Raw genomic sequence first — 461,373 nt, 5'->3', positions numbered from 1 at the left:
ACGCGGGCGCCGAGCGCGGTGAGGACGTCCAGCACGCGTGCGTGCAGACCGTCCCCGGCGGCGGACGCCGGGAAGCGGGCGACGGCGGCCGGCCAGGCCGGCGGCAGCAGCGCGCCGGCCAGGTCGGTGACGACGGTGACCCGCTCGGGCAGCATCTCGGCCGGGCTGAGGAGCACGGTGGCGTGCGGGTCGTGCAGGGTGTCGCGCCAGGTCTCGTCGCTGACCAGGTGCAGTCCCTCGCCGGCGGCCGCCTCCACGGTCTCGTGCAGCAGTTCGGGCGGGGCGACGGTGCCGGTCGGGTCGTCGGCGACGGACAGGACGAGCAGGCGGGGATCGCCGCCCTCGGCACGGACCCGGCGGACGGTCTCCAGGAGGGCGTACGGGTCGGGGACGCCGCCGGACTCCGGCGGGGTGGGCACGTGGAAGACGGGCCTGCCCAGCAGGCGCGCGTACGGCGCCCACCAGGCGGCGCAGGGCCGGGGCACCAGGACGTCGCCGCCGAGCGCGGCGGTCAGCGCCAGCAGCAGGGCGTTGGCTCCGGGTGCGGCGGCGACGTGGCCGGTGTCGGTGGGCAGGCCGCGCCGGTCCCAGTAGCCGCAGGCGGCTTCCAGGAGGGCGGGCGCGCCGCCGGCCGGTTCCTCGCGGGCGCGGCCCGCCGCGGCGGCCAGGACGGCGGCCGTCTCCGGCAGGACGGGGAGCCCGTCGTCGGGGAGGTGGGGGCCGTAACGGACGGGACCGTGCCCCGCGGGGTCGTGGCCGCCGTGGCCGTGCCCTGGAGGGTCCGTCCGCCGCATGCCGTTCCTCCGCGCTGTCCCTGGTGGCGTGTCCGGTCGCCGCCGACGCTCTTCGTCCGGTCGTTGCTCCACGTACCCATCGTGGCGCCCTGGCATGGGTGGGGCTCCGTTGTTCGACTCACGCTCGAGCCGGTCGCGACGCCGGGTCAGCGGTGTCCGGCCTCCCCACGGGGACGCGACCGCAGCAGCCGGTGCGCGGCCGCGCCGCACGCCGCGGCGATCAGGACGCCGCCGGCGGCGAGGGCGGGCACCGAGTCCGTGAAGGTCCCGCCCGCACCGGCGTGCACCCCGTGCTCCGCGGTGGTGCCGCCGCAGTTCCCCCACGGGGCGGAGGTCCCGCCGTGCGGCGCGGCCGGTTCCGGGCACGCGGACCCGGTGGCGCAGGGGGTGCCCCGGCCGGCGGCCGAGCCGTGCGGTGAGGTCGGTGCCGGGCAGGGGGGTGCGACGGCGCCGCCGCCCTCCCCCGGCGCGGTCATCGGCTCGTCCGGGACGCCCATCGGCTCCTCGGGCACCGTCATCGGCCCTTCCGGCGCCGTCATCGGATCCTCGGGCACCGTCATCGGCTCCTCCGGCACGGTCGGCGGCCCCTCCGGCGCGGTCATCGTCGTGCTCCAGGGCTGCTCCTCGCCGGACGCCTCGGGGCAGGCGCCGTCGACGGTCCACGTGTCCTGCGGGGTCGCCGCCTCCGCTTCGCTCGTCAGGTCCTCGGCGGCGGCTATGCGGGCGGTGCCCCGGTAGGCGGGCCCGGAGGAGGTCCCCGCCTCGGCCGCCACCTTGCGCAGTGCGACGGTGCCGCCGTCGAAGGCCGGTGAGGCGGCGTCGAGGGTCGCGGGGGCGGGACCACCGGACGGTGCGCAGGTGACGGAGACGGTGACGGTGCCCCCGGGGGTGACACCGGCGGGGCTGACCTCGGCGACGGGCCGGCCCGTTCCGGCGGGCGGCGGGGGAACGCCGGGCTGGGCCGGGGCCGGCGCCGCGAAGACGCCGAGGGCGGCACTGGCCAGGACGGCGGTGGACAGGGCGCGGGCGGTGCGGCGCATGGGTCGGGCTCCTTCGAGCGACGGCTGCGGGGGCACGGCACTCGCGCCCCTCGGCCATCACAGCCCGCCCGGCACCCGCCCGCGCGCCGCCGTGCGCCGTTCGCGGGAACGGGGCGCCCGAGCGGGTGAGCGTCAGGTTTCGGCCCCGTCCACGCCGGCCCGGTCGCGCCGGCCCGGTCGGCGGCGGGACCGACGGCCGGAACCCGGACCGGCCGCCGGGGAAGGCGGTCGGCGGTTCAGGCGGCCGGGTCCCGCAGCACCTGTTCCCGTACGCGGTCGCAGCAGCGGCTGATCAGGCGGGACACGTGCATCTGGGAGATGCCCAGCTGCTCGGCGATGCGGCTCTGCGTCATGTCGTCGAAGAAGCGCATGTAGAGGATGGCCCGTTCGCGTTCGGGCAGGGCGGCCAGGCGTTCCTTGACCGCCTCCCGGTCGACGACGGTGTCGAGGGCGGGGTCGGGGCCGCCGATGGCGTCGCCGAGGGAGTATCCGTCCTCGCTGCCGGGGAGTTCGGCGTCCAGGGACAGGGCCGTGAAGCTCTCCAGCGCCTCCAGGCCGACCCGGGCGTCCTCCTCGCTCATGCCGGCGTGCTCGGCGATCTCGGCGACGGTGGGCCCGCGGCCCGAGACGGTCTGGGAGAGGTCCTGCCCGGCGGAGCGGACGCGGTTGCGCAGGTCCTGCACCCGGCGCGGCACGTGCAGGGTCCACATGTGGTCGCGGAAGTGCCGCTTGATCTCGCCGGTGATCGTCGGCACGGCGTAACTCTCGAAGGCGTTGCCGCGCTCGGGGTCGTACCGGTCGACGGCCTTGACCAGCCCGAGGGCGGCGACCTGGCGCAGATCCTCGTAGCTCTCGCCGCGGCTGCGGAAGCGTCCGGCGAGCCGTTCGGCCATGGGGAGCCAGGCTTCGACGATCCGGTCGCGGACCGCGTCGCGTTCCGGGCCGTCGGGGAGGGTGGTGAGGCGACGGAAGGCGTCGGCGGTGTCGGGGGCGTCGTCGTGCGGGTGCTTCACGCTGGCGTGGATCGGCATGGTGCGTCGCAACTCCTTCGGAGTGCGGGGCCTCGCCGTAGCGCCGGGCGTACGGCCCGTTCGGTGCGGCCGGGCGGGCGGCACCGGGGGCTCGCGGGGAACTCCCGGGGCGGCGCGCGGCGGCGTCACCGGTGCGACGGCACGGCCCTGAGGTCGGGCGGTCACCGTGGGAGGGCGTCCGGCGCACGGACGGACGCGTCCGTGGCGGCTTGCCACCGCTCCCACGGACGTGCCTCCTGTCCGAAGCACTGACCTTGCGCCTGCCCCCTTCGCCCCACGGCAAACACCCGATTTTCCCGGACGCCCGCGGGCGGCGCCCGGCCCGCTACCGCTTGCGCGGTTGGTTGAAGCGGAGCATGTTGCCGGCCGGGTCGCGGAAGGCGCAGTCGCGGACGCCGTAGGGCTGGTCGACCGGCTCCTGGAGGACCTCGGCGCCGGCCGCGCTGACGCGTTCGAAGGTGGCGTCGACGTCGTCGGTGGTGAAGATGACGCCGCGCAGCAGACCCTTGGCCAGTAGTTCGGCCATGGCCTTCTTGTCGGCGTCCGAGGCGTTGGGGTCGGCGAGCGGGGGTTCCAGGACGATGTCCACGTCGGGCTGGTCCGGGGAGCCGACGGTCACCCAGCGCATCCCTTCGAAGCCGACGTCGTCGCGGACCTCCATGCCGAGCACGTCGCGGTAGAAGGCGAGCGCCTTGTCGTGGTCGTCGACGGCGATGAAGCACTGCGAGAGGTTGATGTCCATGCGCCTCACGCTAGGGGCCCGGACGCGCGCCCGGCTTCTCCGTTCCTGACCGGTCGGGTGTAGATCTTGGCGACGCAGGCCGGGACGGCGGCGCCGTCGGCGTGGTCGCGGGCCCGGTAGGCGCTGGGGCTCTCGCCGACCAGCTCGGTGAAGCGGGAGCTGAACGAGCCCAGTGAGGTACAGCCGACCGCGAAGCACACCTCGGTCACCGACATGTCGCCCCGTCGCAGCAGGGCCTTGGCCCGCTCGATGCGGCGCGTCATCAGGTAGCTGTAGGGCGTCTCGCCGTAGGCGGCGCGGAAGCTGCGGGAGAAGTGGCCCGCCGACATGAGGGCGACCCGCGCCAGTGCCGGGACGTCGAGCGGCTTGTCGTACTCGCGGTCCATCAGGTCGCGGGCGCGGCGCAGCCGCGCCAGGTCCTCCAGCGTCGTCACCCCACCACGATCCCACAGCGCCGTACCTCTCGGGTACGGCGCCGCGGGAGGTGGGCCGGGTCAGGCGCCGACGTAGGCCGCGAGGTGCTCGCCGGTGAGGGTGGAGCGGTCGGCGACGAGGTCGGCGGGGGTGCCCTCGAAGACGATCCGGCCGCCGTCGTGGCCGGCGCCGGGACCGAGGTCGATGATCCAGTCGGCGTGGGCCATGACCGCCTGGTGGTGCTCGATGACGATGACCGACTTGCCGGCGTCGACCAGGCGGTCGAGCAGGCCGAGCAGTTGCTCGACGTCGGCGAGGTGCAGTCCGGTGGTGGGCTCGTCGAGGACGTACACGCCGCCCTTCTCGCCCATGTGCGTGGCCAGCTTCAGCCGCTGCCGCTCGCCGCCGGAGAGGGTGGTGAGCGGCTGGCCGAGGGTGAGGTAGCCGAGGCCGACGTCGGCGAGGCGCTGAAGGATCTTGTGCGCGGCCGGCGTGCGCGCCTCACCCGTGCCGAAGAACTCCTCCGCCTGGGCCACCGACATCGCGAGCACCTCGCTGATGTCCCGGCCGCCGAACCGGTACTCCAGCACCGAGGGCTGGAACCGCTTGCCCTCGCAGTCCTCGCAGGGGCTCGCGACGCCGGCCATCATGGCCAGGTCGGTGTAGATGACACCGGCGCCGTTGCAGGTGGGGCAGGCGCCCTCGGAGTTGGCGCTGAACAGGGCCGGCTTGACGCCGTTGGCCTTGGCGAAAGCCTTGCGGATCGGGTCGAGGAGTCCGGTGTACGTCGCCGGATTGCTGCGCCGGGAGCCCTTGATGGGGCTCTGGTCGACGGCGATCACGTCCGCGCCGGCCGGAACCGAGCCGTGGATCAGCGAGCTCTTGCCGGAGCCCGCCACGCCGGTGACGACGCAGAGCACGCCGAGCGGGATGTCGACGTCGACGTCCTGGAGGTTGTGGGTGTTCGCGCCGCGGATCTCCAGTGCGCCGGTGGGCTCGCGCACCGTCTCCTTGAGCGCGGCCCGGTCGTCGAGGTGGCGTCCGGTGACGGTGCCGGCGGACCGCAGGTCCTCGACGGTGCCCTCGAAGCAGACGGTGCCGCCCGCCGTGCCGGCGCCGGGGCCGAGGTCGACGACGTGGTCGGCGATGGCGATCGCCTCCGGCTTGTGCTCGACGACGAGCACCGTGTTGCCCTTGTCCCGCAGGCGCAGCAGCAGGTCGTTCATCCGCTGGATGTCGTGCGGGTGCAGGCCGATGGTGGGCTCGTCGAAGACGTACGTCGTGTCGGTGAGCGAGGAGCCGAGGTGGCGGATCATCTTGACGCGCTGGGCCTCGCCGCCCGACAGCGTGCCCGCCGGACGGTCCAGGGAGAGGTAGCCGAGGCCGATCTCCACGAACGAGTCGAGGGTGTCCCGCAGGGCGGTGAGCAGCGGCGCCACCGACGGCTCGTCGAGGGTGCGGACCCATTCGGCGAGGTCGCGGATCTCCATGGCGCAGGCGTCGGCGATGGAGATCTTGCCGATCCTGGACGACCTGGCGCCCTCGCTGAGCCGGGTGCCGTCGCACTCGGGGCAGGTGGTGAAGGTGACGGCCCGCTCCACGAACGCCCGGATGTGGGGCTGCATCGCCTCCTTGTCCTTGGACAGGAACGACTTCTGGATCTTGGGGATCAGTCCCTCGTAGGTGAGGTTGACGCCGTTCACCTTGACCTTGACCGGCTCGCCGTAGAGGAAGTCGCGCAGTTCCTTCTCGGTGTACTCGCGGATCGGCTTGTCCGGGTCGACGAAGCCGGACTGGGCGTAGACCTGCACGGTCCACTGGCTGTCCGACTTCCAGCCGGGGATGGTGAAGGCACCCTCGGCGAGCGACTTGGAGTCGTCGTAGAGCTGGGTGAGGTCGATGTCGGAGACCTTGCCCCGGCCCTCGCAGTTGGTGCACATGCCGCCGGTGCGCTCGTAGGTGGCCTTCACCGCCTTCTTGTTGCCGCGCTCGACGGTGATCGCGCCGCTGGCCCGGACGGACGCGGTGTTGAAGGAGTACGCGCTGGGCGGGCCGATGTGCGGGTCGCCGAGCCGGCTGAAGAGGATGCGCAGCATGGCGTTGGCGTCGGTGGCGGTGCCGACGGTGGAGCGGGGGTCGGCGCCCATCCGCTGCTGGTCGACGATGATCGCGGTGGTCAGGCCGTCGAGGACGTCGACCTCGGGGCGGGCCAGGGTCGGCATGAAGCCCTGCACGAAGGCGCTGTAGGTCTCGTTGATCAGCCGCTGGGACTCGGCGGCGATGGTGTTGAACACCAGGGAGCTCTTGCCCGAACCGGAGACTCCGGTGAAGACGGTCAGCCGGCGCTTGGGGATCTCGATGCTGACGTCCTTGAGGTTGTTCTCGCGGGCGCCGTGCACACGGATCATGTCGTGGCCGTCGGCCGGGTGCGCTGCGGCCGTTCTCCGGTCCGTCCTCTTGGCGCTGCTCATCGTCTCTCCATCCGTCGGGCGGGTCGGCAGGGGCCACGGTAGACGGGGTGGAGCCGGCGTCGCTTCTCGATTACTGATCCGTGCGGTCGGCCGGTTCGGCACCGTCGGCCGGCGGTGGCACGGTGCCCGGCAGCACCAGTTCCTCGTAGCGGCCGAGGGCCAGCACCACGCCGAGCATGAGGACCGGAACGCACACAGCGAGCAGCACCGCCATGATCCGTCCTTCCCGAGGAGGAGGGGCGTGGGGGGTGGTGATGCCGACCGGGTTCCCCGCCCCGGGCGACCGAACCCGGCGTGCCCACGTGAGCACGCACCGTGTCGTCGGGAATCGGTACGGACCCGTCCGGGTGAATCCGTGTCGGTCCGTGGTGGCCGGGTACGCGGTCGGCACCCCCGAAGGATCTGGAGGGAGACATGCAGCGAGGCAGCGACCGGATGAGCGTCCACCGCGACGACGAGATGAAGCACGAACTGCAGGGCCTGCTCCGGTCCGGGCACCCCACTCGCACCGAGGAGTGGCACGACCCGGAACCGGCCGCGGAGGACGACCCCGACGTCATGTACGGTCCGGTCACGCCGGGCCGCGGCCCGACCTATCTGGAGGCCCTCCGGCTCGAACTGGCCCGCAACCTGACCCGCGGCACCTTCCCCGCCGGCCCGCGGGAGCTGACCCGGGCGCTGCGCCGCGGCAACGCACCCGACGCGCTCGTCGAAGGACTGGAACGGCTGCCGCACAAGGCGCGCTACGACAACGTCCAGGAACTGGCGGTGGCCCTGACCGAGAGCGGCGGCTCCGGACCCGCCGGGTCACGGGGCGCGTAGCCGCCGGGCAGGGCGGCCCCGGCCGCCGGCCGCGTGCGGTCCGGTGGCCTTCGAAGACCGAATGACGCACGCGTACCGGGCGGCGACACCGGCCCGGCACGCGGAAAGGAATCACGACCACATGCGCATCGCATTTCTGACCGCGCCCGAGGGCGTGGAACAGGTCGAACTGACCGAACCGTGGCAGGCCGCGAAGGACGCGGGGCACGAGCCCGTGCTGGTCTCCACGCAGTCCGGCGAGATCCAGGGCTTCAACCACCTGGACAAGGCGGACACCTTCCCGGTGGACGAGGTGGTGGGCGACACGTCGGCCGACTCGTTCGGCGGGCTGGTCCTGCCCGGCGGGGTGGCCAACCCGGACTTCCTGCGGACCGACGAGAAGGCCGTGGCCTTCGTCAGGGACTTCTTCGACCAGGGGCGCCCGGTGGCCGCCATCTGCCACGCGCCGTGGACACTCGTCGAGGCCGACGTCGTACGCGGCCGGGTGCTCACGTCGTGGCCGAGCCTGCGGACCGATCTGCGCAACGCCGGCGCCACCTGGGTGGACGAACAGGTCAAGGTCTGCGACCACGGCGACAACGTGCTGGTCACCAGCCGCAAGCCGGACGACCTCAAGGCGTTCTGCGAGACCTTCCTGGCGGAGTTCGCCAAGGCGGCGGGCTGAGCGGCCCAGCCGTCACCGCCAGAGCCCGGCTCCTCCCGCGCGCCCCGACCCGCGCCGGAGGGGCCGGGTTCCGGCGTTCACGCGGGGGCTGCGCGTACAGGGGTTCCGGCGCGGGCGTGTGCGCACCGGACGGACCGGGTCCGGCCGCCCGGCGTCGGCCTGCACCCGGCGTCGGCCCGCGCGCCCGCGCCCGGCCGCCTCTACGCCTCACGGCGGCCGAGCCGTGAGGCGTAGAGGCGGCCGGCGGGGCGCCGGCCACGGCGCGACCCGGCGGGCTCAGGCGCCGGGGGTCGCCGACTCCCCGCAGCCCCGCCCCCGGGCGCCCTCACGGGTGCGGCCCGCCGCCACCGGGCGCCGTGGATTGCGGCGCAGCCACTCCCCCTCCAGCTGCGCCATGCGCTCGTTGTGGGCCCGCAGCGCGTCGTTCGACCCGTAGAGCAGGGTGTCGTGACGCGTGCGGTGGATGGTCTCCAGCTCCTTCATCAACTGCTGGTCGTCCAGGCGACCCGGGTCCACTCCGGTCATGGTGCCGTCCCGCGTGTCGTGTTCGTTCATGCGGGCCGGGTACCCGCCCCCGAGCACTACCACCCCCGAGCGGCACCCGGGAGGGAGCCACCATGGATCTCGCGTTTCTGCACCCCCTCTACGAACATCAGGGCCCCTGGGCCTCCGTGTACGTGGATCTGTCCCGGCACACCGAGGACACCCCTCACGAGCGTGAGCTGACGGCCGCCGCCGTGGCCCGGGAGCTGGCGGAGCAGGGCGCGGACGACGCCACCTGCCGGGCCGTGCGGGAGGCGGTGGAGGAGTTGCGCCACGCCACCGACCCGCACGGCCGCGCGCTGTTCGCGTGCGGCGGGCGGGTGGTGCTCGATCCGCGCCTGGCCCGGCCCCCGTACGGCGGGACCACCGCGGACTGGGCGCCGCTGCCGCACGTCACGCCGCTGCTGGACCTGGCCGGCGAGGACCCGGTGTGCGTGGTGGCGTACATCGACCGCAAGGGCGCCGACTTCGAGCTGCGCAGCGCGCTGGGCAGCTCGGACGCGGGCGGCGTCACGGGCCGGCAGTGGCCGGTGCACCGCACCAGCAGCGTCGACTGGTCGGAGCGCCACTTCCAGCTGCGGGTGGAGAACACCTGGGAGCACAACGCGGCCGAGATCGCGGACGCGCTCGCCGTGTGCCAGGAGGAGACGGGCGCGGACCTGCTGATCCTGGTGGGCGATGACCGGGAGCGGCGGTCGGTGCACGAGCGGCTGCCGAAGCGGCTGCAGGACCGGATCGCCGAGGCTTCGCGCGGCGCCGGCAGCAGGCTGCTGGACGACGAGGTGGAGCGGTTGCGCGCGGACCACGTGCGCTCGCGCGCCCGGGAGGACCTGGACCGCTTCCTGGCTGCCCGCACCCCGGACGGTGAGGGCCGGGCCGGGGCGGCGGAGGGGGTGCCCGCGCTGGTCGAGGCCGCCCGGGAGCACCGCATCGACGAGCTGCTGGTCATCCCGGACGCGCCCGACACCCACCGCGAGGTGTGGGTCGGTGAGGACGCCGACCAGCTCGCGGTGCGGCGCACCGAGCTGAAGACGCTCGGCGAGCAGAACTCCTGGTCGGCCCGGGCCGACGACGCCCTGCTCCGCTCCGCGGTGATGACCGGCGCCCCGGCGGTCTCGGTGACCTCGGCGCTGCCGTCCAGGTCGGACCGGGACGCGCCGGTGGGCGGTCTGGGCGCGCTGCTGCGTTGGAAGTGATCCCCGCGGGCGTCAGCGGGCCCGCTCGACCCGCCGTTCGTCCCAGACCGGCTCCGGCGTCTCGCGGACGTGTCCGTCGCTGCCGAAGACGAGGTACCGGTCGAAGGAGCGGGCGAACCAGCGGTCGTGGGTGACCGCGAGGACCGTTCCCTCGAAGCCCTCCAGGCCCTCCTGGAGGGCTTCGGCCGATTCCAGGTCGAGGTTGTCCGTCGGCTCGTCGAGCAGCAGGGCGGTGACGCCCTCCAGTTCCAGCAGGAGGATCTGGAAGCGGGCCTGCTGGCCGCCGGAGAGGCGGTCGAAGGTCTGCTCGGCCTGCTGGGTCAGCTCGTAGCGGCGCAGCCTGGACATGGCGGCGCCGCGGTCCTGGGAGTGTTCGGTCCACAGGATGTCCAGCAGGGTGCGGCCCAGCAGCTCGGGGTGGGCGTGGGTCTGCGCGAAGTGTCCGGGCACCACGCGCGCGCCGAGCTTCCAGCGTCCGGTGTGGGCCACGTCGTCGCCGGCCAGCAGCCGCAGGAAGTGCGACTTGCCGGAGCCGTTGGAGCCGAGGACGGCGACCCGTTCGCCGTAGAAGACCTCCAGGTCGAAGGGTTTCATCAGGCCGGTCAGCTCCAGCCGCTCGCAGGTGACGGCGCGCACTCCGGTACGGCCGCCCTTCAGGCGCATCCGGATGTCCTGCTCGCGCGGCGGCTCGGGCGGCGGGCCGGCCTCCTCGAACTTGCGCAGCCGGGTCTGGGCGGCGCGGTAGCGGGACGCCATGTCGTCGCTCACGCCGGCCGCCTGGCGCAGTGTGAGCACCAGCTTCTTGAGCTGCGCGTGCTTCTCGTCCCAGCGGCGGCGCAGTTCCTCGAAGCGGGCGAAGCGCTCGCGCCGGGCCTCGTGGAAGGTGGCGAAGCCGCCGCCGTGCATCCAGGCGTCGGCGCCCGCGGGGCCCGGCTCGACGGAGACGATCTTCTGAGCCGCCCGGGCGAGGAGTTCCCGGTCGTGGGAGACGAAGAGCACCGTCTTGCGGGTCTCCGCCAGCCGTTCCTCCAGCCAGCGCTTGCCGGGCACGTCGAGGTAGTTGTCCGGCTCGTCGAGCAGCAGCACCTCGTCGGTGCCGCGCAGCAGGGCCTCCAGCACGAGCCGCTTCTGCTCGCCGCCGGACAGGGTGCTCACCTGTCGCCACTGGGCCTTCTCGTAGGGCACGCCCAGTGCGGCCGTGGTGCAGATGTCCCAGAGGGTCTCGGCCTCGTAGCCCTGTGCCTCGGCCCAGTCGGCGAGGGCCTGCGCGTAGCGCATCTGGGCGGCCTCGTCGTCGACCGTCATGATCGCGTGCTCGGCGGCGTCGACGGCGCGGGCGGCCTCGCGGATGCGGGGCGGGGCCACGGAGACCAGCAGGTCGCGCACGGTCGTCTCGTCCCGGACGGAGCCCACGAACTGCCGCATCACCCCGAGGCCGCCGCCGACGGTGACGGTGCCGCCGTGCGGCTTCAGCTCCCCGGCGAGCAGGCGGAGCAGGGTGGTCTTGCCCGCCCCGTTGGGTCCGACGAGGGCGACGACCGCCCCCTCGCCCACCCGGAAGGAGACGTCGCCCAGCAGGGCCCTCCCGTCGGGGAGGTAGTACTCCAGGTGCGCGGCTTCGAGATGACCCATGGGACCGGATTCTCCGGTCCCGGGCGCGCCCGGGGCAAACTCTTTTGCCCGGGCCGGGCGTGGGAAGCGCCACTCGCAGGAAACGCCGTCGGGAGGGTAGGCGGTGGGCATGAGCCCCGACGTAGACCTCACCGCCCCGACGCCCGGCCCGCACCCGGTCCGCGACGGTTTCCTGAGACTGGACCAGCGGGTGTTCGAGGCCGTCGCCGCCCGCACCTGGCCCGGCGCCGACCCCCTGCTGCCCCGGCTGAGCCGCAGCGCCAACCACGGCGTGCTCTGGTTCGGGGCGGCCGCCGCCCTGGCCGCGTCCCGCACTCCCCGGGCCCGCCGGGCCGCCGCCCGCGGCCTGGCCTCGCTGGGACTGGCCTCGCTGACCATCAACACCCTGGGCAAGCGCTCGGTCCGCCGTGCGCGTCCCGTGCTGGACCCGGTACCGCTGGTCCGGCAGCTGAAGCGGCAGCCGATCACCACGTCCTTCCCGTCGGGGCACGCCGCGTCGGCCGCCGCCTTCGCGACCGGCGTCGCGCTGGAGTCGCCGGCGTGGGGTGCGGCGGTGGCCCCGGTGGCCGCCGCGGTCGCCCTCTCCCGCGTGTACACCGGCGTCCACTTCCCGAGCGACGTGGCGGCGGGTGCGGCGCTCGGGGTGGGCGCCGCGTTCGCCGTACGGGGCATGGTGCCCACGCGCGCCCAGCACATGCCGCCGGCCCGGCCGCGCGCCGAGGTGCCGGCGCTGCCCCGGGGCGAGGGACTGGTGATGGTCGCCAACGTGGCCTCCGGCACCTCGGACCGGGTGCGGGCGCTGTGCGACGCGCTGCCCGACGCGGAGGTCGTCGAGTGCGACCCGAAGGACGTCCGGGCGGAGCTGGAGCGGGCCGCGGACCACGCCCGGGTGCTCGGCGTGTGCGGCGGCGACGGCACCGTCAACGCCGCCGCCGAGGTCGCCCTGCGCCATGGGCTGCCGCTGGCCGTGCTGCCCGGCGGCACGCTCAACCACTTCGCCTACGACCTCGGCGTCGAGGACGCCCGGGACCTGTGCCGGGCCCTGGAGGGCGGTGAGGGCGTACGGGTGGACGTGGGCCGGTTCGCCTCCGGCGGGCGGCGCGGCATCTTCCTGAACACCTTCAGCCTGGGTGTGTACCCCGAGCTGGTCAACGAGCGGGAGCGCTGGTCGTCGCGGATCGGCGGCTGGCCCGCCGGGGTGCTCGCGGCGGTGCGGGTGCTGCGCGCCGACCGGCATCCGCTGGAGGCGGAGGTGCGGGGCCGCCGGCGGCCGCTGTGGATGCTCTTCGCGGGCAACGGCACCTATCACCGCAGGGGCATCGCCTCCGGGCGCCGCCTCGACCTGGCGGACGGGCAACTGGACGTGCGGGTGGTGCACGGTGGTCGACGGCCCGCCCTGCGGCTGCTGTCCGCGGCGCTCGCCGGACCGCTGACGCGCTCCCCCGCCCACGCCGCGGTGCAGGTCTCCCGGCTGAGGCTGTCCGGCGTCGCGCCCGGCACGCTGATGGCGTACGACGGCGAACTCACCGAGACCGAGGGCGACCTGACGCTGGAGAAGCTGCCCGAGGCGCTCACGGTGTACCGCCCGCTGCCCGGCGACGGGTTCCTGCGCTGACGCCGAGTCGTCCGACGGCGCGCCCGACCGTTCCCTGACGCCACGTCAGTTCATTATGCGATACGCGCATCTCATCATCCGGCATCCGGGCGTACGGTGACCCCACCGTTCGGGAGAGCCGGAAGAGGGGCCCAGCATGCCGAAGCCGCAGGAGACCGCCGTCTACACGCACGGGCACCACGAGTCGGTGCTGCGCTCGCACACCTGGCGCACCGCCGCCAACAGCGCGGCGTACCTGCTCGGGTCGCTCAAGCCCCACATGAAGATCCTGGACATCGGCTGCGGGCCCGGCACCATCACCGCCGACCTGGCCGAACTCGTCCCGGACGGGCACGTCACCGGCGTGGACCGGGCCCCGGAGATCGTGGAGCGGGCACGGGCCACGGCCGCCGGACGCGGGCTCGGCAACACCGACTTCGCGGTCGCGGACGTGCACGCGCTGGACTACCCGGACGACACCTTCTGCGTGGTCCACGCCCACCAGGTGCTCCAGCACGTGGGCGACCCGGTCCAGGCCCTGCGCGAGATGCGCAGGGTGGCGAAGCCGGGCGGAATCGTCGCCGTCCGCGACTCCGACTACGGCGCGATGACCTGGTACCCCGCCTCCCCGGGCCTGGACGGCTGGCTGGACCTGTACCGACGGGTGGCCCGTGCCAACGGCGGCGAGCCGGACGCCGGACGGCGGCTGAGGTCCTGGGCGCTGGAGGCCGGGTTCACGGACATCACGGCGACCTCCGCCACCTGGACCTTCGCCACCCCCGAGGAGCGGAAGTGGTGGAGCGGCCTGTGGGCGGACCGCACCGTGGCGTCGGCGTACGCGCGACTGGCCACCGAGGGCGGCCACGCGACGGCGGAGGGGCTGCGGACCGTCTCGGCCGCCTGGCGGGAATGGGGCGCGCGGCCGGACGGCTGGTTCAGTGTGCTGCACGGAGAAATCCTGTGCCGAAAGGAATCCCGTCCCGTGCCTGAACGGTGAATAACGGGAAACCAGTACGACAGGAGGTTCGACGTTATGGTTCCGCTTCTGCTCGTACTGCTTCTCGCAATCGTTCTTTTCGGCGCCGGATTCGCCGTGAAGATTCTCTGGTGGATTGCCTTGGCAGTCCTGGTCCTGTGGCTGGTGGGCTTCCTCGCCCGCGGGACGACGGCCGGCGGCGGAAGGGGCCGCTGGTACAGGTGGTGAACGAGGTGTGACGAGGCCGCTGCCCCGGGAGTCGGACTCCCGGGGCAGCGGCCTTTCCGGCTCCGGAAGGTTCACTCCCGGGGCAGCAGCGGACCCAGCGGCCCGAGGTCCAGGTTGAGGTCCTCGGGCCGCAGTCCGTAGCGGTCGCGCAGTTCGGTCATGCGGTCGTCCAGGAGCATCAGGGTGAGCCCGATCCGCTCCTCCTGCTCCTCGCTCAGGTCGCCCTCGTCGACGCGGCGCAGCGCCTGGCGCTCCATGAGCTGGCGCAGCAGCTCCACCACGGTCAGCACCAGCTTGATCAGATCGCGCTCGACGGTGTCGGGCTCCAGGTCGAGGTGCTTGCGGGGTTCGCTCACGTCGATCAGTCTCCGAACGGGGACGGGACGTTGCGGTTGACCGAGCTGATCAGCGCGTTGAGGTCGATGCGGACCAGATCGACGTCGGCGATGCGCAGCGTGACGTCGCCGGTGATGACGACGCCGCCGGCCAGCAGCCGGTCGAGCAGGTCCACCAGGGCGATCTCACGGCGTTCGACGACGGTCATGCTCCCTCCCCCGTTCCTTCCTCGCCGGCGAACGAATAGGCGGCCCACGGGCCGGTGAGTTCCACCCGAATTCCGGGGGCGTCGTCCTTCGTCCGGTCCACCATTTCCACGAATTCCTCGGAGACGTCGCGCCGCACCAAATAGGCGGCGTTGAGGACGTTCCGTCCGGCGGCACCGGAGAGGCCGGGATTCTGCGGCGGGTGCAGCCGTGCGTCGTCGGCTCGGCCCGAGAGGGTCTCGTGCAGGCGGTTCGCGAACTCCTCGGCCCTGCTCCACAGGTCGTCGCTCGCCCGCGTCTGCCGGCGCCGCTGCCGCAGGTAGTCCCGGCCCGTGGCGGGCTTCGGGGCGGGCTCCGCCCGGCCGGCGGCCTGGTCGGTGCCCGACTCGACGTAGATCTTGACGCCCCATTCCACGCGCCCTTCGAGGCGGTCGAGGATGCGCCGGAAGGACTCCTCCCTTTCCTCCATCATCGTGCGCACCCCGCTGTCGTCCCGGAAGACGGTGGCCAGCCGGAGCGGCAGCGGGGTGGTGACGACCGTGAGCGCGTCGATGACCTGCTGGTGGGCGCGGGCGGTCCCGGCGAGCCAGTCCAGGTCCTCCAGGTGCGCGCGCAGCGCCTCCTCGCTGAAGTCGGCCTCCGGGACGTGGCTGACGACGGCGACCAGGCCGCCGTGAGGCAGCAGCCTGGGCGGGTCGCCCGCCACCCCGGTCAGCTGGGACTGGAGGGCCGCGCCGAAGGGCCGGCAGACGGCGTAGACGTACCGCAGTCCGGTCACGGTGCCTCCCTAGGAACGCGGCCCGGGTCCAGTTCGCGCAGTCGTTCGCGCAGTGCGGCGTTCTCCCGGGTCAGCTCGTCGTGCCGGGCGCGCGACGAGAGCGCGGGGTCGCTCTCCCACCAGTCGATGCCCATCTCCTTGGCCTTGTCGACGGAGGCGACGACGAGGCGCAGCTTGATCGTGAGCAGCTCGATGTCGAGGAGGTTGATCCGGATGTCACCCGCGATCACGACTCCCTTGTCGAGCACGCGCTCCAGGATGTCGGCGAGGTTGGCGCTCTGTCCCTGGCCGTAGGGATCGGGCAGCCGGCCGGGCGTGGTCATCGACGGCTCCCGCGATCGGCGTCCTCGTAGTCGTCACGGGGCGCGTACTCGTCCTCGGCGTCGGCGTCGGCGGCCTCCTCGTCGTCCTCCTCCTCGTAGCCGCCCTCGGGCTCGGGCTCCTCGTCGTACTCGTCCTCGGGCTCGTCCTCTGCCTCGGGCTCGTCCTCGGGCTCGTCCTCTGCCTTGGGCTCGTCCTCGTACTCGGCCTCGGGGTCCTCCTCGTCGTCCTCGTCCTGGGGCGGCTCCTCGTCGTACTCGCCCTCGGGCTCCTCCTCGTACTCGCCCTCGGGGCCCTCCTCGTCCTCGGCCCGCTCCTCGTCGTCGGACCGCTCCTCGTCGTCGGACCGCTCCTCGTCGTCGGGCCGCTCCTCGTCGTCGGGCCGCTCCTCGTCCTCGGGCCGCTCCTCGTCCTCGGGCCGCTCCTCCGCCTCGGAGTTCTCTTCCTCCTGCTCCTGCGCGAGGGCGTCCTCGTGGCTCCGGACGACCTCGCCGTCGCGGATCTCGCCGCGCCAGCCGTCGTCGGCCTCGCCCTTGAGGGTGATGTGCCGGACGTAGTTCTTGAGGTCGAGCCGGGCCCGGCGGCCCTGGGCGCGCCAGAGGTTGCCGGTCTTCTCGAAGAATCCCTTGGGGTAGTACTCGATGACCAGGATCACCCGGGTCAGGCTGTCGGCGAGCTTGTGGAAGCTGACGACGCCCTTGGTGGTGCCCTTGGCGCCCTCCGACGTCCAGGAGATCCGGTCGTCGGGGACCTGCTCGGTGGTCTTCGCCTTCCAGCTGCGGTTGGACCAGAAGACCTTCAGCTGCCAGTCGGAGGACGTGTCGTCGGCGCGGTTCGCGCTCTTGACGCCCTTGGCGAAGGTGCTGAAGTCCTGGTACTGGGTCCACTGGTCGTAGGCCGTGCGCAGGGGCACCCCGACGTCGACGTACTCGATGATGACCGTCGGCTTCTGACCGCCGCCGCCCTTCTTCCGGCCCTTGCCGCCGACGAGGTCCTTGAAGGCGCCGGCCACGTTGTCCTTGACCTTGCCCGCGCCCACCTCGAAGGCGGCGCGCATCGGGCTCTTGCCCTCGGCCAGCTTGCGTCCGCCGTCGAGGGCGAGCTTGGCGAATCCGGGGCTGTTGCCCTCGGCGATGTCGTTGAGCTTGCCCGTGGTCTCGCCGAGCTTGGTGCCGACGCCGGTCAGCAGCCGTGTGACCTGTGCGGCGAGGTAGTCCTGCACCTCCGCCTTCAGGCGGTCGGCCGCCTCGCTCTGCGCCACGTCCGCCAGCGGGTTCTTCCTGGCGGCCTTGCCGGCCGTGGAGGCCGCGGACCCGAGGGTGTCGCTCATCGCTCACCACCGCCCTTCGACTGCCGGTCACCGGCGGCCCCGCGGGCCGCGTTCCTGGCCCCGGCGGTCTTCTTGCCGGCCGCCTTGCGAGCGGGCTGGGCCCGCTTGGCGGCCGTCTTCTTCGCCGCGGTCCTGGCCGCGGTCTTCTTCGCGGGCGCCTTCTTGGCCGCCTTGCGTGCCGGGGCCGGGGCCTTCCTCGCCGCCCGTTCCCGCCGCTCGTCGCCCTCGTCGCGCCCCTCGTCCTCGTCGCGCCGGTCGCGCTCTTCGGGCTCGTCGCGCTCTTCGGGCTCGTCGTCGTGATCGCCGTACTCCTCCCGCGGCTCCGGGTCCTCCGAGGCCCCGGAGCCGCGGGAGTCGTCCGGCCCCACGCCGGGCGCCTTCGACGCGGCGCCGGAGAGCTGGTCGCGGACCTGCGCCGTGCGGCCGTGCAGACGGTCGGCGAGCGCGTCGATCTGCCGCTCGACCAGCGCGCCCGAGGCCGCCTTGCCGACGCCCCGCAGGTCGGTGCGCAGCTGGTCCCCGATCTCCTTGAACTGGGGGTTGTTCTGCAGCTGCGAGCCGACCAGTTCCGCGATGCCCTTCGGCGTCAGGTTCATCTTCTTGCCGGCCACCATGGTGCCGACGGCCACCGCGAGTTTCAGCTTCTTCGTGCGTCCCAGCAGATATCCGGCCCCCACCGCGAGGCCCATCCCGACTCGGTTCATGGTGCCGTACCGTTGCCCAATCCCGCGCTCGCGCGCGTTGCCGTCTCCAGCCGGTCCAGAAGCTCGTCCTCCTGCCGGTCGAACTCCTCCTCGGTGATCTCTCCGGCCTCCAGCCGCTCCTCCAGACGGGCCAGTTCGGCTCGGACCGTGGCGGGGTCGTAGTAGATCCGCTCGGCCTCGTTCAACACCTGTCTGATGGCCCAGGCGCTGCCGCGCACCGGGGCGAACGGCAGCAGCAGGACCTCCGAGATCAGACCCACGTCCTCACTCCGTTCCGACGTCCGTTCCGCCGGCCGCGGTCCCCGCGGGCTCGGCCGGGCCGGGCTCGACGAAGCTGTACGGCGGCAGCGGTCCGTTCACCCGCACCTCCAGGTGCGGCATGTCCGCGCGGACCCGTTCCACCGCGGCCAGGAACTCCTCGGCCGACTCCCGGTTCACCAGGAACGACACGTTGGCCAGCCAGCCGGTGGACTCGGGGCCCGTGCTCACGGCGTCGGCCGCCGGCTCCAGCGCGCGCTCCAGCGCGGCGGCGTCGTCGGCCTCCTTGTCCTTGACCGCGGCGGCGACCATCTCGCCGAGCCGGATCTTGTCCTCGTAGCTTCCGCCGCCCTGCCGGCGGTTGGACTCGGCCAGGGCGCGGATCTCCGGGTTCCCGGCCATCACGTGGTGCAGGACGGCCTCCTCCACGTGATTGGCCTTGATGTTGTACTCCACCCGGCCGTCGAGGGCGCCGAGGCGCTCCTCGTAGTGCTCCGCGCGCTCGGCGAGCACCGCGGTGACCGCGTCGTCGTCCGGGGCCACGCTCCCGAAGCGCATGGGCAGGACGCAGCCCGACCCGCCCACCTCGCTCAGCACGTTCTGATGGGCGAGGAGTTCCCTGCGCTTGGGACGCAGCCCCTCGGGCGCGTCGCTGACCACGGCGGCCAGCCCGCCCTGCTTCAGCACGCGCACCGGGCCCGGGGGATCACCGACGCCGGTCAGTCCCTCCGGGACGGAGGGGTGCGAGACGGCCGTGATGCCGTAGACGTACGTGCTCACTCCTGCTCCTCCTTCCGGCGCGAGGACGTGGTCTTGCGGGCGCGCGGACGGGACTCGGTCTCGCGCTCGGAGCCGCTCCCCTCACGGGCCTGCTTGAACGCGTCGGAGATCGTCTCGGCGGCGCCGGACAGCGCCCCCTTGGACTTGCCGCGGGCGCCGGACTCGGTCATCTCACCGACCAGGTCGGGCAGCCCCGGGTCCTTGCGGGGCCCGGCCTCCAGGTCGAGCCGGTTGCACGCCTCGGCGAAGCGCAGATACGTGTCGACGCTGGCGACGACGACACGGACGTCGATCTTCAGGATCTCGATACCGACCAGGGAGACGCGCACGAATGCGTCGATGACGAGCCCCCTGTCCAGGACAAGCTCAAGCACGTCGTAAAGGCCGCTGCTGCCGCCTCCACCGCCGGTCTGTTGTGCCGGTACGACAGTCATGCCAGCTGTTCCTCCTCGTATGCGTGGATGTGTGTCGCGTGGATGTGTGTGGTGTGCGGTTCTCGTCCGTGGTGCGGTCGCGCGGGTGCACGGACCGTGTCCGCGGCGCGCGGACGTGATCGACCGGCCGGGCGGCCTAGCGGCCACCGCGGGCGTCGGCCCGTCCCCGCTCGTAGCGCCGCACCCGGCGGTATCCGGTGAGCTGCCCCTCGGGGTCGAGCTGCACCAGGTAGCTCGCCATCAGGCTCATCGTGTCGGGGACGCGCTCCAGCTCGAGCACCTCGACCTCCAGTGCCCAGCCCTCCTCCGTCTGCTCGAAGGACGACACGGACTCGGCGGTCATTCCGGTGAGTTCCGCGAGTTGGGCGCGAGCCTCGCGCAGCACCTCCATCGGCCGCGGTCGGCGCGACTCCTGCGCTTCATGTGAGTTGTGGGTCTTTCGTGACTCCTGGGAGTCCTGTGACTTCTGTGATTTCCGTGAACTCTGTTGTGAGCCTTGTGATTCGGACGTGTTGTTCGTGTTCGACATGGCCACCTCCCCCTCCGTGTGGCCGCAAGAGTGTTCGCCAAACCTCCACGGACTCACCTGTGCTGCCGAGATTCCGCTCAGCCGCGCAGGGCGTCCAGCCTCCGCCGGGCGGGGCCCAGGCTCCGCGCGCGCCCGGTGATCCGGGCCCAGGGGCGGGTACGCGCCTGGTCGGCGGCGTCCGCGATCGTCCAGCGGCGCGCGTGCAGCGCGGGATCGTCGAGCTGGTCCCAGGACAGCGGGGTGGCGACGGGCGCGCCGGGCAGCGCCCGGACGGTGTAGGGGGCGACCGCGGTCTGCGCGTAGGCGTTGCGCTGGATGTCGAGGTAGAGCCGGTCGCCGCGGTCCTTCTTGCGGGCCGCGGTGGTGAGCCGGTCGGGATGCCCGGCGGCCAGCACGTCGGCGACGTCGCGGGCGAACTCCCGTACCTCGTCGAATCCGTGACGGCCGTTCAGCGGCACGACCACGTGCAGCCCGCGGGACCCGGTGGTCATCAGCGCCGACGGCAGCTTCAGCTCGTCGAGCAGTCCGCCCAGCAGGACGGCCGCCTCCCGCACGGCCGGGAAGTCGTCGCCGGCCGGATCGAGGTCGAAGACCATCAGGTCCGGCGTCTGGACCGCCCCCACCCGGGAGAGCCAGCGGTGCAGGGTGAGGGCGGCCTGGTCGGCGAGGTACAGGAGCGTGGCGGTGTCGTCGCACACCGTGTGGCGGACGGTGCCGCCCTCCTTGGCCACCTCCGCACGGGCGATCCAGTCCGGGTAGTGCTCCGGGGTGTTCTTCTGCATGAACCGGGGCCCGTCCACGCCGTCGGGGCGACGCTCCAGCATCAGCGGGCGGCCCCGCAGGTGCGGCAGCACGAACGGGGCCACGGAGTGGTAGTAGTCGACCAGGTCGGCCTTGGTGTACTCCTCGGTGCCGCTCTCCGCGGGGAACAGCACCTTGTCCGGTCGGTGCACCTCCACCGAGCGCCGGCCGGCCCGGACGGTCCGTACGGCGTCACGGCTCACGGGACGATCGCCTGCTCCACCAGCATCCGTCCGGCGGCCTCGATGGACTGGGCGTCGATCCCCGCGGCGTGCAGCTCCTCGGCCGGGCTCGCGGAGCCGGGCATGGTCTCGACGGCGAGCCGCACCAGACGGGGCACGGGCCGCCCGTCGGTGAACGCGTCGAGGACCGCGTCGCCGATGCCGCCCTCCCGGCGGTGGTCCTCGACGGTCAGGAGGCAGCCGGTGTCCTCGGCGGCCTGCCGCAGGGTGGCCCGGTCGACGGGCTTGACCGAGTAGAGGTCGATCACCCGGACCCGGATGCCGTCCCGCTCCAGGGCGTCGGCCGCGGCCAGTGCCTCGTGCACGGTGACGCCGGCCGCGACGACGGTGAGCCGGTCCTCGTCGGAGGAACGCAGCACCTTGCTGCCGCCGACCGGGAACTCCTCGTCGGCGCCGTAGATCACCTTGCTGCCGCCGCGCGAGGTGCGCAGGTAGCGGATGCCCTCCAGGCCGGCCATCTCGGCGACCAGGCGGGCGGTCTGGTTGGCGTCGCACGGGTAGAGCACGGTGGAACCGTGGACGGCGCGCATCATGGCGATGTCCTCCAGCCCCATCTGGCTGGGTCCGTCCTGGCCGATGGCGACGCCCGCGTGGGAGCCGACGAGGTTGATGCCGGAGCCGCTGACGGACGCCATGCGCACGAAGTCGTAGGCGCGGGTCAGGAAGGCGGCGAAGGAGGTGGCGAAGGGCACCCAGCCGCGCGCGGCCATTCCCACCGCGGCGGCGACCATCTGCTGCTCGGCGATGTAGCACTCGAAGTACCGCTCGGGGTGCTCCTTGGCGAAGTACTCGGCGCGGGTCGAGTCCCCGACCTCGCCGTCGAGGGCGACCACGTCGCCCCGGGCGGTGCCGAGCGCGGCGAGGGCTTCACCGAAGGCGTTGCGGGTGGCGACCTCGTCGCCCTTGTCGTAGCGCGGCAGTTCGGCCTCCCCGGTGCCGGCCGAGTGCAGCGCCCGCGCGGCCGGCGGCTCCTGCACCCGCACCCGGAGGTCGCGTGCTCCGCCCAGCTCGGCGATCGCCTCCTCGGCCTCGGGCAGGGGCTTGCCGTGCTGGCCCTCGCGGTCCTCGACGGCCTCGACTCCCTTGCCCTTGAGGGTGCGGGCGATGATGGCCGTGGGCTGGCCCTGAGTGGACAGGGCCTCGCCGTAGGCGCGGTCGATGGCGTCCACGTCGTGGCCGTCGATCTCGACGGTGTGCCAGTCGAAGGCCCGGAAACGGCGGGCGTACGCGTCGAGGTCGTGGCCGTGCCGGGTCGGGCCGCGCTGCCCCAGCCGGTTGACGTCGACGATCACGACGAGGTTGTCCAGGCGCTCGTGGCCGGCGTGCTCCGCGGCCTCCCACACCGAGCCCTCGGCCATCTCGCTGTCGCCGCACAGCACCCACACGCGGTAGTCGGTGCGGTCCAGCCGTTTGCCGGCCAGCGCGATGCCCACGCCGACGGGCAGGCCCTGGCCGAGCGAGCCGGTGGCCGTCTCTACCCACGGCAGCCGCTGCGGGGTGGGGTGGCCCTCCAGTCGGCTGCCCAGCTTGCGGAAGGTCAGCAACTCCTCGTCGTCGATGGCGCCGGCCGCCTTGTAGGCGGAGTAGAGGAGGGGCGAGGCGTGTCCCTTGGAGAGGACGAAGCGGTCGTTGCCGGGGTGGGCGGGGCGCTCGAAGTCGTAGCGGAGGTGGTGGGCGAGGAGTACGGCCATCAGGTCCGCGGCGGACATCGAGGACGTGGGGTGCCCGGAGCCCGCGGCGGCGGACGCCCGCACGCTGTCCACGCGCAGTTGCTGTCCGAGGTCGACGAGTTCACCGGTGTTCATGAGTCTCCTTCCACGGCACGGCCGTCGGTTCGCTTGACGGGGCCGGGGGCGATGTCGGGTCCGGGCGGCGGCTGGTTCGGCGGGGGTTCGGGGCCGGGGTCGGCGGGGGGACCGGCGGAGCGCGTCGGCGCGGGGGCGCCGGGCGACCGGGTTCGGCCGGACGACCGGGTTCCGCCGGGCGCCTCGGAGCGCCTGACCCCGGTGGACGGCTTCGGCGCGGCGGACGGCTCGGCAGCCTTCCGTGACGTGCCGGGCGCGTGGGCCGGGCGGGGCCGGGTGCTCTCCGAGGTGCGGTGCCTCTTGCCGGAGGCCCCGTCCGCGCCGGGCCGGCCGGGGTGCTTCCGGGCCGGTTCGCCGCCCGGCTGTGCCTTGGCCGGTTCACCACCCGGCTGGCTCTTCGCGGGTTCACCACCCGGCTGCCCCTTCGCGGGTTCACCGCCCGGCTGGCTCTTCGCGGATTCACCGCCCGGCTGGCTCTTCGCGGGCTCTTCGCCCGGCCGCGCCTTCGCCGGCTCCCCGCCCTGGCGCCCCTCGGCCGGCTCCGTTCTGCCGGGGCCACCCACCGATCCCGCCGACCCCGCCGGCCCGGCGTCCGGCCGTCCCGGTACCCGGGCCACCTCGGGAGAGGCCGACTCCAGGGGTACGGACCAGGACCGTACGAGGCCCAGCTGGACCGCCTGGCGGGGCAGCACCGCGTCGAGCAGCCAGTCCGCGGCCACCCGCACCCGGTTGCCCGGCATCGCCGCGAGGTGGTAGCCGCGGGTGACCGCGCCCGCCGCCGGGCCGGACATGGGCACCCCCAGCGGATTGGCCGCGGCCTTCGCCCCGCCCAGGTCCACCACGAACCCCATGTCCCGGTGCCGGTAGGCGCGCCGCTGCCCGCCGATGCCGAGCGACGCGGCGACGTTCTCGGCGCAGACCTTGCCGTGCCGCCAGGCGTGCTGCGCGGTCATCGGCGTGTACTGGCCCGGCTTGGTCAGGTCGGGCACGGCGGCCACGTCACCGCAGGCGAACAGCTCGGGCCGCCCCGGCACCTGGAGGTGCGGGTCGACCAGCAGCCGCCCGCGCTCCATGGGCAGCCCCAGGGACTCCACCAGCGGGTCGGGCCGTACGCCCACGCACCACACCAGCGTCCGGGTGTCCACGGTCGTGCCGTCGGTCAGCAGCACCCCGTCGTGCGTGGCCTCCTTCACGGAGGTCCCCATGCGCACGTCGACGCCCCGCTGCCGCAGGACCCGCTCGGCGGTGCGGGAGAGCCGTTCGTCCATCTCCGGCAGCACCCGTTCCGCCACGTCCAGCAGCATCCAGCGGGGCCGCATGCCGGTGCGCATCGGATGCCGGCGGACCTGGGCGTCGGTGTACATCTGGCCGTGCGCGGCGACCTCGGTGCCGGTGTATCCCGCGCCCACCACGACGAAGGTGCAGCGGGCGGCGCACTCGGCGCGGTCGTCGGCCGCCGCGGCCAGCTCCACCTGCCGGGTCACGTGGTCGCGCAGATAAAGGGCTTCCGGCAGGCCGCGGAAGCCGTGGGCGTGCTCGGCGACGCCGGGAATGGGCAGCAGCTTGTTGACGCTGCCCGCGGCGAGCACCAGCCGGTCGTAGCGCAGCGTGCCCTCGCCGCCCTCCGGGTCCGTGTAGTGCACGGTGCGTCCGTCGAGGTCGATGCCGTCGGCCTCGCCGAGCACCAGCCGGACGCGGGGCAGGGTGCCCGACAGGGACACGCTGACCCGGCGCGGTTCCAGGATTCCGGCGGCGACCTGGGGCAGCAGGGGCAGATAGAGGAAGTAGTCGGTCGGGTTGAGCAGGACGATGTCGGCCTGGTGCCGGGTGAGCCGGGACAGGGTGCGGGCCGTCCGGTACCCGGCGAAGCCGGCGCCGACGATCACGATGCGGGGTCGGCTCACGGTTCGCCTCCGGGCTGTCGCGTACCTCGTGAGCCTTCCGCGTCCCCTTGACCAGGGCGCCCAAACGTCCGGCGGGGCGGCGGCCCGCCGGCCCCTCGGTTTCCCCGCCGCCGCCCGGGTACCCGGCCGCGGACCCACCCCCTCCACTTCCCGGAGGCAACCCCTCATGCCCGAGTACGGCTACTTCCTCTCGTGCGAGCAGTACGGTCCCGCGGAGCTGATCGAGCAGGCGCGGATGGCCGAGCAGGCCGGGTTCCAGGCACTGTGGATCTCGGACCACTACCACCCGTGGAACGGCGAGCAGGGGCAGAGCCCGTTCGTCTGGTCGGTCATCGGCGCGCTCTCCGACGCCGTGTCCCTGCCCGTCGAGACGGCGGTGACCTGCCCGACCGTGCGCATCCACCCGGCGGTGGTGGCGCAGGCGGCGGCGACCAGCGCGGTGATGACGGACGGCCGCTTCCGGCTCGGCGTCGGCACCGGCGAGGCACTGAACGAGCACATCCTCGGCGACGCCTGGCCGGCCGCGCACGTGCGCCTGGAGATGCTGGAGGAGGCGATCCTCGTCATGCGGCGGCTGTTCACCGGCGAGGAGGTCAACCACCACGGCACGCACTACACGGTGGAGAACGCCCGCCTGTACACCGTCCCGGACGAGCCCGTCCCGATCGACATCTCCGGCTTCGGCCCGGCCGCCACCAAGCTGGCCGCGCGGGTGGGCGACGGGTACATCACGATGATGCCGGACGCCTCGATGGTGGAGCAGTACCGCAAGGGCGGGGGCGGCGGGAAGCTCGTCAGCGGGGGCACCAAGGTCTGCTACGACACCGAACGGGACGCGGCGGTGCGGACCGTGCACCGGCTGTGGGCCAACGAGCTGCTGCCGGGAGAGCTGGGGCAGGTGCTGCCCTCACCCAAGCACTTCGAACAGGCGCAGACCCTGGTCACCGAGGACATGGTCCGTTCCAACCGGGTCTGCGGCGACGACGCGGACGAACACGTCGCGGAACTGAGGCGGTTCGCCGACGCCGGCTTCGACCGGGTCTACGTCAACCAGATCGGGCCGGACCTGCGCGGCTTCTTCGACTTCTACCGCACCAAGGTGCTGCCGCGGCTCCACGAGGAGTCCTGACCCGCGAGCAGAAGGGCGCCCCCGCGCGACGCATGTCGTGCGGGGGCGCCCTTCTGTCCACGGCCGGCCGTGTCCTCACGGCCGCTGTGCCCCGCCCTCACCGGGCCTCGGGGTCGATGTCGTCCTGGCGCGGCGCCGCGGGCCCGGTGCCGCCCGGTGCGGGCGTACCGGCCCCCGGGGCGCCGGTGGCTCCGCCCGCGCCGCCGGGCGCGACCGGCGGCATCGGCGGGTACGGCATGCCGAGCCCGCTCGGCGGCACGCCCGGCGCGTCACCGCCCACCACGTGCTGGTGCCCGGCACCCGGCCGGTCCGTGTGGGGCTTGGCGGCTCGGCGCAGCAGGTGGGCCACCACCCCCAGGAGGACGGCCGTGATCAGCGCGGCGGCCCAGTCGGGCAGGGCGACCGCGAGGGCCAGGCCCACGGTGAGCGCGAGCGCGGCGCCCGCGTACAGGGCGGCGGCGCCGGAGGCGGCGTACAGGGTGGCCTTGCGACGCTGCTTGCGGGTCTGTTCGCGCAGCTCGTCGCGCACGGTCTCGCGTGCCACCTGCGCCAGTTCGTCGACCAGATGCTTGTCCAGGTGTTCCAAGTGATCCATGCGGTCCATGCGTTGCGGGTACCCCCGGGCGCACCGTCCATGGGCGGGGACGGCGGGACCGGTCCCGCCCTCCCAACTAGGCTCCTGCGCATGGACATTCTGGGAGCCACACTGCGCATCTATGTCGACGACCTGGAGAAGGCGATCCCCTTCTACGAGGGCCTGGCCGGCGGCCGGGCGCTCCGCTTCGAACGCGGCGGCGTCCAAGTCGCCGCGGTCGGCTGCTTCCTGCTGATGAGCGGACCCGAGTCCCAGCTCGAGGTGTTGCGCAAGGTGGCCGCGACGATCGCCGTGACGGACGTCGAGGAGACCCACCGGGTCCTCAGCTCCCTCGGCGCGGACATCATCGCGGGCCCCGTCCCGACGCCGGCGGGCCGCAACCTGATCGCCCGGCACCCGGACGGGGCGATCTACGAGTACGTGGACCGGCGGGCGTAGTTCCGGGCCGGGCGGGGCTCAGTCCCCGCCCGGCCGCATCCTGAAGTCGTACCGGGCCGGGAGCGGTTCGTCGCCGAGCGCGGCCCACAGCCGGCCGATGACCTCGTCGCCCTCGCGCAGGTCGGCGACCTCGAAACCCTCGTCGAAGACGGCCCGCGCCCGCTCCCTTCGGCCCTCGGCGGCGAGCAGCGCCGCCTCGGTCAGCCGGAACCGGCCGCGGGCCCGGACGGCAGGAGGCAGCCGCTCCCACACGGAACGGGCGTCCGCCGTGCGCCCCACCGCGAGCAGCGCCCCGATCGCCTCGCCGCCGAGCGCGGCCGTGGCCGCCGTCCAGGTCGCTCCGTCGGCGCCGGCGGCCGCCTGGGGGAGGTCCCCCGCCTCACCGGTCCCGGGCGCGCCGGCCGTCCCGGAGGAGCCGTCCGCGCCGCCCCTCGCCCATGCGCACAGGTCGTCGAAGGCTTCCGCGTACCGATCGGCGGCCCGCTCGTCGTGCCCCTCCTCCCGGTCGGCCACGGCGAGGCAGCGCAGCAGCGGCCAGCGGGCGGTGGCCCGGTCGAGGCCGCGCTCCCAGCTGCGCACCGCCTGCGCGCGGTCGCCCTCGTGCCACTGGGCGACACCCAGGTGGTACTCGGCGGCGGGCGTCGCCGCCGCCGTCTCCAGCATGTCGCGCCACGGGCGGGCGACCAGCGTGCCGCCGGGCGGCGCGTGGTGGTCGGGCTCGGGCAGCGAGCCGGCGTGCAGCAGGTGCAGCCAGGGCCGCTGCTCGTCGCCCAGGGTGGCCTCGTCGAACGGGGTGCCGGGCAGTTTCCAGCCGGTGCGCAGCACTTCAAGGGCGCCCCAGCCCGACCCGGCGGCCAGGCGCTCGCCGGGGTCGGCGTCCGCGTGGCGCAGCCACTCCCGGTAGGCGGCGTCGACCTCGGCGCGCGGCAGGGCCGCCTCCAGCCGGTCCTCCGCCCCGCGCAGTACGCCGTGCCACTCCCCTTCGGGGTCGGCGTCCAGCGGCCCGTACGCCTCCAGCCAGGACACCTCGCTCTCCGCCTCCAGCTTCACGTGCTCCAGCTGGGTGCGGGCGAGCCCGGCCTGGATCTCGCAGTAGCCCCCGGTGCCGGGTTCGGTGAGCCACTCCTGCCAGCGCCGCCCGCCCGGTCCCGTGCCCCACACGAAGAGCTTCCGGCCGCGCAGCGCGTCGGTCGACGTCTGCACCAGTCCGTGCCCGTCCGCGTCCAGGGCGGCGATCCAGCGGCGCCGGCCGTCCGGCACCTCGTAGAACCAGTCGGCGGCGTAGGCGCTGTTGCGCGGGTACGTCCGGTCCGCTCCGTCGTACGACGGCACGGGGACGCGGCGCAGCCGCCGCTCGTAGCCGAACAGCCAGGCCTCGTCGGCGGGCGCGAGGACGCGGCGGTCCTCGGGGACCGCGATGTTGGACCACCAATAGGTGGGCACCGGACGTTCGTGCGGGTTGCGGATGCGGACGCCGACGCGGAGGAAGTCCGAACCCTCCGGAAGCCACAGGTCGACCTGGAAGGGCAGGTCCCGCAGCCGCTCCCACTCCCACAGACGCAGCATCTCCCCGCCGTCGGGGGCCGGCACGCGGGCGGCGTGCACGGGCGAGCAGGAGAGGGTGGTGTGGCCGGTGGCGCCGATGTTCCATTCGATGCCGCCGGAGAACCAGGCGCCGTTGAGGGCGAAGTTGGCGGGCTGGAGGACGGGGTTGACGTAGAGCAGTTCACGGTCGGTCGGCTTGTGGAAGAGGGAGGTGACGCGGCCGCCCAGGGCGGGCAGGACGGTGGCCCGCAGCCGGTCGTTCTCCAGGACGAGGGCGTCGAACTCGCGGGGTTCGCGCACCCGCCCGTAGCCGTCGCGGACCGGCGCGGGCAGCAGGCTGCGCAGGGGTGCGTAGCCGACCTGCCGGGCCATCTCGCGGGGCAGGGCGGCCCGGTCGCGTGCGTCGATGCGGTGGGCCTCGTCCAGGGGGCGCAGTGGCGGCAGGGGGTTGTCCGGGCCGAGCGGCGCGGCGGGCAGCGTCAGTACCTCACGTCGGATGGTCGTCACGCTTCCCCATGGAAGCCGCTCGCGGGCCCGCTGAACAGGGTGCCCACCCCACCGATATTCGGTGGGCGGTGGTCCGGGACCGACGTACAGTCGGTCGGTCGGTGACGAGCACGAAGGAGCGGCGCGTGAGTGAACGGCACACCTACCGGGTGATCGTCCGGGGCACCTGGGAGGGGCTGACCGAGGACGCCCGGACGCGGCTGCTCGCCGAGGCGGGGGACCACGGGATGGCGAGCATGCGCTTCACGGAGGAGGGCTCGCTGTCGTACGAGCCCTCGCCGCTGAAGCACTTCTCCCTGCGGTACGTCGTGGTGTCCGACGCCGCGGACGGCGAGGAGATGGCGGGCGCGATCGCCGAGGACCGGGCGGAGACGGCGCTGCGGGCGCTCGGCTACGGGTTCCGCGATCTCAGGTCGACGGTGACGGACCTGGACACCATGAAGATCAACCGGAAGTCACGCTCTCGGCGGTGACGGCCCAGCGCTGGTGGTCCCGCCAGGCGCCGTCGATGTGGAGCATCCGCGGCGAGAAGCCCTCCAGGTGGAAGCCGCAGGCGCGGGCCAGCGCGATGGAGGCGGCGTTGCCCGGCTGCACGTTGATCTCCAGCCGGTGCAGCCGCATCGGCCCGAAGGCGTACCGCACGACGAGGTCCAGGCCCTCGCGCATCAGGCCCCGCCCGGCCGCGTGCGCGAACGCGCCGTAGCCGAGCGCGCCGCTCATGAAGCCGCCGTGGACGATGTTGTTGATGTTGACGAACCCGGCGATGGCGCCTGGGTCGGCGCCCGCGTCCTTCTCGCAGATCAGGAACCCGGCCTTGGTGGGGTCCTCGATCAGCCGGGCCGCGTACGCCTCGTACGCCTGGGCGGTGTCCGGCGGGAAGAGCCACGGGTGGTGCAGGTCCTTGCTCTCCCGGGCACGGGCGGTGAACTCGGCGCCGTCCTCGTAGGTGAAGTGGCGTATGCCCACCCGGGGGCCCTCGGCCAGGTAGCGGGATGCGTTGTGCGGCATTCCGCCAGCCTACGACGCACGCGTGCGGGGCGCGGGTCAGCGCAGCGCCGGTGCGTCCAGCGTCAGGGTGCCCGCGTCCGCGTCGAGTTCCGCCGTCACGCCGAACGGGATGGTCAGCGCCCCCTCGCAGTGCCCGAAGCCGAAGTCCTCGACGACCGGCACGCCGAGTCCGCCGAGCCGGTCGGCCAGCATCGGCCGCAGCCGTTCGTAGGGCTCGCACGCGTGCCAGGAACCCAGCAGGATCCCGCGGACGCCCTCCAGCAGGCCGGCCCGCAGCAGCTGCGTGAGGTAGCGGTCCAGCCGGTACGTCTCCTCCCCCACGTCCTCCAGGCACAGCAGTCCGCCGCGCGCGGACGCCCGCGCGTGCGGGCTGCCCACCTCGGCGGCGAGCAGGCACAGGCAGCCGCCGAGGGTGACGCCCCGCGCCCGGCCGGGGACCAGGGGCGTGCCGCCGGAGGCGATCACGCGGACCGTCTCGGGGGCGAACAGGGTGGCCTTCAGGTGCTCCTGCGCCCGTGCGTTCTTGAGGAAGTCGATCCCGGCCGCCATCGGTCCGTGCAGGGTGACGAGGCCCAGCCGGGTGGCGAACGCCTCGTGCAGCGCCGTGATGTCGCTGAAGCCGACCAGCACCTTGGGCCCCGCCGCCCGCATCGCCTCCCAGTCGAGGAGGTCGGCCATGCGCTGGACGCCGTATCCGCCGCGGGCGCACAGCACCGCGTCGACGGACGGGTCGCACCAGGCCGTCTGGAGGTCGGCGGCCCGGTCGGCGTCGGTGCCCGCGAGGTAGTCGAAGGCGGCGTGCCGGTCCAGGACGTGCGGGGCCACCACCGGGTCGAGGTCCCAGCCGCGCAGCACGTCCAGTCCGGCCTGGAGGCGCTCCTCCGGCACGGGACCGCTGGGGGCGACGACGGCGACGCGCGCTCCGGGGGCGAGCCGGGGCGGGCGGGTCAGGGGCTTCACCGGGTCAGCTCCAGGGTGGGGACGCCGGGTGGCTTCAGCCCGAAGACCTGGGAGTACAGGGAGAGTTCGGCCTCCAGGGCGCGCACCATGGTCTCGGCCCGCCGGAAGCCGTGCCCCTCGCCCTCGAAGGTGAGGTAGGCGTGCGGCACCCCGCGGCCGGCGACGCCTTCGAGGAACCGCTCGCACTGCGCGGGCGGGCAGATCACGTCGTCCAGTCCCTGGAGCAGCAGGAAGGGCGCGGTGACCCGGTCGGCGCGGCCGGCGGGGGACCGCTCGGCGTAGCGGTCGGGGACCTGGGCGTGGGGGCCGATCAGGCTCTCCAGGTACTGCGACTCGAAGTCGTGGGTGCCGCCCGTGGCCCAGCCGGTGAGGTCGAGGACCGGGTAGATGACGGTGCCGCAGGCGTACACGTCGGTGGTGGCCAGGGAGGCGGCGGCCGTCCAGCCCCCCGCGCTGCCGCCGCGCACGGCCAGGCGCTCCCGGTCGGCGGTGCCCTCGTCGGCGAGGGCGAGGGCTACGGCCGCGCAGTCCTCCACATCGACGACGCCCCACTGCTCGCGCAGCCGGTCGCGGTACTCCCGGCCGTACCCGGTGGAGCCGCCGTAGTTGACCTCGGCGACGCCGATGCCGCGGGAGGTGAAGTAGGCGATCTCCAGGTCCAGGACGAGGGGCGAGCGGCTGGTGGGGCCGCCGTGCGCCCAGATCACGTACGGCGGCAGTTCGCCGTCCGGGGCGCGGAAGCCGGGGTGGTGCGGCGGGTACACGTGCGCGTGGATCTCGCGTCCGCCCGGGCCGGTGAAGGTGCGGCCGCGCGGGCGGGGGTAATAGGCCGGGGCCACGGCGTCCTGATGCGGGGCGCCGATCACCCGGGACCTGCCCGTGCGGGCGTCCAGCTCGACGACCTCGTAGGCGCTGTGCGGGCTCGCGCCGACGGCCACGACGCGCTCGCCGTGCACGGCGAGGGTGGCCGCGAACTCGGTCCAGGGGCCGACCGCGTCGACGAGGTCGCCGGTCTCGGGGTCGAGTATGCCGAGGGCGGTGGCGCCGCGACCGTGCACGACGGCGATCAGACCGCTGTCCAGCGGGGCGAAGGAGCGCTGCCCGAGCCGCCACAGGGGTGCGCCGAACTCCTCCTCCCGGGGGCACAGGGGCTGTCCGTCGCGGTAGACGTTCCACCAGCCGGTGCGGTCCGAGGTGTACAGCAGGCGGCCGTCGGGCGCCCAGTCGACCTGGGCGATCGACTCCCGCGGCCCACCGGCGACGGTCCGGGCGTCCTGGAAGGTGCCGTCGGGGCCGACCTCGGCGACGATCAGTTCGGTGCCGTCCCACGGCATGCGGGGGTGGTCCCAGGCGAGCCAGGCCACGCGCCGGCCGTCGGGCGAGGGGCGCGGCCCGGTGACGAACCGGTGCCGTTCGCCGGTGAGTTCGCGCAGGGCGCCGCGGTCGTCGGCCGCCGATCCGTCCAGGGGGACCGCGACCGGGACCCGGCGTACGTCGGTGGGCCCCTCGCCGGTGAACTCCTCCAGGACGCACCACACCTCGCCGCGCTCGGGGCGCGGCTGCGGCTCGGCCCAGCGCAGCCCGCCGCCCACCCGGGAGACGGGGGTCAGCGGACGCGGCTCGCCGGCACCCGGCCGCCAGGAGTACAGGCGCTGGTCGGCGAAGTTCACGAAGACGACCTGCGGCCCGGCGTCGGTCGGGTACGCGGCCCAGGGACGGCCGCCGTACTCGATGACGCGGCTGCGCACGTTCCACGGGGCGGGCAGCACCGACTCCTCGGTGCCGTCGGGGTGCCGACGCACCAGGGTGCGGCGACCGCCCTCGGTGGGCCGGGGCGCCGTCCACCACACCTCGTCGCCGACGAAGCCGACGTCGTCGGGCCGCCCGTCGTGCGCGGCGGCGAGGGCCGCGTCGACCGGCGACGGCCACGATCCGTACGGCAGGGTCTGCACTGACTCCCCCACTCTGTCCTCCAGCTCCTTCTCGGTGCGGTCCCCGGCCGTGGCTAGGCCGTGCGCAGGAATCGGTCGAGGACCCGGACGCCGAAGTGCAGCGCCTCGACCGGGACACGTTCGTCGACGCCGTGGAAGAGCGCCTGGTAGTCGAAGCCCTCGGGCAGCTTCAGCGGGGCGAACCCGTAGCCGGTGATGCCCAGCCGGGAGAACTGCTTGGCGTCGGTGCCGCCCGACATGCAGTACGGCACCACGTGTCCCTCCGGCGCGAACTCCTCGACGGCGGCGCGCATCCTGGCGTACGTCGGCGAGTCCACCGGCGCCTGGAGGGCGACCTCGCGGTGGGCGAACTCCCAGTCGACGTCCGGGCCGGTGAGCCGGTCGAGGGTGGCGCGGAACTCGTCCTCGCAGCCGTGCAGGAACCTGCCGTCGACGTACGCGACGGCCTCGCCGGGGATGACGTTGACCTTGTAACCGGCGTCGAGCATCGTCGGGTTGCTGCTGTTGCGGACGGTGGCCTGGACCAGCTCGGCGGCGGTCCCCAGCTTGTCCAGCAGCGCGTCGACGTCGCGCAGGTCGGTCTCGATGCCGTAGACCGCGGCCAGTTCGGTCAGCGCGGCGCGCACGGTCGGGGTCAGGCGCAGCGGCCACTCGTGGTCGCCGATGCGGGTGATCGCCGCGGCGAGCCGGGTGACCGCGTTCTCCCGGTTCACCTTGGAGCCGTGGCCGGCCCGCCCGCGTGCGGTGAGCTTGAGCCAGCCCGTGCCGCGTTCACCGGCGGCGATGGGGTAGAACTGCCGTCCGGCGCCGTCGTGGAAGGTGAACGCCCCCGACTCGCTCACGCCCTCGGTGCAGCCCTCGAACAGGGCGGCGTGCCGGTCGGCGAGGAACCCGGAGCCGTCCTCGGCGCTGGCCTCCTCGTCCGCGGTGAACGCGATCACGACGTCCCGCCGGGGCCGCACCCCCTGCCGGGCCCAGTCGCGCACGACGGCCAGGATCATCGCGTCCATGTTCTTCATGTCGACGGCGCCGCGCCCCCAGACGACCCCGTCGCGGATCTCCCCGGAGAACGGGTGCACGCTCCAGTCGGCGGCCTCGGCGGGCACCACGTCCAGGTGACCGTGGACGAGCAGCGCGTCGGCCGACGGGTCGGTGCCCTCGATACGGGCGACGACGTTGGTCCGGCCCTCGGTCCGCTCCAGCAGCGTCGGCTCGATCCCGGCCTCGGCGAGCCGCGCCGCGGCGTACTCGGCGGCCGGCCGCTCCCGGCAGTCGCCGCCGCCCCGGTTGGTCGTGTCGATCCGGATCAGCTCCGAGGTGAACCGGACCACTTCCTCCAGCGCCCGCGCGCCGGTGTCCGGGGTGTGCCGCTCAGCCATACTGCTCCTCCACGGCGGCCGAGGCGATGGTGGTGACCGCCTTGAAGGTACGGATCGCCTCGAACATGGTCTCGTGGGTGTACGCCACCTTGCGCTCGCCGACGCGGGCCACACCCGGCACCACGGTCGAGGCGGCCGCCAGGTGCTCGGCGTCGAACTCCACGGCGACGGTGAAGGGGCCGCCGCGCACCGGTTCGTGCCGCACCGCCAGCGCCGCCGCCTCCTTGGCCGCCGCCCGGATGTCGGAGGCCGTCCTGGACGGTGTGCGGCACACGGCCGCGTACCGCGACACATGGTCCTTCACCGCGACCTTCAGCGCCTCGGGCGCGTATCCCAGCGCGTCCTCGCAGGCCACGTCGTCCCCGGTGACCAGCACGACCGGCACCCCGTACTCGGCGACGACGTGCGCGTTGAGCAGGCCCTCGCTGGCCCGCACGTCGTTCAGCCACACCCCGGTGATCTGGTTGGCGAGGTAGGTGTGGGCGAGGACGCCCTCCATGCCGGCGCCCGCGTGGTACCCGATGAAGGCGATGCCGTCCACGTCCCCGTGCTGGACGCCCTCCACCATGGACAGCGCCTTGTGCCGCCCGGTGAGCATCTGCGTCCGCTCGTCGAGCTGCTCCAGGAGCAGGTTGCGCATGGTCCAGTGCGCCTCGTTGACCAGCACCTCGTCGGCCCCGCCGTCCAGGAAGCCCTGCACGGCCGCGTTCACGTCCGAGGTGAACATCGACCGGCACCGCTCCCACTGCGGCGTCCCCGGCAGCACGTCGGCCGGCCAGGTCACACCGGTGGCGCCTTCCATGTCGGCGCTGATGAGGATCTTCATGCTGCGCCACGTTACGCGGTCGCTCCGACCCCCAGCCAGACCTGTGGAAAACTCTCACCGGCCCAGACCAATGGCTGGTGGGAGCCCTCGCCCCGGGTCACCGGCCGCTCACCGGCCCCGGCCCGCGACCACCCAGGCCGACGGAAGCTCGATCCGGGTGCCGTCCCCCGTGTACTCGGTGCTGATCAAGGGGAGTTCACCGCTCGCCAGGACGCTGAGCCCGGCGGCGCGCAGGTGCTCGGGCACCGCCTCGTCGGGTGCCGCGCCGGGGGTCAGTCCGTGGCGCAGGACGGGGGCGAGCTTGGCGGGCGGGCCGTCGGGGCCCTGCGCCAGGTCCCTCAGGATCGTCTTGGACTCCTGGGAGGGTTCCACGAGGAAGGCGCGGCCCCGGTCGCCGAGCAGCGTGGCGAGGGCGTCGGCCAGCGGCTGGCGGTCGTCGGGCTCGCACTGGTGCAGGACGCCCCGCACATAGACGTTGGCGTCGCCCAGCTCGGCGTGGAGCGTCTGGGCCTCGGCCTTGTCGGTGGCGTCCAGCTGCCGGTAGACGGCCCGGCCGACCGGGTCGGCGCGACGGGCGTGGTCGAGGGCGGCGGCGGACAGGTCGGCGCCGACGACGTGCCCGAAGCGCTCGGCGAGGTAGCGGGTCTGGGTGCCGTTGCCGCAGCCGAGGTCGATCATGGGCAGGCCGGGGTCGACGAGGTGCGGCTCGAAGTGGGCCAGGTGCCGGCCGGCGGTCAGCATCGGCTCCGCGTCCCAGAACACCGCCCCCTGTCCCTCGGGCGCTTCGCTCCAGAAGCTCTCCCAGGCCATCCGGTACCGACTCGTCACGCTCATGCGCGTCTCCCCAGGTGCGACGACGTACGGCCCGTCGGCGTGACGGGCTCGTACGGTGTATCGCGCCCGGCGCACGGCCACAAGCGCCCGGCGCATTCCTTCACCGGACGTGCGAACACCGAGCGCCGCCGGTGGACGCGGCGGCGCCGGGGCAGCCGGCCGCGCCGGGAGCCGACCGCGCTCAGCGGCGCCCGGGAAAGCGGTCGCCCTCAGCGGCGCCGGCGCGGCAGCGTCAGTTCGAACCAGACGGTCTTGCCCGTCCTCCCCCGGCTCGCGCCCCACTCCCGGGCGAGGGCGCTGACCACGCGCAGGCCGCGCCCGGTCTCGTCGTCGGGGCCGGCGCCGCGCAGCGCCGGGAGGTCGTGGTCGTCGTCGTCCACCTCGCACAGCAGCGTGTCGGCGCGTACCAGCCGCAGGTCCACGGGCCGGGCGCGGGCGTGCCGTACGGCGTTGGTGACCACTTCGCTGACCAGCAACTCGGCGGTGTCGGCCAGATGCGGCAGGCCCCAGTCGTGGAGCTGCTCGCGGACGGCCGCGCGGGCCCGGCCGACCTCGGCGGGGTCGCGGGCGAGGCGCCACGCGGCGACGGCTTCGTCGTCGATGCCGGCGAGCCGGGCCATCAGCAGGGCCACGTCGTCCTTGCGGCCGCCGCGGGTGCCCAGCGCGCGGATGATGGTGTCGCAGGCGTCGTCCATGGAGGCGGCCGGGTGGGCGGCGGACTCGCACAGGGTCGCCAGGCCGATGCCGATGTCCTCGCCGCGCACCTCCACCAGACCGTCGGTGCACATCACCAGCCGGTCGCCGGGCGCCACCGGCACCCGCACCGCCTCGAAAGGCACTCCGCCCACGCCGATCGGCGCCCCCGTCGGCAGGTCGATCAGCTCGCTGGAGCCGTCCGCGGCCCGGACCAGGACGGGCGGGATGTGCCCCGCGTTGGCGAGGTGCAGCTCGCCGGCGACGGGGTCGTAGACGGCGTACAGGCAGGTCGCCAGATAGCTGTCGCCGAGCCGCTGGGCGAGGTCGTCGAGGTTGCGCAGCAGTTGGGCCGGGGGCAGGTCGAGCCCGGCCATGGTCTGCACGGCGGTGCGCAACTGGCCCATCATGGCCGCGGAGTTGAGCCCGTGCCCCATGACGTCGCCGACGACCAGGGCGGTGCGGGCGCCGGGCAGCTTGACCGCGTCGAACCAGTCGCCGCCGACCCGGCCGAGGAGCGTCCCCGGCAGGTAGCGGGTGGCGATGTCGCAGCCCGCCATGCGCGCCGGAATGTGCGGCAGCATGCTGTCCTGGAGCGTCTCGGCGACGTTCTCCTGGTACGTGTACATGCGCGCGTTGTCGAGGACGAGCCCCGCGCGGGCGGCGAGTTCGGCGCCGGTGACCCGGTCCATGTCGTTGAAGACCGGGCGCTCCGGATGGCGCAGCAGGATCATGAAGCCGAGGACGACGTTGCGCGCCTTCAGCGGCACCAGCAGCATCGAGCGGCCGGTGATGAGGGGCCGGATGTCCCGCTTCTCGAACTGCGAGGCGATGGCGTGGCCCATCTCCTCGGTGATGCGCGGCACCAGGACGGGTTCCCCGCTGGTCATGCACTGGAAGAAGGGGGTGTGCGCCGGGAAGGGCATGGCCTCGCCGACCGGGACGACGTCGTCCCAGCGGCCCGGTTCGTCGGTGTGCTCCAGCGCCACCCGGTGCCACATCGTGGTGGTGTCCGGCACGCCGTCGGGGAAGCCCTCACCGGCGACGATCTGTTCGCGCAGGTAGGTGCCGGCGACGTCGGTAAAGCGGGGGACGACGGCCTTGCTGACCTCGACGATGGTCCGCGAGAGATCCAGCGACGTGCCGATCCGTCCGCTGACCTCGTTGAGGAACTCCAGGCGTTCGCGGACGGCGGCGTACTCCAGGTCCTCGGCCTCGTCGCGCAGGTCGTCCGGCACCGGTTCGCCGGCCGCCAGGGCCCGTGCGGCCCGCCCCCTGCGCGCCCTGCGCTCGGCGCGGCGGGCGACGCCCCAGTCGGGGGTGACGGGCACCCGGTCGTTCTGGCTGAACTCCAGGACGGGGTAGCCCAGTTCGAGGACCTGGGCGACGATGCGGGCGCTCTCGCCGACGCTCATGCTGGGCAGGATCTCGGGGAGGCGGCGGGCGAGTTCGTCGGCGCCGGGGAAGTCGGTGTGCAGGGCGAAACCGGGAGCGATCCGCTCGACGGTCGCCGCCCCGGCCTCCTCGCCGGGGTCGCCGCCGGTGTGGTCCCGTCCCAGCGCCTCCGCGTCGGCCGCCAGGAAGAGCAGGCGCTCGGGCCCCGGTCCGACCAGGGGGTACGCCCACCACAGCACGTCGACGCGGTCGTCGCCCGGGACGGTGAGACGGGCGCGGCCCGCCGCCGGGTAGGACAGCCGTCCGCCGAGGGACGACTCGAGATCCGGCCCGAGGCCGTCGTGGGGCGTCCAGGAGCCGTGGTCGCCGATGTCCCCGGTCTCGGGGAGCACGCCCGAGACGGGGAGCAGGTCGGGGGCGGGCCGGCCGATCGCCTCCTCCTTCGGCAGCGCGAACAGGCGTCGCGCGCCCCGGCTCCAGTGGGAGACCGAGCCCTCGCGGTCCACCACGACCACGGCCAGCGGGACGCGGCCGGTCACGGGGCCGCCCCGCACGGCGCCGGACCCGGTTCCGCGGCCGGGAGGTACGTCCCGCTCGGTGCCCTGGTCCATGGCGTCAGGCCCTCTCTCCCACGGCTCCCATGATCTGTGTCACCGTCACCCACCGTACGGGGGCGGCCGGTGACCATGTGCGGCAACGGGGGAATCGGTGGCGCGCGAACGCACCGGCGCGCGAACGCGCGCCGGTGCCCGGTCTCAGTCCTCGTGCCCGAGCTGGAGGTCGCGTTCGGTACGGCCGCCGCCGGCCACCTGGAGCACGGTGGCGACGGGCGGGTAACCGGCGGCGATGACGGTGTACTCGCCGGACGACAGGTCGACGAACCGGAAGGTGCCGTCGGGGCCGGTGGTCAGGGTGTCCACCACGTTGCCCGCCGCGTCGAGGAGCGTCACGCGCGCGTCCTCGACGACGCGTCCGCCAGGGGCGCGGACGGTGCCGCGCAGGACGGCGCCGCCGGCCAGTTCGACGTCCTGGCGGGTCTCCCGGGCGGCCTGGACGCTGACCGGCAGCGCGGCCGGGCGGAAGGCCGGGGCGCTGGCCGCGAGGGTGTACTCGCCGGCCACCAGCTCGGTGATGACGTAGCCGCCCTCCCGGCCGCTGCGGGTGGTGGAGACGACCTCGCCGTGGACGTTGGTGAGGGTGACGATGGCGTCGCGCACGGGGCTGCCGTCGGCGGTGAGCACGCTGCCGGCGAGCCGTCCGGCGCCGCCGAGGACGACGTCCAGCTCCACCGGGCGTTCGCCGACGGTCACGGAGACCGCCTGCGGCTGGTGGCCGCCGGCGGCGGCGATCAGGACGTACGCCCCGGAGCCGGGGGTGGCGAGCGCGTAGCGGCCGTCCTCGCCGCTGGCGCCGCGCCCGATCTGCCGGCCGCCGACGTCGATGAGGGTGAGCGCCGCGCGGGGCACGACGGTGCCGTCGGGGTGCTGCACGGTGCCGCAGACGGGGACGCCGGCGGCGTACGGCGACCTGGCCTGCGGGACGGGGGCGGCGGGCGGCGCGGTCTGGGCGGTTTCCTGCTCGGTGACGGGGGTGTTGTGGGACACCAGGGGTTTCTCCTTGAGGAAGAAGGCGATGAGCAGCCCGAGGGCGAGCACCGGCACCAGGTAGAGGAAGATCCGCGGCATGGCGTCGGCGTACGCCCCGATGTAGGCGTCGCGCAGCGCCGGGGGCAGGGAGTGGACGAGCTGGGGGGTGATGGCCTCGGCGTCGGGGAGCGAGGCGCCCGCCTCGGCGGGGACGCGGTCGGCCAGGGAGTCGGTGAGACGGTCGGCGAAGAGGGTCCCGAAGATCGCCGCGCCGACGCTGCCGCCGATCTGCCGGAAGTAGTTGTTGGCGCTGGTGGCGGTGCCGAGGTCGGTGGGGCGCACGGAGTTCTGCACGGCGAGGACCAGGACGGGCATCACCATGCCGATGCCGGCGCCGAGGACCGCCATCCAGATGCTGTAGTGCAGGCGGGGCGTGTCGGCGTCGAGCCGGGACAGCAGCCACATGCCGACCACGGACAGGGCGCTGCCGAGGATCGGGTGGGAGCGGTAGTGCCCGGTGCGGCTGATGAGCTGCCCGGAGATGATCGAGGCGCCGACGATGCCGCCCATCATCGGCAGCATGAGCAGCCCGGACTCGGTGGCGGTGGCGCCGTCGACCATCTGCAGGAAGGTCGGCAGGTAGCTGGCGGCGCCGAACAGGGCGACGCCGATGACGAGGCCCACCAGGCCGGTGACGTTGAAGACCGAGTCGCGGAACAGCCGCAGCGGGATCACCGGCTCGGGCGCGAAGTGCTCGGCGACCAGGAAGAGCACGGTCGCCGCGACCGCTCCGGCGGCGAGACCGAGGATGACCTCGGAGCCCCATGCGTACTCGGTGCCGCCCCAGCTGGTCAGCAGCACCAGGCAGGTGGAGGCGGCGGCGAGCAGCAGCGCCCCGAGGACGTCGAGGCGGGGCTTGGCCCGCGGCTTGGGGAGCTTGAGGACCACGGCCACCACGGCCATGGTGACCAGCCCGAAGGGGACGTTGATGTAGAAGCACCAGCGCCAGGAGAGGTGGTCGGTGAAGTAGCCGCCGAGCAGCGGGCCCGCGACCGAGGCGAGGCCGAAGGCGGCGCCGATCAGTCCCATGAACCGGCCGCGCTCGCGGGGCGGGACGATGTCCGCGATGATCGCCTGCACGCCGATCATCAGGCCGCCCGCGCCGACGCCCTGCACCGCGCGGAAGGCGATCAGCTGGTCCATGGTCTGCGCCCGGCCGGCGAGCGCGGAGCCGACGACGAACACCAGGATGGCGAACTGGAAGACGCCCTTGCGGCCGAAGAGGTCGCCGAGCTTGCCGTAGATCGGCAGGCCGATGGTGGAGGTGAGCAGATAGGCGGTGATCGCCCAGGACATCTTGTCCAGGCCGTGCAGCTCACCGACGATCTTCGGCAGCGCGGTGGCGACGATCATCTGCTCGAGGGCGGCGAGCAGCAGCGCCAGCATCAGTCCGACGAAGACCAGCCGCACCCGCCGCGGGCTCAGCCCGGCACCGGGCTCGGGCCCGGGTGCGGGGGGCTCGGGAGGCGTCGGTGGTGCGGTGGCCGGTTCGTCCTGCACCAGAGTGATCCCGCCCACGTTCCGCTCCCCTCGTCACACCTGCTCACAATTGCCGCCTGAAGCGGCAACTGCGAACAAGTGCGACGAGTTACGGAAGTGCGGCGCTTTCGAGCGGAGATCACTCGAACCGGTGAGACGGCCAACGGCCGCCCCGTTCCCGCCTCTTGGCTACTTCTCGACCTCGGCGGCGAGCCTGGCGAGCATCGCGTCGTAGATGCGGGCCAGCCCCTTGGGCGCGAACGTCTTCTCGAAGAAGCCGCCGACGCCGCCGGCCCCCTGCCAGACGGTGTGGACGACCACCCGGGACTTGCCCTCGCCCGCCGGCGTGACCCGCCAGGTGGTGACCATGGAGGAGTTGCGGTCCTTCTCGACCAGCTCACCGTCGGACGGTTCGGTGACCTCCAGCAGGCAGTCGCGGACGCGCTTGCTGGTGGCCTGGAGCTTCCAGTGCACCAGGGTGCCCTCGCCGTCGCCGCCCTCGCGGACCTCGTACTCGCTGAAGTGCTCGGGCAGCAGCTTCTCGCGGGTGCCGCTGTAGTCGGCGAGGGTGTCGAACACCGTCTCCGCGTCCGCCGCGACGATCCGCTCCGTCTCCGCCTCGACCTGCGCCATCGGGTCCCTCCAGGGCCTGGTTCTCGGGGTCGGGGCAAGCCAACCACCCCGCCGCCCGGCCACCAAATCGGGGGGCGCGAAGCAGCCCCGCACGACTCACCCGCACGATCAAGGGAACACTTGTTCTATTGTGGCGTTCGCAGCACTACCGAGGAGGCGCCATGCGCTGGGAGAACCTCACGGACTCCGACCACGCCCGGGCCGCCGACCCCGCACTGTTCGGCGCGGACGCGGTGACCACCCGCACCTTCGACACGCCCGAGTTCCGGGGCATCACCTTCCACGAGGTGCGGGCCCGCTCGATCCTCAACCGGGTGCCGGGCGCCTCGCGCATGCCGTTCGAATGGACGGTGAACCCGTACCGGGGCTGCACGCACGCGTGCGTCTACTGCTTCGCGCGCAAGACGCACAGCTACCTGGACCTCGACACCGGCCTCGGCTTCGACTCGCAGATCGTCGTCAAGGTGAACGCCCCCGAGCTGCTGCGCCGCCAGCTCGCCTCCCGCCGCTGGCAGGGCGAGCACGTCGCGATGGGCACCAACGTCGACTGCTACCAGCGCGCGGAGGGCCGTTACCGGCTGATGCCGGGGATCATCGAGGCACTCACCGAGCGGGCGAACCCCTTCTCGATCCTGACCAAGGGCACGCTGATCCTGCGCGACCTGGAGCCGCTGACGCGGGCGGCGCGGGTGACGGACGTGGGGATCTCGGTCTCGGTCGGCTTCACCGATCACGACCTGTGGCGCACGGTCGAGCCGGGGACGCCCGCGCCGGAGCGCCGCCTGGAGGTCGTACGGACCCTCGGCGAGCACGGGATCGGCTGCGGGGTGCTGATGGCGCCGGTCATCCCGTTCCTCGGTGACGAGCCGGCCCAACTGCGCGCGACCGTGCGGGCGATCGCCGCGGCCGGCGCCACCTCGGTGACGCCCCTGGTGCTGCACCTGCGGCCCGGCGCCCGGGAGTGGTTCATGGCCTGGCTCGGCCGGCACCACCCGCACCTGGTGCGCCGCTACGAACGGCTGTACGCGGAGGGCGCCTACGCGCCGAAGTGGTACCAGCGCCGGATCACGCGCCAGGTGCACGACCTGGCCCGGGAGTACGGCATCGGTCCCACGCGCGCGGGGACGCCGCGGCGGATCGCGGAGCCGCCGGCGGAGCCCGTCCGGGACGACCCGGTGCAGCTGTCGCTCATCTGAACCCCGAGCCCCCGAGGGCATTCGAGGGCATCCACGGGCCCAACCGGGTCAACTGTGAACAGAACGCGTTCATCCCGCGACGCTCCCCGGGACGATGCGGCGAGGACCGCGAGCAGCGCGGACCGCAGCCTCTCCGTCCGGGGAGTCCTGGGAGGACGCCATGAGACATCGCGCAGCCGTGCTGTGCGGCGCCGCGGTGATCGCCGCCGGTGCCGTCACGGCCGTCCCCGCCGAGGCCGGCGCATCGCGCCCCGCGGCTGCCCCGGGCGCCCCGGCGCTCGACTGGCGCGCGTGCGGCACGGCCGACTATCCGACGCTCCAGTGCGCGTCCCTCACGGTGCCGCTGGACCACGCCCGTCCGGAGGGCAGGCGCATCACGCTGGCCCTCTCCCGCGTGCCGCACACCGCCGCCACGTACCAAGGCCCGCTGCTGGTCAACCCCGGCGGTCCCGGCGGCAGCGGGCTGACGCTCGCCGGGTTCGTCGCGTCCTCGCTGCCCGAGAAGGTGGCCGCCCAGTACGACGTGATCGGCTTCGACCCGCGCGGAGTGGGCCGCAGCGAGCCCGCCCTGAACTGCCGGCCCGGCCACTTCGCCCCGGTGCGCCCCGACTCCCTGCCCGCCGCCGAGGCCGTCGAGAAGGCCAACCTCGCGCGCGCGAGGTCCTTCGCCGAGGCGTGCGGCGAGAAGCACGGGGACGTGCTGCCGTACATCGACACGGTGAGCGCCGCGCGGGACGTGGACGCCATCCGCGCGGCGCTCGGAGCGCGGCAGGTGAACTACTTCGGCTACTCGTACGGCACCTACCTGGGCGCCGTCTACGCCAAGCTGTACCCGGACCGGGTGCGGCGCCTGGTCCTGGACTCCGTCGTCGACCCGACCGAGGTCTGGCACGACTCCAACCTCGCCCAGGACCTCGTCTTCAACGACCGGCACCGCGCCTTCCTGGCCTGGATCGCCCGCCACGACGCGGCGTACGGGCTGGGCACCGACCCGGAACGGGTGGAGGCCGCCTGGTACGCCATGCGGGCGGCGCTGGCGAAGGAGCCGGCGGGCGGGAAGGTCGGCGCCGCGGAGCTGGAGGACACCTTCATCCCGGGCGGCTACTACAACGGCTACTGGCCCTATCTGGCGGAGGCGTTCGCCGCGTACGTGACCGACGCGGACTCCGGTCCGCTGGTCGAGGCGTACGACAACTTCGGGGCCGTGGACGCCTCGGGGGAGAACGGCTACAGCGTCTACGCCTCGGTGCAGTGCCGCGACGCGGGCTGGCCGCGCGACTGGGACCGGTGGCGCGAGGACAACTGGGACGTGTACGAGAAGGCGCCCTTCATGGCGTGGAACAACGCCTGGTACAACGCACCGTGCGCGTTCTGGCCCACCGGGTCGCTGCGGCCCCTGGACGTCGCCAACGACGCACTGCCCCCGGCCCTGCTGTTCCAGGCGACCGGGGACGCGGCCACCCCGTACGAGGGCGGCGTCACCGCGCACCGGCTGCTGCGCGGCTCGGGTCTGGTGGTCGAGGAGGGCGGCGGCAACCACGGCATCACGCTGAGCGGGAACACCTGCCTGGACGAGCATCTGGCCGCCTACCTGGCCGACGGCACCGTGCCGGACGGCGCGGGCACCGGCGAGGCGGACGCGGTCTGCCCGGCGCTGCCCGAGCCGAAGCCGCTGGAGTCCAAGGCGGCGTCGACGTCCTCGCGGGGTTCGACGCTGCACGGGCTGCTCGGCTTCCGGGGTTAGCGCGGGGGCGTTGTCGGACCCGTGGTCCAGTATGGACACATGAGCGAGCTGACCAGGATCCCCGCGCCCGAGGGCGTCGCCCCCGCCGCCCAGTACACCCATGTCGTCCTCGGCACCGGGACGTTCGTGGCCGTCTCCGGCCAGCTCGCCCTGGACGAGGACGGCAAGGTGGTCGGCGAGGGCGACGCGGAGGCCCAGGCGCGGCAGGTCTTCGAGAATCTGCGCCGGTGTCTCGCGGCGGCCGCGGCGAGCTTCGACGACGTGGTGAAGCTGACCTTCTTCGTCACGGACATGGCGCACATGTCCGCGATCCGGGCGGCTCGCGCCGAGCACATACCCGACGACCGCCTCCCGGCCGCCTCGGCGGTCCAGGTCGCCGCACTGGTCCGGCCGGAGTTCCTGATGGAGATCGAGGCGCTGGCGGTCGTCTCCCCGTGAGCGGGCCGCGCGTGCGGGTCGGCTGGGCGTGCCGCCCCTGCCGGGGCGGTGAACACCACACCCAGGACGCCGAGTTGTACGCGCCGTGCCGCCGCCGGGCACGAGCGCATGCTCCCGTGGGTGGCCGAGGGCACCGCCCGCGCCCGGCGCTTCCACGAGGCGGGTTCCCCGCGCCGACGGGGCCGTGGAGCCCACGGCCCGGCATCCGCCGTTCGACGACGGTCACCGCTGTCCGGGGATGAGCGCCAGCGCGCGTACCGCCGCCTGGGCCAGCGCCGGGTGGGCCAGGGCGTCGGTCAGCACGGGCGCGGCCCGGTCGTCGCCGAGCGCGCCCAGCCCCTCGATGCAGGCCAGCGCCACGCGGCGGTACGGGTCGTGCGGGCGCAGCCGGCGCCGCAACGTGGTGATCAGGGCGGGCGCGGCCTCCGGGGCCCGCAGCTCGACCAGCAGCCGTACCGGGTAGAGGGCGTAGGCGACCCGGAGTTCGTTGGTGGCGAGGGCCGCGGCGGCGCGGGCGGTGCGCGGGTCGCCTAGCCGGGCGAGGGCGTGGGCGGCGGAGGCGCAGCGCGGGGGGTCGCGGTGGTTCAGCAGCAGGACGAGGGACTCGAAGGCCCGCCGGTCCCCCGCCACACCCAGCCGGAAGGCGGCCATTTCCCGGGCCCAGAGCGGCTGTCCCGGCTCGGTGAGCACCGCGGCCAGCTCGTCGGGGTCACCGGTCGCCAGCAGCCGGTCGTACGTCTCCCGGGCGCCGGGCGCGCCCGAGGCCGCCGACTCAGCCCGTAAGCGCTCCGTGAGCGCTCGCAACTCTTCGTCCATGACACCGAGGTTAGGGGCGTCACAGGAGGCGTGGGACGTACATCACGAACACCGGGGGCTGGCGCGCTCGTTACCCGCGAGTTAATCTCAGACGAGCGAGTCACCCACTCGTACGACTCCTCACAACGGTCTGGTGACGCGGCCGGTGTGAGAGCAGAGCAGTCGGTTCGGTACCGGATCTTCGGGTACCGCAGTGCGACCCGGCCTCGGGACAGGGCCGGTCGGCAACCGCCGCCGGGCGGGCGTGTGCACGCCCCCCCGCGTCGGCACCGGGCGTGTGCGTCCGTCAGCCCGGCAACACCCGCACTCCCTCCTCCACGCATCCGGCGCGCCCCTCGGCGCGTCCGGGCGTGCTCCCGTCGTCACCCTCATTCCTGGAGTCCCGCGATGGCCACTCCCCTGTCCGACACCCCTCTGTCCCCGCTGCGGACCGTCGCCGTCGTCGGCCTCGGCACGATGGGCACCGGCATCGCCGAAGTGCTCGCCCGGGCCGGCCGCGACGTCGTCGGCATCGACGTGAGCGAGGCACAGGCGGCGACGGCCGTCGCCGCGCTGGAGTCCTCCACCGCCCGTTCCGTCGAGCGCGGACGCCTCACCGAGCGGGAGCGCGCCGACGCCCTCGCCCGCGTCCACACCTCCACCGACCTGCGCGCGGCGGCCGACGCCGACCTGGTGATCGAGGTGGTCCCGGAGTCGTACGAGATCAAGCAGCAGGTCTTCCGGGAGCTGGACGGCATCGTGCGTCCCGAGACCATCCTGGCGACCGGCACCAACGCGCTGTCCGTGACCCGGCTGGCCGCCGACTCGGCCCGCCCGGAGCGGGTCCTGGGCCTGCACTTCTTCAATCCGGCGCCGGCGATGAAGCTGGTCGAGGTCGTCTCCTCGGTGCTGACCGCGCCGGGCGCCGTCACGGCCGTCACCGACCTGGCCCTGGACCTCGGCAAGGAGCCCGTCGCCGTCGGCGACCGGCCGGGCTTCGTCGCCGACGGGCTGCTGTTCGGGTACCTGAACCAGGCCGCCGCGATGTACGAGGCGAACTACGCCTCCCGCGAGGACATCGACGCCGCGATGCGGCTCGGCTGCGGGCTGCCGATGGGCCCGCTGGCCCTGCTGGACCTGATCGGTGTGGACACCGCGCGCACGGTGCTGGAGGCCATGTACGCCGCCTCCCACGACCGGCTGCACGCTCCCGCCCCGATCCTGCGGCAGCTCAGCGAGGCGGGCCTGACGGGCCGCAAGGCGGGACGCGGCTTCTACACCTACGAGGCGCCGGGCAGCGCGGTGGTGGTGCCGGACGCCCTGACGCCCGGCGCGGGCGGCACCGAGGCCGCCGGGCGTCCGGTCCGCTCCGTAGGTGTCGCCGGTTCGGGGACCATGGCGTCCGGCATCGCGGAGGTCTTCGCGAAGGCCGGCTACGCGGTGGTGCTCGCCGCCCGCAGCGCGGAGAAGGCCGAGACCGCCAAGGCCCGCATCGGGAAGTCCCTGGCCCGCAGCGTGGACAAGGGCCGGCTGACCGCCGAGGCCGCCGCGCGGACGCTGGAGCTGATCACGCCGACCGGCACCTACGACGACTTCGCCGACGTCGACCTGGCCGTGGAGGCGGTCGCCGAGGACCTGGAGGTCAAGCGGCAGCTGTTCGCCACGCTGGACAAGGTCTGCAAGCCCGGCGCGGTGCTGGCCACCACCACCTCCTCGCTGCCGGTCGTCGCCTGCGCCCGCGCCACCTCGCGTCCGCAGGACGTGATCGGCATGCACTTCTTCAACCCGGCGCCGGCGATGAAGCTGGTCGAGGTGGTCCGCACGGTGCTGACGGCGGACGACGTGCACGCCACCGTCCGCGAGGTCTGCGGCAAGATCCGCAAGCACGCCGTGGACTGCGGCGACCGCGCCGGGTTCATCGTGAACGCCCTGCTGTTCCCGTACCTCAACAACGCCGTGAAGATGGTCCAGGAGCACTACGCGACGCTCGACGACATCGACGCGGCGATGAAGCTGGGCGGCGGTTACCCGATGGGCCCCTTCGAGCTGCTGGACGTGGTCGGGCTGGACGTCTCGCTGGCCATCGAGAAGGTGCTGCACCGCGAGTTCCGCGACCCGGGTCTGGCCCCGGCGCCGCTGCTGGAGCATCTGGTGGCCGCGGGCTGCCTCGGCCGCAAGACGGGCCGCGGCTTCCGCGAGTATGCCCGCCGCTGAGGGGGCGGGTGACTGGTTCCGTACCGAGGAGGACTGGGGCGGGCTGCTCGACCCGGCCGGGTTCCCGCCGCCCGCGGCCGGGTCCGCGCCGCCCGCCCCGGGCGGCGGGATCCCCGGTCACGCGCATGATTGCGGGCACATGCAGTACGTTCATGGCATGTCCCAGCCCGCCAGGTCCTCACGTACACCAGCCACGCCCGACGCGCCGGAGAGCGCGGCCGGCAGCCGAGCCGCCGCCCAGCGGCTGAAAATGCGCCGGGAACTGGCGGCGGCGGCGATGGAGCTGTTCGCGACCAAGGGGTACGAGGCGACCACCGTCGACGAGATCGCGGCCCAGGCCGGGGTCGCCCGCCGCACCTTCTTCCGGCACTTCCGCTCCAAGGAAGAGGCGATCTTCCCGGACCACGACGACACCCTGGTCCGCGCGGAGGCGGTGCTCAACGCGGCGCCCGCGCACGAGCACCCGCTCGACACGGTGTGTCGCGGCATCAAGGAAGTCATGAAGATGTACGCGGCCCGGCCGGAGATCTCGGTGGCCCGCTACAAGCTGACCCGTGAGGTGCCGACGCTGCGTGAGGCGGAGATCGCCTCGGTGGCCCGTTACGAGCGCCTGTTCACCCGCTATCTCCTCGGCCACTTCGACGAGCACGCGCACGACGACGACGCCAACGACGACCCGCTGCTGGCCGAGGTCGCCGCCTCGGCCGTGGTGACCGCCCACAACCACGTGCTGCGGCGCTGGCTCAGGGCGGGCGGCCAGGGGGACGTGGAGGCGCAGCTGGACCACGCCTTCGCCATCGTCCGCCGGACGTTCGGCACCGGCATCGGGGCGGGGCGCTCCACGGCGGCCGGCGCGCGGCCCGCGGCCTCCTCGGCCTCGGTGCAGGGCGAGGTGCTGGTGACGGTGGCGCGCACCGACGCGCCGCTGCACGAGGTGATGCGCACCATCGAGCAGGCCCTCAAGGAGCACTGAGGAGCACTGAGAGGCCCTGAGAGACACTGAGGGGCGCTCCCCGCTCGTTCCGTGCTGTGATGACGGCCACCCACCGGGTGGCCGTTTTTGCATGTCAACGCCCCTTTCCCACCCCTCCTGCACCCTCATTCGATCGATCATCGCTCATCTGTAGCGTAAAGATTTCATCTGAGTGGAACTTCTGGCACTCAGTGCCTTGCGGGGTGACACGCGGTGTCATACGTTGAAGGTGTCCGGGCTGTCCCCGCACTCATCCCCTGCGCGCCCGAACGCCTGCGTCACAGGCACTTTCACACCAACCCTCAGCAGCACCGACGTACCCATCGGCGCCCCTCCCTCAGGGCGCTCATCGCCGGAGGCAACACCGTGACCGTGAAGGACATCCTGGACGCGATCCAGTCGCCCGAATCCACGCCGGCCGACATCGCCGCCCTGCCGATCCCCGAGTCGTACCGCGCGATCACCGTGCACAAGGACGAGACGGAGATGTTCGCGGGCCTGGAGACCCGCGACAAGGACCCGCGCAAGTCGATCCACCTCGACGAGGTGCCGGTGCCCGAGCTGGGCCCGGGCGAGGCCCTGGTGGCCGTCATGGCCTCCTCGGTGAACTACAACTCGGTGTGGACCTCGATCTTCGAGCCGCTGTCCACCTTCGGGTTCCTGGAGCGCTACGGCCGCACCAACGAGCTGGCCAAGCGCCACGACCTGCCGTACCACATCATCGGCTCCGACCTCGCGGGCGTCGTTCTGCGCACCGGCCCGGGCGTCAACGCCTGGCAGCCCGGCGACGAGGTCGTCGCGCACTGCCTCTCCGTCGAGCTGGAGTCGTCCGACGGCCACAACGACACGATGCTCGACCCCGAGCAGCGGATCTGGGGCTTCGAGACCAACTTCGGCGGCCTCGCCGAGATCGCGCTCGTCAAGTCCAACCAGCTGATGCCCAAGCCGGACCACCTCAGCTGGGAGGAGGCCGCCGCCCCCGGACTGGTCAACTCCACCGCCTACCGCCAGCTGGTCTCCCGCAACGGCGCCGGCATGAAGCAGGGCGACAACGTCCTCATCTGGGGCGCGAGCGGCGGCCTCGGCTCCTACGCCACCCAGTTCGCGCTGGCCGGCGGCGCCAACCCGATCTGCGTCGTCTCCAGCGAGCAGAAGGCGGACATCTGCCGCTCGATGGGCGCCGAGGCGATCATCGACCGCAGCGCCGAGGGCTACAGGTTCTGGAAGGACGAGCAGACCCAGGACCCGAAGGAGTGGAAGCGCTTCGGCAAGCGCATCCGCGAACTCACCGGCGGCGAGGACATCGACATCGTCTTCGAGCACCCCGGCCGCGAGACCTTCGGCGCCTCCGTCTTCGTCACCCGCAAGGGCGGCACCATCACCACCTGCGCCTCGACCTCGGGCTACATGCACGAGTACGACAACCGCTACCTGTGGATGTCCCTGAAGCGCATCATCGGCTCCCACTTCGCCAACTACCGCGAGGCGTGGGAGGCCAACCGCCTGATCGCCAAGGGCAAGATCCACCCCACCCTGTCCAAGGTGTACTCCCTGGAGGACACCGGGCAGGCCGCCCACGACGTCCACCGCAACGCCCACCAGGGCAAGGTCGGCGTGCTGTGCATGGCCCCCGAGGAGGGCCTGGGCGTGCGCGACCACGAGAAGCGCGCCAAGCACCTCGACGCCATCAACCGCTTCCGGAACATCTGAGGACGGCGGAGGCCACACATGACTGAGCGTCAGAAGGACCGGCCGTGGCTCATGCGCACCTACGCCGGTCACTCCACGGCCGAGGCGTCCAACGAGCTGTACCGGCGCAACCTCGCCAAGGGCCAGACCGGTCTGTCGGTCGCCTTCGACCTGCCGACCCAGACCGGCTACGACTCCGACCACATCCTCGCCCGCGGCGAGGTGGGCCGGGTCGGCGTGCCGGTCGCGCACCTCGGTGACATGCGCCGGCTGTTCCAGGACATCCCCCTGGAGCAGATGAACACCTCGATGACCATCAACGCCACGGCCATGTGGCTGCTGGCGCTCTACCAGGTCGTCGCCGAGGAGCAGGGCGCGGACATCACCCGGCTCAGCGGCACGACCCAGAACGACATCGTCAAGGAGTACCTGTCCCGCGGGACGCACGTCTTCCCGCCGGGCCCCTCGCTCCGCCTGACGACGGACATGATCGCGTACACGGTCTCCCACCTCCCGAAGTGGAACCCGATCAACATCTGCAGCTACCACCTGCAGGAGGCGGGCGCCACACCGGTGCAGGAGATCGCGTACGCGATGTCCACCGCGATCGCCGTCCTCGACGCCGTGCGCGACAGCGGCCAGGTGCCCGAGGAGCGCATGGGCGACGTGGTCGGCCGTATCTCCTTCTTCGTGAACGCGGGCGTCCGCTTCGTCGAGGAGATGTGCAAGATGCGGGCCTTCGGGCAGATCTGGGACCGCATCACACGCGAGCGGTACGGCATCGAGAACCCCAAGCACCGCCGTTTCCGCTACGGCGTCCAGGTCAACTCCCTCGGGCTGACCGAGGCGCAGCCGGAGAACAACGTCCAGCGGATCGTGCTGGAGATGCTGGCGGTCACCCTCTCCAAGGACGCCCGCGCGCGTGCCGTGCAGCTGCCGGCCTGGAACGAGGCGCTGGGCCTGCCCCGGCCCTGGGACCAGCAGTGGTCGCTGCGCATCCAGCAGGTGCTGGCGTACGAGAGCGACCTGCTGGAGTACGGCGACCTCTTCGAGGGCTCGAAGGTGGTCGAGGCGAAGGTGGCCGAGCTGGTCGGGGAGGCGTTCGCGGAGATCGAGCGCATCCAGGAGATGGGCGGCGCGATGGCGGCCGTCGAGTCCGGCTACCTCAAGTCGCAGCTGGTCGCCTCGCACGCCGAGCGCCGGGCCCGGATCGAGTCCGGCGAGGAGAAGATCATCGGTGTCAACGCCTTCGAGGGCACCGAACCCAACCCGCTGACCGCCGACCTGGACACCGCCATCCAGACGGTGGACCCGGCGGTGGAGGCCCGTGTCATCGCCTCGCTCCAGCACTGGCGGGACACCCGGTACCAGCCGCCCTTCAACCACCCGCGCCCCTGCAAGGCGCTGGAGAAGCTGAAGGAGGCCGCCAAGGGCACCGACAACCTCATGGAGGCCACCCTGGAGTGCGCCCGCGCCGGCGTCACGACCGGCGAGTGGGCGGGGGCACTGCGCGAGGTCTTCGGCGAGTTCCGGGCACCCACGGGGGTGTCGTCGGCGCCGGTCGCGGTCGCCGCCGAGGAGGGCTCCGCCCTGTCCGAGGTACGCCGGAAGGTGGACCTGACGGCGAAGGACCTCGGCGTCGGCAAGCTGCGCTTCCTGGTCGGCAAGCCCGGCCTGGACGGTCACTCCAACGGCGCCGAGCAGATCGCCGTGCGGGCCCGCGACGCCGGGTTCGAGGTGGTCTACCAGGGCATCCGGCTCACCCCGGAGCAGATCGTGGACGCCGCCCTCGCCGAGGACGTGCACGCGGTGGGCCTGTCCATCCTCTCCGGCTCGCACGCCCAGCTCGTCCCGGACGTGCTGGAACGACTCCGTGTGGCCGGTGCCACAGACATCCCGGTGATCGCCGGTGGCATCATCCCGAACGGTGACGCCGAAGAACTGCGGGCCGCGGGAGTGGCCGCGGTCTTCACCCCGAAGGATTTCGACATCACCGGCATCATCGGCCGGATCGTCGACGAGATCCGGAACGCGAACAAGCTCGACCCCCTGGAGGTCCCCGCATGACGACCGTCGACCGCCTTCGCCCCCGCCGCTCCTGCCTGGCGGTCCCGGGAAGCAACCCGCGTTTCCTGGAGAAGGCCCAGGGCCTCCCCGCGGACCAGGTCTTCCTGGACCTGGAGGACGCCTGCGCGCCGCTCGCCAAGCCGGAGGCGCGGCACACCATCGTGAAGTTCCTCAACGAGGGCGACTGGACCGGCAAGACCCGCGTCGTGCGCGTCAACGACTGGACCACCGAGTGGACGTACCGCGACGTCGTCACGGTCGTCGAGGGCGCCGGCCCGAACCTCGACTGCATCATGCTGCCGAAGGTCCAGGACGCCCAGCAGATCGTCGCCCTCGACCTCCTGCTCACCCAGATCGAGAAGACGATGGGCTTCGAGGTCGGCCGCATCGGCATCGAGGCGCAGATCGAGAACGCCCAGGGCCTGAACAACGTCAACGAGATCGCGCAGGCCAGCCCGCGCGTGGAGACCATCATCTTCGGCCCGGCCGACTTCATGGCGTCCATCAACATGAAGTCCCTGGTCGTGGGCGAGCAGCCGCCCGGCTACCCGGCGGACGCCTACCACTACATCCTGATGAAGATCCTGATGGCCGCCCGCGCCAACAACCTCCAGGCGATCGACGGCCCCTACCTCCAGATCCGCAACGTGGAGGGCTACCGCGAGGTCGCCCGGCGCGCCGCCGCGCTCGGCTTCGACGGCAAGTGGGTGCTGCACCCGGGTCAGGTCGAGGCGTCCAACGAGATCTTCTCGCCCTCCCAGGAGGACTACGACCACGCCGAGCTGATCCTGGACGCGTACGACTACTACACGTCCGAGGCGGGCGGCAAGAAGGGCTCCGCGATGCTCGGCGACGAGATGATCGACGAGGCCAGCCGCAAGATGGCGCTGGTGATCTCCGGCAAGGGACGTGCGGCCGGGATGCGGCGCACCAGCAAGTTCGAGATCCCGGAGGGCTGAGGGCGATGCAGTTCGGACGCACCTACGAGGAGTTCGAGGTCGGGGCGGTCTACAAGCACTGGCCCGGGAAGACGGTCACCGAGTACGACGACCACCTCTTCTGTCTCCTCACCATGAACCACCACCCGCTCCACATGGACACGAACTACGCCGAGAAGACGACGGACTTCGGCAAGAACGTGGTGGTCGGCAACTACGTCTACTCGCTCCTGCTCGGCATGTCGGTCCCCGACATCTCCGGCAAGGCGATCGCCAACCTGGAGATCGAGTCGCTCAAGCACGTGGCGCCGACCTTCCACGGCGACACGATCTACGGCCAGACGACCGTGCTCGACAAGTGGCCGTCGAAGTCGAAGAACGACCGCGGCATCGTGCACGTCGAGACCAAGGGCTACAAGCAGGACGGCACGCTGGTCTGCGTCTTCCGCCGCAAGGTGATGGTGCCCACCGAGACGTACATCAAGGAGCGCGGCGGCGAGCAGCCCGGCCGGCCCGAGCTGAAGGAACAGGGGAAGTAGATGAGCCGCCTCGCCCAGACCCACGGCCTCACGGACGTCCAGCGGGAGATCCTCTCCACCGTCCGGGACTTCGTGGACAAGGAGATCATCCCGGTCGCCACCGAGCTGGAGCACCGGGACGAGTACCCGCAGGACATCGTGGACGGGCTCAAGGAACTGGGCCTGTTCGGCCTGATGATCCCCGAGGAGTACGGGGGCCTGGGCGAGTCGCTGCTGACCTACGCGCTGTGCGTGGAGGAGATCGCCCGCGGCTGGATGTCGGTCTCCGGCATCATCAACACGCACTTCATCGTGGCCTACATGCTCAAGCAGCACGGCACGCAGGAGCAGAAGGACCACTTCCTGCCCCGCATGGCCGCCGGCGACATCCGGGGCGCCTTCTCGATGTCCGAGCCGGCGCTCGGCTCGGACGTGTCGGCGATCTCCTCGAAGGCGGTGAAGGACGGCGACGAGTACGTCCTGAACGGCCAGAAGATGTGGCTCACCAACGGCGGCACCTCGTCCCTGGTGGCCGTCCTGGTGAAGAGTGACGAGGGTCACCCCGAGGGCACGGCCCCGCAGAAGTCGATGACGACCTTCCTGGTGGAGAAGGAGCCCGGCTTCGGCGAGGTCCGCCCCGGCCTCACCATCCCCGGCAAGATCGACAAGATGGGCTACAAGGGCGTCGACACCACCGAGCTCATCATGGACGGCCTGCGCGTTCCGGCCGACCGGGTGCTCGGCGGCGTCACCGGCCGAGGTTTTTACCAAATGATGGACGGCGTCGAGGTGGGCCGCGTCAATGTCGCGGCGCGTGGCTGCGGCGTCGCTCAGCGTGCCTTCGAGCTCGGCGTCCGGTACGCCCAGCAGCGTCACACTTTCGGCAAGCAGATCGCCCAGCACCAGGCCATTCAGTTCAAGCTCGCGGAGATGGCTACCAAGGTGGAGGCGGCTCATGCGATGATGGTGAACGCTGCACGCAAAAAGGACTCGGGCGAACGAAACGACCTGGAAGCGGGGATGGCCAAGTACCTCGCCTCCGAGTACTGCAAAGAGGTCGTGGAGGACGCCTTCCGGATCCACGGCGGATACGGCTTCTCCAAGGAGTACGAGATCGAGCGCCTCTACCGCGAGGCCCCGATGCTCCTGATCGGTGAAGGCACCGCCGAGATCCAGAAAATGATCATCGGCCGCCGACTGCTCGAAGAGTATCGATTCCAGGGTTAGATGTCCGGATACGGGGTGTTTTCTTGGAGAACAAGGTCACACCCCGTAGGCAGTGTTCGGCCGCCGACTCGGCTTCCTGGCTTACCCAGTTGCGGCAGGAAGCCGCTACGATCGCCGAAAAGCCGCCGTCCCCCGTCAGTGCGCGGCATCATCCGCTACGAAGGTCATCCATGCCCCACAGCCAAACCTCTGCATCTCGCGACAGCCTGGCCGGCGTACGCCTCGCGCGCGGAGCATCGCCGTGGCTTCTGCCGACCGTCGCCACCGCAGCCGTCAGCCTCCTGCGCGCCCGCCGTTCCGGCGTCGCCAAGGCCGTCGCCGTCCCCGCCACCGCGCTCGCGGCGGGGATGCTGTGGTTCTTCCGCGACCCCGAGCGCGAGATCACCCAGGGCCGGGTCGTCTCGCCCGCCGACGGAGTGGTGCAGAGCATCATGCCGTGGAAGGACGGCCGCACCCGCGTCGCCATCTTCATGAGCCCGCTCAACGTCCACGTGAACCGCGCCCCGCTGGCCGGCACGGTGACGTCGGTCGAGCACGTTCCCGGTGGCTTCGTTCCCGCCTTCAACAAGGAGAGCGAGAACAACGAGCGGGTCGTGTGGCACTTCGACACCGAGCTGGGCGACATCGAGATGATCCAGATCGCCGGCGCGGTGGCCCGCCGTATCGTCCCCTACGTGCCGCAGGGCACCAAGGTCGAGCAGGGCGAGCGGGTCGGACTGATCCGCTTCGGCTCGCGCGTCGACCTGTACCTGCCGGAGGGCGTAGAGGTGGATGTCGAAGTGGGCCAGAAGACGGTGGCTGGGGTGACTCGAATTGACCGTGGTTGATCCGCAGACCCAGGCCGGTTGGGTGCCGGAGGCCGACGAGGTGGACGAAGAGGAGGAGATGCCGCTCTCGCTCCGCCTGTCGATAGCGGACACCCTCACCCTCGGCAACGCCACGTGCGGCTTCATGGCGGTGTACTTCACCACCACCGGCATCCTGATCCCGCACCTCATGGGCAGCGAAGAGTCCGGCATGGCCCGCCACAGCGCGGCCACGGCGGTCATCCTGATGCTGTGCGCGGCGATCTTCGACCTGTTCGACGGGCTGGTCGCCCGCAAGCTGCGCTCGTCCCCGATGGGCGCGGAGCTGGACAACCTGTCCGACCTCATCAGCTTCGGGCTCGCGCCGGCGTACTTCGTCCTCGTCTACGGCATGGTCGCGGACGACGCCTACCAGCGGGTGGCGGCGGTGGGGGCGATCGTGGTGCTGCTGGCGGTGGTGCTGAGACTCGCCCGGTTCTCCTGCGTCACCGTCAAGGACGGCACCTTCCAGGGCATGCCGTCGCCCTTCGGGGCGCTGACGGTGGTGTCGATCGTGCTGCTGGAGCTGCCCTTCGTGGCGACGCTGCTGGCGATCATCGGCACGGCCTGGCTGATGGTGAGCCGCGTCGAGTACCCGAAGCCGCGGGGGCGCCTCGCGGTGGCGATGCTGTCGTGGATCGTCCTGTCGATGGGGCTGCTGGCCGCGTGGGCCTTCGACGCGCCGAGCGGGCAGCTGCTGCTCCAGACGGGGTGTGCGCTGCAGCTGGTGATGGGTGCGGTGATCCCGCTGTTCGCCACGGCTCGCCGGGTGAACAATTTCCGTGACAATCGGCGGGAAGCGCGGGCCGCGCAGCTTCCGTGACGGTGTGATGTCGGTGGGCCCCGGACCCGGGTAGGGTTCGGGGCCCTTCCGTTTGTGCGTGCTCTGCGCCGGTGGGGCCCTTACGCCAGGAAGTCCCGCGCGATGCGCTCGGCGACCCGCTCCAGGATCGGACCGGCGTCCGCGATGCACTTCGCCACGTCCGGCTCCACATCCGTCAGCGGATACGCCCGCCGGATACCGGCCCGCCCCAGCACCTCCGGCGCCAGCGCCAGCCGCCCGCACACCGCGACGACCTCCTTGCCGGCCGCCCGCGCCGCCGACGCCACGCCCGCCGGGGCCTTCCCGTGCAGGGTCTGCTCGTCCAGCGAGCCCTCCCCCGTGATCACGAGGTCCGCCCGCTCCAGCGCCGGCGCGAAACCGAGCACGTCGAGCATCACCTCGATGCCGGGCCGGAACCGCGCGCCCAGCAGCATCGCGCCGAACCCGATGCCGCCCGCCGCACCGGCCCCCGGCGAGGCGGCGTACTCGGCGGCCCGCGCGCCCACGGTCTCCGTCCCCTCCAGCACCTTGGCGAAGTGCCCGAGGGCCGCGTCGAGGGTCTCCACGTCCTGCGGCGAGGCGCCCTTCTGCGGGCCGTACACGGCGGGCGCGCCCTTCGGGCCGGTCAGCGGATTGTCGACGTCGCTGGCCAGCACCAGCTCGACGTCGGACAGCCGCGGGTCCAGGCCGGACAGGTCCGCCGAGGCCAGGTCGGCGAGACCGCCCCCGCCCGGCGCGACCGGCTCCCCGGCGCCGTCCAGGAACCGCGCGCCCAGCGCGGACAGCATCCCGGCGCCGCCGTCCGTGGTGGCGCTGCCGCCGACGCCGAACACGATCGTCCGCGCGCCCGCGTCCAGCGCGGCCCGCAGCAGCTCACCGGAGCCGTACGTGGACGACGTCAGCGGCGCCAGGACACCCTCCGGGAGCCGCTGGAGGCCACTGGCCTCGGCCATCTCCACCACGGCGGTGCCCTCGCGCAGCGCGTACGCCGCCGTCACCTCGTCGCCGAGGGGGCCGGCGACCCGCACCTCCCGGCGCTCGAACCCGGCCGCGACCGCCGCGGCCACCGTGCCGTCACCGCCGTCGGCGACGGGCAGCGCCTCCACCGCGAGGTCCGGCACGACCCGGCGCAGTCCGGCCGTCACCCGCTCGGCGACCTCGACGGCCGTCAACGACCCCTTGAACTTGTCCGCGGCGACGAGCACCCTGCGGGCTCCGTCCACTGCAGCGTCAGCCACCTTGCTCTCCCCTTGCTCTCCGAGCCTTGCGCACGTCAAGGCAGTCGCGCCGCTGCGACCATAACCGGAGGACGCCCGCGCCGTCATGCCCCGCCCGCACCGTGGAACGGGACGGCGGGGCGGGCGCGGCCCTCGTTACGCTTTCGCAATGACGACTCCTGACTACGCCACCTACATCGCCGGACTCCCCCGCGTCCTCGCCGGTGCCGCCGCGGTCCTCCGCGACGCCGAGGGCCGGGTGCTGCTCGTCGAGCCCAACTACCGCGAGGGGTGGACGCTGCCCGGCGGCACGATCGAGTCGGAGGACGGCGAGACGCCGCGGCAGGGCGCGCGGCGCGAGACCGCCGAGGAGATCGGGCTGGACGTCCGGCTCGGCCGGCTGCTCGTGGTGGACTGGTCTCACGGGGTGGGCCGGCCGCCGATCGTGGCGTACCTGTACGACGGCGGCGTCCTCACCGAGGACGACCTCAAGGCGATCCGGTTGCAGGAGGAGGAGCTGCTGTCCTGGCGCCTGGTGCCGCGCGAGGAGCTGGGCGACCACCTGCTCGGCTCCCTCCACGGCCGGGTGCTGGCCGCGCTGGACGTGCTGGCGGACGGGTCGGGGACGGCGGAGCTGGAGAACGGCCGCCGGGTCGACGTGTGACCGTGCGCCGGGCGCCGGGCCCGCAGCCGGCGCCTGACTCCTGACACCCGGCACCCGGCACCCGGCACCAGAAGAAACCGCTCGCCCGCCCGCCGGTGGCGTCCTACCCTCGACCGCATGACCGGCAAGCCTCTCGTCGCCGTCCTCAGTGGCGCCGGCGTCTCGACCGACTCCGGCATCTGCGACTACCGTGGTCCCAAGGGGCTGTGGCGCGCCGACCCGGAGGCCGAGAAGCTCGTCACGTACGAGTACTACATGGGCGATCCGGAGATCCGGCGCCGTTCCTGGCGGATGCGGCTGGAGACCGGGGCCCTGCGGGCCGAGCCGAACGCGGCGCACCGCGCGGTGGCCGAGCTGGAGCGGTCCGGGGTGCCGGTGCGGGTGATCACGCAGAACGTGGACGGGCTGCACCAGCTCGCCGGTCTGCCCGCCCGCAAGGTGCTCGAACTGCACGGCACGGCGCGGAGCTACGTGTGCACCGGCTGCCCCGTGCGGGGGCCGATGGAGGAGGCGCTGGCCCGCGTCGAGGCCGGTGAGGGCGACCCGCCGTGCCGGGAGTGCGGCGGCGTCCTGAGGCCGGCGACCGTGATGTTCGGCGAACCCCTCGACCCGGTCGTGTTCGGCGAGGCGGTCGCGATCACCGAGGCGTGCCACGTCTTCGTCGCCGTCGGCACCAGCCTCCAGGTCCAGCCCGCAGCGGGCCTGGCCGGTGTGGCCGCCGACCACGGCGCGCGGCTGATCGTGGTCAACGCCGAGCCGACGCCGTACGACGACCTCGCGGACGAGGTCGTCCGGGAGCCCATCGGCACCGCGCTGCCCGCGCTGCTGCGCGCCCTGGCCCGCGGGACGGACGGGGCGGGCGGCTGAGGCGCGTCGTTCCGCGCGTGCCGGCGGGGACGCGCGGAGCCGCCGAGCCGCACGGTCAGAAGAGCGCCGCGCCCCGCTCGAAGTCCAGCAGCCGCTGCTTGCGCTCCAGGCCGCCGCCGTAGCCGGTCAGGCCGCCGCTCGCGCCGATGACGCGGTGGCAGGGGACGATGATGCCGACGGGGTTGCGGCCGTTGGCGAGGCCCACGGCGCGGGAGGCCGCCGGGTTGCCGAGTTCGGCGGCGAGTTCGCCGTAGGTGCGGGTCTCGCCGTAGGGGATCTTCCGGAGCCGGTCCCAGACCGTGCGCTGGAAGGGGGTGCCGTTCAGGCGCAGGTCGACGGTGAAGTCCTTCAGCTCGCCGGCGAAGTACGCCGCCAGTTGCTCCTCCGCCCGCGCGAACGGCCCGTCGTCGGCGGTTCCGAAGGTCTCCTCCGGCGGGCGGTGGCGCTGGTCGGTCATGTAGAGGCCGCACAGGACGCCGTCCTCGGCGACGAGCGTGAGGGGGCCGTAGGGGCTGTCGATCACGGTGTGCTGTTTCACGTCGGTTCCTCACACGGACTGCGGTGGCTCACACGGGCAGGAAGTTGATCGGGTGGTCGTCGGTCGCCCACAGGTACTGGACGGCGTACGCCCGCCAGGGCCGCCAGGCCGCCGCACGGGCGGTCAGCGCCGCCGGGGTCGAGGGCAGGCCCAGTTCCCCGGCGGCGCGGCGGATGCCGAGGTCGGTGGGGAGGAAGGCGTCCGGGTCGCCGAGGGCCCGCATGGCGATGACGTCGGCGGTCCAGGGGCCGAAGCCGGGGAGGGCCAGGAGGCGGGCCCGGGTCTCGGCCCAGTCGGTCTCCACGCCCAGGTTGAGCGAGCCGTCGGCCAGGTGGGAGACGAGGGTGGTGAAGGTCGTGCGGCGGGTGCGGGGCATGGCCAGGGTCTCGGGGTCCACCGACGCCAGGGCCTCGGTGGACGGGAAGAGGTGGGTCAGGCCGCCCTCGGGGTCGTCGACCGGGTCGCCGTGCGCCGTGACCAGGCGGGCGGCGTGGGTACGGGCGGCGGCGGTCGAGACCTGCTGGCCGAGCACGGCCCGTACGGCGAACTCCGCCTCGTCCACCGTGCGCGGCACGCGCCGTCCGGGCGCCTTGTCGACGAGCGGTGCCAGCAGCGGGTCGGCGCGCAGTTGGTCGTCGACGGCCGTCGGGTCGGCGTCCAGGTCGAGCAGGCGGCGGCACCGGCTGATCGCGACGGTCAGGTCGCGCGGGTCGGCGAGGGTGAGGCGGCAGGCGATGTGGTCGGGGTTCGGGGTGAGGGCCACGATGCCGTGACCGTACGGGAGGCGCAGGGTGCGCCGGTACGCGCCGTCCCGCCACTCCTCCACGCCGGGTACGGCGGTGGCGGCGAGGTGTCCGAAGAGGTTGTCGGGGTTGAGGGGGGCGCGGAAGGGGAGGCGGAGGGACAGCGTGCCGGGCGCGTTGCCCGCGGGGCGGTCCTCGGGAGCGCGGGTGCGCAGCTCGCTCGGGGAGAGGGCGTAGACCTCGCGGACCGTGTCGTTGAAGGTGCGGACGGAGGAGAAGCCGGCCGCGAAGGCGATGTCGGCCATGGGCAGCGCGGTGGTCTCGATGAGCAGCCGGGCGGTCTGGGCGCGCTGGGCGCGGGCGAGGGCGAGCGGGCCCGCGCCCAGCTCGGCGAGGAGCTGGCGTTCGACCTGGCGGGTGCTGTAGCCGAGCCGGGCGGCGAGAGCGGGCACGCCCTCGCGGTCCACGACGCCGTCGGCGATCAGGCGCATGGCGCGGGCGGTGAGGTCGGCCCGCTCGTTCCATTCCGGGGAGCCGGGGCTGGTGTCCGGGCGGCAGCGCTTGCACGCCCGGAACCCGGCCTGCTGGCAGGCCGCCGCGCTCGGGTAGAACGTCATGTTCGCGGGCTTGGGCGGCACCACCGGGCAGCTGGGCCGGCAGTAGATGCCGGTCGTCAGGACGGCCGTGAAGAACCAGCCGTCGAACCGTGCGTCCTTCGACCGCACGGCGCGCACGCAGCGCTCGGTGTCGGTGTGCATTCCCGTCCGCGTTCCCGTCTGCATGCGTCCAGGATGGCCCGCCGGCCCGGTGAGGGCTGGCGGGAATCCGACATGGACGTCACGCTTCCTGGGCCTCCGCGGATCGCTTGCCGGGCCGCCACGCCGACTCGCGCAGCAGCCGCAGCCCGTTGAGGCCGACCAGCACGGTCGATCCCTCGTGGCCGGCGACGCCGAGCGGCAGCGGCAGGTGTCCGATCAGGTCCCACAGGACGAGGACGGTGATGAACGTACCGGCGATGACCAGGTTCTGGGCAACCAGCCCGCGGGCCCGCCGGGAGAGGTCCACCACGGCGGGTACGGCCGCCAGTTCGTCGCGCACCACGACCGCGTCCGCCGTCTCCAGGGCCAGGTCGGAACCGGCCCGGCCCATGGCGATGCCGGCGTGCGCGGCGGCGAGCGCGGGGGCGTCGTTGACGCCGTCGCCGACGAACAGCACCTTGCGGCCGGTCCCCTCCAGCTCCCGTACGGCCTCCACCTTGTCCTCGGGCAGCAGGTCGGCGCGGACGTCGGTGATGCCGGTCGCGTCGGCGACGCGGGCGGCGGCGGGGGCGTTGTCGCCGGTGAGAAGGGTGGGCGGGGTGCCGGTGAGGGCGGTGAGCGCGGCGGTGGCCCCGGCGGCGTCGGCACGGAGGCGGTCGGTGAGGGCCAGGGTGCCGACGGGGCTGCCGTCGCGGGTGACCTGGACCGTGGTCTCGGCGCCCTCGGGGGCGTCGGCCCGGCCGACGTGCACCTCGTGGCCGTCGACGACCGCGGTGACGCCGCGACCCGGAGCCGCCGTGAAGTCCTCGGCGGGGGCGATGCTCAGGTCCCGGGCGCGGGCGGCGGCCACGATCGCGCGGGCCAGCGGGTGCTCGCTGGGGTGCTCGGCGGCGGCGGCGAGGGCGAGCAGGGCGTCCTCGTCCAGTCCGGTGCCGGGCAGCGGGCGTACGGCGGTGACCTCGGGGGTGCCCTCGGTGAGGGTGCCGGTCTTGTCGAGGGCGGCGGTGTCGATCTCGCCGAGGCGTTCCATGGCGACGGCGGACTTCACCAGGACGCCGTGGCGGCCGGCGTTGGCGATGGCGGACAGCAGCGGCGGCATCGTGGCGAGGACGACCGCGCAGGGCGAGGCGACGATCATGAAGGTCATGGCGCGCAGCAGGGCGTCGGTGAGGTCGGCGCCGAAGGCGAGCGGGACGCCGAAGACCGCGAGGGTGGCCACCACCACGCCGACCGCGTAGCGCTGCTCGATCTTCTCGATGAACAGCTGCGTCGGCGCCTTGGTCCGGGACGCCTCCTCGACGAGGGTGACGATGCGGGCGATGACCGAGTCGGCGGGGTCGCGCTCCACGCGGACGCGCAGGGCGCCGGTGCCGTTGAGGGTGCCGGCGAAGACGTCGTCGCCGGGGCGCTTGAGGACGGGGACGGACTCGCCGGTGATGGTGGCCTGGTCGACCTCGCCCTCGCCGCCGAGGACCGTGCCGTCGGCACCGATCCGCTCCCCCGGCCGGACCAGGAGGACGTCGCCCACGACGAGGTCGGCGGTGGCGACGGTCTCCTCGCGGTCGCCGGTCACCCGGGTCGCGGTGGTGGGGGCGAGGTCGAGCAGGCCGCGCACGGAGTCGGCGGTGCGGGCGGTGGCCAGGGCCTCCAGGGCGCCGGAAGTGGCGAAGATGACGATCAGCAGGGCGCCGTCGAGGACCTGCCCGATGGAGGCCGCGCCGAGCGCCGCGACGATCATCAGCAGGTCCACGTCCAGGGTCTTCTCGCGCAGCGCGCGCAGGCCCTCCAGGGCGGGCTCCCAGCCGCCGGCGGCGTAGGCCACGACGTACAGCGGGCCGTACGTCCAGGCGGGGGCGCCGCCGAGGTCGAGGGGCAGCGCCAGCAGGAACGCGACGAGCGAGACGAGCGCCCAGCGGGCCTCGGGCAGCGCGAGGACGCGGGTGCGGCGGCGGGGCGCCCGGTCGGTGGGCGCGGGGACGGGGGTCGGGGCAAGCGTGATGGACACGCGGCACACCATACAGGAACAGATGAAGACTCATTCATGCGTTCATGTGAGGTGAGTAGGATGAGCGCATGGGTCACGGAGCCGCCACCACCGCGCAGGACGCCGCCGCACGCGTGCGCCTGGACGCGGACAACGTCGCCAAGGTCGCCACCACGCTCCAGGCCCTGTCCACCCCCTCACGGCTGTTGATCCTGGCCCGCCTGCGCGAAGGCCCGCTGCCCGCGACCGAATTGGCGGCGGAGGTCGGCATGGAGCAGTCGGCCTGCTCGCACCAGCTGCGGCTGCTGCGCAACCTCGGCCTGGTGGTGGGCGAACGGCGCGGCCGCTCGGTGGTGTACGCGCTCCACGACGACCACGTGGCCGGACTGCTCGACCAGGCCGTGTACCACGTCGAGCACCTGCGCCTGGGGATCAGCGACGCGGCGGAGTGATACCCCGGCGCCCGCAGGCGGCCTCATGCCCACCCTCGACGCCCTGACCCGAAAGTAGGCCAGTTGTCCACCGATGCTCTGATCATCGCGGTAATCGGGGTCTGCGGAACGCTTGCCGCCACCTGGCTGACGCAGTGGAGCAACGATCGTACGCGGCAGCGGGAGATGGATCATGCGGAGCTGCAACGCCGCGCCACCTACGAGGAACAGGCCCAGGATGCGGCGCTGACCATCCGGCGCACGGCCTACGTCGCGCTGAACGCGTCCGCCCGCCAGTACCTCACGGCTCTGCGGAACCGGGCGCATGCGTGGGAGTCGACGGCGCCCGGTCCGAATCAGGGAGCCGACCTGCTGGAGGAGCAGCGCGCCTCCTACCGGAACTGCTACGCCGAAGCCCAAATGATCGTCCCCGACACCGTACTCACCGCCGCACGCGCAGCGAACGCCGAGCTCAACGAGATCTACGGCATCCTCAGGCGCCTCGAGCAGGGCTCGGTTCGTGACGGAGACTCGCTGTCCGCGGTATGTTCACGCGTCGATGCGGCACGTGCCTTGCTCCACGACCTGCGCGACGCGATGCGTTCCGACCTGGGGGTCACCGGAACCTCCTGACTCACAGCCCGCTGCAGCCAGCAGACCGCCGGTAGACCCCACTTGACGTCGACTGTCCCGCTAATCTGGCGTATGTGACGTACACCACCGAGCACGGCGACGAAGCCGTCACCTCGCACACGCTCACGGTGCAGGAGCGTGTCAGGAGACTCATCCACTCTCGATTGGGGCCGGACGCCTCGGTCGAGTTCATGGAGGATCTCGCCGGAGGATACACAGAAGCCTCGGTCGCCAAGTGCGATGTGGCGAGCGGCGGCAGCCCGGGCCTCGACGGCCAGTACATCGTGAAGACCACGCCCCTCACCGGCAAAGAGCGGCAGCGTACTGCTCACGAGCACTTCCTCGGCGCTCTTGGCACCTTCACCGAGCAACACGTCCCGAAGCTGGTTCTGAGCGCTGAGGACGACCGGTTCGCCATCGATCTGTACGAGATCGCCGGCGGCGGTCTCCGAGGCGTGCACGCCGCCGAGGTGGCGGGCAGCGCGCAGTTCCGGGCCGCGTGCGAGACCGTGAGCCACGACCTCCTCACCGCGCAGCTGGTGAGCTCGACGGGGCGGAAGGTGATGACGGCCCTGGAGGTTCTGGAGGCCTGGCTCGGTGTCGGCTTCCTCGACTCCGGACGTGGCAAGGCATTGCGTGAGACCCGTCAACTCGCCGGGGTGGACGGGCCCTGGTTTCATCTGTCAGGCCAGGTGCTGCCCGACCCGCTGTCCCTCCTCGCGGAAGAGAACGAGCTGACCCTGCAGGACGACATCGCCCTCTTGGGCGTCTGTCACGGCGACCTGCACTTGCGCAACATCCTTCTGGACCGTACCCGGCAGCACCACGGGAGCTATTGGCTCATCGACGTCAATTGGTCCTCCCCCGCTCCCTTGCTGTACGACCAGGCCTACCTCGAGACCGCCGCCGTGCTCACCATCCAGGCACGCCGCAACCGACAGGTGTCCTCCCAGGTCCTCCTGGAACTTGACCAACTCGACGCGAACGGCATCCTCGAGGTCGATGACGAGCTCTTTGTGGAAGTCGCGAAGAGCATCAGGCGCGGCGCCGAGAGCGCCATGCGGGAGCACCAGCCGAACCGTAAGGACTCCCTGGACTACCAGTACCTGCTGGCTCGGCTCGGAGCGGCCCTGAACTACGCGTCGAAGGGCATGGCGGACCCGGAACGCATCAGCGCGTACAACCTGGCCGCATGGACGACGCGACGAATCCTGACCGAGTATCACGAGGCGATGTGGTACCGAGTGCTGGAGCAGCGCCCGGCTCGGCCAGTGTCATCGGTATCCGCCTCGGCCTCGACGCGGGGAGCGCAGGTGTCGACGTCGGGCGACGAGGCAGCCTCCGCCGAGCTGGTGCAGCGATTCAAGCTCTTCACCGCCGGTACGTCCAACAGCTTCGACCGGTTCCTCGTGGTGGAGAACGACGTCCAGCATCCTGACATGGCACATCTGGCCGCGCAGCGCTGGTCGGCGGTGGTCGACCTGAACCCGGAGAGCGAGACCAGCGGCTTGGCCGCCCTCGTGCACACGGACGCCGTCGAGCATCAGATCCTCCGGTTCGGACTCAACGACGGGGCGGTGACACCGGGCCGGGGAGTCGTGCCCTGGCTGATGGCCGACGGCTGGGGACGGCTCGGAGAACAGCGGTCGGAGATGTTCCGGGACTGGCGCCGGGGACACCTCCCCCTGATTCGTCGGCTCTTCGACAGGCAGAGCGAACTCAGCCCGAACCGAGCCGCGTCCGTCCTGTGCCTGACCGCGGGCACGGAACCGGACGAGCGGGCCGAGCGAGTTCTCGAGGTGATCGAAGAGGCATACGAGCAGGTTGACCGGATGGTGGTGGCCGCCGGTGGCCCCGAGTTCACCGCCCTTCTTTCCGCCCTCGGAGACGCGCGGACCATCGCACGCGTGCTGCCGCCGCCAACCATGCCGGGCAAGGACGGCCCCGTTCCCTTCGAGCGCGAGGAACTGGCGCGGCTCTCCGTCGATCTGGAGATGCTGCACTCGCAGACGCTCAGTAGTCAGCTCAAGGACGAGCCGGTCGACGAGTTCTGGCGCGGCCGTCCCGCGAACTGGCTGGACCTGGATCAAGGGCTTGACGTGCCGCGGGACGTCCAGGGAGAGCTGACCGAGAACATCACCGCAGTCCTGCAGAAACAGGGCTCTGCGACGCTCGAGCTTTTCCACTCACCCGGAGCGGGCGGAACGACGCTGGCGCGCCGGATCGCGTGGAACCTGCACCGTGACTACCCGGTCGTCCTCGTGCGCCGGTACAGCCAGGACACCGTCGAACGGATCGACGACGTCTACCGCCGCACGGGACGCTCGGTACTCGTGGTCACGGAAAGCGCCGACCTCACGCAGAGCGAACGGGAGAACCTGTACCACCGACTGCACCAGTGGAACACACCCGCTGTCGTGCTCTGGGTGACGCGAACCAACCGTCGGGTTCCCGGCCACCACAAGTACCACCTGATGGATCCCATGTCTCATGGGGAGGCCTCGGAGTTCCGGCAGAGCTTCGCTGTCCGCGCGAGGGACGAGCGCGCCCGGGCGGCCGTGAACGAACTCCGGCCCGGCAACGTGCCCAGCCAACAGCTGTCGCCCTTCTTCTTCGGGCTTTCCGCCTTCGCCGCCGACTTCGCCGGAACGAGGGGCTATGTGGAAAGTCATCTGAACCACCTCGACGAGCGCCGGCTCCGCGTCGCCAAGTACCTTGCACTGGTCACTCGCTACGCCCAGAACGGCCTGCCCTACCCCCTCGTGCGACGGTGGCTCACTGGAAAGTGGGGGGATCTCGCCGCCTCGACCGCTGACTACCAGGAAGACTTGCGGACGGTGCTGGGCGAGGATCTGCGGCACTTGGTTGTCGACGACAACGGCGAACTGCGGCTCCTCCATCCCTTCGTCGCCGAACATGTGCTGGCGGCCGCGCTGGAGCCCGGGGGCGAGCGGCGCTGGGAGTCACGGCTCGCCGACACCGCCGTCGAGTTCATCGGCAAAGTATGCGGTCACCTCGGTTCCGACAACGCACAGACCCGGCGCATCCTCCAGGACCTCTTCATCCGGCGTAATCAGTGGTCGGGCGGTTCCTCGCCCTCAGCCGCCCGTTTTGCGGAGCTCATCCACCAGGTGCCGGTACGCGATGAGGCCTACCGCATCTTCAAGGAGCTGACCCGCAAGTGCCCCTCAGAACCGCACTTCTGGAACCACATGGGCCGGTACCACATCCACGAGATGAAGTACGACTACCCGAACGCCCAGGAATATCTCCTGAAGGCCATTGAGCTGTCCGGGCGCAAGGACTCCCTCCACTTCCACTCTCTCGGCATGGTGCACCGTCTGTGGGTCAAGCACGAACTCGCGAAGGAAGCGTCAGACACGGGGCGGACACAGGAGGCCCTGGACGCCATCCACGACATCTACCAGGGCGCGCTCGATGCCTTCGCCGACGGGCGTCGGCTCGACTCCGAAGACGAGCACTCCTACGTCACGCCGGTACAGATGATCGTCGACGTGCTGAACCACATGGTCCGTATCTCACCGTACGAGAACTTCCTGGACCTCGTGCGCCATGGCGGGGACGTGGGCGGGTGGGCGGACGAACAACTCCGGGTTGCCGAGGGGCTGCTGGATCAGCTCGACATGGCCCTGCCCGGGCATCGCAGGAGCAGCTACCACAACACCTGTGAACGACAGCTCCAGACGCTGCACGGCAACATCGCGAGCCTCGTCAGCCAGTGGCGGTCCCTGGTCACAGAGTCGCGCAGTCACTCGGGCGCCGCGCTCGTTCTCGCCCGCGCGTTCTTCCGGGAACAGCAGCAAGAACTCAGCTCGGTCGCCACCGAGGCGTTCCGGTCGGTGGTGGAGTTGTACGACTCCGTCTTCGACAACCGAGGTGACCTGAGCGACAGCGACATGCGGACCTGGTTCCGCTGCTATCGAAAACTGGAGGAGTACGACGAGCTGGACGCGCTGCAGCGCTTCGCCGTGATCGCCGACTACCGCAACACCAGCCAAGAGGCTCACTACTACCTGTACGTGCTGCGCTTCATGCGCTGGCTGCGCAACGAGGAGCAGAACCAGCAGGAGGTCGAACGCTACGTCACCGACTCCAAACGACTGGCCAGGGACGGCCGCCGCCAGTACAGCTACGAGTGGGTGGGTGTCGGTGCTCCCGCAGAGGACGGCAGGCAGGCCCCTCCGCGCCTGGTGCACTTCACCGAGTTGGGTGAGCGCAGGCCCGAGCCGGAGCTGTGGGAGCACTCCGACAAGTTGCTGCGCATGACTGGCGTGATCAAGGAGATCGAAGGCCCGCAGTCCGGTTGGATCACGGTCGGTGACGGCCGCATGGGAGCATTCTTCGTCCCGAAGGACAAGTTCCGGCGCCACAGCGACATCAATCAGCTCGTCGAGTTCTATCTGGGTTTCAGTTACGAGGGGTTGCGCGCCTGGTCGGTGGACTTCGCCGCGCCCGCCGCCGCGAGCCGCCGCCCGGTTCCGGCTCCCCGCTCCAAGCCGGCCGCGCCGCCATCGGCAGCTGTACGCACCGACGTCGTGCCACGGCGTCCTGTTGTGCCCCGCCCGGATGTGTCCCGCCCTGAGCCGCCGAAACCCGGTGCCGAGCGCCCCGTCGCCCTGCACCCACCCGCACCGGCGGCGTCGGCCGACTTCCGCAGCCGGGCCAAGGAACTGGCCCGCACCAACGAAGAGGAGGCCTACCGCTTCCTTGTCCGCTCCATGCTGAGCGAAGGCCCCGACACCGACGCGGTCACCTCGCTCCGCCTGGGAGCCCTGCTCCAGGAGACGTTCGGGCGTCAGAGCTACGCCCGGGTTCTGGGGGGTGGCAAGCTGCGAAGTCTGCTCCTGCGTCTCGGATTCCGTCTCGAGAACACCGTCAACGGACAGTTCGCGGTGGTGGGTGAAGGGGTGGAGAAGCAGTCCGACCAGTAGAGGTCGGTCAGCCCCGGCCGGTCCTGGTACCGGCTGGGGCGGCCAGCAGCCGCCGCATCAGCTCGGCCGCGCGCACGGCGGCGTCGGCGCAGCAGTTGTTGAAGAGCACGTGCAGTTCGTCGGTCTGGGCGGCGGCGCGGCGCAGCCGGGGTACCCGGGCGCCCAGTTCGGCGGCGGAGTAGTCGTACCGGAAGCGGTCCTCCTTGCTTCCCCTCCCCCACGCCTGGCTGCGCCCGTGGAAGCGGACCACGGCGAGGGACCGCCGGGTGACCGGCACGACGGGCGGCAGGGACGACGGCAGGCCCTGGGCCATGTCGGTGCCGACGGCCGAGGCGCCCAGCGCGGACAGCAGGGCGTGGGTGGCGTCCGCCCGTTCCGCCTCCCACCACCCGGGGTGCCGGAACTCCACGGCGATCGGCCAGCCCTCGGTGCGCCCGGCGCACGCTTCGAGCGCCGCCTCGGCCGGGGAACCCGGTGCGAACCACGGCGGGAACTGGAACAGCACGGTGCCGAGCCGGCCCTCCTTGCGCAGCGGTTCGACCGCCTCGGCGAAACGTCCCCACACCTCGTCCAGCAGACCGTCACCCGCCTGCCCGCGTCGCAGCCGGCCCCCGTCGGCCCCGCGCAGGTCGGCGGGGAGTGCCTCGGGGCGGGTGGGGTGGCCGGTCAGCAGGGAGAACGCCTTGACGTCGAAGCGGAAGCCCTCGGGCGTGCGCTCCAGCCACAGTTCGCTGTTGCGCCGGCTCGGCAGCGCGTAGTACCCGGCGTCCACCTCGACGACGGGCAGCCGTGAGGCGTAGTGCCGCAGCCGCCCCTCGGCGTCCCGCCGTCCGCGCGGGTACCAGCCGCTCGCGACCAGTTGCCGGTCCGTCCAGGAACACGCTCCGACCAGTACGTCACCCATGGGAGCCCGGGTTGCCCCGGACTCCCGGTTCATCCCCGCCCAGTCGGCGGCTATTCGGTCGCGGTGGGCCGCCGCGAGGCCGCCGTCGCCTCCTTCACGTCCGTCAGCGGGCGCAGCCGGTAGGTGTAGGAGTAGTCCCGGTCGGCGAAGAGCTTGAACTCGTCGTGGGTGTGCGCGCCCCAGCTGTTGTCGCCGCCCACCCCCATCTGACGGTGGTTCAGTCGGAGCACGACCGCGTCCCTCGGGGTGAGCTGGTAGTCGTGCCGCACCCCGCCGGACAGGTCCTCCGGGGTGAAGTGCGAGGCGTTGACCTCCAGCAGCGGCTCGCCGGAGGCGAGCAGGCCCACGCCGCGGGAGTCGGTGAGGGCGACCCAGCGGACGTCGGTCTTGTTGCCGTTCTCCTGCGGGCGGATGTAGGGCGTCCACTGCTCGGCGACGGTCCCGGAGTGGAGGCCGACGTCGGTGCCGGTGTTGCGGTCCCAGTGGTTCTCCTCGGGCCCGCGGCCGTACCAGTGCATCCGGTCCAGGCCGCGCGGCAGGAAGAGCATCGTCCCGACCTCGGGGAGGTAGGGCAGGTCGGCGGCGCCGGGGTGCAGGGTGTTGTCGACCTTGATCTCGCCGTTGCCGAACACCGTGTACGTGGTGGTGTACGCCGACTCCACCGTGGTGGGCAGGGTGCCGGTGACCTTGATCTCGACGGCCCGGTCGGCCAGGGCCCGCACGGTGACGTCCGTGACCCGGCGCCGGGCGCCCGCGTCGCGCCAGGTCTGGTTGCGGGTGTGCTGGCCGTTGCCGTGGTCGTTGTCGGTGGGCGCCCGCCAGAAGTTGGGGGCCGGCCCGGAGGTGATCAGCCTCCTGCCGTGCGCCTCGTACGAGGTGATGGTGCCGGTGCCCTTGTCGACGGTGACCGAGAAGTCCCGGCCGTCGACCTCGACCGCGTCGTCGCCGTCCCGGTGGCGCAGGGACGGCACCCGGCCCAGGGGCACCGGGGTCACGGCGGGAGCGTCGGTGTCGAGGGCGAGTTGGTGCCGGGCGACCTCGAAGCCCGCCTTCGCCCAGGGGGTGTCCTCCTTGGTGGTGAAGGAGAGCTGGAGGAAGAACTCCGTGCCCGGCGCCGGGTCGCCCGGCAGCCGTACGGGCACGGTGATGTCCTTCCTGGACAGCGGCTCCACGTCCAGCTGGTCCCGGGTGAGCCGCCCGCGCCGTACGGTCCTGCCGTCGGCGACGAGCTCCCAGTGGCCGTCGAACTCGCGGAGGTCGGTGAACAGGTACTCGTTGACGAGGGTGACCGCGCCCGCGCCGCCGGACCGCTGCTCGACGCCGACCGCCTGGTAGACGCGCTTGACCTCGGCGGCCTTGCCGGTGTGACCGCGGTCGGCGAGGACGACGCCGTCGGCGACGAAGTTGCCGTCGTTGGGGTTGTCGCCCCAGTCCCCGCCGTACGCGAAGAAGTTCTTCTCCTTCGCCCGCTCCCTCTCGACCTCGACGGTCTCCGCGTCGAACCAGAACCGCACGCCGTCGTCGTCGGGCTCCCGGTCCGCGTCGGCCAGTTCGCCGGCGCTCAGCGCACGGGCGTAGACGCGGGCCCGGCGGATGGTGCCGCTGAACTCGCGGACCTGGTTGTCCGAGTCGGTGGCCAGGGAGAGGGAGGCCGTGTTGCGGCTGGGACGCCGGTCGGTGGTGCGGGTCGCCCGGCGCTCGCCGTCGACGTAGAGGGTGAGGGTGCCGGCCTCCGCGTCGAAGACGCCGGCGAGGTGGTGTTCGCGGCCGGTCCAGTCCTCGGGCACGGTCCAGGTGGCGGTGATCCACTGACCGCCGGAGTGGATGAAGAACTCCAGGGTCCGGTTGTTCTGCTTCAGGGCGTACTGGGTGTCGCCCTTGGCGATGATCGGCTGGTGGTAGCCGGTGAAGTGCGGGGTGACCCACGCCTCCAGGGTCAGCGAGCCGGTGAGGTCCAGGCTGTCGTCGCGGGCGAAGACCGTGCCGCCGGACAGGCCCGTGCCGCGCTCGAAGGTACCGGAGGCGGCGAGGATCTCACCGCGCAGCCCGGCGGGCCCCTCCTCGGTCAGCAGGGTGCGCCGCGGCACCGGCCAGGTCAGCGACTGGTCGACGAAGTCCCAGATCCAGCCGCCCTGGAGCACGTCGTAGCGGCGGATCAGGTCCCAGTACTTCTTGAAGTTGCCGTTGGAGTTCCCCATCGCGTGGGAGTACTCGATCATCACGTACGGCCGGGTGTCGGAGGTGTCCTTCGCCCGCTGCTCGACGCGCTGCGGGGGGTCGTACATCTCGGAGCGGATGTCGCTGACGCCCGGGCGGTCGTCGCCCTCGTACTGGATGACGCGGGTGGGATCGTAGGAGCGGATCCAGTCGTGCATGGCGGTGAAGGTGGAGCCGCCGCCCGCCTCGTTGCCCAGCGACCAGATGACGACCGAGGCGTGGTTCTTGTCCCGGTGGACCATGTTCTGGGCGCGGGCCACGCAGGCCCTCGTCCACTCGGGGTGGTCGCCGGGGTACTCGTCGCGGATGCCGTGGGTCTCCAGGTTGGTCTCGTCGACGAGGTAGAGGCCGTACTCGTCGGCGAGTTCGTACCACAGCGGGTTGTTCGGGTAGTGCGAGGTGCGGACGCTGTTCATGTTCAGCCGCTTGATGATCCCGATGTCCTCGACCAGGTCCTCGCGGGTGAGCGCGATGCCGCGGTCCGGGTGCATCTCGTGGCGGTTGGTGCCGCGGAAGGAGACCGGCTTGCCGTTGATCCGCATCAGCCCGTCCTTGAGCGCGAACTCGCGGATGCCGACCCGGTGGGACAGGGTCTCGATCACCTTGCCGGCCGGATCGCGCAGGCGCAGGACGGCCGTGTAGAGGTACGGGTGCTCCGCGGACCACAGCCGGGGCTTCGGCACGGCCTTCGCCGCCCGTACGGTGACGTCCTGCCCGGCCCGCACCGTGCCGAGGTCGGCGGGCTGCTCCAGGGGGCGGGACCAGACGGCGTGCCCGCGGGCGTCGTAGAGCTGGGTCTCCACGGTGTACCGCCCGGCGCCCTCGGCCGCGTCGCCGTACGCCCGCACGCTCGCGGTGACCGCCAGCTCGGCCGCCGTGTACGTGTCGTTCAGCGGGGTGTCGAGCTTGAAGTCGCGCAGGTGCACGGACGGGGTGGAGTAGAGGTAGACCGAGCGGAAGATGCCGCTCAGCCGGATCATGTCCTGGTCCTCCAGCCAGTCGCCGTCGGCGTAGCGGTAGACCTCCACGGCGATCTGGTTGGTGCCGGACCTGAGGTGGTCGGTGATGTCGTACTCGGACGGGGTGAACGAGTCCTCGTCGTAGCCGACCAGCTCCCCGTTGATCCACACGTAGTGGGCGGCCTTGACGCCCTCGAAGTGCAGGAAGGTGCGGCGGCCCGTCCAGTCGCGGGGCACCGTGAAGGTGCGCCGGTACTGGCCGACCGGGCTGTAGCGGGTCGGTGCGGCGGGCGGCTGCGGGTCCTCGCCGCGGCCGTTGGGGCCCCAGTACGGGTAGGTGATGTTGAGGTAGATCGGGTAGTCGTGGCCGTGCAGCTGCCACACGGACGGCACGGGGACGGTCCCCCAGTCGCCGTCGTCCAGGTCGGTGCGGTGGAAGTCGGCGTCCCGGTCCTCGGGGCGGTCGGCGTAGGCGAACTTCCAGGTGCCGTCCAGGCTCAGCCGGTACGGCGAGTCGGTGCGGTCGGCGGCGAGTGCCTGTCTCACGTCCGCGTACGGCATGAGGGTGGTGTGCGGCGGCTCGGTGCCGACCCGGAAGACGCCGAAGTCGTTCCACTCCGGGGCGGTGTCGGCCGCCGCCCGCCGGCCGCTCGCCCGGGCCGCGGCGGGCGTCGCGGACAGGGCGAGCGCGCCGAGGACGGCGGCACCGCCCTCCAGCAGACGGCGGCGGCTGACGAGCGGCCGGGGACGGGGGGCCGGGAGTCCGGCGGGTGACACGGGCGAGTGCGGCATGACCGTGGCCTTCCGTGGGCATCGGGGGCGGCTCAACGCACGGTGCTGTGAAGGCAGTTGACAGGCGGATGGTTCACAACTGCCGGTGACGCAGCGACTACTGAGTCAGGCACACCCTAGAACCCGAACACAACCGATTCAATTACCCCGTCGGACTTTGTTGGTTCCTGAGGGAGGCGCGGTGCTCAGGCGTCCTGGACGCCGGGCACGCCGGCCTCGATCACGAACGACTTGTCGGTGCGGACCGGGGCGCCGGGCCGGGTGACGTAGTCGACCACGCGGTAGTCGGCGGTGTACTGCCGCTTGGAGACGGAGCAGCGGACGTAGCCGCGGCGGCTGCTGTAGTACTTGGTGTGCGGGTTCTCGTCCCAGTACACCTGGCCGGGGTCGTGGGTGGCCGAGCCGTCGCCGCCCGAGGTGATCGAGGTGGTGACGAACTCGCTGCCCAGCAGCCGGGTCTCGGGGCGCTCGAAGTCGCGGCGCAGGTCGTTGGTCCAGTTGTTGTGCACGTCGCCGGTGAGGACCACGAAGTTGTCGATCCGGCGTTCCTCCACATAGCCGAGGACCCGGTCGCGGGAGGCGCGGTAGCCGTCCCAGCCGTCGTTGTAGCCGCCGTCGTCGGGGCCGGCGACGGCGTCCCAGTTGGCGAAGTAGATCTGCTGCGGGACCACGTTCCAGGTGGAGCGCGACCGGGCGAGGCTCCGCTCCAGCCAGGCGTGCTGCTCGTCGCCGAGGATGGTGGCCTTCGGGTCCCACTGGTCCGGTCCGGAGACCTGCCACTTGTCGCCGTAGGGCTGGTTCGTGCGGTACTGGCGGGTGTCCAGCACGCTGAAGGTCGCGGTGGCCCCGTACTCCAGGCGCCGGTACAGCGGCAGCGCGGTGTCCACCGGCTTGCGCAGGCGGCGCAGCGGCATGTGCTCCCAGTACGCCTGGTAGGCGGCCCGGCGGCGGGCGGCGAAGCGGGCGGTGGTGTCGTTGCCCTGGCCGGGGTCGTTGTTCTCCGGGCTCAGGTCGGCGTAGTTGTTGTCGGTCTCGTGGTCGTCCCAGGTGACGACGAAGGGCGCCGTGGCGTGCAGCAGCCTGAGGTCGGGGTCGGTCTTGTACTGGGCGTGCCGGGCGCGGTACTCGGCGAGGGTGTTCATCTCGTCGCCGTGGTGGGTGCGCACCTTGCCGTTGACGCCGGCGGCGTACTCGTAGAGGTAGTCGCCGAGGTGGAAGACCACGTCGGGGCGCTCCTCGGCCATGTGCCGGTACGCGGTGAAGTGGCCCTGCTCCCAGTTGGCGCAGGAGGCGAAGGCGAAGTCGACGGTGGGCGAGGTGCCGGGGGCCGGGGCGGTGCGGGTGCGGCCGACGGGCGAGAGGACGTTCTCGGCGCGGAAGCGGTAGTAGTACTCGTGGTGCGGGCGCAGGCCGCGTACGTCGGCGTGGACGGTGTGCGCCTCGGCGGGCACGGCGTGTTCGACACCGCGCCGGACGACCTTCCGGAACCGCTCGTCGAGGGCGACCTCCCAGTGCACGGCGACCGGACGCCGGGGCATGCCGCCGTCCTCGTCGAGCGGCTTGGGCGCGAGGCGGGTCCAGAGCACCACCCCGTCGGGGAGCGGGTCGCCGGAGGCGACGCCGAGCTGGAACGGGTCGCGCGGGACGCGTCCGGGGGCGGCGGAAGCGACGGGCGCGGCACCGGTGCCGAGCAGCACCGCACCGGCGCCGGCGGCCCCCGCGATGCCGAGGAAGCCCCTTCTGTGCAGGGAGTTCGGGGAGCTGGTGCGCGGCGGGGTCATCGAACCTCCAGAGGACGGACGGCCGGACGACAACCAGGCAAACGGCACCGGGTGAACCCCGGCTGCTGCGCTCGTTGACCGCGCTTGACCGATACATGTCGAGAGGACGCTCGGGCGCTCGGACGCTCGGTGCCGGGGCTCAGGGACTTGTCGGGGTGCCTGTCGGGGTGCCTGTCGGGGTGCCGGTCAGGGTGTGCCACTCGACGGTGCGGTCGCACCAGCGGTCGAGGAGGACGCGGTCGTGGCCGACGGCCAGCAGCCCCGCGCCGGTCTCGGCGCGGTAGTCCTCCACGACGCGGACCAGCGCCGCGGTGGTCGAGGCGTCGAGCATGGCCGTCATCTCGTCGCAGACCAGCCAGCGCGGGCGCAGCACGAGGGCGCGGGCGAGACAGGCCCGCTGCAACTGGCCGTCGCTCACCTCGTGCGGGCGCCTGCCGAGGAGGTCGGCGGTGAGGCCCACGGTGGCGGCGAGTTCGGCGACCCGGCCGCCGACGCCCTCCCGGCGCCCGGTGGCCCGCAGCGGTTCGGCGATCAGGTCGGTGAGCGTGAGGCGGGGGTCGGCGGAGAGCCGCGCCTGCTGGAAGACGACGCCGAACGCGGTGCGCTGCGCGCGCGGGGCCCGGTGGCGCCAGCGCCGCACGGGGGTGCCGTCGACCACCAGGGTCCCGGCGTCGGGGTGGTGCAGCAGGGCGGCGACGCGGGCGAGGGTGGACTTGCCGCAGCCGCTGGGGCCGAGCAGCCCGACGGCCTGGCCCGGTCGCACGGTCAGGGAGACGCCCCGGAACACCGGTGCCTTCCTGACGTATCCGGCGGTGACGTCGCGTAGTTCAAGCACGGTCGGCGGCCTCCGTGAGCGCGGCGTGCGGGTGGTGGCAGGCGACGGCCGCGGTCAGCGGCGGCGGTGCGGCGCAGGCGTCGGTCGCCCGGTCGCAGCGGGCGGCGAAGGCACAGCCGTCGGGGAGGGCGCCGAGTTCCGGGGGCAGCCCCGGTATGGGAGTGAAGGCGCGGTCGGGCAGGGCGTCGAGCAGGCCCCGGCTGTAGGGGTGGCGGGGGCCGGGGGCGCCGAAGAAGTCGGCGGCGTCCGCGAGTTCCACGATGCGGCCGGCGTACATGACGGCGATCCGGTCGGCGATGCGTTCGGCGGCGGCCAGGTCGTGGGTGATCATCAGCAGGGCACGGCTCCGGTCGCCCGCCTGGTTGTCGACATGTCGCCGCAACTCGTCGACGGTGCGGTCCACCAGGTCGCGGTCGAGTCCGGTGGTCGGCTCGTCGGCCAGCAGCAGCGGGGCGTCACCGACGAGGGCCATGGCCGTCGCGGCCCGCTGGGCGAGACCGCCGGAGAGTTCGTGCGGGTGGTGGTCGAGGTGGTCGACCGGGAAGGCGGCGCGCTCGGCGGCGGCCTCCGCGGCCCGGCGCAGCGCCGCACGGCCGCGGACGCCGGTGAGTTCCGCGACCGTCTCCTCCAGTTGGGAGCGGATGGTGCGCACGGGGGTGAGGTGGGCGGCGGGGCTCTGCGGGACCAGGCCGACCAGCCTGCCCCGTACGGTGCGGGCGAAGGTCCGCTCGTCGGCGGCGAGCAGGTCGAGGTCGCCGAGGAGGGCGGCGCCGGCGGTCCGGGCGTTGCCGGGCAGCAGCCCCAGCAGGGCCGAGGCGAGGACGGACTTGCCGCAGCCGCTCTCCCCGATCAGGGCCAGGCACTCGCCGGCCGCCACGTCGAAGTGCGCGTCGCTGACGGCGGCGACGCGGCGCCCGCCCGGCATCAGGAAACGCACCGACAGACCGCGTACCGACAGCACGGGGGCTCGCTCGGTCACAGCATCAGCTCCGATCGGCGACGGGGGTTGATCCGCTCCCGCCAGGCGCCCGCGAGACCGGCGACGGCGAGGGTGGGGACGATGAGGAACAGGCCCGGGAAGAGGGTCGGCCACCACTGCCCGGCGAGCAGCGAACCGCGCGCCTCCTGGATGAGGTTGCCGAGGCTCGCGGTGTGCGTGGGCAGGCCGAGTCCGAGGAAGGACAGCGCCGACTCGTGCCACATGGCGTGCGGCACCATCAGTACGGCCGCCAGCGCGGCCTGGGGCAGCACGCCCGGCAGCAGATGCCGTACGGCCACCCGCCACCGCGAGGCGCCGCCGGAGACGGCCGCGTCGACGTAGGGGCGCGAGCGCAGGGACAGCACCTCGGCGCGGACGATGCGGGCGGTGGACAGCCAGTGGGTGAGGGCCACGGAGATCACCACGGGCCACACGCCCGGCCGGAACATCGCCACGATGAAGATGCCGAGCAGCAGGTGGGGTACGGAGGAGACGGTGTCGACGGCCCGCATCACGGCACGGTCGACCCAGCCGCCCAGCGCCCCCGCCGTGGCGCCGACGGCGGTGCCGACGACCGTCGCCGTCAGCGCCGCCGCGACCCCGACCAGCAGGGAGACGCGCAGGCCGTAGACGCAGCGCAGCAGCAGGTCCCGGCCGACGTCGTCGGTGCCGAACGGGTGGGCCCAGCTCGGTGGCTGGAGCTTCGCGGCCAGGTCGACGGCCTGCTGGTCGAGCTGCACCAGCGGCGGCACCAGCAGCACCGCGAGGACCGTCAGGGTCAGCAGGGCGGCGGAGACGCGCAGGCGCAGGGTGCGGGTGGAGCGGCGGTCGGTGCCGTGGGCCCGCCACACGGTGCCGGTGTCCTCGGCCCCTGCGGCGGTCGCCGCCTTACGGGACCGCTCGGGCTGCTCGGGCTGCTCGGGCTTCTTCGCGGCGATGTCAGCCATGGGAATCACATTTCACTGAGCTTCACCCTCGGGTCGAACAGTCCGTAGAGCAGGTCGGCGAGCAGGTTGCCGGCGAGGACGGCGGCGGTGGCGAGGACGGTCAGGGCGGCCAGCAGCGGGAAGTCGACGGCGGTGGCCGCCTCGACGGTGGCCGCGGCGATGCCCGGCCAGCTGAAGACGGTCTCCACCAGCAGCGCGCCGGTGATGAGTTCGGGAACGCGGGAGCCGATCAGGGTGAGCACCGGCAGCAGGCCGGAGCGCAGGGCGTGCCCGAACAGGACGGTGCCCTCGCCGATGCCGCGGGCCCGCGCGCCGCGCACCGGGTCCTCGGCGAGGGCGTCGCCCACGCCCTGGCGCACGTACAGCGTGAACCAGGGCAGTTGGGAGACGGCGAGCACACCGGCGGGCAGCACGAGGTGGCTCGCCACCTGCCCCGGGGTGACCCGCGCGCTGGCGGTGTCCGTCAGTCCGCCCGCCGGCAGGACATCCCACTGCAGCGCGAAGAGCCATACCGCGAGCAGCGCGATCCAGAAGACCGGGGCGGCCTCCAGGAGGTACGCGAGGGAGGTGACCGCGCGGTCGAGCATCGAGCCGGGGCGGCGGGCGGCCAGCACACCGAGGAGGGTGCCGGCCAGGACGGCGACGGTGAAGGCGACGGCGCACAGCAGCGCGGACCAGACCAGGCGTTCGCCGATCACCTCGGCCACCGGCTGGCGCATCACGGGCGAGTGGCCGAGGTCGCCGGTGAGGGCGGCGGTCAGCCAGTCCCACCAGCGGACGACGAACGACCGGTCCACGCCGAGGTTGTCGCGCAGCCGGTCCAGGGTCTCCTGGTCGGCGCCGAGCGCGGCGGTGCCGGCGTACGCCTTGACGGGGTCGAAGGGGGAGGCGGCGGCGATGGCGAAGACGCCGAAGGTGACGACGAGGACGACGGGGACGGCGAACAGCGCCCGCCGCCCCGCCAGCCGTGCCATCGCTCCCCAGGGCAGCCTCCGGAGGGAGCGGGTCACTTCTTCGGCTGCCAGTCCTCGATGTTCCACCAGGGCCCGCTGGCGAAGCCGTGCTCGTGCGGCTCCAGCTGCGTGGTCAGTCCGTCCCAGCGGTCGGCGAGGACGTAGAGGTGGTCGATGTGGGTCAGGAAGGTGTATCCGGGGTCCTCGACCAGCGCCCGCTGGATCTTGTCGTAGGCGGCCGCGCGCTGCTCCGGGCCCTGGGTGCGGCGGCCGGCGTCGAGAGCCTGGTCCACTGCCGCGTCGTCGTAGCCGGCCATGTTGTTGAAGCCGTCGTTGGCCAGGGAGGAGTGCAGCAGGGTGTAGAGACCGAAGTCCGGGTCGCCGACGCTGCCGAAGCCCGCGAGGACCGCGTCGTTCTTCATGCGCGGCTCGATGACCTCCCAGGTGGCGCCCTCCACCTTCACCTCTATGCCGGCCTTCTTGGCGTCGGAGGCGTAGGCGAGGGCGTGGTCCTGCCGGACCTTGTCGCCCGAGGGGTAGTAGAGGGTGAAGGAGGCGCGCTGCCCGTCCTTGGCGCGGACGCCGTCGGAGCCGGGCTTCCAGCCGGCCCCGTCGAGGATGCGCTTCGCCTCGGCGAGGTCGTGCGGACGCTCGATGCCGCGTTCGTACCAGGGGTCGTCGACTGGCAGCGGCCCGTACGCCGGCCGGCCGGCGCCGTCCAGGATCTTGTCGACCATGGCCCGGCGGTCCACGGCGGCGTCCAGGGCGCGCCGGATCGCGCGGTCGCCGGTGACCTTGTTCGAGGTGGGCAGGGTGACGGCCCGGAAGTCGTAGGACTTGGCCTCGTAGGTGCGCCGGCCGTCGTCCTTCTCGAAGGTGGCGGCGAGGTTGGGCGGCAGGACGGCGCCGTCGAGGTCGCCGGAGCGCAGCCGGGTGGCGCGCACGTTGTCGTCGGCGATGATCGCCATGGTGAAGGACTTCACCGCGGGCTTGCCGCCCCAGTAGTGCGGGTTGGCCTTGAAGGTGAGCTTCTCGCCCTTGCTCCAGTCGGTGAGGACGTAGGGCCCGGTGCCGACCGGCCGGGTGTTGAAGGCGCCGGTGTTGGGGTCCTGGCCGCCCGCGACGTGCTCGGGGACGATGGGAAGCACGGTGCGGGCGGCGAAGGGCGCGTACGGGTACTTGAGGGAGAAGACGACGGTGTCGTCGCCCTTCGCGCTGACGCTCTTCACGGCGTCCAGCTCGCTGCGGGCGGTGTTGTTGGTCTTCTCGTCGAGGACGGTGCGGTACGTGTAGACCACGTCCTGGGCCGTCAACGGTTCGCCGTCGCTGAACTTCACGCCCTCGCGCAGGGTGTACGTGTACGTCCTGCCGCCGTCGGCGATCTTCGGCAGCGCCGTGGCGAGCGCGGGCTTCAGCTTCAGGTCGGTGTCGCGGGCGAGCAGCCCGTCGAAGATCTTGGAGTTTCCGTCCTTGCCGTAGCCGAGCAGCGGGCTGAGGGTGTCCGGCTCGGAGGCCACCCCGATCACCACGGACTCGGCCGCCTCGGCGTCACCGCCCGTTCCGCCGCCCCCGGGCGCGGAGCAGGCGGTGACGCCCGCGGCCAACGCCGCCGCGGCGGCGGCACTTCGTATCCGACGGGTTGTCATGTCTCCCCCACGCTTGTTGTTGGTGCGGGGTTATTGCACATCAGTTGCAACTAAAGCGTCAAGCCAGGTGGGGAGGCGTGCGGAAGTGCACGGACACCCGGACCTCCCTACAGCCGGTCCCCCGCACGGGCGGGCTCCGGAGGACGCGGCCCGCCGCCGTCCTTGGCGTCCTCCTCGCAGGTCGGTCCGACGTAGGACTGGTCGTTGGGAACGAACAGCACTCCGGTCACCCGCTCGGGGTCCGCGACGGCGAGCCATTCGTCGCCGATCGGGCTGCCGTTCGGCCCGAAGGCCTGGTACGAGTGGATCGTCCGGCACCCCAGGGCGACGCGCTCCTCGTCGACCGCGCAGGCGTCCACGGCGGGGTCGGACATGTCGTCGGCGCCGTCGAAGCGGAAGCGGAAGTGGACCTGGTCGCCCTCGGCGGGGACCTGGGGGTGGGGCTCCAGGCGCCAGTCGACGACCTCGGCGAAGACGTCGAGAGGCCGCCCGGTCACTTCCTCGACCCGCACCCGGACACCGGCCTCACCGCGCTCCGCCGTCGTGTCGGCGCAGCCCCAGTGCGAGGAGCAGCCGGACAGGGCGAGCACCACCAGTGCCGAAGCGGCACCGGCACCGGTCCGTCGAGGAGACTTCAAGGGCCCGTCCCGTCAGCCGAGTCGCCGGGAGAACGCCTCGTACGCCCGGTCGTCGAAGAGCACGAACCTCACCTCTTCGACGGCCGTCGGTGTGTGCCGCACCGTTTCGACGGCGATGCGGGCCGCGTCGTCCATCGGCCAGCGGTAGACGCCGGTGGAGATCGCCGGGAAGGCGACCGTCCGGGCGCCCAGTTCGTCGGCCACCCGGAGCGACTCCCGGTAGCAGGAGGCGAGCAGCGCGGGGTCGCCGCCCGACTCCTGGTACACCGGGCCGACCGTGTGGATCACCCAGCGGGCGTCCAGGTCGCCCGCGGTGGTGGCGACCGCCCGGCCGGTGGGCAGGCCCTTGCCGTAGTGCGAGGCGCGGAGCCGGCGGCACTCCGCGAGGATCGCCGGACCGCCCCGCCGGTGGACGGCGCCGTCGACGCCGCCTCCGCCGAGGAGGGAGGAGTTGGCGGCGTTGACGATGGCGTCGACGCTCTCGCGGGTGATGTCGCCCTGGACGAGGGTGATGGCGGTCATGTCCGGCCCCCGGGTCGGCTCGGTCGGAAGGTCACGTCTGACGCAGCCTGCGCCAGACCGCCTTCGCGGCGTTGTGCCCCGACATCCCGTGCACCCCGGGGCCCGGCGGGGTGGCCGACGAACAGATGTAGACGGCCGGGTGCGGGGTGCCGTACGGGAACAGGGACAGTTTGGGCCGCAGCAGGAGCTGGAGGCCCGAGACCGCGCCGGAGGCGATGTCGCCGCCGACGTAGTTGGCGTTGCGGGCGGCGAGTTCGGGCGGGCCGGCGGTGGCGCGGGCGAGGACCCGGTCGCGGAAGCCGGGGGCGAAGCGCTCCAGTTGGCGCTCGATGGCGTCGGTGAGGTCGCCGGTCCAGCCGTTGGGGACGTGTCCGTAGGCCCAGAAGACGTGCTTGCCCTCCGGTGCGCGGGTGGGGTCGGCGACGCTGGGCTGCGTGGTGATGAGGAACGGCGCGTCGGGGGCGCGGCCCTCGCGGGAGGCGGCGTTCAGCGCGGCGCCGATCTCCGCGCTGTCGGCGCCGATCTGCACGGTGCCGGCGGTGCGGGGCGCCTCGGCGGTCCACGGGACGGGGCCGTCCAGCGCGTAGTCGATCTTGAAGACGCCGGGTCCGTACCGGTAGCCGGCGTAGTGGCCGCCGAGTCCGGCGATGCGGGCCAGGGCGGTGGGCGAGGTGTCGAAGACGTAGGCGCGGGCGGGCGGCAGGTCGTCGAGGCGCTTGACCTCGTAGTCGGTGTGGACGGTGCCGCCGAGGTCCTTCAGAAGGGCGGCGAGGGCGTCCGAGATGGCTTGGGAGCCGCCGCGGGCCACCGGCCAGCCGCGGGCGTGCGCGGCGAGGGCGAAGACCATGCCTATGGCGCCGGTGGCGAAGCCGCCGAGCGGGGCCATGACGTGCGCGACGAGCCCGGCGAAGAGCGTCTTGGCCTTCTCGTCGCGGAAGCGGCGCATCAGCCACGTCGACGGCGGCAGGCCGACCAGGCCGAAGCGCGCGAGGGTCACCGGGTCGCGGGGCAGCGCGGTCAGCGGCAGGGACATGAAGTCGCGGGCCAGGGTGTCCCAGTGCGGCAGGAAGCGCTCGACGAGTCGGCGGTAGGCGCCGGCGTCGCGCGCCCCGAAGGAGGCGGCCGTCTCGCCGACCGACCGGGACAGGACGGCCGCCGAACCGTCCGGGAAGGGGTGTGCCATGGGCAGCGGGGCGTGCAGCCACTGGAGGCCGTACCGCTCCAGGGGCAGGTCGCGGAAGGCGGGCGAGTTGATGCCGAGGGGGTGCGCGGCGGAGCACGGGTCGTGCCGGAAGCCCGGCAGGGTCAGTTCCTCGGTGCGGGCGCCGCCGCCCACGGTGTCCCGGGCCTCGAACACGGCGACCGAGAATCCGCGCCGGGCCAGCTCCACGGCAGCGGTCAGCCCGTTCGGCCCCGCTCCCACCACGACCGCATCGAGCATCGACGGCACCTTCGGACCCCTTCGTCAGCCGATGGCCACTGGGGATCAGGATATGCCCGGGGTCCGACGGCCGGCGGCCTCGGGTGGTGCCGGACGCGGGCGTCGCCCGGCCGCACGGCCCTCGACGCGGGCGGGCGGGGTTCAGGCCGCCGCCGCGGCGCGGAACGTACTGGGGCTCTGGCCCTTGTGGCGTTTGAAGGCGGCGCTGAAGCCGAAGGCGTCGGCGTAGCCGACGGATCTGGCGATCTGGGCGATGCTGAGGTCGGTGTCGGTCAGCAGCGCCTCCGCGTCGGCCATCCGGCACTCGGTGAGGTAGGCGAGGGGCGGGCGGCCCATCAGCTCGGTGAAGCGCTTGGCGAACAGCGCCCGGGAGACGCCCGCCCGGCCGGCCAGCGACGCCACCGTCCAGGGATCGGCGGGCCGGCTGTGGAAGGCCCGCAGGGCGGGGCCGAGCACCGGGTCGGCCAGGCCGCGGTACCAGCTGGGCGCGTCGGCGCCCGCCTCGTCGAACCAGTTGCGCAGCGTGCACACCAGGGCCCAGTCGAGGAGCCGGTCCATCAGCGCCTGCGAACCGGCCGAGAGTCGGGCGGCGTCGGCGGCGGCCGTCTCCAGCCAGGCGCAGACCTCGACGTCCTCGTTGACCACCAGGACCGGAGGCAGGGCGCGCAGCAGCCGTTCAGGGCGCCGGCCCGAGGTGCGGTAGGCGCCCACGATCAGCGCGGTCGCCCCGTCCGGATCGGCGCCCCAGCGGATGCCGCCCAGTCCTCGGGCGGTGCACTCGGGGTCCGGGGTGAAGCACGCGATCTCGTACTCGGTGTGCGGGCGGCCGACGGTGGCGGGCCGGTCCGCGAGGAGGAACGGCTCGGGACCGCGGACCAGGGCGGTGTCGCCCACGCCGACCTCCTGCCGGGTGCCGTCGGGCAGCAGCAGGGTCCCGCCGCCGCGCAGCACGCTGACCATGGTGAGCGGCGCGCCGTCGGTGAAGCGGATGGTCCAGGGCGCCGTCAGCACGGCGTGGCTGACGACCGAGCCCTCGGCCCGGATGTCGCTCAGCAGTGAACTCAGGGGATCCACGGAAGAGAGCGTAGACGAGCGGACCGTGGACGTTCTCCTATGTTCTCCAGACTTTCTCCCATGGATCATCCAGGATCACGCGGCTGTACTGGACCCGTCGCACTGACCGAGACCAGCCGGGAGACCCCGTGACGCAGCACCGGAACGACACCAGGACGGCCCTCGTGGTCCTCGCCCACCACCGCTCCGATTCCCTCACCGCGCACACCGCCCGTCGTACGACCGCCCAGTTGGAGGCCGCCGGGTACCGCGTCGATCTGCTCGACCTGCACGCCGAGGGCTTCGACCCGCGCATGACCGAGGCGGACCAGCCGGACTGGGGGAACAGGGAGAAGACGTACTCGCGGGAGGTGCGGGACCACATGCGGCGCGTCCTCGAAGCCGACGTGGTCGTCGCCGTCTTCCCGGTGTACTGGCAGAGCGTGCCCGCCGTCCTCAAGGGCTGGATCGACCGCGTGTGGAACTACGGCTTCGCCTACGGCCGCAGCAAGCCCCGCCTCGCGGGCAAGCGCATGCTGTGGCTCGCCCTGGCCGGCGCCGCCGCCGACGATCCCGTCACGGAGGGGATGCACTCCCTCCTGGAGGCCAATCTGAGTGAGGGCATCGCCTACTACTGCGGCTTCTCCCACTCCCAAGTCGGTCTGCTGCCCGACGCCGAGGACCGCCCGCAACGGGTCGACGCCGAGGGCAACCTGCTGGTCGGCGACGCGGTCTCGGGCGCCGAGCGCGAGGCCCAGTACGCCGATTTCGACCGTCGGGCGCGGGAGTTCGTGGAGAAGTTCCTCGCCCACGAAGCGGTGGCTGTCTGAGCGCGGGAAGCCCGCCCCGGGGGGGCTCAGGCGCCGCCCGCCAGCAGCGCCACCACCCGGCGGGCCGTGGCCGCGTCGCGGGCCGCGGTGAACGGCAGGTCGTTGTCGCCGGTGATGCGGAAGGGCTCACCGGTGCGGGTGAGGTGGGTGCCGCCCGCCTCCTCCACCAGGAGCAGACCGGCCGCGTGGTCCCAGGCCGCTTCCCAGCTGAACGCGGTGGCGTCCAACTCGCCGCGGGCCACCGCGAGATACTCCAGGCCCGCCGAGCCGCAGGGCCGGGGGGCCACGCCCGGGGCGCGCAGGCCGAGCAGGGCGTGCTTCTGCTCGTCGGTCGTGTAGTCCGGGTGGGAGGTGGCGACGCGCAGCTCACGGCCGGGCTCGGGCGGGCCGGCGTGCAGGCGCTCGCCGTCCAGGAAGGCGCCCTGGCCCCGTACCGCCGTGGCCATCCGGTCGTGGACCGGGGCATAGGTCCACGAGGCCCGCACGATCCCGTGGTGGGCGAGGGCGACCAGGGTGCAGAAGCCCGGGTCGCCGTGTACGAACTGCCGTGTCCCGTCGACCGGGTCGACGATCCACACCGGTGCCTCGCCGCGTATCGCCTCGTACGTGGCGGGGTTCGCGTGCACCGCCTCCTCGCCGACCACGACCGATCCGGGCAGCAGGGCGGACAGGGCCTCGGTGAGGAACTGCTCCGCCTTGCGGTCGGCGTCGGTCACCAGGTCGTGCGGGCCGGCCTTCTCGTCGACCTCGTGGGCGGCCAGCCGGCGCCGGCGCGGCAGGATCTCCTGGGCGGCCGCCTTGCGGACGGCCTCCGACACGTCGTCGGCGTGCCGGGCGAGAAACTCGTCGATGGTTTCGTTGGTCTCGATCATGACTCCATGAGAGCACGCGGCACTGACAATCCCCACCCTGGTGGTGGACGCAGGGTAGAATCGGGGCCAACAACGGGTGCGGAGGCCGCCCTCGGCGCCGGGATCAGCGGCCGACCGCGTACCCCTGCATGCCGCGCGGGTTCGCCGCCGCCGACAGCACGCCCGTCTCCGGGTCCCGGGCGACGGCGCAGAGCCGGCCCTCCGACCACGCCTCGCCGACCGTCACGTCGTGCCCGCGGCGGCGCAGCCCCTCGACGACCTCCGCCGGCATCCGGGATTCCACGGTGACGCTGCCCGCCCGCATCCCGCGTGGGAAGAAGGAGCCGGGGAAGCTGTCGTTGTGCCAGTTGGGGGCGTCGATCGCGCCTTGGAGGTCCAGTCCGCCGCGCACCCGCCCGCGCAGGGCGACCGCCAGGAAGAAGTGCGTCTGCCACTGGTCCTGCTGGTCGCCGCCGGGGGTGCCGAAGGCCATGACCGGCACCCCGTCGCGCAGGGCCAGGGACGGCGTGAGCGTGGTGCGCGGCCGGCGGCCCGGGGTCAGCGAGTTGGGCAGGCCCTCCTCCAGCCAGGTCATCTGGAGCCGGGTGCCGAGCGGGAAGCCCAGTTCGGGTACGACCGGGTTGGACTGGAGCCAGCCGCCGCTGGGGGTGGCCGAGACCATGTTGCCCCAGCGGTCGACCACGTCCAGGTGGCAGGTGTCGCCGCGGGTGCCCCCGTCGGCGGTGACCTCCGGTTCGCCCGGCACCGGCGACGTCGGGCTCTTGGCCACCGTCGGTTCGCCGACGCCCAGGGCGTCGAGGCCCTCCCCCTCCACGGCCGCCACACGCGCGTGCGCGCTGAGCCGCGGGGCACGCCCGCCGGGGCTGCCGGGCCGCAGGTCGAAGGACGCCTTGTCGCCGACGAGCGCCCGCCGGGCCGCGTTGTACCCGGGCGACAGCAGGTCGTCGAGCGGCACCCGGTCCGCGCCGGCCGCGTCCCCGTACCAGGCCTCGCGGTCGGCCATGGCGAGCTTGCAGCCCTCCACCAGGAGGTGGACGTAGTCCGCGGAGCCGTACCGGGGCAGTTCGTCCGGGAGCAGCGCGAGTTGCTGGAGCAGTACGGGCCCCTGGCTCCAGGGGCCGGCCTTGCAGAGGGTCCAGCCGTTCCAGTCGAAGGTGGCGGGAGCCTCGTAGTGCGCGGACCAGCCGGCGAGGTCGGCCGCCGTGAGGGTGCCGGTGTGACGCGCGCCGCTGGTGTCCAGGGTGGGCCGGCCGGCCTGCCGCACCAGGGCCTCGGCGACGAACCCGGTGCGCCACACCTCCCGCGCCGCGTCGATCCGCGCCTCGCGGTCTCCGGCACCGGCGGTCTCGGCGAGCAGCCGCTTCCAGGTGGCGGCGAGGGCGGGGTTGCGGAAGGGCACGCCGGGGCGGGGCGGACGGCCGTCCGGCAGGTAGACCTCGGCCGAGGAGGTCCACTCGGTCTCGAACAGCTCCCGCACGGTCCCGACCGTCTCCGTCATCCGCTCCACGGGAGGGTGCCCGTGTTCGGCGTACCCGATGGCGTACGCGAGCACGTCGGCGAGCGACTTGGTGCCGTGGTCGCGCAGCAGGGTCGTCCAGGCGTCGAAGGCACCGGGGACGGCGGCGGCGAGCGGACCGGTGCCCGGGACCAGGTCGAGGCCGAGGCCCTGGTAGTGGGCGACCGTCGCCCCGGCCGGTGCCACGCCCTGCCCGCACAGCACCCGCACCTCGCCGCCCGCCGGCGCGAGGAGGATCGGCACCTCGCCGGCGGGCCCGTTCAGGTGCGGCTCGACGACGTGCAGCACGAAGGCGCCGGCCACGGCGGCGTCGTAGGCGTTGCCGCCGTCCTCGAGCACCGCCATGGCCGACTGCGAGGCCAGCCAGTGGGTGGAGGAGACCATGCCGAAGGTGCCCTGGAGGGTGGGGCGGGTGGTGTGCTGCATTTCTCACCTCGGGTGCGTCGTCGGGTCGCACCGGTCTTCCCTACCCACTCCGGTCCGCGGGCACCGGCCGGGTCAGGTCCTCGACGGCTCCTCCCCCGGCGCGGCGTCCTCGGTCCCGGTGGCCGGCGCTGCCCCTTGCCCGGGCAGCCCGTGCTCGGCGGCGCGGCGGCGGGCGTCCTCGTCGGTGTCGGCGTCGTAGGCGACGAGCCGCGGCAGGGCGGCGGTGAGCAGGCCCACCGCCGCCACACAGGCCAGTCCGCCGGTCCAGATCGCCGGGCGGGCGCCGGTCCAGCCCGCCATGGCACCGGCGCGGACCTGGCCGAGCTGCGGGCCGACGCTGTAGGAGAGGACCTCGATGCCGGCGAGCCGTCCGCGCAGCCGGTCGGGGATGGTCTGGTTCCAGATGGTGGAGCGGCCCAGTCCGCTCAGCATGTCCCCGGCCCCCGCGAGGCCGAGGCACACCAGCACCAGCCAGACGTTGGCCGTCCAGCCCGCCGCGGCCATGGCCAGGCCCCAGCCGGCGGCGCCGAACACCACGAGCAGGCCGTGCCGCCGGGTGCGGGAGACCCAGCCGCTGGTCAGGCTGACCAGCAGGGAGCCGACGGAGCCCGCCGCGTACATCAGGCCCAGCGACCAGTCGGCGTCCAGCTCGTCGGCGAGGAACGGGAAGATGGTGTTGGGGAAGGCGAAGAACATCGCGGCGAGGTCGATGGCGTACGTGCCCAGCAGCACCGGCCTGGACCAGGCGTACCGGGCGCCTTCGACGATGCCGCGCAGGGAGGGGCGGGCCGCCTTCTCGTGGGGCGGCACGGGCGTCAGGCGACGGCACATCAGGACGGAGACGGCGAAGCAGACCACCGTGGTGGCGTACGCGGGGCCGTTGCCCGCGTACGCGACGACCAGCCCGGCCAGCGCGGGTCCGGCGATGGCTCCGGCCTGCCAGCGCAGGGCGTTCAGCGCGGCGGCCGCCGCGAGCTGGTCGTGCGGCACGATCCGGGCCAGCAGCGAGTCCATGGCGGGCCGTTGGAGCCCGGCGAGGGCGGCGACGCCGGCGGCGACCACGTACAGCGGCCACAGCATGGGGTTCGGCAGCAGGGTGTTCAGCAGCAGGATCAGGGCGAGCAGGCCGAGGCCGGCCTCGGTCAGGACGATGACCCTGCGGCGGTCCACGGCATCCGCGAGTGCGCCGCCGTACAGGCCGAAGACGACCAGCGGCACGAGTTCGACCGCGCCCATGGCGCCCACGGCGAGCGGTGAGCCGGTCAGGTCCTTGATCTGGAGCGGCAGCGCGATCAGCGCCATCACGCTGCCGAGGTAGGTGACCAGGCCCTGCACCCACAGGAGGCGGAAGTCGCGGGAGGAGCGCCAGGGCGCGAGGTCGGGCAGCACCGAGGCGAGTCGGGAGGTCATGGTTCAGCGGCTCCCGGCGGGAACGGGCGTCGGCCCGGCGGGGCGGGGACGAGCACGGCCGTCCGGGTGGGCACGTGCGCGTGCACGCAGGCGTGGGGTGTTCATCGGCCCGGTTCCGCTTTCGGTCGGGGTGCCGTGGCCCGCACCGTGGACCGCGGGAAGGGGTACGGGCGTGGCGGAGGGCACCGGATGCGCTACGGCAAGCGAGGCGAAGTAAGGCGAGCCTCACTTGCCGGGACAGCGTATGAAGCGGGCGCGGCCGGGGCAATCGAGATTTTCCGCCACCCCTTGTAGCGATCGGGACAGCGGGCGGCGCTCCGTCCCCGCGCCCCGCGTCGCTCAGCGCGCGCGGAACCTGCCGGGCGTCATGCCGGTGGTCCGCCGGAAGGCCGCGCCGAAGGCGCTCGCCGAGCGGTAGCCGACCGCCTCGGCCACCACCTCGACCTCGAAGCCCAGGGCCAGCAGCCGGACGGCGTGCTGGGCGCGCACCGAGGCGACCCAGCGGGCGAAACTCGTGCCGGTCTCCGCCCTGAAGGCACGGGTCAGGGTGCGTGCGCTGCACCCGAGGGCGGTCGCCCAGCCGGTCAGCGTCCGCTGGTCGGCGGGATCGGCCCGCACCACGTCCACGATGGGCCGCAGCAACGGCGAGGTGGGCAGCTGCACCAGCAGCGCGCGGGGCGACGGCCGCAGCACGTCGAGGACCATCGCCTCGGTCACCGCCCGGGAGGCCGGCGGCAGGTCGGGCTCCGCGAGCCGTTCCGTGAGGAGCCGGAGCAGCGGCGTGATCTCCACGGCCACCGGCACGTCGGGCAGGGCCGAGACGGTGCCGTGCCGGAAGAAGTGGGCGCGGTAGGCGGTGCCGGCGACCGCGGACGCGGAGTGCGGCTGCCCGGCGGGCATCCACAGGCCCAGGGTCGGCGTGATGCACCACACCTGGGAGCCGACCACGGCCGTCGAGGTGCCGTGCTCGTTCCAGAGCAGTTCGTGCCACGGGTGGGAGTGCTCGGTCCACGCCGTGTCGGTGGCGACGACCTCCTCGTACGCCTCGATCACGAAGGACACGTCCACCTCGCCCGCGGCGAGCGTCGGCAGGTCCCTGGTGACACGCATGCGCTCAGGCTAGCCGGACGGGGCCGACGGGCCGGACCGGGGAACAGCGCGGCCCGCGCCGCTGTTGCCCCGGGGTAGGGAAACGGAGGCGGAACGGTGCACGGTGAGTACAAGATCCCCGGCGGCAAGCTGGTCGTCGTGGATGTGGAGGCCGAGGACGGTGTGCTGCGGCACGTGCGCGTGGCGGGCGACTTCTTCCTCGAACCGGACGAGGCCTTGGACGCCGTGAACCGCGCGCTGGAGGGCGCCCCGGCCGACACCGACGCGGCGGGACTGGCCGCCCGGATCGACGCGGCGCTGCCCGAGGGCACCGTGATGTACGGGCTGACTTCGGAGGGCGTCGGGATCGCCGTGCGCCGCGCGCTCGCGCACGCCACCGACTGGACGGACTACGACTGGCAGCTGATCCACGAGGGTCCGCAGTCGCCCGCCCTGCACATGGCCCTGGACGAGGTGCTGACCGCCGAGGTGGCGGCGGGCCGGCGTCCGCCGACGCTGCGCGTGTGGGAGTGGGGCGCCCCGGCGGTGATCATCGGCAGCTTCCAGTCGCTGCGCAACGAGGTGGACCCCGAGGGCGCCGCCCGCCACGGCATCGAGGTGGTGCGCCGGATCTCCGGCGGCGGCGCGATGTTCGTGGAGCCCGGCAACACGATCACCTACTCGCTGTCGGTGCCGGACGCTCTGGTGCAGGGGCTCTCCTTCCAGGACAGCTACGCCTACCTCGACGACTGGGTGCTCGGTGCCCTCGGCGAGCTGGGCATCCGCGCCTGGTACCAGCCGCTGAACGACATCGCCACCGACCAGGGCAAGATCGCGGGAGCCGCGCAGAAGCGCGTGGTCGGCCCCGCGGGCGGTCCCGGCGCCGTGCTGCACCACGTGACCATGTCGTACGACATCGACGCTGACAAGATGCTGGAGGTGCTCCGCATCGGCCGGGAGAAGATGTCCGACAAGGGCACCAGGAGCGCGAAGAAGCGGGTGGACCCGCTGCGCCGGCAGACCGGTCTGCCGCGCGAGGCCGTGATCGACCGCATGATCACCTCCTTCGGCGGCCGGTACGGCCTCACCCAGGGCAAGGTGACCGACGAGGAACTGGCCCGGGCGAGGGAGTTGGCGCGCACCAAGTTCGGCTCCGCGGAGTGGACCGCGCGGGTGCCCTGAGCGCGCGCACTGCCCTGCGCCGCACGCGGTGCCCTGGGCCGCACGCAGTGCCCTGAGCGGCTCGCGCGTGCCGCGACGCCTCGGCACGACGCGGCACGGCACGGCACGGCACGGACGCTAACGGCGCCGCGGCTCCACCAGGCCGGACTCGTAGGCGAAGACCACCAGTTGGGCCCGGTCCCGGGCGCCCAGCTTGGTCATCGCCCGGCTGATGTGCGTCTTGGCGGTCAGCGGGCTGATCACCATGTGCGCGGCGATCTCCTCGTTGCTCAGACCGCGCGCGGCGAGCGCGGTGACCTCGCGTTCGCGGCGGGTGAGGCGGTCCAGGCCGGGGGCGGTGGCCCGGTCCGGGGGCCGGGCGACGAACTCGCCGATCAGGGTGCGGGTGACCTTCGGGGACAGCAGGGCCTCGCCGCGCGCGACGACCTCGATGGCCTGGAGCAGGTCGGCCGGCTCGGTGTCCTTCAGCAGGAAGCCGCTCGCGCCCGCCCGCAGCGCCTCGAAGACGTACTCGTCCAGGCCGTAGTTGGTGAGGATCACCACGCGGACGGCGGCCAGGGCGGGGTCGGAGGCGATACGGCGGGTCGCCTCGATGCCCGTCATCACCGGCATCTGCACGTCGACCAGGGCGATGTCGGGTACCTCGGCGCGCACCAGCGCCACGCCCTGCTCCCCGTCGGCGGCCTCGCCGACCACCTCGATGCCGTCCTCGGCGTCCAGCAGCGCCCGGAAGCCGGCCCGCATCAGCGCTTGGTCATCGACGAGCGCGACCCTGAGGACCGCCTCGCTCATCCCCGCTCCCCCAGCGGGAGTCCGGCACGCACCGAGAAGCCGCCCTCGGCGCGCGGAGCGGCCCGGAGGGTGCCGCCGAGGGCCGTGACCCGCTCGCGCATGCCGGTCAGTCCGGCGCCCGGCTCCGGTGGCCTGGCCGGGTCGCCGGCGCCGTCGTCCTCCACGGCCACCGTCAACTCCCCCTCGCTCTCCGTTCCGTAGTCGATCCGCACCGACACCTTCGCCGGTCCCGCGTGGCGGGCCGCGTTGGTCAGGCCCTCCTGGACGATGCGGTAGGCGGCCCGGTCGACGGCCTGCGGCAGCGTGCGCCGCGTGCCGGTGACCGTGAGGTCCACGGCCAGTCCGGCGGCGCGGGCCCGCTCCACGAGCAGCGCCGGGGTGCCCGCCGGTTCGTCGGCGCGCAGCACTTGGAGGGCCGAGCGCAGTTCGCGCATCGCCTCGCCGCTCGCCTCCTGGATGGCCAGCAGCGCGGGCGGCACCTCCTCGCCGCGTTTGCGGGCGAGGTGGACGGCGACGCCCGCCTGGAGCTTGACGATGGAGATGCTGTGGGTGAGCGAGTCGTGCAACTCCCGGGCGATGCGCAGGCGTTCCTCGCCGGCCCGGCGCAGGGCCGCCTCCTCGCGGGTGCGCTCGGCCTCCAGGGCGCGCTGCTCGGTCTGGCGCAGGTACGCCTGCCAGTTGCGGTCGGCGAGTCCGGTCACCACCGCGCACAGGAACCAGCCGGCGAGCAGTCCGGCCCGTTCGGCCGCGTCCTGGGTCCCCGGACCGGATGCCACGTACCCCGCGAGGAACACCGCGCCGCCGGCCGCCGCGACGCCCCGGTGGCCGACCCGGGCCGCGGTGTGCACCGCGGCCAGGACGGGCAGCGCCGACAGCGGCCCGGGGTGCGCGTGCACGACGTACGCGGTGCCCAGCACGGTGGCGGCGGCCAGGACCGCGCGCGGGGCGGTGCGGTGGAAGGCGAGCGCCGCGCAGGCGAGGGCGACGAGGACGTGGTCGAGGGCCGTGGTGTCGTCGTCGAAGGCGGCCACGGTCGTGCCGAGGGCGCCGACGACGACCGCGAGGGCCACGTCGGCGAGCCGGTCACGGCCGGTCGGTCCCGTCTGACGCCCACTCATGCCCGCACCCTAGACGCGCCCGCCGCGCGACCGCGTCGGCCCTGGGGACGGCTTGCGGACTACTCCCGCCGAAGTAGTCGCCGCCCGGGACGGGCCCCGGCGGCGCAGGACGGACCGTCTCCGGCCGTACGACGACCGAGGGCGTCCCCCCGGCGCACTCTGCTGTCCATGCCCACACCCTTCCGTCACACCGCACCCCTGCCGCCCGAGGCCGCCACCGGCCGCGTCGCGGAGGTCTTCGAGCAGATCGCGCGGGACTTCGGCATCCCCGGACCCGCACCCTTCGTGGCCTTGTCCTCCGCCCCCGCGCTCCTCGCCCCCGCCTGGGCGCTGATGCGCGAGTCCCTGATCGCCGGCCCCGGCGACCGGACCGGCAAGGAGGTCGCCGCCTTCGGGGTGTCCGAGGCCAACGGGTGCCGGTTCTGCGTGGACGCGCACACGATGCTGCTGCACGCGACCGGCGACCACGCCCTGGCCGAGCGGCTGGCGCGGGGCCGCGAGCCGGCGGACGAACGGCACGCGCGCGTGCTGGACTGGGCCCGGCGGACCGGGAGCCCGGACGCCGGGCGGGAGCCCCCGCCGTTCCCGCGCGAGGAGGCGCCCGGCTATCTGGGCACCGCGCTGGCCTTCCACTTCATCAACCGGATCGTGTCGGCCCTGGTCTCCGAGAGGCTGCTTCCCGGCGAGGCGCAGCGGCTGCGACCGGTGCGGAGCCTGGTGGGCCGCTCCCTGTCCCGTACCGTGCGCCGCCCCGCCGTCCCCGGCGCCTCCCTGCCCCTGCTCGACACGCCCGGCCCGGGACCCGCCTGGGCGGCGGGCACGCCGGTCGGCCCCGCCTACGCCGCCCTGCGCGCGGCCGCCGCCCTGGGCGCGGGCCTCCTCGACGCCGACGACCAGGCCCTCGTGCGCACCGCCCTGCGGAAGTGGGACGGGTCCCGGCCGCCGGTCGACCCGGACCCCTTCCCCGACCGCGAGCGGCGGCCCGGCGCTCGGCTGGCGCTGCTGGCCGCCCTCGCGCCGTCCCGGATCGGCCCGGCGGACGTCGCCGCGTGGCGCCGCCCCGAGCACACCGACCACTGCCTGGTGCACCTCGTCGCGTACGGCGCGTTCGCCGCCGTGGACCGTGTCGAGAGCACCCTGTCCGCACCCACCACCGTGGAGGAGCCCTCATGAACCTCGCCACCGGCCGTCACCGGACCGGAACGGTCGCACCGGACACCGCGGAGGCGGCCCCGACACGGGCCGAGCCGGACCTCGTCGAGTTCCTGCTGTCGCCGTTGCCGGGCGGCGCGCTGCCCGCCTCACGCCTCGCCGGCCCGGAGGACCTACTCCTCCCGTTCGCCCCGGGCACCGGTCGCCGACGCGGCCGGACGTCCGGCGGGTGACCACTGTCCGGCGGGTGACCACTGTTCGGCCGGCGCCCCGCCGGACACCGCCGCCGGGCCGCCCCTGACGGGCGACGACCGGCGGCCGGGCGGGGCGCTCCGGCCGTGCGTCGGTGTGTCTGCGTCACCGCCCGGCCACGCACCGAGTTCGCCCTTCCGCCCCACAGGGACTCGTGTGACACTGGCGTCCCGTCCGCAGTGCGGACCCCCTCCGCACCGTCCCCACGAGAAGTGCGCCTTGCGTCCTCTTCCCCTGCCGCTTGCCCTGACCGCGCGTCTGGCGCCGGTCGCCGTGCTCGCCACGGCGGGCTGGGCGCTGTCGTCCGGGCCGGATCCGACCACGCCGGCCGCCAAGGACGAGACGCCGCCCGACACCGTGCACCGGTCCGCGTCCGCACCGGCGACCGAGGCGGTGACGAAGACCTACGCCACCGCCCCGGCGCCCTGCGAGAGCCTGGCCGGGAAGACCGTCACCTCGCTGGTGCCCGGCGCCAAGGCGGCCGGCAAGGAGATCCCGTCCACGGACACCGCGGTCCGGCGCACCTGTTCCTGGAACGCGCTCAAGGGGTACGACTACCGCTGGCTCGACGTCTCCTTCGAGGTGATGGCGTCGGACGAGGCGGCGCTGAAGTCGTACAAGGAGCGGGTGGCCGACCGGAGCGGCGGGGGCGAGGTGCCGGGCCTCGGCGACGCCGCCTACTCCGTCGTCAACCTCACCACGGAGGACGGGCAGCAGACCCGCGAGGGGACGGTGCTGGTCCGCGCCGCCAACGCGCTGGTGATGATCACGTACAACGGCAGCGACTTCGAGTCGAAGAAGGCGCCGGGTTCGGACACCGTCAACAAGGGGGCCATCAAGGCGGCCAAGGAAGCGGTGGCCGCCCTGGAGGAAGGCTAGCGCCGGGCCGGACGCGTGGCGGGCAGCAGCATCAGCAGCAGGTACAGCGCCATGGAGGTGCCCAGGCCGACCGCCCAGCCGTAGTCGGCCAGCGGTTCGAGGAAGGGCACCGGACGGCCGTCGACCAGCGGGTGGAAGTCGGCGCCGCCGACGGCCAGGACGCCGCCGACGGCGAAGGCGAGGACCGCCCGCCAGTTCCAGCCGCCGCCGTACCAGTAGCGTCCGCCCGTCCGGTAGAGGTCGACCAGGTCGAGGCGGGCGCGGCGCAGGATCCAGTAGTCCGCGATGAGGATGCCCGCGACCGTGCCGAGCAGCCCGCCGACCAGGCCGAGCCAGGTGAAGATGTAGCCCTGCGGGTCGGAGTACAGCTTCCACGGGAAGATCAGTACGGCGAGGACGCAGGTGACGATCGCGCCGGCCCGGAAGCTGACCTTGCGCGGGGCGACGTTGGAGAAGTCGAAGGCCGGCGAGACCAGGTTGGCCGCGATGTTCACGGACAGGGTCGCCACCAGGACGGTGACCAGGGCGAAGAGCAGCCCGACCACGTTGTCCGTCTTCGCGGCGAGCTTCACCGGGTCCCAGATCGGCTCCCCGTAGACGGCCTGCGAGCCGGAGGTGACCATGACGGACAGGAACGCGAACAGGGTCATCGTGGTCGGCAGGCCGAGGGCCTGGCCGCGGGTCTGGGCCTTCTGGCTCTTCCCGTAGCGCGTGAAGTCGGGGATGTTGAGGGACAGCGTGGACCAGAAGCCGATCATGCCCATGAGGGAGGGCCAGAACAGCGCCCAGAAGTCCGCGCCCCAGCCGAGCTTCGACGGCTGGTCGAAGAGCGGGCCGAAGCCGCCCGCCTTGTCGGTCATCCACCACAGCATCACGAAGGCGCCGACCAGCACGAAGGGCGCCGCCCAGTTCTCGAAGCGGCGGATGGTCTCCATGCCCCGATAGATGATGACGACCTGGATCGCCCAGAAGATCGCGAACGACAGCCACATGGTCCAGGGGTGGCCGCCGAAGCCTCCCGCGTCCGTCCAGCCGTCGCCGATCAGCTTGCCGGCCAGGAAGTAGATCGCCTCGCCGCCGATCCAGGTCTGGATGCCGAACCAGCCGCACGCCACCAGCGCCCGCACCACGGCGGGCAGGTTGGCGCCGCGGATGCCGAAGGAGGCGCGGGCGAAGACCGGGAAAGGGATGCCGTACTTGGGTCCCGCGTGCCCGGTGAGCAGCATCGGCACCAGCACGATCAGGTTGGCCAGGGCGATGGTGAACACCGCCTGCTTCCAGTCCATGCCGACGGCGATCAGACCGGAGGCGAGCGTCCAGGAGGCCGTGTTGTGGGCCATGCCGACCCACAGGGCGGAGAAGTTGTACGTCGTCCAGGTGCGCTTCTCGACGGGGACCGGCAGCAGGTCCTCGTTGGCGTAGGGGCCGCTCGGCGGCGGGGAGCCCGGGGCGAGCTCCACGCGCCCGTCGGGGAGGGTGACTTGGGCGGACGGCGGTATCGCCGTGGGCGCGGTGTCGGTCATGGGCAGGCCAATCGTGCGGTGGGACGGGAGAGGCCGTGCGGGCGGTGCCGAGGGGGGTGCGCGGGAGCGTCCTGGGGGCCCTCCCCCCGGAGGGGGAGGGGGTCGGGTCAGGCGTTGACGGCCGGGATGATCCGCGTGCCGTAGGCGTCGATCACGGATTCCTGCGCGTCGTGCATGTCGTACAGCGCGAACTGGTCGACGCCGAGGGCGCGCAGGGCCCTGAGCTTCTCGATGTGCTTCTCGGCCGGTCCGATCAGGCAGAACCGGTCGACGATCTCGTCCGGCACGAACCGCGTGTCCGGGTTGCCGCTGCGCCCGTGGTGGGCGTAGTCGTAGCCCTGGCGGGCCTTGATGTAGTCGGTGAGTTCGTCGGGGACCGCGCCGGTGTGGGCGCCGTACTTGTCGACGAGGTCGGCGACGTGGTTGCCGACCATGCCGCCGAACCAGCGGCACTGCTCGCGCGCGTGGGCCAGGGCCTCGGGCGAGTCGTCGGCGGTGACGTAGGCGGGGGCGGCGACGCAGATCGTCACCTCGTCCGGGTCGCGTCCGGCGGCGACGGCGGCGTCCTTGACCGCCTTGACCATGTACTGCGTGAGGTAGAGGTCGGCGAGCTGGAGGATGAAGCCGTCGGCCTCCTCACCGGTCATCTTCAGGGCCTTCGGGCCGTACGCGGCCATCCACACGGGGACTTCGGCGCCCGGCTTGATCCAGGGGAAGCGGACGACGGTGCCGCCGCCGAGGTCGGCCTCCTCTCCCCTGCCCAGCGCCCGGACGACCTTGATGGCTTCGCTTATGCGGGCGAGGGTGTTGGGCTTGCGTCCGGCGACGCGCATCGCGGAGTCGCCGCGTCCGATGCCGCAGACGGTGCGGTTGCCGAACATGTCGTTGAGGGTGGCGAAGGTGGAGGCGGTCACCTCCGGCGTGCGGGTGCTCGGGTTGGTGACCATCGGGCCGACCACGAGTTCCGAGGTCTGGGCCAGGATCTGGCTGTAGATCACGAACGGTTCCTGCCACAGCACGGCCGAGTCGAAGGTCCAGCCGTAGCGGAAGCCGTTGTCCTCGGCGCGTTTCATCAGCTCGACGACGCGGGAGGCCGGCGGGTCGGTCTGCAGGACGAGTCCGAAGTCCATGGGCACCACTCCTAGTTCAGGTACTGACAGGTGGCGCGCGGGGTGTAGACGCCGTGGCCCTTGCGCCCGGTGTACTCCCGCTCGGTGACGACCGGTACGCCGCGCGAGAGCACGGTCTCCACCCGGCCGGTGATCCGCTTGCCCTCGTACGCCGAGTAGTCGACGTTCATGTGATGGGTCTCGGCGGAGATGACCTGCTCGGCGTGCGGGTCGTAGACGACCACGTCGGCGTCGGCGCCGGGCGCGATGGTGCCCTTCTTCGGGTACAGGCCGAACATCCGGGCCGGGGTGGCGCAGGCGATCTCGATCCAGCGGCGGCGGCTGATGTGCCCGTCGACGACGGCCTGGTGGAGCAGGTCCATGCGGTTCTCGACGCCCGGCATCCCGTTGGGGATCTTGGAGAAGTCGCCGCGGCCCAGCTCCTTCTGCCCGCTGAAGCAGAAGGGGCAGTGGTCGGTGGAGACCACCTGGAGGTCGTTGCCGCGCAGGCCCCGCCACAGGGCCGCCTGGTGTTCCGCGGGCCGCAGCGGGGTGCTGCACACGTACTTGGCGCCCTCGAAGCCGGGCTCGGCGAGGTTGTCGGTGGACAGGAAGAGGTACTGGGGGCAGGTCTCGCCGAAGACGGGCAGACCCTCGTCGCGGGCGCGGGTCAGCTCGGCCACCGCCTCCGCCGCCGAGACGTGCACCACGTACAGCGGCGCCCCGGCGACCTGCGCGAGCCGGATGGCGCGATGGGTGGCCTCGGCCTCCAGGAGTGCCTTGCGGACCTCGCCGTGGTAGCGGGGGTCGGTCTCGCCGCGGGCGAGGGCCTGCTCCACGAGGACGTCGATGGCGATGCCGTTCTCGGCGTGCATCATGATCAGCCCGCCGTTCTCGGCGGCGCGCTGCATGGCCCGCAGGATCTGGCCGTCGTCGGAGTAGAAGACCCCGGGGTAGGCCATGAACTGCTTGAAGGAGGTCACCCCCTCCTCCACCAGCAGGTCCATCTCCTTGAGCGTCTTCTCGTTGACGTCGGAGACGATCATGTGGAAGGCGTAGTCGATCGCGCAGTTCCCCTCGGCCTTGGCGTGCCAGGCGTCCAGGCCGGAGCGCAGGGAGTGTCCGACGCTCTGGATGGCGAAGTCGACGATGGTGGTCGTGCCGCCCCAGGCGGCGGCCCGGGTGCCGGTCTCGAAGGTGTCGGCGGCGTACGTGCCGCCGAAGGGCATCTCCATGTGGGTGTGGCCGTCGACTCCGCCCGGGACGACGTACTTGCCGCTCGCGTCGATGGTCCGCTCGGCCGTGAACGCCTCGGCGGCCGGGGTGCCGGTCGCCGCGAGGGCGGCGATGCGGCCGTCCTCGATCAGGACGTCGGCGTGGATCTCGTCGGACGCGGTGACGACGAGGCCACCGCGGATGACGGTACGGCTGCTCATGCTGCTGTTCCCTCCTGTCAGGGGCCCCGGCGGGTGGGTCAGGGCGCGGTCAGCGGGGAGTACGCGCCGGGCGCGCGGTCGCGGTAGAACTGCCAGCGGTCGCGGACCTCGCGCAGCTTGCCCATGTCGAGGTCGCGGACGACGAGTTCGGGCTCCTTGTCGCTCGCGACCTCCCCGACGAACTGCGCCTCGGGGTCGACGAAGTACGAGGTGCCGTAGAAGTCGTTGTCCCCGTACTCCTCGACGCCGACGCGGTTGATGGCGCCGACGAAGTACTCGTTGGCGACGGCGGCGGCCGGCTGCTCCAGTTGCCAGAGGTAGCCGGACAGGCCGCGCGAGGTGGCCGACGGGTTGAACACGATCTCGGCGCCTTCGAGGCCCAGCGCCCGCCAGCCCTCGGGGAAGTGCCGGTCGTAGCAGATGTACACGCCGACCTTGCCGACGGCGGTGTCGAAGACCGGCCAGCCGCTGTTGCCGGGGCGGAAGTAGAACTTCTCCCAGAAGCCGCGCACCTGCGGGATGTGCGTCTTGCGGTACTTCCCGAGGTAGGAGCCGTCGGCGTCGATGACGGCGGCGGTGTTGTAGAGGACGCCGGGCTGCTCCTCCTCGTACATCGGGAGCACCAGGACGATGCCGTGCTCGCGGGCGAGCCGCCGGAAGCGCTCGACGATCGGCCCGTCGGGGACGCGCTCGGCGTAGGCGTAGAACTCGGGGTCCTGGACCTGGCAGAAGTACGGTCCGTAGAACAGCTCCTGGAAGCACAGGACCTGTGCGCCCTGGGCGGCGGCGTCGCGCACCGCCTGCTCGTGGACCTGGATCATCGATTCCTTGTCGCCCGTCCAGGCGGTCTGGAAGAGCGCGGCACGGATCACTCGGCTCATCTTCGGCCTCCACTCGCTCGGTGTGCAGCGAGCCTAGGCAAGGCGGGTGGCCGGTTTGAGTGGCACGGTGTCACGTCTGCGGGAGTCGGGCATTGCACGGTGTCACCCCTGTTGTGCGTCGTGGGCGAGGAGCGCGATGTGCACGGAGGCGGCCTGTTCGAAGTCGTCGAGGTCGACGCCGAGCCGGCCCTGTATGGCTTCCAGGCGGCGGTAGAGGGCGGGGCGGGAGACGTGGTGGAGCCGGGCGGTGCGGGACTTGTTGCGGCCGGTGGCGAGATAGGTGCGCAGCACGGACAGCAGGTCGTCGTCGGGCCCGCGCAGCAGCCCGTCCAGCTCGCGTTCGGCGAAGGACTGCACGTGCGGGTCGTCGCGCAGCAGCCGGACCAGGCCGCGCAGGTGGATGTCGCGCAGCCGGACCACGGGCGGCGGGTCGAGGGCGTCCGCGGAGTCGGCGACGGCCTCGGCGACGTGCTGGGCCTCGCGCAGCCCGGCGGGTACGTCGTCCCAGTCGGCGCGGGCGTCGGCCGCCGCCACCACGGTGTGCGCGGCGTCCGGCTCCGACCGCAGTCGCGCCGCGAAGCGGGTGGTCAGCGTCCTGGCGTCCTGGTCGGGGGCGAGGCTGAGCAGGACGGCGGTGGTGCCGTCGGCCAGCTCCGCGACGATCCCCCGCAGTCCCAGGAGCCGCAGCACGCGGGCCGGGCGGTCGGGCTCGGGGTCGCGCACCACCAGCGGGACGAACAGGCGCCGGTTGACCGGCAGTCCGGCGGCCCGCGCCCGGGGCAGCAGTTGGCGTGCGGGTACGGCGCCGCTGACGAGGTCGGTGAGCAGGGTGCGGGCGGACTGCTCCTCCCAGGAGTCCCGGACGCTCCCCGGACCGCCGGCGTGCGTCCCGTCGCCGAGCATGCGGTGCAGGACGAGGGCTTCGGCGGCGCGGTCGGCGAGGAGCCGTCCGGCGGCCCGGTCGCCTCGGTAGCCGCACAGCACCAGCCGCCCCCAGCGCTCCCCGCGGCAGCTCAGCTCGGCGCGGACCCAGCCGTCGGCGGCCCCGGCGCCGGCCTGGCGGGCGATGCGCTCCCAGTCCCGGAGCACGTCGTCGACCGCGGACCGCTCCCCGGCGGTGGCGAGGACGCGGTGGGCGAGGTTGGTGACGACGACGGGGCAGCCGCCGTGCCGGGCCACCTCGTCGAGGAGGCGCTGCACCGGGGCGCCCGCCGTGATCAGGCCGGTCAGTTCGGTGCGTACGGCCTCGGAGAGGCTGACGGCGGCGAACTTGCGGCGCAGCAGCCGGGACTGTACCTCCTCGGTGAGTTCGGCGAAGGGGAAGGGCCGGTGCAGGACGACCATGGGCAGGCCGCAGCGCTCGGCGGCGCGCCGCATCACGTCCGGCGGGGCGGGGAAGGCCCGGCCGAGGCCGAGCACGACGGCGGCGGCCTCGGCGCGGTGCAGGGAGCGGATGTACTCGTCCTGCTTGTCCTCGTCACCGGCGAGCAGCACGCCGGTGGTGAGCACCATCTCCCCGCCGCTGAGCATCACCCCGACGTCGGCGGCCTCGGCGACGTGCACCCAGCGCACGGGCCGGTCGAGCCTGTGGGCGCCGGCCACCACCTCGGGCTGCCCGGCGAGCACCCGCTCCAGACCGAGGACCTGGCGGACCGACAGGGCGGGTTCCCAGGGCGGCTGCCCGGAGGTCTCCACGGTGGAGGTCATGGCGGCGTTTCCTCTGCTCGGGACGCTGCTGTCAGATGCTCCGCAGGGCGCGCTCCAGGATCGCGGCGCCCTCCTCGGCCTCCGCGACGGTGAGGGACATCGGCGGCGCGATCCGCAGGACGCTGGTGCTGTGGCCGCCGCCCTTGCCGACGAGCAGCCCGCCGGCGCGGGCCTCCTCCAGGACGGTGGACGCGGCCTCGGGGGCGGCCTCGTCGGTGCCGGGCCGGGTCAGCTCGATGCCGATCATCAGCCCTCGCCCGCGCACCTCCCGGACGTGCGGCACCTGGGCGGCGACGGCCCGCAGCCGTTCGATGAGCAGTCCGCCGACGCGCCGGGCGTTGCCCTGGAGGTCGTGCTCCAGGAGGTGATTGAGGTTGGCGAGGCCGGCGGCCATGGTGACCTGGGTGCCGCCGAAGGTGGAGATGCTGTTGGCGTCGAGGCAGTTCATGATCTCGGCGCGGGCGATGACGCCGCCGACCGACATGCCGTTGCCGATGCCCTTGGCGAAGGTCACGATGTCGGGCGGACCGCTGCGGCCGTGGGCCTGCCAGCCCCAGAAGTGCTCGCCGGTGCGGCCCCAGCCGGTCTGCACCTCGTCGGCGATCCACAGGATGCCGCGCTCGTGCAGCACCTCGCGGAAGGCGGCGTAGAGGCCGTCGGGCGGGGAGGTGAAGCCGCCGACGCCCTGGACGGGTTCGGCGATCAGCGCGGCGGGCGGGCGGGTGTGGCCGAGGAGGTCCACCAGGTCGGCGACGCAGGCGTCGATGAAGTCCCGGTCGTCGAGGTGGGCGTAGGGGCCGCGGGTGCGGACGCCGCCGTGGACGTAGAGCGTCTGGAGCGGGGAGAGGGAGGTCGGGGACCAGCCGCGGTTGCCGGTGATGCCGACGGAGCTGAAGCTGCGGCCGTGGTAGCTGTTGCGCATCGCCAGGATCGTGTTGCTGCGCCGGTGGGCGGTGGCGAGCAGCAGGGCGGTGTCGTTGGCCTCGGTGCCGGAGGTGGTGAAGAAGACGCGGGCGTCGGGGATGGAGGAGAGGCGGGCGATCCGTTCGGCGAGTTCGACCATGGGCCGGTTGAGGTACAGGGTCGAGGAGTGGATGATCCGCCCGGCCTGCTCGCTCACCGCCTTGGTCACCTCGGGCAGGGCGTGCGCGGTCATCGTGGTGAGGATGCCGCCGAAGAAGTCGAGGTACTTGTTGCCGGCGGAGTCCCAGACGTGCCGGCCCTCGCCGTGGGTGATCTCCAGCGGCTCCTCGTAGTAGAGGGCGAGCCAGTCGGGCAGGACGGAGCGGTGCCGGGCGTAGAGGTCCTTGGTCACGGCTGCACCAGCCCTTCGTAGGCGTCGGGGCGGCGGTCGCGGTAGAAGGCCCACTGCTGCCGCACCTGCTCGATGAGGTCGAAGTCCAGGTCGCGGACGACCAGTTCCTCCTCGGTGTCACTGGCGACGTCGCCGACGAACCGGCCACGCGGGTCGACGAAGTACGACGTGCCGTAGAAGTCGTTGTCGCCGTACTCCTCCTGGCCGACCCGGTTGATCGCGGCGACGAAGTACTCGTTGGCGACGGCCGCCGCCGGCTGCTCCAGCCGCCACAGGTGGGCGGAGAGGCCGCGGTGGGTGGCGGAGGGGTTGTAGACGAGCTGGGCGCCGCCGAGGCCGAGTTGGCGCCAGCCCTCCGGGAAGTGCCGGTCGTAGCAGATGTAGACGCCGACCTTGCCGACGGCGGTGTCGAAGACGGGCCAGCCGAGATTGCCGGGACGGAAGTAGAACTTCTCCCAGAAGCCCTTGACCTGCGGGATGTGGTGCTTGCGGTAGGTGCCGAGGACGGTGCCGTCGGCGTCGATCACGGCCGCGGTGTTGTAGTAGAAGCCTGACTGCTCGACCTCGAAGACGGGGACGACGACGACCATGCCGGTCTCCCGGGCCAGGGCCTGCATGCGGCGGGTGGTCGGGCCGTCGGGCACGGGCTCGGCCCAGCGGTAGTGCTCGGGGTCCTGGACCTGGCAGAAGTAGGGGGCGTTGAAGACTTCCTGGAAGCCGATGATCCGGGCGCCCCGCCGGGCGGCCTCGCGGGCGTGCTCCTCGTGTTTCGCCACCATGGACTCGGTGTCGCCGGTCCAGGTGGCCTGGACCAGAGCGGCGCGTACGACGTTGGCCATGAGCTGCTCCTTCGACACGACGTCACGACGTCAGAGCCTCTACGCCCGTAGAGCGGCCGTAGAGGGACGAACGTAAGCCTGGCCGCAGGGGCTTGCCAAGACCATCGTCGTCAAGGCGCGGTGTCGATCGTGTTTCGCACTCCTGTGGGTGAGTGCGCGCGGCTCAGGCGGCCGGGTGCGAGAGCCTCAGGCCCGCCGCCGCGGGCTCGCACCGGCCGACCAGCTCGTCCATGGACAGCCCCAGCGCGCCGGCCAGCGCGGCCACGGTGAAGAACGCCGGGGTGGGCGCACGGCCGGTCTCGATCTTGCGCAGGGTCTCGGCGGAGACGCCGGCCGCGGCGGCGACCTCCGTCATGCTCCGTTCGCCGCGGGCCGCGCGGAGCAGGCGGCCGAGCCGTTCGCCGCGCTCGCGCTCTTCGGGGGTCAGGGGGGTGCGCACCATGGCGTCATTCTAATACCGGTCCGGCGTGCGGGACCCAATTCAAATACCGGTATAGTAATTGGCATGGTGGAACTGAAGACGGACACATCGATCGACGCCATGCACGCGGCCGGCCAGGTCGTCGCGCGCGCCCTGACCGCCGTACGGAAGGCGGCGGACGTGGGGGTCTCCCTGCTGGAGCTGGACGCGGTGGCGCGCGAGGTACTGCGCGAGGAGGGCGCCGGGTCGCCGTTCCTCGGCTACCGGCCCTCCTTCGCGCCCACGCCCTTCCCGGGCGTCATCTGCGCCTCGGTGAACGACGCGATCGTGCACGGCATCCCCGACGGCTACCGGCTGCGCGACGGCGACCTCGTCTCCATCGACTGCGGAGCGACGCTGGACGGCTGGGCCGGCGACTCGGCGGTCAGCTTCGTCGTGGGCGCCCCGCGCCCGGCGGACGTGACCCTGATCGAGACGGCGGAACGGGCGCTGGCCGCGGGCATCGCGGCGGCCGTGGTCGGCAACCGCATCGGCGACATCGCGCACGCCATCGGCACCGTGTGCCGGTCGGCGGGCTACGGCATCATGGAGGACTTCGGCGGCCACGGCATCGGCCGGCACATGCACGAGGACCCGGGGGTGCCCAACGAGGGCCGGCCCGGGCGCGGGCTCCCCCTGCGGCACGGCATGGTCCTCGCCATCGAGCCGATGCTGATCAGCGGCGGCCGGGACGACTACCACCCCGCCCCGGACGGCTGGACGCTGCGGACGAACGACGGCTCGCGGGCGGCGCACGTGGAGCACACGGTGGCGATCACGGACGCCGGCCCCCGCGTCCTGACGTCACGGGACGGCCTCTGAGGCATCGCGGGACCCGGGAGTGAAGCCCTCCGCCGCCCGGGTCCCGCCCCCGGGTTCCCGGACATGCCCACCGGAACAGAACGTGTCATGTTGGGCATGACCGCGCCCCGACCGGGTTACCCGGCCCCGGCACGTCGACAGCGATGCAGCGGAGGTCCGTACACGATGACCAGCGGCTACATGGGCCCGGAGGGCGACCCGTTCGCGGAATTCCTGGCACGCTTCTTCGGCGGGCCCAGGCCGAGGCAGATCGACATCGGCCGGCTGCTCAGCCAGCCCGCCCGGGAGCTGGTGCGCGGGGCCGCGCAGTACGCCGCCGAGCACGGCAGCCGGGACCTGGACACCGAGCACCTGCTGCGCGCGGCGCTCTCCACGGAACCGACGCGGGGCCTGCTCAGCCGTGCCGGGGCCGACCCGGACTCGCTGGCGTCGCAGATCGACGAGCGCAGCGGCCCGGTGCAGCACCCGCCGGGCGAGGCCCCGCCGCCCACCTCGCTGTCCCTCACCCCGGCCGTCAAGCGCGCCCTGCTGGACGCGCACGAGCTGGCCCGGTCGACCGGCACCGGGTACATCGGCCCGGAGCACGTGCTCAGCGCCCTGGCCGCCAACCCGGACTCGGCCGCCGGGCACATCCTCAACGCGGCCCGCTTCGCCCCCTCGGGTCTGCCGACGGAGACGCCGGATCCGGCGAAGGGGCGCGCCGAGGGGCCGCAGGCCACCAACACGCCGACCCTCGACAAGTACGGCCGCGACCTCACCGACCTGGCCCAGCAGGGCCGGATCGACCCGGTCATCGGGCGCGAGGACGAGATCGAGCAGACCGTCGAGGTGCTCTCCCGGCGCGGCAAGAACAACCCGGTGCTGATCGGTGACGCGGGCGTCGGCAAGACCGCCGTGGTGGAGGGGCTGGCCCAGCGCATCACCGACGGCGACGTCCCCGACGTGCTGATCGGACGCCGGGTGGTCGCCCTGGACCTGACCGGCGTCGTCGCGGGCACCCGCTACCGGGGTGACTTCGAGGAGCGGATGAACAACATCGTGGGCGAGATCCGCGCCCACTCCGACCAGCTGATCATCTTCATCGACGAGCTGCACACGGTCGTCGGCGCCGGCGGGGGCGGCGAGGGCGGGTCGATGGACGCCGGGAACATCCTCAAGCCCGCCCTGGCCCGCGGCGAGCTGCACATCGTGGGCGCCACCACCCTGGAGGAGTACCGCAGGATCGAGAAGGACGCGGCCCTCGCCCGCCGCTTCCAGCCCATCCTGGTCCCGGAGCCGACCACCGCCGACGCCATCGAGATCCTGCGCGGTCTGCGCGACCGCTACGAGGCCCACCACCAGGTCCGCTACACCGACGAGGCGCTGGTGGCGGCCGTGGAGATGTCCGACCGCTACCTCACCGACCGACGGCTGCCGGACAAGGCGATCGACCTGATCGACCAGGCCGGCGCCCGGGTGCGGCTGCGGGCGCGCACCAAGGGCACGGACGTACGGGCCATGGAGCGCGAGGTCGACCAGCTGATCCGGGACAAGGACCAGGCGGTCGCGGACGAGCAGTACGAGCAGGCCACCCAGCTGCGCGACCGGATCGTCGAGCTGAAGAAGCGGATCACCGAGGCCGACGGCGGCGGCGAGGCCGACGAGGGCCTGAACCTGGTGGTCGGCACCGAGTCCATCGCCGAGGTGGTGTCCCGGCAGACCGGCATCCCGGTCAGCAGCCTCACCCAGGAGGAGAAGGAGCGCCTGCTGGGTCTGGAGTCCCACCTGCACGAGCGGGTCGTCGGCCAGGACGAGGCCGTCCGGGTCGTCTCCGACGCCGTACTGCGCTCCCGCGCCGGCCTCTCCAGCGCCGACCGGCCCATCGGCAGCTTCCTCTTCCTCGGCCCGACCGGCGTCGGCAAGACCGAACTCGCCCGCGCGCTGGCCGAGGCGCTGTTCGGCAGCGAGGACCGGATGGTCCGGCTCGACATGAGCGAGTACCAGGAACGGCACACCGTCAGCCGTCTGGTCGGCGCGCCGCCCGGTTACGTCGGGCACGAGGAGGCCGGCCAGCTCACCGAGGTGGTGCGCCGGCACCCGTACTCGCTGCTGCTGCTGGACGAGGTGGAGAAGGCGCACCCGGACGTCTTCAACATCCTGCTCCAGGTGCTGGACGACGGGCGGCTGACCGACTCGCAGGGGCGCACGGTCGACTTCTCCAACGCGGTCATCGTGATGACCAGCAACCTGGGCTCGGACGTGATCACCCGGCGCGGCGCGGGCATCGGCTTCGGCGCGGGCGGCTCGGAGGCGGACGAGGAGGCCCGGCGCGAGCAGGTGCTGCGCCCGCTGCGCGAGCACTTCCGGCCCGAGTTCCTCAACCGCATCGACGAGATCGTCGTCTTCCGCCAGCTCAGCGGCGAGCAGCTGCGGCAGATCACCAGCCTGCTGCTGGAGGAGACCCGGCGCATGGTGCACGCGCAGGGCGTCACGGTCGACTTCACGGACGCGGCCGTCGACTGGATCGCCGAGCGCGGCTACCAGCCCGAGTACGGCGCCCGGCCGCTGCGCCGCACCATCCAGCGCGAGGTCGACAACGAGCTGTCCCGGCTGCTCCTGGACGGCCGGATCGCGGACGGCGGCCGGGTGACGGTCGACGTCGAGGACGGGCGGCTGGTGTTCCGGACGCCGCGGCAGCCCGTCCCCGAACTGTGAGCCCTAGCGCACCGGCCTGACGACCATCGCCGAGCCGCCGCCGCGCCGTTCCTTCTCGGCGGCGGCCAGCCAGGCCCCGTTGGGCAGCCGCTGCACGCCGGTCGCCGCGCCGATCTCGGGGTTGCGTTTGAAGGAGTGCCCGATGGCCTCCAGTTCCTGCCGCAGGCCGCTGTCGTAGAGCCCGGGTTCGAGTTCGGTCTGGGCGGCGTTGCGCTGGCTGGCGCGCGGGGCGGCGATGGCGTCGACCAGCGGGAGGCCGCGGTCGAGGACGCCGGTGAGGGTCTGGAGCACGGTGGTGATGATGGTGGCTCCGCCGGGCGAACCGACGGCCACGACCGGCTTGTGGTGCTGGTCCAGGACGATCGTCGGCGCGATGGACGACCGGGGGCGCTTGCCGGGGCCGGGCAGGTTCGGGTCGTGGACCGCCGGGTTGGCCGGGGCGAAGGAGAAGTCGGTCAGCTCGTTGTTGAGCAGGAAGCCCCGGCCGGGCACGGTGATGCCGCTGCCGCCGGTCTGCTCGATGGTGAGCGTGTAGGCGACGACGTTCCCCCACTTGTCGGCCACCGTCAGGTGGGTGGTGCTCTCGCCCTCGTACGTCGTGGGCGCCGCCGTGCCGCTGTCCGCGCAGCGGGCGGGGTCGCGCGGGTCGCCGGGCGCCAGGGGGCTGGTGAGCACCGCGTCGTCCTTGATCAGGCACTCCCGCGAGTCGGCGAACCGCTGCGACAGCAGCTCCTTCGTGGGTACGTCCTCGAAGGACGGGTCGCCCACCCAGCGGCCGCGGTCGGCGAAGGCGATGCGGCTGGCCTCGATGAAGCGGTGCAGGTAGCGGGCCTTGCTCGCCCGGGAGAGGTCGGTGCGCTCCAGGATGTTGAGGGCCTCGCCGACCGTGGTGCCGCCGGAGGACGAGGGGGCGATGGAGTAGACGTTCAGGCCGCGGTACGAGGTCCGGGTGGGCGCCTGGAACTCGGCCTCGTAGGCCGCGAGGTCCTCGGCGGTCAGGTCGCCGGGGCGGGCCTTCCAGCCGGACTCCGGGTCGACGGGCGGCTCGCCCACGGTCTCGACGATGTCCTCGCCGAGTTCGCCGTGGTAGAGCGCGTCGACGCCCTCGCGCGCCAGCTCCTTGTACGTGCGTGCCAGGTCCGGGTTCTTGAACGTGGAGCCGACGACCGGGAGTTCCCCGCCGGGCAGGAACAGCTCGGCGGTGTCGGGGAAGTAGCGGAACCGCTGCTCGTTGGCGGCGGTCTGGGAGCGGAAGGTCTCGTCCACGGTGAAGCCGTCCCGGGCCAGGCGCACGGCGGGTTCGAGGACCGAGGACAGCTTCCGGCTGCCCCACGCGTCGAGGGCCCGCTGCCAGGTGGCGGGCGTGCCCGGGGTGCCGACGGCGAGGCCGCTGCTGACGGCGTCGGCGAAGGGGATGGGCTTGCCGTTCTCCGTGAACAGCTTCTCGTCGGCGCTCAGCGGCGCGGTCTCGCGGCCGTCGATCGTGTGCACGGTACGGGACTTGGCGTCGTAGTGGACGAAGTAGCCGCCCCCGCCGATGCCGGCGGAGTAGGGCTCGGTGACGCCGAGGGCGGCGGCGGTGGCGACGGCCGCGTCCACGGCGTTTCCGCCCTTGCGCAGCACCTCGATGCCGGCGGCGGAGGCGTCCGGATCGACGCTGGCCACCGCGCCGCCGTACCCGACGGCGACCGGGGTCTTGGGGACGGCGGGTCTGCTCTGCGCGGCGGGTGGCGCCGCCGCCCCCACCGACACCACGGCGGCCGAGACCGCCAGGACCGTCAGATTGCGTGTGACAGGGCGACGCATCCGCACCTCCAGGGAAGGGCCGTTCGGGCAGCTTAGTTGATCGTCATGGTCGCGTCAGGAACGTCCGGGGATCGCGTACGACACGGTTCCGACGCGGTCCCGACGCGGTCCGTCGAACACCGGTACGCCGACGCCCGCTAGCATGCGCGCCCATGACTGACGACGTACGCAACATCGTCCTGGGCGTGGTCGCCGCCGGCATCAGCGCCGCGCTGGGCTGGCTGACCCGCACCTACCTGTGGAAGCGCAGACTCCGCCGCAAGCAGGTCTTCTTCGGGCTGCCGGACGGCTCCGAGTCGCTGCTCGTCGTCAACCGGGACCCCGCCGCCTCCGAACCGGCGGTCCACCGCTTCGACGTCTTCGCGCTGCTGGAGCTGGCCGCCCTGATCAAGGACTGCGGTGCCCATATGCAGGTGGTGACCCAGGACATGGTCCACCAGGGCTTCGGCGAGCGCACGGAGTTCTGCGTGGGCGGGCCCGGGTCCAACCGGCGCATGGTCGCCCACATGGCGGCCATGCTGCCCGGGGTGCGGGTCAACGTCGATCCCGAGCCCGGTCCCGACCGGGGCGCCTTCCAGATCGGCGCGGAGCGCTACCGCATGGATCCGGGGGTCACCGAGTACGTCCTGCTGGCCCGGCTGACGGCCGGTGACCGGCGCGAGGCGCGGCCCGCGTTCCTCTTCTGCGGGCAGCGCGCCGTCACCAACCAGGCGGCCACCCGCTACCTGGCACGGCACCACGAGAAGCTGGCGCGCAAGCACGGCACCAACTCCTTCGTGCTGCTGCTGAAGGTGGTCAACTCACAGGCGTACGGCCCGGACGTCGTCGAACTCGTCGGGGACGTGACCCGGGCGGCGACGAGTCCCCTGCCGGCGCCGGCGGCGACGCCCCGCACCTCCCACCGGGCCTCCTGAGCCCGGCGTGCGGCTGACGCGTACGGACGGCACGCGCCTTGCGGACAGCTGTCCCGGGTACGGCGCTTCACGCTTCCGCGACCTCGGCGTAGAGCTGCGAGAGCTCGGGCGCGCCGTCCGCCGCCCAGGCGTGGCCGGAGGCCACCACGTCGAACTCCCGGCCGGTGGCCAGCCGGACGACGGGCTGTCCGTCGGGCCGGATGGACCAGGCCGCGCCGGGCACGGTGCGCACGATCACGGTGCCGAGGTACAGACCCGCGTCGTTGCCGAGCCAGTCCAGGATCTCCTCGTCGCCGCGCCAGCGCGGCAGCATCTGGTCCAGCCGCTCCAGGGAGACCGCGGAGTCGTCGAGGCGCACACCCTCCTCCAGCGCCTGTGAACGCAGCAGGTCGCAGTCGGCCAGCAGATCACCGATGCCCTCGGCGTCCTGAGCCCGGGGCTCTTCACGCCGTCTGCCGAGGAAGGGGATGTTCATACCTCCAGACTGTCATTCGTGCCGCGGTGCGCACCACAGGGCGCGCGGACGCGGCGGACTGCGGGGAGGGGGTGGCGGGGGGGCAGAGGGAGTCGGTGGGAGGCAGGGAAGGTAGAGGGAGGCAGGGAAGGTAGAGGGAGGCAGGGAAGGCAGAGGGAGGCCGGGGGCTACACGTCCAGGTCCACCACGACCGGCGCGTGGTCCGAGGCGCCCTTGCCCTTGCGCTCCTCACGGTCGACGTAGGAGTCGGTGACGGCCTTGGCGAAGGTCTCGTTGCCGTAGACCAGGTCGATGCGCATGCCTCGGTTCTTGGGGAAGCAGAGCTGGCGGTAGTCCCAGTAGGTGTAGGGGTGGTCGTACTTCAGCGGGCGCGGGACCACGTCGGACAGGCCGGCGCCGCGCAGGGAGGCGAGGGCGGCGCGCTCGGCGGGGGTGACGTGGGTGGAGCCCTCGAAGGCGGCGCGGTCGTAGACGTCGTCGTCCGTCGGCGCGACGTTGTAGTCCCCCATCACCGCGAACGGGCGGCTGCCGGCCGCGTCGCCCTCGACGGCCGCGCGCAGCGCCTCGAACCACTGGAGCTTGTAGGCGTAGTGCGGGTGATCGACCTCGCGCCCGTTGGGCACGTACACCGACCAGACGCGGACCGGGCCGCAGGTGGCGGAGATCGCGCGGGGCTCCTGGACGCCGTCGTAGCCCGGGTCGCCGGGCAGGCCCTTGACGACGTCGTCGAGGCCGACGCGGGAGAGCACCGCCACCCCGTTCCACCGGCCGGTGGCGTGGACCGCCGCCTCGTAGCCCGCCTCGCGCAGCTCGGCGAAGGGGAACTGCTCCTCGGCGACCTTGGCCTCCTGGAGGCACAGCACGTCGGTGCCGCTGCTCTCCAGCCAGGCGAGGAGCCTCGGCAGGCGGGCGGTGATCGAGTTCACGTTCCAGGTGGCGATGCGCATGTCCCACAACCTACCGGGCGGGACTGACAACGCGGCCCCGCTCCCGGCCGGCCCCGGACACCGGTGCACGGGCACCGCGGTCTTCGCGCCCCGGGCCGCCTGGACCCGGCCGCCCTCCGACCGCCCCGTGGCCACACGCCACGGCCCTCACAGCCGCGCGGAGTCCCCGGGGGCCAGCCGCAGGTGCTCCGCACCGCCCAGCTCGCCGATCTGCCGGTCGTAGACCGGACGGGCGAGGTCGGTGAGGAGGGCGTCGTGGATGTCGTAGGCGCGCTGCGGCCTCACCTCGCGGACGTAGTCGATGACCTCGGAGATCTTGTTCCAGGGCGCCATGACGGGCAGCATCAGCGTCTCGACCGGGTGGCCGGGGACGGTGAGGGCGTCGCCGGGGTGGAAGACCTTGCCGCCGTCGACGAGGAAGCCGACGTTGGTGACGCGCGGGATGTCGGGGTGGATCACCGCGTGCAGTTCGCCGTGGACCTGCACGTCGAAGCCGGCGGCGGTGAAGGTGTCGCCGTGGCCGACGGTGTGCACGCGTCCGGGGAAGGCGGCCGAGATCTTCTCGGCGACGGACCTCAGCGTCCAGATCTCCGCGGCCGGGTCGGCCTCCATGGCGGCGCGCAGGCGCAGCTCGTCGAAGTGGTCCGGGTGCTCGTGGGTGACGAGGATCGCGTCCGCGCCGAGGGCGGCGTCCTCCTCACTGAACGCGCCCGGGTCCAGGACGAGCGTCCGCCCGTCCTTCTCGAGGCGGACACAGGCGTGCGACTTCTTGATGAGCTTCATGCGTCCATCCTGCCGCCGCACACCGGCCCCCGGCTCACCGGGACTCGCTCCGGCGGCGCGCCCTCACTCCGGCGGCTGGCTCACTCCGGCGGCGTGGTCTCCTCCCTGATGACCTGCTGCGCCACCCGGAAGGCGCCGCTCGCGGCCGCCACACCGCAGTAGACGGCCGCCTGGAGGAGCACTTCCCTGATCTCGGCCGGGGTGAGCCCGTTGCGCAGGGCCGCCCTCAGGTGCGGCGGCAGCTCCTCGAGGTGGCCGCCGGCGACCAGGGCGGTGAGGGCGACGCAGCTGCGGGTGCGCCGGTCCAGGCCGGGACGGTCCCAGACCTCGCCCCACGCGTACCGGGTGAGGAACTCCTGGTACTCCCCCGAGAAATCGTCCGCCTCCGCCAGCGCCTGGTCGACGTGCGCGTCGCCCAGCACCTCGCGGCGCACCTTGAGCCCCGCGTCGTACGGGTCGGGCCGCCCCTCAGCGCCGGCCTGCGGCGGTACGACGGCCGGAGCGATCTCGGCCACGGGCGCGGCCGGCGGCGGGGGCGGGGCCATCGCCGGCTGGACGGGGGCGGCGGAGGCCGCGGGGACGGCTGGGACCGCGGCGTGGGCGGCCGGGACCGCGGCGTGGGCGGCAGCGTGGGCGGCGGGGACGGCCGGCTGCGAGGCCGGGACGGCGATCTGCCCGGTGGCGGCGTCGTGGGGGATCTGCCAGGCGGTGGAGAAGTGCCGCACCAGCAGGTCGGTGACGGCTCCGGGCTGCTCGACGGGGACCAGGTGGGACGCGCCGGGGACGACGGCGAGGCGGGCGTCGGGGATGCCGGCGACCAGCGTGCGGGCCTCGGCGGGGCCGGTGACCTGGTCGTCGGAGCCGACGAGGACCAGGGTGGGGACGCCGACCTGCCCGAGTTCACCGCGCACGTCGAAGGAGGCGAGCGCCTCGCAGGCGGCGATGTAGCAGCCGGGGTCGGTGGTCCGCACCATCTGGACGGCCCACTCGGTGATCGCGGGCTGGGCGGCGGCGAAGCCTCCGGTGAACCACCGCTCCGGGGAGCTGCGGGCGATGGGATCGAGCCCGTTGGTACGGACGATCACGCCGCGCTGACGGAACTCGTCGGCCGTGCCGAAGCGGGGCGAGGCGGCGATCAGCGCCAGGGAGGCGAGGCGCTCGGGGTGGCGCAGGGCCAGCTCGATGCCGACGGCGCCGCCGAACGCGCAGCCCGCGTAGCCGAAGCGCTGCACGCCGAGTCCGTCGAGGGTGGCCAGCAGGCGCGAGGTGAGGTCGGCGACGGAACCCGCCGGGTGGGCGGGGGCGCCACCGTGCCCGGGCAGGTCGAAACGGAAGACCCGCCACTGCTGCGCCAGCTCGGGCACCTGCCGGTCCCACATGTGCCATGTGGTACCCAGTGAGGGACCCAGGATGAGGACCGGGGCGTCTTCTGGCCCGTCAAAGCGGTATTGCAGGGTGTTCGGTGGTGTCTCACTCACGCCCCAGACCCTCTCACGTCTCACGGACGCCCCTAAAACACGGGGGTGCGGGAAACCGGTCTGACCAGGTTGAAGACCTCGCGGGCGGCACAACGCTTCCGGTCGCCGGCCGACGGCCCGGGGGTGGCGGTCCGCAGAGGGAGGACCGCCGCCCCCGGGCCGGTTCGCCGGGGCCTGCGGGGGATTCAGGCCCCTGCGTTCCGAGGTTACGCAGACGGCTCCCGCGCCACACCTGGCGTTCGTCAGGCGCCGAACTTACCTTCGACAGTGCGGCTCACGCCCCGCTGCGCTGTTCGCGCAGGAACTCCGCCACCCGGAAGGCGAGTTCGATGGACTGGGCGGCGTTCAGCCGCGGGTCGCAGGCGGTCTCGTAGCGGCTGGCCAGGTGGGTGTCCAGCACCTCGTCGAGGTCGCCGCCGAGGCATTCGGTGACGTCGTCGCCGGTGAGTTCGAGGTGGATGCCGCCCGGATGCAGCCCTTCCTCGCGGTGCACGGCGAAGAACTCGGCCACCTCGGTGGTGATGTCGGACAGCCGGCGGGTCTTGTAGCCGCTCTCCGAGACGAAGGTGTTGCCGTGCATGGGGTCGCAGGCCCACACCGGGGTGTGCCCGGCGTCCCGCACGGCCCGGAGCAGCGGCGGCAGCAGTTCTCCGCCGCGTCCCGCGCCGAGCCGGCTGATCAGGACGAGGCGGCCCGGGGCGCGGTCCGGGTCGAGCCGCTCGCACAGCTCGCGCAGGTCGGCGGCGCCGGTGGACGGCCCCACCTTGACGCCGACCGGGTTGTCCACCCCGGCCAGCAGCTCCACGTGCGCCCCGTCGAGCCGGCGGGTGCGGTCGCCGATCCACAGCATGTGCGCACTGGTGTCGAACCAGCCGCGCCGCTTCTCGTCGTACCGGATGAGTGCCTGTTCGTACTGCGGCAGCAGTGCCTCGTGCGAGGTGTAGAGCTGCACCTGGTGCAGGGCCGCCTGGGAGCGGGTGTCCACGCCGCAGGCGGCCATGAACCTGAGGGCCCGGGTGATGTCGTCGGCGGCCGTCTCGTACCGCTGCCCGGCGGCGCTGCGCCGGACGAACTCCTGGTTCCAGTCGTGGACCTGGCCCAGATCGGCGTAGCCGCCCAGGGTCAGCGCGCGCAGCACGTTCAGGGCCGCCGACGCGTGGTGGTAGGCGCTCAGCAGCCGGCCGGCGTCCGGGCGGCGGGCCTCGGCGGTGAACTCGGGCCGGTTGACGATGTCGCCGCGGAAGGCGGGCAGTTCGACGCCGTCGACGGTCTCCGTGGGCCGGCTGCGGGGCTTGCCGAACTGGCCGGCGATGCGGCCCACCTTCACCACCGGCAGTCCGGATCCGTAGGTGAGCAGGATGGCCACCTGGAGGATCACCCGCAGCTTGCCGCGCACCCCGGCCTCGGTGCAGGAGCCGAAACGTTCCGCGCAGTCGCCCGCCTGGAGCAGGAAGCCCTCCCCTGCCGCGACCTGGGCCAGGGAGCGGCGCAGGTCGAGGATCTCCTCGGGGAGCACCAGCGGCGGGCGCAGCGCGAGCGTGTTCTCCACCCCGCGCAGTTCCTCGGGATCGGGCCAGTCCGGTTGCTGGGCGGCCGGGCGGCCGCGCCACGAGTCCGGGCTCCACGAGTCCGGGCTCCACGCGGCCGGTCCACCGCCGCCCGCCGTCCGGGTCCCGTCCGGGACCGCTAGTTGTGTCGTGTGGGTGTCGCTCGCCGTCATCCGACCAGTTCCTTGATCGTGGCACCGGGATCCCCGGCCCGCATGAGCAGTTCTCCGACCAGGACCGCGTCCACTCCGGCCCCTTCCAGTGCGCGGGCGTCCGCCGCGCCGCGGACTCCGCTCTCCCCGACCATGACGCGTCCGGTGCCCACCCGCCCGCGCAGCCGGGCCGACAGTGTCCGGTCGATCGAGAAGTCCCGCAGGTCGCGGTGGTTGACGCCGATGATGTCGGCGCCCGCCGCGAGGGCCACGTCCACCTCGCGCTCGTCGTGCACCTCGACCAGTGCCGCCATGCCCCGGGCCCGGGTGTGGGCGAGGAGTTCGGCGAGCCGTTCGGGACTGAGTGCGGCGACGATCAGCAGCAGAGCGTCGGCGCCGAGCGCGCGGGCCTCCAGGATCTGGTACTCGTCGGTGATGAAGTCCTTGCGCAGCACGGGCAGGTCGCAGGCGGCGCGGGCGACGGCCAGGTGCTCGGGGCTGCCGCCGAAGCCGGCCTCGTGGGTGAGCACCGACAGGGCGTGGGCGCCGCCTTCCTGGTAGGCGCGGGCCAGTTCGGCGGGCCGGTAGTCGTCGGTGAGCGGCCCCTTGGAGGGGCTGCGCGGTTTCATCTCCGCTATGACCCCGAGGCCCGGTCCGCGCAGGGCGGCGGCGAAGTCCCGGGCCGGGGGCGCGGCGGCGGCCAGGTCGGCCAGCTCCGCCTCGGGACGTGCCGCGCGCCGGCGTCGCGTCTGGAGTTCCGCGTCGGCGACGAGGGTGTCGAGGATGCCGCTCATGCCGGCACCTCCACGTCGGCGCGCCGCCACGAGGCGCGGGTCCAGCGGTCGAGCAGGTCGGCGGCGGCACCGCCGTCCACGGCGGCCCCGGCCAGCCGGAGCGCGTCGGGCCAGGTGCCGGCCAGGTCGGCGACGCGCAGGGCCGCCGCCGCGTTGAGCAGCACGACGTCCCGCCTGGGCCCGCGTTCGCCGGCCAGGACGCGGCGGACGACGGCCGCGTTGACGGCGCGGTCGCCGCCGGCCAGGTCGCCGGGGCGGGACCTGGCCAGCCCGTACTCGGCGGGGTCGAAGCGGTGGGTGGTGCGGCGGCCGTCGCGCAGCTCGACCATGTGGGCCGGCGCGCCGGTGCTCAGTTCGTCCATGCCGTCCTCGCTGTGGAAGACCAGGGCGCTCCTGACGCCGAGCCGGTCGAGGACCTCGGTCATCGGTTCCACCAGGTCCCGGCTCGGCACGCCCAGGGTGCGCAGCCGGGCACCCGAGGGGTTGCACAGCGGCCCGAGCAGGTTGAAGACGGTGCGCGCGCCCAGTTCCCGGCGCGGGCCCGCCGTGTGCCGGAAGGCCGGGTGGAAGACGGGGGCGAACAGGAAGGTGATCCCGGCGCGGTCCAGGCAGGCCGCGGCCTCCTCGGCGCCGAGGTCGATGCGGATGCCCAGTTCCTCCAGCACGTCGGCGCTGCCGCAGGCGGAGGAGGCGCTGCGGTTGCCGTGCTTGGCGACCCGCACCCCGCAGGCGGCGGCGACGATCGCGGACGTGGTGGAGATGTTGAAGGTGTTCAGATCGTCGCCACCGGTTCCGCAGGTGTCGAGCAGGTCACCCTCGCACGGTACGGGCGTGGCGAACTCCTGGGCGGCGCGGGCCATGCCGGCCAGGTCGTCCACGGACGCGCCGCGCACCGTCACGGCCAGCGCGAACCCGGCGATCTGGACCGCCGTCGCCTCGCCGCGCATGATCACGCGCATCGCCTCGGCGGCCTCGCTCTCGGTGAGGGGCCGCCGTACGAGCGTTCTCAGTGCCTCAATCATCAGCGCACTCCAGGAAGTTCGCGATCAGCTGCTTGCCCTCGGGGCTGAGCACCGACTCGGGGTGGAACTGCACCCCGTGGACGGGGTGCTCGCGGTGGCGCAGGCCCATGATCGTGCCGTCCGCCGTGCGGGCGGTGACGACCAGTTCGTCCGGCAGACCGGTGGGCGCGACCACGAGCGAGTGGTAGCGGGTGGCGGTGAACGGGTCGGGCAGGCCGGCGAGGACGCCGCTGCCGTCGTGGTGCACCGCCGATGCCTTGCCGTGCACCTGCTCGCCGCGCACCACCGAGCCGCCGAAGGCGGTGGCGATGCTCTGGTGCCCCAGGCACACGCCGAGGATCGGCAGCCGTGCGCCCAGCTCGCGGACCGCCTCGACGCAGATCCCCGCCTCGGCGGGCGTGCCGGGGCCCGGTGAGAGCAGCAGCAGGTCGAACGCCGCGAGATCGGCGAGGCCGACGGCGTCGTTGCGGAAGACGGTGGGTCGGCCGCCCTGTTCGGCGACGTAGTGGACGAGGTTGTAGGTGAACGAGTCGTAGTTGTCCACGACCGCGACCCGTGGCCCGGCACCCGGTCGGGCTCCCCGCGGCGCGCTCATGTCCCGGCCTCCGCCCGCCGTACGGCCGTGAGCATGGCCCGCGACTTGTGCAGTGTCTCGCGGAACTCGGCGGCGGGGTCGGAGTCGGCGACGATCCCGGCGCCCGCCTGTACGTGCACCTGTCCGTCGGCGACGACCATGGTGCGCAGCGCGATGGCGAAGTCGGTCAGCCCGTCCGCGCCGACGAACCCGAGGGCGCCGCCGTACACGCCGCGCCGCTCGGGCTCCAGCTCGGCGATGATCTCCATCGCCCGGATCTTGGGTGCTCCGGAGAGCGTGCCGGCGGGAAAGGCGGAGCGCAGGGCGTCCAGCGCGTCCCGGCCCGGTGCGAGCCGGCCGGCGACGGTGGACGACAGGTGCATCACGTGGGAGAAGCGCTCGACCCGCATGAGCCGCTCCACCCGGACGGTGCCCGGTTCGGTGACCCGGCCGAGGTCGTTGCGTCCGAGGTCGACCAGCATCACGTGCTCGGCGCGTTCCTTCTCGTCGGCGAGCAGTTCCCGCTCCAGCCGCAGGTCCTCCTCCGGGTCGGGGTGCCGGGGCCGGGTGCCGGCCAGGGGGCGGGTGCGTACCGTGCGGCCGGTCGCCTTGACGAGGAGCTCGGGCGAGGCGCCGATGATGTGCCGGCCGCCGCCGAGGCTCAGGTGGTACATGTACGGCGAGGGGTTGGTCGCCCGCAGGTGCCGGTACAGGTCGAGCGGTGCGGCGCGCAGGGGTCTGCTGAGCCGTCGGGAGAGCACGATCTGGAAGGCGTCGCCGGCGGCGATGTGCTCGCGGGCGCGGGCGACGCGGTCGGTGAACTGCGCCTCGGTGAGGTTGGCGGTCCAGCCGTCCGTGTCGGTGCCCGCCGCAGCGGTGTCGGCGAGCGGGCGGCCGGCGAACCCGGCGGGCCGGTCAGCGTCGCGGAGCCTGCGGTTGAGGTGCGTGATCCGGGCGACGGCGTCGTCGTAGGACTCCAGGGCCGGGCGGTAGAGGGTCATCAGCAGGATCCGCCGGGTGGCGTGGTCGAAGACGACGAGGTCGTCGGCGGCCAGGAAGGCGGACTCGGGCAGGCCGGGTGGCTCTCCCGCGGCGAGGGGCAGGTCCTCGAAGTGCCGGGCCGCCTCGTAGCCGAGGTAGCCGACGATCCCGCCGTGGAAGGGCGGCAGTCCGTGCACCGGGGCCGCGGAGCGGGCCAGGAAGGCGCGCAGCGCGGTCAGCGGGTCGCCGCCGGGCAGGTCCAGCGGTACCGGGCGGTGGCCGACGTACGAGTAGCGTGCCACCCCGCCGGAGACCGGCACGCTCTCCAGCAGGAAGCCCGCCTCGTCCGGTCCGCACAGCTGGGAGAAGGCGGTGACGGGGCTGACGGCGTCGTCCAGGAACTCCTGGTGGAGCGGGATGACGTCGTGTTCCCGGGCCAGTGCGGCGGCGGTGGAGCGGTCCGGGACGGTGGCGCGGGCCGCCTCGGCCGCCTCCCGTGCCTCCTGTGCGTCCCGTGCGTCTGCGGTGCGCGGCTCGGCGGCCTGGGCGGTCATGCGGCTTTCCCGGCGGCGGAGGAGATCCGGCCCACGCCGACGACGGCGCGCCGGGGGATGGTGACGCGCCACCCGCCGGTGGCCTCCCGGCGCAGTTCGCAGGAGGCGAGGCTCCCCGGGGTGTCCGGGTAGCGGAAGACGGCCTTGGCGGTCTCGGCCACCCAGCGGTACGCCTCGGCCTCGGTGCGGCCCTCGAAGACCTTGACCAGGCCGTACATGTTGAGCAGGTATCGGCCGATCTCCAGCTCGGCCTCCTCGGGGGTGGCGCCGACGGCGGTGTACGGGTCGTCGATCTCCACCACCTCGCGGTGGTCGTATCCGGCCTTCTCCAGGTATCCGTCGATCTCGTCCCGGGTGAAGTGCAGGAACTTGTGGCCGGTCGCCGAGTACACGTCGGTGATCTCCTCGAACCACACGTCCACGGGCGAGCCGACGAGGAAGTCGTGCAGGACGAACGCCCCGCCGGGGCGGAGCATCCGGTGTGCCTCGGTGGCCACCGTCTGGCGGTCGGAGGGCGGCACGTGGTGCGAGCCGTAGGCCAGGAGCACGGCGTCCACGCTGCGGTCGCGCAGCAACGGCTGCTCGGCCCGCTGGAGCAGGGCGGGGACGCCCGCCGCCCACGCCGTCGTCACCATGTGGGGGGACGCGTCGCAGGTGAGGATGTCGAAGTCGCCGATGCCCAGGTCGTCGCAGACCTTGCGGACCAGCCCGTCCCCGCCCAGCAGGTCGACCAGGACGGGCCGCTCGCCGTCCGGCGTGCGGCGGGCGGTGCCGGCGAGGCCCAGAAGCTTCCTGATACCGGTCTCGCGGGCCCGCCGGTTGAGGGTCTGTGCCTGCACGTACTCCACGCCCCGGCTGCCCTCGCCGTCGGCGCCGAAGTCGTCGTGCCGCGGTGGGGCGTTGTCCGTGGCCGCCTCCCAGGCGGCGACCCTGCGCGGGTCGGCGAGGGCGTGCAGCTCGGGGTGGTGCCGCCGCAGTACCGCCAGCTGTTCCCGCACGTCGTCCCCGGCCACGGGGCGTCCGCTCGTCTGTGCGTGCATGCGTCGGGATCTCCTCGGGTGGGGGTGAACGCGGGCCAACGCGATGCCCGCCGAACGTGCGGCCACGACCCTAGGAGCGGCGTCTTTCTCCTCGATATCGATCGGCTTTCGCCCCGCCGGGCCAAGATCCGTCCCTGACGAAAGTAAGGCGCAAGAGACGTCGTTCGTGCCTGGTGACAGCGGATGACGGGCTCCTACAGTCACTCCGCGGGGGACGCAGCCAAGACCGGAACTGAGCGCGGAGTCGAGCCCGGGAGGGCGTCAGGGATGAAGAACCAGTTGGACGAGCCGGGGGGCACGACACGCGTCGGCGGGAGAGGCGGCCTCACCGCGGCCGAGGTCGCCGAACGGGTCGCGGCGGGGCAGGTCAACGATGTGCCGGCCCGGTCGAGCCGCAGCGTCGGCGAGATCGTCCGCAGCAACCTGTTCACACGCATCAACGCGATCATCGGCGTGCTGTTCGTCATCGTGATGATCGTCGGACCGGTGCAGGACGGACTGTTCGGCGGGGTCATCCTCGCCAACACGCTGATCGGCATCATCCAGGAGGTGCGCGCCAAGCGGACCCTGGACCAGCTCGCGATCGTCGGCGAGAGCCGGCCCCGCGTCTGGCGGGACGGGCAGCGGGTCGAGCTGAGCGCCTCCGACATCGTCATCGACGACACCATCGACCTCGGCCAGGGCGACAAGATCGTGGTGGACGGCACGGTCACCTCGGGCGACAACCTGGAGGTCGACGAGTCGCTGCTCACCGGCGAGGCCGACCCGGTGGTCAAGCAACCCGGTGACCCGGTGATGTCCGGCAGCTTCGTGGTCGCCGGGTCGGGGACGTTCACCGCCACCCGGGTGGGCCGGGAGGCGTACGCCTCGCAGCTCGCCGAGGAGGCTAAGCGCTTCAGCCTCGTCAACTCCGAGCTGCGCAACGGCATCGACCGGATCCTGAAGTTCGTCACCTACGCGATCATCCCGGCGGGTGTCGCGCTGATCATCACGCAGTTCGTGGTGAACGACGACAACTTCTCGGAGGCGATCCGCCGCATGGTGGGCGGTCTCGTCCCCATGGTCCCCGAGGGCCTGGTGCTGCTGACCTCCCTGGCCTTCGCGGTCGGCGTGGTCCGGCTCGGCAAGAAGCAGTGCCTCGTGCAGGAGCTGCCCGCGATCGAGGGGCTGGCCCGGGTGGACACGGTCTGCCTGGACAAGACGGGGACGCTCACCGAGGCCTCGATGGACATCGACGAGGTCCTGCAACTGCTGCCGGACGTGCCGGCCGAGGCGGTGCTCGGCGCCCTCGGCGCCGCCGACGAGCGCCCCAACGCCAGCCTCCAGGCGATCATCGAGTCCTACCCCGCGCCCGAGGACTGGCGGCGCACCGCCACCGCGCCCTTCTCGTCCGCGCGGCGCTGGAGCGGCGCCTCCTTCGTCGAGCCGTCCGGCGCCGAGTCGGCATGGCTGCTCGGAGCCCCGGACACGATGCTGCCGGCCGGCCACTCGGTGCTCACCGCCGCCGACTCCTACGGGGCGCGGGGGCTGCGCGTGCTGCTCCTCGCGCGCTGTTCGCGACCGCTGGACGTGCTCATGGAGGACCCCGCCGCCGTACCCGACGCGGTCACTCCGGCCGCGCTCGTCGTCATCAAGCAGCGGGTGCGGCAGGAGGCGCCGGCCACCCTCCGGTACTTCGCCGACCAGGGCGTGACGGCGAAGGTGATCTCGGGCGACAACGCCGTCTCGGTGGGCGCCGTGGCGTCCAGCCTGTCGCTGCCGGGAGCGGAGCGGCCGGTGGACGCCCGGTTCCTGCCCGAGGACCCGAGGGAACTCGCCGACGCCGTCGAGGAGAACTCCATCTTCGGGCGGGTCGGGCCGCAGCAGAAGCGGGACATGGTGGGCGCCCTGCAGTCGCGCGGCCACACGGTGGCGATGACCGGTGACGGCGTCAACGACGTCCTCGCGCTGAAGGACGCGGACATCGGCGTGGGGATGGGATCGGGCAGCCCGGCCACGCGGGCGGTCGCGCAGATCGTGCTGCTGAACAACAACTTCTCCGCGCTGCCCTCGGTGGTCGCGGAGGGGCGCCGGGTCATCGGCAACATCGAGCGGGTGGCCAACCTGTTCCTCACCAAGACCGTGTACTCGGTGCTGATGGCCCTGGTCGTCGTGATCGCCCAGGTGCCCTACCCGTTCCTGCCGCGCCACATCACCCTGGTCGGCTCCCTCACCATCGGCATCCCCGCGTTCTTCATCGCGCTCGCCCCCAACAAGGAGCGTGCCCGGCCCGACTTCGTCGGTCGCGTCCTCAGGTTCGCGATCCCGGCCGGCGCGCTGGCGGCCACCGCGACCTCGGTCGCCTACCTGATCGCCCGGTCCGTGTACGACGACAACCTGGACGCCGAGACCTCGGCGGCGACCCTCGCGCTCTTCCTGACCGCGCTGTGGGCCCTGGCCATCATCGCCCGCCCGTACACCTGGTGGCGGGTGCTGCTGGTGCTGACCATGGCGGTGAGCTTCGCCGTGGTGCTGGTGGTGCCGTGGCTCCAGGAGTTCTTCCAGCTGAAGCTTGTCGGTGTCACGGCGCCGTGGGCGGCGGTCGCCTGTGCGGCGGTCGCCGGACTGGTGCTGGAGGTGGTCTGGGCCCGGATGCGGCGCAGGCTCGACGCCACGTGAGCGACCGGGCGGTCGTCCCCCGTACCGCCCGGTGAGAGGAAGGGACGCCCGGTCCGTGCCGGGCGTCCCTTCCGTCTGTACGGCTCCCTGTCGCCGAGGGCGTCCGGATCCAGCCAAAGTCCACTCCGGTTCGACCGGACGCGACACCTCCGGCCCACCCCGGCCCCGTCGGCCGCAGCGCACCGCGACATCCGCCGCCACCAGCGGACTTCGCATTCTTCGGCTATCCACGGGGAAGGTGACCGACGAGTGACCGAGGGGCCGGATCCAAGCCTTGAGGGAATAGGAAACGCCGCACTAACCAAAGCCAGGGCAGAGACCTGACGAAAGTTGAGTGTTGGAGTTGAAGAAGATCCGTATTATTCGACTGCAGGCAGGGGGGAGCCGGCTACGACGGTAAAAATACGCAGGTCACATTGGGCCGAACCGCAGGCAGCGCCGCGCCGGCGACCACGACCGCGACATTCGCACCGATCCCCCTCACACTGCCACCCGGCCACCGGGCCCGGGCGTACGGCACCGAACGGAAGTGAGGAACTCGCGCAGACCACGAACCGCTGACGCACAGAGACCGGATCAGGAGGTGAGCGACATGGCGACGAGGGCCCTACCAGCGGTGAACCCGGCTGACCCGACCCACGCGAAGATTTCATGTCCCCGACACCCATCAGATTCGGAGAGTCACGGCACGCAGACATCAGCACAACTTGACGCGGGGGTATCAAGAGGTCATGAATCTTCGGCTGATAGAACCGATACACAAGGGAATCGGCAGTACGGAGAATTCCCAAAAGGAATTTCCCGCAGTCGGTCTCGAATTCGGAGTGCTCGGGCCGCTCGAAGTGAATATGAACGGCCGAGGGCTTACCGTGGGCGGCCCCAGGCAACGTGCCGTGCTTTCCGCATTACTCCTCTCGTTCAATCAGGTGGTCTCTTTTGACGCCCTGATAGAAAAGGTCTGGAACGGCCGTCCCCCGAGTACGGCGCGCACTCAGGTGGCCATTTGCATCGCCACTCTGCGCAAGATCTTCCGCACCGCCGGCCTGGACCGGGAAACGATCATCACGGCCACGCCCGGCTACATGCTCAGCCTCACCGGCCACTCGCTGGACTCGCTCCGCTTCGAGCAACTGGTCGCCCGGGCCACGGAGCTGACGGCCGAGAACCGCCCGGCGCCCGCGGCGGACGCGCTGCGCCAGGCGCTGGCCCTGTGGCGCGGCCCCGCGCTCGGCGGCGTCTACGCGCCGTTCGCCGAGACCGAGGCGGCCCGCCTCGACGAACAGCGGATGCTGGCCGTGGAGCAGCTCACGGCGCTGCGCCTCCAACTGGGCGAGCACCAGTCCGTGCTGGGCGAACTCCAGGCACTGGTCGGCGCCTGTCCACTGCGGGACCGGCTGCGCTACTACCTGATGCTCGCCCAGTACCGTTCGGGCCGGCGTGCGGAGGCGCTGACGACATTTCGCGACGGAATGCGCCACTCCATCGAAGAGATCGGTCTTGAACTGGGCACCGACCTCCAGGCGCTGCACGACTCGATCCTCCGGGACGAATTCCCACAGCTCGACGTCCCGGGCATAGCGGTGCAGCAAAGAGACAGACAGCAGACCGTTCCCACTCAGCTTCCGGAAAGCGACGCCTACTTCATCGGGCGTAGTCGAGAGCAGTGGCTGATGGATGATGTGCTGCTCGACGGATCCGCGCAGAATCCCTCCCCCATCGCCTACATCACCGGAAGTCCCGGAATCGGAAAGACGAGCCTCGCCGTCAACTGGGCGCACCGCACGGCCCACAGATTTCCCGACGGTCAGTTGTTCGCCGACCTCCGGGAGGGCGACACCCTGGGGGTGCTCCACCGGTTCCTGCGCCAGCTGGGAGCCGAGGGCCCGCTGCCCACCGAGCCCGCGGACGCGGCCGAGCGGTACCGCGGGATGCTGGAGGGCAGGCGCGTCCTGATCGTGCTCGACCACGCCTCGTCGTACACCCAGGTACGTCATCTGCTGCCCACGAGCGGCGGGTGCTGCGTCCTCATCACCGGCCGGGCCAACCTGGACGAGCTGATGCAGAAGTACCGCGCCCTGCGCCTGCGCGTGGCGCCGCTGTCGGACGACGAGTCCCGGGAGACGCTGACCAGTGTGCTGCGGGACGCCAGGGCGGAGGAATCCCCCGAGGCGACCAGCCGGCTCGCCGCGCTGTGCGGGCACACCCCCCTCGCGCTGCGGGCCGCCGCGGCCCGGCTGCTCACCAAGACGCACTGGCGGGTCCTCGATCTGGTCCGCCGCCTGGAGCGCTCGGGCGACCGGCTGGCGGAACTCAGCATCGGGGACGACTCGCTGCGCGCCCGGCTGGACCGCAGCATGCGGGAGCTGGACCCGAGGGTGGCCTCCGCCTACCGGGAGTTGAGCCGTCTCGACGACACGGACTTCGACGCCGCCCAGGCGGCGCAGGTGCTCGGCACGGACCTGCTGGAGGCCGAGGACCTGATCGAGACCCTGGTCGACGCGCAGCTCCTGGAGGCGGTGGGCCGCGGCGGCACCTGGGGCGAGATGCGCTACCGGTGGCAGGAGTTGGTGCGGCTGCACGCCTTGCACTGCCTCACGGCCGCCACCCCGTGCGGGGCGGCGCTCACCGACTGAGCCGGGACACGACAACGGCCCGTACACCCCGGCCGGGGTGGTACGGGCCGTCGCGTTCGCCAGGCGTCAGTTGCCGGCGCTCATCGCCTCGACGAGGCTCCTGGGCCGCATGTCGGTCCAGTTCTTCTCCACGTACTCCAGGCACGCCTCCCGGTCGGACTCGCCGAAGGCGACCGTCCACCCCGCGGGCACGTCCACGAACGAGGGCCACAGCGAGTGCTGCCCCTCCTCATTGACCAGCACGAGGTAGCGGCCGTCTGCGTCTTCGAACGGATTGGTCACGTCTTCATTCCTTCCGGGAGCGTCGGGTGAACTCTGCGCGAGTCGCGGACCCTGCCGACTCCGGCCAAGGTACGGGGGCCGTCTTTCCTTCCGATATCGATCCGTTTTTCCACCGGCCGCCGCGGGCTGTTCAGCGGCCGTGGTCGACGACCTCCGGGGCGTGCCGGACCGCCGTGTCGAGACGGGGGCCGTGCTGCCGCAGCCGCTCGTCTAGGTAGGCGACCACCAGCTCCCGGGTGACGCGCTGGGCGTCCGCCGCGCCGAGCGTGACCTCGGGGCCGGCCGCTCCGGTCCGCTCCAGGAGCGGGGCGTAGTCGGTGAAGGAGAGGTGCCCCGCGCCGCGCACCGACAGCCAGCGGCGCGGACCGGACAGGTCCCGCCAGGTCCGCCCCCAGGTGGCGTCGGCGCCGGGGCTGCCGTGTCCGCCCGCGCCGAGCAGCAGGAACGGCCGGTCCACCGGGCTCTTCCCGGCCGTGTGCACGGTGCCGTCCAGATTGGCCGCGGCGGCGAAGCCCGCATCGGTGCGCAGCGCCTCGAAGGCCGCGGCACCGCCCATGGAGTGGCCCACCACCGCCACCCGCGACGGGTCCAGGCGCGGCAGCCCCGCGGTGCCGGGCGACCGGAGCAGCCGCTCGCGCAAGAAGCGGAGGTCGGCGGCGCGGACGGCGGCCACCCGGGCGCCCTCGGGACGCCGTTCGCAGGCCAGGCAGCCGGTGACGCGGCCGTCGGGGTGGCTGATGGCCGGGGCCTCGTAGGCGTGGTCCACGGCGGCGACGGCGTAACCCCGGCTCGCCAGTTCCTCGGCCAGTCCGGTCAGCGAGGTGCGGGGCAGTGCGAAGCCCGGTGACAGCAGCACCAGAGGCAGGCCCGTCGCGGGCGCGGCGAGCGGCGGAGGGGCCAGGCGCGCGTGGACGCGGGTGCGGCTGAGCAGGTCGGCGGGTACGCCGCGCACCCGGTGGAAGCGCAGGATCAGCTCCGACTCCCGCGCGGTGACGTAGGAGGCGTGCGGCGCACGGGAGGGCAGTGCGGGGTACCAGAGCGAGACCGTCAGCTCGCGGTGCCGGTCGGGGTTCCAGGGGTCGGGCCGGGAGGTGTCGCTCAACTGCGTCGTGCGCAGGCCGACCGGCAGGGCGCCGGTCGGCGCGGGCAGGGCCGGCGCGTCCCGGGCCGTCTCGGGTGCCGGGGCGGCGGCCGCGCTCCGCCCGCCCTCGCAGGAGGGCGCGACGGCCAGCAGCAGCGCGACCGCGAGGGCCGCGCACCGACGTCCCGCACGGCCGGCTCCGGTCACTTTCGTCATCAGCGCTCACTTCGTCGGAAGCAGGAACACTGATGACGTTAGGAGGGGAAACCGCGAGGTGACAGCGGGGACGGCACTTTCATGACCTTGGTCGACAGGAGTCTGTGCGATCTCCGTGGGCCGAACGGTGCCACGCCTGGACCTTGGTCGTCCGCTTCGCCGCTTTCCCCTTTCTTATGGCAGGGGTTCTTCCGGCGGGGGGTTCTTCCGGGGGCTCTTGGGCAGGGCCGTCACATGAAGACCAGCGCGAGGCTCGTGTCCCGCACACCGGCGACGTCCTTCGGGCCGTACTCCGACTCGGTCGGGTCGTAGTCGAACTCGACGTACGCCTCGCCGCCCGGGAAGTGCGGGCAGGCCATGTGGCTGCTGCTGGAGTCGGTTCCGGTGGCGGTCTGCCAGTCGATGGACCAGGCGACGCAGCCGGAGTCGCCGCCCGTGAAGGGGCCGCCGGGCTTGAGGTCCTCGACGTACCCGGTCACGCGCACGCCGCCGCCGTCGACGCATACGGTGATCTCGCCCCGGCCGAAGTCCTCGGTCTCACTGTCCGTCACACAGCCGGGTGCCGCGGTCGCGTCCGGCGTGGCGGAGGCCGTCGTCGGCGGGAGCAGGGCGGCCGCGCCGATGGCCCCGGCGAGAGCCGCGGCGCGCAGGATTCCGCGCATGGTGGTGTCCTTTCCGTCGGGGTTGCCGGTCCGTGCAGGTGGTGCTCTCCGCGCGCTGGTCCTTGACCCGGCTCAGGGCCGGGGTGTGTCCGGCTCCCGGATGCGGGCCCGTCCCGCCGCACCGAAGCGCAGGGTCTCCCGCAGCCGGACCGGGCCGGTCGCGTCCCCGGACCGGGCGGCGTCCCGCAGTTCGCGGGCCATCGCCTGCGCCTCGGCCGCCCAGTCGTCCAACTGGTCGGCCACGGGACCGGCGTTGGCGGTCAGGATCTCCGCCCAGCGCTCCGGGTCGCCGTCCGCGGTCCTGGTCACGTCGCGCAGGTCCTGGCCGGCCAGCCGTACGGCCGACTCGTCGCCGCCCAGCAGGCGCGCGGCGACCAGGCTGGCGACCAGGTGCGGGGCGTGCGAGACGAGTGCCACGGCGCGGTCGTGTGCCTCGGGGGCGAGCAGCACCGAGACCGCCCCGCACAGTGCGACCAGTTCCAGTGCGCAGTTCAGGGCGAGGTTCCCGGTGGCCTCGGTGGGGGTGAGCGCCCAGGGCCTGCCGTCGAAGAGGTCGGCCCGCGGCTGGGCCGGGCCTTGTCCGCCGCCGACCACGGGGGCGCCGCTGACCAGCGAGGTCAGGTCGCAGCCGTAGGCCCGGACCTCACGGTGCAGGGGCACCTTGACGCCGGAGACATCGGTGTAGCAGCGGGCGGTGCCGAGCTTCTGGTGCTCGGCGAGGACCGGGGCGACCTGGTCGGGCGGCACCGCGAGGACCGCGATGTCGGCCTGGCGCGGGGGGCGCGCGGCGAAGCCCGCGCCGCACCGTTCGCCGGCCAGCGCCGCCTCGGGGTCGGCGTCGGTCAGGTAGGTGGTCACACCGTGCCGCCGCAGTGCGAGCCCCACGGATCGGCCGATCACTCCGGCACCCACGATGACGACGCTGCGCATGCGCCTTCCTCTCCTCGGCTCGGACCCTCTCCGGCGGGGAATCGGGCCGGCTCCCGCCGGAGGGCCGGCCCGTGCCGCGGATCAGCCGAAGATCTTGACGGCCTGGTAGTACGTCCAGGCGGTGCTGTTGCAGGCCGTGTTCTTCTCGCCGGTGTAGCCGGTGCAGACGCGCTTCATGTCCTCGTAGAAGGCGCTGTCGAGGCGGCTCTTGTTGGCGTCGAACTGGCCGGCCGCCTTGTAGTTGCGGTAGCCGAAGTCATGGCGCGCGCAGGCGTTGTCGAAGGGGAAGCCGAAGGGGTTGTCGGGCGCCTGGGTGCATCCGTCGGTCGACCAGTCGAACCCGTAGGCGGCCCAGGCGGACTGGTTGCGGTTGGCGGCGAGCCACGCGTTCTGACTGGTCGCGCTGGTCTGCGTGAACGAGGAGAGCACCTGCGGCTTGTCCGCGGGGGCCGCCTGGGCGGGGGCGGCGGCGACGCCGAGCGCGAGCGCCGAACCGAGGACGGCGAGGGTGGTCCTGGTCTTCGTCGTGGTGCGCATGGAACGGCCTCCAAGGTGGGGTGAGGATGCGGCTCCACCACCTTGGCGAGGCCCGCTATGGGCCCCTTATCGCACCGCTATCGCCCGCCGGCCCCCGCTCGCGCGGACACGGCGAAGGGGCCGCACACCGACGGGCGGAGTGCGGCCCCTTCGTGTTCCGCGGGGGGCGGAGTACGGACTTCCTAGGCGTCTCGGCGACGCAGGACCGCGGAGCCGGCGACGTAGGCGGCCAGTGCCCACAGCACGAGGACCAGCAGGGCGACTCCGCCGCCGTAGGGGTCGCTGTCCTGGGTCAGCAGGACGGTGCCGGCGACGCTGGGCATGTAGTCGGAGGCGGTCTCCAGCCACTTGGCGCCGACGACGCCCATCAGCTGCGGCAGCGCGAGCAGCACCATGATGAGGGTGGTGATGGTGCCGGCCGCGCTGCGCAGGACGGTGCCGAGTCCGATGGCCATCACGGCGAGGAGCCCGAGGTAGACCCCGGCGCCCAGTGCGGTGCCGAGCAACTGGCCGCCGGTGTAGTCGCCGTGCTCGCCCATCAGGGGCGCGGCCACCAAGGTGCCCAGCAGGCTGAAGACGAAGCCCGCGGCGACCACGACGGCGCCGATCACCAGGGTCTTGCACCGGAGCATCCGGCCACGCTTGGGCACGCTCTGGAGCGTGGTGCGGATGGAGCCGCTGGAGTACTCGCTGGTGAGGGCGAGGGTGGCGAGGACCACGATGGCCAGCTGGGAGATGAGGAAGGCCTGGGAGGCGTGGTGCGGGGCCGGCATCGTGACGTCGACGCCCTTCTTCGCACTGGCGTCGGCCGACGCGCCGACCATGGCGGCGAAGCCCACCGTGAGCAGCAGACCGACGGTCAGGTTCCACCAAGTGGCCCGGACACTCCAGAACTTGGTCCACTCGAACGCGACGGCGCCCTTGAAGCCGCCGCCCTTCACGGGGCCCACGAGCTTGGGGGCGGTTGCAGTAGTAGTCATGTCCAGTTACGCCTTCTGGTGGTCCGGAGCTTCGGTGACCTGGGCGAGCGCGGGAGAGCCGTACTCCACGCTCGCGGCGGTGAGTTCCATGTACGCCTGTTCCAGGCTGGCCTTGCGCATGCTGAGTTCGTGGATGGGGACACGGTGGTGGAACGCCAGGTCACCGATCTCCTCCAGCGTGCCGCCGACGACGAGGAGCTCGTCGGGCGCGGAGTCGGCGCCGGGCTCGACGCGCAGTCCGGACTCCAGCAGCTGCCTCCTCAGCACGTCGGGCTGCGGGGTCCGGACCCGGACGGCGGTCAGCGAACTGCCCGCGATGACCTCTTCGATCGGCGCGTCCGCGATGATCTTCCCGCGGCCGATGACCAGGAGGTGGTCGGCGGTCTCCTGCATCTCGCTCATCAGGTGACTGGAGACGAAGATCGTCCTGCCCTCCGCGGCCAGGGAGCGCATCAGCTCGCGGACCCAGCGCACACCGTCCGGGTCCAGTCCGTTGACCGGCTCGTCGAAGAGCAGCACCTTGGGGTCGCCCAGCAGGGCCGCGGCGATCCCGAGCCGCTGCCCCATGCCGAGGGAGAAGGAGCCGATGCGCTTCTTCGCCACCTCGGTCAGGCCCACGGTCTCCAGGACCTCGGCGACCCGGGAGGCCGGGATGCCGTTGCTGCGGGCCATACCGAGCAGGTGGTGGTAGGCCGAGCGGCCGGGGTGGCCGGCGCGGGCGTCGAGCAGGGCGCCGACCTCGCGCAAGGGGTGCCGCAGCTCCTCGTAGCGCTTGCCCCTCAGCAGGGCCCGCCCCGACGTCGGCGCGTCCAGACCGACGATCATGCGCATGGTCGTCGACTTCCCCGCGCCGTTCGGGCCGAGGAATCCGGTGACCTTCCCCGGTTTGATCTCGAACGAGAGGTCCGAGACGGCCGTCTTGTCGCCGTACCGCTTGGTCAGTCGGTCCAAAGTGATCATCGCCTGGTGGCTCCTTCCAAAGTCACGTGTGCAACGCTAGGGAGAGGAGAAGGCCGAAGACATCTGGCGATCGGCAACGACCGCATTCGACTTTCGGCAGATCCGCAGGCCGCGACCCTTCTTGTACCGTGCTGGAATGCACCGATGGCAGGCCGTGCGCCGACGCATCCGATCGCTCCTGCGGGTCCTGTGCTCCGAGCGCCCTTTCGCCCGCCGCGGCGATCTGGTGCTGGTCCTGGTGCTGCTGGCGCCCTCCGCGTTCAGTACCCAGGCGCTGGTGTCCACGCCGGTCAGCTGGCTGACCGCCTGCCTGGTCATCACGGCCGCGGTCGTGGTGCAGCGCACCGCCCCCCTGCTGTCTCTGCTGTTGGCGGGGCTCCTCACCCTCTTCTATCCGTGGTTCGGCGCGAGTCTGTGGCCGGCGATGGCGACGGTGGTGCTCAGCTGCCTCGCGGGCCGCAGACTGACCCGGCTGTGGCCCGCGCACCTGGTGTTCCTCTGTGTCGCGGTGGCCGGACTCCTGCTCGTGGGCACGGTCGCCCAGACCAAGGACTGGCTGAGCCTGCTGATGACCGAGTTCGTCACCTGCGTGCTGCCCTGGTGGGCGGGGAACTGGTGGAGCCAGCGCACCGCGCTGGCCCACGCCGGCTGGGAGCACGCCGAGCAACTCGAGTGGCGCCAGCGCTACATCGCCGACCAGGCCAGGATGAAGGAGCGGGCCCGGATCGCGCAGGACATCCACGACTCCCTCGGTCACGAGCTGAGCGTGATGGCCCTGCTCGCCGGCGGGCTGGAACTGGCCCCCGGGCTGTCGGAGCAGCACCGTGAGTCCGTCGGGCAGTTGCGCGAGCGGTGCACGATGGCCACCGAGCGGCTGCACGAGGTGATCGGGCTGCTGCGGGAGGACCCCACGCCCTCCCTGACTCCCGCCCACGAGTCCATCGCCCAGCTCGTGCGCCGGTTCCAGCTCTCGGGCACGCCGGTGACGTTCCAGGAGGACGGGGCTCGGGACCGGCCGGGCACACCGCTGCTGTCCGACCTCGCGGCCTACCGGGTGGTGCAGGAGGCGCTGACCAACGCGGCCAAGCACGCGCCGGGCGCCCCCATCACCGTCCAGGTGACGCACACGGCGGACGAGACCGTGGTCTCGGTCCTCAACGAACGGCCGGAGCACGGCCCGGACACGCCGGCGACGGGCAGCGGGTCCGGGCTGATCGGCCTCGACGAGCGCGTCCGGCTCGCGGGCGGCACGCTCCGGACGGGCCCGCGGTCCGGTGGTTTCGAAGTACACGCGCGACTGCCGCGCAGCGCCTCCTCGACGTCGCGGGCCACCGAGCCGCCGAACGGCGCCACCGGGACCGGCGCCCCGGGGCCGCACACCGGGGAGGACGGCACGGACGGCGGCGGCACGGGCGCGGACCACGGGGCCGGCCCGGCCGACGCGGCCCGGCCCGCGACCGCCGCGCCGTGGCGCAGCGCCTCGCGGACCGCACTGCTGCGCACCCGGGCCCGGCTCAGGCGCGACGCGCGCCGGGCCGCGCTGATCCCGGTGGTGCTCGGGGCCGCCATCGTGGTGTTCCTCGTCGGACTTTACGTCTTCACCTCGGCGACGACGTCGGTCAGCCCCGAGGACTACGCCGGGATACGGGTCGGGGAGACCCGTGACGAGCTGACGCCGGTCCTGCCGGACCGGCGGATCAGGAAGCCGCCGCCGGTCATCTCCGAGCCGTCCGTGCCGGCCGGCGCGACGTGCGAGTACTACCGGGCGAGCAGAAGTCTCCTGGACTTCGGCGACACGATGTACCGGCTGTGCTTCAAGGATGATGTCCTGATGGCCAAGGACATGCTCTGACCACCAGGGAAGGATCGGATGATTCGCGTACTGCTCGCCGACGACGAGACCATCATCAGGGCCGGGGTTCGCTCCATCCTGACGACCGAGCCGGGCATCGAGGTGGTCGCCGAGGCGTCCGACGGGCGTGCGGCGGTCGAGCTGGCCCGCAAGCACCGGCCCGACGTGGCCCTGCTCGACATCAGGATGCCGGAGATGGACGGCCTGACGGCCGCGGGGGAACTGCGGACCACCAACCCGGACACCGCGGTGGTCGTCCTCACCACCTTCGGTGAGGACAAGTACATCGAGCGCGCCCTCGACCAGGGGGTGGCCGGCTTCCTGCTCAAGGCGTCCGACCCGCGGGACCTGATCTCGGGCGTGCGGGCCGTGGCGTCCGGGGGGTCCTGTCTCTCGCCGCTGGTGGCGCGGCGGTTGATGACCGAGCTGCGCCGGGCGCCGTCGCCGCGCTCGCAGTTGTCCGGGGAGCGCACCATGCTGCTGACCAAGCGGGAGCAGGAGGTCCTCGGCATGCTGGGGGCCGGGATGTCGAACGCGGAGATCGCGCAGCGGCTGCATCTGGTCGAGGGCACGATCAAGACGTATGTCAGCGCCATCTTCACCCAGTTGGAGGTCCGCAACCGGGTGCAGGCGGCGATCATCGCCTACGAGGCGGGGCTGGTGACGCGGAGCGACCTCGGCAGTTGAGGGGCCCGGGCGGGTCAGGCGCCCGCCCGGTCCTTGACGAAGCGGGCCAGCCGCGCCGCTCCCTCGGCGGCCCGGTCGGTGGTGAGACAGCTGCACGAGAGCCGGATCTGCCGGTCGCCCGCGTCGTCCAGGTGGAAGTGGCGCATCGGCGTCCAGATGACGCCGTACTTCTCCGCGGAGACGTCCAGCGCGGCCTCGTCCGCCTCGAACGGCACGTCGAGGGTGAGGAAGAAGCCGCCGTCGGGGTCGTTCCAGCGCACTCCGTCCGTCTCCGGTGAGCCGGGCGGGAGTTCGGCGGCGAGGGTGTCCCGCAGGCACTTCATGGTGGCCTGGTAGTGGCGTGCGGAGGTCTCGTTGGCCGACCGCAGTCCACCGCCGTTCTGGAGGAGCAGTCCGGCGACGGCGGCCTGGCTCAGGCTGGAGGTGTTGACGGTGACCATGCTCTTGACCTTGGCCAGCTCCTCGGCGAGCAGTCCCGGCGGCCGGCCGGCCGCGCCCGCCACCGGTTGGTCCGCGACGACGAAGCCGACCCGGGCGCCCGGGAAGGCGGTCTTCGCGAAGGAGCCCAGGTAGACGACGCGCCGTTCGGTGTCGAGGGACTTGAGGGTGGGGCGGCGCACCGAGCTGAACACGCCGTAGGGGTTGTCCTCCAGGAGCAGCAGCCCCAGCCGGCCCGCGGCGTCGAGCAGGGCGGTGCGGTCCTCCCGGCGCATGCTGACGCCGGTCGGGTTGGAGCAGTCGGGCACCACGTACAGGCACCTGGCGCGCCGGCCGCTCGCCTCGATCTCCCGGACGGTGCGTTCGAGCCCTTCCAGGCTCGGGCCGTTCGGGGTACCGGGCACCGGTACGACGGGGATGTCCAGCAGGCTCGCGGCGCCGGTGATGCCGACGTAGGCGGGGCTGTCGACGAGGAGCACGTCGTCCGGGCCGGTGAACAGGGCGCGGAGGGTGAGGAGGACGGCCTCCTGGCAGCCGACCGTCACGACCACGGCGGCGGGGTCGACCGTCATGTCCTCGTCGACTTCGAGCATGCGCGCGACGATGTCCCTGATCTGGCCGGCGGTCTCGCCGTACTGGTACAGCGCCGTGCGCACGCGTTCCTCGGAGAGGCCGCGCCCGCGCAGGTGGTCGAGGTAGGTCTCGATGAACCCGGGGACGCGCGCGACGTCGAAGTCGCCCTCGTACGGCCGTCCCGGGGCGAAGGAGATCGCCTGCGGGTAGCGGTGGGTGACCTCGTTGAGGAAGGTCATCGTGTCGAGCAGCGGAGCGGAGAGGCTGGGGTGCAGGGCGGTCCGCGGCAGGGACCAGTCGGGATCCGCGCTCGCTCGGGTGGTCGTCATCCGTGGCTCCTGTCTGTGTGCGGCGCCGTGCGGGGCACGGTGGTCGGGCCCGGGGGCGGTGAGCCCGGCAGTGGCGGGCCCGGACGTGGCGGAGACAGCGTGTCCGGGCCGATGGTGCCGGTGGTGGCGTGGCCCGTGAGGACCATGGTGTCGGCGAACTCCGCGGTCAGCAGGGCGAGCATCCGGCGTACGCCCGGGCCGCCGCCGGCCGCGAGCGCGTACAGTGCCGGCCGCCCGACGAGGACGGCGCGGGCGCCGAGGGCCAGCGCGGCGAGGATGTCGGCGCCGGTGCGGACGCCGCCGTCGAGGAGGACCGGGACGCGTCCGCGCACGGCGGCCACCACGTCGGGCAGCGCCTCCAGCGTGGCCGGTACGCCGTCGAGTTGGCGGCCCCCGTGGTTGGAGACGACGACGCCTGCGACGCCCGCCCGCACCGCTGCCTCGGCGTCCGCCGCGGTCAGGACGCCCTTGGCCAGCACCGGGAGCCCGCTCACCGCATGCAGCCGGGCCACGAAGGACCAGTCCAGGCCGCGGTCGAAGGCCAGCCTGCTGTGCGCTCCCGGGGTGGCGCTGCCGGCCGCCGCCGAACCGGCCAGGTTGGCCGGGGTGATGTGGGCGGGGACCGCGAACCCGTTGCGCAGGTCGCGCAGCCGACGGCCGGTGAACGGGGTGTCGACGGTGAGCACCAGCGCCTGGTAGCCGCTGTCGCGCGCCCGGCGGGCCAGGTCCAGGGTGGTGCCGTGGTCGCGGAAGCAGTACAGCTGGAGCCACAGCGGTGCGCTCGCGGCGTGCGCCACCTCTTCGAGGGTCCGGCTCGCGAAGGTGCTCACGACGAGCGGGAGACCTAGGGCGCCCGCGGCGGCGGCGGTGGCCGGTTCACCGTCGGGGTGGGCGAGTTGGTGGTAGGCCACCGGCGCGATGCCCACCGGCGCCGCCCACCGGACGCCCAGCATTTCCACGGTGGTGTCCGGCTCGTCGACGCCGGGCAGCGCCCGGGGCCGCAGCCGCACGGCGTCGAAGACGGCCTCGTTGGCGGCGAGGGTCCGCTCCCGTCCGGCACCTCCGGCGATGAAGTCCCACACCTCGGGGGGCAGTCGTCGGCGCGCGAGCCGGGCGAAGTCGTCGAGCGTGAGCGGCTCCGGATCCGGCTCCCCGAAGGCGGCGCCGGCGGGCCCGCGGGTGGCGGACGTCATCGACCGGCCACTTCCCGCTCCCTCTCGACGGCCTCGTAGAGCGCCTTGATGTTGGAACTGCCGAAGCCGCGGGCTCCGTTGCGCTGGATGTACTCGTAGAAGAGCGTGCCGCGCGGGTAGGGCGAGCGGGTGAAGATCTGCAGCAGGTAGCCCCACTCGTCGCGGTCCGCGAGGACGTTGGTCTCGCGCAGGTCGCTGATGGCGTCGGCCATGGCGCCGACCCGCTCGGTGAGCAGGTCGTAGTAGGCGCCCGGGGTGCGCAGGAAGGCGACGCCGCGGTTGCCGAGCGAGCGGACGGAGTCGACGATGTCGTCCACCAGGAAGGCCAGGTGCTGGACGCCCGGACCGTCGTGGGCGGTCAGGAACTGGTTGATCTGCCCCGGCAGTCGGGTGTCGTCCGGCTCGATGAGCGTGAAGGTGATGCCGCCGTCGGCGTTGCGCACGACGATCGAGTCCATCGCCTGCTCGCCCACCTCGATGTACTCGGAGGAGTAGTAGGGCATGTCGAAGGCCGCCTCGTAGAACTCGGCGGTGCTCCGCAGCGTGCCGGCCTCCAGGCAGACGGCGACGTGGTCGAGGAAGGGCCGGGGGCCCGCGTGGTCCGTGGCGGCCGGCAGCAGGGCCCAGTCGCGGTCGGGCGGCAGCGGTGCCGCGCCGTCGCCGGTGGTGGCGACCAGCGTGTGCCGGATCTCCCCGAAGCCGGAGACGGTGGCGAACCACGCGTCCTGGCCCGTCCGCCGCGAGGGGGTCGGCGTCTGCACCGCCCGGGCGCCGGCGACGACCGCGCGGTCGAAGCAGGAACGTACGTCGTCGCAGGTGAAGGCCAGGTCCGCGATGGAGTCACCGTGCCGCTCCACGTACCGGGCGACATCGGTGTCCGGCCGCAGCGCCTGGGTGACCACGAGGGTGACCTCACCGCTGCGCAGCACGGTGGACCGGCGGTCGTGCGTGCCGGTGGCGGGCCCCGCCACGGCCAGGGGGACGAAGCCGAGGCTGTCGACGAGGAAGCCGGCGGCGTCCCGGTCGTCCGCGACGTACAGCTCGGCGTACGCAATGGCACTGGGCGGCATGCGGATCTCCAATGAATGAAGGGGAGAATTACGGGAGCGCCCGCGGGAAAGAGGGGCGGCGCATTTTCGGGGCAGCAATGAGAAATGCGCGTGACTACACTCTACAAATCACCCGTATAACCTCGCTATCGGCTGGTTATCAACGTTCCTACCTGCGGTTATCCACTTGGATAACGATATTGACCATCTCGTCGCGGCCTTGCTAGCGTCCCAGTTCGCCCTTAGTCGAATGCCATCCGGGCTGCACCGTATTTGTTTTACCGCGCGCCACTGCGAGGCCGGGGGTTCCGGCAGAGGATTGTGAGGAGACAGGTGTCTGAGAAGTCTTCGGTCCGGCACGGTCTGACCAGCGCGCAGCACGAGGTGTGGCTCGCGCAGCAGCTGGATCCGCGCGGCACGCACTACAAGACGGGATCCTGCCTGGAGATCGACGGGCCGCTGGACCACGCGCTGCTGAGCACGGCCCTGCGGCACACCGTGTCCGAGACGGAGACGCTCTGCTCCCGCTTCCTCACCGACGAGGACGGCCACCCGTACCGCGCGTACTGCCCGCCCGCGCCGGAGGGTTCGGACGCCGTCGAGGGCCCGGACCACGTGCCGTACACGCCCGTGCTGCTGCACCACATCGACCTCTCGGACCACGCGGACCCCGAGGGCGAGGCCCAGCGGTGGATGGAGCGGGACCGTGCGACGCCGGTGTCCCTGGACCGGCCCGGCCTCAGCAGCCACGCGCTGTTCACGCTGGGCGGCGGCCGGCACGTGTACTACCTGGGCGTCCACCACATCGTGATCGACGGCACCAGCATGGCGCTGTTCTACGAGCGGCTGGCCGAGGTGTACCGGGCGCTGCGGGACGGGCACGAGGTCCCCGCCCACTCCTTCGGGGACACGGACCGGATGGTCGCCGGTGAGGTGGCCTATCGCGGCTCGGCGCGGCACGAGCGGGACCGGGCGTACTGGACCGGCCTGTTCGCCGACCGCCCCGAGCCCGTCTCGCTCACCGGCCGGGTCGGCGCCCGGGCACTGGCGCCGACCGTGCGGAGCCTGACCCTCGGCCCGGAGCGCACGGGCGTGCTCGGCCGGGCCGCCGAGGCGACCGGCGCGCACTGGGCGCGCGTGGTGATCGCCGGCGTGGGCGCCTTCGTGCACCGGATGACGGGCGCCCGGGACATCGTGGTGTCCGTGCCGGTCACCGGCCGCTACGGCGCGAACGCCCGGACGACGCCCGGCATGGTCTCCAACCGGCTGCCGCTGCGGCTGGCCGTGGACCCCGGCGACAGCTTCGCGCGGGTGGTCGAGAACGTGTCCGGGGCGATGAGCGGCCTGATGGCGCACAGCCGCTACCGCGGCGAGGACCTCGACCGGGAGCTGGGCGGCTCGGGGGTGTCGGGACCCTCCGTCAACGTCATGCCGTACATCAGACCGGTGGACTTCGGCGGTCCGGTCGGCCTGATGCGCAGCATCAGTTCGGGTCCGACGACCGACCTGACCATCGTGCTGTCCGGTACCCCCGAGACCGGCCTCCGCGTCGACTTCGAGGGCAACCCGCAGGTGTACGGCGTCCGGGACCTGGACTCGTTGCAGGAACGCTTCGTCCGGTTCCTGGCCGACCTGGCGGCGGACCCCGCGGCCAGGGTCGACGACGTCGCGCTGCTCACGCCCGACGAGCGGGACCTCGTCCTCGACGGATGGAACGACACCGCGCGCGAGGTGCCCGCCGCGACCCTGCCCGAGCTGCTCGCCGCGCGGGCCGCGCGCACCCCGGAGCACGAGGCCGTCGTCTACGAGGGCACCTCCCTGACGTACGCCGAACTCGACGCACGCGCCGAGCGGCTGGCCCGTGCGCTGACCGCCCGGGGCGCGGGCCCGGAGCGCTTCGTCGCGGTCGCCGTGCCCCGGTCGACCGAGCTGGTCGTGGCGCTCCTCGCGGTGCTCAGGTCGGGCGCGGCGTACGTGCCCGTCGACCCCGGCTATCCGGCCGACCGCATCGCGCACATCCTGCGGGACGCGGGCGCGATGCTCGTCCTGACCACGCGGGACGCCGAGGAGCGGCTGCCGCAGGACGGCACGCCCCGGCTGCTCCTCGACGGCCCGGCCGCCGTCCCGGAAACCGCCTCGACCGCACCCGCGACCGCGCCCGGCCCCGACCACCCGGCCTACGTCATCTACACCTCCGGGTCCACCGGGCGCCCCAAGGGCGTGGTCGTCTCCCACCGGGCGATCGTCAACCGCCTGGCCTGGATGCAGGACACCTACGGCCTGGAACCGTCCGACCGGGTGCTGCAGAAGACACCCTCCGGCTTCGACGTGTCCGTGTGGGAGTTCTTCTGGCCCCTCGTCCAGGGCGCCACGCTGGTCGTGGCCCGGCCCGAGGGCCACCTGGACCCGGCCTACCTGGCCGACACCGTCCGACGCGCGGGCGTGACCACCCTGCACTTCGTGCCGTCGATGCTCGACGTGTTCCTGCGGGAGCCGTCCGCGGCCTCGCTGAGCGGACTGCGCCGGGTGTTCTGCAGCGGTGAGGCCCTCTCGGCGGAGCTGCGCGCCCGATTCCGCTCCGTGTCGGACGTACCGCTGCACAACCTGTACGGGCCCACCGAGGCCGCCGTCGACGTGACGTACTGGCCGTGCGCCGAGGACACCGGCGACGGTCCGGTGCCGATCGGGCGCCCGGTGTGGAACACCCGGATGTACGTGCTCGACGCCGCACTGCGCCCGGTCCCGGCCGGTGTGCCCGGCGAGCTGTACATCGCCGGCGTGCAGCTCGCCCGCGGCTACCTGGGCCGTCCCGGCCTCAGCGCCGAACGCTTCACCGCCGACCCGCACGGAGTTCCCGGCAGCCGGATGTACCGCACCGGCGACCTCGCGCGCTGGAACCACGACGGCAGCCTCGACTACCTCGGCCGCGCCGACCACCAGGTCAAGCTGCGCGGCTTCCGCATCGAACTCGGCGAGATCGAGGCGGCGCTGGTACGGCAGCCGGAGGTCGACCAGGCCGCCGTCGTGCTGCGCGAGGACCGGCCCGGCGACCAGCGCCTCGTCGCCTACACCGTTCCCGCGCCCGGCTCGGAGGCGGACGCCGCCCCGCTCACCGCGCGCCTGCGCGAGCTGCTGCCCGGCTACATGGTGCCCGCCGCCTTCGTCACCCTGCCCCGGCTGCCGGTCACCCCCAACGGCAAGCTCGACCGCCGGGCCCTGCCCGCACCCGCGCGCACCGAGCGGTCCGGCGGACGGGCCCCGCGCACGCCGCACGAGGAGCTGCTGCGCACGCTGTTCGCCGAGGTGCTGGGCGTCGACGAGGTCGGCGTGGACGACGACTTCTTCGAACTGGGCGGCCACTCGCTGCTCGCCACCCGGCTGATCAGCCGCATCCGCTCCACCGCCGGCGCGGAGGTGCCGATCCAGCGGGTCTTCGAGTCGCCGAGCGTGGCGGAGCTGGCCCCGGCGCTGGAGGAGACCGGGCGGACCCGCGCGGCGGTCACCGCCCGGCCGCGCCCCGAGCGGCTGCCGCTGTCCTTCGCGCAGCGGCGCCTGTGGTTCATCCACCAGTACGAGGGGCCCTCGCCGCTGTACAACATCCCGGCGGCACTGCGGCTTTCCGGCCGGGTGGACGAGGCCGCGCTCTCGGACGCCCTCGCGGACGTGGTGGCCCGGCACGAGAGCCTGCGCACGGTCTTCGCCGAGGACGCGCACGGCCCCCACCAGGTGATCCTGGCCCCCGAACAGGTCCCGTCCCGTCTGGAGACGCTGGACAGCGCCCCGGAGCGGCTGGCCGACGACCTCGCGCGCACCGCGCGGCACTGCTTCGACCTCACGCGGGACGTGCCGCTGCGGGCCACGCTGCTGCGGGTGGCGCCCGAGGAACGTGTCCTGCTGCTCGTCCTGCACCACATCGCGGGCGACGGCTGGTCGCTGGCGCCCCTCGCCCGTGACCTCGGCACCGCCTACGCCGCCCGGTCGGCCGGCCGGGCCCCCGACTGGGCGCCGCTGCCGGTGCAGTACGCCGACTACACGCTCTGGCAGCGCGAACTGCTCGGCACGGGCGACGACGAGACGGGGAGCGAGGCCGGGGGCGAGGGCGGCGGCGAGGGCGCCCGGCAGCTCGCGCACTGGCGCGCGGCGCTCGCCGGACTGCCGGAGCGGCTGGAGCTGCCCACCGACCGGCCGCGCCCCGTGCGCCGCGACAACTCCGGCGCCCGCCTCGACGTGACGGTGCCCGCCGGCCTGCACCGCTCGCTCGCCGCGCTGGCCGGCGAGACCCGGACCAGCGTCTTCATGGTGCTCCAAGCCGCGCTCGCGGGGCTGCTGACGCGGCTCGGCGCCGGCACGGACGTACCGATCGGCTCGACCATCGCGGGCCGCACCGACGCGGCGGTGGAGAACCTGGTCGGCTTCTTCGTCAACACGCTCGTGCTGCGCACCGACACCGGCGGTGACCCCACCTTCCGCGAACTGCTCGGTCGCGTCCGCGAGGGCGACCTGGCCGCCTACGCCCACCAGGACGTGCCCTTCGAGCGACTCGTGGAGGCGGTCAACCCGGACCGGGCCACCTCCCACCACCCGCTGTTCCAGGTGATGCTGACCTTCGACACCAGCCGGCAGGACGCCTTGGGCGAGCTCGGCAGGCTGCCCGGGATCAGCACGTCGCTGCTGCCGGTGCACACCGGGCTGTCCCGGTTCGACCTCGTGTTCGCCTTCGACGAGCGGCGGGACGCGGAGGGCGGGCACGCCGGGCTGGACCTCGCGGTGGAGTTCAGCACCGAACTGTTCGACACCGCGAGCGTCCGCACCCTCACCGAGCGGCTGCTGCGGCTGCTCACGGAGGTCGCCGCCGACCCGGGCGCACGGCTCGGCGACGTCGACGTGCTCCTCCCCGGCGAACACCACGACCTGCTGGTGGCGGCCAACCGGCCGGACGGCGCCCCCGTTTCCCCCGCACCCGTCACCGCCACGCTGCCCGAGCTGTTCGAGCGGCAGGCCGCCCGGCACCCGGGTCGCACCGCGCTGACCTTCGAAGGCACCTCGCTCTCCTACGCCGACCTCAACGCCCGGGCCAACCGCCTGGCCCGGCTGCTGACGGCGCGCGGCATCGGCCCCGACGCGCTGGTCGCCCTCGCCCTGCCCCGCTCGGCCGAGCTGGTCGTGGCGCTGCTCGCGGTGGTCAAGTCGGGCGCCGCCTACGTCCCGCTGGACCCCGGCTACCCGGCCGACCGACTCGCCCACGCGCTGTCCGACTCCGCCCCCGCCGCTCTGCTCACCGACCGCGCCACCGCCGACCGCCTGCCCGCCCACGAGGTGCCCCTCGTCGTCCTCGGCGACGACCCGGCGCACCCGGACGGCGACGCGACGCGGGCCTACCCTGCCACCGACCTCGCGCAGAGCGAGCGGATCAGGCCCCTCGACCCGAGGGACACCGCCTACGTCATCTACACCTCCGGCTCGACCGGCCGCCCCAAGGGTGTGGCCGTGCCGCACCGCAACGTCGTGCGGCTCTTCTCCGCCACCGAGCAGTGGTTCGGCTTCGACGAGCACGACGTGTGGACGCTGTTCCACTCGTACGCCTTCGACTTCTCGGTGTGGGAGCTGTGGGGTCCGCTGCTGCACGGCGGCCGGCTCGTCGTCGTCCCGCACGACGTCAGCCGGGACCCCGCCGCCTTCCTGTCCCTGCTCGCCCGCGAGCGGGTCACCGTCCTCAACCAGACGCCGTCCGCGTTCCACCAACTGGCCGCCGCAGACCGGGAGAGCCGCGAGGAACTCGCCCTGCGCACGGTGGTGTTCGGCGGTGAGGCCCTGGACCTGTCCCGGCTGGCCGACTGGTACGAACGGCACGCCGAGGACGCGCCGGCCCTGGTCAACATGTACGGCATCACCGAGACCACCGTGCACGTCTCGCACATCGCCCTGGACCGGGCCACGGCCGCGGCCGCGTCGGCGAGCACGATCGGCGTCAACATCCCCGACCTGCGCGTCTACGTCCTCGACGACCGGCTGCGCCCCACCGCGCCCGGCGTCACCGGCGAGATGTACGTGGCCGGCGCGGGACTGGCCCGCGGCTACCTGGGCCGCCCGGCGCTCACCGCGGACCGCTTCCCCGCCGACCCGTACGCCGCCCTGTTCGGCGAGCACGGCACCCGCATGTACCGCACCGGCGACCTGGCCCGGCGCCGCACCGACGGCGGCCTGGACTACCTGGGCCGCGCCGACCAGCAGGTGAAGATCCGCGGCTTCCGCATCGAGCCCGGCGAGATCGAGGCCGTGCTCGCCGCCCACCCCGCCGTCGACGACGTCGCCGTGGTGGCGCGGGAGGACGTCCAGGGCGACCCGCGGCTCGTCGCGTACGTGGTGACCGGCACCGGCACGACCGCCCGCGCACTGCACGACCACGCCGCCGGGCACCTCCCCGACCACATGCTGCCGTCGGCGTTCGTCACGCTGGACGCGCTCCCGCTGACGCCCAACGGCAAGCTCGACGCCAAGGCGCTGCCCGCCCCCTCCCACGCGGGGCAGGTCACCGGACGCGCCCCGCGCGGGCCGCGCGAGGAGATCCTGTGCTCGCTGTTCGCCGAGGTCCTCGGGGTACCCCGGCTGACCGTGGACGACAGCTTCTTCGACCTCGGCGGCCACTCACTGCTCGCGACCCGGCTGGCCGCCCGTATCCGCAGCACCCTGGGCGTCGAACTGTCCGTGCGCCGGCTGTTCGAGAGCCCGACCGTCGCCGGGCTCTCCGCCGCCCTAGACGGGGCCGAGCGGGCCGGGGCGGCGCTGACGGCCGGGGCGCGCCCGGAGCGGCTGCCCCTGTCCTACGCCCAGCAGCGGCTGTGGTTCCTGCACCAGCTCGAAGGCCCCTCCCCCACCTACAACATCACCGGCGCGCTGCGGCTGACGGGCGCCCTCGTCCCCCGGGCGCTGCGCGCGGCCTTCCGGGACGTCGTCGTACGCCACGAGAGCCTGCGGACCGTCTTCACGGAGGACGCGCGGGGCGCCCGGCAGACCGTCCTCGACGCCGCGTCCGTGCGCTTCGAACTGCCGGTCACCGACCTCACCGAGGACCTGCTCGACCGCCGGCTCGAAGAGGCCGCCCGGCACTGCTTCGACCTGACGACCGACATCCCGGTGCGCGCGGAGCTGTTCCGGCTCGGCACCGACGAGCACGTGCTGCTGCTGATGGTCCACCACATCGCCGGCGACGGCTGGTCCCTCGGCCCGCTGGTCCGCGACCTGGCCGCCGCCTACACGGCCCGCGCGGCCGGCCACGCCCCCGACTGGGCGCCGCTGCCCGTGCAGTACGCGGACTTCGCCCTGTGGCAGCGCGCCTCGCTCGGGGACGCCTCCGACGCCACCAGCCCCGCCGGCCGGCAGCTCGCGTACTGGAAGCAGGCCCTGGCCGGGCTGCCCGACCGGGTCGAACTGCCCGCGGACCGGCCGCTGCCGGCCGTCGCCTCGCACCGCGGCGGCCGGGTCCCGCTGACCGTCCCCGCCGACCTGCACCGTGGCGCGGTGGCTCTGGCCAGGGAGTCCCGCACCAGCGTCTTCATGGTGCTCCAGGCGGCCCTGGCGGCCCTGCTGACCCGGCTGGGCGCGGGCGACGACATCCCCCTGGGCACCCCGGTGGCGGGCCGCGGCGACGACGCCGTGGACCAGGTCGTCGGCTTCTTCGTCAACACCCTGGTGCTGCGCACCGACACGAGCGGCGACCCCACCTTCCGGCAGCTCCTCGACCGGGTGCGGGACACCGACCTGAGCGCCTACGACCACCAGGACCTGCCCTTCGAGCACTTGGTGGACGTCCTCTCGCCGACCCGGTCGCTCTCCCACAACCCGCTCTTCCAGGTGCTGCTGAGCCTGGACACCACCCAGCAGGACGCCCTCGCGGCGCTCGCCACCACCGGCCTCGGCGTGCGCCTGCTGGACGTGACCACCGGCGTCGCCAAGCTGGACCTCGCCCTGGAACTCGCCGAGCACCGCGACGCCGACGGCACCCCCGCCGGACTGGTGGGCGCGGCCGAGTACAGCGCGGACCTGTTCGACGAGGGCACGGTCGCGCTGCTGGTGGAGAGGTTCCTGCGGCTCCTGGCCGCGCTGGTCGCCGATCCCGGCCGGCGCATCGGCGAGGTGGACGTGCTCAGCTCCCGGGAACTGGACCGCGTCCTGGTCGAGTGGAACGACACGCCCCGCAGTCCGGTGGACCGCACCTTCGCCGACTACGTCGCCGAGCACGCCGCCGACCGCCCGGACCACCTCGCCGTCGAGTCCGCGGACGGAACCCTGACCTACGGTGAACTCAACGAGCGTGCCAACCGGCTGGCCCGCCGCTTCCTCGAACTGGGCGCGGGCCCCGAGCGGTTCGTGGCGGTCGCCCTGCCCCGCTCGGCAGACCTGGTCGTCTCGGCGCTCGCCGCCTTCAAGGCGGGCGCGGCCTACCTTCCCGTCGATCCGGCCTACCCCGCCGAGCGCATCACCCACCTCGTCCGCGACGCGTCGCCCACCCTCGTCGTCACCACGTCCGCCCTGGCCGCCGGACTCCCGGACACGGGGACGCCCGTCCTCCTGCTCGACGACGCCGGGACCGCCTCGGCCCTCGCCGCGCTCCCGGGCCACGACGTCACCGACGCCGACCGGCCGGCCCCGCTGCGCCCCGAGCACCCCGCGTACATGATCTACACCTCGGGTACGACGGGCCGCCCCAAGGGCGTCGTCGTCACCCACACCGGCCTGCCCGGCCTCGTGGACATCTTCACCCGCGACTGCGCGGCGGGCCCGGGCAGCAAGGTGCTCCAGCATCTCTCGCCGAGCTTCGACGCCTCGTTCTGGGAGCTGGCGATGGGGCTGCTCACCGGCGCCGCCCTGGTCGTGGCGCCGCAGGAGACCACGCCGGGACCGGAGCTGGCCGAGCTGGCGACCCGGCACGCGGCGACCCACCTGAGCCTGACGACCTCCGTCCTCGGACTGCTGCCCGAGGGGTCCCTGCCCGAGGGCCTGACCCTCGTCGTGGGCGCCGAGGCGATCCCGCCCGAGCTGGTGGAACGCTGGTCGCCGGGCCGTACGATGCTCAACTCCTACGGTCCCACCGAGACCACGGTCTGCTCCACCATGAGCGGGCCGCTGTCCGGCCCCCACACCCCGCCCATCGGCTCCCCCGTCACCAACACCGCCGTCTACGTGCTGGACGCGGCCCTGCGCCCGGTCCCGCCCGGTGTGCCCGGGGAGCTGTACGCCGCCGGACCGCACCTGGCCCGCGGCTACCACGCCCGCCCCGGCCTGACTTCCGAGCGGTTCGTGGCCAACCCCTTCGGCGACCCCGGCACCCGGCTCTACCGCACCGGCGACCTGGTGCGCTGGCTGCCGGACGGCGAACTGGAGTACCTGGGCCGCGTCGACACCCAGGTCAAGATCCGCGGCCTGCGGATCGAGCCCACCGAGATCGAGGCGGTCATCACCGAGCGCCCGCACCTGGCGCGGGCCGCCGTGATCGTACGGGAGGACCGGCCCGGCGACCGGCGGCTCGTGGCCTACGTCGTGCCCGAGCCCGGCCGCACCGTGGACACCGCCGCTCTCCGCGCCGAACTGCGCGAGACCCTGCCCGACCACATGATCCCGACGGCGTTCGTCGTGCTGGCCGCGCTGCCCCTGACGATCAACGGCAAGCTGGACCGCAAGGCACTGCCCGCCCCCGACTACTCCGCCCGCACCTCGGGCCGGGCCGCCCGCGACCCGCGCGAGCGGCTGCTGGTCGAGCTGTTCGGCGAGATCCTCGGCGTGGAGTCGGCCGGCGTCGACGACGGCTTCTTCGACCTGGGCGGGGACAGCATCCTCTCCATCCAGCTCGTCGGCCGCGCCCGCGCGGCGGGCCTGGTCCTGTCCGTACGGGACGTCTTCGAGCACCAGACGCCCGCGCTGCTGGCCCGGTCGGCCGCCGAAGGGGCGGGCCCGGACCGCTCCGCGCGGGACACGGACGTCCCCGCCTACGGCCCGACGCCCCGCACCCCGATGATGGGCTGGTTCGCGGACCTCGGCTCCGACATGGCGGAGTTCAACCAGTCACTGGTCCTGCGTGTGCCCGCGGCTCTCGACTTCGACCGGCTCGGTACCGCCCTGCGGGCCGTGCTGGACCGTCACGACGCGCTGCGCATGCGGGTGGCCGGCGACTGGACCATCGAGGTTCCGGAGCCGGGCTCCGTGACACCGGCCGACTGCCTGGTCCGCTTCGACGCCGTGGGCCTGGACGAGTCCGCCGTGCGCTCGGCGGTCACCGAGCAGGCGAGGGCGGCCCGGTCCCGCCTGGCTCCGGCGGACGGCCGCATGCTCCAGGCGGTCTGGCTGGACCGGGGCGCCGCCCAGGACGGTCTGCTCGTCCTGGTCGCCAACCACCTGGTCATGGACGGCGTCACCTGGCGCATCCTCATCCCGGACCTGGCGGCCGCCTACGCCGGCGACGCCCTGGCACCCGTGGGCACACCGTGGCGCCGGTGGGCGCTGGCCCTCACCGACCTCGCCGGGCAGCCGCGGACCGAGGAGGAGCTGGAACACTGGCGTTCGGTACTCGGCGACACCCCGCGCGCCCTGCGCGTGGACCCCGCGCGGGACACCCACGCGACCGCGGGCGAGATCACCGCCGAGCTCGACGCGGACACCACCGAGGCCCTGCTCACCTGGGTCCCCGGCGTCTGCCGCGCGACCATCAACGACGTGCTCCTGAGCACCTTCGCCCTGGCCGTCGCCCAGTGGCGGCACGGCCGCGCCGAGGACCCCTCCGCACCCGTCGTCGTCGACCTGGAGAGCCACGGCCGGCACGAGGAGGCGGTCCCGGGCGCCGAACTCAGCCGCACGGCAGGGTGGTTCACGTCGATGTACCCGATCCGGCTGGCCCCGCCCGCCGCCTCCGGTGACGTATCGGCGATCCGGACGCTGAAGGCCGTCAAGGAGCAGCTGCGCGCCGTACCGGGCGACGGCCTCGGCTACGGCCTGCTGCGCCACCTCAACCCTCGCACCCGGGACGTCCTCGCCGCGCTGCCCGTCCCCGAGTTCGGCTTCAACTACCTCGGTCAGATCGGCCAGGAGGGCTCCGACGAGGACCCGTGGACCATCGAGGGCGGCGACGTCGCCGGCATCGACGGCGCCATGCCACTGGCCCACCCCGTGGACGTGAACGCCGTCGCCCGCGAAACCGCCGACGGCACCCGGCTGCGTGCCCGCTGGACCTACTCCCGCACCGAGCTGGAGACCGAGGAAACCCAGCGGCTGGCCGACGCCTGGTTCCGGATGCTGCGCCGCCTCGTCGAGGAGGCCCGGCAGCCCGGCGCAGGCGGCCTCACCCCCTCGGACATCGCGCACCCGACGCTCGGCCAGGACGAGATCGAGCACCTGGAGAGCGACCTCCCCGGCCTTCAGGACGTCCTGCCCCTCGCCCCCCTCCAGGAGGGCTTCCTCTTCCTCAACCTGTACGACGAGAACGCCCGCGACGTCTACGTCGGCCAGCTCGCCTTCGACCTGGAGGGCACCTTCGACGGCGCCCGGATGCGCGCGGCGGCCCACGCCCTGCTGCGCCGGCACGCCAACCTGCGGGCCGGGTTCCGGCAGACCGGGTCCGGCGCGTGGGTGCAGGTGGTGCCCGCCGACGTCGCCCCGGACTGGCGGGAGTACGACCTGACCGACCGCGCCGAGAACGAGCGGGACACGGAGGCCGCGCGTCTGGCCGCCGACGACCGGGAACGCCGGTTCGACCTCACCAGCCCGCCGCTGATGCGCTTCACCGCGATCCGGCTCTCCGCCGACCGCGTCCGCCTGGTGATGACCAACCACCACATCCTGCTCGACGGCTGGTCCATGCCCCTGCTCTGGCAGGAACTGACCGAGCTGTACGTCTCCGGCGGCGACCCCGTGAGTCTGCCCCGGGTCCGCCCGTACCGCGAGTACCTGGCCTGGCTCGACGCCCGCGACCGGGAGGCCGCCCGGACCGCCTGGCAGGAGTCCCTGTCCGGCCTCGACGAGGCCACCCTTCTCGCCCCGGGCGCCGGCCCGGCCGAGGCGGCGCCCCTGAGCGTCCCCTTCGGCCTGGACCGCGACGCCACGGCCGCCCTCTCCGCCTGGGCGCGGGGGCATGGGGTGACCATGAACACCGTGGTGCAGGGCGCCTGGGCACTCGCCCTCGCCCAGGCGACCGGCCGCGACGACGTCGTCTTCGGCGCCACCGTCTCCGGCCGCCCGCCCGAGCTGCCCGGCGTCGAATCGATGATCGGGCTCTTCATCAACACCCTGCCCGTCCGCGCCCGCCTCGACCACGCCGAACCCCTGGGCGACCTCTTCCGCCGCCTCCAGGCCGAACAGGCCCGCCTCCTGGACCACCAGTGGGCCGGACTCGCCGACATCCAGCGCTGGGCCGGACACGGCGAACTCTTCGACACCGCCATGGTCTTCCAGAACTACCCGGTGAGCGCCGACACGACGAGCCGCCAGCTCGACGGGCTGCGGGTGGCCGGTTACGACGCGGTCGAGAGCACGGACTTCGCCGTCAACCTCGTGGCCCACACCCGCGACGACGCCCTGCGGCTGCGCCTCGACCACCGCGCGGACACCTGCCCCGGCGACCTCGTCCGCTCACTGGCGGACCGGATGCTGCGGGTCCTTGAGGCCCTGGTCACCGACTCCGACATCCCGGTGGCCCGCCTGGACACCCTCGACCCGGCCGAGCGGGAACGGGTCCTGGTCGAATGGAACGGCGCCCGTACCGAACTCCCCGGGACACCGCTGCACGAACTGATCACCGAGCAGGCCCACCGGACACCGGACGCGACCGCTGTGGCCTGTGGGGACACCTCCCTCACCTACGCCGAACTGGACGCCCGTGCCAACCAGCTCGCCCGGCACCTGCTGGAACAGGGTGTGGGAGCCGAGGACTTCGTCGCGATCACACTGCCGAAATCGCTCGACGCGATCACCAGCATGCTCGCCGTCCTCAAGACCGGCGCCGCCTACCTGCCCATCGACCCGGACTACCCCACCGAGCGCATCGACTACATCCTCGGCGACGCACGACCGGCCCTCACCCTCACCGAGCCGGTGAACTCCGCGGACTACGAGAACCGTCCCCACGGGCCCCTGACGGATGCGGATCGCCGTAGCCCGTGGTCACCACGCCACGCCGCCTACATGATCTACACCTCCGGCTCCACCGGCCGCCCCAAGGGCGTCATCATCGAACACCACGCCCTCGCGACCTACCTCCACCGGGCCCGCACCACCTACACCGCCATGAACGGCGACACCGTCCTGCACTCCCCCCTCGCCTTCGATCTCACCATCACCGCCCTGTGGACGCCTCTCACCGCCGGCGGAACGGTCCACCTGACGAGCTTGGAAGAGACGGTGGCGCAACCGAGCCTGATCAAGGCCACCCCCAGCCATCTCCCCCTGCTCACCGCCCTGCCGGAGACGGCTTCTCCCTCCCACACCCTCATCCTGGGCGGGGAGGCACTGCACACCGACCACCTGACGGCCTGGCGTGCCCAGCACCCCCATGTGCAGGTCGTCAACGCCTACGGACCCACCGAATCCACCGTCAACATCACCGACCACCACCTCGACGGCACGGAAGAGGGCTCCGTCCCGATCGGACGGCCGTTCGCCAACACCCAGGTCTACGTACTCGATGCAGCCCTGCGCCCCGTGCCCCCCGGCATCACAGGAGAGCTCTACCTCGCCGGTGAACAACTCGCCCGCGGCTACCACGGACGCCCCGCCCTGACTTCCGAGCGGTTCGTGGCCAACCCCTTCGGCGACCCCGGCACCCGGCTCTACCGCACCGGCGACCTCGCCCACTGGAACCACCACGGCCACCTCACCTACGACGGCCGCACCGACCACCAGATCAAACTCCGCGGCCACCGCATCGAACTCGGTGAAATCGACACCACCCTCAACAACCAGCCGGGTATCAGCCAGGCCACCGTCCAACTCCGCGAAGACACCCCCGGCGACCAACGACTCGTCGCCTACATCGTCACCACCGACGAATACGACGCCGAGGCCACGACCGCCGCCCTGCGCGGCCGGCTCCCCGACTACATGGTGCCCACCGCCTACGTCGTCCTCGACGCCCTCCCCCTCACCCCCAACGGCAAACTCGACCGCAAAGCCCTCCCCGCACCTACCTACACCTCCGCAACCACCGGACGAACCCCCCGCACCCCCCGCGAAGAAGTCCTCTGCACCCTCTTCGCCGAAGTACTCGGCGTCGACCGCGTCACCATCGACGACAACTTCTTCGACCTCGGCGGACACTCCCTCCTCGCCACCCGCCTCGTCAGCCGCACCCGCACCGCACTGCACGTCGAACTCTCCATCCGGCAACTGTTCGAGACGCCGACCGTGGCGGGACTCGCCGACGCCCTCGACACCTCCGGCACCGTCCGCACCGCACTCACCGCGAAGCCGCGTCCCGAGCGCATCCCGCTCTCCTACGCCCAGCAGCGCCTCTGGTTCCTCCACCAGCTCGAAGGCCCCTCGGCGACCTACAACACCGTGCTCACGCTGCGTCTCGACGGCACCCTGGACGTGGAGGCCCTGCGCGCGGCGATCGGTGATGTCGTCGCCCGGCACGAGAGCCTGCGCACGGTCTTCACCGAGGACGAGCAAGGCGCATACCAGATCGTGCTGCCCGTCGAGGCCGCCTCGACGCCCTTCACGGTCGTCGACGTGACCGAGGAAGAGGTCGGCGCCCGGCTCGACGAGGCCGTGGGCCACCGCTTCGACCTGGCTCAGGAACTCCCCGCACGCACCTCGCTGTTCCGGGTGTCGGAGCGGGAGCACGTGCTGCTGCTCCTCATCCACCACATCGCCAGCGACGCCTGGTCCCGGGCGCCCCTCGCCCAGGACCTCACCGCCGCCTACGCGGCGCGCGTCCGCAGCGAGGCGCCCGCGTGGGCTCCGCTGGCCGTCCAGTACGCGGACTACGCGCTCTGGCAGCAGGAAATCCTCGGCGCCGAGACCGACTCCGGCAGCCTGGCGGGCCGCCAGCTCGACTACTGGAAGCAACAACTGGCCGACCTGCCCGAGCAGCTCGACCTCCCCACCGACCGGCCCCGGCCGGCCGTCGCGGGGTACTCGGGCGACCGCATTCCGTTCACCGTGCCGGCAGAGCTGCACGCACGGCTGACGGAGCTGGCGCGCGCCACCAACACCAGTGCGTTCATGGTGATCCAGGCGGCGGTCGCGGTCCTGCTCACGCGTCTCGGTGCGGGTGAGGACATCCCGATCGGCACGCCCGTCGCGGGGCGCACGGACGACGCCGCCGACGACCTGATCGGGCTCTTCATCAACACGCTGGTCCTTCGCACGGACACGGCCGGTGATCCGTCCTTCCGCCGGCTCCTCGACCGCGTGCGCGACACCGACCTCGCCGCCTACGCCCACCAGGACCTGCCCTTCGAGCGGCTGGTCGAGGCGCTCAATCCGACCCGGACGTTGTCCCATCACCCGCTCTTCCAGGTTCTGCTGACCTTCAACAACACGGACCACGAGGGCGCGCTGAAGGACATCGCCGGCCTTCCGGGGCTCGCTGTCACGCTCCGGGAGGTGCAGCGGACCTCGTCGAAGTTCGACCTCTCGTTCGGGTTCGCGGAGTCCTTCGACGCGTCACGCCGGCCGCAAGGCATCGAAGCGGCGCTGGACTTCAGTACGGAACTCCTCGACCGTGACTCCGCCCAGGCCATCGCGGACCGGTTCCTCCGGGTGCTGGAGGCGGCCACCGCGCTTCCGGACCGGCCGATCGGCACGATCGACCTGATGGACGCGGCCGAGCGGGAACGGGTCCTGGTCGATTGGAACGGCGCCCGTACCGAACTCCCCGGCACACCGCTGCACGAACTGATCACCGAGCAGGCCCACCGCACCCCGGACGCGACCGCCGTGGTGTGCGGGGACACCTCCCTCACCTACGCCGAACTGGACGCCCGCGCCAACCAGCTCGCCCGGCACCTGCTGGAACAGGGTGTGGGAGCCGAGGACTTCGTCGCGATCGCACTGCCGAAGTCGCTCGACGCGATCACCAGCATGCTGGCCGTCCTCAAGACCGGTGCCGCCTACCTGCCCATCGACCCGGACTACCCCGCCGAGCGCATCGACTACATCCTCGGCGACGCACGACCGGCCCTGACCCTCACCGAGCCGATACCCGAAGAGCAGTACGCCGGACACCCCACCACGACGCTCACCGACACAGAGCGCCGTAGCCCGTGGTCACCAGGCCATGCCGCCTACATGATCTACACCTCCGGCTCCACCGGCCGCCCCAAGGGCGTCATCATCGAACACCACGCCCTCGCCACCTACCTCCACCGGGCCCGCAGGACCTACACCGCCATGAACGGCGACACCGTCCTGCACTCCCCCCTCGCCTTCGACCTCACCATCACCGCCCTCTGGACACCCCTCACCGCCGGCGGAACCGTCCACCTCACCAGCCTCGAAGAGACGGTGACACAACCAACTCTCATCAAGGCCACCCCCAGCCACCTCCCCCTGCTCACCACCCTGCCGGAGACGGCCTCCCCCTCCCACACCCTCATCCTCGGCGGGGAAGCACTTCACACCGACCACCTCGCCACCTGGCGTGCCCAGCACCCCCACGTCCAGGTCATCAACGCCTACGGACCCACCGAATCCACCGTCAACATCACCGACCACCAGGTAAACGAAGACACACCTGACGGCCCCGTCCCGATCGGACGGCCCTTCGCCAACACCCAGGTCTACGTACTCGACGCCGCCCTGCGCCCCGTACCCCCCGGCATCACAGGAGAGCTCTACCTCGCCGGAGAACAACTCGCCCGCGGCTACCACGGACGCCCCGCCCTGACTTCCGAGCGGTTCGTGGCCAACCCCTTCGGCGACCCCGGCACCCGGCTCTACCGCACCGGCGACCTCGCCCACTGGAACCACCACGGCCACCTCACCTACGACGGCCGCACCGACCACCAGATCAAACTCCGCGGCCACCGCATCGAACTCGGCGAAATCGACACCACCCTCAACAACCAGCCCGGCATCACCCAAGCCACCGTCCAACTCCGCGAAGACACCCCCGGCGACCAGCGACTCGTCGCCTACCTGGTCACCACCGACGAATACGACGAGACCACCCTCCGGGACGCAGTCGCCCACGCCCTCCCCGACTACATGCGCCCCACCGCCTACGTCACCCTCGACGCCCTCCCCCTCACCCCCAACGGCAAACTCGACCGCAAAGCCCTCCCCACACCCACCTACACCCCCACAACCACCGGACGAACCCCCCGCACCCCCCGCGAAGAAATCCTCTGCACCCTCTTCGCCGAAGTACTCGGCGTGGACCGCGTCACCATCGACGACAACTTCTTCGACCTCGGCGGACACTCCCTTCTCGCCACCCGCCTCGTCAGCCGCGTCCGCACCGCACTGCACGTCGAGCTGTCCGTGCGGCAGTTCTTCGAGACGCCGACGATCGCCGGGCTCTCGGGTGCGCTCGACCAGGCCGACGGTGCGCGGGCCGCGCTCACCGCGCAGCCGCGTCCCGAGCGCATCCCGCTCTCCTACGCCCAGCAGCGCCTCTGGTTCCTCCACCAGCTCGAAGGCCCCTCGGCGACCTACAACATCCCCACCACCCTCCGCCTCACCGGCACCCTCGACCACGACGCCCTGCACGCGGCGATCAACGACCTGCTCGCCCGGCACGAGAGCCTGCGCACCACCTACACCGAGGACGAACAGGGGCCCCGGCAGGTGATTCGGGAGTGGGAGCCCGGGCTGCTGCCGCTGGTCGTGGTCGACACCGAGGAAGGTGAGCTGGACGCGCGGCTCTCCGGGGCCGTTCACCACGCGTTCGACCTCACGGCCGGGATTCCGGTGCGGGCGACACTGTTCCGGATCTCGGAGCGGGAGCACGTGCTGCTGCTCCTCATCCACCACATCGCCACCGACGCCTGGTCCCGCACGCCGCTGGGGCAGGACCTCGCCGCCGCCTACACGGCGCGGTGTGCGGGCGACGCGCCGGCCTGGGAGCCGCTGCCCGTCCAGTACGCCGACTACGCGCTGTGGCAGCGGGAGGTTCTCGGGGACGAGGCCGACGCCGACAGCGCGGCCGGCCGGCAGCTCGCCCACTGGAAGGATCGGCTGGCCGGGCTGCCGGAGCAGTTGGAGCTGCCCACCGACCGGCCCCGGCCGGCCGTCGCCGCCCAGGACGGCGACCGGGTCGCGTTCTCGCTCGACGCGGGCCTGTACGCGCGGTTGACGGAGCTGGCCAGGAGCACGCACTCGAGTACGTTCATGGTGGTGCAGGCGGCACTCGCCGCGCTGCTGACACGGCTGGGCGCGGGTGAGGACATCCCGATCGGCACGCCGGTCGCGGGCCGCACGGACGGCGCGACGGAGAACCTCGTCGGCTTCTTCGTCAACACGCTGGTCCTGCGCACCGACACCAGCGGCAACCCCACCTTCCGGGATCTGCTGGAGAAGACGCGCCGTACCGACCTGGCCGCCTACGCCCACCAGGACCTGCCCTTCGAGCGGCTGGTGGAGGCGCTCAACCCGGTCCGGACGCTGGCCCACCACCCCCTCTTCCAGGTCATGCTCATCCTGAGCACGGCCGACACGGACCCGGACGCCTCGCTCGCCCTGCCGGGGCTTCGGGTCGGCGTGGAACGCAGCCGGCTCGGTGCGGCCAAGGTCGACCTGGCCTTCGCGCTGGCCGAGACCCGGGACGGCGAGGGCCGGAGCACCGGACTCACGGGAGCGCTGGACTTCCGGACCGATCTGTTCGACCGGTCGACGGCACGTTCCCTGGTGGAGCGGTTCGTGCGGGTCCTGGAGACGGTCGTCACCGACCCCGGTGTCCGGCTGTCCCACGTACCGGTGCTGGCCGGCACCGAACGCCACCGGTTGCTCGGCGAGGGGGCCGGGACCGCGCTGGAGGACCTGGACGCGACGCTCCCCGAGCTGTTCGCGGCGCAGGTGCTGCGTACGCCCGACGCGCCCGCCCTGGTGCAGGGCGCGACGACGGTGTCCTACGCCGAACTCGACGCCCGCACCACCCGTCTCGCCCGGGTGCTGCGGCAGCAGGGGGTGCGGCCGGGGACGCCCGTGGTCATGCTGATGGAGCGGTCCCTGGCCCACGTGGTGGCGACCCTGGCCATCAGCAGGGCGGGCGGCGCCTACGTACCACTGCACGACACGTATCCCCTCGACCGGATGCGGCACGTGGTGGCGGACACCGCGGCGACGCTCGTCCTGGCCGACCGGGCCGAGGCGGCACGGGCCGGGGAACTGGGTGCGCGGGTCATGGTGGTCGACGAGTTCGGCGCCCCGCCCGGGTCCGGGTACGTCGACGGCGTACCGGACGTGGGGCTGTGCCCGCAGGATCTCGCGTACGTGATGTACACCTCCGGATCCACCGGGGTGCCGAAGGGCGTGGCGGTCACCCATCGCGGAGTCGTGGACCTGGTCCGCGACCACTGCTGGCGGCCGGATGCCCACGAGCGGGTGCTGCTGCACGCCCCGCACGCGTTCGACGTGTCCTGCTACGAGATGTGGGTGCCGCTGGTCTCCGGCGGAACGGTCGTCGTGGCACCGCCCGGGCACCTGGACGCGGCCGCCGTCACCGATCTGATCGCCGCTCACGACATCACCGCGATCCACCTCACCGCGGGCTTCTTCCGGGTCGTCGCCGAGGAGGCGCCGGAGTGTTTCGCCGGGGTGCGGGAGGTGCTGACCGGCGGTGACGTGGTCTCGCCCGCCGCGGTCGCCCGGGTGCTGGAGCACGCCCCGCGGACCGTGCTGCGCCACCTGTACGGGCCGACGGAGACGACGCTGTGCGTGACGCAGCACGAGGTCCGGGCGCCGTACGCGGCCCGCGGCAGCCTGCCGGTCGGCCGTCCGACGGGGAACACCCGGGCGTACGTGCTCGACCAGTACCTCCAGCCGGTGCCCGCCGGGGTGCCGGGCGAGCTGTTCATCTCCGGCACCGGCCTGGCGCGCGGCTACCTGGGCCGCCCCGACCTGACCTCCGAGCGGTTCGTCGCCGATCCGTACGGCGGGTCCGGCGAGCGGATGTACCGCACCGGCGACCTGGTCCGCTACAACCCGGCGGGCGAGCTGGAGTACCTGGCCCGCGCGGACGACCAGGTCAAGATCCGCGGCTTCCGGGTGGAGCTGGGCGAGATCGAGACGGTCCTGTCCACGCGTCCCGAGCTGGCCCAGGCCGCCGTCGTCGTCCGCGAGGACCGGCCCGGCGACCGGCGCCTGGTCGCCTACGTGGTGGCCGCAGAGGGCCGGGCCGGCGAGGCGGGCCCGGACGCGCTGCGCGCCTTCGCCCGCCAGGCGCTGCCCGACTACATGGTGCCGTCGGCCTTCGTGGTCCTCGACGCCCTGCCGCTGACCGTCAACGGCAAGCTGGACCGCAAGGCGCTGCCCGCACCCGACTACGCGGCGGCGTCCACCGGGCGGGCCGCCCGCACCCCCGCCGAGGAGCTGCTGTGCACGCTCTTCGCCGAGGTACTGGGCCTGTCCACGGTCGGCATCGACGACGGGTTCTTCGACCTGGGCGGCGACAGCATCCTGTCCATCCAGCTCGTCAGCCGGGCCCGCGCGGCCGGACTGCCCCTCGCCGTCCGCGACGTCTTCGAGTACCAGTCGACGGCCGAGCTGGCCGCGGCCCTGGCCGAGCGGGACGGCGACGCCCACCCGGAGGTCGACGAGGTGCCGCCGCACGGTCCGGTCCCGCTGACCCCGGTGATGGCCCGGGTCGCCGAACTCGGTCTGGGCGGTGACGACTTCAACCAGTCCGTCGTGGTCTCCCTGCCGCCCGCGGTGGACGGCGACAGACTGGCCGGGGCCCTCCAGAGCGTGCTGGACCACCATGACGCGCTGCGACTGCTGGTCCGCCCCGACGGAAGCGCCGAGGTGCGTGGACCGGGCAGTGTGCCGGCGGCGGACGTGCTCCGCGTCGTCACCGGGTCGCCCGGCGCCGACGACCTCGACGGCCTGGTCGCGGAAGTGGCCCGAGCCGCGCGGGACCGCCTCGCACCTGCCGAGGGCCGCATGCTCCAGGCGGTGCTCGTGGACCGCGGGGCCGAACGGGCCGGCGTACTGGTCCTGGTCGCCCACCACCTGGTGGTCGACTCGGTGACGTGGAGCATCGTCGTGCCGGACCTCGCGACGGCGTACCGGGGCGCCGAACCGGCACCCGTGGGCACCTCGTGGCGGCAGTGGGCCACCTCCCTGGAACGGCTCGCCACCGACCCCAGGGTCGAGGCGGAGATCACCCACTGGGAGCACACGCTCGCCGGGGCGGGCGCGCTGCGGCTGGACCGTGCGCGCGATGTCCAGGGCGAAGCCGGACGCGTCGGCCTCGACCTGCCCTCGCCCACGACCGAGGCCCTGCTCACGCAGGTGCCGGGGAGCGTCAACGCCAGTGTGAACGACGTTCTGCTGACCGCCTTCGCGTTCGCCGTCGCCGAGTGGCGGCGCGGGCGCGGTGACGACCCGGACGCGCCCGTCGTGGTCGACCTGGAGAGCCACGGCCGGCACGAGGACGCCGTGCCGGGCGCCGAACTCAGCCGCACGGCGGGCTGGTTCACCGCCCTCCATCCGGTACGACTGGCCCCGGACGTCACCGACTGGGGGCGGCTGCACCAGGACGGCGACGCGCTCCAGGACGGCCTCAAGCAGGTCAAGGAGCAGATACGGGCCGTGCCGGGCGACGGCATCGGCTTCGGCCTGCTGCGCCACCTCAACCCCACCACCGGGCCTCGCCTGGCGAGCCTCCCCGAGCCCGACTTCGGCTTCAACTATCTGGGCCGACGGGTCGCCCCGGCCACCGGCGCCCCTGAGCCGTGGACCGTGACCGGCGGCGGGGTGGCCGCGTCGCGACCGGCGGCGCCGATGGCCCACGCGGTGGAGATCAGCGCGGTCGTGCACGAGGGAGCGGACGGCCCCCGACTGCGCGCGGAATGGACCTACGCACGCCGCCTGGTCCCCGATCACGACGCCCGGCTCCTGGCCGAGCACTGGTTCCGGGCACTGGAAGCCCTGGTGGAACATGCCGGCCGTCCCGGCGCGGGCGGCCTGACGCCCTCCGACGTGACCCTCGACTCGCTGAGTCAGTCCGAGATCGAGGAGTTCGAGTCCGACCTTGAGTCCGAGTGGGAGATTGAGCAGTGAGCCAGCAACCGTCTCGTTCGCGTAGCAAGATCGAGGACATTCTTCCGCTCTCCCCGCTGCAAGAGGGCTTCGTGTTCCTCGGGCTGCTGCACACGGAGGGGCCCGACCTCTACGTCGGCCAGGTCGCCTTCGACCTGGAGGGCCCGTTCGACGGCGCCCGGATGCGCGCGGCGGCCGAGGCCCTGCTGCGCCGGCACGCCAACCTGCGGGCCGGGTTCCGGCAGCGCAAGAACGGGGCTTGGGCCCAACTCGTCCTGCACGACGTCGACCTGCCGTGGCAGGACGCCGACCTGAGCGCGCTGCCCGAGGACGAGCGCGGCCCCGAGGCCGACCGGCTCGCCGCCGCCGACCGCGCCCGCCGCTTCGACCTCGGCCGCCCGCCGCTGCTGCGCTTCACGGCGATCCGGCTCTCCGCCGGCCACGTCCGGCTGGTGATGACCAACCACCACATCGTGCTCGACGGCTGGTCCATGCCGGTCCTGCTGCGCGAGCTGATGGCGCTGTACGCCTCCGGTGGCGATCCCGCGGCACTCCCCCGGGTCCGCCCGTACCGCGAGTACCTGGCCTGGCTCGACGCCCGCGACCGGGAGGCCGCCCGGACCGCCTGGCAGGAGTCCCTCTCCGGCCTCGACGAGGCCACCCTCCTCGCCCCGGCCGGGTCGGCGGCGTCCACCGCGCCCGAGCACGTGTCGTTCACCGTGGATCCCGAGGTCAGCGGTGCGCTGGCGGCCTGGGCGCGGGGCCAGGGGGTGACCATGAACACCGTGGTGCAGGGCGCCTGGGCACTCGCCCTCGCCCAGGCGACCGGCCGCGACGACGTCGTCTTCGGCGCCACCGTCTCCGGCCGCCCGCCCGAGCTGCCCGGCGTCGAGTCGATGATCGGGCTCTTCATCAACACCCTGCCCGTCCGCGCCCGCCTCGACCACGCCGAGCCACTGGGCGACCTCTTCCGCCGCCTCCAGGCCGAACAGGCCCGCCTCCTGGACCACCAGTGGGCCGGACTCGCCGACATCCAGCGCTGGGCCGGACACGGCGAACTCTTCGACACCGCCATGGTCTTCCAGAACTACCCGGTCGAGGACGGCGACCTCACCGCCGCCTCCGAGCCCGACCGGCTCCGGGTGGCCTCGGCGGACATCAAGGGCGGCACCCACTTCGCCGTCAACGTCGTCGCGACGATGCGCGGGGCGGAGTTGTCCTTCCGCGTGGACTACCGCCCCGACCTCTACGACGAGGAGTACGCCCGCGACTTCGGCCGGCGGATGCTGCGGGTCCTTGAGGCCCTGGTCACCGACTCCGACATCCCGGTGGCCCGCCTGGACACCCTCGACCCGGCCGAGCGGCAACGGGTCCTGGTCGAATGGAACGGCGCCCGTACCGAACTCCCCGGGACACCGCTGCACGAACTGATCACCGAGCAGGCCCACCGCACCCCGGACACGACCGCCGTGGCCTGTGGGGACACCTCCCTCACCTACGCCGAACTGGACGCCCGCGCCAACCAACTCGCCCGGCACCTGCTGGAACAAGGCGTGGGAGCCGAGGACTTCGTCGCGATCACACTCCCGAAGTCACTCGACGCCATCACCAGCATGCTCGCCGTCCTCAAGACCGGTGCCGCCTACCTGCCCATCGACCCGGACTATCCCGCCGAGCGCATCACCTACATCCTCGACGACGCACGACCGGCCCTGACCCTCACCGAGCCGATACCCGAAGAGCAGTACGCCGGACACCCCACCACGACGCTCACCGACACAGAGCGCCGTAGCCCGTGGTCACCACGCCACGCCGCCTACATGATCTACACCTCCGGCTCCACCGGCCGCCCCAAGGGCGTCATCATCGAACACCACGCCCTCGCGACCTACCTCCACCGGGCCCGCACCACCTACACCGCCATGAACGGCGACACCGTCCTGCACTCCCCCCTCGCCTTCGACCTCACCATCACCGCCCTCTGGACACCCCTCACCGCCGGCGGAACCGTCCACCTCACCAGCCTCGAAGAGACGGTGACACAACCGACTCTCATCAAGGCCACCCCCAGCCACCTCCCCCTGCTCACCACCCTCCCCGAAACCGCCTCTCCCTCCCACACCCTCATCCTCGGCGGCGAGGCACTGCACACCGACCACCTCGCCACCTGGCGGACCCAGCACCCCCACGTCCAGATCATCAACGCCTACGGACCCACCGAATCCACCGTCAACATCACCGACCACCACCTCGACGGCACGGAAGAGGGCTCCGTCCCCATCGGACGGCCCTTCGCCAACACCCAGGTCTACGTACTCGACGCCGCCCTACGACCCGTGCCCCCCGGCATCACAGGCGAGCTCTACCTCGCCGGTGAACAACTCGCCCGCGGCTACCACGGACGCCCCGCCCTGACTTCCGAGCGGTTCGTGGCCAACCCCTTCGGCGACCCCGGCACCCGGCTCTACCGCACCGGCGATCTCGCCCACTGGAATCACCACGGCCACCTCACCTACGACGGCCGCACCGACCACCAGATCAAACTCCGTGGCCACCGCATCGAACTCGGCGAAATCGACACCACCCTCAACAACCAGCCGGGTATCAGCCAGGCCACCGTCCAACTCCGCGAAGACACCCCCGGCGACCAACGACTCGTCGCCTACATCGTCACCACCGACGAATACGACGCCGAGGCCACGACCGCCGCCCTGCGCGGCCGGCTCCCCGACTACATGGTGCCCACCGCCTACGTCACCCTCGACGCCCTCCCCCTCACCCCCAACGGCAAACTCGACCGCAAAGCCCTCCCCGCACCCACCTACACCCCCACAACCACCGGACGAACCCCCCGCACCCCCCGCGAAGAAATCCTCTGCACCCTCTTCGCCGAAGTGCTCGGCGTCGATCGCGTCACCATCGACGACAACTTCTTCGACCTCGGCGGACACTCCCTCCTCGCCACCCGCCTCGTCAGCCGCGTCCGCAGCACCCTCGGTGTCGAGCTGCCGATCCGGCAGCTGTTCGAGACGCCGACCGTGGCGGGACTCGCCGACGCCCTCGACACGTCCGGCACCGTCCGCACCGCGCTCACCGCGAAGCCGCGTCCCGAGCGCATCCCGCTCTCCTACGCCCAGCAGCGCCTCTGGTTCCTCCACCAGCTCGAAGGCCCTTCGGCGACCTACAACATCCCCACCACCCTCCGCCTCACCGGCACCCTCGACCACGACGCCCTGCGCGCTGCGACCGGGGATCTGATCGCCCGGCACGAGAGCCTGCGCACGGTCTTCACCGAGGACGAGCAGGGCGCGTACCAGATCGTGCTGCCCGCGGAGGTCGCCTCGACGCCCTTCACGGTCGTCGACGTGACCGAGGAGGAGGTCGCGGACCGGGTGGCGGAGGCCGCGTCGTACCCCTTCGACCTGACGGCAGACCTGCCCGTGCGGATGTGGCTCTTCCGGGTGTCGGAGCAGGAGCACGTCCTGTTGCTGCTGGTCCACCACATCGCCAGCGACGCCTGGTCCCGCACCCCGCTCGCCCAGGACCTCACCGCCGCCTACACCGCCCGCCGCGCCGGCGACGCGCCCGCTTGGCAGGCGCTCCCCGTCCAGTACGCCGACTACGCGCTCTGGCAGCAGGAGGTCCTCGGCGACGAGACCGACGCGGACAGCCTGGCGGGGCGGCAGCTCGACTACTGGAAGCGGCAGCTGGCCGACCTGCCGGAGCAGCTGGACCTGCCCACCGACCGGCCTCGCCCCGCCACCGCCGACCACACCGGCGACCGGGTCACCTTCACCGTCCCCGCCGAGCTGCACACCCGCCTGACCGACCTGGCGCGGTCGACCAACACCACCACGTTCATGGTGATCCAGGCGGCACTGGCCACCCTGCTCACCCGGCACGGCGCCGGCGAGGACATCCCCATCGGCACCCCCATCGCCGGACGCACCGACGACGCCACCGACCACCTCATCGGCTTCTTCGTCAACACCCTCGTCCTGCGCACCGACACCAGCGGCAACCCCACCTTCCGCGACCTCCTCACCCGCGTACGCGACACCGACCTCACCGCCTACGCCCACCAGGACCTCCCCTTCGAACGCCTCGTCGAAGCCCTCAACCCCACCCGCTCCCTCGCCCACCACCCCCTCTTCCAGACGATGCTCACCCTGCACAACACGCAGGGGGCGAAGGCGGAACGGTTCGCCGATCTCGCGGCCGAGGTGGTGGCGTCGGAGTCGGTCTCGGCGCGCTTCGACCTGTCGTTCGCGCTGGCCGAGCACTTCGGCGACGGCAACGTCTGCGAGGGCATGAGCGGCGGTGTCACGTACAGCACGGCGCTCTTCGACCGGGAGACCGTCCGGGACCTGGCCGATCGCCTGGTGCGGCTGCTGGCGGCGGCGGTCGCCCACCCGGGGCGGCCCGTCGGTCAGTTGGAGATCATGGACGCGGCCGAGCGGCGGCTGGTCCTGGAGGAGTGGAACGACACCGCCGCCGAGCCGCCCGCCGATTCGGTGGTCGGGCTGTTCGAGCGGCAGGCGCGGCGGTCGCCGGACGCGACGGCCGTGGAGTTCGGTGACACGCGGCTGTCGTACGGGCAGCTGAACGCACGGGCCAACCGGCTGGCCCGGCACCTCGTCGCGCGGGGCGCGGCTCCGGGCCGCTTCGTCGCCGTGGCGCTGCCGCGGTCGGCCGAGCTGGTCGTCACGCTGCTGGCGGTGCTGAAGTCCGGGGCGGCGTATCTGCCGGTCGACCCGCACTACCCGGCCGACCGCGTCGCGTACATGCTGGACGACGCGGGGCCCGCCCTCACGCTGACCGAGCCGGTCGCGGAGGCGGAGCTGGCGGGGTACGCGGGCGGTGACCTCGACGCCGGCGAGCTGCGGGGGCCGGTCCTCGGCGCGCACCCGGCGTACGCGATCTACACCTCGGGCTCCACGGGACGCCCCAAGGGCGTGGTGGTGCCGCGCGCGGCGCTCGGGAACTTCCTCGCGGACATGGGCCGGCGGTTCGCTCCCACCGACGGCGACCGGCTGCTCGCCGTGACCACGGTGGGCTTCGACATCGCGGGTCTGGAGATCTTCCTGCCGCTGCTGCACGGGGCGGTGCTGGTGCTCGCGGACGAGGAGACCGCGAAGGACCCGCACGCGCTGCTGCGTACCGTGACCGCGTCGGGAATCACCATGGTCCAGGCGACGCCGAGCCTGTGGCAGGGCGTCGCGGCCGTGGCCGCGGACGAGCTGGCCGGAGTACGCGTCCTGGTGGGTGGGGAGGCGCTGCCGCACGAGCTGGCGCGCACGCTGACGGAGCGGGCCCGTTCCGTGACGAACCTCTACGGTCCGACCGAGGTGACGATCTGGGCCACCGCCGCCGACGTCGCCGAGTCCGGGCCGGTCATCGGCGTGCCGCTCGCCAACACGTCGGCGTACGTGCTGGACGCGGCGCTGCGGCCGGTCCCGGTGGGCGTGCCCGGTGAGTTGTACCTGGCCGGAGAGCAGTTGGCGCAGGGCTACCACCGGCGTCCCTCGCTGACGTCGGAGCGGTTCACGGCCGACCCGTACGGACCGGCCGGGGCGCGGATGTACCGGACCGGGGACCTGGTGTGCCGGCGCAGGGACGGGGCGCTGCGGTATCTGAGCCGGGTGGACCAGCAGGTCAAGCTGCGCGGCTTCCGCATCGAACTCGGGGAGATCGAGGCGGAGCTGGTCCGGCAGCCGTCGGTCGCCGAGACGGTGGTGACGATACGCGAGGACCGCCCGGGTGACCGGCGGCTGGTCGCGTACGTCGTCCCGGCGGGTCCGACGCCGGACGTGCGGGAGCTGCGGGAGCGGCTGTGGGGACGGCTGCCGGAGTTCATGGTGCCGACGGCGTTCGTGACGCTCGACGCGCTGCCGTTGACGCCGAACGGGAAGCTGGACCGCAAGGCGCTGCCCGCGCCGAAGTACGACGGTGAGCCTGCGGGCCGGGGGCCGCGCGGCCCGCGCGAGGAGATCCTCTGCGCGCTCTTCGCCGATGTGCTGGGGGTCGCCCGGGTCGGCATCGACGACGGCTTCTTCGACCTGGGCGGGCACTCGCTGCTCGCCAGCCGGCTGGTGAGCCGGATCAGGACGGCGCTGGGCGTCGAGCTGTCCGTGCGACAGTTCTTCGAGACGCCGACCATCGCGGGGCTCTCCGGGGTGCTGGACGGGGCGGCGGCCGCGCGGACACCGCTGGTGGCCCGGGAGCGTCCGCGGCGGGTGCCGCTGTCGCCGGCGCAGCAACGGCTGTGGTTCCTGCACCAGTTCGAGGGGCCCTCGGCGACGTACAACGTGCCCACGGCGCTGCGGCTGTCCGGTCCGGTGGACCGGGCGGCGCTGGGGCGGGCGATCGGTGACGTGCTGGAGCGGCACGAGAGCCTGCGGACCGTGTTCGCGGTGGACGACGACGGGTCGTGGCAGATCGTGCTGCCCGCCGACCCGTCCGCCCACCGCCTGGAGGTCGTCGACGTCACCGCCGAGGAGGTCGAGGAGCGGGTGGCGGACGCGGCCCGGCACGTCTTCGACCTGACCGCCGACATCCCGTTCCTGGCGCGGCTGTTCCGGGTCTCGGAGACGGACCACGTCCTGCTGCTGCTCGTCCACCACATCGCCGGCGACGGCTGGTCCATGGCGCCGCTGGCCCGGGACCTGACGGCCGCGTACGCGGCACGCCGCGCGGGTGACGCGCCGGGCTGGGAGCCGCTGCCGGTGCAGTACGCGGACTACGCGCTGTGGCAGCGGGACGTCCTGGGCGACGAGTCCGACCCCGAGAGCGTGGCGGCGCGGCAGCTGGCGTACTGGAAGGAGGCGCTGGCCGGGCTGCCCGAGCAGTTGGAGCTGCCCACCGACCGGCCCCGGCCGGCGACCGCCGGATACACCGGTGACCGCATCGCGTTCACGGTGCCGCCGGCGCTGCACGCGCGGCTGACGGAGCTGGCGCGCGCCACGCACTCCAGCCTGTTCATGGTGACGCAGGCGGCCTTCGCGGCGCTGCTGACGCGGCTCGGGGCGGGTGAGGACATCCCGATCGGCACGGCGGTCGCCGGACGCAACGACGCGGCCACCGAGGATCTCGTCGGGTTCTTCGTGAACACGCTGGTGCTGCGCACGGACACCGGTGGCAATCCCACCTTCCGGGAACTGCTCGGCCGCGTCCGGGAGGGCGACCTGGCGGCGTACGCGCACCAGGAGGTGCCGTTCGAGCGGCTGGTGGAGGCGGTCAACCCGGCGCGCAGTCTGGCCCATCACCCGCTGTACCAGGTGATGATCACGTTCAACAACACGGCGGACCGGAACACTGCGCGGGCCGCGTCCGGTGACGGTGACGGTGACGGTGACGCGTTGGTGAACGCGACCCGGATGACAGCCGGGACCGGGGTGGCGAAGTTCGACCTGTCGCTGACCTTCGGCGAGCGGCACGACGCGTCGGGCGGCCCCGCGGGCATGCGGGGTTCGCTGGAGTACCGCACGGAGCTGTTCGACCGGGAGACCGCGGAGTCGCTGATCTCGCGGCTGCTCGGAGTGCTGGGCTCGGTCACGGCCGACCCGGACCTGCCGATCGGCGGGATCGGCCTGCTGGACCCGGCCGAACGGCGGCAGTTGCTCCAGGAGTGGAACGACACGGCACGTCCGCAGCGCGAGGGGACCCTGCCGGAGCTGTTCGAGGAGCAGGTGGCGAGGACCCCGAGGGACCCGGCGTTCTCGGCGGACGGGACGACGCTGACGTACGCCGAGCTGAACTCCCGCGCCAACCGGCTCGCCCACCTCCTCGCGGAGTCCGGGGCGGGCCCGGAGCAGGTGGTGGCGATCTCGTTGCCGCCGTCGGTGGAGATGGGCGTGGCGGTGCTCGCGGTGCTGAAGACGGGCGCGGCGTACCTGCCGGTCGATCCGGGCAGCCCTCGCGAGCGGATCGCGACGATGGCCGAGGACGCGGCTCCGGTGTGCGCGCTGACCACGTCGGCGGTCCCGGACGGGGTGTTCCCGGACGAGCTGCCCCGGCTGCTCCTCGACGACCCGGACGTGACGGCGCGGCTCGCCGCGCAGCCCGCGCACGACCTGACGGACGAGGACCGGACGCAGCCGCTGTCGCCGTGGAACGCGGCGTACATCATCTACACGTCGGGCTCGACGGGCCGGCCGAAGGGGGTGCTCGTCGAGCACCAGCCGGTGCTCAACTACCTGGCGGTGTCGGCGGAGCTGTACCCGGGCGTGGCGGGCCACGCCCTGCTGCACTCGCCGCTCTCCTTCGACCTGACCGTGACCGGCCTGTTCGCGCCGCTGCTGAACGGCGGCTGTGTGCACCTCGCGGACCTGGAGGAGCTGCACGAGCGGGCGCTGGACGGCGAGGTGCCCGCGGACCTGCCGCAGGTGACGTTCCTGAAGGCGACGCCCAGTCACCTGCCGCTGATCACCGGCCTGCCCGGGGTGTGCGTGCCGGACGGGGAGCTGGTCCTCGGTGGCGAGTCGCTGACCGGCCGCGCGGTGCGGGCGCTGCTCGCCGCGCACCCGGGGGCCCGGGTCCTCAACGAGTACGGCCCGACCGAGACGATCGTCGGCTGCACCACGTGGCGGGTCGAGACGCCGGACGACCTCGCGGACGGCGTGCTGACCATCGGCCGCCCGTTCCCGAACACCCGGATGCTGGTCCTCGACCCGTACCTGCAGCCCGTGCCGGCCGGGGTGCCGGGCGAGCTGTACGTGTCCGGGGTGCAGCTGGCGCGCGGCTATCTGAACCGGCCCGGGCAGAGCGCGTCCCGGTTCGTCGCCGACCCCTTCGGGGAGCCGGGCGAGCGGATGTACCGCACCGGTGACATCGTGCGCTGGAACCGGCACGGCGACCTGGAGTTCATCAGCCGCGTCGACGACCAGGTGAAGATCCGCGGCTTCCGGGTGGAGCTGGGCGAGGTCGAGTCGGCCCTGTCGCGGCACCCCGCGGTGCCGGAGGCGGTGGCGGTCGTACGCGAGGACCGGCCGGGCGACCGGCGGCTGGTCGCCTACCTGGTGGCCGACGCGGGACCCGTGCCCTCGGACGGGGAGCTGCGGGAGTGGCTGCGCGAGTCGCTGCCCGACTACATGGTGCCGTCGGCGTTCGTCCGGCTGGCCGAGCTGCCGCTGACGGCGAACGGCAAACTGGACCGGGGGCGGCTGCCCGCGCCGGACTACGTCGCCGCCGGCACCGGCCGGGCGCCGACGACGGCGCGCGAGGAACTGCTGTGCGCGCTGTTCGCGGAGGCGCTGGGCCTGGAGTCCGTCGGCGTCGACGACGGCTTCTTCGACCTCGGCGGCGACAGCATCCTCTCCATCCAGCTCGTCAGCCGGGCCCGCGCGAAGGGCCTCACGCTCTCCGTGCGGGACGTCTTCGAGCACCAGAGCGTCGCCCACATCGCCGAGGCGCTGGACGGGGCGGAGGAGCCGGAGCCGGACGCCGGGCGGCGCGAGGAGGTGCCGGCGAGCGGGCCGGTGCCGGCCACGCCGATCATGGGCTGGTTCGCGGGACTGGGCGGCCCCACCGCCCCGTTCAACCAGTCGGTGGTGGTGTCCGTGCCGGCGGACCTCGACGAGGAACGGCTGGTGGCCGCCCTCGGGGCCGTCGTCGACCGGCACGACTCGCTGCGGTTGCGGGTCGCCGGGGACTGGACCATGACCGTCCCCGAGCCCGGCACGGTGGACGCCGCGGACCTCGTCACGCACCTGCGGGCGCCGGACGTCGACGACGACGCGCTGCGTGCTCTGGTGGCCGAGGCGGCCGTCGCCGAACGCGACCGGCTGGACCCGGCCGACGGCCGGATGCTGCGCGCCTGCCGGATCGACCGCGGTCCCGGCCGGCCGGGACTGCTGGTTCTGGTCGCCCATCACCTGGCCGTGGACGCCGTCAGCTGGCGGCTGCTCGTGCCGGACCTGGCCGCCGCCTACGAGGGCAGCCCGCTCAGCCCGGCCGGCACCCACTGGCGTGAGTGGGCCGGTGCGCTGCGCGACCTCGCCGGCACGGCCGTCACCGAGGCGGAGACGGACCACTGGCTGGACGCGGTCCGCCCGGCCGCCGAGCCGACGGACCCGGCACTGGACCCGGCGCGCGACACCCACGGCCGCTCCGGTCAGGTCGTCCTCGACCTGGACGCGGAGACCACCGACGCGCTCCTCACCTGGGTCCCCGGGGTGTTCCGCGCCGAGATCAACGACCTGCTGCTGACCGCGTTCGGCCTGGCCGTCGCCGACTGGCGGCGCGCCCGGGGCGGCGGCGCGGGCGCGCCGGTCACGGTGGACCTGGAGAGTCACGGCCGCCACGAGCACCTGGTGCCGGGCGCCGACCTCACCCGTACCACCGGCTGGTTCACGTCGATGCACCCGGTGCCGCTGCGCCCGGAGGTCGACGAGTGGGACTGGCCGGAGGTGTGGGACGGCGGTGCCGCCGCGGGCCGGGCCCTGAAGCGCGTCAAGGAGCAACTGCGCGCCGTACCGCGCGACGGCGTCGGTTACGGCCTGCTCCGTCACCTCAACCCGCGCACCCGGGACCGGTTCGCCGCGCTGCCGGTGCCCGCGTTCGGCTTCAACTACCTGGGCCGGTACACCGGCGGGCGGGACGCCGACCCCGGCGCCGGGCCCCAGGCGTGGAGCGTGCTCGGGCGGGGCGTGGCGGGCCAGCATCCGGACACGCCGCTCGCGCACCCCGTCGAACTGGTCGCGGGCGCCCACGACACCGACGAGGGGCCCAGGCTGCACAGCGTCTGGACGTACGCGGACGCCGTGCTCAGCGAGGGCGAGGTGCGGCGCCTGGCAGAGGGCTGGTTCCGGGCCCTGAAGGCGCTGGTCGAGCACGCGGGCCGGCCCGAGGCGAGCGGTCTGACCCCCTCGGACGTCTCCCTCACCTCGCTCAGCGAGGACGACATCACCCGACTCGAGAGCGAATGGGGCTCCCTCTGATGGCCAAGTCCGGCTTGGAAGACATCCTGCCGCTGTCCCCGCTCCAGGAGGGGATGCTGTTCCACAACCTCTTCGACGACGAGGAACTGGACGCGTACAACGTCCAGGTCTTCATCGAGCTGGAGGGGAACACCGACCCGGAGCGGCTGCGCCGGGCCGGGCAGGCGCTGCTGGAGCGGCACGCCAACCTGCGTGCCGCGTTCCGGCACGAGGGCCTCAAGCGCCCGGTGCAGCTCATCCCCCGCCGGGCCGACCTGCCGTGGGGCGAGGAGGACCTGGCGGCCGTGGCCGAGGAGGAGCGCGAGGCCGCGGCGGAGCGGATCGCCGAGCGGGACCGCTGGACGCGTTTCGACCTGTCCCGGCCGCCGCTGATCCGCTTCACCCTGGTCCGGCTCGCCCCGGGACGCCACCGCCTGCTGATGACGCTCCATCACATCCTGCTGGACGGCTGGTCGATGCCGATCCTGCTGCGCGAGCTGATGACGCTGTACACGGTGCACGGCGACGCCACCGCACTGCCCCGGGTGCGCCCCTACCGCGACTACCTGGGCTGGCTCGGCGGCCGGGACCGGGACGCGGCCCGGCAGGCGTGGACGGACGCGTTCACCGGGTTCGACACCCCGAGCATCGTGGCGCCGGACCGGGGAGCGCTCACCGCGGCGCCCGAGCGGATCGACTTCTCCGAGGACGAGGCGGCGAGCGCCGCCCTGACCCGCTTCGCCCGGTCGCACGGGCTGACGGTGAACACGGTGATCCAGGGTGCCTGGGGTCTGGTGCTGTCGCATCTGACGGGCCGGGACGACGTGGTGTTCGGCGTGACGGTCAGCGGCCGCCCGCCGGAGCTGCCCGGTGTCGACACCATGGTCGGTCTCTTCATGAACACCCTGCCGCTGCGGGTGCGGCTGCGGCCCGCCGAGTCGCTGGCGGAGTTCCTGCGCCGGACGCAGAGCGAGCAGGCGCGGCTGATCGACCACCAGTGGGTGGGGCTCGCGGAGATCCAGCGCTGGGCGGGCTCGGGCGAACTGTTCGACACGGCCATGGTGTTCGAGAACTACCCGCTGAACTCCAGCCGCGGCCGGCCGCCGGGCGCCGCCGCCGACGCCGGTCTCCCCACGGTGCTCAAGGTCCACTCGAAGGACCAGATGCACTATCCGCTGGGCCTGCTGGCCCTGCCCCGGGAGACCCTGCGGTTCTCGCTGGGCTATCTGCCGCAGGTCTTCGACGCGCGGCGGGTCCGGGCGGTGGTCGCCGCGTTCCGCCGGGCGCTGCGCACGATCCTGGACAGCCCGCAGACCCGGGTCGGCGCGGTCACGCTCCTCGACCCGGAGGTGCGCGGCACCGTCCTGGAGAAGTGGAGCGGCTCGGACGACGTACGGCCCGCCGAGCGGTTCACCGACCTGTTCGAGGAGCAGGTGGCGCGCACCCCCGCCAAGACGGCGCTGATCGCCCCCGACGGTCGGCTGACCTACGCCGAACTGGACGCGGCGGCCAACCGGCTGGCCCGCCGCCTGGTCGAGCTGGGCGTCGGCCCGGAGCGGCCCGTGGCCGTCGCGGTGCCGCGCCGCACCGAACTGGTGGTCGGCATGCTGGCCGTGCTCAAGGCGGGCGGCGCCTACGTGCCGATCGACCCGGAGTACCCGCCGGACCGCGTCCGCTACATGATCGAGGACTCCGATCCGGCGCTCGTCCTCACCACCTCCGACGTGGACGCCCGGATCCGTGAGGAGAGCGGCGGACCGCTGACGTTCGTCATGGACGACCCCGGCACCGGCAGGTCGCTGGCCAGGCACTCCGGGATCGGCCTCACCGACGCCGACCGCTCGGGTCCGCTGCTGCCGGGGCATCCGGCGTACATCATCTACACGTCCGGCACGACGGGCCGCCCCAAGGGCGTCGTCGTCGAGCACCGGGCGCTGTCGGCGTTCGTCCGGCACTGCCGTTCCTCGCAGGCGCCGGACATCTCGGGGCTGTCCGTGATGCAGGCCTCGGCCTCCTTCGACCAGAGCGTCGGTTCCCTGCACGCCCCGCTGATCAGCGGCGGCTGCGTCCGGCTGACGGACCTGCGCACCCTCGCCGAGACCGCCGTGGGCGAACCCGGTTTCCGCCGGGCCACCTTCATGAAGGGCACCCCGTCCCACCTGGCCCTGCTCACCACCATGCCCGAGGACGTCTCACCGTCGGGGACGATCACGCTGGGCGGCGAGGAGCTGCGCGGCGAGGTCCTGGCACCCTGGCGCGCGACCGTGCCGGACGTGACGGTGGTGAACGTCTACGGGCCCACCGAGGCCACCGGCCACTGCCTGGAGCACTGGATCGACCCGGGCCGCCCGGTGCCGCCGGGCCCGGTGCCGATCGGCACCCCGCACGAGGGGGTGCGGGTGTACGTCCTCGACGCGGCGCTGCGGCCGGTCGCGCCGGGCCTCGACGGCGAGGTGTACCTGGCGGGCGTGCAGCTGGCGCGCGGCTACCTGGGTAGGGGCGGCCTGACCGCCGAGCGGTTCCCGGCCGACCCGTTCGGCGCGCCGGGCAGCCGCATGTACCGCACGGGTGACCTCGCGCACTGGACCGAGGCGGGCGAGCTGGTCTTCGCCGGTCGCGTGGACCGGCAGGTCAAGCTGCGCGGCTACCGCATCGAGCTGGGCGAGCTGGAGGCCGCCGTCATGGCCGGTCCCGGCGTGCGCCAGGCCGCGGTCGTCCTGCGCGAGGACCAGCCGGGCGACCAGCGCCTGGTCGCCTACGTCGTACCGGACGGCGACCGCTGGGACGAGGCCGCCGTCAACGCCGGGCTGGCCCGCTCGCTGCCCGACTTCATGATGCCGTCGGCGTTCGTCACGCTGGACGCCCTGCCCCTGAGTCCGAACGGCAAGCTGGACCGTGCGGCGCTGCCCGCACCCACGTACACCGGCCGGAGCGCGGGCCGGGCCCCGCGCACCCCGCGCGAGGAGATCCTCTGCGACCTGTACGCGGAGGTCCTGTCGCTGCCGAGCGTCGGCGTCGACGACGACTTCTTCGACCTCGGCGGGCACTCCCTGCTCGCCACCCGCCTGGTCAGCCGGATCCGCACCACGCTGGGCGCCGAGCTGTCCATCCGGCAGTTCTTCGAGGCGCCGACACCGGCCGCGCTCGCCGGGACGCTCGACCACGCCGGCCGGGCGCGCACCGCGCTGACGGCGCGTCCCCGCCCCGAGCGCCTCCCGCTCTCGTACGCCCAGCAGCGTCTGTGGTTCCTGCACCTGCTGGAGGGGCCGAGCCCGACCTACAACATCCCGACCGCGCTCAGGCTCTCCGGCCCGCTGCGCCCCGAGGCGCTGCGCGAGGCGCTGCTCGACGTGATCGGGCGGCACGAGAGCCTGCGGACGACGTTCGCCGAGGACGAGCGCGGGGCCCGGCAGGTGGTGCACCGCCCCGAGGAGGTCCGGCTGGTCTTCGAGACGGCCGAGTCCACCGAGGCCGAGTACGAGGCCGACCTCGCGCGCGCGGCCCGGCACTCGTTCGACCTGGCTGCGGAGATCCCCGTACGGGCGCGGCTGCTGCGGCTGTCGGAGCAGGAGCACGTCCTGCTGCTCCTGATCCACCACATCGCCGGCGACGCCTGGTCCCGCACCCCGCTCGCCCAGGACCTCACCGCCGCCTACACCGCCCGCTGCGCCGGGAAGGCGCCCTCCTGGCAACCGCTGCCGGTCCAGTACGCCGACTACGCGCTCTGGCAGCGCGACGTACTCGGCGACGACGGCGACGCCGACAGCCTCGCCGGACGGCAACTCGCCCACTGGAAGGAGCAGCTGGCCGGCCTGCCCGAGCAGCTGGACCTGCCCACCGACCGGCCGAGGCCCGCCACCGCCGACCATACCGGCGACCGGGTCGCCTTCACCGTCCCCGCCGAGCTGCACACCCGCCTGACCGACCTGGCGCGGGCCACGGACACGACCCTCTACATGGTGCTCCAGGCGGCGCTGGCCACCCTGCTCACCCGGCACGGCGCCGGCGAGGACATCCCCATCGGCACCCCCATCGCCGGACGCACCGACGACGCCACCGACCACCTCATCGGCTTCTTCGTCAACACCCTCGTCCTGCGCACCGACACCAGCGGCAACCCCACCTTCCGCGACCTCCTCACCCGCGTACGCGACACCGACCTCACCGCCTACGCCCACCAGGACCTCCCCTTCGAACGCCTCGTCGAAGCCCTCAACCCCACCCGCTCCCTCGCCCACCACCCCCTCTTCCAGGTGGTACTGGCGCTGCGCAGCACCGCTCCGCGGCGGGCGGACGGCGAGGGCGCGCCGGCGCTGCCGGGCGGGCTGACCGTGAGCGGGGTCGGCGGCTCGGCGGCGACGGCGGCCAAGGTCGACCTCGGGTTCTCGGTGACGGAGCGCCGGGCCGCGGACAACACCCCCGACGGCGTGTCGGGCGTCCTCGACTTCCGCACCGATCTGTTCGACCACGGCACCGCGCAGGCGCTGGTGGACCGCTTCGTGCGGGTGCTCGCCGACGCGGCCGCCCACCCCGACCGGCCGCTGAGCCGCATCGACGTCCTCGGCCCGCGCGAGCGGCACCGGGTCGTCGAGGAGTGGAACGCCACCGCGAAGGGCCTCGCCCCGGCCACCCTGCCGGACCTGTTCGAGCGGCACGTGCGGGAGCGCCCCGACGCCGAGGCGGTGGTCCTCGGCGACGAGTCCCTGACCTACGCCCGGCTGAACGCGCGCGCCAACCGGCTGGCGCGGCTGCTGGTGGAGCGGGGCGCGGGCCCCGAGCGGCTGGTCGCGCTGGCCCTGCCCCGCTCCGTCGAACTGCCCGTCGCCGTCCTCGCGGTGGCCAAGACCGGCGCCGCCTACCTGCCGCTGGACCCGGCCCACCCGGCGGAACGCATCGCCGGCACCCTGGACGACGCGGCGCCGGTCGCCCTCCTGACCACGGCCGAGGTCGCCGCGGGCTTCCCGGACACGGACGTGCCCCGGATCCTGCTCGACGAGGAGCCCGCGGCGGACCGGGACCCGGGGAACCTGGACGACGCCGACCGCCTGGCGCCGCTGCTGCCGCGCCACCCCGCGTACGTCATCTACACCTCCGGCACCACCGGCCGCCCCAAGGGCGTCACCGTGACGCACACCGGGCTGCCCGGCCTGCTGGACATCTTCACCTCGCAGCTGGGCGTCGTACCCGGCAGCCGCGTCCTGCACCACCTGTCGCCCGCCTTCGACGGCGGGTTCTGGGAACTGGCGATGGGTCTGCTGACCGGCTCCACCCTGGTCGTCGCCGAACCCGGCACGGTCCCCGGGCCCGCCCTCGCGGAGCTGGCGGTGCGCCACCGGGTCACCCACGCGGCGATCACGCCCGCGGTGCTCCAGCTGATCCCCGAGGGGGCGCTGCCCGCCGCGATGACGCTGGTCGTCGCCGCCGAGACCTGCCCGCCCGAACTGGTCGAACGCTGGTCCGCCGGGCGCCTGATGCGCAATTCGTACGGGCCGACGGAGACCACGGTCTGCGCGACCATGAGCGCCCCGCTGGCGGGCGCGGTCGTCCCGCCGATCGGCTCCCCCGTCGCCGACACCGCCGGTTACGTCCTGGACGCCGCCCTCCAGCCGGTGCCGCCGGGCGTGCCCGGTGAGCTGTACGTGCGCGGCCCCGGCCTGGCCCGCGGCTACCTCGGCCGGCCGTCGCTGACCGCGAGCCGCTTCGTGGCGAGCCCGTTCGGTCCGGCGGGCAGCGTGATGTACCGCACCGGCGACCTGGTCCGGCACACCGCGGACGGCGACCTGGAGTACCTGGGCCGCACCGACAGCCAGGTCAAGCTGCGCGGCATGCGCGTCGAGCCAGCCGAGATCGAGGCGGTGACGGCCCGTGAGCCCGGCGTGGCGCAGGCGGCGGTGCTGGTCCGCGAGGACGCCCCCGGCGACCGCCGTCTCGTCGGCTACGTCGTGCCGGACGCGGGGGCCGCCGTGGACACCGCCGCGCTGCGGCAGCGGCTGCGCGCCTCGCTGCCCGAGTACATGGTGCCCGCCGCCCTCGTCGTCCTGGACGCGCTGCCGCTCACCTCGAACGGCAAGCTCGACCACCGCGCCCTGCCGGCGCCCGAGTACCGCAGCGTCGAGGGCCGCTCCCCGCGCACCCCGCGCGAGGAGACCCTGTGCCGGCTCTTCGCCGAGGTCCTCGGCCTGGACCTGGTCGGTCTCGACGACGGCTTCTTCGACCTGGGCGGCCACTCGCTGCTCGCCGTCCGGCTCGTGGAACGGGTCCGCGCCGAGCTGGGCGAGGAGCTGGGCGTGCGCGACCTGTTCGCCGCGCCGACCGTAGCCGACCTCGCGGTGCGGCTCGCGGCGCGCGGCGGCCGGGAGCCGATGGAGCGCCTGCTCCCGCTGCGCGCCGCCGGCACCGGACGACCGGTGTTCTGCGTCCACCCCGGTTCCGGCATGAGCTGGTGCTACTCGGGCCTGGTACGTCACCTGCCGGCCGACATCCCGGTCTACGGCGTCCAGGCCGCCGGCCTCGACGGTGACGGCCGGCTGCCCGCCACGCTGGAGGAGATGGCCGCCGAGTACGCGGACCTGATCCAGGAGGCGCAGCCCGAGGGGCCGTACCGGCTGCTCGGCTGGTCGCTCGGCGGCAACGTGGCCTTCGCCATGGCGGGCGAGCTGCGCGCCCGCGGACAGGAGGTGGAGCTGCTGGCCTTCCTGGACGCCTATCCGCGCCAGGCGGGCTCGGGGCCGGAGACCCCGCTGGCCGAGGTGTTCGCGCACAACCTGCGCGACGCCGGGTTCGCCGTCACCGAGGAGGAACTCACCGACGGCCGCTTCCCCTCCGCCCGCTACCGGGCGTTCCTGAACGCCGCCGGCGACCCGATGGGCCGCCTCGACGAGGACGAACTGGCCGCCGTCCTCCGGGTCTTCATGAACAACGCCGGCCTGATGCGCGGCCACACCCCCGGCACCTACGACGGCGACGTGCTGGTGCTCGCGGCCGAACGGGCGGACGCCGACAAGCTGGCCCGCCGCGGCGCCGAGTCCTGGCGCCCGCATGTGACGGGCCGGATCGAACGGGTCGGCGTCGACGCCGACCACCTCGGGCTCGTGCAGTCCGACGCCGCCCTCGCCGTCGTCGGCCGTGCCCTGGCCGAACGCCTGGGCCGGGAGGCCGGTCCCGCGCATCCCGTATCCCCTCCGACCGAAGGAGTCACCGCCATGAGCCCCTCGTCCGAGGTCGCCTGACGCCATGCCTGTCATCACCGTCAACGACATCAGGATCAACTACTACGACAGCGCGCCGCCCGGGGGTGAGCGCTCGGCGCCCGCCGTGCTGCTCGTCATGGGCTCGGGCGGCAGCGGCCGGGCCTGGCACCTGCACCAGGTGCCCGCCCTGGTGGCCGCCGGCTTCCGGGTGATCAGCTTCGACAACCGGGGCATCGCCCCCAGCGAGGAGTGCCCGGGGGGCTTCGGCATCGACGACCTGGTCGCCGACACCGCGGCCCTCATCGAGGAACTGCGCCTCGGCCCCTGCCAGGTGGCGGGCATCTCCATGGGCGCGCACATCGCCCAGGAGCTGGCACTGTCCCGGCCCGACCTCGTCGACCGGCTGGTGCTGATGGCGACCCGGGCCCGCCCGGACGCCCTGCGCGACGCGCTGTGCCGCGCGGAGATGGAACTGTACGACCAGGGGGTCCGGTTGCCCGCCGCCTACGAGGCGGTCGTCCAGGCCATGCAGAACCTCTCGCCCCGCACCCTCGACGACGACCGGCAGGCCCGCGACTGGCTCGACGTGCTGGAGCTGACCCGGGTGTCCGGGGCGGGGCACCGGGCCCAGCTCGGGGTGGGCGTGATGCCCGACCGGCGCGAGGCCTACCGCGGCATCCGGGCCGCCACCCGGGTGATCGCTTTCCAGGACGATCTGATCGCCCCGCCCCACCTGGGCCGGGAGGTCGCCGACGCGATCCCCGGCGCCGAGTACGAACTGGTGCCCGACTGCGGGCACTACGGATACCTCGAGTCACCGGACGCGGTGAACAAGAGCCTCGTCGAATTCCTGCGCCGGTGAAGGAGAACGCGTTGAAGACCGAGTCAGAGGCCGCCCTGACGCCCGCCGACCGGCACCTCGTCGGGCTGGCCCTGGAGGTGTGCCCCGGCTTCGCCCCCGGTGAGGTCGTCTACCGCAGCCGCACCTCCCTGGTGGTCGGGGGCACTCTGGACGGGGTGGAGGCGCTGGCCAAGGTGCGCACACCCGACTGGCGGCGCCAGTGCCTGCGTGAGATCGACACGTACGACCTGTTCGACGCGGTGCCCCCGCCGGTGCCGGTGCCGCGGCGGTTCGCCTCCGACAAGGAGCGCGCCGTGCTGGTCATGGAGCGGCTCGCCGGGGAGGTGCTGGCGCCGGACCGGTTCCCGGTCACGCCCGTCTCCCCCGAGGACCTGGCCGGGGTGCTGGCGGCCGTGGAGCGGCTGCGGCACTGGCGGCCCGCGCCGGCCGAGGGCTGGTCGGTGGACTACCGGGGGATGCTGGACGGCGTGCGCGCCCAGGGTGTCTTCGACGACGATCACTGGACCTCGCTCCTCAGGCTCCTGGAACTGTCCGGACCGCCGCGCGAGTTCGGCCACGGCGACCTGGTGCTGGCCAACGTGGTCCGCAGCCGGGGCCGGGAGGTGCTGATCGACTGGGCGAGCAGCGCCCTGTACCTGCCCTGCCTGGACCTCGCCCAGCTCTGGATGCTGCTCGGGGACGTGCCCGGTGCCCGGGCGCGGATCGAGGTGGCGGTGGCCGAACGCGCCGACGAGCGGGACGGGATGATGCCGTTCCTGGTGAACCTGACGCTGCTGCTCTACCGCGAGCGCCGTGCCCACCGGCGTTTCACCGACGACGCCTCGCGGGCCCGGGCGGTACGGCTCGACGCCGCCTGGGAACTGACCCGGCACCGTGTCCGGCAGTGCCTGGCGACGGCCGGCTGACCGGCACACGGCACACGCGGAGGGGCCTCCCGGTGATTTCACCGGGAGGCCCCTCCGCGTGTGGGGGTTACTGGATGAGCAGTTGGTGGCTGGCCAGCTCCCGGTAGAGGGGGCTGGTGCCGGTCAGTTCCTCGTGGCGGCCCGCGGCGACGACCTCGCCGTGTTCCAGGACGACGATCTGGTCGCTGTCCACGACGGTGGAGAGCCGGTGGGCGACCACGAGCAGGGTCCGGTCGGCGGTGACGGTGCCGATGGCCTCCCGCATCAGGGCCTCGTTGCGGGCGTCGAGGTTGCTGGTCGCCTCGTCGAGCAGCATGATCGGCGGCGCGGCGAGGAAGGTGCGGGCCAGGGCGAGCCGCTGCCGTTCGCCGCCGGACAGCAGGACGCCGCCCTCGCCGACCTCGGTGTCCAGGCCCTGCGGCGCCCGCTCGATGACGCTCAGGAGGTTGACCGAGCGCAGCACCTCGCGCATGTCGTCGTCGGTGGCGTCGGGTGCGGCGAGGGACAGGTTGTCGCGGACGGTGCCGGCGAGGACCGGCGCCGACTGCTCCACGTAGCCGAGGCGCCGGCGCAGGTCTCGGCGCGGCAGGTCGCGTACGTCCGTGCCGCCGACCCGCACCACGCCGGAGGTGGCGTCGTAGAAGCGTTCCACCAGGGACAGCAGGGTGGACTTGCCCGCTCCGGAGGGGCCGACCAGGGCGGTGCGGGTGCCGCGGGGGACGGTGAGGGACACGTCCCGCAGGACCGTCTCGCCGTTGTCGTAGCCGAAGCTGACCCGGTCGAACTCGATCGCGGGCGGCACTCCGGCACCGGCGTCGGCTGCGGGTTCGGGCCGGGTCCGCTCCCGCACGGTCAGCGTCCTGGCGGCGGCGCTGTCGGTCTCCTGCGGCAGGTCCACCATCTCCTCGATGCGCTGGAGGGCGCCGAGTCCGGACTGGAGCCGGGAGTAGGCGGTCAGCGCGCGGCCGAGCGGGAACCAGAGCATGAACAGGAACAGGACGAACGCGACCATGTCACCGACCTGGATGGCGCCGCTGGCCACCCGGGCGCCGCCCAGGCCGAGGACCACGAGGAAGGCCACCTGGATGGTGGTCGACGTGATCGGGTTGATCATCGCCTGGAGGCGGGCGATGCGCATGCCCGCGCGGTACGCCTCCTGGGCGTAGCCGTCGACGGCGTGCCCCTCGCGTTCCTCGGCGCCGCTGGCGCGGATCGTGCGGACGGCGGAGATGGCGCGCTCCACGGCGGACGTCATCTCCCCGATGCGGTCCTGGGCGTCGCGGGAGGCTCCGCGCACCCTGCGGGAGAGCCCGACGACGGCGAGGACGCCGAGGCCCAGGCCGAGGGCGGTGGCCGCGAACAGGGTGGGGTCGATCAGGCACATCATGAGCGCGGAGCCGCCGACCATGACGACGTTGGTGACGGTGTCGAACAGGCCGGAGGTGACCACCGCGCGCAGCATCGTGGTGTCGGCGCCGACCCGGGAGAGCATGTCGCCGGTCCGGCGCCGGTCGTACTCGGTGATGGGCAGCCGCAGCAGCCGGGCCACCAGTCGGCGGCGGGCGGTCAGGACCAGCCCTTCGGCGGCCCGCTGGAGCAGGTAGTCGCGGACCCCGCCGAGCACGGCGACGACGATGAGGACGCCGACGAGCAGGGCGACCAGCCGGCCCACCGGCCGGTCCGCCTCGATGTCGGTGAGCACGTCGCGGGTGAGCACCGGCTGGCTGAGGGTGAGCAGGGTCACCGCCAGCGAGAGCACCGCGACGATCCCCAGCGTCGGCCAGTAGCCCTGGAGATACGGGAACAGGGAGCGCAGTCCGACCTTCCGGGCGGACGGGGCCGGTGGCCCGGGTTCCGGCACGCTCTTCGCCCCGGCTTCCGGAGCGGGCGGTCGCTCCCTGGTCTGCGTGCTCGTCATCGGACTCCTACTCCTGTTTCACTGCTGGGGCTTCGCCGGTCAGGCGGGCTGTGGCGCTTCTCCGAGCACGTAGCCGTCGGCCGGGCGCAACGCGCGGGAGCGGCGCAGGTCGGTCAGTACGAAGGTGCGCTGGAGCCAGCGGTCGGTGCCGTCGTAGCGCGGGGTGAACTCGGTGCGGCCGTGGACGGTGACGCGGTTGTCGACGATCGCCAGTTCGCCCGGTACGAGGCGGTGGGTGGTCGCGGTGGCGTCGAAGCGGTCCTGGAGCTCCCGCAGGGCCTCGGCGGCGCGTTCGGTGACGGGTTCGGTGGCCGCCAGGTCCACCCGGAGGTCGGGGTCCGAGGGGTCGCCGAGGAGGACGGGGCCGGCGGCCTCGCCGGGTCCGCTCAGGTTGAAGGAGGGCGGGGGCGCGGTGATGAACTCCGGTGCCCACAGGGCGTCCACGGTACGGTCGGAGAGCAGCGGGAGCACCCGCCGGACGCAGGCGGTACGCAGGCCCGCCCGGCCCGTGGGGTCGGCCCGCAGGCACAGCAGCATCACGAAGTCGGGGCGGTGGTCGTGGAAGGCGTTCTCGTTGTGGAACGTCAGCAGGGTGGAGCCGGCGTTGCCCTGGAACTCCTCCATCCCCGGAACGGGGACGACGTCCTGGACGAGGGCCCCGTTCTTCTCCGGACGGAACGCGCCGGGGTCGCCCAGTCCGCAGGCCACCGTCAGCAGCACGGCGGCGCCCAGCGAGGGCTCGCGCTGCACGGAGCCGTTGACCGCCGGGGTCGGCGGCAGCCCCATGGAGTCGACCGGCAGTCCCCGCAGCAGCATGCTGCCGTCCGGTCCCGAGTCCCGGCGGAACTCGGAGAGTTTCTTGCGCAGGGTCGCGGGCCATTCGTGCCAGGCGTTCCTGGCCGCCTCGACCCATTCGGCGTCGTCGGGCCGCCCGGTCGCCTGTGTGGCGAGTTTCCAGGCTATTTCCTCGACGAGTTCCGCGTCCGACTGGTTCAGCGTCACGTCGTAGCGCGGCGCCGACCGCGCGGCATTCGCAGCCATTGTCAGAGCCTCCGTCGGCAGTCATTTTGTGTGCACTCGTGACGCTATGGGCCGCCGTTATCGGCCGCGTATCGAGTGAGCATGAGCGGAAATCCCGTCTCCGGCGGGCACCGAGCGCGCCGTCTTGCTGACGACGCGCTCCGGGTCGGCGAGGGTCGCGCGCCGCGCCCGCGGGGCGTCCGTCAGCTCATGCCTTCGGGGAGCGGGTAGGACAGGAAGTCGCGGTCGAGCTGACGCACGCTGCGCGGCAGCCACTTGACGGCCTCACGGACCACCACCTGACGCGGCAGCGGCTCCTTGACCTCCGTCTGGGTGGGCTTGGCGATGGTCTGCAGGGCCCATGCCATCGCGTTGACCGGGGCCATCCGCTCCCAGCGGTGGCGGCTGATGTCCAGCAGCATCATGGAGCGCATGAAGATGAACCAGATGTGGTAGCCGGGCGGCGGGTTGCCGTTCATGGTGTGTACCGGGCGCTCCCGGCGGGGGTCGTAGAGCACACCCTGGGCGAAGTCCGCGAAGGCGCTGACGATGCCGCGGCCGCCGGGCCGGTAGTAGGTGTCGAAGACGCCGAGCTGGGCCTTGGAGAGCACGGCGAGCGGGCCCTTGATGGGGGTGACGTACTCGATGAAGTTGTGCGGGTAGTCGCTGGTGGCCGCCATCGCCATCCAGGCGTCGAAGATGGCCCGCTCCCAGCCGTCGCCGAGCGCGGTCTCGATGTCGGTGAACGCCTGCTCCAGCTCCGGTCCCACGTGGTAGAGCGTGGTCTCGTCGAACATGTACCAGAGCTCGTTGGCGCGGCGGTCACCGAGCATGCCGGGTACGTCGGGGAAGTCGTCGCCGCGGCCGCGGTGCGGACCGGCCGGCCGCTCGGCGGCACCCGCCGGACCGGCGCCCAGGAGGCCGCCGCCGGCGCCGAGGCCGACGGCCGCGACGGTGCCGAGGGTGGTGGTCATCAGCCGTCGTCGGCCGAGGTTGTCGTGCGACATGATTTCTCCTTGGGTTCTCTCGCGCGGGCAGGGACGGAAGCTCGAAGAGGGGGTTCAGTGGGGCGCCGGCGGCAGCGGCGGAAGGCCGGCCTCGGCGTCGTGCCGCTGGATCCAGGACACGTCACGGACGAGGGACGACATCGTCCCCGTGGACTCGCCGCCGTCCTCCTCGGGACGCAGCCGCTGCGAGCCGCCGCCGCGGGAGCCGAGCTGGACGCGGGTGGTGTGCGGACGGCGGACGCCGTCGTAGGCGTCCAGCGCGTCCGCGATCAGCCCACGGCGGACGGCGGTCGAGGACGCGACGCGGGCCGGCGCGTCCAGGCAGTGCGCGAGGACCGCCGCGTCCTCGACGGCCTGGCTGACACCCTGGCCGTGGTGGGGCAGCATCGGGTGGGCGGCGTCACCGAGCAGGGTGACGGCGCCGCTGCTCCAGCGGGCCAGCGGCTCACGGTCGTACAGCGCCCAGCGGCGGGTCTCGCGCACCGCGGCGACCAGCGACTTGACGTCGGGGTTCCAGCCGTCGAAGCGGGCGGCCAGCTCGTCCGGTTCGCCACGAGCGCTCCACGACTCCAGCCGTCGGCGCGGGTCGGGCACGACGGCCACGAAGGTGAGGAACTCCCCGCCGCGCACCGGGTAGACCAGCATGCGGGCGTCCGGCCCCGCCCACACCAGCAGGGTGTCGCCGGGCAGGGCGGGCACCTGATCGCGGGCGACGACGCCGCGCAGGGCACTCTGGCCGGAGAAGACGGCGGTGTCGGGCCCGGCGAGGGTGCGGCGCACCAGCGAGTGGGCCCCGTCCGCGCCGATCAGCACGTCGGCCTCGGCGGTGGAGCCGCCGGCGAACTCCAGCCGGACCTCGCGCCCGGTGTCGGTGAACCGTTCGAGCCGGTGCCCCGGCCGGACGACGCCGGACGGCAGCGACTCGCCGAGCACGGTGTGCAGGTCGGCCCGGTGGATCGTGTAGTACGGCGCCCCGAACTCGGCCAGCCACTCCTCCCCCATCGGCTGCCGCACCAGGGTGCCCCCGTGCGACCAGTCCCGCACCTCCATCCCCGTGGGCCGTACGCCGAGCGCGCGCAGCCGCTCGCCCAGGCCCCAGCGTTCCAGGAGGCGGCTGCCGTTGGGGCCCAGGTGCATGCCCACGCCGGTCTCCCTGGGCTTTGGCGCCTGCTCGAAGACGCGTACCTCGTGGCCTTTCCGGGTCAGGGCGAGGGCGGCGACGAGTCCGCCGATGCCCCCGCCGACGACCGCGATCCGCAGCTTCGGCACCACGTGTCCCTTCTGCTCGTGGGCTCGGTCCGGTCAGCTCCGCTGGTCCTGCACGGGTTCGGCGCCCGACCAGACGACGGCGGCGGAGCCCCAGGTGAGACCGCCGCCGAAGGCGGTCAGCAGCAGCCGGTCCCCGGAGCCGATGCGCCCCTCGGCCGCGGCGTCGGCCAGGGCGAGGGGGATGGAGGCGGCCGCCGTGTTGGCCACGTCCGCGATGTTCGTCACCACCCGCTCCCGGGGCAGACCGAGGCGCTTGGCCACCGAGGTGAGGATGCGGAGGTTCGCCTGGTGTCCGACGAAGGCGTCCACGTCCGCCAGGTCCCAGCCCGCGTGCGCGGCCACCGAGCGCGCGGACTCCGTCATGGTGGTCACGGCGCGGGTGTAGACGTCGCTGCCCCTCATCGTGAGGTACTCGCCCTGCGGCGGGATGGTGATCAGGTCGTCGCCGGTGCCGTCGCTGCCGAGTTCGGTGTGGAGCACCGCGCCCGGCTCGCCGGTCCGGCCGCGCTCGAGGAGCACGGCGCCCGCGCCGTCGCCGAAGATCACGGCCGTGCCCCGGTCGCCGGGGTCCACGATCGAGGAGTAGACGTCCGCGCCGATGACCAGGGCCCGCTCACAGGTGCCCGCGGTGATCATCGCGTCCGCCACGGACAGCCCGTACACGAAGCCGGAGCAGACGGCGGACAGGTCGAACGCGGCGGCCCGCAGCCCGAGCCGGGACGCCACCCGGGGGGCGGTGGCGGGGCAGCGCCGGTCCGGTGTGGTGGTGGCGAGGAGGACGAGGTCGCAGTCGTCGCGTCCGGCGGACTTCAGCGCGGCGGCCCCCGCGGTCACGGCGAGGTCCCCCGTGGAGGTCCCGGCGGACACCCGGTGACGGCGTTCGATGCCGGTGCGGCTGTGGATCCAGGCGTGGTCGGTGTCCAGGTGCCGGGACACCTCGTCGTTGGTGATCACGGTCTCCGGCAGGCAGGTGCCCAGACCGGTGACGACGGCGCCGACGCGGTCGTTCGCCGCGGTCACGCGCGTACTCCTGCCTGGACGGCGCCGGGGACGGGACCGGTTCCGGCGTGGGCCGCGGCCGCATGCCGTTCGGCGAAGTCCGGATGGGCGATGGGCGCGCTGATCAGTCCCTCGGGCACCGCCAGTTCCCGCAGCAGCGCCCCGGCGTCGAGGGACGCGCCGGCCGCCTCGTGGCGGGCCGCCTCGAAGCCGAGGAGCGCGTCCTGGCCGAGGATCCCGGCCCGCAGACCGGTCAGCGCGTGTTCCAGCACGCAGGCCGCCGCGTACTGCCCGAGCAGCCGCTCGGACAACGGGGTCGCGGCCTGCCGGGCCCAATGGCCGATCGCCAGCAACTGGTGGACGGCACGGCTCCACCGCGCGCTGGCCTCGCCCGCTCCGTCGCGCTCCACCCGGTCGAGCAGGGCGTCGCAGACGGCCCGGAGCACCCGGGCGGCGTCCAGGCGCGCGGCTCCGGCCACCGCCTCGTCGAGCACCCTGTCGAAGTCCTCGCGGTGGCGCAGGGCGAAGCGGGTCGCCTGGTAGCCGAGGACGGTGTTGTCGCCGCCGAAGGTGACGGCGATCTCGTAGTCGTGCAGCAGGGGCGCGATCTGGTTCGCGTCGTGGTAACCGAGCCCGCCGCACAGCTCCCGAGTCTCGGCGAGGGTCTGCCGGGCGTCGCCGGTCGAGCCGGACTTCCCGCAGGAGATCAGCGCGTGCAGCACCTGGTCGCGGGCCGGTGCGCCGTGGGCGCTGCGGGCCACCGCGAGGTCCGACAGCGCCGCCATGGCGTGCCGGGCGGCCAGCGAGCGGCCCACGGCGGCCGACAGCCGCATGCGGTAGTGCTCGTGGCCGAGCAGCGGTCTGCCGAAGGTCTGCTTGACGGCCGCGAACCGGGTGGTGATCGCGCAGGCGAGCAGTTGCGCGTACGCCGCGCCCACCGAGGGGAAGAGCCGCTCGTGCGTGAAGGTGGCCAGGCACTCCTCGAACCGCCGGTGGCGCGGCAGCGGTGAGCGGTAGGTGCCCTCCTCGTCGATCGACGCCCAGCGGTTCATCAGGGCGGAGAGGGGGAGCCGGTGGTCGGTGAAGGTCAGTACGCCGGTCTGGTTGGCGGTGACACCGCCCTTCGGTTCGGCCCGCCCGATGCGCACGCCGGGCAGCACCGCGCCGTCCGCGCGCAGCGGAACACGCAGCCAGTGGTGTCCCTCGTCCCGCCCGCCGACCTCAAGCCGGCTCAGCACCATGGCCACGTCGCCGGTGTGCAGGCTGTTGCCGGTCCACACCTTGCTGTCGGCCGGCCGGGGGGTGTTGAGCACCAGGGACCGGTCCCGCGGGTCGTACACCGCGATGGTCCGCACCTGCTTCAGGTCGGAGCCGGCGAGCAGTTCGGAGCCCGCGAAGCAGTACATCCGCTCCATCGAGTCGATCTCCGCCGCCCAGGCGTCCAGTTGCTCCGGACCGGCGTGGCTGAGCAGCGCGTCACCGGCGATCTGGTGCGACACCAGGACGTTGAGCAGGGACAGGTCGTACGCGCCGATCCAGCCCATGGTGCGCAGGAACTCCGGGAAGCGGGCGCTGTCACCACGCCCGAGCCACAGGGAGTTGGCCGCGAACCCGGCCCCGTTGAGAAGCCTCGCCCGGCGCAGCGTCAGCAGGCTGTAGTCGAGGAGGGTCAGGTCGTCCGGTCGGATGGTGGCGAACTCGGGCCCGGAGAGGACACGGGCCAGTTCTTCTTCGCGTTGCGTCATGGACTCTCCAGGGGGTGGCCGCTCGGACCGGGGCGGTGTGACGGGGTGCCGGCCGGCCCGGCAGTGCGGCCGCGCGTTGTGTGGGGGCGCGTTGTGCGGGGCGCGTTGTGTGGGGGCGCGTACGTGGGTCAGGCGGCGTCCAGCACCAGGGCGCAGTTGCTGCCGCCGAATCCGAAGGAGGTGCTGACGGCGACGCTCCCTCCGTGTCGGCGGGGGCCGCCGAGGACCAGGTCCAGGTCGGGCAGGCCGGGATCGGCCCGCTCGGTGTGCGCGATGGGCGGCAGGATGCCGCTGCGCAGGCTGCGCAGGGTGAGGACGGCCTCGATGGCGCCGGCCGCGCCGAGGGTGTGGCCGAGCAGGCCCTTGTTCGCGGTGACGGCCGGGCCGTGCGGGAAGAGGCGGGCGATGAGCCGGGCCTCCGTCCGGTCGTTCTGCGGGGTGGAGGTGCCGTGCGCGTTGACGGAGGTCACGTCCCCCACCGTCATGCGCGCCGCCGCCAGCGCCTGTTCGACGGCTGCCGCGGCGCCCGCGCCGTCCGGGCGGGGGGCCGTCGGGTGGTGGGCGTCGGAGGTGTCGGCGTGGCCGAGCAGCCGCCCCAGCACGTCCGCGCCCCGGGCGCGCGCCTTGGCCGGCTTCTCCATGACGACGGCCGCGGCGCCCTCCGAGATCACGAAGCCGTCGCGGTCGGCGGCGAACGGCCGGGACGCGTCGGTCGCCTTCTGCTCCGACAGCGCGCCCATGCGGGCGAACCCGGAGACGACCAGGGGGGTGACGGCGGCGTCCGTACCGCAGGCGACGACCGTGTCGCAGAGACCGGCGTCCAGCAGTGTCTTGCCGAGCCCGAACGCCGAGGCGCCCGAGGCGCAGGCGGCGGCCACGGTGTGTGCCGGCCCGGTGATCCCGTACCGCGCGCCGATGGTCCCGGCCGCCATGTTGATCAGGGCCCGGGGATGCAGATACGGCGACACCATGCCCGCGCCCTGCCGCTCCATCCGCAGATGCTGCTCGTCGTGCGTGGTCACGCCCCCGAAGGCACTGCCCACGACGATGCCGACCCGGCTGCCGTCCCAGCTGCCCGGATCCAGCCGCGACTGGGCCAGCGCCTCCTCCACGGCCACCAGGGCGAACCGGATGAAGGGATCGGTACGGGCGGTCCCGCGCCCGGTCAGCTGCCCCGGCCGCAGCGCGGGCACCCGCAGACTGTGCCAGGCGCCGGTACCGGCCAGCGGCTCCGGGTCACCGCTCTCCAGGGAGTCGGCGGCACACATCGCCTCCCAGGTCGAGTCGGCGTCGGTACCGGCCGGCGTCACCAGTCCGGCACCGGTGATGGCGACGGGCCCCTCGGTCACGCCGCTTCCAGTCCCGCGCCGGCCAGCGAGACGACTTCCGCCACGGTGAGGTCCGCGACCCGCGTCTCCTCACCGCCGAGGTCCACGCCGGTCTCCTCCTTGATCCGCACGATCAGCTCGGCCACGGCCAGCGAGTCCAGGTCCAGGTCCCGCAGCAGGGCGCCGTCCGCGATGTCCGCCGGGTCCACTTCCAGGTCCTCGGCCAGAATCCCGTGCACAACCGACTTGGGGTCCGTACTCATGGGCGTTCACCTCTGGGGCTCAGGGTTGATTCCACACCTCGAAACGAGATCGGGCTCCACTGTGCTGGCGGCGGATATGGGGGTCGTATCGCGCCGTTATCCTCCTCCACCGGGACCCCGGCCGGGTGGTGGCTCTGTCGGTCTGACCAGATGAAAGGCTTTTCGGGCAGCACACCGTAGGAGGCCCCGGGCCGTCCCGCGCGGGTGTCGTCCGCCCGCTACGGCGTAGGTGACGGGCCCTGGTGGGCGGACTGCTCTGCGGGTGTGAACGGGCCGGTCGTGGGGGCCACGCACATGTCGACGACGGTCTGCTCGCCGGCCGCGGACCCGTTCAGGCAGAGCCGTCCGCCTCGGTCGCGCAGGTCGAGGGAGAACCGTGTGGTCGTACCGGACCGCTCGAGGCCGTGGATGCGCTCGTCGATGTAGCCGAGGTCGTTCAGGATTGTCCTGACCTCGGTGGGGGTGGGGTCGGTCAGGTCCCACAGCGCCTCGGCGATGCGCTGTTCGTGTCGGACGCCCGCGCACCAGTCGCGGGCGTTCAGCTCCACTTCCGGCCCCGCCGTGGGGGCGAGGGGCTCGATCGGGTCGCTCGGCGGTGTTTCCCCCGGACCGGGAGTCGAGGGCTCCGCCGGACCGGGAGTCGAAGGCTCCGCCGGACCGGTCGGCGGCGCCTCCGGCGCGGCGCTGGGCGGGCACGCGTGCGCGACCTCGTCCAGCATCTTCGTGAAGGCGGCGCCGGGCCGGTCTCCGGCGGTGTCGGCGTGCGTGCTCGGCGGTCCGTCGGCGCCCGCCCTCTCCGTCTTCTCCGTACCGCAGGCGGGCACCGTCACGAGGGTGAGAGCCGCGAGCGCCAGCGGGAGCCACAGGCGGCGCGGGGAGCGGGTGACCGTGGCGGGCGGGACCAGGTTCGTCATGTGCCGAGTCTGCGATCGGGCCACCGCCCCCGCGTGAGTGCGCGTACTCACGCGGAGGGGGACGGGGTGCTCAGTCGGGTCTTCACGTCGCGTGGCAGCCGGGCCTTCCGGTCGAGCGAGGGGTCGCGGACCGCCGGGGAGCGGATCGGTCCGGGTACTGACTGATGTGCCGGTCAGGATCTCAACAACGGCTTGAAAACTGGAGCGCGCGCTGCGGTGGTGTTGAGTTTTTCGCAACGTCTGCCTAGGGTCGTGGACCGTGGAAGCCGACGACGTCCTCGACAGCGCACCGACCGCCGACACCGCCGCTCGCGTCCGCGAGGTCATCGCGGCCGCGGGCGTCAGCCAGCGGGAGTTCGCGCGCCGGGTCGTCATGGATCCGTCCAAGCTCTCGCGTTCGCTCAGCGGCACCCGCCGCTTCACGGCCGCGGAGCTGGCACGGATCGCCGACGAGGGCCGGGTCGACGCGGGCTGGCTGCTCGGCACCCGGACCCGTGAGGTGGCCACGGCGCCGGCCGTCACCGTCGAGGGAGGCCGTCCGCTGCAGATCGTCCGTGAGACGGTCCGGCTGATCGCCGAGCACGGCTTCCACGCGGTGCGGGTCGCCGACATCGCCCGCGCCTGCGCCACCAGCAGTGCCGCGATCCACTACCACTTCCCGGGCCGCGCCGAACTCCTGGAGGCGGCCGTGCGCTGGTGCATGGACGAGGACACCGCCCGCCGTGCCGCCCTCCTCGCCGAGGCGGACGACGCGGCGGCGGAGCTTCGGCAGCTCATCGCGCTGCAGACGCCGCGCACCGAACAGCAGCGCCGCCAGTGGGCGGTCTGGCTCGACCTGTGGGCCGAGGCCGCGCGCTCCACGGCGGTGGGCCGACTGCACTCCGAGTACTACCGGCAGTGGCGGGAGACCGTCGCCGACGTGGTGCGCCGAGGTGTCCGGCAGGGCGTGTTCCGGGCCGAGGTCGACCCGCAGGCGGCGGCGCTGACGCTGACCGCGCTGATCGACGGCCTGGCGACACACGTCCTCTCGGTGAGCGGTCCGGCGTCCGCCGCGGCGGCGGACGCGATGCACGCGGCACTGACCGCCCACGTCGACCACACGATCCTGGCCGAGTAGCCACAGGCCACAGACCACCGAAGCACGAAGTCCCCCCACCCCGCCCTTTCGGGAGGTTCCCGCATGCCCATGACCGAGAACGTCATCATCACCTGCGCGCTCACCGGCGCCGGCGACACCGTCCGCAAGAGCCCGCACGTCCCCGTCACCCCGGAGCAGATAGCCAGGAACGCCGTGGAGGCGGCCGCCGCCGGGGCGGCGGTCGTCCACATCCACGTACGCGACCCCGAGACCGGCGATCCGTCGCGCGACCCGAAGCTGTACCGGGAGGTCGTCGAGCGCATCAAGGAGACCGGCACCGACGTCGTCATCAACCTCACCGCGGGGATGGGCGGCGATCTCGTCATCGACCCCGACGACCCGCTCACGCACCTCCCCGGCACCGACCTCGTCGGCGGGCTGGAGCGCCTCCCCCACGTCGAGGACCTGCTGCCCGACATCTGCACGCTGGACTGCGGCTCGCTCAACTTCGGCGACGGCTCGAACCTCTACGTCTCGACGCCCGACATGCTGCGCGCCGGGGCGCGGCGCATCCAGGAACTGGGAGTGCGGCCCGAGCTGGAGATCTTCGACACGGGTCACCTCTGGTTCGCCAAGCAGCTGCTCGCGGAGGGACTGCTGGACGACCCGACCGTGTTCCAGCTGTGCATGGGCATCCCGTGGGGCGCCCCGGCGGATCCCGGAGTGCTCCAGTCGATGGTGAACATGCTGCCGGTCGGCGCGCGTTGGGCCAGCTTCGCGCTGGGCCGGATGCAGATGCCGTGGGTCGCGCAGTCCATCCTGCTCGGCGGGCACGTCCGCGTGGGCCTGGAGGACAACCTGTACCTCGGCAAGGGCAACAAGGCGACCAACGCCCAGCTCGTCGAGCGCGCCGTGACCATCACCGAGTCGATCGGCGCACGCGTCGCGACACCGGACGAGGCCCGCGCCACCCTCGGCCTCAAGCCGCGCCAGTAGCCCTCCCTCCGCGACGACGACGAAGGACCTGCCTCTCTCATGCACTCATCCGAGACGACCACCCCCGGGACGACCTCCCCCGAGAACGTCCGCCGCGTCGCCTGTGTCGGCGCCGGAGTCATCGGCGGCGGCTGGGCCGCCCACTTCCTGGCGCGCGGCTACGACGTCACCGCCTGGGACCCGGCGCCCGACGCCGGCCCGAAGCTGCGCCGCCTGGTCGACGCGGCGTGGCCGGCGCTCACCTCGCTCGGCCTCGCCGAGGGCGCTTCCACCGACCGGCTCACCGTGACCGACACCCTGGAACAGGCGGTGGTCGACGCGCAGTTCGTCCAGGAGAGCGCGCCCGAGAAGCTCGACCTCAAGCGCGATCTGCTGGCCCGTCTGGACGCGGCGACGCCGCCCGGCGTCGTCATCGCCTCCTCCACCTCCGGCTATCCGATGACCGACATGCAGACGGCGGCCGCGGACCCGTCGCGCCTGGTCGTCGGTCATCCCTTCAACCCGCCCTACCTCATCCCGCTCGTCGAGGTCGTCGGCGGCGAGCGCACCGACCCGGCGGCGGTCGCCTGGGCCTCCCGCTTCTACGAGGTCGCGGGCAAGTCCGTCATCACGATGGACCACGAGGTGCCGGGCTTCATCGCCAACCGCCTCCAGGAAGCCCTGTGGCGGGAGGCGCTGCACATGGTCGCGTCCGGCGAGGCGACGGTCCGGGACATCGACCTGTCGATCACCGAGGGGCCCGGGCTGCGCTGGGCGGTGATGGGGCCGATGCTGACCTTCGCCCTCGCGGGCGGCGAGGGCGGCATGGCGCACATGCTCGACCACTTTGGCCCGTCCCTGAAGTCGCCGTGGACGCGCCTCGAAGCTCCGGAACTGGACGAGGAGTTGTACGACGCCGTGGTGGCGGGCTGCGACGAGGCCGCGGACGGCCGCTCCATCGCCGACCTGGTGGCCGAGCGCGACCGGGGCGTCATCGACGTGCTGCGCGCCACCGGCCGGCTGCACCGCGAGGAGGACTCCCGATGACCCGGCTCCCGCTGTTCCACAGCACGGTCCGCGAGGAGTGGATCGACTACAACGGCCATATGAGCGAGGCCTTCTACGTCCTCGTCTTCGGCCATGCCACCGACGCACTGATGATCGGGACCGGCCTGGACTCCGGATACCGCGAGTCCACGGGCTGCTCCCTCTACACGGTCGAGTCCCACGTCCGTTTCCTCCGCGAGGTGCCCGCCGACGCCCACCTGGCCGTCCGCACACGGGTGTTGGGCGCGGCGGCGCGCAAGGCGCGCTTCGCGCACGAGATGTACGTGGTGCCCGAGCCGCAGGCCGAGCCGGTGCCCGACGCGGCGCCGGTGGCGACGACGGAGCTGCTGGCGCTCCACGTCGACCGGCGGACGGGCCGGGCCATCGCGTTCCCGGACGCGGTCCGGCACCGCTTCACGGACCTGGCCGAACCGGCTCCGGACTGGGCGGGACGCGCGATCGCCGCCGTCGCCTGAGAGGCACGGGACCCGGCCCGCGCTGGTCCGGCCGGCCCTCGGCTCGGCCACGCGCCGAGTCGGCCACGCACTCAGCCGTGCGCGGGCTGCCTGACCCTAGGCCGTCCGGTCAGGGACTGATTTGGTCAGAGGCCGTCTGGTCAGAGGCCGTCGGAGGCGCCCAGCCCGGTCAGGGCGCCGACCGGGTCGAGGTCCGGGGTGCCGCGCGGCCACCAGTCGTCGCGGCCCGGCTCCGACTCGTAGGCGTACCACAGCCCGGTCCGACCGAGGCGGAGCTGGACGTGGCCCACGGGGTGGGTGAGACGGTTGCGCCAAGGGCGGAAGGCGGGGAGGTCCGCGGCGAGCAGCAGAGGGCGGGCGCGGTCGAAGCGTCCGGCCGGCGGGTCCCATGCCTCCTCCAGTACCTCCAGGCCGTCGAGCCCGCCCTGGCGCCAGGCGGCCACGGCACGGGCCAGCTCCGCCGTGTCCCGGCCGGCGGCCGCGGCGAGGGACGCGTACAGCGTCCGGGTGCCGGCGGTGAGGCCGGAGCCCGGGCGGGCGGCGGCGAGACGGACGGCGTCCTGCCACAGCGTCAGGTCGCCGACCGGGTCGCGGCCCGTCGCCAGCAGGGCGTGCGCGCGGGCGGCGGCGTCGGTGGCCAGCTGGTCGAGCGCGAAGGGGTCCGGGCCGCCCGGGGCCGCCGGGTAGGCCGGGGGCTGTTCGGGGTGCGGGGGCACGGGCAGCGGCGCTGGGAGCGGCAAGGTGCGTGCCGCCAGCGCCTCGGACGCCCGGACGCCGGGCAGCGGCGCGGGCCCCCGGTCCTGGGCGGCGCGTGCGGAGCGCGCCGCGTTTCTGCGGGACAGGTCGTCGAGCAGGGTGCGTTCGCCTCGGCCGCGCAGCAGGAGCAGGACGAACGGGTCGGCGTCGAGCAGACGTGCCGTCTGGTAACAGAGGGCCGCGGCGTGCTTGCAGGGGTGGCCGGAGTCGGGGCAGCTGCACTGCGGGGCGAGATCGCCGGGGCCGGGGAGCAGGGGGACGCCGCAGTCGGCCAGGGAGTGCGGCAGCTCCTTGTCGAGGAGGGCGGCGATGTGCCCGGGCCGTTCGACGGCGGCGTCCAGGAACGCCTCCCAGTCGCCGTCGCCGAGCGTCCGCAGGCGCACCTGGACCCGGTAGGGGCGGGGGCGGCTGCCCTGTACGTACGCGAGGACCAGGCCGGGCGTCACGGTGATCGCGTCGACGGTCCCCCGCTCGGCGTACACGCGGCCCCGGGCGAGCCGCGCGGAATCCAGGGCGCCCTCCTCCAGCGCGTCCACCCAGGCGTTGCCCCACCAGGTTTCGGCGAAGCCGTCCTGCCCCGACGGCCGGGGCGGCAGCGCCGGGAAGGTGCGGCGCAGCTCGCCGTCGCGGTCCGGGGCGGCCATGGAGCGGGGTGCGCGGGGCCGCGCGGGTGGCTCGGAGCGCGGGGAGGTGAGGGCTTCGCCGTACGGCTCCCGGTGCGGGGTCGGATACGAGGCCGCATGCGCGGGCCGGTGCGCGGAGCGGGCCGGCGCCGGTGCACGCTCCGGGTCCGGTGCTGGTGTCGGTGGGCGCTCCGGGTCCGGTGCCTGTGCCGATGCGCGCTCCGGGTCCGGTTCCGGTGCCGGTGAGCGCTCGGCTTCCGTTGCCGCCGGACGGTGCTGGAGCGGTGGGGTGTCCGACGGCGCGGGCCGGGTGGGCGGGTCGGCGGTGGCGGCCGGTGCGGTCTCCTGGTCCCCCGGAGCCGCGTCGGCGGGCTTGCCGGTGAGCGAGGGCTCTCCGGGGGACGTGGTCCGGCCGGGGGACGGCTCGTCCACCGCCGCGTCCGCCTCCGGAGGCAGCCGGAAGGCGTCCGCGACGAACTCCCGCACGGCACGGGCGCGGGCGTCGGCGGTGCGGGAACCCCCCGTACGCTGCCCGGCCCGGGCCGACCGGTCCGGCCGTCGAGACGTCGCCGTCCCCCCGGCCGTCGAGCCTGACCGCGCCTGCCGGCGGGCCGCCCGCAGCGCCTCACGCGCCGCGTCGCCGGGCCGGGCGTCCGCCGCACGACCGGAACGGCGGTCGGAGCGGCCGGAGCCGTCGGTCTGCTCGGTGACCGCCGTCCCGTCCGGGGTCACCTGCCGAGCGGGCCGGGTGCCCTCCTCGGAGCGGTCGTCCTCCGCCTCCCGCTCTCCGGGCGGGGCCGACAGGGCACCCGGGGGCGCGTCAGGCTGCCCCGTCGCGCGGCGCGCGGTGCGGGCGTTGCGCAGCGCCTCGCGTGCGATGTCACCGGGGCGCGGCCCTGACCGCTCCGCACCTTTCCCGCGGTCCTCGTCCCGTCCCTGGCCCTGGCCCGGCGGCTGTGACCCGCCCGGTCCGTGGTCCGCGGCCCGGGCCTGGGCCTCGCCGTCAGCCTGAGCCTCGTCCTGGGCCAGGACCTCGCCCCTCCCCCGCGCGTAGTCCTGGTCCCGGCGCTCGTGGTCCTGGTCCCGGCCCTGCGCCACGTGAGGTCCGTGCCCACGCTCCTCACCCTGACCGGGGTCCCGCCCCTGCGCCCGTTCCCGGCCCGGCTGCGGCCCGGGGTCCCGCTCCGGTGCCCCGCCCGGCTCCTTACCGTCCCGGCGCCCGCTCTGTTCGCGATCATGGACCCCGTCTCGGTCCCGCTCCGGACCCGGACCCGGGCCGGAGTCGGGGTCAGGGCCAGAGTCGGAGCCGGAGTCGGCGACGTGGGCACGGGCCTGCTCGGGCGACCGCGTCGCCGGGGCGTCCTGGCCGACGCCGGGCTCGGTGACCGCGTCGGCGTCAGTGTCGACGTCCTCGCCCGTGGCGGCCGCCCTGCCCTTGCCCGCTCCGGTGAGGTCCCGGGCCTCGCGCAGGGCGCGGCGGGCTTCGTCGGCGGGGCGGGGGGTCATGACGGCCTCCGCAGGGACACCAGGTCGGACAGTTCGCGGGCGGTGAGTTCGGTGAGCGCCGACTCGCCGGAGCCCAGGACCGCGTCGGCCAGCGCCCGCTTGGAGCGGAGCATGTCGGCGATGCGGTCCTCGACCGTCCCCTCGGTGATCAGCCGGTGCACCTGGACCGGCTGGGTCTGGCCGATGCGGTAGGCGCGGTCGGTGGCCTGCTCCTCGACGGCCGGGTTCCACCAGCGGTCGAAGTGCACCACGTGGCCGGCGCGGGTGAGGTTGAGGCCGGTCCCGGCGGCCTTCAGGGACAGGACGAGGACGGGGACCGCCCCGCTCTGGAAGCGGTCCACCATCCGCTCGCGCTCGGGCACCGGCGTACCTCCGTGGAGCAGGTCGACGGGGACCGCGCGGGCGCGCAGGTGGGAGACGATCAGGCGGGCCATGCCCACGTACTGGGTGAAGACCAGGACCGAGCCGTCCTCCGCGAGCACCGTGTCCAGCAGCTCGTCGAGGAGGGCGAGTTTGCCGGAGCGGGCGGTCAGCCGGTCGGCTCCTCCCGGTGCGGTCTCCTCCTTCAGGAACAGCGCGGGGTGGTCGCAGATCTGCTTGAGCGAGGTCAGCAGCTTGAGGACCAGGCCACGGCGGCCCATGCCCTCGGCGGCCTCGATGGCGGCCATCGACTCGCGCACCACCGCCTCGTACAGCGCGGCCTGCTCGCGGGTGAGCGGCACGGGGTGGTCCGTCTCGGTCTTGGGCGGCAGCTCCGGGACGATGCCCGGGTCGGACTTCCTGCGGCGCAGCAGGAAGGGGCGGATCAGCCGGGCCAGGCGCTCCACCGCCTCCTCGTCCTCCCCGTTCTCCACGGCGCGGGCGTGCCGGGCGCGGAAGGACTTCAGCGGGCCGAGGAGGCCGGGGGTGGTCCAGTCGAGCAGCGCCCACAGCTCGGAGAGGTTGTTCTCCACGGGTGTGCCGGTCAGTGCCACCCGGGCCGGGGACGGGATCGTGCGCAGGGCCTTGGCCGTCGCGGAGTACGGGTTCTTCACGTGCTGGGCCTCGTCGGCGACGACCATCCCCCAGGGCCGCTCGGCCAGCGTCGCGGCGGCGGAGCGCATCGTGCCGTACGTGGTGAGGACGAAGCCGCCGGTCAGGTCGTCCAGGGTGCGGTCCGGGCCGTGGAAGCGGCGGACGGGGACCCCGGGGGCGAAGCGGGTGATCTCCCGCTGCCAGTTCCCGAGGAGCGAGGCCGGGCAGACCACGAGGGTCGGCTCCGTGCGGGCCCGCTTCAGGTGCAGGGCGATGACGGTGACCGTCTTGCCGAGGCCCATGTCGTCGGCGAGGCAGCCGCCGAGGCCGAGGGAGGTCATGAGGTCGAGCCAGGCCAGGCCGCGCAGCTGGTAGTCGCGGAGCGTGGCGTGCAGACCGGGCGGCGCCTCGGCGGGGCCGGGCCCCGCGGTGAGCCGGTCGCGCAGCGCGGCCAGGGCGCCGACCGGCACCACCTCCACCGTCTCCCCGTCGGCCTCCGCGCTGCCGGTGAGGGCGACGGACAGCGCGTCGACCGGGTCGAGCAGGCCGAGCTCGCGCTTGCGGGCGCGGCGGACGAGGGCGGGGTCGACCAGGACCCAGCGGTCCCGCAGTCGCACCACCGGGCGGTGGGCCTCCGCGAGGGTGTCCATCTCGGCCTCGGTGAGCGGGTCGCCTCCGATGGCCAGCTGCCAGCGGAACTGGAGGAGGTCCTCGCTCTCGAAGAAGCCCGTGCCGTCCGTGGCGGAGCCGGGCGCGGGCCGGACCACGGCGGTCGCGGTGAGGTCCTGGGCGAGGTCGCGGGGCCAGTGCACGGCGACCCCGGCGGCGGAGAGCCGGCCGGCCGCCACCCCCAGCAGGTCGGTGACCTCCTCCTCGGAGAGGCTGAGGACGTCGGGCACGTCCTGCTCGGTGAGCCGGTCCAGCGGCGGCCAGACCCTGGCGGCACGCCGCACCGCGAGGGCGGCGTCCACGCGCGCGCGGGGGCCGAACGCGGCGTCCGCGGCGCCCGACCACAGGTCCGCGGCGTCGGCGACCAGGGTCGGGTCGGCGAGGCTGTGCACCTGGACGACCGCCGCCCCCGCGTTGCGCACGCCGGGGGTGCCGTCCGCGTCGAAGAGGTCGTACGCCGACAGGTCCAGGCGCAGGGAGATCCGCACCCCCGCGTCCATGCCGGCGGCGACCTCGGCCGCCCAGTCCTGGGCGCCGGGCAGGCGCTGGGCTTCACGGGCGGCGAAGGGGCGGCCCGAGGCGTGGGGGGCGGCGGGCGTGCGCGGCAGGGTGTCGGCGACCGCGTCCAGGAAGGCGCGGATCAGCGCTTCCGGCTCGGGCAGTCTGATGGGCCCCGGGCCGTCCAGCGGGACCGCGTGGCCCTCGGGGGGCAGCGCGGCGGCGACCGCCCGCAGGTGCGCGATGTCGTCGGGGTCCAGCGGGCCCGCCCGCCAGGCGTCGTGGCCGGTCGGTGTCAGGCCGGGCAGCAGGCGTCCGCGCGCGGTGAGCCGCAGGGCGTGCAGGGCGGCGGCGCCCCAGCAGGCGGTGGCGGGGTGGGCGGCCGGGTCGTGCCGGGCCCGCACCAGCAGGGGCAGGGCCTGTGCGAGGGGCAGCGTCAGCGCGGGCGTCGTCCGGCGCCGGACCCCGGCGCCGTGCCGGCGTACGACGGTCAGCTCCGTGAGCCGGGCGGCCGGGGTGTCCTCCCGCGGTGACGCGTCCACGGGGGTACCGGGCCCGGCGAGAGCGCCCAGGGCCCCGGTCTCCGTGAGGGTCGCGGCGTCGGACCCGTCCCCGGCGTCCCAGAACCCGATCCGCCCGTCGCGCGGAAGGGGCGCGGGCAGGAAGACGGCGGCCAGGCGCGGGGGGACCGACGGCGGGGCGGCCTCCGGCTGCCCGGAGCGCCCCCGCTCCCCCTGCCGCCCTCGCTCCGCGGCCCGTCCGGAGACCGGCGTGCCCGCCACGGCCACGTCGCTCATACGTACTGTCACCTCCCGCCCGCGTGCCCGATCAGATGTCTTCGACTCTACGGGCGGGGACTGACAATCGGCCCCGGCGGCCTGTCCGGGGCCCGGCCGCCTAGGGCACCGTGCGGGAGACGACGTAGACCATCGGGTAGTCCGGGTTCTCCATGTCGACCATGACGTCCTGGGTGGGCGCCGGGTTCCGCTGCTCGTTGACCAGGCCCCACCAGGAGCCGGACCCGCCGAACTCCCAGCCGGTGACCCGCTGGGCGCGGTCGCTGATGGCCATCTCGCCCCGTTTCAGGTCGTCCCGGTCGACGCCGAGCCCCGCCAGGAAGGCGTCGAGGCCGGCTTGGGTGGTCTCGAACTGGACGTAGAGGCGACTGGTCTTCCAGTTGTTGGTCTCGTAGTAGGCGACCTCTTCGGAGGGAACCGGGACGGGCACCTCGTAGATGCGGCGCTGGAGCTTGGACGGCCAGCCCTCGGTCATGCCGGTCGCCGCGTACTTCGCCTCCTTCTCCCGGCCGCTGTCGCGGCTCTGGTTGGCGGAGATGACGAGGTAGCCGGCCGGGATGCCGATGAGCAGCACGATGATGAGCAGGGTGAGCGACCGGCGGCGGATCATGTGCCGGCGGTCCTCGGCCGGGGGCCCCGGCTCGTCCGGGGGTCCGGCCTGGTGCGGCAGGGACTCGGTCACAGCGACTCCCGGGTCGTGCGGCGGGCCTCCGCGTACCGCTCGTAGCGCTCGTAGCGCTCCACCCGGCGCCGCTTGGCGCGACGGAACCGACGGGCGACCAGGCGGGCCAGGTCGGCGGCACCGACCATGCCGGCCTCGGGTCCGAGCTGGGCGCGGACGATGCGGGCCTCGGGGCGGTAGCCGCGGCCGGTGAGCTGGCGTTTGAAGGCGTCGCGGGCGGGGCCGATCAGCAGGTCGTCGGCGGCGCTGACCCCGCCGCCGATCACGAAGCAGGACGGGTCGAGGGCGGCGGCGAGGTTGGCGATGCCGACGCCGAGCCACTGGCCGATGTCCTGGAGCAGCTCGACGCACATGGCGTCGCCGTCGCGGGCCAGCTCGGTGATCATCGGGCCGGTGATGTCGCCGATGCTGCCCTTGACGTGCTCGATGATCCCGTACGCCACCGGCGAGTCGGCGGCGGCCAGCTCGCGGGCCTCCCTGACCAGGGCGTTGCCGGAGCTGTACTGCTCCCAGCAGCCGCGGTTGCCGCACGGGCAGCGGTGGCCGCCGGGGACGACCTGCATATGGCCGAACTCGCCGGCGACCCCGTACTTGCCGCGCTTGACCTGGCCGTCCTCGAGGATGGCGCCGCCGATGCCGGTGCCGAGCGTGATCATGACCAGGTGGTCCTCGCCGCGGCCGGCGCCGAAGCGCCACTCGGCCCAGGCGGCGGTGTTGGCGTCGTTGTCCACCAGGACGGGAACGGCCAGGCGGCCGGCGATGCGGTCGCGCAGCGGTTCGTTGCGCCAGGACAGGTGGGGGGCGAACAGGACGCGGTTGCGGTCGGCGTCGACCCAGCCGGCCGCGCCGATGCCGACGGCGTGCACGTCGTGCCGGTCGGAGAGGTCGAGGACCAGCTCGACGATGGTGTCCTCGACGACCTTGGGGCTCTTGGACTTGTCCGGGGTCTCCGTGCGGAGCTTCTCCAGGATGTTGCCGTCGGCGTCCACGACGCCCGCCATGACCTTCGTGCCGCCGATGTCGATGCCGACCGTGGGGACGCGGGGCGCCGTCAGGTGCGAGCGGCGCTCCCGGGTGCCCACGGTGCGCAGGACCGGGGCGCGGCGGGAGCCGATGGGGGCGGTGAAGTCGCGGTAGGTGCTCATCGGGTGCGATTGTGCCGCACGCTCACGCTGGGTGCCGAATGGGCAGGGGGCGGGCGGGACGGTGCGTTGCCGGAAGTCGACGCATCGTGCCTGGTCGCGCCCACACGGCGGAACCGTTCATCGACACCGCTCCGCGCCCCTAGCGGCGTTCCAGCTCGTGGCGTAGATCGTCCAGCTCGTTCCCGCCCGCCATCTGGCGGGTCAGCTCGTCCAGCGTGGTGTCCTCCCGCTCGTGGTTGCCCACCATCGTGCCGCGCTTCAGGAGGACGAAACGGTCGCCCACCAGGTACGCGTGATGCGGATTGTGGGTGATCAACACAACACCCAGACCCTGGTCCCGTGCCGCCGCCACGTACTTCAGGACGACGCCCGACTGCTTCACGCCCAGCGCCGCCGTCGGCTCGTCCAGCACCAGCACCTTGGCGCCGAAGTGCACCGCGCGGGCGATGGCCACGCACTGGCGCTCGCCGCCGGAGAGGGTGCCGATGGGCTGGTCGACGTCGCGGAGGTCGATGCCCATGCGCAGGAGTTCGGCGTGGGTGGTGCGGCGCATGTGGTCGACGTCCATGCGCTTGAAGGGCGCCACGCCCTTGCGGGGCTCGGAGCCCAGGAAGAAGTTGCGCCAGACCGGCATGAGGGGGACGACGGCGAGGTCCTGGTAGACCGTGGCGATGCCCCGGTCCAGGGCCTCGCGCGGGGAGGAGAGGCGGGTCTCCTCCCCGTCCAGGCTCAGCGTGCCGCCGTCGTGCTGGTGCAGACCGGCGATGATCTTGATGAGGGTCGACTTGCCCGCGCCGTTGTCGCCCAGCACGCAGGTGATCTCACCGGCGTGGACCTCCAGGGAGACCCCTTCCAGGGCACGGACGTTGCCGTAGTTCTTGCTGACGCCGGACAGCTCGACGAGCGCCGGACGGCTTTCGGTCTGCGTCACTTGGTGGCCTCCGCGCGCTTGCGGACCCAGGCGTTGAGCAGGGTCGCGAGGAGCAGCATCGCTCCGAGGAAGAACTTGAACCAGTCCGGGTTCCACTCGGCGAAGACGATGCCCTTGCTGGTCATGCCGAAGATCAGGGCGCCGACCGCCGAGCCGACCGCGCTGCCGTAGCCGCCGGTGATCAGACAGCCGCCGATGACGGCCGCGATGATGTAGATCAGCTCGTTGCCCACGCCCTCGCCGGACTGCACGACGTCGTACGAGAAGAGCAGGTGCTGGCCGGAGATCCAGGCGCCGAGGCCGACGCCCATGTAGAGGCCGATCTTGGTCTTGGTGACCGGGACGCCCACCGCGCGGGCGGCGTCCTTGTTGCCGCCGACCGCGAAGATCCAGTTCCCGGCGCGGGTGCGCAGCAGGACCCAGCTGGCGACGGCGACCAGGGCGAGCCACCACAGGATGGTGACCTTGAAGCCGACGCCGCCGACGGTGATCGTGGAGGCGAAGACCTCGCGGGCGGAGTCGAAGCCCTCCATGTCGGCGATGGTCTTGGTGGAGACGGTGCCGTCGATGAGCTTGGTGAAGCCCAGGTTCATGCCGGTCAGCATGAGGAAGGTGCCCAGCGTGATGATGAAGCTGGGCAGCTTGGTGCGGGTGAGCATGAAGCCGTTGAAGGCGCCGATGGCCAGGGTGACCAGCAGGGAGACGCCGACGCCGACCCAGACGTTGGCGGTCATCTGGTAGCTGAACATCGACGACACCAGGGCCGACGAGGTGACCAGGACGCCGGCGGACAGGTCGAACTCGCCGCCGATCATCAGCAGCGCCACGGGTACGGCCATGATGCCGATCGTCGAGGCGGCGTAGAGGACCGTGCTGAGGCTGGAGGCACGCAGGAAGCTGTCGGCGAAGAAGGCGAAGAAGACGAAGACCGCGATCGCGCCGACGACGGAGCCCAGCTCGGGGCGGCCGAGGAGTTTCCGCAGCGGAGAGGCGTGCAGAATCCTTTCGTCAGCGTCGGCGTCCTTGACCTGTGCGGCGCTCATCGGGTGCCTCGCCTGGTGTAGTCGGCCAGCTCGGCGGCGTCGTCCTTGGTGATGATCTGCGGCCCGGTGAGCACCGGGCGGCCGCCGCCGAGGACGTCGGCGTTGTACTTGTACAGCCACAGCAGGTCGACCGCCTCGTAGCCCTGGAGGTAGGGCTGCTGGTCGACGGCGAAGCCGAGGGAGCCGTCCTCCAGTCCGGCGGCCACCTTGGCGTTGAGGTCGAAGGTGTCGATCTCGGCCTTGCTGCCCGCGCCCTGCTTGGCCTTCACGGCGGTGTCGGCGTACGGCGCGCCGAGGGTGACGACGGCGTCGACGGCCTTGTCGGTCTGGAGCTTGGCCTCGATGGCGGACTGCACGTCCGGCATGCTGGTGCCGTTGACGTAGAGCCGCTGGACCTTGCCGTCGAAGGTCTTCTCCACGCCGTCGCAGCGCTGCTCGTGGCCGACGTTGCCCTGCTCGTGCAGGACGCAGACCGCCTTCTCGCGCCCGCGCTCGTTCAGCTCCTCGCCGACCGCCTCGCCGGCGATGGTCTCGTCCTGGCCGACGTGGGTGAGGGCGCCGAAGTCCTTGGACTCGGCGGAGCCGGAGTTCACGGTGATCACCGGGATGCCGGCCCGGCGCGCGCGGTCCAGGGCGGACTTCATCGCGGCGGGCTTGGCGAGGGTGACGATGATCCCGTCGACCTTCTTGTCGATGGCCGCGTTCACGAGCTGCGCCTGCTGCTGCGCCTCGTCGTCGTGGGAGTACAGGAAGTTGATGTTGTCCTTCACGGCGGCCTGCTCGGCGCCGCTCTGGACGATGTCCCAGAAGGTGTCGCCGTCACCCGAGTGGGTGATCATCGCGAAGGTCCAGCGGGGCGTGTTCACCGCGGCCTTCCCCTGGGCCGACGCGGCCTTGCGGGCGTCCTCGGCGCGCTTGCCTCCCGTGCTGCTGCAGCCGGCCAGGGACAGCGACAGTGCCCCTGCCAGCGCGATGCCCACCCATGTCCGAAACCGTGCCACGAGGCCGTGCCCTTCTTGCTGTGCCGTGCTGTGCGTGCCGGGTCCCGCGGCAGCCCGACCGGGCTCCGGAAACCACAAACGCCCCATTGTCCGACATGGCGAACGAGCCTCTGGCGCCGGGGAGCGGACGTCGGTCACATTGTCCGGACATTGCGACGTACCCGCACGGCGAGCCGCGGGACGCCGGCGGTCACCGACGGACTCCCCGGGCGGGGCGTGTCAGGAGCGCACGAGCAGCTGGAACTCGAAGGAGTAGCGGGACGGCCGGTAGGTGTGGGTGCCGAACTCGACCGCGCGCCCCGTGTCGTCGAAGGTGGTGCGTTCCATGGTGAGCAGCGGCGCGCCCTCGTGCTCGCCGAGCCGTTCGGCCTCCTCCGCGGTGGCGGCGCGGGCGCCGATGGACTGGCGGGCGCTGTGCAGGGTGATGCCGGCGGCCCGCATCAGCCGGTACAGGCCGGTGGCCTCCAGCTGTCCGGTGTCCAGGTCGACGAGCCCGGGCGGCAGGTGGTTGCACAGGTACGCCATCGGCTCCCCGTGCGCCAGCCGCAGCCGCTCCACGCGGTGCACCTCGCTCCCCTCGGCGACGCCGAGCGCGGCGGCGACCTCGGCGGTCGCGGGGACGACCGTGTTGACCAGGACCTTCGTGGCCGGGCGCTGGCCGGCGGCCTCCAGGTCGTCGTAGAGGCTGCTCAGCTCCAGCGGGCGCTTGACCTTGCTGTGGACGACCTGGGTGCCGACGCCGCGGCGGCGTACCAGCAGGCCCTTGTCGACCAGCGACTGGATGGCCTGGCGGACCGTGGGGCGGGACAGACCGAGCCGCCCGGCCAGCTCGATCTCGTTGCCCAGCAGGCTCCCGGGGGTCAGCTCGCCGTGCTCGATCGCCGCCTCGAGCTGCTGCGACAGCTGGAAGTACAGCGGCACGGGGCTGCTGCGATCCACGCTGAGGTCCAGCGACACGGTCGGGTCCACTTCTGGTTTCGGCACGGGCCCGAGCGTAGCTCCGTGCGCTGATGACGGGAAGTTGTGTAGTTCGATTGTCCGGACATACGCATTGACAGGGTGCGGGCTGTGAGCCCACTTTGATTCCATGCGCATCGGGGTCATCGGTACGGGCCGGATCGGCACCGTTCACGCCAACACGCTCAGCCGCCACCGGGACGTCGGGTCCTTGATCCTCACCGACGCGGACCTGTCGCGGGCCCAGGATCTGGCGCACCGGCTCGGTGAGACGGCGGCGCCCGGGGTGGACGAGATCTTCCGGTGGGGCGTGGACGCCGTGGTGATCACGACGGCGACGCCGGCCCACGCCGAGTTGATCGGCCGGGCGGCGCGCTCGGGGCTGCCGGTGTTCTGCGAGAAGCCCATCGCGCTGGACGTGCCGGGCACCTTGCAGGCGATCGCGGAGGTGGAGGCCGCCGGGACGATCCTGCAGATGGGCTTCCAGCGCCGTTTCGACGCCGGCTACCGGGGCGCGCGGGAGGCGGTGCGGTCCGGGCGGCTGGGCCGGCTGCACACCGTCCGCGCGCTGACCAGCGACCAGGCCCCGCCGCCGGCCGCGTACCTGCCGCAGTCCGGCGGGCTCTACCGGGACACGCTCATCCACGACTTCGACGTGCTGCGCTGGGTGACCGGGCGGGAGGTCGTCGACGTGTACGCCGGCGGGTCCGACGCCGGGCCGCCGATGTTCCGGGCGGCCGACGACGTGGACACCGGCGCGGCGCTGCTGACGCTGGACGACGGCACGCTCGCCACGGTGACCGCGACGCGGCTGAACGGCGCGGGGTACGACGTGCGCATGGAGCTGGCCGGTGAGCTGGACCAGATCGTGGTCGGGCTGGACGACCGTACGCCGATCGCCTCGACGGAGCCGACCGGGCCGCCGGCCGCGGACAAGCCCTGGACCGGGTTCGTGGAACGGTTCGGCCCCGCCTACGAGGCGGAGCTTGCGGCCTTCGTGGAGGTGGTGCGCGGGGAGCGGGCCAACCCGTGCGACGGGCGCGAGGCCCTGCGGGCGCTGCTGATCGCCGAGGCGTGCGACGTCTCCCGGCGCGAGCGCAGGCCGGTGCGGCCGGCGGAGGTCGAGGCGGCCGCGTCGTCGGTGGCGGGGTAGCCGGTAGCCCTTCGGGGCGGTGGCGGGGTAGCCCTCCGGGGCCGCACGGGCGCGCACGGCCCCCGCGCTTCAGCGTCCGTCCTCCTCGTACGCGTCCAGAAGCCCCGCGTCGTACGCGAGCAGCGCGATCTGCACCCGGTTGCCGAGGCCGAGCTTGGCGAGGATGCGGGAGACGTGGGTCTTGACGGTGGCCACGCTCATGAAGAGTTCCGCCGCGATGGCGGCGTTGGCCAGGCCCCGGCCGACCGCGACGGCGACCTCGCGCTCGCGTTCGTTGAGGGTCTCGATGCGGGCCCGCGCACGGGTGCGCCGGACGTCGGCCGCGCCGCCGGCCGCGTGCTCCATCAGCCGCCGGGTCACCGCGGGCGAGAGGACGGGGTCCCCGGCCGCGACCCTGCGCACCGCGTCGAGGATCTCCGCGGGCGGGGTGTCCTTCAGGACGAAACCGGCGGCGCCGGCGCGCAGCGCCCGCAGCACCTGCTCGTCGGCGTGGAAGGTGGTGAGGACGATGACCTGCGGGGCGTCCGGTCGGCCCCGCAGCCGCTCGGTGGCCGTCAGACCGTCCATGCCCGGCATGCGGATGTCCATGAGGACGACGTCCGGGCGGGTGCGGTCGACGAGCCCGGCGACCTCGTCGCCGTCGGCGGCCTCCCCCACGATCTCGACGTCGTCGGCCCCGCCGAGCATGAAGGACAACCCGGCCCGCACCAACGGGTCGTCGTCGACGAGGAGGAGTCTGATGGCAGTCATGGCCTCTACGTAATCAGGTCGACGGGGGTCGGTTCAGGCCGACGGGGTCACTGCCCGTTCGGGCCGACGGTGTCACTGCCCGTTCACGCGACGACGGCACCGCGCGCCGGGTGCCCGGTTCATCCCCACGGCAGCCGGGCCCGTACCTCGAAGCCGCCCTCGGGGGTCGGGCCGTGGTCCAGGGTGCCGCCCGTGAGGGAGGCCCGCTCGGTGAGCCCGATCAGCCCCTGCCCGGAGCCGGGTACGTGCGGAACCTCCCCCTCGGGTGCGGTGTTGCGCACGGTCAGCACCAGACCGTCGCCCCGGGCCCCGGAGACGGAGACGGTGACCTCGGTGCCGGGCGCGTGTTTGCGCGCGTTGGTCAGTGCCTCCTGGGCGATGCGGTACGCGGTGCGGCCGACGGAGGCGGGAACCGCGGCGGCGTCGGCGACGCGGGCGACGAGGACGACCTTCATGCCGGCCTCCCGGGACTCGGCGACCAGTCCGTCGAGCGCGGCGAGCGTCGGCTGGGGACGGCCCGCGTCCTCGGACTCCCCGGCGCGGAGCACGCCGATGATCTCCCGCAGGTCCTGGAGGGCGTCGTGTGCGCTCTCCCGGATCACGCCGGCCGCCCGCGCGACGTCCTCGCGGGACGCGTCGGGCCGGAACTCCAGGGCGCCCGCGTGCACGCTGAGCAGGGTCAGCCGGTGGGCCAGCACGTCGTGCATCTCGCGCGCGATGGCCTCACGGGCCAGCCGCTGCGCTTGTTCGGCCCGCAGCCGTGCCTCCGCCTCCGCGTGCCGGGCACGGTCGCGCAGGCTCAGCAGGAGCCGCCGCTTGGAGCGGACGAGCAGGCCCCAGCCGATGACCGTGACACCGAGCAGCACGCTGATGAAGAGCGACGCGAGATAGGGCAGGCCCGGCTCCGGACGCATCCAGTAGAACAGGGGCGTCACGGCGAGACTCGCGCCGCCGATCCAGGCCACGTACCGGAACGGCCGGTGCACGGCGAGCGTGAACAGGGAGAGGAGGACCGCGCCGCCCGCGGTGGCCGACAGGAGCGAGACCGGCACCATCGCCACGGCCAGGCCCACCGGCCACCTGCGCCGGAGCCAGACGGCGGCGCAGGACAGGGCTCCGATCACCTGGTCGGCGACGGCCATGGCGGCGGAGAGGTTCTCGTCGTCCAGCACGTCGGCGGCCAGGAGTCCGATGGTGACCGCCAGCAGGAAGCAGCCGAAGTCGACGAACCAGTCGCGGGCGGTGCGCCGGGGCCTGCCGCCGGGACGGGACCGTTCCGGGTACAGGTCCTCGACCAGCGCCGAGGGCAGCGCCCAGCGCCGCCCCGGGAGCGCCGTGGGTACCGTGGCCTGCTTGTCACCGTTCACAGTCGACAAATCTACGCACCGGTCGTGACCGGGACGGCCGGGCGAGGGGGATCGCCGACCGAAGTCGAGGGACCGGATACTTTCGGCGCACCGGGGCCCGCCGGACGGCGCCTTGTGACGGGCAGGACTCGCCCCGCGGCCGATGTGTGTGGGGGGACCGCGGGGCGAGGGTCGGGGCATGAAGGAATTGCTGGAGTTCCTGGGGCTGATCGCCGTGATCCAGGGCGTGGCCGCCCTGGTGCACGAGTTCACCGACTGGAAATGGGGCCTGGTGCAGCGGATCGGTTTCCTCGACGGCTACGAGGTGTACGCGGGTGTCGTGCTGCTCGCTCTCGGCGGCGCGCTGTTCGCCGCCGCCGAGAGCCGGAAGTCCGGGTGAGCCGAGTCCCCGGACCGGCGGTGGGCGCCCTCAGCAGCCGTGGTCGACGAGGTCGAACGAGGCGTAGTGGTCGGCCGTGTAGTAGTCCTCCTGATACGACTCACCGGTGACGATGCGGCGGGCGCCCCGGGTGTCGGAGCCCGGGGTGATCACCGTGTACTCGTGGTAGTACCCGGTGGTGCGGCTGGGCAGGATGCCCTCCCGGTTCTGGAAGACGGTGCCGTCCTGCTCGAACGGGTAGGGGCCGCCCTGCTCGATCAGGTCGAGGGTGTCGTGGGCCTGGGAGGGCAGGTCGCTGTAGCAGATGTCGCCGACCGCGGCGGGGGCGGCGCCGGCCGGGCTCGCCGAGACGGCGCCGCCGACGAGGAGGGTGGACAGGACTGCGGCTGCTGCGCCGAACCGAGCGACGCGTGGGGGGAATCGCATGACCTCATGATGACGCGCGTAGACAGTGGCATGTCAATGACAAGACGGTGGAGTTTCCCGGGACGTCATATGTGTTTTCGGGAAGTTCACACGGGCGTTGGCGTCCGACCCCGAGGTCCGTGTCCGTTCGCCGCCAGCGTCCGGCGGGCCGGGCCGGTGGGATGGAGCCATGAACACGAGCGCGAGCACGACCACCTTCACGAACACGGACACGAACCCGGCCCCTTCCGCACTCCTCCCGGCCCCTCTCGCCGGCCGTACCGCCCTGGTGACCGGCGGCAGCCGCGGCATCGGCGCGGCGACCGCGCTGCGACTGGCGCGGGACGGTGCCGATGTGGCCCTGACCTATGTGAACCGCGAGGACGCCGCCAAGGAGGTCGTCCGGGCCGTCGAGGCCATGGGCCGCCGGGCGGTGGCGCTGCGCGCGGACAGCGCCGACGCGGACGGGGCGGCGGAGGCGGTGGAACGTACCGCCGAGGCGCTGGGCCGGCTCGACGTGCTGGTCAACAACGCGGGCGTCGGCCTGCTCGGCCCCCTCGACGGCTTCTCGGTCGCCGACGTGGACCGGGTGCTGGCGGTCAACGTGCGGGGCGTCTTCCTCACGTCACGGGCGGCCGCGGCCCGCATGACGGACGGCGGGCGGATCATCACCGTCGGCAGTTGCATGGCGCTGCGGGTGCCGGGGCCCGGCGGGACGCTGTACGCGATGAGCAAGGCGGCGCTGGTCGGACTGACCAGGGCGCTGGCCCGGGAGCTGGGCGGTCGGGGCATCACCGCGAACATCGTCCACCCCGGGCCCATCGACACCGACATGAACCCGGCCGACGGCCCGTACGCCGACGGGCAGGCGGCGATGACCGCGCTGGGCCGCTTCGGCAGGGCCGAGGAGGTGGCGGCGACCGTCGCCCACCTGGCGTCGGCGTCCTACGTCACCGGGGCGGAGTTCTCGGTGGACGGCGGTCACGCCGCCTGACGCCGGCGGCGAGGACGGGGCGGGCACCGCCGCGCCGGAAGTGACGACGGCGCCCGTCCGCCCCGGCGCCGGGAGACACGCGTGGGGCGCGCCGGTGCTGTCCAGGCCGGGCGCGCCCCACGGGTCCACGGGGTGGGTCAGCCGCCCAGCTCCTGGTGGCGGGCGGCGAGGTGGGCCGCGCCGTCCTCGGTCAGCGAACCGAACAGGCGCAGGCGGGAGATGCCGCCGTCGGGGAAGATGTCCACGCGCGCGTGGGTGCCGACGGCCGCCTCGGGCAGGACGAAGCGGTGGTTGGTGTCGGGCTGCATGCGGGTGCGCGGCAGGACCTCGCGCCACTCGCCGGACTCGCCGTCCTTCACGGACACCGAGGCCCAGCCGGCCGAGTTGCCCTTCAGGTACGCCGTGTCGATCTCGATCGCGCGGATCTGGACGCGGTCCACCAGCCGGTAGCTGATCCAGTCGTTGCCCTGGTCGCGGCGGCGGCGGGTCTCCCAGCCGTCGTCCATCTTGCGGGAGCGGCCCGGCTGGATGGTGTTGGTGGCCGGCGAGTAGAAGAGGTTGGAGGCGTCCTCGACCTGGCCGCCGTTCTCCAGGGCGACGACGTCGAAGGTGCCGAGGGCGGCGAGCCACGCCGGGTCGGGCACGACCTCGCCGTAGACGCGCAGGCGGGCGATGCCGCCGTCGGGGTGCTGCTTGAGGCGCAGGTGGGTGAAGCGCTGCTCGGCCGAGACGGCGAAGCCGTTGGCGGCGTGGCCGCCGACCGCGGTGCGCGGGACGAGGGTCGTCCACTTCACGTCGTCGGCGAGCAGTTCCTCGGGCGACGGGGAGCCGGCGACCGAGGTGCCCTCGACGGAGACGGCCTGCGGGTAGTTGCCGCGGAAGTGGGCGGTGTCGACGACGATGCCGCGGATCACGCCGGGGGCGCCGAGGCGGATCAGCGCCCAGTCGTGGTCGTCCTCGGTGGGCCAGGGGTGCTCGGCGGAGACACCGCGGCGCCGGCGGGTCTCCCAGCCGTCCATGACCTTGCCCTTGTGCCCGAAGTGCTCGGGGTCGAACTCGGCGCGCTCGGGCACCAGCAGGTTCTCGCGCTGGGCGAAGAACTCGTCGTTGGCGGCGACGACACCCGCGCCGAGCTGCCGGTCGGCAAGATTGGCGTACTGGGTGAAGGGGAGGTCGGCGGTGCGGTAGTCCGCGTACGGGTCGCCGCCTCCGTAGGGGTTCGCGTCTCCGGTGAAGCTGGCCAACGAGGTGTTCTGCTGGGCCGTCACGGTGATCAGGTGTTCCTCTCGGGTTCGTTCGTCGTGTGGGTCGGGGCAGGTCCGGACGTGGGTCACGGGGTCCGGGTGAGGAGCTGTCCCTTCGGGTCGGTGAACGCGCCGTCCGCCACGATGCGCGCTCCGCGCAGCCAGGTGGACTTCACGACGCCGTACAGGGTCTTGCCCGCGTACGCGGTGACGCGGTTGCGGTGCTGGAGGGCGGCCGGGTCGACGGTGAAGGTCTCGTCGGGGGCGAGGACCGCGAAGTCGGCGTCGTGGCCGGCCGCGATGGCGCCCTTGTGTCCGTCCAGGCCGACCTGGCGGGCCGTGTTCGCGGACATCCAGCGCACGATGTCCTCCAGGCCGAGGCCGCGCTCGCGGGCCTTGGTCCACATCGCCGGGAGGCTGAGCTGGAGGCCGGCGATGCCGCCCCAGGCGGTGGCGAAGTCGTCGGTCTTCAGGTCGGCGGTGGACGGCGAGTGGTCGGTGACCACGCAGTCGATGGTGCCGTCCACGAGCGCCTGCCACAGCAGGTCCTGGTTGGCGGCCTCGCGGATGGGCGGGCAGCACTTGAACTCGCTGGCGCCGTCGGGCACTTCCTCGGCGGTGAGGGTGAGGTAGTGCGGGCAGGTCTCGACGGTCACCCGCACGCCGTCGGCGCGGGCCTCGGCGATCAGCGGCAGGGCGTCGCTGGAGGAGAGGTGCAGGATGTGCACGCGGGCGTTGAACCGCTTGGCCTGCGCCAGGAGGGTCGCGATCGCGGTGTCCTCGGCGTCGCGCGGGCGGCTGGCGAGGAAGTGCGCGTACTTGGGACCGCCCTGCTGCGGGGCGGCGGCCAGGTGGTGCGGGTCCTCGGCGTGCACGATCAGCAGGCCGTCGAAGGCGGCGATCTCCGCCAGCGACCGGGCCAGCTGCTCCTGGTCGAGGTGCGGGAACTCGTCCACGCCCGACGGGGACAGGAACGCCTTGAAGCCGAAGACCCCGGCCTCGTGCAGGGGGCGCAAGTCCTTGACGTTGTCGGGCAGCGCGCCGCCCCAGAAGCCGACGTCGATGTGAGCCTTGTCGGCGGCGACCTCGCGCTTGGTGCGCAGGTTGTCGACCGTGGTGGTCGGCGGTATGGAGTTCAGCGGCATGTCGACGAGGGTGGTGATGCCGCCGGCCGCCGCGGCGCGGGTGGCGGTCCAGAAGCCCTCCCACTCGGTGCGGCCGGGGTCGTTCACATGCACGTGGGTGTCGACCAGGCCGGGCAGGACGACGTGGTCGCCGACGTCCTCCAGCCGGGCGCCGTCCGGCACGGGGGCGTCGTACGGCAGGACCGCCGTGATCTTCTCCCCGGTCACCGCGATCGACGCGGCGCGTGTCCCCTCGGGGGTGATGACGCGCGTCGAGCGCAGCACCAGTTCAGCTCCGGACACCCGAAACCCCTCTTTCTGCCGCCGAGTTTTTCAACGTTCTGTTGAAGCCTCCTGTCGAAGGAGTCTTCATTCCCGCTCCCGTGCCGTCAAGAGGCACCCTTTGTGCGGGCATGCCCACGGCTCAGCCCTGGACGTTTCCACAAAGCGGAATTAGAATTCCAGCAAGCAGAACGTAGCTACGTACAAGCCGGTAGTCAACCGGCTGCCGGGTACGCTTCTTTCCTCCCGCCAGCCCCGAAAGGAACGTGCCGTGCCGACGTCCAGCGCCAGCACCACCGACTCCGCCAGGTCCGCCACAGGTGGCGTCCAGTCCCTGGAACGCGCCTTCGACCTGCTCGAACGGATGGCGGACGCGGGCGGCGAGGTCGGCCTCAGCGAGCTGTCCGCGAGCAGCGGACTTCCGCTTCCGACCATCCACCGTCTGATGCGCACCCTCGTGGCCTGCGGCTACGTACGCCAGCAGCCCAACCGGCGGTACGCGCTCGGCCCGCGCCTGATCCGGCTCGGCGAGTCCGCCTCCCGGCTGCTCGGCACCTGGGCCCGCCCCCACCTGGCCCGCCTGGTCGAGGAGACCGGCGAGACGGCGAACATGGCGCTGCTCGACGGCGACGAGATCGTGTACGTCGCGCAGGTGCCGTCCAAGCACTCGATGCGCATGTTCACCGAGGTCGGCCGGCGCGTCCTGCCGCACTCCACCGGCGTCGGCAAGGCGCTGCTCGCGGACTTCCCGGCGGACGAGGTGCGGGCCCTGCTCGGCCGCACCGGCATGCCGGCCGCGACCGAGAAGACGATCACCACTCCGGACGGCTTCATCGCGGCGCTGGAGGAGGTGCGGCGCCAGGGCTACGCGATCGACGACAACGAGCAGGAGATCGGCGTCCGCTGCCTGGCCGTCTCCGTGCCCAACTCCCCCACCGCCGCCGCGATCTCGATCTCCGGTCCGGCCGGCCGGGTCACGGAGGCCGCGACCGACCGGATGGTGCCGCTGCTGCAGCAGGTGGCGGCGGAGCTGTCGGAAGCGCTGCTCACCTCGAACGGCAACGGCGGCCCGGCCGCCTAGGACCCGCCCGGGAGACCGGTCCCCGGCGCCGACGCGACCCGCGTCGCGGGTGCCGCCCCGGTCACCGGCTCAGCGGCGCGGCGGATCGCCGAACAGCTCCACCGCGTGACGGACCTCCGTCAGCCCTCGCGACAGCGCGCTGACGGAGCCGATCGCGCCCGCCACCAGCAGCAGCGAGCGGTGCAGCCGGCTCACCTCCGGGACACCGTGCTCCGACATCGCGGCGAGATCGGCCAGCTCGTCCTCGGCGACGGCCCGGTCCGGAAAGTCGGCGGGCAGCACGGCGAGCTGGCGGCGCAACCGCGCCACGGCGGTGCGCAGCGCGACCACCCTCACGTCCTCGTCGCCGACGGTCACCTGCCCCTGCCCCGAGCTACGCAACACAGCCCTCCCCCTCGCACCCCGTTGTGCGCCCCTGCGCGGTGAACGTGCCGAGCGCCCCCTGACGCCGGGCGGGCGCCGGGGACGCGGGCCAGTAAACGCCACCCGCACCGGACGCGCCACCGCGCGGACCGAAATTCAGTCTCCGGAAAACCCGTCTCCGGCCCGGAGTTTGGCGGCCCGTCAGGTATGCAGGACGCATGACGCAGACCAAGGAGCAGGTGGCGGGGCTGCTGCTCGCCGCCGGGGGCGGACGGCGGCTCGGCGGACGGCCCAAGGCCCTGCTCGAACACCGTGGACATCCACTCGTCGCACACGCGCTCGACGCCCTGCGCGCCGCCGGATGCACCCGCGTGCACGTCGTCCTGGGGGCGCGCGCCGCAGCCGTGCGCGAGCGGATGGCGCTCGACGGAATCCTCGACGGGCACGAGGGGTGCGTGCTCGTGGAGAACCCCGACTGGGAGCGGGGCATGGGGTCGTCGTTGCGCGCCGGACTCGACTCGCTCGCCGCCACCGGGGCCCGGGCCGCGCTGGTCTCGCTGGTGGACCAGCCCGGTATCGACGCGCGGGCGATGACGCGGGTGCGCGACGGATTCCGGGACGCGACCTCGCTCGTGGCCGCGACGTACGCCGGCGTGCGCGGCCATCCGGTCCTGCTCGGCGCGGACCACTGGGCGGGCGTGATGGCGACTGCCACCGGGGACCGGGGGGCACGCGCCTATCTGAGGGAACACGAGGCGGAGATCGCGCTCGTGGAGTGCGGGGACGTGGCACGGCCCTACGACATCGACACCGAGGCCGACCTGCGCCACCTTGAGTGAGGGGTGTGGCACTGGGCGCCACTGTCCCTCGACTCAGAGAATCTCGACGTCAACAAACCATTGAAGTTCCACGATGAGGAAACTACTATCCACTGACCAGAAGCACTCGACCGCACAACGAGTGCTCTATGCCCCATACGTGCCCGTTGGCACCCGGTGCCACCGCTGAAGGAAGTGACAGCTCATGTCCGCACCAGCGCCGTCCACGCTGGCCATCGTCGACGCCGAGCCCCTGCCCCGGCAGGAGGAGGTCCTCACCGATGCGGCGCTCGCCTTCGTGGCCGAGCTGCACCGGCGGTTCACGCCCCGGCGTGACGAGCTCCTCTCCCGCCGTGCCGAGCGCCGCGCCGAGATCGCCCGCACCTCCACGCTCGACTTCCTCCCGGAGACCGCCGCCGTCCGCGCGGACGACTCCTGGAAGGTGGCCCCCGCTCCGGACGCGCTCCAGGACCGCCGGGTCGAGATCACCGGCCCGACCGACCGCAAGATGACCATCAACGCCCTCAACTCGGGCGCCAAGGTCTGGCTCGCGGACTTCGAGGACGCCTCGGCGCCCACCTGGGAGAACGTCGTCCTCGGCCAGCTCAACCTGATGGCCGCCTACACCCGCACCATCGACTTCACGGACGAGCGCACCGGCAAGTCCTACGCCCTGCGCCCGAACGAGGAGCTGGCGACCGTCGTCATGCGCCCGCGCGGCTGGCACCTCGACGAGCGCCACCTCCAGGTCGACGGCCGCCCGGTCCCCGGCGCCCTGGTCGACTTCGGCCTGTACTTCTTCCACAACGCCCAGCGCCTGCTGGACCTCGGCAAGGGCCCGTACTTCTACCTGCCCAAGACCGAGTCGCACCTGGAGGCCCGCCTCTGGAACGAGGTGTTCGTCTTCGCGCAGGACTACGTCGGCATCCCGCAGGGCACCGTCCGCGCCACCGTCCTGATCGAGACGATCACGGCCGCGTACGAGATGGAGGAGATCCTCTACGAACTGCGCGACCACGCCTCCGGGCTGAACGCGGGCCGCTGGGACTACCTCTTCTCCATCGTCAAGAACTTCCGTGACGGCGGCGAGAAGTTCGTCCTGCCGGACCGCAACGCGGTGACGATGACCGCCCCGTTCATGCGGGCGTACACCGAACTCCTCGTCCGCACCTGCCACAAGCGCGGCGCGCACGCGATCGGCGGCATGGCGGCCTTCATCCCGTCGCGCCGGGACGCCGAGGTCAACAAGGTGGCCTTCGAGAAGGTCCGCGCCGATAAGGACCGCGAGGCCGGCGACGGCTTCGACGGCTCCTGGGTCGCCCACCCCGACCTGGTCCCGATCGCCATGGAGTCCTTCGACAAGGTCCTCGGCGACAAGCCGAACCAGAAGGACCGCCTGCGCGAGGACGTCGACGTCAAGGCGGCCGACCTGATCGCCATCGACTCCCTGGACGCCAAGCCGACGTACGCGGGCCTGGTCAACGCCGTCCAGGTCGGCATCCGGTACATCGAGGCGTGGCTGCGCGGCCTCGGCGCCGTCGCCATCTTCAACCTGATGGAGGACGCGGCCACCGCCGAGATCTCCCGCTCCCAGATCTGGCAGTGGATCAACGCGGGCGTCGTCCTCGACAACGGCGAGCGGGTCACCGCCGAGCTGGCCCGCAAGGTGGCCGCCGAGGAGCTGGCGAACATCCGCGCCGAGATCGGTGACGAGGCTTTCGCGGCCGGCAACTGGCAGCAGGCCCACGACCTGCTGCTGACCGTCTCGCTCGACGAGGACTACGCCGACTTCCTCACGCTGCCGGCGTACGAGCAGCTGAAGGGCTGAGCCCGGCTCCGCCTTCGCACCCGACCGCGCCCCCGGTACCGCACAGCACCGGAGGCGCGGTCGCGCGTTCAGTCCAGGTGCACGGACCAGTCCTGCTCGGCGGGGGGCTTGCCGTGCAGATCGGGGACCTGCTTCAGCCAGTCGGGCCGGCCGCGCCGGGTGCGCTCCGCTCGGGCCGCGTTCTCGGCGGCGAGTTCCTCGCGGCTCGGGAAGTCGGTGGGCAGCCACTGGCCGGAGGCGCGGACTCGCGCGTGCAGGTAGCCGACGTAGGCGGCGCGCACCTCGTCGGGCGTGTCGAGGCCCGCCTCGCAGGTCAGCCACTCCTCGGGCACCCGTGCCACGACCTCGCGCAGCAGCTCCTCGGTCACCTTCGGCGCCAGCTCGGCGTCGGCGGCCCGGACGTCGGGGGCGTGGTGGCCGAGGGCGTGATGGCGGAAGTCGTACGCCTTCTCGGGCGGGGAGGCGCCCCAGCGGTGGTGGAAGACCAGGGCCGCGCCGTGGTCGATCAGCCACAGCCGGGGCCGGACCGCGCCGGAGGTGGGCCACACCATCAGGTTGGAGCTGTGCACGGTCCGGTCGACGTTCACGGTGAGGGCGTCCAGCCAGACGACGCGGCCGGCCTCCGCCGCGTCCACCGGGAACACCTCGGCCAGCTCGGGCGTGAGGTCGGCGCCACCCGACAGGTAGTCCATGCCCAGGTTGAGCCCCGCACTGGCGTCCAGCAGGTCCCGCACCTCCTGGTGCGGTTCGCCGGCGCCGATCGCCGGATCGAAGTGGGCGAGCACCAGCTCCGGCACCCGCAGCCCGAGTTCCCGCGCCAGCTCCCCCACGATCACCTCGGCGACCAGCGCCTTGCGGCCCTGCGCGGAGCCGGTGAACTTCAGGACGTAGGTGCCGAGGTCGTCGGCCTCGACGACGGCGGGGACGGAGCCGCCGGAGCGCAGGGGCTCGATGTAGCGGGTGGCGGTGACTTCGGTGAGCATGGGGCGAGCATATGCACGCCGGCCGGCCCGGGGACGCGACGGCGTCCCGCCCCGGGGCGGCCGCACCGGTGGTGGTCTTCCTGTTCCTCCAGCGGTACATCCACAACGGCTTCGCCCAGGGAGCCGCGAAGCAGCACGGCGGCCGCCGCTCACACCCTCCGCAGCGGGTTGGCGAGCGGTCGGTACCGCGCGTCGGCGCCGTCCGCGCCCGTCCAGCGGAGCAGAAGATTGGTCTTGCCGGGGAGGGTGGGCGCGGTGAGCAGGGCCGGGATCTCCGGCAGGTCGTCGTGGCGCGCCAGGGCGCGGCGGGCGGCGGGCCAGGGGTCGAGGCCGGGGTGGTGCTCGGCCAGGGCGGCGGCGATCTCCACGAGGTGGTTGACGACGAGGCAGTACACCAGCCGTTCCCAGCCGGCCGCCCGCGAGGTGTCCGGTCGCAGCTTGACGCCCTCGGCGTCGCGGAAGAGCGCCTGCACCGGTGTGCCGGCGGGGTCCACGGCGACCAGGGTGTTCTGCAGGTGCGCCTCCAGGACGACGCCGTCCTCGGCGAAGGCGGTGAGCACGGGCGGGACGACGGCGGTGAGGTACGCCTCCCACCAGGCCGCCGGGTCGCCGGCGGCCGCCAGGGGGTTGCCCTCGAAGCCCTCGACGAGCGCGGCGGCGAGCAAGGGGGTCGCGCCGGGCAGGACGTGGTCCCGCAGTCCGTCGCGGACCACGACGGCCAGTTCCTCGAAGGCGAAGCCGGCCGTGCGGTAGCCGCGGTCGCCGAGCCAGGCGGCCGGCGGGCCGATGGCGTCGAACGCCTCGGTGACGGCGGTGTCGGTGCGGCGCAGCTTCAGCAGGTCGTGGCGCCACAGCCGGCGGACGTCGTTGGTGATGCGTACGTCGAGGCTGAACTTGAGGAAGAGGTCCGGGCCGGGGGCGTAGACCGTGCGGATCGCGGCCGTCGGCCAGGCGAAGAAGCCGGTGGTGCCCAGGCGCCGGAGCCGGCCGTCGGCGAAGGCGGGGGCGAGGGTGCCCGCGGTGAGGTCGAGCTGCCAGGGGTGGGCCGGGAGCAGCCGGTAGCCGGGCGGGGCCGCGGCCAGGCCGTCCAGGGCGGAGGTGTCGCCCTCCTCGACGACCGTGTCCTCGCGCACCGCGAGCAGGGTCAGCGGGAAGCGGGCGTGCGCCTCGGGCGCGTACGGCAGCCAGCCGGTGTGCGGGCCCCCGCCGCGCGCCTTGGGAGCGGGGTGATGGGTGTGGCCGGTGATCAGGGCCTGTTCGGAGCGGAGGTAGGGGTCCTGGGGCGGGGTCGCGCGGGCGCGGGCGGTGAGCAGGGCGGCGACCGCGTCCCGGCTGTCGGTCATCTCGGTGGGCAGCTCGTGGTTGGGCAGGCCGGTGTGGCGGCGCAGTTCCTCCGCGACGAGTTTGACCAGTTCGGGGTGGTCGACCGGTTGCCAGCCGCCCGTCGCCGTGCCGACCTCCGGTTCGGCGGGGCGGCGTCCGGCCCGTACCCGCAGCAGTCTGCCGCCGGGCAGCCGGTACACCGGCCGGGGGCCGGGGCCCGGCAGGGGTTCGGCCACCTCGCGCAGCAGGCAGTTGAGCAGCGGCACCGCCGCGTAGGCGTCGGCGCGTTCGGCCACGCTCGGACGGGCGGCGTCGGCGCGCTCGGTGACGCCCGGCGAGGCGGCGTCGGCGCCGGTGGGCGGGGGCAGGAAATCCACGCGTTCCACTCGTTCCCTACGGTCTGTCCATGGCGGAGAGGCGGAGGCGATCAGTATGTCTGCCGTCGTCCTCGTGCCGTGACCTCCGGCCCGTAACCGATTCGTACCCCGAGGAGCCCGCCCGTGCATCGTCCCCCCACCGCCGAGGCCGAGGTCGCCGACGAACTGGCCGCCCTCAGGCCCGGACTGCTCCCCGGGTTCACGGCCGGGCTGCCGGGCGCCCGTGCCGCCGTGCTGACCCGGCTGTGGCGTGCGTTCGCCCATGAGCCGCTGCCCTGGATCGCGAGCCGCCGCCGCGTGCGCGACGGCCTCGTCCTGCGCCTTCGGGACGGCCGCCGGCTGTCCGGTCCGGCCGCCGACCCGTACCGGACGGACGCCTACGTCCGCGTCGTACGCCTCGACGACGTCCCCTACGACGATCCGGCGCGGCTGACGGCGGATCTGGCCGTGGCGCACTCGGCGGGGTTCGCCGCGGAACTGGGGCACAGCGTGGCGTCGTTGGCGCTGTCCCGGACGGCCCCGGAGAATCACCCGGACGAGTGGCCGGACAGCGACTGGGCGTGGGAGCAGCGGGTGGTGGACGGGCATCCGTACCACCCCAACTGCCGTTCGCGTCCCGGTTTCTCGGTGGCGGACCAGCTGGCCTACGGACCCGAGCACCGGCCGGTGGTGGGGCTGGGCCTGGTGCCGGTACCGGCGTCCGGGTGCCTGGTGACGGGCGTGTGGCCGCCGGACCTGCGGGACGGGGACGCGGTACTGCTTCCGGTGCATCCCTGGCAGGCGGCGCACGTGCTGAAGCGGCCGTGCGAGGAGCGGATCGCCGCTCATCCGCTGATGTCCCTGCGCACCCTCGCCGTGCCCGGCGGACCGCACGTCAAGACGGCGCTCAGTGCCCGGCTCACCTCCTCGGTGCGGGACATCTCGGTCGCCTCGGTCGCCGCGTCGGCGGTCCTGTCGTCCTTCGGGGAGGAGGTGGCGGCGCGCACGGACGGTCTGCTCCACACGACCCGCACCCTGGGGGCGGCCACCGCGCACTCCCCCGACCTGGCCGCCGTGGTGCGCGAGTCCCCCGAGGTGTACGCGACCGGGGGCGAGCGGGTCGTCCCGGTGGCCGCCCTCGCCACCACCGGGCTGCCCCGCCGCCCCGGGTGGCCGGCCGCCTTCGCCCGGCTCGCGCTCACCGTCGGGCTGCGCGCGCTGGAGCTGGGCGTGGCCCTGGAGGCGCACGGGCAGAACCTGCTGGTGGTGCTGTCCCCGGCGGGTGACCCGCTGCGCCTGGTCTACCGCGACCTCGCCGACATCCGGGTGAGCCCGGCGCGCCTGGCCCGGCACGGCGTGCCGGCTCCGGAGCTGCCGGAGCGGATGCTCACGGACGATCCGGCGGTGTTGCGCGGCAAGTTGTTCGGGTCGCTGGTGGGTGGTGCGCTGGCGGCGACGCTGGGTTCCGGTCCCGCGCTGCGCGGGGCGCTGGAGGGTGTCGTACGCGAACTGCCCCGCACGCCGGACGTCGTGGCGCTGTGCGAGGAGCCGCTGCCGGTCAAGGCGCTGACGCTGATGCGCACTTCGCCGGAGCGCTCCGGGGACCTCTGGGCGCGGCTGCCCAATCCACTGGAACTGCAGTGACGTCGGGGCGGTGCGCGGTCTCCCGTTTTGGAGCCCGGCACCAGTGATCAATAAGATCCGCCGATGATCACAAGAACACGGCTGGCGGCGGGCACCTGTGCCCTGCTCGCCGCGCTGACGGCGGGGCTCGCGTTCCCGTCCGGCGCGGCCGCCGGCGAACCCACGGGCGAGGACGCGCCCAAGGTCGATCTCGTGCTCGACGTCAGCGGTTCGATGCGGACGCGGGACATCGACGGCGGGACGCGGATGGCCGCGGCGAAGCAGGCCTTCAACGAGGTGCTCGACGCGACGCCCGAGGAGGTGGAGCTGGGCATCCGGACGCTGGGCGCCGACTACCCGGGCGACGACCGCGAGCGGGGCTGCAAGGACACGGCGCGGCTCTACCCGGTGGGCCCGCTGGACCGCACGGAGGCCAAGACGGCGGTGGCGACCCTGTCGCCGACCGGCTGGACGCCGATCGGACCGGCGCTGCTCGCGGCGGCGGACGACCTGGAGGGCGGCGCCGGTTCCAAGCGGATCGTGCTGATCAGCGACGGCGAGGACACCTGCGCCCCGCTCGACCCGTGCGAGGTGGCCCGCGAGATCGCCGCGAAGGGCATCGGGCTGACCATCGACACGCTGGGCCTGGTCCCCAACGCCAAGATGCGGCAGCAGCTCAGCTGCATCGCCGAGGCGACCGGCGGGACGTACACCTCCGTCGAGCACACCGACGAACTCACCGACCGGGTCAACCAGTTGGTGGACCGGGCGGCCGACCCGGTGGTGACTCCGGTGGCCACCGAGGGCGCCGGTTCGTGCGCGAAGGCGCCGACACTGGAGTCGGGGCTCTACACCGACCGCGAGGAGTTCGGCCGGGAGCGCTGGTACCGGGTGGACGTGCTGCCCGGGCAGGAGCTGCGCGCCTCGGTGAGCGTGGGCGCCGACCGCGCCGTGGCCCCCTCCTACGGGGTGCTGCTGCGGGCGGTGACGGTGCACGGCCGGGAGATCGTGCGCGGCGAGGCGGCGGGTGACGGCCGTACGGACGTGATCTCCACGGGGCTGCGGTATCCGAAGGCGGAGCGCGACGGGACGGACGGGGAGGACGGGGACAAGCCGGCCGCCGAGACCGTGTGCCTCCAGGTCACCCACTCCTTCACCGCCGCCTCCGGGGTGAAGACCACGCCGGGGCTGCCGCTGGAGCTGACCGTCGACGTGGTGGAGGGTCCCGGCGACGCCGACGACGTGGCCGCGTTCGGTCTGGGGCGCGGCTGGTGGCTGCTCGGCGTGCTGGTGCTCGTCGGTTTCCTGGCCGGTCTGCTGTGGGGCTGGCTGTCGCGCTGGCGGTTCGCGGTCTGGAGGACCAACTGATGCGTGCTGTACGAGCCTTGAGCGCCGCGGTCCTGCTGCTGGGCCTCGCCGCGACCCCGGCGGCGGCCGACTCCTCGCCCTCCGCGGGCCCTTCCGGGGACGGTGACGCGCCGACGACGGCGGGCACCTCCTTCCGGACGGCGACCGAGATCGAGCAGGGGCGGCGGGCGACCGCGAACGCCGCCGCCGGTGACTACCTGTACTGGTCGTTCCCGGCCGACGCCGGTCAGCGCCCCACGGTGCGGGCCACGGTGCGGCTGCCCGAGACGCACGCCGCGCAGACCTGGCAGGTCGACGTGTACGACGGTCTGCGCCGGCGCCAGGCGTGCCAGTGGGGCGCCCAGACCCGCACGGCGGCGGCCGACGCCTCCTCCGTGGAGCTGGCCTGTGTGCTGCGCACCGTTCGCGCCTGGTCCGAGCCGTGGGCGAACGACCCGCTGCCGGGCACGTACTACGTCCGGCTGACGGCCCTTGACCTAGCCACCTCCGATCTCGGCGCCCGGGTGGGCGCCGAGATCGAGGTCGGCTCGAAGGACATGGGCGGCGCGGCGGCGGTGGACGGTTCGCTGTCCGAGCCGCTGGTGCCGGGTGTCGCGATGGCGTCCGGCGCGGACGAGGACGGGGAGGACCGCGGCGCGGTGCTGTCCGCGATCGAGCCCGAGGACGGCTGGTCCTCCGGCTGGTGGTCCGACCGATGGGTGTGGACCGGGATCGGCGGTGTGCTGGCCGCGCTCGCGGGCGTCGGCGGGTACGCGCTGACCCGCGGCTCGGGCCGGCCGTCGAGGGTGCCGCCGGGCGCCTGAACGCCCGTCACCCCGGGGAAGGCCCGCCGCGCGGCGGGCCTTCCGTCGTCTCAGGGCTCCCTGAGGGCTTTGGCCGCCGTACCCTCGCCGGTCACGCCGGCCCGGCCCTCGCGCACCGCCCGGCGCAGGCCGAGTTCACCGCGGCAGACGGCCGCGCAGGTCCCGGCGTCCAGCGTGAGCCGCGCGTCGGGCTCCCCGGGGGCGGGTCCGTCGCCGTACACGGGCCCCCCGTCCTCCGCGTCACCGGCGCGCACGTGGAAGGTGCCCTCCTCCAGGCGGACCTCGACGGTCCCCTCCCCCGCGCCGGCCTGGCGCAGCGCCCGCCGCAGGGGCAGCGCGGCCCAGTGCGCCCGTACGGCGTCCGTGGGACGCCGTTCACCCAGCTCGGCGGCGCCCCAGGCGCCCAGCGCCTCCAGCACGGGCAGCAACCCGGCGCCGCGCTCGGTGAGTTCGTAGACGTACGCCGCTCCCGGCGGAGGCAACCGGCGCCGGGTGGTCAGCCCCTCGCGCTCCATGTCCTTCAGCCGCGAGGCGAGCACGTCCGTGCTGACGCCGGGCAGGTCGGCGTGCAGGTCGGTGTAGCGCCGCGGACCGGCCAGCAACTCCCGGACGATCAGCAGGGTCCAGCGGTCGCCGACGGCGTCGAGGGCGCGGGCGGCGGAGCAGTACTGGTCGTAGCTTCGGCGAGGACGAGGTGACATGCGACGCAGTGTAGACAAGTTGTTGGACTTTCCAAGCTGCTACTTGGTAAAACCAAGCAACACCAGATTCCGGAGGGGTAGCGGCGCATGGAGTTCCGGCAGTCGAACAAGCTCAGCGAGGTCTGTTACGAGATCCGCGGCCCGGTCATCGAGCACGCCAACGCGCTGGAGGAGGCGGGGCACAGCGTGCTGCGCCTGAACACCGGCAACCCGGCGCTCTTCGGGTTCGAGGCGCCGGAGGAGATCGTCCAGGACATGATCCGGATGCTGCCGCAGGCGCACGGCTACACCGATTCGCGGGGCGTCCTCTCCGCCCGCCGGGCCGTCGCCCAGCGCTACCAGGCGCTCGGGCTGGAGGTGGACGTGGACGACGTCTTCCTCGGCAACGGCGTCTCCGAGCTGGTCTCCATGGCCGTACAGGCCCTGCTGGAGGACGGCGACGAGGTCCTGATCCCCGCCCCCGACTTCCCCCTCTGGACGGCGGTGACCACCCTCGCGGGCGGCAAGGCGGTGCACTACCTGTGCGACGAGCAGGCGGAGTGGTACCCGGACCTGGCCGACATGGAGTCGAAGATCACCGACCGCACCAAGGCGGTCGTCATCATCAACCCCAACAACCCCACCGGCGCGGTCTATCCGAAGGAGATCGTCGAGGGCATCCTCGATCTCGCCCGCCGGCACGGCCTGATGGTCTTCGCCGACGAGATCTACGACCAGATCCTCTACGACGACGCCGTCCACCACTCGGCCGCGGCCCTCGCCCCCGATCTGGTGGTCCTCACCTTCTGCGGCCTGTCCAAGACGTACCGGGTGGCGGGCTTCCGCTCCGGCTGGCTGGTGGTCACGGGCCCGAAGCAGCACGCGAGGGACTACCTGGAGGGCCTGACCATGCTGGCCTCCATGCGGCTGTGCGCCAACGCGCCCGCCCAGTACGCCATCCAGGCGGCGCTCGGCGGCCGGCAGTCCATCCGCGAGCTGACCGCGCCGGGCGGACGCCTGCGCGAACAGCGGGACGTGGCCTGGGAGAAGCTGAACGAGATCCCGGGCGTCTCCTGCGTCAAGCCCAAGGGCGCGCTGTACGCCTTCCCGCGCCTCGACCCCAAGGTGTACCCGGTCCACGACGACGAGCGCTTCGTCCTGGACCTGCTGCTGCGGGAGAAGATCCAGGTCGTCCAGGGCACGGGCTTCAACTGGCCGAGGCCCGACCACTTCCGCATCCTGACGCTGCCCCACGCGGAGGACCTGGAGGCGGCCATCGGGCGGATCGGGCGGTTCCTGGCCGGGTACCGGCAGTAGCGGCGGAAAGCTCCGCCGTAGCCTGGAGCCATGGGTGATCTCTTTCTGGTCCGGCACGGTGAGACCGAGTGGTCGCGGTCCGGGCGGCACACCGGGCTGACGGACGTTCCGCTGACCGAGCACGGGCGGGAGCAGGCGCGCGGCCTGGTACCGCTGATCCGGTCGCACCGCATCGGGGCCGCGTTCGTCAGCCCCTTCCAGCGCGCCCGGGAGACGGCCGAGCTGATCGGGCTGCACGACGTGCGCGTCGACCCGGATCTGCACGAGTGGGATTACGGCGGGTACGAGGGGATCACGACCGTCGAGATCCACCGGAGCCGGCCGGACTGGTTCCTCTTCACGGACGGGGTGGCCCCCGGGCCGCCGGAGCGTCCCGGGGAGACGCCCGAGGAGGTCGGTGAGCGGGCCGACCGGGTCCTGGCCAGGGTGGAGGCCGCGTTCGCCAACACCGAGGGGTGCGTGGTGCTGGTGGCGCACGGCCACTTCCTGCGGGTGCTGACCGCGCGGCACCTGGGGCTGCCGCCGTCCCACGGGGCACTCTTCCAGCTGGGCACGGGGACGCTGTGCCGGCTGGGCACGGAACACGGCCGGCCGGTGATCGCCGCCTGGAATGTCAGACCCCCGTCGTAGCCTTCCGAGGTGTGACCGGTGAGGGGAGGAAGACGCCGTGGCACTGTCGCCGACCGCCGCGCAGCGGCGGATCATCGCCGCCGCCGATCCCGCCACCGGGCGCCTGAAGGGCCCGGAGGCACAGCTGACGGCGCTGGTGAAGCGGGGGCTGGCCTTCCGGCACCCGCGCCCGCCGCACGACCACTTCCTGACCCCGGCGGGGCACCGGATACGGGAGCAGCCCGCCGGGGACGAGACGCCCGGGGCCGCCGGGCAGCCGCCCGCGCCGGCCGCCGACGGCGTGTTCTCCGCGCGGGTCGGGGGCGAGGATCCGGCGCCGGCGGACGGTCCGGCACGCGTGCGCGAGGTGCGCGGCGCCTGGCAGGGGCTGCTGGAGCTGCGCCGGATGACGCGTTCCGACGGGGCGACGGAGCTGCCGTGCGGCTGGGAGCGCACCCATCTCGTGCAGGCCGCCGCGCTCGCCCTGGAGGCCGCCGGGCACACCCCGGCGACGGGCGACGGCGACGGCTACCGGGTGCGCGCCACCCCGCAGCCCGAGGCGGTCGCCGTGCACCAGCCGGACGGGACCGCGCTGCGGGAGTGCGCGGTGACGCTGGAGCGAGCGGGCTGGCAGGTGGGCGAGCACACCGATCCGCGCACCCGGGTCCGTTATCTGCTGGCCTCCCCGCGCCGGGTGTGAGGCACATGTCAAGATCGGTCGGTCAGCACGTCCAGCACGACAGCACGACCATCAGGAGAGGCGTAGCGATGAGCGAGCCGTTCTCCGTGCCCGTGACCGTCCGCGGGTACGAGACCGACACACAGGGCCATCTGAACCAGTCCGTGTACCTGAACTACGCGGAGCACGCCCGCTGGTCGCTGCTCCGGGCGGCGGGCATCCGGCAGACCGACCTCGTGGCCCGGGGCGTGGGGCCGGTGGCCCTGGAGACCACCATCCGCTTCCGCCGGGAGCTGCTCGCCGGTGACGAGGTCGAGGTGACCTGCGCGTTCGAATGGGGCGAGGGCAAGACCTTCCGGATCCGCCAGGTCATCCGCAAGACGGACGGCACGGTGGCCGCCGAGGTCGAGGGCGTCGGGGGGCTCATGGACCTGGAGGCCCGCAAGCTGGTCGCCGACCCGCGACGGCGGCTGGAGGAACTGACGACCCGTCCGGCCCTCCTCGGGCCGTGACGCGCGGGCCCGGAGTGGCCCTTGCAGGTGTGCGGGCACCGCGCACGAGGGGCGGGGCCCGTACGCGTACGGAGCCCCGTACGTGTACGGAGCCCCGTACGTGTACGGAGCCCCGTGCGTGTGCGGAGCCCCGTACGTGTGCGGGCCGGCGCCTCTGGTCGAGGCGCCGGCCCTCTTAAGGCCCGGGGTTCACCCGGTGCCGGCCTCACGGGGTGGCCGGGGCACGGGTCGCCTCGGAGATCTCCTCGCCCGCCTCCATCGGGTGGGTCACTTCCTCCGCGTCCCGCGCGCGGCCGCCGATGTGGTTGAAGACCAGGTTGAGCAGGACGGCGACGACGCAGCCGGTCGAGATGCCGGAGTCCAGGATGATCTTCGCGTTCTCCGGGAACGCGTGGTAGAACTCCGGCTCCGCGATCGGGATGATGCCGACGGCCAGGGAGACCGCCACGATCAGGACGTTGTTGTCCTTGTCCAGGGCCGCCCGGACCAGGGTCTGGATGCCGCTGGCCGCGACCGAGCCGAACAGCACCACACCGGCGCCGCCGAGGACCGGACGGGGCACGACCGCGATGAGCGAGGCGGCCATCGGACACAGGCCCATCAGCACCAGGAAGCCGCCGCCCGCGGCGACGACGTAGCGGCTGCGGATCTTGGTCATCGCGACCAGGCCGATGTTCTGGGCGAAGGCGCTGCACATGAAGCCGTTGAAGAGCGGGCTGATTGCCGAACCGAGGGTGTCGGCGCGCAGGCCGGCCGCGATGGTCTTCTCGTCGGCCTTGCGGTCCACGATCTCACCGAGGGCGAGCATGTCGGCGGTGGACTCGGTCATCGAGACCACCATCACCACGCACATGGAGAGGATCGCGGCGAGCTGGAACTGCGGCGCGCCGAAGTGGAAGGGGGTCGGGAAGCCCACGATGCTCGCGTCCGCGACCGGCCCGAAGTCGGTGACGCCGAACGGGATCGCGATGAGCGTGCCCGCGACCAGGCCCAGCAGCACGGCGATCTGCTTGACGAAGCCCCGGGTGAAGCGGCGCAGCAGCAGGACGATGACCAGCGTGATGGCGGCCAGGCCCAGGTTGGTCGACGAGCCGAAGTCGTCGGCCTCGGGGCTCGGTCCCTGTGCCCAGCCGAAGGCGACGGGCAGCAGGGACACGCCTATGAGGGTGATGACGGTGCCGGTGACGACCGGCGGGAAGAAGCGGATCGCCTTGCTGAAGAAGGGCGCCGCGAAGAAGCCGAGGAGTCCGGCGACGATGACGGCACCGAAGATGATCGGCAGCGCGTCGGACTTGTCCTCGGTGGAGGCGACGATCGCGGTCATGGGGGCGACACCGGCGAAGGTGACGCCGTTGACGAAGGGCAGCCGGGCACCGATCTTCCAGATGCCGAGCGTCTGCAGGAAGGTGGCGAGGCCCGCGGTGAACAGGCAGGCGCCGGTGAGGAAGGTCAGTTCGGTCGCGGAGAGGCCGATGGCCGCACCGACGATCAGGGGCGGGGCGACGACTCCGGCGTACATGGCGGCCACGTGCTGCAGGCCGGTCGTCGCCATTTTCAGTGGCGGGAGTTTCTCGTCAACAGGGTGGTCGGCCACGGCGGCGTTCCTCCGGTCGGTTTCACGTCGGCATTGACGCGGGTGTCAGGGAGGTGGTGCGGGTGGTCGTGCGGGACCGGGACGGACCCCGTTCTGGGGAAACGGGAACCGCTCCGGGGGCGTGCGTACGGACGCACGCCCCGGAGACGGCCGCCATGGACCCCGCTCGGGTCCACGGCTACCGGCCGGGAGCCGTCCCTCTCGGCCGGAGATCAAGTGGTGTTCGGTTGCTCGGTGTTCAGCTCGGGGTTCAGTTCGGTGCGGCGAGGGTCGCCAGCCGTCGCGCCTCGTCCCGGGTGGAGCGGGCGACGGCGTCCTCGTCGACGGTGAGCAGCCGGCCGTCCTCGACGATCCGGCGGCCGTTCACGAACGACGCCGTCACCGGCGCGGGGGCGCCGAAGACCAGGGCGGTCACGGGGTCGGCGATCGAGGAGTGGGCGAGCGTGTCCATCCGCCACAGCACCAGGTCCGCGAGCTTGCCGGCCTCCAGGGAGCCGGTCTCGGCGGCGCGGCCCAGCACCCGGGCTCCTCCGTAGGTGCCCAGGCGCAGCGCCTTGCGGGCGTCGAGCGCGGCCTCGCGGTGGCCGCCGAGTCGGTTGACCAGCAGGGCGTTGCGCAGTTCGGTGTGGAGTTCGCCGGACTCGTTGGAGGCGGTGCCGTCGACGCCGAGGCCGACCGGGACGCCGGCGGCGAGCATGTCGGGGACCCGGGCGATGCCGGCCGCCAGGCGGGCGTTGGACGACGGGCAGTGGGCGACGCCGGTGCCGGTGCGGGCGAAGGCGGCGATGTCGGAGTCGGTCATGTGGACGCAGTGCGCCATCCACACGTCCTCACCGAGCCAGCCGGTGGACTCGAAGTAGTCGGTCGGGCCCATGCCGAACAGCTCGTGGCAGAACTTCTCCTCCTCCACGGTCTCCGAGCCGTGGGTGTGCAGCCGCACGCCCAGCCGGCGCGCCAACTCCGCTCCCCGGCGCATCAGTTCGGTGGAGACGGAGAAGGGTGAGCAGGGCGCCACGGCAACCTGGGTCATCGCGTCGAAGGAGGCGTCGTGGTGCTCGCGGACGGTGGCCTCGGTGGCGGCGAGCGCGTCGTCCAGGCTCTCCACCGCGAAGTCGGGCGGCAGCCCGCCGTCGGACTCGCCGCGGTCCATGGAGCCGCGGGCGAGGGTGAAGCGGACGCCGATCTCACGGGCGGCGCGGATGATCGCGGCGGACAGGTCTCCGGCGCCGCGCGGGTGGATGTAGTGGTGGTCCGCCGCCGTGGTGACCCCGCCCCGGGCCATCATCGCCAGCGAGCCCTGGGCCGCCGTGTACGCCATCGACTCGTCGACGCGCGCCCAGGTCGGGTAGAGCGCGACCAGCCAGTCGAACAGGTTGTGGTCGGTGGCGAGGCCCCGGGTGAGCCACTGGTAGAAGTGGTGGTGGGTGTTGACCAGGCCGGGCGTGACCAGGTGTCCGGTCGCGTCGATCCGGCGTACTACGTTCTCCAGGTCCTCCGGTGCCCGCCCCGCGCCGACCGCCTCGATCCGGTTGCCGGCGAGGACGACGTGGCCCGAGGCGTACTCGGTGTCGTCCGCGTCGACGGTCGCGATGGCGCAGTTCTCGATGACGATGCGATCGGGTGCCGTGGGGAGGGCGACGCGATCGGCTGCCGCTGATGCTGCCATGCTGCTTCCTTCTCTTTCGGTGCGTCCCGCGGGCGGGGAGTGGAGTGTCCGCGGGGAGGGCACGGCAGGACCCTAGGAGGATTTGAGTGCCGCGGCCGCGGGGCGGCTGCGGGTGCCGAGATGGTGGAAGAAGAGGTTGAGCGTGACCGCGACGAGCGCGCCGGCGCTGATGCCGGAGCCGAGCACGGTCTGCGCCCAGGCGGGGAACTCGGCGTAGAAGGTCGGGGCGGCCAGCGGGATGATGCCCGCGCCGAGGGCCACGGCGACCAGGATGATGTTGGAGCTGTCGTCGAGCCCGGCCTCGGACAGCGTACGGATGCCGCTGACCGCGATCGAGCCGAAGAGGACGATGCCCGCGCCGCCCAGGACCGGCATCGGCACCAGGGAGACCACGGCGCCGAGGACGGGGAAGGCGCCGAGGACCAGCAGGGTGGCGCCGGCGACGGCGACGACGTAGCGGCTGCGGACCCGGGTGAGGGAGACGACGCCGACGTTCTGCGCGAAGGCGGAGGTGGGGAAACCGCCGAAGACGGGGCCGACCAGGGTGGCGAGGCCGTCGGTGCGCAGGCCGCGGGTGATGACCTTGGAGTCGGCGCGGCGGTCGCAGATCTCACCGAGGGCGAGCATGCCGGCGGACGACTCGGTCATCAGCACCAGCATCACGATGCACAGCGACAGGATGGCCGCGGGCTGGAACTCGGGGGCGCCGAAGGCGAAGGGCGTGGGCAGCGCGGCGACGGGCGCGGACCTCAGGCCGCTGAAGTCGGCCATGCCGAACGGGATGGCGACCAGGGTGCCGATCAACAGTCCGAAGAGCAGGGCGACTTGCTTGACGAAGCCCTTGCCGAAGCGCTGGATGACGAGGATGACGCCGAGGGTGAAGGCGGCGAGCGCGAGGTTGCGCATCGCGCCGAAGTCGGCGGCGGCCTTGTCGCCGCCCTGGGCCCAGCCGACCGGGACCGGCATCAGCGTGACGCCGATCAGGGTGATGACCACGCCGGTGACCAGGGGCGGGAAGAAGCGGAGCAGTCGGCCGAAGAAGGGGCCGACGGCGAGGCAGAAGACGCCGGCGACCATCACCGCGCCGTAGATGGCGGGGAGTTGACCGCCCTCGCTGTTGGTCTCGGCGATCGCGAGGATGGGCGCGATGCCGGCCGAGGAGGCGGCGTTGACGAAGGGCAGCCGGTTGCCGACGAAGCCCTTGACGCCGATGGTCTGGATCAGGGTGGCGATGCCCGCGATGAGCAGGCTCGCCGCGATCAGCCGGGTGCGGCCCTCGATGTCGAGGCCGACGGCCTGGCCGATGATGAGCGGAGGAGTGACAACGCCCGCGTACATGGCGGCGATGTGCTGGAGTGCGGCGGGGACGAGCCGCGAGGGGTGGAGCTTCTCGTCGACCGGGTGCACGGACGTGACGGCGTCCTCCATGTGCTCCGGTGACGGGGTGGAACTTGAGCCTTTCGCCGGCTCCGTTGCAGGCTGTGCCATGGTGTTCCCTCCGGTGTGGCGCGCCGCCGGCCCGAGCGGCCGGGCCGGCGGCGCGCGTCCCGCGTCAGAGGTTGGTCATGTCGACCGGGATCAGCTGCTCGGCGCCGTCCCGCAGAATGGTGGCCTCGATCAGGCCGTAGGGCCGATCGGCGGCGTAGTACACGGCGCCGTCCTTGGCCTCGTTGTCGATCCCGAACGGCGACAGGTCCGAGCGGAAGTGGTGCTTGTTGGGCATCGAGAAGCGGATCTCCTCGACCTCGTCGCGCGAGTTCAGCACCCGCACACCCATCTCGAAGAGGGTCTGCTGGAGCGAGTACGAGTAGGTCTCGGCGAAGGCCTGGAGCGCGTGCTTGCGGACCCCGTTGTAGGAGCGGTCCCAGTCCGGGGCGTGGGAGTCGATGCCGTCCCAGTTGTGCCGCCACCAGGTGGAGACGGTGGTGGCGAGGATGCGGTCGTAGTCCTCCTGGAGGGTGGTGTACTTGTCCTTCAGGAAGCCGAAGAACTCGGAGTTGGTCGAGTTCAGGACGGTGAGGTCCTTGAAGCCGGAGAGCACCTGGATGCCGTGGCCGTCGTAGGTGATCTGCGCGACGCGGGTCTCCTGGCCCTTGCGGACGAAGGAGTGGGCGATCTCGTCGGAGCCGACGAAGCGGGCGCCGCCCTTGGAGGTCTCGATCCGCTCCCAGCCGTACTCCTCGATGCGGATGCGGGCCCGGTGGATCGGCTCGTTGTTGTCGACGAAGTGGCGGGCGAGCTTGACGCCGAGGTCCTCGGCGCTCTCGATCCCGTGCTCCTTGGCGAAGGCGAACACCGTGTTCTTGGTGGTGTCGGTCGGCAGGACGTTCGCGTTGGACCCGCTGCGGTGGACCTCCTCCATGTCGCCGGAGAGGGCGACGGAGACGTTCAGGTCCTTGATGTGGTGCGTGTCGCCGTCCCGCGTGATCTTGACGACGCGGTTCTCTGCCTTGCCGTACTGGTTCTGTCCCAGGACGAAACGGGTCATGTGTCGGTCAGCTCCCTCGGTAAACGGAGTAGCCGAACGGGTTGAGCAGCAGCGGAACGTGGTAGTGCTCCCCGGGCACCACCGCGAAGGTGATGGTGACCTCGGGGAAGAACACCGGCCGGCCGTTCTCGCTGTCCCGGAGCGCGGGGGCGTCCTGCTGGGCCGCGGCTTGTTTCTTGGCGAAGTACGTCTCGGTGTCGAAGTCGAGCCGTACGTGGGTGGTGCCCTCCGGCAGGGCCGGGAGGTCCTTGCACCGGCCGTCGGCGTCGGTCGCGGAGCCGCCGAGTGCCTGCCAGTCCGCGTCGCCGCCCGAGCGTGCGGCGAGTTGGACGGCGACACCCTCGGCGGGGCGGCCGACGCTGGTGTCCAGGATGTGCGTGGACACGGAGGCGGTGGTGCTGGTGCTCATGGTCAGGCGTCCTGTTCGACGAGTCGGGTCAGGCGGATGCGGTTGATCTTCCCCAGTTCGGTGCGGACGATCTCCCGCTCCTGCTCGGGCGAGTTGCCGATCCGCTCCTTGACCGCGTCCCGCATCTGCTCGCCGGTCCGGCCGGTGGCGCAGATGAGGAAGACGTGGCCGAACTTGTCCTGGTAGGCCAGGTTGAGATCGAGCATCTCCGCCTTGAGTTCCTCCGAGGCGCCGGCCATACCGGCCTGCTCCCGGGAGGAGGTCGGGTCGCCCGGCTTGGGGCGGCCGATGGGCGGGTGCCCGGCCATCGCCTCGGCGAGGTCGTCCGCCGTCAGCTCGGCCATGGCGGCGTCGCTGGCGGCGTACAGGTCCTCGGCGGTGGCGTACGGGCGGGCGGCGAGCAGGTGCCGGGCCCACGCCGTCGAGGCACACGCCTCGTGGAGTTCCGCGAGTGCCGCGGACTCCTCGAGGGCGTTGAAACGGGCCAGGCCCGACGCGGAAGTGGACGTCACGGGAGCCTCCGTGGCCTTGTGCTGAACGGGCGTGCCGATAGCTAACGCCCTCGGAAACAACGCGTCAACACTTTGTTGAAAATTCGGTGTTACGAAAGCCGCCGTCCGGATCCCGGACGGCGGCTCGTGGTGTGGGGCTCCTGTGCAGGTCAGGCGTCCTTCTCGCGGTTGAGGTAGTTGTAGACGGTGAAACGGCTGACGCCGAGGGCGCTCGCGACGGTCTCCACGCCGTGCCGCACGGAGAAGGCGCCGCGCGCCTCCAGGGTGCGTACGACCTCCTGCTTGGCCCGCCGGTCCAGGTCGGCCAGCGGCCTGCCCTGCCGGCGTTCCATGGCCGCGAGGATGTGGTCGAGGGAGTCGGCGAGCTGGGGCAGGCGCACCGCGACGACGTCGGCGCCCTCCCAGGCGAGGACGACGTCGTCCTGACCGGCCTCGTCGGGCGGCAGCATCTCGCCGCCGATGGCGTCGACCAGGGGCTTGACGGCCGCGATGAAGGGCTCCTGACCCGGGCCGGTCACCGCTCGTCCTCCCCTTCGGCGCCCTGGCCGACCACGTTGACCTGGAGGGAGATCCGGGTGGCCCCGGCCTCCAGGGACCGGCGCAGCAGCGCGTCCACGGCGGTGAGCACCGCGTCGGCGCCGCCCTCGGCGGTGTTGCCGAACGGGCCGACGTCCACCTCGTCCAGCTCCGCGGCCTCGACGACCTCACGGGCGACCACCGCGTGCGCGGGCGCCTCGTCCAGGTCGAAGGGCTCGGTCGTGAACTCCACTCTCAATCGCACCGGGTCAACCTAACGCGCGGTGACCGTTTTACGCCGCCCCCTCTTGACAAGTGCGGAGCTCCACCGGCAATCTTCCATTACGCAGAAACGAACTTCCGTAATGCGGAACAACGAACGAAACGGAAGGGAGCGCGGCACCCGATGGGCTTCGCAGATCAGCGCTTCAACGTCAACCTGTCGATCCTCTTCACGGAACTCCCGCTCCTGGAGCGTCCCGCGGCCGCCGCCGCGGCCGGCTTCACCGCGGTCGAGCTGTGGTGGCCCTGGATCGACTCGCCCACCCCCGAGCAGTCCGAGCTCGACGCCCTGAAGAAGGCGATCGAGGACGCGGGCGTCCAGCTCACCGGGCTGAACTTCTACGCGGGACAGCTGCCCGGCCCCGACCGCGGCGCCCTGTCCGTGCCCGGCGAGGAGTCGGACCGCTTCCGCGCCAACATCGACGTGGCCGCCGACTTCGCGCAGTCGCTCGGCTGCACGGCGCTCAACGCCCTGTACGGCAACCGCGTCGAGGGCGTGGACCCGGCCGAGCAGGACAAGCTGGCGCTGGAGAACCTGGTCCTCGCCGCCCGCGCGGCCGACCGGATCGGCGCGATCCTGCTGATCGAGGCGCTCAACAAGCCCGAGTCGCCGCTCTACCCGCTGGTGTCGGCGCCGGCCGCGATCGAGGTCGTCGACAAGGTCAACGAGGCCACCGGCCTCGGCAACGCCAAGTTCCTGATGGACCTCTACCACCTGTCCATGAACGGCGAGGACCTGCCGCAGGTGATCGACGCGTACGCCGCGAAGACCGGGCACGTGCAGATCGCCGACAACCCGGGCCGCGGCGCCCCCGGCACGGGCACCCTCCCGCTCCAGGAGCTGCTGGACCGGCTGAGGAAGGCCGGTTACGAGGGCTGGGTCGGCCTGGAGTACAAGCCGGGCGACAACCCCAGCGCCGAGTCCTTCTCCTGGCTGCCGGCCGAGGCCCGCGCGGCCCGCTGAGCGCCACCCCGCAGGAACTCTTCACAGATTTTCAGAGAGGCACCCATCATGAGCACGCTCCCCAAGGTCGCCTGGATCGGTCTCGGCATCATGGGCTCCCCCATGTCCGAGAACCTGATCAAGGCGGGTTACCAGGTCACCGGCTTCACGCTGGAGCAGGAGAAGCTGGACCGCCTGTCCGCCGCCGGCGGCACCGCGGCCGGCTCGATCGCCGAGGCCGTGCGCGACGCCGACGTGATCGTCACCATGGTGCCCGCGTCGCCGCAGGTCGAGGCCATCGCCTACGGCCCCGAGGGCATCCTGGAGAACGCGAAGTCCGGCGCCCTGCTGATCGACATGTCCTCGATCACCCCGCAGACCTCCGTCGACCTCGCGAAGGCCGCGAAGGACAAGGGCATCCGCGTCCTGGACGCCCCGGTCTCCGGCGGCGAGGCCGGTGCCATCGAGGCCGTGCTGTCCATCATGGTCGGCGGTGAGCAGGCCGACTTCGACGAGGCCAAGCCGCTGCTGGAGGCGCTGGGCAAGACCATCGTGCTGTGCGGTCCGCACGGCTCGGGCCAGACCGTGAAGGCCGCCAACCAGCTGATCGTCGCCGTGAACATCCAGGCGTGCGCCGAGGCCGTGGTCTTCCTGGAGAAGTCGGGCGTGGACCTGAAGGCCGCCCTCGACGTTCTCAACGGCGGCCTGGCCGGCTCGACCGTGCTGACGCGGAAGAAGGACAACTTCCTCGCCCGCGACTTCAAGCCCGGCTTCCGCATCGACCTGCACCACAAGGACATGGGCATCGTCACCGACGCCGCCCGCAACGTGGGCGCCGCGCTGCCGGTCGGCGCCGTGGTGGCCCAGCTGGTGGCCTCGCTGCGCGCCCAGGGCGACGGCGGCCTGGACCACTCGGCCCTGCTGCGGGCCGTGGAGCGCCTGTCCGGCGCCCAGGTCTGACCGCGGACGGTCGACAAGACCTCCGGGCGGTGCCGTCGCTGACACCTGTCCTGTCGCGCCCGAGCGACGGCACCGCCCGGAACCCACTTCAACAAACTGTTGACGTGCCTGTCACCCGAACTTAGGCTCCACGAAGCGGAAATAGTTTTCCGCTGACCCCTCGCACGGAAGGTCCCCGATGTCGCAGCGCGTGCTCACGACAGAGTCCGGCGCCCCGGTCGCCGACAACCAGAACTCCGCCTCCGCCGGCATCGGCGGTCCCCTCCTCATCCAGGACCAGCACCTCATCGAGAAGCTGGCCCGCTTCAACCGCGAGCGCATCCCGGAGCGCGTGGTGCACGCCCGCGGCTCCGGCGCCTACGGCCACTTCGAGGTGACCGACGACGTCACCGACTACACGCACGCCGACTTCCTGAGCAGCGTCGGCAAGCGCACCGAGGTCTTCCTGCGCTTCTCCACCGTGGCCGACTCCCTCGGCGGCGCGGACGCGGTCCGCGACCCGCGCGGCTTCGCGCTGAAGTTCTACACCGAGGAGGGCAACTACGACCTCGTCGGCAACAACACCCCGGTGTTCTTCATCAAGGACCCGATCAAGTTCCCCGACTTCATCCACTCGCAGAAGCGCGACCCGTTCTCGGGCCGCCAGGAGCCGGACAACGTCTGGGACTTCTGGGCGCACTCCCCCGAGGCCACGCACCAGGTGACCTGGCTGATGGGCGACCGCGGCATCCCGGCGTCCTACCGCCACATGGACGGCTTCGGCTCGCACACCTACCAGTGGACGAACGCCAAGGGCGAGTCGTACTTCGTCAAGTACCACTTCAAGACGGACCAGGGCATCCGCTGCCTGACCGCCGACGAGGCCGCGAAGCTGGCGGGCGAGGACCCGACCTCGCACCAGACGGACCTGGTGCAGGCCATCGAGCGGGGCGTGTACCCGTCCTGGACGCTGCACGTGCAGCTGATGCCGGTCGCCGAGGCGGCGAACTACCGCTTCAACCCGTTCGACGTGACCAAGGTGTGGCCGCACGCCGACTACCCGCTCAAGCGGGTGGGCCGGCTGGTGCTGGACCGCAACCCGGACAACGTCTTCGCCGAGGTCGAGCAGGCCGCGTTCTCCCCGAACAACTTCGTTCCGGGTATCGGCCCCTCCCCCGACAAGATGCTCCAGGGCCGTCTGTTCGCCTACGCGGACGCGCACCGCTACCGCCTGGGCGTCAACCACACCCAGCTCGCGGTGAACGCCCCGAAGGCCGTGCCCGGCGGCGCCGCCAACTACGGGCGCGACGGCTTCATGGCCTCCAACGCGCAGGGCCGGGACGCCAAGAACTACGAGCCGAACTCGTACGACGGCCCGGTCGAGACCGGCCGCCCCCTGGCCGCGCCGCTCGCGGTGTCCGGCCACACCGGCACCCACGAGGCCCCGCAGCACACCAAGGACGACGACTTCTTCCAGGCCGGTGAGCTGTACCGCCTGATGTCCGAGGACGAGAAGAAGCGCCTGATCGCGAACATCGCCGGCGGCCTGTCCCAGGTCTCCCGCAACGACGTGGTCGAGAAGAACCTCGCGCACTTCCACGCCGCCGACACCGAGTACGGCAAGCGCGTGGAGGAGGCGGTCCGCGCCCTGCGCGAGGACTGACGCAAGACGCGCGCACGGACCCGGCGGGGAGGCCGGACCGTGCGCGGCCCGCGCAGGCACCGGAGCGGCCCGGATGAGGGGTGGTCGCCCGGGGCCGGCGCGGGCAGGGCGAGGACCGCGGCGGCCAGCGAGCCAGTGCGGTGGTGAAAGGTCCGGACGCTTCTCCTACGACCTGAGGGGAGCGGCGTCCCGGGCCCGTCGCACCGCCGCGGTCCCAGCCACCCACCCCCTCCCGAGGGGGCCCACGACTCCGTCCGGCGGCGCGAACGACCTGTCGCGCCCAGCCTCGCGCTGTCGGACGGACACCACGTGAAGAACCTTCACCGGCTGAGAGGCGCCGGATGCGGACGGTCCCGCATCCGGCGCCTCTCGGCGTGCACGGGGTGCGGATCGACGGCCCGCGCAGCAGCCTGGAGACATGGCAACGGCACACCCACCCGAGCATCCGCGCATCGTCGTCCACGCCCCCGCCCTGGACGGCTCCCGCCGGGTCACCTCGGGCGACGAGACCCTCGGCGTCGCCTCCCACGTCGACGACGTCGCCGAGCTGCTGCGGCTGGCCGACCTGTACGTGACCGACGTCGAGGGCAGCGACCTGGTCGAGTGGCAGGGCGGCGGCCCGGACGACTGGCCGGGGCTGCACGAGCACCACGAGGGCTGAGAGCGGGCGTAGGAGCCCCCGCCGGCGGGCACATCCCCTGACACACGGGGGGTGAGGCGGTGGACGGCGCCACGGAGATCGGCTGGGAGCCGCACGAGATCGCGCTGCTGAACGGCGGGCCGCGAGGCGCGGTCACGGTGGCGGTGGTCGCCCTGCATCTGAAGGGTGCCCTGGAGACCGGCCCGCGCAGGACGCTGTGCGCGACGGGGCCGGAGCCGGAGGGACTGGGCCCGTTCGAGGGGACCGTCCTGGACTGCCTGCGCGAACCCCTCACCGCCCGGGAGCTGGTCCGGCACTCGGACGTGCGCCTGGCGGTGGCCCTCGCGCGCATCCCGCTCGCGGACGAGGGGTTGCTGCGCTACCCCCGGCTGGGGCCGACCCGCGGCGCCCGCCGGCGGGTGGAGTTCTGGCGGGCACGGCACCCGTTGCCGGCGGTCAGGCACGGACTGTCGGACGAGGACACGCTGCTGGCGGTCGCCCTGCACGGCGACGCGGCCCTGCGCATGCTCCTGCCGCGCTTCGCGCTGCGCGCCGGGCTGACGGCCCCGGGCGCCCCGGCCGACCGGGGCCGCTTCTCACTGGGCCGCGGCCGTTTCCTGCGGTGGCGCGACGAGTACGAGGACTCGGTCTCCGGCGACTGGGGCGCGGGGCACGGGGGCCACTCGGGCGGCTGCGGTTCGGGAGGCGGGGGCGGCGGGGACTGACGGTCCCCGCGCACGCCCGAGGGCGGCCCGTCGGATGACGGACCGCCCTCACCTGCGTCTCGTACGTCTCGCAGTCTCGTACGTCGTACGTCTCGTACGTCTCGTACGTCCTGGTACGGATCAGACCTTCAGCGTCTTGACGGCCGTCGGGGCGTGCCCCGGCTCGGTCGCGACCTCCTCGAACTCCACGACGTTGCTGATGTCGTTGGTGCCCGACATGGAGATGTTGGTGACGCGCTCCAGGATCGCCTCGACGACGACCGGCACCTGGTGCTCGGCGGCGAGCTTCTTGGCCTGCTCGAAGGCGGCGCCCAGCTCGTTCGGGTCGGTGACGCGGATCGCCTTGCAGCCCAGGCCCTCGGCGACCTTGACGTGGTCGACGCCGTAGACGCCCAGCTCGGGCGAGTTGATGTTCTCGAACTCCAGCTTGACCTGGAAGTCCATGTCGAACCCGCGCTGCGCCTGGCGGATCAGGCCCAGGTAGGAGTTGTTGACCAGGACGTGCACGTAGGGGATCTTGTGCTGCGCGCCGACGGCCAGTTCCTCGATCATGAACTGGAAGTCGTAGTCGCCGGAGAGCGCCACGACCTGCGCCTCGGGGTCCGCCTTGGCCACGCCGAGCGCCGCCGGGACGGTCCAGCCGAGGGGGCCGGCCTGGCCGCAGTTGATCCAGTGCCGCGGGCGGTAGACGTGCAGCATCTGGGCGCCGGCGATCTGCGAGAGGCCGATGGTGGAGACGTACCGGGTCTCCGGGCCGAAGGCCTTGTTCATCTCCTCGTAGACGCGCTGCGGCTTGATCGGGATGTCGTCGAAGTGCGTACGGCGCTGGAGGGTGGCCTTGCGCTCCTGCGCGGAGGCGGCCCACTGCGAGCGGTCGGGCAGCTTGCCGGCCGCCTTCATCTCCTTGGCGACCTCGACGAACAGCTCCAGGGCCGCCTTGGCGTCGGAGGCGATGCCGTAGTCCGGGGCGAAGATCTTGCCGATCTGGGTCGGCTCGACGTCGACGTGGACGAACTTGCGCCCGGCGGTGTAGACGTCCAGCTTGCCGGTGTGGCGGTTGGCCCAGCGGTTGCCGATGCCGAGGACGAAGTCCGACTCCAGGAAGGTCGCGTTGCCGTAGCGGTGCGAGGTCTGGAGGCCGACCATGCCGGCGTTCAGCTCGTGGTCGTCGGGCAGCAGGCCCCAGCCCATCAGGGTCGGGACGACCGGGGTGCCGGTCAGCTCGGCGAACTCGACGAGCAGGTCGGCGGCGTCGGCGTTGATGACACCGCCGCCGGCCACGATCAGCGGGCGCTCGGAGGCGTTGAGGAGGCCGATGGCCTTCTCGATCTGGGCGCGGGTCGCGGCCGGCTTGTAGACCGGGAGCGGCTCGTAGGTGTCCGGGTCGAACTCGATCTCCGTCATCTGGACGTCGATCGGCAGGTCGATCAGGACCGGGCCGGGGCGGCCGGAGCGCATCAGGTGGAACGCCTGCTGGAAGACGCCGGGGACCTGCGCGGCCTCCAGGACGGTCACCGCCATCTTGGTGACCGGCTTGGCGATCGAGGCGATGTCGACGGCCTGGAAGTCCTCCTTGTGGATCACCGCGGTCGGCGCCTGGCCGGTGATGCACAGGATCGGGATCGAGTCGCCGATCGCCGAGTACAGACCGGTGATCATGTCGGTGCCGGCCGGTCCGGAGGTGCCGATGCAGACGCCGATGTTGCCCGGGTGGGTGCGGGTGTAGCCCTCGGCCATGTGCGAGGCGCCCTCGACGTGCCGGGCGAGGGTGTGGTTGACGCCGCCGGAGGCCTTGAGCGCCGCGTAGAAGGGGTTGATCGCCGCGCCCGGCACACCGAACGCGTCGGTGACGCCCTCGCGCTTGAGGATCTCAACTGCCGCTCGGGCAGCGGTCATACGAGCCATCGAGTACTCCTGCTTCGGCTGTCGGATTCGCACTCCCGTCGCGCCCCGCGGTGAGCTCTTCCGTAGCGACTTTGCGATTTTCCGTATAGTGGAAACTTGTTTCTACGATCTGGAAGTAATGTAAGTGGGCAGCCGAAGGCCGTCAAGGGAGGACGATGGGGGTCATGTCCGAGACCGTCTCGGTGTGCTGCACCGCCTGCGGGCGCCGGCACCGCTACACGGCACCGTCGTATCCCTGTGCGTGCGGGGAGCCGGTCAGCCCCCGGCTGGATCCGCGCCGGGCCGCCACCGCCGTCACCCACCGCACGTGGGACGAGGAGTGGATCGGACTGCGCTGCGCGGCCTGCGGGGCCCGGAGCCGGTGGCCGCGCCCGGAGCTGGGCTGCCCCTGCGGCACGGTGCTGTGCGTGCCGGTGGACCCGGAGGCGACGGGGAGGTCGGGGCGCACGCCGGGCTCCCGGGTGCCGGCCCACCGGGCCGTGCCGATCCGTACCGCCCGCGACGCGGTCACCGCCGCGGTGCTGTATCTGCGCGGGCTGGGGCACCGGGACGTCCGCCGCGCCGACCAGCGGCCGGTGGCCGGCATCGGGCTGGCCGCCCCCGGCCTGGTCGTCCAGGTGGACCCGACGGTGGGCCCGGCCTCGGCGCGGGACGTGGAGTGCCTGTGGCTGACGGCCATGGCGGAGTCCGCGACCCCCGTCTACTTCTCCCTCGCCGGGTACGCCGAACAGGCGCGCGCCCGCGCCGATCTGCTGGGCGTGCCGCTCTTCCTCCTCGACCCGGCCGGTGTGCCGCGCCCCGTCAACGCGCCGGCCGTGGCGCTGGACGCCACGGCCGGCTGACGACCGCGGGAGCTACGCGTCGCCGTAGCGCTCGCGCAGCTCGATCTTGCGCACCTTCCCGGAGACGGTCATCGGGAAGGCGTCCAGGATGCGCAGGCGGCTGGGCACCTTGTAGTGGGCCAGCCGGTCCGCGCAGTAGGCGCGCAGTTCCTCCAGGGTGAGCGGGTCGGCCGCGTCGCGCGGGATGACGCAGGCCAGCACCTCCTCGCCGTAGCGCTCGTGCGGTACGCCGACGACCTGGACGTCCGCGATCTTCGGGTGGCCGTAGAGGAACTCCTCGACCTCGCGCGGGTAGATGTTCTCGCCGCCCCGGATGATCATGTCCTTGATGCGGCCGACGATCTCGACGTAGCCGTCCTCGCGCATCACCGCCAGGTCCCCGGTGTGCATCCAGCGGCCCTCGTCGATGGCCTCGGCGGTCTTCTCGGGCTCGTCCCAGTAGCCGAGCATCACGCTGTAGCCGCGGGTGCGCAGTTCGCCGGCCTCGCCGCGCGGCAGGGTCACGCCGGTCACCGGGTCGACGACCTTGACCTCGATGTGGGGCAGTACGCGGCCGACGGTGCCGGTGCGGTGCTCCAGGTCGTCGTCCATCCGGGTCTGGAGGGAGACCGGGGAGGTCTCGGTCATGCCGTAGCAGATGGAGACCTGCTCCATGTGCATCTCGGTCACCACCCGCTTCATGACCTCGACCGGGCAGGGCGAGCCCGCCATGATGCCGGTGCGCAGGGAGGTGAGGTCCCAGGAGGCGAAGTCCGGGTGGTTCAGCTCCGCGATGAACATCGTCGGCACGCCGTACAGGGAGGTGCACCGCTCCCGCTGCACCGCCTCCAGCGTCGCCCCCGGCTCGAAGGACGGGGCGGGGATGACGATGCAGGCGCCGTGGGAGGTGGCGCCCAGATTGCCCATGACCATGCCGAAGCAGTGGTAGAAGGGGACGGGGAGGCACACCCGGTCCTGCTCGGTGTAGCCGACGGTACGGCCCACCCAGTAGCCGTTGTTGAGGATGTTGTGGTGGGAGAGGGTGGCCCCCTTGGGGAAGCCGGTGGTGCCGGAGGTGTACTGGATGTTGACCGGGTCGTCGCAGCTCAGCTCGGCCGCCGCCGCGGCCAGCCGCTCCGGCGGTACGGAGGCGGCGCCCGCCGTCAGCGCGTCCCAGGACGGGTCGCCGATGTAGACGGTCTCGCGCAGCGCGGGGCACCGGCCGCGGACCTGCTCCACGATCGCCCGGTAGTCGCTGCTCTTGTGGGCGAGGGAGGCGATCAGCACGCTGATGCCGGACTGCCGGAGGACGTACTCCAACTCGTGCGCCCGGTAGGCGGGGTTGACGTTCACCATGATCGCGCCGATGCGGGCGGTGGCGTACTGGACCAGGACCCACTCGGGGCAGTTGACCGCCCAGATGCCGACCCGGTCGCCCTTGGTCACGCCCTTCGCCAGCAGTCCGCGCGCCACCTCGTCGACGTCCGCGCCGAACTCGGCGTAGGTCCAGCGCCGTCCGGACGGTACGTCGACCAGGGCCTCGCGGTCCGGGTGGGCGGCGATCGCGCGGTCGAGGTCGGCGCCGATGGTGTCGCCGAGGAGCGGGGTGGTGCTGGTGCCGTGGGCGTAGGAGAGCGCGGTCACCGGAAGTCCTCCTCGCGGTACTCGTCCTGGGAGCCGGCCGCGGTGGCCTCGCGCAGTTCGATGCGGCGGATCTTGCCGGAGACGGTCTTGGGCAGTTCGCCGAACTCCAGGCGCCGGACGCGCTTGTAGGGCGCGAGGGTCTGCCGGGAGTGTTCGAAGAGGACCTTGGCGGTGTCGGGGCCCGGCTCCCAGCCCGCCGCCAGCACGATGTACGCCTTCGGCACGGCCAGGCGCAGCTCGTCCGGGGCGGGCACGACCGCCGCCTCGGCGACCGCCTCGTGCTCCAGCAGGGCGCTCTCCAGCTCGAAGGGGCTGATCTTGTAGTCGCTGGCCTTGAAGACGTCGTCGGCGCGGCCCACGTAGGTGAGGTAGCCGTCCTCGTCACGGGCGCCGATGTCGCCGGTGCGGTAGTAGCCGCCGGCCATCGCCTCCGCCGTGCGGTCGGGGTCCCCGTGGTAGCCGGTCATCAGGCCGACGGGGCGCGCGGACAGGTCCAGGGCGATCTCGCCCTCGGTGGCGCCGGGCGCGCCGGTGACCGGGTCGAGGAGTTCGACGCGGTAGCCGGGGCTGGGGCGGCCCATCGAGCCGGTCTTCAGCACCTGGCCGGGGCTGTTGGAGACCTGGACGGCGGTCTCGGTCTGGCCGAAGCCGTCCCGGATGGTCCGGCCCCACACCCGGCGCACCTGCTCGATCACCTCGGGGTTGAGCGGCTCACCGGCGGCCACGACCTCGCGGGGCGGGGTGGCGAGCTGCGCCAGGTCGGCCTGGATGAGCATCCGCCACACGGTGGGCGGGGCGCAGAAGGTGGTGACGCCGGCCCGGTCCATCTCGGCCATCAGCCGGGCCGCGTCGAACCGCGTGTAGTTGTACAGGAAGACGGTCGCCTCGGCGTTCCACGGTGCGAACAGGTTCGACCAGGCGTGCTTGGCCCAGCCGGGCGAGGAGATGTTCAGGTGCACGTCGCCGGGCTTCAGCCCGATCCAGTACATGGTCGCCAGGTGCCCGACGGGGTAGGACACGTGGGTGTGCTCGACCAGCTTGGGGCGGGCGGTGGTGCCGGAGGTGAAGTAGAGCATCAGCGGGTCGTCGGCGGCGGTGGGGCCGTCGGGGGTGAAGGCGTCGGAGGCCGTGTACACCTCCTCGTAGGGCCGCCAGCCGGCCTCCCCCGTGCCACCGACCGCGATCCGCGTGTAGTCGCCGGGCACGTCGGCGAACTTGCCGGTGTCCTCGGCGCGCACGATCACGTGCCGCACCTGGCCGCGGTCGACCCGGTCGCGCAGGTCGGCGGGGCCGAGCAGCGGGGTGGCCGGGATGACGACGGCGCGCAGCTTCATCGCGGCGAGCGCGGTCTCCCACAGTTCGGCCTGGTTGCCGAGCATGACGAGGATGCGGTCCTCGGGGCCGACGCCCCACTCCCGCAGCCGGTTGGCGACCCGGTTCGAGCGGGCGGACATCTCGGCGAAGGAGACCCGGACCTCGGAGCCGTCCTCCTCGACGATGTGCAGCGCGGTGCGCCCGTTGCCGTCGGCGATCGCGTCGAACCAGTCCAGGGCCCAGTTGAAGTGCTCGGGCCGGGGCCACCGGAACCCCTCGTAGGCGGCGGTGTAGTCCTCACGGTGCTCCAGCAGGAAGTCCCGTGCGCTGCGGAACAGCTCCGTGGCCGTCGTCATCTGTCCTCCTTCGTGCCGGACCTTGCCGGGCGGCTCTCTGCCATCGTGTAATCCGTGATGCAGGTCTCACTACCCCCGAACGGGGGTGTGCGCCCCGGGACGGGCGCGAGAAGGGCGGGACGAGTGGCGGTGGACGCGGCCGACGGGGTGGAGATCCGCAGTGCGCTGGTGCGGCTGCGGCGTACGACCGGGCTGCCGGTCGCCTTCGGCGGGCTGGTGGAACCGGGGCGGCGGCAGGTGCGGATCAGCGAGCTGAGCGGCACCTCGACGGGCGCGCTCAGCGCCCTGGCGGTGACCTCCGGCAACGGCCTGGGCGGCAAGGCGGTGGCGCTGTCGCGGCCCTGCGCGGTGACCGACTACTCCGTCTCCCGGCAGATCAGCCACGAGTACGACCTCCCGGTCGCCGCCGAGGGGCTGCGCTCGGTGGTGGCGGTGCCGGTGGTCGTACGGCGCCGGGTGCGCGGCGTGCTGTACGGCGCCCTGCGTGCGGCCCAGCCGCTGGGCGACCGGACGCTGGGCGCGGCCGTGGCGGCGGCGCGGGACGTGGAACAGGCGCTGGTGCTGCGGGAGGAGGCCGGCGAGCTGCTGGCGGCGGCCCGGCCGCAACCGGTGCCCGCGCCCACGGGCTCCGTCACCGCCTGGGAACAGGTGCGGGAGGCGCACGCGGCGTTGCGGGCGCTGGCGCCCAGGATCGCCGACCCGGCGCTGCGGGACGAGTTGCTGCGGGCGTGCGGACTGCTGGCCCCCGGCGTCGGGCCCGGCCCGCACGCGGTGCGGCTGACGCCGCGCGAGGTGGACGTGCTGGCCTGTGTGGCGGCGGGCGCGACCAACGCGGCGGCGGCCGAACGGCTCGGGGTGGGCCCGGAGACCGTCAAGGGCTATCTGCGTTCGGCCATGCGCAAGCTCGGGGCGCGCACGCGCGGGGCGGCCGTGGTCGCCGCGCGCCGCGCGGGCCTGCTGCCGTGACGGCCGGCTCTTCTCCGTCGTGTGCCGCGTTCGGTTCTCGTCGCCCGCGTCGTTCCCGTCACCTCGTCGTCCCGCCGTGACGCGACCGGCCGTTGCCTAACATTGGCCGGGACACGACATACGGAGGGGAGCGGTCGCCGTGCGACGGGACTTCACGGAGTCTGCCGGGTGCCGTTCCGACCTGGTCATCGGGCGGGAGGAGTCGTTCGGCGCGGCGCGCGAGCAGCTCTCCCGAGGGGGAAGTGTGCTGCTGCACGGACCCGCCGGCATCGGGAAGTCGACGGTGCTGCGGGCACTGGCCTCGGAATACGCCGGTACGGCGCACACCGTGTTGCGCTGCTCCGCCACCGAGTCCGAATCCCACCTCCCCTTCCTCGCCCTCGCCGACCTCCTGGGCCTGGTCCTGGACCGGGTGACCCCGGTGCTGCCCGACGCCCAGGCCACCGCGCTGGAGTCGGCGCTCACCGGACGCGGCGAGTCCACGCTCCAGCGCGACGGGCTGGCGCTGCGCCTGGCCGTGCTCTCCGCGCTGCGCGCCCTCGCCGCCGAGGGCCCGGTGCTGGTCGTCGCCGACGACCTGCAGTGGCTGGATCCGGCCAGCGCCGAACTGCTCGGCTTCGCCGCCCGCCGCCTGGGCGACACCCCGGTACGGCTGCTGTGCGCGGCGCGCACCGAGGGGCCGGAGGCGCAGGGCGCGGCGTACGACCGCCATCTGCGGGCGTCCCCGCCGGACACCCGCGCGGTCCGCCTGGGCCCGCTGACCCGCGCCCAGGTGTCGGCGCTGCTCGACGAGCGGGGCTACGCGGGCCTGCCCCGTTCCACGGTCCGCGACATCCACCGCACCAGCGGCGGCAATCCGCTCTTCGCCCTGGAGCTGGGCCGGGCGCTGGCCGAGAGCCCCACCCCGCCCCGGCCGGGCGAGCCGCTGCCGGTGCCGACCTCGCTGCGCGCCCTGGTCCTGACCCGGCTGGAGATGCTCTCGGACGAGGCCCGCCGCACCCTGCTGGTCGCCAGCGCCGGCGCCCGCCCGACCCCGGCGCTGCTGCACGCGGCCGGCCGGGAGAACGCCGAGGCGGAGACCGCGCAGGCGGCGGCCCTGGGGCTGCTGGCGACCGACCCGGAGGGCCCGGCCGTACGGTTCGCGCACCCGCTGATCTCGGCCGCCCTGTACGCGGAGGCGCCGGCGCCGGAACGGCGGGCCGCGCACGCCGCGCTGTCCACGGCCGCCTCCGACCCGATCGAACGCGCCCGGCACCTGGCCCTGGCCACCACCGGCACCGACCCGGAGGTGGCGGACCGGCTCGCCGAGGCCGCCGCGCTGGCCCGGGACCGCGGGGCGCCGTCGGTGGCCGCGTCGCTGGGTCTGCTCGCGGCCCGGCACACCCCGCCGGACGGCTTCCCGGGCCCGGACGAGCGCCGGCTCACCGCGGCCGAGGACGCGATCACCGCGGGCGAGCCGGACCTCGCCCGGGACATCGCCCGCGAGGTGCTGACCCGGGCCGGCGCGCCCGAGGAGCGGGTACGGGCCTGGATGGTGGTGATCGAGGCCGCCGGGCAGGCCATCGCCGACGTCGACGCCGCCTTCCCGCAGGCCCTGGCCGACGCGGGCGAGGACCCGCGCCTGCTCGCCCTGGTCCACTACCAGCTGGCCTGGCGTTCCCTGGTGGTGCAGGGCGACTTCGCGCAGGGCCGGGAGGAGGCCGCGCACGCGGCCCGGCTGGCGGCCGAGGCCGCTGACCGGCGCACCGAACTGCTGGCGCTGGCGTTCCAGGCGCAGGCCGAGACGCTGATGGGGCATCCGGACGCCCCGGAGACCATCGGGCGGGCCCTGGCGGAGCCGCAGGACGCGCGGGTCGCCTGCCATCACAACGGGGCCGGCTCCGCCCGGTTCCGGTGGCTGGTGATGAGCGACCGGCTCGCCGAGGCGCGCACCGCCGTCACCGGGCTGCTGCGCGAGGTGCGCCGGCGCGGCATGGCCGAGAGCGAGGTCCACTACCTGCGTTTCCTCGCCGAGACCGAGTTGCACTCCGGGCACTGCGGGCGGGCCCTGGAGCTGTCCCGGGAGAGCCTGACGCTGGCCCGCGACGCCGGCATCGGGGAGGGCGCCGGCGCGATGCAGGCCGCGCTCGCCGAGGCGGCCGGCGGGGACGTGGAGCGGGCGCTGACGCTGGCGCGGGAGGCGGTGCGGCGGGCCGAGGAGGACGGAGACGCCGTGTACCTGTCGCGGGCGCTGGCGGCCCTGGGCCACGCCGCCCTGGTCGCGGGTGACGCGCGGGCGGCGGTACGGGCGCTGCGGCGGGTGCGGGAGCTGGAGGCGGGCGCGGGCATCACCGACCCGGCGCGGGGCCGGTGGCAGGGCGACCTGGCGGAGGCGCTGGTGCGGACCGGGGAGCCGGCCGAGGCCCTGGACGTCATCGAGGTCACGCGGGCGCACGCGCTGCGGCTCGGCCGGGGCAGCGTGCTCGCGGTGCTGGACCGGGCCGAGGCGCTGGTGCGGGCGGCGCGCGGTGAACACCGGGCCGCCGTCACGCGGTTGACGTCGGCCCGGGAACGGCTGGCCGCACTGGGCTACGGCCTGGAGGAGGCCCGGGCCGCCCTCGCGCTGGCGGAGCTGAGCGGGGACCGGGCGGGACGGGCCCCGCGGGCCGCGTCGTACGACGAGGCGGCACGGCTGTTCCGGAGCTGCCGGGCGCTGCCCTGGCTGCGGCGGGTGGAGGCCGCGCTCGCCGCGCCGGAGGCCGGTCCGCAGCCCGCGCGCGCTCCCCACCCCGAGGCGCTGGCGGGGCTGGCCTCGATGGAGCGTCAGGTGGCCGCGCTGGTCATGGAGGGCGCCACCAACCGGGAGATCGCCGGGCGCCTGTTCGTGAGCGTCAAGACCGTCGAGGCGACGCTGACCCGGGTCTACCGCAAGCTGGGCATCCGCTCCCGCGTCGACATCGTCCGGCTGGCGGCGGGCCCGCGGCCCGAGTGAGGCATCTCCCGCGGCGGCGGGCGGAGATGACGGACCGAGGGTTTTCCCTGCCCGGCTCCCCCTAGGGGGTTCCCTCATTGGGCCGGTCCCGCGGCCGGTTCTAGCGTGTGCACGTGCCGCTCGCCCGGGCATACGGGGGTCTGTCCCGAGACCCCCGTGCAACCCCCCACTCCGGGCGACCCCCCACCGGCAAAACCCGAGGAGACTCATGTTCGGGCTCTTCCGCACCAGACCTGCCGCTCCGGCCGGCGCCGCGCGTCCGTGTCCGCAGCCGCCGCCCGCGGCGCACCACCCGCGCAGGACTCCCGAGTGACCCTCGGGTGACAGACCAGGGGGCGCTGCGGGCCTCCACGAGCGGCCCGCAACGCCCCCTCTCCACGTCAGCCGCGCACCGTCCCGAAGCGGACGGCGTACGTGCTCCCCGGATGCAGGGCCGCGAGCATCCGCTCCCCCTCGGCCACCACCTCGTCGCGGCGGGCCCCGGTCAGGGGGCCGAAGGGTTCGACCACGAGGGCGTCGTCGTCCAGCCGCCACAGCCCGGCCACGAAACCGTCGACCAGCAGGACGCGGTAGGCCGTGTTCTTCGCCCAGGTGCGGCCCTTGTACGCGGGCGGCACGAGGCGGGTGCGGTCGGCGTGGGAGAGGAGCAGGTTGTCGAACTCGGGCAGGAAGCGCGGCGGCGCCGGCGTCTCCGGGTCGGGCCGGGGCGCGTCGGGCAGGTCGAACAGCTCGGTGCCGTCCGGGGCCCGGAAGGTGACGAGACGCGGACGGAGCCGTTCGAAGGCGTCCCTGAGGCGGGTCAGGCCCGCCCAGGTCTGCATGTCCTTGACGGAGGCGGGCCCGAAGGCGGCGAGGTAGCGCAGCACCGTGTCGTCCGGGGCCGGGGCGGGCGTCGCGGGGCGGCCCAGCCAGTGCTCGGCGGTGGTGAGCGTGACCTGGCCGCTCCTGCCCCACAGGCCGCGCGGCGTGACCTGCACCAACGGCAGCCGGCAGCGGGCGGCGACGGAGAGGGCCTGCGGGTCGGCGTCGGGCCACTCGGCGAGCAGCGCCTCGCGCAGCTGCCCCATCGTGCGGGGCTCGGCCTCGACCAGCTCACGGGCGAGGACGGCGAGCCGGTCCAGGTCGACGCCGACGAGCCCCTTGCGGAAGGCGCCCAGTTCCCGGTCGCGGGCGGCCTGCACCAGCGGGCGCAGGGTGAGGCAGTCGTCGGCGGTGTGGGTGTGGAGGGTGGAACGCAGGGTGACGAGGCGGGCGACCCGCCGGTCGGCCATCGGCGCGGACAGGTCGTCGGGCGTGAACCCGTCGAGGCGGGCGGCGAGCGCGTAGTACGGGGGCTTCACGTTCTGCGCCTGGAGCCCGACGAGGTGGGCGACGGCGGCCTCGGCGGACAGCGACGCGCGGCGCAGCAGCAACTGGCGGGCCAGGGTGGCCCGGTTGAGGGCGCGGAGGCCGAGGACGGGGGCCGACGTGGTGCGTGCCTTGGTCGTCATGCCGTGCACGGTAACCGCGGTCGCGGACGGCCGGTGACCGCGAGCCCGCACAGCGCGCCGGGGGCCGTCGGTTCGGTCCCCGGTCGGGTCGAAACGGCCGGTGCCCCGCCGCTGCGGGGCCGGGCCGGCCTCCCTCGGGGACGCCGTCACCGCGCACGCCCGGGTCCGCCGGTGATTGCCGCACCCCCCGCGGGGCACCCGTGCGCACTGTGCACGGACGAGACAGGATCCTGGTGACCGGCTGGTTCAGCTTCCTGCACGGGGAGGCGACCGCCGGGGACGTGCTGGCGCTGCGGCGGGTCGAGGAGGTGCTGCGGGAGGCGGGCCTCGCGTACGACGTCGTGTGGAGCCCCGGTTTCCGGGCGGAGGGGACGCATTTCGAGGACCTGGACCCGGCGGCGTACTCGCGGCTGGTCTTCGTGTGCGGGCCCGCGCACGGGTGGCAGGTCGAGGAGCTGCACCGGCGGTTCGCGCACTGTGTGCGGATCGCCGTCGGCGTCTCCGTGATCGACCCCGGCTCCCCCGCCGTCACCGGTTTCCACCGGGTGCTGGCCCGGGACGCCGAGGGCACCGGTCCGACGCTGGACCTCGCCGCCCGCGCGCCCGCGCTGCCCGCCAGGCCGGTGGCCGGGGTCGTCCTCACCCACGGCCAGCACGAGTACGGCGGGCAGCGGCGGCACGAGGAGGTCGCCGCGGCGCTGACCCGCTGGCTGGCCGGCAAGGACTGCGCCCGGCTGGAGCTGGAGACCCGGCTCGACGCGCACGACTGGCGGCTGTGCGGCACGCCGGCCCAGCTGGAGGCCGTACTGACCCGGCTGGACCTGGTCGTCACCGACCGGCTCCACGGGCTGGTCCTGGCGTTGCGGGCCGGGACTCCGGCGCTGGCCGTGGACCCGGTCGAGGGCGGCGCGAAGGTGACGGCGCAGGCCCGGGCCTGCGGCTGGCCGGCGCTGGTGGCCGCCGAGCGGCTCACGGAAGAGGCGCTGGAGCACTGGTGGCAGTGGTGCCTCACCGGCGGCCGGAGCGAGGCCGTGCGGATCGGCGCCGCCTTCCGGTCGGCGGACGCGGAGGCCGACGCGGCGGACGGTCTGGTGGCGGCGCTCGGGGCGCGGCCGGTCGGTTAGCGCCGGGTCGGCGCGGGCACTCGGTGGACCGTCGGTCCGCCGCCGGGAGGAGACATCGTGAGCATCGACCGACTCCCCGAGCACGAGCAGCGCGTCCTCGACGAGGTGGAGCGGGAGCTGAGCCGGGACCGCCGGCTGGAACGGCGGCTGCGCACCCTGCGCCTCAGCCGCTGTCCCGACCTCACCCGGTTGGCGGCCTACCGCCCGCGCACCTCGACGGTCCTGCTGCTGCTTGTCCTGTCGGTGACCCTGCTGGTCACCGGCATCGCGACCGCCTCGCCCGGCGTGATCTGGGCGTTCGCCGCGGTGTGGCCGGTGACGCTGTTCGCGTCGTTCCGGCTGCTGTGCCGGTGGACCGAGGGCTGAGGTGGCGTCCGGGTCTCGTCGCGGACCCGTCCGGGCCTCGTCCCCCTGACCCGTCCGGGAGTGTGGACCGGCCCCGCGTCCCCTCGGCGCGGGGCCGGTCCGTGTGGGGTGTGGTCCGTCGGCGGCCGATGTGGCGCGGCCGAGCGTCAGCCGGTGTAACTGCGGGCCGTGGAGTCCCGTTGGGCGGGTTCCAGCGAGCGCAGTCGGGCCTCGACCTCCGGCGGCAGCACCCGGCGTTCCCGCAGCACCCACGGCAGGGCGGCCGTCGCCTCGGCGAAGGCGCGCAGGGACGCGGTGTCGCGGGGGACGGTGCGGGCCAGGTGGAGGGTGCGGCGCAGGGCCGGGCCCGCCGGGCGCCGCAGCCAGGTGAACCACAAGGTGTTGCGGATGCCGTGGGCCCGGCGCAGGGTCGCGTCCCGCACCGTGGAGGGGTGGTGGTGGATCGTCAGGTGATCGGCGTACGTCAGCCACCAGCCGTCCGCCGCCAGGTCGGCGGCGAGCAGTTCCTCCTCGCCGCCCAGCCACAGCCGGGGGTGGAAGCCGCCCGCGGCCCGGAAGGCGTCGGTGCGCAGCACGGTCGCGGCGGCGAGGAAGGACCCGAGGGCCGGGCCCGGGAGCCAGTCCGGGCGGGGCACGGGCGAGTCGCGCAGCTCCTCGACGATGGGGTCCTCGGTGCCGTCCGGTTCGACGAGGATGCGGGCGGTGACCGTCCCGACCGCCGGGTAGCGGTCGAGCAGGTCGGCGGCCCCGGCCAGGGAGCCCGGCGCCCACCAGGAGTCGTCGTCGCAGAAGGCGACGTAGGGGGTGCGGACGTGCCGCACGGCCAGGTTGCGGCCGACGGCGCCCAGGTTGCGGCCGGGACGCAGCAGCCTGACCCGCGGGTGGTGGCGGGCCACGGCGGAGGCGGTGCCGTCGGTGGAGGCGTTGTCGGTGACGATCACCTCGGGCCGTTCCGGGAGTTCGGCGAGGCGGTCCAGGGTGCGCAGCAGTTCGGGGCGCCGGTTGTGGGTGATGACGACGACGGTGGTCCGGGTGTCCGTCATGAGGTCGCTCCGTTCACCGTGTCCAGGAGGCGGGCGGCGCGTTCCACGTGCGGGGGCAGCGGCCGCCGGGCGCGCAGGGCGGCGGGCAGGCGGGTGAGCGTCTCGCGCAGGGCCCGCCGGGCGTGCGGGTCGTGGCGGGCGTCGGCGGCGAGGTCGCGGGTGCGGGCCAGCGCGTGCGGCAGGGGCCGGCGCAGCCAGGCGGTGAGGAGTTCGTTGCGGCGTACGACGGCGGAGCGGCCGGTGCGGGGGCCGGGGTCGGGGTGGTGGTGGGCGGTGACGTCGGGGCAGTGGGTGACGCCCCAGCCCCGGGCGGCGAAGTCGTAGGCGAGCAGGGTCTCCTCGGCGCCGAAGAAGAGCAGGGGGTGGTAGCCGCCGACGTCGAGGTAGGCGGTGCGGCGGGCGACGGCGGCGCAGCCGAGGAAGCCGAGCACCTGGGTACCGGGCAGGTCGGTGGCGGTGCCGAGCGGGGAGCCGGCGAGCAGGTCGTTGAGGGGGTCGGCGGCGCCGGCGGGTCCGACCAGGGTGCGGGCGGAGAGCAGGCCGAGCCTCGGGTGCGCGTCGAAGTGCCGGGCGGCGACCACGAGGGCGCCGGGCGCCCACCAGGAGTCGTCGTCGCTGAACGCCACGTACGGGGTGTCGAGGGCGCGGACGCCGTGGGTGCGGGCGAGGGCGCCGCGGTTGACGGGCAGGGTGATCACCCGGACCCTCGGGAAGTCCCGGGCGAGCATGGCGGCGGTGTCGTCGGTGGAGGCGTTGTCGACGACGAGGACCTGGGGCCGCTCCGGCAGGGCGAGCAGGTGGCGGACGGTGACGGCGAGGCTCGCCGAGCGGTTGCGGGTGGCGATGACGACGCCGACGGGGGCGGGTGCGGTGCGTTCGGCGCGGGCCCGTTCCCGGGTGGTCGACGGGCCGCGGTCGGTGGCGTGGTTCATGGTGCGGGTGCCTCTCCCAGGGCGTCCAGGACGTCGAGCGCGTCCAGGACGTCGTCGGTGCCGATCCGCAGCAGCGCGGGGTCGGTCTCGGTGCCGTGCGGGTCGCCGTCCGGACCCGGGTGCCACAGGGCGCGGTGGCGGGGGTGGTCGGGCGGTCCCCAGCGGCTGGGCGGTACGGGGCCGAAGAGGGTGACGGAGGGCGTGGCGTGGGCGACCGCGAGGTGGGCGATGCCGGTGTCGCCGCTGACGACGGCGCGGGCGCCGGCCACCAGGGCGGAGAGCCGGTCGTAGGGCAGGCCCCCGCCGAAGACGTCCGTGTCGGGCAGGCGGGCGAGCTTGGCCAGCCGGGCCACGAGGTCGCCCTCGTCCGCTCCCCCGGTCACGACGACCCGGCGCCCGCGGGCGCGCAGGGCCTCGGCCACGGCCGCGTAGCGTTCCACGGGCCAGCAGCGCGAAGGGGCGCCGGCGCCGGGGTGCAGGACGACGGCGCCGGGCGCGGGGGACGGTGCCGTCGGGCGCGGCAGCCGCAGGTCCGCCGGGTCGGCGTCGATGCCGTACGCCGCCAGCAGCCGGCACCACCGGTCGCGTTCGTGTTCCTCGGCGTACCAGGGCGGTCCCTCGATCTCCGGTGTCCCCGGGTGCGCGAACGCCATCAGCTTCCCGGGGCGCAGTCCCGCCAGGAGCCGGTGGCTGGGCGGCCCGTTGCCGTGCAGGTCGACGGCGACGTCGGGCGGCGGGCCGGTCCAGTCGAGGGCGCGCGGGACGGCACGGCCGGGTTCGGCGGCGGGCAGCAGCCGGTCCACGGCTCCGGTCGCGGCGACCACGGGGGCCAGTTCGGCCGGGGTGGCCAGCACCAGTTCGTGCGCGGGGTAGGCGCGCCGCAGCGCCCGCAGCGCCGGTACCCCGGCGAGCAGGTCGCCGAGCCCGAGGGCCCGCAGCACCAGCACCCGGGGGCGCGGCCCGGCGCCCTCCTGGCGTCGGCCCGGCGTGCCGTAGCGCACCGGCTCGTCGGCGCCGCGCGCGCCCGGCGGGTGCGCCGCCCCGCCGGTGGGCGGACGCGCGGCGTCCCCCGTGCCGGGGCGGCCGGCCCGGGGCGGGGGGTCACCCGGTACGGCCCGGCTCGCGGACGCGGCGGGTCCGGCACCGTCCGTGCCCGTGGCACCATCGCCCACCGGCGCCCGCCCCGGAGCCGGCCCGGGGGGCGTCCGGTGGGTGCCGGCGGGGGGCGGGGGCGTCGGCGCGCCGGCGCGGGACGGTGGTGCCGGGGCCCGGTCACGGGCCGCCGGGTCCGGGGTGCCGTGGGTCATCGCACGCCCTCCGCCGCGCGTGCCATCAGGGCCGTCGAGGAGCGGCCGTCCAGATAGGGCAGGAGCACCGCCTGGCCGCCCCATTCCTGGAGCAGGGCCGCCTCGGGGAGGTCCGCGCCCGCGTAGTCGCCGCCCTTGACCCACACGTCGGGGCGCAGGTCGCCGAGGAGGCGTTCGGGGGTGTCCTCGTCGAAGACGGCGACCGCGTCGACGCAGGCGAGGGCGCGCAGGACCCGCACGCGGTCGGCGAGGGGGTTGACGGGGCGGCCCTCGCCCTTGCGGCGCTGGACGGAGGCGTCGGAGTTGACGCACACGACCAGGCAGTCGCCGAGCCGCCGGGCGGCCTGCAGGAGGCCGACGTGTCCGGCGTGCAGCAGGTCGAAGCAGCCGCCCGCGGCGACCACCGTGCCGTGCTGGGCGCGGATCCGGGCGGCCAGGGCGTGCGGGTCGTCGGTGTCGGGCGGGGCGGCGTCCCGCGGGCCGTCCCCGGCGGGCGGCAGGGCACCGGCGCCGCCGGCGGCGACGAAGGCCGTGGCGGCGCCCACCGCGCCCTCGACCGCCTCCCCCACCAGCGCCCCGTCGGCGAGCAGCCCGGCGGCGGTGGCGGCGAAGCGGTCGCCCGCGCCGCAGGAATCGCCGTGGTGGGCGGCGGGCGCGGGGACGAGGAGGGGGTGTTCGCCGTAGGAGAGGAGGGCGCCGCGGGAGCCGAGGGTCACGGTGACCGCGGCGACCCGCCAGTCGCGTACGAGGGCGGCGGCGTGGTGCGCGGCGGCGCGCAGGCCCCCGCCCGGGTGGCCGTCGCGCGGTGCGAAGCCGTGGGCCTCCTTCTCGGCGGGGGTGACCAGCCGGGTGCCGGGCACCGGCGGACCGCCACGCGGGTGCGGGTCCCAGACCAGCGGCGGGCGGGCGGCCAGTTCGTCGCGCAGGACGTCGGCGGCTCCCCGGCCGTAGTCGGAGACGAGGACGGCCCGGGCGGAGCGCAGCACCGCGCGGGCCTCGTCGGTGGCGGCGCTCGCCCGGCCGCCGCCGCGGTCGAGGCGGACCACGGGCCGGTCCTGGGCCAGGACGCGGGTCTTCTCGGGCAGGGTGCCGGTCAGGGGCAGCGGGACCAGGGTCAGCCAGGGCTCCAGCAGTTCGCGCAGGGCCCGGCCGGCCGGGTCGTCGCCCAGCCCGGTGATCAGGGTGACCTCGCGGCCGTCCCGGGCGGCGAGGTACGCGGCGAGGGCCGCGCCGCCCGGACGTACGCGTTCGGCGCACTCGGCGACGACCGGCACCGGTGCGTCGGGGGCGAGCCGGTCGGCGGAGCCGGACAGGTCGCGGTCGAGCAGGGCGTCGCCGACGACGACCAGGGGTGCCCTGCCCGCGCGTCGTCCGGCCCCGTTCCCCGTCGGGCGTCCCCTCGTGCGTCCCGTCACCTCGCCGTCCTCCGTCCGTTCCCGGACACGCCCCTTTCCAGGGCCGCGTCGAAGGCCGCGCAGATCATGTGGACGGCGACCAGGTGGATCTCCTGGACGGTGGCGGTCGAGGCGGCGTCCACGCACAGCGACTCGTCGCTGCCCGCCATCAGCGGATTGGGGGCGCAGCCGGTCAGCGCCCACACCCGTACGCCGGCCGCGCGGGCCGCGTCGGCGGCGGAGAGCAGGTTGGCGCTGGCGCCGGACGTGGAGAGCAGCATCAGCACGTCGCCCTCGCGGCCGTGGGCGCGGACCTGGCGGGCGAACACCTCGTCGACGCCGTAGTCGTTGGCGATGGCGGTCGTGGAGGAGGTGTCGGCGTGGAGGGCGATGGCGGAGAACGGCGGACGGTCGTCGCGGTAGCGGCCGACGATCTCGGCGGTCAGGTGCTGGGCCTGGGCGGCGCTGCCGCCGTTGCCGGCGGCCAGCAGCCGGCCGCCGCCGCCGAGGGCGGCCGCGAGCCGTTCGCCCCAGCGCTGGGTGACGTGCGCGTGGGCGCGGAACGCCCGCAGGGCGTCCTGGAGTTCGTCGCAGTGGTCCACGACGGGCGGGTGCACGGTCATCAGGCGACCTCCTTCGACAGGGCGTGGTCGGCGAGGGTCAGGCGGTACACCTGTTCCGCGCCGTCGGCGACGCGCGCCCACGTGTAGTGCCTGAGGACCCGTTCGCGGCCGTTGCGGCCGTACTGGCGGCGCAGCCGTTCGTCGGCGAGGAGTTCGCGGGCGGCGTCCGCGATGGCGCCGGGGTCCTGCGGGGTGACCAGGCGGCCGGTGGTGCCGTCGGCGACGGAGTCGCGGTGGCCGCCGACGTCGGTGGCGAGGACGGGTACGCCGCAGGCCATCGCCTCCAGCGGGACGATGCCGAAGGGCTCGTAGACGGGGGTGCACAGCACCAGGTCGGTGCTGCGGAGCAGGGCGGGCATGTCCTCGGGGTCGACGGCGCCCAGCAGCCGGACGCGGTCGGCGACGCCGGTGCGGTGCGCGAGCGCGGTCAGGCGCTGGGCCTCGGGGTCGGCGTCGAGGCCGCCGGCGGGCGGTCCGCCGGCGATGAGGAGTTCGGTGTCGGGGATGTCGGCCAGGGCGCGGATGGCCTGGTCGTAGCCCTTGCGCGGCACGAGCCGGCCGCAGGCGAGCAGCCGGTGGCGCTGCTTGCGGTCGGGGGTGCGGCCGGTGTCGGCGGTCGGGCTGAAGTGTTCGGCGTCCACGCCGCAGGGCACGACGGACACCTGGCGGGGCGGTACGCCCATGTCGCCGAGTTCCACGACCTCGTCGGTGCAGGTGGCCAGGACCCGTTCGCAGGAGCGGCCGATCTGCCGTTCGATGCCGATGCGTTCGTAGGGGCTGGTGTCCCGCATGCCCTGGTGGCGCCGCTTGACGGTGCCGAGGGCGTGGAAGGTCTGCACGAGCGGGATGCCGAGGGGCCGGGCGCCGATCTGGGAGGCCATGCCGGACATCCAGAAGTGGGCGTGCACGACGTCGGGCCGCTCCCGTGCCCAGGCGCGGGCCAGGTGGGCGCCGAAGGCGGGCATGTGCGGGAAGAGTTCGTCCTTGGGGACGGCCCGGGGCGGTCCGGCGGGCACGTGCTCGACGACCGCGCCGCCGGGCAGCCCCACCCGGTCGGGCAGGTCCTGGGCGTCGCGGCGGGTGTAGACCGTGACGTCGTGGCCGCGCTTGGCCAACTCCTCCGTGAGACGGGCCACGTAGACGTTCTGTCCACCGGCGTCGACGCCGCCGAGCGCGGCGAGCGGGCTCGCGTGCTCGGACACCATGGCGATCCTCATCGGGTCACCTCCTTCAGCAGCCGCTCCCAGTCGTCCAGGAAGCGGGACAGCCCGTAGCGGGACAGGGCCGCCGCACGGGCCCCGTCGCCGACGGTCCGCGCGTGCAGCGGGTCGGCGAGGAAGTCGCGTACGGCGTCGGTCAGTACGTCGATGCGGTTGGAGACCACCCCGGCGCCCGGGGGCACGGCCTCGGTGACCTCGGTGGTGGCGAGGGCGACCACGGGCATGCCCAGGTGCATGGCCTCCAGCAGGGACAGGCCCAGGGAGGTCCAGCGGACGGGGTGGACGTAGACGCGGCGGCGGGCCAGCTCGGTGTGCAGGTCGCTCTGGGGCACGTCCCGCGTGCGGCAGCGTTCCGGGTCGACGCCGATGTGCTCGGCGAGGCCGTCGGTGCGCATGCCGAACACGTCGAGCGGGGCGGCCCGGGCGAACTCGGGGAGCAGGTCGGTGCCGGTCGTACGGCCGCGTCGGATCGGCTCGTTGACGACGACGGCGGCGCGTTCCAGCTCGCCGGTCCAGCGGTGGCCGGGGTCGACGATGCCGTGCTCGATGACCGTCGTCTCGGTCGGACCCGCGTCCCACATCAGCCGGTTGAAGTGGGTGACGTGGACGAGGGTGACGCCGGGGAGGTCGGCGGCGGGGTGGCGGGTGTCGGGGACGTCTCCGTCGGGGGCGTTGTGCTCCAGGTAGACCATCGGCGGGCGGCGGCCCAGCCACCGGTCGACCAGGGCGACCTCGTGCGGCCGCTGGACGATCACCAGGTCGACGTCCTCGTCCCGCAGCCGCTCCGGCGGTACCTCGACGACGGAGTCGGGCCAGTCCCAGGTGCGGGCGCGGCCGAGGCCGTCGGGTCCGCGGTCCGGGGTGACGGGGACGAGGTAGGTGTGCGGGCCCTGCACGAAGGCCGTGGTCCACGACCCGTGCACGTGCCAGATGAGGATCCTCATGCCTCCCCCAGGAGTTTCTCGACGGCGGCCGCCACGTCGGTGGCCGTGACGGTGTTCAGGCAGGGGTGGCCGGGGACGGGGCAGTCCCGGGCCCGGCTGTCGGCGCAGGGCGCGTCCTGGTCGCCGAGCAGCACGTACGGGACGCCGTACGGCCGCCAGCGCTCCGCCGGTACGACGGGGGCGAACAGGGACACCACCGGGGTGCCGACGGCCGCCGCGAGGTGGGCGGGCGCGGTGTTCCCGGTGACGACGACGGACGCGCCCGCGAGGACGCCGGACAGCTCCGGGGCCTCGGTGCGGCCGCCGAGGTCGATGCCGTGCCCGCCGGCCACGTACGCGGTGAGGTCGCGCTCGTCGGGGCCGCCGGTGACCAGGACGCGGTGCCCGGCGGCGGCCAGTTCGCCCACCGCCTCCGCGCAGCGCTCGGCGCTCCAGGCGCGGGCGGGGACACTGGCGCCCGGGTGCAGGACGACGTACGGGCCGGCGCCGGTAAGGTCGCCGACGGGGGGCGGTGTGCGCACCCGCAGCCGTCCGTCGTCGGGCCGCGGGAAGCCCGCCGCCTCCGCCAGGTCCAGCGCCGCCTCGGCCTCGTGGGCGTGCGGGGCGCGCTGGTGGCGCAGGTCGAGCAGGGAACCCGGGTAGTCCACGCTGTCCGCGGCGATGTGGGCGACGCCCGCGAGGCGCAGGACCAGGGCGGTGGGCAGCGGGGACTGGTGGAAGGACGTCAGGACCAGCGCCGTGTCGGCGTCGATCCGGTCGACGAGGGCGTCGATGTCGGCCCGGTCGACGTCGGGCGGCCGGAAGCCGCCCCACGGGGCGTCCCAGACCAGCACCTCGTCCACCCCGGGCAGCAGCCGGGCGGCGGGCGCGCCGCGCGATCCGCACAGCAGGGTGACGTGGTCGGCGCGGGCGGCCACGGCCCGCACGGCGGGCCCGGCGAGCAGCACGTCGCCGAAGCTGTCGAGCCGGGTGACCAGTGCCTTCATCGCGGCCTCCCTCGGGTGTCGACGGCGGCACGCGAGCGGTCCGCCTCGGCGCCGGGGACGGCCCGGCGGGGGACGTGGGCGGAACCCGGGGTGCTCGCGTCGAACGCCGCCTCGATGGGCCGCTCGTCCACCAGGACCCGGCCCTCGGGCGGACCGTCGAGGACGGCCCGTACGGCGGTCAGGAGGTTGGGGGCGACATGGGCGGCGGCCGTGGTCTCCTCGGGGCGGGTGCGGTCGTTGGGGACGAGGATGCCGTGGGCGCCGGCGTGTTCGGCGGCCTCCAGGTCCGCGCCGATGTCGCCGATGACGACGCAGTCGGCGGGCGCGGCGCAGACGCGGCCGGCGGCCCAGAGGATCATGCCGGGCCGCGGCTTGCGGCAGTGGCAGCCGTCGTCGGGGCCGTGCGGGCAGACCGCCCAGACGTCGAAGGGGCCGACGAGTTCGTCGATCCGCCGGTTGACGCGGCGGACGTCGGTGTCGGTGAGGAGTCCGCGGGCGACGCCGGACTGGTTGGTGACGACGCCGACGCGGATGCCGTGCTCGCGCAGCAGCGCCACCGCCTCGCGGGCACCGTCGACGGGCCGGACCAGGTCGGGGTCGCCGTTGTAGGGCACGTCGTGGACCAGGGTGCCGTCACGGTCGAAGAGGACGGCCTCGACGGGGCTCATGCGGCCACCTCCCGCCAGGCGGGGGCGTGGCGGTGCCGCCACTCGCCGGCCAGCCGGTGCCAGGTCGCGGCGGGCGGGATGAGCGCGCTGGTCGCCAGCATGGTGACGACCTCGTCCCGGGTGCGCGGTCCGGGGGCGATACGGGCCCAGGCGAACTTGGCGGTGCCCGCGGCCCAGCCGAGCCCGGCGACCGCGGCGGCCCGGGGGCGGCCGGCGACGGCGAGGGCGAAGGCGGCGAGTCCGGCAGCGGTGATCGCCGCGTGACGGCGGATGCGGCCCCTGGGGGCCACCGCCTTGGCCCACCAGTCGGGGCCGTGCAGCCGCCGCATCAGCGCGTCGTCGGCGTTGCCGCGCTGCTGCTTGAGGGAAACCCAGCGGGAGGCGTCCCGCACGGGGTGGCGGGTGGTGCGGCGGCCCCGCCGGATGCGCCAGCCCGCGTCGAGGACGCGCAGCGCCAGGTCGGCGTCCTCGCGGAAGGCGCGGGGGAAGCGCTCGTCGAAGCCGTGGACCTGCTTGAGCACGTCGGTGCGGTAGGCCATGTCGGCGGTGATCCACTGGGCCCGGGCGAGGCCGGCGGTGCCGCGCTCCCAGTCGGTGGGCCGGCGTTCACCGGGCAGCGGCACGGCGATCACGCCCTGCACGGCACCGGTGTCGGGGGCCGCCTCGGCGAGGTCCTGGACCAGTTGGTCGCACCAGTGCGGGCCGACCTGGACGTCGTCGTCGAGGAAGGCGGTCCAGGGCGAGGTCACCGCGCGGATGCCGGTGTTGCGGGCGGCGGCGGGGCCGCGGCCCCCGCTGCGCAGCACCACCGTGCGCTCGCGCAGGTCGCCCAGGACGGTCAGGGGGTGCTCCAGCGCCCGCGGGTCGGCGTCCGGTTCGGGCCGGTCGTCGACGAGGACGATCTCGTCGGGGCCCGGTCCGGTCGCGGCGGCCAGCGCGGCCAGGCAGTCGGCCAGCGTCCGGCGGGCGAGCGTGGGGACGACCACGGCGTAGCCGGTCCTGGCGCCGCCGGTCACGGGAGCGCCGCTCATCCGAACGCCCTCCCCCGGCGCACCGCGAAGGGTCCGATGGCCAGCAGGTCCACGGGCGCGGAGCCGAAGCACTCCAGGGCGTCGCGCGGGTCGTCGACCATGGGCCGCCCGGCGGTGTTGAGGCTGGTGTTGACGACGACGGGCAGTCCGGTGCGCCGCTCGAAGGAGGCCAGCATCCGCGCGACCAGCGGCTCGCGGCGCTCCTCGACGGTCTGGATGCGGGCGGTCCCGTCGACGTGCACGACGGCCGGGATGCGGTCGCGCCAGGCGGGGGCGACGTCGTGCACGAAGAGCATGTACGGGCTCGGGATCGGCCCGGTGAAGATGTCGGCGGCGCGGTCGGCGAGCACCATCGGCGCGACCGGCCGGAACTCCTCGCGTCCCTTGACGTGGTTGAGGCGCTCCAGGTTCTCCGCGCGGCCCGGGTGGGCCATCAGGGAGCGGTGTCCGAGGGCGCGCGGCCCGAACTCGCTGCGGCCCTGGAACCAGGCGACGACACCGTCGCGGGCCAGTTCCTCGGCGACCGTCTCGGCGATGTCGTCCGGCTCCTCGTAGGGGATCGCGGCCGTCTCCAGCCAGGCGCGGATCTCCTCGTCGCTCCAGCCGCGGCCGAGGTCGGCGCCGGGCATCGGCTCGGGTGCGGCGCCCTCCTGGGCGGCGGCGACGTGCAGGGCGCCGCCGAGGGCGGTGCCCGCGTCGCCGGCGGCCGGCTGCACCCACACGTGGCGGTACGGGCCGCGCGCGGCGATCTTGGAGTTGGCGACGCAGTTCAGCGCGACGCCGCCCGCCATGGTGAGGGCCTGGCCGCCGGCCTCGCGGTGCAGCCAGTGGACGAGTTCGAGGAGCAGTTCCTCCAGCACGGCCTGGGTGCTCGCGGCGAGGTCCGCGTGGTCCTCGGTCCAGTCCTCGCCCTTGGCGCGCGGCGGCGCGAGGGCCGCCCAGTCGATGCCGTGGGCGCGGAAGCCGCCGTCGCCGGTGGCGTGGACCCGCTCGCGCAGTCGGTCCGCGAACCGGGGTTTCCCGTAGGAGGCGAGGGCCATCACCTTGTACTCGTCGCTGCTGCGCAGGAAGCCGAGGTGCTCGGTCAGTTCCTCGTAGACCAGGCCCAGCGAGTGCGGCAGCGCCTGGGTGGCGAGGGTGTCGAGCTTGCCGTCGCGGTAGCGGCCGGCCAGGTGGGAGGCGGACTCGCCGCGTCCGTCGAGGACGAGGACGTCGTTGTCGGGGTGCGGTGAGGCCGGTCCGGCGGAGGCGGCGTGGGCCACGTGGTGCGGGACGAAGACGACCCGGTCGGGGTCGAGGCCGGGCAGCGCCTCGGCGAGGAACTCGGGTGCCCGGCGGGCGTATTCGAGCCGCAGCGGGTCCCAGGGGTCGTCCAGGCCCATCTCACGGGCGGGACGGGCCAGTTTGGGGTCGAAGGAGTACGCGACGGCGTCCAGTTCCTCCGGCCGTACCCCGGCGTGCTCCAGGCACCACCGCGCCGACAGCTCGGGCACCTCCCACGCCGAGAAGGGCACCGGCCGCTTGCCGTGCTTGCGCCGGCTGAAGCGCTCCTCCTCGGCGGCCGCGACGGTCCGCCCGTCGACGACGAGTGCGGCGGCCGGGTCGTGGAACAGGGCGTTGATACCGAGGATGCGCATGGGGTGTGCTCCGTCCCGGGGGACTGCTGGGGTCTCTCCGATTGACTGGGGTCTCTCCGGCTTCTGTGGCCTCTCCGGTCTCGCGGGTGCCGCAGGGCAGCTGGGTCAAACACTTGGAGACAACTCAATTCCGGAAATGAGCGCACTCATCACGGAAAGTGAGCAATCCGGGCATATTGCCCGCTATGCGGCCACGGCGTGCGCGAACCAGCCGATGGTCCGCTCCAGCCCCTCGCTCCAGCCGACCCGGGGCTGCCAGCCGAGCCGTTCCCGGGCCAGGGTCGTGTCGGGCTTGCGCCGTCCGGGGTCGTCGACGGGGCGGTCCACGAAGCGGATGCGGGAGCCGGACCCGGTGAGTTCGACGACGCGGCGGGCCAGCTCCAGCATGGTGATCTCGTCGGCGCCGCCGATGTTCATCGGCCCGGTCTCGGCGGAGGCGGCGAGGGCCAGGACGCCCTCGACGGTGTCGTCGACGTAGCAGAGCGAGCGGGTCTGGCCGCCGTCCCCGGCGACGGTGAGGGGCATGCCGTCCAGGGCCTGCGCGATGAAGGTGGGGACGGCCCGGCCGTCTCCGGTGCGCATGCGGGGGCCGTAGGTGTTGAAGATGCGGACGATGGCGGTGTCGGTGCCGTGCACCTGGCGGTGGGCGGTGACCAGGGCCTCGGCGAAGCGCTTGGACTCGTCGTAGACGCTGCGCGGGCCGATCGGGTTGACGTTGCCCCAGTAGGTCTCGCGCTGCGGGTGCTCCAGCGGGTCGCCGTAGACCTCGGAGGTGGAGGCCAGCAGGAAGCGGGCGCCGTCGGCGCGGGCCCGCTCCAGAGCGTTGCGGGTGCCGGTGCTGCCGACGTCGAGGGTCTCCAGGGGCAGCCGGAGGTAGTCGGCGGGCGAGGCCGGGCAGGCGAAGTGCAGGATCAGGTCGAAGCGGCCGGGCAGTGCGCGCAGGGCGGCCGGGTCGGTGGCGTCGGCCCGGACGAACCGGAAGCCGCGATGCCGCTCCAGTTCGGCCACATTGGCGCGCGACCCGGTGGCCAGGTTGTCGAGGCACACGACGTCCGTACCGGCGTCCAGCAGCCGGCCGCACAGGTGGGACCCCACGAAGCCGGCACCGCCGGTCACCAGGGCCCGGCGCCAGCGGCGTCCGCTCGCAGGGCTGTCCCGCAGGGGGCTCTCGCTCACGGGGTCCTCCTCACTCTCGCCGTCACGTGCGTGTCGGCTGAGTAACCCGGCGGGGACCACCACTACCCCGAACTCACATTCGAGGGGGGACTATAAACTGCGTATATACTCGCTGTGTATAGTCCTCGCATGCTTTCGCTGACCAGGAAGATGACGAAAACGGGGACCGGGTTGCGCGGCGCGGCGACCCTCGCGGCGGCCGCCTCGCTGACGCTGGCGCTGAGCGGCTGCACGAAACTGGAGACGACCTCGCCCAGCACCGTCCGGGGCGCGGCGGGCGCCCCGGCACGGGCGGCCGGGTTCGGCACCGTCGACTGCCGCCAGGCCAAGTGCATCGCGCTGACCTTCGACGCCGGACCGAGCGAGAACTCGGCACGGCTGCTCGACATACTGAAGGACAAGCAGGTCCCGGCGACCTTCTTCCTGCTCGGCAAGCGGCACATCGACACCTATCCCGAACTTGTCAGGCGCATGGCCGACGAGGGGCACGAGGTGGCCAGTCACACCTGGACGCACAAGATCCTCACCGACGCCGAACCGGACGAGATACGCGAGGAACTGGAGCGCCCGAACAAGGAGATAGAGCGCCTGACCGGCAAGCGCCCCACCCTGATGCGTCCCCCGCAGGGCCGCACCGACGACACGGTCCACGAGATCTGCCGGGAGCTGGGGCTGGCGGAGGTGCTGTGGAGCGTGACCGCCAAGGACTACAAGACCGACGACCCCGACCTGATCACCGAGCGCGTCCTCGACCAGTCCTCCCGGGACGGCATCATCCTGCTGCACGACATCTACGACGGCACGGTGCCGGCGGTGCCCGGGATCATCGACGCGCTCAAGGAGCGGGGCTATGTGTTCGTGACGGTGCCGCAGCTGCTGGCGCCCGGCAGGGCGGAGCCGGGCGAGGTCTACCGCTGATCCGCCGGCCGCGGTCCTTACGATCGTCGCGTGGCCGTCTTCTCGCTCGAACGCACCGCTCCGCTCCCCCTGGACGAGGCCTGGCGCAGGCTCACCGCCTGGCAGCGGCACGGGGACTCCGTACCGCTGACCCGCGTCACCGTCGCCACGCCCGGCCCCACCCGGCCGGGCACGGCGATCGTGGCCCGCACCGGTCTCGGCCCGCTCGCCTTCGACGACACCATGGAGGTGACCGTCTGGGAACCGCCCGAGGACGACTCCCCCGGCCGCTGCCGGCTGGAGAAGCGCGGCCGGCTGGTCGGCGGCTGGGCGGAGATCGAGGTGCGGCCGGGGCCCGGCGGCCGCACCCGGGTCGTGTGGCACGAGGAGCTGACGGTCCGTCTCCTGCCGTCCGCCTTCGACGGCGTCCTGGTCCGCGCGGGACGGTACGTCTTCGGCCGGACGGTGAACCGGCTGCTGCGGCACCCGTGAACCACCGGTGGCGCCCGGGGGACGGCATGCGGTCGCAACGGCGCCGCGCGCCACGCCGCAGCCGTTTCCCGCGTACCGTGCCGCCATGTCTGTCAGAGCGCACACCTACGTCCAACTGTCGGTCGCCGGGGCACTGTTGAGCCTGGCCGTCGCCGCGCCGCCCGCCTCCGCCGCCGGGCAGGGACACGCCGTCCCGCTGCGCGTGGCGACGTACAACATCCACGCCGGAACGGGCTCGGACGGCGTCTTCGACCTCGACCGGCAGGCCGCCGCGCTGCGCGCCCTCGACGCGGACGTGATCGGCCTCCAGGAGGTCGACGTCCACTGGGGCGCACGCAGCGGGAACCTCGACGTCGCCGGTGAGCTGGCCCGCCGGCTCGGCATGCGGGTGTCGTTCGCGCCGATCTACAGCCTCGACCCGGTGGAGGCCGGCGGACCGCGGCGCGAGTACGGCGTGGCGGTGCTGTCCCGCTTCCCGATCCGTTCGGAGACCAATCACGAGATCACCCGCCTGTCCACGCAGGACCAGAACCCGGTGCCGGCCCCGGCGCCCGGCTTCGGCGAGGTCACCCTCAAGGTCCGCGGGGTGCCGGTGCAGGTGTTCGTGACGCACCTCGACTACCGGGCCGACCCGGCCGTGCGGGTGGCGCAGGTCGCCGACACCCGGCGGATCATGGCGCGGGAGCGGGCCGCGCTGCCCGGGGCACGCCAGGTGCTCCTCGGCGACTTCAACGCCGAGCCGTCGGCGCCGGAACTGGGGCCGTTGTGGAAGGAGCTGGACGACGCCGGGACCGGCACCGGCCCGACCTACCCGGCCGCGGCCCCGGTGAAGCGGATCGACTACGTGGCGGTGGGCGACGGCGTGCGGGTGGAGGGCGCGGGCGTGCCCGCGGAAGCGACGGCCTCGGACCACCGGCCGGTGGTCGCGGACGTGTCCCTGGTCAGGAAGGGGCCGGGCCGGGACTGACCGGCCGGATCAGGCCACCGACCCGATCCGGCCCGCCGGGGACTGCGGGCCGTCGTGGTGGATGGGGGTGCGGGCGCCCGTCAGCGAGGCGCCCGTGCCGCCGCGGCGGGCCGCGACGATCTCGGCGGCGATGGACAGCGCCGTCTCCTCCGGGGTGCGGGCGCCGAGGTCGAGGCCGATCGGGGACCTGAGGCGGGCCAGCTCCAGGTCGCCGACGCCCGCCTCGCGCAGGCGCGCCTCGCGGTCCAGATGGGTGCGGCGGGAGCCCATCGCGCCGACGTACGCCACGGGCAGCCGCAGCGCCCGCCGCAGCAGCGGTACGTCGAACTTGGGGTCGTGGGTCAGGACGCACAGCACCGTGCGGGCGTCCACGTCGGTGCGCGCGAGGTAGGCGTGCGGCCACTCGACGACGACCTCGTCGGCGTCCGGGAAGCGGGCCGCGGTGGCGAAGACGGGCCGGGCGTCGCACACGGTGACGTGGTACCCGAGGAACTTCCCGGCCCGGACCAGTGCGGAGGCGAAGTCGATCGCCCCGAACACGATCATGCGCGGCGCGGGTGCGCGGGACTCGACCAGCAGGGTCAGCGGCGCTCCGCAGCGCGAGCCGCGCTCACCGATCTCCAGGGTGCCGGTGCGGCCGGCCTCCAGGAAGGCGCCCGCCTCGGACGCGGCGGTGCGGTCCAGCTCCGGGTGGCCGCCGAGACCGCCCTCGTGGGAGCCGTCGGGGCGCACGACGAGCGCGCGGCCGGTCAGCTCGGCCGGTCCGCTCACGACGCGCGCCACCGCCGCCGGCTCCCCGCGGGCGGCGGCGGACGGGGCGGCGGCGAGCACCGGCCGGACGGGATCGCCGACCCGTACCGGCATGACCAGGACGTCGACGACTCCGCCGCAGGTCAGACCCTCGGCGAAGGCGTCCTCGTCGCTGTGGCCGAAACGCCGCGGGACCGGCCGCCCGTCCCGCAGCGCCTGCCGGCACAGCTCGTACACGGCGCCCTCCACACAGCCGCCGGAGACCGAACCGACCGCCGTGCCGTCGGCGTCCACCGCGAGGGCGGCGCCGGGCGGACGGGGGGCGCTGCCCTCGACCGCCACCACGGTGGCCACGGCGAAGTCGCGTCCCTGCTCGACCCACCGGTGCAGTTCTTCGGCGATGTCCAGCATCCGTCGGTCTCCTCGGTCTCCTCGCCCACCTGCTCCGGCTGCCCGCCCGCACGTCCGTACGGCGGTGGTGGAGGGGTTCCCGAAGTCGCGGCTAGTGCACCCCCAGCCAGCTCTCGATCGGGGCGAGGGCGAAGTAGACGAGGAAGATCGCCGTCAGGGCCCACATGAACGCGCCGATCTCCCGGGCCTTGCCCTGGGCGGCCTTGATGGCGACGTAGGAGATGACTCCGGCGGCGACGCCCGCCGTGATGGAGTAGGTGAACGGCATCAGGACGACGGTCAGGAAGACCGGGATCGCGGTGGCGCGGTCGGCCCAGTCGACGTGCCGGGCGTTCATCATCATCATCGCGCCGATGACGACCAGCGCGGCGGAGGCGACCTCCTGCGGCACGATCGCGGTGATCGGCGTGAAGAAGAGGCAGGCCGCGAAGAACAGACCGGTGACGACCGAGGCGAGCCCGGTGCGGGCGCCCTCGCCGACGCCGGTCGCGGACTCCACGAAGACGGTCTGGCCGGAGCCGCCCGCGACGCCGCCGATGGCACCGCCGGCGCCGTCGATGAACAGCGCCTTGGACAGGCCCGGCATGCGGCCCTTGTCGTCGGCGAGCTTGGCCTCGGTGCCGACGCCGATGATGGTGGCCATCGCGTCGAAGAAGCCGGCCAGCACCAGCGTGAAGACGATCATGCCGACGGTCATGGCTCCGACGTCGCCCCAGCCGCCGAACTCTAGCTCACCGAAGAGCGAGAAGTCGGGCATGGAGACCGCGCTGCCGTGCAGTTCGGGCGCTCCGTTGGCCCACTGCTCGGGGTCGATGACACCGGTGGCGTTGAGCAGGGCGGCGACGATCGTGCCGGTGACGATGCCGATCAGGATCGCGCCGGGGGTGTTGCGCGCCTGGAGCATGAAGATCAGGAGCAGGGTGCCCGCGAAGAGCAGCACGGGCCAGCCCGCGAGTTCACCGGCGGGGCCGAGCTGGAGCGGGGTGGCCTCGCCCCCGTGGACGAACCCGCCCTTGACGAAGCCGATGATGGCGATGAACAGGCCGATGCCCATGGTGATGCCGTGCTTGAGCGCGAGCGGGATCGCGTTCATGATCATCTCGCGCAGCCCGGTGACCACGAGCAGCATGATGACCACGCCGTACATCACGCACATGGCCATGGCCTGCCCCCAGGTCATCTGGGGGACGACCTGGCCGGCGATGACCCCGGACACCGAGAGACCGGCGGCCAGGGCGAGCGGCACCTTGCCGACGAAGCCCATCAAGAGCGTGGTGACCGCCGCGGCGAGCGCCGTCGCGGTGATCACGGCCTTCTGGCCGAGGGTGTTGCCCGCGACGTCCTCGCCGCCGAGCAGGATGGGGTTGAGCAGGACGATGTACGCCATCGCCATGAAGGTGGTGATGCCGCCGCGCACCTCACGCGCGACCGTCGATCCCCGGTGGGTTATGTGGAAGTACCGGTCGAGCCAAGACCGGCCGGAGGGGACGCGGGAACCCGCGCCCGCGTCCTCGGCGGTGGTCTTGGGCTCCACGGACTGCTGGGTCATGGGGCCGTCTCCCAAGGTTCATAGGGGCACCCGCGCGAACCGCTGGGGCGGTCGCGGGATTTGGGATGTGCACGACCCGGGGGACGGCCCGAGACGAACGCATGGTGTGGTGCTGGCGGGCCCGCGAGCGGTGCGGGCCCCGGTGGTGCTCCGGGCGGCGCGGAGTGTGTGACGTTCCGTGCGCCGCCCGGAGGTCTGCTCACGCCGTGCCGGTGAGGTGTTCCGGACGTGGTGGCGTGCGGGCCTCGGCGAGAGGGGGCACGTCGGCCGGGATCGCCGGCGTGTCGAGGATCATGGGGCTGGCGGAGCGCAGGACGTCCATGACCGGCTCACTTCCTCGTCGTCTGGTGGGTCGTACGGTTCGAGCCATCCGGTGCGCCGCGGGCCGGGCTCGTTCATGTGCTGTTCATCCGGAGTGGGCCCAGTACACCGTCCGCCGCTCCACCAGGGTCAGTCGCAGAAACACTGAAGGAGTTGGCTGGCCAGGGCGGGCATCTTGTAGATTCGTATGAACGGAGGCCATCGGAAACCTCCCTGTTTTCCTCCGGCAACGGGCGACACAGCCGCGTGACCTGGAACACTTCGAGACAAAGAACGGCGGCGACGAGAATGCGGCTGCGCGCACTGCTGGACACCGATGCGCTGGGCCTCAAGCTGCTCGGCGGCGAGGACGAGCTGGACCGCTCCGTGCGGGGCGTGATGACCACCGACCTGCGGGACCCCAGCCGCTATCTGTCGGGCGGCGAGCTGGTCCTGTCCGGCCTGGCCTGGCGCCGGGACGCCGCCGACTCGGAGCCTTTCGTGCGCATCCTGGTGCAGGCCGGCGTGGCGGCCCTCGCCGCCGGCGAGGCGGAGCTGGGGAGCGTGCCCGAGGACCTGGTGGTGGCGTGCGCGCGGCACCGGCTGCCGCTGTTCGCGGTGCACGAGTCGGTGGCCTTCGCCACCATCACCGAGCACGTGGTCCGGCAGGTCTCCGGCGAGCGGGCCGGCGATCTGGCCGCCGTGGTGGACCGGCACCGCCGGATGATGACGTCCGGTCCGGCGGGCGGTGGGCCCGACGTGGTCCTCGACCTGCTCGGCTCCGACCTGGACCTGCGGGCCTGGGTGCTGTCGCCGACCGGGCGTCCGGTGGCCGGTCCGAAGGACGCCGGGCCCGCGCTCCCCGCCGAGGTGTGCGGGAAGCTGGCGGCGGAGCACCTGGCCGCCACCCGGGCGGGCCGGCGCGCGCCGCACCGGGTGCCGCTGGGCGGGACCACGTACAGCCTGTTCCCGGTGCGCGGCTCCGGGCACCCCCCGGCGACGGGCGCCGCGGGCCGCGCGCCGCAGGCGGCCGGGCCCGGGCGGGACGTGCGCGAGACGGTGCTGTCGGACTGGCTTCTGGTGGTGGAGGCGGACGCCGGGGACTGGGCCGAGGAGCGGCTCGACCTGCTGTACGGCGTCACCCAGCTGATCGCCGTCGAGCGGGACCGGCGGGACGCCGCCCGCACGGTGCGGCGGCGACTCGCCCAGGAGGTGCTGGAGCTGGTGCAGACCGGGGCGGCGCCCGCCGAGATCGCGGCCCGGCTGCGGGTGGCGGCGCCGGTGCTGCTGCCGGGCCTGGGCGCGGCACCGCACTGGCAGGTCGTCGTGGCCCGCGTCGAGTGGGAGGACGACGAGGCGGAGACCGGGCCGGTCGCCCAGACGCTGCTGGAGGAGATCCTCGTCGACCCGCTCGCCACCGGCCCCGAGCACTCCGACCGCATCGCGGTGGCGCACACCGGCGGCGAGGCCGTCGCCCTGGTGCCGCTGCCCGCGGTCTCCACCGAGCACGACGGCTCCGAGGCCGGCGTCCTCGCCGACGCCCTGCTGGAGTCCGTACGGGAACCGCTGTCGGCGGGGCTGGACGGCGACGGACGGGTCACCCTCGGCGTCAGCGCGGCCGTGCACTCGGCGGAGGGGCTGCGCGGGGCGCTGGAGGAGGCACGGCACGCCCGTCGGGTCGCCGCGGCGCGCGCCGGCCGGGTGTGCGCGGCGGGGCACCAGGAGCTGGCGTCGCACGTCCTGCTCCTCCCCTTCGTTCCCGACGACGTCCGCCGGGCCTTCACCGCCCGGCTGCTGGACCCGCTGCGGGACTACGACCGCCGGCACCGCGCCGAGCTGATCCCGACGCTGGAGGCGTTCCTCGACAGCGACGGCTCCTGGACGCGCTGTGCCACCCGGCTCCACCTGCACGTCAACACCCTGCGCTACCGCGTCGGCCGGATCGAGCAGTTGACGGGCCGTGACCTGTCGCGCCTGGAGGACAAGCTCGACTTCTTCCTGGCACTGCGGATGAGCTGAGGCGCGGGCCGCACGAGGCCCCTTCCCGGCGCCAAACCTCGGCGCCGGGAACTCCCACGACTTTGTGAAATCTTTCACCCACCCCCTTGGCCGGGCCGCCGTATCCGTGCTGAGATGCCGCCACCACTCGAGAGCTCGATGGCGTGCTAAGGGGAGGGCGACGTGGCGCATTCCGCCATGGCTGGTTCTGGCTGGGGAACGAACGAGGGTGACGATCCGCTCCAGACCGCCGTGTGGCGGTTGCGTTCCCGCGCCTGCTGGGCCGACGCGGCGGCCCTGCTGGAGCCGGTCACCGCGGCGACCGCGTTGCAGCGGACCGCGCTGCTGGTGGAGCGGTGCCTGTACACCGAGCAGGGCTGGGCGGACGCGGAGGACGCGCTGCGCACCGCCGAGGCGCTGGCCCACAGCGACGAGGAGCGCGGTGCCGCCGCCTGTGAACGCGGGCAGCTCGCGTACGCCGCGACCGTGCACGGGGTGCGCGACCGTTCCGACGAGGCACGGGCCGCGCTCGGCCGCGCGGCGGCCCTCGTCCCGCCGGGCGCCGCGGGGCGGGCGCTGCTGGACTTCCGGCGCGGGCTGCTCGCGGAGAACCTGGCCCGCTCGCCGCAGGCCGCCCGCGCGGCCTACCGGCGCGCCCACGCCGGCGCGACCGCGCACGCCGACCCGCTCCTGCAGTCCTTCACCTGGCGCCACTTGGCCGGACTCGCCCTGCGGGAAGGGGAGTTGGCCGAGGCCCGGCACGGCTTCGCCGAGTCGCTGCGGATCCGGGAGGAACTGGGCTACCTCGTCGGCACGGCACCGGCGCTGGTGTCCCTGGCCGACGCGGAGTCCGAGCCGGAGGCGTCCCGGCTGCGCGAGGAGGCGCGACGGCTGTTCCGCCTGCTCGGCGGTGTACCGACGTGGCTGGCCCGCCATCTGACACCACCCGCGCCGGACGCGGCGACGGCCTGAGGACGCGGGTGCGGTGCGACGGGGTGGGGGCGCGGGTGCGCTACGGCGCGGCGGAGACGCGGGTGCACTACGACGCGGCGGAGACGCGGACGGGGCGGGGACCGGTGCGGTGCCGGGTGCTCTCCGGGCGGGTGAGGGTGTGGTGCGCGGCGGGCCGGGCCCCGCGGCGCACCGCGGTGACCGGCCGGTGAGGGGTACGGCGGCGGGCTGAGGCGGTGCGGCACGCGGAGGCACGGCGCGGCACGGGCGCGACGGCCGGCCGGCCCGGTGCGCGGGCGGAGAGGGCGGCCCGGCGGCCGACGGACCCTTCGGCGCGCGGCACGCGCGGCGCGGGGCCCGGACGGTGACGGGTCGGAGGCTGGGCCGGTCGCCTGCGGAGGCAGGGCGGCGGGGCGGCAGCGGCTGCCCGCAGGCGGGGCGGTGACCTCGCGCGTACGGGGTCGGATGACGGTGCGACCGGGTGGGGGCGGGACGGCGGCGGGGTCACGGGGCCCTGGTCCAGCGGCGGGCGGTGTCTGCCCAGGCGGCGTCCCATCCGGCGAGGTTGCGGCGGTGCAGCACCAGTCCGGTGACGCCGTGGGCCGCGAGGCCGGCCAGGACGACGCCCAGGAAGGCGAGGAGGGCCCAGCCCATCGTGCGGCTGCGGATCTCGTCCGCGGTGAGCGGTGGCCCGGTGATCTCCCCGGCCGCGTCGACCCAGACCAGTACGGTGCTGTCCGCCGGCAGTCCCGGCTCGACGTCCGTGGTCCCGGTCCTGACCGCCCCGTCCGGGCCGGTGAAACGCACCTCGACCGGATACCGGGTCTCCCTCGCCTCGTCCGACCCGGGCTCCGGGTGGCGCGGGGCGTCGTGGACGAGGACCGCGGGGCGCTGGTCCCGGGTGCGGGCCTCGTGCTCGGCGGTGCTCCGGTAGTGACGGTGGACCGTGTCGCCGACGGCGTACATCGCCGCCGGCGCGGCGAGCAGCACGAAGAGCGCAAGTCCCAGGGCGATCCACGCCCGGAGCCGATCGGTGCGGCGCCGCAGCGGATTGCGCCGCCACTGCCACAGCAGGACGTAGGGGTGCGCGTCCCGCACGGGGTCGGGTTCGGCGGGGGGCGGCTGGGCTCGGGGGATCTCACCGGCCACGGGGTGCCTCCTTCCGGGCTCGGGGCAGCCGGATCGGGCCGTCGGTGCCGGGGCGTCGACGGCGGGGGTGGGCGGGGACGGGACGTGAGCGGTCGGGCGGGGACGACCGTGCGGGTACCGGTCCGGGAGCGTGGCCGGCACCCGCACGGCGGCTCGGGGGTGCGGGGACGGGGCAGGGCGGGGGCGGACCGTACGCGCGGAAACGGCGCGCGAGCGGGCGCGGCCGCACCGACGGCGGCGCGCGTCGGCCGGGACGCCGGGCGCGGGGCGCCGTTCCGCTCCCGGCCGGCGGGAGCGGGCGCGCCGGCCGGCGCGGCCCGCCGGTCAGTGCGGGTGTTCCTCCGGCGGGTCCGTACCCGCCGTGGACGGGTGGACGTGGGCGACCCCCAGGAGCTTCGCGGCGCCGCGCACGGCGGCCGTGTGGGGAGCCGGCACCGCCCGCAGCGGGGCGTGCAGTCTGCGGGTGAGGTCGCAGGTGATCTCGGGACGCAGGGCGCCCCCGCCGGCCAGCAGCGGCCCGCGGCCGAGGGCGTCGACGGTGAGGGACGTACGGTCCTGGCGCAGCATCGAGGTCGTCATGTCGGCCACCGCCTCCCCGATCCGCGCCGCCGGCGTGTTCTCGTCGAGGTCGCCGGTGCCCAGCGCGGTGCGCCGCGCGTCGAAGACGGCGCCGTCCACCAGCAGCACCAGCTCGGTGAGATGGGCGCCGATGTCGATCACCAGCAGCGGCCGGGTCAGGTCCGCGCCCGCCGCGAGGGCCACGGCGCGGGCGCTGGGCACGGTCAGCACGCTGCGCGGGCGCAGCACCTCCACGGCGGTACGGGCCTCGTTGCGGTAGGCGTACCCGTCCAGCACCGGTGCGGTGACCACGACCAGGGGGCGGGTGAAGCGGGGCAGGCGGTGCCCCAGCAGCCGGTCGAGCATCCGCGCCGTGCCCGCGGTGTCGACGATGGAACCGCGCTGGATGGGGTAGACGGCGCCGGCGCCCGGGAAGGTCACGGTCGGCACGTCGAGGATCACGCCCCGCCCGGCGACCCAGGCGCGGGTGCGGGCGCTGCCCATGTCGAGGGCGACTCCGGTGCAGTGCCGGCACATCGGCCACGGCCGGTGCGGGGCACGGGCGGCACGGGACCGCCGGACCGTGGTCATCGCCCCGCCTCCCGCACCTGCTGGCAGCGAGCGCAGTAGCGGGCCTGCGGCACGATCATCAGGCGCTCGCGGTCGATGGGGCGCCGGCACAGGTGGCAGGCGCCGTAACGGCCCTCGGCCATGCGGGCGAGGGCCGCCTCGACGTCGGCGAGGACCATGCGGGCGGAGGCCGCGAGCTTGACCCGGACCTCGGTCTGCCCGGCGGACCGCCGGCTCGGCTCGCCGGCGCGGGACGGGACGGCCGCGATCTGGCGCAGCTGCTCCTCGCGGAAGAGCCGCTGCTCCCGGAGGTTCTCCCGGAGCACGGCGAGGTCCGCGGGCGACAGACGCGTGTCGCGGTCGTCGATGATCTGCTTGTTCACCACTTCACCCCTTGGGCAGGGCGGGAGAGGAAGGCTGGACGGGACGGCGCTCAGGCGGCGGCGCGGCGCTGGCAGGCGACGCAGTAGCGCGTGTAGGGGAGGATTTCCAGGCGCTCCCCGGGGACCGGCTTGCCGCAGCCCATGCAGGTGCCGTAGGTGCCGGCGTCGATGCGGGCGAACGCCTCGTCGATCTCCTTGAGCACCCGTTCGATGGCCGCCGTCTGCGCGGACATCAGCTGGTCGTCGGCCTGGCCGCTCTCACCGAGGGCCTGGAGCTGGGTCATGCGGGTGTTGCGGGCGTGCTCGAGACGCTGGCGCGCCTCGTGAGAGGTCAGCCGCTCGGGGCGGGGTTCGATGCGGGAGGCGTCGAGCGACACGGTGCGTCCTCTTTTCGGAAGGTTCTGCGGGTGGGTTCCGCCGTCGGTGCCCGAGGGTTCCGGCTACTGCCCGGAAGGTTCCGCGGGTACGGCGAGCGCCGGGCCGATCAGACCCGGTCAGCCTCAACCCTGGCCGGAGCCGGCGGGGAAACCCATCGGGCGCAGGCCCCATTTGCCCGGGGCCGGAGCATCCACTGCGCGGCGCGCCGTGACCCATGTATGGGTGTGCCGCCGCCCGGAAATGGGGGTTGGACCCCATCGACCCGGCGGCTTCGCGCGGGGCACGCTGGTCGCTTGCTCGGTCGCGACCAGGTCCGATTCGCCGGACGGACCCGGGGGCGGCTCCCGCCGAGGGCGCGCGATGACCGACAGTGGAGGCGTACCAGTCGACGCGTCGCAGAAGGAGGCGTACCCCCCGGTGTCCCTGTTCTGGCGGATCTTCGGGCTCAACTCGGTGGTGCTGGGCTTCGCCACGGCACTGCTGCTGTGGGCCCCGGTGACCGTCTCCGTGCCGGTGCTGCTGACCGAGGCGGTCGTCCTGGTGGGCGGCATGGCCGTCATGCTGGTCGCCAACGGCACCCTGCTGCGGTGGGGACTGGCGCCCCTGGACCGCCTCACGAAGCTGATGACCACCGTCGACCTGCTGCGCCCCGGCCAGCGGCTGCCGGTGTCCGGCGGCGGTGACGTGCCCGAGCTGATCCGCACCTTCAACGCGATGCTCGACCGGCTGGAGCACGAGCGCGCCACGAGCAGCGCCCGGGTCCTGCTCGCCCAGGAGGCGGAGCGGCGGCGCATCGCCCAGGAGCTGCACGACGAGGTCGGGCAGAGCATGACCGCGATCCTGCTGGTGCTCGGGCGCGCCGCCGACGACGCGGACGAGCCGATGCGCGAGGAGCTGCAGCAGGCGCAGGAGATCACCCGGGAGAGCCTGGACGAGGTGCGCCGCCTGGTGCGCCGGCTGCGGCCGGGTGTCCTGGACGACCTCGGTCTGATCAGCGCCCTGTCCTCGCTCACGCACGACTTCGCCACCCACACCGGCCTGCGGGTCGTGCGCCGGTTCGACTCCGATCTGCCGCCCCTGGACCCGGAGACCGAGCTGGTCCTCTACCGCGTGGCGCAGGAGAGCCTGACCAACGCGGCCCGCCACGCGGACGCCGAACGCGTGGAGGTGAGCCTCGGCCGCGCCGAGGACGCGGTGGTCCTCACCATCGCCGACGACGGCCGGGGCACCGCCGAGGCCGCCTGCGAGGGCGCCGGCATCCGCGGCATGCGGGAACGGGCGCTGCTCATCGGGGCCGCCCTCGACATCACCTCGGAATCCGGCGCCGGCACCCGCATCCGGCTCACCGCACCCGTCCCCAGGAAGCAGCCCTGACCATGTCCGACCCCTCCCTGCCCGACCCGTCCCTGCCGGGACGGGCCCCGTCCGGTTCGTCCGCGGCGTCCTCCGCCGACCCCTCCAGGATTCGCATCCTGCTCGCCGACGACCACGCGCTGGTACGCCGGGGGGTGCGCCTCATCCTCGACCGGGAGCCGGACCTGGAGGTCGTCGCCGAGGCCGGGGACGGCGCGGAGGCCATCGACATGGCGCGGGCGCACGCCGTGGACCTGGCCGTCCTGGACATCGCGATGCCCCGCCTCACCGGTCTCCAGGCGGCCCGGGAGCTGGCCGCTCTGAAACCGGGTCTGCGCATCCTGATGCTGACGATGCACGACAACGAGCAGTACCTGTTCCAGGCGCTGAAGTCCGGGGCCTGCGGCTACGTCCTGAAGTCGGTCGCCGACCGCGATCTGGTCGCCGCCTGCCGGGCCGCGATGCGCGACGAGCCCTTCCTGTACCCGGGCGCGGTCACCGCCCTGATCCGCAACTACCTGGACCGGGTCCGGCACGGCGAGGAGAACGCCGACCACATCCTCACGCCCCGTGAGGAGGAGGTGCTCAAGCTGGTCGCCGAGGGCCACTCCTCGAAGGAGATCGCCGAGATCCTCTTCATCAGCATCAAGACCGTCCAGCGGCACCGGGCGAACCTGCTGCAGAAGCTCGGGCTGCGCGACCGCCTGGAGCTGACCCGGTACGCCATCCGCGCGGGGCTCATCGAGCCCTGACGCCCCTCGTCCGCCCGGGACTTCGGCCGCCCACTCCCCGGCCGGAGCCCCGGGCCCGCTCCGCCCGCCGACCACCAGAAAGGGACGGTGCATGCGCCCCGCACCCCGCACCGCCCCGGGTCACCGGCTCGCGGCGACGCTCACGGTGCTGCTGGCCGTCCTGCTGACGCTGGTCCCGGCCGGCCCCGTGGCCGGTGCGCGCCTCGCGCTGCCGGGCGCTCCCGCCGCGGCGACGACCGTCCCGCACCCCGACACCGGGTTCCACGCCGACGACGGCTGTGCCTCCCCCTGCGCCACCCAGGCCCGGCCCCGGCACGACCACCTCGCCGAGCGCCCGGCGCCCTCCGAGCGCCTGGCCACCGCGACGCGGTCCCCGCGTACCGTCCCCGTCACCCACCGGCGGACCACCGCGCCGTCCGGCGCCGCACCCGTCTCCCCCGGCCGCACCAGCCACGACCGCGGGCGCGCGCCGCCCGCCTCCTCCGGCACCTGACACCCGTCACATCCCCTTCTCCTTCCTTCTCCCGCCGCGGCCGCGCTCGGCCGCCGCCGCGGCGTGCCTGCCGGAGGTCCGTGTTGAAACGTTCCCGTCCCCGCTCCCGCGCGCACTCCCTCAGGGGACGCGCGCTCGTCGCCCTCCTGGTGATGGCCGCGGCCGTCACCATCGCCCTGACCATGCCGGTCCGCCTCGGGCTCGACCTGCGCGGCGGCACCCAGATCGTGCTGGAGACCAAGTCCACCAAGACCACCGAGGCCGACCGCGAGGCCACCGACCGCACCGTGGAGGTGCTGCGCGGCCGGATCGACGCGCTCGGCGTCGCCGAGCCCACCATCGTCCGTTCCGGGGACAACCGCGTCGTCGTGGAGCTGCCCGGCGTCCAGGACCCCCAGCAGGCGGCCGACGTACTGGGCCGTACCGCGCAGCTCACCGTCCACCCGGTGCTGGGGGCGGCCGAGGGCACCGGCGCGGACGCCGAGGCCGCCGAGGGCGAGAAGGGGGAACGCGTCCTGCCCGACGAGGAGGGCCTGCGTCTGCGGCTCGAGGCGCCGACCCTGACCGGTGAGGACGTCAAGGGCGCCGACGCCCGCTTCGACCAGCAGAGCGGAGCCGGCTGGCAGGTCACCGTGGACTTCGAGGACGCCGGCGGCGACCGCTGGGCGAAGGTGACCGGCGAGGCCGCCTGCCACCCGGCCGGCGACCCGCGGCGCCGGGTCGCCATCGTGCTCGACAACAAGATCATCTCCTCGCCGCAGGTCGACCCCTCGGTGGCCTGCGGGGCGGGCATCGCCGGCGGCACCACCCAGATCACCGGCTCCTTCTCCGACGCCGAGGCCCGCGAGCTGGCGCTGCTCATCAAGGGCGGTGCCCTGCCCGTGCCGGTCGAGACCATCGAGCAGCGCACCATCGGCGCGACCCTGGGCGACGAGGCCATCTCGGCCGGCGCCTGGGCCGCGGTCATCGGCACCGCGCTCACCGCGCTGTTCATCATCGTCGTCTACCGCCTCATGGGCGCCCTCGCGACCGTGGCCCTGCTCTGCTACGGCCTGATCTCCTACGCCGCGCTGGCGGCGGTCGGCGCAACCCTGACCCTGCCGGGCCTGGCCGGTTTCGTCCTCGCCATCGGCATGGCGGTGGACGCCAACGTCCTGGTCTTCGAACGCGCCCGCGAGGAACAGGCCGCCCGGACCCGCCCGAGCACCCGTTCGTCGCTGACCGCCGGGTTCCGCAGCGCCTTCAGCGCGATCGCCGACTCCAACGTCACCACGCTGATCGCCGCCGCCCTGCTGTTCTTCCTGGCCTCCGGTCCGGTGAAGGGCTTCGGCGTCACCCTGGGCATCGGTGTGCTCGCCTCCATGGTCAGCGCCCTGGTGATCACCCGGGTGCTCGCCGAGTTCGCCGCGAGCCGCCCGGCGGTCTTCCGCCGCCCGCACATCACCGGCATCTCGACGACCGGCCCGGTCCGGGACGCGCTGCTGCGCCGCGATCCGTTCCTGATGCGCCGGCCGCGCCGCTGGCTGGCCGCCTCCGCGCTGGTCATGGTGGCAGCCGGTTCCGGCATCCTGGTCCGCGGCCTCGACTTCGGGATCGAGTTCACCGGCGGCCGGCTGATCGAGTACTCCACCACCACCCAGGTCGACGCCGACCGGGCCCGGGACGCCCTCGCCGACGTCGGCTTCCCCCGCGCCGTCGTCCAGTCCTCCGGCGACGGCGACCTCACGGTGCGCACCGAGGAGCTGACCGACGCCGAGGCGGAGACCGTCACCAGGACCATCGGTGAGCTGGGCGGCGAGACGGAGAAGCTCCGCGACGAGCTGATCGGCCCCAGCCTCGGCGAGGAACTGCGCAAGGACGCCCTGATCGCGCTGGGGCTGGCCCTGGCCGCCCAGTTGCTGTATCTCGCGGTCCGCTTCCGGCTCCTGTTCGGCACCGCGGCGGTGAGCGCGCTCGCCCACGACGTGGTCATCCTGGTCGGTGTCTTCGCCTGGCTGGGCAAACCGATCGACGGGGTGTTCCTGGCCGCGCTGCTCACCGTGATCGGCTACTCGGTCAACGACTCGGTGGTCCTCTTCGACCGCATCCGCGAGCTGCTGGCCGGCAAGGACCGGAAGGCGTCCTTCGCACGGCTCACCAACCGGGCGATCCTGCAGACGCTGCCGCGCACGGTCAACACGGGCATGGGCGCGGTGCTGATCCTCGCCTCGCTGGCCGTCCTCGCCGACGACTCGCTGACCGACTTCGCCCTCGCCCTGCTGATCGGCGTGGGGGTCGGCACGTACTCCTCGGTGTTCACGGCCTCTCCGCTGGCCATCGAGATGTACGACCGCGGCGCCGGCGCCCGCCCCGCGCGCCGCAAGGGGCGGGGTACGGAGAAGCCGGTGCCGGCGAGCCGCGCGGAACGGCAGGAGGTGTCGTAGGAAGCGGTGCGCCGCGGGTGGGGGACGCGCTCAGCGCGCGCCGGTGAAGTGCTCCCCCACCAGGGTCCGCACCAGCTCCTGGTCGCCGGCGATCAGCGCGTCCAGCAGGGCCGTGTGCTCGTGCGCGTCGGCGATCAGGCCGGCCCGGCCTCGGCCCGCGCCCGCGCCGGCCGGCGGCCACTGGGCACGTCGGTGCACGTCACCGGCGATCGCGACGAGCTGTTCGTTGCCCGCCAGGGCGAGCACCGCGCGGTGGAAGGCGCGGTCGGCCTCGGCGTAGGTCGCGGGGCAGCCGGACGACGCGGCCCGGACCGTGGACTCGGCGAGCGGACGCAGTTCCGCCCACCGCTCGGCGGGCACGGTCCGGGACAGGCGGAGCCACACCGGGGCCTCCAGCAGCGCCCGCACCTCGGCCAGTTCCGCCAGTTCCCGGTCGCCGCGCCGGACGACCCGGAAGCCACGGTTGGGGACGACCTCGACGGCGCCCTCGACGGCCAGCTGCTGCATGGCCTCGCGCACGGGCGTGGCCGAGACGCCGAACCGCTCGCCGAGCGCGGGCGCCGAGTAGACCTCGCCGGGCCGCAGCTCGCCGGAGAGCAGCGCGGTGCGCAGGGCGTCCAGCACCTGTCCGCGCACCGAGGAGCGCTGGACGACGACGCGCGGGCGGGGGGCGGGGGGCTCGCTGTGGGTGTGCTCGCCGCGCGCGGCCCCGACCGGCTCCCCGGCGCCGCGGGCCCGGTCCTCGCTCCCGCCCCGGCCCCGGTCACCGCTCCGGTCCCGGTCACCGCCCCGGTCCGGGGCGCCGCTCCGGTGGACGTCCCGCTCCCGGTGCGCGTCCGCGGCGCCGGGCTGCGCCGGGACACGCGCCGCTGCGGACGCGGCGGAGTACGCGCTCGGCTTCACGGGGCCCTCCTGGGGGACGTGTCGGTACTTGAGGTCATTACGGCGGCTTGTCACTTGCCCGTCAAGCACGATACGGGCACGGGCCGCTCATTCACATCCCGACGATCTTGGGTAAGGTAAGGCTTACCTCAAGCTGCCCGTTCGTTCCGACGTGGATCGGTGGTCCCCATGCCTGTCACCCGCACGGCCCTCACGGACGCCTACGCGCGCCTGGCCGAGGTCCTCCCGGGCCTGGGCGTCACCGAACTCGGCCCGTCCGGCGAGATCCCGCGCGACGGCGGCTGGGTGGCGGCCGGGGCGCTGGCCGATGGCGGGGCGGAGCTGGACGCCTTCCTCGCCTGGGACGACGCGCAGGTGCTGCGGGACTACGGGCAGCGGGCGCGGCCGGACGTCGTGGCGAGCTTCGGACTGCACCGGTACGCGTGGCCGGCCTGCCTGCTGATCACCGTGCCGTGGTTCCTGCACCGCCGGGTGCCCCGTTACCCCGCCGCCCACGTCGCCTACGACCGCTCCGCCGCCGGCCTGCCCCTCGGCCGCATGGCCGTGCGCCCCGCCGGTTTCGCCTGCCTGCCCGGCGATCCGGCCGCCGCCCTGCCCGGCGCCCGGGTGGTCGCCGACGAGGAGGCGCTGCGGGCGGAGGTGCGGGCCGCCGTCGCCGAGCACTTGGAGCCGGTACTGGCCGGATTCGGCCCCCGTATGCGGCGGCGCGGACGGGCCCTGTGGGGCATGGCGACCGACGAGGTCGTCGAGGGCCTGTGGTACGTGGCCCATCTCCTCGGCGAGCAGGAGCGCGCGCGGCACGAGCTGGAGCTGCTGCTGCCGGGCGCGACCAAGCCCTACGTCGGCGACGCGGCGTTCCGCGAGCTGACCGGCCCGGACGGCCGGCCGCTGCACACCCGGGACCGGGCGAGCTGCTGCATGTTCTACACGGTCCGCCCCGAGGACACCTGCGCCACCTGCCCCCGCACCTGCGACGCCGACCGCGTCGAGAAGCTGCTCGCCACCGCGAGTTGACCGGTCGTCGGTTAAGATCATCCGCGCTGTTTCACAACTCCCCCACGTGTCGCGGGAAGTTTCCGCGGAACCACCCGTACGGGTAGTCTTAATCGAACTCAACTCCCGCCCCTCACGCGGCAGTTCGAGCAGAAAGCCGCCCTGGGCACCCCCTCTCACTCCCTTGGCGGCCTCTTGCCCCGAAACCCCCTGAGGGCCGCTGGGTTTGGGCCACCATGGCGGGCGTTACGCCCTATCCCAATGCAAGGGACCCCAGATGAGATTGACCGACATATCGCTGAACTGGCTGCTTCCGGGCGCCGTGCTGCTCCTGGGCATGCTGGCGGCGGTGGCGGTGCTCGCGCGAGGCAAGCGTTCCTCGGGAAAGGACGCGGGCGCGGACGACTCGTGGGAGCGTATGGAGGAGCGGCGCAGGCGCAAGGAAGCCCTCTACGGCAGCGTCTCCTACGTCCTGCTCTTCTGCTGTGCCGCGGTCGCCGCGGCGCTCTCCTTCCACGGTCTGGTCGGCTTCGGTGAGCAGAACCTCGGCCTGAGCGGCGGCTGGCAGTACCTGGTCCCCTTCGGCCTCGACGGGGCGGCGATGTTCTGCTCCGTCCTCGCGGTGCGCGAGGCCAGCCACGGCGACGCGGCACTCGGCTCCCGGATACTCGTGTGGACCTTCGCGTTCGCCGCGGCGTGGTTCAACTGGGTGCACGCGCCCCGCGGTATCGGGCACGCCGGCGCCCCGCACTTCTTCGCGGGCATGTCCCTGTCGGCGGCGGTCCTGTTCGACCGCGCGCTCAAGCAGACCCGCCGGGCCGCGCTGCGCGAGCAGGGCCTGGTGCCGCGTCCGCTGCCGCAGATCCGGATGGTCCGCTGGCTGCGGGCTCCCCGGGAGACGTACCGCGCCTGGTCCCTGATGCTCCTGGAGGGCGTGCGCAGCCTCGACGAGGCGGTCGAGGAGGTGCGCGACGACCGGCGCCAGAAGGAAGAGGCCAAGCAGCGCCGGCGCGAGCAGGAGCGCCTGGAGCGGGCCCAGCTCAAGGCGATCAGCCGGGGGCACGGCCACCGGGGCTTCCCCGGGCGCGGCGGCCGGCCGGTCGAGGTCGAGGTGCAGCAGGTGGAGCGCGGCACCGAGCGGGCCACCGCGGAGCCTGCCATATCCACCCCGGAGCCCCTGCCCGTACGCCAGCGGCCCTCCTTGCAGCCCGTGCGCAACGGAGCTGACCCGGTGACCGTCGACCTCACCGCGGAGGACGACACCCAGGCCCTGCCGCGTCTGGACTCCCTGGAGCGCAAGCTCAAGGACCTGGAGCAGCAGTTCGGCTAGGTCCTGTCGTCACACTCCCGGGAGCGGGACCGACCGCCGGCCGCGCGAGGACGGCGAGGCGCCGGGGACCCACCCGGCGCCTCAGGCCGCCTCGGCGTCCAGTTCGAACCAGACGGATTTGCCCGCGCCCCAGGGCAGCACCCCCCAGTCGTCGGCGAGGGACTGCACCAGGAGCAGGCCCCGGCCGCCGGTGCTCTCCTCCGGGCGCGGATCGCGCGGCCGGGGCGGCCGGCCCGCGTGGTCCCGCACCTCGACCCGCAGCGCGCGCGGTCCGACCGTGGCGGTCAGGACCGCGCCGTCGTCGGTGTGGACGAGCGCGTTGGTGACCAGCTCACTGGTGAGCAGCTCCGCGATCTCCGACCGTCCCGGCCCGCCCCAGTGCCGCAGCAGGTCGCGCAGCGCCCGCCGGGCCTCGGGCACCGCCCGCAGGTCCGCCCTGCCCAGCCGCTTCCTGAGCTGTGGCACCGCCTTCCTCTCCCTGTCCCCCGTCCGCGTGGTGATGTCGGTCCCCTCCCTGTTCGAACACCTTCACGGGGGAAGCCTTGCCCATTCGGGCCCCGGGCAGTCATCCGGATTCGCCCGCGGACCTTCCGGGCCGCCGCCCGCCGGTCACGGACGCGGCACGTTGCGCAGGTTCGAGCGGGCCATCTGGAGCATCCGGCCGACCCCGCCGTCCAGCACGATCTTCGAGGCGGACAGGGCGAAGCCGGTGACCATGTCGGCGCTGATCTTCGGCGGGATGGACAGCGCGTTGGGGTCGGTGACGACGTCGACGAGGGCCGGGCCCTTGTGCTTGAACGCCGCCTTCAGCGCCCCCGCCAGGTCCTTCGGCTTCTCCACCCGCACCCCGAAGGCGCCACAGGCCTCGGCGACCGCGGCGAAGTCGGGGTTGGAGTTGGACACGCCGTGCGAGGGCAGGCCCGCGACCAGCATCTCCAGCTCGACCATGCCGAGCGAGGAGTTGTTGAACAGGACCACCTTCACGGGCAGGTCGTGCTGGACGAGGGTGAGGAAGTCGCCCATCAGCATGGTGAATCCGCCGTCGCCGGACATCGACACGACCTGCCGGCGCCGGTCGGTGAACTGGGCGCCGATCGCCATGGGCAGCGCGTTCGCCATCGAGCCGTGCGAGAAGGAGCCGATGATCCGGCGCTTGCCGTTGGGCGAGATGTAGCGGGCGGCCCAAACGTTGCACATGCCGGTGTCGACGGTGAACACGGCGTCGTCGTCGGCCATCTCGTCCAGCACGGCGGCGACGTACTCGGGGTGGATCGGGACGTGCTTGTCGACCTTGCGGGTGTACGCCTTGACCACGCCCTCCAGCGCGTCGGCGTGCTTCTTCAGCATCCGGTCCAGGAAACGGCGGCTCTTCTTCTCCTTCACCCGCGGGATCAGGCAGCGCAGGGTCTCCTTCGCGTCGCCCCACACCGCGAGGTCCAGCTTGGAGCGCCGGCCCAGGTGCTCGGGCCGGACGTCGATCTGGGCGATCTTCACGTCGTCGGGCAGGAAGGCGTTGTACGGGAAGTCCGTGCCGAGCAGGATCAGCAGGTCGCACTCGTGGGTGGCCTCGTAGGCCGCGCCGTACCCGAGCAGGCCGCTCATCCCCACGTCGTACGGGTTGTCGTACTGGATCCACTCCTTGCCCCGCAGGGCGTGCCCGACCGGTGACTTGATCTTCTCGGCGAACTCCATCACCTCGGCGTGCGCGCCCGCCGTGCCGGCGCCGCAGAAGAGGGTGACCTTGTCGGCGTCGTCGATCAGCCGCACCAGCCGGTCGATCTCCTCGTCGCCGGGCCGTACGGTCGGCCGCGAGGTGACCAGGGCGGTCTCGGCGGCCTTCTCCGGCGCGGGCTCGTCGGCGATGTCGCCGGGCAGCGAGACGACGCTGACGCCGCCCTGGCCGACGGCGTGCTGGATGGCGGTCTGGAGCAGCCGGGGCATCTGCTTCGGGCTGGAGATCAGCTCGCTGTAGTGGCTGCACTCGCGGAAGAGCTGGTCGGGGTGGGTCTCCTGGAAGAATCCGAGGCCGATCTCGCTGGACGGGATCTGCGAGGCGAGGGCGAGGACGGGGGCCGCGGAGCGGTGGGCGTCGTACAGCCCGTTGATGAGGTGGAGGTTGCCGGGGCCGCAGGAGCCGGCGCACGCGGTGAGCTTCCCGGTGATCTGGGCCTCCGCGCCGGCCGCGAAGGCGGCGGTCTCCTCGTGACGCACGTGCACCCACTCGATGCCGGAGTGGCGGCGCACGGCGTCCACGACCGGGTTGAGGCTGTCACCGACGACGCCGTAGAGGCGCTTGACGCCGGCCCGGGTGAGGATGTCGACGAACTGTTCCGCGACGTTCTGTTTGGCCATGGCTCCAGCTATGGCACACCGAGCGGCCTCACGCCTCCCAAACGGCGGCGGCGGTGCGGTCGTCGGCGTAGCCCTTGACCCGGACGCGGCTGTCGGCGAGGAACTCCGCGAGGCCGGGCGGGGTGCGGCCGGACCACCGCCGGGCGAGGAGTTCGCCCAGTTCGGGCTCGCTCAGCAGCGGCTCGGCGAGGCCCGCGGTACACATCAGGAGCACATCACCCGGGCGGGCTACGGAGGCCCGGAAGCGGAAGGGGTCGCGGGGCCGCCCGGCGGGCGGGTCGCCGTGCGGGCCGGGCGGGGCGGTGATGCCGAGGTCCATGGTGAGCCGGTCGTCGTCCGCCGTCCCGCCGGAGGCCGACCCGAACCCGACGACGGGTGCGCCGGCGACCTCGCCGGGGCTCGGCTCCATGTTCTGCCAGACCCCGTCCCGCAGCCGCAGCAGTCCGCCCCCGCCCACGCCGAAGTACACCCGGGTACGGCACTCGGGGTCGGCGGGCAGCAGCAGACAGCGCAGGGTGGCCGCGTACTCGTCGGGGCTCAGGCCCTGGTCGGCGGCGCCGGCCCGGAGCCGGCCGAGGCTGCGGTCGGTGAGGCGGTGCAGCCCGGACTTCAGGTCGCCGCGCCGGGCGGCCCGCAGGTCCTCGCCGAGCCGGGCGTGGCTGCGGCCCACGGCCCGCCCGATCCACCGGCACACCTCGGCGGCGGCGCGGTGCGCCCCGGCGGTCGCGCGGGCCCCGGTCGCCATCGCCACCAGCACCAGCGCCTGCTCCCCGGCGCCGAAGCGGGCGACGAGCAGCGCGTCCCGGCGCGGTTCGCCCCGGTAGCGGGCGGAGTCCCCCCGCACGGAGACGGCACGCAGGGTGCGGCCGCCGTACCGGGCGCCCTCCAGCACGGTGTCCGCCACCAGCCCGTCCAGCTGGTCCGGGTCGGCGGGCGGCAGGGCCGTGGGCTCGGGGTCGTACGTCGGCGGCCCGGAGCCGACGTAGTCGCGGCCGGTGCCGTCGGGGGCGGGCCCGGAAGGAGTCGAGGGGAGGAACGGGTGCGGGAGCGGAGGCAGTCCGGGAACGGTCCGGGGCGGTGGCGGCGGGCCGCCGGGGGCCGTCGCGGTCTCGTCGGCCGGCGGCTCCGAGAGGTCACCGGCGCCGGTCCCCGAGGTGGTACGCCCCCGGGGCCCCGCCCGCCCCCGGTCGGGCACGGCTCCGGGCCGGCGGGCCGGGGGTCCGTCGGCGGGCGGTGGTGGGCCGTCGGTGGGCGGGGGCGGGCCGTCGGCGGGCGGGGGCGGGCCGTCGGCGGGTGGTGGCGGGCCGGGGGCTTCGGTCGTCGGGGGTGGCGGGCCGGGGTCGGCGGGGGCGGCGCCGGGCGGGGTGGCCGGGGCGGGCGGGAAGTTCGCCGGGACGGCGGGGGCGGCGGGCGGGGGTTCCCACGGTGCCCGGGGCGGGGGCGGGCCGGCCGGGCGGCGGGCGGTGCTCTCGGTGCGCGGGCCGGGGACGCCGGGGGGCGCGGGCGTCGCCCACCAGGGGCGGTGGCCGTCGGTGGCCGGTGACGGCTCGGGGGCGGGCGTCGTGGACGGCGGGCGCGTCGGCGGCGGTGGGCCGGGGTCCCCCCGCGTCCCGTGGTCCGGCCCGCGGGCCACCGTCCCCGCGGCGGAGGCGAAGCGGTCGTCCAGGGAATCGGGCGCGGCGGTGGGGCCGGTGTCGTCGGCACGGTCGTCGTACAGCTGCGCCCACCAGTCGTCGGCGGGACTTCCCCCCTGCTGACTCATGCTCCTGATTGTCCACCGAGGCGCCCGGATGAAAACGGGGCATCCGGAAATTCCGGCGCACCGGCGCGCGCCCCGCGGCGTGTCGGGGGACGCCTCGAACGGCGTTGCGAGGACGGGTGGCCGGGCGGCCCCACCCCCCACGGGAGGACCACCCGGCGCCGCCACCTTGGCAGAGTGACCCGCGGTACGGCGATGATGTTCCGAGGCGGGTTTGCGCCGTGGCCGTTTTCCGCCACGCGACGGGCCCGCGGCTGGTGAGGTCCGTGCTCGGGGAGGGGCGACGTCTGATGCTGGGAGTGCTGGGGCTGGAGGACACGCACGAGTCGGCGTACCGGGCGCTGGTGTCCGTGGGCGCCGCCGACGTGCCCGATCTGGCCCGCAGGCTGGCGCTGGGCGAGCGGGAGACGGAGCGGGCGCTGCGGCGGCTGGAGCAGAACGGGCTCGCGGCGCAGTCCTCGGCCCGGCCCGGCCGCTGGGTCGCCGCGCCGCCGGGGGTGGCGCTGGGGGCGCTCCTCACCCAGCAGCGGCACGAGCTGGAGCGGGCGGAGCTGGCGGCGGCGCTGCTGGCCGAGGAGTACCGCGCGGCCGCCGCCGAACCCGCGGTGCACGATCTGGTGGAGGTGGTGACCGGCGCCGGGGCCGTCGCCCAGCGCTTCCTGCAGCTCCAGCTCGGGGCGAGCGACGAGGTGTGCGCGCTGGTCACCGGCAACCCGGTCGCGGTGACCGGCATGGAGAACGACGCCGAGGAGCAGGCCACCGGACGCGGGGTGCGCTACCGGGTCGTGGTGGAACGGGCGGTGCTGGACCTGCCGACCGGCATCACCGAGCTGACGGCCGCGCTGGGCCGGGACGAACAGGTGCGGGTGGTGGACCGCGTCCCCACGAAGCTGGTCGTCGCCGACCGGTCCCTCGCTCTGGTACCGCTCACCGCGCACTCGTCGGAGCCCGCCGCGCTGGTCGTGCACGCCAGCGGCCTGCTGGAGCTGCTGTCGGGCCTGTTCGAGACGGTGTGGCGGGACGCGTTGCCGCTGCGGCTCGGGGCGTCCGGTGTGAGCGAGCACGGCCCCGACGGGCCCGACGGCACGGACCTGGAGATCCTGTCCCTGCTGCTGGCCGGCCTGACCGACGCGAGCGTCGCCAAGCAGCTCGATCTGGGGCTGCGGACCGTGCAGCGCCGGGTGAAGCGCCTGATGGAGCTGACCGGCGTCACCACCCGGCTCCAGCTCGGCTGGCACGCGTACGAGAGGGAGTGGGTGGCCAGGAAGTCCTGACCGGTGCGCCGGCCCCGCCCGGGGATCTGCGGACCGCGCCCGGGTCCGGCACCCTGGACAGATGGGAGCGTGGGACCTCCTGCTGTCCGGGCTGGTCATCCTGCTCGGACTGTGCGGGGTGCTCTTCCCCGGCATGCCCGGATCGTGGCTGGTGTGGGCCGGGGTCCTGTGGTGGGCGCTGAAGGACCCGCGCCCGCTCGCGTGGGCCGTGCTGGTCGGCGCGACCGTCGTCCTGCTGCTGTCCCTGGCGGTGCGCTGGGCGCTGCCGTCCCGGCGGCGGCTGCGCGCCGACGACGCCACCCGCCGGCTCACGCTGTACGGGGGCGCCGGAGCCGTCCTCGGCTTCGTGCTGGTCCCGGTGGTCGGCGCGGTGCCCGGCTTCATGGGCGGCATCTACCTCGCCGAGCGGCTGCGGCTGGGCCGGCACGGCGAGGCGGTGGCGGCGCTGCGGACGGCGCTGCGCTCGGGCGGCTACGGGGTGCTGACGGAGTTCTTCGCCTGCCTGCTGATCACCGGGGCGTGGCTGGGGGCGGTACTGGCCGGCTAGGGGCCGGGGCCGGGGCCGGGGCCGGGACGCCCTCGAGGGCGAGCAGTCGCGTCTTGCGCTCCAGGCCGCCGGCGTACCCGGTCAGGGACCCGTCGGCCCCGATCACCCGGTGGCAGGGGCGCAGGATCAGCAGCGGATTGGCGCCGATCGCGCCGCCGACGGCGCGTACCGCGGGGCGGGAGGCCCCGATGCGCGCGGCGATCTCCCCGTAGGTCGTCGTCTCCCCGTAGGGGACGTCGTCCAGGGCCGCCCACACGCGCTCCCGGAAGGCGGTCCCCTCGGCGCGCAGCGGCAGCCGGAACTCCGTCAGCTCCCCGGCGAAGTAGGCGGCGAGCTGCTCACCGGCCGCCCGGAAGGGCCCGGCGTCGTGCCGCCAGTCCTCCCGGACGGCTCGTCCGCCCTTCTGACCGGGCACGGACAGGGAGGTGAGCGCGCCGTCCGGGGCGGCGGTGAGCAGCAGCCGGCCCACGGGGCTGTCCAGCTCGGTCCAGTACGTGGCGGTGGTGGTCGTCGTCATCGGTCGTTCTCCGGTTCTCCCGCTGCGCGCAGGTGGTTCAGGGCGTAGGAGCGCCAGGGGCGCCAGGTGTCGGGCAGGGCGGCGCCGGGCGGGGCGGCGTCCGGGTCGCCGAGGGCGCGGGCGCGGACGGCGGCGGCCACGGCCGCGTCCACGCCGGGTACGGCGAGCAGCGCCCGTTCGGCGGCGTCCCGGTCGGCGCCGGCGTCGAGGCGTACGACGCCGTCGGCGAGGGCGGCGGCGAGGGCCCCGAGGGTGCCGTGCGGCTCGGCCCCGGCGAGGACGCCCGGTTCGGGGAAGAGGTGGGTGAGGGTGCCGCACGGCGCGTCGAGCGTCTTGCCGTACCGCTGGACCAGCCGCTCGGCCTCCGTCCGCCCCACCAGAGCGCGCACCGCGAACTCGTCGGGGTCGGCGGCCCCCGGCGAGCGCAGCCCGGGGCGGGCGGCGACCAGCGGGGCGAGGCGGGGGTCGGCGCCGAGGTGTCTGTCGACCGCGTACGGGTCGGCGTCGAGGTCGAACAGCCGGCGCAGCCGCTGTACGGCGGTGGTCAGGTCCCGCAGGTCGGTGAGGTGGAGGCGGGCGTCGAGCCAGCCGCCGCTGCCGGTGCGCGGGCGGCCCGGGCGTTCGTCGACGGCGACGATGCCGGTGCCGTACGGCAGCCGCAGGGTGCGCCGGTAGACGCGGCGGTCCGGCGGGCCGCTCACCTCCTCGACCCCGGCGACGGCCTCCCGCTGGAGCAGGTCGAAGACCGGCCCCGCCCGGTAGGGGCCCCGGTGGGCGAGCCGCAGCGGGATGCCGGCGGACGGGGTGGCGGCGTGCCGGGAGGCGGCGCGGTCCCGGGCGGGCGCGGCGGCGCGCAGCTCGCTCGGGGTGGCCGCGTACACGGCCCGGACGGTGTCGTTGAACTGCCGCACGCTGGCGAATCCGGACGCGAAGGCGATCTCGGTGACCGGCAGGGCGGTGGTCTGCAGCAGGACGCGCGCGGTGTGCGCCCGCTGGGCGCGGGCCAGGGCCACGGGCCCGGCGCCCAGCTCGGCGGTGAGCTGCCGCTGTACCTGGCGGGCGCTGTAGCCGAGCCGGCCGGCGAGGCCGGTGACGCCCTCGCGGTCGACGACCCCGTCGCCGATCAGGCGCATCGCCCGGCCCACCACGTCGGCGCGGACGTTCCACTCCGCGGAGCCCGGCACGGCGTCCGGGCGGCACCGCCGGCAGGCCCGGAAGCCGGAGCCCTGCGCGGCGGCGGCCGTCGCGAAGAACCGCACGTTGCTCCGCTTCGGCGTGACCGCGGGGCAGCTGGGCCGGCAGTAGATCCCGGTGGTCTCGACGGCGAAGAAGAACACCCCGTCGAACCGGGCGTCCCGGCTGCGCACCGCCTCGTACCTGCTGTCCGACGCCGTCGCCGGCGCCACACTCCGCGTCGTCATGCCGTCCAGTCTCCGCCAGACCGGCGAGCCGGTCCGGCGGAAATCGGACATCGCGTCGGCGACGTGACGCGGGTCGCCCGCCCGTTACCGCAGGTGTCCGCGCTTGGCCTCCATCGCCGCCTTGCCGATGGCACCCCGCCGCTTCCACTCCTTGCGGATCTCGGCGCGCAGCCGGGCGTCGGTCTTGGCGACGATGCGCTGGTTCTCCCGCATGAGCTTGCGGTAGCTCTCCAGCCGCCGTTCGGGCAGTTCGCCGTCGTCGATGGCGGCGAGGACGGCGCAGCCCGGCTCGCTCTCGTGGGCGCAGTCGTGGAAGCGGCAGTCGCGCGCCAGTTCCTCGATCTCGGCGAAGACCTGCCCGACCCCGCTGCCCGCGTCCCACAGTCCGACGCCCCGCAGCCCGGGGGTGTCGATGAGCACTCCCCCGCCGGGCATGACGAGGAGGTTGCGGGTGGTGGTGGTGTGCCGGCCCTTGCCGTCCGCGTCGCGGGTGGCCTGGACGTCCATGACGTCCTCGCCGAGCAGGGCGTTGGCGAGGGTGGACTTGCCCGCGCCGGACTGGCCGAGCAGGACGGCGGTGCCGCCGCCGACGACGGCGGCGAGGACGTCCAGCCCCTCCCCCAGCGCGGCGCTGACCGCCAGCACGGTCACCCCGGGCGCGGAGGTCTCCACGTCCTGGACGAGGTGGGCGAGGGTCACCGGGTCGGGCACCAGGTCGGCCTTGGTCAGCACGACCAGGGGCTGCGCCCCGGACTCCCAGGCGAGCGCGAGGAACCGTTCGACGCGGGCGAGGTCGAGTTCGACGGCCAGGGACACGGCGACGATGGCGTGGTCGACGTTGGCCGCGAGGATCTGCCCCTCGGACCGCTTGGAGGAGGTGGAGCGCACGAAGGCGGTACGGCGCGGCAGGTACGTCCGTACGTAGCGCGGGTTGCCGTCGGGTTCGACGGCGACCCAGTCCCCGGTGCAGACGACGCGCAGCGGGTCGTGCGGGGTGACGAACGCGGTGTCCGCGCGCAGGACGCCGTCGGGGGTGACGACGTCGCACTGCCCGCGGTCGACCCGGACGACGCGGCCGGGCAGCAGCCCTTCGGCGTCGTACGGGGCGAACGCGTCGGCCCAGTCCTCGTCCCAGCCGTACGGGCTGAGGGCGGAGTGGGCGGTGGAACGGGAGGTGGAAGTCAAGGGGGGACCCTTCACGAGGGTGGCCCCGGCCGGCGCGCGTCGGCGCGCGGAGTCAGCTGGTCTGCCGGCCGGCGACCACGGAGGAGGATGAAACGGACGGTGTCGGGAAGCGGGCAGGGCCCATCGCAAAGACAGCCATCGGTCACACCTCCTCTCTCGCTCGGTCACGGCACGGCGGCCGATGTGTGCTCACGTCCGGTGCGCGTGACCACGTCCGTCACCTTAGGAGAGCCGGGGCGGGGACGCCACCGGTTTTTCCGCGCCGCGGGCGGCCGGGGCCGGACAGGTGTCGACGGCGCCCAGACCGATGACGTCCGCGAGGGACACGTTCACCTCTCCGGTCGAGGTCTTGAGCGTCAGTCGGCCGTCGGTGACCCGCACGGGCTGTCCGCAGAAGTCGGCCGTGGCGGTCCGCACCAGCAGGCGCGGCGCCTCGCGCACCGGCCCGTACCAGGTGAGGGCGACCGCCGTGACCAGCGCGGCCGCGCAGAGGAGGGTGTGCGCCACGCCGAGGCGCAGCGCCCGGACGCTGCGCAGGGTCTCCAGGTGGTCCTGGGCGTGCAGCAGGGCGGCGTCCGCCCCGGTCCCCGTGGCCAGGGGCACCGTGCGGGGCGCGCCGTGCGCCGCGCGCAGCAGGTGGAGCACGGCCACCGTGCCGCAGAGCAGGGACAGCAGCAGTGCCGCGCCGACCAGGGCGCCGTAGGGCGGGGCGAGCTTGCTGACGTCGGTACGGCCCTTGACGAGGCCGAAGCCCAGCAGTCCGACGAAGAGGCCGGCGAGTCCGTTGCGCCAGGCGTGCGCCGCCTCGCGGACCCGGGGCAGTTCGTGTGCCAGCAGGTCCTGCGCGCGACGGGCGGCCCGGCGGTCCGCCGGGGTGGCCGCCGGGCCGGGCGTCACGCGCGGCCCGGCGGTCACGCCCGCTCCAGTCGTACGTTCCAGTAGGCGCCGCAGCCCGTCTCGTCCTCCGGGCGGTCGGGGTGGGGCGTGGTGCAGGTGCAGATCACCGGGATGTCGCTCCGGCCGGCGCGGCGCGGGGCGGCGCGGAAGGTCCGGGGGGCGTGGAGGAACACCGCCGGGCACCGGCATCGCGGGCAGCGGCCGCTGAGCACCACGCTCTCCGCGTCGACGGGCGTCACGGTGACCTCCGCCGTGTACGTCGGCGCGTAGTGGTCCTCCGTCACCTCGCGGTACGGCACCGGCTCCCGGGTGGCGGGGCCCTGATCCGTCCGCAGGGTGCCGTCCGATCCCGTCATGCGCGTCCCTCCGTCCCCTCCGCCGCGCCGGCGCGCGGCCGGCCCAGGACCAAGGGGACCACGCGGTGGCCGTGTTCTAGGCCGGACGCCCGGAGATCGCCCGGTCCGCACGGACAGTGGTCGGATTCCGTGCGGGAACCGGTCGATCTCCGGCGGCGCGGTACCGGCCCGCGTCAACCGCCCCTGCCCCGCGGGCCGAACGGGCATCATGGCGTGGGGAGGGGATGCCGATGACGGACGCCTCGCACGACTCGCCGCCGGCCCGGGCCGAGGCCGTTCTCGCCCGGGTGACGGACCTCGACGTCCCGGTGCTGGTCGGGGAGTACGACGGGCCGCACGGCCCGGCCCTCGACGCGCTGTGCGACGAACTCGGCTCGGTGGCCGAGGAGTTGCGTCCGCTCGCCGGTCAGGAAGGGCTGCTGGCGCGGGTGGAGGCCCGCCTGGGGCTCCTGACGGCCACGAGGTACGCCCTCGGTCAGCGGGACGCCGACCGGTGCCGCGCGCGTGAACTGCTCGACCGGGCCCGGGTGTCGGAGCACCTGGACGCGGCCGGCCGGGCCGCCGCCCGCCGCGGTCTGGTCCGCATGCTGGGGTCGCGGATGGCGCGGGTGCAGGAGCATGTGCGGGCGTCGGGCATGGCGGACGCGAAGGCGCTGCGGCTGGCCGACCTCCAGTGGGCCACGGAACTCGGGCGGCCCGCCGAGCACGGCGGTTCGGGGATGCTGGAGGACACCGAGCTGCTGGCCCGGCTGCTGCGCGAGGAGTCCGGCGGGAACCTGCCCCCGGAGCTGGGCGAGCTGCTGGACGGCCTCACTCACGGCATCGACGCGCTGCGGCGGGGCGACACCTCGGCCGTGCTCGCGTTCGCGGAGCGGCTGTTGCGGTCCGGGCGGTTGCCGCAGCCCGGCGGGGGTGCGCCGCCCATGCTGCCCCGGTTGTTGGACTCGGTGGTGCCCGCGCTGAAGTCGGCGTTCCCCGGGGGCGAGCTTCCGCGGGGTCCGCAGCCCACGGGTCCGGACGACGCGGGCCTGACCCCGCTGTGGGAGTTGATGGCGCTCGCCGAGGCGATGAACCCCGGCACCCTGGACGAGGCGGACGCGCCCGCGCTCATCGCCGCGCTGACCGGGTCCGACCCGGATGCCGCACAGGACCCCGCGACGCTGTCCAGCCGGATGATCGCCGCGCTGACGCACCTGAGCCAGGGGACGCGCACCGGTGACATGGAGGCCATGGGCGACGCGCTCCGGCTGATGCAGGAGGCCTTCGCCGCCGGGGAGATCGACGCCGCGAAGCGCACCGACTGGCTGCTGCCGGTCGTGGGCGGCGTCCTCCTCGCCGGCAGCATGACCGGCGGCAGCCTCCAGGACGAGGAGCTGGCCGACGCCGTCCTGCGCGACCTCGACCGGGCGGCTCCCTCCACGGACGACCCGGACGCGATCACGATGCACTGCTGCGCCCGGATCGCCCGGCTCCAGATCGCCCTCCAACAGGCCCTGGACGCGAAGGACGTGGAGGGCGTGGAGTCGGTCCTGCTGGACCTGCACGACCTGGACGCCGTGGTCGACGACGGCCTGGAGTGGCTGTCGGTGCTCCTGTCGTACACGCTGGGCACGGCGTCCCTGGGGCTGGCCTGGCTCAGCCGGACGGTCGAGGACGTGCGCGCCGCCGCCCACCACTACGAGCAGGTCCTGGACACGGCGGTGACGCCTCCGGCGCTGCAGAACCTGATGGACGCCTCCTGGGCGCCGCTGCTGGCGCTGATCGCGACGGTCGAGAAGGACCCCGGCCGGATCGCGGCGGGCATCGAACGCGCGCGGTCGGTGCTGGGCCGGCCCGGCCTCACCTTCGACTTCGAGGCCCGGGTGCACAGCGGCATCGCCATCGCGCTGCACTCCCTGTACGACCTGACGGGTGACGTCGCGGCGCTCGAGGAGGCGGTGGCGGAACTCGAGCAGGCGCGTGCGGCCATGGCGCCGGACTCCCCCGGCGAGACCTCCGTCCACGTGATGCTGGCCGAGCGGCTGGCCGACCGGGCGGACGCCCGGCCCGGCACGCCCGCGGCCGTCGCGGACCTGCGGGCCGCCGTGGTCGCCGCCCGGGACGCGCTGCGGTCGGCGGCGGACGACGTGCTGCTCCAGGTGGGCGTGCGGCACGGTCTGCGGATGGCGCGGCAAGGGGCCGACCTCGGGCGTGCGGCGGCCCTGTGGGCGCTGCGGACCGGCGACGCCGAGGAGGCGGTGGGGTGTCTGGAGGCAGGCCGCTCCCTGGTGCTGCGCGCGGCGGCGGTGTCCGCCTCGGTCGCCGACCGGCTGGAGGCGCTGGGCGCCGGTGACCTCGCGGCACGCTGGCGGGCCGCCCCGTCGGGCGGACTCGCCGCGCTGCCGGGCGCGGAAGACGGCTCGCCCCTCGACGCGTTGCTGTCCAACGCGGCCGACGGGGGTCCCGTCCTGTCCGGCGAGGTGCGCCGGCGGTCGCTGGCCCTGCTGCGGGGGCGGGAGCGCCCGGCCGGCGAACCGGCGGCCGGGACGGTGGCGGAGTTGCGGGCCGGACTGGCCCGGTCCGGGGCGGACGTCCTGGTCCATCTGCTGCCGGGTTCCGGCACGCAGGACGGCGCGCTGCTGCTGATCACGCCGGAGGGACCGGTGCGGGTGGTGCCCTCGCCCGGGCTGTCCGTGGGCGGACGGTCCCCGGTGACCGCCTTCCTGGCGGCGGGCGCGGCCAGGCAGCGGTTGGAGGCGCCGGGCGTCGAGGCGTCCCACCAGGAGTGGAACCGGGCGGAACGGGCCTGGTCGGCCTCCCTGGACGACCTGTGCGCGTGGGCGGGCGAGGTGCTGACCCCGGTCCTGGACGGCCTGGACCTGTGGCCCCGGGCCCTGTGCGAGTCGGGCCTCGCCCGCTGCCCGGCCCACCCTCACCCGTCCCCCGGAGTCCCGGCCACGGCCACGGCTACGGCTACGGGGGCCGACTCACCCGGTGAGAACGCCGGGTCCGGCACCCCGGGGACGGCCCCGGTCCCGAAGCCCACGCCCACCGCCGCCGGTACGGAGGGCGCCATGCTCGCGGACGACGCCCGTGGTCCGGCGACGGTGGGGGACGCCTCGGTCACCGCGTCCGGCACGCACCGCGCGGGTGACGCGGGCGACGCCCCCGGCGCGGCGGGCGTCGTCGGCGGGGCGGGCCTCGTCGGTGAGGGCGGCGCGGGACACGCGTGCGCGGCCGTGCGGCTGGTGCTCGTGCCGGGGGGCGAGCTGGGGGTGGTGCCGTGGCAGGCGGCGGTGGTACGGCCGCCCGAGCGGTACGGCGCTCCGCCCGCCGTGCGGCTGTGCGAGGTGGCCGTCGTCTCCCACGCCGCCTCGGGCGGGGAGTTCCTGCGCGCGGCGGCCCGGCGGCGGATGCCACCGGGTGAGCACCCGGTGCTGGTCTTCCACGGGGACGACCTGCCGTGGGCGGAGGAGGAGGTCGAGATCCTCGGGGAGGTCCACTACCCGGGGGCCACCGTGCTGTCCGAGGGCGAGGACGAGCACGGGAGCGCCGCCCCCACCCCGGAACGGGTGCTGGCGGTCCTCGGCGAGGCGGACGGCGCTCCCGCCTCCCTGGTGCACCTCGCCTGCCACGGACTGGCCGGGCCCGACCCGACCGCCTCGGCGCTGCGGCTGGCGCCCCGCGAACCGGAGGCGGCGGACGGCGCGGACGGCGCCGACCTCACGCTGAGCGCGCTCCTGGACACCCGCGCGGACGGCACCGCGGACCGCCGGTCCGGGCCGCTGGTGGTGTGCAGCGCGTGCGAGACGGACCTGACGACCCGTGACCACGACGAGGCGCTCACCGTGAACTCGGTACTGGTGCACCGGCTCGCCGCGGACGCCATCGGCTCCCGCTGGCGGGTTCCCGACGGGGCCTCGGAACTGCTCATGCTGGCCCTGCACGACGCGCTGGCCGCCGGTCTCGCCCCGCCGGACGCCCTGCGCGCCGCCCAGCGCTGGATGCTGGCCCCGCCCGGCCGGCGCCCCACGCCGCCCGGTCTGCGGAGCGTCGCGGGCCACCGTCTGCGCCAGGACTTCCGTGACCGGCCCGAAGCCTGGGCCGCCTTCGTCCACCAGGGCAACCCGGCGCCGGCGGCGCCGGCCCCGGCCGCACCCAGGGAGGGCACACGGTGAACCCCACGGACCTGCTCGCGTCGCTGCGGGAGCACGCCGCGCTGCTGCGCGGCGAACTCGACGACGAGACGCGTGAGGAGGTCGTCGCGACGCTGCGGCTGCTCCACGAGGAGACCGCCGCCGACCGGGCGCGGGGCGTCGCCCGTGCCCTGCGCCGCCTGACCCGCGCGCTGTCGGTGCTCCCGCCCGGGCATCCGATCTCCGCCCACCTCGGCGGCCGGCGGTACGCCACCGAAGCGTTCCGCCCGCCGTCGGCCGCGTCGGTGTCGGAGCTGATCGACATTCTCGGTGAACCCCCGCCCGACCCCGGCGCCCTGCTGGGTGCCGCGCGGGCCCGGCTGCTGGCCGCGCCGGCGCTGTCGTCCCGGGAGCACGAGCGGCTGCCCGGCGGGCCACCGGCCGGCACGTCCGCGCCCCCGGGCGTGATCCGGCTCGACGACCCCCGGTCCGGTGCCCGCTACCCCCGTTTCCAGTTCCGGCCCGGCACCGCCGAGCCCCTGCCGGTCGTCCGGCGGGTGAACGAGTTGCTGCGGGCCGACCGCGACCCCTGGGGCGCCGCCGACTGGTGGCTGGGCGGCAACGCGTGGCTGCGCGGCGTCCCCGCCGACCTCGTCGGCACGCTGCCCGACGACGAGCTGGTGCGGGCCGCGGCCGAGCTGGTGGAGGGCGACGGATGACCGGGCAGATCCCGCCCGAGGGGGTCGCCATGGAGCCGCTGCTCACCGTGGTCCCGGCGGGGACGCTGCTCTGGCGCTGCCACCTGAGCCGTTACGCGGTGGACGAGTTCAACCCCGTACCGGCGCACGAGCATTTCAAGGGGAGCCGGTTCGACTCCACGGAGAAGGACCCGTACCCGTACCTGTACGCGGCGCTCGATCCGGTGACCGCGCTCGCGGAAGTGCTGCTGCGTTCGGTGGAGTTCGACGGGCGGACGGCCGTGCGGCAGATCCCGTGGGCGCAGGCGTCGCGGTACCTGCTGTCGGCGGTACGCACCCGCGCGGACGTGACGCTGGTGGACCTCACCGGGGCCGAGGGGCTGGCGGCCGTGTGGCAGGACGACTGGCTGGTCACCAGCACGGAGTACGCGCAGACCCGCTACTGGGTCCGGCTGATCCGGGAGCACAGCGCTCTCGCGCAGGGTCTGGCCTGGACGTCGAAGCGCTGCATGCCGCGCCGGGCACTGCAGTTGTTCGGCGACCGGTGCCCCGGCGACCTGCTCGCCGGCGGGCCCGAGGAGTGCCACCGGCTGGACGCCCCCGCGGGGGTCCGGGCGGTCAACCGGCTGCTGGGTCCGCTGCGCGCCGTGGTGTCGGAGCCCGTCGGCTGACGCCCCCGGCCCGGCGAGGCACCGGCGACACCACGCCGCCGCCGACGCCGGGCAGGCGGGCAGCGGCCCCCTGCGGACCGCCGTCGGCCGACGGCGGACCGACGTCGGCTACCGGCGGGTTCGGGAGACGGGCAGCAGGGGCCAGGTGTTGCTCAGCTTCATGGCCGCCTCGGTCACCGCGGGATCGCCGGCCTGGGCCGCGAGACTGTCCAGGTAGGCCGCGGCGGCGGCGTTGTACAGCGCGTGCACCGAGTCGAGCCGTTCCTCGGTGGCCTGCCGGCGGTCCTCGCGCCGCGCGTCCGCCGTCTCCTGCGCGCCCCGCGCGCGTTCGGTCGCCGCGATGCTCTCCTCCAGCCGCCGCACGAGCCCGGCCCGGTTCTCCACGGCCGTCCGGTAGGCGTCGAGGAAGGGGTGTTCCCGGAACAGCCCCAGCAGGAAGCCGATCCCGCCGGACAGGAGCAGCAGGGCGCAGAACATCGCGGTGACCGTCTGCGGCGCCAGGTCCAGCCGGTCGAGCAGGGTGCCGGCCGGCTCGGTGTCCACCCCGGCGAAACCCTCCGCCCCTTCGGCCGGCGCCGGGTCGGCCTCCTCGCTCTGGGTGACGAACTTCGCGCGCAGGACGCCGAACAGCACGGTCAGCCCGACCCAGACGCCGAGCAGGGTGAGGGCCGGCAGCCAGGAGGCGCGGACGGAACCGGTGGTGGCGCGCCACCGCAGCATGCGCCCGGCGAGGTGCGGCAGCAGCACCATGACGACGGCGGCGGCCGCGGCCAGGGTGATCGTCTGGGTGTCGGCGTCGACGGTTCCCACCCCGTGGAACGGCTGGAACGCGGCCCAGTAGATGGGTGCTTCGACGAGGACCAGGGCCAGCAGCGTCGCCCAGGTCATCCAGGCCGGCAGTCCCGGACGCTTCGTCAGTCCCTCCCACGCGTCGGCGGTGGGCGGCGGGCGGTGGCCGGTCCGCAGGTCCGCCCGGACGCCGGGGTCCGGCGTCGTGGTCGGGCCGTCGTCGGGCCTGGGGGCCTCGCCGGTGCGCGGCACCGTCTGGAGTCCCGTCACCTCGTCCTCGTCGTCGGCGCCACCGCTGCGCGCCTGGGCGGGGATGCCCGCCGGGACGGGCTCGGCGCGTCCCTCGTCGTCGGCGCCGGGACGGCCGCGTGCCGGTGTGGCGGGGAAGGTCTCCTCCATCCAGCGCGCCTCCAGGCGGGCGCGGATGCCGTCCCGGAAGCGGTTCCAGCGGGTGGTGCGCCTGGCGAGGAGGTCCAGCTGCTCCTTGGCGGTGGCGATCTGCCGGTCCACCTCGCGCAGCCGTTCCCGCACGACCGCGGTGTCCGTCTCGCACCTGGTGACCTCGACGCCGGCCTGGACGTCGTTGAGCCTCTCCTGTTCCTCGGCGAGCCGGGCCTGCTCGCCGATGCGTCCGATCACCCGGTCGCGTTCCGAGGCGAGTTCGGCGAAGTAGGGAATCCTGTCCTTGCTCTGGAGCACCCAGGGGTCGAACACGCCGCGCCGGGCGGCTCTGGCGCCCCTCTCCCGCGCGGTGTTCACCACGTCCTGTCCGGCCCGGTCCGCGACGACGACCGAACCGCCCGGCGGGGTGGTGGTGCCGGGTGCCGGGGTCGTCCCGGTGCGGACCGTGCCGGAGCGGCGGTCGCCGCCCCGGAAGGGCGGCGGGTTCAGCCTGCCGCGCCGCTGGCGGCGCGGCTCATTCGTAGGAGTTGTCGACATCGGCCTTGGCCCTCCCTTCGAGCACCTCGTTCCAGAACGCCTCGAAGTCCTCGTACTCGCTGGGCCGGTCCCCGAACTTCATGCCGAAGCCGACGGTGTAGACGGTCATCCCCTTGACGGCGGGCACACCGCGCTCCTTGACGAGGGAGTCGATGACCTTGTCGCGGCTCTCGGGTGTGGTCAGGTCGGCCTTGCCCAGGGAGAACTCCGGGTCGGCCTGTTCGAAGTCGCTGACCACCAGCAGCTTGGCGTCGGGGCCGTCGGAGGGCATCACGGAGGCGATGCGGTCCAGTGCGCCCCAGACGTCGGAGCCGGGCCGTTCCCGGCGGGCGCACTTCAGCTCCTCCAGGGCCTCGCCGGCGGCGCGCACCCGGGCGCGTTCGCGCTGGCTGTCCTGGTCGGTGGTCTCCTTGTGCGGTGGGTCGAGGTCGACCCGGTCCACCTTGCAGGAGGAGATCTGCGAGGTGTAGGTGATGGGCGCGAAGTCGACGGTGCCGCACTCCTGGTCCTCGAGGAAGGGGAGCAGTTCGGCCTTGAGTTTGGCCTCCGCGTTGAAGCCGTTCTTCGTCGCGTCGCCGGATCCGGAGCCGTCGATGACCACGCCGCACGGCGTGGTGAGTGCTTCGGGCGCCGAGGTGCAGGCGGTCAGACCGCCGAGCACGGCGGCCGCGGATATGAGTGCCAGGAGCCCGCTCGCGGGCCGGTGTCGTGCCGCGCGGCGGGGACGGGACCCGGTGCGGGTGTCCGGCTCGCGGTCGTGGGGTACCGAGGGTCGCACGGTGACCTTCCTTGTGATCGGGGCGTTCATCCCCGGCTGCCTGTCGTGCGTGTCGCGCCGCCGGTGAGCTGGCTGTCCAGGATGGCCAGGGCCTGGGCCACGGCCGCCGGGTCCGCGGAGGCGGGTGGTGCTCCGCGCCCGTACCAGCGGTCGGGCAGCAGGCCGTCGTCGACGCGGTGCCAGGTCGGGTCCAGTTCGGCGCGGCCCGGCAGCCAGCCGGCGGGGCGGTGCGGCGGCAGCTCGTGGGCGCGGCGGGCGCGGGTCCACGCGGCGTCCCAGTAGCAGGCCAGCAGGTGGTTGGCCTCGTCGACGACGCCCTGGGCGCGGGAGCGGCAGACCGCGGCGGAGTTGCGCCAGGTGCCGACCATGGTGCCGAACCGGGCGAGAGCCGCCGGGGCGGGTTCGCCGCGCACCGTGTACTGGGTGACCACGCGTACGGACTCGGCGTGGATGCGCCTGCTGAGGTCGCGGTTGCGGTCGAGCATCCGTGCGCGCAGGCGGGTGGTGCTGCGTACGGCCTGGGCGCGCACGCCCAGCACGTAGGGCGGCAGACCGTCCGTGTCCGGGGCCCGTCCCAGGCCGGCGTCGGCCAGGACGTCGAGCAGGCCCGACGCGTCCCTTCTGCCGTGGGCGCGGGCGTGCGCCGCGGAGAGGAATCCGATTCTCAGTCTTCGGGCGGTGCCCGAACGGTCGGAGTGGATCACCGGAGACAACCCCCATTCCCCGCGCGACTTCCGGTCGATCACGGCGCGGTGACCGAGAGAGTAGCGGAAGGAGAAGCATCGGGACTCGCCCGATCACACAGGGAATTACTCATTCCGGCGGGCTTCCGGAAAACAACCGGATTGCGCCCGGAACACGGCCGGGAAATGGTGGGGACGCGATTGCGGGCGGCATCCGGAGCCGGAGATACTCCCCGTCAGCGCCGAGGGGAGGAGCCGCCGTGGAGGTCCGGATCAGCGAGACGCATTTTCCGCTGGAGACGCTCGGCCCGGGCAGGCGCCTGGGCGTCTGGTTCCAGGGGTGCTCGCTGGCCTGTGCCGGTTGCATGTCCCGGCATACCTGGGCTGCCCGAGGGGGGACGTCCCGACACGTCGACGAGCTGCTGGAGTTGTGGCGGGAGGCGTTGGACGGGGGCGCGGAGGGGCTCACGGTCAGTGGCGGTGAGCCCCTCCAGCAGCCCGACGCGCTGGCCGAGTTGCTGGCCGGCGCGGCCGGGCTGCGGAACGCGAGGGCGGGCCGGGGCCCGGAAGGGGGGCGGGCCCCGGCCGATCTGCTGGTGTACACGGGGTACGAGCCCGCCGAGTGGACGGAGCGTCAGGAGCGGGCGCTCGCGGGCGCCGACGCCGTGGTCACGGGGCGGTTCCGGGTGGCCGAACCGACCCGTCTGGTGTGGCGCGGGTCGGCCAACCAGCGCATCCGGCCGCGCACCGCGCTGGGTGCGGTCCGGTACGCCCCGCACCTGGAGCGGGAGGCCACGGGGGCCCGGCTCCAGGCGGTGGTGACGCCGGGGGCGGGGGCCGGGCGCGGCATGGGGCTGCGTCTGTACGGGGTGCCGCTGCGCGGGGAGTTGGCGCGGGCGGAACGGGCGCTGCGCGGGACGGGGGTGTCGCTCAGGGATGCGAGTTGGCGGCCTTGACGGCCTCGGTGAGGTGCGGCCGGTCCGTCACCACGATGACCGACCAGGAGGTGTCCGCGCGCAGTTCCCGGCGCAGGGCCCACAGCAGCCAGCGGGCGGCGGTCTCGACGGGCAGTCCCCCGCGGCCGGCGCCCAGCAGGGGGAAGCAGAGCGTGGACAGGGGCAGGGACAGCTCGGCGCGCTCGGCGCGGCCCAGCGCGAAGGACGCCTGGACGGCCTCGGCCAGCACGGCGGGGGCGACGTGGTAGCGGTCGCCGTCTCCCACGGGGGTGGAGACGGCGGCGTGGTGGATGCGCCGCACCCCGTGGGCGCCGAGGGCTCCGGGCGAGGTGGCGACCACGGTGCCGGGCCGTACCGGCAGTCCGGTCCGGCCGTGGCCGCGCAGCCAGGTGCGCAGTTCGCGCGGCAGGACGTCGTCCACGATCTCGCCCGCGGCGTTGCGGACGGCGGCGGCCCTGCGCAGGGCCGCCGAGACGGTGGGGCGGAAGGTCTTGGACATCTCCAGGTAGACGTTCTCCGAGGAGACCAGGATGTCCGCGTCCCGCACGAGTTCGATGGGACAGGTCCGGATCGAGATCCGGTTGGCGACGTGGGAGGGGACCGGCGGGCCGGGGGGCGGGTCCGGGAGCGGCGGCGCGGCGGCGCCGGCCGGCACGGGTACCGCCGCGGCGCCCGGTCCGGCCGCCTCCCTGGCCACCGCGAGGCAGGCGGTGGCCAGTTCGGCGAAGATCTCCTGCTCGTGGCTGCGGCGGAACCGTTCGGTGCCGACTCCGTAGACGGCGGCCGCCGCCTTGCGCCGGTCGGCCGCGGGCACCCCGCGGCGCTCCGTGAACAGGCCGAAGGTGTGGGCCGCGGCGCGCGCCAGCGGATCGCATCCCGGGTCGTCCCGGAGGGGACCGCCGCCCGTGAGCCGGCGTACGGCGGCCGCCAGCAGCCTCTCGATGCCCTCGAGTTCGTCCTCCGGTCCGGCGCACAGGCCGGCCGCGACGGCGGTCTGCCGCAGTGCCTCTCGCTCGCAGTGCCGGAGCTTGGGCAGGCCGGGCCGCCGGATGCTCCTCAGTTCCATGACGAGGCTGGGATGCGTGGGGAGGGAAGGCATGGCGTGCATCGTAATGCGGGGGCGCACGGGGAGCGCCCCTTGAGAATCAGGACGCCCCCTGTGCATCCGTCTCTGCTCCCGGAAATACCGGAAACTCCTTTTGACTCCGGAATACCTTGGGTATTCTCAGGCCCCTTCTCTCTCGAATCGGCACGGTCGTCCTCGAAGTCGGCTTCCCGGAAGGCCGTATGGTGACTGATTTCATCTCTCCCTCGGACGGCGGTTTCACCGACGCGCGCACGATAGAGACCCGTGCCGTGCGCGATGACATACCTCCTTCGCTGGATCGCCGTTTCGTCCTGGTGAAGGTCGTCCAGGTCGCCGAACGCCCCAGTCAGGCGGTGGTCCTGCGGGTGCGGCGGGCCGGTGACGGGGCCGGCGCGGCCTCCCTGGTGCTGAAGTGGTACCACCGCATGCACGCGCCGGACCCGGCGGTGGCGCGGCTCCTCTCCGAGGGTCCCCGCCCGCACCTCGAGGAGCTGCTGGAGACGGGGACGGCCGACGGCCACCCCTACCAGGTCTTCCGTTCGCACGGCGAGACGGACCTGCGCGCCCATCTCGACACGGGCCCTGGCAAGCTGCCGCCGCGCAGGGTGCGCGAGGTGGCCCGGCAGTTGCACACCGCGGTGTCCGCGCTGCACGCACACGAGGTGGTGCACCGGGACATCACCCCGGACAACATCATGGTGGAGAGCCGGCGCGGCGACGAACTCACGCTGGTGCTGGTCGACTTCGGGGTGGCCGTGCACCGGCCGGACGAGGACGAGGGCCCACGGCGGGCCTGGCGGGGCAAGCCGAGGTACCTGGCGCCCGAGGCCGGGCCGATGCACCAGACCGTCTCCGCCGAGGGCGACTGGTGGTCGGTGGGCATGGTCCTCGCCGAACTGGCCCTGGGCGAGCACCCGGTGGACTTCTACAGCGACGAGGCGGTGCTGCGGGAGATCGCCACCCACGACCCGGACCTGACCGGCATCCGCGACTCCCGGACCCGGCGGCTCTGCGAGGGGCTGCTGACGCGCGCGCCGGAGGAGCGGTGGGGCGCACAGGAAGTCGGGGAATGGCTGGAGGGGCGGTCACCGGAGGTCGGCCGCCGCTCCCGGACCCTCTTCCCGCCGCCCGAGGAGCCGCCGGACGCCGACCCCTTCGACTTCCTCGGCGAACGGTTCACCGAGCCGGAGCACCTGGCCCGCGCCCTGGACTGCCACCCCGCGGCCGCGACGGCGCTGCTCGCGCAGCCCGAGGACCGCGCCGCGCTGGCCGCGTGGCTGGGCCGGTTCGAGACGGCGGGGGGACGCAGCCCGGAGGAGCTGCGGCGGCTCGCCGCGCTCCGCGCCGAGCTGCGGGGGTCCCCGGGCCCGCTGACCTGCGTACGGCTGATCACCTGGCTCGGCCCGTACCGGGACGCGTCGCTGTGGGGCATGCCGCTGACCGCCGAGGGCATCCGCGCCCTGAGCGTGGCGGCCCGGCAGGGCGACGCCGAGGCGCTGCGCCTGGTGGACCATCTGGTGCGGACGCCGGACATCCTGACCGTCCTGGCCCGGCGCCCCCGGGGCGAAGACCTGGACGAGGTGCGGGTCCGGTGGCTGGCGCTGCGGGAGCGGTGGCCGCATCTGGTCGAGGAGTTGCGGCGCACGCCGGGCATCTCCGGGCTCGACCGGGTCCGCAGACGGCTGCGGGGGACGACGGCCGTGTGGGCGCGGCTGCTGGAGCTGGCCCGGGAGCCCGACCGCACGGCGGCCCGGCTCACCGCGGAGGCCACCGCCGTGCGCGGCCGGCTCCCCGCGGCCGTGCCCTGGTTCGAGCGGCTGCTGCTGACGGGGCAGGACGACCCCCTGCGGCTGCTGGTCGCGGTCCTGCTCGCCGAGGACGCGGTCCGCGGCGCCGCCGAGCTGCACCGGCGGCAGGTGGACGAGGAACTCCAGCGGCTCATGGACGAGGACACGGACGGCGTGCTCGCGGTGATGCGCCGCATGGACCTGCCGCCCACGCTGGCCTGGGCGCTGCTCGGTGCCACGGTCCTCATGGCGCCGTGGTGCTTCGTCATCGGGCTGGCGGACGTGCTCGGACGGGCGTCCCAGGAGGCGGTCGTCACCGCGTGGGCGCAGACGCTGCCGGCCGCGGCGGCCGTCTTCGCGCTGGAGCTGCTGACCGCCGCCTACATCGGCCCGCCCGCCTACCACCCCCGGCTGTCGCTGGCCGGCCTGCTGATCCGGTCGGCCGAGCGTCCCGCGCGGCTGACGCTGTCCCGCCGGTACGTCACGGTGCTGCTCGGCGCGGCGGTGGTCGCCGGGGCGGTCCTGCTGGGGTTCACCGCGCTGGCGGTGGCTCCGTGGGTGTGGCCGCTGGCCAGCGTGGTGGCGCTCGCCGCGTGGAGCGTACGGCGCTGTCTGGTCTGGCGGCGCCGACGGCGGGCCCGGGCGGCCCGCCGCCTGGGGGTGCGGCGCGGCCGGGTCGCCGCCCGGCAGGTCTAGGGGTGCCCGATGGACCACGGTGACCACGGAGGACCGCGCACCCCGGCGGGCCGGGGCGGACCGCGCCGCGAGCGCGGACACGCCCCGTCGGCCACGGGGGCGAAGGACCCGGCCGGGCCGGCCCGGGAGCGGCGCGCCGGACGCCACGGCCCGGCACGGGCCTTGCCGTCCTCCGGGGGCGAACGCCGCCGTGTCCGGCGGAGCCGAGCGGTTCCGTCGAGCGGGCGGCGGCCGGGGGGCGAAGACGGGGGCGGGGGCGGGGTGCAAGTGAACGACGCGACGGGAGACAGGACATGAGTTCAGGAGTAGCGCTGCCCACCCTCGACCTGGTGGCGCCGTCCGTGGCCTTCCCGCAGCCCCTGCCGGCGGCGGACGTGTACGCGGTGCCCCACACCGGCACGGCCCAGCTGGGCGACGCGGCCTCCGAGGCGTCCACGCAGATGTCGGAGGCGGTGGCGCACGGGCTGCGCGAGGCCGGCGAGGCCGCCGTGGAGGTGCTCGGGGCGCTCAGCGGCGCGCTCCTGGCGGGCCGGGCCGCGATGCTCACCACGCGTGTCCTGGCCTCGGCGGCCGTCCGGGCCGCCGAGGAGCAGCGCTGTCTGGAACGGCAGGAGGAGCTGTCCGCCGCCGCGGCCGAGCAGTGGCAGGCGGCCGCCTACGCCGTGGCCCGGGCCAACGCCCGTCGTACCGCCCTGCTGGCCCGGTGCGCGCGCGACACCGGTGCGCCCGGCGACGGCGGCCCGTCCCGCCCCGATCTGCCCCCGCCGCTCGACCCGGTGGGCCGGCCGCTCGGCGAGGTCCGTGCCGAGCTGGCCCGCCTGGAGGAGGCACTGCGGCGGGCCGAGGAGCGGCGGACGGCCTGGGAGGTGGCGCGGCTCACCGCCGTGCTGGACGGCGCGGCCGAGGGGGACGACACCTGGCGGCGCCTGGTCGCGGACCGCCGGGAGGCCATGGTGCGCCGGCACACGGCGAGCCGCACGGCCGAGGCGGAGCAGGACGAGGCGGGCCCCGGCGAGCCGCCGCGCCCGACGGCGGACGCCACGGCGGACCCCGAGGCGGTACGGGCGCTGGGGGCGGACATCCTGGCCGCGCTCGACCCGGCGGCGGCGAGCGCGACGGTGGAACTGGCCGTCGGCGCGGTGGGCCGGGCGGTGGGACGGGCGGCGCTCGACCCCGCCCGGGCCCGTCGGCACCTCGTCGAGGCGCGCAAGTTCGTCCAGGACGCCAACCGCAAGGCACGTCGCCGCCGTGCCGACGAGGAGTGGGCCGCCGCACAGCTGGACTTCCTCACCCGGCGGGCCCCCGAGGACACCGAGGCCCTGGACGAGGCACCCGACGCGGTCGGGCCCCTGCGCCGGCTGCTGGCGGAGGGGGTGCCGCTGAGCCCCGGGGAGCGGCGGACGGTGGAGCTGCGGGTCTCGGAGCGGATGGCCCACCTGGAGGCCCTGTACGTGCAGGCCCAGTGCGCCCACGCCCTCAGCGAACTCGCGGAGCGGTTCGGCGGCCCGGCCGACGCGAGCCGCCCCGAGGGCCAGGATCTGCGGCTGGACTGGACACCGGACGGCTGGGGCCCCGACCACTGGCTGCGGGCGACCCTGGTCGGCGGCACCCTGCGCTTCGCGACCATGTACCGCGGCGGACCGGGCGAACGCGGGCCGAGGGAGCGGGCCCTGGACGACGCGCGGTGCGCCGAGGCCCAGGAGCGCCTGGCGGAGTTCACCGCGGTCGCCCGGGAGCTGGGCCTGACCGTGGACCTCCGCATCGAACAGACCGAAGGGGCGCGGCCGGGCCTGCCGGGGGAGCACGGCGCCGTGGTGCTGGACCCGGTGCGGGGGGCGTTCGGCGGACAGCCGCCGCAGGGGAAGCCGGACCGCGAACAGTCGGCCCCCCGGTACCGGACCGTGGGCGACGAGCGTCGCTGAGACAGCCGCGGGCACCCCCGCGCCGGGAGGGACACATGGATCTGCACAAGGACGCGCGCTTCCCGCTCTTCGTGGAGGAGCTGGCCGGCACGCTGAGCGTGCACGCGCAGTACGTGCTGCACGGCAACTTCCGCGATCTGCACCTGGTGCGCATCCGCGACCGCGACCACCCGCTCCAGCTGCTTGAGGTGCTGTGGAACCGGCTGCGGCCCCTGGGCTACCAGGTGCTGCTGCTGTGCGACCAGCTCCGGGGCGTCCAGGTGATGCAGGCCGACGACTCGGTCCGGGACGCCGTGCTGACGCTGCTGAAGCCGCTGGAGTTCCCCGGCTCCAGCCCGGACCGGGTCCAGCGGACCATGGAGCAGCTGAGGGAGATCGTCGGCGGCTGGCGGGAGCGGCGGGAGACGGCCCGTCAGGACCGGACGCTGCCGCCGCTGCGGGTGGCCCTGGTGGTCGACCACGCCTCGCGCCTGGTCGGCGACGTCAGCCGGCTGACCCCCGAGGAGCGGGACTTCTTCCTTGCCTGCCTCCAGCTCGCCGAGGCGGCGCAGCCGGTCGAGCCCCCGCCGGGCAGCACCGGCGACGCGGCCGTCGCGCTGTTCAACCCGGTGATCTGGCTGGCCGACGGCGAACGCGACCTGCCCAACTGGCTGCTGGCGGGCAGTGAGCGGATACGCGCCGTCGCGGTGCCGGAACCGGACGCGGACGAGCGGCACCGCATGGCGCGGGTGCTGAGGCGGGGCTACGCGCGGAGCGAGCCGTCCGCTCCCCCGCTGTCGGAGCAGGAGGCGGAGGAGGCCGTCGGGGCCTTCGCCGGGGCCGCCTCGGGCCTGAACCTCACCGCCATGCGGGAGAGCCTGAACCTGGCGCTCGCCCGGCGCATCCCGTTCCGGGCGATGCCGGACGCGGTCCGCGTCTACCGGCTCGGGGTGGAGAAGAACCCGTGGGGCCGGGACGAGATCAGGGAGCGGATCGTCCGGGGCGAGGACCCCGCCGACCCCCGCTCCATCCCCCGGCGCGTCCTCGGCCAGGAGGCAGCCGTCGCGATGACGCTCGACATCCTGAAGCGGGCGGCCCTGGGTCTGTCCGGCGCGCAGGCCACCAGTCCCGGCCACCGCCCGCGCGGCGTGCTCTTCTTCGCCGGTCCCACCGGAACCGGCAAGACCGAACTGGCCAAGGCCGTCGCGCAGGTGCTGTTCGACAGCGACCAGGCCTACCTCCGCTTCGACATGAGCGAGTTCTCCGCCGCGCACGCCGCCGACCGCCTGGTCGGCGCGCCGCCCGGGTACGTGGGGTACGAGGCGGGCGGCGAACTCACCACGGCGGTGCGGGAGAACCCGTTCCGGGTCATCCTCTTCGACGAGATCGAGAAGGCCGACAAGGGCGTCCTGGACAAGTTCCTCCAGGTGCTGGAGGACGGCCGGCTCACCGACGGGCAGGGCGTCACCACGTACTTCAGCGAGTGCGTGCTGATCTTCACCTCCAATCTCGGGGTGCAGCGCACCGATCCGCAGACCCAGGAGTGGCAGCCGCTCGTCGATCCCGGCACGCCCTACCCGCAGTTGCAGGAGAAGGTGCTGCGGAACATCAAGGAGCACTTCGAGCGGGTCGTCGGACGCCCGGAGCTGATGAACCGGCTCGGCGGCAACGTCGTGGTCTTCGGGTTCATCTCCCCCGAGACGGCGGAGCGGATCTTCGACCTCCAGGTCGGCAACATCCAGCGGCAGCTGGCCGACGGGCACGGGATCGCGCTGGAGCTGACGGACGAGGCGCGTGAGGTGCTGCTCGCCCACTGCACCAAGGACCCCTGGAAGGGCGGCCGGGGCATCGGCATGGTCCTGGAGACCCATCTGATCAACCCGCTGGCCCGTGCCCTGTTCGCGGCGCGCGGTCTGGCACCGGGCGCGGTGGCGCTGGTCTCGGACGTCACGCAGGACGAGGCGGGCCGGGTGGAGATCGCCGTCGACTTCAAGAACGGCACGGAGCACGGGAGCGCGGGCGGATGACGGATCACGCGGCGCCCGGCGGCGCCGACGAGGACGCGGACGACCCCGAGGACGACGGTCTGGTCCTCTTCGACACGTTGACCGGTCAGGCGCCCCGGGGCGCCGCCGCGACCGCCCCGCCCCCGCCCGTCGCACGGCCTTCCGCCCCCTGCCCGTGGTGCGGGGCGCGCGTGCCGGAGGGGGTCGACGCCTGCCCGGCGTGTCTGTCGCCGCTCGGGGCCTCGGGCACGGCGGTGCCCGGGAGGCCGCCGCCCGCCGCCTGGCGTCTGGTGTTCCGCGGCACCGGAGGGCACCTGGAGGTCCCGCCGGGCGCGGAGCTGCGGCTGGGCCGGGACGCGGACTGGGCGCCGGAGGCGGCCGGGCTGCTCGCCGGGGAGACCAGCGTCTCCGCGCGCCACGCCCTCGTCGCCCACGGCGAGGACGGCGCGGCCTCGGTGACGGAGGTCCCGCAGGGCGCGACCAACGGCGTGCGGGTCAACGACCGGGTGCTCTCCCCCGGCCGGTCCGAGCCCCTGCGCGACGGCGACACGGTGTGGCTGGGCCCCTGGGTCGCCCTCAGGGTGTGCGGCCCCGGCCGGGCCGGAGGCCCCGGTGCCTCCGGCTGACCGGCCGCGCGGTCACGGCCGGCTCACACCTCCACGGGCGCGTCCGCGGGCAGGCTGTCCATGAAGGAGCTGACCGAGAACACCGCGTTGCCGGCGCCGGGAGGGCCGTAGCCGGGGGGCGAGGAGAGACCGAAGTCCTCCATGGTCTGGCGGTAGGCCTGGAGGAGACGGATGTGGTACTCCAGCGGGGCGCCGTCCGGGTTGGTCTTGCCGAGCGGGGTGGTGGGCTCGGGGCACCAGGTGGTGAAGCGCGGCGTGATGCCGTGCGACATGAAGAAGCGCAGGCCCTCGGTGGTGGAGTCGATGGCCTCGTCGACCGTCTTGAAGCCGAAGGGCTCGGCCATCTCCACGCCCGCGACGAAGTTGGGGATGACGTTGCGGGCGCCGAAGACCTCGGTGGAGTCCAGGATGCGCCGGTGCCACTCGTCGCGGCCGACGTAGCGCTCCTTGCCGGGGCAGTACATCTTGAACAGGTACTCGTCCCACACCTCGAAGTTGGGGTGGTAGATCTGCACGCCGTAGTCCTTGAAGCGCTGGACGTCCGGCTTGGGCAGGGCCTGGGCGACGACCTTGCCGATCCAGCGGCCGGGGAAGTGCTCCTCGATGGCCTTGGCGTACCGCCCGTAGAAGTCGGCCTCGTCCAGACCCTGGACCTTCGACGTGATCGCGCCGCCGGTGAGGGTGTACGCGGTGGAGATCTTGCCGGTGTCGTACTTGTTGATGATCTCCAGCGCCTCGAGGACCTCGTCGACGTCCTTCACGCCCGTGTACGGCCGGCCGGCGGCCTTGTGCTGGCGCCAGTTGTGGTTGATGTCGCAGTACTGGCACTCCTCCTTGGCGCCGAAGTACTGGCAGACGCGGAAGGCGGTCAGGTAGATCAGGTAGCCCCACTGGATGGTCGGGGCCACCTCCATGACCGACTTCCCGTTGGACAGCTTGTGCCGGTAGTACTCGGGCATGGGCGGCACGCCGACGTCGGCGATCCGCTTGCCGTCCAGGTAGAGGCCGAGGACACCGTCCTCGTTCGCGGCGACGCGGTAGGGCGAGGCGGGGTTCACCCGGACCGAGACGACGGTGCGGCGCAGGTCGTAGGGCCCGCCGGTGAGGATGATCTCCTCGGGCGGGCGGCGCAGGGCGGCCTCGCCCAGCTCGGGCAGGGTGCCGTGGTCGAAGGAGAAGATGAAGTAGGACTTCGGCTTCACCTCGCCGTCCTCGTTGTCGCTCAGCGCCGAGGGGTCGAAGGCGACACCGCCCCGCAGGAGGTCCTCTTTGAAGACGGCCTCGCGCGGTACGTGCGGGAACCGCTCCATCAGATCCTCGACCAGCGCGGTACGGCTGTCCATCCCGTGTCTCCTCCCGGGTCCGGCGTTCGACTTCTCACGGTATGCCCCCGCCGGTGCGGCTTCCCGCGCGGGGGCCCTCCAGACGCGCCGGGTAGGTTTCCGGGGTATGACCGACATCACCGTGACCAACTGGGCCGGCAACATCACCTACACGGCCAAGGAACTGCTCCGGCCGCACACCACGGCCGCGCTGCGGACCCTGGTGGCGGACAGCGCGCGGGTGCGCGTGCTGGGCAGCGGGCACTCCTTCAACGAGATCGCCGAGCCGGGGCCCGAGGGCGTCCTGCTGTCGCTGGCGGACCTGCCCGCCGAGGTGGACGTCGACTCGGCGGCCCGCACCGTACGGGTCGGGGGCGGCGTCCGGTACGCGGAGCTGGCCCGGGTGGTGCACGGCGCCGGGCTGGCGCTGGCGAACATGGCGTCGCTGCCGCACATCTCCGTCGCCGGGTCGGTGGCGACCGGCACGCACGGCTCCGGGGTCGGCAACGGGCCGCTCTCCTCGTCCGTGCGGGAGGTGGAGCTGGTCACGGCGGACGGCTCCACGGTGACGATCGCCCGGGACGAGGAGCGCTTCGGCGGTGCCGTGACCTCGCTCGGCGCACTGGGCGTGGTGACGGCCCTCACCCTCGATCTGGAGCCGGCCTACGAGGTGGAGCAGCACGTCTTCACCGAGCTGCCGCTGGAGGGGCTGGACGCGGCGACGTTCGAGGCGGTGATGTCGGCGGCGTACAGCGTGAGCCTGTTCACGGACTGGCGGGCGCCCGGCTTCCGGCAGGTGTGGCTGAAGCGGCGCACCGACCGGCCGCTGCCCGACTTCCCGTACGCCGCTCCGGCCGCCGAGAAGACGCACCCGGTGCCGGGCATGCCCGCGGTCAACTGCACCGAGCAGTTCGGGGTGGCGGGGCCCTGGCACGAGCGGCTGCCGCACTTCCGCGCCGAGTTCACCCCCAGCAGCGGCGCCGAGCTGCAGTCGGAGTACCTGATGCCGCGCGAGCACGCCCTGGACGCCCTGCGCGCGATGGACGCGATACGGGAGGTCGTGGCGCCGGTGCTGCAGACCTGTGAGATCCGCACGGTCGCCGCCGACGGGCAGTGGCTGAGCCCCTCCTACGGGCGGGACACCGTGGCGGCGCACTTCACCTGGGTCGAGAACACGGCGGCGGTGCTGCCGGTGGTGCGGCGGCTGGAGGAGGCGCTCGCCCCGTTCGCGCCCCGTCCGCACTGGGGGAAGGTGTTCACCACCCCGGCGGACCGGCTGAGCGCGCTCTACCCGCGGCTGGCCGACTTCCGGACGCTGACCCGGGACCTGGACCCGTCGGGGAAGTTCACCAACGCGTTCGTGCGCGAGGTGCTGGCCGGCTGAACCGGCCCGGCGCTCTCAGGCCCGCCCGGCCCGGCGGACCGGGGTGAACAGCGCGGCCACCGCGATCAGGACGCAGCAGGCGCCGGCCACCAGGGCGACCGGTGCGGTGCCGCGCTCCTCCGCCGCCCAGGTGAGCAGGGCCGCGCCGACGGGCGCCGCCGAGTACTGGAGGGTCCAGTAGGCGGCGGTGACCCGGCCGAGCAGATGCTCCGGGGTCACCTCCTGCCGCAGGGACATCGAGCAGGTGCCCGCCATGCCGACACAGGCCAGGAAGGCGGCGCTGAGCAGGGCGACGGTGGGCACGTCACCGGCCCGGCCCAGGCCCGCGAAGGCCAGTCCGCACACGGCCACCGCGCCGGTCCAGGTCCGTCCGAAGCCGAGGAGGCGGCGTGTGCGGGCCACCAGCAGCGCGCCGGTGATGGTGCCGAGGGCGCCGACGGCCATGACGGTGCCGACCGTGCCGTCGTCGTGGCCGAGGTCGTGCTTGAGGTGGTAGATCACCAGGTCGTTCAGGCCGAGGGTGAGGAAGCTGAAGCAGCACAGCAGGACGGTGAGCGCGCGCAGCACCGGGTGCCCGCGCAGGAAGGCGACGCCGGCACGCAGGTCCCGCCACAGTCCGGGGCGCTCGTCCGGCTCCCGGTCGTCGGCGGGGCGGGGCCGGAAGCGGACCAGGGCGACGAGGGCGGCCGAGACGCCGAAGCTGGCCGCGTCCACGCCGACCGCGGCGGCCGGACCGGACCAGGCGGCCACCACACCGGCGCACAGCGGCCCGAGGACCCCCGCCGCGGCGGCGGTGGCGTTGAGGCGTCCGTTGGCCTCGGTGAGCTGTTCGGTGCCGACCAGAGAGCGCACGACGGTGACGTAGCCGACGGCGAAGAACATGCCGACGGCCTCGCACAGCGGCAGGACCGCGTAGAGGAGCCAGACCTGCGGGCCGAGCAGCCACACCAGGGGGATCAGCCCGTACAGGACCATCCGCACGAGGTCGCAGCCGATGAGCAGCCTGCGGCGGTCGACGCGGTCGACGACGGCGCCGGCGAACACGGCGGCGAGGACGGCCGCCGCGCCGCCGGCGGCGGTCAGCAGCCCCATCCGCGCGATCGACCCGGTCGCCTCCAGCACCAGCAGCGGAAGGGCGATCAGGGCGAAGGAGTCGCCGAGGACGGAGAGGGTCTGCGCGGCCCAGAAGACGCCGAAGTCCCGTTCCCGCCACAGCGGGCGGCGGCCGTCGGCGGCTCGGTCGGCGGCGCGCCCCGTGTCCCGTGCCTCGCGGGTCACCGGCCCGCCGCCGTCCGCCGTCGCATGCCGGTCGCCTCCCCGTCGCCCGCTGCCAGGTGCGAGCCCACCTTACGGAGCGGTCGGGGGTGTGCGCAGCGGGGATTTCCGCGCGGTCAGTGGTCCGCGCAGCACGGTGTCGGGTCCGGGTCCTCGAACGGCACCAGGACGCCGCCGACGGCGGGCATGGCGGCCAGGACGAGGCGGCCGTCCCGCCACTGCGGCCGGACGTGCTCCCGGGTCACCAGCAGGGTGTCCGGGGACGGTTCGTCCGGTGTGCCGAGCACGGTCACCCGGTCGATCGCGGAGCGCGCCAGCACCTCGGCGAGGGTGAGCGTGCCGGTGAGGGCGCCGGCGCCCGGGAAGAGGACGGCCCGGCCGGCCTCGTCCGGGGCGCCGTCGCCCACCTCGTACCCCTGCTCGGTGAGCCGGTCCCGGGCGGCGCGCAGGACCGGCTCGTCTTCGGCCGCCAGTGACAGGGCGACGCGCGGCCGGCCGTCCCGCACCAGGTGGGTGCAGCCGAAGACGTCCTCGGGGAGGTCGAGTTCGGCCGCGAGTGCCCGGAGCAGGTGGTCGGCCTCGCGCAGGGTCGTCGCGCCGGTGTCGACGCCGATGGCGTACGGCGCGGGGGCGGTCGGTGTCACGACGGCAGGATCCACACCGGGTTGGAGTAGAACCACAGGTCGCGCCACGGGTCGGCGTCGCCGACGACGTCGATGGCGGGGCCCGCCGGGTCGACCTCGGCGCCCAGTGCGCCGACGGCGGTCCGGTTGCCGTCGGTGCCGCGGGTGCGGAGATAGACGGGGCGGTCGACGCGGCCGAGGTCGTAGGTGAGGCGGACGGTGCCGGAGTCCTTGTTCACCTCGTACGACTTGACCACCCGGGCGGTCGGCGCGGTGAAGGTGTCCTTGTCGGCGACCGGGCCGGTCACGTCGCCCTGGACGACGTCGACGCGGGCCAGCTTCGGGGTGAACCCGGCCCAGTTGGGGCCGCCGGCCAGGGCGACGTCCACGGTCAGGGTGACCCGGGTGCCCTTGCGGACGTGCAGGGCGCCGCCGAGGGTGGCCCAGCGGCCGCCGCCCGAGACGCGGACGTCGAGGCCGCTGATGAGCTGGCCGTGGTCGACCCAGATGCGGCCGGCGCGGATGCCGTCCATGACGGCGGCGTAGGAGAAGCCGTCGGAGCCGACGTGGGTGCGGCTGTACTGGCCCGGCCAGTAGTCGCCCTGGGTGACGTCGATCTTCCCGGCGTATACCGGGTCGTCGTAGCGGCCGTTGGCGTTGAAGTCGCCGCCGCCGCGCGCGGCGGTGTCGGCGTACACCTGGTGGGAGTCGGAGTTGGCGGTGATCCACCAGGGCCGGCCCTCGGCGAGGAGGCTGTCCCACAGGCCGCCGACGGTGGCGGTCATCCAGTCGAAGCCGCCCCAGGTGCGGTAGCTCTCCAGCGGGTAGCCGGGGAAGGAGTTGGCGCCGGGGCTGCCGTCGTAGATGCCGCGGGCGCGGCCCATGCCGAGCGGCTCGGGCAGGCCGGCGGCCTGGTGGCCGGGGGCGCCCTCGAAGCCGACGGCGATCTGGTGGTCGCGGGAGGTGGCGTCGCGCCAGGCGCGGATCTCGTGCGGGGAGTCGATGCCCTTGCGCGCCGGGTGGTTGGCGAGCATCAGGGCGTCCTTGACCTTGCGCCGCTTCACCTGGTCGGCGAGGAAGGACAGACCGGCGACGGCGAGGGCCTCGTTGGCGGGCGTGGAGTCGGTGGCGCCCTTGACGCCGCCGTCGTAGTCGGTCTCGAACTGCTTGAGGACGGAGACCTCGTTCTTGCCGGGGTGGACGAAGACGGTGCCGTGCTCGGCGGCCGGGATGTTCCACTCCAGGCCCTGGAAGACGAGGGTGTCCCCGTAGGCGTCACGGGCCTCGCGGATGTCCGGGTTGACCTTCTCGACGCCGATCTTGGCGTGGGTGACGCTGCCGTGGTCGGTGATGACCAGCCAGTCCATGCCGTGCCGGGCGCCCTGGCGGACCTGGTCGACGACGCGGTACTTGCCGTCGCTGCTGTACTGGGTGTGGATGTGGTGGTCGCCGGCCAGCCAGAGGAAGCCCTTCTTGCGGCGGCCGTTGCCCGCGGCCTGCGCCGGGGCGGCGCCGGCGGTCTGGGTGAGGACAGTGCCGGCGGCGAGTCCGGCGCCGAGCAGGCCGGCACGGCGCAGCAGGCTCCGGCGGGACTGCTGTTCGGGGCTCAGGGCCTCGTCGGGGACGGACGTGTCGAAGGCCGCGGGCAGGGCCTGCGCCCCGGCGTGGTCGTGGTCGTGCGGGTGTGCGTGTCCGTGGTGGTGATGGCCGTGCGTGTGGCCGTGTCCGTGACCCATGAAGCCCCTCCTGGAAACCGCCGCCGTACGCGGCTCCGAGGAGAATCGGCGCGGAAGGTGAACGTTGAACGACTCGGAGGTGAGCCCCGTATGCCCGGCCGCCCGCCCTAGCATGAAACCTAGGAGCCCTAGGAATGTCCGGGAAGCAGGGAAGGTGGCGCATGCCCCGAGCGGGTCTTACGACCGACCGTGTCGTCGCGGCCGCCGCCGACCTCGCCGACGCGACCGGCTTCGACAACGTGACGGTCTCCGCGCTCGCCCGCCACTTCGGCGTGAAGGACGCGAGCCTGTACACGCACGTGCGGAACCTGCGGGAACTCCGCGTCCGGGTCGCGCTGCTGGCCGGCGGCGAGTTGATCGACGAGATCGCGGCGGCGGTGGCCGGGCGGGCCGGCAAGGAGGCGCTGGCCGCCTTCGCGGGCGCCTACCGCTCCTACGCCCTGCGCCACCCCGGCCGTTACGCCGCGACCCAGATCCGCGTGGACCAGGCCCTCGTCGCCGACTCCCCCGCCCTGCGCCGCACCGCCGAGATCACCCACGGCATGCTCCGCGCCTACGGCCTCACCGAACCCGACCTCACCGACGCCGTGCGCCTGTTGCGCAGCACCTTCCACGGCTACTGCTCCTTGGAGGCCACCGGCGGCTTCGGCGCCCCGCGCGACGTACGGGCGTCCTGGGACAAGGTGGTCGAGGCCCTGCACGTGACCCTCACCCACTGGCCTCGCGAGGGGGCCCGGGGCTGATCGCCCCCGGCCCGGAGCCGGCCGTCCCCGGCCCGGGGTTCACCGTCCCCGGCCCAGGGCTCGCCGTCCCCGGCCCGGGGTTCACCGTCCCCAGCGCCCGCACCTCGGCGTAAGCGGGGGCCGCGCCGCCCGGTGTCCGCCCGGCGCGCACGTCCTCCACCGCCTCCAGGGCGGCCCCCAGGGCCCTCCGGTAGAGGAACGAGCCCAGGCTGACCCGGCTCACGCCGAGGTCGGCGAGGTGCGGGACGGTGGGTCCGGCGGGGGTGAGCAGGACGTTCAGCGGGAGGCCGCCGAGGTGGGCGGCCAGCTCCCCGATGGCGCCGGGGTCGGCGAGGCCGGGGACGAAGACCCCGTGGGCGCCGGCCTCGCGGTAGGCGTCGAGCCGGCGCACGGTCCGCGCGAAGGAGCCGTCGCCGCACCAGTACGTGTCCGTGCGGGCGTTGACGAACAGGCCGGGGGCCGCCGCCCGCACCGCGGCGATCTTTGCGGCGTGCCGGTCGGCGGGGCCGAGGGCGTCCTCCAGGTTGACGCCGACGGCGCCGGCCGCCGCCAGCTCCCGCGCGAACTCCCCCACCTCCTCGGGGTCGTCGCTGAAGCCGTCCTCCGCGTCGACGGTGAGCAGGAACGGGCCCGGGCCCAGGGTCCGGGCCAGCCGCAGCGTCCCGTCGCGGGTCGCCGACGCCCCGTCCGGCAGCCCGGCCGCCGCCGCGACGCCCAGACTGGTCGTGCCGACCGCCCGGAACCCGCGCCCCGCGAGGGCGAACGCCGAGGCATGGTCCCAGGCGCACGGCAGGAGCAGCGGCTCACCGGGACGGTGCAGGCCGGCGAAGGCAGCGGCGTCCGGCGGCGCGGCGGCCGTGGGGGGCCCGGCGGCGGGCTCGGTGGTGGGCTCGCCCGGAGCCGTCACGACAGGTCACCCACCGCGTCGGCGTAGTACACCGACTCCTCCAGGTGCGCCGCCAGTCGGCGAAAGCTCCAGCCCTCGCCGGGCGAGTGGTCCAACTGCTCCTCGGTGAGCGCGTCCAGGCGGTTGGCCCAGATCCGGGCGAGCCGGGTGAGGCGGCTGCGGGCCTCGTCGAGGTCCTCCTGGGTGAAGGGCGCGCGGTCCGCCTCCGTGGTGACCGTGGAGGCGTGCCAGTGGTCGGGCTGGGTCTCCTCCCCCGCCAGCCGGGCCTCCAGCTCCGCGAGGTGGTCGACCAAGTGGTCGGCGACCCGGCGGATCGCCTTGTGCGGGGTGTAGACGCGGCCGTCGACGTGCGCCGGCCGCCCGTCCCAGCGGGTCCAGGTGGCGGCGAGGGCGAGGACGTGCTCGACCATGCCGGTGACGGTGCCGGCGGGGGTCACGGGTGCGCTGGTGGCGGTGTCGGTGTCGGTGTCGCTCATGCCCGCGACGCTACGGGCCCGTCGTTTCGGCACCGGCCGAACCGTTCTCGCCGTACCCGGTGGCCCGCGGCCGGGTGTCCGCCGCGGGCCACGCGCTCAGCCGGGCCGTACGGCGCCGCGCGGCACGAGGTGCTGGGCGACGAGTTCGTCCCGGACCAGGCCCGCGTAGACGGTGGCGCCGTGGGCGGAGGTGTGGGTGTTGTCCCGCTTCTCGTCGTAGAGGTAGAGCGACTTGGAGCCCTCCACGCCGAGCGACTCCACCAGCGCCTTGGTCTTCGCGGTCAGGTCGATCAGCGGCACGTCCCGGGCCGCGGCGACCGCGCGGACGACGGCCGGATGGTCGACGCCGAGGCCGTTGACGAGCAGGGCGGTGTCGTTGTCCAGGGTGCCGTCGGCGCCGAACCAGCGGCGCACGACCGGCGTCACGAGGACCGGACGTCCGCCGCGCTCCCGGACACCGGCCACCAGCGTCTCCAGGTTCGCCCGGTAGGTCGGCCCGTCGGTCGTCTTGTCGTTGTGCGCGAGCTGGACGAGCACCAGGTCACCGGGGCGGACGAGCCGCCGCACCGTGCCCCACATCCGCTCGTCGGCCAGGTAACTGACCGTGCTCTCGCCCGAGTCGGCGTGGTTGGCGACGGACAGGCCCTTGCGCAGGTACTGCGGCAGTTGCTGGCCCCAGCCGGAGTACGGCGCGCCCGGCTGGTCGCAGACCGTGGAGTCCCCGACGAGGAGGATCTGCCGGGCGTGCCGCGCCGGGGTGACCCGGACGGCGGCGACGGCGGGGGCCGGTCCGCCGATCGTCAGGTCCAGGCCGGGGCTGCCGGCGGGCCCGGCGGGTTCGCCCTCGGGGGTGCGGACGTCCACGGTGAAGCTGCGGGCGACCCGCTCGCCGGGGGCGGTCGCGGTCTCCGGCAGCAGGGACCTCCGGGTCTCGCCGGTGAGTGAGGTACGGGCGGCTTCCTCACCGCCGAGCAGCACCGTCACGTCGTACGTGCCCGGCGGGACGTCGAAGTGGCAGGCGGTGGCCGTGCACTCGCCCGTCGCGGGGACGCGGCCCTGGGCGGCCCGGGCGGGTACGGCCGTCAGGGCGCCGGCGGCCAGGGTGGCGGCCACCAGCGCGGCGGCGGCGACGCGTCTCACGCGCGGCCCCGCGCCGTGTCGGCGACCGGGACGCCGAAGTCCGGTGTGCCGTCCGCCTTCCAGCCCAGGCGCTGGACGCGGGTGTGGCGGTTGGGGTCGTCGAGGGGGTCGCCGTCGATCTCCTTGTACTGGCGGGCGTGGTAGACCAGCACGTCGGTGCGGCCGTCGCGGTCCACGGTGAAGCAGTTGTGCCCGGGGCCGTACTGACCGGTGGTCTCGTTGCTGGTGAAGACCGGGACCGGGGACTTGGACCAGCTGCCGGGGTCCATCAGGTCGGCGTCCGCGTCGGCGGTGAGCAGGCCCATGCAGTAGTTGGCGTCGGTGGCGCTGGCCGAGTAGGTCATGAACACCCGTCCGTTGCGGGCGAGGACGGCCGCGCCCTCGTTGACCTTGAAGCCGACGCACTCCCAGTCGTACTCGGGCGTGGACAGGCGTATCTGGGGGCCCTTGAGCGTCCAGGGGTTCGCCATCTCGGACAGCCACAGGGCGGTGTTGTTGTCCATGCCGGGTTCGTGCTGGGCCCAGGCGAGGTAACGGGTGCCGCGGTGGGTGAAGGTGGTGGCGTCCAGGGAGAAGGTCTCCCAGGCGGTCTTCACCTGGCCGCGCTCCACCCAGGTGCCCCGGAACGGGTCGCGGTGGGCGTTCTCCAGGACCCAGATGCGGATGTCCCAGACGCGTTCGGCCGGCGCGGCGGCGAAGTAGATGTACCACTTGCCGTCGACGCGGTGCATCTCCGGCGCCCAGATGTGGGCTCCCATGTCCCCGGTGGTGTGCTTGCGCCAGACGACCGACTCGCGGGCGGTGCCGATGCCCTGGAGGGTGCGGGAGCGGCGCAGGACGATGCGGTCGTACTCGGGCGCGGTCGCCGTGAAGTAGTAGAAGCCGTCGGTGTGGCGGCGGATGTGCGGGTCGGCGCGGTTGCGGACCAGCGGGTTCACGTACGGGGCCGCCTCGCCGGGTGCGGCGGCGGCGACGGCGGGGACGGCCGACAGGGCTCCCGCGGCCACGGCGCCCTTCAACAGCAGGCGTCGGCCGGGGACTGCGGGCTGGACGGGCTGCGCTTCGTCGGCGCGGCTCATGCGGGCTGCCTCTCGACGGGGAGTCCGGCACGCTACGTTCGGCATACCGAACGCCATCTGTGATGACGAACGCCGAAAAGGTAAGGGGGTGACGGGGGAAGGTCAACGGGTACGGCACCGCGCCCGCGCGGCGCCTCAGGTCACCAGGCCGTGCCGGTAGGCGTAGACGACGGCCTGGACGCGGTCGCGCAGGCCGAGCTTGGTGAGGATGCGGGACACGAAGGTCTTGACCGTCTCGTGGCTGATGACGAGGGCCGCGGCGATCTCGCTGTTGGACAGGCCGTCCGCGATGAGCCGCAGGACCTCCAGTTCACGGGGTGTCAGCGGGATGTCCCGGGCGTCGCCCTCGGCGGGCCGGATGCGGGCGGCGTACCGGCCCACGAGCTTGCGCGTCACCTCGGGGTCCAGCAGCGCCGCGCCCATGGCCACGGTGCGGATGCCGTGCAGCAGCCGGTCCGGCGGCGCGTCCTTGAGCAGGAACCCGCTGGCTCCCGCCCGCAGCGCCTCGTAGACGTACTCGTCGAGGTTGAACGTCGTGACCACGAGCACCTTGACGGGGTGCTCCACGCCCGCGCCGGCCAGCAGGCGGGTGGCCTCCAAGCCGTCGAGCACCGGCATGCGGATGTCCATCACCACGACGTCCGGGCGCAGTTCGCGGGCGAGGTCGACCCCGGTCCGCCCGTCCCCGCACTCGCCCACGACCTCCAGGTCGGGCTGGGCGTCGACGATCGTCGACAGCCCCGTGCGGATCAGTGCCTGGTCGTCGCAGATCAGCACCCGGACCGGCGCGCTCATGACGTGCTCCCTCCGCCCCCGCCGGGTATCCGGGCCCGGACGACGAAGCCGCCGCCCTCCACCGGGTCCGCGCTGAACTCGCCGCCCAGCACGCCGACCCGCTCCCGCAGACCGGCCAGCCCCCGCCCGCTTCCGCCGGGGGACCCGGCCCCCGTACCGGAGCCGTCCGTGCCCACCTCCACCGTGATCTCCCGTTCCCCGTGCCGCACCAGGACCGAGGTCCGGCCGCCGTGGTCGTACTTGAGGGCGTTGGTCAGGGCCTCCTGCACGACGCGGTAGGCCACCAGATCGGAACTGCCGGTCGCCGCCGCCGGGGTGCCCTCCTCGGTGAACTCCACCGGCTGCCCGGCCCGGCGCGTCTGCTCGACCAGCGTGAGCACCCGGCCGACCGGTGGCGTCCGGGGCTCGGCGGTGCCGTGGTCGGGGTTGAGGAGGTCGAGCAGGTGCCGCAGGTCGGTGATGGCCCGCCGGCCGGTGTCGCTGACGGCGGCCAGCGTCGCGTCGAGCCGGTCGGGGGCGGCGGTCAGGTAACGGGCCGCCTCGGACTGCACGACCATCGCCGTCACATGGTGGGTCACCACGTCGTGCAGTTCGCGTGCGATGCGGGCGCGTTCGGCGTTGCGCGCGTCCTCGGCGGCACGGCCGCGGCGTTCGGCCTCGGCGGCCCGGACGGAGCGCATCCACGCGCCGATGCCCCACGCGAGGGCCAGCGCCAGGTAGAACGCCACGAACTCGACCACCGATTCGCCCGTGCCGCGCCGGTACAGCTCCACCGACAGGACCGCGAACGCCACGGAGGCGACGACCGCGGTGGCGCGCCGGAACCTCTCCAGGTACGACCCCGCGCTGATCAGCGCGATGGGCAGTGCGGTGCCCGCGAAGAGGTGGTAGCCGCGCAGCTGGTCGACGGCGAAGCCGAGCGACACCAGGGCGACGCAGACGAGCGGCCACCGCCTGCGCACGGCCAGCGGCAGGCACTGGAGGACGGCCGCCACCCCGGCCAGCGCGTCGCCGGGGCGGGTCGGCAGGCCGCCGACCTCCGTGCCCTGACCGCGGAGCGCCGGCAGGAGCGAGGCGACGAGGAGCAGCACCCCGAGCGGGAGGTCCCGGACCGTGACGTCGAGCCGGCGCCACAGTTCCGGGACCCGTCGGCGATCGATCACCGGGGAAGTGTAGCCGCGGGGCCGGCGCCCGCGGCACGCCGCCGGGAGCCGAACCGCACGATGTTCCCGCGCCGGTGCGCCAGCCACAGGAACACCAGCGTCAGCAGCGCTCCGAAGCCCACCGAGTACACGCTGCCCTCCGGTCCGAAGTCGCCGCCGGTGAGCAGCTTCGGGCCCGACATCGCGGCGTCGAGCAGCCCCTGGTTGTCCCCGTTGCCGGAGACCACGGTGCTGAAGACGCCGGCCGCGGCGAAGTTCCAGCCGAAGTGCACGCCGATCGTCAGCCACAGGTTGCGGGTGGCGGCGTATGCCGCGGCGAGCATGAAGCCGGCCTCGACGGCGATGGCGACGGCGCCCCACAGGGTGGCGTCCTCGTTGAGCAGGTGCGAGAGCCCGAACACCACGCCGGTCAGCCCCAGCGCGAGGTAGGTGCCGATGTGCTCCTCGATGATCCGGAACAGCACCCCGCGGTACACGACCTCCTCGGTCGCCGCGGCACCGGCCATGAAGCCGACCAGCCCCACCGCGCCCTGCACCGAGCCCAGTCCCTCGACCTCGTAGTGCCCGGAGGTCCAGAGGTTCACGATGACGGCCGAGAACATCCCGACGCCGATCAGCGTCCCCCAGCCGGCCTTGGCCGCCGCTCCGTCCAGGGCCACGTCCAGGGCCTGGCGGCGCTCGGTCCTGCGCACCACCCACGCGTACACGAACACCACCAGCGCCGCCGCGGTGAGACCGACGACCAGGGTGAGCCAGTCGTTGTCCTTCACCGCGTTGATCGAGACGCCGCCGACGGCGTACGCCGCCAGCACGGCCAGGAACTGCCAGACGAACCTCACGGAAACCCCTTCTCCGGGCCGCGGCCGGTGTGCCGCGAACTGCACCCGACGCTACGGATCGGGCGGCCCCGGATCGTCACCTCACGGTGGACACCTCGCCGTAGCTCGCACGGGGGACAAGCCCCCGGGGCCGCGCCGCCCGGCTGGCTAACCTCATGCCATGACCAGCGACTTCGCCGACGCCCTCGCCTCCGGCCGCCCCCTCGTGCTCGACGGCGGCATGTCCAACCAACTGGAGTCGGCGGGCCACGACCTGAGCGACGACCTGTGGTCGGCGCGCCTGCTCGCCGAGGACCCGGAGGCGCTTGTCAAGGCGCACCTCGCCTACTTCGAGGCCGGCGCCGACGTGGCGATCACGGCGAGCTACCAGGCCACGTTCGAGGGGTTCGCCCGGCGCGGGACCGGCCGCGAGCGCGCCGCCGAACTCATGGCGCTGAGCGTCGAGTCGGCGCGGGAGGCGGCCCGCCGGGCCCGGACGGACCGCCGCCTGTGGGTGGCGGCGTCGGCGGGTCCCTACGGGGCGATGCTGGCGGACGGCTCCGAGTACCGGGGCCGCTACGGGCTGACGGTCGCGGAGCTGGAGCGCTTCCACCGGCCCCGGCTGGAGGCACTGGCCGCCGCCCGGCCGGACGTGCTCGCGCTGGAGACCGTCCCCGACACCGAGGAGGCGGCGGCGCTGCTGCGGGCCGTGCGCGGTCTGGGCGTCCCGGCCTGGCTGTCGTACACCGTCGCGGGCGGGCGCACCCGTGCGGGCCAGCCGCTGGAGGACGCCTTCGCGCTGGCCGCGGACGCGGCGGAGGTGGTCGCGCTGGGCGTGAACTGCTGCGCCCCCGAGGACGTCTCCGGCGCCGTGGAGACCGCCGTCCGCGTCACCGGGAAGACGGTCGTCGTTTACCCCAACAGCGGAGAGTCCTGGGACGCTGAGGCCCGGTCGTGGAAGGGGCGTTCGTCCTTCGACGCCCGGCAGGTGCGCCGGTGGCGGGCGGCCGGGGCACGGCTGATCGGCGGCTGCTGCCGGGTGGGGCCGGAGACGATCGGGTCCGTGGCGACGGCACTGGCACCGGTGTGACCGACTGTGATGAACTGACGTTCGGGGACGACGTGTTCGGCTGGGGGGCGACGTGGAACACGCGGGACGGGCACGGCGGCGGGCGGCGCCCGGTCCGGTGGTCGCCTTCGGGGTGGTCGCGGTCCTCGCCGTCGCCGCGCTCCTGCTGCGGCCCCCGGGAGAGCTGCTGCCGGCCGGCAGGGGGCCGCTGGGCGAGTGGGGCATCGTCGCCATCGGGTCGGCCCTCGCCTGGTCGATCGCTACCGCGCGGATCGTCCGCCACCTGCGCCCGCGGTTCCACTCCTACGGCGTCACGCTGTCGCCGGGCGAGGAGCGGCTGCGGGAGATCGCCGCGCCCCTGCTGCTCGCCGGGACGGGCGCCGTCGGCTTCCTGGCCCTGGCCATGCACCGCTTCTCCAGCGGTGACCCGGAGCCCGCCCCGGCGCCGGTCCCCCCGACACCGGTCCCGCCGCCCGCCGACGGCGCGCCGCTGCCCGACGCGGACCCCGGGGGCTCGGGCCTCCCGACGCTGCCGCTGTACCTCGTGCTCGGCGTGGCGGGAGCGGTCGTGGTCGTCCTGGTCGCGGTGGCCGTCGTCCGACGGCTGCGACGCCTGGAGCTGAGGGTGCCGCACCGCCCCGGGCTCGCCTCCCCGGTGACCGGGGAGGACGACGCGCGGCTGCTGCTGTCCGCCGTGCGTTCGGGCCGTCGGGCCCTGGCCGGCGCCGGGGACGCCCGCGCCGCCGTCATCGCCTGCTACGCCGCGATGGAGGACGCCCTCGTCGCGTCCGGGGTGGAGCGCCGCGCCTCCGACAGCCCCGCCGACCTGCTCGCCCGCGCCGTCGAGGCGGGCCTCGCGCCCGGCCCGGCCGCGCCCCGCCTGGCGGCGCTCTTCCGCGAGGCCCGGTTCTCCTCGCACCCGATGGACGCCGCGCACCGCGAGGCCGCGTCCGACGCGTTGGAGGAGATCGCCTCGCTGCTCGGGGACGCGGAGGGCGCGCGGTGAACCGGCCGGCGCGGGAGGCGGCGGCGGACACCCCGGGAGGGAACCTGCTCAGCCCGGGCCGGCTCGGGCTGCTCGGCGGCGCGGTCGCCGGCTCCGGTGTCCTGCTGGTGCTGCTCCTCGACGGGGCGGAGGCGGCCGGCGCCCTCCTGGTCCTGCTGGCCGTGGTGGCGCTGCTCGTGGCCCGGTACGCCGTCGGGGCCGACGCGCTCGACCACGGCCGCCGGGAGGAGGTGCGGCTGCTCGGGACGCGGGCGCCCGGCATGGGCGAGTGGCGGCGGAACGTGGCGACCGCGACCGGGCCCGACGGCGCCCTCTACTACCGCGCGGTGCTCCGGCCCGAGTTGCGCCGCCTGTACGCCGCCGCGCTCGCCGAGCACCACCACGTCTCGCTCGACCGGCAGCCCGAGCGGGCCGCGGAGCTGATCGGCCCGGAGCTGTGGCCGTGGCTCGGGCCCGTGCCCCCGGCGACCGGCCCCGACGGCGAGGTACCCGTCGACGTACTGCGCCGCCTCGTCGACCGGCTCGAAACGCTCGGCGCACACCGCACCCGCGCCGACTCCCCGGGCGCGCACCCCCCCCCCCCCCCCCCCCCCCCCCCCCCCCCCCCCCCCGAACCGCACCGGTAAGGAACAAGCGACGTGACGACTGACCCCACGCCCCGCCTCCGCACCGCCGAGCAGGTCGGCGAAGAGGCCGGCGCCGTACTGCGCGAGATGGGCCGCGCCGTCGTCGGCAAGCAGGACGCCCTCGAACTGGTGATGCTGGGCGTGCTGGCCGGCGGCCACGTCCTGGTCGAGGACCTGCCGGGGCTCGGCAAGACCCTCCTGGCGCGGTCCTTCGCCACCACCCTCGGCCTGAACTTCCGCCGCATCCAGTTCACGCCCGACCTGCTGCCCTCCGACGTCACCGGGACGCCGCTGTACGACCGGCGCACCGGCGAGATGGTCTTCCACCCCGGCCCGGTCTTCACCCACCTCCTGCTCGCCGACGAGATCAACCGGACGCCGCCCAAGACCCAGGCGGCGCTGCTGGAGGCGATGGCCGAGTCGCAGGTCACCGTGGACGGCGAGACCCGGCCGCTCGCCGACCCGTTCCTGGTCATCGCGACCGCCAACCCGGTCGAGTACGAAGGCACCTACTCGCTGCCCGAGGCGCAGCTCGACCGGTTCCAGCTGCGCGTGCGAATGGGCTATCTGACCGCCGGTGAGGAGCGGGCGATGCTGCGGGCCCGGATCGACCGGGCGGCGCCCGAGGCCGTGCTCGACAGGCTGGCGGGGCCGGCTGACGTCGTGGCGTGGCGGGCCGTCGTGGAGCGCGTGGAGATCGACGACGACCTGCTGGAGTACGCCGTGGCGCTGGTCGGCGCGACCCGCGACCATCCCCAGATCGGCATCGGCGCCTCGCCGCGCGGCGGACTGGCCCTGGTGCAACTGGCGCGCGCCCGCGCGGTGCTGGACGGCCGCGACTACGTCGTCCCGGAGGACGTCAAGGGCCTCGCCGTGCCCGCGCTGGCGCACCGGGTGTCGCTGCGCCCGGAGTTGTGGGTGCGCGAGGTGTCCACGGACGACGTGCTGCGCGAGATCGTCGACAGCGTGCGCACGCCGACGACCCGGCGCACGGCCGCCACCGTCTCGTCGTGACCGCGCCCGCTCCCGCGCCGCCGCCGGACGCCGGCGTGATCCGTGCCCTGGAGGGGCGCACCGTCCCGGCGCAGCCGCCTCCCCCGCCGCCCGCCGGGCCGCGCCCGGGCGAGCGGACGCTGCGCCTGCTGACCGTCGCCGTCGTGGCGCTGTCCGCCGCGCTGCTCACCGGACGGGCGTGGCTGCTGGCCCTCGCGGCGGCGCCGCTGGTGCTGCTCGCCCTGGCGCTGCCCCGCGCGTACGTCCGGCGCGTCGAGACCACGGCGACCGTCGAACCGGGCCGCTGCTTCGAGGGCGACGCGGTCACCCTGCGGATCTCCGTGGCCCACGACGGGGACGCCGTCCGCCTCGACCCCGGCGTCACGCTCGGCCCGGGCCTGCGGCTCGACGAGGTCGTCGTCGGTCCGTCCACGGTGACGCTGCGCCACACCGCGCTGCGCTGGGGCCGCTGGTCGCTCGGGCCGGTGGACCTCGACGTGTACGACGCCGGGGGCACCGTGCGCCGCACCGTGCGCGTCGAGGCGCTGGACGTGGCCGTGTTCCCGCACGCCGCGCAGGCCCGGTTCACACCGATCCCGGTACGGCTGCCGCAGCGGCTCGGCGAACACGCCGCACCGCAGGCCGGGGAGGGGGTCGAGGTGGTCGGGGTGGGTCCCTGGGTGCCCGGGGAGCGGCAGCGGCGCATCCACTGGCCGTCGACCACCCGGCGCGGGTCGGTGCAGCTGCACCGGTTCGCGGCCGAGCGGGCCGCCGACACGGTGATGCTGATCGACGCCTTCGGGGACGTCGTCGACCCGGTGACCGGTCTGTCCTCCCTGGACGAGACGGTGCGGGCGGCCACCGGACTCGCCCGGGCCTACCTGCGCACCCACGACCGGGTGGGGGTCGTCTCGACCGGCGGCACCACGCGCTGGCTGGCACCGGGCACCGGGGACGCGGCCTTCTACCGCATCGTGGAGAGCGTCCTGGACGTCCGCAAGGACCGGCGGTTCGACGCGCCCGGCCTGGAGCGGCTGCCGCCGCCCGCGCTGCCGGAGGGAGCGCTGGTGTACGTCTTCACCCCGTTGAGCGACGCGCGGGTCCTGAAGGTGCTGCGGGACCTCCGGTCGCGCGGGCGCCGCCCGGTCGTCGTGGAGATCCCGAGCGGCGACCCGCGGGTCGAGGACGGGGACGAGGCGGGCGGGTTGGGGCGGCGCCTGTGGCACGCGGACCGGGACGCGATGCGCTTCGCCCTGCGGGACAGCGGGGTGCCGGTGCTGCGGCACGTGGTGGGCGAGTCGTTGGACCTGGCGCTGGCCCCGCTGTCGGCCGGACGGGTCGGCGGAAGGGGGCGGGCGGGATGACGGCACTCGAGACCCGGGTCGGCCTCCGCGCGTACCTGGCGTACTGGGTCACCACCCTGCCGGCGCGGGTCCTCGCGGCGGCGGCCGTGGTGGCGGCCTGGCGGCCGTGGGCGACGGTGAGCGGGGCGGGGGACGCGGTCCTGCTCGCCTGCGCGGTGGCCTTCGCGCTCTGGGCGGCCCCGTCGCCGGACCGGCGGCCGTCACGGGAGTCCACCCGCTGGTCCCACCTGCTGCTGCGGCACCGGACGACGGTGTCGGCGTCCGGCGTGGTGGTGATCGCGGCGGCCGGCGACCCCTCCCGGTGGGAGAGCGCCTGCGTGGCCGCACTGCTGGTGGCCCATCTGGTGACGAGCGAGACGTGGCCGTGGCGGTGGGGGCGCGGGACGGCACGCGTGTGGGCGGAGGCGGCGGCGGCCTGCGCGGGCGCCGGGGTGGTCCTGACGGCGTCGGCGGTCCCGGTGGACGACGCCGGCTCCGGCCTGGGGCGCGTGATCGCCGCCGGGGTGATCGTGGGGTCGGCGGTGGTCGGGGGCGGGGTGCTGCGCGCCCGGTGGCGGGGGCGGGACGCGGGAACGCCTGAGCTCCGTTGACGAAGTGGCCGTGGGCCGGGAGAACGGGTGGCCCGGGTCCGCCGGTCCCTCGGGCCGGCCGCGTACGCGTCCGGCACGCGGTGGGGGCCGGGACCTGGACGACGCTTCGGCCGACGTGTCCTCCAGGGCTGTGGGGGTGACCGCACCGCCGTCGCCGGGCGCGTACCCGGCGGGCGGCTGACCGCGAACCCGGCTCGGTCACCCGTCGCCGGCGGCACCGTCACCGTCGCGCCGGCGACCCGGACCGCATGGCTCGCACGGCGACGTCGGCCTTCCACAGGTCGAACTCCGCGTCGCGCGGACCGTACGCCGTGTGCGGGGCGCCGTCCCCGAAGACCCGCACGGGGTGGGTGGCGTCCCACGCCCGCCACCCCGGGTCCCCGGTCTCGACGAACCGCACCCACGCCCCGTGCATCGCGTCGGCCAACTCCTGCGGAGCACCCTCGCCCGCGAGCCGGCGGGAGTCCGGCCGGTCACCGGAGTCGAAGACGAACCCCAGCTCCAGGGCGTGGCAGGCGCCGAGGCCGGGCAGGCCGGACGGCCAGGCGAACTCGTAGACGTACGACGCGCCGGGCCGCGCGTCGGCCACCCGGTGCAGCGGGACGCGCAGCAGGTGGTCGGTGACCAGTTGGCCCACGGTCTCGGCGGCACCCGCGCCGGGGCGCAGCGCGCGGTAGCCGCGCACGACCTCGTTGCCGCAGTGGCAGCGGGCCCGCGCCCCGGCGAGGGCGACCGCGCCGAGCCGGTCGACGCGTTCGAGGAGGCCGCCGGGGACCAGCCACAGCCGGTACTCGTCGCGGGTCCAGCCCATCATCAGGTCGACGCCCGGTGCCGCGTCGTTCTCCACCAGCGCCTCGAGGGGGTCGACCGGCAGCACGTCGCCGTCGACGACGATCCCGAAGGCGGGGCCGCCGAGGACGGGGCTGCTGAAGCGCCCCACCTCGGCCTGGGCGCGCAGCAGCGCACCCCGGTCGGCGGCGGCGAACGCCTCCGCGGTGGCCGGGATCTTGAGGCGGGAGGCCATGCGGCGGACCATCCGCCGTACCTTGTCGCGGTCGGACGCCTCGGGGGCGCCGCTCTGGAGCACGGCCCGTCGGAAGAGCCCCCGGGCCCGCGGGGCGGCGAGGAGGGCGCCGGTGCTGATGGCCCCGGCGGACTGGCCGGCGAGGGTCACCCGGTCGGGGTCGCCGCCGAAGGCCGTGATCGAGTCCCGCACCCACTCCAGGGCGGCGAGCTGGTCGCGCAGGCCGGCGTTGGCGGGGGCGTCCGGGAACAGCCCGTAGCCCTCGACGCCCAGCCGGTAGTTGACCGATACGCAGACCACTCCGTCACGGGCGAAGGTACTGCCGTCGTAGACGGGGACGGCGGAGGAGCCCCTGGTCAGGGCGCCGCCGTGGAGCCACACCAGGACCGGCAGCCGGGCGCCGGGGCCCGGATGGGGGGTCCAGACGTTGAGATTGAGGCAGTCGTCGCCGGGGATCTCGGGGTCGGAGAGGTACCGGGCGAACGCCTCGGAGTACGGCGGCTTGGGTGCCGTAGGACCGAACCCGGCCGCCTCGCGCACTCCGTCCCAGGGTTCGGGCGGCTCCGGCGGCCGGAAGCGGCGGGGCCCGAAGGGGGGTGCGGCGTAGGGGATGCCGCGGAAGACGGCGACGCCCTGCTCGTACCGGCCGCGTACAGCCCCGTGGGGAGTGGGAACCACGGGATGTCTCTGCCCTGCCATCACGCGCTCACCAGCCCTTCTCCGCGCCGTCGCGCCGCTCAAGCCAGAGCGTCGCGGCGCGGAGAACTATTCCGTCCTACCGGCTCGGCGCCACGGGTGGACAATGGGAGACACGTCCGCCCGCAAAGTGCTGCCGAGGAGGCCGTCGTGACCGTCGACCGTCGTCGCTCCAGCCCGACGCCCACCGCGCCCGTGAGGATCGCCGAGGCGGACGGGCGGCACGCCGTGCTGGCCTTCGCCGGCGACCTGGACGCCCCCGCGCTGCGCGTCCTGGAGGAGCTGCTGCTCGATCACCGGCTGCGGGAGCCGACCGCCTGGACGCTGGACATGTCCGCCCTCGACCACATCGATCTGGCCTGCGCGTACGCGCTGCTGCGCGCGGTCACCGGAACGCCGGAGAGGGAGGTCGCGATCACGGTGCGCGGGGCCCGTCCGGCCGTCCACCGCACCTTGCGGCACGCCGGAGTGGACACCGTCGTGACCTTCGCGCCCTGACCGGCCGCCCGTCGCCGTCCCTCCCCGGTCTTCCCGCGCGGGTGCGCCGAACCTAGGATAGGAAGCGCTTTCTAAGATCGCGCCCTCCCTGCCGCGCTTGTGCCGCGCTTTCTGTCCCGGGCCCCGGACGGGCCGAGAGGTGGTTGCCCGATGGTCCGTACGGCGAGTGCGAGCACGTCGGCCGGGCCGACGCTCGCGGTGGTGGCCCGGGAGGCGGGGGTCTCGGTGCCCACCGCCTCCAAGGTGGTCAACGGACGCGAGGACGTGGCGCCCGAGACCCGCCGGCGCGTCACGGAGGCGCTGGACCGGCTCGGCTACGTGCGCCGCCCCCGCTTCGACACCGCGCGGGCCCCCAGGTTGGTCGACCTCGTCGTGCACTCGCTGGACAGCTCCTGGTCGGGAGCGGTGCTGCGCGGGGTGGAGGAGGCGGCGTACGACGCGGGGCTGGAGGTGGTCGTCTCGGCGGCCCTGGACCGGCCGCGGCCCGAGGCGCCGAGGTCGCCCCGGGCGGAGCGCGGCTGGCTGGACAGGTTCGTCGCGCGCGGTTCGGAGGGGGCGCTGTTCAACCTAGCCCGGCTGACCCCCGTCCAGTACGCCGCGCTGGCGCAGCACCGCGTCCCCTTTGTCCTGATTGACCCGGCGGTGGAGCCGCCGCCGGGCGTGGTGTCGGTGGGCTCGGCGAACTGGCAGGGCGGCGTGACCGCGACGGAGCATCTACTGCGCCTCGGACACGAGCGGATCGCCGTGGTCGCCGGGCCGCGGCGGGAGCTGTGCGGCGGCGCGAGGGTCGCCGGCTACCGGTCCGCCCTGACCTCCGCGGGCGTGCGGCACCGCCCCGAGTACGTGCGCCACGCCGGCTTCGACCGGGCCGCCGCCCGCCGCCGCACCCGTGACCTGCTGGACCTGCCCGTCCCGCCGACGGCCATGTTCGCCTGCTCCGACGCCATGGCGCTCGGCGTGTACGAGGCGCTGGCCGAGCGGGGGCTGACGGTGCCCGACGACATGAGCGTGGTCGGCTTCGACGACCTCCCCGAGGCCCGCTGGGCCGCCCCGGCGCTGACCACGGTCCGCCAGCCGTTCTCCGACATGGCGGCCACCGCCCTGCGCCTGCTGCTGCGACTGAGGGACGGCCACCGTCCGGAGAGCACCCGCACGGAGCTGTCGACCCGTCTGGTGGAGCGGGCGAGTACGGCCCCGCCGCGCGACGGCCGGTGAAGCGTGCCCCTCGACTTGCCCACCGGGAAAGCAACCGATAACTTTCCCGGCAGGAAAGTTGTGATGGGGACACGCACGGGGAGGCGGTGACCGTGAGCACACCGGTCGATGCCGAACAGGCATGGAGGGACCTGCAGCGCATCCGGGTGCCGCAGGAGAGGGTGTACGACGAGGTCGAGCGGGCGGCGTCCGGCGGTCCCGGCGCGACCTGGGCGACGGCGGCGCTCATGTGGGTCTTCCTGGCCGGCCTGGGACTGGAGCCGCCCACGTGGGGGGTCTGGCTGGCCCTCGCCGGGTACCTGCTGGTGCTGGGCGCGCTGGCCCGGGCGTACCACCGCAGGAGCCAGGTGCGGCTGCACCGCTCCCGCTGCGACTGGCGGATGTTCGCGGGCTTCGTCGCCGGGGCGGTGGTGACCGGGGGGACGATCCTGCTGTCCGGCCGCCTGGTCGAGCCGCTGGCGCCGGTGACGGGCGCGCTGATCCAGGCCACCGTCTCCGCGGCGGTGTTCGTCCTGTTCGTCGGGCCGATGACCCGGTGGTCGACCGGCTCGCTGCGCGGCCGGGGCGGGTCTTCGGCCGGCGAGGGGGCGGGCCGGTGAGCACTCCCGCCGGATTCGACGAGCTGATCCACCCCGCGACCCGGCTGTCCGTGGTCGCCCTGCTCGCCGCCACCGAATGGGCGGACTTCGCCTTCGTCCGCGACAGCCTCTCGCTCAGCGACTCCGCGCTCTCCAAACAGCTCCACACCCTGGAGGAGGCCGGGTACCTGGAACTGCGCAAGGAGGGCGGCGGCCGCAAGCGGCGCACCCGGGTGAGGCTCACGGACCGCGGGCGCGCCGCCTTCGAGGGACACGTGGCGGCGCTCCGGGCGATCGTCGACGGCGCCGGGGGCCCCGCCGCCCCCGCCCCGGCGGACCGGCCGCTCCCCACGAAGGCCGCCCGATGACGCGGCGACCGGTCCCCGCCCACGACGTCGTCGTCGAGGCCCGGGACGTGACCATGGCCTACGGCGACGTCGACGTACTGCGCGGCGTCGACCTGGACATCCACCGCGGCGAGGTCTTCGCCCTGCTCGGTCCGAACGGCGCCGGGAAGACCACCACCGTGGAGATCCTGGAGGGCTTCCGGCGGCGCTCGGCCGGAGACGTCCGGGTCCTCGGCGCCGACCCGGAGCGCGGCGACGACGCCTGGCGGGGCCGGCTCGGGCTGGTCCTGCAGTCCTGGCGGGACCACCCCCGCTGGCGGGTCGCCGAACTGCTCGCGCACTTCGCGACGTACTACCCCGACCCGCGCGATCCGGCCGAGCTGCTGGCCCTGGTGGGGCTCACCGGCCAGGCCGGCCGGCAGGTGAACCGGCTGTCCGGCGGCCAGCGACGGCGGCTGGACGTGGCCCTCGGCATCGTCGGCCGCCCCGAACTCCTCTTCCTCGACGAGCCGACCACCGGCTTCGACCCCGAGGCCAGGCACGAGTTCCACCTGCTGGTGGAGCGGCTGGCCCGCGAGGAGGGCGTCACCGTCCTGCTCACCACCCATGACCTCGCCGAGGCCGAACGGCTGGCCGACCGGATCGCCATGCTGGTCGGCGGCCGCATCCGCGCGCTGGGCACCCCCGCCGAGCTGGCCCGCCGGGCCGCCGCACAGGCCGAGGTCCGTTGGACGGCCGACGACGGGACGCCCCGCCGCGAACACACCGCGGACCCCTCACAACTCGTCTGGGAACTCCACCGGGACGCCGACGGCCCGATCGCCGGCCTGGAGGTCCGCCGCCCGACCCTGGAGGACACCTATCTGCACATGGTGAAACGGGCGGCCGACGGAACGGACCAGGCCGAGGACGAGGAGGCACGGGCCGCATGAAGGGAACCCGCATGACGCGCTACCGGCGCGCCGGTCTCCAGCGGGGCCGGATCGAACTGCGCCAGCTCCTGCGCAACCCGAAGGAGCTGTCCGGCCACCTGACCAACGTGGCCGTCGCGGTGGCCGTGGCCGCCTTCATCAGTGAGGACGTGCCCGGCACCGGGACCCCGATGGCCCACCTGACGCTGGCCGGCTTCGCGGCCTACCTGCTGTTCCAGGTCGGGCTGGTCAACCTCCCGCAGATCCTGGTGACCGAGCGGGAGGAAGGCGCCCTGCTGCGGCTGCGCGCCACACCGGGAGGGATTCCGGCCTACCTCATCGCCAAGTGCGTGCTGGTGCTCGCCACGGCGGTCGGCACGCTGGCGCTGCTCCTGCTGGCGGGGGCCGTCCTGGTGGACGGGCCCGTGCCGCGCGGGGTGGCCGGCTGGCTGACGCTGCTGTGGGTCACCGCACTCGGATTGCTCGCCGTCGTGCCGCTGGGCGCGGCCATCGGCGCGGTGCTGCCCAACCCGCGCGAGGCACTGGCGCTGATCATGCTGCCCGTGATGGCGCTGCTGATCATGTCCGGGACGGTGTTCCCGATCACCACGCTGCCCGTGCCGGTCCAGCAGGTGGCCTCCGTCTTCCCGCTCAAGTGGATGGCGCAGGGGCTGCGTTCGGCGCTGCTCCCGGACGCGGCGCGGGCCGCCGAACCGGCCGGCTCCTGGGAACTGCCCATGGTCGCCCTGGTCCTGACCGCGTGGGCCGTCCTCGGCTTCCTCCTCGCAATCCCCCTGCTGCGCCGCGCCGCCCGCCGCGAGTCCGGCTCCCGCCTGAGCGCACGCCGACGGAAGGCGGCCCGGAGCGGCGCGATGCCCGCGCAGGGCTGAGCCGGACGCGGTGTCCGATTCCTTCAAGACGGCTCCCGGCCGCCCCGCCTACGGTGGCTCCATGACCGCACGATTCGACGCCATCGGCCTCGTCGTCTCCGACATGGCCGCCTCCGTGACCTTCTACCGACGGCTCGGTTTCGCCTTCCCCGAGGGCGCCGAGCGGCAGCCGCACGCCGAGGCCGATCTGCCGGGCGGCATCCGGCTGATGCTCGACACCGAGGAGTCCGTCCGCTCCTTCACCCCGGGATGGGAGCCGCCGGCGGGCGGCGGGCGGCACTCGCTCGCCCTGCTGTGCGACACGCCCGCCGAGGTGGACGCCTTCTACGAGGAGTTGACCGGCGCCGGCTGCCACGGCGAGCGCAAGCCCTGGGACGCCCCCTGGGGCCAGCGGTACGCCGTCGTCAACGATCCCGACGGCCACGGCGTCGACCTCTTCGCGCCGCTAGCCGTGCCGGGCGAGTAGCTCGCCGGGCGGCACCCCGGCCAACTCCCGGACGTCCCGTGCCAGGTGTGCCTGGTCGGCGTAGCCGGACCGGACGGCGGTCTCGGCGAGGGACGTGCCGGCGCGGGCGAGGGCGAGGGCGCGCTGCAACCGCAGGACGCGCGCCAGGGTCTTGGGGCCGTAGCCGAACGCGGTGAGCGCGCGGCGGTGCAACTGGCGTGCGCTCAGTCCCAGTTCGTCGGCGGTGGCGGCGACCGGGCGGCCCGCGTCGAGGGCGGCCACCAGGCGGCCCAGCAAGGGGTCCGGGGGTTCGGTGTCGGCCGCCCGGGACATCGCGGCCTCCTCCAGGCCGGTCGCCGGGTCGGGGGCGGCGTTCACCCGGGCGGTCAGCCGCCTGACGCGGGCGGCCGGCCAGAGGTCGTCGAGACCGACGCGGCGGTCGCGCAGTTCGCGGGCGGGGACGCCGAGGAGGGCGGGCGCGGTGCCCGGCGGGAAGCGCACGCCGGCCCAGGCGCCGGAGGAGCCCGCGGTGAGGTGGGCGCGGGTGTCGGGGCCGGCGACCAGCAGCCGGCCTTCGTGCCAGAGCAGGTCCATGCAGCCGTCGGGCAGGACCCGCCCGCTGCCGGGCACGGTCGGGGTGTGGGTCCACACCACCGCGCCGGTGAGCCGGGACGCCCGTTCCGCGTACACGCCGGCCAGGTTACGCCGTCGGCGCGCGGTACTCCTGCGGGCTGACGCCGTACACCCGCTTGAAGGCCGTCGACAGGGCGAACGCGCTGCCGTAGCCGACCTGGCGGGCGATGGCGCCGAGCGTGTCGTCGGTGTCGCGCAGCCGGTCGGCGGCGAGGGCCAGGCGCCAGCCGGTGAGGTAGGCCATCGGGGGCTCGCCCACCAGCTCGGTGAAGCGCCGGGCGAGCGCGGCGCGGGAGACCCCGGCCCCGGCGGCGAGGGAGGCCACCGTCCAGGGGTGCGCGGGGTCGGCCTGGAGCAGGCGCAGTGCCCGGCCGGCGACCGGGTCCCCGAGCGCCCGGTACCAGGCGGGCGGCTCGGCGCTCGGCCCGGCGAACCAGGACCGCAGCGCGGCGATGACCAGGAGGTCCAGGAGCCGGTCCAGGACGACCTCCTGGCCCGGTTCGTCGCGCGTGACCTCGGCCATGAGCAGGGGCGTGAGCGGGCAGTCCCACTGCTCCGAGGTGAGCGAGAGCAGCGGGGGCAGCGCGTCGAGGAGCCGCCCGCCGATCTCCCCGCGCACCAGATAGGTGCCGATGAGGAGCACCGCCGCGCCGTCGGGCCGGTCGCCCCAGGTGCGGACGCCGAGGTCCATCGAGCCGTTGAGGGGGCGTCCGTCGGGGTAGCCGCACTCGCCGCCCGGCAGGATCACCGCCCGGGGCTCGGTGCCGGGGTCGTCGGCGCAGGTGTACGGGTCGGGACCGCGGGCGATCGCGAGGTCGCCGGCGCGCAGGCGCAGCCGCTCCCCCGTGTCCGGGACCACCCACGCGTCTCCCCGCACCATCAGCATCACCGTCAGCGGCGCCCGGTCCTCGACGCGGACGGCCCACGGCGGGTCGAAACAGGCGCGGATCATGAACGCCCCGCGGGCGCGGGGCCCTTCCAGCAGACCGGCCAGTGCGTCCATGGCGCCCCAGCCTAGCCACCGCGTGGACGCGCGCGTATGCCCCTGATCCCTTCGACGATGGGCACTCCGGGCGCCCGGCGGTTGGCTGGCGGCATGACGCAGACGCACGCACACAGGGACATGACGATCGTGGTCACGGGCGCCACCGGCCGTACCGGGCGGCGGGTCGCCGAGGCGGCGCGGGCGGCCGGGGCGAAGGTGCGGGCGGCGTCCCGCGCGACCGGCTTCGACTGGCGCTCCCGGGCGACGTGGGCGGACGTCCTGCGCGGCGCGGACGCGGCCTACCTCGCCTACCCCACCGACGTCGGGGACCCGGAGGCCGCGGAGGCTGTCGGGGCGCTGGCGCGGGAGGCGGCCCGGCTCGGCGTGCGGCGGCTGGCGCTGCTGTCGGCGCGGGGCGAGGACCTGGCGCGGCCGACCGAGGAGGCGCTGGCCGGGGCGGGCGCGGGGTGGACGGTGGTGCGGGCCGCGTGGTTCGCCCAGAACTTCAGCGAGGGCCCGCTGGCCCGGGAGCTGCGGCAGCGGGGCGCGCTGGAGTTCCCGGCCGGGGAGGTCGGGGAGCCGTTCGTGGACGTGCGGGACGTCGCGGACGTGGTGGTGGCGGCGCTGGCCTCCGGCGACCGGTACGCCGGGCGGGTCCTGGAGGTGTCGGGGCCGCGGCTGCTGACCTTCGGGGAGGCGGTCGCCGAGATCGCGAAGGCGACGGGCCGTGCGTTGACGTACCGGTACGTGCCGCCGCGGGAGTACGGGGCGAACCTGGCCGGGTTCGGGGTGCCGGAGCAGGAGGCCGCGTTCCTCGTGGAGCTGTTCGGCACCCTGCTCGACGGCCGCAACGCCCGGCTGTCGGACGGTGTCCGGGAGGTGCTGGGCCGTGAGCCGAGGGACTTCGGCCGGTTCGTGCGCGAAGGGGCGGCGGCCGGGGTGTGGGGCCCGGGGGCCGGCGGCGAGGCGTAGGACCCCGCGGCCGGGGTGTGGGGCCCGGTGGCGAGGCGTAGGACCCCGCTACGACGCCTCCGGCTTGTCGTGGTTCGCGGGCGGCGTGTTCTTCACCTGGGCGCGCAGACGGGAGGTGACGTCCTCCGGGGGCAGGAAGCGGGACCAGCGTTCCGGGAACTCGGAGGGCATGTCGGGGTCCGATCCGCCGTTCGCGGCGGTGCGGGCCACGTACTCGGCGACCTGGGCCTGACGCAGCCGCTCGTTGGCCTCGCGGGCGGCGGCGGTGGCGGCGGCCGGCCAGACCCGGTCGATGGCCGCGTTGACCGCCGCCCCGACGAGCACCGCGAAAGCGGACACGCCGATCCACAGCAGCACGGCCACGGGCGCGGCGAGGGAGCCGTAGATCGTGGGGCCCTCGACGGTGTTGGTGAGGTAGATGCGCAGCAGGAAGCTGCCGAGCACCCACATGGCGAGGGCGACCAGCGCGCCGGGCACGTCCTCGATCCACGGGGAGCGCACCGGCACGGACACGTGGTAGAGCGTGGTCAGGAAGGCGACGGACAGGATGATGACGACCGGCCAGTACAGGACCTGGACGACCGTCGTCGACCACGGCACGATGCGCACCACGGCGTCCGGGCCGGCCACCATGAGCGGCAGCGCGACCGACCCGATCAGCAGGGCGACGAGGAAGAGCAGGAAGGCCATCAGCCGCGTCTTGACGATGCCGCGGACGCCGTCGAGGCCGTACATCACGGTGATCGTGTCGATGAAGACGTTCACCGCGCGGGAGCCCGACCACAGGGCGAACAGGAAGCCGATGGAGATGACGTCGGGCCGGCCGCCCTTCATCACGTCGTCCAGGATCGGCTCGGTGATCTGTTCGACGCCCCGCTCCGAGAGCACCGCGCGGGAGGCGTCCAGGATGTTGGTGCGCAGGCTCTCGGTGGTGTCGGCGCCGATCCACAGGTCGACGTAGCCGAGCAGCCCGAGGAGGCTCAGCAGCAGGGGCGGCACCGACAGCAGGGTGAAGAACGCCGCCTCGGCCGCCAGGCCGAGGATGCGGTACTCCATGCACGAGTTGACGGTGTCCTTCAGGAGCAGCCAGGCGGTCCTGCGTTTGGAGACGTTCCGGTACAGGACCCGGGCGCGATGGAGCCGGCCGGAGGGCCGTTCGGGGGATTCACTTGCTGGCTGCACGCCCTAAAGGTATCCGCCGCCGGGGGTCGCACTCATCCGCGGACCGCCTCCCGCCGGTGAGGGCTCCGTGGGGGTCGGCGGCACGGTAGGTTCACGGTCATGGCAGGCAGTACCCACACCGTCACGAATCAGGCGCCGCCGCTGGTCGGCCACGACGTCTTCACCGCCGACCGGGCCCTGACGGACGCGGTCGGGCGGCACCTGGCCCCTCAGCTGCGCGAGGAGGCGTTCGCGGAGCTGTCGGGCCTGGGACGCGGCTGCGGTTCGCTCCAGACCCAGGAGTGGGGCGCGCAGGCGAACGCGAACCCCCCGGTGCTGCGCACGCACGACCGGTACGGCCACCGGATCGACGAGGTGGACTTCCACCCGGCCTGGCACCGGCTGCTGGGCAAGGGCGTGGCGGCGGGCCTGACGGCCGCCTGGTCCCGGCCGGGCGGGCATGTGCGGCGCGCGGCCGGATTCGTCCTGTGGACGCAGGTCGAGGCGGGCAACTGCTGCCCGCTGTCGATGACCCACGCGGCGGTCCCGGCCCTGCGCACCGATCCGGCCCTGGCCGCCGAGTGGGAGCCCCGGCTGACCTCGCGGGTCTACGACCGGGAGCTGCGGCCGGCCCGTCTGAAGGCCGGGGCGCTCTTCGGGATGGGCATGACGGAGAAGCAGGGCGGCAGCGACGTCCGGGCCAACACCACCTCGGCGCGTCCGCTGGCCGAGGACGGCACCTACGAGCTGACCGGGCACAAGTGGTTCTGCTCGGCGCCGATGTCGGACGCGTTCCTGGTGCTGGCGCAGGCGCCGGGCGGGCTGACCTGCTTCCTGGTGCCGCGCGTGCTGGAGGACGGCACCCGCAACGTGTTCCTGCTCCAGCGGCTCAAGGACAAGCTGGGCAACCGGTCCAACGCCTCGGCCGAGGTCGAGTTCGCCGGGACCTGGGCGCGCCGGGTCGGCGAGGAGGGCCGCGGGGTGCGGACCGTCATCGGCATGGTGGCGGCGACCCGGCTGGACTGTGTCCTGGGGTCGGCGGGGCTGATGCGGCAGGCGGTGGCGCAGGCGGTGCACCACTGCGCGTACCGGGAGGCGTTCGGCGCGAAGCTGGCCGACCAGCCGCTGATGCGCAACGTGCTCGCGGACCTCGCGATCGAGTCGGAGGCGGCCACCGCGCTCGGGCTGCGGCTGGCGGCGGCCTACGACGCGGCGGAGGGCGGCGACGAGCGGGAGCGGGCGCTGCTGCGGCTGGCGGTGCCGGCGGCGAAGTACTGGGTGACCAAGCGGTGCGCCCCGGTGGCGGTGGAGGCCGCCGAGTGCCTGGGCGGCAACGGGTACGTCGAGGAGTCCGGGATGCCCCGGCTGGTGCGCGAGTCGCCGCTGAACTCGATCTGGGAGGGCGCCGGCAACGTGCAGGCGCTGGACGTGCTGCGGGCGCTGGGGCGGGAGCCGGCGGCGCTGGACGCGTACCTGACGGAGGTGGGCGCGGCCCGTGGCGCCGACCACCGTCTGGACGGGGCGATCCGGGGGCTGCTGACGGAGCTGGCCGACCTCGGGGCCGCCGAGGGCCGGGCGCGGCGGCTGGTGGAGCGGCTGGCGCTGGTGCTCCAGGGCTCGCTGCTGGTGCGGTACGCGCCGCCGGAGGTCGCCGACGCGTTCTGCGCGGGGCGGCTGGGCGGCGACGGGGGCGCGGCCTTCGGCACGCTGCCGCCGACGCTGGATCTGGCGTCGGTGGTGGAGCGGGCGCGGCCGGTGGCCTGAGGCTTCGGTGGTGCGGGGGTGGTGCTGCGCCGACACGGCACCACCCCCGCCACACAGGCCCGTTCAGGCCGAGTACGCCGCTCGGGGCGACGTGGTTCAAGTTTGGACACCCGCGACTCCGGTCCACCAGGGTTGCAAGGGGTTGCAACTTGCTTCCGGCTGTGTGCGGACTGTGCCCTTCGGCCCCGGGGAAGCGGTCACTATGAGACGAACATCCGACTTCCGGGAGGACGGGAACCAGTGGCGCTCTCGCCGATGGACGTGACGCAGTTCGCCGCCGTCGACACGACGCGGGCGGCGCGCGTGCTGAACGAGGTCCGCTCCGCGAGACTCTCCGGCGGGCGGGCCCCGGTGGCGCCGCGTCCGGTGATCGAGGAGTCCTGGGACCGGATGCTGCGCAGCGGGGTCGATCCGGAGCACGACTTCCGCGCCGGGCTGCTGTCCCCGGAGGAGGTGCGGCGGCGCCGGGACGCCTCGCCGCTGCGGCACGTGCTGCCGGTGCTGCGCGAGGGACTGCTGTCGGTCGCGGACGTCGCCCAGCACATCATGGTCGTCGCCGACGACGAGGGGCGGGTGCTGTGGCGGGAGGGCAGCGCGCGGGTGCTGCGCCGGGCCGACGGTCTCGGTTTCGAACTCGGGGCGGACTGGCGGGAGGAGGTCGTGGGCACCAACGGCGTGGGCACCCCGGCGGTCACCCGGCGGCCCGTCCAGGTCTTCGCCGCCGAGCACTTCGTGCGTTCCCAGGCGACCTGGACCTGCGCCGGGGCGCCGATCACCGACCCGCGCAGCGGCCGGCTGCTCGGCGTGGTCGACGTGAGCGGGCCGTTGGAGACCATGCACCCGGCGACGCTCGCCTGGGTCGACTCGGTGGCCAAGCTCGCCGAGGCCCGGCTGCGGGAGATGCACGTGCGGTCGCTGGAGCGGCTGCGCACGGTGGCCGCGCCGGTGCTGGCCCGGTTGGACGGGCGGGCGCTGGTGACCGACCGGGACGGCTGGACGGCGGCGGTGACGGGGATGCCGCCCCTGGACCGGGTGGTGCTGCCCAAGTCCCCGGCGTCCGGGCCGCGGTGGCTGCCGGGCTTCGGGGCGGCGACGGTCGAACCGCTGGGCGAGGGGTGGCTGGTGCGGGCCGCCCGGGAGCCGGTGCCGCAGGGGGGCGCGCGGATCGTGCTGGACCTGGGGCAGCCGCGCCGCTGGTGGGTGCGGGTGCTGGGCGGTGCGGAGGACTGGGAGCGGGAGCTGAGTCCCCGCCACGCCGAACTGCTGTACCTGCTGGCCGTCCACCGCTCCGGGCGCAGTGCCGCGGGGCTGGCCGAGGACATGTTCGGCGACCCGGCCCGCACGGTGACGGTGCGGGCGGAGATGTCGCGGGTCAGGAAGTACCTCGGGGCGTACCTGGAGCACCGGCCGTATCGTTTCTGCGACGACGTGGAGATCGAGGTGGCCCTGCCGCCCGACCCCCGTGACCTGCTGCCGCACTCGACGGCTCCGGCGGTGGCGGAACGGCGGGGGGTCGTACCGGTGCCGTGAAGGGGGCCGTATCGGCGCCGTGAACGGGGGCCGCACCGGTGCCATGAGCGGGGCCGTACCGGTGCCGCGCAGGGGTGCCCGCGGGCGGCGGGACGCGAAGGGGGCCGGCAGGGTCTTCTCGCATATTCCTCGCATATTTGCAGCGTCCGCGTCCGCCGGGCCGTCCGTCTGTCGTAGCATCCTCTACGGACCGCCCCCACTGCCCCTCGGTCAACGCGGCCGCCGAAGAGCGCAGTTGGTCCGGTGCCTGTGGAGGTTTCATGAAGCATCGCGGCAGACACCGCCGACGCAGGCGGGGCAGGGCGCTGCGCGCCGCCCTGACCGGCGCGGCCCTCGCACTCACGGGCGCCGCCACGATGATCAGCGCCTCGCAGGCCACGATGGCCGACGACCCGGGCGAGCTGAAGCCCCTGACCTCCGTCGCCGCCACCGACGACCTGCGGTTGACGGAGCATCACGTACCGCGCCCCTGGCTCGACCGGCTCTCCGCCGCGATGGGCGACCCGGTGGGCGTCGGCGCCGTCCTCGACTCCGCCGACCACACCCTGCGGGACGCCGCCGACTGCACGGCCGAGGAGCGGGAGGCGCTGCCCGTCTCGCCCGCGGCCACCCGCGCCTACTGCTGGGAGGCGGACGACACCGAGGGCTGGCGCCCCGGCGCGGTCACCACCTCCGGGGACGCCGACGACGACGGCCGCTGGGGTGCCCACCGCGTCGTCCTGTCCGCCTGGTCCCGCGACGACGGCACGCCCGAGGGCGGCCTGGCCCGCGTCTCCTTCGTCGACGCCGACGACCCCGGCCGGCTCCCCTACACCTCGGCGCTGCTCGCCGTCCCGGTCGACGGCGGCCACGACTACCGGGGGCTCGCCTCCCCCGTGTCGGGCATGGTCTGGTACCAGGACAAGCTGCTGGTCACCGCCGGCACGGGCGGCCGGGACGCGCTCTTCGTGTACGACGTGGACCGGATCCAGCGCGCCACCACCGACGCGCACGCCGTCGGCCGGGTCCCCGGCGGCTGGGCGGCGGCCGGTCACCGGTACGTGCTGCCCGCCGTCGCCTCGTACCGGCTCTCCGACTCCTCCGGCGCCGCGCGCCCCGGCGCGCTCTCGCTGGACCGGGGGACGGTCCCCGCCAGCCTGGTGGCGAGCGAGCGGGTGCCCGCGGACAGCGACCGCCCCACCCGGCTGTGGCGCTACTCCCTCAGCACCGATCCGGCGCGCTCCGGGCTCCCGGCCGTCGACCCGGCCGGACACGTCGACGCCGTCGAGGCGTACCGGACCGGTGCGACCGAGGTGGGCGGCGTGCTGTCGCACCACCCCGCCGGGGCGGCGTCCGCCGAGTGGTACCTGGGCCGCGCGGCCGGCGGGGAGGACGGACGCGGCACCCTGTGGCGCCAGGACACCGAGGGCTCCCGCGCCACGGAGTGCGGGGCGGACCGTTCGCAGCGCTGCTGGAGCGGGCCGGTGGGGTCCCTGTCGTACTGGGCCGGGACCGGCGAGGTCTGGTCCCAGTCGGGCCGGATGCTGTTCGCCCTGCCGCTCCGGTCCATCGAGGACGCCCTGGACTGAGCCCGCCGGGCGGTGCGGCCGGACGGGGATCGACAGATCCGCGGGGCTGATGATTCCCTGACCGGCATGACCAACATCGCCGTGACCACCTGGTCCCTGGAGCAGACGGCGCCGACCGACCTGCTGCCGGCCGCCGCCCCGGACGGGGACGTCCGCATCGTCCGCTCCGAGGTGCCCTCCCCCGAGTTCAGCCGCTTCCTGTACGCCTCGGTCGGCGGGGACATCCGCTGGACCGACCGGCTCGGCTGGACCCACGCGCGGTGGCGGGAGCACCTGGAGCGGCCGGGCGTGGAGACCTGGGTCGCCTACGACCGCGGCACGCCCGCCGGGTACGTGGAGCTGACGCCCGGGGACGACGGGGTCGTGGAGATCGAGTACTTCGGCCTGCTCCCGGCCTTCCGGGGCCGGCGCATCGGCGGCCACCTGCTCTCGTACGGCACCGCCCGCGCCTGGGACCTGGCGGAGCGCTGGCCGGGGCTGGCCACGACCAAGCGGGTGTGGCTGCACACGTGCAGCAAGGACGGCGAGTTCGCGATGGACAACTACCAGCGGCGCGGCTTCCGCCTCTTCGACACCAAGGTCGAGGAGGAGCCGGAGGTGGCCACCCCGGGACCCTGGCCCGGCGCGTTCCCCGCCTGACCGGCCGCCCGGCCGGGGCTCGCGGCCCCGCATGTGACCCACGACACCCTTGTCTCGTTGTGCGAGACAAGGGTGTCTGCATTTTGGACATTGCTGGACTGTGTCCAGATCGCCGTGCCAATCTTCCGTCATGCCTGGAACTGGAATTGCCTTGGTGAGTCGGCGGCACGTCGACCTCGGCCGCATGTCCAGCGCCATCTGTCCGGGCCGCTGAGAGCACCCTCCAGCACTACCGGATTCCCTGTCTTCGCCCCTGCCCGCGCAATGACGCGCACCCTGTCCGTGTGCCCGTATGCGCAGGTCAGAGCCGCCCATCCGGCACCCGACCACTGCCCCGCACGGTCGGCGCCACGCGCCGGCCCCCTCCACCGCTGTCCCGAAGGACGTGTCAACCATGGCCGCCACGCCGCCGAATCCCGCTGCCGCGACCCCCCGCCGCAAGGTGAGCCGTCACCGCGGCGAGGGTCAGTGGGCGGCCGGTCACTTCACTCCGCTCAACGGCAACGAGCAGGTCAAGAAGGACGACGACGGTCTCAATGTGCGGACACGTATTGAGACGATCTACTCCAAGCGCGGTTTCGACTCCATCGACCCCAGCGACCTGCGCGGACGGATGCGCTGGTGGGGTCTGTACACCCAGCGCAAGCAGGGCATCGACGGCGGAAAGACGGCGGTCCTGGAGCCGGAGGAGCTGGACGACAGCTACTTCATGCTGCGCGTCCGCATCGACGGCGGCGCGCTGACCACCGCGCAGCTGCGCGTCATCGGTGAGATCTCGCAGGAGTTCGCGCGCGGCACGGCCGACATCACCGACCGGCAGAACGTCCAGTACCACTGGATCCGCATCGAGGACGTGCCCGAGATCTGGCAGCGCCTGGAGGGCGTCGGCCTGTCCACGGTCACCGCCTGCGGCGACACGCCCCGCGTGATGATCGGCTCCCCGGTCGCCGGTATCGCCGAGGACGAGATCATCGACGGCACGCCGGCCCTGGAGGAGATGAAGCGCCGGGTCCTGAACAACCCCGCGTACTCGAACCTCCCCCGCAAGTTCAAGACCGCGATCTCCGGGTCGCCGGTGCTGGACGTGGTGCACGAGATCAACGACGTGGCGTTCGTCGGCGTCGAGCACCCCGAGCACGGTCCGGGCTTCGACCTGTGGGTCGGCGGCGGCCTGTCCACCAACCCGAAGCTGGGCGTGCGCCTCGGCGCCTGGGTGCCGATCGACGACGTGCCCGACGTCTACGAGGGCGTCATCTCGATCTTCCGCGACTACGGCTACCGGCGGCTGCGCAACCGCGCCCGCCTGAAGTTCCTGGTCGCCGACTGGGGCGCGGAGAAGTTCCGCCAGGTGCTGGAGGACGAGTACCTGAAGCGGAAGCTGACCGACGGCCCGGCGCCCGCCGACCCGACCAGCCGCTGGCGCGACCACATCGGTGTGCACCGGCAGAAGGACGGCCGCTACTACGTCGGCTTCGCCCCGCGCGTCGGCCGCGTCGACGGCACCACCCTGACCAAGGTCGCCGACCTGGCGGAGGCGCACGGATCGGGCCGGGTCCGCACCACCGTCGAGCAGAAGATGATCATCCTCGACGTCGAGCAGGACCGGGTCGACTCCCTCGTCGAGTCGCTGGAGGCCCTGGACCTCACCGCCCGGCCGTCCACTTTCCGGCGCGGCACCATGGCCTGCACCGGCATCGAGTTCTGCAAGCTGGCCATCGTCGAGACCAAGGCGCGCGGTGCCTCGCTCATCGACGAGCTGGAGCGGCGGCTCCCCGAGTTCGACGAGCCGCTCACCATCAACCTCAACGGCTGCCCCAACGCCTGCGCCCGCATCCAGACCGCGGACATCGGCCTCAAGGGCCAGCTGGTCCTCGACGCCCGGGGCGAGCAGGTCGAGGGCTACCAGGTGCACCTGGGCGGCGCGCTCGGCCTGGAGCCGGGCTTCGGCCGCAAGGTGCGCGGCCTGAAGGTCACGGCCGAGGAGCTGCCCGACTACGTGGAGCGGGTCCTCAAGCGCTACCAGGCCGAGCGCGAGGACGGCGAGCGCTTCGCCACCTGGGCGGCCCGCGCCTCCGAGGAGGCCCTGTCGTGAGCGAGCGCGCCGCGCCCTTCTACTGCCCCTACTGCGGCGACGAGGACCTGCGTCCGGGCGAGCAGGGCCACGGCGCCTGGGAATGCGGGGCGTGCAACCGCGCATTCCAGTTGAAGTTCCTCGGGCTCCTCGCCCGGGGGCTTCAGCCCAACTCCACTGGAGGGGAACCGAAATGACGGCACTTCAGGAAGAGCGGACGACCGACGACCTCAAGGCGCTCGCCGAGCGGGCCGGCCGTGAGCTGGAGGACGCCTCCGCGCTGGAGATCCTCCAGTGGGCGGCGGACACCTTCGGCAGCCGCTTCTGCGTGACCTCCTCGATGGAGGACGCGGTCGTCGCCCACCTCGCCTCCCGGGCCCTGCCCGGCGTGGACGTGGTGTTCCTCGACACCGGCTACCACTTCCCGGAGACCATCGGCACCCGGGACGCCGTGGAGGCCGTGATGGACGTGAACGTCATCACGCTCACCCCCCGGCAGACGGTCGCCGAGCAGGACGCCGAGTACGGCCCGAAGCTGCACGACCGCGACCCGGACCTGTGCTGCGCGCTGCGCAAGGTCAGGCCGCTGGAGGAGGGCCTGAAGGGCTACCTGGCCTGGGCGACCGGGCTGCGCCGCGACGAGTCCGAGACCCGGGCGAACACGCCGGTCGTCGGCTGGGACGAGAAGCGGGGCAAGGTGAAGATCTCGCCCATCGCGAAGTGGTCACAGGAAGATGTGCAAACGTACGTCACCGAGCACGGCGTCCTCACCAATCCGCTGCTGATGGACGGCTATGCCTCCGTGGGCTGCGCGCCCTGCACCCGTCGTGTGCTGGAGGGCGAGGACGCCCGCGCCGGACGCTGGGCGGGCCGCTCCAAGACCGAGTGCGGACTGCACGGCTGACATGACGACCACCACCGGACCGACGATCACCGGACCATCGAGATCCAGGGAGAACCACGTGACGACCGGAGCCACCGTCTGGCTCACGGGTCTGCCCAGTGCCGGCAAGACCACCATCGCCCGCGAACTGGCCGGACGGCTGCGCGAGGAGGGCCGGCGCGTCGAGCTGCTCGACGGCGACGAGATCCGCGAGTTCCTCTCGGCGGGCCTCGGCTTCAGCCGCGCGGACCGGCACACCAACGTGCAGCGCATCGGGTTCGTCGCCGAACTGCTCGCCCGCAACGGCGTCACGGCGCTGGTCCCGGTGATCGCCCCGTACGCGGACAGCCGGGACGCGGTGCGCGAGCGGCACGAGGCGAACGGCACGGCGTACGTCGAGGTGCACGTGGCCACTCCGGTCGAGGTGTGCTCGGAGCGCGACGTGAAGGGCCTGTACGCCAAGCAGGCCGCGGGCGAGATCTCCGGTCTCACCGGTGTGGACGACCCGTACGAGGAGCCCCTCAAGCCCGACCTGCGCATCGAGTCGCAGGACCAGACCGTTCAGGAGTCCGCCGCGGCGGTCCACGCCCTGCTCACCGAAAGGGGACTGGCATGACGACGACCGTCGCTGCGGTGCGGGAGGGCACGGCCGGCCCGTACGCCCTCTCCCACCTCGACGCCCTCGAGTCCGAGGCGGTGCACATCTTCCGCGAGGTGGCGGGCGAGTTCGAGCGGCCGGTGATCCTCTTCTCCGGCGGCAAGGACTCCATCGTCATGCTGCACCTGGCGCTGAAGGCGTTCGCGCCCGCGCCGGTCCCGTTCTCGCTGCTGCACGTGGACACCGGGCACAACTTCCCCGAGGTCCTGGAGTACCGCGACCGCACGGTGGACCGGCACGGGCTGCGTCTGCACGTGGCCTCCGTGCAGGACTACATCGACCGGGGCGTGCTCAAGGAGCGCCCGGACGGCACCCGCAACCCGCTGCAGACCCTGCCGCTGACCGAGAAGATCCAGGCGGAGAGGTTCGACGCCGTCTTCGGCGGCGGGCGCCGCGACGAGGAGAAGGCCCGGGCCAAGGAGCGGGTGTTCTCGCTGCGCGACGAGTTCTCCCAGTGGGACCCGCGCCGCCAGCGCCCCGAGCTGTGGAACCTGTACAACGGCCGGCACGCCCCCGGCGAGCACGTCCGCGTCTTCCCGCTCTCCAACTGGACCGAGCTGGACGTGTGGCAGTACATCGCCCGCGAGGGCATCGAACTGCCGGCGATCTACTACGCCCACGAGCGCGAGGTCTTCTCCCGGTCCGGCATGTGGCTGACCGCCGGCGAGTGGGGCGGCCCGAAGGACGGCGAGACGGTCGAGAAGCGGCAGGTCCGCTACCGCACCGTCGGTGACATGTCCTGCACCGGCGCCGTCGACTCCGACGCCGACAGCATCGAGAAGGTGATCGCCGAGATCGCCGCCTCCCGGCTCACCGAGCGCGGCGCCACGCGTGCCGACGACAAGATGTCCGAGGCCGCGATGGAAGACCGCAAGCGCGAGGGGTACTTCTAGCCATGACCAGCACCACCGAACCCACCGAGCCGCTGTCGGTCGAGCAGCTGTCGGAGACCACCCTGCTGCGGTTCGCCACCGCCGGGTCCGTCGACGACGGCAAGTCCACCCTGGTCGGCCGCCTCCTGCACGACTCCAAGTCGGTCCTCGTCGACCAGCTGGAGGCCGTGGAGCGCGCCTCCGCGAGCCGCGGCCAGGATGCCCCGGACCTCGCGCTGCTCACCGACGGCCTCAGGGCCGAGCGCGAGCAGGGCATCACCATCGACGTGGCCTACCGCTACTTCGCCACCCCGCGCCGCCGGTTCATCCTGGCCGACACCCCCGGGCACGTGCAGTACACCCGGAACATGGTCACCGGCGCCTCGACGGCCGAGCTGACGGTGATCCTGGTCGACGCCCGCAACGGCGTCGTCGAGCAGACCCGCCGGCACGCCGCGATCGCCGCCCTGCTGCGGGTGCCGCACGTCGTCCTCGCCGTCAACAAGATGGACCTCGTGGACTACCGGGAGTCCGTGTTCGCCGCGATAGCCGAGGAGTTCACGGCGTACGCGACCGAGCTGGGCGTCCCGGAGGTCACCGCCATCCCGATCTCGGCGCTCGCCGGGGACAACGTGGTGGAGCCGTCGGCGGTCATGGACTGGTACGGCGGGCCGACCGTGCTGGAGCACCTGGAGACGGTGCCGGTCAGCCACGACCTGGCGCACTGCCACGCCCGGCTGCCCGTGCAGTACGTGATCCGGCCGCGGACCGCCGAGCACCCCGACTACCGCGGCTACGCGGGCCAGATCGCGGCCGGCACCTTCCGCGTCGGCGACGAGGTCACCGTCCTGCCGTCGGGCCGCACCTCGAAGGTGTCCGGGATCGACGTGCTGGGCGAGCCGGCCGAGGCGGCCTGGACACCGCAGTCGGTGACGCTGCTGCTGGAGGACGACATCGACGTCTCCCGCGGCGACCTGATCGTGCCCAGCAAGGACGCGCCGGAGACCACCCAGGACCTGGAGGCGACGGTCTGCCACGTCGCCGACGCGCCGCTGACCGTGGGCCACCGCGTCCTCATCAAGCACGGCACCCGCACGGTGAAGGCGATCGTCAAGGACATCCCGGCCCGGCTCACGCTGGACGACCTGTCGCTGCACCCGCACCCCGGGCAGCTCGTCGCCAACGACATCGGCCGGGTGAAGATCCGCACCGCCGAGCCGCTGCCCGCGGACTCCTACGCCGACTCCCGCCGCACCGGTTCCTTCATCCTGATCGACCCGAGCGACGGCACCACGCTCACCGCGGGCATGGTCGGCGAGTCCTTCGCCGCGCCCGAGCCGGTCAAGGACGAGACGGACGACGGCGGGTGGGACTTCTAGTCATGGCCTCCCCCGATTTCTGGTCCACCTTCGCGAAGGAGGGCGGTCGCGTCGGCAGCGGCGCCCTCGGGAGCGGGCAGGGCGGCGTGGGGCGATGTGGGCGGTGACGTACGCGCACCGCTCGGGCGCCCCTCACCCCCACCGCCGTAGACGCACACCCGCCGAACTCCCGGCCACGACCTGACGGAACGTGATCGCCGGGCCAACGAGAGGAACACCTCCCGTGCCTGCCACCAAGCCCCTGCGCCGCACCCTGGCGGCCCTCGCCGCCCTCCCGCTGCTGGCCCTCGCCGGCTGCGGGTACGGCTCCCAGGCCAAGGACGACGGGGGCGCGGAGATCGCCGCCGGGGCCGAGAAGATCGACGGTCTCGACTCCGTCCGGATCGGCTACTTCGGCAACGTCACCCACGCCACGGCCCTGGTCGGCAACGAGAAGGGCTTCTTCCAGAAGGCGCTGGGCGCGACCGAGGCCAAGTACGCGGTCTTCAACGCGGGCCCCTCCGAGATCGAGGCGCTGAACTCCGGCTCGATCGACATCGGCTGGATCGGCCCGTCCCCGGCGATCAACGGCTACGCCAAGTCGGACGGCAAGAACCTGCGGATCGTCGGCGGCTCGGCCTCCGGCGGGGTGCGGCTGGTGGTGAACCCCGACAGGATCAAGTCGCTGAAGGACGTCAAGGGCAAGCGCATCGCGACCCCGCAGCTCGGCAACACGCAGGACGTCGCCTTCCTCAACTGGATCGCCGAACAGGGCTGGAAGGTCGACGCGCAGAGCGGCAAGGGCGACGTGACGGTCGTCCGCAGTGACAACAAGGTGACCCCGGACGCCTTCAAGTCCGGTTCGGTCGACGGCGCCTGGGTGCCGGAGCCCACCGCGTCGAAGCTGGTCGCCCAGGGCGGCAAGGTGCTGCTGGACGAGTCGACGCTGTGGCCGGACGAGAAGTTCGTGATCACGAACATCATCGTGTCGCAGAAGTTCCTCGAGGAGCACCCGAAGGCGGTGGAGGCGGTGCTCAAGGCGTCGGTCGACACCAACGAGTGGATCGAGGCCAACCCCGACGAGGCCAAGGCCGCCGCCAACAAGCAGCTCGAGAAGGACACCGGCAAGGCCCTGCCCGCCGACGTCCTGGACCCGGCGTGGAAGTCGATCCGGCTCACCGACGACCCGCTGGCCGCGACCCTCGACGCCCAGGCCGACCACGCCGTCAAGGCGGGCCTGCTGGAGCAGCCCGACCTCGAGGGCATCTACGACCTCACGCTGCTCAACAAGGTCCTCGCGGCCAAGGGCGAGCCCGCGGTCGACGACGCCGGTCTCGGCGTCCAGTAAGCCCGGAACCCGACCACTCCCAGGAGGTGACGACCATGGCCACGACCACGACCCTCGCCAAGGCCGACGAGGGCACCGCGACGGCCACGCACGCCGCCCGGATCGAGCACGTCTCCAAGTCGTATCCGGGCCCCACCGGGCAGCAGCTCGTGCTGGACGACATCTCCCTCGATGTCGCGCCCGGCGAGTTCGTCACCCTCCTGGGGGCCTCCGGCTGCGGCAAGTCCACGCTGCTGAACCTGGTGGCCGGCCTGGACAGGCCCAGCGCCGGCGCGATCACCACGGACGGGCGGCCGGCCCTGATGTTCCAGGAGCACGCCCTCTTCCCGTGGCTGACCGCGGGCAAGAACATCGAACTGGCCCTGAAGCTGCGCGGTGTGCCCAAGTCGGAGCGCCGCGACAAGGCGGAGGAGCTGCTCGAACTCGTGCGGCTGAAGGGCGCGCACGGCAAGCGGGTGCACGAGCTGTCCGGCGGCATGCGCCAGCGGGTCGCGATGGCCAGGGCCCTGGCCCAGGAGAGCAAGCTCCTGCTGATGGACGAGCCCTTCGCGGCCCTGGACGCCATCACCCGTGACGTCCTGCACGACGAACTGACCCGGATCTGGCGCGAGACGCGGCTGTCCGTCCTCTTCGTCACCCACAACGTCCGCGAGGCCGTCCGCCTCGCCGAGCGCGTGGTGCTGCTGTCGTCGCGTCCGGGGCGCGTGGCGCGGGAATGGACGGTCGGCATCCCGCAGCCGCGCCGCATCGAGGACGCCGAGGTCGCGGAACTGTCCGTCGAGATCACCGAAGAACTGCGTGGGGAGATCCGCCGCCATGGCCAGCACTGACACGACCCGCCCCGCCAAGGAGGGCGGCGATCTCGCCGGTCTGGAGGCGGGCCTGGACGCACTGGAGACGGTGCAGCAGGGCCGCACGCCCTTCCGGCAGACCTTCGTGGAGAAGATCCTGCCCCCGGCCGTCGCCGTGCTCCTGGTGCTGGCGGTCTGGCAGGGCCTGGTCTCCTTCGAGATCGTCGACGACCCGACCAAGCTGCCCGCCCCGTCCGACGTGTGGCACGTGGTCCACCAGGCGTGGCTCCAGGGCGAACTCCTCGGCTACATCTGGACCAGCGTCTCGCGCGGTCTGTCCGGCTTCCTGCTGGCGCTGCTGATCGGCACGCCGCTGGGGCTGCTCGTTGCCCGCGTGAAGTTCGTGCGCGCGGCGATCGGCCCGATCCTGTCCGGCCTCCAGTCGCTGCCGTCGGTGGCCTGGGTGCCGCCGGCCGTGATCTGGCTGGGCCTGAACAACTCGATGATGTACGCCGTCATCCTGCTGGGCGCGGTGCCCTCCATCGCCAACGGCCTGGTGTCCGGTGTCGACCAGGTCTCCCCGCTCTTCCTCCGCGCCGGCCGCACCCTCGGCGCGACCGGTCTGAAGGGCACCTGGCACATCGTCCTGCCGGCCGCGCTCCCCGGCTATGTCGCCGGCCTCAAGCAGGGCTGGGCCTTCTCCTGGCGCTCCCTGATGGCCGCCGAGATCATCGCCTCCTTCCCCGACCTCGGCGTCGGCCTCGGCCAGCTCCTGGAGAACGGCCGCAACGCCAGCGACATGGCCATGGTCTTCGAGGCCATCCTGCTGATCCTGATCGTCGGCATCGCCATCGACCTGCTGATCTTCAGCCCGCTGGAGCGGTGGGTGCTGCGCAGCCGCGGCCTGCTGGTGAGGAGCTGACGGCACCATGTCCACGCCGGTCCTCCTGGTCATCGCCCACGGCAGCCGCGACCCGCGGCACGCCGCGACCGTGCACGCCCTGGTGCGCCGGGTCAGGTCGCTGCGCCCGGACGTGCGGGTGGAGACGGGCTTCCTGGACTTCAACGTGCCCTCGGTGCAGGGCGTGCTGGAGTCCCTGGAGACGGAGGGGGTGCGGGACGTCGTCGCCCTGCCCCTGCTGCTGACCCGCGCCTTCCACGCCAAGTCGGACATCCCGGCGGTCCTCGCGGACGCCCCGCCGCGGCTGCGGATCCGTCAGGCGGAGGTGCTCGGCCCCTCCCCCCTGCTCCTGTCGGCGCTGGAACGGCGCCTGTACGAGGCGGGCCTCACGCCCGCCGACAAGTCCTCGACCGGGGTCGTGCTGGCCTCGGCGGGGTCCTCGGACCCGGAGGCGATCGCAGTGATCGCTGAAATCGCGCGGGAGTGGCGGCACACCGGTTGGTGCGCCGTGCGGCCTGCGTTCGCCTCCGCATCCCTTCCCCGCACCGAGGACGCGGTGCGGGAACTGCGCGCCCTGGGCTGCGCGCGGGTGGCCGTCGCCCCGTACGTCCTGGCCCCCGGCTTCCTCCCGGACCGCATCGCACGCGGCGCGGCCGAGGCGGACGTGCTGGCGGACGTCCTCGGCCCCTCGCCCGAGGTGGCGCGGGTGCTGCTGGAGCGCTACGACGCGGCCCGGGTACCGGTGCTGGCGGCGGTGGGCGCCTGAGCGCCCGCCCGGCTCAGGCGCCGGTCAGCTCCACCAGCTTGGTGACGGTGTTCCAGTTGCGGGTGGTGGCGATCAGGCCCTTGGTCACGCGCGGCTTGGCCAGAGCCTCGGCGAGCCTGGACCGGCCGAGTCCGTCGGGCGTGTACAGGTACAGGGCGCGGTCGCCGAGGCGGAAGTCCTCGGGCCGGAAGGCCGACCGGTCGATGCCCGCGAAGCGCTCCTCGTCGACCGGCCCGGAGAAGTACGTGACGTGGAGCTGCTTGGGCTCCAACCCGTCGGCCGGGAAGGGGCACGCCTCGGCGACCGCCGCGAGGTAGGCGTGGTCGCGGACGATGACGTCGACGCCGAAGCCGAAGCGCTTCTCGATCGCCCGCGTCAACTCGGCGGCCAGCGCGTCCTCGTCACCGTGGCCGGACGTGAACACGGCCTGCCCGCTCTGCAGATGGGTGCGTACGGCGCCGTGACCGAGTTCCTCCAGGAGTGCGCGCAGTTCGGCCATCGGGAGCTTCCGCGCGCCGCCCACGTTGATCCCGCGCAGCAGCGCCGCGTACGTCGTCGTCATGCCGCACACCATAGAACGGCCGTCGTGCCCCGTGGGGGCGGGCACGACGGCCGGGCCCGCACGTGGGCGGACGTGCGCGCCACTCTCGCCGATGGGTGCGCGGGGTTCAACCACTACACACACCTGTGACTTATTCAACAACGTTGCGGAAGGGGCGTGTCCGCCGCCGGACCGGAGCCGCCTCCTCCGGGGCGGGGCCCCGATAGGTGTAAGGGACCGGGTCCTTCTCAGCGGTGAGACCGGCGATACGGAGGGATGAGCCGGCGCCCGGCGAGGTCACCGGTGAGCACGACGTGACGGCCTTATCCGGCCCATACCTTCGAAGCGGAAGGTGGCGGCAGGGGGCCGCCACCGCTCACGAGGGGGCAAGCCCGTCATGGGGAATGGGGACATACGGGTGCGGGGTCTGGCCGCCCGGGCCGGTGGCTGGAGCGCCCGGCACCGATGGGCTGCCGTCGGCATCTGGGTGCTGTTCGTCGTCCTGGCGATGGGGCTCGGCTCGGCGGCCGGGCGGGTCGACGTCAAGGACAGCGACCAGCTGGGGGGCGAGACGCACACCGCCGCGAAGATCATCGAGGACGCGGGGATCGAGGAGCCGGCCGGTGAGACCGTCCTGATCCAGGCGAAGGACGGCACGACCAGGGCGACGGACGCCGAGTTCCGCGCGGCGGTCACCGCGGTGATGGCGGCGGTCGAGAAGACCGGTGAGGTCACGGGCGTGGCCTCGCCGTACGACACGAAGACCATCTCCGAGGACGGGCGCAGCGCGCTGGTCCAGTTCGACATGCGCGGCGAGTCGGACACCGCGGGCGAGCGGGTCGAGCCGGTGCTGGAGGCCGTCGAGGGCGTCCAGGAGGAGCACGAGACGCTGCGGATCGAGGAGATCGGCGGCGCCAGCATGATGAAGACGTTCGACGACGCGTTCGGCGACGACTTCAAGAAGGCCGAGTACTCGGCGGTCCCGGTGGCCCTCGGCATCCTGCTGGTCGCCTTCGGCGCGCTGGTGGCGGCGCTGGTCCCGGTGGCGCTGGCGATCACCGCGATCATCGCGACCATGGGTCTGATGGCCCTGGTCAGCCACTTCCAGCCGATGAGCGAGACCGCCAACTCCGTGATGCTGCTGGTCGGTCTGGCCGTCGGCGTCGACTACTGCCTGTTCTACCTGCGCCGCGAGCGCGAGGAGCGCGCCGCCGGACGGGATGCCCGGACCGCGCTGAGCATCGCCGCCGCCACCAGCGGCCGGGCGATCGTCGTCTCCGGTGTCACGGTCTGCGTGGCGATGGCGGGCATGCTGTTCACCGGCATCGCCGAGTTCGAGGCGATGGGCCTGGCCTCGCTGATGGTGGTCGCGGTCGCCATGGTCGGCTCGGTGACGGTGCTGCCCGCGCTGCTGTCGCTGCTGGGCGAGCGGGTGGAGAAGGGCCGCGTGCCCTTCCTGCGCCGGCGTCGCGGCAACGGAGGCTCCCAGAACAGCCGCTTCTGGACGGCCGTCCTGGACCGCGTGCTCGCCAAGCCGCTGCTGGCCGCCGCCGTGGCGACCGGCGCGCTGCTGGCCGTCGCCGCACCCGCCCTCGGCATGAAGACGCAGAACCTCACGCTGGACCAGGAGTTCGGTGACTCGCTGCCCATCGTGCAGACGTACAACCGGGTCAACGCGGCCTTCCCGGGCGGGTCCGACCCGGCCGAGGTGGTCGTGAAGGCGGACGACATCAACGCGCCCGAGGTGCGGGCCGCGCTGGCCGACTTCCGCGAGCGGGCGGTCAGTTCGGGCGCCTCGCGCGGGCCGGTCGAGATCACGGTCCACGACGAGCGGAACGTCGCCCTGGTGTACGTCCCGCTGGTGGGCGGCTCCGATCTGGACGAGGCGGGCCGGAGCCTGGAGACGCTGCGCGACGAGGTACGGCCGGCCACCCTCGGCGGGGTGGAGGGGGTCGAGGCGCCGATCACCGGTCAGGTCGCCGGGTCGAAGGACTTCAACGACCAGCTGGTGGGATCGGTGCTCCCGGTCTTCGTGTTCGTGGTGATCTTCGCCTTCGTGCTGATGCTGCTCTCGTTCCGGTCACTGACCGTCGCCCTCACGTCGATCGTGCTGAACCTGCTGTCGGTGGGCGCGGCGTACGGCATCCTGGTCGCCGTGTTCCAGCACGGCTGGGGTGCCTCGCTGGTGGGCGCGGAGGGTGTGGGCGCCATCATCACCTGGCTGCCGCTGTTCCTCTTCGTGATCCTCTTCGGCCTGTCGATGGACTACCACGTCTTCGTGGTCTCGCGGATCCGGGAGGCGCGGCTGCGGGGGCGGAACACCGAGGACGCGATCCGGCACGGCGTGGTCACCACGGCCGGGGTCGTCACCAGTGCCGCCGTCATCATGGTCGCCGTGTTCGCCATCTTCGGCACGCTGTCGATGCAGTCCATGAAGCAGATGGGCGTGGGCCTGGCGGCGGCGGTGCTGATCGACGCGACGATCATCCGGGGGGTGCTGCTGCCCGCCGTGATGTCCCTGCTGGGCGAGCGCAACTGGTACCTGCCGAAGTGGATGCACCGGCTGCCGGACCTCACCCACGACGAGGCACCCGAGGCGATCGCCGAGGTGAACGCCCCGGACGAGCGCGGCGGGCGGGGCCAGCGGGTCGGGGTCTGAGCCGCTTCCCGCCGGTCCGCGGCAACGCCGGGACGCCCGTCGGTTCCCCGAACCGACGGGCGTCCCGGCGTTCTCCCGGGGATACTCCCGGGCTCTTCCCTCCGGTTCGGTCAGGCTCTCGCCGCCGCCAGCTCGGCCTCGATCAGGTCGGCGGCGCGCCGGGTGCCGCCCTCCCGCGCCATCCGGGCCCGGATCTCCTCTAGGCGCCCCGCCACCTCGGGATCGTCGACCAGGGCGAGGGCGGCGGTGCGCAGCGCCTCGGCGGTGGCCTCCTCGGTGGGGAGCCGCCGGGCCACGCCGAGCCCTTCGAGCATGTCCGCGTTGACGAACTGGTCGGCGGCCTGCGGTACGGCGATCATCGGCGTGGCGGTGGCCAGGCCCTCCTGGCTGCCGCCGGCGCCCGCGTGGGTGACGAACAGGTCGGCCTGCTGGAGGACCGCCAACTGCGGCACCCACGACCGCACTTCCACGTTCCCCGGTACGTCGCCCAGCTCGGCGGGGTCGACGTGCCTGCCGATCTGGAGCACCAGGTGCCAGCCGGGCAGGCCGGCGAACGCCTCGACGCACTCCCGGTAGAAGGCGGGCTGCTTGGTGAAGGCCGACCCGAGGGAGACCAGGACGACCTTCTCGGCGCCCTCGGGACGCCGCCACTCCCCCTCGGCGGTGCGGTCGCCCTGGCAGGCGCCGACGAAGGTGTACACCGTCTCGTCCACCCGGTCGGCGTGGGGCTGGAGCGCCTTCGGGATCAGCACCAGGGAGCGGGCCGGACGGCCGGCGAACGGGTCGGGGTGCATCGTGATCCCGTTCTCCTCCAGCCAGGCGTGGAAGCGGGCGTAGTAGGCCCGGCCGCGCTCGGTCTTCAGCGGCTCCTCCCACATCGGCTCGCCGACCTCCTTCTCGTACCCCTCCCAGGCGACCATGCACGGTGAGAGGGAGACGACGGGTACGCCCCAGCGGTGGCCGAGGACCCGGGCCGGGTAGGAGGCGATGTCGTGCAGGATCAGATCCGGCTCGTCCCCCTCGTACGCCTCGACGAGCTGCGGGAGCGCCTGGATCGCGTCGTCGAGGAACGGCTCGACGTTGTCCAGCAGCGTGGTCCCCCACGCCTCCGGGTCGGCTTCGGGGCCGGGCAGCGTGCTGGTCCACTGCTTGGGTTCGGCGCCCGTCTCGGCGACCTTCTCCGCGAAGGCGGGCGGGATCGCGTACGTCACCCGGTGGCCTCGCGCGACCAGCTCGCGGATCACCTCCAGGCTGGGGTTCACGTGGCCGTGCGCGGCGATGGAGAACATGGCGATGTGAGCGGGACTGGTCATGCGAGCAGCGTACGCGAGACGATACGTCTCGTACAAAGTAATTACGTTCATGCCGTCGGCTCCGCGTCCGGCCGCAGCCACCGCCGAGGAGACACCTCGCCCACGAGCGCGCCGGGATCCCGGCGCGCGGGCGGCCCTCAGCGCTGGTAGCGGGCGAGTACGAGGTTGCCGTCCTCCTCCAGCCGCTCGCGCAGCTCGTCCGTGTCGATGGCCCCGCTGTAGTACTCCTGGAGGGCCGGGGTGGCCACCTTGTCCTTCCACTCGGGGTAGCCGCGGACGGACTGCGCGGGCGCCGGGCGCAGATGACCGGCGAGGGCGGTACCGGTGGCCCAGCCCCGCTCGGGGGTGTGCAGGGCGGGGTCCGCGAGGGCCCGGGTGCCGGTGGGCAGCATCCAGTCGCCGAGGGCGAGGCGCACCATGTTGTCCGGCCGGAGGAGGAAGTCGACGAAGGCGGCGGCCTCCTTCTTGTGCGGGCTGTCCTCGGCGACGGAGAGGGTCTGCGGGCTGACGCCCTGGGTGAGACCGCCGGCTCCCGCCGGGGCGGGCAGCACCTGCCAGTCGAAGCCGTCGGGCGCCTGCTGCTCGATCTGCTGGCGGTAGGAGAACCCGAGCGGCACCATCGCGTACTTGCCCGCGAAGAAGCCGGGCAGCGTGTCGGAGCCGCCGCTGCCGAGGGTGGTCGGGGAGGCGCTGTGGTCGGTGTCGACCTGATCGCGGATGGTGCGCGGGACCACCTGGTCGCTCTCCTCGAACCGGACGGTGACCTTGCCGTCCGCCCCCCGGTGGAACAGCTGCCCGCCGGTGGACAGGGACAGGTTGAGCGTGGCGGAGACGGGTTCCTTCAGCGGCCAGGCCACCCCGTACCGCCCGTCGCCGCTCAGCCGCTTCGTGACCTGCCGGAACTCCGCCCAGGTCCAGGGGTCCTCGGGCGTCGGGACGCGGACGCCGGACTCCTTCAGCAGGTCCGCGTTGGCGATCAGTACGCGCGGTTCCTGGAGGAACGGCACGCCGTAGATTCCGTCGCCGAAGGTGACCGTCTCCCAGCTGCGCCGCGGGATGTCCGACTTCAGTCGCTCGGGCAGCAGGTCGGTCAGGTCGGCGAGGTGGCCGCCGTAGGCGAAGTCCGCGAGGTCGTCGGAGGCGTCGTGGATGATGTCGGGCGCCTCACCGCCCTCGAAGGAGGTGAGGAGCTGGTCGTGGACGCTGTCCCAGCTGCCCTGGACGTATTCGACGCGTACGTCGGGGTGGGCGGCGTTCCACTCCCGCACCAGCTCCCGGGTGGCCTCGACGGACTCCTCCTGCCAGGCCAGGGACTGGAAGCGCAGGGTGATCCGGCCGTCGTCCGCTCCGTCGCCGCCGCCCGAGCAGCCCGCGAGCAGCAGGGTGAGGGAGGCCAGCAGGGTCGCGATCCTGGTGCGTGCCGTCATCAGCTCTTCACCGCCCCGGCGAGCATGCCGCCCGTGATCCGCCGCTGGATGAGGGCGAAGACGACGAGCGAGGGCAGGGTCGCGAGGAAGGCCGCTGCGGCGAGCGGGCCGAGGTCGGCGACGCCCTCGGCGCCGATGAAGTGGGTGAGGATCACGGGCAGGGTCTGCTTCTCCGGTGTCTTCAGCAGGACCAGCGCGAAGAAGAACTCGTTCCACGCGGTGATGAAGGCGAACAGGGCCGTCGCCACGATCCCCGGCGCGAGCAGGGGCGCGGTGACGGAGACCAGGGTGCGCAGCCGCCCGGCGCCGTCCACGGCGGCCGCCTCCTCCAGCTCGGCCGGCACCGCGCGGACGTACCCGGCGAGCATCCACAGCGCGAACGGCAGCGACCACACCACGTACACCATCACCAGCCCGGGGACGCTGTTGATCAGCCGGAGGTTCTTCAGGACCAGGAAGAGCGGGATGATCACCAGCACGAAGGGGAAGGCCTGGCTGATCACCACCCATCCGGTGGCCGCCCGCGCGAGCCGGCCGCGGTGGCGGGCCATGACATAGGCCATGGGCGTCGCGATCAGTACGGCGATCACCGCGGCGCCGAGCGCGGCGAGCAGGGAGTTGAGGGCGGCGCGCAGCAGGGGCTGTTCGTCGAAGGCCTGCCGGAAGTTGTCGAGGGTGGGGTTCGCGGGGATCCAGGTGGGGTGGAGGCTGCCCAGCTCCTGGGGCGGTTTGAAGGCCGTGGAGATCAGCCAGAGGAAGGGGAAGGCCAGGAAGACGAGGTAGGCGAGCAGTGCGGCGTACTGGCCCACGCGGGCCGGGGTCGAGGTCCTCACGCCTCGTCACCTCCCTTGAGTCCGTCCTTGAGTCCGCCCTTGAGCCGGCCGGCGAGGAAGACGGCCAGGACGATCGAGATCACGGCGACCAGGACGCAGCCCATCGCCGCCGCGTAGCCGAACTGCCCGTAGCGGAACGCCTCCTCGTAGGCGAAGAGCATGGGCAGCCGGGTCCGGCCGCCGGGGCCGCCGTTGGTCAGCACGTAGACCAGGGCGAAGGAGTTGAAGTTCCAGATGAGGTTGAGCGCGGTGATGGCGAGGGCGACCGGTCTGAGGGCGGGCCAGGTGACCGTGCGGAAGCGGCGCCAGGCCCCGGCGCCGTCGACGGCGGCTGCCTCGTGCAGCTCGCGCGGGGTGTTCTGGAGGCCGGCGAGCAGGGCGACCGTCGTCTGGGGCATGCCGGCCCAGACGCCGACGACGATGACGGCGGGCAGGGCGGTGGCGAGGCCGCTGAGCCAGTCCCGGCCGTCGCCGAGGCCGAGGTCGCGCAGGGTCTCGTTGAGGATGCCCGCGTCCGGGTTGTAGACCAGCCGCCACATGATGCCGACGACGACCTCGGGCATCGCCCAGGGGATGATCGCCAGCCCACGGGCCAGGAAGCGCAGCCGCAGGTTCTGGTCGAGGAGCAGGGCGAGACCGAGCGCGAGCAAAAACTGCGGCACCGTCACCCCGACCGCCCACACCAGCCCGACGCGGAACGACTCCCAGAACAGGGTGTCGTGCATCAGGTCCTGGAAGTTCAGCGTGCCGATCCACCGCGTGGGCTCGGTGCGACCGGACTGGGCGTCGGTGAACGCGAGCAGGATGCCGTAGAGCAGCGGCCCGACGCTGAGCACCAGGATGGGGATCAGCGCGGGCAGCACCAGGAACCACGCGCCGTGGTCCGGGCCGCGCCGCCGCCGGTCCCGGCCGGGCGCACCGCGTGCGGGTCTGCTCGAATCGGTCACCGATGTCACGTCATCAGCCCCTTTGCGCGGCTCGGACGGGCCAGGTCATGGTCGTGAAGGCGCGGTGCCCCGTCAAGGGCCCTCGCACACGCCCCGACCTGTGCGAATGCGACACTGGCGGACGGATGGCGGGAACCCGGCGGACACGGAGGCAGGAGACGATGGACGAGGCACGGGCGCGGGAGGTGCTGGCCGCGGCGGGGGTGCTGCCCGGCCCGGCGCGGGAGGCGCGGCTGCTCGCCCTCGGCGAGAACGCGGTCTTCGCCGCGGGTGACCTCGTGGTCAAGGTGGGCCGGGACGCGGAACTCCTCGACCGGGCCCGCCGGGAACTGGCCGTCGCGGTGTGGCTGGAAGAGGCCGGCGTGCCGGCGGTGCGGGCGGCCGACCCGACGGCGCTGGTCGTCGACGGGCACCCGGTGACGGTGTGGCGGCGGCTGCCCGACCCGGTGCGGCCCGCCGAGCCGCGGGACGTGGCGGTGCTGCTCCGGCTGGTGCACGAGCTGCCCTCCCCCTCCTTCGGGCTGCCGCCCCGCGAACTGCTGGGCGGAGTGGAACGCTGGCTGCGCCTGGCGGGCGACGTGATCGACCCGGCGGACGCCGCCTATCTGCGCGAGCGGCGGGACGGCTTCGCGTCGGCCGCCGCCGCGCTCACCCCGCACCTGACGCCCGGCCCGATCCACGGCGACGCGCTGCCCCGCAACGTGCACGTCGGTCCCGACGGGCCCGTCCTGGTCGACCTGGAGACCTTCTCCGCCGACCTGCGCGAGCACGATCTGGCGGTGCTCGCGCTCAGCCGGGACCGCTACGGGCTGCCCGCCGAGGCGTACGACGCCTTCACCGCGACCTACGGCTGGGACGTGCGCGAGTGGGACGGGTGCGCGGTGCTGCGCGGCGCCCGGGAGACGGCCAGCTGTGCCTGGGTGGCGCAGCACGCGCCGAGCAACCCCAAGGCGCTGGCGGAGTTCGAGCGCCGGGTGGCGTCGCTGCGGGACGGGGACCCGACGGTGCGGTGGTATCCCTTCTGACCCCGTGCGGGGACCTGGCGCCGGGTCAGACCCGCTCGCCGGCCGGCTCGCGCAGGGGCCATCTGCCGTCCACCACGGCCGCGGCGTCGCCCTTGCGGCGCAGGAAGTTCTGGAAGTCCGCCGCCCACTCGGCGTACCACTCGATCTGGCGGTGGTGCAGGTCGGCCGGGCCGAGGGACGCCACCTTGGGGTGGCGGCCGGCTATCGCGCAGGCCAGCCGGGCGGTGGCGAGGGCGTCCGCGGTGGCGTCGTGGGCGGCGTCGAGCGGGACGCCGTACTCCTTGCAGACCGCTTCGAGGTTGCGCTTGCCGCGGCGGTACCGGTCGACGGAGCGGTCGATGGTGTACGGGTCGATGACGGGGGCCGGGTCCCGGCCGCCCAGCCGGTCGCGCAGGGACGGCAGGCCGTGGCGCCGCAGCTCGGCGGAGAGCAGGGTGAGGTCGAAAGCCGCGTTGTAGGCGACGACCGGGACGCCCGTCCTCCAGTAGGACGCGAGCACCCCGGCGATGGCGTCCGCGACCTGATCGGCGGGGCGGCCCTCGGCGGTGGCCCGCTCATTGCTGATGCCGTGCACCGCCACCGCGTCCGCCGGGATCTCCACACCGGGGTCGGCCAGCCACTCCCGGCGGCCCAGCGGCTGCCCGCCCCTGACCTCGATCACGGCCCCCGTGACGATGCGCGCCTCGCGCGGATCGGTGCCCGTCGTCTCCAGGTCGAAGCCGATCAGCAGCTCCCGGTGCCAGCCCATGGGCGGTCCCCCTTCTCGGTGGTGCTTTCCCCCAGTGGCCTCCACCCTCGCACGGGCCACTGACAATCAGAGGATCGCCTTCCGTTTGTGCCGCCGCCCGGCCCCGGGGCCGGCATTCAGGAGACCGGCCGCGAATCCGCCCACATCAGCTCGAACTCCTCACGATAGGTGGAGAAAAGTCCACTTTCTTCCAACTGGTCGGACTTCACGACCCGGCCGCCGTTGCGCCCGTTGCGCAGCACGAGGACCGGCGCCTCCATCCCCCGCGTGCGGCGCAGATAGGACTGCACGACGGCGATGCCGTCCGCGCCGTCGCCGTCGACGAGGTAGGCCGTGAAGCGGGGCGTCTCGTCGAAGACCTGGATCTCGAAGGCGCCCGGGTCGCGCAGCCGCGAGCGCACCCGCCGCATGTGCAGGATGTTCGTCTCCACAGCCCGGCTCAGCTCGCCCCGCTTGATGCCCAGTTCGCGCTCGCGGCGCTTGATGGCGCTGGAGGCCGGGTTCAGGAAGAGCAGCCGCACCCGGCCGCCCGCCTCGGCCATCCGCAGCAGGCGGCGCCCGGAGAAGTTCTGCACGAGCAGGTTGAGGCCGATACCGAGGGCGTCCACCCGCCGCGCCCCGCCGAACAGGTCCTCGGCCGGGAACTGGCGCAGCAGCCGCACCCGGTCCGAGTGCACCGCGACCACGTCGGCGTACCGGTCGCCGACCAGGTTCTCCACCGCGTCCACCGGCAGCCGCCGGGTGGACGGCACGTCGCTGCCCGCGCCCAGCACCTCCAGCAGCCGGGCCGAGGCCCGCTCGGCCTGGTTCAGCACCGCCTCGGACAGCGCCCGGTTGCGGGAGACGACGTTGCGGGCGACCTCCAGCTCGTCCAGGGCCAGTTCCACGTCGCGACGGTCGTCCACGTAGGGCTCGAAGCAGGGCCAGTGCTGGACCATCAGCTCCCGCAGCTGGGGCAGGGTGAGGAAGCTGAGGACGTTGTCGTCGGCCGGATCGAGGAGGTAGCCCTTGCGGCGGCTGACCTCGCGGACGGCGACGGCCCGCTGCACCCACTCCTGCCCGGCGGGCCCGGCGGCGGCGACCACCCAGTCGTCGCCGTGGACGGGCTCGTAGACGGGGCGCAGGACGGCGGCCACCACCGCGCGCAGCCGCTGCTCGACGAGATTGAGCCAGATGTAGGCCCGGCCGGCGCGCTGCGCCCGCGTGCGCACCTCGTGCCAGGCGTCGGTGTCCCAGTCCAGTTCCGGACCGATCGCGCCCGCGTTCATCGGCCGCGCCAGGGACACCGCACCGGGCGGGACGTCCGTGGAGTTCCCCTGCTGACCGTCGTCACCAGGGGGCAGCTCCAGCCCTCCCGAGCCCACCCGCGCACCGCCTTCCGCTCCCTCGGAGCACTCCCGGTCAGACCCCGTCCCAACGATCAAGGAAGGGTACTCCGCGAGGGGTGCGCGGTGCAGCCCGATGGGCGGGCCGGTTTTCCCAACATCGGTGGCCCGCAAGCGGGTTCCGCCCGGCCGGACACCGGGGAGTGAGCGGATTCATAGCGGTGACGTGGCCGGGTACGGGGAAGGATGCCTCGCGCCCTTCCTCGGGCGCCCGAGGCGCGGAACGCGACGAGAAAGCCCAGGGGGTGGGTAGAAGCACGTACGTGCTAGGTGGTCGCCTCACTTTCGGGGAGACTTCCGGGAGACTCGGAGCCAAGGCGTCCGCACCGGCGCCCCACACCTGAAAGAGTCGTGTCCATGCAGGTCTGGCCTGGAGAGGCATATCCACTCGGCGCCACGTACGACGGCGCCGGCACGAACTTCGCGGTCTTCACCGAGGCCGCCGACCGAGTAGAGCTGTGTCTGCTGCACGACGACGGTTCGGAGACCGCGGTCGAGCTGCGGGAGAGCGACGCGTTCGTACGGCACGCGTATCTGCCGGGCGTGATGCCGGGGCAGCGGTACGGCTACCGCGTGCACGGCCCGTACGCCCCGGAGCGAGGGCTGCGCTGCAACAGCGCCAAGCTGCTCCTCGATCCGTACGCGCGTGCGATCAGCGGGTCGATCCAGTGGGGTGAGGAGGTGTACGGCTACCACTTCGGCGAACCCGAACGGCGCAACGACCTCGACTCCGCCCCGCACACCATGACCTCGGTCGTGGTCAACCCGTACTTCGACTGGGGCGACGACCGGCGCCCCCGGACGGAGTACCACCACACGGTGATCTACGAGGCCCATGTGAAGGGCCTGACGATGCGGCACCCGGGCCTTCCCGAGGAACTGCGCGGCACCTACGCGGCTCTGGCGCACCCGGTGCTGATCGAGCACCTGACCGAGCTGGGGGTGACCGCGCTGGAGCTGATGCCCGTGCACCAGTTCGTCAACGACCACCGGCTGGTCGACATGGGCCTGAACAACTACTGGGGCTACAACACCATCGGCTTCTTCGCCCCGCACAACGCGTACGCCTCCTGGGGCGACCGCGGCCAGCAGGTGCTGGAGTTCAAGTCGGCGGTGAAGGCGCTGCACGAGGCCGGGATCGAGGTGATCCTCGACGTGGTCTACAACCACACCGCCGAGGGCAATCACCTGGGCCCCACCCTGTCCTTCAAGGGCCTCGACAACCCTTCCTACTACCGGCTGACCGACGACCCGCGCTACTACATGGACACCACGGGCACCGGGAACTCGCTGCTCATGCGGTCCCCGCACGTGCTCCAGATGATCATGGACTCGCTGCGGTACTGGGTCACCGAGATGCACGTCGACGGCTTCCGCTTCGACCTCGCGGCGACGCTGGCCCGGCAGTTCCACGAGGTGGACCGGCTGTCGTCGTTCTTCGACCTGGTGCAGCAGGACCCCGTCGTCTCGCAGGTGAAGCTGATCGCCGAGCCGTGGGACGTGGGCGAGGGCGGCTACCAGGTCGGCAACTTCCCGCCCCTGTGGACCGAGTGGAACGGGAAGTACCGGGACACGGTGCGCGACCTGTGGCGCGGCGAGCCGCGCACGCTGGCGGAGTTCGCCTCCCGGCTGACCGGCTCCTCCGACCTGTACCAGGACGACGGCCGCCGCCCGCTGGCCTCGATCAACTTCGTGACCTGCCACGACGGCTTCACGCTGCACGACATGGTGTCGTACAACGAGAAGCACAACCACGCCAACGGGGAGGACAACCGCGACGGCGAGAGCCACAACCGGTCGTGGAACTGCGGCGCCGAGGGCGAGACCGACGACCCGGCGGTGCTGGAGCTGCGGGCCCGGCAGATGCGCAACTTCATCGCCACCCTGCTGCTCTCCCAGGGCGTGCCGATGATCAGCCACGGCGACGAGTTCGCCCGCACCCAGCGGGGCAACAACAACGCCTACTGCCAGGACAACGAGCTGGCGTGGGTCAGCTGGCCCGAGGAGGACCCGGACCTGCTGCGGTTCACCCGCGCGATGGTGTGGCTGCGCAAGGACCACCCGGTCTTCCGCAGGCGGCGCTTCTTCCACGGGCGGCCCGTGGAGGGCACCCACGACGAGCTGTCGGACATCGCCTGGTTCACGCCCGAGGGCGGTGAGATGGCCCAACGGGACTGGAACTCCGCGCGGGCGTCGGCCCTCACCGTGTTCCTCAACGGCAACGCGATCTCCGAGCCCGGCGCGCGCGGGGAGCGCATCGCCGACGACTCGTTCCTGCTGATGTTCAACGCGTCGCCGAAGTCGCTGGACTTCGTGGTGCCGGTCGACCACGGCCGGCAGTGGGAGGTGGTCGTCGACACCTCGCGGACGGACGGGCTGCCCTCGGAGACGGGGGTGAAGGTGCAGGCCGGTGACCGGCTCACCCTGGTGGACCGGAGCCTGACGGTGCTGCGGCGGCCCGTCTAGAGGGCGCGCCCGCACGGGTGCGGGGCGCGTCCCTCACGGGCGTGCCCGGCACCCGTGCAGGGGGGCCGGTGACACGAAAGGCGGCCGGGCGGGTACGTAGCTCTCCATGACGCCTGAGCGACCCGACCCGGTGCTGTCCTCCCCTCCCTCGCCTCCCGCCCCTCTCTCCTCCCCTCCTCCCGTCGCCACCTACCGGCTGCAGCTGCAGCCGGCCTTCCCCTTCTCGGCCGCGGCGGCGGCCGTGCCGTACCTCGCCTCCCTCGGGGTGTCCCACCTGCACCTGTCCCCCGTCCTGGAGGCGGTGCCGGGCTCGCCGCACGGCTACGACGTCGTGGACCACGCGCGCGTGCGCGAGGAGCTGGGCGGCGAGGAGGGGCTGCGGGCGCTGGCGCGCACCGCGCGGGAGCACGGTCTGGGCCTGGTGCTGGACATCGTGCCGAACCACATGGCGATGTCCCCCCGGCACAACCGCGCCCTGTGGGAGGTGCTGCGCGAGGGCCCGAAGTCGCCGTACGCGCGGTGGTTCGACATCGACTGGGAGGCGCAGGGCGGACAGCTGCTGGTACCGGTGCTGGGGGCGCCCGTCGGCCAGGTGCTGAAGGACCTGCGGGTCGAGGGGGACGTCCTGCGGTACCACGAGCACGCCTTCCCGCTGCGGGAGGGCACGGCGGACCTGCCGCTGCCGCAGCTCCTGGACGCGCAGTGGTACCGCCCGGTCTGGTGGCGGCTGGCCCGCACCGAGCTGAACTACCGGCGGTTCTTCAGCATCTCCGAGCTGATCGGCGTCCGCGTGGAGGACCCGGAGGTGTTCGAGGCCACGCACGCCACGGTGCTGCGGCTGCTGCACGAGGGCCTGGTCGACGGGCTGCGGGTCGACCACCCCGACGGCCTCGCCGACCCCGACACCTACCTGGCGCGGCTGCACGAGGCGAGCGGCGGCCGGTGGACGGTCGTGGAGAAGATCCTGGCGGACGGCGAGCGGCTGCCGGCCGCCTGGCCCGTCGCGGGCACGACCGGGTACGACGCGCTGCGGCACCTGGACGGGCTCTTCACGGACCCCGCCGGGCACGGTGAGCTGCTCGACCGGTACCGGGCATTCGCGGCCCCGCGGACGGACCGGGGCGGGGACTGGGCGGCGACGGTGCGGCGGGCGGCGTACAAGGTGCTCACGCACGAGCTGGCCGCCGAGACGGACCGGCTGACGCGGGTGGCGCACCGGCTGTGCGTCGCCTCCCCGGAGCCCGCGCTGCGCGACCGGGCGCCGTGGGCGCTGCGCACGGCGCTGCGCGAGCTGCTGGTGCGACTGGAGGTGTACCGGCCGTACGCCTCGGTGGACGCCGCGTCCGTCGTCACCGAGGAGGCGGCGGCCGAGGCGCGGCTCGCCTTCGCGGTGCCCGAGGAGGCCGGGGCGGTGGACGTCGTACGGGACCTGCTGCTCGGGCGGTACGGGGACGGGCCCGAGCACGTGGAGTTCCGGACGCGGTTCGCGCAGACGGCGTCGGCGCTGCGCGCGAAGTCGGTGGAGGACACCGCGTTCTACCGGTACGTGCCGCTGCTGTCGGCGACCGAGGTGGGCGGCGACCCGGGAAGGCCGGCCCTGACGCCGGAGGAGTTCCACGCCTACTGCGCCCGCGTGCAGCGCGACTGGCCCACCACCGGCACGGTGGTGTCGACCCACGACACCAAGCGCAGCGCCGATGTGCGGGCCGCGCTCGCGGTGCTCACCCAGTGCCCCGGACGGTGGGCCGACGTCCTCACCGAGGTGACCCGCACGGGTGACGGCGTACCGGACGCCCAGCTGGCGTGGGCGGCCTGGCAGACGGTGTTCGGGCTGGGACCGGCGGACGGTGACCGGGTGCGGGACGCGCTGCTGAAACACGTGCGCGAGGCGGGGATGTACACCAGCTGGACGGAGCAGGAGCCCTCGTACGAGGAGGCGGTGGCCCGGTTCGTGACGGCGGGTCCCTGCGGAGCGCCGGGCGAGCGGGTGACCGCCCTGCGCGCCGCGCTGGAACCGCACGTCCGGGCCAACGTCCTCGGCACGGCGCTGACGCACCTGACGATGCCGGGGGTGCCGGACCTCTACCAGGGCACCGAGCGGGAGTACCTGGCCCTGGTGGACCCGGACAACCGCCGGGCGGTCGACTTCCCGCCGGCCGGCCCCGCCGGGGACGACCGGTCGGGGAAGACCGCGGTGACCCGGGCGGCGCTGGCGCTGCGCGCGCGGCGGCCCGCTGTCTTCGGCGAAACGGCGACCTACGAGCCGCTGGCCGCCGAGGGCCCCTCGGCGGCGCACTGCGTGGCCTTCGTGCGCTCGGGCGAGGCCCTGACGGCCGTGACCCGGCTGTCGCTGCGGCTGGCGGAGGCGGGCGGCTGGCACGACACCACCCTGCCGCTGCCACCCGGCCGGTGGACCGACGTGCTGACACCCGGACGGGAGTTCACCGGGCACGCCCGCCTGGCGGACCTCTTCACCGAGCTACCGGTGGCGCTGCTGGAGCGGGCGGGGACGGAGGACGGGGCCGGGGGCTGAGCGGCGGGCCGCCGGCACGGCTTCCCGTCGGCCGCCCCGCGCGGAGCCGGAGTCAGGTGCGCACGGGGGCGGCTGTGCCGTCGCAGACGTGGGCCCCAGCCGCCGTCACGGGGGTGGCGTCACGGGGGGCCGTCGTGGTGGCGGGGCCGGTCGCCGCCGGGACCGGCCGGGCCGCGCGGAGCGGGTCGGCGCAGGCCCCGGCGACGCCGGTGGGCGGTACGCGGGGGCGAGGCGTTCCTGACCCTGGCGGGCCGGGGGCTGCACGAGCGGTGCCCCGGCCCGGTCGGCCCCCGTCCGCCGTACGGCTCAGTCTTCCGCGTCCCACGCGAACAGCGCGCCCGTCCGTGCCGCCATCACGCATGCGTTGGGGAAGGTCCGCGTGTAGTCGACCGGCTGTCCCCGCCACTGTCCGCGCGCCTGGGCGGTCACCGGTGCGTGGATCATCGGGCAGAGGGTCTCGCGCGCCGGGATGTCGGCGATGCGGCCGTGTGCCGCGTCCAGTTCCGCGCAGGCCCGCTCGGCCCGGGCGTGGCCGCTGGGCGGGTCGCACCGGAGCAGGGCACCGCGGGCGGCGCCGGGCCGGTCGCCCGCGGGGGTGCCGGGTCGGATGCCCGCGGGGGCGCCGTCCCGGGTGACGGTGAGCAGGAGCCAGTCGGCGGACCGTGCCGGCTCGGTGGCCGCCCGCGCCGGGGCGGCGCCGGCGAGCAGGAGCGCGGCGGCCGTCAGGAGTGCGGCACGGCCCGCCGCGGTGGTGAGGATGTGGTTCATTCCCGGTGCATCGGCACCGCGGCCCCCGGACCCCAGCCCGGCTCACCCGAACGGGAGCCCGCGGTGGGGCGCCGGCCGGCCAGTTCGAACGCGGCGAGGACGACCCGGGTCTGGTACTCCACCTGCCGCGCGACCGGTATCCAGCGGGCCGCGCAGCCGTCCCGGTAGTCGGCGCAGCCCTCGTCGACGAGCCGTTCCACCTCGGGCAGGACGCCCGCCGGATCGCCGCCGGTACGGGTCACCAGCTGGTGCAGCAGGCCCGCCGTCCGCAGGGACAGGCGCCGGCCGGCCAGGCGCAGGGCGACCAGGTGGGCGTTGCTCATCGGCGGCAGGGACCGGCCCGTCCCGTCGTCGGTGTCGGGGTCCCAGGCGTCGGCGAGCCGGGGGCAGACCAGGAGGTAGTCGTCGACCGGTGCGAGGAGGTGGGCCGCGTCCGGGTCGGTGGCGAGATGCGGCCGTACGCGGGCCAGGACGCGCCGCAGGCGCCGGGTGTCGTCGCGCAGGGAGCGGCTCACCGCGCGGAGCACCCCGTCCCGGTCGGCGGGGGGCGAGCCGTCCGACACGGCGGCCACACCCCACATCGGCGCCTCGACGACCGCGGTGACGGTGCCGTACCGCTGCGGGTGGCACCAGGTCGAGTCGACGGCCGCCTCGGTGATGGCGGCGGTGAGGTCGCCGAGCCGGGGCGGCGGTATGCGGTAGACGGCGGGGCCGAGGCCGGGCCAGTACAGGGTGTCGTAGGCGCCGAGTTCGCGGGGGACGCCGAGCCGGGCCGCGGTGTGCGCGATGCGCTGGGCGAGGCCCGGGAGGTCGTGGGTCACCTCGACGAAGCCGCCGCCGACGTCGACGCCGTGCAGGGAGCACTGGAGGAACGGCCGGAGTTCGTCCTGGAGGGCGAGCAGGGTGCGGGTCTCCGGGAGCGCGGCGTGGTCCGGGCCGTCGGGCAGCCACTCGGGCTGCTCCAGGAAGCCGGGCCGGAAGAAGTTCCGGGCGTAGCGGTCGAGGGTGTACGGGCCGGACAGCCAGCCCTCGTTGCGTCGCAGGCCGTCGGGGTCGGCGCACAGCAGCAGGTTCCAGGTGGCGTCGGCGCCCTCGGTGAGCCGGGGGTCGGCCAGGGCCCGTTCGGCGAGCCGCATGACGGTGGCGCCGCCCACGGGTTCGTTGGCGTGCGGTCCGGCGACCACCAGGGCGTGCCGGCTGCCGTGGCCGACGGAGAGCAGCAGCAGCGGGGTGCCCGCGCGGGAGGTGCCGACACGGCGCAGCCGGGCGTGCCGGGGGTGGCGGGCGGCGAGTGCGGCCGCCCGGGCGCCCAGCTCGTCCACGGTCGGGTAGCGCAGGAGGGGCGGCAGGGCACACCTCCACGATGCGGGCCGTCGGTTCACCTGGCGTGCGCGGTGTACGCACAGTCAGTCACGAGTTGCGGGGTACGTCAACACCATGAGAAGCAAAGGGATTTGTCCCGCCGGGGCGGTCCCACCGGCGGGTTCGACACCGAGTGAACCCCAGGCCAGAGCTGCCGAGCCGGCCCCACGGCCCCGCGCCGTTCGGGTCACCGCCCGGGGCACCGCTCGGCTCGCGGATCAGTTCGCCGCTCGGCTCGGGATCAGTTCGCCGATCAGTTCGACGCGAGGCGGAAGGCCATCTGCCCGAAGCCGATCTGGTCGCCCTCGCGGACCACGGCCGCGCCGATGACCCGCCGTCCGTTGACGGTCGTGCCGTTGGTGGAGCCCAGATCGCGCAGCACCCACATGCCGCCCTGCCGGCTCAGCTCGGCGTGCACCCGGGAGACCGTCTCGTGGGACAGCCGCAGCCCGTTCTCCGGGTCGCGCCCTATCCGCAGCGGTTGGCCGGCGCCGGGGAGCGGCAGCAGCAGCTTGGGCAGCCGCTCGGCCTGCCAGGCCCGGCGCAGCCGTACCCCGAATCCGGAGACCGCCTCCACACTGCCGAACACCAGCCTGGCCAGGCGGCCCTCCGCGTGCAGGTCGGCGGTGAGCAGGGCCAGCTCGTCCGAGCGGCGGGCGGCGAGCGCCAGCTCCATCCTGCGGATGAACGTGTCGTGCGACAGGCGCCCCATGGCGACCCCGTCCCGGAGCACCCGCAGCGCCTTGTCGCGCTCCGCGTCGGAGAGCCGCGCGGGGTACGTGTGGAACTCGAAGGACGACGTCACGCAGGTGATTGTCGGTCAGCCGGGCCCGGGTGTCCAGAAAACGCGAGCACGGGGCCCACGCGCGGGCCCGCCGCCGCCCCTCGTGCCGACGCGTCACGACACCCGGCGCGAACGGGGATTTTCGGCAGCGCGGAGATCGCTTTTGCAGCACCATGGACGGGGCTACATCACGGTGAGCAGACGAAGGGGAACCGTCCGTGCAGTTCGAGGTGTGGGCACCGGGGGCCGGCCGGGTGACGCTGGAGTGCGACGGCGTCACGCGCGCGATGGAACGCGACGGGCAGCGGCCGGGGTGGTGGTGCGCCGAGGCCGAGGCGCGGGACGGCTCGCGGTACGGCTTCGCGGTCGACGACGGGCCGGTGCTGCCGGACCCGCGCTCGCGCAGGCAGCCGGACGGGCCGGACGGGCTGAGCGCGGTGGTCGACCACGGACGGTACGCGTGGCGCGCCGAGTGGGCCGGACGGCCGCTGCCCGGCGCCGTCCTGTACGAGCTGCACGTGGGCACGTTCACCCGCGAGGGCACCCTGGACGCCGCGGCGGACCGGCTGGACCACCTGGCGGGGCTGGGCGTCACCCACGTCGAGCTGATGCCGCTGTGCCCGTTCCCGGGCCGGCACGGGTGGGGCTACGAGGGGGTCTCGCTGTGGGCGGTGCACGAGCCCTACGGCGGGCCCGAGGCGCTGAAGCGGTTCGTCGACCGGGCCCACGAACGGGGTCTGGGCGTGGTCCTCGACGTGGTCCACAACCATCTGGGCCCCTCCGGCAACTACCTGCCGGTCTTCGGCCCGTACTTCACCGACACCCACCACACGCCCTGGGGCGTCGCCGTCAACCTGGACGCGCCCGGCTCGGACGAGGTGCGGGCCTACCTCGTGGAGAGCGCGCTGGCGTGGCTGCGCGACTACCGCCTCGACGGACTGCGCCTGGACGCGGTGCACGCCCTGGTCGACACGCGCGCGTGCCACTTCCTGGAGGAACTGTCGACGGCGGTGGACTCCCTCGCCGCCGACCTGGACCGCCCGCTCTTCCTGATCGCCGAGTCCGACCTCAACGACCCGCGGATCATCACCCCGCGCGCGGAGGGCGGCCTCGGTGTGCACGCCCAGTGGAACGATGACTTCCACCATGCCCTGCACGCCGCGCTGACCGGGGAGTCGCAGGGCTACTACGCCGACTTCGCGCGCGATCCGTTCGCGGCGCTCGCCAAGACCCTGACCAGGGGCTACTTCCACGACGGCACCTGGTCCAGCTTCCGGGGCCGCGGGCACGGCCGCCCGCTGGACCGCAGCCGCACGGCCGCGCACCGGCTGACCGGCTACAGCCAGACCCACGACCAGGTCGGCAACCGCGCCCAGGGCGACCGCCTGGCCGCGCTGGTCTCCCCCGGTCTCGCGGCCTGCGCGGCCACGCTGACGCTGACCGCGCCGTTCACGCCGATGCTGTTCATGGGCGAGGAGTGGGCGGCGGGCACGCCGTGGCAGTTCTTCACCGACCACACCGACCCGGAGCTGGCCGAGGCGGTGCGCAGCGGCAGGCGGCGGGAGTTCGCCGCGCACGGCTGGAAGGAGGAGGACGTGCCCGACCCGCAGGACCCGGCGACGCGTGAGCGTTCCTGCCTCGACTGGTCCGAGCCGGAACGCCGGCCGCACGCGCGCGTCCTGGACTGGTACCGGCGGCTGATCGCCCTGCGCGCGGAGCACCCCGACCTGACCGACCCCGACCTCGCCGACACCCGGGTGGCGTACGACGGGGAGGCCCGCTGGCTGGCCTTCCGGCGCGGTGACGTCCGGGTGGTCGTCAACCTGGGCACCGAGCCGGCCCAGATCCCGCTGGGCGGCCGCCCCGCCCGCGTACTGGCCGCGTGGGACCCGGTCGAGGCCCCCGGCCCGGACGGAGTGCTGCGGGTGCCGGGCGAGTCGAGCGTGGTGCTCGCACAGGAGTGACGGGCGGGGGTGCGGTCAGGGGGCGGGGGGCGGTGGTCCGTCGTCCGGGTCGTCGCCGCGCAGTTCCGTCACGCGCTCCAGCAGGATCGGTTCCCAGGCGCGGCGCAGCCGGGTGCGCAGCGCGGACAGGGGTGCGCCCTCCGGTGCGGAGGGGCGGCCGGCCAGGGCGTCGGCCAGGTGGACGAGGGCGTCGCAGCGGGCCAGCCACAGGCCGCGCAGACAGGGCCGGGCGCCGTAGCCGGCGAGGGTGGCGGCGCGCACGGCGGCGGGCGAGCCGACGCAGAGCGCGAGGGCGGCGATGTCCTCGGCCGGGTCGCCGAGGACCGCGTCTCCCCAGCCGAGGACGCTGCGCACCCGGCCGTCGACGGCCACCACGAGGTGCTCGCCGGTCAGCCCGTGGTGCACGAGGACCGGCGCCGCGCCGGGCTGGACGCCCAGTTGGGCCGCCGCCGCGCCGGTCAGTCGCTCCGGCCGGGCGGGGTCGAACTCGTCGGCCTCGGCGAGGTGCCGTCCGGCCCGTTCGGCCGACTGCCGCAGCGCCTCCAGCGGGCGCGGGGCGGCGCGGGCCACGCCGAGCGTCTCGGCCTGGCGGACGGGCACCTCGCGCAGCCCGGTGAGCAGCGCGGCCAGGTCCGCCTCGCCCAGCGCCGACACGTCGTGGTCCTCGCCCGACCCGCCGGCCACCTTGGCGTCCAGCGTGTAGGTCAGGCCGGGTGCCCACTCGCCGTGCGCCACGCTGGTCGGCACCGTGACGGGCACATGGGCGCGGACCAGCTCGCGCAGCCGCAGTTCGCGCCGCTGCCGCAGGGCCGCCTCGCGGTCGGGGGCCAGCCGCAGCACGTGCCGGGTGCCGACCCACCAGGTGGCGGGCGCGGCTCCGGACGCGGCCGGCCGGACGTCGCCCTCCGCGGCGGCGCCCAGCAGGGAACGGACCAGTCGGCGGACGGTGTCCGCGGTGGGTGTCGGTGCCTGGGTCATGATCGCGCCGTGGTCTTCCGGTTCTGCCGGGGCGTTCGGGGTCTGTCGTCGCCGGTCACTCGACCACGACCAGCTCCCGGGTGGTGTCGTTGAGGCGCCGGCCGCCCTCCTCGGTGACCGTGACGATGTCCTCGATGCGCACCCCGAAGCGGCCGGGGAGATAGACGCCGGGCTCGACGGAGAAGCACATGCCGGGCACGAGGGGCTGCTCCTCGCCCTCGATCATGTACGGCGGCTCGTGCGTGGTGACGCCGATGCCGTGCCCGGTGCGGTGGATGAAGTACTCGCCGTACCCGGCACCGGCGATGACCGCGCGGGCGGCCCGGTCGACCTCCTGACATGCGACCCCGGGCCGCACCGCCCGGAAACCGGCCTCCTGCGCCTCCCGGACGAGGTCGTGCACCCGGCGCTCCTCCTCGGTGGGCTCGCCCACGTGCACGGTGCGGGAGGTGTCCGAGCCGTAACCGTCCTTCAGGCCGCCGAAGTCGAGGACGACCATGTCGCCGTCCTCGATGACGCGGTCGCCGACCTCGTGGTGGGGATTGGCACCGTTCGGGCCGGAGGCGACGATGGTGAAGTCGACCTGGGAGTGGCCGAACCGCCGCAGCAGATCCGCGAGGTCGGCGGCGACGTCGGACTCCCGGCGCCCGCCGAAGCGCACCTTCCGGATCTCCTCGAAGGCGGCGTCGGCGGCCGCGCCCGCCGCCGCCAGCAGGTCCAGCTCCGCCGTGTCCTTGACGGCACGCAGCATGGGCAGCGCCTCGGTGAGGGAGGCGTACGACGTGCCGGGCAGAGTCCGCTGGAGGGCCAGCAGATGCATCGCCCAGGCGTTGTCGCTGATGCCGAACCGGCCGGTGCCGTCGAGGAGGGCGGCGGTGGCGGCGTACGGGTCCTTGCCGTCGGTCCAGTCGCGCAGGGTCAGGGCCGGCGCGCCGACCGCCTTCGCCGCGTCGGGGGCTTCGAGCGTCGGGACGACGAGCACGGGGTCGCGGCCGGGGACGAGGACGAGGAGGGTGAGCCGCTCCGTGTCGGCGGTGGGGGCGTAGCCCGTGAGCCACACGAGGTCGGGCCCGGGGGCCACCAGGAGCCCGGCCAGGCCCGCGTCGGCGGCCGCTCCCGCGGCGCGCCGCATGCGGGCCCGGTAGTCGTCGGCGGTGAAGGAAGCAGCGGGCGCGCTGCCGGTCATCCGGGCCTCCCAGGGCGACGGGGTGAGGACACTACGAGCAGCATCCTGCCCGCAGTGCGGGGGCGGCGCGAGCCGATTCCCGACGACCGGCCACCGTCGTCGGCGCTCCTCGCGCCGGGGCCGCGGACGAGCCGCCGTCCGCCCGCCGTCCCCGGGCGGCTCCCCGGTCCCGTGCGCACGGTGCGGGGGCGGCGGGACGGCCACCGGTCAGGTGACGACTCCCGGCACGACCGTCAGCTGCTGGTAGCCGCCGCTCTCGTGGCGCACCGTGACCTTGACGCCCTTGCCGGGCCGGGCGTCGGCCACGGCCTCGGCGAGGTCGGCCGCCGAGTCGACGCGGGTGGTGCCGAACGCGAGGAGCACATCGCCCCGCACCAGCCCCGCCGCGTATCCCGGGCCGGGCACGTGGACGCCGGTGATCAGGGCGCCCGGCCTCTCGTCGTCCACGGCCTCCACGCCGAGGGTCGCGCCGGGGCGGTCCGGGGAGGCGGACGGGGACGCGCCGGCCGGCGGCCGCGCCGGGGCGGCCGGGCTTCCCGGCGGCTGCTCCGCTCCCGGGGCCCCCGCCTGTTGCCGCAGTTCGGCGAGGCGGCTCATGCCGATCACCGTGGCGCCCACCGTGCCCAGTCCCACACCGGTCAGGAGCAGGGCGGTCGCGGCGAGCAGTCCGAGCAGCAGGGTGGTGAGCCGGCGGCGGCGCCGGTGCCCGCCGGGCGGACGCCGGTCGTCGTCGCACGCGGGGCCGGGCCCCGGGTCCCGGCCGGGCATCGGCTTGGGTCGCAACGCAGTCTGTTCCATGGATCGCCTCCGGCAGGTGATCTACCCGGCGCACCGGCGGGTGACGAGCCACGAAAGAGTGAGACTGACCGGTGGTCAGGGGGTCGGGACCGGGATGCTCCTCGGGACGGGCACGGACGGGGCGCGGTCCGGGAGGAAGCCGTGGGTGCGGCCGGCCAGGTACTCGGCCTTGTAGCGCGGGACGTTCCGGTGCCAGTTGAGGATGCCCGCCATCCAGTTCTGCAGGTCGGTCACATAGCCCCGCATGATCTCCCGTGCCTCGTCGGACAGTTGGAAGTCGTCGTAGACCACGGGCAGTTCGTGGGCGACCACGTGCTCGAACTGTCGCATGCGCTGGTTCATCAGGTCCTGGACGACGCGGAGGGCGTCCGGGTAGTCGACACCGAAGAAGTTCTGCACGACCAGGATCGCGTTGTGGACCTCACCCTCGTACTCGATCTCCTTCTGGTACGAGAAGACGTCGTTGAGGAGGCAGGCGTAGTCGATCGCCGCGTTCTCCAGGGACCGCACCGGACCGGTGCGGTAGACCTCGGGCGGGACGGCCGGTCCGTGGCCGGCGCGGCACAGGCCCAGGGTCAGGTCGGAGCCGAAGGTGGCGCGTCGCATCTCCAGGTAGTCCACCGGGTCGGGGACGCGGTTCTGGATCTGGTTGGCCAGCTCCCACACCCACGCCTCGGTCATCGTGTCGACGGCCGCCTTCAGCGGGCGCCGCTCCTCGGGCGTCATGCCGGCCGTGGTGCGGGCCCACAGGTCGATCAGCGAGCGCTCCATGGCGTTGGCCGGCGGCGGGACCGGCTCACCGTCGAGCGGCATGCAGGCGGACAGGCGGGCGGTGGTCAGCCGGGCGGCGGCCAGGTCGCGCCGGTGGCCGTAGACCAGCGGGTAGTAGTCGTCGCCGTAGGTGCCGAAGGCGAGCCAGCCGGAGGCGAGATTCAGCTGCTCCTGGGTGGCGTCGGGGTCGAGACCGGCGGCGCACAGCGGGAGGTCGCAGCTGGCGAGCTTGTCCTCGTCCCAGACCCCCTCACTGAGGAAGCCGATCGCCCGTGACCACTCGAACAGGTGCCGCCGGGCGCCCTCCAGGGCGGGGCTCAGCTCCAGCGGGTACGGCATGCGGATGTCGGGGATGACCGACGGGCCGACCTTCCGGAAGGGCACGTGGGTGTAGGGGCGCACCCGCTCGGAGGCGGCCCGGGCGAGCAGCGCCCCGACGTCCGCCGCGGAGGTGCCCGGGCCGGTGAGCGTCTCCCAGGGGGCGCCGGGCCGGGCGCCCTCGTTCATGTACCTGCTGGAGCGCATGTGCCATTCGTGGCCGCCGGACTGCCAGTCCTGGAGGCCCTTCGCGTACGCCCCCACGGCGGCGACCTCGGCCGGGGTCAGGCCCTGCTCCAGGGCGACGGCCGGCACTTCGGTGAACGCGGTGTGCTCGAACTGGTGCAGCCGGGAGGTGAGGACGTCGTTGACCAGGTCGGCGGCCTCCTGGGTGGTGCAGCCGAAGAAGGTCTCCAGCACCAGCACCCCGTTGCTCAGCTCGCCCTCGTCCTCGACCTCCCGCTGGTAGGAGAAGAGGTCGTTGCGCAGGTGCACGGCGTCGGAGAACGTCTCCATCAGCACCCTGAGCGGCCTGGTACCGGCGACGGCGGCGGGCACCTCGGCGGTCGCGTACTCCACGAGCCCGGCCGACCAGGGGGCGCCGCCGACCTTGCGGCGCATCTCGATGTACTCGACCGGGTTGGCGATCCGGCCCTCGTTGATGTTGGACAGCTCCCACAGGGACTCGTTGAGCAGGTGCTCGGTGGCGACCGCGAAGCGGCGCCGCCAGTCCGCCGACATGGCCGGCACCGTGCGCCGCCACAGGTCGGCGAGGCCGGCCTCGACCGGGTTCTCCGGCTCGGGCATGCCGGTGTCGAGGTCGAGGGGCATGAAGAGGGGGAGCCGGTCCAGATGGGCCTTGCCGGCGACGCGGTCCTGGCTGCGCTTGAACTTCTCCAGGAAGTGGTCGTCGAAGAAGAAGACCCACACGTACCAGTCGGTGATCAGGGAGAGAGCCGGTCCGTCGCAGTCGGGGTGGGTGTAGGCGCAGAGCAGGCCGTAGTCGTGTGCGTCGAGGTCGGCTTGGTCCCAGACCCCGGAGCCCTCCAGCATCCCCATCTCGCGCGCCCACGTCGTCGAGTGGGCGCGCGCCTCGTCGAGATGCGGATTGAGCCGCGCCGGGTGCGGCAGGTAGAAGTGCGGCAGTTCGAACGGCTGTTGCGTCATGGCCGGGCACTACCCACGGCCCGTCGGACGCATCCTCCCGCCGGGACATGATCACACCATCGCGTGAATCAGGGGGAAAGGCGGGAACTTCCGCCCGCGACGGTCAGGCCCTCACCTGGATCAAGGCGTGCGTCCCGCTCGTCCTCCACCGCCCCTCCCCGCTCGCCTCCAGCGCCTCCTCGGTCTCCGCTGTCAGACCGGTGATCACGTCGGACTTCAGCGTGCGCAGCGCGGCGACCGGACCCGGGAAGTAGGCGGTGACGTCCGCGAAGGGAGTGGTCGGGGGCCACCGGCGGTCGCCCACCAGGCGCCGGTAGTTCAGGTCGCCCTTGAGGACGGTGACGGTGGCCGCGGCGAACTCCGCGCGCAGGTCGGCGGGCATCTCGGAGTACGGCAGCGGGGCACAGGAGAAGGGGTGGGCGCGGACGGTGACGCGGCCGTCGGTGAGCGCGGCCCACAGCCGGTCGCCGTGCGCCCGGGCCGCGCCGCCGGCCGCGGTGAGCCGCCGCAGCGCGTCGAGCACGTCGGCGGTGGTGGCGTCGGAGACGTAGTACGGGTACGGCTTGACGTGCAGGACGGCTCGGTCGACGCGGCCCTCGGCGAGCAGGTGGGACACGAGGAGCAGGTCGGGGACGAGTTCCCGGCCGGCGTTGTCGGCGACGAGGCAGAGGGTGGCCGGTCCGCGGCCTCCGGTGCGGTCGCGGACCGGCGGGAGCAGGGACAGGAGCGTGTCGCCGTCGTCGGCGACCAGCGCCGCCGCGCCGGCCCGGTCGTCGGCGCCGGCGGCGGAGAGGCGGAAACCGAGGTCCGCGCGGTTGCCCCAGAGCGATCCGTGCAGCAGGGCCCCGGTCCGCTCGCGTTCGGTCAGTGCGTCCAGGCCGTCGAGCGCGGCCAGTTCCTCGTCCGTCTCGGGGGCGTCGAGTTCGGCGAGCTTGGCGGGCCGGAAGGGGTCGACGCCCTGCCAGGGGCCGGGGCCGAAGTAGCCGACGGCGTCGAGGAGCCTGCGGTAGAAGTGGCTCTCGGCCCAGAGCCAGGGCACGTCGTACCAGGAGCGGCCGGCGTACTCGTCGATGCCCCAGGCGGCCCAGCGCTCACGGTCGCGGGGCTCGGCGTCTGTGGGCAGCGGCTCGATCACCCCGTCGGCGCAGCTCGCGAGGAGCGCGTCGAGGGCACGCCGCTGTTCGGGTCCGTAGGGGAACGACTCCCCGACCTGTCGGATGACGGCGGGGTGCCGTTCGGCCAGCACACCGTGCGGGAAGGAGCCGGGCTCGTCACCGCGGATGACGGGGGCGGAGGCGGTCGGGGTGTCGGGCATGCGGCTCACCGTACCGCGCGGTCGCGGCGGAGGCGGGGCGGCCGGTGCCCGTCTCCGGGCGCCGGCGTCAGGCCGCGTAGGTGTCGCGTTCCAGACGGGCCGCCAGGGTGAGGTAACGCGCGCGCCGGGTCACCGGGACCATGCCCCGGATGATGAGGTACCACATGCCGGCCAGGCGGCGCGGCTGGCGCGCGTCCGGTTCGAGCGTGCCGCTCACCAGGCGGGTGCCGACGATGGAGCAGACGAGGGTGTGGGCGACGGAGTCGACGTCGATGTCGGGGTGCACGTCGGACTGCCGGACGGCGTCCAGGAGGCGGGAGGAGGCGATCTCCCGCCACTCGGTGAAGGGGTGGGGCAGCGGTGGCCGTACCGGCACTCCCCCGGTGGCGAGCCGCAGTCCGGCGCGCAGGACCGGGCCCTCCTCGCACAGTCGGGCCATGCCGAAGGTGAGGCGCATCAGCGCCTCCAGGGAGGAGTACCCCCGGCCGTCCAGCTCCGTCGCCAGCCGGCGCGAGGTTCTGGACTGCATTTCCATGATCGCGTGGGCGAGGTCTTCCTTCGCCGCGAAGTGGAAGTACAGGGCGCCCTTGGTGACCCCGGCGTGGGCGACGATCTCGCTCAGACTGGTCGACTCGTAGCCCTGACGGTCGAACAGGTCGGCGGCGGCCCCGAGAATCGTCGCGCGGGTCTGCTCGGCGCGTAGCTGCCTCGCCATCGGCTGAACTCTCCTGGGCTGGAACTCAACAGGCCGTGCTGCCTGTCTTAACCCCCTGTACACGATAACTCACCGTCAGATCGTCCGGCCGGTGACCCCGGATTCTCGTCGCCCGGCCCGCACCTTCGAGGCACGGGCCGGGCGACGGCGGTCAGTTGACGTAGACCGTCTGGGAACCGTCGGTCACCGGGGCGTAGGTGGCCGTGAAGTAGCCGTTGGCGAAGCAGAGGCCCGAGCCGGACACCTTGGTGAAGTGCTGGTCGGCGAAGGCGATGGAGTTGCCGGTGTTGCTCGCGGTGCCGGTGAGGCCGGGAGCCTCGTAGACGCAGTTGATGCTGCCGAGGAGGGTGCGCAGGGCGACCGTGGTCCGGACCGTGGTGCCGCTCGGCGGGGTGACGGCGACGGTGCCGTCGGAGGACACGGTGGTGGTGTAGGGCAGGTTCTGCACCGTGATGCCGTTGACGCCGAGGACGCCGGTGACGTTGCTGGTGCAGCTGCCGCTGTCGAAGGTGTGGGCGGTGAGCGTCTCGGTGGCGGTGCCGGGCGCGGTCGGGTTGTCGGTGACCTTGACCGTGAACTGCGAGGAGGTGCACGAGACCCCGCTGGTGCCGGTGGCACTGGAGTGGAAGGTGGCACTGGTGCCGCTCGCCAGGGACGCGGTGAGGGTGTCTCCGACGGCGACGGGCGTGCCGCCGGCCGCGCCGGTGGTGAGGACGGGGGTGTCGGCTGCGGTGCCCGCGACGGCGGGGACCGCCGCGGGGAGGGTGAGCGCGGCCACGGCCGCGGTGAGGGTGAGCAGGTGACGAGTACGTGTACCGGTACGCATGCGGCTGCCTCTTCTCTGAAGTGGGGTTCGTGAAGCAGGGGTGGCCGGCCGCGGGGACGCGGCCGGGCCGATGCGACGAGATTCCGGGCCGTGCCGGACGAGCGCGTGCGTGACCCGTGGGGTACGGGTCGTGCCCGGGATGTGAGGTGCCCCGACGGGGGCGCGGCCCGGTGCTGTCCGGGGACAGTCCCGGGGCCGGGAACGCGGACGGTGCCGCGGAGACGGATCCGGCGCCACGGATCCGGGGAAACAGGGTCCGTTGTAGACCTGACGGTCAGTCAACGTCAATACGACGCGCACGAGTTGGCGCGGATCATGGCGTGTCGCCGGGGCGCCCGCGAGCGAGAAGCGGCAGGTGGCACACAATCCCCACTCTTTACTCACAACTTGCTTGACCGTGCCGTGTAACCACCGGTAACTTCCCGATTGGCTACTGGTGCGTAACGTGTAAGCCCTTGCAGCCGCCGGGAGTTGCCGGGAGGCGTGCGCGCCAGCCGCTGTCCGCGCCAGGACAACGTGCCGCTGAAGCCCGTTCCGCATTCACTGTGCCTCTGGGAGCAGACATGGCCTCGTCCTCGGACGCCACCCCGTCCGCCGGCAACACCCCCGAGCCCGAGAGCGGCCCGGAAAGCGTTTCCCGACCCGAAGCCGCCGACACCGGCACGCCGGCCGGACGCGGCCGGGTCAGGCTGCGCCGGGCCGCGGTGCTGGCGGTGCCCGCCGCCGCGGTCACCGCGGGGCTGGCGATCCTCACCGCCCAGGGCGCCCTGGGCGTGCAGTTCGCCATCTCCGGCATGCCCTTCACCGTCACCGCCACCGAGCTGGACGGCAACGGCTTCGCCCAGTTCGGCGGCCTCGACAACATGGCCGAGGGCAGCCCGAACGCCGGTGACACCGGCGGGCAGGTGCTGGTCGTCACCTCGGTGATCAAGGAGGCGAAGCTCACCAAGCTGTGCCAGAGCGTCGACCTGGGCGGCACCAACCTGCTCATCACCGCCGGCGGCGGCGACACCCGGGTCTCGGCGAAGGACCTCACCACCGACTCCACGGAGCTGTCGGGCGACGCCGCCTTCGACAACATCGAGATCGGCAACGACGCCAGCACCCTGGACAAGGCCGGCCCGAAGGGCCGCGGTCCGATCGGCGTCTTCAGCCAGCAGGCCGACACCGTGCACATCAAGAACCTGCGGCAGACCAACTACGCGACCACGGCCGGGGTCTTCAAGCTGCCCGGCCTGAAGATGCGCTTCAGCGGATCGGGCTGCTGATGCCGGGCGACCGGCGCGGGGGCTTTCGCGCCGCCTTCCGCGACTGGCGCTCGGGCCGGCCGTTCTGGGGCGGGCTGCTGCTCGCCCTGGCCGGAGCGGAGGTGCTGCTCACCATGAAGGCGTCGCTGAAGGTCGTCCTGCACGTCGGCATGCAGGGCGTGGCCGGCTACCTGCTGCCGGTCGTCATGCTGCTGTGCGGACTGCTGGCCCTGGTCAACCCCTCCCAGCGGCTCTTCTACTCGCTGATCGGGGTCCTGGCCTCGCTGGGCACCTGGGTCACGTCCAACCTGGGCGGGTTCATCGTCGGGCTGCTCCTGGGCTGCGTGGGCAGCTGCCTCGTCTTCGGCTGGCTGCCCGACCAGGAGTCCCGCCGCGACCGCCGGCGCCGCAGGAAGGCGGCCCGGACCGCGCGAGCGGCTCCGCCACCGCTGGAACCGCGGGCCGGCGAACCCGCCTGACACCGCGGGCGGCCGGCAGCGGCCGCCCCGCCCCGCCCTTCCGGCAGTCCGGCACCGGCGGGGCCGCGTCTTCCTGGCGGGCGACGCCGCCCACATACCGGGACCACTCGCCGCACGCTCCCGACCCACCCGGTACGCCCGCACCCGCGCCCCCGGCCCCACCCGCCGGACCCGACCGAACCACCCGGCGCCCGCGCCCCGGCACGCACCCGGAGCCGGGCGCCGGGCCGCGTGCGCCACCGGGCCGCGACGTACGCACGAGCCCCACCGGCCCCGTTCATCACGATGCGGCACCGACAACTCACACCTGGTCGCTGGTCACTTGACTACCGGCGCTCACTCACGGTTTGCTCCGGCCAGGCGAGATTCACCCGGTCGGCGCACTGACCCCGCGACTCCGGTCCACCTCGCTCCGTTCCTCCTGCTCGGCCGTACAGCGAGGTGCCGCACCCCCCATGAGTAGAACTCCCCAGCACGCCCGCTCCCCTCGGCGTGTCCGCACCGCGGCCGTCGTCGCGGCCGTCTGCCTGCTGGCGGCCGCCTGCTCGCCCCTCGGCGGGGACGAGGAGGACTCGGACGCGGCGGGCGGGCCGGGCGACGACCGGATGCGGATCGTCATGGTGACCCACGGCGGGGAGGGCGACGCCTTCTGGGACCGGGTGCGCAAGGGCGCCGAGGCCGCCGCCGCCAAGGACGGCGTCGACCTGACGTACGCCGGTGACGCCGACGCCGCGGACCAGGCCGAACTGGTGCGGGACGCGGTCCGCGACAAGGTGGACGGCATCGCCGTCACGCTCGCCAAGCCGCAGGCGATGAAGGGCCCGGTCGCCGAGGCCCGGAAGGCCGGCATCCCCGTCGTCGGCCTCAACTCCGGCATGGATGCCTGGCGTTCCGCGGGTCTCCTCGGGTACTTCGGCCAGGACGAGAGCGTCGCCGGCCGGGCCGTCGGCGACAGACTGAACGGCGTGAAGGCCGAGAAGGCCCTGTGCGTCATCCACGAGCGGGGCAACGTCGCCCTGGAGGCCCGCTGCGCCGGCGTGAAGAAGACCTTCCGGGGCGAGACCGAGATGCTGTACGTCGAGGGCACCGACATGAAGGCGGTGGGCGCCGCCGTCACCGCGCGGCTGCGGCAGGACTCGAGCATCGACGAGGTCGTCATGAACGGCGCGGCGTTCGCCCTGACGGCCGTCGAGTCGGTCGAGGAGGCGGGCAGCAAGGCGCAGGTCGTCACCTTCGACCTCGACGAGGAACTGATCGCCGCCGTCGAGCGCGGGGGCGTGCGGTTCGCGGTGGACCAGCAGCCGTACCTCCAGGGCTATCTCGCGGTGGACGCGCTCTGGCTGTACCGCACCAACGGCAACGTCAGCGGCGGTGGCGTGGCCCCCGTGCTGACCGGCCCGGCGTTCGTGACCCGGTCCGACGCCGACGCGGTGGCCGGGTTCGCCGCGGACGGCACCCGGTGACCGGCCCCCGCGGGCGCGCTGCCCGCCCCCTGCCCTCGCTCGCCCACTGACCGCCTAGGACGACGATGTCTGCACGGAAGGGTGCCCGGCGCCGCCTCGGCTCCATACGTCTCTCCCTGATCCTGCTGGCCCTGGTCCCCGGCGTCAGTCTCGCCGCGGTGTGGGGGGTGACGACGATCCAGATGTTCTCGGAGGGGCTGCGGCTGCGCGCCCAGACGGAGCTGAGCCGCTCCACCGGAGCCATGGGCACCGAGGCGACCCTCGCCCTGCAGAAGGAACGCAGTCTGTCCGCCGCCTGGCTGGCCGGACCGGACGGCTCCCGGGCCGCCCTGGACGCCCAGCGCAGGACGACGGACGCGGCGGTCGCCCAGCTGGTCGGCGAGTCCGAGGCGATCGAGCGCGCCCCCGACCGCGTCTCGGACCGGCTGTACTCGGTGCTCGGCTCGGTGGGCAGCCTCGAGTACTACCGCGATCAGGTGGACGAGCCCAGCGACATCACCGCCGAGCAGGCGCTCGGCCAGTACACCTCGATCATCGACGAGCAGATCCACGCCTTCCAGGAGCTGTCGCAGGTCGACGACGGCGACCTCACCTCGCAGGCCGGTCCGCTGGTCGCCCTGGAGCACGCGGCCGAACTCATGTCCCAGGAGGACGCCCGGCTCACCCTGTCCTGGCCGTCCGGCCGGATGGACGAGGCGGAGTGGGCGCAGTTCGCCCAGCTCGTCCACACCCGGCGCTGGCTCGTGAGGGACCAGATCGTCCCCTCTCTGAGCGGCGACGCCAAGACGCAGACCGAGCGCATCCTCACGAGCCCCGAGTGGCAGACCCTGGAGTCCGTCGAGGACGAGGTGCTGGCGGCCCGCGCCGCCGGCGGGAGCGACCGCATCGACCTGCCGGCCGCGCGGCAGCGGTGGACCGGGGCGCTGGCGAAGGTCTCCGACCAGTACGCGGAGCTGATCCGGCAGCAGACCGACGGGCTGCTCGACCGCAGCGCCGAGAACGCGCGCGGGCTGCTGATCAAGGCCGCGTCCCTCAGCGCGGGCGGCCTGGTCGCGCTGCTGCTCTGCGTCGGCATGTCCTGGCGCATCACGCGTTCGCTGTCCCGGCGGCTGCGCGGGCTGCGGCTGGCGACCCTGAGCCTGGCCGAGGAACGGCTGCCGGACGTGGTGGCCCGGCTGGAGCGGGGCGAGAAGGTCGACGTGGAGTCGGCGACCCCGCCGCTGGACTACGGCGGCGACGAACTCGGGCAGGTGGCGCAGGCGTTCAACACCGCGCAGCGCACCGCCGTGCACACCGCCGTCGAACTCGCCGACACCAGGCGCGGCTTCCAGAAGGTGATCCTCGGCATCGCCCGGCAGAGCCAGAACCTCGTCAACATGCAGCTCGGCAAGCTGGACGCGCTGGAGCGCGAACACACCGACCCGGAGATCCTCAAGGGCCTGTACGAACTGGACTCCACGGCCAGCCAGTTGCGCCGCTACGAGGAGAACCTGGTGATCATCGCCGGGGAGCAGCCCCGGCGCACCTGGCGCGAGCCCGTCTCGCTGGTGGACATCCTGCGCGGCGCCGTCGGCGAGGTCGCCCAGTACCAGCGGGTGGAGCTGCACACCGAGGAGGAGGTGGCGCTCGCGCCGCCCGCGGTGGCCGACGTGATCCATCTGCTGGCGGAGCTGATCGACAACGCGACCGCGTACTCCCCCGCTCCCCACCCCGTCGGGGTGCGGGCCGCGCTGGTCGCCAAGGGCCTGGCCGTCGAGATCGAGGACCGCGGGCTGGGGCTGTCGGAGGAGGACTACGCCTCGTTCAACGCCCAGTTGGCGGTACCGCCGCAGTTCGACGTGGTGGCGCTCGCGGACGACCTGCGGCTCGGCATGTTCGTGGTGGCCCGGCTCGCGCACCGGCACGGGATCACCGTCACGCTGCGTCCCTCGCCCTACGGCGGGACGACGGCGATCGTGCTGATCCCGCACGACATCGTGGTGCGGGAGCCGGCCGAGGACGGGGACGGCGGGGCGGACGGCGGGGTGCCGGCCTCCCGGGGTGCGGCCTCCGCGTCGTCCGCGCCGGCGCCCGCCCGGCATGCGTCGGCCCCCGAGGAGCGGCCCTCCCGGCCCGCGCGGCCGGTGCGCCCCGCGGGCCGCACGAGCCCGACCGCTCCGGCCGCTCCCGCCGCTCCGGTCGCCTCGCCCGCCGGGCGGGGCGGACTGGCGCCGCTGCCGCGCCGGGTGCCGCAGACCAGCCTGGCCGCCGAGCTGCGCGACGAGGCCCCCGCCACCGGCCGGGACGCCCCGGAGGCCGCCGCTGACGAGTACGCCGACTTCACCGCCGAACGCGCCGCCTCGTCCCTGGCCGGCTTCCAGCGCGGCACCCTGCGGGCCCAGGCCGAGGACCGGGACCCCGCGGAGAGGGACGCCGAGGACCGGGACCCGGAGACCGACGCCGACGCCGACGCGCAGGTCAGCGCCTCCCCCGCCCACTCCGCCCACACCCCCGCCGCCTCCGTCCCCGCCGCCCCTTCCACCCCGAACGCCGAACCCCGAACGCCGACGAAGGACACGCCATGACCCGACCCTCCCCCGCCACGCACACCGAGCTGGACCAGCTGCTCACCGGACTCGTGGAGCGGGTCGCCGACGTGAACCAGGCGGTGGTGCTCTCCGAGGACGGGCTGGTCGTCAGCAAGTCCACCGGCTTTCTGCGCGACGACGCCGAGCGGCTGGCGGCGACCGCGTCGGGTCTGATGAGCCTCAGCAAGGGCGTCAGCATGGACTTCCGCGGCGGCCCGGTGCGGCAGGCGCTGATCGAGATGGCCAACGGCTACCTGATACTCACCTCGGCCGGGCCCGGCGCCCATCTGGTCGTGCTGACCGGCTCGAACGCCGACGTGGGCGTGGTGGCGTACCAGATGAACATGCTGGTGAAGAAGATCGGCGAGCACCTGAGCGCGGCACCGCGGGCCACCGCCGGCCCCGGCGAGTGACGTGACGGGAGGCGACGCGGGAGGCCGGCTCGTGCGGCCGTTCGCCCTGACCGGCGGCCGGACCCGGCCCAGCCGCGCCGACTTCACCCTCATCACGACGGTGACCGCGCTCGACCCGCAGCCCGCCCGTGCCGCCCGGCCGCAACCCGAGCACCTGCGGATTCTGCGGCTGTGCGCCGAGCCGATGGCCGTGGCGGAGATCGCGGCCCGCCTCGACCTGCCGGTGAGCGTGATCGTCATCCTGCTCTCGGACCTCCTGGAGGCCGGCCGGATCACCGCCCGGCCGCCGCACCCGGTCGACCGCGTCACCCCGGACCTGGACCTGCTGCAGAAAGTGAGGGACGGCCTTGGCCGGCTCTGACCGCGCCGCTGAGGCGCCCACGGCTCACGCCTCCGCCCCGGCCGCGCCCGAGGCGGTGAAGATCCTGATCGCCGGCGGCTTCGGGGTCGGGAAGACGACGATGGTCGGCTCGGTCAGCGAGATCGCCCCGCTGCGCACCGAGGAGCCGCTGACCGCGGCGGGGCTGGACGTCGACGACCTCGCCGGGATCGAGGAGAAGCGGGCGACGACGGTCGCCCTGGACTTCGGGCGGATCACGATCGGCCGGGAGCTGGTGCTGTACCTGTTCGGCACGCCCGGTCAGCAGCGGTTCTGGTTCATGTGGAACGACCTGGCGATCGGGGCGCTGGGCGCCGTGGTGCTGGTGGACGTCCGCAGGCCCGAGTCGAGCTTCGCCGCCATCGACTTCTTCGAGCGGCGCGGCATCCCGTTCGTCGTCGGCGTCAACGGCTTCCACGGGCGGCACCCGTATCCGGCCGAGGAGATCCGGGAGGCGCTGGCGCTGCCGGAGCACGTGAAGGTGCTGCTGTGCGACGCGCGGGAGCGGACCTCCAGCCGGGACGTCCTCGTCGCCCTGATCGACCAGTTGATCGACGCCGCGGCCGGGGCCGCGGCGTCGTGAGGGGGCGTGGGGCGGGTCAGCTCAGACCGGCCGACTCCAGCCACTGCTTGGCCACGTCCAGCGGGTCCTTCTTGTCCAGCTGGACCTGGGCGTCCAGGTCGAGGAGGGTCTCGGTGTCCAGCTTCGCGGAGACCGCGTTCAGCGCGTCGACGCCTTCCTGGGGCAGGCCCTCCTTGTGGACGAGCGGGGTGACGTTCGCGTAGCCGAAGAGGTTCTCCGGGTCCTTCAGGACGACGAACTTCTCCTTGATGATGGTCGGGTCGGTGGTGAAGACGTCCGCCGCCTGCACGGTGTTCTTGGTCAGCGCCGACTGGGTCAGCGGGCCGCCCGCGTCCAGTGCCTTGAAGGACTTGAACTTCAGGCCGTACACGGACTCCAGGCCCTTGAGCCCCTGCTGCCTGGTCTGGAACTCGGGCGAGCCGCCGATGACCAGCTCGGGGGCTATGTCCTTGAGGTCGGCGAGGGTCGACTCGGCGGTGAGTCCGTGCTTCTTCGCGGTCTCGGCGTTGACGCTGACCGAGTCCTTGTTCTCGGCCGGTGAGGACTCCAGCAGCGTCAGCTTCTTGTCGAGCTTCGCCTTGACCGCCTCGTTCACGGCCTCGGCGGACTTCTGCCCGGCCTCGGGGTCGAGGTAGGCGAGCAGCGAGCCGTTGTACTCGGGCAGCACGGTGACCGAGCCGTTCTTCATCAGGCCGTACGTCGTCTCCCGGCTGCCGATGTTGTGCTTGTAGGTGACCTTGAGGCCCTTGGCCTTGAGCGCCTCTCCGTAGATGTCGGCGAGCAGGGTGCTCTCGGCGAAGTTGTTCGAGCCGACGACGACGGTGCCGGCCTCCGCCTTCTCCCCTGCCAGGGGGTTGTCGGAGGTGTCGTCGGAGGAGGAACAGCCCGCGAGCAGCGCCGCCGCGGCGGTGAGCGCGACGGCCGCCGCGCCGGTGTGCCTCGTCCTGGACCTGCTGCTCTTCGCGGTAGAAGTCATCCGTCGATCCAAACGAGCCATTCACAGGTCAGTCAAGAACGGCCTGGTTACGGTTTGTTCCCCATGGGGGGAACAAACTGCATGGGTCTGCGAAGGCGTCAGCGCCTGCGCACCCCCGGCGAGACCGCCAGCCGCCCCACCGCCCAGAACGCCGCGAGGGTGACCAGCGCCAGCAGGGCCACCAGGGTCGCGCCGCCGACCACCTTCTCGTAGTTCCGTTGGTAGAGGCCGTCGATGATGTACCGGCCGATCCCGCCGAGGCTGACGTACGCGGCGATGGTGGCCGTCGACACGACCTGGACGGCCGCCGAGCGCAGTCCGCTGAGCACCAGCGGCAGGGCGACGGGCAGTTCGACCCGGAAGAGGATGCTCGACTCGTGCATGCCCATGCCCCGCGCGGCGTCCACCGGGGCGGGGTCGACGGAGCGGACCGCCTCGTAGGTGGTCACCAGGATCGGCGGGATCGCGAGCACGACCAGCGGGATCATGACCGGCAGCAGGCCGATGCCGACGACGACGGCGATCAGCACCAGCAGGCCGAAGCTGGGCAGCGCGCGGGCGGCGGTGGCGACGAAGGCGACCGCGTTGCCGCCGCGCCCGGTGTGCCCGGTCAGCAGCCCGACGGGCAGCCCGATCGCGGCGGCGATGCCGAGCGCCAGCAGCGTGTACTGGACGTGCTCCAGCAGGCGTTGCGGTATCCCGTCGTAGCCGTGCCAGTGGGCGCTGTCGCTGAAGAAGGCGTTGACGAAGTTGAGGACGTTCACCGGGCGCCCGCCTCCTGGGACTCGGGGAGCGCAGCGGCCTTCTTCGGGCGGCGCCCGCCGTTCCTGCCGCGCGGCATCCACGGCGTCAGCAGATTGCGGAGCAGGACGAGGACCGCGTCGCACAGGATCGCCAGTACGGCGGTGGTGAGGACGGAGTTGACCGCCAGTTCGGGCCGGCCGTACTTCTGGGCGTCCGCGAGCAGGTTGCCGAGGGCGCCCTGGTTGCCGATGAGGGCGCCGACGCTGACCAGGGAGATGCTGGCGGACACGGCCACCCGCAGCCCGGCGAGGATCGCGGGCACGGCGATCGGCAACTGCACCTGGAGGTAGCGCCGTACCGGCCCGAAGCCCATGGCGGTGGACGCGGCCAGGGTCTCCTCGGGCACCGACCGCACGCCGTCGACGATGGCCGGGACGAGCACCACCAGGCTGTAGACGGCCAGCGGGATCATCACCGTGAGTTCGGTCTGGCCGGTGTAGTCGATGAGGACGACGAAGACCGCCAGCGACGGGATGGCGTAGAACACCGTGGTCACGCCGAGCACGGGCGGGTACAGCCAGCGGAACCGCACGCAGAGCTGGGCGACGGGCAGCGCGGCGAGCAGCCCGGCGAGGACCGGCAGCAGCGCCTCGCGCAGGTGCAGGCCGATCAGGCCGAAGTAGGTGTTGTCGAGGTCGCTCGGGATGTCGAAGAAGCCGTTCACGGGGCGGCCTTCGCGATGCCGGCGGCCCCCGCGGGCCGGTCGCCGTCGGTCCCCGTGCCCGCCGTCCGGCCGTCCGCCGCGCCGTGGGCGGTGCGGATCGCCTCGCCGATGGTCTGCTGGGAGGCGACACCGGTGACCCGCCCGTCGCCGTCCACGGCGACCGCCCAGCCGGTGGGCGAGAGCACGGCGCAGTCCAGGGCGGCCCGCAGCGAGTCGGTGCCGGGCACGAAGGGCCGCCCGTACGGCAGCAGCCGCTCGGCCGCGATGTCACCGGCGGTCAGGTCCCGCGGCTCGGACCAGCCCAGCGGGCGGCCCTCCACGTCGGTCACCAGCAGGTAGGGGGCGTCGGGCGCGGCGAGTTGTTCGGCCGTGGCGTCCACGCGCACGACCGGGGCCGTCGTCAGTTGCAGGCCCTCGGAGGCGAAGAAGGACAGCCGCCGGATGCCCCGGTCGGCGCCGAGGAAGTCCTCGACGAAGTCGTCCGCGGGGTCCGACAGGAGTTCGGCGGGCGGCGCGTACTGGGCGAGACGGCCACCGGTGCGCATCACCGCGACCATGGTGCCGAGCTTGATGGCCTCGTCGATGTCGTGGGTGACGAAGACGATGGTCTTGCCCAGCTCGTCCTGGATGCGCAGCAGTTCGTCCTGGAGGCCCTTGCGGACCACGGGGTCGACGGCGGAGAACGGCTCGTCCATGAGGAGCACGGGCGGGTCGGCGGCGAGCGCCCGCGCCACGCCCACGCGCTGCTGCTGGCCGCCGGAGAGCTGGTACGGGTACCGCTTGGCGAGGGAGGCGTCGAGCCCCACCCGCTCCATCAGCTCCCTGGCGCGCTCCCGGGACTTCTGCTTGCCCCAGCCGATCATGCGGGGGACGGTGGCGATGTTGTCGAGGATCGTCCGGTGCTGGAAGAGACCGGCGTTCTGGATGACGTATCCCATCGACCGGCGCAGTGCGGTGACCGGCTGCCGCTGGAGGTCGGCGCCGTCGAGGGTGATGGTGCCCTCGGTGGGCTCGACCATCCTGTTGATCATCCGCAGGGTCGTCGTCTTGCCGCAGCCCGAGGGCCCGACGAGGACCGTGATCGAGCGGTCGGGTATCTCCAGCGTCAGCCGGTCGACCGCCACGGTGCCGTCCGGATACCGCTTGGTGACTGAATCCATCCGTATCAAAACGCCGAAAACCCTTCGGGTGGGCGGAAAGTTCTGGCCAGGTCGCTACGGTTCGCTGCCGGGAGAGTCTAGACGTCCGGTGTCACGGAACCGTGGTGACCGTGTGGGGCCCTCCCCCGCCCCGCGAGATGCGGGGGAAGCCTCACCCGGCGGTCCTGTCGTCTTCCTGTCGGTCCACTCCCGGGTCCTTATCGATCGGGCGGCCGGTGGCGCAGTATGTGCGGGTGGAAAAAGTACGCCTCCTCGTGGTGGACGACGACCCGCCCATCGCCGATCTCGTGGCCACGGTCGCCCGCTACGAGGGCTGGGAGGCGGTCACCGCCGACTCCGGCGAGCAGGCGCTGCGGCTGGCCGGTGACTTCCGGCCGGACATCGTGGTGCTGGACCTGATGCTGCCGGACGTCGACGGCTTCGGGGTGCTGGACCGGCTGCGCCGCTCGGGCACGATGGTGCCGGTGGTGTTCCTCACCGCCCGCGACGGGGTCGCCGACCGGGTGGCGGGGCTGACCCGGGGCGGGGACGACTACCTGGTCAAGCCGTTCGCGGTGGAGGAGTTGATGGCCCGGCTGCGGACCGTGCTGCGGCGCAGCGCCGGGCCGGACCACCCGCGGTCGGTGCTGCGGGTGGCGGACCTGACGATGGACGAGGACACCCGGGAGGTGCGCCGGGGCGAGCGGCGGCTGTCGCTGACGCCGACGGAGTACGAGGTGCTGCGCTATCTGATGCGCAGGTCGCCGGCGGTGCTGACCAAGGCGCAGATCCTCGACCACGTGTGGGAGTACGGCTTCGGCGGCCGGTCCAACGTCGTGGAGCTGGTCGTCAGCCGGCTGCGCCGCAAGCTCGACGACGCCGCGTCCGACGGCGATGACGCCGAGCCTCTGATCCGGACGGTGCGCGGCTTCGGATACATGATCCGGCCGGCGGCCCGGTGATACGGCGCTGGTGGCGGGCCTACCGCGGACTGCGGCTCGGGACCCGGCTGGCGCTGGGCCTGGGCGTGCTGTCGCTGGCGGTGTTCGCCGTGGTCGGCACGGCGCTGACCGCGTACATGCGGGACTATCTGGAACGCCAGCTCGCCGACCAGATGAAGCTGGTGCAGGCCGTGCAGTCCAAGGACGCGGCGGCGCACGGCACGGTGCGGCGCAAGCCGTACTACGGCTGGTACACGGCCGTCTACGACGTCTCCGGCGGCTCCGCCGACCTGCGCACGCCCGCCGAGGTGCCGGCGGACAGCCGGGCCCTGACCGACCTGGCGCGCACGACGGCCCGTGCCGAGGAGGACCTGACCCGCACCGTGCGGATCGACGGCCACGGCCCCTATCTGCTGCGGGCCTGCGAGGTGGAGCCCGGGGTGGTGCTGGTCAGCGCCGCGCCGATGGGGGACGTCGAGGACACCGTGGACCGGTTGATCGCGGTGCAGGCCGTCGTGTTCGGCCTGGCGCTGCTGGCGCTGGTGCTGTTCGGGCGGCGGATGCTGCGGCGCGGACTGAAGCCGCTGAGCGACATGGCGGGCACGGCGCACGGCATCGCCTCGCACGACCTGTCCGAGTCGGCCGCCCGGCTGCCGCTGCGGGTGGACGGCCGGGACGGCGGCCGGGAGGTGGCGGAGCTGCGGACCGCGTTCAACACGATGCTGGAGCACATCGACGCCTCGCTGGCGGTGCGCGCCGAGTCCGAGCAGCGGCTGCGCCGCTTCGTCGCGGACGCCTCGCACGAGCTGCGCACCCCGCTGATGTCGGTGCGGGGCTACGCCGACCTGTTCCGGTACGCGGCGGCCAACGAGCCCGGGGAGCGGGAGCGGCACCTGGCCCGGCTGCGCGCCGAGGCTGCCCGGATGGGGGTGCTCCTCGACGACCTGCTGCTCCTCGCCCGGCTGGACGCGGCCGAGGTGGAGGCGCCGCTGCGCTGGGAGGAGGCGGACCTGGCGGAGCTGGTCCGGCAGGCGGCCGACGCCTTCCGCGCCGGTCATCCGGACCATCCGCTGACGGTGACGGCCGGGCCGGCGGCGGTGAAGCTGCGCATGGACCCGCAACGCATCCGGCAGGTGCTCGACAACCTGCTCACCAACGCGGCCGTGCACACCCCACCGGGCACGAAGGTCTCGGTCACGGTGTCGGCGGCGGACGACAGCGTGACGATGGCCGTCGCGGACACCGGGCCGGGTGTCCCGACGGCCGACCGGGAGCGGATCTTCGACCGCTTCTACCGCGTCGACAAGGCCCGCAGCCGCGACCGGGGCGGCAGCGGGCTGGGCCTCTCCGTCGCCGGCTCCCTGGTGCGGGCGCACGGCGGCAGGATCTCGCTGGGCGGCGAACCGGGGACGACGGTCTTCACCGTGACGCTCCCGGCCGCCGCCGACTGAGCGGGTGCCTCAGCCCTCGGCGGGCTGGAGCCGCAGCGCGATGCTGTTGATGCAGTACCGCTGGTCGGTCGGGGTCGGGTAGCCCTCGCCCTTGAAGACATGGCCGAGGTGCGAACCGCAGCGCGCGCACCGCACCTCCGTGCGGACCATGCCGTGCGAGCGGTCCTCGATCAGCTCGACGGCGTCGGTGTCCTTCGGGTCGAAGAAGGACGGCCAGCCGCAGTGCGACTCGAACTTCGTCTCCGAGGTGAACAGGTCGGCGCCGCAGGCACGGCAGGAGTAGACGCCCTCGGTCTTGGTGTCGGTGTACTCACCGGTGAAGGCGGGCTCGGTGGCGGCCTGCCGCAGCACGGCGTACTCGGCCGGGGCCAGCTCCGCGCGCCACTGCTCGTCCGGCTTCTCGACGTCGTACGACATGAGTCCTCAGCCCCTTACTTCGCCTTGCTCGACAGCTCGTCCAGGATGCGCGGTCCGAGGTCGGTGACGTCGCCCGCGCCCATGGTGAGAACGAGATCACCGGCCTTCGCCATTCCCGCGACCACCGCGGGCGACTCGGCCTTGTCGTGCACCGGCGTCACGTCCGCGCCCGCGGCGCGGGCCGCCTCGATGATCAGCTCGCTGGTGACGCCCGGGATCGGGTCCTCGCGCGCCGGGTAGATGTCGAGGACGACCGAGGCGTCCGCCAGCGCCAGCGCCTGGCCCATCTCCTTGCCCAGCTCCTGGGTGCGGGAGAACAGGTGGGGCTGGAAGAGGACGAGGATGCGGGCCTCGCCGACGGCGGCGCGCATGGCCTCCAGGTCGGCGGTCATCTCGGTGGGGTGGTGCGCGTAGGAGTCGACGACCTGGACGCCGGCCGCCTCGCCCTTGAGCTGGAGGCGCCGCTTGACGCCCGTGTAGGCGGCCAGCGCGGGGGCCAGCTCGGCGGCGGGGACGCCGAGGGCCGCGCCCGCGGCGAGGGCGGCGACGGCGTTGTGGGCGTAGTGGCGGCCGGGGACGGAGACGGTGAAGGTCAGCTCGGCGCCGTCCAGGACGACGGTGACCTCGCTCTTGAGGCCCTGCGGGACGACCGACAGGATGCGCACGTCGGCGTCCTCGGACTCCCCGTACGTCACCGTCCGCACCTTGCCGGCCAGCCGCCGGGTCAGCTCCCGGGAGCCCTCGTGGTCGGCGGCGATCACCAGGGTGCCGCCGGGGACGATCCGGCCGGCGAAGGTCTCGAAGGACTCGTAGATCTCGTCCATCGAGGCGTAGTTGGCGTGGTGGTCCAGCTCCACGTTGAGGACGATGGCGACCTCGGGGGCGTACTTGTGGAAGCTGCGGTCGCTCTCGTCGGCCTCGGCGACGAAGATCTCGCCCTCGCCGTGCAGGGCGTTGGAGCCGGGCGCGTCCAGGTCGCCGCCGATCGCGTACGACGGGTTCAGGCCCAGCTCGGACAGGGAGACCGCCAGCATCGAGGTGGTGGTGGTCTTGCCGTGGGTGCCGGCGACGGCGAGCGGGCGCGTCCCGTGCATCAGGGCGGCGAGGGCGTCGGAGCGGTGGACGACCGGGATGCCCAGCTCGGCGGCGCGGGCCAGCTCCGGGTTGTCCTCGCGGATCGCCGAGGAGACGACCACGCAGGTCGCGTCGTCGGCGAGGTGCGCGGCCGCGTGCCCGATGTGCACGGTGGCGCCCAGCGCGCGCAGGGCCTCGGCGGTCGCGGACTCCTTGGCGTCACTGCCCGCAACCGCGGCCCCGCGCTGGGCGAGGATCTTGGCGATGCCCGACATTCCGGCGCCGCCGATGCCGATGAAGTGCGGTCGGTCCATGGCGGTAGGAAGGCCGGGTGCCATGCGCTGTTCTCCCCAGAGGTGCGACGGGTGTCCGTGGGTGGTCTGCCGGTGGGCGCGCCCCCGGCGGGCGGGAGCGCGGCCCAAGCCTATGCCTTGCTGTGGGAGAACAGTTTCAGGACCGGCACGCCGACCTTGTGGCGGGCCCGCGAGGCCCAGTCCCGGTGGAAGAACTCCTCGACGTAGTGCGGGTCGGTCAGGACGATCACCTCGTCCGCGCCGATCTCCATGACCAGGGATTTCAGCTCGTCCAGCGGGTGGTCCTCGATCAGGCGGCCCTCCGCCCGGGCGCCGGACGCGCGCAGGGCGGTGAGGGACACCTCCAGGGCCCGCTGCCCGACGCTCTGCGCCTCCTCGCCCTCGGGCGTCTCGCCCTCCCGCACGGCGTCGTCCAGCTCACCGAGCGCGACGTCGTCGATCGCTCTCAGCAGCCGGTCCGCCTGGTCGCCGCGCGGCTGGAGCAGCACGTGGAAGGCGGTCTCCTCCTCGCCGTGCAAGGTGGTGACGAACTCCACGTCGGCGGACGTCATGGCCTTCTCGATCATCAAAACGCTTGTGAACACCAGGCGCCCCTTCTCCTTCGAGAGCCCGCGGGCCCTCCTTCCACGGGTCGTACCGAACCCTGCGGAAACCATCCTGCCCCGTGATCGCACGGGTACTGCCGGATTCAGTGTGCCCGTCGCGGACTAAACGGAACGGCAGATTCCGCCGATTCCCGGAAGCGCGCTAACGCCCGAACCCCAGTCCGGTCGCCGCCGCCGGGCCCGGGGCGGAACGGCCCTGGTCGCGCCGGTACCGGCTGAAGAGGAAACCTTCCTCCTCCAACAGGGACTCCAACACGAACCGCCGCGGGACCTCGACCGACGGCCCGCCCGCGATCCGCTGGGCGCCGCCCGCGGTGAGCGTCGGCGAGATCGTCAGACACAGCTCGTCGAGCACCCCGGAGGCGATGAACTGCCCGAGCAGCCGCGGGCCGCCCTCGGTCAGCAGCCGGGTGTACCCGAGCGCGGCCAGCGCCTCGACGGCGCGGGCCGGGTCCACGCCGACGCCGTCACCGGCGATCACCACCCGGGCTCCGGCCCTCTCGGCGGCCGCGATCCGGTCGGGGGGCGCGGCGGCACCGGTCAGGACCAGGGTGGGCACCAGCGGCGAGGTGTACAGCGGCAGCGAGAAGTCCAGCTCCAGGCCGGCGCTGACCACGGCGATCGCCGGCGCGGGGCGCTGCCCGGCGGCTTCGCGCAGCTCCGCGAACCCGGCGCGCGACCGGGCCGGGCGGTACCCCTCCTGGCGCACGGTCTCGGCGCCGGCGATCACGACGTCCGCGAGGGCGCGCAGGGTGCCGAAGACGCGCATGTCGGCCGCGCCCGAGATGGGCTGGGAGCGGCCGTCGTGCTGGGCCGCGCCGTCGAGGGTGGAGACCATGTTCGCCCGCAGCCAGGCGCCCGAGCCCGTCCACCGGTCCGGCTCGGGATAGGCGTAGGCCGCGGCCAGCTCGGCCAGGCTCCACTCCCGGTCGGCCCCGTCGAGGGCGGGGCCGGCTGTCTGATCGGTCACAGGGACGGGGAACAGGCGTCGCATGCGGTGCAGTGTTCCACGCGCCGGGTCACCGAACCGCGCGGCCGTTCGGGTACCGCCCGTTCACGCGGGGGCGGGGGCGGGCGCAGGGGCGGGGGCGTTAGCCCAGAGCGCGCTCCCCGTGATCGCGAGCCTCGTGCCGCCGGGCGGCGGACGGGCACGGGCGGGCGCGGCGGCCCCCCGCGAGCGCCGGACCGCGCCACCCACCCCCGCCCGGCCCGCACACCCCGGACCACCACGCGGCACCACCCGGCCCGCACGCCCCGGACCACCACGCGGCACCACCCGGCCCGGGCACGCCGGCCCCCGCTCCGGCCCGACCCTCGTCGAAGCCGCCCCCCTCCGCCCCGGCCCGCCCCACACCGAAACGGCCCCCCTGCCCCGGCCACCCGGGCCGAGACGGCCGCCCCCCTGCCCCGGCCACCCCTGCCGAGACAGGCACCCCCGCCCCGCACCGCCCCACCCCGCACCGCACCGAAGCCGCCCCCTCCGCGCAGGCCCTACCATGGACCACCGTGTCGTCCTCCTCCCCCTCCTCCGGTTCCGCCGCCCCCGGCCCCGCCCCGATAGCCGGGACGGCCTCCGCCCCGCTCTCCCTGTGCGCCCGCGAGCCCCACGTCCCCGCGGAGCGCCTGGTCGCCGAGATGGTGCCCCCGCCCCGCTTCGACTCGGTCCGCTTCAGCACGTACATCCCGGACCCGAACCAGCCCAGCCAGAGCGAGGCCGTACGGGTCCTGGAGGAGTTCGCGACCGGACTGGGCGCGAGCCCCGCCGCCACCGGCAAGCGCGGCTTCCTCGGCTTCGGCCGGAGCAAGGCCCCGAAGGCCCCCGCCGGCCCCCGCGGCGTCTACCTCGACGGCGGTTACGGCGTCGGCAAGACCCACCTGCTGGCCTCCCTGTGGCACGCCACCCCGGCGGAGCCGGAGCGCAAGGCGTTCGGCACCTTCGTGGAGCTGACCAACCTCGTGGGCGCCCTCGGCTTCCAGCAGACCGTGCGTACCCTCTCCGACCACCGCCTGCTGTGCATCGACGAGTTCGAGCTGGACGACCCCGGCGACACCGTCCTGGTCTCCAGCCTGCTCGCCCGGCTCGTCGAGGCCGGCGTCGCGCTCGCCGCCACCTCCAACACGCTGCCGGGCAAGCTCGGCGAGGGACGCTTCGCCGCCGCCGACTTCCTGCGCGAGATCCAGGGCCTGTCCGCCCACTTCCGCACCCTGCGCATCGACGGCGAGGACTACCGCCACCGCGGCCTGCCCGAGGCACCGGCCCCCTACTCCGACGAGCAGGTCACCCGCGCGGCACGGGCCACCGAGGGCGCCTCGCTGGACGACTTCCCGGCCCTCCTGGACCACCTCGCCCGCGTCCACCCCAGCCGCTACGGCGCCCTGACCGACGGCCTCGCCGCCGTCTGCCTGACCGGCGTGCGCCCGGTGCCCGACCAGTCGACGGCGCTGCGCCTGGTCGTCCTCGCCGACCGGCTCTACGACCGCGAGGTGCCCGTGCTCGCCTCCGGGCTGCCCTTCGACCGGCTCTTCGGCGAGGAGATGCTGAAGGGCGGGTACCGCAAGAAGTACTTCCGGGCGATCTCCCGCCTCACCGCGCTCGCCCGGGACGCGGCCCGACTGGTCGACACCCCCTGAGGAACGGTCGGTTCCCGCCAACCAACCCGCCATTTTGAGGCTCTTCCCGGCCCGTAACGCCACGTTAACCCTGCAAAGTCCTTTGCAGGGTTAACGTGTTTCTTGACCGCGCGTTGACCATGCTTTTGCCGGGCGTTGACCTGTGTCCCGGCATATACCAGCGGCAGGAAATGCCTGGAAGGGGGCGCATGTTCCGAGGCACGACGGCCCGGACCGTGGTTCCGATCCTCGCCGCCGTCCTGTTCGCGCTCCAGTTCTTCACTCCCGCCGCATCCTTCGCATCCGCGCATACGAGCGGTGATGCCGTGGCCCACGCCCGCCCCGGAGACCCCGCCTCGGGCCTGGCGCCGCACGACGAGACCGCCACCTGCCACGAGGGCGGCCGCACGGGCGATCCGACCACCGCCCCGCGCGTCCGCGACCGTCACCGCGGCACCGCCGCGCCCCAGCCCGACACCCCTCAGCGCGCGCTGCACCGACACGCGGTGCCGGCGGTACCCGAACCCGTCGACCCCGGGCGCGGCGCCGGGCACCCCTCGAGACCGGCGGCGGACCACTCCCCCGCGACCCTCCAGGTCTTCCGCTGCTGAGAGACCGGCCGGCACATCCCCCACCTCTGTCCCGACCGTCCGACGCGCCCCCACGGCGCGCCAGGAGGAACCACCGCATCATGCAGCCCCTCATCGACAACGCCCGCACGTTCGGACAGCGCCCTGAGGAGTTCGCCGGGCACGCCGAAGGCCAGTCGCCCGAAGTCCTGTTCATCACCTGCTCCGACTCCCGGGTCGTACCGGCCCTGATCACCGGGGCCCGGCCCGGCCAGCTCTTCGAGCTGCGCACCGCCGGCAACATCGTCCCGCCGCACGGCGCCGGGCGCCCCTCCGGCGAGGCGGCCACGATCGAGTACGCCGTCGAGGTCCTCGGCGTCACCGACATCGTGGTCTGCGGCCACTCGCACTGCGGCGCCGTCGGCGCCCTGGTGCGCGGGGACGACCTGACCGCCGTACCCGCCGTCCGCGACTGGCTGGCCGAGGCCGCGGACGAGCCGAAGCCCTGCGACCCCGCCGACCCCACGGTCGCCGAGGCCGTCCAGCACCACGTCCTGTCGCAGCTGCTGCGCCTGCGCTCCTACCCGTGTGTGGAGCGGCGGCTGACGGAGGGCCGGCTGCGGATGCACGGCTGGTACTACGAGGTCCACACCGGGGTCGTACGCGAACACCGGGCGGACACCGACACGTTCGAGACGCTGTGAGCGCCGCGATGACCTCGATATCCCGCAAGTTCCCGCATCTGCGGCAGGACTTCACCGCCTCGCTCGTCGTCTTCCTGGTCGCCCTCCCGCTGTGCGTGGGGGTGGCCGTCGCCTCCGGTGTCCCGGCCGAACTCGGCCTGGTCACGGGCATCGTGGGCGGCCTGGTGACCGGACTCCTGCCGGGCAGCAGCCTCCAGGTGTCCGGTCCGGCCGCCGGCCTGACCGTGCTGGTCTTCGGCGCGGTCGACTCCTACGGACTGGCCGCACTCGGCGTGATCGTGCTGGCCACCGGTCTGATCCAGCTCGCGATGGGCGCCCTGAAACTCGGGCGCTGGTTCCGGGCGATCTCCCTGTCGGTCGTCGAGGGCATGCTGGCCGGCATCGGCCTGGTGCTCATCGCCGGCCAGCTCTACTCGGCGGCCGGGCTGGAGGCGCCCTCCTCCGGCGTCGACAAGCTCATCGGGCTGCCCGGGGCCGCCGCCGACGCGCTGGGCAGCACCGAGGCGCTGACCTCGCTCGCCCTCGGCGCGGGCACCGTCGCGGTGATGGTGCTGTGGAAGCGGCTGCCGAAGGCGGCGCAGACCGTGCCGGGCGCGCTGGCCGCGGTCGGCCTGGCCACGGCCGTCACGGCGGCGTTCGGACTGTCGGTGGCGACCGTCGAGGTGAGCGGCCTGCTGGACGTGATCCAGCCGCCCGGCGCCGACGCCTTCGGCGAGCTGGCGAACGTGGGCCTGCTGGGCACGATCGTCGCCTTCACGCTGATCGCCTCGGCGGAGAGCCTGTTCAGCGCCGCGGCGGTGGACCGGCTCCACAAGGGCCCCCGCACCGAGTACAACAAGGAGCTGATGGCGCAGGGCGCCGGCAACACGGTGTGCGGCGTCCTCGGCGCGCTGCCGATGACCGCGGTCATCGTGCGCAGCTCCGCCAATGTGAGCGCGGGCGCGCGCACCAAGGCGTCCCGGGTGATGCACGGGGTGTGGCTGCTGCTGTTCGCGGCGCTGCTGCCGTCCGTGCTGGCCCTGATCCCGCTGCCCGCGCTGGCGGGCATCCTGGTCCACGCGGGCTGGAAGCTGATCCCGTTCCGCAGCATCGTGCCGCTGTGGCGCGATCACCGGGGCGAGGCGCTGATCCTGGTGGTCACGGCGGTGTCCATCGTCGCGGTGAACATGTTCGAGGGCGTGCTGATCGGTCTGGCCCTGTCCGTGGTCAAGACCGCCTGGGAGGCCTCGCACCTCAAGCTGGAGATCGTCGACAAGGGCGCCGGCCCGATCCAGGCGCACCTGACGGGCAACGCGACCTTCCTCCGGCTGCCGAAGATCCTGGAGAGCCTGGAGGCGCTGCCGCAGGACCGGCCGGTCGAGCTGGACCTGTCCGGGCTGCACCACCTGGACCACGCCTGCCGCACCGCGCTGGAGAACTGGGCCGAACGGCACAGCTCCGCCGGCACGGACCCGGTGAAGGTCACCGAACCGGCGACGGCGGCGGTGTAGGCCCGTCGGCACAGGTCGGCGTGCGTCGGTGATGGTCGGCACCTCGTCGACCTGCGGAGGTCCGGTCCGGGGCATGGCCTCGGGCCGGGCCTCCGGCATATCGTGACAGGAGTGGGCGAATCGGTCCTCAGTCCTCAGTGCGAGGAGGTCGCCATGCTCCAGGAGCTGCTGACTGCGGCTGCCGCCGCCGGGAGCGCCGGGGTGCTGTACTTCGCGTCGGCGGCGCGGATCGTCAAGCAGTACGAGCGCGGGGTCGTCCTCCGGCTCGGCCGGCTCACCGGTGAGGTGCGGCAGCCCGGCTTCACCCTGATCGTTCCCGTGGTGGACCGGCTGCACAAGGTCAACATGCAGATCGTGACGCTGCCGGTGCCCGCCCAGGAAGGCATCACCCGGGACAACGTGACCGTCCGCGTGGACGCGGTCGTCTACTTCAAGGTGGTCGACGCCGCCAACGCGCTCATCCGCGTCGAGGACTACAAGTTCGCCGTGTCCCAGATGGCGCAGACGTCGCTGCGGTCGATCATCGGCAAGAGCGACCTGGACGACCTGCTGTCCAACCGGGAGAAGCTGAACCAGGGCCTGGAGCTGATGATCGACAGCCCCGCCGTCGGCTGGGGCGTGCAGATCGACCGTGTAGAGATCAAGGACGTGTCGCTGCCCGAGACCATGAAACGCTCGATGGCCCGGCAGGCCGAGGCCGACCGCGAGCGGCGGGCCCGGGTCATCAACGCCGATGCCGAGCGCCAGGCGTCCAAGGTGCTCGCCGAGGCCGCCCGGGAGATGTCCGAGACCCCGGCCGCGCTGCAACTGCGGCTGCTGCAGACGGTGGTGGCGGTGGCCGCCGAGAAGAACTCGACCCTGGTACTGCCGTTCCCGGTGGAGCTGCTGCGGTTCCTGGAGAACCCGCAGCGGGTGCCGGCCGGCCCCACCCCTGAGCGGCCGGCCGCCACGTGACGCGTGTAGCGCGCATGGTTCCCGGGAAACGTGCCAGGTGATAGACACAGCGGGTCACAGTCCTGTCCGCCAGCAGGAAGGTCACCCCATGTCCATCTCCAGCCGTCCGGCGACTCGACGCCAGGTACTAGCCCGCAGCGGGGCCCTGGGCGCAGGCATCGCCTTCACCGGAGCCCTCTCCGAACTCTTCGCCGGCACCGCCGCCGCGCAGTCCCTGGGCCACGCCGGATACGGCCCCCTGGTCCCCGACCCCGACGGGCTGCTGGACCTGCCCCGGGGGTTCCGCTACCGCGTCCTGTCCCGGGAGGGGGACCAGCTGCGCTCGGGCGAGGGCCCGGTCCCGTCCAACCACGACGGCATGTCCGCCTTCCCGGGCAGACACGGCCGCGTCCACCTCGTGCGCAACCACGAGAACCGCGCCGACGGCCGGGTCCCCGTGCCCACGGTGAAGGGGCTGACGTACGACCCGGAGGGCAAGGGCGGCTGCACCGCCCTCACCCTGGACCACCGCAACCACGTCCGCGACGAACGGGTCGCGATCGCCGGTACGGCCGTCAACTGCGCGGGCGGGCCCACCCCCTGGCACACCTGGCTGACCTGCGAGGAGACCGAGGACAAGGCCGGCACCAACGGCTACACCAAGGACCACGGCTTCATCTTCGAGGTCGACCCGGTGGACCCGCACCGCACCGGCGCCGTACCGCTGACCGCGATGGGCCGCTTCCAGCACGAGGCGATCGCCGTGGACCCGCGCCGGGGCGTCGTCTACGAGACCGAGGACGCCTTCGAGCGGCCGTTCGGCCTCTTCTACCGCTTCCTGCCCGAGAAGCCGCTGGGCGGAACGGGCTCGCTGCGGGCGGGCGGCCGGCTCCAGGCGATGCGGGTGCCGGGCGTGCCGGACCTCTCCTCGATCCAGGAGACCGGCGCGTCCTTCGACGGCGTCGAGTGGGTGGACGTACCCGACCCGCTGGCCGCCGAGACCCCGATCCGGTTCCAGGACTTCGGCCGGGGCGGCATCACCCACGCGCAGAAGCTGGAGGGCTGCTACTGGGGCGGGCGCAGCGTCTACTTCGTGTCCTCCTTCGCCCGCAGCGCGGAGGGCTCGGCGGCCGACCACTACGGGCAGATCTGGCGCTACGACCCCGAGCGGCGCCGGCTCACCCTGGTGATCGTCTTCGGTCCGGACACCGACGTGCGACTGCCGGGCGAGTCCCCGGACAACATCTGCCTGGCACCCAGCGGCGGCCTCATGGTCTGCGAGGACGGCAACGGCGCCCAGCACGTCTACGGCGTCACCCGGCGCGGCGAGGTCTACGCGATGGCCCGCGGCGCCCAGAACATCGGGACGGAGGAGGAGCCCGAGTGGGGTGAGTTCGCCGGGGTGACCTTCTCGCCCGACGGGGACACCATGTACGTCAACTGCTACACGCCCGGGACCACCTTCGCGGTGACCGGCCCCTGGCGCGGGTGACCCCGGGCGCGCCGCCCGGTCACTGAAGCCCCGGCCTGTGGGTACTCGACTCCGCATGACGGAGAACGCGCAGGTCAACGGCTCCTACTGGCTTCAGACGGCACCGGGCGGCGCGCCGCGCCCCGCACTCGCGGAGGATCTCGACGTCGACGTCGCCGTGATCGGCGCGGGCGTCGCCGGGCTCAGCACGGCCTGGGAGCTGGCGCGGGCCGGGCGCAGCGTGGCGGTGCTGGAGGCCGGACGGATCGCCGCCGGGGTCACCGGGCACACCAGCGCCAAGCTGACCGCGCTGCACTCGCTGGTCTACGACAAGCTGCGCCGCACCCGGGGCCCCGAGGGCGCCCGGCTCTACGCCCGCTCGCAGTCCGAGGCGATCGAGCACGCCGCCGGGATCGTGGCCGAGCTGGGCATCGACTGCGACTGGGAGACACGGGACGCGTACACGTACGTCGGCGACCCCGAGCGGGTCGACGAGGTGCGGGCCGAGGCGGCCGCCGCGAAGGAGGCGGGGCTGCCGGCGTCGTTCGTGACCACGACGGGGCTGCCGTTCCCGGTCGCGGGCGCGGTCAAGGTCACCGGGCAGGTCCAGTTCCACCCGCGCAAGTACCTGCTGGCCCTCGCCGAGGACCTGGAGGCGCACGGCGGGCGGATCTTCGAGGGCACCACGGTGCACGGCCTGGACGAGGGCGAGCCGTGCCGGGTGTCGACGGCGTCGGGGGCGACGGTCACCGCCCGGGACGTCGTGGTCGCCACCCACTACCCGATCTTCGACCGGGCCCTGCTCTTCGCCCGTCTCTCCCCGCGCCGCGAACTGGTCGTCGCCGGGAGCATCGAGGCGGACCGCGACGTCGACGGCATGTACATCACGCCGGACGAGAACACCCGTTCGGTCCGTACGGCGCCCCTGGACGAGGCCGGCCGCCGGCTGCTCATCGTCACCGGGGAGCACTTCACCCCGGGCACGGGCGACACCCGGGAGCGCTTCGACCGGCTGTCCGCCTGGACCCGCGAGCACTTCCCCGGCGTCGACCTCACCTACGCCTGGGCCACCCAGGACATCGACCCGACCGACACCGTCCCGATGGTGGGCCCGCTGCACCCCGGCGCCCGGCACACGTACGTCGCCACCGGCTTCGGCGGCTGGGGGCTGAGCGGCGGCATGATGGCGGGCCGGCTGCTCACCGCGCAGATCACCGGCGAGGAGTGCGCGTGGAGCGGCCTGTACGACCCTCGGCGGCTGCGCACGGCGGTGCGCGAGGCGCCGTCGTTCCTCAAGACGCAGGCCGAGGTCGCCCGCCACTTCGTCGGCGACCGCCTGCGGCCCACGCCGCCCGTGGACGCCCTGCCGCCCGGCGAGGGCGCCCTGGTCCGGGTGGGCGGCGACCGGCTCGCCGTCTACCGGGACGAGGCGGGGGCGCTGCACGCCGTGTCGTCGCGCTGCACCCACCTCGGTTGCCTGGTCGCGTTCAACGCCGCCGAGAAGGCATGGGAGTGCCCCTGCCACGGTTCCCGCTTCGACACCGACGGCAAGGTGATCCAGGGCCCGGCGACGAAACCGCTGGAGCGGCGGGAGATCTGATCCGCGGGACGGGGCCTGATCCGGGAGGGTGACCTCCCGGGCACGTCACCCCACATAGTCATACAAACCGAACATCGCGCTCGTACGTTCATGCGGTGACCACTCTTGTACGCCGCGCCGTCGCCCTCTGCGCCCTGGCCGCCTCCTCCGTCGCCCTCGCCGCCTGCGGGGCCACCGAGCCCGGACAGACGCCCCGTCCGGCACCGTCCGCGCCCTCCGCCACCGCGTCCGGGGCCGCCCCGGACCGCGCGCCCACCCTCGCGCCCGGTCCGGCGGGGCTCACCCCCGTCTTCGAGCACGGACCGCGCGCCGCCGGCAGGACGATCGCCCTCACCTTCGACGCCGACATGACGGCCGACCAGGGTCCGCGGGCGGCGGCCGGGGAACGGTTCGACAATCCGGGGCTGATCGCGACGCTGCGGAAGCTGGACGTGCCGGCCACGGTGTTCATGACCGGCCGGTGGGCCGAGGAGTACCCGGACGCCGCCCGCTCCATCGGCGAGGACCCGCGCTTCGAGATCGCCAACCACTCCTACAGCCACTACGCCTACACCGACGACTGCTACGGGCTGCCGAGCGTGTCCGAGGACCGGATGCGGGCCGACGTGGAGCGGGCGTACGCGGCCTTCGAGAAGGCCGGGGTGCCGGACGCGATGCCGTACTTCCGTTTCCCCGGCGGCTGTTACGACGAGGCCGCGCTCAAGGCGCTGCGGGCCACCGGCGTCACCGCCGTGCAGTGGGACGTGGTGAGCGGGGACGCCTTCGCGACCGACGCCGGCGCGGTGGCCCGGCAGGTGCTGGACGGGGCCCGGCCGGGGTCGGTCGTCGTCATGCACTGCACCCGCAGCGCCGCCCCGGTCACCGAGGAGGCGGTGCGCACGATCGTCCCGGCGCTACGGAAGCAGGGCTACCGCTTCGTCAAGGTCTCGGAGCTGATCGGCGCCGCGAACGGCCGCCGCTGACGGGCCTACGCTGGAGGTATGAGCGGCGACGACGACCTGCGCATCGACGACTACTGCCTGATCGACGCGACCCGGCCACCCAAGGCCGACGGCCCGCCGTACGCGGAGTGCGTGCTGTGCCGGGAGCCGACCGAGTACGCCGAGTCGTACAAGGGGATCACCATGTGCCCGCGCTGCGAGTGGCAGGAGGCCCAGCGGACGGCCTGCTCGGGCTGACCCGCGCGAGCGGGGGCCGGGCTCGCGCGTCCGTGCGGCTTGGCAGACTGTCTCCGTGAGCAACGACGCGACGACCCCCGTCCCCGACAGCCCCTTCCGTCCCGAGCCCGGCGACCGCGACCTCGCGCCGCAGTTCGTCCTGCCGCTGGTCGTCCGCATCGAGCGGGCGGCACCGCCGCCGCGTACCGACGCGCTGGAGACCGCGGCCCGGGCGGTGCTGGTGATGCTGGGCGACGAGCGGTCCACCGGCGACGGCGCGTGGGCGCGGGCGATGCGGGACTGGCAGGACGCGCGCATCCGCAAGGTCGTGCGGCGGGCACGCGGCGCCGAGTGGCGGCGGGCCGAGGCCCTGCCCGGCATCACGGTCACCGGGAAGACGGCGGAGGTACGGGTCTTCCCGCCGGTCCCGCTGGACGGCTGGCCCAAGGACCTGGCCCGCCTCCAGGTCTCGGGCACCGACCTCGACGACCCGGAGCCCCCGGCCGACGCCGACCGCTCCGCGCCGGTGCTGTGGATGAACCCGGACCTGGACATGTCGGCCGGCAAGGCGATGGCCCAGGCGGGGCACGGGGCACAGCTCGCCTGGTGGGAGCTGGACGACGCGGCCCGGACCGCCTGGCGGGAGGCGGGCTACCCGCTGGCCGTGCGCACCCCGGGCCCGGACCACTGGCGGACCCTCACGACGAGCGGGCTGCCGGTGGTCCGCGACGCCGGGTACACGGAGATCGCGCCGGGGTCCTGCACGGTGGTGGCGGACCACCCGGCGCTGCGGTAGCCGGCCGGTCCGGGGAACCGGAGGCCGGGCGCGGGCCCGGGCGGCGTGGCATCGTGGTGCCATGACCGTCGACGTGCGCCCGGCCTCCGTCTTCGAGGACGTCCGGGCGGTGCTCGGCCCGAAGTCCCCGCAGGCCGACGTCTGCTGGTGCCTGAGCCACCGCCTCCCGGCCAAGCTCAACAACGAGCTGCGCGGCCCCGCCCGGGGCGCCTACGTCGCCGAGCTGTGCCGGACGGGCTTGCCGCCGGGGGTCCTCGCCCACGACGGGGACGAACCGGTCGGATGGGCCGCCGTCGCGCCGCGCGCGGACACCTCCTACGCGCGCAGCCGCAAGATCCCGCACGTGGACGACCTGCCGGTGTGGTCGCTGTGGTGCGTGCGCGTGCGGCCCGGTCACCGCGGGCGGGGGATCTCGCACGCCCTCATCGCCGGGGCGGTCGACTTCGCCCGCTCCCAGGGGGCCCCGGCGGTCGAGGCGTATCCGCTGGACAACGGGGAGGCCAGGGTCGATCTGACCATGGCGTACGCCGGGCTCCGGAAGAACTTCGAGCGCGCCGGTTTCGTCCACGCCGCCGACACCGCCTCGGTGCTGTCCGGGCACCCCCGGGTGCTGATGCGGCTCGACCTGCGCTGACGTCCGGCTGCCGCCTCCGAACCTCAGATGTTGCTCTGAACATGCCCACTGCGGGGTTCGGGCCGGACGCGGTGGGCGATACCCCCGGCATACCGGCAGGAGGGGGACGGACCATGGAACGCATGCCACGACTGGGCACCGGTATCGGCTGGCGTCCGGAGATCGCGGACGCCGTGGAAGGGATGCCCGGCATCGACTGGGTCGAGGCCGTGTCCGAGAACCTCTGCCCCGGGCACCTGCCCGAGTCCCTGGTCCGGCTGCGCGAGCGCGGGGTGACGGTCGTGCCGCACGGCGTCTCGCTGGGGCTCGGCGGCGCCGAACGGCCGGACCCGGGACGGCTCGCGGCGCTGGCGGAGCGGGCCGAGGCGCTGGGGTCGCCGCTGGTGACCGAGCACATCGCGTTCGTCCGCGCGGGCGGGCCGCTGACCGCCTCGCGACGGCTGGAGGCGGGGCATCTGCTGCCCGTGCCGCGCACCCGCGACGCCCTCGACGTGCTCTGCGAGAACGTGCGCATCGCGCAGGAGGCGCTGCCCGTGCCGCTCGCGGTGGAGAACATCGCCGCGCTCCTCGCCTGGCCCGGCGAGGAGATGACGGAGGGTCAGTTCCTGTACGAGCTGGCCGACCGGACGGGGGTGCGGCTGCTGATCGACGTGGCGAACCTGCACACCAACCACGTCAACCGCGGGGAGGACCCGGCCGAGGCGCTCGGCGACCTGCCCCTGGAGGCCATCGCCTACGTCCATGTCGCGGGCGGCTTCGAGCGGGACGGCGTGTGGCACGACAGCCACGCCCATCCCGTCGCGCAGCCGGTGCTGGACATCCTGACCGACCTCGCCTCGCGGGTGGCCCCGCCCGGGGTCCTGCTGGAGCGCGACGAGAACTTCCCCGCGGCCGGGGAGCTGGAGGGCGAGGTGGCGGCGATCCGCACCGCCGTGGAGAAGGGGCGGGCGACGGGCGCGCCGGCCGTCGGGAGCCGGGCCGCCGCGCCCCCGCGGCCCGGTCCCGCCCGTGCGGCGACCGGCGCGGGGGACGCCGTACGGCAGCGGCTCGCCCTCGATCAGACCGCGCTGCTGTCCGCGCTGGTGGCCGGGACGCCGGTGCCCGAGGGGTTCGACCGGGTGCGGCTGGGCGTGCAGGCCCGGGCGCTGGCCGCGAAGCGGGCGGACGTGGTCGCGAAGGTCGCGCCCGAGCTGCCGGTGTTCCTCGGCGCGGGGTACCGGACGGCTTTCCTCTCCTACGCCCGGCGGCGGCCGATGACCGGCGGCTACCGCCGGGACGCCCTCGACTTCGCCGAGTGGCTGCTGCGGGACGGTCGGGTGCCGGACGGGGCCGTGCGGCGGGAGGTGCGGCAGTGGTGGCTGGAGCGGGAGGGGCCGGTGCCGCGCTCGCGGCGCCCCGGGGTCCGGTGGGCGCGTGCGACCGGGCGGGCGCTGCTGCGCCGCTGACCGGCCGGGTCCGCCCGGGACGGGCCAACGGAACGTCACATCCCCACAACACTGCGTCCCGGAATGTGAACAGGGCATGGCGCCGGCGAAAGTCTTTGGCATAGAAGTACGGCATGTTCTGGGTCCTTCTCCTGCTGCTCGCCTGGGCCGTCGCCGGCCTGGCCTGCCTGCGGCTGTGTCTGGCCGCCGTCCGAGCGGCGGCCGTCGCTCCGCCCGCCGTCGACCGTGCGCACCCGCTGACGCTGTACGAGGCGGCGTTCCTGGCCGGCGGCCCCCGCAGGGTCGCCGACCTGACGCTGGTCTCCATGGCGCGCCAGCGCCGGCTGCTGCTCGCGCACACCGGCTGGGCCACCGTCGTCGACCCGTGCGGGCGGGACGAGATGGAACGGTCGGTGATAGGGGCGATAGGGCCCGGGGGACAGTCCCGGATAGCGCCGGTGCGGTCCGGCGCTGCCGCCGCCGACGCGGTGCGCGCACTGGCCGACCGGCTGGTCCGGGCCGGGCTCGCCGTGCCGGACGACGCCCGCGGTGTCGCGGCCGGGGTCCAACGGGTGCGGGTCGCCGCCCTCGCCGTGGGCGCGCTGGGCGCCGCCGCGCTGGCGCTGCCGCTGCCCGCGGACCAGCCCCGCCCGCTGATCGCCCTGTGGTTCACGCTGCCGCTCGCCCTGACCCTGGGGTGCCTCGCCATCACGCGGATGGAGGCCCACCCGTACTCCCGCTGGGCCTCCCCGGCCGGGCAGCGGCTGATCGGCTCCCTGGTCCGGCAGGCCGACGGCTCGGCCGACGACCGCACGTACCTGACCTCCGTCGCCGTGCGCGGTGTGCACGCGATCGGCGAACCGGACCTGCGCGCGGCCTTCGCCCACCGCGAGCGGTACGTCGAGGAGCGCTGGGAGCGCCGGGCCTGACGCGCCGGGGGCGTACGGAGGCACCGCGCGCCGACACCCGCGTGCGGTGCTTGCCCGGCCGGGCCGGCGCACCAAACATCCCTTGTGTCACACCGTGCACCGAAGGGATACGCGATGCGAGCTGCCGCCCTCTACTCGGCCGCCGGGATCTTGCTGCTGACCACCCTCGCCGCCGCTCCGGCGGAGGGGACGCCGGGCGGGCCCGGGGCCGCCGAGGCGCGCGGCACCGCCGTGGCCGCCGGGCGCGCGGCGGCGGCCGGCATCGAGTTCGGCAGGTGCCCGAAGGCGGAGGAACTGCCGGCCGCCCTGCGCTGCGGCACGGTCACCGTGCCCCTGGACTACGCGCGCCCCGACGGGGAGCGGATCGAGCTGACCGTCAGCCGGGTGCGGGCCACCCACAAGTCCCCGGAAGGCGGCGGGCGCGAGGTCCCCGGGCAGGGCGCCCTCCTCTACAACCCGGGCGGTCCGGGCGCCTCGGGCCTGTACTTCCCGCTGGCCGGCATGGTGCCCCAGTGGAAGCGGATCGCCGCCGCGTACGACCTCGTCGGGTACGCCCCGCGCGGGGTGGCGCCCTCGGCGCCGCTGTCGTGCCAGGACCCGGGGGACTTCTTCAAGGGCCCCCGTCCGGCGCCGACCCAGCCCTCGGACGCCTTCAAGGAGCAGCGGGCCGCCGAGGCCGAGGCGTACGCGCGCGGCTGCGCCGAACGGGCCGGGGACGCCCTGCGGCACTACCACTCGCTCAACAACGCCCGGGACCTGGAGGTCGTGCGGGCCGCGCTGGGCGAGGAGAGGCTGACGTTCATGGGGGCGTCGTACGGCACGTACCTCGGGGCGCTGTACGCGGAGCTGTTCCCCTCGCGGGTGCGGCGGATGGTGTTCGACTCGGTGGTGAACCCCGACCCCGAGGGGATCTGGTACCGCAACAACCTGGAGCAGTCGGAGGCGTTCGAGGACCGCTGGTCGGACTTCAAGGAGTGGATCGCCGAGCACCACGCCGTGTACGGGCTCGGGGACTCGCCGAGGGAGGTCCAGAACAGCTACGAGGAGGCGAGCGAGCGGCTGTCGGCGGAGCCCGCGGGCGGGACGGTGGGGCCCGCGCAGTTGCAGGGGGCGTTCCTGAAGGCCGGGTACTACGACGACTACTGGCCGCACCGCGCCGAGGCGCTGTCGGCGTATCTGCGGGGCGACCCGCAGCCGCTGATCGACCAGGCGGGGACGCGGACCGAGGAGGGCGCGGCCGGGGCGGAGAACTCCAACGCGGTGTACACGGCCGTCGAGTGCAACGACGCGCCCTGGCCGACCGACTTCGAGGTCTGGGACCGGGACAACACGCGGCTGGCGCGCCGGGCGCCGTTCGAGACGTGGGACAACGTGTGGACGAACCTGCCGTGCGCCTACTGGCGGGCGCCCCGGCAGCGGCCCCTCGACGTGCGCACCGGGCCGGGCGAGCTGCCGCCGACGCTGGTGCTGGCCGCCGAGGAGGACGCGGCGACCCCGTACGAGGGCGCGCTGGAGCTGCGCCGGCGACTGTCGGGGTCGGTGCTGGTGACCGAGCGGGACGCCGGGACGCACGGTGTCGGCGGCGGGGCGAACGCCTGCGTCAACGGCCACCTGGAGGCGTACCTGCTGGAGGGCCGCCTCCCGGCGCGGGACACGTCGTGCGCCCCGCGCCCGGAACCCGAGCCGAGGGGGTGACCGGGCGGCCCGGCCACCGGCTGACCGGGGTGCGCTCAGGCGAGCCCGGCCACCAGGTCGCCGAGGTCCTTGCGCCGCCCGGTGAAGAAGGGGATCTCCTCGCGGACGTGCATGCGGGCCTCGGAGGCGCGCAGGTGGCGCATGAGGTCGACGATGCGGTGCAGCTCGTCGGCCTCGAAGGCGAGGATCCACTCGTAGTCGCCCAGCGAGAAGGAGGCGACCGTGTTGGCGCGCACGTCCGGGTAGCCGCGGGCCATCTTGCCGTGGTCGGCGAGCATGCGGCGGCGGTCCTCGTCGGGCAGCAGGTACCAGTCGTAGGAGCGCACGAAGGGGTAGACGCTGATGTAGTCGCGCGGCGTCTCGTCGGCCAGGAAGGCCGGGATGTGCGAGCGGTTGAACTCGGCGGGGCGGTGCAGCGCCATGTTCGACCAGACGGGCTCCAGCGCGCGGCCGAGCCTGGTGCGGCGGAAGAGGTTGTACGCCTCCTGGAGCTGGTCGGCGGTCTCCGCGTGCCACCAGATCATGAGGTCGGCGTCCGCGCGCAGACCGGACAGGTCGTAGGTGCCGCGGATCGTCACGTCCTTGGCGGCGAGCTGGTCGAACAGCTCCTGGACCTCGTCGGCGTACCCGGCGCGGTCCTCGGGGAGGGTGTCCTTCAGCTTGAAGACGGACCAGAGGGTGTAGCGGATGACCTCGTTGAGGTCCTTGGCCAGCTTGCCCTTGTTGGGGATCCGCTCGGCGGCGGGGGTGGAGGCGTCGTCACTCATGACCCTATTCTCCCGCTCCGCCGTGCAGGCTCTGCACCGGGTGGGCGGTGAGCTGCTCCACACCCCGCGGGTCGCCGTGGATCCGGTCGACGGCCGCGTACGCGCTGGCGATGCTCGCGGGGATGCCGACGCCGTCGTACGCCGCCCCGCACACGGCGAGGCCCGGCAGCCCGGCGACGTGCTCCCGGATGCGGGCCACGCGCGCGTGGTGGCCGACGGGGTACTGGGGCAGGCCGTCCTGCCAGCGGGTGACGCGGGTGGCGACGGGCTCGGCGGCCAGACCGGTGGCCTCCTTCAGATCGTGCCGGGAGACGTCGACCAGGCCGGTGTCGTCGCGGCCCAGGATCTCCGTCTCGCCGTACCGCCCGACGGAGGTGCGCAGGACCACGAGATCCGGGTCGTCGGCGTCGATCCAGCCCCACTTGCGGGAGGCGAAGGTGGACGCCTTGATGGTGCGGCCGTCCACCGGGGGCACGAGGAAGCCGCTGCCCTCGGGGAGCGCGGCGGCGTCGGAGCGGCGGTAGGCGAGGGTGATCAGGGCCATCGAGGCGTACTCGACGGCGGCCAGCTCGGCCGCGGCGGCGGGGGCCTCGGCGCGCAGCAGCTCGGCGGCGGGGCGGGCGGGAACGGCGACGACGACCGCGTCGGCGTGCAGCGCCCGGTCGGCGGTGGTGACGCGCCAGCCGTGCTCGGCGGTGCGGCGCAGTCCGGTCACGGGCGTGTGGGTGACGATCTCGCCGCCTCGGGCGCGCACCGACTCCGCGACGGCGAGCGGGAGGGTGCCGATGCCGCCCTCGATGCCCATGAACACCGGGCCGGTGGCCGGTGAGGCGGCCGTGCGGCCCTGGACGGCGCGCACCGCCTCGGTGAGGGAGGTGTGGGTGCGGGCGGCCTCGAAGAGCTGGGGCACGGCGGAGCGCAGGGAGATGCGGTAGGCGTCACCGGCGTAGACGCCGCCCAGCAGCGGTTCGACGAGGCGGTCGACGACCTCGCGGCCCAGGCGTGCCGCCACGTACTCCCCCACCGCCACGTCGTCGCCGACCTCGGTGCGGGGCAGATCGGCGTCGCGCTCGATGCGGGCGAGGCCCTCGTCGGACAGGACGCCGGCCAGGGCGGCGGCGGTGCCGGGCACGCCCATGACGTGTCCCTTGGGCATGGGGCGCAGGGCGCCGCGGGTCCACAGGGAGGCCGAGGCGGTGGCCGGCGGCTGGAGGCGGTCGGCGAGGCCGACCTCGCGGGCCAGGCCGACGGCCTCGGGACGGCGGGCCAGCAGGGACTCGGCGCCCAGGTCGACGCGCACGCCGGCAACCTCGCCGGGCAGCAGCTTGCCTCCGACCCGGTCCGACGCCTCCAGCACCGTCACCCGCGCGCCGCGCTCCAGCAGCCGGTGGGCGGCGGCCAGTCCCGCGATCCCGCCCCCGATGACGACCACATGCCCCGTGCCCGCGGACTTCCCGTCCGCGGAGGTCTCCCTTGCGCTCATGCCCCCAGCGTCTCAGACCCGGTCACCGGCCCCGGGCAGGGGCCCGGGCCGCGGGTCGGGGCCGCGGCGTGAGGGTCCGTCCGGCGCGGCGAGGCCGGACCGTGACCTGTTCGGGACCGTTTCGCGCCGACCCCGGGGGCGGTTGCCGCGTCGTAGGAGCGACAGTCGTTCCTGCGATCCCGGGGGTCACCATGCGCAGACCGCGTTCCCTACGTCCCGTCCCGGCCCTGGCCGCCGTCCTGCTGGCCGCGTCCCTGGCGCTCACCGGGTGCGGGGCGGGGGGTGACGACTCCGGTGGCAGCGGTGCGGACAGCGCGGCCAAGGAGGCCGCCCCGTCGGCGGCGAGCGACCGGCAGGGTGCCGCGGGCGGCGGCGCGGAGGGCACCGAGGCGGCCGGGCCGCCGAAGACCTCCGCGAGCCACATCATCCGCACCGCCTCGCTGACGGTGCAGGTCGAGGACGTCCCCGAGGCCCTCGACGAGGCCCGCGCCAGGACCGAGAACGCGGGCGGTTACGTGGGTGACGAGACCACCCGGCGGGACGGGGACGGCCACGAACGGACCCGCGTCGTGCTGCGCATGCCGGTCGCCTCCTACCAGGACGTCCTCGACGACCTGGAGGGCACCGGGAAACTGGTGCAGCGCAGCGCGAAGGCGGAGGACGTCACCGATCAGGTCGTCGACGTGGAGAGCCGGATCAAGTCCCAGCGGGCCAGCGTGGCCAGGGTCCGCGAGCTGATGGACCGGGCCACCAAGCTGAGCGACGTGGTGACGCTGGAGGGGGAGCTGAGCAGCCGGCAGGCCGAACTGGAGGCGCTGCTGGCCCGGCAGGCGTCCCTGAAGGACCGCACCGGCCTGGCCACCATCACCCTCTCCCTGTCCGAGACGCCGGTGGAACCTGCGGAGAAGGACGAGGACCCCGGCTTCACGGACGCGCTGGCCGGCGGCTGGGACGCCTTCGTGACGATGCTGCGCTGGGTGATGCTGGTGGTGGGCGCGGTGCTGCCCTTCGCCGCGGTGGCGGCCCTGCTGGCGCTGCTGTGGCTGCGGGTGGTGCGGCCCCGGCTGCCGCGCCGGACGGCACCGGCGTCCGCGGCGCCCGTGACCGCCCCGTCCGCCGCGTCGGCGCCCCTGCCGACCGCCCGGCCGGTTCCCGACGCCGCGCCCCGCCGGGAGCCGGGCGGACGGGACTGAAATCCCCCGCCCCCGTAGCGTGTTCGCATGAACATGAGCGCTGCGGGCGGTACGGGAGAGCGACTGGTCGTGATCGGCGGTGACGCCGCGGGGATGTCCGCTGCGTCCCAGGCCCGCCGGTTGAAGGGACCTCGGGACCTGGAGATCGTGGCGTTCGAGCGCGGCCACTTCAGTTCGTACTCAGCGTGCGGCATCCCCTACTGGGTCGGCGGCGCCGTGAGCGACCGCGACGAGCTGATCGCCCGGACGCCCGAGGAGCACCGGGCGCGCGACATCGACCTGCGGATGCGGACCGAGGTCACGGAGATCGACCTCGCCCGCGGCCGGGTGCGCGCGCGTGACGTGGACTCCGGGGCCGAGTCCTGGACCTCGTACGACAAGCTCGTGATCGGGACCGGGGCGCGCCCGATCCGTCCCCGGATGCCCGGCGTCGACGCCCCGGGCGTGCACGGGGTGCAGACGCTGGACGACGGGCAGGCGCTGCTCGACACGCTGGCCGGCACCCGGGGCCGGCGCGCGGTGGTCGTCGGCGCCGGGTACATCGGCGTGGAGATGGCCGAGGCCCTGATCAACCGCGGCTACGAGGTGACGGTCGTCAACCGCGGCAGGGAACCGATGTCGACGCTCGACCCGGACATGGGCCGCCTGGTGCACGAGGCGATGGAGGGCCTGGGCATCACCATGGTGAACGACGCCGAGGTCACCGAGGTGCTGACCGGGGACGACGGCCGGGTCCGCGCGGTGGCCACCGCGGACGCCGAGTACCCGGCGGACGTGGTGGTGCTCGGTATCGGCGTACGCCCCGAGACCGCGCTCGCCGAGGCCGCCGGGCTGCCGCTCGGCGCCCACGGCGGGCTGCTGACCGACCTGGGCATGCGGGTGCGCGGACACGAGAACGTCTGGGCCGGCGGGGACTGCGTGGAGGTGCTCGACCTGGTCTCCGGGCAGGAGCGGCACATCCCGCTCGGCACCCACGCCAACAAGCACGGGCAGGTCATCGGCACCAACGCGGGCGGCGGTTACGCCACCTTCCCGGGCGTGGTCGGCACGGCGGTCAGCAAGGTCTGCGACCTGGAGATCGCGCGGACCGGGCTGCGCGAGAAGGACGCGCTGCGGGCGGGGCTGCGGTTCGTGACGGCCACCGTCGAGTCCACCAGCCGCGCCGGTTACTACCCGGGCGCCTCCCCCATGACGGTGAAGATGCTCGCCGAGCGGCGCACCGGGCGCCTGCTCGGCGTGCAGATCGTCGGCCGGGAGGGCGCGGGCAAGCGGGTCGACGTCGCGGCGGTGGCCCTCACGGCCGGGATGACGGTGGAGCAGATGACGGCCCTGGACCTCGGCTACGCGCCGCCGTTCTCACCGGTGTGGGACCCGGTGCTGGTGGCCGCCCGCAAGGCGGCACGGGAGGTGGAGCGGCACGGCTGAGGGAGGGCCCGGCTTGAGGGAGGGGCACGGCGGAGAGAGGGGGCGCCCCGCCCGGCGGGGAGGCACCTGCGGCCCCGGCCCGGCGGGGAGACACCCGGGATCGCAGGGGCACCCCGCCCGGCGGGGAGGCACCTGCGGCCCCGGCCCGGCGGGGAGACACCCGGGATCGCTCACGCCGTCCCGTTGATCCGGTCGATGGCCTGCCGCGCCTGCTCGGCCGGGGGCCGCGAGGGCAGCGACGACACCGAGGCCGCGGTGGCCGTCGTCACCGGCGCGGCGCCCACCGCGGGCGGCTGCTCACCGGCCGGCCGGGCGTGCGCGGCCCCCCGCGCGGAGCGCAGCCGGTGGCTGACCGCCTCGTCCAGCGTCACCGGCCGCTGCATCTGCGCGGCCAGCCGCCCGGCCTCCTGCCCGAGCCGGGCGACGTCCTCCCAGGGCAGCCGCAGCACGAGGGCGACCTCGGCCTCGCCGTCGGGCAGCGCGTGCATCGCGGGAGCCGCTGTGACCCGTTCGTTCATCGCCTGTTCCTCACGTCGTCCCCGCGCCCCGCCTTCCCCGGGACGCGGGCGGTTGCCGGGAGATACGCGCGCGGGGACTGCGGCGTTCAGGGGGCACACCGATTCACCGGCGGCGGGGCGGGCAGTAGTGACTCGTGGTCATCCCCGTCCATGACGTGAACCCCGCGCGGCGCACCCCCTGGGTGACGTACGCCCTCATCCTCGCCAACGTCCTGGTGTTCCTGTTCACCCCCGGGACCGCCGCCTCCGTGACGGGCGAGGGCAGCCTCGCGCAGCTGTGCCACCTCGAGGCGTTCCTGGACCAGTACGCGGCGGTGCCGCAGGAACTGCTCCACCACCGGATGCCCGCCCTGGTGCCCACCGGCGACACGGGCGTCGGCCCCCAGGGTCCGGGCTGCGTGGTCGGCCCGCCGGGCTACGACAAGTCGCCGGAGCTGAGCGTGCTGACGGCGATGTTCCTGCACGGCGGCTGGCTGCACCTGCTGGGCAACATGCTCTTCCTGTGGATCTTCGGCAACAACGTCGAGGACCGCCTGGGCCACCTGCCCTACCTGCTGTTCTACGGCGTCTGCGGCTACGCGGCGACCTACGGTTTCGCCCTCCTCGACTCCGACTCCGGCGCCCCGCTGATCGGCGCGTCGGGGGCGATCGCCGGAGTGCTCGGCGCGTATCTGGTGCTCTATCCGAGGGCCCGGGTCTGGGTGCTGGTGCCCTTCCTGATCTTCCTGCCGCTGCGGCTGCCGGCCTGGATCGTGCTGGGTTTCTGGTTCGGACTCCAGGCGGTGTACTCGTCCGGCGGGGCCGTCTCCGAGGCCGGCACCGTGGCGTACGCGGCGCATGTGTTCGGCTTCGTGGCGGGCATGCTGATCGCCTGGCCGCTGCGCCGCGGCACCCCGCCTCCGCCCGAGCCGCGCGGGCTGCTGTTCGGGCGGCGGGCGCGGCCGGGGTGGTGACGGAGGACGGCAGGGTGGCGGGGGCGGTCAGACGGGCGAGGTCTCGCCCCGGACGGCCGGTGCCGGGGTCCAGCGGATGCGGGTGCTGCACAGGGCGACGGCGCCCGCCGCGGCGGAGACGGCGCCCATCCCCCACGCCAGGTCGGTGGCACCGGCGATGAAGCCGATGAGCGGCGGGCCGGCCAGCAGACCGGTGGTGCCCATCGCGGCGACGAGGGTCAGCGCGTCCGAGCCCTGCCGGGCGGCGGCCGCGTAGACGCAGGGGGTCACGGCGGCGATGCCCAGGCCCATGCAGGCGAAGCCGGCCAGGGCCGGGGCGACGCCGCCGCCGATCAGGGCGGCGGCGAGGCCGGTGCCGGCCACCGCGCTGCCGACCAGGACGACCCGTCCGTCGCCCCAGCGGCCTCGCCAGCCGTCGGCGAACAGGCGGGCGACGACCATCATCCCGGAGACCACGGCGATGCCCAGGGGCGCGAGTTCCGCGGACGCCTCGGCGACGTCCTCCAGGTAGAGGGCGGACCAGTCGTTCATGGCGCCCTCGGCGACCGTGCCGAAGACCATCGCGCCGCACATCCACAGCGTCACCCGGGAGGGGAGGGACCGGCGGCGCCGCTCCCGCTTCGGTCCGGACGTCTCCGGGGCCGCCGCCGGCTCGTCGTCGAGGAGACCGGTCCGGGCGCAGACGCCCAGCACGGCCAGGAGGGCGACCGCCACGCCGAAGTGCGCCGCGACCGACCCGGTGGCGGCGGTCATGCCGGAGGCGAGCAGCGCCGCGAGCAGCGATCCGGCGCTGAAGGTGGCGTGCAGCCGGGCCATGGTGTTGCGCTCGAAGCGGGTCTCCAGGGCCGCGCCCTGCGCGTTCATGGCCACGTTCAGGCAGCCGACGAGGACGCCGTCGGCGCACATCACCAGCAGGGCCAGCGGGTAGTTCGGGGCGGCGGCCAGGGCGAGCAGCAGGAGGGCCAGGCCGAGCTGGGACAGCAGGGCGAGCCGCCGGGAGCCGAGGCGCCGCATCAGCCAGGCGACGAGGGGGAAGGACACCGCCGCACCGACCCCGGCGGCCATCAGGAGCACCCCGACCTCGGCGGCGCCCAGGTCCAGTCCGGACTTGATGGCCGGTATCCGCGCGGCCCAGGTGGCGTACTGGAAGCCGAGGGACAGGAACAGCGCGGCGATGGCCAGTTGGCCGCGCAGGAAGGGGTCGTGGAGGCGGGACACGCGCATCAGCTCACTTCGCGCAGGGAGGGGACGGGGGCGAGGGACGGGACCGGCCCGGACATGTAGACGGCGTCCGTGCCGTAGGCGCCGGCGGGCACGACCCCGGGGTGCGGGGTGAAGCCGCGTGCCGACCAGAACGGTGCCGTGCCGCCGACGGCGACCAGGGAGATCCGTTCGTCCCCGCGCGCCCGGGCGGTGCCGGCGAGGTGCCGCAGCAGCGCCCGGGCCAGGCCCCGGCGGCGCAGGCCGGGTGCCACGACGATGTCGTGCAGATGGAGGTTGCCGGGTCCGGACGCGGTCGCGGTGTCCTCCGCCCGGGCCAGGTCCGGGTAGCGGCGGAAGGGATAGGGCAGCGCCAGCGCGTAGCCGGCCGTGCGGGAGCCGACGTCCACCACGAAGCAGGTGTCCGGCGACGCCGCCGCCCGGGACTGCAGCGCGGCGCGGCCCTCCGACAGGCCGAGGCCGGTGTAGGCGTCGCGCTCCAGCGCCACGACGGCGTCCCAGTCCCCGTCGGCGAGGGGGCGTACGCGCACGGTCTCACCCATCGGCGCCGGTCCTCTCCTCCCGGCCCGCGCACGCGTACGGGAGCGGGGCGAAGCCGTTGAAACCCACGGTCGTGTAGCCGGCCGCGTACGCGCCGCAGGACAGCACCCAGACCGGGTCGCCGGAGGCCAGGGCCTTCGGTACCGGCACCAGGCCCTCCTCGTGGGAGTAGGCGTCGTCGCTGTCGCAGGTGGGTCCGGCGACGACGGCCGGGACGTGCGGACCGTCGGGGTGGCCGGGGAAGACCAGCCGGTACTGCAGGGCGTCCATCTCGTACAGGCCGTTGAACTTGCCGCAGCTCAGGTACAGCCAGTGCCGCCGTACCCCGTCGGCACCCCGGCGTTCGGCGAGGCGGGCCACGTGGGCGCGGATCGCGCCGTGGTCGGCGACGAGGTGCCGTCCGGGTTCGACGACGAAGTCGAGGGGCCCGCCGTGGACGCGGCGCAGGTCGTCCATGCCCTCCCGGATGACCGCGAAGATCTTGTCCAGCGGCGGGTCGAGGGGGTTGCCGCGCCGGTCCCGGTAACCGCGCGCGGGCAGGCCGCCGCCGAGGTTGACGTGGTCGACGCGGATGCCGCGCCCGGACAGGGCGCGCAGCACGTCGCCGAGGTCGTCCAGGGCGGTGCGCCACGCCTCGCCCGTCATCTGCTGGGAGCCGACGTGCACGGACAGGCCGGCCGGTGTCAACCCCAGCTCCCGGGCCCGTTCCAGGACCCGCACCGCGTCGTCGGGCGGGCAGCCGAACTTGTCGCTCAGGCCCCACAGGGCGCCCGCGCCGCCGGTGGCCACCCGGCAGAAGACGCGGGCGCCGGGGGCGTGGACGGCGAGGGCGGCCACGTCCTGGACGCTGTCGGTGGCGAAGGTGCGGACGCCGAGCCGGTACGCCTCGGCGATGTCGCGGTCGGACTTCACGGTGTTCCCGTAGTGCACGCGTTCGACGGGCACCCCGGCCCGCAGGGCCTGCGCCATCTCGCCGGGGCTCGCGGCGTCGATCCCGGCGCCCCGGCGTGCCAGGACGGCGATCACCTCGTCGACCGGGCACGCCTTCATCGCGAACCGGACGCGCACGTCCGGGAGTTCGGCGAGCAGCGCGTCGTGGCTTCCTCCGATGCCGGCCAGGTCGTAGACGACGCGGTCCTCGGTGGCTGCGGCGAGGGCGGCGGTCAGGGCCTCGCCGGGGCCGGCGCCCGGCGTCGCGCTCACCGGTGCCGCTCCGGCGGCCCGGGCAGGGACGTGGTGCGGGCGGCGGCCACCAGCCCTTCCCACGCCTCCGTCAGCAGCGCGAAGTCCGCGATGTCGGCCCGCGCCTCGTCGATGAGGCGCTCGCGGCGGCCGGCCAGGAGGTCGGCGAAGTCGGCGTACCGGCCGCCCAGGCGCCGGTAGGCGCGGTCGAGGGCGTCGAGCCGGCGGACGTTCTCCCCGGTGTCCAGGCCGGTGCTCTCGCGGGCGAGGGCGGCGACGGCGGACGGGCGGGCCCGGCCGTGCTCGTCCAGCAGCGTGTCGCCCGCCTCGGCCATGCGGTCGTAGACGAAGTGGAAGTAGCGCATCGACAGCAGGAACTTGGCGAAGCGGGTCTGGTAGGCGAGGAAGCCGTGGTCGGTCCTGCGTTCGCCGGTGTGGTAGTTGACGATGTGCCGGTTGTGCAGCACTCCGGGCAGCCGGGCGTCGTGCACCAGGTGGATCAGGAAGTAGTCGCTGCCGATGGTGTCCCGGGCGGGCGGCAGCGGCACCCGTTCGCAGACGGTGTCACCGTGGAAGGCGATGTTGCACATGTCCACGCGCATCGGGTCGACCACCGTCAGCAGCGAGTGGTCGGACGTGAAGGGCTCGGTGCCGGCGCCGAGGAAGGACTCCTCGACCAGCTCCCGTTTCCGCGCCCGGGACCAGTGCTCGGGCGCCCACAGGGACACGACGTCGTGGTAGGTCTCGGGGTCGGCGTCCCGTATCCGCCCGATGTCCACGGACGGTTCGCCCACGAAGGAGCCGCCCACCATGGCGACCCGCCGTCCGAGGAGGGCGTCGGGCAGGGCCGACTCGGTGACGCCGGGCAGGGCGTCGGCCGCGCGACGGCCGAGGGAGAGCAGCTCGTGGTGGACGGGGAAGACCGTGCGGCCGGCCAGGCTCTGGTACCGGCTGTCGGAGTCCCTGCGGTGGACGGACTCGCAGCCCAGCGCCGCCGCGATCAGGAAGGCGCGGTTGGTGCAGGCGCCGTAGGACAGCCCGTCGGGGAGCATCAGGTCCAGCAGCAGCGCGGGCTTGGCGGTGGTGGAGCGTGCCGTCACCCGGGTGAGGAAGTCGCGCTGGGCGGCCTCGTCGAGGTGGTGCGGGGTGATCCGGGGGTGGGCGGGCAGCCGGCGCAGCGCCTCGGCGTGGGCGGCGCGTTCGGGCGGCGGGCAGGAGTCGAGGACCAGCAGGTGGACATCGATGTCGAAGTGGGCGACGGCGTGGGCCGCCTCTTCGCCGAGGGCCGCGATGGTGTCCGGGCAGTGCCGGTTGGTGGGCAGGGTCAGGCAGATGCTGCGCATGCGGCTTCCCCGGTGGCCTCGTCCCGGTCGGTTCCCGTCTCCCCGTGCCAGGACTCCAGTCCCAGCAGCCGGGCGCCCAGCGCGTTCAGCTCGGCGGGCCCGTAGCGCTCGGACTCGTGGCGCCGGGCGTCGCCGAGGAGCGTGACGTTCCAGTCGGGCGTGGCGAGGGTGCGCCAGGACCGGACACGGGAGTCGCGCAGGGTGCGGTGGGTCTCCAGCGCGGGCATCATCGACAGGTACTGGACCGCGCGCACGCCGTCGCCCGAGAGGTTGGGCGCGACGCCGTGGGCCAGCAGGCCGTTCCAGATCAGCAGGTCGCCGGCTTCCAGGTCGGGCCGTACGACGGGCATCTCCGCGCGGTCGATCGCGGGCCGGATGGGGTCGCGGTCGTCGGGCTGGAGGGCCTTCCAGCGGTCGAAGCGGCGGAACAGCTCGGGGCAGCACTGGAAGCCGCCGTGGTCCGGCTTGGTGTCGTTGAGCGCGATGATGCCCTGGACGCGCTGCGGCAGGACGCCGAGGGAGGTGTCCACGTCCCAGTGCAGCTCGATGTCGAAGCCGCGCTCCGGCTTGTCGATGAGGGCGCGGTCGCGGTTGCCCACGTTGGGCGGGTTGAGGTTGAGCCGGTCCAGGGTGACCCAGAGCTCCTCGCAGTCCCACACGTCGACGAAGGCGTCGTAGACGCGCTGCGTCTGGCGGCTGTCCCAGATGAGCTGGTGGTGGTACGCCTCGACGAAGCCGTAGATGTGCAGTTCCCTGTCGAGGTCGGAGCGGTACTCGCGGTCCTGGTACCAGGTGTCGGGGCGGTCGGGGTCGAGCCCCTGGAAGTCCCAGGCGAAGTCCAGCAGCCGGCGCGCGGAGTCGGCGGGTATCGCCTCCTTCACCACGACGTAGCCGTACGTCTGCCAGTGCGCGAAGTCCTCCTCGGACAGCACCCGCAGCGGACGGGTCTTCTCGAGGTCGCGCAGCTGCGTGCGGGCCAGGTAGGTGTCGGCGTCCGCGCTGAAGTAGGGCAGGTCGGACGGGGCTCGGTGCAGGTAGGAATCGGGCGTCGCCATCGGGTGCTCCAGATCCTCGCCGTCGGCCCGTGCGGACGACGGCGGTGTGCGCGACGGAGGTCGGGCCGTCACGCGTGAGGTCGGTGGGCAGCGGGGCCCGCTCGCCGTCCGGGTGGCGGGAGCGGGGCGACGGGGGCGGCTCGGAGGGACGGGGTCTCCCTGGTCAGGGGGGACGTCCCGGGTCCCGCGCCCCCGTCCGGTCGGTCGTCTCGTCCGGGGTGGTCGTCACGGAAGTCGTCGCCGCGGGGGCGGCCTTGACGGCCGGCCGCGGCAGGGCGCCGACGGGAACACGCTCAGGTCACATGCGTCCCTCGCCGAACTTGCGCCTCACAATGGACTAGACCAAGCGAGACTGTCAACACCGTTCCGTCGGGGTTGAGTTGAGGGACGACCACCGGAAGCTCCCCCCTTGACACGTCCGGTTAGCCTGGGCGCGCACCGGCTTGGTCTATACCAAGATTCCGAACCGAAAGGCGCGGTCGATGGCCTCCAGCAAGCACAGCGGCGAGTTGCGTCGACTGGCGCTCTCCGTACTCCAGCCGGGATTCGTGGGCACCGAGCCGCCCGACTGGCTCCTGCGCGACATCGCCGACGGACTGGCCTCCGTGGTGCTCTTCTCCCGCAACATCGCCTCCGTCGAGCAGGTCGCCCGGCTCACCGCCCGACTGCGCGCGGAGAACCCGGAGTTGATCGTCGCGATCGACGAGGAGGCGGGCGACGTCACCCGGATCGAGTCCGCCACCGGGTCGTCGCGGCCGGGCAACTTCGCGCTGGGCACCGTCGACGACACCGAGCTGACCGGGGCCGTCGCCGCCGATCTGGGGCGGCAGTTGCACGCCGCCGGGGTGAGTCTCGACTACGCGCCGAGCGCGGACGTCAACTCCAACCCCGACAACCCGATCATCGGCGTGCGCTCCTTCGGCGCCGACCCCGCCCTGGTGGCCCGGCACACGGCCGCGTGGATCCGCGGGCTCCAGTCCTCCGGCGTCGCCGCCTGCGCCAAGCACTTCCCCGGCCACGGCGACGTCGCCGTCGACTCCCACCACGACCTGCCCGCCTACCCGGCGGGGCGGGAGGAGATCGCCGCCCAGGCGCTGCCCCCGTTCCGGGCCGCCGTCGAGGCCGGCGTACGCGCGGTCATGAGCGGCCATCTGCTGGTACCCGCCTACGACCCCGATCTGCCGGCCACGCTCAGCCGGCGCGTCCTGGGCGACCTGCTCCGCGGCGAACTGGGCTTCGACGGCCTCGTCGTCAGCGACGCCATCGAGATGGGCGCGGTCACGGCCCGCCACGGGATCGACGGGGCCACGGTGAAGGCCGTCGCCGCCGGGGTGGACGCCGTCTGCGTGGGGGGCGAGAGCGCCGAGGAGGCCACCGTCGCCCTGCTGGTCGAGGCGCTGGTCGCGGCGGTCACCGCCGGGGAGCTGCCGGAGGAACGGCTGGCCGACGCGGCGGACCGGGTGCGGGAGTTCGCCCGCTGGTCGGCGCGGCTGCGGGCGGACGGCGGCACCGGGAGCGCCGGGGGCGCGGCCGGGGACGGCATCGGACACATCGCCGCGCGCCGGGCCGTGCGGGTGACCGGGGCCGCGCGGGACGCCCTGCCGCTGACCGCCGCGCCGCACGTGGTGGAGCTGGCCCCGGTGACCAACATGGCCGTCGGCGACGAGACCCCGTGGGGCGTGGCCGGCCCGCTGCGCGAGCGACTTCCGGACACGACCTCGGTGCGCGTGGGCGGCCGGGACCTGGAGCGGGGGACGGTCGCGTTGGAGAGCTGCGCCCTGGAACCGGCCGCGGGACGCCCGCTGGTGATCGTCGCCCGCGACGCGGCGCGGCACGCCTGGATGGGCCGCGCGGTCACCGGCCTGACCGCCGCGCGGCCGGACGCGATCGTGGTGGAGATGGGCCTGCCGGGCACGGCCGGCGCCGCGGCGGCGCAGATCTTCACCCATGGCGCCAGTGCCGCTTCGGGTGTGGCCGCGGCGGAGGTCCTGACGGGATCGGCCGACCGCTGATTTCGGCCAACGGCCCGGCGCGGCCCGCGGGTGCGTCTCGAGTGACGGTTGATGCGGGCCGCTCCGCCACTTAGAGTGCAATGGTCCAGACCAACGGTGACCCTGGCGGCCGCATCCGTGCGGAACCGCCGGTTTCGCCATGCACGGGGGACGGGGGAAACGACGTGGGACGGGACACGTGTGTCCGCACCACCGAACGACTGATCATCCTGGATTTCGACGGGGTGGTGCTCGACACGGAACGCACGAGCATCACCGTCTGGCAGGAGTTGCTGCGTGAGTGCTCCCTGGAGCCGCTCGGCGGCCCCAGGGTGCGTCCCGACCGCACGCTCGACCGGGAAGCCCTGCGGCGCCACCTGACCGAGGCGGTCGGCCGGCGCCGGACCCGGGCCCTGTGGTCCGAGTTCGAACGGCGCAACCGCGCCCGGGCCGACCTCCTCGACACCGGAGCCGGAGTCCGCCCCTTCCTGGCCCACTGCCGGGACCGGGGGCACCGGCTCGCCATCGCCTCCGGCAACGAACGGGACTGGGTCGAGGGCCACCTGTCCCGCCTCGGCATCCGGTCCGCCTTCGCGTCCGTGCACTGCGCCGGACCCGGGGTGCGCACCAAGCCCGCCCCCGACACCTACCTGGGGGCACTGCGGGCCTGGGCACCCCGGCGGACGCGCGGGTCACTCGCGGTCGAGGACTCCTACGCGGGGCTGGCCGCCGCCCGCGCCGCCGGGCTGCCCGCCGTCTGGCTCACCGACGCCCCCCGCTCCGCGCCGTCGCCGGGGCCCGTGGCACGACGGGTGCGCGCGCTGGACGAACTCATCGGCTGCCTCTGAGCAGCCGGCGCGCACCGACGGGACGGCACCGGCACCGCCCGGACCGCACCGGCCCCCGTCACGACACCGCCCCCACCCCGAGAACACCGCCACCCCGACACCACCGAACCGCACAACCGTCCCACGGCAGGGGACCGCGACCGGGCCGCTTTGCGCCCGGTGCCGCCGTCACCGCCGTCGACCGCGCTCCCACCCCACCTGGAGACTGCGATGAACGTGCTGCTCGCCCCACCCATGCGTGAACTGGACCTGGACGTGGCCGGGTCCGACCCCCTCGACGCCGCCCGCGACGCGCCGCGGCTGCCCGCCCTCAACCGGGCCGGTGACATCACCGGCCTCGACCGCCTCGCCCGTTCCTGGACCGACCGGGTCCCCTCCCGCGTCCACGACGCCGTCACCGCCGGCGCGGCCCTGCGCGACCTCGGTTTCGTCCTCGCCTCCCTGGAACGCCACGGCGTCGACTACCGCAGCGTGCCCGGCGCGGAGGAGACCCTGCTGAGGCTGGGCGCCCTCACCGACGAGGTGCCCCGCGACAGCGTCTACACCTACGCGCTGCGCAACCCCGAGAACGCCGTGCGGTCCTTCACCGAACTGCCCGAGGAGGCGCTGTTCATCCGGGAGGTGCGCACCGCGGGCACGGCCCTGCGCCCCGCGGTCGACGCCCTGCTGGAAGCGCTGGCCGTGCCCGTGGACGATCCCGCGCTGGCGGAGCTGCTGGACGAGGCGACCCGGGGCTTCTCCGTCTTCGCGCAGTCGCTGCTCTCCGTGAAGCGGAACATCACCCCGGAGACCTTCTCGGGCGAACTGCGCCCCTACTTCCCGCCGATGACCGTCGGCGGGCAGGTGCTCTACGCACCCGGCGGCGCCCAGATGACGCCCCTGCTCGTGGACATCGTCCTGATCCGGCCGGAGCCCGGCGACCCCCTGGAGGAGTGGTACGAGCAGTACCTGCGCGAGAACGTGCCCTACCTGCCGGCCGCCTACCGCGCGGCGGGCGAGCGGGCCCGCCACCACCGGCCGCTGCTGCCCCGGCTGGTGGACGAGGCCGTGCGGCACTCCCCCGGGCACGGCACGGTCGCCCGCACGCTCACCGGACTGCGGGCGCTCATGCGGGAACTGCTCCGCTTCCGGCTGCCGCACCTGCGACTCGCCAAGGCCAACATGAACATCCGCCCCGACGGCTCCCTCGGCAGCGGCGGCTACACCACCGACTCCCTCGACCACCTGGCGGAACTGACCCTGGCGCGGGGCCGCCTCCTGTCCGGCGCCCCCACCGGCGACACCACTCGGAGGTGACCCCCGTGACCGGCACACCCACGGCTCCCCTGTTCGAACCCTTCGCCCCCGGCACCGTCCACCACCCGCTCGCCGCTCCCCTCCGCCCGGTGCGGGCCGTCGCGGACGAGGTGCGCGTGCGCTACCCCACCCGCCTCAACGCCATGGCCCTGCAGCCCGGTGCCATCGCGGGCGACCACCACCTCATCTACGACGCCGGCGAGGTCGTCCTCTCCGTCGCGCGCTACCACCACGTACGCGTGCGCCGTCGGGAACCCGGCGCCGGACTGCTGCTGGACCCCGGCGTCCGCCGGCCCGAACTGGTGGAGCACGCGGCCCGGATCATGTGCGCGGCGCTCGGCGCCGAACCCGACCTGGAGATCGGCGTCGACAGCGACCGGCTGCCCGTGCACGCCGGGTTCGGTTCCAGCAGCAGCCTCATCGCGGCCGTCGCCGCCGCCGTCAACCACCTCCACGGCTGCCCGGTGGACCGCGCCGACCTGCTGCCCTACCTCACCGGCAACCACGGCGAGGAGCACGGCGGCCGGCCCGGTCTGCTCACCCCCGTGCAGTGCATCGGCGGTTCGGCGGCCTCCGGCCTCTACCCGGGCGGGCTGCAGGTCGTCGCCGGACGCAGCACCGTCGTCCTGGCCGTGCCGGTGCCCGAGCGGCTGACCCTGGTCATCGGTGTGCCCACGAGCCTGGAGGAACGTCCCACCGACGAGCTGATGGCCGCCGAGGTCGCCCACTTCGACCGGTTCCGGGCGACCGGCGAACGCTGGGCCCCCACCATCGCCTTCCGGATGCTGCACGAGGCCATGCCCGCCGCGCTGCGCGGGGACCTGGCACCGCTCGGCTCCCTGGTCTTCGACTACCGCTTCCGGATGGGCAGCATCGAGAACTGCTCCTTCTCCCACCCGGGCCTGACCGAACTGGCCGGCGAGGTGGAGTCCCTGTGGCACGAGAAGGCGGCGACCGTCCTCGCCCTCTCCTCCGTCGGACCCGCCTTCTTCGCCCTGACCGACGACCCGGACCGCTGCGCCGGCCGCTTCGCCGAACTGGACATGGACGTCATCCACGCCCGGCCGCACAACGGCACCTACGAAGAGACGGGGACGCCCCGATGACCGACGCGACCACGGCCACCGGCCGCGCCGCCGCCTACTGGAACTCCCCCGAGACGGTCGCGGAGTTCCGCTCCCTGGACGTCCAGCCCTACCTCACCGACCTGCTCGCCCGCACCCCGGTCGACGGCCCCGCCCTCGACCTCGGCTGCGGCGGCGGCCGCAACACCCTGGCGCTGCTGGAGCGCGGCTTCGACGTCCTCGCCGTGGACCTGCACCAGGGCATGGTCGACGCCACCCGCGCCCGCACCGCCGCCTACCCGCCCGCCCGGATCACCGTCCGGCAGGGCGCCGCCGACGCGGTCCCGGCCGAGGACGGCGCGTTCGCACTGGCGGTCTGCTACGGCGTCCTGCACAACGCCGTCGACCGGACCCGGTGGGAGGCGTCGGTCGGGGAGATCGCCCGGGTGCTGCGCCCGGGCGGGCTGCTGGCCCTCAACACCTTCACCTCGCAGACGCTGGACCCGCGCCTGCGGCCGGGGGACGGCGACGGCCAGTACCTGCTGCCCGACGACGTGCCCATGACCCTGCTGCCCGTCCCCCGCATCCTCGACGCGTTCGCCGCGAGGGGGCTGCGCGCCGAGGGGGCCGCGCACACCTACGTCCGGGACCTGGACGTGGGCCCGCGGGCCGTCCTGCGGTGCGTGCTGCGCCGGGAGGGGGACTGACGTGCCGGATCTGGAGGACGGTTCGACCGAGACCGACGCCTTTCCCGAGACACCCCTGTCCGGCGACGAGTTGAGCGCGGCGCTGGAGGCGCGGCTCGCCGAGGTGCCGGGCTGGCACTCGCCCGACGACCCGGTGCGGCTGGGCTTCGCCATGACCGCGCCGCACCGCCTGGCCCTGGACGCCTTCGGGCGCTTCGCCGAGCGCAACCCCAACAACGTCGGCGTCCACACCCGGTTCGGCGACGGCGTCCGCGGCACCCGACGGCTGGAACGCGAGGCCGTCCTGGCCCTCGCCGGCCTGCTGCACGCCGACGCCGCCGACGGCTACCTCACCGGCGGCGCCAACGAGGGCACCCTCGCCGCCCTGCGCATCGGCCGCAACGCCCTGCGCGCGGCGGGCGCCGGGCGGGTGGTCGTCCTCGCCTCCGCGCTCACCCACCACTCCGTCGCCAAGGCCGCCGAGATCCTCGACCTGGAGCTGCGGCTGTGCCCCGCCGGCCCTTCCTGGCTGCTGGAGGCCGCGACGGTGGAGGCCGAGCTGGACGCCCTCGCGGCGCGCACCGAGCCGGGAACCCGTACCGGTGTCGTCGTCGTCTCGACCGCCGGGTACTACAACACCGGCCTGGTCGACCCGGTGGACGCCATCGCCGACGTGCTGGCCCGGCGGGCGGCCGACGGCGGCCGGCTCGGCGTCTTCCACCACGTGGACGCCGCGCACGGCGGCATGATCCTCCCGTTCACCGCGCCGGAGGTGCCCTTCGACTTCCGCAACGCCTACGTCCACTCCGTCGTGCTCGACCCGCACAAGTCGGGGCTGATGCCCTACAGCTGCGGGGTCTTCCTGTGCCGCAAGGGCCTGCTGGGCCACGGTGCCGTACCCGCCCCGATGTCCGGCTTCGTCGACGAGACGATCACCGGTTCGCGCTCCGGCGCGATGGCGGCGGCCCTGTGGTCGCTCGTCTTCGGCCTGGCGGCGGACGGCTACCGGAAGGTGTTCCGGGACTGCCTGGACGTACGCGACCGGTTGGCCGAGGCGGTGCGGGCCGCCGACCCCGAGGCGGTGGTGCTGCCCTCGCCCGGCAACACGGTGGTGGTCGCCGGCTTCTCCCACGAGGGCGGCCGGCTGCCCGGGGAACTGGCCGAACGGTACCGGCTGGTGGGCAACAACCTGCCGTGGCGGGCACCGGACGGCCGGGTGCGGGACCGGCTGTTCCACCACCTCTACGCGATGCCCCATCTGACCCGCGCGCACGTCGACGGCTTCGCGGCCGCGCTCACCGCCGCGCTCTCCGCCGCACCGGCCGGCGGCGGAGGTTTCGCCGTACCGGCCCGCTCCCGGGCACCGGAACGGGACGGCGCCGCCTCGGACGGCGCCTCGGACGCCGGCTCCGCGCTGCGCGACGTCCGGCGCAGCAGCGTCTGCCTGCGGCATCTGGTGGTCCACCCGCCGGGCATGCGCGACCCGGACGACCACCCGCACGCCTACTCCTTCCACACCTTCCAGGACCGCGCCCGGCTCGGCGAGGAGCTGACCGTCCGCCCGTGGACCGGCGACGGCGACGACGCGGGCCGGTTCGTCTACGCGCCGGACCTGGACGCCCCGTTCGCCAACGAGCTGTTCGGCGTGACGGACCCCGAGCGGTACGCGCTGGAGGTCCTCGACCGCAACCAGCAGAAGCTCTCCCTGGTGGGCGCGGCCCACTTCGCCGTGTTCGGGCCCGAGCCGCGCACCCCGCGGCGGCCCGTGGTCCTCGCCAACTTCCACGCCGACGGCGCCTTCCGCTCCGTCGAGTACAAGTACGGCGACCGCCGCCACAACGACGAGGTGCAGGTCTTCGGCGACCGGATCGTGGTGAAGGCCGGCAAGGACGCGCGCGGCGTGCGCCGCGAGGGGGACGACTGGTCCTTCTCCCTGGACACGTCGCTGGAGCTGAGGATCGCGCTGACGGACGACGGGGCCGCGCCGCGGATCACCCGGGTGGCCCGCCATGCCGATCCCGCGCTGCCCCGCCGCCGGCATCTGCTGCGGGGCCAGTACCGCCGGTTCCCCAACCGCTTCTTCGACACGGTCGTCGAGATGACGGTGGGCCGGGAGCACACGGGCGCGGCCCGCTTCGACGAGCCGCTGCTCGCCCGGTCGGCCGCGCTGGACCTGGCCCGCGTGGTCCCGTCCGTCGCGGACGGCGTCCTGCGCGTGGAACTGGCGGCGGTCGACGGGCCGGGCACGGTCGTCCTCGCCGTCCCGCTCGGCCTGGGCGTCCGGCTGGCGGAGCTGCTGCCCGGCATCCCGGTGGGCGAACCGGAGGCGCTCTCCCCGGCCGAGGTGGTGCGGTGGGCGGCCCGTCTGTACCCGCCGGTCAGCGTGCTGCGGGAGGCGGCGACGGACCGCGGCGGACTCCGGCGGTTCACGGCACCGGGGCTCTCGGCGCCCGGGATCACGGCCGACCGGAGGGAGCCGTGCTGACGACGGCCGCCCTGTGCGTGCTGTGGGGCGTCCTGCTGTGGGGCGTCCTGCTGAGCCTGCGCGCGGCCGCCGCCGCCCGTGTGCTGGACCGGCGACGACGCCGTGTCCCGGCCCCGGCGACGGCGCCCCACGTCGTGCTGCTGGTGCCCGCCCTGCGCGAGCAGGAACTGCTCGGCGAGGTGGTGCGGGCGGCGGCGGGCCTGTCGTACCCGCCCGGTCTGCTGCACGTTGTGGTCGTCACCACGGAACGGGAGGAGCGCGAGCGGCGGGCGGTGGTGGAACGCCTGCCCGCCCTCGCGGCGGAACTCGTCACGGCCGGTCCGCGCGAGGCGGCGGCTCGGCTCACCGGCGTCGTGCCGTCCGGCCGAGCAGCCGAGACCGCGCGCCTGACCCGGGCCTCCGCCGACCCGGCGGGCACCCTGCGCGCCGCACTCGATGCGGTGCCCACCACCCGCGAGGTCGCCGCGAAGCTGCTGCCCGGGATCGCGGCCGAGCACCCCGGGGTCGGCGTGCACCACCTGCACTACCGGGACGAGGGCGCCAAGAGCAGCCAGCTCGTGCACGCGGTGGAACGGCTGCCCGGGCTGCTGCCGCCGGAGGCGACCCCCGCCTTCACCTACGTCGGCCTGTACGACGCCGACTCGCAGCCCGACCTCGACACGCTGACCCATCTGGCCGCCGCCGTCTCCCGCGAGGGCGCGCCCGCTCCCGATCTGGTCCAGCAGCTCCCGCTCCAGCTGCGCCGCCCGCACGCGGCCCGCCGCGGCCCCGGCGACCTCGTGCTGCGGGCCCACGCCCTGGCCGACCTGCGCCGCCGGGCGGGCGTCGAGGCGTACCGCATCATGGCCCGGCGCCGTGTCCGGGCCGCGCGGCTGCCCGCGGGCGTCCGGGCGGTGGCCGAGCCGGTGGTGTACGGGGTCGGCGCCGGGCTGTTCGTCCGGCACGACACCCTGGTCTCCATCGGCATGTACGAGGAGCCCGTCGACGACCTGCTCGTCGGCTACAAACTCTCCTCCGCGGGCGCGGTGATGGAGGTGCTGCCCGTGTTCAACCTCGTCGACCGGTACTCCGGCGCCGCCGCGCTCGGCAAGGCGTACGCCCTGGTGGCGCACGGCTCCCTCGCGGGGTGCCGGCGGCTGCTGACCGATCCGGTTCTGCGCGCCTTCGGTCCGCGCAACACCGTGGTCCTGGTCAAGGAGGGGCTGGACACCCTGTGGTGGTTCGCCGGGCCCGCGGTGGTGACGGCGGCGGCGGGCGTCCTCCTCGCGCTCGGCGCCCACGGGCCGCTGCTGGTCTGGGCCGCGGCGGCGTGCGCGTACACGGTGCTGCACGCCTGGTGGTGCGTGCGGCGGGCCCGGCGCTGGCTGGCCGCCCACCGGGGGGCCGACGCCCGGGCGGAACCGCCCGGTAGCCCGCCGGACCCGCTGCTGTACCCGGCGTTCCTGCTCCAGCCGCTGCTGCACTGGGCGGGGCCGGTCCGGCACCTGGCCCGGGTACTGCGCGGGCGGCCCGCGGTGTCCGGCAAGACGGAACGGTGACCGCCGAGCGGTGCGGGACGCGCCCGCCGTACCCTCCGCACCACCGGCCCGACCGAGCGCGACCGCCCGTCCGTCCGCACCTCTCCCCGTCCCGCCCCTCGTCCCCGACACCCGCGAGACCCGGCACCGCCGGCCCCCGCACCGCGAGCCCCGACACCCGCGAGAAAGACCCGAGATGACAACGAACCCTTCCGACGTCCGCCTGTCCACCGTCGTCATGGCCCACCCGCGGCGGCAGGCCGCGGCCCGGGCGCTGGCCGAGGCGCACCCCGCGCTCGCCGCCCGGATCGTCACCGACCCGGAGCCGCAGGGCCCGCCCTCGGCGCTGCGCACCGCGCGCCGGGCCTGGCAGTCGGTCACCGCGGGCGCCACGCACCATCTCGTGCTCCAGGACGACGCCCTGCTCTCCCCCGGCTTCGCCGAGACCGTCGCCGCACTCGCCGCCGCCCGGCCGCGGGACTCCGTCAGCCTCTTCACGGAGTGGGGCTCGCGCACCGCCAACGCGGTGCGCGCCGCGGCGCTGCTCGGGCACGCCTGGGCCCCCGTGGTGGACGACTACCTGCCGTCCGTGGCCCTGGTGCTGCCCGCCGAACTCGCCCTCGGCTTCGAGGAGTACGCCGCCGCCAAGGCCGCCCCGGACGCGACCGACGACGTGACCCTGCTCGACTACCTGCACTCCGTGGACAAGGTGGTCCCGGTCGCCGGCCCGGTCGACCACGCCAATCCGCCGAGCCTGGTGGGCAACGACGTCATGGGCCCGCGCAGCGCCGCCTGCCTCGCCCCCGACGGCGATCCCGGCGGTTCCCTGCTGCCCGCGATGCGCGCCGTGCCGTACTTCTGCTGGTGGGAACAGCTCGCCGTGGTCTATCTGCGCGACCCGGCGAGCGCGGACGGCTGGCGCCGGGTGCCGGCCGAGGAGGCCCTGCTGGAACGGGGCCTGGGCCGGGAACAGGTCGTGGCGTCGCTGCGGACGGCACTGGAGACCCTCCCGCACCGCGACGTCGTCCACGACCGGGTCAGCGACGTGCTGCTCGCCGAAGTCTGGACCACCGCCTACGCGTTGGGCGTGGTGACCGGGGACCTCGGCGGCTTCCCCGACCTCGGGCGGCCCGCGGCGCGGGCGGCGCTGTCCACCCTGGCGCCGGGGGCGCTGCGCCGGGTCGTCCCCGTCCGGTGGCTGGCCGCGGTGGGCGAGTTGCTGTACCCGCTGGTGTCGGCGGCCGTGCTGAGCGGCGCGGCGGACGCGGAGGCGGTCCGCTCGTGAGCGCGCCGGGGGCCCCGGGGCCCGTCGTCGACGTGGCCGCCGTCACCAAGTCCTTCCGCACCTGGGACCGGGCCGGTTCCTGGAGCGTCCGCCACCCCTTCCGGCGGCGGCGCGCGGGACGGGCACTCGCGCTGAGCGAGGTCGATCTGCGCATCGGCCGGGGCGAGTTCGTCGGGCTGCTCGGGCAGAACGGCGCGGGCAAGTCCACGCTGATCAAGCTGATGACGGGCCTGCTGCTGCCGGAGGCGGGCACGGTCCGGGTGTGCGGCCTCGATCCGTACGGCGACCGGGAGGCGAACGCCCGGAACATGGGCGTCACCTTCGGGCAGCGCACCCAGTTGTGGTGGGACCTGCCCGCCCGGGACTCGTTCTCCATCCTGCGCGACATCCACGGGCTGCCGGCGGACGCCTGGCGCGGCTCTCTCGCCGAACTCGACGACGTCCTGTCGCTGTCGGCGTTCTGGGACACCCCGGTGCGCTTCCTCTCCCTCGGCCAGCGGGTGCGGTGCGACCTGGCGGCGGCGCTGCTGCACCGGCCCCGGGTGCTCTTCCTCGACGAGCCCACCATCGGCCTGGACGTGCTGGTCAAGGACCAGGTGCGCGAACTGCTGTCGCGGCTGGCCGCCACGGGGGACCACTGCGTCGTGCTGACCACGCACGACATGGCGGAGGTGGAGGCCCTGTGCCATCGCATCGTCGTCATCGACCGCGGCCGGGTGGTCCACGACGGCCCCCGTGACCGGCTGTCGGTCGCCGGGACGGAGTCCGTCTTCCTGGTCGAGTTCGAGACCCCGCCGCCTCCACTGGATCTGCTGACCGCCGAGGTGGTCTCCCGCGAGGGCCCGAGCGTCCGGGTCAGACCGCTGCCGGGCGCGGACCGGGCGCGGGTGACGGCCGAGCTGCTCGCCGCGCACCCGGTCCGTTCGGTGCGGTACGAGGGAGCGACGGCGGAGGACGTCCTGCGGGCCCTGCACGGGCGCGGGCGGGAGCAGCGGGCCGGGGCGCCGGGGGCGGGCGGATGAGCGTGCTGGAAGGCCCCGGCGGGGCGGCCCGAACGGACGGGCGGGCGTACCGGCTCCTCCTGCTCGTGCCGCGCACCGAGTGGGCCTACCGGCCGCGGCTGGCCGCGACCGCGTTCGTGATCGTCACCCAGGTGTTCCTGTACGTGCTGCTGTGGCGGGCGCTGTACGGCGAGAGCGGCGAGCGGGTCGTCGGCCTCGACATGGACCAGGCCATCACGTACTCGGTACTGGCCACGCTGATGGGGACCGGCCGGGTGATCATGGAGGGGGCCTCCCAGGAGACCGCGCAGAGCAAGATCCGCGACGGTTCGGTGGTGTTCTGGTTCGTCCGTCCGCTGTCGGCCCGCCGCTACTGCGCCTGGCGCGGCCTCGGCGAGAGTCTGTACGCCACCCTGTGGCTGCTGGTGGGCCTGGTCGTGGGCGTGGTCTGCGGCCTGGTCGCGCTGCCGCCGTCCGGGCCCGCGGCGGCGGTGACCGTGCTGGCCTACGCCCTGGGCCAGGTGGTCTTCTACCAGATCGCCCTGCTGGTCGACCTCACCAGTTTCTGGACGATCACCAGCTTCGGCGTGAACCGGCTGGTGGCCTTCGCCCAGTTGCTGCTCTCCGGCGGACTGGTCCCGCTGTGGTTCTTCCCGGAGGGGCTGCGGACGGTCGCCGGGCATCTGCCGTTCGCCGCGACCATCAACGTGCCGGTCTCCCTCTACACGGGCCGCATCGACGCGGCGGAGAGCTGGCCGTACCTGGCCGAACAGGCGTTGTGGTGCGTGCTGCTGGCCGCGCTGAGCCGCCTGGTGTGGCGGCGTGCCGCCCGTCGTCTCCTGGTCCTGGGCGGGTGAGGCCGATGCGTCCGGACACCGCCCCCGTGACGACCGCGACGGCCGCGACGGCTCCCGCGCCCCGCCGGGTGGGCCGGCTGCGGCTGGCCGCCGTGATCATGCGCGCCGGTCTGCGCAGCCAGCTGGCGAACCGCGCGGACTTCGCGATGGCCGTCGCCAACGGCGTGACCTACCAGATCACGGTGCTGCTCTTCGCGGCGGTGATCTTCAGCCGTTTCCCGTCCCTGGCCGGCTGGGACCTCGGCGAGATCCTCCTGATCAGCAGCATCCGCATGCTGGGGCACGGGCTGTACATGCTGTTCTTCGGCAATCTCGGGCTGATCCCGCATCTCCTGCGGGAGGGCCGCTTCGAGGCCTTCAGGACCCGCCCGGCCCCGGTGCTGCTCCAGGTCTTCACCTACGAGGCACCGGTCAACGCGCTGGGCGACCTGGTGGTGGCCGGGGCGTCGTTCGGTGTCTGCCTGTCGCTGCTGGACGTCACGTGGTCGCCGGCCGCGCTGGGCTTCCTGATCGTGGCGGTCGCCGCCGCCACGGTGATCGAACTCGGGCTCAATCTGCACATCGCCGGCCTGGTGCTCAGGTTCCGGGGCAGCGAGTCGCTGTTCTTCTGGCTGGACAACACGGCCGGGAACTTCGGCAACTACCCGTTGAGCGTGTTCCCGGTGGCCCTCCAGGGGGCCTTCACCTTCGGTGTGCCGATCGCGTTCGCCGGCTACTACCCGGCGGCGTGGCTGACCGGCCACGCGGACACGGTCCCCGTCTCCTCCGCGCTGGTGCACCTGTCACCGCTGGTCGCCGCGGTGGTGCTGGTCTCCGGCCTGGCGACCTGGCGGCGGTGCCTGGCCTGGTACGCGCGCAACGGGTGACGGGCGGTCCCCGGTCCGACGGGCCGTCCCCGGCCTGACGGCCCGTCCCCGTCGGGCGTGCCGAGCACGCCGGTCGGGGACGGGCCGGACGTCAGCGTGCGGTCCGGGTGTGGACGTACTCCACGAGGCGGCTGAGCGCGTCCGGGTCCGTGTCGGGCAGGACTCCGTGGCCGAGGTTGAAGACGTGGCCCTCCAGGCCCGCCGCCGCGTCCAGGATCTCGCGGGTCCTGGCCTCGACCGCCTCGGTGGTGGAGAAGAGGAGGGCGGGGTCCAGGTTCCCCTGGAGCGCCTTGCCGGGGCCGACGCGGCGGGCGGCCTCGTCCAGCGGGACCCGCCAGTCGACGCCGACGACGTCCGCGCCGGCCTCGCCCATGTCGCGCAGGAGTTCGCCGGTGCCGACACCGAAGTGGATGCGCGGCACGCCGTACCCGGCGACGGCCTCGAAGACCTTGCGGGAGGCCGGCTGCACGAAGCGACGGTAGTCCGCGGGGGCCAGGGCGCCGACCCAGGAGTCGAAGAGCTGGACGGCGCTCGCGCCCGCCTCGATCTGCACCTTGAGGAAGGCCGCAGTGATGTCGGCGAGGCGGTCCAGGAGGTCGGCCCACAGCTGCGGGTCGCCGTACATGAGCGCCTTGGTGTGCTCGTGGTTGCGGGACGGGCCGCCCTCGACGAGGTAGCTGGCGAGGGTGAAGGGGGCACCCGCGAAGCCGATCAGCGGGGTGGCGCCCAGCTCGCGCGTGAGCAGGCCGTACGCCTCGGTGACGTAGGAGACGTCCTCCGGGGTGAGGTCGCGCAGCCGGGCCAGGTCGGCGCGGGTGCGGATCGGCTTCTCGACGACCGGGCCGACGCCCGGCTTGATGTCGAGGTCGATGCCGATGGCCTTCAGCGGGACGACGATGTCGCTGAAGTAGATCGCCGCGTCCACGCCGTGCCGGCGCACCGGCTGGAGGGTGATCTCGGCGACCAGTTCCGGCCGCATGCAGGACTCGAGCATCGGGATGCCCTCGCGCACCTTGCGGTACTCCGGCAGCGAGCGCCCGGCCTGCCGCATGAACCACACGGGGGTGTGCGGCACCGGCTCACGCCTGCACGCCTTGAGGAACGCGGAGTCGTACGTGGCGGTCGGCTGCTTGCCCACGGGGCTCTGTTCGGCACTCACACCGGCAAGTCTCGCATGCCCCTCGGAGAGCGCCGGACCACGGGTGCGACCGCGCGCGAGCCGCGCGGGGGCGCCCGCGCGGGACGACGTGATCCGGACATCGCGCCCGCACGCGGGTGTCCCTCCCTGCGCCGGGGCGCTGTTCCGCTTAACCTTCCCCGCATGGCTGCGGCTCAGGGACGACTGTCGGACGACGCTGGCGGAATGGACGGGACGAAGGGTGCGGAGGGGGATTCCCGGCGTTCGGGGAGTGCGGCCCCGCCGCCCTTCGCGGCCGCGGTGGAGGCGCTGCGGGCCGCGCGGCTGCGGCCGCAGATCGAGGTGGAGGCGGTGCCCCCGCCGAAGCGGCTCGCCCCGTACGCGTACGCCCTGGAGGCGGCGGTCGTCGACGGCGACGAGGACCTGGCCGACGGACGGCTGGTGCTGCTGCACGAACCGGCCGGCCACGACGCCTGGCACGGCACCTTCCGGCTGGTGACGCTGGTGCGGGCCGAGCTGGAGCCGGAGATGGCCGCGGACCCGCTGCTGCCGGACGTGTGCTGGACCTGGCTCACCGGCGCGCTGCAGGCGCGCGGCCTGACCTACGGCGAGCCCAGCGGCACGGTCACCCGGGCGAGTTCTCACTACTTCGGGGGGCTCTCGGCACGGCCGTCGGCCTCGCAGATCGAGATCCGGGCGTCGTGGACACCGCGTGAGGGGCTGGGCGGGGTCCCGGACACCGCGGCGCACCTCGCGTCCTGGTGCGATCTGCTGGCGCAGGTCGCGGGTCTGCCGCCGGCCGCGCCCGGCGACGCGTCGATCGTGACGCTGCCGCAGCGCCGCGGCCCTCAGTCGCGCTAGGCCGGGCCCTCCCGGCTCGACCCTTCGCCCCCTTCGCCCTTCACCTTCTCCGCTCTCCTCGTCCCGCCGCTCTGCTCACCTCCCTGCTCTGCTCACCTCCCTGCTCCGCTTTCTGTTCTGCTCTCCTCGCCGCTCGGCTCTGCTCTCCTCCTGCCCTTCCGCACCTCTGCCTTGCCCCGGTTCGGTGTCCGACCCGGGGGCTTTTCGGCTCAGGAAACGTTCCGTCACTTTGTCGACACGGCCACTTTCGGGCCCGTATCGACAAAGTGCGAAACCGTTCGATCTTCGAATGATCGACCGCGTGTCCGAATTGCTCGGATTGTTACTCACCAGATCGTGATCATTCTCTAAAGGCGGACGCGTTCGGTGCCGAAGACGACTGTGACCTTGAAAGCACGGTTCGTCCCGGCTTCGTCCCCCACGAGCCGGCCCCGTCCCGCACCCCAGGAGGCCTGGTGTCCGTTCTCCTCGAGCAGCCTGCAAGCCTGGTCGCCTACCGCCCGAACAAGCCGACCGCCATGGTGGTCGTGGCCGATCCGCGCGTCCGTTCCACCGTCACCCGCCACCTGTGGGCGCTCGGTGTGCGCGACGTCATCGAGGCCTCGTCCGTCGCGGAGGCTCGTCCCCGCATCGGCAACCCCCGCGACATCTGCGTCGCCGAAGTCCACCTCCCCGACGGCTCCGGCCTGACCCTGCTGTCGGAGACCCGCGCCGCGGGCTGGCCCAACGGCCTCGCCCTGTCCGCCGCCGACGACATCGGCGCCGTGCGCAACGCCCTCGCCGGCGGCGTCAAGGGCTACGTCGTCACCGGCACCCGCACCAACGTGGGGCTGCCCACCCGGCCGGGCGCCGCCCCCATCGGCGCCGCCGCCGCCCGCCTGCACCGCCGCCCCCCGGGCGCCCCGAGCCACCCGGGCGGCTACCGCGAACTGTCCGGCCGCGAGGTGGAGGTGCTGCGGCTGGTCGCGGAGGGCCAGTCCAACAAGGCGATCGGCGTCTCGATGGGCCTGTCCGCCCTGACCGTCAAGAGCCACCTCGCCCGCATCGCCCGCAAGCTCGGCACGGGCGACCGCGCCGGGATGGTCGCCGTGGCCCTGCGGACCGGCATCATCCACTGACCGCTCCCCCACTCCCCGCACTCCTCCCTCCCCTTCTCCCCTCCCGTCCATGACCGCCGCCACCGTCCCCCGGTAGCCGATCTTTCACCGACCTGACTGGTTTACGACCCCCCGGCGCCCGCCGACGGAACGTTCCGTCGGCGGGCGCGGTCGATCCACGGATACCCTTGACAGGTGACCGACGCCCACGAAACCGCAGCAGACCCTTCACTGCGAACCACCGGAGGCGCCCCTCCGGACGACGCCGGATCTTCTGCGAGTCAGGCGCCGACCCCCTTGCTGGAACCACGCGAGGGCATTCCGCCGGTGATCGCCGACGCGGCCGCCCTCGCCGAGGTGACCGCCGCCTTCGCCGCCGGGCACGGCCCCGTCGCCGTCGACGCCGAGCGCGCCTCCGGGTACCGCTACGGCCAGCGCGCCTATCTGGTGCAGCTGCGGCGCGAGGGCGCCGGCACCGCGCTGATCGACCCGGTCGCCTGCCCCGACCTCTCCGAGCTGGGCGCGGCGATCGCCGACACCGAATGGGTGCTGCACGCGGCCACCCAGGACCTGCCGTGCCTGCGCGACATAGGGATGGTCCCCACCCGCATCTTCGACACCGAGCTGGCGGGACGGCTGGCCGGTTTCCCCCGCGTCGGCCTCGGCGCGATGGTGGAGAACGTGCTGGGCTTCGTCCTGGAGAAGGGCCACTCCGCCGTCGACTGGTCCACCCGCCCGCTGCCCGAGCCCTGGCTGCGGTACGCCGCGCTCGACGTCGAGCTGCTCGTCGACCTGCGCGACGCGCTGGAGAAGGAGCTGGACCGGCAGGGCAAGCTGGAGTGGGCACGGCAGGAGTTCGACGCGATCGCCTCCGCCCCGCCGCCCGAGCCCCGCAAGGATCCGTGGCGCCGCACCTCCGGCATGCACAAGGTGCGCCGCCGCCGCCAGCTCGCCGTCGTCCGCGAGCTGTGGCAGACGCGGGACCGGATCGCGCAGCGCCGCGACGTCTCGCCGGGCAAGGTGCTCGGGGACGCCGCCATCGTCGAGGCGGCGCTCGCGCTGCCGCCCAACGCGCACGCGCTGGCCGCGCTGAACGGCTTCGGGCGGGTCAACCGCCGGCAGCTGGAGCAGTGGCAGTCCGCGGTCGACCGGGCCCGGGCCCTGTCGGAGTCGCAGCTGCCGCAGCCCGGCCAGCCGGTGACCGGCCCGCCGCCCCCGCGTGCCTGGGCCGACAAGGACCCGGCCGCCGCCGCCCGGCTCACCGCGGCGCGCGCGGCGGTCACGGCCCTCGCCGAGCGGCTGAACATGCCGCAGGAGAACCTGATCACGCCGGACACGGTGCGCAGGGTGTGCTGGGAACCGCCGGCCACCCTCGACGAGGAGTCGGTGGGCGCGGCCCTCGCCGGGCACGGGGCCCGGCCCTGGCAGGTGGAACAGGTGACGCCGGTGCTCGTGAGGGCGCTGGTCGAGGGCGCGTCGTAGGAAGGCGCGGGTCGAGGACGCCTCCAGCGGTGTGACGTTCGCCGCTCGCGCCGGGGGGACTGGGCAGCTACGTTACCCACAAGTAGCATGGGACTGAGCGCGCGCTCAGTGCATGCGTGCCGCAGCAGTGCCATCCCGCACCCTGGAGGAGAGCCATCGTGCCTCGTACCGTCAGGGACGTCGTCTTCGTAGACGGCGTCCGCACCCCGTTCGGCAAGGCGGGCCCGAAGGGCATCTACCACGAGACCCGCGCCGACGACCTGGTCGTGAAGGCGATCCGGGAGCTGCTGCGCCGCAACCCCGGTCTCGACCCCAAGAAGGTCGACGAGGTCGCGGTCGCCGCGACCACGCAGATCGGTGACCAGGGCCTGACCATCGGCCGCACCGCCGGCATCCTGGCGGGCCTGCCCACCTCGGTCCCCGGCTACTCCATCGACCGCATGTGCGCGGGCGCCCTGACCGCCGTCACCACGGTGGCCGGCTCGGTCGCCTTCGGCGCGTACGACGTCGCGATCGCGGGCGGTGTCGAGCACATGGGCCGCCACCCGATGGGCGAGGGCGTCGACCCCAACCCGCGCTTCGTCAGCGAGAAGCTGGTCGACGAGTCCGCCCTGTTCATGGGCATGACCGCGGAGAACCTGCACGACCGCTACCCGAGCATCACCAAGCAGCGCGCCGACGAGTACGCGGTGCGCTCGCAGGAGAAGGCAGCCAAGGCGTACGCCAACGGCCAGATCCAGGCCGACCTGGTGCCCGTCTCCGTGCGCCGTACGAACCCCGAGGGCGGCGAGACGGGCTGGGGCCTGGTCACCGCCGACGAGCCGATGCGTCCGGGCACCACGCTGGAGAACCTGGCGGGTCTCAAGACGCCGTTCCGCGTGCACGGCCGGGTCACCGCGGGCAACGCGGCCGGCCTGAACGACGGCGCCACCGCCTCCCTCATCGCGAGCGAGGACTTCGCCCGGGAGAACGACCTCCCGGTGAAGATGCGCCTGGTCTCCTACGCCTTCGCGGGCGTGGAGCCGGAGGTCATGGGCTACGGCCCGATCCCGGCCACGGAGAAGGCCCTGGCGCAGGCCGGGCTCTCCATCTCCGACATCGGCCTCTTCGAGATCAACGAGGCCTTCGCCGTCCAGGTCCTCGCCTTCCTGGAGCACTACGGCATCGCCGACGACGACGCGCGCGTCAACCAGTACGGCGGCGCCATCGCCTTCGGCCACCCGCTGGCCTCCTCCGGCGTCCGTCTGATGACGCAGCTGGCCCGCCAGTTCGAGGAGCAGCCGCACGTCCGCTACGGCCTGACCACCATGTGCGTCGGCTTCGGCATGGGCGCGACGGTCATCTGGGAGAACCCGCACTTCGAGGGGGACAAGTGAGCACCACCGCAGAGCTGCTGAAGGGTGCGGCCGAGCTGTTCCCCGGCGAGGTCGTCACCAGCGCCCACGTGCGCCACTTCGACCTCCCCCTGGGCGCCGGGCGCTTCGCGCTCATCACCCTGGACAACGGCCACGACCACACCAAGCCGACCACGCTCGGCCCCCAGTCGCTGGCGAACATCGACGCCGCCATCGACCAGGTCGAGAAGGAGGCCGCGGACGGCGACATCGTCGGCGTCGGCGTCACCGGCAAGCCGTTCATCTTCGCGGTCGGCGCCGACCTCAAGGGCGTCGAGCTGCTGAAGCGGCACGAGGACGCGCTGGCCATCGGCAAGGGCGGCCACGACGTCTTCAAGCGCCTGGCGAAGCTGGCCGTGCCGACCTTCGCGTACTACAACGGCGCCGCGATGGGCGGCGGCGTGGAGATCGGCCTGCACTGCTCCTACCGGACGGTGTCCGCGGCCCTCCCCGCCTTCTCCCTCCCCGAGGTCTTCCTCGGCCTGGTCCCCGGCTGGGGCGGCTGCACTCTGCTGCCGAACCTGATCGGCGCCGACAAGGCCGTCTCGGTCATCATCGAGAACAGCCTCAACCAGAACAAGCAGCTCAAGGGCGCACAGGTCTACGAACTCGGCATCGCGGACGCGATCTTCGAGGGCGCGGACTTCCTGGAGCAGTCGCTGATCTGGACCGCGTCCGTCCTCAAGGGCGAGATCGCCGTCGAGCGTCCGGCGATCGACCGCGGCGAGGCCTGGGACCAGGCCGTCGCCAAGGGCCGCTTCATCGCCGACTCCAAGGTGCACGGCGCGGCCCCGGCCGCCTACCGCGCCCTGGACATCATCGCCGCCGCCAAGAACGGCGACCTCCAGCAGGGCTACGACGCCGAGGACCAGGCCCTCGCCGACCTGATCATGGGCGGCGAACTGCGCTCCGGCATCTACGCCTTCAACCTGGTGCAGAAGCGCGGCAAGCGTCCCGCCGGTGCCCCCGACAAGTCGCTGGCCCGCCCGGTCACCAAGGTGGGCGTCGTCGGCGCCGGCTTGATGGCCTCCCAGCTCGCGCTGCTCTTCCTGCGCCGCCTGGAGGTGCCGGTCGTGCTGACCGACATCGACCAGGAGCGCGTCGACAAGGGCGTGGGCTACGTCCACGCCGAGATCGACAAGCTGCTCGGCAAGGGCCGGATCAACCAGGACAAGGCCAACCGTCTCAAGGCCCTGGTGACCGGCGTCCTGGACAAGGCCGAGGGCTTCGCCGACGCCGACTTCATCATCGAAGCGGTGTTCGAGGAGATGGGCGTCAAGCAGAAGGTCTTCGCGGAGGTCGAGGCGGTCGCCCCGGCCCACGCGATCCTGGCGACGAACACCTCGTCCCTCTCCGTCTCCGAGATGGCGTCGAAGCTGAAGCACCCCGAGCGGGTCGTCGGCTTCCACTTCTTCAACCCGGTCGCGGTCCTGCCGCTGCTGGAGATCGTCCGCGGCGAGCAGACCGACGACGCCTCGCTGGCCACGGCCTTCGGCGTCGCCAAGAAGCTGAAGAAGACCGCGGTCCTGGTCAAGGACGCCCCGGCGTTCGTCGTGAACCGCATCCTGACCCGCTTCATGGGCGAGATCCAGAACGTCATCGACGAGGGCACTCCGGTGGACGTGGCGGAGAAGGCGGTCGAGCCGCTCGGCCTGCCGATGTCCCCGCTGGTCCTGCTGGAGCTGGTCGGCCCGGCGATCGGCCTGCACGTCTCGGAGACCCTGAACCGGGCCTTCCCGGAGCGCTTCACCGTCTCCCCGAACCTCAAGGCGGTCGTCGAGGCGGGCAAGCGCGGCTTCTACGTCTACGACAGCGGCAAGCCCGAGCTGGACCCGGAGGTCGCCGCGCTCCTCAAGCAGGGCGACACCGTCCTGACGGAGGAGCAGGTCCGCGCCCGCGTCCTGGACGCGGTGGCCCAGGAGATCGGCCTGATGCTCGACGAGGGCGTCGTCGCCGAGGCCCAGGACATCGACCTCTGCCTGATCACCGGCGCCGGCTGGCCCTTCCACCTGGGCGGCATCACGCCGTACCTGGACCGCGAGGGCGTCTCGGAGCGGGTGAACGGGAAGCGGTTCCTGGAGGCCGGGGTGGCTTCGGTCCCGGCGTGACCCCGAAGCCTGCCGGTACGTGAAGAGGGCCTCCGCCGTGGGCGGGGGCCCTCTTCCTGTGCCCGTGGGTCAGGCGATGAGCACGATGGTGTTCCAGCCGCTGGGCCCGGGACGGCCGGGGAAGGAATGCCGCGAGCAGGCCGGCAACGCGACCGTTATGTGTTTCCCCATGAATCCTCGGTGGTGTTCGGCTGTCGCAGGAATCACGTTCGCCGGTGCGACAACCGCCGGATACACTTCCGGGGCTTCCCCTGGAAGCCGGGGGCGGACATCACACAGAAGCGGACACGACATTCATGAACGGCGAACTCCCTCCACTGGCGCCGAACCTCGCGACGGTCGACCGCCGCGCCGTGGTGACCGGTACCGACACTTCCGGAGCGGTGCCCGTCGAGTATCGATTTCGTGCGGCGGAAGGTGATGTGCGGCACCTGGTGGTGGTGTTCTCCGGGTTCGCGGCGCCGAACGGATACCACTTCGCCGGGAAGTCGCTGAACGGACTGCGGGCCAATGTGCTGTGGATCCGCGACGACTTCGACGGGCACTACAGCTACTACATGTGCCGGTCGATGAACTTCGACATCGAGGCCGCCGTGGCCGGACTCATCGATTCCACGCTGCGGCAGTTGGGGCTCGGCCGTGACCAGGTCAGTCTCCTCGGGGTGTCCAAAGGCGGAAGCGCGGCCCTCTACTTCGGCCTGAAGTACGGCTTCCGGAACATTGCCACGGTGGTTCCGCAGTTCCTCGTGGGGACTTACGTGCGGGACCGCCCGGAAACCGGTCGGTACATGCTCGGCGACGATATGCCGCAGACACACGTCGACATGCTGGATTCCGCCATTCCCGACCTGCTGAAGGCTTACGGCGGACAGGGCCACAACATCTACCTCTTCACGTCCGAGGCCGATGAGCAGTACGAGACGGAAATCGGTCCGCATCTGCAGCTCTTCTGGGCCTGTGAGAATTTCAACCTGGTCCGCACCGCTTCCCCGTTGGTACGGCAGCACGGCGAGGTGTCCGGGTACAACCTGCCCCTGGTGTGTGGTGTCCTGGCCGCCCTGTCCGAAGGCGCCGTCCCCCGACTGGGCTTCGTGGAGAACGGGAACGCGCAGGTCGATCCGGTCGAACGGCAGCGCCACCTGGCCGAGTTGCGCCACACGGAGGCACTGACGGCCGTGCTGAACAAGCAGGACATCCGTGGCAACAACCTCCTGCTGAGCGGGCACGCCTTCATTCCTGGCGAATCCCCGCACGGTGAATTCCCGTCGGTGAAGAGCCTGGTGATAGAAGGCGGCGGACGGCACTGGGAGTTCCCGCTGTCCACGGCCGAGGCGAAGCACACCTACAGCCTCTACTTCGACCGGTTCGCCCGGGACTACACGGACGGGGGCTTCGAACCGGAGGCCAGGACCGGAATTCCGATGACCGGGATACCCGGGGGCGCGTACGAACTGTCGGTCCGGGTCGCCAGTCCGGCTGAGGGAATAGACCGGCGCACCAAACTGGTGGCCCGGCGGCCCTTCGACATCCGGCGCCCTTTCGGCGGGCTCGAGATCTCCCTGATCGGTGACGAGAACCGGGTGCGACTGCTGCGGCGCCCGATCATCGGCCACATCTCCCAGGAGACCGCCTTCTCCCTGGAGAAGAGCTGGCTCGACGACCGCACCCTGCACGTCGAGGGGGTTTTCTTCGTACACGGCATCGAGGCCGCCGCCCACGGTCACGCGACCTATTACCTGGTGCTGCGCGGGACGCAGGCCGCGTACTCCTTCCGGCTCGGCATGTCCCGCAAACCGGCGGCAGTGCGCCCGCACCGTCGACGCGGCGACTTCGGCACCTACGACTTCGCGTATTTCGCCACCTCCGGGTACAAGGGCGTCGCGCTCACGAACGCTCAGCCCGGGGATTACGAGGTGTACATCTCGATGAGTACCGGCGGTTCTCTGTTCTCGGCCCCGGCGGGCAACGTCACGCTTTCCTGAATGTCCCCGGCCCGGCGCGGTCGGCACCGGCGTCATTCCGGAAGGACGGCGATCGCATTCGCCACCCGCCGTTCGGTCACGGCCGCGTCCTCGCCGCCGCGGGGGCTGTTGCGTACGTGTCCGTCCAGGACGGCGGTCGTGGAGCCGCCACCGTCGAGGTTGACCGCCTCGACGGCGCCGAGGGAGCACGCCAGCCGCGCCGCCTCGACCGGGCTCGCCCCGACGCTCTCTCCGGGCGCCCGGCCGTCGACGGCGATCAGCAGCAGCGTGCCGTCCGCCGTGACGCCCGCCACGGTCCGCGGTTCCCGGCCCGGCCCGAGCCGCTGGGCGTCCGGATCGACCTCTCCGTCGCGCAGCAGCCGGGCGCTGCCGCCCAGGGCCGCGTACACGGCACCGGTCAGCCGCCGTCCCCCGGGACCGGTGATCCGTACGGACACGGCGGGGCGGGTGCCGGGACGGACGTGGGCGCGCAGCCACCCGGCGCCGGTTCCGATGCCGTACAGCGAACCACCGCCCTCGGGCAGCGGCCCGCCCGCGGGTGTGCGGGTCCTCAGCGCCGTTCCGTCCGCGGCGAGCAGGAGTTCGGTACTGCCGACCGGTCCGGCCGGGGTCCGTCCACCGAACTGGGCGGTGAAGAGCACGACCTCGTCGGCGTCGGTGCACACCCCTCGGGACGGCTGTGTCATCGGGCGTCCGTCGGTGGCGTTCCGGTCGCCACCGGTACCGCCGCAGCCGGGGACACGGCCCGCCGTCCGGTTGACGCCGTCGATCCCGCGCCGGGCTCCGTCGGCGGCGCGCATCCGCCCGGCGGTGGACACCTCGGTCACACGCGCGTCGAGTCCGCCGTCGTCGCGGCCCAGCAGGAGGGCGGGCCGGCCCGCCAGCGCCTCGCTGAGGACCCGGCCGTTCTCGGCGTACAGACCGATCGGATCCCCGCCGCCACCGGTGCCACCGCGGCCGACGTCGAAGTACGTGCCGTTGACGGCGAAGAGCGCCCCGGCCCTTCGGGCCAGGGAGCGGACGGTATCGCCCCGATCCATGCCGTCCCCGTGCACCGCGACGACCCGCGCCCGTGCGTCGGGCGCGACGCGCAGCACGTACAGACGCACGGGCTCTCCGGCACCGACATGCCGGGTGACCTCCTGGTAACGGACCCCGGCGGGCAGGACGGGCACGGGCGACGACGCCGGGCCGGCCGGCCGGGAGGTGTCCGCCGACCGGGGCGGCGTGTCCGGAGCGGTGCAGCCGACCGGGACGCAGCACAGCACGGCGGCCAGCAGCGCGCCCGCACGGGGTCTACCCATAGGTGGCGAGCGCGCCCGGGGAGGCGCCGAAGTCACCGATGTGCACGGTCACCTCCGACCAGACCCGATGCCCTCGCCCGTCCTCGAAGGCCAACTCGAAACGGTCGTATCCCAGGTGCGCCGGATCCGCCTGGTAGGTGACGCTGCCGTCGGGCATGCAGGTGAGCACGCCGTGGCGGGCCAGCCCCACGCCCATGAAGCGCAGCCCCGGTGCGACGGTGTGGCCGGCCGGCAGTACCGCCCGTCCGCCCGGACGCAGGGTGATGTTCTGCCCCGGCAGCCAATGGCGCCGTACCCGGAAACCGGCGTCCGAGACCGCAGTCGACGGGATCAGCTTGTCGCCCGGGGCGTGCATCAGGCCGACGATGACGCGGGGCAACAGCACCGCGCCCTCCGGGGCACTGTCCTGCACCCGGACCAGACAGGTGACGGTGCGCGGCTCGGCATCGGTCGCGTACGTGGCGTACCGGCCGTTGTCGAGGTGACTGAGGCCCTGGTGGCGGACCATCGTGGCGGCGCCGCCGAGGAAGTCGTCGAGCAGGTAGCCGTAGGTACGGTAGGCACCGCCGGTGGGGGTGACGGCCAGGGTGAGGCCGAACTCCTGGCCGGGGGCGACCGGACGTGCCGGATCGGTGTCGGCGAAGAGTTCCAGCGTGCCACCGATGTGGGGCGCCCGCGGGTGGGTCACCCACGCCCGGGCGATCGGGTACCACGCGCCGCTCACGACACGGCTCCGCTCATCGCCGCGGCACGCCCGCCGACCCGGGACCGGGTGAGTTCCTCGAAGACGTGGTCGTCGAGGAACTCCAGCGCCGACTCCGGGATGCGCGCGTCGAGGTTGCGGAAGAACTGCTGGGTGAGCAGCCCTTTGGCCCGCATGTCGTCGGCCACGAACCGAGCGCACTCCGTGGCCCCGTGGCCGCGCAGATGCGTGTTGTCGGCGACGCCGTCGGGGTAGTTGGGGTGCTCACCGGGTTCCAGGTAGAGGAACAGCTCCTTGGTGCCCTCCGGACCGGCCTGGCGCCACCAGCCGACACTCCACTCGTTGAGGTCGATCAACGGGACGGACAGGCTCATCGCCAGTTCGCGCATCGCCGTCGGGTACAGACCGAGCGGCCTGCGCATGTTGCCGTGGTCGTCGAAGACCCGCCGCTCGTGGCTGGTGACGAACACCGGGTGAGCGCCCCGGTCGCGGGCACCGTGCGCGTACTGGCGCAGGAACCACTGGTAGTCGCCGAACGGCTCGGTGAAGCGGCCGTCGCCGGGCTTCATGTCGATCAGCCCGAAGGAGACCAGCAGCAGGTCCCCGGGGGCGATGTTCTCCAGGATCCAGTCCAGCCGGCCGCGCTCCAGGAAGCTGCGCGAGCTGGAGCCGGCGCGCGCCGCGTTGACCACCTCGGCGCCCTGGATGAACAGTTGGAGCGCCTGGCCCCAGCCCACCATCGGTGCCATGCTCCGCTGCCGGCTCGTCACGCTGGAATCGCCGGCCAGGAAGATCCTCGTGTGCCGCACGGCGTCATCCCCCCACTCGTTGCTGTTCGTCCGACCGCCCCATGACCAGCGGGGCGGACGGCAGGCCCGGGTCGCCCACGACCGCGGAGTCCATCGTGTCGATGACGTCGAAGGCCCGCTCGCAGTTGTTGGTGTCGCGCAGGACGAAGAACTCCTCGGCCCGCTCGCGGTAGCGCGGCTCGACCTCGAAGCCCCGCTCGATGGAGGCGATGATCTCGTCCACCGCCTGGTCGACGGTGGCGCAGGTCGGACCGAAACCGTCGCGCGCGAGGTCGAAGTATCCGCGCTTGTAGTGCTTGCTGTAGAAGGCCTCGTCGTCGAAGTTCGTGTAGACGATCGGCTTGCCCATGTAGGCGACGTCGAAGAAGACCGACGAGTAGTCGGTGACGAGCATGGAGCACTCGCGCATCGCCAACTGCACGTCGCGTCCGGTGGTGGAGACCGTGATGGACGGGTGGTCGATGCGGAAGTGCTTCAGGTACGGCCGGATCTCGTAGTGCGGCATGAACTCCAGCTCCACGTTGTAGTACTGGAGCGCCTTCAGCAGCCGTTCGTCGCGCAGCAGCGACGAGAAGAAGCGGTAGTACTCGGAGGCCGCGAAGGGGATCTCCGGCTTGGCCGCCTTGTTGTAGGAGGGCGCCACGATGTCCCGTCGCCAGGTGGGCATCACCAGGACGCGGCGCAGCCCCGGCACGGGCTTCAGCGCGTCGAAGCGCGGGAGGCCGGTGGCGGCGACCCGGTCGTAGCCGTAGCCGCAGTGCTCGGCGTAGTAGGCGCGCTCGCTGCGGCCGGTGGTGAGCACCATGTCGACGTTGGTGACCTGGGCGTGGATGGACGGGGCGACGTCGTTGTAGACCACGCCGTGCTGCAGGAACACGCGCCGGTAGCGCAGCAGGTCGCCGTAGCCGGTGAGGAAGGCCCGCTTGGAAAGGCCCGGGAAGCCGAGGTACGCCTCCAGGTCGTAGGCGTTGATCAGCCGGGTGGCGTGCAGCAGGTACACCCGGTACTTCCAGGAGAGGCGGTCGATGACCTGGCCCAGGTGGGCGATCTTCTCCCGGTCGGCGGAGTCGCCGTTGATCGCGTAGTACACCTTGCGCCTGGGCTCGTTCTCCCGGATCCACTTGAACAGGTGGTAGGAGTTGTCCTGCGCGGTGTCCTCCCGCTCACCGATGATCCAGATGTCCTTGCCGCGCAGCCACGGGTGGAAGAGCCAGTAGAGCAGCCTGGTGCGCCAGCCGGGCCGGCCGGGGAGGGCGGCGCGGAACTCCTTCAGGAACCTGCGCGCCTTGTGTCCGAGCCGTCGGCCGGTCCCGGCGACCCGGCGCAGGGTGATCTTCTCGTCCTTGTCGATGGTGAGGAGGACGGTGGCGCGGCCCGCGCGGTGCACGCCCTTGAAGCGGTGCAGCATCTGGCGGGCGTCGACCGGGGTGTCGAGGTGGCGGTCGCCGTCGTGGACGCGCAGGGTGAGGCTGAGGTCGCGGTTGTTGATGCCGGCGAAGTCCTCGGGTCGGGCGACGGCACGCCAGCCGGCGTACCAGTCCTGCTCCTTGCGGGTGCGCCAGCGGTCGCGCCGGTAGACCTGCTCGACGGGGACCGTCCGTTCGGTGCGGCCGTCGGAGAGGACGAGTTGCACCCGGTTGGCGAAGATGTGCGCGATGTCGACGCCGGTGAGGACCAGCAGCCCTTCGAAGGTGACTCTGCCCACGTCGACGTGGCAGGTCTCCAGCACGACCTTCTGCCGGTCCACGCGCAGCAGCGAGGTGTCCACCCGGTCGGCGGCCAGCTGGCGGTACACGCCCTGCTCGTCGATCTTCAGGTACGGCCGGTAGTCGGGCTTGGTGTGCGGTTCGCAGAACAGGTCGAGGTTGCCGGTGCGCACGGCGTGGTGCTGGAGCCGGGACATGGCGGCCGTGGCGTACTGCAGGATCAGGTCGTCGGGTATTTCCGCGTACACGTCGCACAGCGCGGGGAAGATCGCGGCCAGTTCCGTCCGGCTCATGATGCGGTGCAGGTTGCGCAGGTAGGGCTGGCAGGTGCGGACGACGAAGCGCTGGGCCAGGCGCCGGGTGCGGGCGTCGAGGGTGGCGGAGCGCTTGAGCAGGTGCTTGGCCAGCCGGATCATCTCCTGCGCCTTGACCGCGTCGTTCCACGGCAGGTCGAAGAGCGAGTCCGACTGCTCCCGGTCGCGTTCGTAGCAGGTCGCCTTGGGGGCGAGCGCGACGCGGCGGGCGTGCAGCAGCGCGGGCACCGCCATCCACGCGTCCTCGAAGCCGGGGCCGCCTCCGCACCGCAGCCGCTGGTCGCG

At 73.6% G+C, this 461,373-nt stretch carries 377 protein-coding genes and 1 pseudogene (2 of these 378 cut by a window edge); 170 read left to right on the top strand and 208 right to left on the bottom strand.

Features of this window, described 5'->3' with window-relative positions; all coding sequences use genetic code 11:
* From ACFZP7_RS28410 to ACFZP7_RS28380, 7 genes are all read right to left on the bottom strand, one after another.
* Positions 1-794, bottom strand: the 5' portion of a protein-coding gene (locus tag ACFZP7_RS28410) for an aminotransferase class I/II-fold pyridoxal phosphate-dependent enzyme (protein WP_385636592.1). Its footprint begins 484 nt before the window's first position; the window shows 794 of its 1,278 coding nt (coding positions 1-794); the start codon lies at positions 792-794; its stop codon lies beyond the left edge, outside the window.
* A 146-nt stretch (positions 795-940) separates the two neighbouring features.
* Complete coding sequence (locus ACFZP7_RS28405) at positions 941-1,834, bottom strand: hypothetical protein (protein ID WP_385636589.1); 894 nt, start codon at positions 1,832-1,834, stop codon at positions 941-943.
* 236 nt (positions 1,835-2,070) lie between these two features.
* Positions 2,071-2,865: an RNA polymerase sigma factor SigF gene (locus ACFZP7_RS28400; protein ID WP_031017932.1), complete on the bottom strand. Its 795-nt coding sequence runs from the start codon at positions 2,863-2,865 to the stop codon at positions 2,071-2,073.
* 325 nt (positions 2,866-3,190) lie between these two features.
* Positions 3,191-3,607 (bottom strand): VOC family protein, encoded by a 417-nt coding sequence (locus tag ACFZP7_RS28395; protein WP_175462527.1) that lies wholly within the window; start codon positions 3,605-3,607, stop codon positions 3,191-3,193.
* 5 nt (positions 3,608-3,612) lie between these two features.
* Entirely contained in the window at positions 3,613-4,041 is a 429-nt protein-coding gene (locus ACFZP7_RS28390) for a helix-turn-helix transcriptional regulator (protein WP_019328671.1), read from the bottom strand.
* Positions 4,042-4,101: 60 nt separating this feature from the next.
* Positions 4,102-6,492 (bottom strand): excinuclease ABC subunit UvrA, encoded by a 2,391-nt coding sequence (locus ACFZP7_RS28385; RefSeq protein ID WP_046251463.1) that lies wholly within the window; start codon positions 6,490-6,492, stop codon positions 4,102-4,104.
* 70 nt (positions 6,493-6,562) lie between these two features.
* Positions 6,563-6,706 (bottom strand): hypothetical protein, encoded by a 144-nt coding sequence (locus tag ACFZP7_RS28380; RefSeq protein ID WP_019328669.1) that lies wholly within the window; start codon positions 6,704-6,706, stop codon positions 6,563-6,565.
* A 200-nt stretch (positions 6,707-6,906) separates the two neighbouring features.
* Here ACFZP7_RS28380 and ACFZP7_RS28375 point away from each other — a divergent pair, with 200 nt between their 5' ends.
* On the top strand, positions 6,907-7,314 hold the full coding sequence (locus ACFZP7_RS28375; RefSeq protein WP_019328668.1) for a DUF2795 domain-containing protein: 408 nt from the start codon (positions 6,907-6,909) through the stop codon (positions 7,312-7,314).
* 121 nt (positions 7,315-7,435) lie between these two features.
* Complete coding sequence (locus ACFZP7_RS28370) at positions 7,436-7,978, top strand: type 1 glutamine amidotransferase domain-containing protein (protein ID WP_385636586.1); 543 nt, start codon at positions 7,436-7,438, stop codon at positions 7,976-7,978.
* A 276-nt stretch (positions 7,979-8,254) separates the two neighbouring features.
* Here the strand turns inward: ACFZP7_RS28370 and ACFZP7_RS28365 are convergent, their stop codons facing one another.
* Complete coding sequence (locus ACFZP7_RS28365; RefSeq protein ID WP_029394035.1) at positions 8,255-8,533, bottom strand: DUF6158 family protein; 279 nt, start codon at positions 8,531-8,533, stop codon at positions 8,255-8,257.
* A gap of 62 nt (positions 8,534-8,595) precedes the next feature.
* Between ACFZP7_RS28365 and ACFZP7_RS28360 the strand changes: the two genes are divergently transcribed.
* On the top strand, positions 8,596-9,717 hold the full coding sequence (locus ACFZP7_RS28360) for a Vms1/Ankzf1 family peptidyl-tRNA hydrolase (protein ID WP_031017940.1): 1,122 nt from the start codon (positions 8,596-8,598) through the stop codon (positions 9,715-9,717).
* A 12-nt stretch (positions 9,718-9,729) separates the two neighbouring features.
* Here ACFZP7_RS28360 and ACFZP7_RS28355 read toward each other — a convergent pair whose 3' ends face one another.
* Positions 9,730-11,349, bottom strand: a complete 1,620-nt coding sequence (locus ACFZP7_RS28355; RefSeq protein WP_385636584.1) for an ABC-F family ATP-binding cassette domain-containing protein — start codon at positions 11,347-11,349, stop codon at positions 9,730-9,732.
* 109 nt (positions 11,350-11,458) lie between these two features.
* Between ACFZP7_RS28355 and ACFZP7_RS28350 the strand changes: the two genes are divergently transcribed.
* From ACFZP7_RS28350 to ACFZP7_RS28340, 3 genes are all read left to right on the top strand, one after another.
* A complete protein-coding gene (locus tag ACFZP7_RS28350) occupies positions 11,459-12,964 on the top strand; it encodes a bifunctional phosphatase PAP2/diacylglycerol kinase family protein (protein ID WP_385636581.1) in 1,506 nt (501 codons plus the stop codon).
* 136 nt (positions 12,965-13,100) lie between these two features.
* A complete protein-coding gene (locus tag ACFZP7_RS28345; RefSeq protein WP_385636578.1) occupies positions 13,101-13,940 on the top strand; it encodes a class I SAM-dependent methyltransferase in 840 nt (279 codons plus the stop codon).
* A gap of 36 nt (positions 13,941-13,976) precedes the next feature.
* Entirely contained in the window at positions 13,977-14,147 is a 171-nt protein-coding gene (locus ACFZP7_RS28340; RefSeq protein ID WP_019328661.1) for a hypothetical protein, read from the top strand.
* Between the two features lie 71 nt (positions 14,148-14,218).
* Here the strand turns inward: ACFZP7_RS28340 and ACFZP7_RS28335 are convergent, their stop codons facing one another.
* From ACFZP7_RS28335 to ACFZP7_RS28275, 13 genes are all read right to left on the bottom strand, one after another.
* Positions 14,219-14,503, bottom strand: a complete 285-nt coding sequence (locus tag ACFZP7_RS28335; RefSeq protein WP_019328660.1) for a gas vesicle protein K — start codon at positions 14,501-14,503, stop codon at positions 14,219-14,221.
* Between the two features lie 5 nt (positions 14,504-14,508).
* A complete protein-coding gene (locus ACFZP7_RS28330) occupies positions 14,509-14,691 on the bottom strand; it encodes a gas vesicle protein (RefSeq protein ID WP_003972471.1) in 183 nt (60 codons plus the stop codon).
* Positions 14,688-15,467 carry a GvpL/GvpF family gas vesicle protein gene (locus tag ACFZP7_RS28325; RefSeq protein ID WP_385636575.1) on the bottom strand — a complete coding sequence of 260 codons (780 nt, stop codon included), beginning with the start codon at positions 15,465-15,467 and terminating at the stop codon, positions 14,688-14,690. The genes ACFZP7_RS28330 and ACFZP7_RS28325 overlap by 4 nt, the downstream gene beginning before the upstream one ends.
* On the bottom strand, positions 15,464-15,790 hold the full coding sequence (locus ACFZP7_RS28320) for a gas vesicle protein (RefSeq protein ID WP_019328658.1): 327 nt from the start codon (positions 15,788-15,790) through the stop codon (positions 15,464-15,466). Before ACFZP7_RS28320 ends, ACFZP7_RS28325 begins: the two co-directional genes overlap by 4 nt.
* Complete coding sequence (locus tag ACFZP7_RS28315; RefSeq protein WP_385636573.1) at positions 15,787-17,118, bottom strand: SRPBCC family protein; 1,332 nt, start codon at positions 17,116-17,118, stop codon at positions 15,787-15,789. Before ACFZP7_RS28315 ends, ACFZP7_RS28320 begins: the two co-directional genes overlap by 4 nt.
* Entirely contained in the window at positions 17,115-17,822 is a 708-nt protein-coding gene (locus ACFZP7_RS28310) for a DNA primase (protein ID WP_385636570.1), read from the bottom strand. Before ACFZP7_RS28310 ends, ACFZP7_RS28315 begins: the two co-directional genes overlap by 4 nt.
* Entirely contained in the window at positions 17,819-18,082 is a 264-nt protein-coding gene (locus ACFZP7_RS28305; protein ID WP_019328654.1) for a gas vesicle protein GvpG, read from the bottom strand. Before ACFZP7_RS28305 ends, ACFZP7_RS28310 begins: the two co-directional genes overlap by 4 nt.
* 4 nt (positions 18,083-18,086) lie before the next feature.
* Entirely contained in the window at positions 18,087-18,860 is a 774-nt protein-coding gene (locus tag ACFZP7_RS28300) for a GvpL/GvpF family gas vesicle protein (protein WP_019328653.1), read from the bottom strand.
* Positions 18,857-19,294, bottom strand: coding sequence for a gas vesicle structural protein GvpA (locus tag ACFZP7_RS28295; protein ID WP_029394031.1), 438 nt, complete (start codon positions 19,292-19,294; stop codon positions 18,857-18,859). Before ACFZP7_RS28295 ends, ACFZP7_RS28300 begins: the two co-directional genes overlap by 4 nt.
* A 136-nt stretch (positions 19,295-19,430) precedes the next feature.
* Entirely contained in the window at positions 19,431-19,823 is a 393-nt protein-coding gene (locus tag ACFZP7_RS28290; protein ID WP_078495078.1) for a gas vesicle protein, read from the bottom strand.
* A 77-nt stretch (positions 19,824-19,900) separates the two neighbouring features.
* On the bottom strand, positions 19,901-20,827 hold the full coding sequence (ligD, locus tag ACFZP7_RS28285) for a non-homologous end-joining DNA ligase (RefSeq protein ID WP_385636568.1): 927 nt from the start codon (positions 20,825-20,827) through the stop codon (positions 19,901-19,903).
* Positions 20,824-22,671 carry a transketolase gene (locus ACFZP7_RS28280; protein ID WP_385636565.1) on the bottom strand — a complete coding sequence of 616 codons (1,848 nt, stop codon included), beginning with the start codon at positions 22,669-22,671 and terminating at the stop codon, positions 20,824-20,826. The genes ligD and ACFZP7_RS28280 overlap by 4 nt, the downstream gene beginning before the upstream one ends.
* Positions 22,668-24,575 (bottom strand): FAD-dependent oxidoreductase, encoded by a 1,908-nt coding sequence (locus tag ACFZP7_RS28275; protein ID WP_385636563.1) that lies wholly within the window; start codon positions 24,573-24,575, stop codon positions 22,668-22,670. Before ACFZP7_RS28275 ends, ACFZP7_RS28280 begins: the two co-directional genes overlap by 4 nt.
* Positions 24,576-24,741: 166 nt before the next feature.
* On the opposite strand from ACFZP7_RS28275, the gene ACFZP7_RS28270 reads away from it, so the two are divergent.
* Entirely contained in the window at positions 24,742-25,704 is a 963-nt protein-coding gene (locus tag ACFZP7_RS28270; RefSeq protein ID WP_385636560.1) for an LLM class F420-dependent oxidoreductase, read from the top strand.
* Between the two features lie 97 nt (positions 25,705-25,801).
* Here the strand turns inward: ACFZP7_RS28270 and ACFZP7_RS28265 are convergent, their stop codons facing one another.
* A complete protein-coding gene (locus ACFZP7_RS28265) occupies positions 25,802-26,308 on the bottom strand; it encodes a phage holin family protein (RefSeq protein ID WP_385636558.1) in 507 nt (168 codons plus the stop codon).
* An 81-nt stretch (positions 26,309-26,389) separates the two neighbouring features.
* On the opposite strand from ACFZP7_RS28265, the gene ACFZP7_RS28260 reads away from it, so the two are divergent.
* The gene (locus tag ACFZP7_RS28260) at positions 26,390-26,737 is read left to right on the top strand and encodes a VOC family protein (RefSeq protein WP_031017967.1); all 348 of its coding nucleotides are present in this window, start codon (positions 26,390-26,392) and stop codon (positions 26,735-26,737) included.
* Positions 26,738-26,755: 18 nt separating this feature from the next.
* On the opposite strand, the gene ACFZP7_RS28255 is transcribed toward ACFZP7_RS28260, so the two are convergent.
* Positions 26,756-28,789: a DUF5107 domain-containing protein gene (locus tag ACFZP7_RS28255; RefSeq protein ID WP_385636555.1), complete on the bottom strand. Its 2,034-nt coding sequence runs from the start codon at positions 28,787-28,789 to the stop codon at positions 26,756-26,758.
* Positions 28,790-28,914: 125 nt separating this feature from the next.
* Here ACFZP7_RS28255 and ACFZP7_RS28250 point away from each other — a divergent pair, with 125 nt between their 5' ends.
* Positions 28,915-29,262: a DUF6204 family protein gene (locus ACFZP7_RS28250; protein WP_019328643.1), complete on the top strand. Its 348-nt coding sequence runs from the start codon at positions 28,915-28,917 to the stop codon at positions 29,260-29,262.
* Here ACFZP7_RS28250 and ACFZP7_RS28245 read toward each other — a convergent pair.
* The 9 genes from ACFZP7_RS28245 to ACFZP7_RS28205 form a co-directional block, all read right to left on the bottom strand.
* Positions 29,234-29,797 carry a GNAT family N-acetyltransferase gene (locus ACFZP7_RS28245; protein ID WP_031017972.1) on the bottom strand — a complete coding sequence of 188 codons (564 nt, stop codon included), beginning with the start codon at positions 29,795-29,797 and terminating at the stop codon, positions 29,234-29,236. The genes ACFZP7_RS28250 and ACFZP7_RS28245 overlap by 29 nt on opposite strands.
* A 36-nt stretch (positions 29,798-29,833) precedes the next feature.
* Positions 29,834-30,757: an LD-carboxypeptidase gene (locus tag ACFZP7_RS28240; protein ID WP_164287814.1), complete on the bottom strand. Its 924-nt coding sequence runs from the start codon at positions 30,755-30,757 to the stop codon at positions 29,834-29,836.
* A complete protein-coding gene (locus tag ACFZP7_RS28235; protein ID WP_385636551.1) occupies positions 30,754-32,721 on the bottom strand; it encodes a prolyl oligopeptidase family serine peptidase in 1,968 nt (655 codons plus the stop codon). Before ACFZP7_RS28235 ends, ACFZP7_RS28240 begins: the two co-directional genes overlap by 4 nt.
* Positions 32,722-32,762: 41 nt before the next feature.
* Entirely contained in the window at positions 32,763-34,088 is a 1,326-nt protein-coding gene (locus ACFZP7_RS28230; RefSeq protein ID WP_019328639.1) for a M20/M25/M40 family metallo-hydrolase, read from the bottom strand.
* Entirely contained in the window at positions 34,081-34,914 is an 834-nt protein-coding gene (locus tag ACFZP7_RS28225; protein WP_019328638.1) for a M55 family metallopeptidase, read from the bottom strand. The genes ACFZP7_RS28230 and ACFZP7_RS28225 overlap by 8 nt, the downstream gene beginning before the upstream one ends.
* 108 nt (positions 34,915-35,022) lie before the next feature.
* Positions 35,023-35,748, bottom strand: coding sequence for a class I SAM-dependent methyltransferase (locus ACFZP7_RS28220; RefSeq protein ID WP_385636548.1), 726 nt, complete (start codon positions 35,746-35,748; stop codon positions 35,023-35,025).
* Between the two features lie 209 nt (positions 35,749-35,957).
* Positions 35,958-38,447: a SpoIIE family protein phosphatase gene (locus tag ACFZP7_RS28215; protein WP_385636546.1), complete on the bottom strand. Its 2,490-nt coding sequence runs from the start codon at positions 38,445-38,447 to the stop codon at positions 35,958-35,960.
* Between the two features lie 144 nt (positions 38,448-38,591).
* On the bottom strand, positions 38,592-41,000 hold the full coding sequence (locus ACFZP7_RS28210; RefSeq protein ID WP_031017983.1) for an MFS transporter: 2,409 nt from the start codon (positions 40,998-41,000) through the stop codon (positions 38,592-38,594).
* A gap of 150 nt (positions 41,001-41,150) precedes the next feature.
* Complete coding sequence (locus ACFZP7_RS28205) at positions 41,151-41,594, bottom strand: SRPBCC family protein (protein ID WP_019328633.1); 444 nt, start codon at positions 41,592-41,594, stop codon at positions 41,151-41,153.
* A gap of 161 nt (positions 41,595-41,755) precedes the next feature.
* Between ACFZP7_RS28205 and ACFZP7_RS28200 the strand changes: the two genes are divergently transcribed.
* From ACFZP7_RS28200 to ACFZP7_RS28190, 3 genes are all read left to right on the top strand, one after another.
* Positions 41,756-42,790 (top strand): Rv2578c family radical SAM protein, encoded by a 1,035-nt coding sequence (locus tag ACFZP7_RS28200; RefSeq protein WP_031017985.1) that lies wholly within the window; start codon positions 41,756-41,758, stop codon positions 42,788-42,790.
* Between the two features lie 160 nt (positions 42,791-42,950).
* Positions 42,951-44,534 carry an alpha/beta hydrolase gene (locus ACFZP7_RS28195; RefSeq protein WP_385636542.1) on the top strand — a complete coding sequence of 528 codons (1,584 nt, stop codon included), beginning with the start codon at positions 42,951-42,953 and terminating at the stop codon, positions 44,532-44,534.
* A gap of 39 nt (positions 44,535-44,573) precedes the next feature.
* Positions 44,574-44,972 (top strand): RidA family protein, encoded by a 399-nt coding sequence (locus ACFZP7_RS28190; protein WP_385636540.1) that lies wholly within the window; start codon positions 44,574-44,576, stop codon positions 44,970-44,972.
* A gap of 222 nt (positions 44,973-45,194) precedes the next feature.
* On the opposite strand, the gene ACFZP7_RS28185 is transcribed toward ACFZP7_RS28190, so the two are convergent.
* Positions 45,195-45,788, bottom strand: a complete 594-nt coding sequence (locus ACFZP7_RS28185; protein ID WP_029394027.1) for an adenylosuccinate lyase — start codon at positions 45,786-45,788, stop codon at positions 45,195-45,197.
* Between the two features lie 387 nt (positions 45,789-46,175).
* Here ACFZP7_RS28185 and ACFZP7_RS28180 point away from each other — a divergent pair, with 387 nt between their 5' ends.
* From ACFZP7_RS28180 to pssA, 9 genes are all read left to right on the top strand, one after another.
* The gene (locus ACFZP7_RS28180) at positions 46,176-47,981 is read left to right on the top strand and encodes a 3-hydroxyacyl-CoA dehydrogenase family protein (RefSeq protein WP_385636538.1); all 1,806 of its coding nucleotides are present in this window, start codon (positions 46,176-46,178) and stop codon (positions 47,979-47,981) included.
* A 157-nt stretch (positions 47,982-48,138) separates the two neighbouring features.
* Positions 48,139-48,954: a TetR family transcriptional regulator gene (locus tag ACFZP7_RS28175; protein ID WP_029394026.1), complete on the top strand. Its 816-nt coding sequence runs from the start codon at positions 48,139-48,141 to the stop codon at positions 48,952-48,954.
* Positions 48,955-49,326: 372 nt separating this feature from the next.
* Positions 49,327-50,664, top strand: coding sequence for a crotonyl-CoA carboxylase/reductase (gene ccrA / locus ACFZP7_RS28170; protein WP_031017991.1), 1,338 nt, complete (start codon positions 49,327-49,329; stop codon positions 50,662-50,664).
* Positions 50,665-50,682: 18 nt separating this feature from the next.
* On the top strand, positions 50,683-52,710 hold the full coding sequence (locus ACFZP7_RS28165; protein ID WP_031017993.1) for a protein meaA: 2,028 nt from the start codon (positions 50,683-50,685) through the stop codon (positions 52,708-52,710).
* Positions 52,707-53,669: a CoA ester lyase gene (locus tag ACFZP7_RS28160; protein ID WP_019328624.1), complete on the top strand. Its 963-nt coding sequence runs from the start codon at positions 52,707-52,709 to the stop codon at positions 53,667-53,669. The genes ACFZP7_RS28165 and ACFZP7_RS28160 overlap by 4 nt, the downstream gene beginning before the upstream one ends.
* A 5-nt stretch (positions 53,670-53,674) precedes the next feature.
* Positions 53,675-54,187 carry a MaoC family dehydratase gene (locus tag ACFZP7_RS28155; protein ID WP_019328623.1) on the top strand — a complete coding sequence of 171 codons (513 nt, stop codon included), beginning with the start codon at positions 53,675-53,677 and terminating at the stop codon, positions 54,185-54,187.
* Positions 54,188-55,393: an acyl-CoA dehydrogenase family protein gene (locus ACFZP7_RS28150; protein WP_385636536.1), complete on the top strand. Its 1,206-nt coding sequence runs from the start codon at positions 54,188-54,190 to the stop codon at positions 55,391-55,393. It abuts the gene before it with no gap.
* Between the two features lie 170 nt (positions 55,394-55,563).
* A complete protein-coding gene (locus ACFZP7_RS28145; RefSeq protein ID WP_019328621.1) occupies positions 55,564-56,220 on the top strand; it encodes a phosphatidylserine decarboxylase in 657 nt (218 codons plus the stop codon).
* A gap of 22 nt (positions 56,221-56,242) precedes the next feature.
* Positions 56,243-57,061 (top strand): CDP-diacylglycerol--serine O-phosphatidyltransferase, encoded by an 819-nt coding sequence (gene pssA / locus ACFZP7_RS28140; protein ID WP_019328620.1) that lies wholly within the window; start codon positions 56,243-56,245, stop codon positions 57,059-57,061.
* An 80-nt stretch (positions 57,062-57,141) separates the two neighbouring features.
* On the opposite strand, the gene ACFZP7_RS28135 is transcribed toward pssA, so the two are convergent.
* Positions 57,142-58,284 carry a glycerate kinase gene (locus ACFZP7_RS28135; protein WP_030968735.1) on the bottom strand — a complete coding sequence of 381 codons (1,143 nt, stop codon included), beginning with the start codon at positions 58,282-58,284 and terminating at the stop codon, positions 57,142-57,144.
* 163 nt (positions 58,285-58,447) lie between these two features.
* Here ACFZP7_RS28135 and ACFZP7_RS28130 point away from each other — a divergent pair, with 163 nt between their 5' ends.
* Positions 58,448-58,942, top strand: coding sequence for an NUDIX hydrolase (locus ACFZP7_RS28130; RefSeq protein WP_019328618.1), 495 nt, complete (start codon positions 58,448-58,450; stop codon positions 58,940-58,942).
* A gap of 117 nt (positions 58,943-59,059) precedes the next feature.
* Positions 59,060-59,809: an NAD-dependent deacetylase gene (locus ACFZP7_RS28125; RefSeq protein ID WP_385636533.1), complete on the top strand. Its 750-nt coding sequence runs from the start codon at positions 59,060-59,062 to the stop codon at positions 59,807-59,809.
* Between the two features lie 55 nt (positions 59,810-59,864).
* Here ACFZP7_RS28125 and ACFZP7_RS28120 read toward each other — a convergent pair whose 3' ends face one another.
* The 3 genes from ACFZP7_RS28120 to ACFZP7_RS28110 all read right to left on the bottom strand — a co-directional run bounded on the left by ACFZP7_RS28120 (position 59,865) and on the right by ACFZP7_RS28110 (position 63,865).
* Positions 59,865-60,347, bottom strand: coding sequence for a methylated-DNA--[protein]-cysteine S-methyltransferase (locus tag ACFZP7_RS28120; RefSeq protein WP_019328616.1), 483 nt, complete (start codon positions 60,345-60,347; stop codon positions 59,865-59,867).
* Positions 60,348-60,375: 28 nt separating this feature from the next.
* Positions 60,376-61,848, bottom strand: coding sequence for an AlkA N-terminal domain-containing protein (locus ACFZP7_RS28115; protein ID WP_385638531.1), 1,473 nt, complete (start codon positions 61,846-61,848; stop codon positions 60,376-60,378).
* Between the two features lie 79 nt (positions 61,849-61,927).
* Positions 61,928-63,865 (bottom strand): heavy metal translocating P-type ATPase, encoded by a 1,938-nt coding sequence (locus ACFZP7_RS28110; RefSeq protein WP_385636530.1) that lies wholly within the window; start codon positions 63,863-63,865, stop codon positions 61,928-61,930.
* 56 nt (positions 63,866-63,921) lie between these two features.
* On the opposite strand from ACFZP7_RS28110, the gene ACFZP7_RS28105 reads away from it, so the two are divergent.
* The 3 genes from ACFZP7_RS28105 to ACFZP7_RS28095 all read left to right on the top strand — a co-directional run bounded on the left by ACFZP7_RS28105 (position 63,922) and on the right by ACFZP7_RS28095 (position 69,848).
* A complete protein-coding gene (locus tag ACFZP7_RS28105) occupies positions 63,922-64,284 on the top strand; it encodes a metalloregulator ArsR/SmtB family transcription factor (protein WP_019328613.1) in 363 nt (120 codons plus the stop codon).
* Between the two features lie 63 nt (positions 64,285-64,347).
* Positions 64,348-64,896 carry a hypothetical protein gene (locus ACFZP7_RS28100; protein WP_385636528.1) on the top strand — a complete coding sequence of 183 codons (549 nt, stop codon included), beginning with the start codon at positions 64,348-64,350 and terminating at the stop codon, positions 64,894-64,896.
* 74 nt (positions 64,897-64,970) lie between these two features.
* Positions 64,971-69,848 (top strand): hypothetical protein, encoded by a 4,878-nt coding sequence (locus ACFZP7_RS28095; protein ID WP_385636526.1) that lies wholly within the window; start codon positions 64,971-64,973, stop codon positions 69,846-69,848.
* Between the two features lie 7 nt (positions 69,849-69,855).
* Here the strand turns inward: ACFZP7_RS28095 and ACFZP7_RS28090 are convergent, their stop codons facing one another.
* The 12 genes from ACFZP7_RS28090 to ACFZP7_RS28035 all read right to left on the bottom strand — a co-directional run bounded on the left by ACFZP7_RS28090 (position 69,856) and on the right by ACFZP7_RS28035 (position 85,605).
* Positions 69,856-70,752 (bottom strand): DUF72 domain-containing protein, encoded by an 897-nt coding sequence (locus tag ACFZP7_RS28090; protein WP_062134705.1) that lies wholly within the window; start codon positions 70,750-70,752, stop codon positions 69,856-69,858.
* A gap of 50 nt (positions 70,753-70,802) precedes the next feature.
* Positions 70,803-74,720 carry a glycoside hydrolase family 2 TIM barrel-domain containing protein gene (locus ACFZP7_RS28085; protein WP_385636523.1) on the bottom strand — a complete coding sequence of 1,306 codons (3,918 nt, stop codon included), beginning with the start codon at positions 74,718-74,720 and terminating at the stop codon, positions 70,803-70,805.
* Between the two features lie 185 nt (positions 74,721-74,905).
* A complete protein-coding gene (locus ACFZP7_RS28080) occupies positions 74,906-76,501 on the bottom strand; it encodes an alkaline phosphatase (protein WP_019328610.1) in 1,596 nt (531 codons plus the stop codon).
* Positions 76,502-76,640: 139 nt separating this feature from the next.
* On the bottom strand, positions 76,641-77,336 hold the full coding sequence (locus ACFZP7_RS28075) for an ABC transporter ATP-binding protein (RefSeq protein ID WP_385636520.1): 696 nt from the start codon (positions 77,334-77,336) through the stop codon (positions 76,641-76,643).
* Positions 77,329-78,315, bottom strand: coding sequence for an ABC transporter ATP-binding protein (locus ACFZP7_RS28070; RefSeq protein ID WP_019328608.1), 987 nt, complete (start codon positions 78,313-78,315; stop codon positions 77,329-77,331). Before ACFZP7_RS28070 ends, ACFZP7_RS28075 begins: the two co-directional genes overlap by 8 nt.
* Entirely contained in the window at positions 78,312-79,262 is a 951-nt protein-coding gene (locus tag ACFZP7_RS28065; RefSeq protein WP_203613343.1) for an ABC transporter permease, read from the bottom strand. Before ACFZP7_RS28065 ends, ACFZP7_RS28070 begins: the two co-directional genes overlap by 4 nt.
* Before the next feature lie 5 nt (positions 79,263-79,267).
* Positions 79,268-80,236 (bottom strand): ABC transporter permease, encoded by a 969-nt coding sequence (locus tag ACFZP7_RS28060; protein ID WP_019328606.1) that lies wholly within the window; start codon positions 80,234-80,236, stop codon positions 79,268-79,270.
* Positions 80,237-80,268: 32 nt separating this feature from the next.
* A complete protein-coding gene (locus tag ACFZP7_RS28055; protein ID WP_385636516.1) occupies positions 80,269-81,861 on the bottom strand; it encodes an ABC transporter substrate-binding protein in 1,593 nt (530 codons plus the stop codon).
* A gap of 107 nt (positions 81,862-81,968) precedes the next feature.
* Complete coding sequence (locus ACFZP7_RS28050) at positions 81,969-82,499, bottom strand: hypothetical protein (RefSeq protein ID WP_225619037.1); 531 nt, start codon at positions 82,497-82,499, stop codon at positions 81,969-81,971.
* 12 nt (positions 82,500-82,511) lie between these two features.
* Positions 82,512-83,021 (bottom strand): O-acetyl-ADP-ribose deacetylase, encoded by a 510-nt coding sequence (locus ACFZP7_RS28045; protein ID WP_385636513.1) that lies wholly within the window; start codon positions 83,019-83,021, stop codon positions 82,512-82,514.
* 31 nt (positions 83,022-83,052) lie between these two features.
* Entirely contained in the window at positions 83,053-84,462 is a 1,410-nt protein-coding gene (locus ACFZP7_RS28040; RefSeq protein WP_031018038.1) for an NAD(P)/FAD-dependent oxidoreductase, read from the bottom strand.
* 141 nt (positions 84,463-84,603) lie between these two features.
* Positions 84,604-85,605: an AraC family transcriptional regulator gene (locus ACFZP7_RS28035; RefSeq protein WP_385636510.1), complete on the bottom strand. Its 1,002-nt coding sequence runs from the start codon at positions 85,603-85,605 to the stop codon at positions 84,604-84,606.
* 59 nt (positions 85,606-85,664) lie between these two features.
* On the opposite strand from ACFZP7_RS28035, the gene ACFZP7_RS28030 reads away from it, so the two are divergent.
* On the top strand, positions 85,665-86,345 hold the full coding sequence (locus ACFZP7_RS28030; protein WP_019328599.1) for an NAD(P)H oxidoreductase: 681 nt from the start codon (positions 85,665-85,667) through the stop codon (positions 86,343-86,345).
* Positions 86,346-86,371: 26 nt separating this feature from the next.
* Here ACFZP7_RS28030 and ACFZP7_RS28025 read toward each other — a convergent pair whose 3' ends face one another.
* The 4 genes from ACFZP7_RS28025 to ACFZP7_RS28010 form a co-directional block, all read right to left on the bottom strand.
* Positions 86,372-87,217: an inositol monophosphatase family protein gene (locus ACFZP7_RS28025; RefSeq protein ID WP_031018041.1), complete on the bottom strand. Its 846-nt coding sequence runs from the start codon at positions 87,215-87,217 to the stop codon at positions 86,372-86,374.
* 103 nt (positions 87,218-87,320) lie between these two features.
* Positions 87,321-89,159: a gamma-glutamyltransferase family protein gene (locus ACFZP7_RS28020; RefSeq protein ID WP_385636508.1), complete on the bottom strand. Its 1,839-nt coding sequence runs from the start codon at positions 89,157-89,159 to the stop codon at positions 87,321-87,323.
* Positions 89,160-89,231: 72 nt separating this feature from the next.
* Positions 89,232-90,569: an MFS transporter gene (locus ACFZP7_RS28015; protein ID WP_019328596.1), complete on the bottom strand. Its 1,338-nt coding sequence runs from the start codon at positions 90,567-90,569 to the stop codon at positions 89,232-89,234.
* Between the two features lie 339 nt (positions 90,570-90,908).
* Complete coding sequence (locus tag ACFZP7_RS28010; protein WP_385636506.1) at positions 90,909-91,679, bottom strand: AraC family transcriptional regulator; 771 nt, start codon at positions 91,677-91,679, stop codon at positions 90,909-90,911.
* A 96-nt stretch (positions 91,680-91,775) separates the two neighbouring features.
* Here ACFZP7_RS28010 and ACFZP7_RS28005 point away from each other — a divergent pair, with 96 nt between their 5' ends.
* Positions 91,776-92,840, top strand: a complete 1,065-nt coding sequence (locus tag ACFZP7_RS28005) for a biotin/lipoate A/B protein ligase family protein (protein WP_019328594.1) — start codon at positions 91,776-91,778, stop codon at positions 92,838-92,840.
* Between the two features lie 117 nt (positions 92,841-92,957).
* Here ACFZP7_RS28005 and ACFZP7_RS28000 read toward each other — a convergent pair whose 3' ends face one another.
* Together ACFZP7_RS28000 and ACFZP7_RS27995 are read right to left on the bottom strand one after the other, a co-directional pair.
* Positions 92,958-93,632, bottom strand: a complete 675-nt coding sequence (locus ACFZP7_RS28000) for a response regulator transcription factor (protein ID WP_019328593.1) — start codon at positions 93,630-93,632, stop codon at positions 92,958-92,960.
* Positions 93,629-94,750 (bottom strand): sensor histidine kinase, encoded by a 1,122-nt coding sequence (locus tag ACFZP7_RS27995; protein WP_385636505.1) that lies wholly within the window; start codon positions 94,748-94,750, stop codon positions 93,629-93,631. The genes ACFZP7_RS28000 and ACFZP7_RS27995 overlap by 4 nt, the downstream gene beginning before the upstream one ends.
* A gap of 168 nt (positions 94,751-94,918) precedes the next feature.
* Between ACFZP7_RS27995 and ACFZP7_RS27990 the strand changes: the two genes are divergently transcribed.
* From ACFZP7_RS27990 to ACFZP7_RS27980, 3 genes are all read left to right on the top strand, one after another.
* Positions 94,919-95,923 (top strand): carboxymuconolactone decarboxylase family protein, encoded by a 1,005-nt coding sequence (locus ACFZP7_RS27990; protein ID WP_385636502.1) that lies wholly within the window; start codon positions 94,919-94,921, stop codon positions 95,921-95,923.
* The gene (locus ACFZP7_RS27985) at positions 95,920-96,135 is read left to right on the top strand and encodes a hypothetical protein (protein ID WP_385636501.1); all 216 of its coding nucleotides are present in this window, start codon (positions 95,920-95,922) and stop codon (positions 96,133-96,135) included. Before ACFZP7_RS27990 ends, ACFZP7_RS27985 begins: the two co-directional genes overlap by 4 nt.
* A 238-nt stretch (positions 96,136-96,373) precedes the next feature.
* Positions 96,374-97,033 (top strand): hypothetical protein, encoded by a 660-nt coding sequence (locus tag ACFZP7_RS27980; protein ID WP_125768777.1) that lies wholly within the window; start codon positions 96,374-96,376, stop codon positions 97,031-97,033.
* Here the strand turns inward: ACFZP7_RS27980 and ACFZP7_RS27975 are convergent.
* The 8 genes from ACFZP7_RS27975 to ACFZP7_RS27940 all read right to left on the bottom strand — a co-directional run bounded on the left by ACFZP7_RS27975 (position 97,030) and on the right by ACFZP7_RS27940 (position 106,285).
* The gene (locus ACFZP7_RS27975) at positions 97,030-98,556 is read right to left on the bottom strand and encodes an NCS1 family nucleobase:cation symporter-1 (RefSeq protein WP_030968690.1); all 1,527 of its coding nucleotides are present in this window, start codon (positions 98,554-98,556) and stop codon (positions 97,030-97,032) included. The genes ACFZP7_RS27980 and ACFZP7_RS27975 overlap by 4 nt on opposite strands.
* A gap of 107 nt (positions 98,557-98,663) precedes the next feature.
* Complete coding sequence (locus ACFZP7_RS27970; RefSeq protein WP_385636498.1) at positions 98,664-99,686, bottom strand: TIGR03842 family LLM class F420-dependent oxidoreductase; 1,023 nt, start codon at positions 99,684-99,686, stop codon at positions 98,664-98,666.
* Between the two features lie 11 nt (positions 99,687-99,697).
* Positions 99,698-101,101, bottom strand: a complete 1,404-nt coding sequence (gene hydA, locus ACFZP7_RS27965; protein ID WP_086875547.1) for a dihydropyrimidinase — start codon at positions 101,099-101,101, stop codon at positions 99,698-99,700.
* 38 nt (positions 101,102-101,139) lie between these two features.
* The gene (locus ACFZP7_RS27960; RefSeq protein ID WP_029394016.1) at positions 101,140-101,982 is read right to left on the bottom strand and encodes a nitrilase-related carbon-nitrogen hydrolase; all 843 of its coding nucleotides are present in this window, start codon (positions 101,980-101,982) and stop codon (positions 101,140-101,142) included.
* Positions 101,983-102,084: 102 nt separating this feature from the next.
* On the bottom strand, positions 102,085-103,689 hold the full coding sequence (locus ACFZP7_RS27955; protein WP_385636494.1) for a PucR family transcriptional regulator: 1,605 nt from the start codon (positions 103,687-103,689) through the stop codon (positions 102,085-102,087).
* A 31-nt stretch (positions 103,690-103,720) separates the two neighbouring features.
* Positions 103,721-105,004 (bottom strand): aspartate aminotransferase family protein, encoded by a 1,284-nt coding sequence (locus ACFZP7_RS27950; RefSeq protein ID WP_019328583.1) that lies wholly within the window; start codon positions 105,002-105,004, stop codon positions 103,721-103,723.
* The gene (locus ACFZP7_RS27945) at positions 105,001-105,843 is read right to left on the bottom strand and encodes a nitrilase-related carbon-nitrogen hydrolase (RefSeq protein WP_046251259.1); all 843 of its coding nucleotides are present in this window, start codon (positions 105,841-105,843) and stop codon (positions 105,001-105,003) included. The genes ACFZP7_RS27950 and ACFZP7_RS27945 overlap by 4 nt, the downstream gene beginning before the upstream one ends.
* Positions 105,844-106,006: 163 nt before the next feature.
* Positions 106,007-106,285 carry a helix-turn-helix domain-containing protein gene (locus tag ACFZP7_RS27940; protein ID WP_031018069.1) on the bottom strand — a complete coding sequence of 93 codons (279 nt, stop codon included), beginning with the start codon at positions 106,283-106,285 and terminating at the stop codon, positions 106,007-106,009.
* Positions 106,286-106,348: 63 nt separating this feature from the next.
* Between ACFZP7_RS27940 and map the strand changes: the two genes are divergently transcribed.
* Positions 106,349-107,125, top strand: a complete 777-nt coding sequence (gene map / locus ACFZP7_RS27935; protein WP_210901379.1) for a type I methionyl aminopeptidase — start codon at positions 106,349-106,351, stop codon at positions 107,123-107,125.
* A gap of 165 nt (positions 107,126-107,290) precedes the next feature.
* Positions 107,291-109,819, top strand: a complete 2,529-nt coding sequence (locus ACFZP7_RS27930) for an ATP-dependent Clp protease ATP-binding subunit (RefSeq protein WP_019328579.1) — start codon at positions 107,291-107,293, stop codon at positions 109,817-109,819.
* 3 nt (positions 109,820-109,822) lie between these two features.
* Here ACFZP7_RS27930 and ggt read toward each other — a convergent pair whose 3' ends face one another.
* Positions 109,823-111,625, bottom strand: a complete 1,803-nt coding sequence (ggt, locus tag ACFZP7_RS27925; protein ID WP_385636489.1) for a gamma-glutamyltransferase — start codon at positions 111,623-111,625, stop codon at positions 109,823-109,825.
* 152 nt (positions 111,626-111,777) lie between these two features.
* Between ggt and ACFZP7_RS27920 the strand changes: the two genes are divergently transcribed.
* Positions 111,778-112,539, top strand: a complete 762-nt coding sequence (locus ACFZP7_RS27920; RefSeq protein WP_127439238.1) for a hypothetical protein — start codon at positions 111,778-111,780, stop codon at positions 112,537-112,539.
* A 67-nt stretch (positions 112,540-112,606) separates the two neighbouring features.
* Here the strand turns inward: ACFZP7_RS27920 and ACFZP7_RS27915 are convergent, their stop codons facing one another.
* The 10 genes from ACFZP7_RS27915 to ACFZP7_RS27870 all read right to left on the bottom strand — a co-directional run bounded on the left by ACFZP7_RS27915 (position 112,607) and on the right by ACFZP7_RS27870 (position 122,886).
* Positions 112,607-113,014, bottom strand: coding sequence for a DUF6278 family protein (locus ACFZP7_RS27915; RefSeq protein ID WP_385636486.1), 408 nt, complete (start codon positions 113,012-113,014; stop codon positions 112,607-112,609).
* Positions 113,015-113,181: 167 nt separating this feature from the next.
* The gene (locus ACFZP7_RS27910; RefSeq protein WP_019328575.1) at positions 113,182-113,961 is read right to left on the bottom strand and encodes an exodeoxyribonuclease III; all 780 of its coding nucleotides are present in this window, start codon (positions 113,959-113,961) and stop codon (positions 113,182-113,184) included.
* 147 nt (positions 113,962-114,108) lie between these two features.
* Positions 114,109-114,744 carry an MBL fold metallo-hydrolase gene (locus tag ACFZP7_RS27905; RefSeq protein ID WP_019328574.1) on the bottom strand — a complete coding sequence of 212 codons (636 nt, stop codon included), beginning with the start codon at positions 114,742-114,744 and terminating at the stop codon, positions 114,109-114,111.
* An 80-nt stretch (positions 114,745-114,824) separates the two neighbouring features.
* On the bottom strand, positions 114,825-116,222 hold the full coding sequence (locus tag ACFZP7_RS27900; protein WP_385636483.1) for an alpha/beta fold hydrolase: 1,398 nt from the start codon (positions 116,220-116,222) through the stop codon (positions 114,825-114,827).
* Positions 116,223-116,496: 274 nt separating this feature from the next.
* Complete coding sequence (locus tag ACFZP7_RS27895) at positions 116,497-117,942, bottom strand: class II 3-deoxy-7-phosphoheptulonate synthase (RefSeq protein WP_355521519.1); 1,446 nt, start codon at positions 117,940-117,942, stop codon at positions 116,497-116,499.
* Positions 117,939-118,715 (bottom strand): indole-3-glycerol phosphate synthase TrpC, encoded by a 777-nt coding sequence (gene trpC / locus ACFZP7_RS27890; protein ID WP_019328571.1) that lies wholly within the window; start codon positions 118,713-118,715, stop codon positions 117,939-117,941. The genes ACFZP7_RS27895 and trpC overlap by 4 nt, the downstream gene beginning before the upstream one ends.
* Positions 118,712-119,737, bottom strand: a complete 1,026-nt coding sequence (gene trpD / locus ACFZP7_RS27885; RefSeq protein ID WP_385636480.1) for an anthranilate phosphoribosyltransferase — start codon at positions 119,735-119,737, stop codon at positions 118,712-118,714. Before trpD ends, trpC begins: the two co-directional genes overlap by 4 nt.
* Positions 119,730-120,332 carry an aminodeoxychorismate/anthranilate synthase component II gene (locus tag ACFZP7_RS27880; RefSeq protein ID WP_050990773.1) on the bottom strand — a complete coding sequence of 201 codons (603 nt, stop codon included), beginning with the start codon at positions 120,330-120,332 and terminating at the stop codon, positions 119,730-119,732. Before ACFZP7_RS27880 ends, trpD begins: the two co-directional genes overlap by 8 nt.
* Entirely contained in the window at positions 120,329-121,846 is a 1,518-nt protein-coding gene (locus tag ACFZP7_RS27875; RefSeq protein ID WP_366112494.1) for a chorismate-binding protein, read from the bottom strand. Before ACFZP7_RS27875 ends, ACFZP7_RS27880 begins: the two co-directional genes overlap by 4 nt.
* Positions 121,843-122,886 carry a class I SAM-dependent methyltransferase gene (locus ACFZP7_RS27870; RefSeq protein ID WP_385636478.1) on the bottom strand — a complete coding sequence of 348 codons (1,044 nt, stop codon included), beginning with the start codon at positions 122,884-122,886 and terminating at the stop codon, positions 121,843-121,845. Before ACFZP7_RS27870 ends, ACFZP7_RS27875 begins: the two co-directional genes overlap by 4 nt.
* Positions 122,887-123,153: 267 nt before the next feature.
* On the opposite strand from ACFZP7_RS27870, the gene ACFZP7_RS27865 reads away from it, so the two are divergent.
* Positions 123,154-125,544, top strand: coding sequence for an HAD-IC family P-type ATPase (locus ACFZP7_RS27865; protein WP_385636475.1), 2,391 nt, complete (start codon positions 123,154-123,156; stop codon positions 125,542-125,544).
* 731 nt (positions 125,545-126,275) lie between these two features.
* Positions 126,276-128,177, top strand: coding sequence for a BTAD domain-containing putative transcriptional regulator (locus ACFZP7_RS27860; protein WP_385636473.1), 1,902 nt, complete (start codon positions 126,276-126,278; stop codon positions 128,175-128,177).
* A gap of 66 nt (positions 128,178-128,243) precedes the next feature.
* On the opposite strand, the gene ACFZP7_RS27855 is transcribed toward ACFZP7_RS27860, so the two are convergent.
* From ACFZP7_RS27855 to ACFZP7_RS27825, 7 genes are all read right to left on the bottom strand, one after another.
* Complete coding sequence (locus ACFZP7_RS27855; RefSeq protein WP_019328564.1) at positions 128,244-128,459, bottom strand: MbtH family protein; 216 nt, start codon at positions 128,457-128,459, stop codon at positions 128,244-128,246.
* A gap of 130 nt (positions 128,460-128,589) precedes the next feature.
* Positions 128,590-129,756 carry an alpha/beta hydrolase family protein gene (locus tag ACFZP7_RS27850; protein WP_385636471.1) on the bottom strand — a complete coding sequence of 389 codons (1,167 nt, stop codon included), beginning with the start codon at positions 129,754-129,756 and terminating at the stop codon, positions 128,590-128,592.
* Between the two features lie 230 nt (positions 129,757-129,986).
* Entirely contained in the window at positions 129,987-130,418 is a 432-nt protein-coding gene (locus ACFZP7_RS27845; RefSeq protein WP_385636468.1) for a hypothetical protein, read from the bottom strand.
* 72 nt (positions 130,419-130,490) lie between these two features.
* A complete protein-coding gene (locus ACFZP7_RS27840; protein ID WP_019328561.1) occupies positions 130,491-131,348 on the bottom strand; it encodes a prephenate dehydrogenase in 858 nt (285 codons plus the stop codon).
* Positions 131,349-131,429: 81 nt separating this feature from the next.
* Positions 131,430-131,885, bottom strand: a complete 456-nt coding sequence (locus ACFZP7_RS27835; protein ID WP_019328560.1) for a phospholipase — start codon at positions 131,883-131,885, stop codon at positions 131,430-131,432.
* 182 nt (positions 131,886-132,067) lie between these two features.
* The gene (locus ACFZP7_RS27830) at positions 132,068-132,865 is read right to left on the bottom strand and encodes an ABC transporter permease (protein ID WP_037821529.1); all 798 of its coding nucleotides are present in this window, start codon (positions 132,863-132,865) and stop codon (positions 132,068-132,070) included.
* 6 nt (positions 132,866-132,871) lie between these two features.
* Positions 132,872-133,825: an ABC transporter ATP-binding protein gene (locus ACFZP7_RS27825; protein ID WP_030968623.1), complete on the bottom strand. Its 954-nt coding sequence runs from the start codon at positions 133,823-133,825 to the stop codon at positions 132,872-132,874.
* A gap of 136 nt (positions 133,826-133,961) precedes the next feature.
* Between ACFZP7_RS27825 and ACFZP7_RS27820 the strand changes: the two genes are divergently transcribed.
* A complete protein-coding gene (locus ACFZP7_RS27820; protein WP_385636465.1) occupies positions 133,962-135,677 on the top strand; it encodes a sensor histidine kinase in 1,716 nt (571 codons plus the stop codon).
* 18 nt (positions 135,678-135,695) lie between these two features.
* A complete protein-coding gene (gene absA2, locus ACFZP7_RS27815; protein ID WP_031018098.1) occupies positions 135,696-136,364 on the top strand; it encodes a two component system response regulator in 669 nt (222 codons plus the stop codon).
* A gap of 14 nt (positions 136,365-136,378) precedes the next feature.
* Here the strand turns inward: absA2 and ACFZP7_RS27810 are convergent, their stop codons facing one another.
* The 3 genes from ACFZP7_RS27810 to hppD are packed head-to-tail and all read right to left on the bottom strand — an operon-like array spanning position 136,379 to position 139,967.
* Positions 136,379-137,704: a PLP-dependent aminotransferase family protein gene (locus ACFZP7_RS27810; protein WP_385636463.1), complete on the bottom strand. Its 1,326-nt coding sequence runs from the start codon at positions 137,702-137,704 to the stop codon at positions 136,379-136,381.
* Complete coding sequence (locus ACFZP7_RS27805; protein WP_385636460.1) at positions 137,701-138,897, bottom strand: alpha-hydroxy acid oxidase; 1,197 nt, start codon at positions 138,895-138,897, stop codon at positions 137,701-137,703. The genes ACFZP7_RS27810 and ACFZP7_RS27805 overlap by 4 nt, the downstream gene beginning before the upstream one ends.
* Complete coding sequence (gene hppD / locus ACFZP7_RS27800; protein ID WP_220672132.1) at positions 138,894-139,967, bottom strand: 4-hydroxyphenylpyruvate dioxygenase; 1,074 nt, start codon at positions 139,965-139,967, stop codon at positions 138,894-138,896. The genes ACFZP7_RS27805 and hppD overlap by 4 nt, the downstream gene beginning before the upstream one ends.
* 312 nt (positions 139,968-140,279) lie before the next feature.
* On the opposite strand from hppD, the gene ACFZP7_RS27795 reads away from it, so the two are divergent.
* The 5 genes and pseudogenes from ACFZP7_RS27795 to hasP all read left to right on the top strand — a co-directional run bounded on the left by ACFZP7_RS27795 (position 140,280) and on the right by hasP (position 182,007).
* Positions 140,280-162,155, top strand: coding sequence for a non-ribosomal peptide synthase/polyketide synthase (locus tag ACFZP7_RS27795; RefSeq protein WP_385636457.1), 21,876 nt, complete (start codon positions 140,280-140,282; stop codon positions 162,153-162,155).
* Positions 162,152-173,071: pseudogene (locus ACFZP7_RS27790) on the top strand (amino acid adenylation domain-containing protein); the annotation flags it as partial. The gene ACFZP7_RS27795 and the pseudogene ACFZP7_RS27790, both read left to right, overlap by 4 nt.
* On the top strand, positions 173,071-180,279 hold the full coding sequence (locus tag ACFZP7_RS27785) for an amino acid adenylation domain-containing protein (RefSeq protein ID WP_385636455.1): 7,209 nt from the start codon (positions 173,071-173,073) through the stop codon (positions 180,277-180,279). The pseudogene ACFZP7_RS27790 and the gene ACFZP7_RS27785, both read left to right, overlap by 1 nt.
* A gap of 4 nt (positions 180,280-180,283) precedes the next feature.
* Positions 180,284-181,102 (top strand): alpha/beta fold hydrolase, encoded by an 819-nt coding sequence (locus ACFZP7_RS27780; RefSeq protein ID WP_030978472.1) that lies wholly within the window; start codon positions 180,284-180,286, stop codon positions 181,100-181,102.
* A gap of 11 nt (positions 181,103-181,113) precedes the next feature.
* A complete protein-coding gene (hasP, locus tag ACFZP7_RS27775) occupies positions 181,114-182,007 on the top strand; it encodes a 3-hydroxyasparagine phosphotransferase (RefSeq protein ID WP_385636452.1) in 894 nt (297 codons plus the stop codon).
* Positions 182,008-182,074: 67 nt separating this feature from the next.
* Here hasP and ACFZP7_RS27770 read toward each other — a convergent pair whose 3' ends face one another.
* The 9 genes from ACFZP7_RS27770 to ACFZP7_RS27730 form a co-directional block, all read right to left on the bottom strand.
* Entirely contained in the window at positions 182,075-183,925 is a 1,851-nt protein-coding gene (locus tag ACFZP7_RS27770; protein WP_031021292.1) for an ABC transporter ATP-binding protein, read from the bottom strand.
* 39 nt (positions 183,926-183,964) lie between these two features.
* Complete coding sequence (locus tag ACFZP7_RS27765) at positions 183,965-184,966, bottom strand: clavaminate synthase family protein (RefSeq protein WP_030978470.1); 1,002 nt, start codon at positions 184,964-184,966, stop codon at positions 183,965-183,967.
* A 182-nt stretch (positions 184,967-185,148) separates the two neighbouring features.
* Positions 185,149-185,952 carry a hypothetical protein gene (locus tag ACFZP7_RS27760; RefSeq protein ID WP_030978468.1) on the bottom strand — a complete coding sequence of 268 codons (804 nt, stop codon included), beginning with the start codon at positions 185,950-185,952 and terminating at the stop codon, positions 185,149-185,151.
* A gap of 54 nt (positions 185,953-186,006) precedes the next feature.
* A complete protein-coding gene (locus ACFZP7_RS27755) occupies positions 186,007-187,224 on the bottom strand; it encodes an FAD-dependent monooxygenase (protein ID WP_385636448.1) in 1,218 nt (405 codons plus the stop codon).
* Positions 187,225-187,254: 30 nt separating this feature from the next.
* Entirely contained in the window at positions 187,255-188,241 is a 987-nt protein-coding gene (locus ACFZP7_RS27750) for a beta-ketoacyl-ACP synthase III (protein WP_385636445.1), read from the bottom strand.
* The gene (locus tag ACFZP7_RS27745) at positions 188,238-189,965 is read right to left on the bottom strand and encodes an acyl-CoA dehydrogenase family protein (RefSeq protein ID WP_385636443.1); all 1,728 of its coding nucleotides are present in this window, start codon (positions 189,963-189,965) and stop codon (positions 188,238-188,240) included. The genes ACFZP7_RS27750 and ACFZP7_RS27745 overlap by 4 nt, the downstream gene beginning before the upstream one ends.
* Before the next feature lie 128 nt (positions 189,966-190,093).
* A complete protein-coding gene (locus ACFZP7_RS27740) occupies positions 190,094-191,314 on the bottom strand; it encodes a beta-ketoacyl-[acyl-carrier-protein] synthase family protein (protein ID WP_019331097.1) in 1,221 nt (406 codons plus the stop codon).
* Entirely contained in the window at positions 191,311-191,556 is a 246-nt protein-coding gene (locus tag ACFZP7_RS27735; RefSeq protein ID WP_127441473.1) for a phosphopantetheine-binding protein, read from the bottom strand. Before ACFZP7_RS27735 ends, ACFZP7_RS27740 begins: the two co-directional genes overlap by 4 nt.
* Positions 191,557-191,774: 218 nt before the next feature.
* Positions 191,775-192,470 (bottom strand): hypothetical protein, encoded by a 696-nt coding sequence (locus tag ACFZP7_RS27730; RefSeq protein ID WP_385636441.1) that lies wholly within the window; start codon positions 192,468-192,470, stop codon positions 191,775-191,777.
* A 259-nt stretch (positions 192,471-192,729) separates the two neighbouring features.
* On the opposite strand from ACFZP7_RS27730, the gene ACFZP7_RS27725 reads away from it, so the two are divergent.
* From ACFZP7_RS27725 to ACFZP7_RS27710, 4 genes are all read left to right on the top strand, one after another.
* Positions 192,730-193,587, top strand: a complete 858-nt coding sequence (locus ACFZP7_RS27725) for a TetR family transcriptional regulator C-terminal domain-containing protein (protein ID WP_385636439.1) — start codon at positions 192,730-192,732, stop codon at positions 193,585-193,587.
* Positions 193,588-193,650: 63 nt separating this feature from the next.
* Positions 193,651-194,544: a 3-keto-5-aminohexanoate cleavage protein gene (locus tag ACFZP7_RS27720; protein WP_385636437.1), complete on the top strand. Its 894-nt coding sequence runs from the start codon at positions 193,651-193,653 to the stop codon at positions 194,542-194,544.
* Between the two features lie 39 nt (positions 194,545-194,583).
* Positions 194,584-195,570 (top strand): 3-hydroxyacyl-CoA dehydrogenase NAD-binding domain-containing protein, encoded by a 987-nt coding sequence (locus ACFZP7_RS27715; protein WP_385636435.1) that lies wholly within the window; start codon positions 194,584-194,586, stop codon positions 195,568-195,570.
* Positions 195,567-196,046, top strand: a complete 480-nt coding sequence (locus tag ACFZP7_RS27710; protein WP_385636433.1) for a thioesterase family protein — start codon at positions 195,567-195,569, stop codon at positions 196,044-196,046. Before ACFZP7_RS27715 ends, ACFZP7_RS27710 begins: the two co-directional genes overlap by 4 nt.
* A 140-nt stretch (positions 196,047-196,186) precedes the next feature.
* Here the strand turns inward: ACFZP7_RS27710 and ACFZP7_RS27705 are convergent, their stop codons facing one another.
* From ACFZP7_RS27705 to ACFZP7_RS27670, 8 genes are all read right to left on the bottom strand, one after another.
* Positions 196,187-198,523: an SWIM zinc finger family protein gene (locus ACFZP7_RS27705; RefSeq protein WP_385638529.1), complete on the bottom strand. Its 2,337-nt coding sequence runs from the start codon at positions 198,521-198,523 to the stop codon at positions 196,187-196,189.
* Positions 198,524-198,927: 404 nt separating this feature from the next.
* Positions 198,928-201,909 carry an SNF2-related protein gene (locus ACFZP7_RS27700; protein WP_385636431.1) on the bottom strand — a complete coding sequence of 994 codons (2,982 nt, stop codon included), beginning with the start codon at positions 201,907-201,909 and terminating at the stop codon, positions 198,928-198,930.
* A 100-nt stretch (positions 201,910-202,009) separates the two neighbouring features.
* A complete protein-coding gene (locus ACFZP7_RS27695) occupies positions 202,010-202,591 on the bottom strand; it encodes a hypothetical protein (RefSeq protein WP_019330186.1) in 582 nt (193 codons plus the stop codon).
* Positions 202,588-203,736 (bottom strand): ROK family glucokinase, encoded by a 1,149-nt coding sequence (locus ACFZP7_RS27690; RefSeq protein ID WP_019330185.1) that lies wholly within the window; start codon positions 203,734-203,736, stop codon positions 202,588-202,590. Before ACFZP7_RS27690 ends, ACFZP7_RS27695 begins: the two co-directional genes overlap by 4 nt.
* Before the next feature lie 139 nt (positions 203,737-203,875).
* Entirely contained in the window at positions 203,876-204,667 is a 792-nt protein-coding gene (locus tag ACFZP7_RS27685) for an ATP-binding cassette domain-containing protein (protein WP_385636428.1), read from the bottom strand.
* On the bottom strand, positions 204,664-205,710 hold the full coding sequence (locus tag ACFZP7_RS27680) for an ABC transporter permease (protein ID WP_385636425.1): 1,047 nt from the start codon (positions 205,708-205,710) through the stop codon (positions 204,664-204,666). The genes ACFZP7_RS27685 and ACFZP7_RS27680 overlap by 4 nt, the downstream gene beginning before the upstream one ends.
* A complete protein-coding gene (locus ACFZP7_RS27675; RefSeq protein ID WP_030978436.1) occupies positions 205,707-206,711 on the bottom strand; it encodes a sugar ABC transporter substrate-binding protein in 1,005 nt (334 codons plus the stop codon). The genes ACFZP7_RS27680 and ACFZP7_RS27675 overlap by 4 nt, the downstream gene beginning before the upstream one ends.
* A gap of 219 nt (positions 206,712-206,930) precedes the next feature.
* Positions 206,931-207,668, bottom strand: coding sequence for a myo-inositol degradation transcriptional regulator (locus tag ACFZP7_RS27670; protein WP_078495185.1), 738 nt, complete (start codon positions 207,666-207,668; stop codon positions 206,931-206,933).
* Positions 207,669-207,798: 130 nt separating this feature from the next.
* Here ACFZP7_RS27670 and ACFZP7_RS27665 point away from each other — a divergent pair, with 130 nt between their 5' ends.
* Positions 207,799-208,821, top strand: coding sequence for a Gfo/Idh/MocA family oxidoreductase (locus ACFZP7_RS27665; RefSeq protein WP_019330180.1), 1,023 nt, complete (start codon positions 207,799-207,801; stop codon positions 208,819-208,821).
* A 69-nt stretch (positions 208,822-208,890) separates the two neighbouring features.
* Here ACFZP7_RS27665 and ACFZP7_RS27660 read toward each other — a convergent pair whose 3' ends face one another.
* Complete coding sequence (locus tag ACFZP7_RS27660) at positions 208,891-209,571, bottom strand: response regulator (protein ID WP_385636423.1); 681 nt, start codon at positions 209,569-209,571, stop codon at positions 208,891-208,893.
* Between the two features lie 119 nt (positions 209,572-209,690).
* Positions 209,691-210,938 carry a histidine kinase gene (locus ACFZP7_RS27655; RefSeq protein ID WP_385636420.1) on the bottom strand — a complete coding sequence of 416 codons (1,248 nt, stop codon included), beginning with the start codon at positions 210,936-210,938 and terminating at the stop codon, positions 209,691-209,693.
* Positions 210,939-211,116: 178 nt separating this feature from the next.
* On the opposite strand from ACFZP7_RS27655, the gene ACFZP7_RS27650 reads away from it, so the two are divergent.
* Positions 211,117-211,317, top strand: a complete 201-nt coding sequence (locus ACFZP7_RS27650) for a hypothetical protein (protein ID WP_029394425.1) — start codon at positions 211,117-211,119, stop codon at positions 211,315-211,317.
* A gap of 30 nt (positions 211,318-211,347) precedes the next feature.
* On the opposite strand, the gene ACFZP7_RS27645 is transcribed toward ACFZP7_RS27650, so the two are convergent.
* Positions 211,348-211,743: a ribonuclease domain-containing protein gene (locus ACFZP7_RS27645; protein ID WP_193516874.1), complete on the bottom strand. Its 396-nt coding sequence runs from the start codon at positions 211,741-211,743 to the stop codon at positions 211,348-211,350.
* 169 nt (positions 211,744-211,912) lie between these two features.
* Here ACFZP7_RS27645 and ACFZP7_RS27640 point away from each other — a divergent pair, with 169 nt between their 5' ends.
* Positions 211,913-212,716, top strand: a complete 804-nt coding sequence (locus ACFZP7_RS27640; protein WP_385636417.1) for an SDR family oxidoreductase — start codon at positions 211,913-211,915, stop codon at positions 212,714-212,716.
* Positions 212,717-212,853: 137 nt separating this feature from the next.
* On the opposite strand, the gene alc is transcribed toward ACFZP7_RS27640, so the two are convergent.
* Together alc and allB are read right to left on the bottom strand one after the other, a co-directional pair.
* Positions 212,854-213,984, bottom strand: coding sequence for an allantoicase (gene alc, locus ACFZP7_RS27635; RefSeq protein WP_046251032.1), 1,131 nt, complete (start codon positions 213,982-213,984; stop codon positions 212,854-212,856).
* A gap of 62 nt (positions 213,985-214,046) precedes the next feature.
* Positions 214,047-215,387 (bottom strand): allantoinase AllB, encoded by a 1,341-nt coding sequence (gene allB / locus ACFZP7_RS27630; RefSeq protein WP_046251015.1) that lies wholly within the window; start codon positions 215,385-215,387, stop codon positions 214,047-214,049.
* 250 nt (positions 215,388-215,637) lie between these two features.
* Between allB and allR the strand changes: the two genes are divergently transcribed.
* Positions 215,638-216,447: an allantoin degradation transcriptional regulator AllR gene (allR, locus tag ACFZP7_RS27625; RefSeq protein ID WP_127434547.1), complete on the top strand. Its 810-nt coding sequence runs from the start codon at positions 215,638-215,640 to the stop codon at positions 216,445-216,447.
* A gap of 69 nt (positions 216,448-216,516) precedes the next feature.
* Here allR and ACFZP7_RS27620 read toward each other — a convergent pair whose 3' ends face one another.
* Positions 216,517-216,831, bottom strand: a complete 315-nt coding sequence (locus ACFZP7_RS27620) for a DUF5955 family protein (RefSeq protein ID WP_078495184.1) — start codon at positions 216,829-216,831, stop codon at positions 216,517-216,519.
* Positions 216,832-217,028: 197 nt separating this feature from the next.
* Here ACFZP7_RS27620 and ACFZP7_RS27615 point away from each other — a divergent pair, with 197 nt between their 5' ends.
* A complete protein-coding gene (locus ACFZP7_RS27615; RefSeq protein WP_385636415.1) occupies positions 217,029-217,649 on the top strand; it encodes an NTP transferase domain-containing protein in 621 nt (206 codons plus the stop codon).
* 184 nt (positions 217,650-217,833) lie between these two features.
* Complete coding sequence (aceB, locus tag ACFZP7_RS27610; protein ID WP_385636413.1) at positions 217,834-219,456, top strand: malate synthase A; 1,623 nt, start codon at positions 217,834-217,836, stop codon at positions 219,454-219,456.
* A 68-nt stretch (positions 219,457-219,524) separates the two neighbouring features.
* Here aceB and ACFZP7_RS27605 read toward each other — a convergent pair whose 3' ends face one another.
* Both ACFZP7_RS27605 and ACFZP7_RS27600 read right to left on the bottom strand, forming a co-directional pair.
* Positions 219,525-220,439 carry a HipA family kinase gene (locus ACFZP7_RS27605; RefSeq protein ID WP_031021323.1) on the bottom strand — a complete coding sequence of 305 codons (915 nt, stop codon included), beginning with the start codon at positions 220,437-220,439 and terminating at the stop codon, positions 219,525-219,527.
* A gap of 149 nt (positions 220,440-220,588) precedes the next feature.
* Positions 220,589-222,148, bottom strand: a complete 1,560-nt coding sequence (locus ACFZP7_RS27600; RefSeq protein WP_385636411.1) for an IucA/IucC family protein — start codon at positions 222,146-222,148, stop codon at positions 220,589-220,591.
* A 114-nt stretch (positions 222,149-222,262) separates the two neighbouring features.
* On the opposite strand from ACFZP7_RS27600, the gene ACFZP7_RS27595 reads away from it, so the two are divergent.
* The 3 genes from ACFZP7_RS27595 (at position 222,263) to ACFZP7_RS27585 (ending at position 225,912) form a co-directional block, all read left to right on the top strand.
* Positions 222,263-223,762, top strand: coding sequence for an IucA/IucC family protein (locus tag ACFZP7_RS27595; protein WP_385636409.1), 1,500 nt, complete (start codon positions 222,263-222,265; stop codon positions 223,760-223,762).
* A gap of 63 nt (positions 223,763-223,825) precedes the next feature.
* Positions 223,826-225,109 carry a VWA domain-containing protein gene (locus tag ACFZP7_RS27590; RefSeq protein ID WP_385636407.1) on the top strand — a complete coding sequence of 428 codons (1,284 nt, stop codon included), beginning with the start codon at positions 223,826-223,828 and terminating at the stop codon, positions 225,107-225,109.
* A complete protein-coding gene (locus ACFZP7_RS27585) occupies positions 225,109-225,912 on the top strand; it encodes a hypothetical protein (RefSeq protein WP_385636404.1) in 804 nt (267 codons plus the stop codon). The genes ACFZP7_RS27590 and ACFZP7_RS27585 overlap by 1 nt, the downstream gene beginning before the upstream one ends.
* A 50-nt stretch (positions 225,913-225,962) precedes the next feature.
* Here ACFZP7_RS27585 and ACFZP7_RS27580 read toward each other — a convergent pair whose 3' ends face one another.
* Complete coding sequence (locus ACFZP7_RS27580; RefSeq protein WP_031021328.1) at positions 225,963-226,613, bottom strand: helix-turn-helix domain-containing protein; 651 nt, start codon at positions 226,611-226,613, stop codon at positions 225,963-225,965.
* Positions 226,614-226,700: 87 nt separating this feature from the next.
* On the opposite strand from ACFZP7_RS27580, the gene ACFZP7_RS27575 reads away from it, so the two are divergent.
* The 4 genes from ACFZP7_RS27575 (at position 226,701) to ACFZP7_RS27560 (ending at position 229,709) form a co-directional block, all read left to right on the top strand.
* Positions 226,701-227,909, top strand: coding sequence for a pyridoxal phosphate-dependent aminotransferase (locus ACFZP7_RS27575; protein ID WP_355520090.1), 1,209 nt, complete (start codon positions 226,701-226,703; stop codon positions 227,907-227,909).
* Positions 227,910-227,939: 30 nt separating this feature from the next.
* On the top strand, positions 227,940-228,539 hold the full coding sequence (locus tag ACFZP7_RS27570; protein ID WP_385636401.1) for a histidine phosphatase family protein: 600 nt from the start codon (positions 227,940-227,942) through the stop codon (positions 228,537-228,539).
* A gap of 37 nt (positions 228,540-228,576) precedes the next feature.
* Positions 228,577-229,218 (top strand): hypothetical protein, encoded by a 642-nt coding sequence (locus ACFZP7_RS27565; RefSeq protein WP_127441453.1) that lies wholly within the window; start codon positions 228,577-228,579, stop codon positions 229,216-229,218.
* Between the two features lie 68 nt (positions 229,219-229,286).
* Positions 229,287-229,709, top strand: coding sequence for a thioesterase family protein (locus ACFZP7_RS27560; RefSeq protein ID WP_030978400.1), 423 nt, complete (start codon positions 229,287-229,289; stop codon positions 229,707-229,709).
* Positions 229,710-229,914: 205 nt separating this feature from the next.
* Here ACFZP7_RS27560 and ACFZP7_RS27555 read toward each other — a convergent pair whose 3' ends face one another.
* The 8 genes from ACFZP7_RS27555 to ACFZP7_RS27520 all read right to left on the bottom strand — a co-directional run bounded on the left by ACFZP7_RS27555 (position 229,915) and on the right by ACFZP7_RS27520 (position 237,159).
* Entirely contained in the window at positions 229,915-231,303 is a 1,389-nt protein-coding gene (locus ACFZP7_RS27555; RefSeq protein WP_029394418.1) for a nucleobase:cation symporter-2 family protein, read from the bottom strand.
* 250 nt (positions 231,304-231,553) lie between these two features.
* Positions 231,554-232,969, bottom strand: coding sequence for an 8-oxoguanine deaminase (locus tag ACFZP7_RS27550; RefSeq protein ID WP_385636397.1), 1,416 nt, complete (start codon positions 232,967-232,969; stop codon positions 231,554-231,556).
* Positions 232,970-233,041: 72 nt separating this feature from the next.
* Positions 233,042-234,457 (bottom strand): nucleobase:cation symporter-2 family protein, encoded by a 1,416-nt coding sequence (locus ACFZP7_RS27545; RefSeq protein WP_385636395.1) that lies wholly within the window; start codon positions 234,455-234,457, stop codon positions 233,042-233,044.
* 64 nt (positions 234,458-234,521) lie between these two features.
* Complete coding sequence (gene pucL, locus ACFZP7_RS27540) at positions 234,522-235,457, bottom strand: factor-independent urate hydroxylase (RefSeq protein ID WP_019330153.1); 936 nt, start codon at positions 235,455-235,457, stop codon at positions 234,522-234,524.
* Positions 235,458-235,464: 7 nt separating this feature from the next.
* Complete coding sequence (gene uraH / locus ACFZP7_RS27535; RefSeq protein WP_270883506.1) at positions 235,465-235,866, bottom strand: hydroxyisourate hydrolase; 402 nt, start codon at positions 235,864-235,866, stop codon at positions 235,465-235,467.
* 2 nt (positions 235,867-235,868) lie between these two features.
* Positions 235,869-236,378 carry a 2-oxo-4-hydroxy-4-carboxy-5-ureidoimidazoline decarboxylase gene (gene uraD, locus ACFZP7_RS27530; protein ID WP_019330151.1) on the bottom strand — a complete coding sequence of 170 codons (510 nt, stop codon included), beginning with the start codon at positions 236,376-236,378 and terminating at the stop codon, positions 235,869-235,871.
* A gap of 149 nt (positions 236,379-236,527) precedes the next feature.
* On the bottom strand, positions 236,528-236,896 hold the full coding sequence (locus tag ACFZP7_RS27525; RefSeq protein WP_030978398.1) for a helix-turn-helix domain-containing protein: 369 nt from the start codon (positions 236,894-236,896) through the stop codon (positions 236,528-236,530).
* The gene (locus ACFZP7_RS27520) at positions 236,893-237,159 is read right to left on the bottom strand and encodes a hypothetical protein (protein ID WP_037823514.1); all 267 of its coding nucleotides are present in this window, start codon (positions 237,157-237,159) and stop codon (positions 236,893-236,895) included. The genes ACFZP7_RS27525 and ACFZP7_RS27520 overlap by 4 nt, the downstream gene beginning before the upstream one ends.
* A 141-nt stretch (positions 237,160-237,300) precedes the next feature.
* Here ACFZP7_RS27520 and ACFZP7_RS27515 point away from each other — a divergent pair, with 141 nt between their 5' ends.
* The 5 genes from ACFZP7_RS27515 to ACFZP7_RS27495 all read left to right on the top strand — a co-directional run bounded on the left by ACFZP7_RS27515 (position 237,301) and on the right by ACFZP7_RS27495 (position 242,086).
* Entirely contained in the window at positions 237,301-238,140 is an 840-nt protein-coding gene (locus ACFZP7_RS27515; protein WP_385636390.1) for a TIM barrel protein, read from the top strand.
* A gap of 48 nt (positions 238,141-238,188) precedes the next feature.
* A complete protein-coding gene (locus ACFZP7_RS27510; RefSeq protein ID WP_019330147.1) occupies positions 238,189-239,079 on the top strand; it encodes a 2-hydroxy-3-oxopropionate reductase in 891 nt (296 codons plus the stop codon).
* Between the two features lie 178 nt (positions 239,080-239,257).
* Complete coding sequence (locus ACFZP7_RS27505) at positions 239,258-240,721, top strand: catalase (protein ID WP_031021336.1); 1,464 nt, start codon at positions 239,258-239,260, stop codon at positions 240,719-240,721.
* 418 nt (positions 240,722-241,139) lie between these two features.
* A complete protein-coding gene (locus tag ACFZP7_RS27500) occupies positions 241,140-241,382 on the top strand; it encodes a hypothetical protein (RefSeq protein WP_019330145.1) in 243 nt (80 codons plus the stop codon).
* 59 nt (positions 241,383-241,441) lie between these two features.
* Positions 241,442-242,086 (top strand): TIGR04222 domain-containing membrane protein, encoded by a 645-nt coding sequence (locus ACFZP7_RS27495; RefSeq protein WP_127440659.1) that lies wholly within the window; start codon positions 241,442-241,444, stop codon positions 242,084-242,086.
* Between the two features lie 120 nt (positions 242,087-242,206).
* On the opposite strand, the gene gcl is transcribed toward ACFZP7_RS27495, so the two are convergent.
* A complete protein-coding gene (gcl, locus tag ACFZP7_RS27490) occupies positions 242,207-243,991 on the bottom strand; it encodes a glyoxylate carboligase (protein ID WP_385636388.1) in 1,785 nt (594 codons plus the stop codon).
* A 155-nt stretch (positions 243,992-244,146) separates the two neighbouring features.
* Between gcl and ACFZP7_RS27485 the strand changes: the two genes are divergently transcribed.
* Positions 244,147-244,833, top strand: coding sequence for a hypothetical protein (locus tag ACFZP7_RS27485; RefSeq protein ID WP_031021338.1), 687 nt, complete (start codon positions 244,147-244,149; stop codon positions 244,831-244,833).
* 12 nt (positions 244,834-244,845) lie between these two features.
* On the opposite strand, the gene ACFZP7_RS27480 is transcribed toward ACFZP7_RS27485, so the two are convergent.
* Positions 244,846-246,456, bottom strand: coding sequence for an AMP-binding protein (locus ACFZP7_RS27480; RefSeq protein WP_019330140.1), 1,611 nt, complete (start codon positions 246,454-246,456; stop codon positions 244,846-244,848).
* Entirely contained in the window at positions 246,453-248,126 is a 1,674-nt protein-coding gene (gene ibuL, locus ACFZP7_RS27475; protein WP_385636386.1) for an isobutyrate:CoA ligase IbuL, read from the bottom strand. The genes ACFZP7_RS27480 and ibuL overlap by 4 nt, the downstream gene beginning before the upstream one ends.
* A 123-nt stretch (positions 248,127-248,249) precedes the next feature.
* Here ibuL and ACFZP7_RS27470 point away from each other — a divergent pair, with 123 nt between their 5' ends.
* Both ACFZP7_RS27470 and ACFZP7_RS27465 read left to right on the top strand, forming a co-directional pair.
* On the top strand, positions 248,250-249,092 hold the full coding sequence (locus ACFZP7_RS27470) for a LuxR C-terminal-related transcriptional regulator (RefSeq protein WP_385636385.1): 843 nt from the start codon (positions 248,250-248,252) through the stop codon (positions 249,090-249,092).
* Between the two features lie 139 nt (positions 249,093-249,231).
* Positions 249,232-252,063, top strand: a complete 2,832-nt coding sequence (locus ACFZP7_RS27465; RefSeq protein WP_385636383.1) for an ATP-binding protein — start codon at positions 249,232-249,234, stop codon at positions 252,061-252,063.
* Between the two features lie 380 nt (positions 252,064-252,443).
* Here ACFZP7_RS27465 and ACFZP7_RS27460 read toward each other — a convergent pair whose 3' ends face one another.
* Positions 252,444-253,553, bottom strand: coding sequence for a winged helix DNA-binding domain-containing protein (locus ACFZP7_RS27460; RefSeq protein WP_385636380.1), 1,110 nt, complete (start codon positions 253,551-253,553; stop codon positions 252,444-252,446).
* A 209-nt stretch (positions 253,554-253,762) separates the two neighbouring features.
* Here ACFZP7_RS27460 and ACFZP7_RS27455 point away from each other — a divergent pair, with 209 nt between their 5' ends.
* Entirely contained in the window at positions 253,763-254,677 is a 915-nt protein-coding gene (locus ACFZP7_RS27455; RefSeq protein ID WP_030978372.1) for a polysaccharide pyruvyl transferase family protein, read from the top strand.
* A 57-nt stretch (positions 254,678-254,734) separates the two neighbouring features.
* Positions 254,735-255,043 (top strand): DUF3040 domain-containing protein, encoded by a 309-nt coding sequence (locus ACFZP7_RS27450; protein WP_046250680.1) that lies wholly within the window; start codon positions 254,735-254,737, stop codon positions 255,041-255,043.
* A 146-nt stretch (positions 255,044-255,189) separates the two neighbouring features.
* On the opposite strand, the gene ACFZP7_RS27445 is transcribed toward ACFZP7_RS27450, so the two are convergent.
* The 12 genes from ACFZP7_RS27445 to ACFZP7_RS27390 form a co-directional block, all read right to left on the bottom strand.
* Positions 255,190-256,086 carry a glycosyltransferase family 2 protein gene (locus ACFZP7_RS27445; protein WP_019330126.1) on the bottom strand — a complete coding sequence of 299 codons (897 nt, stop codon included), beginning with the start codon at positions 256,084-256,086 and terminating at the stop codon, positions 255,190-255,192.
* Positions 256,083-257,018, bottom strand: coding sequence for a glycosyltransferase family 2 protein (locus tag ACFZP7_RS27440; RefSeq protein WP_385636378.1), 936 nt, complete (start codon positions 257,016-257,018; stop codon positions 256,083-256,085). The genes ACFZP7_RS27445 and ACFZP7_RS27440 overlap by 4 nt, the downstream gene beginning before the upstream one ends.
* Positions 257,015-258,190, bottom strand: coding sequence for a glycosyltransferase family 9 protein (locus tag ACFZP7_RS27435; RefSeq protein ID WP_385636375.1), 1,176 nt, complete (start codon positions 258,188-258,190; stop codon positions 257,015-257,017). Before ACFZP7_RS27435 ends, ACFZP7_RS27440 begins: the two co-directional genes overlap by 4 nt.
* 131 nt (positions 258,191-258,321) lie before the next feature.
* A complete protein-coding gene (gene rfaE2 / locus ACFZP7_RS27430; RefSeq protein ID WP_210901480.1) occupies positions 258,322-259,740 on the bottom strand; it encodes a D-glycero-beta-D-manno-heptose 1-phosphate adenylyltransferase in 1,419 nt (472 codons plus the stop codon).
* Complete coding sequence (locus ACFZP7_RS27425) at positions 259,737-260,342, bottom strand: SIS domain-containing protein (RefSeq protein WP_031022402.1); 606 nt, start codon at positions 260,340-260,342, stop codon at positions 259,737-259,739. The genes rfaE2 and ACFZP7_RS27425 overlap by 4 nt, the downstream gene beginning before the upstream one ends.
* Positions 260,342-261,559 (bottom strand): glycosyltransferase family 1 protein, encoded by a 1,218-nt coding sequence (locus tag ACFZP7_RS27420; protein ID WP_019330121.1) that lies wholly within the window; start codon positions 261,557-261,559, stop codon positions 260,342-260,344. The genes ACFZP7_RS27425 and ACFZP7_RS27420 overlap by 1 nt, the downstream gene beginning before the upstream one ends.
* Positions 261,556-262,506: a glycosyltransferase gene (locus tag ACFZP7_RS27415; protein WP_220672337.1), complete on the bottom strand. Its 951-nt coding sequence runs from the start codon at positions 262,504-262,506 to the stop codon at positions 261,556-261,558. Before ACFZP7_RS27415 ends, ACFZP7_RS27420 begins: the two co-directional genes overlap by 4 nt.
* Positions 262,503-263,492 carry a glycosyltransferase family 9 protein gene (locus ACFZP7_RS27410; RefSeq protein ID WP_046250068.1) on the bottom strand — a complete coding sequence of 330 codons (990 nt, stop codon included), beginning with the start codon at positions 263,490-263,492 and terminating at the stop codon, positions 262,503-262,505. Before ACFZP7_RS27410 ends, ACFZP7_RS27415 begins: the two co-directional genes overlap by 4 nt.
* Positions 263,489-264,160 carry a D-glycero-alpha-D-manno-heptose-1,7-bisphosphate 7-phosphatase gene (locus tag ACFZP7_RS27405; RefSeq protein WP_385636372.1) on the bottom strand — a complete coding sequence of 224 codons (672 nt, stop codon included), beginning with the start codon at positions 264,158-264,160 and terminating at the stop codon, positions 263,489-263,491. The genes ACFZP7_RS27410 and ACFZP7_RS27405 overlap by 4 nt, the downstream gene beginning before the upstream one ends.
* Complete coding sequence (locus ACFZP7_RS27400) at positions 264,157-265,191, bottom strand: glycosyltransferase (RefSeq protein ID WP_385636370.1); 1,035 nt, start codon at positions 265,189-265,191, stop codon at positions 264,157-264,159. Before ACFZP7_RS27400 ends, ACFZP7_RS27405 begins: the two co-directional genes overlap by 4 nt.
* A complete protein-coding gene (locus ACFZP7_RS27395; RefSeq protein ID WP_385636368.1) occupies positions 265,188-266,828 on the bottom strand; it encodes a carbamoyltransferase in 1,641 nt (546 codons plus the stop codon). The genes ACFZP7_RS27400 and ACFZP7_RS27395 overlap by 4 nt, the downstream gene beginning before the upstream one ends.
* Before the next feature lie 183 nt (positions 266,829-267,011).
* On the bottom strand, positions 267,012-268,004 hold the full coding sequence (locus ACFZP7_RS27390; RefSeq protein ID WP_030977761.1) for a UDP-glucuronic acid decarboxylase family protein: 993 nt from the start codon (positions 268,002-268,004) through the stop codon (positions 267,012-267,014).
* Between the two features lie 129 nt (positions 268,005-268,133).
* Here ACFZP7_RS27390 and ACFZP7_RS27385 point away from each other — a divergent pair, with 129 nt between their 5' ends.
* From ACFZP7_RS27385 to ACFZP7_RS27375, 3 genes are all read left to right on the top strand, one after another.
* Positions 268,134-268,922: a polysaccharide deacetylase family protein gene (locus ACFZP7_RS27385; protein WP_385636365.1), complete on the top strand. Its 789-nt coding sequence runs from the start codon at positions 268,134-268,136 to the stop codon at positions 268,920-268,922.
* 30 nt (positions 268,923-268,952) lie between these two features.
* Complete coding sequence (locus ACFZP7_RS27380) at positions 268,953-269,393, top strand: SRPBCC family protein (RefSeq protein WP_385636362.1); 441 nt, start codon at positions 268,953-268,955, stop codon at positions 269,391-269,393.
* An 85-nt stretch (positions 269,394-269,478) separates the two neighbouring features.
* A complete protein-coding gene (locus ACFZP7_RS27375; protein ID WP_385636360.1) occupies positions 269,479-270,360 on the top strand; it encodes an endonuclease/exonuclease/phosphatase family protein in 882 nt (293 codons plus the stop codon).
* Positions 270,361-270,369: 9 nt separating this feature from the next.
* On the opposite strand, the gene ACFZP7_RS27370 is transcribed toward ACFZP7_RS27375, so the two are convergent.
* From ACFZP7_RS27370 to ACFZP7_RS27360, 3 genes are all read right to left on the bottom strand, one after another.
* Positions 270,370-271,521, bottom strand: a complete 1,152-nt coding sequence (locus ACFZP7_RS27370) for an XdhC family protein (protein ID WP_385636357.1) — start codon at positions 271,519-271,521, stop codon at positions 270,370-270,372.
* A gap of 91 nt (positions 271,522-271,612) precedes the next feature.
* On the bottom strand, positions 271,613-273,070 hold the full coding sequence (locus ACFZP7_RS27365) for an NCS2 family permease (protein WP_220672545.1): 1,458 nt from the start codon (positions 273,068-273,070) through the stop codon (positions 271,613-271,615).
* Positions 273,071-273,269: 199 nt separating this feature from the next.
* Positions 273,270-273,392 (bottom strand): hypothetical protein, encoded by a 123-nt coding sequence (locus tag ACFZP7_RS27360; RefSeq protein WP_019330109.1) that lies wholly within the window; start codon positions 273,390-273,392, stop codon positions 273,270-273,272.
* A gap of 287 nt (positions 273,393-273,679) precedes the next feature.
* On the opposite strand from ACFZP7_RS27360, the gene ACFZP7_RS27355 reads away from it, so the two are divergent.
* Together ACFZP7_RS27355 and ACFZP7_RS27350 are read left to right on the top strand one after the other, a co-directional pair.
* The gene (locus ACFZP7_RS27355) at positions 273,680-275,389 is read left to right on the top strand and encodes a PucR family transcriptional regulator ligand-binding domain-containing protein (protein WP_031022425.1); all 1,710 of its coding nucleotides are present in this window, start codon (positions 273,680-273,682) and stop codon (positions 275,387-275,389) included.
* Positions 275,390-275,551: 162 nt separating this feature from the next.
* Positions 275,552-276,340, top strand: coding sequence for a hypothetical protein (locus ACFZP7_RS27350; protein ID WP_031022428.1), 789 nt, complete (start codon positions 275,552-275,554; stop codon positions 276,338-276,340).
* Positions 276,341-276,823: 483 nt separating this feature from the next.
* Here ACFZP7_RS27350 and ACFZP7_RS27345 read toward each other — a convergent pair whose 3' ends face one another.
* The 4 genes from ACFZP7_RS27345 to ACFZP7_RS27330 all read right to left on the bottom strand — a co-directional run bounded on the left by ACFZP7_RS27345 (position 276,824) and on the right by ACFZP7_RS27330 (position 279,356).
* Entirely contained in the window at positions 276,824-277,468 is a 645-nt protein-coding gene (locus ACFZP7_RS27345) for a hypothetical protein (RefSeq protein WP_019326108.1), read from the bottom strand.
* Between the two features lie 324 nt (positions 277,469-277,792).
* Positions 277,793-278,617, bottom strand: coding sequence for a rod shape-determining protein (locus ACFZP7_RS27340; protein ID WP_031022723.1), 825 nt, complete (start codon positions 278,615-278,617; stop codon positions 277,793-277,795).
* Complete coding sequence (locus tag ACFZP7_RS27335; protein WP_029393459.1) at positions 278,614-278,982, bottom strand: TraR/DksA C4-type zinc finger protein; 369 nt, start codon at positions 278,980-278,982, stop codon at positions 278,614-278,616. The genes ACFZP7_RS27340 and ACFZP7_RS27335 overlap by 4 nt, the downstream gene beginning before the upstream one ends.
* A 47-nt stretch (positions 278,983-279,029) precedes the next feature.
* On the bottom strand, positions 279,030-279,356 hold the full coding sequence (locus ACFZP7_RS27330; protein ID WP_019326105.1) for a TraR/DksA C4-type zinc finger protein: 327 nt from the start codon (positions 279,354-279,356) through the stop codon (positions 279,030-279,032).
* Positions 279,357-279,774: 418 nt separating this feature from the next.
* Here ACFZP7_RS27330 and ACFZP7_RS27325 point away from each other — a divergent pair, with 418 nt between their 5' ends.
* The 4 genes from ACFZP7_RS27325 to secD all read left to right on the top strand — a co-directional run bounded on the left by ACFZP7_RS27325 (position 279,775) and on the right by secD (position 284,378).
* Positions 279,775-280,731: a HAMP domain-containing sensor histidine kinase gene (locus tag ACFZP7_RS27325; RefSeq protein ID WP_031022726.1), complete on the top strand. Its 957-nt coding sequence runs from the start codon at positions 279,775-279,777 to the stop codon at positions 280,729-280,731.
* A gap of 2 nt (positions 280,732-280,733) precedes the next feature.
* Positions 280,734-281,462 (top strand): response regulator transcription factor, encoded by a 729-nt coding sequence (locus tag ACFZP7_RS27320; protein WP_019326103.1) that lies wholly within the window; start codon positions 280,734-280,736, stop codon positions 281,460-281,462.
* Positions 281,463-281,553: 91 nt separating this feature from the next.
* Positions 281,554-281,955: a hypothetical protein gene (locus ACFZP7_RS27315; RefSeq protein ID WP_385636350.1), complete on the top strand. Its 402-nt coding sequence runs from the start codon at positions 281,554-281,556 to the stop codon at positions 281,953-281,955.
* 83 nt (positions 281,956-282,038) lie between these two features.
* A complete protein-coding gene (gene secD, locus ACFZP7_RS27310) occupies positions 282,039-284,378 on the top strand; it encodes a protein translocase subunit SecD (RefSeq protein WP_385636348.1) in 2,340 nt (779 codons plus the stop codon).
* A gap of 30 nt (positions 284,379-284,408) precedes the next feature.
* Here secD and ACFZP7_RS27305 read toward each other — a convergent pair whose 3' ends face one another.
* The gene (locus tag ACFZP7_RS27305; RefSeq protein ID WP_385636345.1) at positions 284,409-285,281 is read right to left on the bottom strand and encodes a GntR family transcriptional regulator; all 873 of its coding nucleotides are present in this window, start codon (positions 285,279-285,281) and stop codon (positions 284,409-284,411) included.
* 168 nt (positions 285,282-285,449) lie between these two features.
* Between ACFZP7_RS27305 and ACFZP7_RS27300 the strand changes: the two genes are divergently transcribed.
* Positions 285,450-286,295 (top strand): (2Fe-2S)-binding protein, encoded by an 846-nt coding sequence (locus ACFZP7_RS27300; RefSeq protein WP_385636342.1) that lies wholly within the window; start codon positions 285,450-285,452, stop codon positions 286,293-286,295.
* Between the two features lie 256 nt (positions 286,296-286,551).
* Positions 286,552-287,604 (top strand): DUF2637 domain-containing protein, encoded by a 1,053-nt coding sequence (locus ACFZP7_RS27295; protein ID WP_029393458.1) that lies wholly within the window; start codon positions 286,552-286,554, stop codon positions 287,602-287,604.
* An 81-nt stretch (positions 287,605-287,685) separates the two neighbouring features.
* Here ACFZP7_RS27295 and ACFZP7_RS27290 read toward each other — a convergent pair whose 3' ends face one another.
* From ACFZP7_RS27290 to ACFZP7_RS27280, 3 genes are all read right to left on the bottom strand, one after another.
* Entirely contained in the window at positions 287,686-288,069 is a 384-nt protein-coding gene (locus ACFZP7_RS27290; protein WP_019326097.1) for an ATP-binding protein, read from the bottom strand.
* 144 nt (positions 288,070-288,213) lie between these two features.
* A complete protein-coding gene (locus tag ACFZP7_RS27285) occupies positions 288,214-289,956 on the bottom strand; it encodes a pyruvate dehydrogenase (protein WP_019326096.1) in 1,743 nt (580 codons plus the stop codon).
* Positions 289,957-289,984: 28 nt separating this feature from the next.
* A complete protein-coding gene (locus tag ACFZP7_RS27280) occupies positions 289,985-291,718 on the bottom strand; it encodes a protein phosphatase 2C domain-containing protein (protein WP_385636340.1) in 1,734 nt (577 codons plus the stop codon).
* 287 nt (positions 291,719-292,005) lie between these two features.
* On the opposite strand from ACFZP7_RS27280, the gene ACFZP7_RS27275 reads away from it, so the two are divergent.
* Together ACFZP7_RS27275 and ACFZP7_RS27270 are read left to right on the top strand one after the other, a co-directional pair.
* Positions 292,006-292,989, top strand: a complete 984-nt coding sequence (locus tag ACFZP7_RS27275; RefSeq protein WP_019326094.1) for a helix-turn-helix domain-containing protein — start codon at positions 292,006-292,008, stop codon at positions 292,987-292,989.
* 61 nt (positions 292,990-293,050) lie between these two features.
* On the top strand, positions 293,051-293,536 hold the full coding sequence (locus ACFZP7_RS27270) for a DUF456 domain-containing protein (protein ID WP_385636337.1): 486 nt from the start codon (positions 293,051-293,053) through the stop codon (positions 293,534-293,536).
* Here ACFZP7_RS27270 and ACFZP7_RS27265 read toward each other — a convergent pair.
* From ACFZP7_RS27265 to ACFZP7_RS27245, 5 genes are all read right to left on the bottom strand, one after another.
* Positions 293,499-294,053, bottom strand: a complete 555-nt coding sequence (locus ACFZP7_RS27265; protein ID WP_385636336.1) for a methylated-DNA--[protein]-cysteine S-methyltransferase — start codon at positions 294,051-294,053, stop codon at positions 293,499-293,501. The two genes, ACFZP7_RS27270 and ACFZP7_RS27265, sit on opposite strands and share 38 nt — an antisense overlap.
* Positions 294,050-295,474: a bifunctional transcriptional activator/DNA repair enzyme AdaA gene (locus tag ACFZP7_RS27260; protein WP_019326091.1), complete on the bottom strand. Its 1,425-nt coding sequence runs from the start codon at positions 295,472-295,474 to the stop codon at positions 294,050-294,052. Before ACFZP7_RS27260 ends, ACFZP7_RS27265 begins: the two co-directional genes overlap by 4 nt.
* A gap of 84 nt (positions 295,475-295,558) precedes the next feature.
* Positions 295,559-296,659 (bottom strand): ribosome small subunit-dependent GTPase A, encoded by a 1,101-nt coding sequence (gene rsgA / locus ACFZP7_RS27255; protein WP_385636334.1) that lies wholly within the window; start codon positions 296,657-296,659, stop codon positions 295,559-295,561.
* A 222-nt stretch (positions 296,660-296,881) separates the two neighbouring features.
* Positions 296,882-297,574, bottom strand: a complete 693-nt coding sequence (locus ACFZP7_RS27250; protein WP_385636331.1) for a hypothetical protein — start codon at positions 297,572-297,574, stop codon at positions 296,882-296,884.
* Entirely contained in the window at positions 297,571-297,912 is a 342-nt protein-coding gene (locus ACFZP7_RS27245) for a hypothetical protein (RefSeq protein ID WP_127443567.1), read from the bottom strand. The genes ACFZP7_RS27250 and ACFZP7_RS27245 overlap by 4 nt, the downstream gene beginning before the upstream one ends.
* A 230-nt stretch (positions 297,913-298,142) precedes the next feature.
* Between ACFZP7_RS27245 and ACFZP7_RS27240 the strand changes: the two genes are divergently transcribed.
* Genes ACFZP7_RS27240 through ACFZP7_RS27230 form a run of 3 tightly spaced genes read left to right on the top strand, consistent with a single transcriptional unit; the run spans position 298,143 to position 303,396 of the window.
* Positions 298,143-302,069: a CHAT domain-containing protein gene (locus ACFZP7_RS27240; protein ID WP_385636329.1), complete on the top strand. Its 3,927-nt coding sequence runs from the start codon at positions 298,143-298,145 to the stop codon at positions 302,067-302,069.
* Positions 302,066-302,746, top strand: a complete 681-nt coding sequence (locus tag ACFZP7_RS27235) for a hypothetical protein (protein ID WP_385636327.1) — start codon at positions 302,066-302,068, stop codon at positions 302,744-302,746. The genes ACFZP7_RS27240 and ACFZP7_RS27235 overlap by 4 nt, the downstream gene beginning before the upstream one ends.
* Positions 302,743-303,396, top strand: coding sequence for an RES family NAD+ phosphorylase (locus ACFZP7_RS27230; RefSeq protein WP_019326085.1), 654 nt, complete (start codon positions 302,743-302,745; stop codon positions 303,394-303,396). The genes ACFZP7_RS27235 and ACFZP7_RS27230 overlap by 4 nt, the downstream gene beginning before the upstream one ends.
* Positions 303,397-303,504: 108 nt before the next feature.
* Here ACFZP7_RS27230 and ACFZP7_RS27225 read toward each other — a convergent pair whose 3' ends face one another.
* From ACFZP7_RS27225 to ACFZP7_RS27215, 3 genes are read right to left on the bottom strand one after another with little or no spacing between them, the layout of a single operon-like run.
* On the bottom strand, positions 303,505-305,124 hold the full coding sequence (locus ACFZP7_RS27225; RefSeq protein WP_385636324.1) for a hypothetical protein: 1,620 nt from the start codon (positions 305,122-305,124) through the stop codon (positions 303,505-303,507).
* Positions 305,102-305,902: a hypothetical protein gene (locus ACFZP7_RS27220; RefSeq protein ID WP_051851049.1), complete on the bottom strand. Its 801-nt coding sequence runs from the start codon at positions 305,900-305,902 to the stop codon at positions 305,102-305,104. Before ACFZP7_RS27220 ends, ACFZP7_RS27225 begins: the two co-directional genes overlap by 23 nt.
* Positions 305,903-305,928: 26 nt before the next feature.
* Complete coding sequence (locus ACFZP7_RS27215; RefSeq protein WP_127433889.1) at positions 305,929-306,606, bottom strand: hypothetical protein; 678 nt, start codon at positions 306,604-306,606, stop codon at positions 305,929-305,931.
* 239 nt (positions 306,607-306,845) lie between these two features.
* Here ACFZP7_RS27215 and ACFZP7_RS27210 point away from each other — a divergent pair, with 239 nt between their 5' ends.
* A complete protein-coding gene (locus ACFZP7_RS27210; protein WP_385636321.1) occupies positions 306,846-307,541 on the top strand; it encodes a 4Fe-4S cluster-binding domain-containing protein in 696 nt (231 codons plus the stop codon).
* Here ACFZP7_RS27210 and ACFZP7_RS27205 read toward each other — a convergent pair.
* Complete coding sequence (locus ACFZP7_RS27205; RefSeq protein ID WP_127433887.1) at positions 307,516-308,640, bottom strand: Appr-1-p processing protein; 1,125 nt, start codon at positions 308,638-308,640, stop codon at positions 307,516-307,518. The two genes, ACFZP7_RS27210 and ACFZP7_RS27205, sit on opposite strands and share 26 nt — an antisense overlap.
* A 257-nt stretch (positions 308,641-308,897) precedes the next feature.
* On the opposite strand from ACFZP7_RS27205, the gene ACFZP7_RS27200 reads away from it, so the two are divergent.
* From ACFZP7_RS27200 to ACFZP7_RS27185, 4 genes are all read left to right on the top strand, one after another.
* Positions 308,898-311,111: a protein kinase domain-containing protein gene (locus ACFZP7_RS27200; RefSeq protein ID WP_385636319.1), complete on the top strand. Its 2,214-nt coding sequence runs from the start codon at positions 308,898-308,900 to the stop codon at positions 311,109-311,111.
* 293 nt (positions 311,112-311,404) lie between these two features.
* Positions 311,405-313,033: a hypothetical protein gene (locus ACFZP7_RS27195; protein ID WP_385636316.1), complete on the top strand. Its 1,629-nt coding sequence runs from the start codon at positions 311,405-311,407 to the stop codon at positions 313,031-313,033.
* Between the two features lie 35 nt (positions 313,034-313,068).
* Positions 313,069-315,039, top strand: coding sequence for an AAA family ATPase (locus ACFZP7_RS27190; RefSeq protein WP_031021197.1), 1,971 nt, complete (start codon positions 313,069-313,071; stop codon positions 315,037-315,039).
* Positions 315,036-315,644 carry an FHA domain-containing protein gene (locus ACFZP7_RS27185; protein WP_385636315.1) on the top strand — a complete coding sequence of 203 codons (609 nt, stop codon included), beginning with the start codon at positions 315,036-315,038 and terminating at the stop codon, positions 315,642-315,644. Before ACFZP7_RS27190 ends, ACFZP7_RS27185 begins: the two co-directional genes overlap by 4 nt.
* Before the next feature lie 23 nt (positions 315,645-315,667).
* Here the strand turns inward: ACFZP7_RS27185 and ACFZP7_RS27180 are convergent, their stop codons facing one another.
* On the bottom strand, positions 315,668-316,987 hold the full coding sequence (locus tag ACFZP7_RS27180) for a radical SAM protein (protein WP_030977526.1): 1,320 nt from the start codon (positions 316,985-316,987) through the stop codon (positions 315,668-315,670).
* A 106-nt stretch (positions 316,988-317,093) separates the two neighbouring features.
* On the opposite strand from ACFZP7_RS27180, the gene ACFZP7_RS27175 reads away from it, so the two are divergent.
* The gene (locus ACFZP7_RS27175) at positions 317,094-318,350 is read left to right on the top strand and encodes an FAD-binding protein (protein ID WP_385636312.1); all 1,257 of its coding nucleotides are present in this window, start codon (positions 317,094-317,096) and stop codon (positions 318,348-318,350) included.
* A 15-nt stretch (positions 318,351-318,365) separates the two neighbouring features.
* Here ACFZP7_RS27175 and ACFZP7_RS27170 read toward each other — a convergent pair whose 3' ends face one another.
* The 3 genes from ACFZP7_RS27170 to ACFZP7_RS27160 all read right to left on the bottom strand — a co-directional run bounded on the left by ACFZP7_RS27170 (position 318,366) and on the right by ACFZP7_RS27160 (position 321,984).
* Positions 318,366-319,628, bottom strand: a complete 1,263-nt coding sequence (locus ACFZP7_RS27170; protein WP_019326075.1) for an MFS transporter — start codon at positions 319,626-319,628, stop codon at positions 318,366-318,368.
* A 113-nt stretch (positions 319,629-319,741) separates the two neighbouring features.
* Complete coding sequence (locus ACFZP7_RS27165; protein ID WP_127443575.1) at positions 319,742-320,269, bottom strand: hypothetical protein; 528 nt, start codon at positions 320,267-320,269, stop codon at positions 319,742-319,744.
* Positions 320,266-321,984 carry a PHP domain-containing protein gene (locus tag ACFZP7_RS27160; protein ID WP_127443576.1) on the bottom strand — a complete coding sequence of 573 codons (1,719 nt, stop codon included), beginning with the start codon at positions 321,982-321,984 and terminating at the stop codon, positions 320,266-320,268. Before ACFZP7_RS27160 ends, ACFZP7_RS27165 begins: the two co-directional genes overlap by 4 nt.
* A gap of 161 nt (positions 321,985-322,145) precedes the next feature.
* Between ACFZP7_RS27160 and ACFZP7_RS27155 the strand changes: the two genes are divergently transcribed.
* A complete protein-coding gene (locus tag ACFZP7_RS27155) occupies positions 322,146-322,727 on the top strand; it encodes a TetR/AcrR family transcriptional regulator (protein ID WP_385636308.1) in 582 nt (193 codons plus the stop codon).
* Here the strand turns inward: ACFZP7_RS27155 and ACFZP7_RS27150 are convergent.
* The 7 genes from ACFZP7_RS27150 to ACFZP7_RS27120 form a co-directional block, all read right to left on the bottom strand.
* A complete protein-coding gene (locus ACFZP7_RS27150; protein WP_385636306.1) occupies positions 322,693-323,634 on the bottom strand; it encodes an isocitrate lyase/phosphoenolpyruvate mutase family protein in 942 nt (313 codons plus the stop codon). The two genes, ACFZP7_RS27155 and ACFZP7_RS27150, sit on opposite strands and share 35 nt — an antisense overlap.
* Entirely contained in the window at positions 323,631-324,110 is a 480-nt protein-coding gene (locus ACFZP7_RS27145) for a hypothetical protein (RefSeq protein ID WP_385636305.1), read from the bottom strand. The genes ACFZP7_RS27150 and ACFZP7_RS27145 overlap by 4 nt, the downstream gene beginning before the upstream one ends.
* A 96-nt stretch (positions 324,111-324,206) precedes the next feature.
* Complete coding sequence (locus ACFZP7_RS27140) at positions 324,207-325,250, bottom strand: rhamnogalacturonan acetylesterase (protein WP_385636302.1); 1,044 nt, start codon at positions 325,248-325,250, stop codon at positions 324,207-324,209.
* Entirely contained in the window at positions 325,247-326,329 is a 1,083-nt protein-coding gene (locus tag ACFZP7_RS27135) for a family 43 glycosylhydrolase (protein WP_385636299.1), read from the bottom strand. Before ACFZP7_RS27135 ends, ACFZP7_RS27140 begins: the two co-directional genes overlap by 4 nt.
* Positions 326,330-326,464: 135 nt before the next feature.
* Positions 326,465-327,124, bottom strand: coding sequence for a response regulator transcription factor (locus ACFZP7_RS27130; RefSeq protein WP_019326067.1), 660 nt, complete (start codon positions 327,122-327,124; stop codon positions 326,465-326,467).
* Positions 327,121-328,287, bottom strand: a complete 1,167-nt coding sequence (locus ACFZP7_RS27125) for a sensor histidine kinase (protein ID WP_385636298.1) — start codon at positions 328,285-328,287, stop codon at positions 327,121-327,123. The genes ACFZP7_RS27130 and ACFZP7_RS27125 overlap by 4 nt, the downstream gene beginning before the upstream one ends.
* Complete coding sequence (locus ACFZP7_RS27120; protein WP_164286659.1) at positions 328,284-329,126, bottom strand: CPBP family intramembrane glutamic endopeptidase; 843 nt, start codon at positions 329,124-329,126, stop codon at positions 328,284-328,286. Before ACFZP7_RS27120 ends, ACFZP7_RS27125 begins: the two co-directional genes overlap by 4 nt.
* Positions 329,127-329,286: 160 nt before the next feature.
* On the opposite strand from ACFZP7_RS27120, the gene mmuM reads away from it, so the two are divergent.
* The 6 genes from mmuM to ACFZP7_RS27090 are packed head-to-tail and all read left to right on the top strand — an operon-like array spanning position 329,287 to position 334,753.
* Complete coding sequence (mmuM, locus tag ACFZP7_RS27115; RefSeq protein ID WP_385636295.1) at positions 329,287-330,195, top strand: homocysteine S-methyltransferase; 909 nt, start codon at positions 329,287-329,289, stop codon at positions 330,193-330,195.
* Positions 330,196-330,247: 52 nt separating this feature from the next.
* The gene (locus ACFZP7_RS27110) at positions 330,248-331,180 is read left to right on the top strand and encodes a DUF4129 domain-containing protein (RefSeq protein ID WP_385636293.1); all 933 of its coding nucleotides are present in this window, start codon (positions 330,248-330,250) and stop codon (positions 331,178-331,180) included.
* Positions 331,177-331,806 carry a hypothetical protein gene (locus ACFZP7_RS27105; protein WP_385636292.1) on the top strand — a complete coding sequence of 210 codons (630 nt, stop codon included), beginning with the start codon at positions 331,177-331,179 and terminating at the stop codon, positions 331,804-331,806. Before ACFZP7_RS27110 ends, ACFZP7_RS27105 begins: the two co-directional genes overlap by 4 nt.
* Before the next feature lie 12 nt (positions 331,807-331,818).
* Entirely contained in the window at positions 331,819-332,820 is a 1,002-nt protein-coding gene (locus ACFZP7_RS27100; RefSeq protein WP_385636289.1) for an AAA family ATPase, read from the top strand.
* A complete protein-coding gene (locus tag ACFZP7_RS27095; protein WP_385636288.1) occupies positions 332,817-334,163 on the top strand; it encodes a DUF58 domain-containing protein in 1,347 nt (448 codons plus the stop codon). The genes ACFZP7_RS27100 and ACFZP7_RS27095 overlap by 4 nt, the downstream gene beginning before the upstream one ends.
* On the top strand, positions 334,160-334,753 hold the full coding sequence (locus tag ACFZP7_RS27090; RefSeq protein WP_385636285.1) for a hypothetical protein: 594 nt from the start codon (positions 334,160-334,162) through the stop codon (positions 334,751-334,753). The genes ACFZP7_RS27095 and ACFZP7_RS27090 overlap by 4 nt, the downstream gene beginning before the upstream one ends.
* Before the next feature lie 220 nt (positions 334,754-334,973).
* Here ACFZP7_RS27090 and ACFZP7_RS27085 read toward each other — a convergent pair whose 3' ends face one another.
* The gene (locus ACFZP7_RS27085; RefSeq protein ID WP_385636282.1) at positions 334,974-336,476 is read right to left on the bottom strand and encodes a carboxylesterase/lipase family protein; all 1,503 of its coding nucleotides are present in this window, start codon (positions 336,474-336,476) and stop codon (positions 334,974-334,976) included.
* A gap of 147 nt (positions 336,477-336,623) precedes the next feature.
* On the opposite strand from ACFZP7_RS27085, the gene ACFZP7_RS27080 reads away from it, so the two are divergent.
* From ACFZP7_RS27080 to ACFZP7_RS27050, 7 genes are all read left to right on the top strand, one after another.
* Entirely contained in the window at positions 336,624-336,971 is a 348-nt protein-coding gene (locus ACFZP7_RS27080) for an STAS domain-containing protein (RefSeq protein WP_210902612.1), read from the top strand.
* A 150-nt stretch (positions 336,972-337,121) separates the two neighbouring features.
* Complete coding sequence (locus ACFZP7_RS27075) at positions 337,122-338,186, top strand: LacI family DNA-binding transcriptional regulator (RefSeq protein ID WP_385636279.1); 1,065 nt, start codon at positions 337,122-337,124, stop codon at positions 338,184-338,186.
* 86 nt (positions 338,187-338,272) lie between these two features.
* Positions 338,273-338,785 carry a hypothetical protein gene (locus ACFZP7_RS27070; protein WP_385636277.1) on the top strand — a complete coding sequence of 171 codons (513 nt, stop codon included), beginning with the start codon at positions 338,273-338,275 and terminating at the stop codon, positions 338,783-338,785.
* Positions 338,782-339,132, top strand: coding sequence for a transcriptional regulator (locus tag ACFZP7_RS27065; protein WP_030977568.1), 351 nt, complete (start codon positions 338,782-338,784; stop codon positions 339,130-339,132). The genes ACFZP7_RS27070 and ACFZP7_RS27065 overlap by 4 nt, the downstream gene beginning before the upstream one ends.
* Positions 339,129-340,043, top strand: a complete 915-nt coding sequence (locus ACFZP7_RS27060; protein WP_127441422.1) for an ABC transporter ATP-binding protein — start codon at positions 339,129-339,131, stop codon at positions 340,041-340,043. The genes ACFZP7_RS27065 and ACFZP7_RS27060 overlap by 4 nt, the downstream gene beginning before the upstream one ends.
* On the top strand, positions 340,040-340,912 hold the full coding sequence (locus tag ACFZP7_RS27055) for an ABC transporter permease (protein WP_385636275.1): 873 nt from the start codon (positions 340,040-340,042) through the stop codon (positions 340,910-340,912). The genes ACFZP7_RS27060 and ACFZP7_RS27055 overlap by 4 nt, the downstream gene beginning before the upstream one ends.
* Before the next feature lie 61 nt (positions 340,913-340,973).
* Positions 340,974-341,378: a VOC family protein gene (locus ACFZP7_RS27050; protein ID WP_062134159.1), complete on the top strand. Its 405-nt coding sequence runs from the start codon at positions 340,974-340,976 to the stop codon at positions 341,376-341,378.
* On the opposite strand, the gene ACFZP7_RS27045 is transcribed toward ACFZP7_RS27050, so the two are convergent.
* Positions 341,358-342,047 (bottom strand): helix-turn-helix domain-containing protein, encoded by a 690-nt coding sequence (locus tag ACFZP7_RS27045; protein ID WP_385636273.1) that lies wholly within the window; start codon positions 342,045-342,047, stop codon positions 341,358-341,360. The two genes, ACFZP7_RS27050 and ACFZP7_RS27045, sit on opposite strands and share 21 nt — an antisense overlap.
* Positions 342,048-342,057: 10 nt before the next feature.
* Positions 342,058-342,993, bottom strand: a complete 936-nt coding sequence (locus tag ACFZP7_RS27040) for an AraC family transcriptional regulator (protein ID WP_193515493.1) — start codon at positions 342,991-342,993, stop codon at positions 342,058-342,060.
* Positions 342,994-343,086: 93 nt separating this feature from the next.
* Between ACFZP7_RS27040 and ACFZP7_RS27035 the strand changes: the two genes are divergently transcribed.
* Positions 343,087-343,947 (top strand): NmrA family transcriptional regulator, encoded by an 861-nt coding sequence (locus ACFZP7_RS27035; RefSeq protein WP_385636272.1) that lies wholly within the window; start codon positions 343,087-343,089, stop codon positions 343,945-343,947.
* 48 nt (positions 343,948-343,995) lie between these two features.
* On the opposite strand, the gene ACFZP7_RS27030 is transcribed toward ACFZP7_RS27035, so the two are convergent.
* On the bottom strand, positions 343,996-345,129 hold the full coding sequence (locus ACFZP7_RS27030) for a YihY/virulence factor BrkB family protein (RefSeq protein ID WP_046248721.1): 1,134 nt from the start codon (positions 345,127-345,129) through the stop codon (positions 343,996-343,998).
* Positions 345,130-345,228: 99 nt separating this feature from the next.
* Between ACFZP7_RS27030 and ACFZP7_RS27025 the strand changes: the two genes are divergently transcribed.
* The 15 genes from ACFZP7_RS27025 (at position 345,229) to ACFZP7_RS26955 (ending at position 360,257) form a co-directional block, all read left to right on the top strand.
* Positions 345,229-346,872 carry an acyl-CoA dehydrogenase family protein gene (locus tag ACFZP7_RS27025; protein ID WP_193515496.1) on the top strand — a complete coding sequence of 548 codons (1,644 nt, stop codon included), beginning with the start codon at positions 345,229-345,231 and terminating at the stop codon, positions 346,870-346,872.
* A gap of 240 nt (positions 346,873-347,112) precedes the next feature.
* Positions 347,113-348,402, top strand: a complete 1,290-nt coding sequence (locus ACFZP7_RS27020) for a GAF domain-containing protein (protein WP_385636269.1) — start codon at positions 347,113-347,115, stop codon at positions 348,400-348,402.
* A 260-nt stretch (positions 348,403-348,662) separates the two neighbouring features.
* Positions 348,663-349,970 (top strand): hypothetical protein, encoded by a 1,308-nt coding sequence (locus ACFZP7_RS27015; protein ID WP_223780666.1) that lies wholly within the window; start codon positions 348,663-348,665, stop codon positions 349,968-349,970.
* 66 nt (positions 349,971-350,036) lie between these two features.
* Complete coding sequence (locus ACFZP7_RS27010) at positions 350,037-350,609, top strand: GNAT family N-acetyltransferase (RefSeq protein WP_125772740.1); 573 nt, start codon at positions 350,037-350,039, stop codon at positions 350,607-350,609.
* A 130-nt stretch (positions 350,610-350,739) separates the two neighbouring features.
* Complete coding sequence (locus tag ACFZP7_RS27005) at positions 350,740-350,823, top strand: putative leader peptide (RefSeq protein ID WP_309475039.1); 84 nt, start codon at positions 350,740-350,742, stop codon at positions 350,821-350,823.
* Positions 350,824-351,003: 180 nt separating this feature from the next.
* On the top strand, positions 351,004-352,701 hold the full coding sequence (gene sirA / locus ACFZP7_RS27000; RefSeq protein ID WP_109204242.1) for a sulfite reductase SirA: 1,698 nt from the start codon (positions 351,004-351,006) through the stop codon (positions 352,699-352,701).
* On the top strand, positions 352,698-352,877 hold the full coding sequence (locus ACFZP7_RS26995) for a hypothetical protein (protein ID WP_019326040.1): 180 nt from the start codon (positions 352,698-352,700) through the stop codon (positions 352,875-352,877). The genes sirA and ACFZP7_RS26995 overlap by 4 nt, the downstream gene beginning before the upstream one ends.
* Entirely contained in the window at positions 352,874-353,584 is a 711-nt protein-coding gene (locus ACFZP7_RS26990) for a phosphoadenylyl-sulfate reductase (protein WP_031021260.1), read from the top strand. The genes ACFZP7_RS26995 and ACFZP7_RS26990 overlap by 4 nt, the downstream gene beginning before the upstream one ends.
* 1 nt (position 353,585) lies before the next feature.
* Positions 353,586-354,179, top strand: coding sequence for an adenylyl-sulfate kinase (gene cysC, locus ACFZP7_RS26985; RefSeq protein WP_185930723.1), 594 nt, complete (start codon positions 353,586-353,588; stop codon positions 354,177-354,179).
* Positions 354,176-355,114 (top strand): sulfate adenylyltransferase subunit CysD, encoded by a 939-nt coding sequence (cysD, locus tag ACFZP7_RS26980; protein ID WP_019326037.1) that lies wholly within the window; start codon positions 354,176-354,178, stop codon positions 355,112-355,114. Before cysC ends, cysD begins: the two co-directional genes overlap by 4 nt.
* Positions 355,115-355,116: 2 nt before the next feature.
* On the top strand, positions 355,117-356,472 hold the full coding sequence (locus ACFZP7_RS26975) for a sulfate adenylyltransferase subunit 1 (protein WP_019326036.1): 1,356 nt from the start codon (positions 355,117-355,119) through the stop codon (positions 356,470-356,472).
* Between the two features lie 223 nt (positions 356,473-356,695).
* Positions 356,696-357,799, top strand: coding sequence for an aliphatic sulfonate ABC transporter substrate-binding protein (locus ACFZP7_RS26970; protein ID WP_199577672.1), 1,104 nt, complete (start codon positions 356,696-356,698; stop codon positions 357,797-357,799).
* 35 nt (positions 357,800-357,834) lie between these two features.
* Positions 357,835-358,629, top strand: a complete 795-nt coding sequence (locus tag ACFZP7_RS26965; RefSeq protein ID WP_019326034.1) for an ABC transporter ATP-binding protein — start codon at positions 357,835-357,837, stop codon at positions 358,627-358,629.
* On the top strand, positions 358,616-359,512 hold the full coding sequence (locus ACFZP7_RS26960; RefSeq protein WP_019326033.1) for an ABC transporter permease: 897 nt from the start codon (positions 358,616-358,618) through the stop codon (positions 359,510-359,512). Before ACFZP7_RS26965 ends, ACFZP7_RS26960 begins: the two co-directional genes overlap by 14 nt.
* 7 nt (positions 359,513-359,519) lie before the next feature.
* Positions 359,520-360,257: a sirohydrochlorin chelatase gene (locus ACFZP7_RS26955; RefSeq protein WP_192340393.1), complete on the top strand. Its 738-nt coding sequence runs from the start codon at positions 359,520-359,522 to the stop codon at positions 360,255-360,257.
* A gap of 13 nt (positions 360,258-360,270) precedes the next feature.
* On the opposite strand, the gene ACFZP7_RS26950 is transcribed toward ACFZP7_RS26955, so the two are convergent.
* Positions 360,271-360,819 carry a DUF1697 domain-containing protein gene (locus ACFZP7_RS26950; RefSeq protein WP_385636264.1) on the bottom strand — a complete coding sequence of 183 codons (549 nt, stop codon included), beginning with the start codon at positions 360,817-360,819 and terminating at the stop codon, positions 360,271-360,273.
* Positions 360,820-361,195: 376 nt separating this feature from the next.
* Between ACFZP7_RS26950 and ACFZP7_RS26945 the strand changes: the two genes are divergently transcribed.
* Positions 361,196-363,457, top strand: coding sequence for an MMPL family transporter (locus ACFZP7_RS26945; RefSeq protein WP_385636262.1), 2,262 nt, complete (start codon positions 361,196-361,198; stop codon positions 363,455-363,457).
* A gap of 110 nt (positions 363,458-363,567) precedes the next feature.
* Here the strand turns inward: ACFZP7_RS26945 and ACFZP7_RS26940 are convergent, their stop codons facing one another.
* The 4 genes from ACFZP7_RS26940 to ACFZP7_RS26925 form a co-directional block, all read right to left on the bottom strand.
* Complete coding sequence (locus ACFZP7_RS26940) at positions 363,568-364,821, bottom strand: glycosyltransferase (RefSeq protein WP_385636259.1); 1,254 nt, start codon at positions 364,819-364,821, stop codon at positions 363,568-363,570.
* A gap of 86 nt (positions 364,822-364,907) precedes the next feature.
* On the bottom strand, positions 364,908-366,197 hold the full coding sequence (locus ACFZP7_RS26935; RefSeq protein WP_261699821.1) for an ABC transporter substrate-binding protein: 1,290 nt from the start codon (positions 366,195-366,197) through the stop codon (positions 364,908-364,910).
* Positions 366,197-367,030: a carbohydrate ABC transporter permease gene (locus ACFZP7_RS26930; RefSeq protein ID WP_385636257.1), complete on the bottom strand. Its 834-nt coding sequence runs from the start codon at positions 367,028-367,030 to the stop codon at positions 366,197-366,199. Before ACFZP7_RS26930 ends, ACFZP7_RS26935 begins: the two co-directional genes overlap by 1 nt.
* Positions 367,027-367,986: a carbohydrate ABC transporter permease gene (locus tag ACFZP7_RS26925; protein WP_031021276.1), complete on the bottom strand. Its 960-nt coding sequence runs from the start codon at positions 367,984-367,986 to the stop codon at positions 367,027-367,029. Before ACFZP7_RS26925 ends, ACFZP7_RS26930 begins: the two co-directional genes overlap by 4 nt.
* 152 nt (positions 367,987-368,138) lie before the next feature.
* Here ACFZP7_RS26925 and ACFZP7_RS26920 point away from each other — a divergent pair, with 152 nt between their 5' ends.
* Entirely contained in the window at positions 368,139-369,002 is an 864-nt protein-coding gene (locus ACFZP7_RS26920) for a phosphotransferase enzyme family protein (RefSeq protein WP_385636255.1), read from the top strand.
* Positions 369,003-369,027: 25 nt separating this feature from the next.
* Here the strand turns inward: ACFZP7_RS26920 and ACFZP7_RS26915 are convergent, their stop codons facing one another.
* Positions 369,028-369,750: a 3'-5' exonuclease gene (locus tag ACFZP7_RS26915; RefSeq protein WP_385636252.1), complete on the bottom strand. Its 723-nt coding sequence runs from the start codon at positions 369,748-369,750 to the stop codon at positions 369,028-369,030.
* Between the two features lie 116 nt (positions 369,751-369,866).
* Positions 369,867-371,114, bottom strand: a complete 1,248-nt coding sequence (locus ACFZP7_RS26910; RefSeq protein WP_031021281.1) for an SAV2148 family HEPN domain-containing protein — start codon at positions 371,112-371,114, stop codon at positions 369,867-369,869.
* A 378-nt stretch (positions 371,115-371,492) separates the two neighbouring features.
* On the opposite strand from ACFZP7_RS26910, the gene glgX reads away from it, so the two are divergent.
* Positions 371,493-373,601 (top strand): glycogen debranching protein GlgX, encoded by a 2,109-nt coding sequence (gene glgX, locus ACFZP7_RS26905; protein WP_385636251.1) that lies wholly within the window; start codon positions 371,493-371,495, stop codon positions 373,599-373,601.
* 106 nt (positions 373,602-373,707) lie between these two features.
* Positions 373,708-376,134: a malto-oligosyltrehalose synthase gene (gene treY / locus ACFZP7_RS26900; protein WP_385636248.1), complete on the top strand. Its 2,427-nt coding sequence runs from the start codon at positions 373,708-373,710 to the stop codon at positions 376,132-376,134.
* Between the two features lie 306 nt (positions 376,135-376,440).
* Here treY and ACFZP7_RS26895 read toward each other — a convergent pair whose 3' ends face one another.
* The 3 genes from ACFZP7_RS26895 to ACFZP7_RS26885 all read right to left on the bottom strand — a co-directional run bounded on the left by ACFZP7_RS26895 (position 376,441) and on the right by ACFZP7_RS26885 (position 379,069).
* Positions 376,441-376,902 (bottom strand): SSI family serine proteinase inhibitor, encoded by a 462-nt coding sequence (locus ACFZP7_RS26895; RefSeq protein ID WP_125537735.1) that lies wholly within the window; start codon positions 376,900-376,902, stop codon positions 376,441-376,443.
* Positions 376,899-378,224 (bottom strand): M14 family zinc carboxypeptidase, encoded by a 1,326-nt coding sequence (locus ACFZP7_RS26890; protein WP_385636246.1) that lies wholly within the window; start codon positions 378,222-378,224, stop codon positions 376,899-376,901. Before ACFZP7_RS26890 ends, ACFZP7_RS26895 begins: the two co-directional genes overlap by 4 nt.
* 293 nt (positions 378,225-378,517) lie before the next feature.
* Complete coding sequence (locus ACFZP7_RS26885) at positions 378,518-379,069, bottom strand: DUF1707 and FHA domain-containing protein (RefSeq protein ID WP_019326018.1); 552 nt, start codon at positions 379,067-379,069, stop codon at positions 378,518-378,520.
* Between the two features lie 197 nt (positions 379,070-379,266).
* Between ACFZP7_RS26885 and treZ the strand changes: the two genes are divergently transcribed.
* A complete protein-coding gene (treZ, locus tag ACFZP7_RS26880; protein WP_031022213.1) occupies positions 379,267-381,012 on the top strand; it encodes a malto-oligosyltrehalose trehalohydrolase in 1,746 nt (581 codons plus the stop codon).
* A gap of 15 nt (positions 381,013-381,027) precedes the next feature.
* Here treZ and ACFZP7_RS26875 read toward each other — a convergent pair whose 3' ends face one another.
* The 7 genes from ACFZP7_RS26875 to ACFZP7_RS26845 all read right to left on the bottom strand — a co-directional run bounded on the left by ACFZP7_RS26875 (position 381,028) and on the right by ACFZP7_RS26845 (position 389,086).
* Complete coding sequence (locus tag ACFZP7_RS26875) at positions 381,028-381,990, bottom strand: aminoglycoside phosphotransferase family protein (protein ID WP_385636243.1); 963 nt, start codon at positions 381,988-381,990, stop codon at positions 381,028-381,030.
* Positions 381,991-382,045: 55 nt separating this feature from the next.
* A complete protein-coding gene (locus ACFZP7_RS26870) occupies positions 382,046-383,176 on the bottom strand; it encodes an aminopeptidase P family protein (protein WP_019326015.1) in 1,131 nt (376 codons plus the stop codon).
* 207 nt (positions 383,177-383,383) lie between these two features.
* Complete coding sequence (locus tag ACFZP7_RS26865) at positions 383,384-383,974, bottom strand: PDZ domain-containing protein (RefSeq protein ID WP_046251346.1); 591 nt, start codon at positions 383,972-383,974, stop codon at positions 383,384-383,386.
* 75 nt (positions 383,975-384,049) lie between these two features.
* Positions 384,050-386,230: a germacradienol/geosmin synthase Cyc2 gene (gene cyc2, locus ACFZP7_RS26860; protein ID WP_031022222.1), complete on the bottom strand. Its 2,181-nt coding sequence runs from the start codon at positions 386,228-386,230 to the stop codon at positions 384,050-384,052.
* Between the two features lie 103 nt (positions 386,231-386,333).
* On the bottom strand, positions 386,334-387,545 hold the full coding sequence (locus ACFZP7_RS26855) for a damage-control phosphatase ARMT1 family protein (RefSeq protein ID WP_385636240.1): 1,212 nt from the start codon (positions 387,543-387,545) through the stop codon (positions 386,334-386,336).
* A 67-nt stretch (positions 387,546-387,612) separates the two neighbouring features.
* The gene (locus tag ACFZP7_RS26850) at positions 387,613-388,260 is read right to left on the bottom strand and encodes a ScbR family autoregulator-binding transcription factor (RefSeq protein WP_019326011.1); all 648 of its coding nucleotides are present in this window, start codon (positions 388,258-388,260) and stop codon (positions 387,613-387,615) included.
* A gap of 151 nt (positions 388,261-388,411) precedes the next feature.
* Entirely contained in the window at positions 388,412-389,086 is a 675-nt protein-coding gene (locus ACFZP7_RS26845; RefSeq protein WP_019326010.1) for a hypothetical protein, read from the bottom strand.
* A gap of 563 nt (positions 389,087-389,649) precedes the next feature.
* Here ACFZP7_RS26845 and ACFZP7_RS26840 point away from each other — a divergent pair.
* The 7 genes from ACFZP7_RS26840 (at position 389,650) to ACFZP7_RS26810 (ending at position 396,217) form a co-directional block, all read left to right on the top strand.
* Positions 389,650-390,354 (top strand): DUF6230 family protein, encoded by a 705-nt coding sequence (locus tag ACFZP7_RS26840; protein ID WP_019326009.1) that lies wholly within the window; start codon positions 389,650-389,652, stop codon positions 390,352-390,354.
* Complete coding sequence (locus ACFZP7_RS26835; protein WP_385636237.1) at positions 390,354-390,812, top strand: DUF6114 domain-containing protein; 459 nt, start codon at positions 390,354-390,356, stop codon at positions 390,810-390,812. Before ACFZP7_RS26840 ends, ACFZP7_RS26835 begins: the two co-directional genes overlap by 1 nt.
* Before the next feature lie 455 nt (positions 390,813-391,267).
* Positions 391,268-392,275 (top strand): substrate-binding domain-containing protein, encoded by a 1,008-nt coding sequence (locus ACFZP7_RS26830; RefSeq protein ID WP_385636235.1) that lies wholly within the window; start codon positions 391,268-391,270, stop codon positions 392,273-392,275.
* Between the two features lie 65 nt (positions 392,276-392,340).
* Positions 392,341-394,839, top strand: a complete 2,499-nt coding sequence (locus ACFZP7_RS26825) for a nitrate- and nitrite sensing domain-containing protein (RefSeq protein ID WP_385636232.1) — start codon at positions 392,341-392,343, stop codon at positions 394,837-394,839.
* On the top strand, positions 394,836-395,255 hold the full coding sequence (locus tag ACFZP7_RS26820) for a roadblock/LC7 domain-containing protein (protein WP_210902586.1): 420 nt from the start codon (positions 394,836-394,838) through the stop codon (positions 395,253-395,255). Before ACFZP7_RS26825 ends, ACFZP7_RS26820 begins: the two co-directional genes overlap by 4 nt.
* Before the next feature lies 1 nt (position 395,256).
* Complete coding sequence (locus tag ACFZP7_RS26815; protein ID WP_019326004.1) at positions 395,257-395,616, top strand: DUF742 domain-containing protein; 360 nt, start codon at positions 395,257-395,259, stop codon at positions 395,614-395,616.
* Entirely contained in the window at positions 395,603-396,217 is a 615-nt protein-coding gene (locus ACFZP7_RS26810) for an ATP/GTP-binding protein (protein ID WP_031022234.1), read from the top strand. Before ACFZP7_RS26815 ends, ACFZP7_RS26810 begins: the two co-directional genes overlap by 14 nt.
* Before the next feature lie 16 nt (positions 396,218-396,233).
* On the opposite strand, the gene ACFZP7_RS26805 is transcribed toward ACFZP7_RS26810, so the two are convergent.
* From ACFZP7_RS26805 to ACFZP7_RS26790, 4 genes are all read right to left on the bottom strand, one after another.
* Positions 396,234-397,193, bottom strand: a complete 960-nt coding sequence (locus ACFZP7_RS26805) for an ABC transporter substrate-binding protein (protein ID WP_385636229.1) — start codon at positions 397,191-397,193, stop codon at positions 396,234-396,236.
* Between the two features lie 98 nt (positions 397,194-397,291).
* Positions 397,292-397,957, bottom strand: coding sequence for an ABC transporter permease (locus ACFZP7_RS26800; RefSeq protein ID WP_019326001.1), 666 nt, complete (start codon positions 397,955-397,957; stop codon positions 397,292-397,294).
* Positions 397,954-398,661, bottom strand: a complete 708-nt coding sequence (locus ACFZP7_RS26795; protein WP_385636226.1) for an ABC transporter permease — start codon at positions 398,659-398,661, stop codon at positions 397,954-397,956. The genes ACFZP7_RS26800 and ACFZP7_RS26795 overlap by 4 nt, the downstream gene beginning before the upstream one ends.
* The gene (locus ACFZP7_RS26790; protein ID WP_385636223.1) at positions 398,658-399,830 is read right to left on the bottom strand and encodes an ABC transporter ATP-binding protein; all 1,173 of its coding nucleotides are present in this window, start codon (positions 399,828-399,830) and stop codon (positions 398,658-398,660) included. Before ACFZP7_RS26790 ends, ACFZP7_RS26795 begins: the two co-directional genes overlap by 4 nt.
* A gap of 224 nt (positions 399,831-400,054) precedes the next feature.
* Here ACFZP7_RS26790 and ACFZP7_RS26785 point away from each other — a divergent pair, with 224 nt between their 5' ends.
* Positions 400,055-400,762: a response regulator transcription factor gene (locus ACFZP7_RS26785; RefSeq protein ID WP_385636220.1), complete on the top strand. Its 708-nt coding sequence runs from the start codon at positions 400,055-400,057 to the stop codon at positions 400,760-400,762.
* The gene (locus ACFZP7_RS26780) at positions 400,759-402,192 is read left to right on the top strand and encodes a sensor histidine kinase (RefSeq protein ID WP_385636217.1); all 1,434 of its coding nucleotides are present in this window, start codon (positions 400,759-400,761) and stop codon (positions 402,190-402,192) included. The genes ACFZP7_RS26785 and ACFZP7_RS26780 overlap by 4 nt, the downstream gene beginning before the upstream one ends.
* Positions 402,193-402,201: 9 nt before the next feature.
* Here ACFZP7_RS26780 and msrB read toward each other — a convergent pair whose 3' ends face one another.
* From msrB to ACFZP7_RS26760, 4 genes are all read right to left on the bottom strand, one after another.
* Positions 402,202-402,609 (bottom strand): peptide-methionine (R)-S-oxide reductase MsrB, encoded by a 408-nt coding sequence (gene msrB / locus ACFZP7_RS26775; protein ID WP_030974727.1) that lies wholly within the window; start codon positions 402,607-402,609, stop codon positions 402,202-402,204.
* Positions 402,610-402,623: 14 nt separating this feature from the next.
* A complete protein-coding gene (gene murC, locus ACFZP7_RS26770) occupies positions 402,624-404,021 on the bottom strand; it encodes a UDP-N-acetylmuramate--L-alanine ligase (RefSeq protein ID WP_137961750.1) in 1,398 nt (465 codons plus the stop codon).
* 86 nt (positions 404,022-404,107) lie between these two features.
* On the bottom strand, positions 404,108-404,581 hold the full coding sequence (locus ACFZP7_RS26765) for a hypothetical protein (RefSeq protein ID WP_030974723.1): 474 nt from the start codon (positions 404,579-404,581) through the stop codon (positions 404,108-404,110).
* Positions 404,582-404,744: 163 nt separating this feature from the next.
* Positions 404,745-405,596, bottom strand: a complete 852-nt coding sequence (locus ACFZP7_RS26760; RefSeq protein WP_385636214.1) for a pyrimidine reductase family protein — start codon at positions 405,594-405,596, stop codon at positions 404,745-404,747.
* A gap of 512 nt (positions 405,597-406,108) precedes the next feature.
* Here ACFZP7_RS26760 and zapE point away from each other — a divergent pair.
* From zapE to ACFZP7_RS26690, 14 genes are all read left to right on the top strand, one after another.
* Positions 406,109-407,233 (top strand): cell division protein ZapE, encoded by a 1,125-nt coding sequence (gene zapE / locus ACFZP7_RS26755; RefSeq protein ID WP_385636211.1) that lies wholly within the window; start codon positions 406,109-406,111, stop codon positions 407,231-407,233.
* Between the two features lie 188 nt (positions 407,234-407,421).
* A complete protein-coding gene (locus tag ACFZP7_RS26750; protein WP_385636209.1) occupies positions 407,422-407,823 on the top strand; it encodes a hypothetical protein in 402 nt (133 codons plus the stop codon).
* A gap of 80 nt (positions 407,824-407,903) precedes the next feature.
* Complete coding sequence (locus tag ACFZP7_RS26745; RefSeq protein WP_046248382.1) at positions 407,904-408,485, top strand: carbonic anhydrase; 582 nt, start codon at positions 407,904-407,906, stop codon at positions 408,483-408,485.
* 8 nt (positions 408,486-408,493) lie between these two features.
* Positions 408,494-409,975, top strand: a complete 1,482-nt coding sequence (locus ACFZP7_RS26740; RefSeq protein WP_046248381.1) for a SulP family inorganic anion transporter — start codon at positions 408,494-408,496, stop codon at positions 409,973-409,975.
* Between the two features lie 153 nt (positions 409,976-410,128).
* Positions 410,129-410,929: a slipin family protein gene (locus tag ACFZP7_RS26735; protein WP_270892000.1), complete on the top strand. Its 801-nt coding sequence runs from the start codon at positions 410,129-410,131 to the stop codon at positions 410,927-410,929.
* Between the two features lie 88 nt (positions 410,930-411,017).
* Positions 411,018-412,400, top strand: coding sequence for a PhoX family protein (locus tag ACFZP7_RS26730; protein ID WP_019325987.1), 1,383 nt, complete (start codon positions 411,018-411,020; stop codon positions 412,398-412,400).
* 55 nt (positions 412,401-412,455) lie between these two features.
* Positions 412,456-413,979: an FAD-dependent oxidoreductase gene (locus ACFZP7_RS26725; RefSeq protein ID WP_385636206.1), complete on the top strand. Its 1,524-nt coding sequence runs from the start codon at positions 412,456-412,458 to the stop codon at positions 413,977-413,979.
* A gap of 95 nt (positions 413,980-414,074) precedes the next feature.
* Complete coding sequence (locus ACFZP7_RS26720) at positions 414,075-414,941, top strand: polysaccharide deacetylase family protein (RefSeq protein ID WP_030974702.1); 867 nt, start codon at positions 414,075-414,077, stop codon at positions 414,939-414,941.
* 18 nt (positions 414,942-414,959) lie between these two features.
* Entirely contained in the window at positions 414,960-415,157 is a 198-nt protein-coding gene (locus tag ACFZP7_RS26715; RefSeq protein ID WP_019325984.1) for a hypothetical protein, read from the top strand.
* Positions 415,158-415,212: 55 nt separating this feature from the next.
* A complete protein-coding gene (locus ACFZP7_RS26710; protein ID WP_030974699.1) occupies positions 415,213-415,932 on the top strand; it encodes a peptidyl-tRNA hydrolase in 720 nt (239 codons plus the stop codon).
* A gap of 61 nt (positions 415,933-415,993) precedes the next feature.
* Complete coding sequence (locus tag ACFZP7_RS26705) at positions 415,994-416,566, top strand: GNAT family N-acetyltransferase (RefSeq protein ID WP_385636204.1); 573 nt, start codon at positions 415,994-415,996, stop codon at positions 416,564-416,566.
* A 122-nt stretch (positions 416,567-416,688) separates the two neighbouring features.
* The gene (locus ACFZP7_RS26700) at positions 416,689-418,011 is read left to right on the top strand and encodes a DUF692 domain-containing protein (RefSeq protein ID WP_385636201.1); all 1,323 of its coding nucleotides are present in this window, start codon (positions 416,689-416,691) and stop codon (positions 418,009-418,011) included.
* Between the two features lie 113 nt (positions 418,012-418,124).
* Positions 418,125-418,919: a TIGR04222 domain-containing membrane protein gene (locus tag ACFZP7_RS26695; RefSeq protein WP_031015672.1), complete on the top strand. Its 795-nt coding sequence runs from the start codon at positions 418,125-418,127 to the stop codon at positions 418,917-418,919.
* A gap of 114 nt (positions 418,920-419,033) precedes the next feature.
* The gene (locus ACFZP7_RS26690) at positions 419,034-420,614 is read left to right on the top strand and encodes an alpha/beta hydrolase (protein ID WP_385636199.1); all 1,581 of its coding nucleotides are present in this window, start codon (positions 419,034-419,036) and stop codon (positions 420,612-420,614) included.
* 35 nt (positions 420,615-420,649) lie between these two features.
* Here ACFZP7_RS26690 and hemQ read toward each other — a convergent pair whose 3' ends face one another.
* Both hemQ and hemG read right to left on the bottom strand, forming a co-directional pair.
* Complete coding sequence (gene hemQ, locus ACFZP7_RS26685) at positions 420,650-421,381, bottom strand: hydrogen peroxide-dependent heme synthase (protein ID WP_019325978.1); 732 nt, start codon at positions 421,379-421,381, stop codon at positions 420,650-420,652.
* A 4-nt stretch (positions 421,382-421,385) separates the two neighbouring features.
* The gene (gene hemG, locus ACFZP7_RS26680) at positions 421,386-422,864 is read right to left on the bottom strand and encodes a protoporphyrinogen oxidase (RefSeq protein WP_385636197.1); all 1,479 of its coding nucleotides are present in this window, start codon (positions 422,862-422,864) and stop codon (positions 421,386-421,388) included.
* A 191-nt stretch (positions 422,865-423,055) separates the two neighbouring features.
* On the opposite strand from hemG, the gene ACFZP7_RS26675 reads away from it, so the two are divergent.
* Complete coding sequence (locus ACFZP7_RS26675; RefSeq protein WP_385636194.1) at positions 423,056-424,057, top strand: DUF4349 domain-containing protein; 1,002 nt, start codon at positions 423,056-423,058, stop codon at positions 424,055-424,057.
* Between the two features lie 27 nt (positions 424,058-424,084).
* On the top strand, positions 424,085-425,482 hold the full coding sequence (locus ACFZP7_RS26670; RefSeq protein WP_385636192.1) for an FAD-dependent oxidoreductase: 1,398 nt from the start codon (positions 424,085-424,087) through the stop codon (positions 425,480-425,482).
* A gap of 170 nt (positions 425,483-425,652) precedes the next feature.
* Here the strand turns inward: ACFZP7_RS26670 and ACFZP7_RS26665 are convergent, their stop codons facing one another.
* On the bottom strand, positions 425,653-426,000 hold the full coding sequence (locus tag ACFZP7_RS26665; protein ID WP_019325974.1) for a hypothetical protein: 348 nt from the start codon (positions 425,998-426,000) through the stop codon (positions 425,653-425,655).
* A 134-nt stretch (positions 426,001-426,134) separates the two neighbouring features.
* Between ACFZP7_RS26665 and ACFZP7_RS26660 the strand changes: the two genes are divergently transcribed.
* Complete coding sequence (locus ACFZP7_RS26660) at positions 426,135-426,953, top strand: rhomboid family intramembrane serine protease (protein WP_210902572.1); 819 nt, start codon at positions 426,135-426,137, stop codon at positions 426,951-426,953.
* Positions 426,954-426,980: 27 nt separating this feature from the next.
* Here ACFZP7_RS26660 and ACFZP7_RS26655 read toward each other — a convergent pair whose 3' ends face one another.
* The 5 genes from ACFZP7_RS26655 to ACFZP7_RS26635 are packed head-to-tail and all read right to left on the bottom strand — an operon-like array spanning position 426,981 to position 432,294.
* A complete protein-coding gene (locus ACFZP7_RS26655; protein ID WP_019325972.1) occupies positions 426,981-428,177 on the bottom strand; it encodes an MFS transporter in 1,197 nt (398 codons plus the stop codon).
* A complete protein-coding gene (locus ACFZP7_RS26650; protein ID WP_127433838.1) occupies positions 428,177-428,716 on the bottom strand; it encodes a GNAT family N-acetyltransferase in 540 nt (179 codons plus the stop codon). Before ACFZP7_RS26650 ends, ACFZP7_RS26655 begins: the two co-directional genes overlap by 1 nt.
* Positions 428,709-429,917 carry a type III PLP-dependent enzyme gene (locus tag ACFZP7_RS26645; RefSeq protein WP_385636188.1) on the bottom strand — a complete coding sequence of 403 codons (1,209 nt, stop codon included), beginning with the start codon at positions 429,915-429,917 and terminating at the stop codon, positions 428,709-428,711. The genes ACFZP7_RS26650 and ACFZP7_RS26645 overlap by 8 nt, the downstream gene beginning before the upstream one ends.
* On the bottom strand, positions 429,914-431,239 hold the full coding sequence (locus ACFZP7_RS26640; RefSeq protein WP_385636186.1) for a DUF6271 family protein: 1,326 nt from the start codon (positions 431,237-431,239) through the stop codon (positions 429,914-429,916). Before ACFZP7_RS26640 ends, ACFZP7_RS26645 begins: the two co-directional genes overlap by 4 nt.
* Entirely contained in the window at positions 431,221-432,294 is a 1,074-nt protein-coding gene (locus tag ACFZP7_RS26635) for a YbiU family protein (RefSeq protein WP_046249935.1), read from the bottom strand. Before ACFZP7_RS26635 ends, ACFZP7_RS26640 begins: the two co-directional genes overlap by 19 nt.
* Positions 432,295-432,776: 482 nt before the next feature.
* Between ACFZP7_RS26635 and ACFZP7_RS26630 the strand changes: the two genes are divergently transcribed.
* From ACFZP7_RS26630 to ACFZP7_RS26580, 11 genes are all read left to right on the top strand, one after another.
* Positions 432,777-434,306, top strand: coding sequence for a glycoside hydrolase family 3 protein (locus ACFZP7_RS26630; protein WP_385636183.1), 1,530 nt, complete (start codon positions 432,777-432,779; stop codon positions 434,304-434,306).
* Between the two features lie 164 nt (positions 434,307-434,470).
* Positions 434,471-435,133, top strand: coding sequence for an HAD family phosphatase (locus ACFZP7_RS26625; RefSeq protein WP_019325966.1), 663 nt, complete (start codon positions 434,471-434,473; stop codon positions 435,131-435,133).
* A 210-nt stretch (positions 435,134-435,343) separates the two neighbouring features.
* On the top strand, positions 435,344-436,429 hold the full coding sequence (locus tag ACFZP7_RS26620; protein WP_385636181.1) for a monodechloroaminopyrrolnitrin synthase PrnB family protein: 1,086 nt from the start codon (positions 435,344-435,346) through the stop codon (positions 436,427-436,429).
* 5 nt (positions 436,430-436,434) lie between these two features.
* The gene (locus tag ACFZP7_RS26615; protein WP_385636178.1) at positions 436,435-437,535 is read left to right on the top strand and encodes a hypothetical protein; all 1,101 of its coding nucleotides are present in this window, start codon (positions 436,435-436,437) and stop codon (positions 437,533-437,535) included.
* Positions 437,532-438,200 carry a class I SAM-dependent methyltransferase gene (locus ACFZP7_RS26610; RefSeq protein ID WP_019325963.1) on the top strand — a complete coding sequence of 223 codons (669 nt, stop codon included), beginning with the start codon at positions 437,532-437,534 and terminating at the stop codon, positions 438,198-438,200. The genes ACFZP7_RS26615 and ACFZP7_RS26610 overlap by 4 nt, the downstream gene beginning before the upstream one ends.
* A 1-nt stretch (position 438,201) precedes the next feature.
* On the top strand, positions 438,202-440,664 hold the full coding sequence (locus tag ACFZP7_RS26605; protein ID WP_385636175.1) for a pyridoxal-dependent decarboxylase: 2,463 nt from the start codon (positions 438,202-438,204) through the stop codon (positions 440,662-440,664).
* Positions 440,658-442,202, top strand: a complete 1,545-nt coding sequence (locus ACFZP7_RS26600) for a hypothetical protein (RefSeq protein WP_385636173.1) — start codon at positions 440,658-440,660, stop codon at positions 442,200-442,202. Before ACFZP7_RS26605 ends, ACFZP7_RS26600 begins: the two co-directional genes overlap by 7 nt.
* Before the next feature lie 175 nt (positions 442,203-442,377).
* On the top strand, positions 442,378-443,466 hold the full coding sequence (locus ACFZP7_RS26595; protein ID WP_385636171.1) for a hypothetical protein: 1,089 nt from the start codon (positions 442,378-442,380) through the stop codon (positions 443,464-443,466).
* On the top strand, positions 443,463-444,488 hold the full coding sequence (locus tag ACFZP7_RS26590; RefSeq protein WP_030974655.1) for an ATP-binding cassette domain-containing protein: 1,026 nt from the start codon (positions 443,463-443,465) through the stop codon (positions 444,486-444,488). The genes ACFZP7_RS26595 and ACFZP7_RS26590 overlap by 4 nt, the downstream gene beginning before the upstream one ends.
* A complete protein-coding gene (locus tag ACFZP7_RS26585) occupies positions 444,485-445,324 on the top strand; it encodes an ABC-2 family transporter protein (protein ID WP_125537709.1) in 840 nt (279 codons plus the stop codon). The genes ACFZP7_RS26590 and ACFZP7_RS26585 overlap by 4 nt, the downstream gene beginning before the upstream one ends.
* A gap of 26 nt (positions 445,325-445,350) precedes the next feature.
* Positions 445,351-446,190, top strand: coding sequence for an ABC transporter permease (locus ACFZP7_RS26580; RefSeq protein ID WP_159050903.1), 840 nt, complete (start codon positions 445,351-445,353; stop codon positions 446,188-446,190).
* A gap of 91 nt (positions 446,191-446,281) precedes the next feature.
* On the opposite strand, the gene hemE is transcribed toward ACFZP7_RS26580, so the two are convergent.
* Positions 446,282-447,349, bottom strand: a complete 1,068-nt coding sequence (gene hemE, locus ACFZP7_RS26575; RefSeq protein ID WP_031015636.1) for a uroporphyrinogen decarboxylase — start codon at positions 447,347-447,349, stop codon at positions 446,282-446,284.
* Positions 447,350-447,511: 162 nt separating this feature from the next.
* On the opposite strand from hemE, the gene ACFZP7_RS26570 reads away from it, so the two are divergent.
* The 6 genes from ACFZP7_RS26570 to ACFZP7_RS26545 all read left to right on the top strand — a co-directional run bounded on the left by ACFZP7_RS26570 (position 447,512) and on the right by ACFZP7_RS26545 (position 456,252).
* Entirely contained in the window at positions 447,512-448,189 is a 678-nt protein-coding gene (locus ACFZP7_RS26570; protein ID WP_078911823.1) for a DUF3000 domain-containing protein, read from the top strand.
* Positions 448,190-448,644: 455 nt separating this feature from the next.
* A complete protein-coding gene (locus tag ACFZP7_RS26565; protein WP_019325953.1) occupies positions 448,645-449,307 on the top strand; it encodes a response regulator transcription factor in 663 nt (220 codons plus the stop codon).
* A gap of 174 nt (positions 449,308-449,481) precedes the next feature.
* A complete protein-coding gene (locus ACFZP7_RS26560; RefSeq protein ID WP_385636168.1) occupies positions 449,482-450,768 on the top strand; it encodes an HRDC domain-containing protein in 1,287 nt (428 codons plus the stop codon).
* Positions 450,769-450,926: 158 nt separating this feature from the next.
* Complete coding sequence (locus ACFZP7_RS26555; RefSeq protein ID WP_385636165.1) at positions 450,927-452,144, top strand: thiolase family protein; 1,218 nt, start codon at positions 450,927-450,929, stop codon at positions 452,142-452,144.
* Complete coding sequence (locus ACFZP7_RS26550; RefSeq protein ID WP_385636162.1) at positions 452,141-454,270, top strand: 3-hydroxyacyl-CoA dehydrogenase NAD-binding domain-containing protein; 2,130 nt, start codon at positions 452,141-452,143, stop codon at positions 454,268-454,270. The genes ACFZP7_RS26555 and ACFZP7_RS26550 overlap by 4 nt, the downstream gene beginning before the upstream one ends.
* Positions 454,271-454,566: 296 nt before the next feature.
* On the top strand, positions 454,567-456,252 hold the full coding sequence (locus ACFZP7_RS26545; protein ID WP_223780640.1) for a hypothetical protein: 1,686 nt from the start codon (positions 454,567-454,569) through the stop codon (positions 456,250-456,252).
* A gap of 32 nt (positions 456,253-456,284) precedes the next feature.
* On the opposite strand, the gene ACFZP7_RS26540 is transcribed toward ACFZP7_RS26545, so the two are convergent.
* The 4 genes in view from ACFZP7_RS26540 to ACFZP7_RS26525 are tightly spaced (at most 4 nt apart) and all read right to left on the bottom strand, a layout consistent with a single transcriptional unit that may run on beyond the window.
* Positions 456,285-457,556 (bottom strand): phosphodiester glycosidase family protein, encoded by a 1,272-nt coding sequence (locus ACFZP7_RS26540; protein ID WP_385636159.1) that lies wholly within the window; start codon positions 457,554-457,556, stop codon positions 456,285-456,287.
* Positions 457,549-458,280: an Ig-like domain-containing protein gene (locus ACFZP7_RS26535; protein WP_385636156.1), complete on the bottom strand. Its 732-nt coding sequence runs from the start codon at positions 458,278-458,280 to the stop codon at positions 457,549-457,551. The genes ACFZP7_RS26540 and ACFZP7_RS26535 overlap by 8 nt, the downstream gene beginning before the upstream one ends.
* Positions 458,277-459,068, bottom strand: coding sequence for a rhamnogalacturonan acetylesterase (locus ACFZP7_RS26530; RefSeq protein ID WP_046249169.1), 792 nt, complete (start codon positions 459,066-459,068; stop codon positions 458,277-458,279). Before ACFZP7_RS26530 ends, ACFZP7_RS26535 begins: the two co-directional genes overlap by 4 nt.
* Positions 459,069-459,072: 4 nt before the next feature.
* Positions 459,073-461,373: the 3' portion of a glycosyltransferase gene (locus ACFZP7_RS26525; RefSeq protein WP_385636154.1), read on the bottom strand. 2,265 nt of this gene lie beyond the right edge of the window; 2,301 of the gene's 4,566 nt are visible here — the last part of the coding sequence; the start codon falls outside the window, past its right edge; its stop codon occupies positions 459,073-459,075.

It is taken from the genome of Streptomyces sp. SudanB5_2050, from assembly GCF_964272335.1.
Classification (GTDB): Bacteria; Actinomycetota; Actinomycetes; order Streptomycetales; family Streptomycetaceae; genus Streptomyces; species Streptomyces rochei.
Note: the sequence above shows the minus strand (reverse complement) of the source record. Positions and strands in the feature narration are given on the sequence as shown.

Excerpts from the sequence above, each read along its gene's own strand:
- ACFZP7_RS28405 (WP_385636589.1), bottom strand. The coding sequence starts at position 1,834 with ATGCGCCGCACCGCCCGCGCCCTGTCCACCGCCGTCCTGGCCAGTGCC.
- ACFZP7_RS28400 (WP_031017932.1), bottom strand. The coding sequence starts at position 2,865 with ATGCCGATCCACGCCAGCGTGAAGCACCCGCACGACGACGCCCCCGAC.
- ACFZP7_RS28395 (WP_175462527.1), bottom strand. The coding sequence starts at position 3,607 with ATGGACATCAACCTCTCGCAGTGCTTCATCGCCGTCGACGACCACGAC.
- ACFZP7_RS28385 (WP_046251463.1), bottom strand. The coding sequence starts at position 6,492 with ATGAGCAGCGCCAAGAGGACGGACCGGAGAACGGCCGCAGCGCACCCG.
- ACFZP7_RS28380 (WP_019328669.1), bottom strand. The coding sequence starts at position 6,706 with ATGGCGGTGCTGCTCGCTGTGTGCGTTCCGGTCCTCATGCTCGGCGTG.
- ACFZP7_RS28375 (WP_019328668.1), top strand. The coding sequence starts at position 6,907 with ATGCAGCGAGGCAGCGACCGGATGAGCGTCCACCGCGACGACGAGATG.
- ACFZP7_RS28370 (WP_385636586.1), top strand. The coding sequence starts at position 7,436 with ATGCGCATCGCATTTCTGACCGCGCCCGAGGGCGTGGAACAGGTCGAA.
- ACFZP7_RS28365 (WP_029394035.1), bottom strand. The coding sequence starts at position 8,533 with ATGAACGAACACGACACGCGGGACGGCACCATGACCGGAGTGGACCCG.
- ACFZP7_RS28360 (WP_031017940.1), top strand. The coding sequence starts at position 8,596 with ATGGATCTCGCGTTTCTGCACCCCCTCTACGAACATCAGGGCCCCTGG.
- ACFZP7_RS28355 (WP_385636584.1), bottom strand. The coding sequence starts at position 11,349 with ATGGGTCATCTCGAAGCCGCGCACCTGGAGTACTACCTCCCCGACGGG.
- ACFZP7_RS28350 (WP_385636581.1), top strand. The coding sequence starts at position 11,459 with ATGAGCCCCGACGTAGACCTCACCGCCCCGACGCCCGGCCCGCACCCG.
- ACFZP7_RS28345 (WP_385636578.1), top strand. The coding sequence starts at position 13,101 with ATGCCGAAGCCGCAGGAGACCGCCGTCTACACGCACGGGCACCACGAG.
- ACFZP7_RS28340 (WP_019328661.1), top strand. The coding sequence starts at position 13,977 with ATGGTTCCGCTTCTGCTCGTACTGCTTCTCGCAATCGTTCTTTTCGGC.
- ACFZP7_RS28330 (WP_003972471.1), bottom strand. The coding sequence starts at position 14,691 with ATGACCGTCGTCGAACGCCGTGAGATCGCCCTGGTGGACCTGCTCGAC.
- ACFZP7_RS28320 (WP_019328658.1), bottom strand. The coding sequence starts at position 15,790 with ATGACCACGCCCGGCCGGCTGCCCGATCCCTACGGCCAGGGACAGAGC.
- ACFZP7_RS28315 (WP_385636573.1), bottom strand. The coding sequence starts at position 17,118 with ATGAGCGACACCCTCGGGTCCGCGGCCTCCACGGCCGGCAAGGCCGCC.
- ACFZP7_RS28310 (WP_385636570.1), bottom strand. The coding sequence starts at position 17,822 with ATGAACCGAGTCGGGATGGGCCTCGCGGTGGGGGCCGGATATCTGCTG.
- ACFZP7_RS28295 (WP_029394031.1), bottom strand. The coding sequence starts at position 19,294 with ATGACTGTCGTACCGGCACAACAGACCGGCGGTGGAGGCGGCAGCAGC.
- ACFZP7_RS28290 (WP_078495078.1), bottom strand. The coding sequence starts at position 19,823 with ATGTCGAACACGAACAACACGTCCGAATCACAAGGCTCACAACAGAGT.
- ACFZP7_RS28280 (WP_385636565.1), bottom strand. The coding sequence starts at position 22,671 with ATGAACACCGGTGAACTCGTCGACCTCGGACAGCAACTGCGCGTGGAC.
- ACFZP7_RS28270 (WP_385636560.1), top strand. The coding sequence starts at position 24,742 with ATGCCCGAGTACGGCTACTTCCTCTCGTGCGAGCAGTACGGTCCCGCG.
- ACFZP7_RS28265 (WP_385636558.1), bottom strand. The coding sequence starts at position 26,308 with ATGGACCGCATGGATCACTTGGAACACCTGGACAAGCATCTGGTCGAC.
- ACFZP7_RS28260 (WP_031017967.1), top strand. The coding sequence starts at position 26,390 with ATGGACATTCTGGGAGCCACACTGCGCATCTATGTCGACGACCTGGAG.
- ACFZP7_RS28245 (WP_031017972.1), bottom strand. The coding sequence starts at position 29,797 with ATGCCGCACAACGCATCCCGCTACCTGGCCGAGGGCCCCCGGGTGGGC.
- ACFZP7_RS28230 (WP_019328639.1), bottom strand. The coding sequence starts at position 34,088 with ATGGCTGAGCGGCACACCCCGGACACCGGCGCGCGGGCGCTGGAGGAA.
- ACFZP7_RS28225 (WP_019328638.1), bottom strand. The coding sequence starts at position 34,914 with ATGAAGATCCTCATCAGCGCCGACATGGAAGGCGCCACCGGTGTGACC.
- ACFZP7_RS28220 (WP_385636548.1), bottom strand. The coding sequence starts at position 35,748 with ATGAGCGTGACGAGTCGGTACCGGATGGCCTGGGAGAGCTTCTGGAGC.
- ACFZP7_RS28215 (WP_385636546.1), bottom strand. The coding sequence starts at position 38,447 with ATGGACCAGGGCACCGAGCGGGACGTACCTCCCGGCCGCGGAACCGGG.
- ACFZP7_RS28205 (WP_019328633.1), bottom strand. The coding sequence starts at position 41,594 with ATGGCGCAGGTCGAGGCGGAGACGGAGCGGATCGTCGCGGCGGACGCG.
- ACFZP7_RS28200 (WP_031017985.1), top strand. The coding sequence starts at position 41,756 with ATGCGCTGGGAGAACCTCACGGACTCCGACCACGCCCGGGCCGCCGAC.
- ACFZP7_RS28195 (WP_385636542.1), top strand. The coding sequence starts at position 42,951 with ATGAGACATCGCGCAGCCGTGCTGTGCGGCGCCGCGGTGATCGCCGCC.
- ACFZP7_RS28190 (WP_385636540.1), top strand. The coding sequence starts at position 44,574 with ATGAGCGAGCTGACCAGGATCCCCGCGCCCGAGGGCGTCGCCCCCGCC.
- ACFZP7_RS28185 (WP_029394027.1), bottom strand. The coding sequence starts at position 45,788 with ATGGACGAAGAGTTGCGAGCGCTCACGGAGCGCTTACGGGCTGAGTCG.
- ACFZP7_RS28180 (WP_385636538.1), top strand. The coding sequence starts at position 46,176 with ATGGCCACTCCCCTGTCCGACACCCCTCTGTCCCCGCTGCGGACCGTC.
- ACFZP7_RS28175 (WP_029394026.1), top strand. The coding sequence starts at position 48,139 with ATGTCCCAGCCCGCCAGGTCCTCACGTACACCAGCCACGCCCGACGCG.
- ACFZP7_RS28165 (WP_031017993.1), top strand. The coding sequence starts at position 50,683 with ATGACTGAGCGTCAGAAGGACCGGCCGTGGCTCATGCGCACCTACGCC.
- ACFZP7_RS28160 (WP_019328624.1), top strand. The coding sequence starts at position 52,707 with ATGACGACCGTCGACCGCCTTCGCCCCCGCCGCTCCTGCCTGGCGGTC.
- ACFZP7_RS28155 (WP_019328623.1), top strand. The coding sequence starts at position 53,675 with ATGCAGTTCGGACGCACCTACGAGGAGTTCGAGGTCGGGGCGGTCTAC.
- ACFZP7_RS28150 (WP_385636536.1), top strand. The coding sequence starts at position 54,188 with ATGAGCCGCCTCGCCCAGACCCACGGCCTCACGGACGTCCAGCGGGAG.
- ACFZP7_RS28145 (WP_019328621.1), top strand. The coding sequence starts at position 55,564 with ATGCCCCACAGCCAAACCTCTGCATCTCGCGACAGCCTGGCCGGCGTA.
- ACFZP7_RS28130 (WP_019328618.1), top strand. The coding sequence starts at position 58,448 with ATGACGACTCCTGACTACGCCACCTACATCGCCGGACTCCCCCGCGTC.
- ACFZP7_RS28125 (WP_385636533.1), top strand. The coding sequence starts at position 59,060 with ATGACCGGCAAGCCTCTCGTCGCCGTCCTCAGTGGCGCCGGCGTCTCG.
- ACFZP7_RS28115 (WP_385638531.1), bottom strand. The coding sequence starts at position 61,848 with ATGCACACCGACACCGAGCGCTGCGTGCGCGCCGTGCGGTCGAAGGAC.
- ACFZP7_RS28110 (WP_385636530.1), bottom strand. The coding sequence starts at position 63,865 with ATGGTGTGCCGCGTGTCCATCACGCTTGCCCCGACCCCCGTCCCCGCG.
- ACFZP7_RS28105 (WP_019328613.1), top strand. The coding sequence starts at position 63,922 with ATGGGTCACGGAGCCGCCACCACCGCGCAGGACGCCGCCGCACGCGTG.
- ACFZP7_RS28090 (WP_062134705.1), bottom strand. The coding sequence starts at position 70,752 with ATGGGTGACGTACTGGTCGGAGCGTGTTCCTGGACGGACCGGCAACTG.
- ACFZP7_RS28085 (WP_385636523.1), bottom strand. The coding sequence starts at position 74,720 with ATGCCGCACTCGCCCGTGTCACCCGCCGGACTCCCGGCCCCCCGTCCC.
- ACFZP7_RS28080 (WP_019328610.1), bottom strand. The coding sequence starts at position 76,501 with ATGACCCCGCCGCGCACCAGCTCCCCGAACTCCCTGCACAGAAGGGGC.
- ACFZP7_RS28065 (WP_203613343.1), bottom strand. The coding sequence starts at position 79,262 with ATGGCTGACATCGCCGCGAAGAAGCCCGAGCAGCCCGAGCAGCCCGAG.
- ACFZP7_RS28060 (WP_019328606.1), bottom strand. The coding sequence starts at position 80,236 with ATGGCACGGCTGGCGGGGCGGCGGGCGCTGTTCGCCGTCCCCGTCGTC.
- ACFZP7_RS28055 (WP_385636516.1), bottom strand. The coding sequence starts at position 81,861 with ATGACAACCCGTCGGATACGAAGTGCCGCCGCCGCGGCGGCGTTGGCC.
- ACFZP7_RS28045 (WP_385636513.1), bottom strand. The coding sequence starts at position 83,021 with ATGACCGCCATCACCCTCGTCCAGGGCGACATCACCCGCGAGAGCGTC.
- ACFZP7_RS28040 (WP_031018038.1), bottom strand. The coding sequence starts at position 84,462 with ATGCTCGATGCGGTCGTGGTGGGAGCGGGGCCGAACGGGCTGACCGCT.
- ACFZP7_RS28035 (WP_385636510.1), bottom strand. The coding sequence starts at position 85,605 with ATGATCCATGGGAGAAAGTCTGGAGAACATAGGAGAACGTCCACGGTC.
- ACFZP7_RS28025 (WP_031018041.1), bottom strand. The coding sequence starts at position 87,217 with ATGATCGAGACCAACGAAACCATCGACGAGTTTCTCGCCCGGCACGCC.
- ACFZP7_RS28020 (WP_385636508.1), bottom strand. The coding sequence starts at position 89,159 with ATGCAGCACACCACCCGCCCCACCCTCCAGGGCACCTTCGGCATGGTC.
- ACFZP7_RS28015 (WP_019328596.1), bottom strand. The coding sequence starts at position 90,569 with ATGACCTCCCGACTCGCCTCGGTGCTGCCCGACCTCGCGCCCTGGCGC.
- ACFZP7_RS28010 (WP_385636506.1), bottom strand. The coding sequence starts at position 91,679 with ATGCGTGTCACCAGGGACCTGCCGACGCTCGCCGCGGGCGAGGTGGAC.
- ACFZP7_RS28000 (WP_019328593.1), bottom strand. The coding sequence starts at position 93,632 with ATGAGCGAGGCGGTCCTCAGGGTCGCGCTCGTCGATGACCAAGCGCTG.
- ACFZP7_RS27995 (WP_385636505.1), bottom strand. The coding sequence starts at position 94,750 with ATGAGTGGGCGTCAGACGGGACCGACCGGCCGTGACCGGCTCGCCGAC.
- ACFZP7_RS27990 (WP_385636502.1), top strand. The coding sequence starts at position 94,919 with ATGCCCACACCCTTCCGTCACACCGCACCCCTGCCGCCCGAGGCCGCC.
- ACFZP7_RS27985 (WP_385636501.1), top strand. The coding sequence starts at position 95,920 with ATGAACCTCGCCACCGGCCGTCACCGGACCGGAACGGTCGCACCGGAC.
- ACFZP7_RS27975 (WP_030968690.1), bottom strand. The coding sequence starts at position 98,556 with ATGACCGACACCGCGCCCACGGCGATACCGCCGTCCGCCCAAGTCACC.
- ACFZP7_RS27970 (WP_385636498.1), bottom strand. The coding sequence starts at position 99,686 with ATGGACTTCGGACTCGTCCTGCAGACCGACCCGCCGGCCTCCCGCGTC.
- hydA (WP_086875547.1), bottom strand. The coding sequence starts at position 101,101 with ATGAGCAGCCGTACCGTCATCCGCGGTGGCCTCGTCGTCACCGCGTCC.
- ACFZP7_RS27960 (WP_029394016.1), bottom strand. The coding sequence starts at position 101,982 with ATGAGCCGAGTGATCCGTGCCGCGCTCTTCCAGACCGCCTGGACGGGC.
- ACFZP7_RS27955 (WP_385636494.1), bottom strand. The coding sequence starts at position 103,689 with ATGACCTCCACCGTGGAGACCTCCGGGCAGCCGCCCTGGGAACCCGCC.
- ACFZP7_RS27945 (WP_046251259.1), bottom strand. The coding sequence starts at position 105,843 with ATGGCCAACGTCGTACGCGCCGCTCTGGTCCAGGCCACCTGGACCGGC.
- ACFZP7_RS27940 (WP_031018069.1), bottom strand. The coding sequence starts at position 106,285 with ATGGTGCGCACCCCCCTGACCCCCGAAGAGCGCGAGCGCGGCGAACGG.
- map (WP_210901379.1), top strand. The coding sequence starts at position 106,349 with ATGGTGGAACTGAAGACGGACACATCGATCGACGCCATGCACGCGGCC.
- ACFZP7_RS27930 (WP_019328579.1), top strand. The coding sequence starts at position 107,291 with ATGACCAGCGGCTACATGGGCCCGGAGGGCGACCCGTTCGCGGAATTC.
- ggt (WP_385636489.1), bottom strand. The coding sequence starts at position 111,625 with ATGCGTCGCCCTGTCACACGCAATCTGACGGTCCTGGCGGTCTCGGCC.
- ACFZP7_RS27920 (WP_127439238.1), top strand. The coding sequence starts at position 111,778 with ATGACTGACGACGTACGCAACATCGTCCTGGGCGTGGTCGCCGCCGGC.
- ACFZP7_RS27915 (WP_385636486.1), bottom strand. The coding sequence starts at position 113,014 with ATGAACATCCCCTTCCTCGGCAGACGGCGTGAAGAGCCCCGGGCTCAG.
- ACFZP7_RS27910 (WP_019328575.1), bottom strand. The coding sequence starts at position 113,961 with ATGCGCATCGCCACCTGGAACGTGAACTCGATCACCGCCCGCCTGCCG.
- ACFZP7_RS27905 (WP_019328574.1), bottom strand. The coding sequence starts at position 114,744 with ATGAAGCTCATCAAGAAGTCGCACGCCTGTGTCCGCCTCGAGAAGGAC.
- ACFZP7_RS27895 (WP_355521519.1), bottom strand. The coding sequence starts at position 117,942 with ATGACGGCGAGCGACACCCACACGACACAACTAGCGGTCCCGGACGGG.
- trpC (WP_019328571.1), bottom strand. The coding sequence starts at position 118,715 with ATGAGCGGCATCCTCGACACCCTCGTCGCCGACGCGGAACTCCAGACG.
- trpD (WP_385636480.1), bottom strand. The coding sequence starts at position 119,737 with ATGATTGAGGCACTGAGAACGCTCGTACGGCGGCCCCTCACCGAGAGC.
- ACFZP7_RS27880 (WP_050990773.1), bottom strand. The coding sequence starts at position 120,332 with ATGAGCGCGCCGCGGGGAGCCCGACCGGGTGCCGGGCCACGGGTCGCG.
- ACFZP7_RS27875 (WP_366112494.1), bottom strand. The coding sequence starts at position 121,846 with ATGACCGCCCAGGCCGCCGAGCCGCGCACCGCAGACGCACGGGACGCA.
- ACFZP7_RS27870 (WP_385636478.1), bottom strand. The coding sequence starts at position 122,886 with ATGCACGCACAGACGAGCGGACGCCCCGTGGCCGGGGACGACGTGCGG.
- ACFZP7_RS27865 (WP_385636475.1), top strand. The coding sequence starts at position 123,154 with ATGAAGAACCAGTTGGACGAGCCGGGGGGCACGACACGCGTCGGCGGG.
- ACFZP7_RS27860 (WP_385636473.1), top strand. The coding sequence starts at position 126,276 with ATGAATCTTCGGCTGATAGAACCGATACACAAGGGAATCGGCAGTACG.
- ACFZP7_RS27850 (WP_385636471.1), bottom strand. The coding sequence starts at position 129,756 with ATGACGAAAGTGACCGGAGCCGGCCGTGCGGGACGTCGGTGCGCGGCC.
- ACFZP7_RS27845 (WP_385636468.1), bottom strand. The coding sequence starts at position 130,418 with ATGCGCGGAATCCTGCGCGCCGCGGCTCTCGCCGGGGCCATCGGCGCG.
- ACFZP7_RS27840 (WP_019328561.1), bottom strand. The coding sequence starts at position 131,348 with ATGCGCAGCGTCGTCATCGTGGGTGCCGGAGTGATCGGCCGATCCGTG.
- ACFZP7_RS27835 (WP_019328560.1), bottom strand. The coding sequence starts at position 131,885 with ATGCGCACCACGACGAAGACCAGGACCACCCTCGCCGTCCTCGGTTCG.
- ACFZP7_RS27830 (WP_037821529.1), bottom strand. The coding sequence starts at position 132,865 with ATGACTACTACTGCAACCGCCCCCAAGCTCGTGGGCCCCGTGAAGGGC.
- ACFZP7_RS27825 (WP_030968623.1), bottom strand. The coding sequence starts at position 133,825 with ATGATCACTTTGGACCGACTGACCAAGCGGTACGGCGACAAGACGGCC.
- ACFZP7_RS27820 (WP_385636465.1), top strand. The coding sequence starts at position 133,962 with ATGCACCGATGGCAGGCCGTGCGCCGACGCATCCGATCGCTCCTGCGG.
- absA2 (WP_031018098.1), top strand. The coding sequence starts at position 135,696 with ATGATTCGCGTACTGCTCGCCGACGACGAGACCATCATCAGGGCCGGG.
- ACFZP7_RS27810 (WP_385636463.1), bottom strand. The coding sequence starts at position 137,704 with ATGACGACCACCCGAGCGAGCGCGGATCCCGACTGGTCCCTGCCGCGG.
- ACFZP7_RS27805 (WP_385636460.1), bottom strand. The coding sequence starts at position 138,897 with ATGACGTCCGCCACCCGCGGGCCCGCCGGCGCCGCCTTCGGGGAGCCG.
- hppD (WP_220672132.1), bottom strand. The coding sequence starts at position 139,967 with ATGCCGCCCAGTGCCATTGCGTACGCCGAGCTGTACGTCGCGGACGAC.
- ACFZP7_RS27785 (WP_385636455.1), top strand. The coding sequence starts at position 173,071 with ATGGCCAAGTCCGGCTTGGAAGACATCCTGCCGCTGTCCCCGCTCCAG.
- ACFZP7_RS27780 (WP_030978472.1), top strand. The coding sequence starts at position 180,284 with ATGCCTGTCATCACCGTCAACGACATCAGGATCAACTACTACGACAGC.
- ACFZP7_RS27770 (WP_031021292.1), bottom strand. The coding sequence starts at position 183,925 with ATGACGAGCACGCAGACCAGGGAGCGACCGCCCGCTCCGGAAGCCGGG.
- ACFZP7_RS27765 (WP_030978470.1), bottom strand. The coding sequence starts at position 184,966 with ATGGCTGCGAATGCCGCGCGGTCGGCGCCGCGCTACGACGTGACGCTG.
- ACFZP7_RS27760 (WP_030978468.1), bottom strand. The coding sequence starts at position 185,952 with ATGTCGCACGACAACCTCGGCCGACGACGGCTGATGACCACCACCCTC.
- ACFZP7_RS27745 (WP_385636443.1), bottom strand. The coding sequence starts at position 189,965 with ATGACGCAACGCGAAGAAGAACTGGCCCGTGTCCTCTCCGGGCCCGAG.
- ACFZP7_RS27735 (WP_127441473.1), bottom strand. The coding sequence starts at position 191,556 with ATGAGTACGGACCCCAAGTCGGTTGTGCACGGGATTCTGGCCGAGGAC.
- ACFZP7_RS27730 (WP_385636441.1), bottom strand. The coding sequence starts at position 192,470 with ATGACGAACCTGGTCCCGCCCGCCACGGTCACCCGCTCCCCGCGCCGC.
- ACFZP7_RS27720 (WP_385636437.1), top strand. The coding sequence starts at position 193,651 with ATGCCCATGACCGAGAACGTCATCATCACCTGCGCGCTCACCGGCGCC.
- ACFZP7_RS27715 (WP_385636435.1), top strand. The coding sequence starts at position 194,584 with ATGCACTCATCCGAGACGACCACCCCCGGGACGACCTCCCCCGAGAAC.
- ACFZP7_RS27710 (WP_385636433.1), top strand. The coding sequence starts at position 195,567 with ATGACCCGGCTCCCGCTGTTCCACAGCACGGTCCGCGAGGAGTGGATC.
- ACFZP7_RS27700 (WP_385636431.1), bottom strand. The coding sequence starts at position 201,909 with ATGAGCGACGTGGCCGTGGCGGGCACGCCGGTCTCCGGACGGGCCGCG.
- ACFZP7_RS27690 (WP_019330185.1), bottom strand. The coding sequence starts at position 203,736 with ATGAGCACCTACCGCGACTTCACCGCCCCCATCGGCTCCCGCCGCGCC.
- ACFZP7_RS27680 (WP_385636425.1), bottom strand. The coding sequence starts at position 205,710 with ATGAGCGCCGCACAGGTCAAGGACGCCGACGCTGACGAAAGGATTCTG.
- ACFZP7_RS27665 (WP_019330180.1), top strand. The coding sequence starts at position 207,799 with ATGCGCATCGGGGTCATCGGTACGGGCCGGATCGGCACCGTTCACGCC.
- ACFZP7_RS27660 (WP_385636423.1), bottom strand. The coding sequence starts at position 209,571 with ATGACTGCCATCAGACTCCTCCTCGTCGACGACGACCCGTTGGTGCGG.
- ACFZP7_RS27650 (WP_029394425.1), top strand. The coding sequence starts at position 211,117 with ATGAAGGAATTGCTGGAGTTCCTGGGGCTGATCGCCGTGATCCAGGGC.
- ACFZP7_RS27645 (WP_193516874.1), bottom strand. The coding sequence starts at position 211,743 with ATGCGATTCCCCCCACGCGTCGCTCGGTTCGGCGCAGCAGCCGCAGTC.
- ACFZP7_RS27640 (WP_385636417.1), top strand. The coding sequence starts at position 211,913 with ATGAACACGAGCGCGAGCACGACCACCTTCACGAACACGGACACGAAC.
- ACFZP7_RS27615 (WP_385636415.1), top strand. The coding sequence starts at position 217,029 with ATGACGCAGACCAAGGAGCAGGTGGCGGGGCTGCTGCTCGCCGCCGGG.
- aceB (WP_385636413.1), top strand. The coding sequence starts at position 217,834 with ATGTCCGCACCAGCGCCGTCCACGCTGGCCATCGTCGACGCCGAGCCC.
- ACFZP7_RS27605 (WP_031021323.1), bottom strand. The coding sequence starts at position 220,439 with ATGCTCACCGAAGTCACCGCCACCCGCTACATCGAGCCCCTGCGCTCC.
- ACFZP7_RS27590 (WP_385636407.1), top strand. The coding sequence starts at position 223,826 with ATGATCACAAGAACACGGCTGGCGGCGGGCACCTGTGCCCTGCTCGCC.
- ACFZP7_RS27585 (WP_385636404.1), top strand. The coding sequence starts at position 225,109 with ATGCGTGCTGTACGAGCCTTGAGCGCCGCGGTCCTGCTGCTGGGCCTC.
- ACFZP7_RS27580 (WP_031021328.1), bottom strand. The coding sequence starts at position 226,613 with ATGTCACCTCGTCCTCGCCGAAGCTACGACCAGTACTGCTCCGCCGCC.
- ACFZP7_RS27575 (WP_355520090.1), top strand. The coding sequence starts at position 226,701 with ATGGAGTTCCGGCAGTCGAACAAGCTCAGCGAGGTCTGTTACGAGATC.
- ACFZP7_RS27570 (WP_385636401.1), top strand. The coding sequence starts at position 227,940 with ATGGGTGATCTCTTTCTGGTCCGGCACGGTGAGACCGAGTGGTCGCGG.
- ACFZP7_RS27560 (WP_030978400.1), top strand. The coding sequence starts at position 229,287 with ATGAGCGAGCCGTTCTCCGTGCCCGTGACCGTCCGCGGGTACGAGACC.
- ACFZP7_RS27550 (WP_385636397.1), bottom strand. The coding sequence starts at position 232,969 with ATGGCAGCATCAGCGGCAGCCGATCGCGTCGCCCTCCCCACGGCACCC.
- ACFZP7_RS27545 (WP_385636395.1), bottom strand. The coding sequence starts at position 234,457 with ATGGCACAGCCTGCAACGGAGCCGGCGAAAGGCTCAAGTTCCACCCCG.
- pucL (WP_019330153.1), bottom strand. The coding sequence starts at position 235,457 with ATGACCCGTTTCGTCCTGGGACAGAACCAGTACGGCAAGGCAGAGAAC.
- uraH (WP_270883506.1), bottom strand. The coding sequence starts at position 235,866 with ATGAGCACCAGCACCACCGCCTCCGTGTCCACGCACATCCTGGACACC.
- ACFZP7_RS27515 (WP_385636390.1), top strand. The coding sequence starts at position 237,301 with ATGGGCTTCGCAGATCAGCGCTTCAACGTCAACCTGTCGATCCTCTTC.
- ACFZP7_RS27510 (WP_019330147.1), top strand. The coding sequence starts at position 238,189 with ATGAGCACGCTCCCCAAGGTCGCCTGGATCGGTCTCGGCATCATGGGC.
- ACFZP7_RS27505 (WP_031021336.1), top strand. The coding sequence starts at position 239,258 with ATGTCGCAGCGCGTGCTCACGACAGAGTCCGGCGCCCCGGTCGCCGAC.
- ACFZP7_RS27500 (WP_019330145.1), top strand. The coding sequence starts at position 241,140 with ATGGCAACGGCACACCCACCCGAGCATCCGCGCATCGTCGTCCACGCC.
- gcl (WP_385636388.1), bottom strand. The coding sequence starts at position 243,991 with ATGGCTCGTATGACCGCTGCCCGAGCGGCAGTTGAGATCCTCAAGCGC.
- ACFZP7_RS27485 (WP_031021338.1), top strand. The coding sequence starts at position 244,147 with ATGGGGGTCATGTCCGAGACCGTCTCGGTGTGCTGCACCGCCTGCGGG.
- ibuL (WP_385636386.1), bottom strand. The coding sequence starts at position 248,126 with ATGACGACGGCCACGGAGCTGTTCCGCAGCGCACGGGACTTCCTGCTG.
- ACFZP7_RS27460 (WP_385636380.1), bottom strand. The coding sequence starts at position 253,553 with ATGACGACCAAGGCACGCACCACGTCGGCCCCCGTCCTCGGCCTCCGC.
- ACFZP7_RS27445 (WP_019330126.1), bottom strand. The coding sequence starts at position 256,086 with ATGACGGACACCCGGACCACCGTCGTCGTCATCACCCACAACCGGCGC.
- ACFZP7_RS27440 (WP_385636378.1), bottom strand. The coding sequence starts at position 257,018 with ATGAACCACGCCACCGACCGCGGCCCGTCGACCACCCGGGAACGGGCC.
- ACFZP7_RS27425 (WP_031022402.1), bottom strand. The coding sequence starts at position 260,342 with ATGACCGTGCACCCGCCCGTCGTGGACCACTGCGACGAACTCCAGGAC.
- ACFZP7_RS27420 (WP_019330121.1), bottom strand. The coding sequence starts at position 261,559 with ATGAGGATCGCCATGGTGTCCGAGCACGCGAGCCCGCTCGCCGCGCTC.
- ACFZP7_RS27415 (WP_220672337.1), bottom strand. The coding sequence starts at position 262,506 with ATGAGGATCCTCATCTGGCACGTGCACGGGTCGTGGACCACGGCCTTC.
- ACFZP7_RS27410 (WP_046250068.1), bottom strand. The coding sequence starts at position 263,492 with ATGAAGGCACTGGTCACCCGGCTCGACAGCTTCGGCGACGTGCTGCTC.
- ACFZP7_RS27405 (WP_385636372.1), bottom strand. The coding sequence starts at position 264,160 with ATGAGCCCCGTCGAGGCCGTCCTCTTCGACCGTGACGGCACCCTGGTC.
- ACFZP7_RS27400 (WP_385636370.1), bottom strand. The coding sequence starts at position 265,191 with ATGAGCGGCGCTCCCGTGACCGGCGGCGCCAGGACCGGCTACGCCGTG.
- ACFZP7_RS27395 (WP_385636368.1), bottom strand. The coding sequence starts at position 266,828 with ATGCGCATCCTCGGTATCAACGCCCTGTTCCACGACCCGGCCGCCGCA.
- ACFZP7_RS27385 (WP_385636365.1), top strand. The coding sequence starts at position 268,134 with ATGCTTTCGCTGACCAGGAAGATGACGAAAACGGGGACCGGGTTGCGC.
- ACFZP7_RS27375 (WP_385636360.1), top strand. The coding sequence starts at position 269,479 with ATGTCTGTCAGAGCGCACACCTACGTCCAACTGTCGGTCGCCGGGGCA.
- ACFZP7_RS27370 (WP_385636357.1), bottom strand. The coding sequence starts at position 271,521 with ATGCTGGACATCGCCGAAGAACTGCACCGGTGGGTCGAGCAGGGACGC.
- ACFZP7_RS27365 (WP_220672545.1), bottom strand. The coding sequence starts at position 273,070 with ATGACCCAGCAGTCCGTGGAGCCCAAGACCACCGCCGAGGACGCGGGC.
- ACFZP7_RS27360 (WP_019330109.1), bottom strand. The coding sequence starts at position 273,392 with ATGGACGTCCTGCGCTCCGCCAGCCCCATGATCCTCGACACGCCGGCG.
- ACFZP7_RS27355 (WP_031022425.1), top strand. The coding sequence starts at position 273,680 with ATGCGGCTGCGCGCACTGCTGGACACCGATGCGCTGGGCCTCAAGCTG.
- ACFZP7_RS27340 (WP_031022723.1), bottom strand. The coding sequence starts at position 278,617 with ATGACCACGGTCCGGCGGTCCCGTGCCGCCCGTGCCCCGCACCGGCCG.
- ACFZP7_RS27320 (WP_019326103.1), top strand. The coding sequence starts at position 280,734 with ATGTCCGACCCCTCCCTGCCCGACCCGTCCCTGCCGGGACGGGCCCCG.
- ACFZP7_RS27315 (WP_385636350.1), top strand. The coding sequence starts at position 281,554 with ATGCGCCCCGCACCCCGCACCGCCCCGGGTCACCGGCTCGCGGCGACG.
- ACFZP7_RS27300 (WP_385636342.1), top strand. The coding sequence starts at position 285,450 with ATGCCTGTCACCCGCACGGCCCTCACGGACGCCTACGCGCGCCTGGCC.
- ACFZP7_RS27295 (WP_029393458.1), top strand. The coding sequence starts at position 286,552 with ATGAGATTGACCGACATATCGCTGAACTGGCTGCTTCCGGGCGCCGTG.
- ACFZP7_RS27285 (WP_019326096.1), bottom strand. The coding sequence starts at position 289,956 with ATGGCCAAACAGAACGTCGCGGAACAGTTCGTCGACATCCTCACCCGG.
- ACFZP7_RS27280 (WP_385636340.1), bottom strand. The coding sequence starts at position 291,718 with ATGAGTCAGCAGGGGGGAAGTCCCGCCGACGACTGGTGGGCGCAGCTG.
- ACFZP7_RS27275 (WP_019326094.1), top strand. The coding sequence starts at position 292,006 with ATGCTGGGAGTGCTGGGGCTGGAGGACACGCACGAGTCGGCGTACCGG.
- ACFZP7_RS27270 (WP_385636337.1), top strand. The coding sequence starts at position 293,051 with ATGGGAGCGTGGGACCTCCTGCTGTCCGGGCTGGTCATCCTGCTCGGA.
- ACFZP7_RS27265 (WP_385636336.1), bottom strand. The coding sequence starts at position 294,053 with ATGACGACGACCACCACCGCCACGTACTGGACCGAGCTGGACAGCCCC.
- ACFZP7_RS27260 (WP_019326091.1), bottom strand. The coding sequence starts at position 295,474 with ATGACGACGCGGAGTGTGGCGCCGGCGACGGCGTCGGACAGCAGGTAC.
- ACFZP7_RS27245 (WP_127443567.1), bottom strand. The coding sequence starts at position 297,912 with ATGACGGGATCGGACGGCACCCTGCGGACGGATCAGGGCCCCGCCACC.
- ACFZP7_RS27240 (WP_385636329.1), top strand. The coding sequence starts at position 298,143 with ATGACGGACGCCTCGCACGACTCGCCGCCGGCCCGGGCCGAGGCCGTT.
- ACFZP7_RS27230 (WP_019326085.1), top strand. The coding sequence starts at position 302,743 with ATGACCGGGCAGATCCCGCCCGAGGGGGTCGCCATGGAGCCGCTGCTC.
- ACFZP7_RS27225 (WP_385636324.1), bottom strand. The coding sequence starts at position 305,124 with ATGTCGACAACTCCTACGAATGAGCCGCGCCGCCAGCGGCGCGGCAGG.
- ACFZP7_RS27205 (WP_127433887.1), bottom strand. The coding sequence starts at position 308,640 with ATGCCTTCCCTCCCCACGCATCCCAGCCTCGTCATGGAACTGAGGAGC.
- ACFZP7_RS27195 (WP_385636316.1), top strand. The coding sequence starts at position 311,405 with ATGAGTTCAGGAGTAGCGCTGCCCACCCTCGACCTGGTGGCGCCGTCC.
- ACFZP7_RS27190 (WP_031021197.1), top strand. The coding sequence starts at position 313,069 with ATGGATCTGCACAAGGACGCGCGCTTCCCGCTCTTCGTGGAGGAGCTG.
- ACFZP7_RS27185 (WP_385636315.1), top strand. The coding sequence starts at position 315,036 with ATGACGGATCACGCGGCGCCCGGCGGCGCCGACGAGGACGCGGACGAC.
- ACFZP7_RS27180 (WP_030977526.1), bottom strand. The coding sequence starts at position 316,987 with ATGGACAGCCGTACCGCGCTGGTCGAGGATCTGATGGAGCGGTTCCCG.
- ACFZP7_RS27175 (WP_385636312.1), top strand. The coding sequence starts at position 317,094 with ATGACCGACATCACCGTGACCAACTGGGCCGGCAACATCACCTACACG.
- ACFZP7_RS27160 (WP_127443576.1), bottom strand. The coding sequence starts at position 321,984 with ATGGGTCACGGACACGGCCACACGCACGGCCATCACCACCACGGACAC.
- ACFZP7_RS27155 (WP_385636308.1), top strand. The coding sequence starts at position 322,146 with ATGCCCCGAGCGGGTCTTACGACCGACCGTGTCGTCGCGGCCGCCGCC.
- ACFZP7_RS27145 (WP_385636305.1), bottom strand. The coding sequence starts at position 324,110 with ATGAGCGACACCGACACCGACACCGCCACCAGCGCACCCGTGACCCCC.
- ACFZP7_RS27135 (WP_385636299.1), bottom strand. The coding sequence starts at position 326,329 with ATGAGCCGCGCCGACGAAGCGCAGCCCGTCCAGCCCGCAGTCCCCGGC.
- ACFZP7_RS27130 (WP_019326067.1), bottom strand. The coding sequence starts at position 327,124 with ATGAGCGCGCCGGTCCGGGTGCTGATCTGCGACGACCAGGCACTGATC.
- mmuM (WP_385636295.1), top strand. The coding sequence starts at position 329,287 with ATGACCAGCGACTTCGCCGACGCCCTCGCCTCCGGCCGCCCCCTCGTG.
- ACFZP7_RS27090 (WP_385636285.1), top strand. The coding sequence starts at position 334,160 with ATGACGGCACTCGAGACCCGGGTCGGCCTCCGCGCGTACCTGGCGTAC.
- ACFZP7_RS27085 (WP_385636282.1), bottom strand. The coding sequence starts at position 336,476 with ATGGCAGGGCAGAGACATCCCGTGGTTCCCACTCCCCACGGGGCTGTA.
- ACFZP7_RS27075 (WP_385636279.1), top strand. The coding sequence starts at position 337,122 with ATGGTCCGTACGGCGAGTGCGAGCACGTCGGCCGGGCCGACGCTCGCG.
- ACFZP7_RS27060 (WP_127441422.1), top strand. The coding sequence starts at position 339,129 with ATGACGCGGCGACCGGTCCCCGCCCACGACGTCGTCGTCGAGGCCCGG.
- ACFZP7_RS27055 (WP_385636275.1), top strand. The coding sequence starts at position 340,040 with ATGAAGGGAACCCGCATGACGCGCTACCGGCGCGCCGGTCTCCAGCGG.
- ACFZP7_RS27050 (WP_062134159.1), top strand. The coding sequence starts at position 340,974 with ATGACCGCACGATTCGACGCCATCGGCCTCGTCGTCTCCGACATGGCC.
- ACFZP7_RS27040 (WP_193515493.1), bottom strand. The coding sequence starts at position 342,993 with ATGGACGCACTGGCCGGTCTGCTGGAAGGGCCCCGCGCCCGCGGGGCG.
- ACFZP7_RS27035 (WP_385636272.1), top strand. The coding sequence starts at position 343,087 with ATGACGCAGACGCACGCACACAGGGACATGACGATCGTGGTCACGGGC.
- ACFZP7_RS27025 (WP_193515496.1), top strand. The coding sequence starts at position 345,229 with ATGGCAGGCAGTACCCACACCGTCACGAATCAGGCGCCGCCGCTGGTC.
- ACFZP7_RS27015 (WP_223780666.1), top strand. The coding sequence starts at position 348,663 with ATGAAGCATCGCGGCAGACACCGCCGACGCAGGCGGGGCAGGGCGCTG.
- ACFZP7_RS27010 (WP_125772740.1), top strand. The coding sequence starts at position 350,037 with ATGACCAACATCGCCGTGACCACCTGGTCCCTGGAGCAGACGGCGCCG.
- ACFZP7_RS27005 (WP_309475039.1), top strand. The coding sequence starts at position 350,740 with ATGCCTGGAACTGGAATTGCCTTGGTGAGTCGGCGGCACGTCGACCTC.
- sirA (WP_109204242.1), top strand. The coding sequence starts at position 351,004 with ATGGCCGCCACGCCGCCGAATCCCGCTGCCGCGACCCCCCGCCGCAAG.
- ACFZP7_RS26990 (WP_031021260.1), top strand. The coding sequence starts at position 352,874 with ATGACGGCACTTCAGGAAGAGCGGACGACCGACGACCTCAAGGCGCTC.
- cysC (WP_185930723.1), top strand. The coding sequence starts at position 353,586 with ATGACGACCACCACCGGACCGACGATCACCGGACCATCGAGATCCAGG.
- cysD (WP_019326037.1), top strand. The coding sequence starts at position 354,176 with ATGACGACGACCGTCGCTGCGGTGCGGGAGGGCACGGCCGGCCCGTAC.
- ACFZP7_RS26975 (WP_019326036.1), top strand. The coding sequence starts at position 355,117 with ATGACCAGCACCACCGAACCCACCGAGCCGCTGTCGGTCGAGCAGCTG.
- ACFZP7_RS26965 (WP_019326034.1), top strand. The coding sequence starts at position 357,835 with ATGGCCACGACCACGACCCTCGCCAAGGCCGACGAGGGCACCGCGACG.
- ACFZP7_RS26960 (WP_019326033.1), top strand. The coding sequence starts at position 358,616 with ATGGCCAGCACTGACACGACCCGCCCCGCCAAGGAGGGCGGCGATCTC.
- ACFZP7_RS26955 (WP_192340393.1), top strand. The coding sequence starts at position 359,520 with ATGTCCACGCCGGTCCTCCTGGTCATCGCCCACGGCAGCCGCGACCCG.
- ACFZP7_RS26950 (WP_385636264.1), bottom strand. The coding sequence starts at position 360,819 with ATGACGACGACGTACGCGGCGCTGCTGCGCGGGATCAACGTGGGCGGC.
- ACFZP7_RS26945 (WP_385636262.1), top strand. The coding sequence starts at position 361,196 with ATGGGGAATGGGGACATACGGGTGCGGGGTCTGGCCGCCCGGGCCGGT.
- ACFZP7_RS26940 (WP_385636259.1), bottom strand. The coding sequence starts at position 364,821 with ATGAACGTAATTACTTTGTACGAGACGTATCGTCTCGCGTACGCTGCT.
- ACFZP7_RS26935 (WP_261699821.1), bottom strand. The coding sequence starts at position 366,197 with ATGACGGCACGCACCAGGATCGCGACCCTGCTGGCCTCCCTCACCCTG.
- ACFZP7_RS26920 (WP_385636255.1), top strand. The coding sequence starts at position 368,139 with ATGGACGAGGCACGGGCGCGGGAGGTGCTGGCCGCGGCGGGGGTGCTG.
- ACFZP7_RS26915 (WP_385636252.1), bottom strand. The coding sequence starts at position 369,750 with ATGGGCTGGCACCGGGAGCTGCTGATCGGCTTCGACCTGGAGACGACG.
- glgX (WP_385636251.1), top strand. The coding sequence starts at position 371,493 with ATGCAGGTCTGGCCTGGAGAGGCATATCCACTCGGCGCCACGTACGAC.
- treY (WP_385636248.1), top strand. The coding sequence starts at position 373,708 with ATGACGCCTGAGCGACCCGACCCGGTGCTGTCCTCCCCTCCCTCGCCT.
- ACFZP7_RS26895 (WP_125537735.1), bottom strand. The coding sequence starts at position 376,902 with ATGAACCACATCCTCACCACCGCGGCGGGCCGTGCCGCACTCCTGACG.
- ACFZP7_RS26875 (WP_385636243.1), bottom strand. The coding sequence starts at position 381,990 with ATGACCCAGGCACCGACACCCACCGCGGACACCGTCCGCCGACTGGTC.
- ACFZP7_RS26870 (WP_019326015.1), bottom strand. The coding sequence starts at position 383,176 with ATGACCGGCAGCGCGCCCGCTGCTTCCTTCACCGCCGACGACTACCGG.
- ACFZP7_RS26865 (WP_046251346.1), bottom strand. The coding sequence starts at position 383,974 with ATGGAACAGACTGCGTTGCGACCCAAGCCGATGCCCGGCCGGGACCCG.
- cyc2 (WP_031022222.1), bottom strand. The coding sequence starts at position 386,230 with ATGACGCAACAGCCGTTCGAACTGCCGCACTTCTACCTGCCGCACCCG.
- ACFZP7_RS26855 (WP_385636240.1), bottom strand. The coding sequence starts at position 387,545 with ATGCCCGACACCCCGACCGCCTCCGCCCCCGTCATCCGCGGTGACGAG.
- ACFZP7_RS26850 (WP_019326011.1), bottom strand. The coding sequence starts at position 388,260 with ATGGCGAGGCAGCTACGCGCCGAGCAGACCCGCGCGACGATTCTCGGG.
- ACFZP7_RS26845 (WP_019326010.1), bottom strand. The coding sequence starts at position 389,086 with ATGCGTACCGGTACACGTACTCGTCACCTGCTCACCCTCACCGCGGCC.
- ACFZP7_RS26840 (WP_019326009.1), top strand. The coding sequence starts at position 389,650 with ATGGCCTCGTCCTCGGACGCCACCCCGTCCGCCGGCAACACCCCCGAG.
- ACFZP7_RS26835 (WP_385636237.1), top strand. The coding sequence starts at position 390,354 with ATGCCGGGCGACCGGCGCGGGGGCTTTCGCGCCGCCTTCCGCGACTGG.
- ACFZP7_RS26830 (WP_385636235.1), top strand. The coding sequence starts at position 391,268 with ATGAGTAGAACTCCCCAGCACGCCCGCTCCCCTCGGCGTGTCCGCACC.
- ACFZP7_RS26825 (WP_385636232.1), top strand. The coding sequence starts at position 392,341 with ATGTCTGCACGGAAGGGTGCCCGGCGCCGCCTCGGCTCCATACGTCTC.
- ACFZP7_RS26820 (WP_210902586.1), top strand. The coding sequence starts at position 394,836 with ATGACCCGACCCTCCCCCGCCACGCACACCGAGCTGGACCAGCTGCTC.
- ACFZP7_RS26805 (WP_385636229.1), bottom strand. The coding sequence starts at position 397,193 with ATGACTTCTACCGCGAAGAGCAGCAGGTCCAGGACGAGGCACACCGGC.
- msrB (WP_030974727.1), bottom strand. The coding sequence starts at position 402,609 with ATGTCGTACGACGTCGAGAAGCCGGACGAGCAGTGGCGCGCGGAGCTG.
- murC (WP_137961750.1), bottom strand. The coding sequence starts at position 404,021 with ATGGCACCCGGCCTTCCTACCGCCATGGACCGACCGCACTTCATCGGC.
- ACFZP7_RS26760 (WP_385636214.1), bottom strand. The coding sequence starts at position 405,596 with ATGCGACGCCTGTTCCCCGTCCCTGTGACCGATCAGACAGCCGGCCCC.
- ACFZP7_RS26750 (WP_385636209.1), top strand. The coding sequence starts at position 407,422 with ATGTTCCGAGGCACGACGGCCCGGACCGTGGTTCCGATCCTCGCCGCC.
- ACFZP7_RS26745 (WP_046248382.1), top strand. The coding sequence starts at position 407,904 with ATGCAGCCCCTCATCGACAACGCCCGCACGTTCGGACAGCGCCCTGAG.
- ACFZP7_RS26740 (WP_046248381.1), top strand. The coding sequence starts at position 408,494 with ATGACCTCGATATCCCGCAAGTTCCCGCATCTGCGGCAGGACTTCACC.
- ACFZP7_RS26735 (WP_270892000.1), top strand. The coding sequence starts at position 410,129 with ATGCTCCAGGAGCTGCTGACTGCGGCTGCCGCCGCCGGGAGCGCCGGG.
- ACFZP7_RS26730 (WP_019325987.1), top strand. The coding sequence starts at position 411,018 with ATGTCCATCTCCAGCCGTCCGGCGACTCGACGCCAGGTACTAGCCCGC.
- ACFZP7_RS26725 (WP_385636206.1), top strand. The coding sequence starts at position 412,456 with ATGACGGAGAACGCGCAGGTCAACGGCTCCTACTGGCTTCAGACGGCA.
- ACFZP7_RS26715 (WP_019325984.1), top strand. The coding sequence starts at position 414,960 with ATGAGCGGCGACGACGACCTGCGCATCGACGACTACTGCCTGATCGAC.
- ACFZP7_RS26705 (WP_385636204.1), top strand. The coding sequence starts at position 415,994 with ATGACCGTCGACGTGCGCCCGGCCTCCGTCTTCGAGGACGTCCGGGCG.
- ACFZP7_RS26700 (WP_385636201.1), top strand. The coding sequence starts at position 416,689 with ATGCCACGACTGGGCACCGGTATCGGCTGGCGTCCGGAGATCGCGGAC.
- ACFZP7_RS26695 (WP_031015672.1), top strand. The coding sequence starts at position 418,125 with ATGTTCTGGGTCCTTCTCCTGCTGCTCGCCTGGGCCGTCGCCGGCCTG.
- ACFZP7_RS26690 (WP_385636199.1), top strand. The coding sequence starts at position 419,034 with ATGCGAGCTGCCGCCCTCTACTCGGCCGCCGGGATCTTGCTGCTGACC.
- hemQ (WP_019325978.1), bottom strand. The coding sequence starts at position 421,381 with ATGAGTGACGACGCCTCCACCCCCGCCGCCGAGCGGATCCCCAACAAG.
- hemG (WP_385636197.1), bottom strand. The coding sequence starts at position 422,864 with ATGAGCGCAAGGGAGACCTCCGCGGACGGGAAGTCCGCGGGCACGGGG.
- ACFZP7_RS26675 (WP_385636194.1), top strand. The coding sequence starts at position 423,056 with ATGCGCAGACCGCGTTCCCTACGTCCCGTCCCGGCCCTGGCCGCCGTC.
- ACFZP7_RS26670 (WP_385636192.1), top strand. The coding sequence starts at position 424,085 with ATGAACATGAGCGCTGCGGGCGGTACGGGAGAGCGACTGGTCGTGATC.
- ACFZP7_RS26665 (WP_019325974.1), bottom strand. The coding sequence starts at position 426,000 with ATGAACGAACGGGTCACAGCGGCTCCCGCGATGCACGCGCTGCCCGAC.
- ACFZP7_RS26655 (WP_019325972.1), bottom strand. The coding sequence starts at position 428,177 with ATGCGCGTGTCCCGCCTCCACGACCCCTTCCTGCGCGGCCAACTGGCC.
- ACFZP7_RS26650 (WP_127433838.1), bottom strand. The coding sequence starts at position 428,716 with ATGGGTGAGACCGTGCGCGTACGCCCCCTCGCCGACGGGGACTGGGAC.
- ACFZP7_RS26640 (WP_385636186.1), bottom strand. The coding sequence starts at position 431,239 with ATGCGCAGCATCTGCCTGACCCTGCCCACCAACCGGCACTGCCCGGAC.
- ACFZP7_RS26635 (WP_046249935.1), bottom strand. The coding sequence starts at position 432,294 with ATGGCGACGCCCGATTCCTACCTGCACCGAGCCCCGTCCGACCTGCCC.
- ACFZP7_RS26630 (WP_385636183.1), top strand. The coding sequence starts at position 432,777 with ATGGCCTCCAGCAAGCACAGCGGCGAGTTGCGTCGACTGGCGCTCTCC.
- ACFZP7_RS26620 (WP_385636181.1), top strand. The coding sequence starts at position 435,344 with ATGAACGTGCTGCTCGCCCCACCCATGCGTGAACTGGACCTGGACGTG.
- ACFZP7_RS26610 (WP_019325963.1), top strand. The coding sequence starts at position 437,532 with ATGACCGACGCGACCACGGCCACCGGCCGCGCCGCCGCCTACTGGAAC.
- ACFZP7_RS26595 (WP_385636171.1), top strand. The coding sequence starts at position 442,378 with ATGACAACGAACCCTTCCGACGTCCGCCTGTCCACCGTCGTCATGGCC.
- ACFZP7_RS26585 (WP_125537709.1), top strand. The coding sequence starts at position 444,485 with ATGAGCGTGCTGGAAGGCCCCGGCGGGGCGGCCCGAACGGACGGGCGG.
- ACFZP7_RS26570 (WP_078911823.1), top strand. The coding sequence starts at position 447,512 with ATGGCTGCGGCTCAGGGACGACTGTCGGACGACGCTGGCGGAATGGAC.
- ACFZP7_RS26545 (WP_223780640.1), top strand. The coding sequence starts at position 454,567 with ATGAACGGCGAACTCCCTCCACTGGCGCCGAACCTCGCGACGGTCGAC.
- ACFZP7_RS26540 (WP_385636159.1), bottom strand. The coding sequence starts at position 457,556 with ATGGGTAGACCCCGTGCGGGCGCGCTGCTGGCCGCCGTGCTGTGCTGC.